General features: G+C 43.5%; 390 protein-coding genes, 4 tRNA genes, 30 pseudogenes and 1 riboswitch (2 of these 425 cut by a window edge). Of the genes and pseudogenes, 216 read left to right on the forward strand and 208 right to left on the reverse strand.

Features of this window, described 5'->3' with window-relative positions:
- Positions 1-324: the 3' end of an NAD-dependent epimerase/dehydratase family protein gene (locus myaer_RS18635; RefSeq protein ID WP_046663181.1), read on the forward strand. The gene continues 627 nt to the left of window position 1, outside the view; only the last 324 of its 951 coding nucleotides appear in the window; its start codon lies beyond the left edge, outside the window; it ends in the stop codon at positions 322-324.
- A 463-nt stretch (positions 325-787) separates the two neighbouring features.
- Here myaer_RS18635 and myaer_RS18640 read toward each other — a convergent pair whose 3' ends face one another.
- A complete protein-coding gene (locus tag myaer_RS18640) occupies positions 788-1,468 on the reverse strand; it encodes a choice-of-anchor R domain-containing protein (protein ID WP_046663182.1) in 681 nt (226 codons plus the stop codon).
- 570 nt (positions 1,469-2,038) lie between these two features.
- Here myaer_RS18640 and myaer_RS18650 point away from each other — a divergent pair.
- Positions 2,039-2,785, forward strand: coding sequence for a cobalt-precorrin-6A reductase (locus myaer_RS18650; RefSeq protein ID WP_046663183.1), 747 nt, complete (start codon positions 2,039-2,041; stop codon positions 2,783-2,785).
- A gap of 457 nt (positions 2,786-3,242) precedes the next feature.
- On the opposite strand, the gene myaer_RS18660 is transcribed toward myaer_RS18650, so the two are convergent.
- Both myaer_RS18660 and panD read right to left on the reverse strand, forming a co-directional pair.
- Positions 3,243-4,430, reverse strand: a complete 1,188-nt coding sequence (locus myaer_RS18660; protein WP_046663184.1) for a TRC40/GET3/ArsA family transport-energizing ATPase — start codon at positions 4,428-4,430, stop codon at positions 3,243-3,245.
- 74 nt (positions 4,431-4,504) lie between these two features.
- The gene (gene panD, locus myaer_RS18665) at positions 4,505-4,924 is read right to left on the reverse strand and encodes an aspartate 1-decarboxylase (RefSeq protein ID WP_008201414.1); all 420 of its coding nucleotides are present in this window, start codon (positions 4,922-4,924) and stop codon (positions 4,505-4,507) included.
- Between the two features lie 37 nt (positions 4,925-4,961).
- On the opposite strand from panD, the gene myaer_RS18670 reads away from it, so the two are divergent.
- Positions 4,962-5,789: a DUF3598 family protein gene (locus myaer_RS18670; protein WP_046663846.1), complete on the forward strand. Its 828-nt coding sequence runs from the start codon at positions 4,962-4,964 to the stop codon at positions 5,787-5,789.
- A 946-nt stretch (positions 5,790-6,735) separates the two neighbouring features.
- Here myaer_RS18670 and myaer_RS18680 read toward each other — a convergent pair.
- The 4 genes and pseudogenes from myaer_RS18680 to myaer_RS22565 all read right to left on the reverse strand — a co-directional run.
- Entirely contained in the window at positions 6,736-7,311 is a 576-nt protein-coding gene (locus tag myaer_RS18680) for a Uma2 family endonuclease (RefSeq protein ID WP_002783255.1), read from the reverse strand.
- 66 nt (positions 7,312-7,377) lie between these two features.
- The gene (locus tag myaer_RS22740) at positions 7,378-7,458 is read right to left on the reverse strand and encodes a DUF2281 domain-containing protein (RefSeq protein WP_071821284.1); all 81 of its coding nucleotides are present in this window, start codon (positions 7,456-7,458) and stop codon (positions 7,378-7,380) included.
- 133 nt (positions 7,459-7,591) lie between these two features.
- Entirely contained in the window at positions 7,592-8,374 is a 783-nt protein-coding gene (locus tag myaer_RS18690) for an aldolase/citrate lyase family protein (RefSeq protein ID WP_046663186.1), read from the reverse strand.
- Positions 8,375-8,411: 37 nt separating this feature from the next.
- Positions 8,412-8,555, reverse strand: a pseudogene (locus tag myaer_RS22565) (RNA-guided endonuclease TnpB family protein); the annotation flags it as partial.
- A 202-nt stretch (positions 8,556-8,757) separates the two neighbouring features.
- Between myaer_RS22565 and aspS the strand changes: the two are divergent.
- Entirely contained in the window at positions 8,758-10,545 is a 1,788-nt protein-coding gene (gene aspS / locus myaer_RS18700) for an aspartate--tRNA ligase (protein ID WP_046663187.1), read from the forward strand.
- Positions 10,546-10,567: 22 nt separating this feature from the next.
- Here aspS and myaer_RS22570 read toward each other — a convergent pair.
- From myaer_RS22570 to rpsO, 7 genes and pseudogenes are all read right to left on the reverse strand, one after another.
- A pseudogene (locus myaer_RS22570) lies at positions 10,568-10,684 on the reverse strand (Uma2 family endonuclease); the annotation flags it as partial.
- Between the two features lie 159 nt (positions 10,685-10,843).
- The gene (locus myaer_RS18710; protein WP_046663189.1) at positions 10,844-12,271 is read right to left on the reverse strand and encodes an SUMF1/EgtB/PvdO family nonheme iron enzyme; all 1,428 of its coding nucleotides are present in this window, start codon (positions 12,269-12,271) and stop codon (positions 10,844-10,846) included.
- Between the two features lie 319 nt (positions 12,272-12,590).
- Positions 12,591-13,268 carry a Uma2 family endonuclease gene (locus myaer_RS18715; RefSeq protein WP_046663190.1) on the reverse strand — a complete coding sequence of 226 codons (678 nt, stop codon included), beginning with the start codon at positions 13,266-13,268 and terminating at the stop codon, positions 12,591-12,593.
- A gap of 7 nt (positions 13,269-13,275) precedes the next feature.
- Complete coding sequence (locus tag myaer_RS18720; protein WP_046663191.1) at positions 13,276-13,929, reverse strand: Uma2 family endonuclease; 654 nt, start codon at positions 13,927-13,929, stop codon at positions 13,276-13,278.
- A gap of 64 nt (positions 13,930-13,993) precedes the next feature.
- The gene (gene aroF, locus myaer_RS18725) at positions 13,994-15,049 is read right to left on the reverse strand and encodes a 3-deoxy-7-phosphoheptulonate synthase (RefSeq protein WP_002739223.1); all 1,056 of its coding nucleotides are present in this window, start codon (positions 15,047-15,049) and stop codon (positions 13,994-13,996) included.
- 58 nt (positions 15,050-15,107) lie between these two features.
- Positions 15,108-15,572 (reverse strand): PAM68 family protein, encoded by a 465-nt coding sequence (locus tag myaer_RS18730; RefSeq protein ID WP_046663192.1) that lies wholly within the window; start codon positions 15,570-15,572, stop codon positions 15,108-15,110.
- Positions 15,573-15,596: 24 nt separating this feature from the next.
- The gene (gene rpsO, locus myaer_RS18735; protein WP_046663193.1) at positions 15,597-15,866 is read right to left on the reverse strand and encodes a 30S ribosomal protein S15; all 270 of its coding nucleotides are present in this window, start codon (positions 15,864-15,866) and stop codon (positions 15,597-15,599) included.
- 194 nt (positions 15,867-16,060) lie between these two features.
- On the opposite strand from rpsO, the gene myaer_RS18740 reads away from it, so the two are divergent.
- Together myaer_RS18740 and myaer_RS18745 are read left to right on the forward strand one after the other, a co-directional pair.
- Complete coding sequence (locus tag myaer_RS18740) at positions 16,061-16,390, forward strand: NAD(P)H-quinone oxidoreductase subunit M (RefSeq protein WP_002738864.1); 330 nt, start codon at positions 16,061-16,063, stop codon at positions 16,388-16,390.
- A 792-nt stretch (positions 16,391-17,182) separates the two neighbouring features.
- Positions 17,183-18,028 carry a hypothetical protein gene (locus myaer_RS18745; RefSeq protein ID WP_046663194.1) on the forward strand — a complete coding sequence of 282 codons (846 nt, stop codon included), beginning with the start codon at positions 17,183-17,185 and terminating at the stop codon, positions 18,026-18,028.
- On the opposite strand, the gene myaer_RS18750 is transcribed toward myaer_RS18745, so the two are convergent.
- From myaer_RS18750 to rpaB, 12 genes and pseudogenes are all read right to left on the reverse strand, one after another.
- Positions 18,008-18,748, reverse strand: coding sequence for a peptidylprolyl isomerase (locus tag myaer_RS18750; RefSeq protein ID WP_046663195.1), 741 nt, complete (start codon positions 18,746-18,748; stop codon positions 18,008-18,010). The two genes, myaer_RS18745 and myaer_RS18750, sit on opposite strands and share 21 nt — an antisense overlap.
- A gap of 222 nt (positions 18,749-18,970) precedes the next feature.
- The gene (locus tag myaer_RS18755; protein WP_046663197.1) at positions 18,971-19,183 is read right to left on the reverse strand and encodes a hypothetical protein; all 213 of its coding nucleotides are present in this window, start codon (positions 19,181-19,183) and stop codon (positions 18,971-18,973) included.
- A 20-nt stretch (positions 19,184-19,203) separates the two neighbouring features.
- Positions 19,204-19,449 (reverse strand): hypothetical protein, encoded by a 246-nt coding sequence (locus tag myaer_RS18760; protein ID WP_046663198.1) that lies wholly within the window; start codon positions 19,447-19,449, stop codon positions 19,204-19,206.
- 45 nt (positions 19,450-19,494) lie between these two features.
- Positions 19,495-19,731 (reverse strand): hypothetical protein, encoded by a 237-nt coding sequence (locus myaer_RS18765; RefSeq protein ID WP_046663199.1) that lies wholly within the window; start codon positions 19,729-19,731, stop codon positions 19,495-19,497.
- Between the two features lie 380 nt (positions 19,732-20,111).
- Positions 20,112-20,381: a hypothetical protein gene (locus myaer_RS18770; RefSeq protein WP_046663200.1), complete on the reverse strand. Its 270-nt coding sequence runs from the start codon at positions 20,379-20,381 to the stop codon at positions 20,112-20,114.
- Between the two features lie 213 nt (positions 20,382-20,594).
- Positions 20,595-20,807, reverse strand: a complete 213-nt coding sequence (locus myaer_RS18775) for a hypothetical protein (protein WP_046663201.1) — start codon at positions 20,805-20,807, stop codon at positions 20,595-20,597.
- A 287-nt stretch (positions 20,808-21,094) separates the two neighbouring features.
- Positions 21,095-21,415: a HetP family heterocyst commitment protein gene (locus myaer_RS18780; RefSeq protein ID WP_002781948.1), complete on the reverse strand. Its 321-nt coding sequence runs from the start codon at positions 21,413-21,415 to the stop codon at positions 21,095-21,097.
- A gap of 30 nt (positions 21,416-21,445) precedes the next feature.
- Positions 21,446-23,035, reverse strand: coding sequence for an HlyD family efflux transporter periplasmic adaptor subunit (locus myaer_RS18785; protein WP_046663202.1), 1,590 nt, complete (start codon positions 23,033-23,035; stop codon positions 21,446-21,448).
- 967 nt (positions 23,036-24,002) lie between these two features.
- Positions 24,003-27,023: a peptidase domain-containing ABC transporter gene (locus tag myaer_RS18790; protein WP_052734200.1), complete on the reverse strand. Its 3,021-nt coding sequence runs from the start codon at positions 27,021-27,023 to the stop codon at positions 24,003-24,005.
- Positions 27,024-27,547: 524 nt separating this feature from the next.
- A pseudogene (locus tag myaer_RS22575) lies at positions 27,548-27,652 on the reverse strand (polyhydroxyalkanoate biosynthesis repressor PhaR); the annotation flags it as partial.
- Positions 27,653-27,733: 81 nt separating this feature from the next.
- On the reverse strand, positions 27,734-28,375 hold the full coding sequence (locus tag myaer_RS18800; RefSeq protein WP_002781940.1) for a cofactor assembly of complex C subunit B: 642 nt from the start codon (positions 28,373-28,375) through the stop codon (positions 27,734-27,736).
- 9 nt (positions 28,376-28,384) lie between these two features.
- Positions 28,385-29,113: a response regulator transcription factor RpaB gene (gene rpaB, locus myaer_RS18805; protein ID WP_002781934.1), complete on the reverse strand. Its 729-nt coding sequence runs from the start codon at positions 29,111-29,113 to the stop codon at positions 28,385-28,387.
- A 233-nt stretch (positions 29,114-29,346) separates the two neighbouring features.
- On the opposite strand from rpaB, the gene radA reads away from it, so the two are divergent.
- From radA to myaer_RS18835, 6 genes are all read left to right on the forward strand, one after another.
- On the forward strand, positions 29,347-30,873 hold the full coding sequence (gene radA, locus myaer_RS18810) for a DNA repair protein RadA (protein WP_046663203.1): 1,527 nt from the start codon (positions 29,347-29,349) through the stop codon (positions 30,871-30,873).
- Positions 30,874-30,918: 45 nt separating this feature from the next.
- Complete coding sequence (gene petL, locus myaer_RS18815) at positions 30,919-31,020, forward strand: cytochrome b6-f complex subunit PetL (RefSeq protein ID WP_002791324.1); 102 nt, start codon at positions 30,919-30,921, stop codon at positions 31,018-31,020.
- A gap of 72 nt (positions 31,021-31,092) precedes the next feature.
- Positions 31,093-31,548, forward strand: a complete 456-nt coding sequence (locus myaer_RS18820; RefSeq protein ID WP_046663204.1) for a DUF29 domain-containing protein — start codon at positions 31,093-31,095, stop codon at positions 31,546-31,548.
- An 11-nt stretch (positions 31,549-31,559) separates the two neighbouring features.
- Positions 31,560-32,015, forward strand: a complete 456-nt coding sequence (locus tag myaer_RS18825; protein WP_046663205.1) for a DUF29 domain-containing protein — start codon at positions 31,560-31,562, stop codon at positions 32,013-32,015.
- An 11-nt stretch (positions 32,016-32,026) separates the two neighbouring features.
- Positions 32,027-32,482: a DUF29 domain-containing protein gene (locus tag myaer_RS18830; RefSeq protein ID WP_046663206.1), complete on the forward strand. Its 456-nt coding sequence runs from the start codon at positions 32,027-32,029 to the stop codon at positions 32,480-32,482.
- An 11-nt stretch (positions 32,483-32,493) separates the two neighbouring features.
- Positions 32,494-32,949 (forward strand): DUF29 domain-containing protein, encoded by a 456-nt coding sequence (locus tag myaer_RS18835; protein WP_046663208.1) that lies wholly within the window; start codon positions 32,494-32,496, stop codon positions 32,947-32,949.
- Between the two features lie 239 nt (positions 32,950-33,188).
- Here the strand turns inward: myaer_RS18835 and myaer_RS18840 are convergent, their stop codons facing one another.
- From myaer_RS18840 to myaer_RS18865, 6 genes are all read right to left on the reverse strand, one after another.
- On the reverse strand, positions 33,189-34,877 hold the full coding sequence (locus myaer_RS18840) for a SulP family inorganic anion transporter (protein WP_046663210.1): 1,689 nt from the start codon (positions 34,875-34,877) through the stop codon (positions 33,189-33,191).
- Positions 34,878-35,005: 128 nt separating this feature from the next.
- Positions 35,006-35,689, reverse strand: coding sequence for a Mo-dependent nitrogenase C-terminal domain-containing protein (locus myaer_RS18845; protein ID WP_046663211.1), 684 nt, complete (start codon positions 35,687-35,689; stop codon positions 35,006-35,008).
- Between the two features lie 240 nt (positions 35,690-35,929).
- A complete protein-coding gene (locus myaer_RS18850; RefSeq protein WP_046663212.1) occupies positions 35,930-37,315 on the reverse strand; it encodes a UDP-glucose dehydrogenase family protein in 1,386 nt (461 codons plus the stop codon).
- Positions 37,316-37,360: 45 nt separating this feature from the next.
- The gene (locus myaer_RS18855) at positions 37,361-38,287 is read right to left on the reverse strand and encodes a UDP-glucuronic acid decarboxylase family protein (RefSeq protein ID WP_046663213.1); all 927 of its coding nucleotides are present in this window, start codon (positions 38,285-38,287) and stop codon (positions 37,361-37,363) included.
- A gap of 201 nt (positions 38,288-38,488) precedes the next feature.
- Positions 38,489-38,917 (reverse strand): type II toxin-antitoxin system VapC family toxin, encoded by a 429-nt coding sequence (locus tag myaer_RS18860; RefSeq protein WP_002781451.1) that lies wholly within the window; start codon positions 38,915-38,917, stop codon positions 38,489-38,491.
- Entirely contained in the window at positions 38,914-39,150 is a 237-nt protein-coding gene (locus myaer_RS18865; RefSeq protein WP_046663214.1) for a hypothetical protein, read from the reverse strand. The genes myaer_RS18860 and myaer_RS18865 overlap by 4 nt, the downstream gene beginning before the upstream one ends.
- Before the next feature lie 337 nt (positions 39,151-39,487).
- Between myaer_RS18865 and polA the strand changes: the two genes are divergently transcribed.
- The 4 genes and pseudogenes from polA to myaer_RS18885 all read left to right on the forward strand — a co-directional run.
- Positions 39,488-42,358 (forward strand): DNA polymerase I, encoded by a 2,871-nt coding sequence (polA, locus tag myaer_RS18870; RefSeq protein ID WP_046663215.1) that lies wholly within the window; start codon positions 39,488-39,490, stop codon positions 42,356-42,358.
- Positions 42,359-42,362: 4 nt separating this feature from the next.
- Positions 42,363-42,608, forward strand: a complete 246-nt coding sequence (locus myaer_RS18875; RefSeq protein WP_046663216.1) for a hypothetical protein — start codon at positions 42,363-42,365, stop codon at positions 42,606-42,608.
- 36 nt (positions 42,609-42,644) lie between these two features.
- Positions 42,645-42,893 (forward strand): heavy-metal-associated domain-containing protein, encoded by a 249-nt coding sequence (locus myaer_RS18880; protein ID WP_080949784.1) that lies wholly within the window; start codon positions 42,645-42,647, stop codon positions 42,891-42,893.
- A 23-nt stretch (positions 42,894-42,916) separates the two neighbouring features.
- Positions 42,917-43,684: pseudogene (locus tag myaer_RS18885) on the forward strand (RNA-guided endonuclease InsQ/TnpB family protein); the annotation flags it as partial.
- A 111-nt stretch (positions 43,685-43,795) separates the two neighbouring features.
- Here myaer_RS18885 and myaer_RS18890 read toward each other — a convergent pair.
- Positions 43,796-44,026, reverse strand: coding sequence for a type II toxin-antitoxin system CcdA family antitoxin (locus tag myaer_RS18890; RefSeq protein WP_046663217.1), 231 nt, complete (start codon positions 44,024-44,026; stop codon positions 43,796-43,798).
- Between the two features lie 333 nt (positions 44,027-44,359).
- On the opposite strand from myaer_RS18890, the gene lepA reads away from it, so the two are divergent.
- From lepA to myaer_RS18930, 8 genes are all read left to right on the forward strand, one after another.
- Positions 44,360-46,171, forward strand: a complete 1,812-nt coding sequence (gene lepA / locus myaer_RS18895) for a translation elongation factor 4 (RefSeq protein WP_002762209.1) — start codon at positions 44,360-44,362, stop codon at positions 46,169-46,171.
- A gap of 55 nt (positions 46,172-46,226) precedes the next feature.
- Complete coding sequence (locus tag myaer_RS22170) at positions 46,227-46,787, forward strand: hypothetical protein (protein ID WP_235614771.1); 561 nt, start codon at positions 46,227-46,229, stop codon at positions 46,785-46,787.
- A 4-nt stretch (positions 46,788-46,791) separates the two neighbouring features.
- Positions 46,792-48,606 carry an ABC transporter ATP-binding protein gene (locus tag myaer_RS18905; protein ID WP_046663218.1) on the forward strand — a complete coding sequence of 605 codons (1,815 nt, stop codon included), beginning with the start codon at positions 46,792-46,794 and terminating at the stop codon, positions 48,604-48,606.
- Positions 48,607-48,663: 57 nt separating this feature from the next.
- Positions 48,664-49,017 (forward strand): DUF4164 family protein, encoded by a 354-nt coding sequence (locus myaer_RS18910; RefSeq protein ID WP_046663851.1) that lies wholly within the window; start codon positions 48,664-48,666, stop codon positions 49,015-49,017.
- A gap of 141 nt (positions 49,018-49,158) precedes the next feature.
- Positions 49,159-49,446: a DUF4164 family protein gene (locus myaer_RS18915; RefSeq protein WP_046663852.1), complete on the forward strand. Its 288-nt coding sequence runs from the start codon at positions 49,159-49,161 to the stop codon at positions 49,444-49,446.
- A 342-nt stretch (positions 49,447-49,788) separates the two neighbouring features.
- On the forward strand, positions 49,789-51,024 hold the full coding sequence (locus myaer_RS18920; RefSeq protein ID WP_046663219.1) for a DNA sulfur modification protein DndB: 1,236 nt from the start codon (positions 49,789-49,791) through the stop codon (positions 51,022-51,024).
- Positions 51,025-51,182: 158 nt separating this feature from the next.
- On the forward strand, positions 51,183-52,784 hold the full coding sequence (gene dndC, locus myaer_RS18925) for a DNA phosphorothioation system sulfurtransferase DndC (protein WP_046663220.1): 1,602 nt from the start codon (positions 51,183-51,185) through the stop codon (positions 52,782-52,784).
- Between the two features lie 63 nt (positions 52,785-52,847).
- Entirely contained in the window at positions 52,848-53,540 is a 693-nt protein-coding gene (locus myaer_RS18930) for a M15 family metallopeptidase (protein ID WP_046663221.1), read from the forward strand.
- 306 nt (positions 53,541-53,846) lie between these two features.
- Here myaer_RS18930 and myaer_RS18935 read toward each other — a convergent pair whose 3' ends face one another.
- Entirely contained in the window at positions 53,847-54,251 is a 405-nt protein-coding gene (locus myaer_RS18935; protein WP_046663222.1) for a response regulator, read from the reverse strand.
- A gap of 82 nt (positions 54,252-54,333) precedes the next feature.
- Between myaer_RS18935 and myaer_RS18940 the strand changes: the two genes are divergently transcribed.
- Both myaer_RS18940 and myaer_RS18945 read left to right on the forward strand, forming a co-directional pair.
- Positions 54,334-56,991: a DNA gyrase/topoisomerase IV subunit A gene (locus myaer_RS18940; protein ID WP_046663223.1), complete on the forward strand. Its 2,658-nt coding sequence runs from the start codon at positions 54,334-54,336 to the stop codon at positions 56,989-56,991.
- 546 nt (positions 56,992-57,537) lie between these two features.
- Positions 57,538-58,221: a YdcF family protein gene (locus tag myaer_RS18945; RefSeq protein WP_046663853.1), complete on the forward strand. Its 684-nt coding sequence runs from the start codon at positions 57,538-57,540 to the stop codon at positions 58,219-58,221.
- A gap of 132 nt (positions 58,222-58,353) precedes the next feature.
- On the opposite strand, the gene kdpC is transcribed toward myaer_RS18945, so the two are convergent.
- From kdpC to kdpA, 5 genes are all read right to left on the reverse strand, one after another.
- On the reverse strand, positions 58,354-58,998 hold the full coding sequence (gene kdpC, locus myaer_RS18950; RefSeq protein ID WP_046663224.1) for a K(+)-transporting ATPase subunit C: 645 nt from the start codon (positions 58,996-58,998) through the stop codon (positions 58,354-58,356).
- A gap of 320 nt (positions 58,999-59,318) precedes the next feature.
- Complete coding sequence (locus myaer_RS18955; RefSeq protein WP_071846498.1) at positions 59,319-59,525, reverse strand: potassium-transporting ATPase subunit F; 207 nt, start codon at positions 59,523-59,525, stop codon at positions 59,319-59,321.
- Between the two features lie 137 nt (positions 59,526-59,662).
- Positions 59,663-60,886, reverse strand: a complete 1,224-nt coding sequence (locus tag myaer_RS18960) for a DNA cytosine methyltransferase (RefSeq protein WP_149039040.1) — start codon at positions 60,884-60,886, stop codon at positions 59,663-59,665.
- Positions 60,886-63,045, reverse strand: a complete 2,160-nt coding sequence (kdpB, locus tag myaer_RS18965) for a potassium-transporting ATPase subunit KdpB (protein ID WP_046663225.1) — start codon at positions 63,043-63,045, stop codon at positions 60,886-60,888. The genes myaer_RS18960 and kdpB overlap by 1 nt, the downstream gene beginning before the upstream one ends.
- A gap of 15 nt (positions 63,046-63,060) precedes the next feature.
- Positions 63,061-64,806, reverse strand: coding sequence for a potassium-transporting ATPase subunit KdpA (kdpA, locus tag myaer_RS18970; protein WP_046663226.1), 1,746 nt, complete (start codon positions 64,804-64,806; stop codon positions 63,061-63,063).
- 173 nt (positions 64,807-64,979) lie between these two features.
- On the opposite strand from kdpA, the gene myaer_RS21250 reads away from it, so the two are divergent.
- The 3 genes from myaer_RS21250 to myaer_RS18980 all read left to right on the forward strand — a co-directional run bounded on the left by myaer_RS21250 (position 64,980) and on the right by myaer_RS18980 (position 67,527).
- On the forward strand, positions 64,980-65,222 hold the full coding sequence (locus myaer_RS21250) for a hypothetical protein (protein ID WP_149039041.1): 243 nt from the start codon (positions 64,980-64,982) through the stop codon (positions 65,220-65,222).
- 385 nt (positions 65,223-65,607) lie between these two features.
- On the forward strand, positions 65,608-66,723 hold the full coding sequence (locus tag myaer_RS18975) for a universal stress protein (RefSeq protein ID WP_046663227.1): 1,116 nt from the start codon (positions 65,608-65,610) through the stop codon (positions 66,721-66,723).
- 150 nt (positions 66,724-66,873) lie between these two features.
- On the forward strand, positions 66,874-67,527 hold the full coding sequence (locus myaer_RS18980) for a hypothetical protein (protein WP_046663228.1): 654 nt from the start codon (positions 66,874-66,876) through the stop codon (positions 67,525-67,527).
- Between the two features lie 78 nt (positions 67,528-67,605).
- On the opposite strand, the gene myaer_RS22390 is transcribed toward myaer_RS18980, so the two are convergent.
- Positions 67,606-67,728 (reverse strand): hypothetical protein, encoded by a 123-nt coding sequence (locus myaer_RS22390; RefSeq protein WP_268807289.1) that lies wholly within the window; start codon positions 67,726-67,728, stop codon positions 67,606-67,608.
- A gap of 192 nt (positions 67,729-67,920) precedes the next feature.
- Between myaer_RS22390 and psbM the strand changes: the two genes are divergently transcribed.
- Entirely contained in the window at positions 67,921-68,028 is a 108-nt protein-coding gene (gene psbM / locus myaer_RS18985) for a photosystem II reaction center protein PsbM (protein WP_002745897.1), read from the forward strand.
- 52 nt (positions 68,029-68,080) lie between these two features.
- Here the strand turns inward: psbM and argJ are convergent, their stop codons facing one another.
- Positions 68,081-69,322, reverse strand: coding sequence for a bifunctional ornithine acetyltransferase/N-acetylglutamate synthase (gene argJ / locus myaer_RS18990; protein WP_002759624.1), 1,242 nt, complete (start codon positions 69,320-69,322; stop codon positions 68,081-68,083).
- A 180-nt stretch (positions 69,323-69,502) separates the two neighbouring features.
- Here argJ and myaer_RS18995 point away from each other — a divergent pair, with 180 nt between their 5' ends.
- Positions 69,503-69,910 (forward strand): hypothetical protein, encoded by a 408-nt coding sequence (locus myaer_RS18995; RefSeq protein WP_024969066.1) that lies wholly within the window; start codon positions 69,503-69,505, stop codon positions 69,908-69,910.
- A 12-nt stretch (positions 69,911-69,922) separates the two neighbouring features.
- Here the strand turns inward: myaer_RS18995 and myaer_RS19000 are convergent, their stop codons facing one another.
- From myaer_RS19000 to petC, 4 genes are all read right to left on the reverse strand, one after another.
- A complete protein-coding gene (locus myaer_RS19000) occupies positions 69,923-71,572 on the reverse strand; it encodes an ABC1 kinase family protein (protein WP_046663229.1) in 1,650 nt (549 codons plus the stop codon).
- A 1,650-nt stretch (positions 71,573-73,222) separates the two neighbouring features.
- Positions 73,223-74,284: a mannose-1-phosphate guanylyltransferase gene (locus myaer_RS19025; protein ID WP_046663230.1), complete on the reverse strand. Its 1,062-nt coding sequence runs from the start codon at positions 74,282-74,284 to the stop codon at positions 73,223-73,225.
- A 132-nt stretch (positions 74,285-74,416) separates the two neighbouring features.
- A complete protein-coding gene (petA, locus tag myaer_RS19030; protein WP_046663231.1) occupies positions 74,417-75,403 on the reverse strand; it encodes a cytochrome f in 987 nt (328 codons plus the stop codon).
- A gap of 43 nt (positions 75,404-75,446) precedes the next feature.
- On the reverse strand, positions 75,447-75,986 hold the full coding sequence (petC, locus tag myaer_RS19035; protein WP_002781457.1) for a cytochrome b6-f complex iron-sulfur subunit: 540 nt from the start codon (positions 75,984-75,986) through the stop codon (positions 75,447-75,449).
- A 290-nt stretch (positions 75,987-76,276) separates the two neighbouring features.
- On the opposite strand from petC, the pseudogene myaer_RS22395 reads away from it, so the two are divergent.
- Both myaer_RS22395 and myaer_RS19040 read left to right on the forward strand, forming a co-directional pair.
- Positions 76,277-76,360 (forward strand): annotated as a pseudogene (locus tag myaer_RS22395) (type II toxin-antitoxin system HicB family antitoxin); the annotation flags it as partial.
- 171 nt (positions 76,361-76,531) lie between these two features.
- Positions 76,532-77,398, forward strand: coding sequence for a 6-pyruvoyl trahydropterin synthase family protein (locus tag myaer_RS19040; RefSeq protein ID WP_046663855.1), 867 nt, complete (start codon positions 76,532-76,534; stop codon positions 77,396-77,398).
- A gap of 61 nt (positions 77,399-77,459) precedes the next feature.
- Here the strand turns inward: myaer_RS19040 and myaer_RS19045 are convergent, their stop codons facing one another.
- Both myaer_RS19045 and myaer_RS19050 read right to left on the reverse strand, forming a co-directional pair.
- The gene (locus myaer_RS19045) at positions 77,460-78,269 is read right to left on the reverse strand and encodes an SDR family NAD(P)-dependent oxidoreductase (protein WP_046663232.1); all 810 of its coding nucleotides are present in this window, start codon (positions 78,267-78,269) and stop codon (positions 77,460-77,462) included.
- A gap of 380 nt (positions 78,270-78,649) precedes the next feature.
- A pseudogene (locus myaer_RS19050) lies at positions 78,650-79,222 on the reverse strand (sensor histidine kinase); the annotation flags it as partial.
- A gap of 135 nt (positions 79,223-79,357) precedes the next feature.
- Between myaer_RS19050 and myaer_RS19055 the strand changes: the two are divergent.
- Together myaer_RS19055 and myaer_RS19060 are read left to right on the forward strand one after the other, a co-directional pair.
- Positions 79,358-80,861 (forward strand): annotated as a pseudogene (locus myaer_RS19055) (IS5 family transposase).
- Between the two features lie 28 nt (positions 80,862-80,889).
- Positions 80,890-81,469 (forward strand): annotated as a pseudogene (locus tag myaer_RS19060) (IS1 family transposase); the annotation flags it as partial.
- 186 nt (positions 81,470-81,655) lie between these two features.
- On the opposite strand, the gene myaer_RS19065 reads toward myaer_RS19060, so the two are convergent.
- Both myaer_RS19065 and myaer_RS19070 read right to left on the reverse strand, forming a co-directional pair.
- Entirely contained in the window at positions 81,656-83,080 is a 1,425-nt protein-coding gene (locus myaer_RS19065; RefSeq protein ID WP_046663233.1) for an ammonium transporter, read from the reverse strand.
- Between the two features lie 175 nt (positions 83,081-83,255).
- The gene (locus myaer_RS19070) at positions 83,256-84,692 is read right to left on the reverse strand and encodes an ammonium transporter (protein ID WP_046663234.1); all 1,437 of its coding nucleotides are present in this window, start codon (positions 84,690-84,692) and stop codon (positions 83,256-83,258) included.
- 415 nt (positions 84,693-85,107) lie between these two features.
- Here myaer_RS19070 and ribD point away from each other — a divergent pair, with 415 nt between their 5' ends.
- The 4 genes from ribD to myaer_RS19090 all read left to right on the forward strand — a co-directional run bounded on the left by ribD (position 85,108) and on the right by myaer_RS19090 (position 90,661).
- Positions 85,108-86,205, forward strand: a complete 1,098-nt coding sequence (gene ribD, locus myaer_RS19075) for a bifunctional diaminohydroxyphosphoribosylaminopyrimidine deaminase/5-amino-6-(5-phosphoribosylamino)uracil reductase RibD (protein ID WP_046663235.1) — start codon at positions 85,108-85,110, stop codon at positions 86,203-86,205.
- A gap of 259 nt (positions 86,206-86,464) precedes the next feature.
- Positions 86,465-88,438 (forward strand): molecular chaperone HtpG, encoded by a 1,974-nt coding sequence (gene htpG / locus myaer_RS19080; protein WP_046663236.1) that lies wholly within the window; start codon positions 86,465-86,467, stop codon positions 88,436-88,438.
- Positions 88,439-88,747: 309 nt separating this feature from the next.
- A complete protein-coding gene (locus myaer_RS19085) occupies positions 88,748-90,250 on the forward strand; it encodes a DEAD/DEAH box helicase (protein WP_046663237.1) in 1,503 nt (500 codons plus the stop codon).
- A gap of 60 nt (positions 90,251-90,310) precedes the next feature.
- The gene (locus tag myaer_RS19090) at positions 90,311-90,661 is read left to right on the forward strand and encodes a 4a-hydroxytetrahydrobiopterin dehydratase (RefSeq protein ID WP_046663238.1); all 351 of its coding nucleotides are present in this window, start codon (positions 90,311-90,313) and stop codon (positions 90,659-90,661) included.
- On the opposite strand, the gene myaer_RS19095 is transcribed toward myaer_RS19090, so the two are convergent.
- The 8 genes and pseudogenes from myaer_RS19095 to cobW form a co-directional block, all read right to left on the reverse strand.
- Positions 90,658-91,536, reverse strand: coding sequence for an NAD(P)-dependent oxidoreductase (locus myaer_RS19095; protein ID WP_046663239.1), 879 nt, complete (start codon positions 91,534-91,536; stop codon positions 90,658-90,660). The genes myaer_RS19090 and myaer_RS19095 overlap by 4 nt on opposite strands.
- 158 nt (positions 91,537-91,694) lie before the next feature.
- Entirely contained in the window at positions 91,695-93,587 is a 1,893-nt protein-coding gene (locus myaer_RS19100; protein ID WP_046663240.1) for a BRCT domain-containing protein, read from the reverse strand.
- Positions 93,588-93,910: 323 nt separating this feature from the next.
- A pseudogene (locus tag myaer_RS22580) lies at positions 93,911-94,097 on the reverse strand (type II toxin-antitoxin system HicA family toxin).
- A complete protein-coding gene (locus myaer_RS19110; protein WP_046663241.1) occupies positions 94,094-94,318 on the reverse strand; it encodes a type II toxin-antitoxin system HicB family antitoxin in 225 nt (74 codons plus the stop codon). Before myaer_RS19110 ends, myaer_RS22580 begins: the two are co-directional and overlap by 4 nt.
- A 160-nt stretch (positions 94,319-94,478) precedes the next feature.
- Positions 94,479-94,791, reverse strand: a pseudogene (locus tag myaer_RS22745) (hypothetical protein); the annotation flags it as partial.
- Between the two features lie 268 nt (positions 94,792-95,059).
- The gene (locus tag myaer_RS19120; protein ID WP_046663242.1) at positions 95,060-95,278 is read right to left on the reverse strand and encodes a hypothetical protein; all 219 of its coding nucleotides are present in this window, start codon (positions 95,276-95,278) and stop codon (positions 95,060-95,062) included.
- 244 nt (positions 95,279-95,522) lie between these two features.
- Positions 95,523-97,574: a M3 family metallopeptidase gene (locus myaer_RS19125; protein ID WP_046663243.1), complete on the reverse strand. Its 2,052-nt coding sequence runs from the start codon at positions 97,572-97,574 to the stop codon at positions 95,523-95,525.
- Between the two features lie 688 nt (positions 97,575-98,262).
- Positions 98,263-99,297 (reverse strand): cobalamin biosynthesis protein CobW, encoded by a 1,035-nt coding sequence (cobW, locus tag myaer_RS19135; RefSeq protein WP_002784872.1) that lies wholly within the window; start codon positions 99,295-99,297, stop codon positions 98,263-98,265.
- A 203-nt stretch (positions 99,298-99,500) separates the two neighbouring features.
- Here cobW and myaer_RS19140 point away from each other — a divergent pair, with 203 nt between their 5' ends.
- The gene (locus myaer_RS19140; RefSeq protein WP_046663244.1) at positions 99,501-99,689 is read left to right on the forward strand and encodes a hypothetical protein; all 189 of its coding nucleotides are present in this window, start codon (positions 99,501-99,503) and stop codon (positions 99,687-99,689) included.
- A gap of 333 nt (positions 99,690-100,022) precedes the next feature.
- Here the strand turns inward: myaer_RS19140 and myaer_RS19145 are convergent, their stop codons facing one another.
- Positions 100,023-101,927: a polysaccharide biosynthesis protein gene (locus myaer_RS19145; protein WP_046663245.1), complete on the reverse strand. Its 1,905-nt coding sequence runs from the start codon at positions 101,925-101,927 to the stop codon at positions 100,023-100,025.
- A 386-nt stretch (positions 101,928-102,313) separates the two neighbouring features.
- Between myaer_RS19145 and crtH the strand changes: the two genes are divergently transcribed.
- Together crtH and myaer_RS19160 are read left to right on the forward strand one after the other, a co-directional pair.
- Complete coding sequence (gene crtH, locus myaer_RS19155) at positions 102,314-103,825, forward strand: carotenoid isomerase (RefSeq protein WP_046663246.1); 1,512 nt, start codon at positions 102,314-102,316, stop codon at positions 103,823-103,825.
- Positions 103,826-104,089: 264 nt separating this feature from the next.
- On the forward strand, positions 104,090-105,769 hold the full coding sequence (locus tag myaer_RS19160; protein WP_046663247.1) for an ABC1 kinase family protein: 1,680 nt from the start codon (positions 104,090-104,092) through the stop codon (positions 105,767-105,769).
- Between the two features lie 306 nt (positions 105,770-106,075).
- On the opposite strand, the gene myaer_RS19170 is transcribed toward myaer_RS19160, so the two are convergent.
- Positions 106,076-106,402 carry a hypothetical protein gene (locus myaer_RS19170; protein ID WP_046663249.1) on the reverse strand — a complete coding sequence of 109 codons (327 nt, stop codon included), beginning with the start codon at positions 106,400-106,402 and terminating at the stop codon, positions 106,076-106,078.
- 93 nt (positions 106,403-106,495) lie between these two features.
- Positions 106,496-107,554: a tocopherol cyclase family protein gene (locus myaer_RS19175; RefSeq protein ID WP_046663250.1), complete on the reverse strand. Its 1,059-nt coding sequence runs from the start codon at positions 107,552-107,554 to the stop codon at positions 106,496-106,498.
- A 2-nt stretch (positions 107,555-107,556) separates the two neighbouring features.
- Here myaer_RS19175 and myaer_RS19180 point away from each other — a divergent pair, with 2 nt between their 5' ends.
- On the forward strand, positions 107,557-108,807 hold the full coding sequence (locus tag myaer_RS19180; RefSeq protein ID WP_046663251.1) for an FGGY-family carbohydrate kinase: 1,251 nt from the start codon (positions 107,557-107,559) through the stop codon (positions 108,805-108,807).
- 146 nt (positions 108,808-108,953) lie between these two features.
- On the opposite strand, the gene myaer_RS19185 is transcribed toward myaer_RS19180, so the two are convergent.
- Both myaer_RS19185 and glmU read right to left on the reverse strand, forming a co-directional pair.
- A complete protein-coding gene (locus tag myaer_RS19185; protein WP_002787663.1) occupies positions 108,954-109,535 on the reverse strand; it encodes a thioredoxin family protein in 582 nt (193 codons plus the stop codon).
- A 147-nt stretch (positions 109,536-109,682) separates the two neighbouring features.
- Positions 109,683-111,026 (reverse strand): bifunctional UDP-N-acetylglucosamine diphosphorylase/glucosamine-1-phosphate N-acetyltransferase GlmU, encoded by a 1,344-nt coding sequence (gene glmU / locus myaer_RS19190; RefSeq protein ID WP_046663252.1) that lies wholly within the window; start codon positions 111,024-111,026, stop codon positions 109,683-109,685.
- Between the two features lie 191 nt (positions 111,027-111,217).
- Here glmU and myaer_RS21785 point away from each other — a divergent pair, with 191 nt between their 5' ends.
- From myaer_RS21785 to myaer_RS19205, 4 genes are all read left to right on the forward strand, one after another.
- Entirely contained in the window at positions 111,218-111,385 is a 168-nt protein-coding gene (locus myaer_RS21785) for a hypothetical protein (RefSeq protein WP_002801704.1), read from the forward strand.
- A gap of 92 nt (positions 111,386-111,477) precedes the next feature.
- A complete protein-coding gene (locus myaer_RS19195) occupies positions 111,478-112,221 on the forward strand; it encodes a DUF561 domain-containing protein (RefSeq protein WP_046663253.1) in 744 nt (247 codons plus the stop codon).
- Between the two features lie 148 nt (positions 112,222-112,369).
- Positions 112,370-113,629, forward strand: coding sequence for a dihydrolipoamide acetyltransferase family protein (locus myaer_RS19200; protein WP_046663254.1), 1,260 nt, complete (start codon positions 112,370-112,372; stop codon positions 113,627-113,629).
- A gap of 264 nt (positions 113,630-113,893) precedes the next feature.
- Entirely contained in the window at positions 113,894-114,841 is a 948-nt protein-coding gene (locus myaer_RS19205; RefSeq protein ID WP_046663255.1) for a PRC-barrel domain-containing protein, read from the forward strand.
- Positions 114,842-114,988: 147 nt separating this feature from the next.
- On the opposite strand, the gene myaer_RS19210 is transcribed toward myaer_RS19205, so the two are convergent.
- The 4 genes and pseudogenes from myaer_RS19210 to ltrA all read right to left on the reverse strand — a co-directional run bounded on the left by myaer_RS19210 (position 114,989) and on the right by ltrA (position 118,450).
- Positions 114,989-115,216 (reverse strand): type II toxin-antitoxin system HicA family toxin, encoded by a 228-nt coding sequence (locus tag myaer_RS19210; RefSeq protein ID WP_016514648.1) that lies wholly within the window; start codon positions 115,214-115,216, stop codon positions 114,989-114,991.
- Complete coding sequence (locus tag myaer_RS19215; RefSeq protein WP_002734849.1) at positions 115,209-115,418, reverse strand: type II toxin-antitoxin system HicB family antitoxin; 210 nt, start codon at positions 115,416-115,418, stop codon at positions 115,209-115,211. The genes myaer_RS19210 and myaer_RS19215 overlap by 8 nt, the downstream gene beginning before the upstream one ends.
- A gap of 424 nt (positions 115,419-115,842) precedes the next feature.
- Positions 115,843-116,505 (reverse strand): hypothetical protein, encoded by a 663-nt coding sequence (locus myaer_RS19220; RefSeq protein ID WP_046663256.1) that lies wholly within the window; start codon positions 116,503-116,505, stop codon positions 115,843-115,845.
- A gap of 171 nt (positions 116,506-116,676) precedes the next feature.
- Positions 116,677-118,450: pseudogene (ltrA, locus tag myaer_RS19225) on the reverse strand (group II intron reverse transcriptase/maturase).
- A 1,208-nt stretch (positions 118,451-119,658) separates the two neighbouring features.
- On the opposite strand from ltrA, the gene myaer_RS19240 reads away from it, so the two are divergent.
- Positions 119,659-122,124 (forward strand): ATP-dependent Clp protease ATP-binding subunit, encoded by a 2,466-nt coding sequence (locus myaer_RS19240; protein ID WP_004160623.1) that lies wholly within the window; start codon positions 119,659-119,661, stop codon positions 122,122-122,124.
- Positions 122,125-122,199: 75 nt separating this feature from the next.
- Positions 122,200-122,466, forward strand: a complete 267-nt coding sequence (locus tag myaer_RS19245; protein WP_046663257.1) for a hypothetical protein — start codon at positions 122,200-122,202, stop codon at positions 122,464-122,466.
- A gap of 816 nt (positions 122,467-123,282) precedes the next feature.
- On the opposite strand, the gene acs is transcribed toward myaer_RS19245, so the two are convergent.
- The gene (acs, locus tag myaer_RS19255) at positions 123,283-125,253 is read right to left on the reverse strand and encodes an acetate--CoA ligase (RefSeq protein WP_046663259.1); all 1,971 of its coding nucleotides are present in this window, start codon (positions 125,251-125,253) and stop codon (positions 123,283-123,285) included.
- Positions 125,254-125,503: 250 nt separating this feature from the next.
- Here acs and psaC point away from each other — a divergent pair, with 250 nt between their 5' ends.
- The gene (psaC, locus tag myaer_RS19260; protein ID WP_002734319.1) at positions 125,504-125,749 is read left to right on the forward strand and encodes a photosystem I iron-sulfur center protein PsaC; all 246 of its coding nucleotides are present in this window, start codon (positions 125,504-125,506) and stop codon (positions 125,747-125,749) included.
- A 102-nt stretch (positions 125,750-125,851) separates the two neighbouring features.
- On the opposite strand, the gene myaer_RS19265 is transcribed toward psaC, so the two are convergent.
- Entirely contained in the window at positions 125,852-126,541 is a 690-nt protein-coding gene (locus tag myaer_RS19265; protein WP_046663260.1) for a Uma2 family endonuclease, read from the reverse strand.
- Positions 126,542-126,616: 75 nt separating this feature from the next.
- On the opposite strand from myaer_RS19265, the gene myaer_RS19270 reads away from it, so the two are divergent.
- Positions 126,617-127,345: an ABC transporter ATP-binding protein gene (locus myaer_RS19270; protein WP_046663261.1), complete on the forward strand. Its 729-nt coding sequence runs from the start codon at positions 126,617-126,619 to the stop codon at positions 127,343-127,345.
- A 2-nt stretch (positions 127,346-127,347) separates the two neighbouring features.
- On the opposite strand, the gene myaer_RS19275 is transcribed toward myaer_RS19270, so the two are convergent.
- A complete protein-coding gene (locus myaer_RS19275) occupies positions 127,348-128,118 on the reverse strand; it encodes a class II glutamine amidotransferase (protein WP_046663262.1) in 771 nt (256 codons plus the stop codon).
- Positions 128,119-128,565: 447 nt separating this feature from the next.
- On the opposite strand from myaer_RS19275, the gene thrC reads away from it, so the two are divergent.
- The gene (thrC, locus tag myaer_RS19280) at positions 128,566-129,675 is read left to right on the forward strand and encodes a threonine synthase (RefSeq protein WP_008203543.1); all 1,110 of its coding nucleotides are present in this window, start codon (positions 128,566-128,568) and stop codon (positions 129,673-129,675) included.
- A gap of 30 nt (positions 129,676-129,705) precedes the next feature.
- Here the strand turns inward: thrC and hisB are convergent, their stop codons facing one another.
- The 3 genes from hisB to myaer_RS19295 form a co-directional block, all read right to left on the reverse strand.
- On the reverse strand, positions 129,706-130,335 hold the full coding sequence (hisB, locus tag myaer_RS19285) for an imidazoleglycerol-phosphate dehydratase HisB (RefSeq protein WP_046663265.1): 630 nt from the start codon (positions 130,333-130,335) through the stop codon (positions 129,706-129,708).
- 409 nt (positions 130,336-130,744) lie between these two features.
- Complete coding sequence (locus tag myaer_RS19290) at positions 130,745-132,259, reverse strand: energy transducer TonB (protein WP_046663266.1); 1,515 nt, start codon at positions 132,257-132,259, stop codon at positions 130,745-130,747.
- 177 nt (positions 132,260-132,436) lie between these two features.
- Positions 132,437-133,120, reverse strand: coding sequence for a hypothetical protein (locus myaer_RS19295; RefSeq protein ID WP_046663269.1), 684 nt, complete (start codon positions 133,118-133,120; stop codon positions 132,437-132,439).
- 477 nt (positions 133,121-133,597) lie between these two features.
- On the opposite strand from myaer_RS19295, the gene myaer_RS19305 reads away from it, so the two are divergent.
- On the forward strand, positions 133,598-133,810 hold the full coding sequence (locus myaer_RS19305) for a chlorophyll a/b-binding protein (protein ID WP_002732553.1): 213 nt from the start codon (positions 133,598-133,600) through the stop codon (positions 133,808-133,810).
- 58 nt (positions 133,811-133,868) lie between these two features.
- Here the strand turns inward: myaer_RS19305 and dapF are convergent, their stop codons facing one another.
- Positions 133,869-134,714 carry a diaminopimelate epimerase gene (dapF, locus tag myaer_RS19310; protein WP_046663271.1) on the reverse strand — a complete coding sequence of 282 codons (846 nt, stop codon included), beginning with the start codon at positions 134,712-134,714 and terminating at the stop codon, positions 133,869-133,871.
- Positions 134,715-134,775: 61 nt separating this feature from the next.
- Between dapF and myaer_RS19315 the strand changes: the two genes are divergently transcribed.
- A complete protein-coding gene (locus myaer_RS19315) occupies positions 134,776-134,988 on the forward strand; it encodes an Hfq-related RNA-binding protein (protein WP_046663272.1) in 213 nt (70 codons plus the stop codon).
- 110 nt (positions 134,989-135,098) lie between these two features.
- Here myaer_RS19315 and myaer_RS19320 read toward each other — a convergent pair.
- A pseudogene (locus myaer_RS19320) lies at positions 135,099-136,240 on the reverse strand (IS66 family transposase).
- 409 nt (positions 136,241-136,649) lie between these two features.
- Between myaer_RS19320 and myaer_RS19325 the strand changes: the two are divergent.
- A pseudogene (locus myaer_RS19325) lies at positions 136,650-136,790 on the forward strand (IS630 family transposase); the annotation flags it as partial.
- 4 nt (positions 136,791-136,794) lie between these two features.
- Positions 136,795-136,959, forward strand: a pseudogene (locus myaer_RS22750) (RNA-directed DNA polymerase); the annotation flags it as partial.
- 86 nt (positions 136,960-137,045) lie between these two features.
- On the opposite strand, the gene myaer_RS19335 reads toward myaer_RS22750, so the two are convergent.
- The gene (locus myaer_RS19335; RefSeq protein WP_046663273.1) at positions 137,046-138,149 is read right to left on the reverse strand and encodes a glycosyltransferase family 4 protein; all 1,104 of its coding nucleotides are present in this window, start codon (positions 138,147-138,149) and stop codon (positions 137,046-137,048) included.
- Positions 138,150-138,619: 470 nt separating this feature from the next.
- Between myaer_RS19335 and myaer_RS19340 the strand changes: the two genes are divergently transcribed.
- Entirely contained in the window at positions 138,620-140,227 is a 1,608-nt protein-coding gene (locus tag myaer_RS19340; protein ID WP_046663274.1) for an MFS transporter, read from the forward strand.
- A 323-nt stretch (positions 140,228-140,550) separates the two neighbouring features.
- On the opposite strand, the pseudogene myaer_RS22175 reads toward myaer_RS19340, so the two are convergent.
- Positions 140,551-140,649 (reverse strand): annotated as a pseudogene (locus myaer_RS22175) (IS1 family transposase); the annotation flags it as partial.
- Positions 140,650-140,711: 62 nt separating this feature from the next.
- Between myaer_RS22175 and myaer_RS19350 the strand changes: the two are divergent.
- A complete protein-coding gene (locus myaer_RS19350) occupies positions 140,712-141,107 on the forward strand; it encodes a helix-turn-helix domain-containing protein (protein WP_046663275.1) in 396 nt (131 codons plus the stop codon).
- A gap of 605 nt (positions 141,108-141,712) precedes the next feature.
- Complete coding sequence (locus myaer_RS19355) at positions 141,713-142,747, forward strand: hypothetical protein (protein ID WP_046663276.1); 1,035 nt, start codon at positions 141,713-141,715, stop codon at positions 142,745-142,747.
- 300 nt (positions 142,748-143,047) lie between these two features.
- Here myaer_RS19355 and myaer_RS19360 read toward each other — a convergent pair whose 3' ends face one another.
- Positions 143,048-143,275: a type II toxin-antitoxin system HicB family antitoxin gene (locus myaer_RS19360; protein ID WP_046663277.1), complete on the reverse strand. Its 228-nt coding sequence runs from the start codon at positions 143,273-143,275 to the stop codon at positions 143,048-143,050.
- A gap of 154 nt (positions 143,276-143,429) precedes the next feature.
- Positions 143,430-143,621 carry a hypothetical protein gene (locus tag myaer_RS22180; RefSeq protein WP_052734203.1) on the reverse strand — a complete coding sequence of 64 codons (192 nt, stop codon included), beginning with the start codon at positions 143,619-143,621 and terminating at the stop codon, positions 143,430-143,432.
- A 513-nt stretch (positions 143,622-144,134) separates the two neighbouring features.
- On the opposite strand from myaer_RS22180, the gene myaer_RS19375 reads away from it, so the two are divergent.
- The gene (locus tag myaer_RS19375) at positions 144,135-144,632 is read left to right on the forward strand and encodes a DUF2335 domain-containing protein (protein WP_235614772.1); all 498 of its coding nucleotides are present in this window, start codon (positions 144,135-144,137) and stop codon (positions 144,630-144,632) included.
- Positions 144,633-144,717: 85 nt separating this feature from the next.
- Here the strand turns inward: myaer_RS19375 and myaer_RS19380 are convergent, their stop codons facing one another.
- Complete coding sequence (locus tag myaer_RS19380) at positions 144,718-148,728, reverse strand: magnesium chelatase subunit H (protein ID WP_046663280.1); 4,011 nt, start codon at positions 148,726-148,728, stop codon at positions 144,718-144,720.
- A gap of 580 nt (positions 148,729-149,308) precedes the next feature.
- On the opposite strand from myaer_RS19380, the gene myaer_RS22185 reads away from it, so the two are divergent.
- Positions 149,309-149,842, forward strand: a complete 534-nt coding sequence (locus myaer_RS22185) for a PEP-CTERM domain protein (protein ID WP_046663281.1) — start codon at positions 149,309-149,311, stop codon at positions 149,840-149,842.
- A 309-nt stretch (positions 149,843-150,151) separates the two neighbouring features.
- Positions 150,152-151,027: an N-acetylmuramoyl-L-alanine amidase-like domain-containing protein gene (locus myaer_RS19395; RefSeq protein WP_046663282.1), complete on the forward strand. Its 876-nt coding sequence runs from the start codon at positions 150,152-150,154 to the stop codon at positions 151,025-151,027.
- Here myaer_RS19395 and lpxC read toward each other — a convergent pair.
- The 5 genes and pseudogenes from lpxC to myaer_RS21790 form a co-directional block, all read right to left on the reverse strand.
- A complete protein-coding gene (lpxC, locus tag myaer_RS19400; RefSeq protein WP_046663283.1) occupies positions 151,024-151,836 on the reverse strand; it encodes a UDP-3-O-acyl-N-acetylglucosamine deacetylase in 813 nt (270 codons plus the stop codon). The genes myaer_RS19395 and lpxC overlap by 4 nt on opposite strands.
- A 99-nt stretch (positions 151,837-151,935) precedes the next feature.
- Positions 151,936-153,909 carry a BamA/TamA family outer membrane protein gene (locus myaer_RS19405; RefSeq protein ID WP_235614868.1) on the reverse strand — a complete coding sequence of 658 codons (1,974 nt, stop codon included), beginning with the start codon at positions 153,907-153,909 and terminating at the stop codon, positions 151,936-151,938.
- Positions 153,910-154,270: 361 nt separating this feature from the next.
- Positions 154,271-155,149 carry an Hpt domain-containing protein gene (locus myaer_RS19410; protein WP_046663285.1) on the reverse strand — a complete coding sequence of 293 codons (879 nt, stop codon included), beginning with the start codon at positions 155,147-155,149 and terminating at the stop codon, positions 154,271-154,273.
- Between the two features lie 179 nt (positions 155,150-155,328).
- Positions 155,329-155,559: pseudogene (locus myaer_RS22755) on the reverse strand (transposase); the annotation flags it as partial.
- Between the two features lie 90 nt (positions 155,560-155,649).
- Positions 155,650-155,865, reverse strand: coding sequence for a hypothetical protein (locus tag myaer_RS21790; protein WP_052734204.1), 216 nt, complete (start codon positions 155,863-155,865; stop codon positions 155,650-155,652).
- Positions 155,866-156,332: 467 nt separating this feature from the next.
- Here myaer_RS21790 and myaer_RS19425 point away from each other — a divergent pair, with 467 nt between their 5' ends.
- Positions 156,333-158,132 carry an acyl-CoA dehydrogenase family protein gene (locus myaer_RS19425; protein ID WP_046663286.1) on the forward strand — a complete coding sequence of 600 codons (1,800 nt, stop codon included), beginning with the start codon at positions 156,333-156,335 and terminating at the stop codon, positions 158,130-158,132.
- Complete coding sequence (locus tag myaer_RS19430; protein ID WP_004163872.1) at positions 158,110-158,472, forward strand: acyl carrier protein; 363 nt, start codon at positions 158,110-158,112, stop codon at positions 158,470-158,472. The genes myaer_RS19425 and myaer_RS19430 overlap by 23 nt, the downstream gene beginning before the upstream one ends.
- 329 nt (positions 158,473-158,801) lie before the next feature.
- On the opposite strand, the gene myaer_RS19435 is transcribed toward myaer_RS19430, so the two are convergent.
- The 3 genes from myaer_RS19435 to myaer_RS19445 all read right to left on the reverse strand — a co-directional run bounded on the left by myaer_RS19435 (position 158,802) and on the right by myaer_RS19445 (position 162,259).
- Positions 158,802-159,425 (reverse strand): cytochrome c oxidase subunit 3, encoded by a 624-nt coding sequence (locus tag myaer_RS19435; protein ID WP_002738397.1) that lies wholly within the window; start codon positions 159,423-159,425, stop codon positions 158,802-158,804.
- 162 nt (positions 159,426-159,587) lie between these two features.
- Positions 159,588-161,264: a cytochrome c oxidase subunit I gene (gene ctaD, locus myaer_RS19440; RefSeq protein WP_046663287.1), complete on the reverse strand. Its 1,677-nt coding sequence runs from the start codon at positions 161,262-161,264 to the stop codon at positions 159,588-159,590.
- A 29-nt stretch (positions 161,265-161,293) separates the two neighbouring features.
- A complete protein-coding gene (locus myaer_RS19445; protein WP_046663288.1) occupies positions 161,294-162,259 on the reverse strand; it encodes a cytochrome c oxidase subunit II in 966 nt (321 codons plus the stop codon).
- 314 nt (positions 162,260-162,573) lie between these two features.
- Here myaer_RS19445 and myaer_RS19450 point away from each other — a divergent pair, with 314 nt between their 5' ends.
- Entirely contained in the window at positions 162,574-163,485 is a 912-nt protein-coding gene (locus tag myaer_RS19450; RefSeq protein WP_046663289.1) for a COX15/CtaA family protein, read from the forward strand.
- Positions 163,486-163,636: 151 nt separating this feature from the next.
- Positions 163,637-164,587, forward strand: coding sequence for a heme o synthase (locus myaer_RS19455; protein ID WP_008202059.1), 951 nt, complete (start codon positions 163,637-163,639; stop codon positions 164,585-164,587).
- Positions 164,588-164,679: 92 nt separating this feature from the next.
- Here myaer_RS19455 and dnaA read toward each other — a convergent pair whose 3' ends face one another.
- The gene (gene dnaA, locus myaer_RS19460) at positions 164,680-166,014 is read right to left on the reverse strand and encodes a chromosomal replication initiator protein DnaA (RefSeq protein ID WP_046663290.1); all 1,335 of its coding nucleotides are present in this window, start codon (positions 166,012-166,014) and stop codon (positions 164,680-164,682) included.
- 84 nt (positions 166,015-166,098) lie between these two features.
- Here dnaA and myaer_RS19465 point away from each other — a divergent pair.
- Positions 166,099-166,332, forward strand: a pseudogene (locus myaer_RS19465) (peptide deformylase); the annotation flags it as partial.
- Here the strand turns inward: myaer_RS19465 and myaer_RS19470 are convergent.
- Together myaer_RS19470 and myaer_RS19475 are read right to left on the reverse strand one after the other, a co-directional pair.
- Positions 166,329-166,526, reverse strand: a complete 198-nt coding sequence (locus myaer_RS19470) for a DUF5615 family PIN-like protein (protein WP_071846506.1) — start codon at positions 166,524-166,526, stop codon at positions 166,329-166,331. The pseudogene myaer_RS19465 and the gene myaer_RS19470 sit on opposite strands and share 4 nt — an antisense overlap.
- Positions 166,523-166,726, reverse strand: coding sequence for a DUF433 domain-containing protein (locus tag myaer_RS19475; protein WP_046663291.1), 204 nt, complete (start codon positions 166,724-166,726; stop codon positions 166,523-166,525). The genes myaer_RS19470 and myaer_RS19475 overlap by 4 nt, the downstream gene beginning before the upstream one ends.
- Positions 166,727-167,061: 335 nt before the next feature.
- On the opposite strand from myaer_RS19475, the gene myaer_RS19485 reads away from it, so the two are divergent.
- Positions 167,062-167,286, forward strand: a complete 225-nt coding sequence (locus tag myaer_RS19485) for a hypothetical protein (protein WP_071846507.1) — start codon at positions 167,062-167,064, stop codon at positions 167,284-167,286.
- Positions 167,287-167,400: 114 nt separating this feature from the next.
- Here myaer_RS19485 and myaer_RS19490 read toward each other — a convergent pair whose 3' ends face one another.
- The 6 genes from myaer_RS19490 to myaer_RS19515 form a co-directional block, all read right to left on the reverse strand.
- On the reverse strand, positions 167,401-168,006 hold the full coding sequence (locus myaer_RS19490) for a DedA family protein (RefSeq protein ID WP_045360674.1): 606 nt from the start codon (positions 168,004-168,006) through the stop codon (positions 167,401-167,403).
- Between the two features lie 91 nt (positions 168,007-168,097).
- Positions 168,098-169,375, reverse strand: a complete 1,278-nt coding sequence (gene ahcY, locus myaer_RS19495) for an adenosylhomocysteinase (RefSeq protein ID WP_002732258.1) — start codon at positions 169,373-169,375, stop codon at positions 168,098-168,100.
- Positions 169,376-169,519: 144 nt separating this feature from the next.
- Complete coding sequence (locus myaer_RS19500; protein WP_046663297.1) at positions 169,520-170,191, reverse strand: riboflavin synthase; 672 nt, start codon at positions 170,189-170,191, stop codon at positions 169,520-169,522.
- A gap of 15 nt (positions 170,192-170,206) precedes the next feature.
- Positions 170,207-171,502 carry a glutamate-5-semialdehyde dehydrogenase gene (gene proA / locus myaer_RS19505; protein ID WP_046663298.1) on the reverse strand — a complete coding sequence of 432 codons (1,296 nt, stop codon included), beginning with the start codon at positions 171,500-171,502 and terminating at the stop codon, positions 170,207-170,209.
- Between the two features lie 481 nt (positions 171,503-171,983).
- Positions 171,984-173,156 (reverse strand): 1-deoxy-D-xylulose-5-phosphate reductoisomerase, encoded by a 1,173-nt coding sequence (dxr, locus tag myaer_RS19510; protein ID WP_046663299.1) that lies wholly within the window; start codon positions 173,154-173,156, stop codon positions 171,984-171,986.
- Positions 173,157-173,460: 304 nt separating this feature from the next.
- Positions 173,461-174,294, reverse strand: a complete 834-nt coding sequence (locus tag myaer_RS19515; RefSeq protein ID WP_046663300.1) for an acyl-CoA desaturase — start codon at positions 174,292-174,294, stop codon at positions 173,461-173,463.
- Positions 174,295-174,958: 664 nt separating this feature from the next.
- Here myaer_RS19515 and myaer_RS22760 point away from each other — a divergent pair.
- Both myaer_RS22760 and myaer_RS19525 read left to right on the forward strand, forming a co-directional pair.
- Positions 174,959-175,057: pseudogene (locus tag myaer_RS22760) on the forward strand (aluminum resistance protein); the annotation flags it as partial.
- Between the two features lie 207 nt (positions 175,058-175,264).
- Positions 175,265-176,551 carry an ABC transporter permease gene (locus myaer_RS19525; protein ID WP_046663303.1) on the forward strand — a complete coding sequence of 429 codons (1,287 nt, stop codon included), beginning with the start codon at positions 175,265-175,267 and terminating at the stop codon, positions 176,549-176,551.
- A gap of 12 nt (positions 176,552-176,563) precedes the next feature.
- Here the strand turns inward: myaer_RS19525 and myaer_RS19530 are convergent, their stop codons facing one another.
- Positions 176,564-177,226 (reverse strand): ABC transporter ATP-binding protein, encoded by a 663-nt coding sequence (locus myaer_RS19530; protein ID WP_046663860.1) that lies wholly within the window; start codon positions 177,224-177,226, stop codon positions 176,564-176,566.
- Between the two features lie 575 nt (positions 177,227-177,801).
- Here myaer_RS19530 and myaer_RS19540 point away from each other — a divergent pair.
- Together myaer_RS19540 and myaer_RS19545 are read left to right on the forward strand one after the other, a co-directional pair.
- Positions 177,802-178,455, forward strand: a complete 654-nt coding sequence (locus myaer_RS19540) for a hypothetical protein (RefSeq protein WP_052734205.1) — start codon at positions 177,802-177,804, stop codon at positions 178,453-178,455.
- A gap of 621 nt (positions 178,456-179,076) precedes the next feature.
- A complete protein-coding gene (locus tag myaer_RS19545; protein WP_002800017.1) occupies positions 179,077-179,406 on the forward strand; it encodes a hypothetical protein in 330 nt (109 codons plus the stop codon).
- Positions 179,407-179,454: 48 nt separating this feature from the next.
- On the opposite strand, the gene myaer_RS21415 is transcribed toward myaer_RS19545, so the two are convergent.
- On the reverse strand, positions 179,455-179,604 hold the full coding sequence (locus myaer_RS21415; RefSeq protein ID WP_158524814.1) for a hypothetical protein: 150 nt from the start codon (positions 179,602-179,604) through the stop codon (positions 179,455-179,457).
- 126 nt (positions 179,605-179,730) lie between these two features.
- Here myaer_RS21415 and myaer_RS19550 point away from each other — a divergent pair, with 126 nt between their 5' ends.
- The 6 genes from myaer_RS19550 (at position 179,731) to myaer_RS19575 (ending at position 189,848) form a co-directional block, all read left to right on the forward strand.
- On the forward strand, positions 179,731-181,344 hold the full coding sequence (locus tag myaer_RS19550; RefSeq protein ID WP_046663305.1) for a cytochrome b5-like heme/steroid binding domain-containing protein: 1,614 nt from the start codon (positions 179,731-179,733) through the stop codon (positions 181,342-181,344).
- 153 nt (positions 181,345-181,497) lie between these two features.
- Positions 181,498-182,685: a type III polyketide synthase gene (locus myaer_RS19555; protein WP_052734206.1), complete on the forward strand. Its 1,188-nt coding sequence runs from the start codon at positions 181,498-181,500 to the stop codon at positions 182,683-182,685.
- 43 nt (positions 182,686-182,728) lie between these two features.
- On the forward strand, positions 182,729-184,654 hold the full coding sequence (locus myaer_RS19560) for an ATP-binding cassette domain-containing protein (protein ID WP_046663306.1): 1,926 nt from the start codon (positions 182,729-182,731) through the stop codon (positions 184,652-184,654).
- A gap of 26 nt (positions 184,655-184,680) precedes the next feature.
- Entirely contained in the window at positions 184,681-186,240 is a 1,560-nt protein-coding gene (locus myaer_RS19565; RefSeq protein ID WP_046663307.1) for an HlyD family secretion protein, read from the forward strand.
- A 647-nt stretch (positions 186,241-186,887) separates the two neighbouring features.
- A complete protein-coding gene (locus tag myaer_RS19570; RefSeq protein ID WP_046663308.1) occupies positions 186,888-188,111 on the forward strand; it encodes an aminotransferase class I/II-fold pyridoxal phosphate-dependent enzyme in 1,224 nt (407 codons plus the stop codon).
- Between the two features lie 486 nt (positions 188,112-188,597).
- Positions 188,598-189,848, forward strand: coding sequence for a vWA domain-containing protein (locus myaer_RS19575; RefSeq protein ID WP_046663310.1), 1,251 nt, complete (start codon positions 188,598-188,600; stop codon positions 189,846-189,848).
- A 5-nt stretch (positions 189,849-189,853) separates the two neighbouring features.
- Here myaer_RS19575 and myaer_RS19580 read toward each other — a convergent pair whose 3' ends face one another.
- Positions 189,854-190,756, reverse strand: a complete 903-nt coding sequence (locus tag myaer_RS19580) for a DMT family transporter (RefSeq protein WP_046663311.1) — start codon at positions 190,754-190,756, stop codon at positions 189,854-189,856.
- A gap of 159 nt (positions 190,757-190,915) precedes the next feature.
- Between myaer_RS19580 and myaer_RS19585 the strand changes: the two genes are divergently transcribed.
- Together myaer_RS19585 and gshA are read left to right on the forward strand one after the other, a co-directional pair.
- On the forward strand, positions 190,916-191,308 hold the full coding sequence (locus myaer_RS19585; protein WP_046663312.1) for a pre-16S rRNA-processing nuclease YqgF: 393 nt from the start codon (positions 190,916-190,918) through the stop codon (positions 191,306-191,308).
- Positions 191,309-191,347: 39 nt separating this feature from the next.
- Positions 191,348-192,502, forward strand: coding sequence for a glutamate--cysteine ligase (gene gshA, locus myaer_RS19590; RefSeq protein WP_046663313.1), 1,155 nt, complete (start codon positions 191,348-191,350; stop codon positions 192,500-192,502).
- A 4-nt stretch (positions 192,503-192,506) separates the two neighbouring features.
- Here gshA and myaer_RS19595 read toward each other — a convergent pair whose 3' ends face one another.
- Positions 192,507-192,794: a YggT family protein gene (locus myaer_RS19595; RefSeq protein ID WP_002750032.1), complete on the reverse strand. Its 288-nt coding sequence runs from the start codon at positions 192,792-192,794 to the stop codon at positions 192,507-192,509.
- 273 nt (positions 192,795-193,067) lie between these two features.
- Between myaer_RS19595 and fumC the strand changes: the two genes are divergently transcribed.
- On the forward strand, positions 193,068-194,471 hold the full coding sequence (fumC, locus tag myaer_RS19600) for a class II fumarate hydratase (RefSeq protein WP_046663316.1): 1,404 nt from the start codon (positions 193,068-193,070) through the stop codon (positions 194,469-194,471).
- A 120-nt stretch (positions 194,472-194,591) separates the two neighbouring features.
- On the opposite strand, the gene myaer_RS19605 is transcribed toward fumC, so the two are convergent.
- The 5 genes from myaer_RS19605 to map all read right to left on the reverse strand — a co-directional run bounded on the left by myaer_RS19605 (position 194,592) and on the right by map (position 199,754).
- Entirely contained in the window at positions 194,592-196,919 is a 2,328-nt protein-coding gene (locus myaer_RS19605; protein ID WP_046663318.1) for a VPS10 domain-containing protein, read from the reverse strand.
- Positions 196,920-197,053: 134 nt separating this feature from the next.
- On the reverse strand, positions 197,054-197,680 hold the full coding sequence (gene pth, locus myaer_RS19610) for an aminoacyl-tRNA hydrolase (RefSeq protein WP_046663320.1): 627 nt from the start codon (positions 197,678-197,680) through the stop codon (positions 197,054-197,056).
- Positions 197,681-197,729: 49 nt separating this feature from the next.
- Positions 197,730-197,954, reverse strand: a complete 225-nt coding sequence (locus tag myaer_RS19615) for a DUF2811 domain-containing protein (RefSeq protein WP_002800048.1) — start codon at positions 197,952-197,954, stop codon at positions 197,730-197,732.
- A gap of 449 nt (positions 197,955-198,403) precedes the next feature.
- A complete protein-coding gene (locus myaer_RS19620) occupies positions 198,404-198,805 on the reverse strand; it encodes a universal stress protein (protein ID WP_046663321.1) in 402 nt (133 codons plus the stop codon).
- Positions 198,806-198,908: 103 nt separating this feature from the next.
- Complete coding sequence (map, locus tag myaer_RS19625) at positions 198,909-199,754, reverse strand: type I methionyl aminopeptidase (protein WP_046663322.1); 846 nt, start codon at positions 199,752-199,754, stop codon at positions 198,909-198,911.
- A gap of 324 nt (positions 199,755-200,078) precedes the next feature.
- Here map and trxA point away from each other — a divergent pair, with 324 nt between their 5' ends.
- The 7 genes from trxA to myaer_RS19660 all read left to right on the forward strand — a co-directional run bounded on the left by trxA (position 200,079) and on the right by myaer_RS19660 (position 204,504).
- On the forward strand, positions 200,079-200,396 hold the full coding sequence (gene trxA, locus myaer_RS19630; RefSeq protein ID WP_046663323.1) for a thioredoxin: 318 nt from the start codon (positions 200,079-200,081) through the stop codon (positions 200,394-200,396).
- A gap of 33 nt (positions 200,397-200,429) precedes the next feature.
- Positions 200,430-200,714, forward strand: coding sequence for a DUF427 domain-containing protein (locus tag myaer_RS19635; protein ID WP_002750041.1), 285 nt, complete (start codon positions 200,430-200,432; stop codon positions 200,712-200,714).
- Entirely contained in the window at positions 200,711-201,184 is a 474-nt protein-coding gene (gene coaD / locus myaer_RS19640; protein WP_046663325.1) for a pantetheine-phosphate adenylyltransferase, read from the forward strand. The genes myaer_RS19635 and coaD overlap by 4 nt, the downstream gene beginning before the upstream one ends.
- 36 nt (positions 201,185-201,220) lie before the next feature.
- Complete coding sequence (locus myaer_RS19645; RefSeq protein ID WP_046663326.1) at positions 201,221-201,880, forward strand: hypothetical protein; 660 nt, start codon at positions 201,221-201,223, stop codon at positions 201,878-201,880.
- Between the two features lie 124 nt (positions 201,881-202,004).
- Positions 202,005-202,802, forward strand: coding sequence for a hypothetical protein (locus myaer_RS19650; RefSeq protein ID WP_046663328.1), 798 nt, complete (start codon positions 202,005-202,007; stop codon positions 202,800-202,802).
- Positions 202,803-203,154: 352 nt separating this feature from the next.
- Positions 203,155-203,997, forward strand: coding sequence for a dihydropteroate synthase (gene folP, locus myaer_RS19655; RefSeq protein ID WP_046663329.1), 843 nt, complete (start codon positions 203,155-203,157; stop codon positions 203,995-203,997).
- Between the two features lie 48 nt (positions 203,998-204,045).
- Positions 204,046-204,504 (forward strand): cupin domain-containing protein, encoded by a 459-nt coding sequence (locus myaer_RS19660; RefSeq protein ID WP_002800061.1) that lies wholly within the window; start codon positions 204,046-204,048, stop codon positions 204,502-204,504.
- A 17-nt stretch (positions 204,505-204,521) separates the two neighbouring features.
- Here myaer_RS19660 and myaer_RS19665 read toward each other — a convergent pair whose 3' ends face one another.
- The 3 genes from myaer_RS19665 to myaer_RS19675 all read right to left on the reverse strand — a co-directional run bounded on the left by myaer_RS19665 (position 204,522) and on the right by myaer_RS19675 (position 206,907).
- On the reverse strand, positions 204,522-204,722 hold the full coding sequence (locus myaer_RS19665) for a hypothetical protein (protein ID WP_046663331.1): 201 nt from the start codon (positions 204,720-204,722) through the stop codon (positions 204,522-204,524).
- Positions 204,723-205,041: 319 nt separating this feature from the next.
- On the reverse strand, positions 205,042-205,902 hold the full coding sequence (locus myaer_RS19670) for an Rpn family recombination-promoting nuclease/putative transposase (RefSeq protein ID WP_046663333.1): 861 nt from the start codon (positions 205,900-205,902) through the stop codon (positions 205,042-205,044).
- Between the two features lie 96 nt (positions 205,903-205,998).
- Positions 205,999-206,907, reverse strand: a complete 909-nt coding sequence (locus tag myaer_RS19675) for an Rpn family recombination-promoting nuclease/putative transposase (RefSeq protein WP_046663335.1) — start codon at positions 206,905-206,907, stop codon at positions 205,999-206,001.
- A gap of 58 nt (positions 206,908-206,965) precedes the next feature.
- On the opposite strand from myaer_RS19675, the gene myaer_RS19680 reads away from it, so the two are divergent.
- The 14 genes from myaer_RS19680 (at position 206,966) to myaer_RS19745 (ending at position 219,218) form a co-directional block, all read left to right on the forward strand.
- Positions 206,966-207,856, forward strand: a complete 891-nt coding sequence (locus tag myaer_RS19680) for a S66 peptidase family protein (protein WP_046663336.1) — start codon at positions 206,966-206,968, stop codon at positions 207,854-207,856.
- Between the two features lie 61 nt (positions 207,857-207,917).
- Complete coding sequence (locus myaer_RS19685; RefSeq protein WP_046663337.1) at positions 207,918-208,895, forward strand: SDR family oxidoreductase; 978 nt, start codon at positions 207,918-207,920, stop codon at positions 208,893-208,895.
- 23 nt (positions 208,896-208,918) lie between these two features.
- Complete coding sequence (locus myaer_RS19690) at positions 208,919-209,836, forward strand: NAD(+) kinase (RefSeq protein ID WP_046663339.1); 918 nt, start codon at positions 208,919-208,921, stop codon at positions 209,834-209,836.
- Between the two features lie 187 nt (positions 209,837-210,023).
- Positions 210,024-210,812 (forward strand): ion transporter, encoded by a 789-nt coding sequence (locus myaer_RS19695; protein WP_046663340.1) that lies wholly within the window; start codon positions 210,024-210,026, stop codon positions 210,810-210,812.
- A 511-nt stretch (positions 210,813-211,323) separates the two neighbouring features.
- Positions 211,324-211,686 carry an ATP synthase I gene (locus myaer_RS19700; RefSeq protein ID WP_002784830.1) on the forward strand — a complete coding sequence of 121 codons (363 nt, stop codon included), beginning with the start codon at positions 211,324-211,326 and terminating at the stop codon, positions 211,684-211,686.
- Between the two features lie 57 nt (positions 211,687-211,743).
- A complete protein-coding gene (gene atpB, locus myaer_RS19705; RefSeq protein WP_002739857.1) occupies positions 211,744-212,493 on the forward strand; it encodes a F0F1 ATP synthase subunit A in 750 nt (249 codons plus the stop codon).
- 230 nt (positions 212,494-212,723) lie between these two features.
- Positions 212,724-212,969, forward strand: a complete 246-nt coding sequence (gene atpE / locus myaer_RS19710) for an ATP synthase F0 subunit C (RefSeq protein ID WP_002740068.1) — start codon at positions 212,724-212,726, stop codon at positions 212,967-212,969.
- A gap of 230 nt (positions 212,970-213,199) precedes the next feature.
- Positions 213,200-213,631, forward strand: coding sequence for a F0F1 ATP synthase subunit B' (locus myaer_RS19715; RefSeq protein ID WP_002769600.1), 432 nt, complete (start codon positions 213,200-213,202; stop codon positions 213,629-213,631).
- Between the two features lie 204 nt (positions 213,632-213,835).
- A complete protein-coding gene (locus tag myaer_RS19720) occupies positions 213,836-214,378 on the forward strand; it encodes a F0F1 ATP synthase subunit B (protein WP_046663341.1) in 543 nt (180 codons plus the stop codon).
- Complete coding sequence (gene atpH / locus myaer_RS19725; protein WP_002763366.1) at positions 214,379-214,927, forward strand: ATP synthase F1 subunit delta; 549 nt, start codon at positions 214,379-214,381, stop codon at positions 214,925-214,927.
- 68 nt (positions 214,928-214,995) lie between these two features.
- On the forward strand, positions 214,996-216,504 hold the full coding sequence (gene atpA / locus myaer_RS19730) for a F0F1 ATP synthase subunit alpha (RefSeq protein ID WP_046663342.1): 1,509 nt from the start codon (positions 214,996-214,998) through the stop codon (positions 216,502-216,504).
- A 195-nt stretch (positions 216,505-216,699) separates the two neighbouring features.
- Positions 216,700-217,647 carry a F0F1 ATP synthase subunit gamma gene (locus myaer_RS19735; RefSeq protein ID WP_046663344.1) on the forward strand — a complete coding sequence of 316 codons (948 nt, stop codon included), beginning with the start codon at positions 216,700-216,702 and terminating at the stop codon, positions 217,645-217,647.
- A 344-nt stretch (positions 217,648-217,991) separates the two neighbouring features.
- Positions 217,992-218,630: a MotA/TolQ/ExbB proton channel family protein gene (locus myaer_RS19740; RefSeq protein WP_080949821.1), complete on the forward strand. Its 639-nt coding sequence runs from the start codon at positions 217,992-217,994 to the stop codon at positions 218,628-218,630.
- An 18-nt stretch (positions 218,631-218,648) separates the two neighbouring features.
- Positions 218,649-219,218, forward strand: coding sequence for an ExbD/TolR family protein (locus tag myaer_RS19745; protein WP_002787908.1), 570 nt, complete (start codon positions 218,649-218,651; stop codon positions 219,216-219,218).
- Here myaer_RS19745 and myaer_RS19750 read toward each other — a convergent pair whose 3' ends face one another.
- Positions 219,219-219,569 carry a hypothetical protein gene (locus myaer_RS19750; protein WP_046663347.1) on the reverse strand — a complete coding sequence of 117 codons (351 nt, stop codon included), beginning with the start codon at positions 219,567-219,569 and terminating at the stop codon, positions 219,219-219,221. It abuts the gene before it with no gap.
- A gap of 566 nt (positions 219,570-220,135) precedes the next feature.
- On the opposite strand from myaer_RS19750, the gene myaer_RS19755 reads away from it, so the two are divergent.
- Positions 220,136-221,329, forward strand: coding sequence for an NAD(P)/FAD-dependent oxidoreductase (locus tag myaer_RS19755; protein WP_046663348.1), 1,194 nt, complete (start codon positions 220,136-220,138; stop codon positions 221,327-221,329).
- Here myaer_RS19755 and myaer_RS19760 read toward each other — a convergent pair.
- On the reverse strand, positions 221,309-221,728 hold the full coding sequence (locus myaer_RS19760) for a GAF domain-containing protein (protein ID WP_046663349.1): 420 nt from the start codon (positions 221,726-221,728) through the stop codon (positions 221,309-221,311). The two genes, myaer_RS19755 and myaer_RS19760, sit on opposite strands and share 21 nt — an antisense overlap.
- A 299-nt stretch (positions 221,729-222,027) precedes the next feature.
- Between myaer_RS19760 and myaer_RS19765 the strand changes: the two genes are divergently transcribed.
- The 3 genes from myaer_RS19765 to myaer_RS19775 are packed head-to-tail and all read left to right on the forward strand — an operon-like array spanning position 222,028 to position 225,208.
- Positions 222,028-223,125 (forward strand): RRXRR domain-containing protein, encoded by a 1,098-nt coding sequence (locus myaer_RS19765; protein ID WP_046663350.1) that lies wholly within the window; start codon positions 222,028-222,030, stop codon positions 223,123-223,125.
- 59 nt (positions 223,126-223,184) lie between these two features.
- A complete protein-coding gene (locus tag myaer_RS19770; RefSeq protein ID WP_046663351.1) occupies positions 223,185-224,519 on the forward strand; it encodes an AAA family ATPase in 1,335 nt (444 codons plus the stop codon).
- Positions 224,516-225,208: a Rho termination factor N-terminal domain-containing protein gene (locus myaer_RS19775; RefSeq protein WP_046663352.1), complete on the forward strand. Its 693-nt coding sequence runs from the start codon at positions 224,516-224,518 to the stop codon at positions 225,206-225,208. Before myaer_RS19770 ends, myaer_RS19775 begins: the two co-directional genes overlap by 4 nt.
- Before the next feature lie 423 nt (positions 225,209-225,631).
- Here myaer_RS19775 and myaer_RS19780 read toward each other — a convergent pair whose 3' ends face one another.
- The gene (locus tag myaer_RS19780) at positions 225,632-226,348 is read right to left on the reverse strand and encodes a lysophospholipid acyltransferase family protein (protein WP_046663353.1); all 717 of its coding nucleotides are present in this window, start codon (positions 226,346-226,348) and stop codon (positions 225,632-225,634) included.
- Positions 226,349-226,504: 156 nt separating this feature from the next.
- Here myaer_RS19780 and metG point away from each other — a divergent pair, with 156 nt between their 5' ends.
- Both metG and myaer_RS19790 read left to right on the forward strand, forming a co-directional pair.
- Positions 226,505-228,118, forward strand: a complete 1,614-nt coding sequence (gene metG, locus myaer_RS19785) for a methionine--tRNA ligase (RefSeq protein WP_046663354.1) — start codon at positions 226,505-226,507, stop codon at positions 228,116-228,118.
- Between the two features lie 100 nt (positions 228,119-228,218).
- On the forward strand, positions 228,219-228,824 hold the full coding sequence (locus myaer_RS19790; protein ID WP_002743578.1) for an NYN domain-containing protein: 606 nt from the start codon (positions 228,219-228,221) through the stop codon (positions 228,822-228,824).
- A 433-nt stretch (positions 228,825-229,257) separates the two neighbouring features.
- Here myaer_RS19790 and myaer_RS19800 read toward each other — a convergent pair whose 3' ends face one another.
- Positions 229,258-230,454, reverse strand: a complete 1,197-nt coding sequence (locus myaer_RS19800; protein ID WP_046663355.1) for a DNA double-strand break repair nuclease NurA — start codon at positions 230,452-230,454, stop codon at positions 229,258-229,260.
- A 288-nt stretch (positions 230,455-230,742) separates the two neighbouring features.
- Between myaer_RS19800 and rpsL the strand changes: the two genes are divergently transcribed.
- From rpsL to rpsJ, 5 genes are all read left to right on the forward strand, one after another.
- Positions 230,743-231,126 (forward strand): 30S ribosomal protein S12, encoded by a 384-nt coding sequence (gene rpsL / locus myaer_RS19805; RefSeq protein WP_002740176.1) that lies wholly within the window; start codon positions 230,743-230,745, stop codon positions 231,124-231,126.
- Positions 231,127-231,281: 155 nt separating this feature from the next.
- On the forward strand, positions 231,282-231,752 hold the full coding sequence (gene rpsG / locus myaer_RS19810; protein ID WP_002758831.1) for a 30S ribosomal protein S7: 471 nt from the start codon (positions 231,282-231,284) through the stop codon (positions 231,750-231,752).
- A gap of 143 nt (positions 231,753-231,895) precedes the next feature.
- Positions 231,896-233,971: an elongation factor G gene (gene fusA, locus myaer_RS19815; RefSeq protein ID WP_046663356.1), complete on the forward strand. Its 2,076-nt coding sequence runs from the start codon at positions 231,896-231,898 to the stop codon at positions 233,969-233,971.
- A 153-nt stretch (positions 233,972-234,124) separates the two neighbouring features.
- A complete protein-coding gene (gene tuf, locus myaer_RS19820; RefSeq protein WP_046663358.1) occupies positions 234,125-235,354 on the forward strand; it encodes an elongation factor Tu in 1,230 nt (409 codons plus the stop codon).
- Between the two features lie 90 nt (positions 235,355-235,444).
- Positions 235,445-235,762: a 30S ribosomal protein S10 gene (gene rpsJ, locus myaer_RS19825; RefSeq protein WP_002800099.1), complete on the forward strand. Its 318-nt coding sequence runs from the start codon at positions 235,445-235,447 to the stop codon at positions 235,760-235,762.
- A 219-nt stretch (positions 235,763-235,981) separates the two neighbouring features.
- On the opposite strand, the gene glyQ is transcribed toward rpsJ, so the two are convergent.
- The 4 genes and pseudogenes from glyQ to myaer_RS19845 all read right to left on the reverse strand — a co-directional run.
- Entirely contained in the window at positions 235,982-236,857 is an 876-nt protein-coding gene (gene glyQ / locus myaer_RS19830; RefSeq protein WP_046663359.1) for a glycine--tRNA ligase subunit alpha, read from the reverse strand.
- A 274-nt stretch (positions 236,858-237,131) separates the two neighbouring features.
- Positions 237,132-238,307: an RNA-guided endonuclease InsQ/TnpB family protein gene (locus tag myaer_RS19835; RefSeq protein WP_046663360.1), complete on the reverse strand. Its 1,176-nt coding sequence runs from the start codon at positions 238,305-238,307 to the stop codon at positions 237,132-237,134.
- Positions 238,285-238,893 carry an IS607 family transposase gene (locus tag myaer_RS19840; protein ID WP_046663863.1) on the reverse strand — a complete coding sequence of 203 codons (609 nt, stop codon included), beginning with the start codon at positions 238,891-238,893 and terminating at the stop codon, positions 238,285-238,287. The genes myaer_RS19835 and myaer_RS19840 overlap by 23 nt, the downstream gene beginning before the upstream one ends.
- 69 nt (positions 238,894-238,962) lie before the next feature.
- Positions 238,963-239,699, reverse strand: a pseudogene (locus myaer_RS19845) (serine/threonine protein kinase); the annotation flags it as partial.
- Between the two features lie 10 nt (positions 239,700-239,709).
- Between myaer_RS19845 and myaer_RS19850 the strand changes: the two are divergent.
- Complete coding sequence (locus myaer_RS19850; RefSeq protein WP_235614774.1) at positions 239,710-239,883, forward strand: hypothetical protein; 174 nt, start codon at positions 239,710-239,712, stop codon at positions 239,881-239,883.
- A 67-nt stretch (positions 239,884-239,950) separates the two neighbouring features.
- Here the strand turns inward: myaer_RS19850 and myaer_RS22190 are convergent, their stop codons facing one another.
- Positions 239,951-240,535 (reverse strand): PEP-CTERM sorting domain-containing protein, encoded by a 585-nt coding sequence (locus tag myaer_RS22190; protein WP_046663361.1) that lies wholly within the window; start codon positions 240,533-240,535, stop codon positions 239,951-239,953.
- A 535-nt stretch (positions 240,536-241,070) separates the two neighbouring features.
- Between myaer_RS22190 and myaer_RS21795 the strand changes: the two are divergent.
- Positions 241,071-241,709: pseudogene (locus myaer_RS21795) on the forward strand (Uma2 family endonuclease).
- A 288-nt stretch (positions 241,710-241,997) separates the two neighbouring features.
- Entirely contained in the window at positions 241,998-242,957 is a 960-nt protein-coding gene (gene hemC, locus myaer_RS19870; RefSeq protein ID WP_046663363.1) for a hydroxymethylbilane synthase, read from the forward strand.
- Between the two features lie 185 nt (positions 242,958-243,142).
- Here the strand turns inward: hemC and myaer_RS19875 are convergent, their stop codons facing one another.
- A complete protein-coding gene (locus myaer_RS19875) occupies positions 243,143-243,436 on the reverse strand; it encodes a ferredoxin (protein WP_046663364.1) in 294 nt (97 codons plus the stop codon).
- Positions 243,437-244,646: 1,210 nt separating this feature from the next.
- Between myaer_RS19875 and ndhC the strand changes: the two genes are divergently transcribed.
- Genes ndhC through myaer_RS19890 form a run of 3 tightly spaced genes read left to right on the forward strand, consistent with a single transcriptional unit; the run spans position 244,647 to position 246,304 of the window.
- Complete coding sequence (gene ndhC, locus myaer_RS19880) at positions 244,647-245,009, forward strand: photosynthetic/respiratory NAD(P)H-quinone oxidoreductase subunit C (RefSeq protein WP_002739390.1); 363 nt, start codon at positions 244,647-244,649, stop codon at positions 245,007-245,009.
- A 47-nt stretch (positions 245,010-245,056) separates the two neighbouring features.
- The gene (gene ndhK / locus myaer_RS19885) at positions 245,057-245,800 is read left to right on the forward strand and encodes a photosynthetic/respiratory NAD(P)H-quinone oxidoreductase subunit K (RefSeq protein ID WP_004163386.1); all 744 of its coding nucleotides are present in this window, start codon (positions 245,057-245,059) and stop codon (positions 245,798-245,800) included.
- Positions 245,801-246,304, forward strand: a complete 504-nt coding sequence (locus myaer_RS19890; protein ID WP_002738424.1) for an NAD(P)H-quinone oxidoreductase subunit J — start codon at positions 245,801-245,803, stop codon at positions 246,302-246,304. It abuts the gene before it with no gap.
- 171 nt (positions 246,305-246,475) lie between these two features.
- Here the strand turns inward: myaer_RS19890 and myaer_RS19895 are convergent, their stop codons facing one another.
- Positions 246,476-247,345 carry an alpha/beta fold hydrolase gene (locus tag myaer_RS19895; protein WP_046663366.1) on the reverse strand — a complete coding sequence of 290 codons (870 nt, stop codon included), beginning with the start codon at positions 247,343-247,345 and terminating at the stop codon, positions 246,476-246,478.
- A 160-nt stretch (positions 247,346-247,505) separates the two neighbouring features.
- On the opposite strand from myaer_RS19895, the gene myaer_RS19900 reads away from it, so the two are divergent.
- Positions 247,506-248,423, forward strand: a complete 918-nt coding sequence (locus myaer_RS19900; RefSeq protein ID WP_046663864.1) for a histone deacetylase family protein — start codon at positions 247,506-247,508, stop codon at positions 248,421-248,423.
- A gap of 115 nt (positions 248,424-248,538) precedes the next feature.
- Positions 248,539-249,732 carry a Coenzyme F420 hydrogenase/dehydrogenase, beta subunit C-terminal domain gene (locus myaer_RS19905; RefSeq protein WP_046663367.1) on the forward strand — a complete coding sequence of 398 codons (1,194 nt, stop codon included), beginning with the start codon at positions 248,539-248,541 and terminating at the stop codon, positions 249,730-249,732.
- Positions 249,733-250,248: 516 nt separating this feature from the next.
- On the opposite strand, the pseudogene myaer_RS19915 reads toward myaer_RS19905, so the two are convergent.
- From myaer_RS19915 to myaer_RS19930, 4 genes and pseudogenes are all read right to left on the reverse strand, one after another.
- Positions 250,249-251,607: pseudogene (locus myaer_RS19915) on the reverse strand (tetratricopeptide repeat protein); the annotation flags it as partial.
- Positions 251,608-251,942: 335 nt separating this feature from the next.
- Positions 251,943-252,376: pseudogene (locus myaer_RS19920) on the reverse strand (hypothetical protein).
- 107 nt (positions 252,377-252,483) lie between these two features.
- Complete coding sequence (locus tag myaer_RS19925; protein WP_046663368.1) at positions 252,484-254,289, reverse strand: aspartate kinase; 1,806 nt, start codon at positions 254,287-254,289, stop codon at positions 252,484-252,486.
- Positions 254,290-254,666: 377 nt separating this feature from the next.
- Complete coding sequence (locus tag myaer_RS19930; protein WP_046663370.1) at positions 254,667-256,235, reverse strand: bifunctional ADP-dependent NAD(P)H-hydrate dehydratase/NAD(P)H-hydrate epimerase; 1,569 nt, start codon at positions 256,233-256,235, stop codon at positions 254,667-254,669.
- A gap of 476 nt (positions 256,236-256,711) precedes the next feature.
- Between myaer_RS19930 and myaer_RS19935 the strand changes: the two genes are divergently transcribed.
- Genes myaer_RS19935 through myaer_RS19945 form a run of 3 tightly spaced genes read left to right on the forward strand, consistent with a single transcriptional unit; the run spans position 256,712 to position 259,054 of the window.
- Positions 256,712-257,305 carry an alpha/beta hydrolase gene (locus myaer_RS19935; RefSeq protein ID WP_327348271.1) on the forward strand — a complete coding sequence of 198 codons (594 nt, stop codon included), beginning with the start codon at positions 256,712-256,714 and terminating at the stop codon, positions 257,303-257,305.
- On the forward strand, positions 257,302-258,642 hold the full coding sequence (locus myaer_RS19940; protein ID WP_046663372.1) for a 16S rRNA (cytosine(967)-C(5))-methyltransferase: 1,341 nt from the start codon (positions 257,302-257,304) through the stop codon (positions 258,640-258,642). The genes myaer_RS19935 and myaer_RS19940 overlap by 4 nt, the downstream gene beginning before the upstream one ends.
- A gap of 1 nt (position 258,643) precedes the next feature.
- Positions 258,644-259,054: a TerB family tellurite resistance protein gene (locus myaer_RS19945; protein ID WP_046663373.1), complete on the forward strand. Its 411-nt coding sequence runs from the start codon at positions 258,644-258,646 to the stop codon at positions 259,052-259,054.
- Between the two features lie 68 nt (positions 259,055-259,122).
- On the opposite strand, the gene myaer_RS19950 is transcribed toward myaer_RS19945, so the two are convergent.
- The gene (locus tag myaer_RS19950) at positions 259,123-260,757 is read right to left on the reverse strand and encodes an alpha-D-glucose phosphate-specific phosphoglucomutase (RefSeq protein WP_046663374.1); all 1,635 of its coding nucleotides are present in this window, start codon (positions 260,755-260,757) and stop codon (positions 259,123-259,125) included.
- A gap of 295 nt (positions 260,758-261,052) precedes the next feature.
- On the reverse strand, positions 261,053-264,022 hold the full coding sequence (pruA, locus tag myaer_RS19955) for an L-glutamate gamma-semialdehyde dehydrogenase (protein WP_052734207.1): 2,970 nt from the start codon (positions 264,020-264,022) through the stop codon (positions 261,053-261,055).
- Positions 264,023-264,478: 456 nt separating this feature from the next.
- Here pruA and myaer_RS19960 point away from each other — a divergent pair, with 456 nt between their 5' ends.
- On the forward strand, positions 264,479-265,663 hold the full coding sequence (locus tag myaer_RS19960; RefSeq protein ID WP_002754423.1) for an NAD(P)H-quinone oxidoreductase subunit H: 1,185 nt from the start codon (positions 264,479-264,481) through the stop codon (positions 265,661-265,663).
- A gap of 341 nt (positions 265,664-266,004) precedes the next feature.
- Here myaer_RS19960 and myaer_RS19965 read toward each other — a convergent pair whose 3' ends face one another.
- The gene (locus tag myaer_RS19965; RefSeq protein WP_235614869.1) at positions 266,005-266,199 is read right to left on the reverse strand and encodes a hypothetical protein; all 195 of its coding nucleotides are present in this window, start codon (positions 266,197-266,199) and stop codon (positions 266,005-266,007) included.
- An 864-nt stretch (positions 266,200-267,063) separates the two neighbouring features.
- On the opposite strand from myaer_RS19965, the gene myaer_RS19975 reads away from it, so the two are divergent.
- From myaer_RS19975 to myaer_RS20000, 5 genes are all read left to right on the forward strand, one after another.
- A complete protein-coding gene (locus myaer_RS19975; RefSeq protein ID WP_046663375.1) occupies positions 267,064-267,279 on the forward strand; it encodes a DUF2283 domain-containing protein in 216 nt (71 codons plus the stop codon).
- A 175-nt stretch (positions 267,280-267,454) separates the two neighbouring features.
- Positions 267,455-267,634, forward strand: a complete 180-nt coding sequence (locus tag myaer_RS19980; RefSeq protein ID WP_046663376.1) for a hypothetical protein — start codon at positions 267,455-267,457, stop codon at positions 267,632-267,634.
- Positions 267,621-268,031 (forward strand): hypothetical protein, encoded by a 411-nt coding sequence (locus myaer_RS19985; protein ID WP_235614777.1) that lies wholly within the window; start codon positions 267,621-267,623, stop codon positions 268,029-268,031. The genes myaer_RS19980 and myaer_RS19985 overlap by 14 nt, the downstream gene beginning before the upstream one ends.
- Positions 268,032-268,360: 329 nt before the next feature.
- Positions 268,361-270,709 carry an HD family phosphohydrolase gene (locus tag myaer_RS19995; protein ID WP_046663378.1) on the forward strand — a complete coding sequence of 783 codons (2,349 nt, stop codon included), beginning with the start codon at positions 268,361-268,363 and terminating at the stop codon, positions 270,707-270,709.
- 35 nt (positions 270,710-270,744) lie between these two features.
- Entirely contained in the window at positions 270,745-271,386 is a 642-nt protein-coding gene (locus tag myaer_RS20000) for a Uma2 family endonuclease (protein ID WP_046663379.1), read from the forward strand.
- A 35-nt stretch (positions 271,387-271,421) separates the two neighbouring features.
- On the opposite strand, the gene myaer_RS20005 is transcribed toward myaer_RS20000, so the two are convergent.
- A complete protein-coding gene (locus myaer_RS20005) occupies positions 271,422-271,994 on the reverse strand; it encodes a Uma2 family endonuclease (protein ID WP_046663380.1) in 573 nt (190 codons plus the stop codon).
- A 209-nt stretch (positions 271,995-272,203) separates the two neighbouring features.
- Here myaer_RS20005 and ileS point away from each other — a divergent pair, with 209 nt between their 5' ends.
- From ileS to myaer_RS20025, 4 genes are all read left to right on the forward strand, one after another.
- On the forward strand, positions 272,204-275,062 hold the full coding sequence (gene ileS, locus myaer_RS20010; protein ID WP_046663381.1) for an isoleucine--tRNA ligase: 2,859 nt from the start codon (positions 272,204-272,206) through the stop codon (positions 275,060-275,062).
- Between the two features lie 91 nt (positions 275,063-275,153).
- Entirely contained in the window at positions 275,154-276,185 is a 1,032-nt protein-coding gene (locus myaer_RS20015) for a hypothetical protein (protein WP_052734208.1), read from the forward strand.
- Positions 276,169-277,935, forward strand: a complete 1,767-nt coding sequence (locus tag myaer_RS20020; RefSeq protein WP_046663382.1) for a DNA methyltransferase — start codon at positions 276,169-276,171, stop codon at positions 277,933-277,935. Before myaer_RS20015 ends, myaer_RS20020 begins: the two co-directional genes overlap by 17 nt.
- 115 nt (positions 277,936-278,050) lie before the next feature.
- Positions 278,051-278,467, forward strand: coding sequence for a RidA family protein (locus myaer_RS20025; protein WP_002762767.1), 417 nt, complete (start codon positions 278,051-278,053; stop codon positions 278,465-278,467).
- A gap of 40 nt (positions 278,468-278,507) precedes the next feature.
- On the opposite strand, the gene myaer_RS20030 is transcribed toward myaer_RS20025, so the two are convergent.
- The 11 genes and pseudogenes from myaer_RS20030 to psbU all read right to left on the reverse strand — a co-directional run bounded on the left by myaer_RS20030 (position 278,508) and on the right by psbU (position 293,345).
- Complete coding sequence (locus tag myaer_RS20030; protein ID WP_002737004.1) at positions 278,508-280,388, reverse strand: DNA-directed RNA polymerase subunit gamma; 1,881 nt, start codon at positions 280,386-280,388, stop codon at positions 278,508-278,510.
- Between the two features lie 179 nt (positions 280,389-280,567).
- Entirely contained in the window at positions 280,568-282,079 is a 1,512-nt protein-coding gene (locus tag myaer_RS20035) for a WD domain, G-beta repeat family protein (RefSeq protein ID WP_046663383.1), read from the reverse strand.
- Positions 282,080-282,121: 42 nt separating this feature from the next.
- Positions 282,122-283,702, reverse strand: a complete 1,581-nt coding sequence (locus tag myaer_RS20040; RefSeq protein WP_046663384.1) for a photosystem II high light acclimation radical SAM protein — start codon at positions 283,700-283,702, stop codon at positions 282,122-282,124.
- A 282-nt stretch (positions 283,703-283,984) separates the two neighbouring features.
- Entirely contained in the window at positions 283,985-287,515 is a 3,531-nt protein-coding gene (smc, locus tag myaer_RS20045; protein ID WP_046663385.1) for a chromosome segregation protein SMC, read from the reverse strand.
- Positions 287,516-287,687: 172 nt separating this feature from the next.
- On the reverse strand, positions 287,688-287,957 hold the full coding sequence (locus myaer_RS20050; protein WP_046663386.1) for a YciI family protein: 270 nt from the start codon (positions 287,955-287,957) through the stop codon (positions 287,688-287,690).
- 137 nt (positions 287,958-288,094) lie between these two features.
- A pseudogene (locus tag myaer_RS20055) lies at positions 288,095-288,559 on the reverse strand (SAM-dependent methyltransferase); the annotation flags it as partial.
- 126 nt (positions 288,560-288,685) lie between these two features.
- On the reverse strand, positions 288,686-289,759 hold the full coding sequence (locus tag myaer_RS20060; protein ID WP_046663388.1) for a glycosyltransferase family 4 protein: 1,074 nt from the start codon (positions 289,757-289,759) through the stop codon (positions 288,686-288,688).
- Entirely contained in the window at positions 289,756-290,871 is a 1,116-nt protein-coding gene (locus myaer_RS20065) for a HEAT repeat domain-containing protein (RefSeq protein WP_046663389.1), read from the reverse strand. The genes myaer_RS20060 and myaer_RS20065 overlap by 4 nt, the downstream gene beginning before the upstream one ends.
- Before the next feature lie 43 nt (positions 290,872-290,914).
- A complete protein-coding gene (locus tag myaer_RS22400; protein WP_268807292.1) occupies positions 290,915-291,037 on the reverse strand; it encodes a hypothetical protein in 123 nt (40 codons plus the stop codon).
- A gap of 40 nt (positions 291,038-291,077) precedes the next feature.
- Positions 291,078-292,745, reverse strand: coding sequence for an L-aspartate oxidase (gene nadB / locus myaer_RS20070; RefSeq protein ID WP_046663390.1), 1,668 nt, complete (start codon positions 292,743-292,745; stop codon positions 291,078-291,080).
- A 192-nt stretch (positions 292,746-292,937) separates the two neighbouring features.
- Positions 292,938-293,345 carry a photosystem II complex extrinsic protein PsbU gene (psbU, locus tag myaer_RS20075; RefSeq protein ID WP_046663391.1) on the reverse strand — a complete coding sequence of 136 codons (408 nt, stop codon included), beginning with the start codon at positions 293,343-293,345 and terminating at the stop codon, positions 292,938-292,940.
- 770 nt (positions 293,346-294,115) lie between these two features.
- Between psbU and myaer_RS20080 the strand changes: the two genes are divergently transcribed.
- From myaer_RS20080 to myaer_RS20100, 5 genes are all read left to right on the forward strand, one after another.
- Positions 294,116-294,751, forward strand: a complete 636-nt coding sequence (locus myaer_RS20080) for a peroxiredoxin (RefSeq protein ID WP_046663392.1) — start codon at positions 294,116-294,118, stop codon at positions 294,749-294,751.
- Positions 294,752-295,344: 593 nt separating this feature from the next.
- Positions 295,345-295,647 carry a ferredoxin gene (locus tag myaer_RS20085; RefSeq protein ID WP_046663393.1) on the forward strand — a complete coding sequence of 101 codons (303 nt, stop codon included), beginning with the start codon at positions 295,345-295,347 and terminating at the stop codon, positions 295,645-295,647.
- Positions 295,648-295,787: 140 nt separating this feature from the next.
- Positions 295,788-295,872 (forward strand) — tRNA-Tyr (locus myaer_RS20090).
- 8 nt (positions 295,873-295,880) lie between these two features.
- Positions 295,881-295,952: transfer RNA gene (locus myaer_RS20095), tRNA-Thr, on the forward strand.
- A gap of 143 nt (positions 295,953-296,095) precedes the next feature.
- Entirely contained in the window at positions 296,096-299,104 is a 3,009-nt protein-coding gene (locus tag myaer_RS20100; protein ID WP_046663394.1) for an alpha-mannosidase, read from the forward strand.
- On the opposite strand, the gene psbN is transcribed toward myaer_RS20100, so the two are convergent.
- Complete coding sequence (gene psbN / locus myaer_RS20105) at positions 299,101-299,232, reverse strand: photosystem II reaction center protein PsbN (RefSeq protein WP_002761150.1); 132 nt, start codon at positions 299,230-299,232, stop codon at positions 299,101-299,103. The two genes, myaer_RS20100 and psbN, sit on opposite strands and share 4 nt — an antisense overlap.
- Positions 299,233-299,400: 168 nt before the next feature.
- Between psbN and myaer_RS20110 the strand changes: the two genes are divergently transcribed.
- The 6 genes from myaer_RS20110 (at position 299,401) to myaer_RS20140 (ending at position 304,530) form a co-directional block, all read left to right on the forward strand.
- Positions 299,401-300,249, forward strand: coding sequence for a carbonic anhydrase (locus myaer_RS20110; RefSeq protein ID WP_046663395.1), 849 nt, complete (start codon positions 299,401-299,403; stop codon positions 300,247-300,249).
- Positions 300,250-300,331: 82 nt separating this feature from the next.
- Positions 300,332-301,348, forward strand: coding sequence for a glutaminase A (gene glsA, locus myaer_RS20115; protein WP_002736106.1), 1,017 nt, complete (start codon positions 300,332-300,334; stop codon positions 301,346-301,348).
- Positions 301,349-301,892: 544 nt separating this feature from the next.
- Positions 301,893-302,252, forward strand: coding sequence for a YtxH domain-containing protein (locus tag myaer_RS20125; protein WP_046663396.1), 360 nt, complete (start codon positions 301,893-301,895; stop codon positions 302,250-302,252).
- Entirely contained in the window at positions 302,253-302,618 is a 366-nt protein-coding gene (locus tag myaer_RS20130) for a hypothetical protein (RefSeq protein WP_002735843.1), read from the forward strand.
- A 243-nt stretch (positions 302,619-302,861) separates the two neighbouring features.
- Positions 302,862-303,668 (forward strand): TPM domain-containing protein, encoded by an 807-nt coding sequence (locus myaer_RS20135; protein ID WP_008201267.1) that lies wholly within the window; start codon positions 302,862-302,864, stop codon positions 303,666-303,668.
- 157 nt (positions 303,669-303,825) lie between these two features.
- Complete coding sequence (locus myaer_RS20140; RefSeq protein ID WP_046663398.1) at positions 303,826-304,530, forward strand: DUF2993 domain-containing protein; 705 nt, start codon at positions 303,826-303,828, stop codon at positions 304,528-304,530.
- A gap of 50 nt (positions 304,531-304,580) precedes the next feature.
- Here myaer_RS20140 and myaer_RS20145 read toward each other — a convergent pair whose 3' ends face one another.
- The 3 genes from myaer_RS20145 to myaer_RS20155 all read right to left on the reverse strand — a co-directional run bounded on the left by myaer_RS20145 (position 304,581) and on the right by myaer_RS20155 (position 307,702).
- On the reverse strand, positions 304,581-305,819 hold the full coding sequence (locus myaer_RS20145) for a DUF445 domain-containing protein (RefSeq protein ID WP_046663399.1): 1,239 nt from the start codon (positions 305,817-305,819) through the stop codon (positions 304,581-304,583).
- Between the two features lie 35 nt (positions 305,820-305,854).
- The gene (gene ubiE / locus myaer_RS20150; protein ID WP_046663400.1) at positions 305,855-306,553 is read right to left on the reverse strand and encodes a bifunctional demethylmenaquinone methyltransferase/2-methoxy-6-polyprenyl-1,4-benzoquinol methylase UbiE; all 699 of its coding nucleotides are present in this window, start codon (positions 306,551-306,553) and stop codon (positions 305,855-305,857) included.
- 279 nt (positions 306,554-306,832) lie between these two features.
- Positions 306,833-307,702, reverse strand: coding sequence for an MBL fold metallo-hydrolase (locus myaer_RS20155; RefSeq protein ID WP_046663401.1), 870 nt, complete (start codon positions 307,700-307,702; stop codon positions 306,833-306,835).
- A 137-nt stretch (positions 307,703-307,839) separates the two neighbouring features.
- Between myaer_RS20155 and myaer_RS22195 the strand changes: the two genes are divergently transcribed.
- Entirely contained in the window at positions 307,840-308,271 is a 432-nt protein-coding gene (locus myaer_RS22195) for a methyltransferase type 11 (RefSeq protein WP_235614778.1), read from the forward strand.
- A 27-nt stretch (positions 308,272-308,298) separates the two neighbouring features.
- On the forward strand, positions 308,299-309,069 hold the full coding sequence (locus tag myaer_RS22200; protein WP_235614779.1) for a class I SAM-dependent methyltransferase: 771 nt from the start codon (positions 308,299-308,301) through the stop codon (positions 309,067-309,069).
- On the opposite strand, the gene myaer_RS20165 is transcribed toward myaer_RS22200, so the two are convergent.
- The 5 genes from myaer_RS20165 to myaer_RS20185 form a co-directional block, all read right to left on the reverse strand.
- Positions 309,046-310,032, reverse strand: coding sequence for a DMT family transporter (locus myaer_RS20165; RefSeq protein WP_046663402.1), 987 nt, complete (start codon positions 310,030-310,032; stop codon positions 309,046-309,048). The genes myaer_RS22200 and myaer_RS20165 overlap by 24 nt on opposite strands.
- A gap of 193 nt (positions 310,033-310,225) precedes the next feature.
- Positions 310,226-311,269, reverse strand: coding sequence for an AI-2E family transporter (locus myaer_RS20170; protein ID WP_046663403.1), 1,044 nt, complete (start codon positions 311,267-311,269; stop codon positions 310,226-310,228).
- Positions 311,270-311,298: 29 nt separating this feature from the next.
- Positions 311,299-312,159 carry a shikimate dehydrogenase gene (locus myaer_RS20175; protein ID WP_046663404.1) on the reverse strand — a complete coding sequence of 287 codons (861 nt, stop codon included), beginning with the start codon at positions 312,157-312,159 and terminating at the stop codon, positions 311,299-311,301.
- 65 nt (positions 312,160-312,224) lie between these two features.
- Positions 312,225-312,602 carry a hypothetical protein gene (locus tag myaer_RS20180; protein ID WP_046663405.1) on the reverse strand — a complete coding sequence of 126 codons (378 nt, stop codon included), beginning with the start codon at positions 312,600-312,602 and terminating at the stop codon, positions 312,225-312,227.
- Between the two features lie 244 nt (positions 312,603-312,846).
- The gene (locus myaer_RS20185) at positions 312,847-313,842 is read right to left on the reverse strand and encodes an amino acid ABC transporter permease (RefSeq protein ID WP_046663406.1); all 996 of its coding nucleotides are present in this window, start codon (positions 313,840-313,842) and stop codon (positions 312,847-312,849) included.
- An 85-nt stretch (positions 313,843-313,927) separates the two neighbouring features.
- Between myaer_RS20185 and myaer_RS20190 the strand changes: the two genes are divergently transcribed.
- From myaer_RS20190 to myaer_RS20200, 3 genes are all read left to right on the forward strand, one after another.
- Positions 313,928-314,443, forward strand: coding sequence for a single-stranded DNA-binding protein (locus tag myaer_RS20190; protein WP_046663407.1), 516 nt, complete (start codon positions 313,928-313,930; stop codon positions 314,441-314,443).
- Between the two features lie 207 nt (positions 314,444-314,650).
- Entirely contained in the window at positions 314,651-314,902 is a 252-nt protein-coding gene (locus tag myaer_RS20195; protein WP_043995814.1) for a UPF0175 family protein, read from the forward strand.
- Positions 314,899-315,387, forward strand: a complete 489-nt coding sequence (locus myaer_RS20200; RefSeq protein WP_046663408.1) for a DUF3368 domain-containing protein — start codon at positions 314,899-314,901, stop codon at positions 315,385-315,387. Before myaer_RS20195 ends, myaer_RS20200 begins: the two co-directional genes overlap by 4 nt.
- A gap of 285 nt (positions 315,388-315,672) precedes the next feature.
- Here myaer_RS20200 and myaer_RS20205 read toward each other — a convergent pair whose 3' ends face one another.
- Positions 315,673-317,244, reverse strand: coding sequence for a Na+/H+ antiporter (locus tag myaer_RS20205; RefSeq protein ID WP_002737412.1), 1,572 nt, complete (start codon positions 317,242-317,244; stop codon positions 315,673-315,675).
- 98 nt (positions 317,245-317,342) lie between these two features.
- On the reverse strand, positions 317,343-318,530 hold the full coding sequence (locus tag myaer_RS20210; RefSeq protein WP_046663409.1) for an RNA-guided endonuclease InsQ/TnpB family protein: 1,188 nt from the start codon (positions 318,528-318,530) through the stop codon (positions 317,343-317,345).
- 172 nt (positions 318,531-318,702) lie between these two features.
- Here myaer_RS20210 and myaer_RS20215 point away from each other — a divergent pair, with 172 nt between their 5' ends.
- The gene (locus tag myaer_RS20215; protein WP_046663410.1) at positions 318,703-319,242 is read left to right on the forward strand and encodes a DUF3038 domain-containing protein; all 540 of its coding nucleotides are present in this window, start codon (positions 318,703-318,705) and stop codon (positions 319,240-319,242) included.
- A 174-nt stretch (positions 319,243-319,416) separates the two neighbouring features.
- Positions 319,417-320,754 carry a DUF4335 domain-containing protein gene (locus myaer_RS20220; protein ID WP_046663411.1) on the forward strand — a complete coding sequence of 446 codons (1,338 nt, stop codon included), beginning with the start codon at positions 319,417-319,419 and terminating at the stop codon, positions 320,752-320,754.
- Between the two features lie 117 nt (positions 320,755-320,871).
- Here myaer_RS20220 and myaer_RS20225 read toward each other — a convergent pair whose 3' ends face one another.
- Together myaer_RS20225 and lexA are read right to left on the reverse strand one after the other, a co-directional pair.
- Positions 320,872-321,138, reverse strand: coding sequence for a TIGR02450 family Trp-rich protein (locus myaer_RS20225; protein ID WP_002737176.1), 267 nt, complete (start codon positions 321,136-321,138; stop codon positions 320,872-320,874).
- A gap of 164 nt (positions 321,139-321,302) precedes the next feature.
- Entirely contained in the window at positions 321,303-321,917 is a 615-nt protein-coding gene (gene lexA / locus myaer_RS20230) for a transcriptional repressor LexA (protein ID WP_002737392.1), read from the reverse strand.
- A 455-nt stretch (positions 321,918-322,372) separates the two neighbouring features.
- Between lexA and nifJ the strand changes: the two genes are divergently transcribed.
- The 10 genes from nifJ to myaer_RS20285 all read left to right on the forward strand — a co-directional run bounded on the left by nifJ (position 322,373) and on the right by myaer_RS20285 (position 332,309).
- Positions 322,373-325,927, forward strand: a complete 3,555-nt coding sequence (gene nifJ, locus myaer_RS20240; RefSeq protein ID WP_046663412.1) for a pyruvate:ferredoxin (flavodoxin) oxidoreductase — start codon at positions 322,373-322,375, stop codon at positions 325,925-325,927.
- Positions 325,928-325,929: 2 nt separating this feature from the next.
- Complete coding sequence (locus myaer_RS20245) at positions 325,930-326,955, forward strand: dihydroorotate dehydrogenase-like protein (RefSeq protein ID WP_046663413.1); 1,026 nt, start codon at positions 325,930-325,932, stop codon at positions 326,953-326,955.
- Between the two features lie 165 nt (positions 326,956-327,120).
- Positions 327,121-328,329 carry an ATP-dependent 6-phosphofructokinase gene (locus myaer_RS20250; protein WP_046663414.1) on the forward strand — a complete coding sequence of 403 codons (1,209 nt, stop codon included), beginning with the start codon at positions 327,121-327,123 and terminating at the stop codon, positions 328,327-328,329.
- 205 nt (positions 328,330-328,534) lie between these two features.
- Positions 328,535-328,897, forward strand: a complete 363-nt coding sequence (gene rplS / locus myaer_RS20255) for a 50S ribosomal protein L19 (protein ID WP_046663415.1) — start codon at positions 328,535-328,537, stop codon at positions 328,895-328,897.
- Positions 328,898-328,998: 101 nt separating this feature from the next.
- Positions 328,999-329,071: transfer RNA gene (locus tag myaer_RS20260), tRNA-Trp, on the forward strand.
- Between the two features lie 124 nt (positions 329,072-329,195).
- Entirely contained in the window at positions 329,196-329,432 is a 237-nt protein-coding gene (secE, locus tag myaer_RS20265; protein ID WP_002737505.1) for a preprotein translocase subunit SecE, read from the forward strand.
- Positions 329,429-330,046, forward strand: coding sequence for a transcription termination/antitermination protein NusG (gene nusG, locus myaer_RS20270; protein ID WP_002735925.1), 618 nt, complete (start codon positions 329,429-329,431; stop codon positions 330,044-330,046). Before secE ends, nusG begins: the two co-directional genes overlap by 4 nt.
- 3 nt (positions 330,047-330,049) lie before the next feature.
- A complete protein-coding gene (gene rplK / locus myaer_RS20275) occupies positions 330,050-330,475 on the forward strand; it encodes a 50S ribosomal protein L11 (RefSeq protein WP_002735897.1) in 426 nt (141 codons plus the stop codon).
- A 55-nt stretch (positions 330,476-330,530) separates the two neighbouring features.
- Positions 330,531-331,244 (forward strand): 50S ribosomal protein L1, encoded by a 714-nt coding sequence (rplA, locus tag myaer_RS20280; RefSeq protein ID WP_002765993.1) that lies wholly within the window; start codon positions 330,531-330,533, stop codon positions 331,242-331,244.
- A gap of 141 nt (positions 331,245-331,385) precedes the next feature.
- The gene (locus tag myaer_RS20285; protein ID WP_046663871.1) at positions 331,386-332,309 is read left to right on the forward strand and encodes a bifunctional riboflavin kinase/FAD synthetase; all 924 of its coding nucleotides are present in this window, start codon (positions 331,386-331,388) and stop codon (positions 332,307-332,309) included.
- On the opposite strand, the gene myaer_RS20290 is transcribed toward myaer_RS20285, so the two are convergent.
- Positions 332,306-332,578: a hypothetical protein gene (locus tag myaer_RS20290; protein WP_046663417.1), complete on the reverse strand. Its 273-nt coding sequence runs from the start codon at positions 332,576-332,578 to the stop codon at positions 332,306-332,308. The two genes, myaer_RS20285 and myaer_RS20290, sit on opposite strands and share 4 nt — an antisense overlap.
- 6 nt (positions 332,579-332,584) lie before the next feature.
- Complete coding sequence (locus myaer_RS20295; RefSeq protein ID WP_002800223.1) at positions 332,585-333,103, reverse strand: hypothetical protein; 519 nt, start codon at positions 333,101-333,103, stop codon at positions 332,585-332,587.
- Positions 333,104-333,356: 253 nt separating this feature from the next.
- Between myaer_RS20295 and myaer_RS20300 the strand changes: the two genes are divergently transcribed.
- Positions 333,357-334,280, forward strand: a complete 924-nt coding sequence (locus myaer_RS20300) for an AAA family ATPase (protein WP_046663418.1) — start codon at positions 333,357-333,359, stop codon at positions 334,278-334,280.
- Position 334,281: 1 nt separating this feature from the next.
- On the opposite strand, the gene myaer_RS20305 is transcribed toward myaer_RS20300, so the two are convergent.
- Together myaer_RS20305 and myaer_RS20310 are read right to left on the reverse strand one after the other, a co-directional pair.
- Positions 334,282-335,655 carry an IctB family putative bicarbonate transporter gene (locus myaer_RS20305; RefSeq protein ID WP_046663420.1) on the reverse strand — a complete coding sequence of 458 codons (1,374 nt, stop codon included), beginning with the start codon at positions 335,653-335,655 and terminating at the stop codon, positions 334,282-334,284.
- 144 nt (positions 335,656-335,799) lie between these two features.
- Positions 335,800-337,443 carry an alpha-keto acid decarboxylase family protein gene (locus tag myaer_RS20310; protein WP_046663421.1) on the reverse strand — a complete coding sequence of 548 codons (1,644 nt, stop codon included), beginning with the start codon at positions 337,441-337,443 and terminating at the stop codon, positions 335,800-335,802.
- 256 nt (positions 337,444-337,699) lie between these two features.
- Between myaer_RS20310 and dndD the strand changes: the two genes are divergently transcribed.
- Together dndD and dndE are read left to right on the forward strand one after the other, a co-directional pair.
- Positions 337,700-339,685 carry a DNA sulfur modification protein DndD gene (gene dndD, locus myaer_RS20315; protein WP_046663422.1) on the forward strand — a complete coding sequence of 662 codons (1,986 nt, stop codon included), beginning with the start codon at positions 337,700-337,702 and terminating at the stop codon, positions 339,683-339,685.
- A gap of 467 nt (positions 339,686-340,152) precedes the next feature.
- The gene (dndE, locus tag myaer_RS20320; protein WP_004160206.1) at positions 340,153-340,551 is read left to right on the forward strand and encodes a DNA sulfur modification protein DndE; all 399 of its coding nucleotides are present in this window, start codon (positions 340,153-340,155) and stop codon (positions 340,549-340,551) included.
- Positions 340,552-340,594: 43 nt separating this feature from the next.
- On the opposite strand, the gene myaer_RS20325 is transcribed toward dndE, so the two are convergent.
- Positions 340,595-342,109 carry a SagB/ThcOx family dehydrogenase gene (locus tag myaer_RS20325; protein WP_046663423.1) on the reverse strand — a complete coding sequence of 505 codons (1,515 nt, stop codon included), beginning with the start codon at positions 342,107-342,109 and terminating at the stop codon, positions 340,595-340,597.
- A 125-nt stretch (positions 342,110-342,234) separates the two neighbouring features.
- Here myaer_RS20325 and myaer_RS20330 point away from each other — a divergent pair, with 125 nt between their 5' ends.
- From myaer_RS20330 to cobU, 3 genes are all read left to right on the forward strand, one after another.
- Complete coding sequence (locus myaer_RS20330) at positions 342,235-343,518, forward strand: flotillin family protein (RefSeq protein WP_046663425.1); 1,284 nt, start codon at positions 342,235-342,237, stop codon at positions 343,516-343,518.
- Positions 343,519-343,799: 281 nt separating this feature from the next.
- Positions 343,800-344,177, forward strand: a complete 378-nt coding sequence (locus tag myaer_RS20335) for a phosphomannose isomerase type II C-terminal cupin domain (protein ID WP_002801624.1) — start codon at positions 343,800-343,802, stop codon at positions 344,175-344,177.
- A 48-nt stretch (positions 344,178-344,225) separates the two neighbouring features.
- Positions 344,226-344,777 carry a bifunctional adenosylcobinamide kinase/adenosylcobinamide-phosphate guanylyltransferase gene (gene cobU / locus myaer_RS20340; RefSeq protein ID WP_046663427.1) on the forward strand — a complete coding sequence of 184 codons (552 nt, stop codon included), beginning with the start codon at positions 344,226-344,228 and terminating at the stop codon, positions 344,775-344,777.
- A 47-nt stretch (positions 344,778-344,824) separates the two neighbouring features.
- Here the strand turns inward: cobU and myaer_RS20345 are convergent, their stop codons facing one another.
- Entirely contained in the window at positions 344,825-346,012 is a 1,188-nt protein-coding gene (locus myaer_RS20345; protein ID WP_046663428.1) for an RNA-guided endonuclease InsQ/TnpB family protein, read from the reverse strand.
- A gap of 92 nt (positions 346,013-346,104) precedes the next feature.
- Here myaer_RS20345 and myaer_RS20350 point away from each other — a divergent pair, with 92 nt between their 5' ends.
- From myaer_RS20350 to myaer_RS20360, 4 genes are all read left to right on the forward strand, one after another.
- Complete coding sequence (locus myaer_RS20350; RefSeq protein ID WP_046663430.1) at positions 346,105-346,548, forward strand: class I SAM-dependent methyltransferase; 444 nt, start codon at positions 346,105-346,107, stop codon at positions 346,546-346,548.
- 104 nt (positions 346,549-346,652) lie between these two features.
- Positions 346,653-347,243, forward strand: a complete 591-nt coding sequence (gene leuD, locus myaer_RS20355) for a 3-isopropylmalate dehydratase small subunit (protein WP_002792549.1) — start codon at positions 346,653-346,655, stop codon at positions 347,241-347,243.
- A gap of 101 nt (positions 347,244-347,344) precedes the next feature.
- Entirely contained in the window at positions 347,345-347,521 is a 177-nt protein-coding gene (locus myaer_RS21800) for a hypothetical protein (RefSeq protein ID WP_004160190.1), read from the forward strand.
- A 72-nt stretch (positions 347,522-347,593) separates the two neighbouring features.
- Positions 347,594-349,666: an AAA family ATPase gene (locus myaer_RS20360; protein WP_046663431.1), complete on the forward strand. Its 2,073-nt coding sequence runs from the start codon at positions 347,594-347,596 to the stop codon at positions 349,664-349,666.
- 29 nt (positions 349,667-349,695) lie between these two features.
- Here myaer_RS20360 and myaer_RS20365 read toward each other — a convergent pair whose 3' ends face one another.
- The 3 genes and pseudogenes from myaer_RS20365 to myaer_RS20380 form a co-directional block, all read right to left on the reverse strand.
- Positions 349,696-351,933, reverse strand: coding sequence for an FUSC family protein (locus myaer_RS20365; protein WP_046663433.1), 2,238 nt, complete (start codon positions 351,931-351,933; stop codon positions 349,696-349,698).
- Between the two features lie 56 nt (positions 351,934-351,989).
- Entirely contained in the window at positions 351,990-353,435 is a 1,446-nt protein-coding gene (locus myaer_RS20370) for an Ig-like domain-containing protein (protein WP_046663435.1), read from the reverse strand.
- Between the two features lie 371 nt (positions 353,436-353,806).
- Positions 353,807-354,049: pseudogene (locus myaer_RS20380) on the reverse strand (photosystem II q(b) protein); the annotation flags it as partial.
- 226 nt (positions 354,050-354,275) lie between these two features.
- On the opposite strand from myaer_RS20380, the gene myaer_RS20385 reads away from it, so the two are divergent.
- Positions 354,276-354,503 carry a DNA-directed RNA polymerase subunit omega gene (locus myaer_RS20385; protein WP_002761217.1) on the forward strand — a complete coding sequence of 76 codons (228 nt, stop codon included), beginning with the start codon at positions 354,276-354,278 and terminating at the stop codon, positions 354,501-354,503.
- Between the two features lie 29 nt (positions 354,504-354,532).
- Here the strand turns inward: myaer_RS20385 and myaer_RS20390 are convergent, their stop codons facing one another.
- Together myaer_RS20390 and myaer_RS20395 are read right to left on the reverse strand one after the other, a co-directional pair.
- Complete coding sequence (locus myaer_RS20390; RefSeq protein WP_046663436.1) at positions 354,533-355,324, reverse strand: Uma2 family endonuclease; 792 nt, start codon at positions 355,322-355,324, stop codon at positions 354,533-354,535.
- A 23-nt stretch (positions 355,325-355,347) separates the two neighbouring features.
- Positions 355,348-356,058 carry a DUF3782 domain-containing protein gene (locus myaer_RS20395; protein ID WP_046663873.1) on the reverse strand — a complete coding sequence of 237 codons (711 nt, stop codon included), beginning with the start codon at positions 356,056-356,058 and terminating at the stop codon, positions 355,348-355,350.
- A 91-nt stretch (positions 356,059-356,149) separates the two neighbouring features.
- Here myaer_RS20395 and myaer_RS20400 point away from each other — a divergent pair.
- Positions 356,150-357,388: pseudogene (locus myaer_RS20400) on the forward strand (RNA-guided endonuclease InsQ/TnpB family protein).
- 180 nt (positions 357,389-357,568) lie between these two features.
- Positions 357,569-357,991, forward strand: coding sequence for a SufE family protein (locus myaer_RS20410; RefSeq protein ID WP_046663438.1), 423 nt, complete (start codon positions 357,569-357,571; stop codon positions 357,989-357,991).
- A gap of 4 nt (positions 357,992-357,995) precedes the next feature.
- Here the strand turns inward: myaer_RS20410 and myaer_RS20415 are convergent, their stop codons facing one another.
- Complete coding sequence (locus myaer_RS20415; protein WP_012266514.1) at positions 357,996-358,547, reverse strand: transcriptional repressor; 552 nt, start codon at positions 358,545-358,547, stop codon at positions 357,996-357,998.
- A 105-nt stretch (positions 358,548-358,652) separates the two neighbouring features.
- Between myaer_RS20415 and myaer_RS20420 the strand changes: the two genes are divergently transcribed.
- Positions 358,653-359,918 carry a DnaJ domain-containing protein gene (locus myaer_RS20420; protein WP_046663439.1) on the forward strand — a complete coding sequence of 422 codons (1,266 nt, stop codon included), beginning with the start codon at positions 358,653-358,655 and terminating at the stop codon, positions 359,916-359,918.
- Here the strand turns inward: myaer_RS20420 and myaer_RS20425 are convergent.
- Positions 359,871-360,485 carry a molybdenum cofactor guanylyltransferase gene (locus tag myaer_RS20425; protein WP_046663440.1) on the reverse strand — a complete coding sequence of 205 codons (615 nt, stop codon included), beginning with the start codon at positions 360,483-360,485 and terminating at the stop codon, positions 359,871-359,873. The two genes, myaer_RS20420 and myaer_RS20425, sit on opposite strands and share 48 nt — an antisense overlap.
- Positions 360,486-360,668: 183 nt before the next feature.
- Between myaer_RS20425 and myaer_RS20430 the strand changes: the two genes are divergently transcribed.
- The 5 genes from myaer_RS20430 (at position 360,669) to myaer_RS20450 (ending at position 367,188) form a co-directional block, all read left to right on the forward strand.
- The gene (locus tag myaer_RS20430) at positions 360,669-361,808 is read left to right on the forward strand and encodes a DegT/DnrJ/EryC1/StrS family aminotransferase (RefSeq protein ID WP_046663441.1); all 1,140 of its coding nucleotides are present in this window, start codon (positions 360,669-360,671) and stop codon (positions 361,806-361,808) included.
- Between the two features lie 37 nt (positions 361,809-361,845).
- On the forward strand, positions 361,846-362,751 hold the full coding sequence (gene crtB / locus myaer_RS20435) for a cyanoexosortase B (RefSeq protein WP_046663442.1): 906 nt from the start codon (positions 361,846-361,848) through the stop codon (positions 362,749-362,751).
- Complete coding sequence (locus myaer_RS20440; protein ID WP_046663443.1) at positions 362,744-363,490, forward strand: cyanoexosortase B system-associated protein; 747 nt, start codon at positions 362,744-362,746, stop codon at positions 363,488-363,490. Before crtB ends, myaer_RS20440 begins: the two co-directional genes overlap by 8 nt.
- Before the next feature lie 143 nt (positions 363,491-363,633).
- Positions 363,634-364,848 carry a polysaccharide biosynthesis/export family protein gene (locus myaer_RS20445; RefSeq protein ID WP_046663444.1) on the forward strand — a complete coding sequence of 405 codons (1,215 nt, stop codon included), beginning with the start codon at positions 363,634-363,636 and terminating at the stop codon, positions 364,846-364,848.
- A 117-nt stretch (positions 364,849-364,965) separates the two neighbouring features.
- Entirely contained in the window at positions 364,966-367,188 is a 2,223-nt protein-coding gene (locus myaer_RS20450; RefSeq protein WP_046663445.1) for a GumC family protein, read from the forward strand.
- A 6-nt stretch (positions 367,189-367,194) separates the two neighbouring features.
- Here the strand turns inward: myaer_RS20450 and myaer_RS20455 are convergent, their stop codons facing one another.
- The 5 genes from myaer_RS20455 to myaer_RS20475 form a co-directional block, all read right to left on the reverse strand.
- The gene (locus myaer_RS20455; RefSeq protein ID WP_046663446.1) at positions 367,195-368,643 is read right to left on the reverse strand and encodes a family 10 glycosylhydrolase; all 1,449 of its coding nucleotides are present in this window, start codon (positions 368,641-368,643) and stop codon (positions 367,195-367,197) included.
- Positions 368,627-369,553 (reverse strand): hypothetical protein, encoded by a 927-nt coding sequence (locus myaer_RS20460; RefSeq protein WP_046663447.1) that lies wholly within the window; start codon positions 369,551-369,553, stop codon positions 368,627-368,629. The genes myaer_RS20455 and myaer_RS20460 overlap by 17 nt, the downstream gene beginning before the upstream one ends.
- Before the next feature lie 84 nt (positions 369,554-369,637).
- Positions 369,638-371,002 (reverse strand): DUF3370 domain-containing protein, encoded by a 1,365-nt coding sequence (locus myaer_RS20465; protein ID WP_046663451.1) that lies wholly within the window; start codon positions 371,000-371,002, stop codon positions 369,638-369,640.
- 247 nt (positions 371,003-371,249) lie between these two features.
- A complete protein-coding gene (locus myaer_RS20470) occupies positions 371,250-371,699 on the reverse strand; it encodes a YlqD family protein (RefSeq protein ID WP_046663452.1) in 450 nt (149 codons plus the stop codon).
- Between the two features lie 61 nt (positions 371,700-371,760).
- Positions 371,761-373,680 carry a long-chain fatty acid--CoA ligase gene (locus myaer_RS20475; protein ID WP_046663453.1) on the reverse strand — a complete coding sequence of 640 codons (1,920 nt, stop codon included), beginning with the start codon at positions 373,678-373,680 and terminating at the stop codon, positions 371,761-371,763.
- 424 nt (positions 373,681-374,104) lie between these two features.
- Between myaer_RS20475 and myaer_RS20480 the strand changes: the two genes are divergently transcribed.
- Positions 374,105-374,698, forward strand: coding sequence for a Uma2 family endonuclease (locus myaer_RS20480; protein ID WP_046663454.1), 594 nt, complete (start codon positions 374,105-374,107; stop codon positions 374,696-374,698).
- A 1-nt stretch (position 374,699) separates the two neighbouring features.
- Here the strand turns inward: myaer_RS20480 and myaer_RS20485 are convergent, their stop codons facing one another.
- Both myaer_RS20485 and myaer_RS22205 read right to left on the reverse strand, forming a co-directional pair.
- Complete coding sequence (locus myaer_RS20485; RefSeq protein ID WP_046663455.1) at positions 374,700-375,341, reverse strand: OmpA family protein; 642 nt, start codon at positions 375,339-375,341, stop codon at positions 374,700-374,702.
- Between the two features lie 22 nt (positions 375,342-375,363).
- Entirely contained in the window at positions 375,364-379,074 is a 3,711-nt protein-coding gene (locus tag myaer_RS22205) for a hypothetical protein (RefSeq protein ID WP_235614780.1), read from the reverse strand.
- A 198-nt stretch (positions 379,075-379,272) separates the two neighbouring features.
- Here myaer_RS22205 and myaer_RS20505 point away from each other — a divergent pair, with 198 nt between their 5' ends.
- The gene (locus myaer_RS20505; RefSeq protein WP_046663457.1) at positions 379,273-379,782 is read left to right on the forward strand and encodes a Uma2 family endonuclease; all 510 of its coding nucleotides are present in this window, start codon (positions 379,273-379,275) and stop codon (positions 379,780-379,782) included.
- A gap of 10 nt (positions 379,783-379,792) precedes the next feature.
- Here the strand turns inward: myaer_RS20505 and myaer_RS20510 are convergent, their stop codons facing one another.
- The 12 genes and pseudogenes from myaer_RS20510 to myaer_RS20565 form a co-directional block, all read right to left on the reverse strand.
- A complete protein-coding gene (locus myaer_RS20510) occupies positions 379,793-381,337 on the reverse strand; it encodes a hypothetical protein (protein WP_052734209.1) in 1,545 nt (514 codons plus the stop codon).
- 102 nt (positions 381,338-381,439) lie between these two features.
- Positions 381,440-384,583: a tubulin-like doman-containing protein gene (locus tag myaer_RS20515; protein WP_046663458.1), complete on the reverse strand. Its 3,144-nt coding sequence runs from the start codon at positions 384,581-384,583 to the stop codon at positions 381,440-381,442.
- A gap of 17 nt (positions 384,584-384,600) precedes the next feature.
- The gene (locus tag myaer_RS20520; protein ID WP_046663460.1) at positions 384,601-385,725 is read right to left on the reverse strand and encodes a vWA domain-containing protein; all 1,125 of its coding nucleotides are present in this window, start codon (positions 385,723-385,725) and stop codon (positions 384,601-384,603) included.
- A gap of 253 nt (positions 385,726-385,978) precedes the next feature.
- Positions 385,979-387,010 carry a GntR family transcriptional regulator gene (locus myaer_RS20525; protein ID WP_046663461.1) on the reverse strand — a complete coding sequence of 344 codons (1,032 nt, stop codon included), beginning with the start codon at positions 387,008-387,010 and terminating at the stop codon, positions 385,979-385,981.
- 196 nt (positions 387,011-387,206) lie between these two features.
- Positions 387,207-387,917 (reverse strand): lysophospholipid acyltransferase family protein, encoded by a 711-nt coding sequence (locus tag myaer_RS20530; RefSeq protein WP_046663462.1) that lies wholly within the window; start codon positions 387,915-387,917, stop codon positions 387,207-387,209.
- Between the two features lie 111 nt (positions 387,918-388,028).
- Entirely contained in the window at positions 388,029-389,663 is a 1,635-nt protein-coding gene (gene prfC / locus myaer_RS20535; protein WP_046663464.1) for a peptide chain release factor 3, read from the reverse strand.
- 59 nt (positions 389,664-389,722) lie between these two features.
- Positions 389,723-390,841 (reverse strand): annotated as a pseudogene (locus tag myaer_RS22590) (restriction endonuclease).
- Positions 390,822-391,709: an adenine-specific DNA-methyltransferase gene (yhdJ, locus tag myaer_RS20545; RefSeq protein WP_046663876.1), complete on the reverse strand. Its 888-nt coding sequence runs from the start codon at positions 391,707-391,709 to the stop codon at positions 390,822-390,824. The pseudogene myaer_RS22590 and the gene yhdJ overlap by 20 nt, the downstream one beginning before the upstream one ends.
- A 215-nt stretch (positions 391,710-391,924) precedes the next feature.
- Positions 391,925-393,295: a DNA cytosine methyltransferase gene (locus myaer_RS20550; protein WP_046663877.1), complete on the reverse strand. Its 1,371-nt coding sequence runs from the start codon at positions 393,293-393,295 to the stop codon at positions 391,925-391,927.
- Between the two features lie 238 nt (positions 393,296-393,533).
- Positions 393,534-395,549 (reverse strand): ABC transporter ATP-binding protein, encoded by a 2,016-nt coding sequence (locus tag myaer_RS20555; protein ID WP_046663466.1) that lies wholly within the window; start codon positions 395,547-395,549, stop codon positions 393,534-393,536.
- A gap of 54 nt (positions 395,550-395,603) precedes the next feature.
- Positions 395,604-396,776: a glycosyltransferase family 4 protein gene (locus myaer_RS20560; RefSeq protein WP_046663467.1), complete on the reverse strand. Its 1,173-nt coding sequence runs from the start codon at positions 396,774-396,776 to the stop codon at positions 395,604-395,606.
- A gap of 107 nt (positions 396,777-396,883) precedes the next feature.
- Entirely contained in the window at positions 396,884-398,221 is a 1,338-nt protein-coding gene (locus tag myaer_RS20565) for an ArsB/NhaD family transporter (protein ID WP_046663468.1), read from the reverse strand.
- 232 nt (positions 398,222-398,453) lie between these two features.
- A riboswitch (cyclic di-AMP (ydaO/yuaA leader) is annotated at positions 398,454-398,617 on the reverse strand.
- Between the two features lie 154 nt (positions 398,618-398,771).
- Between myaer_RS20565 and myaer_RS20570 the strand changes: the two genes are divergently transcribed.
- Positions 398,772-399,350, forward strand: a complete 579-nt coding sequence (locus myaer_RS20570; protein ID WP_046663470.1) for a DUF3172 domain-containing protein — start codon at positions 398,772-398,774, stop codon at positions 399,348-399,350.
- Between the two features lie 85 nt (positions 399,351-399,435).
- Here myaer_RS20570 and myaer_RS20575 read toward each other — a convergent pair whose 3' ends face one another.
- Both myaer_RS20575 and myaer_RS20580 read right to left on the reverse strand, forming a co-directional pair.
- Positions 399,436-399,753, reverse strand: coding sequence for a P-II family nitrogen regulator (locus myaer_RS20575; RefSeq protein WP_046663472.1), 318 nt, complete (start codon positions 399,751-399,753; stop codon positions 399,436-399,438).
- A 73-nt stretch (positions 399,754-399,826) separates the two neighbouring features.
- Positions 399,827-400,807 carry a sodium-dependent bicarbonate transport family permease gene (locus myaer_RS20580; RefSeq protein ID WP_046663473.1) on the reverse strand — a complete coding sequence of 327 codons (981 nt, stop codon included), beginning with the start codon at positions 400,805-400,807 and terminating at the stop codon, positions 399,827-399,829.
- Between the two features lie 677 nt (positions 400,808-401,484).
- Here myaer_RS20580 and rimI point away from each other — a divergent pair.
- From rimI to nuoF, 6 genes and pseudogenes are all read left to right on the forward strand, one after another.
- Positions 401,485-402,063 (forward strand): ribosomal protein S18-alanine N-acetyltransferase, encoded by a 579-nt coding sequence (rimI, locus tag myaer_RS20585; protein ID WP_046663475.1) that lies wholly within the window; start codon positions 401,485-401,487, stop codon positions 402,061-402,063.
- A gap of 38 nt (positions 402,064-402,101) precedes the next feature.
- Positions 402,102-403,292: a glycosyltransferase family 4 protein gene (locus tag myaer_RS20590; RefSeq protein WP_046663476.1), complete on the forward strand. Its 1,191-nt coding sequence runs from the start codon at positions 402,102-402,104 to the stop codon at positions 403,290-403,292.
- A 144-nt stretch (positions 403,293-403,436) separates the two neighbouring features.
- Positions 403,437-404,192: pseudogene (locus tag myaer_RS20600) on the forward strand (IS5 family transposase); the annotation flags it as partial.
- 100 nt (positions 404,193-404,292) lie between these two features.
- Positions 404,293-404,765, forward strand: a pseudogene (locus myaer_RS22765) (ISKra4 family transposase); the annotation flags it as partial.
- A gap of 218 nt (positions 404,766-404,983) precedes the next feature.
- Positions 404,984-405,493: a bidirectional hydrogenase complex protein HoxE gene (gene hoxE, locus myaer_RS20615; protein WP_046663480.1), complete on the forward strand. Its 510-nt coding sequence runs from the start codon at positions 404,984-404,986 to the stop codon at positions 405,491-405,493.
- 28 nt (positions 405,494-405,521) lie between these two features.
- Positions 405,522-407,129, forward strand: a complete 1,608-nt coding sequence (gene nuoF, locus myaer_RS20620; RefSeq protein WP_046663481.1) for an NADH-quinone oxidoreductase subunit NuoF — start codon at positions 405,522-405,524, stop codon at positions 407,127-407,129.
- Positions 407,130-407,140: 11 nt separating this feature from the next.
- Here the strand turns inward: nuoF and myaer_RS20625 are convergent, their stop codons facing one another.
- Positions 407,141-408,385, reverse strand: a complete 1,245-nt coding sequence (locus tag myaer_RS20625) for an RNA-guided endonuclease InsQ/TnpB family protein (protein WP_046663482.1) — start codon at positions 408,383-408,385, stop codon at positions 407,141-407,143.
- Between the two features lie 510 nt (positions 408,386-408,895).
- Between myaer_RS20625 and myaer_RS20630 the strand changes: the two genes are divergently transcribed.
- Both myaer_RS20630 and myaer_RS20635 read left to right on the forward strand, forming a co-directional pair.
- On the forward strand, positions 408,896-409,381 hold the full coding sequence (locus tag myaer_RS20630) for a Tic20 family protein (RefSeq protein ID WP_046663483.1): 486 nt from the start codon (positions 408,896-408,898) through the stop codon (positions 409,379-409,381).
- 73 nt (positions 409,382-409,454) lie between these two features.
- Complete coding sequence (locus myaer_RS20635; protein WP_046663484.1) at positions 409,455-410,828, forward strand: gluconeogenesis factor YvcK family protein; 1,374 nt, start codon at positions 409,455-409,457, stop codon at positions 410,826-410,828.
- A 525-nt stretch (positions 410,829-411,353) separates the two neighbouring features.
- On the opposite strand, the gene myaer_RS20640 is transcribed toward myaer_RS20635, so the two are convergent.
- Positions 411,354-411,644 (reverse strand): DUF2288 domain-containing protein, encoded by a 291-nt coding sequence (locus tag myaer_RS20640; protein ID WP_046663485.1) that lies wholly within the window; start codon positions 411,642-411,644, stop codon positions 411,354-411,356.
- A 135-nt stretch (positions 411,645-411,779) separates the two neighbouring features.
- On the opposite strand from myaer_RS20640, the gene myaer_RS20645 reads away from it, so the two are divergent.
- The 5 genes from myaer_RS20645 (at position 411,780) to myaer_RS20665 (ending at position 415,738) form a co-directional block, all read left to right on the forward strand.
- Complete coding sequence (locus myaer_RS20645) at positions 411,780-412,352, forward strand: TetR/AcrR family transcriptional regulator (protein WP_046663486.1); 573 nt, start codon at positions 411,780-411,782, stop codon at positions 412,350-412,352.
- Positions 412,353-412,383: 31 nt separating this feature from the next.
- Positions 412,384-413,667 (forward strand): ABC exporter membrane fusion protein, encoded by a 1,284-nt coding sequence (locus myaer_RS20650; RefSeq protein WP_046663487.1) that lies wholly within the window; start codon positions 412,384-412,386, stop codon positions 413,665-413,667.
- A 7-nt stretch (positions 413,668-413,674) separates the two neighbouring features.
- Entirely contained in the window at positions 413,675-414,847 is a 1,173-nt protein-coding gene (gene devC, locus myaer_RS20655; protein WP_046663488.1) for an ABC transporter permease DevC, read from the forward strand.
- Positions 414,848-414,865: 18 nt separating this feature from the next.
- Positions 414,866-415,585 carry a DevA family ABC transporter ATP-binding protein gene (locus myaer_RS20660; protein WP_046663489.1) on the forward strand — a complete coding sequence of 240 codons (720 nt, stop codon included), beginning with the start codon at positions 414,866-414,868 and terminating at the stop codon, positions 415,583-415,585.
- A gap of 61 nt (positions 415,586-415,646) precedes the next feature.
- A tRNA-Ser gene (locus tag myaer_RS20665) sits at positions 415,647-415,738 on the forward strand.
- Between the two features lie 203 nt (positions 415,739-415,941).
- Here the strand turns inward: myaer_RS20665 and mrdA are convergent.
- Positions 415,942-417,864, reverse strand: coding sequence for a penicillin-binding protein 2 (gene mrdA / locus myaer_RS20670; protein WP_046663490.1), 1,923 nt, complete (start codon positions 417,862-417,864; stop codon positions 415,942-415,944).
- Positions 417,865-418,283: 419 nt separating this feature from the next.
- On the opposite strand from mrdA, the gene myaer_RS20675 reads away from it, so the two are divergent.
- Complete coding sequence (locus myaer_RS20675) at positions 418,284-418,721, forward strand: hypothetical protein (RefSeq protein ID WP_201262006.1); 438 nt, start codon at positions 418,284-418,286, stop codon at positions 418,719-418,721.
- Here myaer_RS20675 and myaer_RS20680 read toward each other — a convergent pair.
- Positions 418,718-419,131 carry a nuclear transport factor 2 family protein gene (locus myaer_RS20680; RefSeq protein WP_046663492.1) on the reverse strand — a complete coding sequence of 138 codons (414 nt, stop codon included), beginning with the start codon at positions 419,129-419,131 and terminating at the stop codon, positions 418,718-418,720. The genes myaer_RS20675 and myaer_RS20680 overlap by 4 nt on opposite strands.
- A gap of 55 nt (positions 419,132-419,186) precedes the next feature.
- Entirely contained in the window at positions 419,187-420,296 is a 1,110-nt protein-coding gene (locus tag myaer_RS20685) for an S-(hydroxymethyl)glutathione dehydrogenase/class III alcohol dehydrogenase (RefSeq protein ID WP_046663493.1), read from the reverse strand.
- A gap of 467 nt (positions 420,297-420,763) precedes the next feature.
- On the opposite strand from myaer_RS20685, the gene myaer_RS20690 reads away from it, so the two are divergent.
- From myaer_RS20690 to myaer_RS20715, 6 genes are all read left to right on the forward strand, one after another.
- Positions 420,764-421,396: a type I restriction endonuclease gene (locus tag myaer_RS20690; RefSeq protein ID WP_046663494.1), complete on the forward strand. Its 633-nt coding sequence runs from the start codon at positions 420,764-420,766 to the stop codon at positions 421,394-421,396.
- A gap of 243 nt (positions 421,397-421,639) precedes the next feature.
- Positions 421,640-422,770 carry a SpoIID/LytB domain-containing protein gene (locus myaer_RS20695; RefSeq protein WP_046663495.1) on the forward strand — a complete coding sequence of 377 codons (1,131 nt, stop codon included), beginning with the start codon at positions 421,640-421,642 and terminating at the stop codon, positions 422,768-422,770.
- 138 nt (positions 422,771-422,908) lie between these two features.
- A complete protein-coding gene (metH, locus tag myaer_RS20700) occupies positions 422,909-426,472 on the forward strand; it encodes a methionine synthase (RefSeq protein WP_046663496.1) in 3,564 nt (1,187 codons plus the stop codon).
- Positions 426,473-427,042: 570 nt separating this feature from the next.
- On the forward strand, positions 427,043-427,642 hold the full coding sequence (locus tag myaer_RS22595) for a J domain-containing protein (RefSeq protein ID WP_046663497.1): 600 nt from the start codon (positions 427,043-427,045) through the stop codon (positions 427,640-427,642).
- A gap of 2 nt (positions 427,643-427,644) precedes the next feature.
- A complete protein-coding gene (locus tag myaer_RS20710; protein WP_046663498.1) occupies positions 427,645-428,646 on the forward strand; it encodes a hypothetical protein in 1,002 nt (333 codons plus the stop codon).
- Positions 428,647-428,878: 232 nt separating this feature from the next.
- Complete coding sequence (locus myaer_RS20715) at positions 428,879-429,937, forward strand: D-alanine--D-alanine ligase family protein (protein WP_002749933.1); 1,059 nt, start codon at positions 428,879-428,881, stop codon at positions 429,935-429,937.
- A 57-nt stretch (positions 429,938-429,994) separates the two neighbouring features.
- Here myaer_RS20715 and myaer_RS20720 read toward each other — a convergent pair whose 3' ends face one another.
- The 5 genes from myaer_RS20720 to myaer_RS20740 form a co-directional block, all read right to left on the reverse strand.
- A complete protein-coding gene (locus myaer_RS20720; RefSeq protein ID WP_046663499.1) occupies positions 429,995-430,738 on the reverse strand; it encodes a Uma2 family endonuclease in 744 nt (247 codons plus the stop codon).
- Positions 430,739-430,804: 66 nt separating this feature from the next.
- Positions 430,805-432,481, reverse strand: coding sequence for a bifunctional 3,4-dihydroxy-2-butanone-4-phosphate synthase/GTP cyclohydrolase II (gene ribBA / locus myaer_RS20725; protein ID WP_046663500.1), 1,677 nt, complete (start codon positions 432,479-432,481; stop codon positions 430,805-430,807).
- Positions 432,482-432,618: 137 nt separating this feature from the next.
- Positions 432,619-433,497, reverse strand: coding sequence for a phycobilisome linker polypeptide (locus myaer_RS20730; RefSeq protein ID WP_002736362.1), 879 nt, complete (start codon positions 433,495-433,497; stop codon positions 432,619-432,621).
- Positions 433,498-433,765: 268 nt separating this feature from the next.
- On the reverse strand, positions 433,766-434,254 hold the full coding sequence (cpcA, locus tag myaer_RS20735; RefSeq protein ID WP_046663501.1) for a phycocyanin subunit alpha: 489 nt from the start codon (positions 434,252-434,254) through the stop codon (positions 433,766-433,768).
- 66 nt (positions 434,255-434,320) lie between these two features.
- Positions 434,321-434,839 (reverse strand): phycocyanin subunit beta, encoded by a 519-nt coding sequence (locus myaer_RS20740; RefSeq protein WP_002771747.1) that lies wholly within the window; start codon positions 434,837-434,839, stop codon positions 434,321-434,323.
- A 613-nt stretch (positions 434,840-435,452) separates the two neighbouring features.
- Here myaer_RS20740 and myaer_RS20750 point away from each other — a divergent pair.
- The 10 genes and pseudogenes from myaer_RS20750 to myaer_RS20805 all read left to right on the forward strand — a co-directional run bounded on the left by myaer_RS20750 (position 435,453) and on the right by myaer_RS20805 (position 444,704).
- Positions 435,453-436,676 carry a M20 family metallopeptidase gene (locus myaer_RS20750; protein ID WP_046663502.1) on the forward strand — a complete coding sequence of 408 codons (1,224 nt, stop codon included), beginning with the start codon at positions 435,453-435,455 and terminating at the stop codon, positions 436,674-436,676.
- A 78-nt stretch (positions 436,677-436,754) separates the two neighbouring features.
- Positions 436,755-437,642, forward strand: a complete 888-nt coding sequence (gene argB / locus myaer_RS20755) for an acetylglutamate kinase (protein WP_046663503.1) — start codon at positions 436,755-436,757, stop codon at positions 437,640-437,642.
- A gap of 168 nt (positions 437,643-437,810) precedes the next feature.
- Positions 437,811-438,032: a DUF4327 family protein gene (locus myaer_RS20760; RefSeq protein WP_002759020.1), complete on the forward strand. Its 222-nt coding sequence runs from the start codon at positions 437,811-437,813 to the stop codon at positions 438,030-438,032.
- Between the two features lie 43 nt (positions 438,033-438,075).
- A complete protein-coding gene (locus myaer_RS20765) occupies positions 438,076-439,296 on the forward strand; it encodes an efflux RND transporter periplasmic adaptor subunit (protein ID WP_046663504.1) in 1,221 nt (406 codons plus the stop codon).
- Positions 439,297-439,719: 423 nt separating this feature from the next.
- Positions 439,720-440,328, forward strand: a complete 609-nt coding sequence (locus tag myaer_RS20770) for an IS607 family transposase (RefSeq protein WP_046663506.1) — start codon at positions 439,720-439,722, stop codon at positions 440,326-440,328.
- A complete protein-coding gene (locus myaer_RS20775) occupies positions 440,306-441,478 on the forward strand; it encodes an RNA-guided endonuclease InsQ/TnpB family protein (RefSeq protein ID WP_046663507.1) in 1,173 nt (390 codons plus the stop codon). Before myaer_RS20770 ends, myaer_RS20775 begins: the two co-directional genes overlap by 23 nt.
- Positions 441,479-441,545: 67 nt before the next feature.
- Positions 441,546-443,219 (forward strand): DNA methyltransferase, encoded by a 1,674-nt coding sequence (locus tag myaer_RS20780; protein ID WP_046663508.1) that lies wholly within the window; start codon positions 441,546-441,548, stop codon positions 443,217-443,219.
- 75 nt (positions 443,220-443,294) lie between these two features.
- Positions 443,295-443,576: pseudogene (locus myaer_RS20785) on the forward strand (hypothetical protein); the annotation flags it as partial.
- 275 nt (positions 443,577-443,851) lie between these two features.
- Positions 443,852-444,118, forward strand: a pseudogene (locus myaer_RS20795) (RNA-guided endonuclease TnpB family protein); the annotation flags it as partial.
- Between the two features lie 262 nt (positions 444,119-444,380).
- Positions 444,381-444,704: a HesB/IscA family protein gene (locus myaer_RS20805; protein ID WP_046663509.1), complete on the forward strand. Its 324-nt coding sequence runs from the start codon at positions 444,381-444,383 to the stop codon at positions 444,702-444,704.
- Here the strand turns inward: myaer_RS20805 and mraY are convergent, their stop codons facing one another.
- Genes mraY through mutT form a run of 3 tightly spaced genes read right to left on the reverse strand, consistent with a single transcriptional unit; the run spans position 444,705 to position 446,500 of the window.
- Positions 444,705-445,772, reverse strand: coding sequence for a phospho-N-acetylmuramoyl-pentapeptide-transferase (mraY, locus tag myaer_RS20810; protein WP_046663510.1), 1,068 nt, complete (start codon positions 445,770-445,772; stop codon positions 444,705-444,707).
- A 45-nt stretch (positions 445,773-445,817) separates the two neighbouring features.
- Positions 445,818-446,081 (reverse strand): DUF3134 domain-containing protein, encoded by a 264-nt coding sequence (locus tag myaer_RS20815; RefSeq protein WP_002735746.1) that lies wholly within the window; start codon positions 446,079-446,081, stop codon positions 445,818-445,820.
- Positions 446,078-446,500 (reverse strand): 8-oxo-dGTP diphosphatase MutT, encoded by a 423-nt coding sequence (mutT, locus tag myaer_RS20820; RefSeq protein ID WP_046663511.1) that lies wholly within the window; start codon positions 446,498-446,500, stop codon positions 446,078-446,080. Before mutT ends, myaer_RS20815 begins: the two co-directional genes overlap by 4 nt.
- 103 nt (positions 446,501-446,603) lie before the next feature.
- Between mutT and myaer_RS20825 the strand changes: the two genes are divergently transcribed.
- On the forward strand, positions 446,604-446,927 hold the full coding sequence (locus myaer_RS20825) for a 30S ribosomal protein PSRP-3 (RefSeq protein WP_002760450.1): 324 nt from the start codon (positions 446,604-446,606) through the stop codon (positions 446,925-446,927).
- 220 nt (positions 446,928-447,147) lie between these two features.
- Here myaer_RS20825 and atpC read toward each other — a convergent pair whose 3' ends face one another.
- The 7 genes from atpC to pcrA all read right to left on the reverse strand — a co-directional run bounded on the left by atpC (position 447,148) and on the right by pcrA (position 456,791).
- Positions 447,148-447,564 carry an ATP synthase F1 subunit epsilon gene (atpC, locus tag myaer_RS20830; protein WP_046663512.1) on the reverse strand — a complete coding sequence of 139 codons (417 nt, stop codon included), beginning with the start codon at positions 447,562-447,564 and terminating at the stop codon, positions 447,148-447,150.
- Positions 447,565-447,638: 74 nt separating this feature from the next.
- Positions 447,639-449,087 (reverse strand): F0F1 ATP synthase subunit beta, encoded by a 1,449-nt coding sequence (atpD, locus tag myaer_RS20835; RefSeq protein WP_046663513.1) that lies wholly within the window; start codon positions 449,085-449,087, stop codon positions 447,639-447,641.
- Positions 449,088-449,649: 562 nt separating this feature from the next.
- On the reverse strand, positions 449,650-450,318 hold the full coding sequence (locus myaer_RS20840) for a choice-of-anchor R domain-containing protein (RefSeq protein WP_149039042.1): 669 nt from the start codon (positions 450,316-450,318) through the stop codon (positions 449,650-449,652).
- Between the two features lie 312 nt (positions 450,319-450,630).
- Positions 450,631-452,256, reverse strand: a complete 1,626-nt coding sequence (gene groL / locus myaer_RS20845) for a chaperonin GroEL (protein WP_046663515.1) — start codon at positions 452,254-452,256, stop codon at positions 450,631-450,633.
- Positions 452,257-452,302: 46 nt separating this feature from the next.
- The gene (gene groES, locus myaer_RS20850) at positions 452,303-452,614 is read right to left on the reverse strand and encodes a co-chaperone GroES (protein ID WP_002737272.1); all 312 of its coding nucleotides are present in this window, start codon (positions 452,612-452,614) and stop codon (positions 452,303-452,305) included.
- A gap of 856 nt (positions 452,615-453,470) precedes the next feature.
- Entirely contained in the window at positions 453,471-453,899 is a 429-nt protein-coding gene (locus myaer_RS20855; RefSeq protein WP_002804204.1) for a CAAD domain-containing protein, read from the reverse strand.
- Between the two features lie 570 nt (positions 453,900-454,469).
- The gene (gene pcrA / locus myaer_RS20860; protein WP_046663516.1) at positions 454,470-456,791 is read right to left on the reverse strand and encodes a DNA helicase PcrA; all 2,322 of its coding nucleotides are present in this window, start codon (positions 456,789-456,791) and stop codon (positions 454,470-454,472) included.
- Between the two features lie 325 nt (positions 456,792-457,116).
- On the opposite strand from pcrA, the gene metK reads away from it, so the two are divergent.
- Positions 457,117-458,367 (forward strand): methionine adenosyltransferase, encoded by a 1,251-nt coding sequence (gene metK, locus myaer_RS20865; RefSeq protein ID WP_039899812.1) that lies wholly within the window; start codon positions 457,117-457,119, stop codon positions 458,365-458,367.
- Positions 458,368-458,912: 545 nt separating this feature from the next.
- Here metK and myaer_RS20870 read toward each other — a convergent pair.
- The 3 genes in view from myaer_RS20870 to myaer_RS20880 are tightly spaced (at most 30 nt apart) and all read right to left on the reverse strand, a layout consistent with a single transcriptional unit that may run on beyond the window.
- Positions 458,913-459,467, reverse strand: coding sequence for a phycobiliprotein lyase (locus myaer_RS20870; protein ID WP_046663517.1), 555 nt, complete (start codon positions 459,465-459,467; stop codon positions 458,913-458,915).
- A gap of 27 nt (positions 459,468-459,494) precedes the next feature.
- Entirely contained in the window at positions 459,495-460,478 is a 984-nt protein-coding gene (locus myaer_RS20875) for a glycosyltransferase family 2 protein (protein WP_046663518.1), read from the reverse strand.
- A gap of 30 nt (positions 460,479-460,508) precedes the next feature.
- On the reverse strand, positions 460,509-461,373 hold the 3' portion of the coding sequence (locus myaer_RS20880; RefSeq protein WP_080949793.1) for a glycosyltransferase family 4 protein. It continues 353 nt past the right edge of the window; only the last 865 of its 1,218 coding nucleotides appear in the window; its start codon lies beyond the right edge, outside the window — the gene reads right to left on this strand; its stop codon occupies positions 460,509-460,511.

Consider the following 461,373-nt stretch of genomic DNA (forward strand, 5'->3'; position numbering starts at 1 on the left):
GATGGCAAACAAACCCGCGATTTTACCTTCATTAGTGATGCTGTAGCCGCTAATTTAGCCGCTGCCGTCGTGCCGGAAGCGGTGGGTGAGGTGTTTAATATTGGTGGTGGCAGTCGCGTGGTTTTACTGGATGTCTTGGATACCATGGAAAAAGTCATCGGTAAACCTATTGAGCGATCGCATCAAGGATTGGCCCGGGGAGATGCCCGTCACACCGCCGCCGATGTCACCAAAGCGCGTACTATTCTAGGTTATAACCCCCAAGTCTCTTTAGCCGAAGGATTAGCCCAAGAATGGCAGTGGATTCAGGGATTATATTGTTAAGTTAATTAGGGTTGGCTGAATATCAGTGGAAGCCTTGCTAAAAAATGGTTTCAGGGTTCCGCTTCCCAGTGCGCGAGGTTATTGTCTGAGTAACGCACAGAAAAGGGGTTTCTCCGAGAAATCCCTTTTCTACTCAAAAACTATCAGATCCCCCCGTCTACCGGCACCCCCCTTATCAAGGGGGGCAGGGGGGATCGAACCCAAAATCTATCTTCAATTTAATTATAACCAGCCACTTATGTAATTAATTGTGTCCACCTACTTAGAAACCATTTTTTTCAATTCTTGGCTCTCTCCCTTGTGGTGAGCAGTAGAGAAAGACTTTTTCTCGATTACCTCGTTTCCAGAGGTTCTAGCTCTTGTGTAACCTATCAGGGAAGGGAGGGAGACGCTGACTTTTCCCATTGCCAGGTGGAACCTTGGCACGAGACAAGAGAATCGAGTCGCCCCCACCCTACTGTTCCTATTTCCGTTTCTTCAGGCTAGAAGCTAACCCTAATCCTCCCAATCCTAACAAGGCAACCACGGAACCCGGTTCGGGGACGCTAGTGGGTGGAGCGTTCTCTGTTCCCTCAAGGCTAAATTGGTAAGGGCCAGAAGTAGGCCGAGAAATCCAACTTCCCCCTTGATCCTTACTCTCAACGTAACCATCACCAATCGTCCAGCCAGGGAGTCCTGTTTGAGCGGCAGATGAGGTATACCCCCAAAGATAAGACCCAGTACCACTTGAAATACCACTGACTAACCAGTAAGTGGTATTAGCGGCTAATGTGTACGGAGTAGCCAGGGTAAAGGTGTTATTGGCGAGAGAGGTGGTAATGGAAGCCGGGTTAGTAAAACTGGTTAGCTGAGTGCCGGGGGTTCCACTGCTGTTGCTATAGATACGAAGAAACAAGTTGGGATCGGCGGTGTTTTCTTGGAACAAAAGAGTAGCAGAATTAAGGTTATAACTGCCACTGCCAGTGGTAAAGCTTGCTCCTTCCCAATAACCAAGCTCTGTATAACCTGTGTCCTCAGTTCCTTGAGATAAGTTCTCAACGAGGGTGACAGCAGAAGCTTGTTGTCCTAAACCTAGGGAAAGAAGGAGAGCAAGGCTAACCCCCCCCCCCCCGATTTTTGCCAGAATTTGCTGATTTTTGGTCATTTTTCCAATTTAAGGTTAAGAAGGTTGAAATTGTTCTTGATTGATGATCTATCTTCTGAGCATCTGCTCGGAAAAAAGGTTTGTAGTAACTTAGCGCAGATTAACTCGCTAGGTTGTACGGCCTCGTCCGCAGAATATAGAATTTAGTGTAGAAATGTCAAGTTTTTAAGATAGGTAGATGATAAAAACCCTAGTAATACTAAATCTGGTTATTAAAGACCGATTAGGGACTTGCGTGGGAATAATATCCCAATCTATCGGAGGGCGCAAGCTTTGCGCCCCTACAGTAACGGATTTTGTCCACAATGTAGGGGCGAACTGCGTTCGCCCAAAAGGTACATTATCAAAGCGCAAGTCCCTTAATTGCCCTCACCCCCCTGCCCCGCCGACATCGGGGGGGTCGGGGGTGGGAGAGGGGAGTAGGATGTCTGCCTCTTTGTGTGATAAGTTTAACTTATATGGGAGCGATCTTTCTTTGTGTTCTTTGTGTCTTTGTGGTTCCTTCCTTTACCCACCCAAGAGAGCCGGTGAGAAGATGGAAAATTAGTTAACCTTTTGGCAATTATCTGGATGACTAAAAATAAAAGAGTGCTGATTTTAGGGGGAACGGGGGAAGCGGCGGCATTAGCGGCTAAAATTGCGGCAATTCCGGGTATAGATGCCATCGCTTCCTTTGCCGGTCGCACGAGAGAACCGATTACTTTCACAACTCCTTCTCGCCGGGGGGGGTTTGGTGGTGCCGCCGGGTTAGCCAATTATCTGCGCCAAGAAAGCATTGATTGTTTAATTGATGCCACCCATCCCTTTGCGGCGCAAATTTCCTTTAATGCCGCTCAAGCCGCCTCGGATTGTGGTATTCCTCGATTAATGTTAAGTCGTCCAGCTTGGGAAAAAGTATCTGGAGATAATTGGATTGAAGTAGAAAACAATCAAGCGGCAGCGAATATTTTATCGGGGTTAGCACCGCGGATATTTCTCACTATTGGTCGGCAAGAACTGGCAAGTTATGCACATCTAAAAAATATCTGGTTTTTGATGCGGATGATTGACCCTCCAGAAGCAGATGCCATCGTACCGGTTGGAAAATTATTGTTGGAACGGGGGCCTTTTTCCTTGCAGTCAGAGCGCTCTCTTTTACAAGAATATAAGATTGGGGCGATCGTGAGTAAAAATAGCGGCGGTGATGCCACTTACGCCAAAATTATCGCCGCCAGAGAGTTGGGAATAACCGTGGTCATGGTACAACGTCCACCCGTACCTGAAGGAGAAAAAGTGGCAGATGTTGAAAGTGTCCTGGCATGGTTAGAAAAAATATGACTCTCTTGATTTTTCTGGGAAAATCATCAGCAAACCCTATCTAAATTACTCGTTAAGACTGCATCGGAGCAGGGAGCAGGGAGAGGATTTTTGAGCATTTGTACTAAAATTTTCCCTACGCAGTTTAAATTCAGTACAGCTTAAGTAGCTGGTTATAATTAAATTAAAAATGGATTTTAGGTTCGATCCCCCCTGCCCTCCTTGATAAGGTAGGGTTGATTCATGAATCAACCCTACCCTTGATAAGGGGGGTGTCTGATAATTTTTAACGCCTACCTACTTATCAGTTATCAGATGTTATACCAAATCCGGTTATTAAAGACTGATTATTTATTCCTCCTCCTGCCTTCGTTATCAGATGTTATTTTTCAGTTCACTGATTACTGATTACTGATCACTGGACGGCTACGCCGTGCCTTTGGCAACACTGAAAAGCTTCCCACCCAATCTAGGAAAATCACACTTTCACCACGTTGCTAAAAGAGATTTTCAGGTAATCATCTTCCATTTTTGCTCCGGAAGGTTTCAGGGCTGCCAAAGCTTGGGGTAAGACTAAATTACGACGGTGATTACCGATGCGAATATTTAACTCGTCTCCAGTTTTATTTAGCTGTATTTGTTCCTTCGGTATGCCGGGTAAATATAACTCCAAACTGTAATTATTTTCCTGTTGAACTACCCGAATGGTGTTTTCTTGGTAATAAACCTTAGTCGGATCTTCCCCAGCAAAAAGAGTTTCTTTCAGTCTTTCCAAAGCGGGTAAACCACACATTTCTTCCGAGTAGAGAGGAACTTCCTTAACCGGTAAGGGATGAAAATTATCGTAAATTTCCTGTTTATAACCCTGTTGATTTTCTTTCCAACGAGCAAAGAAAGGATCGGTTACTTTGTCGGGAATAATCCGATTAGCAATAATCAAATCGGTGGAAACATTATAGAGACTTAGATAGGCATGGGCGCGTAAAGACTCCTTAATCACCATTTTTTCGGGGTTTGTCACCAAACGTACCGAGGTTTGAGTATTATCGGTCAAAACCTTTTCTAAAGCCTCGATCTGCTCATAAAACTCGTAGGGAGCATCCATAACTTCCTTGTCCGGCAGGGAAAAACCGGCGATCGGTCGAAATAAAGGTTCCACCAGTGGTCGCAATGCCACCGACATTCCCTGTAAAGGTTTGTAAAATCTTCTCATGTACCAACCGCCCACTTCTGGCAAACTCAGCAATCGTAAAGCTGTCCCCGTGGGTGCGGAATCGATAATCAACACATCATAAGTACCCTCATCGTAGTGGCGCTTCATGCGAACTAAGCCGAAAATCTCATCCATCCCGGGTAAAATCGCTAATTCTTCCGCTTGCACTCCATCCAAACCCCTAGCTTGCAATACCTGGGTGATATAACGTTTTACCGCGCCCCAGTTGCCTTCTAATTCCATTAGTGCGTCTAATTCTGCCCCCCAAAGATGGGGACGTACCAAACGAGGATCGTGACCTAATTCGAGATCGAAACTGTCAGCGAGAGAGTGAGCGGGATCGGTGCTGAGAACTAGGGTTTTATAGCCAAGTTCGGCGCAGCGGAGTCCTGTAGCGGCGGCGACGGAGGTTTTACCCACGCCTCCTTTACCGGTCATGAGAATTACACGCATGGGGGTTGATTTAAGAAAATTTACATTACTTATTCTTATTATGACGGGAAAGTTAACAAATTTTAGGACAAGAATCAGCATTCTTGGCTATAGAATTCCACTCCCTGACCATCACCCCGGGGAATTAGGCTCTGTTCAAAAAATTGCTGACAGCGATTTTCGGCATCAGCGACGAGAACTTTGGCAAAATGACCCTTTTCGAGAACTTCTTGCCTCGGACGTTGTTCGTAGGCATAGATAATCAAAATATCTCCGGGTTGACAGAGCAGAGCTGCACCACCGTTAGGGCAAATTTCCCCGGTGTGGCCGGGAAAAACGTAGGTAGAAAAGCGCTTACCATTGCTAAGATTGACCACATCTACCTCTTCAAGGGGCAAAATACCAACCCGCTCGATCAATTCTTGATCGATAGTGATACTGCCGACATAATCGACGTTAGCCTCGCTGACGCGCACTCGATGGAGTTTGGCGTGCATTAATCGAATTGTTCCCATGTATTTTGTCCTATTTCCCCCAATTACTTCAATTATTATGCTCTCCCAGTGGGAATGTTTACTAAAAAATCTCGGTCAATGGCAAGGTTCTTTTACCCGTCTGTCTCCCCAAGGCGATCTGCTCGAAGATACCCCGACTTTGGTATCTTTGCAAGGCATTAATAATAATCGCTCGATTCGTCAATTGGTCCGCCGTCTCTACAGCGATCGAGCGCCAGAAGATTTGATTTTAGAGTATAGTTCTCTCCATCAGGGTATTCTATTTAGCCAGACGGGAGCTTTTTGTCAAGGTTCTTTATATTTTAGTAGTTTTTCCTCACAATTCGGGGCAGAATTTGGGTTAATCTCCGGAGAAAGACGATTAAGAATGGTACAGTTATTTAATGAACGCTGTGAGTTCGATCGCTTGACTTTAATTCGGGAAAAGTTAGTGGATTCTCAGTCACCAGAAAGACCGATGTTAACGGTGGAGCAATTACTGGGTCAATGGCGGGGACAAGCGGTGACAACGGGACGGGATTTTTATAATTCTGCTGCCTATTCTACCCATGTATCGATCGAGCGTCAGGGGGATAATTATCTCTCGCAAACTTTGACTTTTGGCGATAATCAAATTACTTCTAGCGCTCGGATTGAGGGACAAAGATTGTTGTTTGAAAATAGTCCGCTGCCGGTGCAAATCCTGCTGCTACCCGATGGTTCTTCCTGTAATACACCTCTGAAAATTACTGCCGGTCATCCTTTTGTTTTAGAGGCTGGTTGGTTACTTTCTCCTACTCAAAGACAGCGCTTAATTCGTTCTTATGATGATAAGGGAGAATGGACAGGTATTACTCTGGTGACGGAGGAAAAAGAAAGCTATTAGCCGTCAGCCCCCGGCTAGATTGATAATAAAAAGAAAATTCACTAATTACACTGAAAAATATCGGGTTTCTCCTAAAGATGAATTATAACTGGATTTTTTGTGTGATAAGTTTAACTTATATAGTAGCGCTCGATCTTTGTGTCCTTTGTGTCTCTGTGGTTCGTTCCACTCACTCGTCCGCAAGACTGTATCCTAGCATACATTTTACCCAGCAAACCTGGGAGAGCCGATAACTGCTCTCAGAAGCTGAATGCTAAGGGCTGCTTTATATAAGCAAAATTTATCAAAATCCCAATATACTTGAGAAGATTTAAATTTACATTCCTTAATCTTTACTTTTCTTAAAAAATAATTGAGAAAAATTCCTATTTGTCAACGAGATTGCAATAGTTACAGCCCGCTGCTAAAATCTAAGAATTGGGTTACTTTGTGCATTTTTAGGCCTTGTGCCTTGAAACCCTTGCTAAGTCTAGGATTACTAATTCGTCCCCAGGAAAAACTTGCTAATTGCTCCTTTGACGAAAAAGATCTTTTGCCAAAAATATGTGTACTTATGTTAAAACGAAAAAGTTTTTTTGACAAAATGTACCCGATGTGCTGCGAGGAAAGTCTGCGGGTAAGCTGTTAACTAAGCTGTTAAGCATTTAAATTGCTTGTTGAGACGAGGCAAGAGGCAAGAGGCAACAGTAAAAGGATTGGGGGAGATTCGGCTAATCTTAAGAATAAGTGCTTTAAATGCGTCTTAGCTTATCTAAATTACTGGTTAAGACTGTATGAGAGAGGGGAGAAGAACCTGATAAACCAAACGATGCTGATAAGTAGGGAGGCACAATTATTTGTAGGATGGGTTAGCGGTAGCGTAACCGATGCGGGCGTTGGGTTTCATGCTTCAACCCAACCTAAGTTCTAGGTACTTATTTAATTCCACCCACCTACTTAGAACAAATTAAACCTTTAGCCAAGCAAAAATATCCACTGCTGATATTAGCCAACTTTCTAATCCTTTAATCACCGCTAAAGGCTGATTATTGCCTGCGGTTGCAATATGTACTTTCGGTAATCCTGTTTGAAAAACGGTGACTGACTTTGCTGAAGGATCAATCAACCAACCTAATTCTGTTCCTTGTTGTAAACAGAAAATAATCTTTTCCATCACTAAGGTAACAGATTGTTCAGGAGACATAATTTCAATAATCCAATCGGGATAACTTAAAAATTTATCAGCCATTTCTCCATCTAGATCTCGTGGCAAATTCTCCCAACGAATCACCGCAATATCTGGCACAATTGAACGTTCTGCAAAAGTACAACGTAATTCAGGTAGAGCATAAGCTAATTTTAGAGGTTTAGTCTGTTGATTAATGGCAGAGGCTAACTCAAATTGTAAGATGCTGTGTTTTCCTTTGGGCATAGGTTTTTGAGTGACAATTCCATGATAATATTCTCTAGCAGGCTTAGTTTCTGGAAGGACAAGAAATGCTTCGAGGGAAAGGGATTGTTTATCTTCTATTGTGGTAAACATTGATTGATTTCTCCGCTCTTGAGGTGTTTTCCATTATCAAAGTAGTTTATGGTTACAGAAAGACGTTCATTCCATATATTCTTTTGAGTGGTTTTCTATGAGATACTTGGCATAGTGCAGAAGTTCGTGCTTTAGAGAATCTGGCATTGTCGAAACTGTTGGTAAGATTTATGGATCATCTAAATCCTCAGAAAAAGAAACCGCAAAAGTGGGTTAAATTGCTTCCTAGTTACCATTGTAAAATAATTAAGAGAATTTATTCATAATCAGTCCAATATCTTTAACCAAAAAGTAAATTATGGAGGATTTCTAAACGCCGGTCATCTTCACGAACAATAGCACCATAATAATTTTTCTTATTCTCTAGCCAGAGTAATTCAAACTCGATCGCCTTGGGTAAAGCCAAACTAAAATTATCCAAAGCTTGGGGACAATCAAAGATAACTTTGCGCGTCTCGAAGCGGTCAAAATGTCCTTGGCAGAACATTTTGAAAAACGGTAAAGAATCTAGTGACACCGCACCCCCAATAGCAACAGTCAAACCGGCAGCCTTAGCTTTTTTTGCCAAAGATAAAGCCAGATCCAAAACTTGCTTGCTATTCACATCCTGACGGGTTAATCCCAAAGAACAGGCTAAATCCATCCGTCCGATGACGATACCATGGAGAGATTTTATCTCTGGAATCGCCAACATTTCCTGAAAATTCTCACAGGCAGTAATCGTTTCGATATTAACCAATAACTCCACATCTTCCACCCCTTGGTCAGCTAAAACCCTCCTGGCTGCCCGCAGATATTTTTGTAAAGCGTAGGCTGTTTCTACCATGGGAGCAATTAAGCGATCAACTCCTAAATTAACCGCATCAAAGATATCTCTGATCGCTTCGCAACCGGCGATTTTCAGATTAAAATCTACCCCCGCTTTCAGACTAATTTCTTTCAACCGCATCGCTTCCGTCAGTCGGGTTCCTTCCGTCTCGAATTCCGCTTTTACCCCTGAAACATGGTGATCTTCCCTGAGTTCTCTTAACAGTTGCACCATTTTTTTTTCTAAGCAATTCATGTTTTTAATCGTTCACAATCGTTGACACTCCCGTTGCCTAAAGGTGTGGGGATTCTTGGTTCACCGAGATCACTTGCTTAGACAGAATCGCTTCTGAAAAAGTAGAGGTATTCTCTCCCCAAGCGTTTATCGGATCTAGCCCGAAAGTTACCGTATGCCCTACGGTACTTAACCCAAATTTTCGGTAACTGCTAGATGAGCCTTGTTGATTATAGCCGATCTGCCAAAAGCTAATAGCTAAGGACGAGGAAACCATAAAAATACCCTAAACAAGGGGACAAGAGCGACAAAATACCGGCATAATGAACAAGGCCGTCTGATTTTTTTCTGGCCACATCCTTTCTATACTACATTCGTAATATAAGTAATTCTCTAGTTAGACTATGCGAACTCACTACTGTGGCGACCTTAGCGCGATCGAAATTGAAAAAAGTGTCACCCTCTTCGGTTGGGTCGATCGCCGTCGCGATCACGGTGGCGTTATTTTTATTGATCTACGGGATCGCAGTGGTATTGTCCAGATCGTCAGTGATCCCCAACGAACTCCCGCTTCCTATCCCATCGCTGAAACCGTCAGAAACGAGTATGTTATCAAGGTGACGGGAACAGTCAGTCAACGGCCCCCCGAATCCCTTAACCCGCGCATTGCCACCGGAGAAATCGAAATTTACGCCACTAGCATCGAGATTCTCAACGGGGTTACTAAACAACTGCCTTTTGTCGTCTCCAGTTCCGAAAGTGAATCAGTCCGGGAAGATGTGCGCTTGCGATACCGCTATCTAGACCTACGCCGGGAGCGTATGAGTCAGAATTTACAACTACGTCACCAAGTTGTCAAGGAAATGCGCCGTTTTCTCGAAGATGAACAGCATTTTATCGAAGTGGAAACGCCAATTTTAACTCGATCGACTCCCGAAGGGGCGCGGGATTATCTGGTTCCTTCCAGGGTCAGCCCGGGCCAATGGTACGCTTTACCCCAATCACCGCAACTATTTAAGCAATTATTAATGGTGTCGGGAATGGATCGCTACTATCAAATCGCCCGCTGTTTCCGCGATGAAGATCTGCGCGCTGATCGTCAACCGGAATTTACTCAGTTGGATATGGAGATGAGTTTTCTCTCCTTAAGCGAAATTTTAGCCCTAAATGAGGCTTTGATCGCTCATATCTTCAAAAAAGTCAAAAATATCGATATAAGCCTGCCCCTGCCCCGTTTAACATATTCTGAGGCTATGGATCGCTATGGGGTCGATCGCCCCGATACCCGTTTTGGCTTAGAATTGGTCAATGTGGCGGAGATTTTTGCCGATTCGGGATTTAAGGTGTTTTCAGGTGCGATCGCTAGTGGTGGGACGGTGAAAGTTTTACCGATTCCCAACGGTAACGAGGCGATTTCTAACGTCAGAATCAAACCGGGTGGGGATTTATTCAAAGAAGCCACCGATGCGGGGGCGAAGGGAATTGCCTACATCCGCGTGCGCGAGGACTACGATTTTGATACCATCGGTGCGATTAAAGATAACCTAACAGAGGCACAAAAACAGGCTTTAATCGAGAAGACTGGCGCAAAACCGGGGCATCTGCTCTTATTTGGGGCGGGAGATACCGATACAGTCAATAAATCCCTATCCCGCCTACGCTTAGTTTTAGGGGAACAATTGGGATTAATTGATCCCGAGAAAATCAACCTCCTCTGGGTGACGGATTTCCCGATGTTTGAATACAACGCCGAGGAAAAACGCCTAGAAGCATTGCATCATCCCTTTACTGCCCCTAATCCCGAAGATTTAGACGATCTAGCCCAGGCTCGCGCCCTAGCCTACGATATGATTTTTAATGGTATTGAAATCGGTGGCGGCAGTTTGCGGATCTATCAACGGGAAGTACAGGAAAAAGTCTTCGCTACCATCGGTCTATCCCCAGAGGAAGCCTATAATAAATTCGGCTTTTTGTTAGAAGCTTTTGAATACGGAACCCCTCCCCACGGTGGCATCGCCTACGGTTTAGATCGCTTGGTGATGTTGTTAGCGGGAGAAGAGTCAATTCGCGATGTGATTGCTTTCCCGAAAACCCAGCAAGCTAGTTGTTTACTCACTTCTGCACCTTCAACAGTGGCAGCGAAGCAATTAAAGGAATTATCCGTTGCTTCTACCTACAAACCGCCATCCTAAGATTAGGGTGGGCATTGCCCACCTAATTTTTGCAAGTCTGTTGACACCATGCTCTTAAATTCTTTTCTGCCCTGACTTCATCCTCTTTAGCAGTGGCTAAAAATTCCTAGAGTTTAGTTTTGGGAACTAGGGGAAAAGTGCAGGGTAAGCGCATCTTAACAATCCTTGACAATTGTTAAGCAAAAATCGACCAAATGGGTCGAGTTCGCCCCTACAAAATCGACCCGCCTAAGGGCGGGAAAGAAAAGAAAAAAGAAAAAATAGGGAATGAGGGTAAAAGGGGAAAAAGGCAAAAGGGTTAGAGAGTTCTCCCGAAAACGCAGACTACCCGAAAACCGTAATTGTTGATGCGGTTGACGCGGCGGAAGTAGTAGTCGTAGCGAATCGCGGAACGGCAGTAAGTAGGATTGTAGCCCCAGGAACCGCCCCGCAGAGGAGAACGATTATTATTACCATTTTCTATCCAGACACTGCCATCCGTCGGCGCACCGTCATAGTTATCGTGCCAAGTATCGGCGCACCACTCCCGGACATTGCCGTGCATATCGTACAGTCCAAAGGCGTTTGGGGGAAATTGTCCCACGGGAGTTGTTTGTTGTCGATATTCTCCGTTCGGTTCATCGGCGTAGGTATTACTGGCATTGTAGTTAGCCAATTCCCCCGTAATGGTTTCCCCAAAGTAAAACGGGGTGGTGGTTCCAGCACGACAGGCGTACTCCCATTCCGCCTCACTGGGAAGTCGGTATTCCCCTCCCGTTAGTTTAGATAATCTCGCGCAGAACTCGACGGCATCGTACCAGTTGACTTGTTCCACGGGTCTATCCCAGTGCGTGGGCGATCCCCCCCTAGCCCCCCCTTCAAAAGGGGGGGAATCGGAAGCCCCCCTTTTTAAGGGGGGTTTGGGGGGATCTTTAAAATAGGCTGGGTTGAAATCAAGGTCTTGTTTAACTTTTAAATCCGTGCGAGAGGCGATCGCTTTCCACTGGGCCTGGGTGATGGGGTATTTACCCATAAAGAAGGGTGGGACAGTTACTTCATGTTGTGGTCTTTCCCTTCTAAATCCTTCCCAATTAAATTTTTTAACCAGTCTTTCGATTTCCTCATCTTCTGTTCCCATCAGGAAAGTTCCCCCCGGAATGGCGACCATTTCTAAGGTGATGCCTTTGCCCAGATCTTCCCTGAAATATTGGGACTGTTTCGACTCTTTTCTAATTTGCTCACCCTTCGCATTTACTCCCACCACCTCAAAGTTAAATACTGATAACAGTTGTTTTGGCTCTTCCGGTTCAAGCTTGAACTGATAGCCAATTGCTCTTTCTAGTTGCTCAAATCCGTCTTCTTCCCAATAATCAAGCCAGTGAATATCTCGCAGATTCAAGCTAACTTCTGCAAGTCGCAGATCAGGAATTTCGCATTCTTCTAACCTCATGGGAATAACAAAAATTGTCCCCGGTAGCATCTGTGCCAAGGTATCAAGTGCAATCCTCAACTCCCGTTGGATGTATCCCTGTTTATTAGCCGATTTCGCTGACAGACAGGCGAGAAAAATCTGACTAGCTTTAATCGCTTTCGGAATTTCATCTCGCCAAATTTGCCCCGGAATCAGGTCTTTTTTATCCAACCAAGGTTTATATCCCGCTTGCTTAAGGCGCTCATGCAGTGCCAAAACTGCTGGTTTGTCCTCACTGGCATGGGCCAAGAAAATTTGGATCTCTGACTTTTTCATAACTTTTTCTTATGACCACAAGTAGGGGAGAGCCAGATTAACTGGCAGAAAATCTCTAAATAAACCATTTAATTGATTATTACTCATTCTTAATTCTCCTGACTCCTGACTCCTGACGACCGGCTCCTAACCCCTAAACCCACCAACAAACTTTTTCAGCAAACCCTAGTTAATTATTTTGGCTCTACCGAACCTGTCATGTAAAACTATCAACAACTCGTGCTTGTAAAGCTTGTATACTAAGGCTTTGAGTTTTTGTTAGATTGATATTTATCAACTTTAGAGCATTGCTTGGCAGAGAGGGAGCTTGAGGAATTTTCTACAGTGTAAGTTCGGAAGAACCATTATTTTTAGCTAGTTGACTAACAACCCATGCTCTTAAATTCTTTTCTGCCCTCACTTCATCCTCTTTAGCAGTGGCTAAAAATTCATAGAGTTTAGTTTTCGGAACTAGGGGAAAAGTAGGACTAAATTCTTCTTCCTGATAAACTCCCTTTTCTAACCGATAAATGCGCCAGATTTCTCCATTAAAACGCCATAATTCCGGCACTCCCAAACGGGCATAAAGTGCTAATTTATTAATATCCGTGTGGGTAATATCCACTTCCACCACTAAATCTGGGGGCGGATCTTCAGTTAAATTAATTGTTTTTCCTAGCACTTTGGCTTGATTTTGAATATAGTAAGCATTGTCGGGTTCTGCCCCTCGTTCTAAATCTTCCCTAGCTAGAGTTGTGGAACCCATACTTTTAATTTTTAAACCCAATTCTACCACCAAAATCCGAATAAATAATCCGATTAATTCTCGATAAAACTCGTGTTCTTCTAGGGGCATAGTAATTTCTAAAGTGCCACGATCATAAAATAAATGGGCGCGATTATTTTCCCCTAGGGCTTGTAAAATTTGCCGATAGGATAACCAACTGAGATGATTAAAAACTACCCGTTTTTCGCCCCTAATTTGCTCAGTATTTAACTCCAGAGGAACTGTCACCATAATTACCTCAACTTTCAGCTAGTTGACTAACAACCCATGCTCTTAAATTCTTTTCTGCCCTCACTTCATCCTCTTTAGCAGTGGCTAAAAATTCATAGAGTTTAGTTTTCGGAACTAGGGGAAAAGTAGGACTAAATTCTTCTTCCTGATAACCTTCCTTTTCTAACCGATAAATGCGCCAGATTTCTCCATTAAAACGCCATAATTCCGGCACTCCCAAACGGGCATAAAGTGCTAATTTATTAATATCCGTGTGGGTAATATCCACTTCCACCACTAAATCTGGGGGCGGATCTTCAGTTAAATTAATTGTTTTTCCTAGCACTTTGGCTTGATTTTGAATATAGTAAGCATTATCGGGTTCTGCCCCCCGTTCTAAATCTTCCCTAGCTAGAGTTGTGGAACCCATACTTTTAATTTTTAAACCCAATTCGGACACCAAAAAATAGATAAAACGTCCAATTAATTCTCGATAAAACTCGTGTTCTTCTAGGGGCATAGTAATTTCTAAAGTGCCACGATCATAAAATAAATGGGCGCGATTATTTTCCCCTAGGGCCTGTAAAATTTGCCGATAGGATAACCAACTGAGATGATTAAAAACTACCCGTTTTTCGCCCCTAATTTGCTCAGTATTTAACTCCAGAGGAACTGTCACCATAACTGCCCCGAAAAGCGAAATTTATGTCCAAAAAAGGGGGTTGATTCACCCCCTTATTATCTTATCAAACCAATGCCGGAACCTGGGGCCAACGCCCGATCGTCTTACCAATGACCGCTAACTCCCGCGTTAACTGGTCGAACCTGTCGGGAGTCAAGGATTGCGGCCCATCGGATAGGGCCTTGGCTGGGTTAGGATGTACTTCGATCATCAAGGAATCGGCCCCAGCTGCCAGGGAAGCCATGGCCATAGTCGGTACATATTCCCATTTACCCGTACCGTGGCTAGGATCGATCATGATCGGCAGGTGGGTTAAAGTTCTTAAAACGGGAATACAGGATAAATCTAGGGTATTACGAGTATATTTACTGTCAAAGGTGCGGATACCGCGTTCGCAGAGAATAACATTGCTATTTCCTGCCGCGAGGATATATTCTGCCGCCATCAACCAATCTTCAATAGTGGCCGCCATGCCGCGCTTGAGTAGGACTGGTTTCGGTTGCGCCCCAACTTTTTTCAGGAGGGAAAAATTCTGCATATTGCGGGCCCCCACCTGCACCACGTCGGCTATTTCGACAATCTTATCGAGATCCGCCGCGTCCATTACTTCCGTGATAATACCCAGACCACTGGCATCTCTAGCCGCCGCTAGTAATTCCAAAGCGCTTTCCCCGTGACCTTGGAAAGCGTATGGAGAAGTGCGGGGTTTATAGGCACCACCGCGGAGGAATTGCGCTCCGGCTGCCGCCACTCGTTTGGCAGTTTCCACGATCATCGCCTCATTTTCCACCGAACAGGGGCCGGCGACAATGCTAACGGTATGATTTCTGCCGATGGGGATAACACCGTTAGGAGTGGGGACTAAAACCTCGCTGTATTCCCCGTGACGGTATTCTAAAGAGGCGCGTTTGAAGGGTTGTTCGACTCGCAGGACGGTTTCGATCCAAGGGCTTAGTTCTTGGATTTGTAGGGGGTCTAATTCCCTGGTTTCTCCGACTAAACCGATGACAACTTTATGCTTACCGACGATTTTTTCAGGACTTAATCCCCATGCCTCGAATTCGGCACTGACGCGCTCGATTTCAATTTCCGGGGAACCAACTTTCATGACAATAATCATGGCATTAACCCTTTATTTTTTTCTTTAATCTCTATTGTTGACGATTTCTAGAGGTTATCTATTTTTCTTCCACTTCTTTTTTGCCGGACCGCCAAGCGGCGATCGTTCTGCCAAAATTAGCTTGAAATTCTTGCCATCCTAGCCAATCCCCCACCCGATCCTCGTCCCAAGAAGCGGAGAAGATGCCATAACTCAGACCGATAAAACCGAGACCAAATAGGCTTAAACTGACGAGCATGGCGACGTAGGAAGGGATTTCGAGAAGATCGTGGCTAATAATCCAGTAGAAGCCAAAAAAGGAAGTTATCCCCAATGCCGTCGGAATGCCACAAAATGCCGCCATGCGTTTGGCCATCCGTTGACTGACCACTTGGGGAATTGCCTTTAAGCTGGCTTCCTCGGAGCGATTTTTTAGCGGCGGTGGCACGGGACTAGGGGCAATTTTCGGGGTTTTTCGCTTATTTTGGCGCGGCTCAAAGGGGAGACGTTCTTTTTTCTCCGTCGATTTCGATTCAGAGGCCATGGTAGGGATGCAAAGGGGGTAAGCTTAACGGCGAATTCCGAGACGAGCGATCAGGGTTTGATAGCGTTGTTGATCTTTCTTCTGGATATAGGTTAACAGTCCCCGACGACGACCGATCATCTGGAGTAATCCCCGGCGGGAAGCGTGGTCTTTCGGGTTAGCTTTCAGGTGTTCGGTCAGTTGGTTGATTCTCTCGGTTAAGAAAGCTACCTGTAACTCCGATGATCCTGTATCGGTTTCGTGGGCCTGATATTGGCTGATTAGTTCTTGTTTTTTGGTCTGGGTTAAGGCCATAGGACTCGTGATCTCTGCTTAAACACTGCAATCTATCATAGTATCATGTTTCTGGTCGATCCGTAAACATTGTTCGGGTGATAGGGTGATGAGACAGCTTCCCAATCTCCCCAATTCCCCATTTCCCCAATTCCCCATTGCCGCAAATCATGGCAAAATCTTAGACATAGCGTCTAACTTACCCTGAAGATTCCATGCTGTTAAAATCCACGACCCGTCATATTCGCATTTATACGGCTGAAGTAAAAAATAATCAATTAATCGAGAGTAACAATGTCTTGACTCTTGATGTGGATCCCGATAATGAATTTAATTGGGAAGAAGTGGCTCTCAATAAGGTTTATAGTAAGTTTGATGAATTGGTAGAGTCCTACAATGGGGAAGAACTGAGCGAATATAATCTCCGTCGCATCGGTTCAGATCTAGAACATTTTATCCGTTCTCTCCTGCAAAAAGGGGAAATTAGCTATAATCTCAATGCCAGAGTGCAGAACTATAGTATGGGTTTACCGAAATTAGGGTGAACGATCCCGCGTCAGTCCCCACCCGGACTCCTAGGCAGGTGGGGAAATTGTATCGCGGCAATCAGGAGTTTCACGAATTGGGGTGAGGGAACAATTGCCTGTCACTCTTGTGGTTTTGGTAGTCGCTTAATGTATTCTCGTAAAATTTGAGCCATACTAACATCTTGAGATTTCTTGCATAAATCAAAAATTTTTCGGCGTTGCTGATTTGAGATAGTAATCTTCTTTGAAGCAGGGTCACTTCGCAACGAATAGACCGCTTGCAAAAGTAATCAAGACAACAATTCAAAAGTAAACCGCATCAACCTAGAAATTAGACGAAGAAAGGCTCATTAGGTACTATCTGATAATTCTGACAAGGAATCAGACTGTAAAATGAGACATAAAGATATTAGCGTACAAACTAGAGAAAATCTCTCACAACTTTCTCCCCTGCTTTCTCTGACAAAAAAATGCCAATTTCTGGAGAGACATGAACGAGAATTAATTCTCGAAGGGTTTCTTCTGTTTCTCCTAAGTATTTAAATTATTTAAGTTGGGATTATTGATAGAGACATTTTCCTGATTTTAGAGATAAATCTTTGATTATTTGTTGATTTTAAAATAACATTTTGGCTACCTTTTTATAGGAGTTTGATTTTTCGCCCTCCTTGATAAAAGAGAAGTACAAATACTTAGAACTTAAGGAAGATGCTCTCTTTCTAGAGCTTGTGTTTATATTAAAGATACAGTTGAGCTATCAAATTTGTCTTCAACAAAAGTACATATTTTTTCACCATTGAGCCGCAAAAAATGAAAATTAATATTTTTCCCATCAGTCTGTTTTCTGGCATAAGTATAATTACACTGTGGGCTTTTCCCTCCCTTGCCGCTAGTTTATCCGTTGCCGAGCTATTTGTTAAGATAGAAAATTTTAACCGACCATCCCTAGGAGCTATTTCTAGGGGAAATAATCAAATAATTAATATTGCTGAGGATGGAATTAGTCAGACTATTTTGACAGGTTCCGCATTTTTCCAGTCAGATGCGCTGGAATCATTAGGACAAATTGAATTTACTAATCAAACTCTGGGTTTTGGGAGTAATTTTGTTGGTAGGGCTGATATTCAAGCTTCTCTAGGGAGTCTATTTTTTGTGCCAGCTAATCAAGCTTTAAGCTTCGATTTTAGCCTGTTCAGACAGCTATCTAATAGCCAAAGTGAATCGCAGTTAAATACAGTTAGTAGTGCCAGCAGATTTAACTTTTTTCTTGAGGAACAATCTCTCATAAACTCGGATAATAGTTCTGAAATTTTGCCTCGACAACTAGATATGTTAAACCAGATTAATAGCGGTTTATCGGCAAGTATTCCTGAGAATTATTCTAGGTTTTTGATCGGGAACAACATCACGATTAATAGTTATATGGAAAATATTATCTCTACGGATCAGCAGCAATTAGTGACCACATTATTAACGGGTTCTTTTCAGTGGACAGCAATAAGAGATACTATGATTTTTTTGAGTGTCTCGGCTCAATCTTGCACCTATAGTTCTGATCAACCGCGCACTTGTGTGATTATCGCTGAACCCCGTTACCATGGCATAATTTTCTTCCTTATCATCCCTATTTTCCTCTTATTCCGAACGATAAAGTAAATAATTTAACTCATTGGTCAACCATTCAGAAAACAATTTTTGTAAAATTTCCTGATGGATTTCCTCGGTTAATTCCGCAGGTAAAAATTCCAGCACCATTAGTAAATGATATTCTTCGTTAATTTTCACTGGTTGTATAATTTCTTTTGGTCGAGCTTGAAAAACGATACTGGAAAGACCAGAAGAGGATAACTGACCACGATAGATTATTCCTTCATAGCCACAATGTAAGCGACGTTGTTCGTCTATATCGTAAAGATGGGCAGCTTGATAAAAGCTAATTTCTTCTTCTTCAATTTGATAAAAAACTTCCCAAGCTAATTTTTCGTAGGGAATAACCAGACGATAAAGAATCGCTCGCTCAAAGTCCAGACGATTCTCGGCAAAATGTCGTTCTACCTCCCGGGAAAAAAGAGCCGTCGATAGTTTTTTTGTTAGTAAATCCCCTTGAATTCCCGCTTCCCAATCTTCGGGAGCGATCATCTGATCTGCTAACCAGGCCAAGGTATCACTGGCTTTTTCTAATCGTTTTTCCCGTCTTTGCTCGTCAGCGAGCGCTTGAATTTCTGCGGGTGTAACGCTAATATTATGCTCTTGGGCTGATTTCTTGATGATTCTTTGGTGCAGGATTTTTTGACAAATTTCCTTAAGCTGTAGCTGCTGTTTAAGAAACTTTTCTATGTCTATTAACTCGATCTTAATTCCATGAAAGTCAGGCATATTTAAAGATAGAATCCGTTTAATTGTATGATCATAAATCAACTAAATTGACATACTAATTTATATTTATTTATGACCAGATACTTAGCAGCTAAAACTCTATCAACTAATTTGATAGAGTTTTAGTCACTCAAGGAAAATCTGAGGAATAATTTTTGTGAACTACCCTAGCTTATACTCAGAAATAATTAAGAGTCTAGGTGTAATTTTGAGTAGTTATCCTCAACTATTGGTAGTAATAGGCTGACCAATGGCAATACCAAAAGCCGTAATGAATCCCTGAGAAAAACTACCAATACGATTGTGACTGAAATCAAAGACAAATAAAGGTTGAAAACTTAGATCATTTAAAACCCATCCCTGCCCCTGAATACTCCCAAGATAAAGGGATTCAGTTTGGCAAAATTCCAAATCCCGAATTTTGATTTGACTCATTATTATTCTCCTTGATTATTTTAGACAGGACTCATCGCATAGACATAACCAGCCTGAATAACATTCAGATAGGCGTAGTCACTAGCTATTACACTTCCTGAAAATACCATTGATAAAGTACTGGGAGTTGAAGAAGCCTTAACTACTCCACTCAAATTAATCCAAGGGTTATGAACAATAAATCCCTGACCTCCAACAGGTGAACAGTTAGGAATTTTTTGATTTTGAGCCATTAATTCTAGATGCTCTAAATCGGTAATGATCATAGTTTGTTCCTCGCAGTTTTGAACTTAATTAAGCCGGAATAGCTCCTATCCTATAGCCACCGCTTGATAAATAAAGGAGAAACCTGTAGTATAACCCTGGGGGGTAGCCGTAGTTAAAACTTGAGTTTCTCCACCGGCAATGCTGCCAAGGGAACCAACAACTAATGAATTAAATTTGAAATTAGCAATTGAAAAAGAGGGGATAACTACTATACCTGAAGCTCCCTTTACTTCATAGGCTTGTTCGGTCATTTCCAAGTGTTCTAGATCGTTAATCAACATAATTTTTCTCCTTGTTTAATGTTGTAACTGTTCCACAATAATAACGATTAATTATTAGTAGCGGTTGCCATTGTGGCAATTATTTTTTATATCGAGAATGATTGCTATTTTTATTTAGATCAACCTCTAATCCGTACAGAGGGAGTATTTATTACAGCTTTTATCATAAAGATAAAGTACAAAAGAATTTGGCCTTATCTCTGAGCAACTGGCTACTGTTAAATGTTCCGCAGTTCCAGCGTTCCCAAAAACTAGAGACTTCGTACCTTACCATTGGGATAAATGCTGTAATATACTCCTCTAATAAAAAAATCCTAACGAGTCTTGCTAACCCGTCGTGAAATCAATCCTATGGTCGATATGTCAGGGATTCTAGTTAGCTACCCCCCCGGAGTAGTTGCCACGGCCGAAATTGAACTTGTGCTAAGGGCAAAACCAGGACCGGCCTCAACGGAGTTAGAAACATCGATACTCGCCGTTAGGGAACCGATAGCCGAAGAATTAATCCGACTTTGTACAAGACTGAAAATTATGTCGTTAATTGACATATAGGCAACCTGATCTAAGTCGAAATCATCAAAATTTTGACCCCCGACAATTCCCTGCTTTCCGGTAGTCAGTTCAGAGAATTCTAAATTAATAATTACCATTACTTTTCTGCTCCAAAGTAAACACGGATCAATAGTTATAAGCTACTGTTAAATAACCTCGATAATAATTCAGTAGCTTTCTGGATTTAACTGGTTCACAAGACATGGAAAATAGGCTAGGTAGAAATTTGATTATCTACCTAGCCTTAATGATCAAGTCAAAATTATCTTTTAGATTTGATAACTTTGCGCAAGGCTAAACACAAGATTCGGTTAAACTAAACCTCTTGCCCGGGTGACGCTAGTGTATTCAATGGATTTAGAACCAGTTTCTGCGCTGAGATCCAGAGTTTCTCGGCTAAAACCCCGAGCCAAAGCTTCACCAGAAATATCTAGACTTTTGCGGGAATAGAAAAAAGCACCGTTGCCTCCTTCGATATTTTTTTCAGAAACATTTTCGAGGTAGCTGATGTCGGAAATTAACATGGTTTTTCTCCTTGTTGTTTGAGTTGTTTGACTAGAAAACTTGTTTGTTTTCTATATTTATATATTAGGATGTTGTTCATATACTTGGTTGCCAATCTGGCATATTTATTTCCTTGCTATATAAATTGGCAAAACTCATATATTTTGAAAAATATCCTCTGATTGGGCAAGATCGATTCATCTCTAAAATTGCTCAATCATGGAGTCAGTTGAAATTTATGACAACAAAGGTAGATAAAATCTTATCTACCTTGACTATCCTCTCGAATTACTGGAATCATCGGCACTTAAAACCAAGGAAGTTCCCGAAAACCGCCCTTGAGATTAGCCACTTCTGACTCAATTACTTTTACATGATTCAAATCTCGGATGGCGAGGGAATTTATTTCCTCGGTTTTTGACGGCCCTTTGCGGGCGTTATCTTTAATCAATCGGTTATAGGTTCGATAGGGTATGTAATGGAGGGGATTGTAACCAGCGAAACGCAAAATTAACAGACAGGCCCAAGAATACTTGCCATTAAGAATCGCATCGACAATTTGGTCAAACTGTTCTTCTGTCATTGCTTTATCTCGTTTATTATTGGAATTACTGGGTAATTGAATCATTTTCCTCGTTTCTCCCATTAAAAGTTGATATTAAAGTGTCAGCCCATCCTGTTGTAGCTTTTTGAGCGGTTCTAATAAGACATCGATGATGCGACGACGACGGATAATAATCTCCGCCGTCCCGGTTTGTCCGGGTTTGAACGCCAGCGCTCCCTGACCGGGACGAGGGGAATCGCGATCGAGCAGAATCTCCACTTGATAGATCTCGCCTAAATCTTGATCGGTTCTGGTAGCGGTGGAAATCTTGCCAACTTTACCCCCAATCACGCCGTAATCTTGGTAAGGAAAAGCATCGATTTTCACCTGGGCCGTTAGTCCTGATTTGATAAATCCCGCTTCCCGATTGGGCAACTCGGCTAAGAGTACCAAAGGAACTCCTTCGGGGGCTACCTCGGCCAAGGTTTGACCGGCTTGCACCACCTCCCCTGATTTTTTCAGGTTGAGAGTCAAGATCACGCCATCGACTGGTGCTGTTAGATATTTTTGACGGAGTTGCTCCTGGGCTTTGGCCAAGAGGGTCTTATTTTCTCGTATACGAGCATCGATCTGGGCTATTTCTAGCTCGAGCGACGCTTTTTGTTTATTGGTCTCCAACTGCACCGCTTGCGCTTCTGCTCGCTTGCGACGCAATTCTGCCTGTAGTTGGGCGACTTCTTGGTAAGTTTTGGCTAATTCCCCTTGATTTTGGGTGATACGACTCTCTAGGTCGAGTAGGGATTGGGAGGCTTGGAAAATCTGCTCTTCGGCGTTATTGATTTCCTGTAATTGACTGATAGTAATCTTCTGTTCTGTCTCCCGCAGGTTTTGTTCGGCTTGAAAGAGCATCTCCAGGGAAATCGCCCCGTCGGCGGCTAAGGGTTTTAAACGAGCCACCCGCTCCTGATGGGCTTTCTTCTCCTCCTCTAGTTGGGCCGAGCGCCGGCTGGCTTCCCCGGAAAGGGGGTTTAGTTGCTGACGACGACTGCGATAGGCACTAGCTTGGGTTTTCTGTTCCCGCAATAATTGACGGATAGTGTCTAGTTTGCTTTCGGCAAGAGCGATCGCTGATAATTGGGCTTTTTCCTCGGCTTCTGCGATCGCTTTTTGGGTGTCCTCCTGCAAATTTAGCCGCTCCCACAGGCCTCGTTTCTGAGTCTGTTCGATGTAGTTAGCGTTCAGGCTTTGTTGTAGGCGTTCTACTTCTTTTTGGGCAATTGTGGTGTCAATCTCGGCGATAATTTGTCCTTTTTTTACTTTATCCCCTTCTTTGACCTCTACACGGCTGATTTGACCCAATTCGAGGGGTTGAATTTTATAGGTTTCTCCCTGGGGAATTAATTTTCCCGTCGCCTTGCCCACTTCTTCGATCTGTCCGAACCATGCCCAGGTTCCGAAAATGACACAGAATCCCATTCCTGCCATCAATAGGCGTGTGGGTAGGGTGGCGGGGGGCTGATCGAGTAGGGTTTGTACGGGAGTTGACCAGGTGGTGGCGGAATGACCCGGAATCGGGGCGGCTACGGTGCTGAGAGGGGCGACTGCCCCACCACAAATCTGCTCCGCTTTTGCGGGAGAAATGGTGATTTCCCTCTCTTTGTCAGTTTCTTGTCCGACTTGGTTCGATTCAGGTAAATTGTTCATGGTATCTGCTGATAAGAGTGAGAGAGACCCAGCAAAAACGGTCGCTGGCAAGTTGCTCTTAACTTTTGCCAAGATAATTAATCTAGGGGAAAAAGAAACAATCTGGTGTTTCTTTAGGGATGTCTGTTGATCAAATCGCTTTCTTTTTACTGATCGAAGAATTTTAAGCGAACAATAAACAAGAACCAGTTAAGAATTATTTTTTGATCTATCTTGAAATCTCTAGCTTTCCCGATCCCCCATTTATGTATACTGGATGTAGTAAATGATAGATGGATATGGTGATTCTATCTTGGCTATTAAGTTATGCTCCACAAATAGATTATGTTCATGTTACCAGTTTTGTCAAGTATCAAAATAGTTAGTTATACACGAGTTAAATCTTAGCTATATTGTGGCTTATTCTAGAGAATTGCAGTTGCCAGAATGGCAATATAACTGTTAATTTTTCTGAAGCTTCACTTGGCAATAAAATGCAAAATTTCGATAATATCGGTGTTTTTAGACGAAAATTTTCGATTTTAACCTTAAAAATTGACCATAATCAAATAGTTTTATTTGAAAGAATGAGCAAATTCAGCTATATTTTCGTGGCTTGCCGAAAGTCTAACATCTGTCTCTAGGTCGATATTTTTATCTATCAAATCATCGATGAAGAACAAATCAAAATATGTATACTCTGGCATTTACTGGTGGTGAAAAATACCGCTCAAGGGATTAAAAATATATAAAATAGCCTCCCTTGGTTTAGTCTGGTTAAATGTAACCTAGAAAAACTTTTCTGTCATAACTGCACAGAAAAATTAAGAATACACCAGAGAGGTCCAAAGAACAGAGAGAGGAAGAGAAATTCGATGAGTAATACTGAATCCTTTCGAAAAGAACTATAAAAATGGAGAGTGGGGAGATGAGGGAGATAGGGCGTTAAGTTGGCATAGGATAGTACGATCTGGGCAGAAGGTGGTCGCTATAAATCCAATTGTTGGTGGGCGAGGTAATAGTACAACCCTTTTAAAGCCATTAAATCTTCATGGGTTCCCCGTTCCACCAAAAGACCTCGATCGAGAACCAGAATAGAATCGGCGTTGCGGACGGTAGAAAGACGATGGGCAATGATCAGGGTAGTGCGATCACGGGATAGACGAGCCAGATTGTCTTGAAAACGACGTTCCGATTCGGTATCGAGGGAACTGGTCGCCTCATCGAGGAGTAAAATTTTCGGATTACCTAACAGGGCCCTAGCGATGGCGATTCTTTGTCTCTGGCCGCCCGATAAATTCATCCCCCTTTCCCCCACCTTTGTATTGTAGCCGAGGGGGAGATTTTGAATAAAAGCGTGAGCTTCGGCCAGTTTAGCCGCCTCTATCACCTCCTCTAAACTATATTCATGGCGATAAAGCCTGATATTGTCTAGAATCGTTCCCGAAAACAGAAAACACTCCTGGGGAACAACTCCCATCTGGGCCCGCAAAGAAGTGGGCGAAACCTGAGTCAGATCATGTCCATCGATCCGAATAGTACCGCTATCGGGGTGATAGAGACTCTCTACCAGCTTGAATAGGGTACTTTTGCCCGAACCGCTGCGGCCGACCACCGCCACCGTCTCGCCTGGATTCACCGAGAAAGAAATATTTTCCAAAACATTGCTCTCATCGCTGCTGTGGTAGCGGAAACTGACGGAATCGAAACAGATTTCACCGCGTAACCCCGGCAAAGTCAGCAGCGGGCGATCGCTAGTTTCTTCGGGGGTAGCGGAAAAAACATCGTCGAGACGTTCGATCGAGATTGTCACTTCCTGTAATTCATCCCAAAGATTGACCAGGCCCAACACCGGACTGAGTACTTTACCGATCAACATATTAAAAGCGACGAACTGGCCGATGGTCAGTTGATTTTCAATCACCAGAGTGGCCCCGTACCAGAGTAAAGCGGTACTGCCAAGGGAGTGGATCGTGCCGCTGGCCGCCTGTAGATTAATTCCTAACTTTTGCCCCCGAAAACGGGCATTTAAAAAACCCGTCAGGTGTTCCTCCCAACGCCAGCGCAGTTCTCCCTCAGCGCCGAGGGATTTGACCGTGGCGATCCCGGATATGGTCTCGACGAGGGAAGAATTTTGTTGGGCTGCCTCGTTAAAGACCTCCCGGGATACCTGACGCAGGAAAGGGGTAGCAAATATAGTCAGCAAAGCGATGGGTGGGATTAAAGCGATAACCAGTAGGGTTAACTGCCAATTGTAGAAAAACATTAAACCCAGATAGACGAATCCCATCAAAAAATCTAGCCAAGCTAGGATGACCTGACTGACTAAAAAACGCTGGATTTTTTCATTTTCGTTGACCCGGGTGATGATATCGCCCACATGACGGGATTCAAAGAATTTTAGGGGTAATTTGAGGGCGTGGCCGATAAAACCGCTAATCATTGTCAAGTCGAGACGGTTGGAGAGATAACTCAACCAATACTGGCGAATTGCCACCAGTCCCACACTCCAGAGTCCAAAAAGTAACACCCCGAGGGCAAAGACGTTAAGGGTGGAAAGGCTTCGATTGACCACCACTTTATCAAGGATAATCTGGGTAAATAGGGGCGTGATCAGGCCAAATAATTGAATTAACAAGGAAATCAGAATTATCTGTAAGCCTAGGCCCCGGTAGGGGGACAAAAGCTGGAAAAAACGCTTAAAAGAGGGTTTATCGGTGGCGATTGTTCCTAAAATTGCCGTCGGTTCTAGCAAGAGAGCGTAACCCGTCCATCCCTGTAAAAATTGCTGACGGGAATAATAACGCTTACCTTGGGCGGGATCGGCCACTAATAGGCGATCGCCGCTGACTGGATAGACGACAACAAAATGATCCCCCTGCCAGTGCGCTATCCAGGGATTTTTCTGTTCAAGAAGACGATTTAAACTGGCACGCACCGGTCGAGACTGATAACCGAGGGTTTCCGCCGTTTTTGCCAAATTTTTCAGGGATACGCCCGATCGCCCCACTCCCGCCAATTCCCTCAAGCTATTCAAACTCAAGCGTTTTCCCCAGTAAAGGCTAATCATTGCCAGACAGGTGGCCCCGCAATCGGCGGCACTTTGTTGTTCTAGCCAAGGATATTTCTGCCCGAAACGGAACCGCCGTTTTAAGGGTTTGGGAAAATCAACGGGCTGATTTTGGCTGGTAGGAGGACGCAGGGGGATAACATTGGACTTAGGGGCGGGATTAACTAGAATTTCAGCCCTTTTTTCCCGATTAATATCTTTTTTTTCAGCGGTTTCGGCAGGCAGATAGTATAAAACTACGTCGGTCGCCGTCACCCTGGCCGGAGGCGAGGAGGTGGTATTATCCCAACTGTCACCGATGCTCATCCCCTCGATCTGTCCTTGCCGCAACCAATAGCGTCCTTTGGGAAGATGATCGAGAGTTTCCTGGGCCTGGAGCGATTTTTCCTGTAAATAGGGCAGAAAACTGCTAATTTTTGCACTAGATTCTGATTGGCAATCCGTTAGGGTTTTGAAAAAAATTAAGGTTTGGGTGTGTTTTATTTTCGAGTGCCACGCTTGTTGTAATTCGGGCAACGATTCTAAGAATTGCAGCAGCATCGGACGGGAAAGACGGGCTACAGTTACCTGACTGGCGGCAATCGGCGAGTAGAGAAGACTATCTTTAATAAATAGCGAATCTGCTCCGAAAACATCCCCTACTGTCAAGATTCCCCCAGATAGCCAACGTTTGTTACCTTGACCCAGTAATCGAACCCTTCCCTGACAGATCAAGTAAAAATCCTCGTTATTTTCCCTCCCCCCTCTCGCTTCGGGATCGCTATTGATACTATCTCCCAATGAGAAATTAATCACTTGAAAAGACTCGCTCAAGGATTCTAGCAATTCGTTTTTATCTGGGGCAATTTTAGCCTGTTGTTGCAGTAAAGCTTTGATTTGAGAAGACTTTAAGGAAGTATCTTCCTTCTCGTTCCCCTGGGTCGTTAAGGGTTTTTTCATGATATTAATCAGACCAAACAGACTAAATGTATTACTTTAAAATCAGTGAGGATTAAGGATTTACTCTAACCCCCACCACTGATCTTGCCTATCCCAACCCCAATCCTAGCCAAATCGAGGGAAAACTCACCTAGAAAAGAGGCATTATATCCATGATCGGTGATCAACTTTTCCTAAAAATGCCAATTTGCCAAATTCTTAGGCCAGTTTTTCCAGGAGAGCTAGACACTACCTTGCATCAAGCTAATCTGGAACTTATCGGAAGCGATAAATTCTGAGAATTTTCATCCAGTCTTTTCTTGCTATTTCTACCCCACCTAGATCGATTTCTTGATTGCTGTTTTTTAGTCGATATCATTTCGTCCCATCTAATCCTCGATTTTGCTCACCCTCTTTGATGATTACTTGGTTGCTAAGCTGTTCGTAATTTAAATTGCTTGTTGAGACGGGGCAAGGGGCAAAAGTAAATGAATGGGAGCAGATTCGGCTAATCTAAGAATAAGCGGTTTATATACCTCTTAGCTGATCTTCAAATCATTAATATCTTTTTGCAGAGTTTCGATTTTACCCTCGATCCTTGTCAGGACAGATTCAAGGGAATAGGTAACAGTTTCACCAGTTTGATTCATTGGTTAAAATCCTGAGCTAAAATTTGATCGCTAATTGTTTGCTCTCATCTGAACCGAATTCTTAAATCTTACTGAAATCGCCTAAAATTGACTGAAAGTGTTGGCTAATTTATCAGCAATTCCCTCGATCCAAATTTCATCTTGTTTAGTATAACTGCGCGGTGCATTTGCCGCCAAAATTAACACCCCTTCCTTCCCGATGGGTTGACAGATTAAGCCTTGGGTGTTTTCTGGCAAATAGTCAAACTCGATTTTAGCGGGATATAAATTTAAATTAACTAAATAAACGGCCTTACCCGTTTCTAAAACTCTTTTGATAATATTACTAACTTTAACTTCAGAATTCTGGCTTAAGATACCGCGACGTAATAAAACCTTTCCCCGATAATAAACGATTAGAGATTTTGTCACGGTGTTGGTTAAAAGTAAATGGGAGGCCCAAGCAAGCTCAATTTTAACCGGTTCTGGCAAATCTGGGGCAAATTCCAGACCTTCGCGCCCGATTAATTCCACAGCATCTGGTAAGCGGGGTTGAACTCTTTGCCAGATTAAACCCACCAAAATTAAAACCCCACTCAAAATCACTCCCATCACATCGGAACGCGCTTGCGATGGGGTTAAATCGGCAGTGGCAAAACGATTAAACATTAATACCGTACCCCCGACGATGCCGGCGAACAGGGGTAACAGTCTTAAAATACGATTGGGATCAGCTGGTGCCATAGCTGAGAACTATTCCTCGTCTGGTTCTAGAATCCGTTGAAAAAGATAGCCTGTACCTCTAGCGGTGAGAATTAACTCAGGATTACTGGGATCATCCTCTAATTTGGCTCGTAAACGGGAAATATGCACATCTACCACCCGCGTATCCACATGACGTTCGGGGGTATAACCCCAAACTTCCTGAAGGATTTCCGAGCGGGAAAAAGCTTCTCCCGAGCGACTGACCAATAATTCTAGTAAACTAAATTCCATACCGGTCAGACGGATGCGTTCATCCCCCTTATAAACTTGGCGTTTATTGGTATCGATTTTAATGGAACCGATATGAATCACACCGGAACTGGGAATCCCCGGAGCGCCATTTTTCTCCACCCGACGCAACACCGAACGAATCCGCGCTTCGAGTTCTTTGGGAGAAAAAGGTTTAACCACATAGTCATCGGCGCCCAATTCTAGCCCGGTAATTCGATCGGCCACATCGCCCAAAGCGGTTAACATAATGATAGGAATATCCGATTCTTTGCGGAGTTCCTGACAGACACCGTAACCGTCTAATTTCGGCATCATCACATCCAAAACCACTAAATCGGGTTCGGCGGTGCGGAAGGTTTCTAAAGCTTCCTCTCCGTCGGCGGCGGTGACGACTTCATAACCAATCATCGACAAACGAGTCTCTAAGATACGACGGATGCTGGCTTCATCATCAACAACGAGAATTTTTTCCTTCTGGTTCTCCAACTGACTTAACACTCCTTAGTTAAATAGTGTGATGAATTTTAAAGTTAAATAACGAGCGTTCCTGTTTATAGAATATCCTTTGGCCGTTATCATTAAGCCTAAATTTCTTATTTTATTTCTTTTATGGCAATTATCAATAACTTTATCGTCTTCCTTCCCCTTTATCATACTTAACTAAATTTGACAAGAGAATTGATCCTCAAACCGCTTTTCTTCAACTTTTCTTAAAAAACATGGCGAAATCGCGAACAATATATATCTGTAGTGCTTGTGGGGCGGAATCTCCCCAATGGTTGGGAAAATGCCCCAGTTGTGACACCTACGGGACTTTAGAAGAACAAGTGGTAGCTGGTGGCAATAATCCGGCGGTAAATCGCCCAGGATGGCAAAATAGTCGCCCAAATAACGGCAAAGGGCAACGCAACCCCCAACCGCGCATCTCGGTTCGCTTCTCGGAAATTACCCAGTATGAACAGGAACGTTTTCCCTCCGGTTACGGGGAATTCGATCGCGTTCTCGGTGGCGGCATTGTCCCCGGTTCTCTTGTACTAATCGGTGGCGATCCGGGCATCGGCAAATCGACGCTTTTACTGCAAGTTACCAACCAACTCGCCCAAAGATTACCGCGCATCCTCTACGTTTCCGCCGAGGAATCGGGACAACAGATTAAACTGCGGGCTGCCCGTTTGGGGGTGGGAGTGGTTCCCGTGGAGTCGGAAAATAACGGCAATGGCAAGGAAAAAAAAGCCTCTGAATCAACCCCAGAACTCGATAATCATCTCTACGTTCTGCCAGAAACCGATTTAGAGGAAATTTTGCGAGAATTAGAATCTTTACGCCCACAGGTAGCGGTAATTGATAGTATTCAAACTCTTTATTTTGGGGCCTTAACTTCCGCACCGGGATCTGTCGCCCAAGTTCGCGAATGTACCTCCGCCTTGATGCAAGTGGCAAAACGGGAGAATATTACTTTATTAATTGTCGGTCATGTGACTAAAGAAGGGGCGATCGCAGGTCCGCGAGTTTTGGAACATTTGGTCGATACGGTGTTATATTTTGAAGGCGATCGCTATGCCTCCCATCGTCTCTTAAGATCCGTGAAAAACCGTTTTGGGGCCACCCATGAGATCGGTATTTTTGAGATGGTGGATCACGGTTTGGTGGAAGTGGAAAACCCCTCGGAATTGTTTTTAGGCAATCGCGATGAATTTTCCCCGGGTACGGCGACGGTGGTAGCCTGTGAAGGTACACGCCCGATTGTGGTGGAGTTACAGGCATTAGTTAGCCCCACCAGCTACGCTTCCCCGCGAAGATCGACCACGGGGATAGAATACAACCGATTACAGCAAATTCTCGCCGTTTTAGAAAAACGCGTCGGTATTCCTTTATCGAAATTAGATGCCTATGTTGCCTCCGCAGGAGGGTTGGGAGTGGAAGAACCGGCGGCGGATCTGGGAGTTGCGATCGCTATTGTCGCCAGTTTTCGCGATCGAGTCGTGGATCCGCGCACAGTTTTAATCGGGGAAGTGGGATTAGGCGGACAAGTGCGCTTGGTGTCGCAAATGGAACTAAGATTAAAGGAAGCGGCGAAATTGGGCTTTAAACGGGCGATTGTCCCCAGAGGTCAAGTTTATCCCGAAGATGTGGGCTTAGAAATTGTCCCAGTTGGCAAGGTAATCGAGGCAATTGTCGCCGCAATTCCCCCCCAGCAGCGCTTTGGGGAAGATATGGAAGACGAGGAAGGGGAAGGGCAAGAATAACGGTACAATGCTAAAAAAGATTAAATTACTTGGGAGATTTTCACCATGTCTGTGTTAGCTGTTGCTGCTTTAGCGGGTTATCTGATCGTTTTTACCGGAATTGCCCTCGGTCTCTTTTTCGGTCTGCGCGCCGCTAAAATTATCTAGTATATAAACAGTAAAAAAGCTCTAGTGATCGATTTAACCGGTCACTATTGCCTATTGTAGGGGAGATAAAAAATGACTGTTATTCCCGACTTAAAAACTCTCTACGAGATTGATGATTCTCTCTGGTTAGAAGAAACTATCGAACTCTTGAAAGCGAAAAAATTTGACGCTTTAGATTTAGACAATTTAATCGAGGAGTTAGAAGACTTGGGAAACGAAAAAAGGTTTCGTGTTGCTAGTTTTTTACAGCAAATTATTAGACATTGTTTATTATTACAGTTTTGGACAAGGGAAAGAGAATATAATCAGGCTCATTGGCAAGCAGAGATAATAAGTTTTCAATATCAGTTAAAGCGCTATTTAACCACAAATCTTCGCAAATATCTAGAACAGGAATTTGAGCAAATTTACTTTGAGTCCCTGCAATACGTTCGTAAAAAAACTGATAATAAAGTCAACTTTCCTGATATTTGTCCCTACAGTTTAGAAGAACTTCTCGATCCTAATTGGCTACCACCTTACGAATAAAGGAGATGATAATGACTGTTATTCCTGACTTAAAAATTCTCTACGAAATTGATGATTCCCTCTGGTTAGCAGAAACTATAGAACTGCTCAAGGCTAAAAAATTTGACGATTTAGACTTAGACAATTTAATCGAGGAGTTAGAAGACTTGGGAAACGAAAAAAAGTTTCGTGTTGCTAGTTTTTTACAGCAAATTATTCGTCATGCTTTGTTACTGCAATTTTGGACAAGGGAAAGAGAATATAATCAAAGTCATTGGGAATCAGAACTGGTAAATTTTCAAGATCAATTAAATACCTACCTAACGGCAAGTTTACGGAAATATTTAGAACAAGAATTTGATAATATTTATCAGAAGGCACTCCGTTATGTGAGAAAAAAGACCAACAATCAAGTCATTTTTCCCGATACTTGTCCCTACAGTTTAGAAGAACTTCTCGATCCTAATTGGCTGCCACCTTACGAATAAAGGAGATGATAATGACTGTTATTCCCGACTTAAAAACTATCTACGAGATTGATGATTCCCTCTGGTTAGCAGAAACTATAGAACTGCTCAAGGCTAAAAAATTTGACGCTTTAGACTTAGAAAACTTAATCGGGGAGTTAGAAGACTTGGGAAACGAAAAAAAGTTTCGTGTTGCTAGTTTATTAGAGCAAATTATTAGACATTTTTTACTCCTACAGTTTTGGACAAAGGAAAGAGCATATAATCAGGATCACTGGGAGTTAGAAATAGTCAACTTTCAAATTCAGCTAAAAAGAGGCTTAACCACCAATCTCCGTAATTATTTACAAAATGAATTAACCAACATTTATGAAGATGCAGTTTTCTTTGTGCGGAAAAAGACAAAGAATAAAGTTATTTTCCCTGATACTTGTCCCTACAGTTTAGAAGAACTTCTCGATCCTAATTGGCTGCCACCTTACGAATAAAGGAGATGATAATGACTGTTATTCCCGACTTAAAAACTATCTACGAGATTGATGATTCTCTCTGGTTGGAAGAAACCATCGAACTTTTGAAAGCAAAAAAATTTGACGCTTTAGATTTAGAGAATTTAATCGAGGAGTTAGAAGATTTGGGAAACGAGAAGAAGTTTCGTGTTGCCAGTTTTTTACAGCAAATTATCAGACATTGTTTATTATTACAATTTTGGCCAAGGGAAAGAGAATATAATCAAGGTCATTGGAAAGCAGAGATCGTGAGTTTTAAAGATCAACTAAAACGTTATTTAACCACGAATCTTCGTAAATATCTGGAGCAAGAATTTGATAATATCTATGAAGATGCAGTGCGATACGTTCGTCAAAAAACCGATAATAAAGTCAACTTTCCTGATATTTGTCCCTACAGTTTAGAAGAACTTCTCGATCCTAATTGGCTACCACCTTACGAATAAAGGAGATGATAATGACTGTTATTCCCGACTTAAAAATTCTCTACGAAAAGGATTTCGGTTTGTTATCACTCTTAGAATCTTCTCAGCAGTGAACAGTAGGTTAACTCAGTTCTGGATTAAAACGAAATCCTCAGAGCCTATCGCTTTAAAATCCCGATTTTTTAGCCTCATTTTGTCAACTGGGTTTTTAAGATTAGATTGACAGTGAATCACACTATTAAAAAAGGATTTGGCATCAGCTAACGATTTTTAAAAGCTTCGATCGCCGCCGGCAAAGTATAGTAAATCCTCTCCTCGCTAATTTTATCTAACAAGCGGGAACGTTGCAATTCTAAGTACAGATCGTGTTTAACCCTAGCGAGAGCGAAAACTATACCCTGTCTTGATAATTCTGCTGCTAATTCCTCAAGAATCTCCACTGCTGTACTATCCAATTCCCCAAGAGCCTCCGTATTCAAGACAAACCATTCTACCGGTTTTGTCTCCCGGGCAATGGCACTGAGAGCGCGACGTTTAAAGTCGGCCGCATTAGCAAAAAATAAGGGGGCATCGTAACGATAGATAACCAACCCCGGTATTGTTTGCGCTTCCGGCCAATCCTGGAGCGCGTGTAAACCCATCACCCCCGGAACCTTACCCAAGACCGCATCATCGGGCCGAGTAATGCGGGCCAATAAATCGATAACCGAGAGACCGATGGCGATAGCAACCCCGCTTAAAATCCCCGTGGTTAGCACCCCCACCATGGTCAGGACAGCGAGATTAAACTCACTATTGCGAAAGCTTTTTAGTCGTTTAGCGCCGGCAATATCCACCAGTTTACAGGCTGCATAAATCACCAGCGCACCCAAAGCGGCCTTGGGAAAGAGTGCCAGTAGTGGACCGAGCAGGAAAATGACCGCCACCACCACCACTGCCACCACTAGGGAGTAAAGCTGACTTTTACTGCCCACGGAATCGCCCACCGCGGTGCGACTGGCACTGCTGCTGATGGGAAATCCCTGACAAAAACCCGCCGCCAGATTCCCCAGTCCCAGGGCTAAAAATTCTTGATTGGCATCGATTTCTTGGTTATGGCGTGCGGCGAAGGCTCTAGCGGTCAAAACGTTATCGGAATAGCCCACCAGGGCAATGCCGACGGCTGCGGTTCCTAGGGGTAGTAATTGGGAAAAATCTAGGGTTGGTAAGCCAAAATTAGGCAAAGTATTGCTAATTTTCCCCACTACTGCCACCCCCTCTTGATCGAGATGGAGGGTGGCGACAGCGAGGGTTCCCAGTAAAACCGCCAGCAAGGGACCCGGTGCTTTGGGAAAATATTTTTGGATGACAAATAGAAATAGTAGCAGCAATAGAGCGAGGCTAAGGGTTGGCCAGTGCCATTGATTTATTCCCCGAAAAAAAGCTAAAATTTCTTTAAAAACCGTATTTTCACGGATTGACAAACCACTAATTTTACCCAGTTGTCCCGCAATCATGATCACCGCCACTCCCGCCATATAACCGATCAGGATCGGTTTGGAGAGTAAATTAGCTAAAAATCCCAAGCGGGCGATATAACCAACTAAACAGATTAAACCGACCATTAGGGCTAAAAAAGCCGCTAAACTACCGTAATTTTCCCCTTGAAGGCTTACCATAGGTGCGATCGCTGCCGCCGTCATCACTGCCGTGGTCGATTCCGGTCCGAGGGATAGTTGCGATGAGGAACCGAAAAGGGCGTAAACTAGGGCCGCTGGCACGAGAGTCCACAATCCCACCACCGGCTCGACTCCGGCCAGGTCGCCGTAGGCCATACACTGGGGAATAGCGTAGGCTGCCACGGTGACACCGGCGAGGATATCTCTCCCCAGCCACTGCCATTGATAGGAGCGCAGGTTTTTTAGCCCGGGTAAATCAGGAAAATCCACTCGTCGGGAGTTTTTACTCATAGTTTCTCTCTTAACGGCGACTTCACCTAATTTTAACGGAAGAATTAGCTAGGAAAAGCCCTTAGGCTGAGATATTTTCTGTCAGCAGCATATTTATACCGTGTTAACCGCAATTTTAGTTAAATTAGCTAAATATACTCAGAAATATCCTCTTGACAATCATCGGCTAAGTATGATAAAGCCCGGAAGCGTAAACCGACTAATTGCTCGTAGAGAGGATTTAACTTGCACAGGGGCGGAATATGGACTAATTTATGACCAAACAGCACGATATCCCGTTCAAAAGGACATTGAGGTGGGACCATTTTGCAGATAAACCGGGCCAAACGCGGATCGTGCATTTCTACCCCATCTAACCAGTCTTTGAGGGGATGCAGCAGATCCGGGTGGGGATGTTCGGCACTGATAAACTCAGATTTCTGCGCTTCCGTGGTAATTTCGGGAATTTCACAGACAGTATGTTCTAAAGCTGACAGGGCCTCGATTTCTAACCCGAAAGCATCCCGATAACTATGCAGTAATGCCGCTTCTGCGGGGGAATAAATGCCATCGGCGATCGCTACCATCACCGCCGTGCGGAGGAAGTTTTCTGATATTTTGGGGTCATGACCGAAACTTGCGGCCAATTCTTCGGGACTAATCGACTGATAGAGAACGTGGTCGTCATCTAATTCTAATTCGTGAGCGAAACGGGCGATCGATTCCTGTTCGCTGGTGCTATAATCCCCATCAGACCAGGCAATTGTCAGTAATCCCCGTAACCAGTCCCTAACTTGTTCGTTAGTGTAGCGATATTGAACAGAGCTAACCATAGGTATTGCTAAAACTGATTTCTAGTTTCTCAATTCCATTCTACCGATCGCTTCTGGATTCTAGTGGCTCCTGTTCACATCATGTAACCATTGCAACCATCCTTAGGGTCAGGGAGGAAGTTTTCATTTTTCAGGCGGCATAATCGGGCAATTTTCGCCCCCAGGAGCGGGGGTAAGGGTTGGTGCTTTTTGCTCCTTCCCCAACCGCGTCAGTCCTGCTGAAAAGGCGGATTCCTGGGATTAACGGCCAATACCGAGGTAACGGAAACCGGCTGCTGTCACCACCGCAGGATCGAGGAAATTGCGACCATCAATTAACACGGGTTCGCGCATGGTTTTAACCATTTTGCCGTAGTCGAGACGGAGAAATTCTTGCCATTCCGTCACCACCACCAAAGCGTCACAACCATCGGCCAATCTTTCTGGATCCGATTCGATAATCACACCGCTTAGACCGTGACTTAAACCACTTTGGGAAACGATCGGATCATAGGCTTTTACCTTAGCACCTAAACGATTTAACTGTTCGATCATGGTTAAAGCCGGAGCATCGCGCATATCATCGGTATCGGGTTTAAAAGTTAATCCCAACAAACCGACGGTTTTACCCTTGAGGATTTTTAATTCCTGTTGCAGTTTTTCGATCGCAATTGTCCGTTGACGTTTGTTAACATTGATAGCGGCGTTAAGTAATTCCGTTTCGTAACCGTAGTCTTCTGCGGTATGTACCAAAGCCGACACATCTTTGGGAAAACAGGAACCCCCCCAACCGATCCCGGCCGAGAGGAACTTGCTGCCGATACGGGAATCTAAACCGATACCTTTAGCCACTTGGGTGACATCGGCCCCGACGCGATCGCAGATGTTAGCTACTTCGTTAATAAAGCTAATTTTGGTGGCTAGGAAGGCATTAGCGGCGTATTTAATCATTTCCGCCGAACTGAGATCCGTAACCACCACGGGAACGGGAGGCAAGGAGGTATCGTCAGCGAATTGGCGTTCAACCAAAGGCGCGTACAATTCCTTCATCATTTCGATGGCTTTCGGGTTATTACTGCCTAAAACAATGCGATCAGGGTTAAAAGTATCATAAACTGCCGAACCTTCGCGTAAAAATTCGGGATTGCTGACCACATCGAATTCCGCTTCGATACGTTCTAGTGTACTAATACCGCCAACCGCAGCTACGAGATTTTTTTGTCTCTCGGCCACGCCATCGAGGACGATCATCCGTACCCAATCCCCGGAACCGATGGGAACGGTAGATTTATTGACGATTACTTTATAACCACCGTTGAGATGGGCCCCAATACCCCGGGCCACCGCTTCCACATAACGGGTGTCACTTTCTCCCGTGGGTAGTGCTGGTGTACCAACTGCGATAAAGAGGATTTCGCCGTGTTTAACTCCCGCTTCTAGGTCTGTGGAGAATTCCAGATTGCCGGAGGCTGCCGAAGACTGCATTAATTCCGATAACCCCGGTTCATAGATGGGAGATTGTCCCGATTTCATCAATTTGACTTTTTCTTCATTGTTATCAATACAGATAACATGATGGCCGATATGTGCTAGACAAACCCCGGTGACTAAACCCACATAACCCGTTCCGATAACACAAACACGCATGATAATCACTCCGGTGACAATTAGGTTAAATTTATTGATTAGGGATTAGCTGAGACGAGAACGGAAATCCTCGATCGTCATTTTTAAACCCTGGCGTAGAGGAATAGTTGGACTCCAATCCAAATAGGTTTTAGCACGAGTGATATCCGGTTGTCGCTGCTTGGGATCATCTTCCGGCAGTGGTTTATAGACCAATTCGGCCTCGGGATTGATCATACCTTGGATCACTTGCGCTAATTCCAGAATTGTGTATTCGTCGGGATTGCCGAGATTAACCGGCCCGATAAAGTCCCCATTCATCAAACGCATTAACCCTTCCACCAGGTCAGAAACATAGCAAAAACTGCGGGTTTGGGAACCTTGACCATAAACCGTTAAGGGTTCACCGCGCAAAGCTTGTACCACGAAATTACTCACCACTCGACCATCGTTTTCCAGCATTCGCGGGCCGTAGGTGTTGAAAATCCGGGCCACCCGGATATCGACTTTATGCTCCCGATAATACTCAAAAGCCAGGGTTTCCGCCACCCTTTTACCTTCGTCATAACAGGAACGCGGTCCAATGCAGTTGACATTACCTCGATATTCTTCCGTTTGGGGATGCACATCAGGATCGCCATAGACTTCTGAGGTAGAAGCGAGCAAAAATCGCGCTTTTACCCTTTTAGCTAGGCCCAGCATATACATAGTCCCTAAAACATTGGTTTTAATCGTTTTGACGGGATTATATTGATAGTGGATCGGGGAAGCAGGACAGGCCAGGTGATAAATCTGATCGACTTCTAAACGGATCGGCTCGGTGATATCGTGACGAATTAGCTCAAAATAAGGATTTCCTAGCCATTTAACGATATTTCGGCGCGTCCCCGTGTAGAAGTTATCCAGACAGATCACTTCATGACCCTGTTCCATCAAGCGATCAATTAGATGGGAACCAATAAAACCCGCACCGCCTGTAACTAGGATTCTCATGTAATCGCAAAGTACTCATCTAAAATTATTATTAAAATACCCTTACGCTGGCTTTTTGGCAAATATTTTTTTTGACGGGGTGTTAAGTATCAGTGATCAGTTATCAGTTATCAGCGATCGCCGAGGCCTGGCTAATGGCTGAATAATGGCTCGGTAATCCTTAAAAAATGTAACAATTTTCGTAGTCATCCCTACAGAGTTCTATATTGTCCAATCTTGTAGGCGTAAATTAGGGATTTGAGAGAAATCACGATAATTGCGTGTTACTAAAATACTGTTTTCTGATAAACTAATCGCTGCAATTCTTAAATCTTGTGTTCCTATACGAATTTTTTGCTCCCGTAATTCTCTGAAATGATAATGAGCTTCTAAAGTATAGTTCAAAATTTTAAATTTGCTCAGATAATTAACTATATCTCTCAAACCTTGATAGCCTTTGATTAACTTTTCATATTGATTGCTTTGAGAGTATTTTCTGATCACGCTGAACCATCCTCTTACTTGTTCTTCTAAAGTAATAATTGTTATAGCCGTATCATCAGGATCGATAGACGCTACTCTCCGAACTAAGTTCGGATGTAGTTTTTGCAGTAGGGTTATATGATCGGTATCTAATATATATTGAGTCACGGTGTTTCAACTTGTTGACTGTCTTCTTGGTCAACTTTTTGACGATAGGTTTCCATACTCTCTATGACTTCATCTAAGAGGGGATTATAGGTTAGTGTAACTGGTATATTGACCAGTGGATGCTCTTGTTGTTGTTTTTTCTGCGCTAATTTTTCAAATAATTGGTTTTGTTCTTCTAAAGAAAGTTTATCGATAGATTCTATAATCTGGCTAAGAGAAAGATGAGGAGTCATAAATTACAAGCCTTTTTGACTAGATATTGATGCTAGTGTAGCATAATTCCCTTCGCTAACAGCTTTAAAACAGATCCTACAGTAATCCGCATTTTTCTGATAGTTCCCTAGTGGTACAAACAGGATGCCTGTAAATGACATTGATGCAATTGGTAGCACAGGCATCCGCCGCCTGTAAAGAGATAGAAAGATTTAAGGTTAGAACAAGGCCAGCATCTGTTATAGTCTAATACAGAAGAAACTACCTTGTCAAATTTAGGCAAATTCGGGCAAAATAGGGGATGTAAATTTTATACACTATTTAGTATTATTTTGATAGGACTAAAGAGGCTAGATTATGACCAGTGCCGGGCAAAATAAGTTATTTATCCTGATCGATGGGCATTCTTTGGCTTTTCGTGCCTATTATGCCTTTGCTAAGTCTCGTTCTGGTCCTCTGCGTACTTCTAGCGGCATTCCCACCAGTGTTTGTTTTGGGTTTTTAAATTCTCTGCTGCAGTTACTAGAAACTCAAAAACCCGCTTATTTAGCAGTTGCTTTTGATTTAGCAGTCCCTTCTTTTCGCCATGAAGCTGATGTTAATTATAAGGCTAATCGGCAAGAAACTCCCGAAGAATTTCGCCCCGATTTAACTAATCTGCAAAGTCTCTTGGCAGCGATGAATATTCCTATTGTTACTTCCCCGGGTTACGAAGCAGATGATGTTTTAGGAACTTTGGCAAAACAAGCCGGCGATAATGGTTATACGGTCAAGATTTTAACAGGCGATCGAGATTTATTCCAATTGGTAGATGAGGAGAAAAAAACCACAGTTCTCTATCTGGATATTAATGCAGTCAAAAATACATCGGGACAGGGTTATACAGAATTTAATTCCCAAGCTGTCACGGAAAAGTTAGGGGTAACACCAAAACAGGTAGTAGATTTTAAAGCTCTTTGCGGTGATAAGTCTGATAATATCCCCGGAGTGCGCGGAATTGGCGAAAAAACAGCGATAGATTTATTAAAAAAATACGATAACTTAGAGGATATATATACCAATCTGGAATCGATCAAGGGAATGGTAAAAACTAAATTATTAGAGGGAAAAACCGCAGCCGAAAGTTCTCGCTATTTAGCCAAAATTGCCCTTGATGCCACCGTTAGCCTCGAAGAAGAGAAATTTCGTCTCCGAGGTTTTGATCGGCGTTTAGTTAAACCTTTATTGGAAAAATTAGAGTTAAAGAAAATTCTCCAGAAACTCGATCAAATTCAACAGCATCTAGGTGGCACTCCTACCCTAGAATTAACTAGCGATGCTGATTATAATCAATTGTCTCTGTTTGATTTACCCCCTATTTCTCCACCAGTTCTAATTGCTCCCGACATTATTGATACTATTCCTAAGTTAGATGCTTTACTGGCAAAATTAACAACTTTCACTAATCGGCAATGTCCTGTCGCTTGGGATACCGAAACCACGGATTTAAATCCTCGTGTAGCCAAATTAGTTGGCATCGGTTGCTGTTGGGGAAAAGAATTAAATGCTATGGCCTATATTCCCATCGGCCACCAGAGCGGTGATAATTTAAATCTAGAGATAGTTCTCGAAAAATTACGCCCAATTTTAGCCAGTGATGATTATCCGAAAGTCTTCCAGAATGCGAAATTTGATATTGATGTTTTTTATCATCAAGGAATTACCGTTAAAGGTCTAGTTTTTGATACTATGGTGGCTAGTTATGTCCTCCATCCCGAACTAACTCATAATCTCGAAGATTTATGCGATCGCTATTTAACTGGTATCACTTCCCTTAGTTATAAAAGTCTCGGTATTCCTACGGGAAAAACCATAGCTGATTTAGATATTACCACTACTGCTACCTACTGCGGATTAGATGCCTACGCTACCTATTTACTTCGAGAAAAATTACAGGCAGAATTAACTAAAATTCCCCCTTTATATCAATTATTCTCTGAAATAGAATCTCCCTTAGTCATGGTGCTGTGGCAGATGGAAAATTATGGTATAAAAATTAATATCAATTATCTAAAAAACTTGTCCCAGCAACTAGAAAGAGACTTGGCAGACATAGAAAAAAAAGCTTACGAATCCATCGGAGAAACTTTTAATCTTGGCTCTCCTAAACAGTTAAGTGAAATCCTCTTTGATCGATTGGCACTCAATCGCAAAAAATCCAGAAAAACTAAAACAGGTTACTCTACTGATCAAAGTGTTTTAGAGAAACTACAAGGCGATCATCCCCTGATTGATTATATCCTTGAACATCGCACCTTATCCAAATTAAAATCCACCTATGTGGATGCTTTACCGAAATTAGCCGAACCAAAAACCGCAAGAGTACATACAGATTTTAATCAAACCATCACCAGCACCGGACGCTTATCATCCTCCAATCCTAACCTACAAAATATCCCTATTCGCAGTGAATTTTCCAGGCGAATTCGTCAAGCTTTTATCCCCGAAGATGGTTACTTATTGGTGTCAGCGGACTACTCACAAATCGAGTTAAGAATTCTCGCTCATCTCAGTCAAGAACCAGTTTTATTAGAAGCGTATCGTAGTAATCAAGATGTTCATAAAGTCACCGCTCAATTGCTCTTTGATAAAGGGGAAATTACCCCAGAAGAACGCAGTTTAGGAAAAACAATTAACTTCGGGGTTATTTATGGCATGGGAGCGCAAAAATTCGCCCGTGAATCGAAATTAACCGTAGAACAGGGCAGAAAATTTATTGAAAAATATCATCAACGTTATGCCCAAGTATTTGAGTATTTAGAGAATAGTAAAAAACAAGCGATCGCTCAGGGATATGTAGAAACAATTTTGGGCAGAAGACGTTATTTTAACTTCGATAATCCTCTCTTAAAAAGACTGCGAGGACTGTCCTTACATGACATCGATTTAGATAGCCTCAAACTCAACAACGAGGAAGCACAATTATTAAGATCGGCCGCTAATGCGCCCATTCAGGGTTCCAGTGCTGATATTATTAAAGTAGCGATGGTAAAACTGGCCGAGGTACTGCAAAATTATCGAGCGAGATTACTGCTGCAAGTCCATGATGAATTAGTCTTGGAAGTACCGAGGGAAGAATGGCCATCCCTAGAGTCAAAAATCAAGACGACTATGGAAGAAGCTGTCTCCTTGACGATCCCTCTCTTGGTAGAAATTAAAGCTGGTGACAATTGGATGGAAACCAAATAAAACTATGATCGAAAACAGACAATTTTTAACCCCAGAAGAATCCGCAGATGTGGACGCTGCCCTCTTGACTTTTCCCGAAAAATTCCTGACTCGTTTAACGATTTCTTCCCTACGCTTACTAAAAATAATCGCCGAAGATACGGGAGTAACCCTAGAAGAACTAACCCATAAACAGGTCATTCAATGGCTAGAAAAAGATAGTCAACTGCGTCGGGAACAGGGGATCGAAGCGGCAGTGCTGAAATGGTAAATAAACTCTTAAAAAATCAGCTACCCCTGACAATTTATGCTAGTTTTTAGCTATAAAGTTACTGGAGTTACAACAATGACAATTACCCTAAAAGTGCCTAGTATTGCCTGTGAAGGTTGCGCTAATACCATTACTAAAGCGATTAATAATCAGCAACCGGCAGCCCAAATATCGGTGGATGTAGCCAATAAAATCGTCACGGTAGAAACCACCGCATCCCGCGCAGAAATTGCCCAATGGATCAGCGAAGTCGGTCATACTGTTGAGTCTGGGAGTGAGAGTTGACATCCTCCCCCTTTAAAAATAGACCTCAATTGGGTGCTTATTGTTTAGAGATTGTCTATGAACAACCATCCTTATCAAGTCAAGAGGGAGAAAGATATGCTTTTATCGATTTAGGCTTAAATAACCTAGCTGCTGTTACCTCTAATATTCCCGAATTTCAGCCAACTTTAGTATGTGGAAAAGCCTTAAAATCCTGCCATCAAAAGTACAACAAGACACTAGCTAAACTCAAATCGGAATTACCCAGTCTCCAGAAGACCAGTAAAAGAATACAAGGTTTAACTTTAAAGCGTAATTGCCAGGTGGATTATTACCTCCACACCGCTAGTAAATATATTATTGATAAATTACTAGCTCATCAACTTAACCTTTTAGTTATTGGTCATAATCAAGGCTGGAAACAAAACATTAATATTGGAGATAGAAATAACCAGTCATTCGTAAATATTCCTCATTCAAGGTTTATCGAACAACTTATCTATAAAGCAAATTTAGTAGGAATAGAGGTCAAAACAACTAATGAAAGCTATACCTCTAAATGTAGTTTCTTGGACTTAGAGTCTATTCAAAAGCAAAAAAGCTATTTAGGCAAGAGAATTAAAAGAGGACTATTCAGAAGCTCGTCGGGTTATTTCTATGGAGCAGATATTAATGGTTCCTTAAATATTGGAAGAAAGGTAGTCGGAGAGGCCGCCTTTAGCGGGAATCCGATAGAGAGGTTCGTAGTTAACCCAGTACGGGTCAAAGCGTACAAAGCTAATTCTAGATGCAATATTTGCGTACAGAATTAGTAACTATGACCAGCTTAGTTGGGAAAAAAATCTCAATTACCATCAATGGTTGACCTAAGAAAATATTTCAGTCTCTCCGTCGGGAAATAACCTATTAGAGACTGAAAAATCTTAGTCATTCCATTCCCCTTTGGGGGGTACGGGAGGATTGCGTCGAAGATGGCGGGTTAAGTCCTCATCCGGTTGTCTCTCTCCTCTTAGCCACTGTTTAATCGCCGTTTCGATAATGCGACTAGGATCGTTAGTCAGGTGTTTAATCTGTTCTAAAACTTCCGAGTCAAGGTGAATAGCGATTTCAACTTTCTCCGCCGTGCGCTGAGTCGGTGTAGCATTGTCGTTCATAAGCTCTATTAATGATTGCTATCTATCATTCTACCCGTCAGTCGAGGATTCTCATCCAAGAGTTCATCCATGGTAATCCGATTTGGACAAATCTTACATCTTCTCCCTAGCCATTGCCCTTTCCCTGATTTTGTCCCCATACTCAAACTGACCATAGTTTCCTGTGGATGCCGAGAGGGGAAGCCAAAGCCGAAACCCTGACTATGCTTGCAGTTTACCTTTTTTTACCTTTTACTTTTCACTTTTGCTCCAGCCTTAGAGACTTTACCTTTACAATGAGTTAAGGAATCTAAAATTTTATAAACCCCTGACTTTTGCCAGCAGTGAACCACGATGACTGACGTTCCCGTTTCTCGCATTCGCAATTTTTCCATCATCGCTCATATCGATCATGGTAAATCAACTCTCGCCGATCGCCTCCTGCAAATTACAGGAACCGTAGCCCAACGGGAGATGAAAGAACAATTTCTCGATAATATGGACTTGGAACGGGAACGAGGTATCACCATCAAGTTACAAGCGGCACGCATGGATTATACCGCTAAGGATGGTCAAAAATACGTTCTCAATCTGATTGATACCCCCGGCCATGTGGATTTTTCCTACGAGGTTTCTCGGTCTCTAGCGGCGTGCGAGGGAGCTTTATTAGTTGTGGATGCGTCCCAAGGCGTGGAGGCGCAAACTTTAGCCAATGTTTACCTAGCACTGGAAAATAACCTCGAAATTATCCCAGTTTTAAATAAAATCGACCTACCTAGTGCCGAACCGGAACGAGTCGCGGCGGAAATCGAGGAAGTGGTGGGTTTAGACTGTAGTGAGGCGATTCGGGCCTCGGCTAAGGCTGGGATCGGTATTAATGATATTCTAGAGTCGATCGTCCAATTAGTTCCCCCTCCCCAAGATACCCTCGAAGAACCCTTCCGAGCTTTAATTTTTGATAGTTATTACGACGCTTATCGAGGGGTAATTGTCTATTTCCGCGTCATGGATGGTCGGGTGAAAAAGGGCGATAAAATTCGTTTTATGGCTTCTGGTAAAGAATTTGTTATCGATGAATTGGGAATTTTATCACCGCAACAGGTACAAGTAAATGAACTGCACGCGGGAGAGGTGGGTTATCTGGCAGCCGCGATTAAAACTGTCGCCGATGCCCGGGTGGGTGATACGATTACTCTAACCGCTAAACCGGCACAAGAGCCTTTACCCGGTTATACAGAAGCAAAACCGATGGTTTTCTGCGGATTATTCCCCACCGATGCCGATCAGTATGCCGATCTCAAAGATGCGCTGGAAAAGTTAAAATTAAACGATGCAGCTCTATCCTACGAACCGGAAACTTCTAGCGCCATGGGTTTTGGTTTCCGTTGCGGTTTCTTGGGACTGCTACACATGGAAATCGTCCAGGAAAGACTAGAAAGGGAATATAACTTAGATTTAATTACCACTGCTCCCTCGGTAGTTTATCAGGTCACTACCACCGATGGCGAAATTGTCGAAGTGGATAATCCTAGTTTGTTACCTTCCCCACAAAAACGGGAAAAAATTGAGGAACCTTATATCCAAGTGGAAATGATTACTCCCGAAACCTATGTAGGTGCTTTGATGGAATTATGTCAAAGTCGTCGGGGAGTTTTCAAGGATATGCGTTATTTTACTAAAACTCGCACCGCTTTGATTTATGAGTTACCTTTAGCGGAAGTGGTGACGGACTTTTTTGATCAATTAAAGTCTCGATCGCGCGGTTACGCTAGTATGGAATATCAATTAATTGGCTATCGGGAAAATGAGCTAGTTAAATTAGATATTATGGTCAATGGTGATCCCGTTGATGCTTTAGCGATGATCGTTCACCGGGATAAAGCTTATTATGTTGGTCGCGCTTTAACCGAAAAGTTAAAAGAATTGATTCCCCGGCATCAATTTAAGGTTCCCATTCAGGCTGCTATTGGTTCTAAAATTATCGCTAGTGAACATATTCCCGCTTTAAGAAAGGATGTCTTAGCTAAGTGTTATGGTGGTGATATTAGCCGCAAGAAAAAGCTGTTAGACAAGCAAGCAAAAGGGAAAAAACGGATGAAAGCGATCGGAACTGTTGATGTCCCGCAAGAGGCATTTATGGCAGTCCTAAAACTCGATCCTCAGTAAAATCTTGGGGTGAGAATTAACTCACCCTTTTTAGTTTTAGCAGTGGGGAATTATTATGAAACTTTTGAGATTATCCTATCAAGATTTATCCTCTGGATTAAGTATAGATTCTTGCGATTTTTTTCCAGATTTTAATTTATTAGTTGGTATCTCAGGTGCAGGAAAAACATCGATTTTAAAGTCCATTAGTAATTTAAAAAGAATCGCTAATGGTGCATCTATAAATGGAGTAAAATGGGATGTAGAATTTTTAACAACCGAGCATATTCGTTATCGTTGGTTGGGTGAATTTACTTCTGATAAAACCATAGTTAGTGAATATATTTATAGAGAGGATAGGGAAATAATTAAAATAGAAAACGATCAAACTTGGTTTAATGCTCAAAAAATCCCTAAATTATTACCTCGTTATAGTGTTGCACAACTATTAATTCCTGACCCTGATATTTATCCCGTTCGAGCAGAATTTAATCAAATTGACACATATTTTGATGAATATATTGTACAATTTTATCACAAGTATAATGGTAACTCCAGAAAAACAATCCTAAAAGTGCCGTCAGTCTCTTCAGTTAGCAGTTACCAGATAGAAGTTAAAAATTGGCAATTTACTTGATGTTATGGCTTCCTTACGCGATATTCTCAGTTACTATCGCAATTATCAAAAAGCCGCCTTTTTGAGCATTGCTGCCTCCAGTGTCTTTGAAATTATCGATCTGATGGTTCCCTACGCTGTCGGACAGATTCTTAATGTTCTTTCTCATCAACCTTTAGATGGATTCGTGCAATCTTTGGTCGATCGCACCATGATTTTAACTCCCTTTGCCTCAGAAAAGTGGGTTAGTTTGGCAGTATTATTAGGCTTAATTTTCCTAACCACGGTAATTAAAGCACCAATTCAGCCTTGGGTGGGTGTCTGGTTTCACTGGGAAATATCCTTAAGATCGCGAAGAGATCATCTCAGAAAAATTATTGCCAAAATCCTCACCTTACCCCTATCTTTTTACGATGAAAATAATCCGGGACGCATCGCTAACCGGATCGCCAAAGGGATAGAAAATCATACTTGGACTTATCCTGAAATAGCGGGAATGATGATCCCAAAATTGTTTAGAGTTTTGGGTATCTTTATTGTTATTTGGATAATTCAATGGCAAATCGCCCTTGCTTTTCTTATTTCTTTTGTATTAATTGTAGCTTTTATTTTGAGAGATTTAAAAGATTTAATGCAAAAAGAAAGGATTCTGGATCAGCACATCGAAAATACCCAAAGTCGCAATTCTGAGATTATTACTAATATCAAAACTGTCAAAGCTTTTGCCACAGAAGGACAGGAATTATATCGTCAAAAACAGCGTTTAGAGAGAGAATTTACCTACGTTATCCATCGCATTCATAAGGGTTATGTGGACTTAATTACTTGGGAAAAAACCCTCGTCCAAGCTAGTTTATTTGGAGTATTTTTCTTTACTCTCCTAGCCACCGTTCAACAGAAAATCTCGATCGGGCATTTTATCACCACCTATACCCTAGCTAGTATGGCCTATGCGGAATTAGATCCCCTATCCCAAATGGCAGAAACTTTCGCTCGTCGCTATGCTTCTATGGTCCGTTTACAGGAATTTATCAACTTACCCAGTGGCACTGATGCCGGTAGTCTTTTAGCCGATCATGCCCAACATAATCCCTATCATTTTACGGGGAAAGTAGAATTAAGTAATCTTAGCTTTGGCTATAGTCCAGAAAGAACCATTCTCAAGGATATTAATCTGCTGATTGAACCCTATCAAACCGTGGCATTAGTGGGAAAATCTGGTTCAGGCAAATCCACTTTAGTTAAGTTACTTTTCCGCTATTTTGAACCGAATCAAGGGCAAATTCTGATGGATGGCGAGGATATTCGTCGCTTAGATGTCACTTGGTATCGGCGACGGTTAGCGATTGTCCATCAAGAAGTAGATGTTTTTAATGGTACGGTGTTAGAAAATCTCACCTATGGTAATCCTAATATTAGCTTCGAGAAGGTAGCAGAAGCCTGTAAAATCGCCCGTGTCGATGAATTTATTCAGGAATTACCTAATGGTTATTCCACTATTGTAGGGGAAAGGGGCGTGCGTCTTTCGGGGGGACAAAGACAGCGTTTAGGAATTGCTAGGGCCTTAATTGTCGATCCGGATGTGTTAGTTTTTGATGAGGCCACTTCTAGCTTAGATTATGAGTCAGAAAGAGCCATTCAACTAGCCATGAAATCCATTTTAGGCACTCGCACCACAATTATTATCGCCCACCGTCTCAGTACCGTTCGAGAAGCGGATCAAATTGTCGTTTTGGATAATGGTCGCATTGTCGAGATCGGTAGCCATGACCAATTATTAAATCAGCAGGGAATCTATCAGCGTCTCCACTCTTTACAAGAAAGCGGCGAACTGGTTTAGTCTTAAAATAGTCCCCGATAGGGAACCGAGAAAATATATCTAATGGGAGTTGATACTATGTCTAACGAAACCGTTACCTATTCCCTAGAAGCTGTTTTGACTAGGATTGAGGGGAAAATTGACAATCTCCAAAAAGATGTTGACCAAAAATTTGAAACTCTCCAAAAGGATTTTAACCAAAAATTTGACAGTTTCCAAAAAGATGTTGACCAAAAATTTGACAAAATCGACGAACGGTTAAATAAACTAGAGGTAGGACAGGCAAAGTTAACCGAAAAGGTTGAGGGCATCGATAATCGCCTAAAATCAGTGGAAGGAACCCAAAAAAATCAGGTTTGGACATTGATTATTCTTTTGGCAAGTGCGATCGCTACTGCCGGTTGGAAAGTATTTTTTTCAGGTAATCCCTAGAATTAATCTGTGGCTATTATTCACGGTTTCAAGTTTTGTCATCCCAGAAAAACGCTCTTCTCAGACAACCTCAAACCGGTTTAGTCTTAAAATAGTCCCCGATAGGGAACCGAGAAAATATATCTAATGGGAGTTGATACTATGTCTAACGAAACCGTTACCTATTCCCTAGAAGCTGTTTTGACGAGGATTGAGGGGAAAATTGACAGTCTCCAAAAAGATGTTAACCAAAAATTTGACAAAATCGACGAACGGTTAAATAAGCTAGAGGTAGGACAGGCAAAGTTAACCGAAAAGGTTGAGGGCATCGATAATCGCCTAAAATCAGTGGAAGGAACCCAAAAAAATCAGGTTTGGACATTGATTATTCTTTTGGCAAGTGCGATCGCTACTGCCGGTTGGAAAGTATTTTTTTCAGGTAATCCCTAGAATTAACCCGTGGCTACCATTAGGTTAACTACTCTCCCACAAGCCTACTTTTTTCTTAGTACAAGTATTCTATATTTTGCGATCTCTGTTTTGGGTATCGTACCTATACCCTACTGAATTCTACCCATCAATCTACTTTTCGACTGCAAAAACAAAAATCAGTCCATATCTTGACTGCAAAAACGGTATATTAACTTTATATGGGATATTGACAAGCCTAAAAGCTTTCTTTAAACTAGATTCAGTGCATAAACAAAAATTCCGATAAGTACCTATTGCAGTAGGACTTCTCGGACGTTTGTATGTACTTAATTGTTTTTGGACATTTTTTCAAGGTTAATTATGACTCAGATCACATCGGCTGTCAATGACGACGGCTACCGTTCCAGTGCTGACCTCGTACACTGTCAAAGACAAGATGAAGCGCAGACTTTAGCTTTCGCTGATTCGGCCACATCAGGAGCGAGAGTTTTTATTTGTCATGTTTACGAACAGGGGGGAAGAACTCATCTAGTTTTTTCTCTACCTTGTAGTCTGCTGATTGAATTGGCAAAATTACAGAGTGCTGAAGCTAAAAAGAATAAGTCTAATGCGGATGAAGTCATGAACAGACCACTTATTCTCCAGCACGTTAACGAGATTGCAAAGTATTTGCAAGATACGGATCAGTATATTTTGCCCCCATTCATCTTTAACTCGAATACACCGATCAAAGTTTTTACCTATGGTGCAGGTCCAGTCAAATTCGGTTATGCTGTTATGCCAATAGATGTAGAACTTTATGTTACTGACGGTCAACATCGGTTAAAAGCGATCGAAAAAGTTTTACCTGAAAAACCTGACTTGCGTAACGACAGCGTAACTGTGCTGGTAGTTCAAGAAGCAGATATGGATCAAATTCATCAAGATTTTGCCGATTGTGCCAAAAATAAACCCATCCCTCCTGCTTTATTGGCTGCTTTCGACGTTACTGATCCTCTTGCTAAGTTGACTCGGACAATTACTAAAGATTTAGTCATTTTCAATGGACGGATTGATAAAATCTCTCGTACTATCGGAAAAGACGCCAAATATATGTTTACTATGAGTCAGTTAAGAATCGGTGTCGCTGAATTTCTTTTTGGTTCATCTCGAAAACCAGTTATAGAATCTCATTCTCGTCAAAGTAAGAGTGAATTTTTGCTGATGTTAGAGAGATTAAAGATTTTTTACACAGAATTCGCCAAAAACAATGATACTTGGCGACTTTTGCTACAACCCGCATCTCAAACGGTCAATCTCAACTTATACGATCTCAGACAACAGCGTGTGGATTTTAATACCGTTGGGTTTCAGGTACTTAGTCGAATTGGACATTTCATCTTTTTTGGACAAGAATTCACTGATTTACAGCGAGAAGCTCTAATTAAAGCACTTGCGGGTTTGGATTATACCCGTGACTCAGCTTTATGGCTAAATAGTATCGTGATTGATGATGCTGGTGCTAAAAAGATAGTTACACAGACAACAGCAGTCGATAAAGCGTTTAAAATCGCCAGAGATGCTGTACAAGAGAAAACTGGGATAGTTTTAATCTAGTTTCGAGTAGATTTAGAGCAATTCAGTCTTATATACCTTCTGAAATCACAAGCAGAGATCGAGCAGTTTTGCTTTATCTCTCTTTTCCTGTGACTATTGATAGGTTTTACTAATTAGACATACAGTATAGAGAGGAGAACTTTAAAAGCATATATGTAATGACCGCAATCCAAACCTCTCTACTACCGAATCGTACTATTGATGAGTTCGTAGAAGATATTAAACTACTGACTCAAGAAGTACAAAAGCTCTACTGTTTAGATGAGATTCCTTGGATTATTGGTGTTTCTTGGGGAAAAGATAGTTCAGCAGTTTTACAGTTAATCTGGAATGCGATCGCTGCTTTACCATTAGAGAAGCGACAAAAAACTATTCATGTGATCACCACCGACACAATGGTTGAAAATCCCATTGTCTCCGCATGGGTTAGAAAGTCGATGGAAAAGCTGGAAAAAGCTTCAGAAGCTCATAGAATGCCATTTAAATCACATTTACTCTATCCTGCTGTAGAAGATCGCTTTTGGAGTGGATTAATAGGTAAGGGTTATCCTGCTCCCCGTTTGAAATTTCGTTGGTGTACTGGAAGACTGAAAATTAACGCTTCTAATAACTTTATTCGTGAAGTCATCAGAAATTGTGGGGAAACAATATTAGTTTTGGGAATCCGCAAAACAGAAAGCTCTCGTCGTGCTAAGGTGATGGAAAAATTAGAAGCTAAAAGACTTCGTGAGCGTTTGAGTCCTAATGCAAATATGCCCAATTCTCTCGTTTATAGTCCGATCGAAGATTGGCGTACTGATGAAGTATGGATGTACTTAATGCAGTGGGAAAATCCCTGGGGAGGAGACAACAAAGAATTATTAGCAATGTATCGAGGAGCGACTGCGGATAATGAATGTCCCCTGGTGGTAGATACCTCCAGTCCTAGCTGTGGAAGTTCCCGTTTTGGTTGTTGGGTTTGTACTTTGGTAGATAAAGATACATCTCTGAGTATGATGGTTCAGAATGACCAAGAAAAGGAATGGTTACAACCACTCGTAGAACTTAGAAATGAATTAGACCTTTTGGATGATAGAGAGAGACGTGATTTCCGTCGTCTTGTTGGGAAAGTACAATTATTTGAAAGAAACTTAAATGGAGAAATATCGATCGAACCCATACCGGGACCCTATACTAAAAAATGGCGGGAATATTGGCTGAGAAGGGTATTAGAGGCCCAGGAGAGCGTGCGTACTAATGCCCCAGAGGATATGAAAGATATTACCCTAATTACCACGGAGGAACTCAGCGAAATTCGCCGGATTTGGAGGGAAGAAAAGCACGAATTTGATGACCAATTACCGAAGATTTATAAACAAGTGACTGGAGAAACTTTTCAAGACCCGCGACCTGGAGCGGATAATAATCTTTTGGGGAGTGAAGAATGGGATATCCTCGCGGATATCTGTGCCGAGGATTCCATGCACCTAGAATTATTGGCTAAACTTATCGATACGGAACGTCAATATTTTCTCAAAATCTCTCGCAAGGGTATTTACAAAGACCTAGAAAAATGCTTTGAGTCTAGTTCTCGTAGTAAAGAGGAAGCGATCGAAAATGCTCGTTATGTCTATGATCTAAAGAATGCCGCTCAAAGTGGCAATATTGCTCAGGTGAAAGAACAACTCAAGGAGAGTTTTAGTGAACCGGAAAAAGACCCGCAAAAACAGTTAACTTGGGCCAGTATGAAATTCCCTACAACCGATGAGGAGGAGGAATAACGGGTTTATGTAAACTGGCGATCGAGTGGACTACCAATAAAATTACCATTTCCCGATGACGAGATGAAACCCTACCAAAAAATTCCTATTCGTGAATGTGGGGAACCCCTAGTACCTATACCCGCAGATAAGTTTGTTATTCCTTCTCCCCATGCTTACGAGAAATTAGGGGCTAATTATCGGGGTAAATCTCCCTATTTTTTGCGACAAGGGGTGTTAAATGCCCTGATTGAGGCTCAAAACCGTCTGCAAGTCTATCAACCCGGTTGGCAAATTTTGATTTTTGATGCCTATCGACCGGTGGAAGTGCAACAATTTATGGTCGATTATACTTTTCAGACTCTCCTAGACACAAGAGGATTAGCCAAAGAGAAACTATCGGAGGCAGAAAGTCAAGCGATTTTAACAGAAGTTTACACTATTTGGGCAATTCCCAGCGATAATGCCGCCACCCCGCCTCCCCATAGTACCGGAGCGGCGATCGATATTACCCTAGTGGACGAGAAGGGACAAACCATCGACATGGGGGGAGAAATCGATGAGATCGGAGAGCGATCGCATCCCGATTATTATATCGCCGCAAAAAGCCCGCAAGAACAGAGTTATCATCAAAAACGAGTTTTATTGGCTAAAGTGATGGAGGAGGCGGGATTTAGCCGACATAAGGGGGAATGGTGGCATTTTTCCCTAGGGGATCAGATGTGGGCCTGGTCGCTCGATCGAGCCTACGCCATCTATGGCAGAGTGGAGGATTAAGTAGGGGTTGCTGAATAAATCTAAAAACCTCGTTGGATAATATCTTTAGGCTTTTTTGAGATCAAAAAGTGCCGGCCCTTGGAGTAATCGGGGGAAAAGGACTCTCTTATTCTTTGTGTGATAGGTTTAACTTAATTATAGAAGCGATCAATCTTTGTGTCCTTTGTGTCTTTGTGGTTCGTTCCACACCCCACACCCCACCAACAAACTTTTTCAGCAAACCCTAAGTAGATAGCTGTTGAGCGGTAAACTCAAAGCAGCTGGTCTAGATAAATACTGATATACTAACAAAAGAAGACTCAAAGCTTACACCGACTCCCGATCAACGATCGCCAAAATTTGCTCAACAAAAGCTTGGTGATCAACCACTGGTTTAGAAATATAACCATCGGCCCGACTCTGCTTGAGAAAATTCTCTCGATCGCCTTCCATAGCGTGAGCAGTGACGAGAATAACGGGTAAATCGGCGGTTTCGGGGTTAGCTTTGAGAATTTGGCTGATTTTAATGCCATCTACCGCTTTCCCTTCATAGACACTATGGGAGAGGGAGACATCCATTAAGATCACGTCCGCTTCCTTATCCCGAGCAATACGAAGCACTTCTTCCACATCTTCGGTCCCTTTGACCTCTAGACCACCTCGTTTGGTCAAAATTTTGGCAAAAACGCGAAAATTTATCGGGTCGTCTTCTACAATCAAAACAGTCGTCATAGGGAAGCTCAGGGATAAACAAGGTTAAAAAGGGCAAAATGCCTTATGATTCACAGCTAGACAGATTAAAAACGAGAGACTCATGGCCAAACAACTGGATTTCTTAGCTAGTGGTCAAATTATACCCACGGCTTTACACCAAGAGATGGAACGCTCCTATCTAGAATATGCCATGAGTGTGATCGTGGGGCGAGCCTTGCCGGATGTACGCGATGGCTTAAAACCAGTACATCGTCGCATATTATACGCTATGCACGAACTGGGTTTAACTCCCGATCGCCCTTTTCGCAAATGCGCGCGGGTGGTGGGGGATGTGTTGGGTAAATATCATCCCCACGGCGATCAGTCAGTGTACGAGGCACTGGTTCGTATGGTACAGGATTTTTCCAGTCGTTACCCACTTTTATCGGGCCATGGTAACTTTGGTTCGATCGATAACGACCCCCCGGCGGCCATGCGTTACACAGAAACCCGTTTGGCCGGCATCGGCGATCAGGCGGTTTTAGGGGGAATTAGCGAAGCTATCGTTAATTTCAACAGTAATTTTGATAATTCTCAACAGGAACCCGTTGTTTTACCCGCTCAGTTACCGATACTCATTCTTAATGGTTGTTCTGGTATTGCGGTGGGGATGGCGACTAATATTCCTCCCCATAATTTAGGGGAAGTGGTGGAAGGTTTAATCGCTTTGATTGATAATCCCGATTTAAGCGAGGAAAAGTTAGTAGAAATTATCCCCGGGCCCGATTTTCCCACGGGAGGCGAGATACTAGATGATACCGGTATTCGCGAGGCTTATCGCACTGGTAGGGGGATTATTCCCGTGCGCGGAGTGGCGAAAACTGAAACAATTATCATTGAGGGCAAGCGCCGAAGGGAAAGGACGGCAATTGTGGTTACTGAGTTGCCTTTTCAGGTGAATAAGGCGGCATGGATTGAAAAAATCGCCGAATTAGTCAATTTAGGGAAATTGGAGGGAATTGCCGATATCCGCGATGAAAGCAATCGCGAAGGCATTCGGGTGGTGATTGAATTAAAGCGGGAAAGTCAACCGCAGCAGGTTTTGGCGGCTTTATACCAACAAACGGCCCTACAGACTAATTTCGGGGCAATTATCCTCGCTTTGGTCGATAATCAACCCCGGCAGTTATCGTTAAAACAAGTTTTACAGGAATTCTTGCGCTTTCGAGAAACGACTCTCACCCGTCAGTATGGCGATGAGTTGCAACAGGCCAGCGATCGCTTACACCTAGTGGAGGGTTTATTATTAGCTTTGCAGAATATCGATCGAGTGGTGGATATTCTCAAAAATGCTCCCGATGGGACGACGGCTAAGTATCGTTTTCAGGCAGAATTAGGCATTAGTGACCCTCAAGCTGATTCTATCTTGGCTATGCCCCTACGTCGTTTAACCGGTTTGGAAAGACAAAAGTTAGAGACGGAAGCGACGGAATTACAAACAAAAATTCAACAGTTAGAAACCCTCCTCCATAACCGTCAGGAGTTTCTCAAGTCTCTGAAAAAAGAATTGCGCTCTTTAAAGAAAAAATTCGCCGATAGCAGACGGACAAAAATTCGCACAGGGAAGTCGGGGGACAGGAGACAGGAGACAGGAGACGGGAAGCAGCAGGCAGCAGGGAAGAAACAGGAGACAGTCCCGATGAAAAAATTTTCACCCCCACAGATGAAAGAGGTTTCTTTCCCCACACCCCACACCCCACACCCCACACCCTCTTTGAAGGCAGAAGTTAAAAAACAGGAGAATAAAGTTAAGAAAAAGCCTGAGAGTGAGAATGCACCGAGTTTAAGCCTATTTACGCCCCAAGAACCCCCAGAAAATGCAATTTTATTGCTTGATGCCGAAGATAAAATTAGTTGGACGACACCAGAAGAGCGAGCGCCGGACCAGGGTTTAATTATCTATCAACAGGCGATCGAAAAACGGGAAAATTTCCTAGTTATCCTCGATAATGCTAAAGCTTACCCGATTGCTACCCGGGAAGTCCCCCCGCAAGCGAATCAACCAGTGTTAATCTCCAGTCTGCTGACCAAAACCGCCCAAAAAGAGTCAGAAGCCGTGTTAAATCAATTTTTCTTGACGGAACCTCAAAAAACTCAAGAATTGCTTTTACTGAGTCAACAAGGGCGAATAAAGCGGCTTCCCATCGATGAATTAGAGGGGGTTGGTAGTCGGGGTTTGTCCCTGATGAAATTGAAAGAAGACGATCGCCTATATGGTGCTATTTTTACTCACGAGGGCCTGGACTTAGCGATCGCCACCAGTAGCGGTCGAGTGTTACGTTATCCCGTGCGCGAGGAATTATTGCCAATGATGAGTAAATCCGCTCAGGGTTTGGCAATTTTGCGATTGCGCTACGGGGAACATCTAGCCGGCTGTGTTTCTCTCCCCCATCGGGAAAATCTGCTCCTGATTTCGGGATTGGGTTACGCGAAAAGACTGGCGATCGAGAATTTACGTTTATCACAATTAGGCGATCTTGGTTCACCCGCTTTACAATTCGTCAACAAACAGGATAGTTTAGCGGCTATGGTAGCGGCGCGGCCGGGGAGTATAGTGTTATTAAGTACCAATCAGAATCGAAAACTACCCTTAGAGGTAGAAACTGTGACGGTTACGGGTAAAGACGGGACAGGTTCACAATTAGTGAAACTCAACCCCACAGAAAAAATTATCAAAGCACAATTGTTACAGGACACCTCGAATAGGGGATTTTGTTAACAAAGTGTTGGTCGAGGAAATCTCCTAGATATACAGTGGTGAAGAGGGAATAATTTTAAATAACTAACAAGGCTCTCCGTCACTCAAAATTTGATTTTTCGAGCTGTCTTAGAAATAACGCCCTGGTTATTGAGTAAAATTAAACTTTTTCTGCCCATCAACTTAAAAACTTGCGTTTTTTGGATCATCTTAGCATAGAGGAAGGAGTAGTATGAGTTAAAGCAAAGTTGATTTGTTAATTTTGTCTATCAGTGTAATCTGGGTTAAATCTCTCACTTTTTTCCCTGATCAATTACTAAGAGGCAAGATTAGACGGACTTAAGTTACATATCTTGATAATTCAAAAAACTCTCAACCGCTTATTCCTCCTGCCTCCTGCCTTGCTAAAACGCATCTAAGATGCGTTTTAGCTTACCCCGATCAATTGGACTTATTGATAAAATCTTCGCACTAATTGAGAATAACCCAAGATTTCATGAGGGTTTCGGGCTGTGCAATACTGAAGTAAATCTATTTTTTGAGCTACCCTACACCGTCTCTAAGTCAATGGCGAAAAAACCGAAAAATGTTGCGCGTAAACACCGGCATTGGCAAAGATGGTTAAAACTAACTCTGGTGGCAGTTTTTGGGTTTATTATCCTTAATTTAGCGACTAATTTAGCCATCTGCTGGTCAATTAATCAACAAAAACCCGTTGAGGCCATCTTAGTTTTGGGGGGCAGCATTCGTCGGGAAATTTATGTAGCCAATCTAGCCCAGCAATACCCCGATATACCGATTTTAATTTCCCAAGGCTCGGAAGATCCCTGTATTTTATTACTATTTGAACGGGCAAAAGCACCAAAAACTAACGTCTGGTTAGAAAAGTGTGCTGATTCTACCTTCGGCAATTTTTTCTTTGCTGTGCCAATTTTAAAACAATGGGGAGTACATAAAGTAAAAGTTGTCACCTCTCCTACTCATTTACCCCGCGCTAAATGGTTAGCAGAAATTCACTTGCAATCCCACGGTATAGCAGTAGAAATAGATGCAGTCCGAGAAATTGGTATCCCGGGTAATAACGAATCAAAGCTAAAAACTGGGTTGGATGTGACTAGAAGTATAATTTGGGCTTTTGTCGGACAATTAATCTCTCCCCCCTGTTGGCAAGTCATCCCCTTAAATTCCGTTGATTTAGAAGCTTGGCGCGATGAAGGTTTTAAATGTGAATATCAAGGTAAGATCAGGTAAACAATCCTCTCCCAGTTAGTTTTTTAGCGGCTGTATCCCATTTTTGTAAATCTACTAACTTGGGGTTTTTAAAGGCAAACTCTCTCTTCCCACTTTCCTATACCTTTTAAACAGGATTGAGTATCAGAGGCCCTATCGGGTATTTGCGATCGCATCTAGAGCCAAATTCAGTTTCAGCACGTTAACCCCCGGTTCGCCGAAGATGCCGAGAAAGCGATCATCGGTGTTTTTGGTAACGAGGATCTCCACTTGATTCGTCGGTAATCCCCGCACCCGCGCCACCCGCTCGATCTGCGCTCTGGCGGCCTCTGGGGTGATATGGGGATCGAGACTCGATCCAGAGGTGTACACCAGATCCGCGGTGGGTTTAATTGCCGCTTTCTCTAATCGGGGAATCTCCCCCTCTACAGCTTTCGCTGGATCGGGATTGGGTTTTCCTTTAATGCGATCGATCAATGCGGGGTTACTGGGAGCTAGGTTACTCGCACCCGAAATTCCGGTTTGCAGGACTTTGTTAGGATCGTTTTTCGGATCGGCCGTACTGTAGGCGGTGGTACTCGGACGACTATTGAAATAGCGATCGCTGGTGAAAGGTTGCCCAATTAGAGCCGAACCCACCACTTGACCTTGATTATTAGTGATCAAACTCCCGTTCGCTTGCCAGGGAAAAAGAATTTGACCGACGGCGATCATCGAGAAAGGATAGATCAGCGCGGTAATTACCCAGAGAACTAGGGTAGAACGGATGGCTCTACCGGCATCGCGTGCAAAACTCATAATTAGGGTTTACTGAAAAAGTTTGTTGGTGGAGTTAGGAGTCAGGAGCCAGTAGTCAGGAGTCAGGAGAATTAGGAATAAACCACAATCAATGAAAGAGTCTATTTAGAGATTTTCTGGCTCTTCTAGGTTCTGTGTGATAAGTTTAACTTACAATATGATCGATCGATCTTTGTGTCCTTTGTGTCTTTGTGGTTCGTTCCACCCCCTCGCTAGGGGCAATGTATCTTAGAATACATTTTACCCACCAAATCCAAGAGAGCCATTTTCTGCTTTTTCCCATTTTTGAACTCTCAAAAATTAATTGTGCCAGAAATCTCTTAAAACCTCTCCGGGACAAAGATGACAAGGAATAGGTAGATAAATAAAGCAAAGGCGACTAATCCTAAAAGGGTTAATGCGGAGGCTTGCCCCCTATTTATAGCACTTCCCGTAGAAGCTTGAACGATGGAGGAGAAAAGAATTGTTAGACAGAAATTTAAGAAAATATACCAGAAAAATCGGTATTTTCTAGGGGATGCTTTCATAAGAATTAGAGTTTTTTGGAGATTTGTTTTTGCCAGTCAATCAAGAAAATAGCTGTAGTTGTCAAAAATTATCAGACACCCCCCTTATCAAGGGGGGATTAAGGGGGGATCAAAGACAAAATCTATTTTCAATTTAATTATAACCACTTACTTAGCTGTAGTTGTCGATAGGTTATCTTGTTTCCCTTTTTCAATTCATAGTTAAGAATACATTGGCCCACATATCTAGCCAAATTAACAGGGACAGCATTGCCAATCATTTGTTCTAGATTAGATTTTGTTCCTGTAAAAATAAAGTCTTTAGGAAAAGTTTGAATATAGCTTCGCTCCCTCGTTGTTAGCGGTCTTAATTTTTCCTTGAGATGACAAGCATCACCGGGATGTTGTCGATAGGTTTTGGGAACTGGTCGATTTACTCCTCGAATAGTAGGGCTAGGTTCATAAATACTGAATATCGCCCTTCTTTGATAGCTTCTAGGATGTCTATAATAGTATTCTATATCTAATTCTTTGCCCATATAGTCAAATACAGTCAGAGGTTGACTTGATAAATTGTTATTGATTTCATCGATTAAAAAATCATCTTCTTCGTTCATTTTACCGATCAAAAAATATCTTTTTCTAGTTTGAGTAACTCCGCAGTAACAAGAATTAATAACTTTTCCAGTTAAACCATAACCATGTCTTTTAAAAACTTGTTTTGCCTGAGTGAGTATTTTACTTTTCTCAATTCTGTCCACATTTTCCATAACAAACCATTGGGGACTTACTCCAGTTACAATTTCAGCGAATGTGAGCGTTAGATTCGCTCGTCCTAAACCCTCGTCTCTCTTACCCGCACTGGAAAAGTCTTGACAAGGAGGGCTGCCGACAATAATCTCAGGATTATATTGAGCCAATATTTCTTGATTAGATTCTCTAGATAAATCGACATTAAATATCGGATGACTAAAGTTATTTCTATAGACATCTATAGCAGGTATCCAATTATCAAATGCGGCCACAATAGTAAACCCTGCTTTCTGAAAACCTAAAGATAAACCACCACAACCAGCGAATAAATCGATTGTGATCATTTTGCTCCCTCCCCTAAATTGACTCTCGAAAGCATAAAATAAATTATCGGAATTGGGAGCTAGACCGTATAACTCTTTTGTACTTAACTCAGCAGGTTGAACTTTTAAATTTTCATCGAGTTTCAGATATATATTTTTCATTCCTTTCCCATCCAAGTAAGCGCACAAAGAAGCTGGAAATGAGGAGTTAAATTGATTTTTAACCCATGTTTCTTTTTGGGTAAAATCCCGATTCGAGTGCTTCAATCCGAATAAACTAGGCTTAAATATTGCCGATTTTCCCATTACCTCAACCCGATCGCTGAAATTATCTCATCAATAATCTTAATAGCAATAAACGGCGCAATCATGCCTCCCACGCCGTAGATGAGGATATTGCGCCGCAATAGTTGGTCAGCAGTGAGCGGGCGAAATTGAACGCCTTTAAGTGCTAGGGGAATCAAAACGGGGATAATCAGGGCATTGTAGATCAGGGCCGAGACGATCGCCGATTGAGCGCTTTTCAAACCCATGATATTTAAAGCACCGATCCCGGCAGCGGCGAAAATCGTCGGGATAATGGCGAAATACTTAGCGATATCGTTAGCTACCGAAAACGTGGTCAGGGCGCCGCGGGTAATTAATAACTGTTTGCCGATGGTCACTAAATCGATCAGCTTGGTCGGGTCGGAATCGAGGTCCACCATATTGGCAGCCTCCTTCGCCGCTTGGGTTCCGGAGTTCATTGCCACACCGACATTAGCCTGGGCCAGTGCCGGTGCGTCGTTGGTTCCGTCTCCCGTCATGGCAACTAACTTGCCCTTGGCTTGCTCGCGACGGATCACCTCGATCTTATCTTCCGGGGTGGCCTCGGCGATAAAATCATCCACCCCCGCCTCCGCCGCGATCACCGCCGCCGTGATCTGGTTGTCGCCAGTGAGCATGATCGTTCTCACACCCATGCGCCGTAATTGGTCAAAACGCTCTTTTAATCCAGGTTTCACGATGTCTTTGAGATAAATAACCCCGTAGATATCGTTACCCCGACAGACGGCCAGGGGAGTCCCCCCCAAACGGGAAACCCTTTCCTGTGCCTGATCGAGGCTGGCGGGAACGGAACCCCCCCTAGAACGGACGAAACCTTTAATCGCTTCTACGGCCCCCTTGCGGTATTCCTCACCGTCCCTATCGGTGCCGCTCATGCGGGTACGAGCCGAGAATGGGACTCCCTCGCCGGGTTGACCATCGATATCGAGGTTTGCGCCCAAATTCCGGGCTAAGGCAACGATCGAGCGTCCTTCCGGGGTTTCGTCGAAAAGGCTGGCCGCTAGACAGACGCGGGCTAATTCCTCGAGGTTATGACCGTTGGCCGGGATAAATTCATCAGCCAGCCGGTTGCCGAGGGTGATTGTTCCCGTTTTGTCGAGAAGGAGGGTATTTACGTCACCGCAGGCTTCCACCGCACGCCCAGAGGTGGCGATGACGTTAAACTGAGCCACGCGATCCATGCCGGCGATACCGATCGCGCTCAATAAACCGCCGATCGTCGTGGGAATGAGGGCCACGAGAAGCGAGATCAAGATGGCGATACTGGAACCGGCCCGAAAAGTATCCGCGACCGCCGGACCGAGGCTCGTTTCCAGGAAACCGGCGATATAGTTCCCGATCGAGGGAATCGTGGCCACGACAATTAAAAAGACTTGGGTTAACACGGCCAGAAGTACCGTCAGCGCGATCTCGTTGGGGGTTTTCCTGCGCTCGGCCCCTTCCACAAGGGAGATCATGCGATCGATAAAACCCCGGCCGGGATCTTGAGTGATCCGCACTGTCAACTCGTCCGAGAGAAGCCGCGTACCACCGGTGACGGAACTGGCGATGTCAGTGCCGGGTTGTTTGAGGACGGAGGCCGATTCTCCAGTGATCGCCGATTCATCCACCGAACCGATTCCCTCGATCACTTCCCCGTCGGCGGGAATCACGTCCCCGGCCACCAGTTTCACCCGATCGCCCCGATGCAAGGCCGTGGAACTGACCGACTCGATCGATCCGTCGGCCAGGATTTTTCTGGCGATCGTGTCGCTGCGGGTCGATCGCAGGGCATCGGCCTGGGCTTTTCCCCGTCCCTCGGCGATCGCCTCGGCGAAGTTGGCGAACAGCACCGTGAAGAAGAGTATGAGGGTGATGATGCCGTTAAGTAGCCGTTGTTGTCCCCTATCACCGGCGATCGTGCCGAATAGATGCGGGTCGATCGTCACCAGGGCCGTGACGATTGTTCCCAACCAGACCACGAATAGGACCGGGTTACGCACGGCGATGCGCGGGTCGAGTTTGAGGAAGGACTGCCGGATCGCGCTTTGATAGAGACCGGTCCGGTTGACCTTGGGGGTGTGGTGGCGGTCGTCCCGGCGACCTCTCGGCACTCGCAACGGGCGGGGGGACTTAGAATTTCCTTTGTTCGTTCTCATAAATTATCTAAACTCCTAGCCGATCATCCTGGTGATTTGAAAGGCTTCCGCGATCGGCCCGAGGGCTAATATCGGCAAGAAAGTGAGCGCACCGAGAATTAAAATCACCCCCGCCGTTACGCCAGTAAAGAGTCCGGTATCGGTGCGGAGGGTTCCGGTGGTGGCGGGAACCGGTTGTTTGCGGGACATCCCATCGGCTAACAAGAGCAGGGCCGCGATCGGGATATACCGTCCGGCCAGTAAACTAAAGGAGGCGCTCAGATTCCACCAGAGAGCGGTCATCGTCGGTTTCGCCCCAGATGCGATCGCAAGCGGTGCGGGTTGGGAGTCCCCCAGTCCCTCGAATCCCGACCCGTTATTGGCGGCGGCGGAAGCGTACTCGTAGATAACTTGAGATAATCCGTGAAAGCCGGGGTTACTGATGCCCCGAAAGTCGGGAAAGGCAAGGGCGATCGCTCCGGGGATGAGGATGGCGATCGGGTGAACCAGCAGAATTAAAAAACTCGCTAACACCACTTCCCGCTTCTCGATTTTGCGCCCGAACAATTCGGGGGTTCTTCCCACCATTAGCCCGGTGACGAATACCGCCAGGATCAGATAGGCGAACAGGTAGGCGGTGCCGGTTCCCTGGCCGCCGAAGACGATTTGCAGGAACAGATTCGAGAGGGTGGCGAAGCCGCCGTTCGGCATCAAGGAATCGTGCATAGCGATCACCGCACCGCACATGGTGGCCGTGGTAGTCACTGCGTACAGGGCTGATTGCGCCCAACCGAAGCGCACTTCTTTCCCCTCGAAGTTAACCGCTCGATCGACCCCTAGCAGGGAGTTAACCGCCGGGTTGCCGTTATATTCTCCGATCGCTGTGATGATCGTAAAGCCGATGAAGATACCGAGGGGAATTAGATAGATTAATCGAGCCTGCTTGAGATTATCGGCGAAAACCCCGTAGGTATAGATCAGGGAGGTGGGAATCGAGAGAATAGCAACTAATTGCACCAGATTGACGAATCCGTTCGGGTTTTCCAAGGGGTGGGCCGAGTTGCTGGCAAAAAAGCCGCCGCCGTTTTCTCCCAATTCCTTAATAATCTCAAAGTGGGCCACTGGACCGCGGGCGATCGCCTGACTGAGGTTGGGGTTTTCTAGCGTCGGCAAGATCGCCGGGCCCGCGAGGGTTTCCGGGACTCCAGCGATGATCAGGGCAATTGCCCCCACGATCGAGATCGGTAAGAGGATACGGGTGATCGCTCGGATCAGATCCACATAAAAATTGCCCAACGGTCGCCCCGTCAGTCCCCGAATAAAGGCGATCCCCACCGCTAGACCGGTTCCGGCCGAGGTGAACATCTGGTAGCCGAGACCCCAGATCTGACTCGCGTAGCTGAGGGTGGTTTCCCCGGAATAATGCTGTTGGTCGCTGTTGGTGATAAAGGAAATCGTTGTATGTAGCGTGGTGTCCCAAGTGGGGGCGGGGATCCCCGTCGGGTTGAGGGGAAGGACTCCTTGGCCCGCAATCAGGGAAAAAACCAGAATTGCTATTACCGCGTTACTGTAGAGAACGGCGCGGAGGTACTGCCAGCCAGTCATATTCTCTTTCCCTTTCACCCCGACGAAGCTGTAAAGAAGACTCTCGGCTCGATCGCACAGTGGGTCGAGCAGGGTTCTCTGTTCCATGAAAACCCTCGCCATATACCGCCCGAAAAAGGGGGTGATTGCCACGATTATCAGGATCGTGAGCGCGATTTGAATCCATCCTTGCAACATGGTTCGATCAACTCCGAAAAAGACCAGTGGTCATTGAGCTTGTGGAAATGTGGCCGATCATGGACGGTGAGCTTGTCGAATCCGTCGATGATCGACCTGAAAAATCACGGGTTCGCTGTCTCGAAACCACTTGAGAAAACCAAGTTTGTCTAATCATTAGCGATCATTAACAAGTGGATGATCGAGGGATTATTATCGCCTCTGCTGGGATGATTATAGCGATTTCTTGCGCTTTGACAATCTATATTTTTTCTGTTCTTTATCCTGTCAGCTTTTACGCACTTATGCAGAAATACGGACAATCAGCCATTATCGGTGACTCTTGGGCTTTTAGGTCAGCAGTGGCTGAACAAACAGGAATAATTATCCAAACGCCATCGCAATTTATGCCTTTATTTAGAAAACGGGTTTCTTGAAGAAACCCGTTTTCTGTATATGGTAGTCTTGAAAAATTCGGGATTGTTCGCACAAAATAATTGGAACAATGGTCTCAATAATTTTCTCTATTAAGTGAACCAAACAGAGGAAAAATGTTCAGAACTAAGCTGTTAATAATTTAAATCGGCGGGCAGCTTACTAAACGTTTTTTCTCCCCCGATGGCTTTTTTGAGTCAGTCCCGATGAAAAAATTTTCACCCCCACAGATGAAAGAGGTTTCTTTCCCTACACCCCACACCCCACACCCCACACCCTACACCCTCTTTCCAGTCAGAGGGGGTAAGGATTGATGATATTCAATCCCCCCGGCTACGATCGAATTATCTTAATCTGTAAGGGGAAGTTGCCAAAAAGGAGACAATTGTGCGACGGGGAAGACATAAAATTTTTATCGGTATGGCCCCGGGGGTCGGGAAAACTTACAAGATGCTCGAGGAGGGGCATAGCCTCAGAAAGCAGGGAACCGACGTGGTGATTGGACTGCTTGAAACCCACGGACGGAAAGAGACCGCCGAAAAAGCCGAGGGATTGGAAATCCTACCGAGAAAAATCCTAGAAAAAGAGGGATTCACTCTCTCGGAAATGGATACGGAAGCGATTATCGCCCGCTCACCGCAGCTGTGTCTCATCGATGAATTGGCCCACACCAATGCACCCGGTTCGGAGCGAGAGAAACGTTTTCAGGACGTGGAGATAATTTTATCCCGGGGAATCGATGTTTACTCGACCGTGAATATCCAGCATATCGAGAGTTTAAACGATCTGGTTGCCCGAATCACTGGGGTGGTGGTGCGAGAGCGAATACCCGATCGAATTTTGGAGGAAGCTGATGAAGTGATTGTGGTAGATGTTACCGCCGAAACCCTAGAGGAAAGATTATTAGCGGGAAAAATCTACGCTCCCGAAAAGATCGAACAATCTTTAAATAATTTCTTTCAACGGCGCAATTTAATCGCCCTCCGGGAACTCGCCCTGCGGGAAGTGGCCGATACAGTAGAAGAAGAAGCGAGTAATTCGACATTTATCGGTCAATCCTGTCCCATTCACGAACGAGTATTAGTCTGTATTTCCACCTATCCCAACTCTTTACGATTATTACGTCGGGGAGCGCGGATAGCGGGGTATATGAACGCGGAATTTTTCGTGATTTTCGTCGATAAACCCGATCGCTTTCTCACCAAAGAGGAGGCTTTACATATCGAAACCTGCGAACGTTTATGTCGGGAATTCGAGGGGAAATTCTTAAGGATTAAAAGCTATCAGGTGGCCGCAGCGATCGCGGAAGTGGCCGAACGGGAACGGATCACCCAGATTGTGATCGGGGAGAGCCTTCAATCGCGCTGGAAGCATTTAATCAAAGGTTCTTTCACCCAAAAACTCATGCGCCTGATCTGGCAGAAAAATATCGATCTTCACATCATCGCCACCGATCCAAAAGTATCAATTAAAGACGCGCAAGCCAAGGGGATGAAAAGGTGACTACCGCTCCGCTATTTACCAACGAAGTGCTGGTGAAAGAATTTTCCTTTTACCAGCAACAGGTTTCAAGATTTTCAGTTCAACTGTTATTTAAATAAGTTTTAGGGGTATCATAAGACAAGAAGCTAATCAATAAGGTGGATATTTACCATGGCTAATTGTCCTAACTGTGGTTCTAATCATATTCAGTTACAACGAGAAACCAATGTTAATTGGGGAAGGGCGGCAGCAGGTTGGGCTTTATTTGGTGTGGTTGGTGGTGCGGTGGGTGCTGTCACTGGAGAAGATAGAAATGTTAACGCCTGTCTTGATTGTGGAACTACTTGGAGAGCGGCAGACTTATATAAAACTCTTGAAATTATCAAGCATTTAACTCAGGAAATACTTGATTTATCTTTAGCAAGAGATAGATTATATCTCAATGATTTTATGGTTGAAATTGGACCCTATCTTGATTCCATTTCAAAAGCAGAAGAAGAAGGGAACAAGATGATTAAAGAAGCAGAATCTAAAAAGGGTCAGGCAGCAGCATCAGGATGTGGCACTGGCTGTCTTATGTCTATATTTGTCGCTTGTGGTGGCGGTTTGGCGGTAACTGTCCCGATGAGTTTAATAGTTTTTACTGGAATTTTCATCTCGTTTTTATGTTTTTTAATTGGGGCTTCAATAGATGCAGCTAATAGTAAAGTTACCGAAGAAGAAATACAGGGCGCTATAAAAAAAGCAGAAAAAATCAAACAAGAAGCAGACATAGATTTTAACTACAGGATCAAGGATTTTATTGCTAGACATTCTATTAATTAAGAGCTTATTTATCAAGAAAATATTAAGTTAGACAATCCCTTATTTTTAGAGGAATAATCAAGAGAAAACTTTTCTTTTCTAGAATTGCCAATCGTAACCGGCGATCGAGCGAAAATAAACTGGTAAAATCTGAATAGAACTCGTGGCTTTTGCGATCGCTAATACCGCATCTACGGCAGTTATCTTAATGGTGAGGTACAAAGCTTTCGTTTTGGGGAGTGAGTCGTCAGTATTCGGGAGACAGGTTTTAGGTTTTGGGGGTTGGGGTTTTGGGGTTTTGGTATCTTAGTTCAATTTCCCCAGTTCCCCTCTCAAATCAGCAACGCCCTCTGGGATGATATTCTAGGAGTTAATCTTTAATGCAAATCCGTTGTCACTTAAGGGAGTTAACTCATGCAGGTAAATAATCTCGGCTTTATCGCTAGTATCCTATTCGTCCTAGTCCCCACCGTTTTCCTCTTGATTCTGTTTATCCAAACCAGAGAGGAAACCGAGGGTTAAATTAGGCCCGGAGAGACCAGTTATTTGGTCTCTCCTTAATTTTTTGGTGGCTCTAGGTAGTGTACTCGGCATTAATTTTGACGTAATCGTAACTAAGATCGCAACCCCAGGCCGTACCTGTTCCCGAACCGTTACCGATACAGATAGACATTAAAACGGTATCTTCTCGTAAATAAGCCCCGCTTGCTGCCGCTTTCAGGTAATTACTGGCACTAGCTCGATCGAACGCCAGAGGTTGACCATTTTCCATCATCACGAAGTCGCCTAACTTGATTTGCAGGTCTTCTTGATGGAAGACAACCCCGGCCCGGCCTGCCGCCGCCGCAATTCGTCCCCAGTTGGGATCTCGACCGAAAACCGCCGATTTTACTAAGGAAGAACCGGCAATGGTGCGAGCAATCTGACGAGCGGACTGATCATCGGCCGCCCCCGAAACCCGCACTTCTATTAAACAGGTGGCTCCTTCCCCATCCCGGGCGATCGCTTTAGCCAAGTATTGACAAACTTCCGTTAACATGGCCTCTAACTTTTGGGCATCCCGGCCCATTTCTGTGATCGCCGTGGTGCGCGATTGACCGTTAGCCAAGGCGATCAGACTGTCATTGGTACTGGTGTCCCCATCCACCGTAATCTGATTAAAACTTTTATTAGCCGCCCGACTTAACATATTTTGCCAGAGAACCGTCGATACTGCGGCATCACAGGTAATAAAGGAGAGCATCGTCGCCATATTCGGGTGAATCATCCCCGATCCCTTGGCAATTCCCCCAATTGTGACCGGACGACCATCGATAGTGGTTTGCAAGGCGATCGATTTGGGGACTAGATCCGTGGTCATAATCGCCCGGGCCGTGCTTTCGCCGCCATTTTCCGACAATAAACCCGCTAAGGTCGGTAAAGCGGCGGTTAACGCATCCATGCGAATCCGTTGCCCGATCACTCCCGTAGAAGCCAGCAAAATTGCATCGGCGGGAATCCCTAAAACTTGGCTCAAGGCGGCGGCACTATCGAGGGCATCTTGCCATCCGGCTTCCCCCGTGGCGGCGTTTGCTTGGCCGGCATTACACAAAATCGCCCTGGCGCTGGCTTTAGTTTGTAGGCGTTGACGGCAATAATCGACGCAAGCGGCCCGCACTTGACTGGTGGTAAAGACTCCTGCGGCGATCGCTTCTGTTTCCGAGACAATTAGGGCTAAATCGGGCAAACCGGACGGTTTTAGCCCCGCGGCCATCCCTGCGGATTTAAATCCTTTTGGGGCCGTGATCCCCCCCTCTATTTCCTGCCAATCGGCCATTTTCTCCCGTCTCCTACTCAAATTCGACACTCGATTATAGCAAGTAAAAAGCCAAAAATTAGCAAAGGGTTTGACCGTTTCGGGTTGGGAAGTGGGGAAAAAAGGCCGACGGCTGATAATTCCTGGCTGCAAATTAGCCTAAAATACGATTAATTGGCCAGAATTTTGGAGAGATAGTTTATGGAACGCGGGTTATTGTGGACACCTTTATTAATTCTATTTATTTGGTTGGCTTGGAGTGGTTGGAATGAATACCAAAAAGTGGAAATCTATCGACAATGGGCGGAAAACTTCGATCGAGCTAAGTATGATATATATTCTGTCTTAGGTCAAAAAGATAAAATTATCACTTGGGGAAAGCCAACTCGTAAGGGAGTGATTAATTTACAAACTTTTTCCCTAGAGGAGGTAAAAGAAATCCGTCTGTTAGTTAATAATCAAGTGGTGGATTTAGATGCTCTTCCCCCGCAGGGTTCTCCTTTTCTAGAATTTATCTTTAAGGAGCGATCACCTGAAAAAATTCCCTTTACTGAAGTTGAATTGGCTAGTCGGTGGGCGAAATTTTTACAACAACAAATCTTAATTTGATTGCGATAATTTCTACCGCAATCTCCCTGATCGCAGGATACCGACAACTAACCATAAACCGATTAAACTAGCTGTAGCAAATAATACGGTACTAATAATAGTTAATTGCCGAGATTGGGCACTGGCTGTGACAATGGCAGCCCCGATAATTAAGGAACCAATAATCACACTAAAAGCTAGTCGATTGGCGGAATTATCTAAACTGCGACGGAGATTATCTAAGTCGCGAATTTTCAGATTAACATTTAAAGTTTCGGAGGTTAAACCATCTAGTAAAACTTCAATTTGACGGGGATATTTCAGGGAAAAAGATTTCAAGTCTAAAACTGTTCTTAGGGCAGTTTGTAGGGGAGTGCTACCGATTAACTGTTGTTCAAGAATATTAGTTAATAGCGGTTTGACTTCTTCTAGGATATTAATATCAGGATTAAATTTTCGGGCAGTTCCTTCTAGATTAGCGAGACTTTTGGCAAATAAACCTAAATTACCCGGAAGTTTAATTCTATTGCGACGGGCAATTTGCAAAAGTTCATAAACCACCTGACTAAAGTTAATTTGATTTAAATTGAGGTTATAATATTTTCGCAGCATCCGCTCATAATCCACCTCTAATTGTACTAAGGTAATCGGGACTACTGACTCGGATAATTTAATAGTTAGTTGACTGCATCTTTTCGCATCTAAGTCAACAATTGCCAATAACAATTCTGTTAAGATTTGTTGAGTTTGTGGGTCTAATCTGCCCACCATACCACAGTCAATTAAAGCTACTCTACCATCGTCAAGATAGAAAATATTACCCGGGTGAGGATCGGCATGAAAGAAGCCATCAATATAAATTTGTTGAAAAAATGACCGAAACAAAATCCTAGTTATTTCGCTTTTTCTTTGGGAAATTGTTTGCTCGGTTTCTGGTCTAGAAACATCGGCATCTAAAATTTGTTTTCCTTCTAACCATTCTAACACTAATAGCTTGGAATTAGTTAAGTCCCAATAAATTTTAGGAATAACTAACTGTTTGGGTTCTGACCACCGACTCTGGGTTAAATTATAGCGTAATTGGTCAGTATAATGACCTTCTTGGGTGAAATCTAATTCCGCATTGACTGCTTTAATAAACTCCTCTGCTAAGTTAACAACGTCATAACTTTGACCAAATTCTGTGAGGGCAACTAAATCAGCAATTACCTTAATTAAGGCACTATCTTGGGCGACAATTTTTTCGATCCCCGGACGCAAGACTTTAATCGCTACTTCCTCCCCAGATAATAAAGTTGCCCGATGAATTTGCCCGATCGATCCTGCGGCGATCGGTTGGGGATTAATATACTTAAATACCTGTTTAATCGGTTTTGCTAACTGTTCGGTGATGACTATTTCTATATCCGTCCAAGCAACGGGAGGAACTTGCGCTTGTAGAGCAGTTAAAGCCTCGATATAATTAGCAGGTAGCAGATCGGGACGGGTACTAAGTAACTGTCCCAATTTGACATAAAAAGGCCCCAATTCCACGAGAATTTTTTTGAGAACTTCTGGGGTGGGAATCTGGGGATTTTCTGTTTTTCCTAGGGTTAAAACCCCGCGCATATAGTCCCAACCGTTGCCGAGAACTATCTCAAGGATTTCTTTTTGTCTTTGACTGGTTTGGGGGAGTGAGAACACGGTATTATCAGTTATCAGTTATCAGTTATCAGTTATCAGTGATCAGTTATCAGTTATCAGTTATTAGTTATTAGTTATCAGTGGGGAAGTTAGGTACTTATCGATGGCTGCATCCCACATTTGCAGAAATACCGATAATCAGCAATTATCAGTGACTCTTAAATTATTACAGATATATCAGCAGCTGCGTGTAAGCATCCCACAAAAAAACTAATGCGCAGGGGGTTCGGGGGAGGCGCTTCGTCCCCCGACGGGGGGTTTGGGGGGTAGAACCCCCCAAAAGCTTGGATTGAGCGATAAAACCGAAAGTAACGCCCGATTTTAGTAGAGAGTTTCCCTTAAAAAATCCCAACTTAGTAGATTTACAAAAATGAGATGTACCCCTTTCAGTTATCAGTTATCAGTTATCAGTTATCAGTTATCAGTTATTAGTTATTAGTTATCAGTGGGGAAGTTAGGTACTTATCGATGGCTGCATCCCACATTTGCAGAAATACCGATAATCAGCAATTATCAGTGACTCTTAAATTATTACAGATATATCAGCAGCTGCGTGTAAGCATCCCACAAAAAAACTAATGCGCAGGGGGTTCGGGGGAGGCGCTTCGTCCCCCGACGGGGGGTTTGGGGGGTAGAACCCCCCAAAAGCTTGGATTGAGCGATAAAACCGAAAGTAACGCCCGATTTTAGTAGAGAGTTTCCCTTAAAAAATCCCAACTTAGTAGATTTACAAAAATGAGATGTACCCCTTTCAGTTATCAGTTATCAGTTATCAGTTATCAGTTATTAGTTATTAGTTATTAGTTATCAGTGGGGAAGTTAGGTACTTATCGATGGCTGCATCCCACATTTGCAGAAATACCGATAATCAGCAATTATCAGTGACTCTTAAATTATTACAGATATATCAGCAGCTGCGTGTAAGCATCCCACAAAAAAACTAATGCGCAGGGGGTTCGGGGGAGGCGCTTCGTCCCCCGACGGGGGGTTTGGGGGGTAGAACCCCCCAAAAGCTTGGATTGAGCGATAAAACCGAAAGTAACGCCCGATTTTAGTAGAGAGTTTCCCTTAAAAAATCCCAACTTAGTAGATTTACAAAAATGAGATGTACCCCTTTCAGTTATCAGTTATCAGTTATCAGTTATCAGTTATTAGTTATTAGTTATTAGTTATCAGTGGGGAAGTTAGGTACTTATCGATGGCTGCATCCCACATTTGCAGAAATACCGATAATCAGCAATTATCAGTGACTCTTAAATTATTACAGATATATCAGCAGCTGCGTGTAAGCATCCCACAAAAAAACTAATGCGCAGGGGGTTCGGGGGAGGCGCTTCGTCCCCCGACGGGGGGTTTGGGGGGTAGAACCCCCCAAAAGCTTGGATTGAGCGATAAAACCGAAAGTAACGCCCGATTTTAGTAGAGAGTTTCCCTTAAAAAATCCCAACTTAGTAGATTTACAAAAATGAGATGTACCCCTTTCAGTTATCAGTTATCAGTTATCAGTTATCAGTTATCAGTGGGGAAGTTATCAGTGATCAGATTTGAGTTTTAAGTTAGCAGTATTAAATAGAGGTTTCCTACTGTCTTTTCACTGATTACTGTTTACTGATCACTGATTACTGAAAAAGCTGGTAACTAATATCAATCCTATAACAATTTCTCTAATTTGGGAGCGGTTTGTAATTGCTTGAGAACTTGTTTAATATCTTGGGTACGATCTTTGTGGACAACGAGAGTTGCTTTACCGTCGCGAACAATTACCAGATCTTTTAAACCAATAGTAACGATCACTTCCTCCTCATCACTAGCATAGATAATAGAGCCTTCCGTATCCAAACCGACATGATTGGCCAGTTCAATATTTTTGCCCTTTGCTTCTAGTAATCTTTCCAGAGAATTCCAATCTCCCAGATCATCCCAACCAAAATTAGCGGGTAAAACGTAAGCGAGTTGGGTTTTTTCCATCAAAGCATAATCGATACTTTTTTTCTCTAAATCCTCATAGGCAGCGATGCCCCGATCGATCAGAGGCTGTAAAATATTATTAGCGTGGGTTTTTAGCTCCTCTAAAACCACTTGTCCCTGAAAGATAAACATTCCGCTATTCCAGCTAAAAAGTCCCGTTTCTAGGAAATTTTCGGCCGTGGTGCGATCGGGTTTTTCCGTAAAACGACTCACTTTATAGACGGGTAAACCATTAAATTCGCCCTGATTTTCTCCCTGTTCGATATAACCGTAACCGGTGGAGGGATAATCGGGTTTAATCCCTAAAGTAACGATCGCTTTTTGGCTGACGGCCACTTCTACGGCCGCTTTTAAAGTGTTAATATAAGCCTCTTGATTACCAATATAATGATCGGCAGGAAAAAAACCGATCGCCACTTCCTTACCATAACGTTTTATCACTTCTAAGGTGGCCCAAGTCACAGCCGGGGCCGTATCCTTGCCCACCGGTTCCACTAATAGGTTACTCTCCGGTAAATCGGGCAGTTGTTCGCGGACACCATCAGCGATCGCACTAGCGGTAATTACCCAGAGATTTTCCCAACCTGCCCCTAAAGATAATAGACGATCGGCTGTTGCTTGTAAAAGACTGCGACCACTACCATCAAGACAGAGAAACTGTTTCGGACGCGCTAGACGACTGAGAGGCCAAAAACGTTCCCCTTTACCACCGGCGAGAATGACTGGAACAAGCGACTGATTCATAAAAATTGACACTTATCGGTTAAGTTGAACCGATTGTATCAGACGGCAGCGATCGGTGAGCATTTTCCTGACTCAAAGCTAAAAAGCGGGCAAATAACCCGCTTTTTAGCAAAAATAACCGAAATATTGCGATTAGAAATTCATTTCGGCCGCTTGTACTGTTTCCACTTGTTTTTTCTTAATAACTAAGAGGATTTGGCAGAGCATAATACCACCGAGGAATAAAACCAATCCTTTGATCCGGCCGGGATTTTGTAGGACAACTTCCGTCTCTTTTTGACCAAAACCGCCGACATTGGGGTTACTGGTTAAAAATTGTCCCACTTCGATGGCCTGACCTTCCGAGACGATTAACTCAGGACCTGCGGGAATATTTTCCACCACGGGGCCAGCTTCAGAAGTGATGGTGACTTCATAACCACCGGCTTCGGTTTTGCTGATCTGGCTAATTGTACCTGCGGTAGAAGCTTTGAAAGCGTTATTATTGCTCGGTTCACCGGTGGGGTACACTTGACCGCGACCGCGATTGGCCCCTAAATGCACAGCATATTTACCGAAGTGAATAGCTTTATTTTGGCTAGGATCGGGGGCCAGGACGGGGAAAACGATTTCTTTGTATTGATCCCCGGGTAAGGGGCCGACGATAACCACGTTATCTTGACCTTCTTTGTAGGATTGGAAATAGACTCCACCGAGTTTTTCCTGCATTTCTTCGGGAATGCGATCGGGTGGCGCGATTTTAAAACCATCCGGTAGCATTAAGACTGCACCGACGTTTAAACCCCCCTTCGATCCGTCTCCTAACACCTGTTGACTGGCGGGATCGTAGGGGATTTTTACCACTGCTTCAAAGACGCTATCGGGTAATACCGAGTGGGGGATTTCAATTTCGGCGGGTTTTTGGGCTAAATGGCAGTTCGCGCAGACAATCCGACCGGTTGCTTCTCTGGGGGTTTCCGGGGCGGTTTGTTGCGCCCAAAAAGGATATGCTTGGGCAGATTGGGGGTTAATGACATCGCTGGTTAGGAGTAGGGAAACGGTAGCGATCGCCACGAGGACAGCTTTCACTAGGGCCTGTCTGTGGACTTGCGGGAAGCTTAAAAAGTTGAATGTTCTCATCTCTATCGGTTGAATAATTCCAAATCTCGTCACATTGAATAATCTAGGACCACCAGGGTTCTTCACCGGTGCGGAAGTCGGTTTCCGTCCAAGTGGAGAAGACGACTTTATCATTATCGGTGACGTTGGCATGGGCGAGGGCTAAGGATAGAGGCGCTGGACCGCGAACTACTTTTCCTTCGGCATTGTACTGGGAACCGTGGCAAGGACACATGAATTTTTCTTCGCTGGCATTCCAAGGCACCACACAACCTAAGTGGGTACAGACGGCGTTAATTCCGTAGTTGGCCAGGGTTTTGTCCTCTTGGACGACTAAATAGGTGGGGTCGCCTTTTAAGCCTTGGGCTAAGGTGCGATCGCCAGCGTTATGGCTGGTCAGAAATTGACTGACAATCACATCATTGCCTAGGGCATCTTTAGCGGTGACACCGCCCCCCGTACCACCGGCCGAGGGGGGAATAAAATACTTGACAATCGGATACAAAGCACCCGCCGCTACTCCGGTAATTGTACCAAAGGTCAACAGGTTCATAAATTGACGACGACCCAAATCGGGAACATCTGTACCGGAAACTTGACTCATTGCTCCTTATCTCCAAATGTAAATTTTTGTAAACTAATTCTCATCTAAGGGCGATTTTGTGCATCTCGATCAAGACGAAAACCCAGAGCTTAAAGAAGGTTTACAAGGGCTGTATTAGATTATTACAGATATTGAGTCACGGACAATTGCCACAGCAAAGCTGCGTCAAATGCGATCGCTGTTTTCTCGCTTTTGCCGAGATGAGAAACCGCAAACATCGAAAGAATCTTAAAAAATTTGATCCAATGGAAAAGTTAAGTCTCCATATACCTTTAACGTGGATACAGGGAAATATTGAGGGAGCAAGAGAATTATGGATAGAGACGGTTTATCATAGTGGCAAAAAAGCAATTCCTTTACCTTCTCAAAGTTGACATCCTCACCGCCGTAAACGGACGGTGATTCCTTACCACGCCGCCTTTTTAGAATGGTCGCTGAATGGGGATAACTTTCCCCGATCTGCAAGCCGGAGGAGACAAAACTGGTTTATGCTAGAAAGGGTTACTCTTAACGTAACTTTACAAAGTCATCGATCGCCCACATTTATGGATTGCATCATCAATCGTCGAGCGCGGTTTTCAGCCAGCCATCGCTATTATCTACCAGAATGGGACGAAGCCGAAAATCAAAGACTTTTTGGTCTTGGTAGCCGTTTTCCCGGTCATGGTCACAATTACGAATTATACGTCTCCCTATACAAAGAACTCAATCTTTATGGCATGGTGGAGAATCTCTCCACCGTTAAACAGGTAATTAAACAAGAGGTAACCAGTCAATTAGACTACTCCTATCTCAATCAAGTCTGGCCGGAATTTCAGCAAACCCTACCCACCACAGAAAATATCGCTAGAGTTATCTGGCAAAGATTAGCACCCTATTTACCATTGGTCAAAATTCAACTATTTGAACACCCCGAATTGTGGGCAGAATATCAAGGAAAAGATATGGAAGCAACTTTAACCATCAAAACCCATTTTAGCGCCGCCCATCGTTTGGCTTTACCGCAATTAACCCTCGAACAAAACTCGGAAATCTACGGCAAATGCGCCAGGGTAAACGGTCATGGCCATAATTATCACCTAGAAGTATCCGTGGCGGGAGAAATCGATCCCCGCACCGGTATGATTGTAGATCTAGGGGATTTACAAAAAGCGATCGATGAATTGGTAGTGGAACCCTTCGATCATGCTTTTTTAAATAAGGATATTCCCTACTTTGCCGAAGTGGTTCCCACCGCCGAAAATATTGCCTTATATATCGCTCAACTATTGGAGGAACGGATCCGCCAATTAGGAGCCGAATTAGATAAAGTTAAACTGATTGAAAGTCCCAATAATTCTGCGGAAATCCACTGTCGTGGTTCGGTTCAAGCTCCCCGACAACTTCTAGAAAAAACCCTGACAGCCGTTTAATTGCCTGTTGGTGAAGGTGATTAGGGTGAGCATGGCTCACCCTGATAGATTTAATTAAACCCTAGTTAAACACTTCTCGCCATCCTCGCTTTCCTTTGCTTTGGCGTAAGGGAGAAGCTAAATCGACAATTTTCTCAAGCAGTTTCGGGGCCAATTTTTGGCACCAAAGAGCTAGATGACTTTGCCAACCGACGACAATTTCCGTTTTTTCCCTATTTAAGCCGGTAATTAGAGTTTGGGCGACTTCTTCGGCGCTCATTGGTTTTAACCATCGAAATAACTGCAATTCTCGCACCATATCCGTATCGGTTAAAGAGGGTAAGAGGGTGACAACTTTGATGTTATGTTCCCGTAATTCCGACCTGAGAGCTTGACTAAAACCCAAAATGGCAAATTTGGTGGCCGAGTAGGTAGAGAAGCTAGGAGCGGCAATTTTACCCATCATGCTGGAAACATTGACAATGGTTCCCTGTCCCCGAATTGCCATCCGGCGGGCAATTAAGCGAGTAACCGTGTACATGGCCATCAGATTTAAAGATATTTCTGCTTGCACTTGCGAAAATTGCGAGCGTAGAAAGGGGGTTTGATGGGCAATACCGGCACAGTTAACGAGGATATCGATGCCGAGGCATTCTTGCCAAACACGGATAATTGAAGCACTAACAAGGTCATTTTCGGTTAAATCTAGGGCTAAAGGTGTGGCAATGACCCCTAGTGACTCAATTTCTTTCGCTAGTTTTTCTAATCGCTCTTGATCTCTGGCGACAATCACAATTCTGCTTAAACCTTGTCGGGCTAATTCTAAGGCGATCGCTCGTCCAATGCCCCGGGATGCCCCCGTGACTAGGGCTGTTTTTCCCTGTAATTTCATGATCAAACTCCTGTTTTAAGCAACAGTACAGAAATTTATTGGTTTTGCTTCTAAAATCTTTGATTTGTGCATCTATACCCTACATAAGTAGTGAAGCAATCGAGGGATAGATGGATAGGTTAGGGTGCATGGGATTTTTCCTCCTTCAAAGCGCACTCTTGAACCCACGGTAACAGTTGTCTTTACAAACAGCAATCTTTTTTAACACTTTTCTGGAAAATCACTCGATCGGATGAACGCTCAGGGTGATCCTCAATCCTATGGAAGGGGAGAGGGGAGAGGGGAGAGGTAGGGTTGATTCATGAATCAACCCTACTATGAATCAACCCTAGGGCAGAGGGGCAGCAGAAAAAAAAATTGTGGTCCCCCTATCGTTCATCTCAATTTAGGTGTTCAATCTCGGTAATAATCGGTAAAATCACCGTGATCTTTGTGCCTTTTCTTTCCTCACTTTCCAGGTGAATTTGTCCTTTGTGCGCTTCCACACAGCGTCCGACAATGGCTAATCCTAATCCCGTTCCTTGAATATTATCGACATTACTACCGCGATAAAAAGGTTTAAATAAATTTTCTTTATCTTTGCTGGGAATACCAATTCCTCGATCGATAATTTTAAAGACTACCTGCTCGGATTCGACAATAATCTTAAATTCTATGGGGTTGCCTTAGGGTGAATATTTTAGAGCATTTCCTAGTAAATTTGTCAAGATATGTTTAATTAAATTAATATCCCAAAGTCCTTTTTCTAAGCTGCCCTCAACTTGGAAAATAATTGCTGATTGCGGCTCCAGCTTAACAATAAAATATTCTACCAATTTTTGACAATAATCGAGCAAATCCACCAGATCAAATTGACAGTATAATCTACCAGAATCGGCCTAGCCAATTAATAACACTTCTGTGAGCAATTGATCCAGGTCTTTAATGGCCGATCGAATCATGCGAAAATAGCTAGGGTTTGCTGAATAACTGTGAAATACTTATGATATAAGGATTACAGCCAGATTAAATTCCCAAAAAGTCAAGAAAAAGGGACAGAAAACGGCTAAAATTGCTAAAATACCCTTGCACTTATCCGACAAGAACAGATGTACCGAAAAACGAACGAGTCTTCAATAGCCCCAGAAAACTTTGAGTTGCCTTTTGAGGGAAAATTATCAGCAGATAATCGCTGGATAATAATGGCAGAGTTAATTCCCTGGGAAGAATTTGAAGAAGAATATGCCCAAAATTTTGACGAAGAAATGGGTGCGCCAGCCAAACCATTTAGGATGGCATTAGGAGCATTAATTATTAAGGAAAAATTAAAAACAAGCGACAGGGAAACCATAGAGCAAATCAAGGAAAACCCCTATTTACAGTATTTTCTAGGGATGTCAGCCTATAGTAATGAAGCTCTATTTGATGCGACAATGTTCGTTAATTTTCGTAAAAGAATCAGTAAGAATTTAATCAATAAAATTAATAAAAGAATGGTGATGAGAGAGAGAAAAAAGAAGGAAATTGAAAAAAAAGTCAAAGAAAAGAAGAAGAAAAAGAGAGTCAAATAAAAAATAAAGGAAAATTAATATTAGATGCAAGTTGCGCAGCTGCTGATCTAAGTTATCCCCAGGATTTAGGGATATTAAATCAAGCAAGAAAGAAAACAGAAAACATTCTAGATTGTCTCTATCAAAATTTGATAATCAAGCTGAAGAAAAATCCAAGAACTTATAGAAAAAGAGCGAGAAAAGATTATTTAAAAGTAGCCAAAAAACGTCGTTGTTCTCAAAAAGAAAGACGAGAAGCTATCAAGAAGCAACTGCAATATATCAAAAGAAATCTATCTCAAATAGAGAAATTAATCGAGGGGGGATCAGAGTTAAGTAGTCTCAGCAAAAGAAACTACAAAATGTTGTTAGTGGTGACAGAAGTTTATCGTCAACAATTGTGGATGTGGGAAAATAAATCATCGAGAATTGATGATAGAATTGTGAGTATAACCCAACCACACATCCGCCCTATCGTTAGAGGAAAAGCCGGAAAACCAGTTGAATTTGGAGCAAAAATCTCAGTAAGCTGTTTTGAGATTTATGTATTTTTAGACCATTTAAGTTGGGATAATTTTAATGAATCTTGGGACTTACAAGCGCAAGTAGAAGAGTATAAAGAATTCACAGTATATTATCCAGAATCAGTTCATGTTGATAAAATTTATCGAACTAGAAAAAATTTAGCTTGGTGTAAAGAAAGAGGAATTAGAATCAGTGGAGTTCCTCTAGGAAGACCACCTAAAAATATTAGTAAAGAAACTAAAAAACAAGCTCTTGAGGATGAAGGAATTCGGAATGCAATTGAAGGTAAATTTGGTCAAGCAAAAAGAAGATATAGTCTTGATTGTATCATGACAAAACTTGATAAAACTTCAGAAACTTCCATTGCCATTGCTTTTTTAGTCATCAATCTTTCTAACCTGCTTAGACAGGTTAACTGTCTTTTTTTGTCCCTATTTCTTTATACATCTAAATTTAGCTTTATTCATCCCTCTTTGATTAGAAAAGATGATAAAAAAGCTGATTATCAACAGAAAAACTTATCTTAAATTCGGGCTGATTTTTGAGAGTTTTTGTTTTTTACTTTTTGCCGCAAACCCTATGTAAATGGCATGGGATTTCGAGGCATTGAGAGAGTGACAGGAGTCTCACGAACAACCATTATGGATTGGGTCAAACAAGTGGGAAAACTGCTGCCTGATTCCTATAATTCAGAAACGATTCCAGAAGTGGGAGAACTAGATGAATTAGAGACCTTTGTTGGTAAAAAAAAGAACAAAATCTGTATAGGGACGGCTGTTGACCACTTTCGAGATGGAATTCTTGGATGGGTAATTGGTGGTCTCGCAAGGCGAGTGCCTTCGGCAACATAGTGCAGACACATTTCAACGTTTATGGCAAGCTATCTCATTTTGGCAATGTTATTTTTGGGTAAGTGATGGAAATCCATTGTATCGAATATTTATCCCTGACGGGGATCAGATTGTTAGCAAAACTTATAGGACAAGGGTAGAGGGAGAAAATACAAGATTACGTCATTACTTAGCGCGTCTTCATCGTAAGACTTTCTGCTATTGAAAATGTGTCAAAATGTTAGAAAATTCCCTACCGCTTCTAATTCATTACCTTAAGTTTAAGGATGTTCCAGTTCCCTACACTTTTGCTTGATTCATCTTTACATCTGACAACGCCCAATTTTTAACCGATGTTACTCGCTGGTATTGGCGTAATGTGTGAGGGGTTGAAACCTAAACTCATCTAGAAACAGACCCGTTCCTTTTTTTGATTGTTCGGCCAAGTTTCACAGAGACGAAATTTCGCCTCTGTTAGCCAGACCGATAGCCGATGGAATTCCTAATAATTTTCTTGCGGATTTGTGGCAGCAGCATTTTCTTGGTAGGAAAGGCTGCTACCGAACTCGAATTCCTGTCCGTAGGCTTCCTCTCCGTGTTGAGGCACGTCTAACCCTTCTGCTTCCGTATTCGGTTTAACCCGCAGGTCCATAAATAAACCGAGAACTTTCAGGATAACAAAAGTACCGACAGCAGCAAAGATATAAGTAGCGGCAACGCCAACAAATTGCGTCCACAGTAACCCCGGATTCCCAAAAAATAAACCATCATTTCCGGCTGAATTAACCGCTTTTGTGGCAAAAAGCCCCGTAAGCAGCGCCCCTATGGTCCCGCCGACACCATGGACGGGATAGGTATCCAAAGAATCATCAAAGCGCAATTTTGCCCGCAGACTAACCGCAAAAAAACAACTAAGGGCAGTAATCGAACCGATGAGAATCGCCCCAATCGGCAGCACATAACCGGCAGCTGGAGTTATACCGACTAATCCCCCCAAAAATCCACTAGCAATACCGATCGCCGTCGGTTTACCGCGTAAAATCCATTCTATCAGCATCCATGTCAAACCACCGGCCGAAGCTGCGATACTGGTATTAACAAAAGCTGTCGTGGCTAGGGAACTAGAGGAAAGCGCACTACCCCCATTAAAACCAAACCAACCGAACCAGAGTAAACCGATACCCAGAAGAACAAACGGCACATTATGGGGTGCATAGGCTTGGACACCAAAACTACGCCGCGGACCGATCACCCAAGCGGCCACCAGTGCGGAAATCCCAGAACTAATGTGAACAACGGTTCCACCGGCGAAATCCAGCGCCCCAGTGGCTGCCAACCAACCCTTACCCCAAACCCAGTGAGCTAGGGGAGAATAGATAAAGGTGGACCAAAGCAGTAAAAACCAAAAATAGGCTTTAAAGTTGACCCGTTCCACGATCGCCCCCGAAATTAAAGCCGGGGTGATGATGGCGAACATCATCTGATAGACCATAAACACTTGATGGGGAACGGTGGGTGCATAACCGATATTGTCAGGTGCGGCCGCGGTGACACCGTTAAGAAAAATCCAATCTAGTCCCCCGATAAAAGCTTCAATTCCCTCGCCAAAACCACTTTTACCCGGGGTGACATCGAAAGCGAGACTATAACCCCAAAGCACCCAAGTTACACCGATGACGCCCATGGCCACCAAACTCATCATCATGGTGTTGAGGACGTTACGCGAACGCACTAAACCCCCATAAAAAAAAGCCAGTCCGGGGGTCATTAATAAAACTAAAGCCGACGAGATCAGCATCCAAGCGGTATCTCCAGCACTAATCGGATTGGGGGGAGCGGCGGCGATGGTTTCCGCAAAAACTGGGGCAACTCCGCAATTGAATCCCAGTCCCAGCAAAAGTATGGTTATTCCTACGATCTTTTTCATTGACGGTTGGTGCCTAGTAGCAAGATTAATTTTTTCTGTCCGGAAAGAGACAAAAAACCGAAAGAGAAAAGGTTTAGAAGCCAATTATAGCCACCGATCGCATCGGGGCGAGGTCTTCTTCCTTTTCTCTTTAACTTTTTTCGGGGTAAATTAATCTATCTTTACAAGGTTTACCCTAACGACTGCTAGGCGTTTCCATGTCAACACTGGAAGCATAATGGCCACCAGCAACGATATCGGACTCCTTGACGAAACCGCTATAGGCTTCCATCCCGTGTTCGCCTATATCCAAACCTTCCATTTCTTCTTCGGGAGTAACACGAATACCGAGGGTAGCCTTGAGGATTGTCCAAACAATACCACTAACAATCACGGTAAATGCCCCTACTGCTACAATCCCGATAATTTGGTTAATAAACAGTTGGAATTGACCGGTGATTAAACCCGCATCTTTGTTGAAGATACCCACGGCTAAAGTTCCAAACACACCACAGACGAGGTGAACGGAAGTGGCACCCACGGGATCATCAATTTTCAGGTTATCGAAGAAAGCCACCGAGTAAACCACGACCACACCAGCAATTAAACCGATAATTAAGGCCGACCAATAGGATACACCATCACAACCGGCAGTAACGGCTACTAAACCGGCGAGAATACCGTTAATAATCATCGAAAGGTCGGGTTTACCATCTTTCGCCCAAGCGGTAAAGGTAGCGGCAATGCCACCCGCGGCCCCGGCGAGGTTAGTGGTGACAGCGATATAGGGTACAGTTTCATTAACTGCCAAAGTAGAACCGGGGTTAAAACCAAACCAGCCAATCCAGAGAATTAAACAACCCAAGGTCGCAATACTCATGTTATGGCCGGGTAAGGCACTGGTGCGACCGTTGATGTATTTACCCATTCTCGGGCCGAGAATTGCCGCCCCGGTTAAGGCAGACCAACCACCGACCGAGTGAACCACCGTCGAACCGGCGAAGTCCTTAAAACCAAGGTCGGCTAACCAACCGCCACCCCAAACCCAGTGACCGGTGATCGGGTACATGATACCAACGATAATTAAGCTAAAAACGAGGAAATCGACGAATTTAATCCGTTCTGCCACGGCCCCGGATACAATGGTTGCCGCCGTTCCCGCGAAAGCGACTTGGAACAGGAAGAACACCGAGGTGGGCAAAGAGGCAGGCATAACGTAGGTGGCGGGATCGCTACTGCTGAGGAACCAGCCTCCTGTACCGAAAAATTCGTTACTGACAGACCCAAACATCAGGGAGAAACCGATTGCCCAAAATGATATGGTGGAGAGGGCGAAAACGATCAGGTTTTTAGCCAGAACGTTAACGGCGTTTTTCTGGCGACAGAATCCCGTTTCTAGCATCGCAAACCCCGCATTCATAAAGATAACGAGGATGGAGGCAATTAAAACCCAGATTGTATTGAGGGCGTTTTGGACATCTTCGGGGGTTAGGGGTTTCGCATCTTGGGCCTGTACGGCTGTGTTCCAAACCACGAAAATAATCGCGGACAAAGGAACACAGGCTAACCAGACAGGGTTAATTTTCGGTAACAAACCGACAAGTTCCCCAGATTTTCGAGCAATTCGTTTCATCGTTAATTCGTTTACTTTGTTGAGTTAGTAGGTCGATTCATTACTTTTGAAAATAATCACCGAGCAATTATGTCCGTTCAACCGCTAAATCCTAGGAACAGAGGTCAATCATTTCAGAAGACCAAACACCTAGGGATTTATCTTGATGTGTGAGTAGTCAATGTTTTTTGATCTTTGTTTTTTTTTATTTGAGATTTCTGTATCCTCTGATACGTTTCACTTTAAAATAATAATAGTAGAGAAGTGATCAAGAATTTAGTTATCAGATGTGAGTTTTCAGTTCACTGATTACTGTTTACTGTTTACTGGACGGCTACGCCGTGCCTTTGGCAACACTGAAAAAAGCTTCCCACTGATTACTGTTTACTGTTTACTGATCACTGATCAAGTCTCCCCTCCTTTGGAGAAATCAACCATGGCCCAGGCAACGGAATTCGATCGCACAATGATGCAAAGATGTCTAACCCTTGCTAGGCAAGCCTTGGGGCGCACTTCTCCTAATCCTTTGGTGGGTTCTGTGATCGTTCAAGAGGGGACAATTATCGGCGAAGGTTTTCACCCGGGGGCCGGACAACCCCATGCGGAAGTTTTCGCCCTGAGACAGGCAGCAGAAAAAGCCCGTGGTGCCACTTTATACGTCAATCTTGAACCCTGTAACCACTATGGACGTACTCCCCCCTGTAGCGAGGCAATTGTGCAAGCAGGCATTAAAAAAGTGGTGGTGGGGATGATCGATCCTAATCCCTTGGTGGCGGGGAAAGGCATTCAAAGATTAGCATCGGCAGGGATCGAGACGCTGGTGGGGGTGGAGGAGTCCGAATGTCATCAACTCAATCAGGGTTTTATCCATCGCATCACCGCTAAAAAACCCTTCGGTATTCTCAAATATGCCATGACTCTCGATGGCAAAATTGCCGCTACTAGCGGTCATAGCACTTGGATTACTAGCCCCGCTTCTCGCCAAATCGTCCATCAATTGCGGTCGGCCTGTGATGCGATTATCGTCGGCGGTAGCACTGTCCGTCAAGATAATCCCCACCTCACCACTCACGGCCTCTCCGATCATAATCCCCTGCGCGTGGTCATGACTCGATCGCTTGATTTACCTCCCTCGGCCCATCTTTGGGATACCAGTCAATTTCCCACGCTTGTCTATACACAAATTGATTCTAATGTCAAGCTTAAGCAACAATTATTAACAAAAGGCGTGGAAGTGATCGAACTAACCGAGGTGACACCCACTTTAGTGATGGAAAATCTTTATCAAAGGGGATTTTGTCAGGTTTTGTGGGAGTGCGGTGGCGGTTTAAGTGCGGCAGCGATCGCTGAGGGCATGGTACAAAAAATTATCGCTTTTATCGCACCCAAAATCATCGGGGGAATCCAGGCACCCACTGCCGTGGGTGATTTAGGATTCCAGTTAATGAGTCAAGCTTTACAGCTAGAAAATGTCACGGTTAATTATCTCAATCCCGATATTTTGATTGAGGGATATCTGCCAAGTGAAAAGTAGAGCTACTGCAATTCTGGCTCAATCAGCAAATCTCAACCAACCGCTTGTAAAAGTAAAAAAGTCATCGATAACCCCGATAATCTGGCACTTACCCCTAATTTTTGCGATCAAGTTCTAGAAATCGCCCTGCTGCCGTTAAATCCCTTTATCGGTACGGTTATCACCCTAAAAGAAGTTGGGCAATCGCTCTCTGATCAATAGTGCCATCTTCGAGCAAAATAAAAAAGTTAGAATAGTCAAGCCCTTACTGATTGAACGTATGACGGTACTCGAAAAAGGTAATATCACGATTCATACCGAGAATATCTTCCCTATTATCAAAAAATCTCTCTACACTGACCATGAAATTTTTCTGCGGGAATTGATATCCAATAGTGTTGATGCCATCTCGAAATTAAAAATGGCTTCTTTAGCAGGAGAAGCGAGAGCAGAAGTACCCGAACCAGAAATTAATCTCGCCATCGATAAAGAAAATCGTACCCTATCAATTACCGATAATGGCATCGGGATGACGGGGGAAGAAATCAAGAAATATATTAACCAAGTTGCCTTTTCCAGTGCGGAAGAATTTATCAATAAATATCAAAAATCAGCCAACGATTTAATCGGTCATTTTGGACTAGGCTTTTATTCGGCCTTTATGGTGGCTAAAAAGGTAGAAATTGATACTCTTTCCTATCAAGAAGGTGCTACCCCAGTCCATTGGTGCTGTGATGGTTCTCCGGAGTTTGAACTAACCGATTCTTCCCGCAGCCAAATCGGCACCACTATCACCCTAACTTTAATGGATGAGGAAGGGGAATATTTAGAACCTGCCCGCATTCGCCAGTTAGTCAAAACCTACTCAGATTTTATGCCCGTTCCCATTAAAATTGATGGGGAAGTGATTAATCAACAACGGGCTTTATGGAAAGAATCTCCTCAAAATCTGACGAAAGAAGACTACCTAGAATTCTATCGTTATCTCTATCCTTTCCAAGAAGAACCTTTACTCTGGGTACATCTGAATACCGATTATCCTTTCTTGCTCAATGGCATTCTTTATTTTCCCAAACTCAGACCGGATGTAGATGTCTCAAAAGGACAATTAAAGTTATTCTGTAATCAGGTTTTTGTCAGCGATCATTGCGAGGAAATTATTCCCGATTTTCTGATGCCCTTGCGAGGAGTTATCGACAGTCCAGATATTCCTTTGAATGTGTCTCGAAGTGCTTTAACCAAAGATCGCACCGTTCGCCGTATTGCCGATTTTATTGCCAAAAAAATTGCTGATCGCCTCAAATCTCTCTACAACGAAGACGCAAAAGAATATATTCGTTGTTGGGGAGATGTGGGGACTTTTATTAAATTTGGTTCCTTGAAAGAGGATAAATTTAAACAGCAGGTAGAAGATATTTTAATCTATCGCACTACCTACAAACCCCCAGAAACCCAGGTACAATTGGAAGCGCAAACCGCCGAAGGTGACGCATGGCAAGAAGCAACGGTGAAAACTCCCCTAGAAGCGATCGAACAGGAAGGTTATACTACTCTCAAAGCCTACCTAGAACGCCATAAAGAACGCCACGAAAATCGAGTTTTTTACTGTACCGATCCTCATAGTCAATCCACCTACGTTGAACTCTACAAAAATCAAGGCTTAGAAATACTTTTCTTTGATTCTTTCATCGATACTAATTACTTTATTCCTTTCCTAGAAAGAGAATACTCCGATGTGAAATTCACCCGGGTTGATTCTGAATTAGACTCGACGCTGCTCGAACAGGATCAAGCTAGTGAAATTATCGATCCCGCCAGTAATAAAACCCGGGCTGAATTGATCAAAGAAATCTTCGCCAAAGCCCTCGATAATTCCCGCATCAATATCAAAACTGAAGCCTTGAAATCCGATGATCCCCAAGCTACTCCCCCGGCAATTGTCTTACTTCCAGAAGCAATGCGACGCTTACAGGAAATGACGGCAATGATGCAACAAAAAGCCATGGCTTTCCCCGAAGAACATATTCTGATGATTAATACTAATCATCCCTTAATTCAACAGATTATCCAGATTAGTCAGGGAAGTATTGTTACCGGTAGCGGCGAATCTCCATCGGCGCAATTAGCGAAAATGCTCTGTCAGCACGTTTATGATTTAGCTTTAATCGCTCAAAAAGGATTTGATGCCGAGGGAATGCAAGCTTTTGTGGAACGTTCCAATCGCGTTCTGACTAAGCTAACCGAAAAGATTTAATCTATTGCCAAACTTTAGCTGTTTCGATATGCTGAGAGTGTGTTAGTTCACACTCTTTTTTTAACCTGATCAATATGATCTAGCGATAAGCTATCTTGCCGCCGTCAGCCTTGAATCAGTTAAGTAGTCGTGCAAAATTAATTTCCTAGTGAAGATAGGCAAGAGGCAAGAGGCAAGAGGCAAGAGGTGGTTAGATATGTGTAATTAATTTTGCTCAGGTACTTATCAGTTATCAGATGTAAGTTTTCAGTTCACTTATACTGTTTACTGTTTACTGATAACTGTTTACTGTTTACTGATAACTGAAAAATGCGCTTACCCACCCTCAAATATGAGCGAGGAACCTTAATTCTCCATCCACCACCAAAGGGGAAAAAATGGCTAGATTTTGCCACTTGGGATGATCGTATCGAAAGATTTCGCATTTTGGCCATTCATTATCGTCCTCTCGTGGAAACTCTACAGGAGGAGGGCATTAACTTCCAAGATGAAGCAAAAGCTTTCAACAATTTAGAATTAATTGCCAGTTTTGAACGGGAACCCTACCCCCACCAAACGGAAGCGTTAATCGCTTGGAAAAAATCCCAGAGAAGGGGTGTTATCGTCCTTCCCACCGCTGCTGGTAAAACCTATCTTGCCCAATTAGCTCTACAATCGACTCCCCGCAGCACCTTAATTATCGTGCCGACTATTGATTTAATGCACCAGTGGTATGCCCAGATGTTGGCGGCTTTTCCCGATGCCGAGGTGGGATTATTAGGGGGAGGTTCCAAGGATAATAGTGCTATTTTAATCGCCACCTATCAAAGTGCGGCAATTTATTCAGAAACTCTTGGCAATCGTTACGCTTTTTTGATTTTTGATGAATGTCATCATTTACCATCGGATTTCTTTCGGAAAATAGCGGAAGATTCGATCGCACCCTATCGTTTAGGCTTAACAGCAACACCGGATCGCGGTGATGGTAGTCATCAAGATTTAGATTATCTTATCGGTACAATTGTTTATCAAAAAAGTCCCCAAGACTTGTCAGGAAAAGCCCTAGCGGATCACGAAATAATTCAAATTAAAGTGAAACTATCTGCCAAAGAACAGGAAAAATATCAAGAAGCAATTAAAATTCGCAATGATTTTTTAAGAAAAAATAATCTCAGTTTGTCTGGTTTAGATGGTTGGCAAAATTTTGTCATGATTAGTGCCAGAAGTAGCGAAGGGCGCCGGGCGATGTTAGCGCACCGGGAGTCGAAGGAAATATCCTCCGGAACCCAGGGAAAATTGCGGGTTTTAGCCGAGTTAATCTGTGAACACCATCCGGAACCAATTTTGATTTTTACCAACGATAATGCCACAGTTTACCGCATTTCCGAGAGCTTTTTAATACCTGCCATAACCCATCAAACTCCCGTGAAAGAACGCCATGAAATCCTGACCCGTTTTCGTCAGGGAGAATACAAAATTCTGGTGACTTCCCATGTTCTCAATGAAGGGGTTGATGTGCCGGAAGCAGGCATCGCGATTATTTTATCGGGAACCGGTTCCACCCGGGAATATATTCAGCGTTTGGGACGGGTGTTAAGAAAAGGCCAACAAGAGGATAAACGGGCGATTTTGTATGAAGTGATAGCCGAAAATACCACGGAGGAAAAAACCTCCCAACGACGACGGGGAGAGCAGAAAAATAAAACTAGCTATAAAACCGCTAATCGACAATTGGAATTATTGCCTTCTCCTCCAAAAAAATCTTTTTCTTTCCCGAAAGCTGCCGAATCTTCTACCCCTTGGGTAAGTTCTCCAGAGTCAGAGGAAGAATAGAAAATTTCTCTGGGGGATTTTCCTCTATAATAAAGATAAAAAATCTGGATTGATACCCCTATGACCGAACTTGCCCAACAAAAATGTCAACCTTGTCAATCGGGTTCTTCTCCTATCACTGCCGAAGAAATTACCGCTTTACAGGCTAAAATTCCCGATTGGAATCTCTTAGAATACGAGGGTATTCCCCGTCTGCAAAAACTCTATAAATTTGCCAATTTTCAAGGGGCAATCGCCTTTACTAATGCCGTGGGAGAAGCGGCGGAAAAAGAAGGCCATCACCCCGCTTTATTGACAGAATGGGGCAAAGTTACCGTTTCTTGGTGGACCCATGACGTGGGCGGATTACATCAAAATGACTTTATCATGGCTGCCCGTACCGATGATATTTATCGTCAACAAAAGGCTTAATCGTAGGCACGAATCATCGCTTGGGTTCCCTGTTTAATTCCCTTGCCTTCGTCCAATTCCGCTACTACTTTAAATAGAGTTTCCGCTAAATCTGTCCCGGGCAGAATTTCCCCGGCTGTCTGGGCAGTTTCTTTGACTAATCGCAAATCTTTTAAAATATGTTCAATCATAAAAGCCGGCTGTAAATCTTGGGCGAGGATTTTTGGTCCCAAATTTTCCAAAGCCCAAGAACCCGCCGCCCCCGTTTTACAGACTTCTATGACTAAATTGGGGTCTAATCCTTGAATTTTTGCCATTTTTAGAGCCTCACATAGCGCCACCATGTGAACCGCCCCCAAGACTTGATTACAGAGTTTTACCGCTTGTCCGTTGCCGATTTCGCCACACCAGCGAATAGTTTTACCCATGGCTTGAAAACAGGGCAAACAAGTCTGAAAATCCGCTTCTTTCCCTCCCACCATAATAGTTAAAGTGCCGTTTTTCGCCCCAATATCGCCCCCAGAGACGGGAGCATCGAGAAAACGGAGATTATTTTCCTCTAGCTTTTTACCAATCATCCTAGCGGCTTGAGAGCCAATGGTACTCATATCCACCACCAGAGTTCCCACGACTGCCGATTCCATGACACCCCCAGGTCCTAAAATTACCGCTTCCACGTCAGGCACATCCCCGACGCAGGTAAAGACAATCTCGGCATCCCTGACGGCGGCGGCGATACTAGAACAAATGTTCGCACCAGAGGACCCGGCAATGGTTATCCCCGGCGCCTCTGGGGTACGATTCCAAGCATTGACAGCAAAACCTCGACGGACAAGATTAGTCGTCATCGGCGCTCCCATTACTCCTAATCCTAAAAAGGCAATTTTTTGACTCATAATTTTGGTAATCAAGGGAAAGGGGAATTATGAATTATGAATTATGAATTATGAAGTGGGGTATATTTTCAGTGAACAGTAAACAGTGAACAGTAAACAGTTAACTGATAACTGATAACTGATAACTGATAACTGATAACTGATAACTGATAACTGATTTAGGATTCTACCATTTGCAGAAATTGGGCTTCTGAAATGGTTTTTATGCCTAATTTTTGAGCCTTTTTGAGTTTCTCACCGGGAGCTTTACCGAGGAGAATATAATCAGTGTTCGCACTGGGGGAACCGGTAACAGTACCACCGACATTAATAATCAATGATTTCGCTTTCTCGCGACTGATTTTGCTGAAGGTTCCTAGTATAACTACGCTTTTTCCCTTTAGGGGATTTTCTGCGGATTCTTGACTCGTTTGGACTATCTCCGCTGCGGGTTGCACTTCTAAACTTGTGTCGGCAACCGGGATTTTTTCTGCTGCTACTACAGGGGTTTCCTTGGCAATCACCGGGGGGGTTTCTGGTTCTTCTACTACCGGAGTTTCACTAATAATTGCTTCTGGTTCATTAGTGTTAATGGGGGCAGTTTGTCGAGAAAAATCGTCTCTTTCTTGTTGGAGGTTTTGAATTTTAACCTCTAAAGCGGCGATTTCTTCTTGCTTAGTTGCTAACTCACCCTCAAACTTAATTTTTTCCTTTTCTAAAGCTTTAGCTGCCGTTTTTTGGACTTCTAAATCTTGAGTTAGTTGGCGATTTTGTTGGCTTAATTCCTCGATATGACGGGAAGTTGTGGTCTCTAATTGGTCTTTTTCGGCACTTAACTGGTGTAGTTGAATCTCTAAATTAGAAATGTTTTCCCGATAGGTTTCTAGCTGTTGCGGTAACTGGGTTAATTCCTGTAATTGCCCTTCTAAATGGGCAATTTTTGCCTGAGAATCGGCCAATTGTTGGGGTAACTGGGTTAATTCCTGTAATTGCCCTTCTAAATGGGCAATTTTTGCCTGAGAATCGGCCAATTGTTGGGGTAACTGGGTTAATTCCTGTAATTGCCCTTCTAAATCAGCAATTTTTTCAGCAGCAGTGGTTAATTCTGCCGATAATTCCCCTTTCTGGGCTGCTAAAGCTTGTAACTCCAGTTTAGCGGCTTCGAGATGAGCGCCGAGACTGTCCTTTTCGGCGGTTATGGCTGTCACTTGAGCGACGGTTTCTTGAAGTTTTATAGTTAAATTGTCGCATTCTTGGCCTAAAGAGAGCGATCGAGTTTGACTTGCGGCTAAATCTTCGCTGAGAGACTTTTTTTCCCGCTCTAACCCGCTAATTTGACCCTGTAAGCTGGCTATTTCCTGCTGTCCTCGCTCATACTGTTCTGTTTGGTGAGCCAGATTCTGTTCTAAGGTTTGAATTTGACCTTGCAAGCTGGGAATTTGGGCGGCTAAATCGCTTAATTCTCGGTTTTTATGCTCTAAATCGGCCACTTTTGCCCTTAATTCCTCGGCTTTTTCTAGTTCTTGCTGTAAGAGAGCTTTATCCTGTTCTAGGGTCTGAATTTGGCTATAGAGAGAGGTGGTCTGTTTTTTGGTCAAATCAAATTGACGGTTAATTTCACCTTTTTGCTGCTCTAAAGTTTGAATCTGTGCCTCTAGGCTAGTAATTTGGGCTTTTTCTCGCTCTAATTGCTCCATCAAACCAGCTTTCTCCGCTTCTATTTCCTTAGCGGTGGTTTTCAGGTGTTCGATTTCACCCTCACCTATCTGGACAGCTTGCTGGAGGGACTGGAGAGAATTTTCTAAATCCGTAGCTTTGTGCTGTAATTGGGCGGAATGTTGTTCTATGTAAATTATTTTGGCGTGCAGCTGCTGATTTTCGTCTTTTAAGTCTGATTGCGCCACATCTAAACCCTTGACTTGAGCCAATAAATCTGAGTTACTTTGCTGTAATTGCGCTTGTGCGACTAAAAGGGCGGTATTTTTGCTGACGAGACCAGAGCGCGACCAGAGGAATAGTCCTCCGAAAACAGCACTTAAACCTAATCCTTCATAAATTAATTCGTTGAGCATATCTACCCTCCTAGACAAGCGAAAAACAGCCACCTAACCGAACTGATGCGGCAATTTTGGTTATAGACCTACATCTCTACTTATATCAGTTACGGGGTACATTCGGGGGAAGGGCGGCGAAAAAGTCACTTCTTTCATCCCAGTGTAAAAGGTGATTTAGCTATTCGCGTCATGCTAACTTGTACCTGATCCCATTCTTGGGTGATTTCCAGGTCGATTTCTTCCTGATGATCAAAATAGTAAGCAACATTTTAGTCGTGTCAGTCCACTACTGGATCGGCGATCGCATAAATATTACCACAGTAGCTTAACAGGAGTCGCACTCAAGGTTCTGGTATTTGTAAATCTCGACAAATTTTTCGCATCAAGAATTCATTGATTTCACGATGGCGCGGAATGGCTGAAGATTTCTGATGGACACGATTTACATAAATCTTATGATTGCCGCCTTCTCTTAAGAATTCACAGCCACTATGTTTCTAAATGACGAATTAAGTTTATGCGTTTCATGCAGCCCAAAAAGTAACAGACTCTCGAATCACTTCTTGTCCTTGCAGTTGCTCTTCAGCTAACATACGATTAGCTTCTAAAACTAGCTCAATTGCTTCCTCTAAATTGCTTCTACTTTCTTCTAGAGTCTCTCCTTGAGTATTAGCTCCTGGCAATTCTTCGACAAAACCAATATAGCCTTTGGGAACTTTCTGGAATATTTTTGTTAGTTTTAGCTGCATGATTTACCTCAGAATTTTAAATTATATAACCCACCATCATTAAAGTTAGCGGTGCGTTAACATAGCGTAACGCACCCTAAAGAGGTGATCTCTCAACGTAAAATGCTTACTATGTAAGGATTTTACTCGATTTGAGCCTTGTTTAGCGTTTAAGTCCCATTAGTTTCCAGCCAGAAGTTTTGTACTCTACAGATTTTGAAAACTTTTTGAATTTGGGATAGCCTTTTTTTGCTAAACCTTTTTGGCTCTTCTCGACTTTGTGTGATAATTTTTGCTTATGGAATCCTGAAGTGCTTATTGGGCCAGACTTTTAGGACTATTTTGCGGATATTCTATCAGTATAGACCTTGTTTCCACACAGAAACCAGAAGAGCCCCTTTTTTACAGTTATCATAAAAACGGGATATAGAAAACCAAGCTCTTTCAGCACTTGCTTGACGAGCCATAGAGTTGAGTTTACCAACAAAAGACAGGGCAAGCGCATCTTAACAATCCTTGACAAAATGCACTTTGTGTGATTTGCTTACCCAGAGGGCGATTCAGACATATTTGAGGAGAATTTGCTCTCTCAATTGTTAAGCAAAAATCGACCAAATGTTAAGATTTCGTAACTATTCTGATTGACTGGTATCACCTGAAATGCCCACACAGTAAGCGGATCACAAAATTGGCCAATTGTCAATAGCTTTTGAGATGCTCTCACCCTGCTTTTAAAGCTTTTGTCAGCAACTAATTTCATTCTTATTCATCATCTAACAAATAAGCCATTATCTCTTCAGCGCTGCCTTTTTTTGCTGTTCCCATTGCTAAAGACTTTAAGGTTTCTTCGCCATTTTTAGCCATCTCATAGCGGCGTTTCTCAATGCGTCTTTTACGAATTAGTTCAAACAAATAATCTTGGTCTTCAATGGATAGACTCTCTACCGATTCGATCAGATCTTGAAAAAATGCGATACTCATTAAATTTTACTACTGTTAGTTAACTTTTTTTCCTGATATTTTATCACCAGATAGTCAAGTAGGGTGCGTCAGGCAATCCCTTGTTTTTAGGGAAAAAATCAAGAGCTAAATATTGCCGTAACGCACCACAAAGAAAGGTTTCAGCAGTCAAGTAGGGTACGTTAGACAATCCCTTGTTTTTAGGGAAAAAATCAAGAGCTAAATATTGCCGTAACGCACCACAAAGAAAAGTTTTTAGCTACTTTTATAAGCCGCTATGACGGAGGAGAGGCTCGGTACTAGGTTCGCGACCGCGGAAAGCTTTAAAAACATTCATAGGATGAGAACTTCCCCCCATAGCTAAGACAGTATCGCGAAAACGGCGGCCGATCGATTTCACTGCTTCTTCGTTATCTAATCCCACTTCCTCGAAAGCGGCAAAAGCATCGGCGCTGAGAACTTCTGCCCATTTATAACTATAGTAACCCGCCGCATAACCGCCGGCGAAAATATGCCCAAAAGAACACAAGAAAGCATCTTCCGGCAGGGGAGGAATTATCGTCGTCGTCGCCGCCAAACGCTGTCTAACTTGTTTAGGAGTTTCGCTGCCATTGGGTTGATAACGATGGTGTAATTCCAAATCTACTAAAGACAAATGTAACTGACGCAGCATAGCCGAACCGCTCATATAATTCTTAGCTAGAAGCAGTTTTTGATAGTAATGTTCGGGGAGAGTTTCACCGGTTTCGTAGTGTTTGGCCATACTCATTAAAGTAGGGCGATCATAACACCAATTTTCCATAAATTGACTGGGCAATTCCACCGCGTCCCACTCAACGTTATTAATACCCGCTGCGCCGGAATAGTCCACAGTGGTTAACATATGCTGTAAACCGTGGCCAAATTCGTGAAATAGGGTAGTTACCTCCTCAAAGGTCATTAAACTGGGGTTTCCGTCCACTGGAGGCGTTTGATTGCAGATTAAATAAGCCACAGGTAAACGCACCTCGGTGCCGGTTTTGGCCCGACCGATACAGACATCCATCCAAGCACCGCCGCGTTTTTCGGCGGGACGACTGTAGGCATCGAGGTAGAAATAGGCGATTTTTTCGCCCTTTTCGTCGTTAATCTGGAAATAACGCACATCGGGATGCCAGATAGGGGACTGACCGTCGGCGGCGATAATTTCTACCGCAAAAATCCGTTTAGCGAGGCTAAATATGCCTTCTAAAACCCGTGGTAGGGGGAAATAGGGGCGTAATTCCTCGGCACTAAAGTTAAACTTGGCCTGACGCTGTTTTTCTGACCAATAGGCTATATCCCAATGCTTGAGATCGTCGGTTCCCGCAAAAGTTTTTAAGGCCTCTAAATCCTGTTTTGCCGCTTCATAGCTTACTTGCCGCAAATTGTCAAGCAATTTCTCGATTTCATCCACAGAATTGGCCATTTTCCTGGCAAGACTGACCTCGGCGTAGGTACTATAACCTAAAAGATGGGCCTGTTCCTGACGAAGTTGCAAAATGCGATCAATTAAGGGATTATTATCCAATTCTCCCAGATCTGCCCGACTAACGTAGGCTTTATAGAGTTTTTCGCGCAATTCCCGATTATCGCTGTACTTCATAAAGGGGAAATAACTGGGAAAATCGAGGGTAATCACCCAGGGGCCGGTTTCGCTGCTGGCGTTAGTTTCCCCTTGGGTGCGGGCGGTTTGGGCGGCTAAACTAAGGAGACTAGGGGGTAAACCGGCGATATCTTCTGGGGTTGTTAGTTTCAGTTGGAAAGCTTTGGTGGCATCGAGGATGTTATTGGAAAATTTCGTGGTGATTTCCGCTAATTCCAGTTGAATCGCGTTAAATCTGTCTTTTTTCTCCCCTACTAATCCCACCCCGGCCAATTGGGCATCCCGCAGGGAAGCTTCGACAATGCGCTGTTGTGCCTCGTCTAATTGCCCCCAGCTTTCTCCTTGGCGCAGGGACAAAAATGCTTCATAAATGGGTTTACTTTGGCTTAAACGGCTAATAAACTCGACTACCTGTGGTTGTACGGTTTCGTAAGCTTGACGCAATTCTGGGCTATTTTTTACCCCCATCAGATGACCGATAATCCCCCAACTCCAGCTTAAACGTTCTTCGATCCGGGTGAGGGGTTCGACTAATTTTTCCCAAGTGGGGGCAATCTGCGCTTCTAGATCGGTTAATTCTCGGGCCAGTTCCTGCAAAAGTTGCGTCATGCCAGGGACAATCAGGCCGGGTTGGATTTGGTCAAAAGCCGGTAATCCTTGACCGGCAAGCAGCGGGTTACTGGTGTTCGTCATAATTGTTGGTCTGCAAGGGTGGGTAATCTGTATCTTTTACCACCCTAACCTAAATCCCTGACCATCTATCCAGGCGATCGAACGCCGGAGCTTTTTCAGTGATCAGTGATCAGTAATCAGTGATCAGTGGGGAGATGGGGAAGTGGGGAAATTGAACTAAAACCCCAAAACACTAAAACTCCAACACCTAAAACCTGTCTCCTATCTCCTGAATACTGTCTCCCGACTTGGAGAATACTGACTTCTAACCCAATGTGGGACAAAGATAAGCAAAAATTATTTATTGACTGCAAAAGATTGAGAATATTTAAATTAACATTCCGCAATATTTACAAATTCTTAAGAATTAATTGAGAAAGATTTTTATTTAACAACGATGTTACAAGGGTTACAGCGATTTGATAGAATTTCATAGTGGGTTATTCTGTGCTTTTTTGGGCAGCAATGGTTGAAACCCTTGCCACACCTAGAAGGTATTCCTAATTAGGACGGTTAAATCAGTCAATTTCACCCATAACGATGATCTTTTTTTTGTGTAGTTTTATTGCAAAAAAAAAGTTTTTTTGACAAAAAGCACAAAGTATGATATGGACAACGTATTTCTGGCTGCGAGTAATTATTGTAGAGGGGGAGAAGGGAGAAGGGAGAATAAATAAAAATAATCTCCCTAACCCCAGGAAAAACTTCTTCAGCAAACCCTAGTTAAGGCCTGCTCGATTCTCTGACTATCGAGGGAGCGGCCGATAAAGACCAAGCGAGTTTGCCGCATTTCCGTGGATTGCCAGGGTCGGTCGAAGAAAGAATCAAAGCGATCGCCGACTCCCTGTAACACCATACGCATCGGTTTATGGGCCACGTTAACAAATCCCTTGACCCGATAGATTTCTTCTCGGGCCACCAATTCTTTGATCCGTTGGGTCAAAATTCGGGCATCTACGGGAGAATCGAGGCAAAACTGCACGGAATTGATATCCTCATCGTGATCGTGTTCTTCCTCGTGATCATGATGACTAGGACGACTAGCTAAATCATCCTCGACGGCGGCATTAAATCCCAGTAGCACATCGGGGCTAATTTGTCCATCAGCACAAGTAACTATTTTGACCGTTGATCGCAGTTGTGTTTTCAGCCAATTAATAATTTTTTCTAATTCAATTTCGCTGATGAGATCGGTTTTAGTTAAGAGTACCAGGTCAGCGCAGGCTAACTGATCCTCAAATAACTCCTCAATGGGCGTTTCGTGTTCTAAATTGGGGTCTGCTTGCCTTTGTGCCGTTAAAGCGTCCAAATCCGCCACCAGACGACCCCTAGCGACAGCAAAACCATCCACCACCGTGATTACTCCGTCCACCGTCGCACCGTTGCGGATTTCCGGCCAGCGAAAAGCTTGAACCAGAGGTTTAGGTAAAGCTAATCCCGAAGTTTCGATCAGCATACAATCCAACTGTTGCCGTCGCTCCAGCAATTTCTGCATGGTGGGTAGAAATTCTTCCTGTACTGTGCAGCACAGACAACCGTTGGTCAATTCCACAATATTATCGTTAGGGTTGTCATCGCAGGTCTGACAACTTTTCAATAAATCACCATCAATTCCCACTTCTCCGAATTCATTGACCATAACGGCCACCCGTCGGCCTTGATTATTTTGTAGTAGATGACGGATGAGGGTAGTTTTTCCCGCACCCAGAAAACCCGTGATCACAGTAACTGGAATTTTGTGCATAGATAGAGCGATCGATCATGTTTCTAGATCAATCTATCAGAGTTCCGGTCTAGGGTTGAGGGTTTCAGCGCTAATTCTTTAGGATTGCGCCACCAATTGCCGGACTGTCACAAACTAGCTGAAATTTTCCTAGTTAGTCGTTATTCTGGTAAAAGTTTCAGCCGGCTAAAATAATCGCTGAAAAACTTTTGTGGGAGTGGATCATGTTACAACGTCTTTTTTTAGCTTTTACCCTCGCTTTTCCTCTTTATTTAAGCATTGCTATTCAACAAACTTCTCCTGTAGCGGATAGAGTAAATCGGCCTTCTTCTCGCGGAATCAATAAAATTGAGCAGACGGTAAAAACTATCCAAAAGCAATTAAAACAAGAGCATTCGGTTCAATTAGATTAATAAGTTTTGGCAACAAGAGGAGAGGTAAAACGGGTGCATCTCATTTTTGTAAATCTACTAATTTGGGATTTTTAAGGGGAAACTTTCTCCTAAAATTGGGCGTTACTTTCGGTTTTATCACTCAACCCTAGGGTTGAGTGATAGTAGGGTTGATTCATGAATCAACCCTACCCAAACCCCCCGTTGGAGCCCAAACCCCGGAGCGCATTAGTTTTTCGGTGGGATGCTTACACGCGATTGTTCATATTTTTGTACTAATTTAAGAGTCACCGATAATTCCTAATTGTCGGTATTTCTGCAAATGTGGGATGCACTAGCTAAAACTCCTTTCTTTCACTTTTGACTTGACAAACTACTGACTATTTGCTGCGAGGGACGGTATTCGGGAACTAAATCTTGTAGGGACTTAACTAAGCCCTGACGGTCATTAAGTTGAATATAATTAAGCAGTTGCTCTAATTTGGTTTGCAATTTGTCCCAAGCAAGAAAGTGTTCATGAGCGCAAAAAATTTTGGGGTGAGCAGTGGGACGAGCTTTATCGGTATCGATTAATAATTCTTCGTAGAGTTTTTCCCCCGGTCTTAATCCAGTGATTTCAATATCGATATCTTGCCCCAATTCCAAGCCACTTAAACGAATCATCTGTAGGGCCAAATCGTAAATTCTTACCGGTTCACCCATATCTAACAGGAATACCTCACCCCCTTGGGCCATGGCTCCCGCTTGTATAACCAAACGCACCGCCTCGGGAATAGACATAAAATAGCGAATAATATCGCGATGGGTGAGGGTAATATTCTTACGTTGAGCGATTTGTTCCCGGAAACGCGGCACCACGGAACCGCTGCTATCGAGAACATTGCCAAAGCGGACGATAGCGCAACGGGTGAAACTGTTGGGTAAAGCGGCCAAAGCTTGCACGACTAACTCAGCACAGCGTTTACTGGCCCCCATAATGTTAGTCGGTCTGACGGCCTTATCGGTGGAAATGAGAACTAAATTACTAACCGAATTCTTGATCGCGGTCTGAGCGACATTTAAAGTTCCCCAAACATTAGTATAAACACCCTGACTAGGATTGGCTTCCACAAGGGGAACGTGCTTATAGGCGGCCGTGTGATAAATTGTCTCAATTTGGTGTTGTTGGATGACTCGGGCCAGATGATTGCGGTCAAGAACATTGCCTAGATAGGCATACTTGTGTAAATCGGTATAATTTTCGCTTAAATCGAGATCGATTTTGTAGAGGGAAAACTCGTTTAATTCGTAGATTACCAAGCATTTTGGCTTGAGGAAGGCGATTTGTCGGCATAATTCCGAACCGATGGAACCACCACCCCCGGTAACTAACACCGCTTTACCGGTGACATTTTTTCCCAAAAGTTCGGGATGGGGTAGAATTTCTTCCCGTCCTAATAATTCCGAGACATCGACACTGCGAATCTGATTGATGGTCGCTTCTCCCGATAAAATCTTTGAGAGGGGAGGGACGGTTTTAATGTCGATGGGTAAAGTTTCTAGACTTTCGATGATTTGCCGCTTTCTGGCCTTGTCTAGGTTCGGAATAGCGAGAACAACCCAGTCAAAGGCCCGTTTTTGGTGCAGTAGTGCCAATTGAGAGGGGGAGTAAACCCTAATGCCTTGGATAACTCGCTGCTGCAAATTGGGATTATCATCAACAAAGGCCAATAAACGATAGTGGGGGTCATTTTGTAGGGAACGTGCTAATTGACAACCCACAATCCCCGCACCATAGATAACAATTCTCGGTTCTCTATCGACACTACTAACGTAAATATTCAGACGGTGAAAGACAGAACGAATCAACAATCTCACCCCGATAACCAATACTAGGGTTAACAATGCGTCGATAATCAGGACTGAACGCGGCAAAAAGGCATCCCTTTGAAAGTAGGCAAGACTGATTAAAACCCCTGAACTATAGAGAACCGCTTGCAGTACGGACGAAAGAAACTCTAATCCTGTATAACGTACTACGGGACTGTAAATACCTTTGAGATAGAAAACTAGAGTTTTAACGGTAATTAATCCCAATATTTGCCCTAAAAAAGGTCTAATTTGCTCATATTCGAGACTTGGATTCAACCTGAGAGAGAAGGCTAGATAGATGGTTAGACTAAAAATCAGGAAATCGGTGACAATTAAAAGAGATCGCTTCGATGACCTAGATAGGGAATTAGCTAATTTAAGGATTTTGTTGGCCAGTTTTCTATACATTATCCAATTGATTAATTAATTTTAAGTAAAATGATTTTTGGCTCTCCCCGACTTTCTGTGATAATCAGTGCTTATTATTTGTAGTAGTCTTGCTAGGCAGGGCTTTGAAGAATATATTTCTGGAAAATTACCCCTATTCTTCTCCCTTCCACATAGAAACAAGAAGAGCCAATATTTTTTTATAACAGTAGCGCTACTTGTCTTTCCGGAGATGATATCACCCAAATCCAATTATGTCAAGTGGCGGGATTTGTCAAGACTTTTTTTCCTTTTACCAACTTTTCATCTCTCCCCAAAAATTTTCTGCTCCCGCAAACTAGCCGATAAATGATCCCTAGTCAAGGGTTACAATCAAGAATTGACACAAAAATTTATCAACTAAAGTTATGAGTAATCAGTACGATGCGATCGTGATTGGGTCGGGAATCGGGGGATTGGTGACAGCGACGCAATTAGCGGCAAAAGGGGCAAAAGTCTTAGTTTTAGAGAGTTATCTGATTCCGGGGGGCAGCGCGGGTTATTTTGAACGAGAGGGTTATCGTTTTGATGTGGGTGCTTCAATGATTTTTGGTTTTGGCAAAAAGGGGACGACTAACCTCTTAACCAAAGCTTTGGCAGCGGTGGATATGAGTATCGAAACCATTGCCGATCCCGTCCAGATACATTATCATCTCCCGGACGGATTAGACTTAAAAGTTCATCGCGACTACGAACAATTTTTACAGGAATTAATTAGCCATTTTCCCGCAGAAAAAACCGGTATCCGGCGCTTTTACGATGAATGCTGGCAGGTGTTTAATTGCCTCAATAGTATGGATTTACTATCGTTGGAAGAACCCCGCTATCTGACTAGGGTTTTTTTCCAGCATCCTTTATCCTGTTTGGGATTGGTCAAGTATTTACCCCAAAATGCGGGAGATGTGGCCAGAAAATATATTAAAGACCCGAAATTATTGAAATTTATCGATATGGAATGTTATTGTTGGTCGGTAGTACCCGCCGATCGCACTCCGATGATTAATGCGGGAATGGTCTTTAGCGATCGCCATTACGGGGGAATTAACTATCCCCGAGGGGGAGTGGGACAGATTGCTCTCAAGTTAGTCGAAGGATTGGAAAAAGCTGGTGGCGAAATCCAGTATCAAGCGAGAGTGACTGAGATTATTTTAGATGCAGGACGGGCGATCGGGGTAAGATTGACCAATGGTAAGGAATATTACGCTAAAAAGATTGTTTCTAATGCCACCCGTTGGGATACCTTCGAGAAACTACTCCCCCCGGAATCTCTCCCGGGTAGTGAAAAAAATTGGCAAAAACGCTATCAAAAATCCCCCAGTTTCCTCAGTTTGCATCTGGGAGTCAAGGCCGATGTATTGCCATCAGGAAGCGAATGTCACCATATTTTACTAGAAGATTGGGAAAATATGGAAGCAGAACAGGGAACTATCTTTGTTTCTATTCCTACCTTACTCGATCCCTCCCTCGCACCCCCGGACCATCATATCATTCATACTTTCACCCCTAGCTGGATCGATCAATGGCAAAAACTGCCACCCCAAGAATATCAACAGAAAAAAGAGGCCGCTGCTCATCGTCTCATCGAGCGCCTGAAAAAACTCTTTCCCAAACTAGATACAGGATTAGATTATATCGAAATTGGCACGGCCCGCACCCATCGCCGCTTTTTGAATAGAATCGATGGCAGTTACGGCCCAATACCGCGAAGAAAACTGTTAGGCTTGTTAGGAATGCCCTTTAATCGCACAGCTATTCCTAATCTCTATTGTGTGGGAGATAGTACCTTCCCCGGTCAAGGATTAAATGCGGTGGCCTTTTCTGGTTTTGCTTGCAGTCATCGTCTAGCGGTAGATCTGGGTTTACCCCGTCCCAGAGATTAAAAGCTGAAAATCAGGATTTTTACCGGCGAATTCGCAAACGGGAAGAGAATAATTGACAGCGTTTCTCAGATAGATGAGCTGCATTTTGGCGACTGGAATTTTTACTTCGGCAAGGTTTAATTTATACTTCACCTTGAAGAGAAATGCTGTAGATCGGTTTTGCTGAAAGCGCGGGCAGCTTATTTTAGAGGAATTACTCACCAATGCAGCCAATAAAAACTGATAACTGATAACTGATAACTGATAACTGATAACTGATAACTGATGCTTACTCCCTTTGATTCCCCGAAATCTTTACATTGGCAGCAAAGCTTGCGAGCGCCGATTATTCGTCAATTGGAGATATTTAGCTTTACAATGCAGTTTTTGACTTTTTTGCTCTGGGATCGTTTAACGGGGGCTAATGGGGGCAAAAAACGGCAAAGGAGAGCGAAATGGTTAGTAGATCGCCTCATGAATTTGGGACCAACTTTTATTAAAATTGGACAATCTTTATCGACGCGAGCAGATTTAATTCCGCTCGAATATATCGAACAATTAAGCAAATTACAGGATCGAGTTCCCGAATTTAATAGTCAAGAAGCGATCCGAGTTATTGAAACAGAATTAGGACAAACCCTAGATAATTTATTTGCCAGTTTTACCGTATCTCCCCTCGCTTGTGCCAGTTTAGGACAAGTGCATCGAGCGCGTTTATTAAGTGGGGAAGAAGTCGTTATTAAGGTACAAAGACCGAATCTAGAAAGACTATTTAATCTCGATTTTGAATTGTTGCATCGTCTCACCCGTTGGTTAAATATTTTCCCCGTGGTAAAAAAATATAATTTAGAAGCTATCTATCAAGAATTCTTTGAGCTACTCTTTCAAGAAATCGATTATATTCATGAGGGCAAAAATGCTGATCGCTTTCGGGAAAATTTTAAGAATTATCCCCAGGTAAAAGTCCCTTTAGTTTACTGGCAATATACCACCCGCAAGGTATTAACTTTGGAGTATGTGCCGGGGATTAAAGTGGATGATCGAGAGACTTTACTAGCTAATGGTATCAACGTAGATGGGATTATTCAACTGGGGATCTGTTCCTATCTCAAACAACTATTACAGGATGGTTTTTTCCAATCGGATCCCCATCCGGGTAATATGGCAGTTAGTCAGGAAGGGGAGTTAATTTTCTACGATTTCGGCACGATGTTCGAGTTAAAGTCAGTCGCTAAAGATCAAATGATCGAAACCTTTTTCGCTATCTTGAGAAAGGATACGGAAACAGTCTTAAAAACCTTGATCTATATGGGGTTAATTGAACCCGTTAGAGAGCTGCAACCTGTGCGAAATATCCTGGAGTTTCTCCTAGATGAATTTCGCGATAAACCAGTAGATGTGAGGGCCTTTGAACAAATTAGCGATCAAGTGTATTTAATGTTTAAACAGCAACCTTTTCGCTTACCTCCCCAAATGACTTTTATTATTAAATCTGTCACCACTTTGGATGGGATTGCCCGCTCTTTAGATCCCCAGTATAATTTATTAGCGGCTAGTCAACCTTTTGTGAAAAGTCTAGCGGTATCGGGAGGAACTACCAACACTATGCTTACCCTAGCTAATCAAGCTCGCGCTTTTCTTAAACAACAATGGCAAAAAGGTAATAAAAACGAGAGAATGATCCGTCAATTAGAGGAAAAGATTGAGCGAGGAAATTTAGTTTTTCAAGTTAAGTCACGCGAAAATGAACGACTTCTGACAATAATTTATCTGGGAATTAAAGTATTAATTAATGTCTGTTTGTTGGGATTTAGTCTTATCTCAGCCATATTTTTACTAGACACTAACTATAGTAAACTAGCCATTATTCCCTTTAGTTTAGCGGGGTTATTTGGTTTATTTTTTCTGCGTTCTTCCCTGGCTTTATTGATTCAGGAAAAATTAGATAAAATCGTAAAAAAATAAATAATTATTATCTTGATTAAGTAAGTGGTTATAATTAAATATCTAATTGCTGGTGTGGTTACAAGTTCCCCCGATTCCCTAGAAGCAAATTTATTTAAGGAAACGGTTAAAGTAATTATACTAAATCCGTTGAGTATATGCTACATATCAGGAGAGGCAAGAGGCAGAAGGCAAGAGGCAAAAGGGGGAATAAATAATCAGTTTTTAATAACCGAATTTAGTATTAGCTGGTAAATCTAGCACTTTCTAGAGAATCTAGAGGCTGCATCTCAGTTTTGTCTGAGATGCAGCCAGATAACTGCTATCTCACTTTTTAGCATAGAGTCCCGTGGGAATATTTTCTTCATCCTCCACTTCTGTCTGCGCCACATAATAGAATTTTAGTTCATCGAGCATATCAGTGATTGCTCTTTCTACAGCAATTCTTATTCTTAATCTTCGGGTGTGGGGATCGTGATATTTCTCTGCCAAAGTTTTGAAACTGCGCGGCAGAAGTTCGATAGCATTATTCATAACTCGATCGATTTTAATCTCCGAGCGATATTTGCGAAAACAAGCAGGTAAATTACTTAATTGTTCCTGTACTTCTGCTATCACTAATTGCTCGATCAAATTGAGATAAGGTTGGTTCATGAAATAAGTTTTTAGCGATCAAAAACTGACTCGATCTTAATACCGATCGACCAAAAATAGGGTGATATTATCCCGTCTCAATGGTGATTTAAATCACTGTTTGATCCAAGCTGATGGCCAAATACCGCCAATTTCGAGGCCAGCTAGATGACTAGAGGCATTTATAATGGTTTTACCACGACTATCAGCCAATTTTATCGATAATTTACCTTTGAGGGTATCTTGACAAGCAAAACAGAGACCTTTTTCCGTGGGTACACGCACGCGATCGGGAGGATGATCACTGATCCCGATTAAGACAATGGTATAATCCTCGTTGGTTGCCCTCATTTCCCAGTATCCCCAGGGTTGCACTGTCCAAGTTAGTTGAGAATTCCAGATATCAAACTTATAAAAGCGATTTTGGCAGTGAATACCGATAATTCCCACCGATTCCGTCCAGCTGAGAACTTTCCGGGTAGCACCCACTGCGGTTAAGGTTAAATCGGGATTTTCAGGGAAAGCATTACAATTAATCCAAAACCACTTTTCGGGGAAAGAATAGCCCCAATTTTTCTCGCTATAAAAAGGTACATTCTCAAATGGGTAATTTTTTCCCCGATAGGTAATCATTCCCGTTGCTAAACCATGAGCAGTTAAAATCTGCCAACCTGGATCAAAAATCGGTAAATAAGATAATATTCCTGCTGTTGCTTGGGGTGGACGCTGTTTATCTCCCCAAGTGTACCTAGTTTCAACGCAATAATCCCATTGACAGATTTCTCCAGTGACGGGATCATAAATTCGTCCTTGCTGCTGGTGTGCCGTTGCTTGATAACCCTCTTGAATAGACTCAAAAAAATCTGACGGGGAAAGCAGACAGGGACGGGTTTTTAACTTAGTTTTTCCCCAATGGATAATGGCTAATTCCTGACGACTTGCCCAAAATTTATCCGTATCGGGAAAAGTGCGACAAAGATAATTAGATTCTATGGCTAAAATTTGCACTGCTCCGCCGCTATTGACTTGACCGCCCCTTGGGTCTTGAATAGAATACATAAAGGCGAATCCGTCGGCTAATTGCGGAATCATGACTCGGAAGTACCAACCTTCAAAGAATCGGGGAGTGATACCATCCCAATGGTAGCCAGAATGAGGGGGTTGTGAAGACATCTATGGGTTTATCTTTAGGTATTGATTTTGGCACATCGGGAGCGCGAGCGATTGCTATTGATTCTAGCAAAAATATCGTCGCTGAGGTTCATTATCCTTTAACTAATGCCAATTTTCAGGATTGGCAAAAGGCCCTATTTTATTTATTGGATAATCTAGGGGATTCGGTGCGTTCAGAACTTAAATCGATCGCGATTAATGGTACTTCCTCGACGGTGTTATTATGTGATAATTGGGGTAATCCTCTTTCTGAGGCCATATTATACAATGACGGGCGAGGAATTGCCTTTTTAGAAGCAATTAAAGCTATAGCACCCCCTCACCATCCCGTGATTAGTGCTACCTCCAGTTTAGCTAAATTATTTTGGTGGAGTCAGCAAGAAATTTTTTCCCAAGCGCGTTATTTTCTCTCGCAAGCGGATTGGTTAGCATTTCTGTTGCACGGTAAACTGGGAATTAGTGATTATCACAATGCCTTAAAGTTAGGTTATGATCTCGAAAATCTCTGTTATCCCCATTGGTTAGAGAATTTACCGATGTTTAATTTATTACCGCAAATTTTTGCTCCGGGTACAGCGATAGATACTATTAAACTAGATTTAGTGACTCGTTTTGCTATCCCGAAAGATTGTTTAATTTATACGGGAACCACCGACAGTATAGCGGCATTTTTAGCCAGTGGTGCTAATTCTTTAGGGGCTGCAGTGACATCTTTAGGTTCAACTTTAGTTTTAAAATTATTAAGTAGCCAGAGAGTTGATGATAGTAACTATGGCATCTATAGTCATCGCTTAGGAAATTTGTGGTTAACCGGTGGGGCATCGAATACGGGAGGAGCGGTGTTAAAGAAGTTTTTTTCTGATCAAGAATTGAGAAATTATAGTTTAGCAATAGATGGAGAAAAAGAAAGTAATTTAGATTATTATCCCCTCCTAAAAGCGGGCGAGCGCTTTCCCATTAATGATCCTTTTTTACCCGCAAAACTGACTCCCCGACCCGATAATCCTCTAGAATTTTTACATGGTTTACTAGAAAGTATTGCCCGCATTGAAGCTTTAGGTTATCAGCGTTTACAGGAATTGGGGGCCAATAAATTAGAGCGAGTTTATAGTGCCGGTGGTGGGGCAAAAAATCCGACTTGGAGAATAATTCGTCAGCGTCATTTAGGGGTTCCCGTGCTGTTATCTCAACAGGAGCAAGCTGCCTACGGTACTGCCTTATTAGCACAGCAATCGGTTACGCTCTTGAAATAGTCTCATAGGTAGGATTTGCGGCAAAAAGTTTGTTGGTGGGGTTAGGAGTTAGGAGTCGGTCGTCAGGAGATAGGAGTTAGGAGATTATTTTATTTATTCTCCCCACACCCCACACCCCACACCCCACACCCCACACCCTTGGTTAATTAACCATAATAGGGTGGCTCATTACCCGGTTTCCATTTGATATTACAGCCTAAACTGGGTTTTTGGTCTGTCGGCACCGGTTGGCCGGTTAAAACCTTGTCAATAGCGGCCCGGAGATCTTTGCCTGTCACCGGTACGCCATTACTAGGACGACTATCATCCAATTGACCGCGATACACTAGGATGCGCTGACTATCAAAGAGGAAAAAATCGGGAGTACAGGCTGCCGTGTAAGCTTTCGCCACTTCTTGGCTTTCGTCATAGCATAAATTGAATTTAAAGTCAAGAGTTATCGCCATTTTTTTCAAATTTTCGGGCGAATCATCGGGATATTTCTCCACGTCATTAGAACTAATGGCTAGGATGCCCAGATTGGTGTTAGCATAATCGCGACCTAGACGGGTAAGTTCTTCTTGAATGTGTTTAACAAAGGGACAATGTTCACAGAGGAAGATGACTAACAGAGCGGTTTTAGCCGCAAAGCTGTCCAGAGAAATAGTTTCACCCGAAACCACATCGGGTAAGGCAAAACTGGGAGCTTTTGTCCCCAGATCTAACATTGTGGACTCGGTGCGTGCCATAAAGTTTCTACTCTTTTGTATAGGGAGGACTGAGATTTTTATAGCATTTCATGCTTCATCGCGCAAATTTAAGCCTTAGACACCATCAGTAAACAGTTAACAGTAAACTGATAACTGTTTACTGATAACTGCCATAACCTACTGAAACTAATTTGACCAATTTTCGATCACACGCTGACTTTGACGAGCAATAACTAAAGCGTTATCGGGGACATTTTTAGTGATAGTTGAACCGGCAGCCACGGTGACATTTTTTCCTAATTCTAGAGGAGCTACTAGAACACTATTTGCCCCAGTTTTTGTGCCACTGCCGATCAGAGTTTTGTGTTTTTTCACCCCATCGTAATTAGCAGTAATTGTTCCCGCACCCACGTTAACTTTTTCCCCTAAAGTGGCATCTCCCAGATAGGATAAATGGGCAATATTGGTTTTATTGCCGATGTCACTTTTTTTAATTTCAACAAAATTACCGACTCGACAATTAGCCCCAATTTTCGCTTCTCCACGCAAATGAGCGTAGGGACCAATACGACAACCAGAATCCACCTGACTATCAGAAATAACCGAAAATAAGACCGTCACATCGCTGCCTATGCGACTATTTTCGATTAAACTCCCCGGACCTATACGACAACCAGAAGCGATTATCGTCTCACCGCGCAGATGGGTTTGGGGTTCAATAATCACATCGGCACTGAGAGTGACAGTATCCTCAATGGTGACACTATCGGGGTCAATTATGGTGACTCCGGCGGCCATCCAATCATCTTTGACTCTAGTTTGCAGGATATCATAGGCGGCGGCCAATTGTTTGCGATCGTTAATGCCGCTAATTTCTAAACAGTCCTCCACATCCACAGCCATGACAGGATCGAGAAAATTGACCACATCCGTGAGGTAATATTCACCCTGATCGTTATTGGGCGTTAAATTAGGCAGTATCGCCGCTAATTTTGACCAATTAAAGCAGTATATACCCCCATTAACCCGGTGGTTTTGTCTTTGGCCATCGGTACAGTCTCTTTCTTCCACAATCTGCTTAACGAGATTATTGCCATCACAAAAAACTCGACCGTAACCTTTCGGGTTAGGGAGGTTAGCAGTTAAGAGGGTGGCAGCGTTACCATGGTTTTTATGAATCTGGAGAAGATTTTGCAAGGTTTCGGGACGCAACAGGGGAACATCGCCATTTAAGACCAACAAATCCCCCTGAAAGTCCTCTAAATGGGGGATTAACTGCTGAATAGCATGGCCAGTGCCTAACTGTTCCTTTTGTTCGACAAATTCGATATCCTCAAGATGCTGTAGCGTATTTCGCACCTGTTCTCCCTGATAACCGATAATCACCAGTTTTCGCCTGGGATGTAAGGATTCGCTGACATTAAGGACCCGTTCCACTAGCGATCGACTGCCGAGGGGATGTAAAACTTTTGGAAGGCTGGACTTCATTCGGGTTCCCTTACCCGCCGCTAAAATTGCTACCGCTACCATGGTCATGCTTGCCAATATCGTTCGCGACTGAGTATATCGCACTCCGATCCCTTTGGTTGCAAGAATTTTTCCCCTCTTTCATCCTGTGCCAGTTGAGAAACTACCATAAAAAGGTTTTCTTTAAGACATTGTTAAGGTACTATATACAAATTGAAACAATTGAACATAATTAGCCCTCTATAGATACCACTATGACAACTGTGCTAACTAAGGAATCCTCCGCCATGAAACAGATTCGCACCACCTACCAAGCTGACCAACAGGTTAAATATCTCCATTTAGAAGCGGAAATCGAGGTACTGCTGCAACAACTGCAAAACCTCAAGCGCAAAAACCAAGAGAATCAAAACCTAAATTAAAGAAAATTTCCCTAAGAATTCTCAAATCCCACCCTCTGATCAGCGAGAAGGTGGGAAAATGTTTTTTGAGAATTCCAGATAGGTGTAGATTAATGATCAATTTTGCCTTACAGCAAGCCTTCGCCCGTCGTCATGCCCTGAAAGTGATCAGTGGGTTAAATAATTTCGATCGCTCGCAGGTTCTCTCAGTAGTTAAAGCCGCTACAGCCGGAGGAGCAACTTTTGTCGATATTGCCGCTAATGCTGACCTAATTCGGGCGGTAAAAGCCTTGACAAATTTGCCCGTCTGTGTATCAGCCGTCGAGCCAGAATTGTTGGTGATGGCAGTGGACGCGGGAGCCGATTTAATTGAGATCGGTAATTTCGATAGTTTTTATGCCCAAGGACGCATTTTTGAGGCGGCGGAAGTTTTAGCCCTCACCCGTCAAACTCGCGACCTACTGCCCGAAATTACCCTGTCTGTGACAGTTCCCCATCTCCTACCCCTCGATCAACAGGTAAGACTAGCAGAAGCTCTAGTTAGTCAGGGTGCCGATATTATTCAAACCGAAGGCGGCACTAGCAGTCAACCCCGTCACGCCGGTATTTTGGGACTGATTGAAAAAGCCGCCCCGACTTTAGCGGCAGCCCACGCTATTTCTCATGCGGTTAAAGTTCCCGTCCTCTGCGCTTCCGGTTTATCCAGCGTTACCGCCCCTATGGCGATCGCTGCTGGAGCGGCCGGCATCGGTGTGGGTTCGGCGATCAATCAATTGGATAATGAAGTGGCCATGGTGGCAGCCGTGCGCGGTTTAGTCGAATCTCTGCAAGCACAACCGGTCCATATTGCCAACTAGAACAATTTTTGTCTAGATACGACGGAGAAGGGGCCGTTTTCCCTTCTCTTTTTCCCACTGATTACTGCTCACTGAAAAGCCCCCCATCCCCATCAACTGTGGTAAAATGCGCTATGGCTCAAAACATTAGAGATAGAAGCACTCCACCATGATTCGAGATATCTTCATGCCCGCGCTCAGTTCCACCATGACCGAAGGAAAAATAGTTTCTTGGGTGAAGTCCCCCGGGGAAAAAGTCAGCAAAGGGGAAACGGTGTTAGTGGTCGAATCCGACAAAGCCGACATGGACGTGGAATCGTTTTATGATGGCTATCTCGCTGTAATTTTAGTCGAAGCTGGCCAGGAAGCACCCGTGGGGGAAGCGATCGCCTATATTGCCGAAACTGAAGAGGAAATTGAACTGGCCAAAGCTCAGGGAAAAACCGCCGCAGCCGCCCCTAGCAAGCCCGTAGAGACCCCAGAAATCGCTCCGCCTCCCGTTTCGATCCCCGTCGCCGCCGTTAAAGATAATGGCCGTTTAGTCGCCTCTCCCAGGGCCAAAAAACTGGCTAAAGAATTAAAGGTAGATATGAAAACCCTAGTGGGTAGCGGCCCCCACGGACGAATTACCGCCGAAGACGTAGAAAAAGCGACAGGAAAAGTCAGCACCGCCCCCGCTCCCGTCATTACTCCCCCGCAACCCGTCAGCGTCCCTGTAGCGGCTCCTAAAGCCCCGATTCCAACCAGCGCCCCAGTCGGACGGACTGTTCCCCTCACCACTCTGCAAAAAGCCGTCGCTCAGAATATGTCGGTTAGCCTACAGGTTCCCACCTTCCAAGTGGGCTACACTATCACCACCGACCCACTGGATCAACTCTATCAACAGCTAAAATCCAAGGGTGTCACCATGACGGCCCTGTTAGCAAAAGCGGTAGCCAACACCCTCGCTAAACATCCGATCGTTAATGCCAGCTATAGCGACGCAGGAATCCAATACCACGGAGCGATTAACGTGTCCGTAGCCGTAGCTATGCCTGGTGGTGGCTTAATTACGCCGGTTTTGCGCTCTGCGGACCAGATGGATATCTATTCCCTCTCCCGCAGTTGGAAGGATTTAGTCGATCGCGCCCGCAGTAAACAACTGCAACCAGAAGAATACAATAGCGGTACTTTTACCATTTCTAATCTGGGAATGTTCGGAGTCGATCGCTTTACCGCTATCTTACCCCCCAACCAAGGCGCGATCCTAGCCGTGGGCGCTTCCCGTCCCCAAATCGTCGTCAATAAAGATGGTTTATTCGGAGTGCAAAAACAGATGACGGTTAATCTCACCAGTGACCACCGAGTCATCTACGGGGCCGATGCGGCCTCCTTCCTGCAAGACTTGGCTAAACTGATCGAAACCGAGGTGCAGTCTTTAACTATGTAATCAGAATCTAGACAGCAGGAGCCTAGGGAGTTTCTCTCTAGCTCCTGTTTTGTTGTTACTAAAAAAATGTAAGGAATTAGCTAAAATGGGTTTAACCCTATCTATCACCCCAAACTATCGCCCAAACAAGGCCAAAAAAAGTGTTAATCTCAGGGAACTTTAAGATCTAAGCTAATATCGGTAAATTAACCCCCGATCTCGCCCTATATATTAAGCCTACAATAATTCGTATTCCCACGACCTAACGCCTACCCATAGGAAAAAATGATCACAGAGAATAGTCGCTTACGTTCAGAATTTTTAAATACACAGGTTATCACTCGCAATACAGGCAAAAAACTCGGCGTTGTTAAAGATATCCTAGTAGATATCGATCAACGAGAAGTGGTTGCCCTGGGACTCCGCGATAATATCCTCTCCCTGTCGGGAATGCCTCAATATATGTATTTATCGAGTATCAGTCAGACGGGAGACGTGGTTCTCGTTGAAGATGATAACGTCTTGGAATCCGTCGATATCGATGCTTATACTCCCTTAATCGGTAGTGACGTGATCACGGAAACCGGCGAACCTTTAGGCAAAGTCCGCGATTATCAATTTGATCCCCTTAGTGGTCAATTACATTCCATTATCATCGCTTCCCTGGGATTGCCTCTGATCCCCGAACAATTGATCAGTACCTACGAAATTTCTATCGAAGAAGTGGTTAGCAGCGGTCCGAATCGCTTAATCGTCTTTGAAGGGGCCGAGGAACGTCTCACCCAAGTTAGTGTGGGAGTTTTGGAACGTTTGGGTATTGGTCGTCCCCCCTGGGAAAGAGAAGAGGAAGAAGCTTATTATACCCCCGCTGCTCGTCCAGAAAATCAGTTAGGTACGGGCATTCCCCTCCGCACCCCCGTGGAGGCCGCTAAACCCGTTGAAGAACGCTGGAGTGAAGACGAATGGGAAAAAGAACCCCTGCGCGCCACTCCCCCACCGCAAAAACGGGCCGAAGCTCGTTATTATGAGGAAGAATACGAGGAAGAAGAAGATAACTGGGGAGAAGCTCGCTCAGAACGCGCAGAAAGCTTTTCTCGTCCTCAGTACGACGATTACGAAGATAAGGCCGAGGATGATATGTGGGATGATGACCTGGAACCGGATTACAATCCCCCCCGCATCAATATCACCGAGAAGAAAAAGGAAAGAATCCCCGAATACGAAGACGGTTAATCTTTGGTCATCCCCCTATCCATTAGTTACATCTTTCTTAACATAAAATTTGACAAAAAAAGAAAAATGTGCTATGTGGACTAAGGGGGTTCTCTGGGGGGACTAAATATTTTTGGTATCACTTCGAGTGCAGTGATTTGTCAGACTCTACAGATTTTCAATGAACTCTTCAACTGTGACTTGGGCTTGTTTCAGAATTCCACTTAATGTACCAACCTTCAATTCCCGATGTAAAGGGACAACACAACCAATTTTGCCCTCTTCGGTTTCTTTCTTCATCACAACATGGCTACCTGTTTGACGAACTTGCTCGAAGCCTAAGCGTTCAAGAGATCTAATTGCCTCCCCACTAGAGATTCGTGGCAGCTTAGGCATAACTAACTTCAATACTGGTCACAAATCTAGGGGATGTTTCTGGTAAGGTAAATTCCTCTAGGTAAAGCCGTGTGGCTTCTTTCAATCCAGCAATCGCCTGCTCAATTGTTTCTCCTTGATCTACTGTGCCAACTTCTGGACATTCAGCAATGTACATATTATCTTCTTTGTACAAAATAACAGTAAAGATGCGATTTTTCATGGTGTTTTATCATCTCAGGCTTACTCTGAAAATCATAACATAACTGTTTCCTAATCGTTTGGTTAGAAAATAGTTATGTTTCCCGATCATTGACCCAACTCAAGCTTTTTGAAAAACTCTATAAGATATTAAGTTATTAGTAATTAATCTAATATTGTCCCACCTTCCTAGAATTGAGTGAGAAGATTGTGCAAAAACAGGCGTAGAGTCGATATAGAGAATGGAAAATATTAAAGCAAAATAAAGTTTTTCTATCTTGAACTTTAACTTTGATGGTCTAATTAACATCTTTTATCCTCAATTTGTCCGAAAATTCTGTCTAACGGCATGCGGATCACCGGACGGTAGTAATGTTTGTATCAATAACAACAGAGTAACGATCCGTTCCGAGTGCAGCCGCTTGTTAGGTTGGTTAGGTTGAATTTCACTGATCAATATTTTGTTGATTTTTCTCTCGCTCGATTACTTTATAAATGTCAGGTGAAAAGCGTAGAGCATCGTTCTGTTTTTGGCGTTCTCGCGCGAAACGTTGCCTAGACTTTAAGGTTTCCCTCAATAGATACTTAACCCACTTATCTACATCTGCTCCAAACTGATACTCATCTAATAAAGCTTCTTCTGAGAAGCCAAGAAAAATTTGAATCAGATCAGAAGCAGTAAGCTCCAGATAACGATTGGAGTGATTTGGCTCTTCAGGCCAGTGGGGTAAGGTATCATCTCCTAAACTCATATCTTTTGCTAACTCAATAAGATCATAATAATCTGTATACCAGATATTTTCATGATCCATATCAGGAAATATTCTAGCCTTGATTGCAAGATAGTTAATCGCCTTTAACAGGCTATCTTTTACTCTTTCTTGTTCTGATGGAGAATAATGTTCTTCAATTGCTGCCCGGAATAGTTGCCCTAATTCTTTACCTCTTTGAAAAGTTGTCTTTTTGTCTCTGTCAATTTCACTTTTTGTAAGTCTTTCCCCCTTTCCATACTCTGTCTTAGGCAACTGATCGTGCTTTCGACGAGACTCATCTAATTGAGGATTATGGGTATTGGAAGTGAATCTTTGAAATAGCTCAAATAATGACATAGCAATCAAGTCTCAGCTTACATGGATGGTACTTACATACATATATTACTAGAACAATAATAAAACTATCGTTGTTCTCAGATGATGTTGCTGCATTAGGGGTCGAGAAGGTCGTCACCGACCTCCCCTCCCATTCAGAACCGTGCGTGAGATTTTCACCTCACACGGCTCCTAGTTTGACTGTTCCCTTGTTAAGGATACAGCTTGACTTCTTTTGGTTAACCTTGTATTATCCTGTTTAACAGATAATGTCAAACCAGATGAATTTAGGCTTCCATCAGATGCCGATTTATCATCGTGGCAGTGGCGGTGTAGTAATTGAAGGTTTTTATATTCATCCTTTCCGCCTAAGCTTAGAGGGTGAATGTGGTCAACTTCAATTAAATCCGATGGGGTGAAATATTGCCCACATCGGCTACACTTGCCTTGTTGCTTTTTGAGTAGTTTGGCTACTCTTGTCGGTGTGTCGATTGCTTGTCCTCGTCTGGTCGCCCAGTAAGTCCAATTTCCGTCGAATGGTGAGGCGTCGGCGCGTACTAGGGTATGTCTGACAATTGGTGTCCAATTATGTTTCCATAGATAGAGACCATCTTTAGCTTGGAATAACCAAGATTCATGTCTTTCTTTCCCATTGCTGAGTTTAACTGTACCCGGTCTAAAGTAGTTTCTCAGCTTTTCGTAGTTCGCTTTACCGCATCTTGATACTGTCCATGCCCTTAACATTAACCAGATTGTGTAGCCTAGTTTATTGAAGGTATCTGAGGATACTACTCCTGAGTAGTATTTAGCCCATCCTCTAATGATTGGGTTTAGTCTACTAATTAGGGCTGATTGAGGTGTTGTTTTGTGTTTTTTGATTACACCTTTAATCGCTTCTGTGTGGGCTTTAACCGCCTTTTGACTGGGTTTAATGTGGGTTTTGTGACCAATTAATCGGCTTCCTTTCCCTCCTGTTTTCCCAGATTTGTACTTTCCTGTTGGATATTGTCTGATATTGAATCCTAGAAAATCAAAACCGGGTTCTTCTGTTTTCCCATTGTACTCAATGGGGTTAAGTGTATGACACACTCTGGTTTTTTCTGGTTTGAGTTCTAATCCAATTGGTTTTAACCATTCAGAAATGGCAGTTTTGCACTGTTCAATGATTTCAAGTGATGGTGAAATCACTACAAAGTCATCGGCGTATCTTATGAGAACAGCTTGAACTCTGTTACCTTTTTTTTGGGAATAATGTTTCAATTAATCTTGCCATTCCATCCAGTGCGATGTTGGCTAGTAGTGGACTTATTACCCCTCCTTGAGGTGTCCCTGTTTCTGTTTCTTCAAATACGCCGTTATCCAAAACTCCTGCTTTGAGCCATTGTTTTATGTCTCTTTTCAGGGAACTTGGACAATGAATTTTGGACAGTAAAAAATTGTGATTAATTCGGTCAAAACACTTGGCAATATCAGCATCTAATACAAAGTAGCTACTTTGATTAATGGTGGTGTATATCCTTGATATTGCGTCATGGGCAGACCTTCCCGGTCGGAAACCATAACTGGTTCCTTCCATTTTTGATTCCCATTCTGGCTCAAGTGCCGATTTAATCAATGCTTGTCTAGCTCTGTCTTTGATGGTTGGTATTCCTAATGGACGTTTTTCATCCTTACCGGGTTTAGGAATCCATACCCTTCTTAATGGTTTTGCTTTAAGTGTTCCCTTGATTTCTTCGGTTAGATTTAGCCTTTGTTCTGGAGATATTGCTATCATTCCATCTACTCCTGCTGTTTTCTTTCCTTGATTATCTTGGGTTACTTTGCGAACCGCTAATAGACGAGCGTAGTACGATTTCACCAATAGACGTTGCAACCTTCTAACCTTTGCATCCTGTCCCGATTTAGCCGCTTGGTATATCCTCTTTTGGAGCTTGAAAACATATCTTTGGATTTTACCCCAGCTGATAGCTTTCCATACATTCGTAGTCTTAGTGGTTTCCGGTTTCCCGAACCCTTTACCTTCTCAAGGGTTTCGTCATATAGACTCCTACTAGACTCTATCCTTACAATCAAACCGTAACCTGTTAGCGTATCTTGACTATTAACGTCAAGCGTTGGCTTTTGGTTACATCTCACACCCTTTAAGGCTTGCGCTTACACTTATCACTACTGGGTATTTCGACCTGTACCCAGAGCCTAAAAGGGCTTATCACGTTCCGTTTATATGGGCATTCCATCTTTAGATTTGTCCTCTCCATCGGGGTACTTTTAAAGGTCTGTGTGAGTGAAAGTAAGATATTCTCACTATTCCCCTTATTCTTTTGAACGCAGTGTATCAACCTATTTCACTGCTTAATAGTTACGATGGTTCAGGTCAGACATTTGGCTCACGCCTAATCATGGATGGTTGGCAGTGGTCTCGATTCTGGTGTTAGGTTACACCTCGGAGCCTTCCGTTCCCCGCTTCAGTCCCAGAGTTGTGATTTCTGAATCTGGGGGTGGCTATCGCCGTTACTCTCACCTTGTAAAGATTTATTACAAGTGTATTGACCTTGAGTCCCCTTGCCTGATTTGGTATCGGGTGATACTAAACGTTGGGACATATAAACAGTTATAAGGTTGGTCTGGGTTGACCTCTTAGATTCAGTCGGGGGACTGAAGCCCTTACTAGGCGGTTATTTCAGGCATTTCAGCCCTATTTCATGCCTAAACGTTTCGCACCTAACTACATATTATAAGTCAACTTTCTGCATAACAGTCTCCAGAGTAACGATACGGGTCAACTTTCTGTATGTCACCCCGTTCATTAACATAAAATACTTAATTTGTCAATAGGTAGTAATATTTAATCTGCTTATACTTCCAGTTTTGGTCTGAAAATGGGCGATCAATAGTCGAGCGATCGAGGGATGGGGATGACCACGAGCCTAGGGGATTATGTAAAAGTGAACAACTTATCAGCAGGTTTCCGGGGGGACAAAACCATAATCCGGGAGATTCCGGGCATCTCCGCAAGTTAGCTGAGACCGATTGACCCCAGAAAAAATCTTCAGAGCTACAACCATTATAACTAATAGCCGCTCCCCAATAACTGATCACTGAAAGACGGCTAAACTAAAAAGCCGTGCTAAAATCAGCATATCTAGGGTCGCTTGTGTAGGTGATGGATAGGCTATGTTTGAAAGATTTACGGAAAAAGCCATTAAAGTAATCATGCTCGCCCAAGAAGAAGCCCGCCGCCTCGGCCATAACTTCGTGGGAACAGAGCAGATTTTACTAGGACTAATTGGAGAGGGAACGGGAGTTGCCGCCAAAGTCCTCAAGTCCATGGGTGTCAATCTCAAAGATGCGCGCGTGGAGGTGGAGAAAATCATCGGTCGCGGTTCCGGATTCGTAGCCGTGGAAATTCCCTTCACCCCCAGAGCCAAACGAGTTTTAGAACTCTCCCTCGAAGAAGCCCGTCAACTGGGCCATAACTATATTGGCACAGAACACCTCCTTTTAGGACTAATTCGCGAAGGGGAAGGTGTGGCCGCTAGGGTTCTGGAAAATCTCGGCGTGGATCTATCGAAAGTTCGCACCCAGGTGATCAGAATGTTAGGGGAAACCGCCGAAGTGGCCGCTGGTTCATCTTCCCAAGGTCGCACTAAAACCCCCACTCTTGATGAATTTGGTTCCAATCTCACCCAAATGGCCAGCGAGGGTAAACTCGATCCCGTGGTCGGCCGACAAAAGGAAATCGAGCGCGTTATCCAAATTCTCGGTCGTCGTACCAAAAATAACCCCGTCCTAATCGGGGAACCGGGGGTAGGTAAAACAGCGATCGCAGAAGGATTAGCCCAACGCATTGCTAACAAGGATATTCCCGACATTCTCGAAGAAAAACGGGTTGTCACCCTCGATATCGGCTTGCTAGTGGCGGGAACCAAGTATCGCGGCGAATTTGAGGAACGCCTCAAAAAAATCATGGACGAAATTCGCCAAGCGGGTAACGTCATCCTTGTTATCGATGAAGTTCATACTCTCATCGGTGCCGGGGCAGCCGAAGGAGCGATCGATGCGGCCAATATTCTCAAACCAGCTTTGGCCCGGGGAGAACTGCAATGTATCGGCGCAACGACCTTGGATGAGTATCGCAAACATATCGAACGGGATGCGGCTCTAGAAAGACGTTTTCAACCGGTTATGGTCGGTGAACCCTCCGTAGAAGAAACGATCGAAATTCTCTACGGTCTCCGGGAACGCTACGAACAGCACCATAAACTAAAAATCTTAGACGAAGCGCTAGAAGCGGCGGCGAAATTGTCCGATCGCTACATTAGCGATCGCTTCTTACCGGACAAGGCGATCGATTTAATCGATGAAGCCGGTTCGAGAGTGCGCTTGATTAATTCCCAATTGCCACCGGCAGCCAAGGAATTAGACAAAGAACTGCGGCAAATTCTCAAACAAAAAGATGACGCGGTGCGCGGTCAAGACTTCGAGAAAGCTGGGGAATTGCGCGATCGGGAAATGGAAATCAAAACCCAGATCCGGAATCTCGCTTCCACCAAAAAAGGCGAAGATGGCAACGATGAACCCTTTGTGGATGCCGAGGAAATCGCTCACATCGTCGCTTCTTGGACTGGGGTTCCCGTCAACAAACTGACCGAAACCGAATCCGAGAAACTGCTGCACATGGAAGATACCCTACATCAGCGTCTCATCGGTCAAGAGGACGCAGTTAAAGCGGTGTCCCGGGCCATTCGTCGCGCTCGCGTCGGTCTGAAAAATCCCAACCGTCCCATTGCTTCCTTTATCTTCTCTGGTCCAACGGGGGTGGGTAAAACCGAGTTAACTAAAGCTCTGGCCGCTTATTTCTTCGGTTCGGAAGATGCGATGATCCGTCTCGATATGTCGGAATACATGGAACGGCACACGGTTTCTAAGTTAATCGGTTCGCCTCCGGGTTATGTTGGTTACAACGAAGGGGGACAATTAACGGAAGCGGTGCGTCGTCGTCCCTACACGGTGGTGCTATTCGACGAAATCGAAAAAGCTCACCCCGATGTCTTCAATATGCTTCTGCAAATCCTTGAAGATGGACGTTTGACCGATGCTAAAGGTCGCACGGTGGACTTTAAAAATACCCTGTTGATCATGACCTCGAACATCGGTTCTAAGGTGATCGAGAAGGGTGGCGGTGGTTTAGGTTTCGAGTTTGCCGATAATCAGGCCGAGGCCCAGTATAATCGCATTCGATCGCTGGTTAATGAGGAATTAAAACAGTATTTCCGCCCTGAATTCCTCAACCGTCTTGATGAGATTATTGTCTTCCGTCAACTCAATAAGGAAGAAGTCAAGGAAATCGCCGAAATCCTGCTCAAGGATGTGTTTAAACGTCTGACAGAACAAAATATTACTTTGTCTGTCACCGATAAGTTTAAAGAACGCTTGATCGAGGAGGGTTATAATCCGGCCTACGGCGCTCGTCCCTTACGTCGTGCGATTATGCGTCTGTTGGAAGATGTTCTGGCTGAGGAAATTCTCTCCGGACGGGTTTCTGATGGGGATACGGCTATGGTCGATATCGATGAGGAAGGTAAGGTGAAAGTAATTTCGGGGGAAAGACGCGAGTTAATCGCTCCCGTGATCGAATAAATTCTCACTGGAATTAGTTAAATAAAAGGTGGGCTTTTTGCTCACCTTTTCTCGTAAAAATAGGGAAAAAGTGAGATGAAAGTCTGGATTGTGGGTTGTGTTTTGTTATTTTTATTGGTGGAATTTTATCAGTGGGCAAAGGGTTTTATTTTGCCTTTACCTCTCTATATTTTTGCTGGAGCTTTGCTATCGATCGCTTCTAATTATTCTCAAGATATGGGCAATTTATTTGCTAGAAATGAACAGGTTTATCAAACTGCTAGTTTAAGTGATATTCCTGACATTTTGACGACAGAAAACTCGATACCTCTGCTAAAAGAAGGAGAAAATAAGCTTGAATAGCTATAATAATCGTCCATTTATAGCGTTTTTCAGTCTGCTGAGGTACAAAAGTTATGGGTTTTAGGCAAAAGGCAAAAGTCAAAAGTCAAAAGGGAAGAAAAATATGTGTACCTCACTAGCTTAGGAAACGCTATATAGCGGTATGCACTTGCATGAGGTACAATAGAAGAGGACAATAAATTATAGACCTAGCCTGCATTATTCATGAAGACTTTGGAAAATCCTCGAAAGCCTTGGCAAGAAGTTCATCTAGCGATCTGGCTGAAAAACAGTCTGTTTTTTGAGATGTCCTCACAATCAGGTTTTTGCCAGTTGGTGAATAATGCAGGCTAAAGACTTCCGTGATTAAATCCCAAAAGACTTGGGCTAACTCCGTTTGATGAGGAGTTTTCAGTTTTTCTATTAAGCTCAACATATATTTTAAAGGTTGGCGGTCACTCCTCATTTTACAAAGACAGTGATCGCCTTTACTTTTGATATTCTGACGGGAGAATGAAACAGCCCTACCCGTTGGGGGCGTTGCGCGGCCACTGAGCCTTTACATTGAGCCTTTACATTGAGCTTGTCGTCACCCCGTCAGGTCGAAGTGCCGCCCCAAACCCCCCGCGCATTAGGTTAACTGTGAGATGCTTACAGGCGATTGTTCATATTTTTGTACTAATTTAAGAGTCACTGATAATTGCTGATTGTCGGTATTTCTGCAAATGTGGGATGCACCCAGACAGAAATATGTTCACCGAGAATCACTCCCGTTAGAGTGAGATAAGATTAACTCTTATTCCTCACCCTAACTACTAGGAAAAACCAGCAATTAAATTACGCACCTTGCCGTAATTTATCCAAAACCGATCGATCTTCTAGAGTAGAAGTATCACCAGAAATCTCTTGACCTGATGCTAAAGTTCGTAATAGACGACGCATAATTTTACCCGATCGCGTTTTTGGCAGTACATCGGTAAAACGGATTTCTCCCGGTCGGGCAATAATGCCAATTTCCTTGACAACGTGATCCTTTAATGCTTTCGCTAACTCCGGACTCGCTTCATAATGCCCCTCGAGAGTCACAAAAGCATAGACTTCTTCCCCTTTAATTTCATCCGGTCGTCCCACCACAGCCGCCTCTGCTACCGCAGGATGAGATACTAAAGCTGATTCGATCTCCATGGTCCCTAAACGGTGGCCAGAAACGCTCATCACGTCATCAACGCGCCCCATTACCCAGAAATAACCGTCTTCGTCCTGACGACTACCATCTCCAGCAAAATAGAGATATTGGCCATCTTTGGGGGCGATATGTTCCCAGTAGGTATTGCGGAAGCGATCGGGATTTTTATAGACTGTTCGCATCATACCGGGCCAGGGATGTTTGACCACCAGATAACCCCCCTCATTCGCTTGGGCGGGATTACCGTCTAAGTCCACCACTTCGGCCATAATACCGGGGAAAGGTAGGGTTGCTGACCCCGGTTTGGTGGCAATTGCCCCGGGTAGGGGAGTAATCATAATCCCCCCGGTTTCCGTTTGCCACCAAGTATCGACAATCGGACATTTTTCTTTACCGATAACTCGGTGATACCACATCCACGCTTCCGGGTTAATCGGCTCTCCCACGGTTCCCAGTAAGCGCAAAGAGGATAAATCCCGGCTATTGGGGATATCTTCACCCATTTTGATAAAAGCGCGGATAGCAGTGGGGGCAGTATAAAAGATATTAACGCGATATTTCTCAATTACATCCCAAAAACAGCCTAAATTAGAGGGACGGGGAACCCCTTCATACATTACCGTGGTGGCACCATTGGAAAGCGGTCCGTAAACGATATAACTATGGCCGGTAATCCACCCCACATCGGCAGTACACCAGTAAACATCGGTGTCTTTCAGGTCAAAAATCCATTTGCTGGTGATATGGGTGTAGAGATTATAACCGCCAGTGGTGTGGACGACTCCTTTCGGTTTGCCGGTGGAACCACTGGTATAGAGGATAAATAACATATCTTCGCTATCCATGGGTTCGGCCGGACAGTTAGCAGATACCTGTTTTTGTAGATCATGCCACCAGTAATCGCGATCGGCAACCATATTGATGGGTTCCTTGCTGCGCTGGACAACGAGGACTTTTTCCACACTGGGGGCGCTATTATCGGCTAGAGCCAGATCTACCTGTTCCTTGAGGGCAACTACTTTATCCTTGCGGAAACCACCATCGGCAGTGATTACCACCTTAGCGGCCGCATCATTAAGACGATCGCGCAAAGCATCGGCACTAAATCCCCCAAAAACTACACTGTGGGGCGCACCAATTCTGGCACAGGCTAACATGGCGATGGCCGCTTCGGGAATCATCGGCATATAAATTCCGACCACATCGCCTTTTTTTACGCCTAATTCCTTTAAAGCGTTGGCAAATTGGCACACTTCTCGGTGTAGCTGTTCGTAGGTAATGGTGCGGCTGTCTCCCGGTTCTCCTTCCCAGATGATGGCGGCTTTATTACGTCTCCAGGTGGTGAGATGTCTGTCAATACAGTTGTAACAAATATTAATCTTGCCGTTGACGAACCATTTAGCAAAGGGGGGCTGCCAGTCAAGAACCTCTGACCATTTTTCAAACCAATGTAGTTCTTTTTCGGCTAATTGGGCCCAAAAAGCTGGGGGATCGGCCTTGGCTTTGGCGTAGAGTTGCTGATATTCTTCAAAGCTTTTAATGGTGGCATTCTGGGCAAATTCGGCACTGGGGGGAAACAGCCGATTTTCCTGTAGGATCGATTCGATCGCTATTTCTGTCATACTGGAAAACGAAATAAATTATCTTGCGATCCAGATTACCTTTTTCGGTTCCCCGCGTAACCCCGGCAAGCAATTCTTTAAGGCTATTTTAGGATTGCCCGATCCCTAACTAGCGATCGCCATTTTGCCCAAGTGTTACAGAGTTTAAAGTTATGTCACCGATCGAGCGATGAACAGATCGCTGTAAGGTAAACTAACCGATAAACCCGAAATTTAACATGGAGAACACTCGGTAAGGAGTCATAATTCAATGTCTCATAGCGTTAAAATTTACGATACCTGTATCGGTTGCACCCAATGCGTTCGGGCTTGTCCCCTCGACGTGCTGGAAATGGTTCCCTGGGATGGCTGTAAAGCTGCCCAGATTGCCTCCTCCCCCCGCACGGAAGATTGTATTGGTTGTAAACGTTGCGAAACGGCTTGTCCGACGGATTTCTTGAGCATTCGGGTTTATCTCGGAGCAGAAACCACCCGCAGTATGGGTCTAGCCTACTAGGCCTGGCAATCATTCTGTGTTTAATATTTAGCGAAAACTAATCTTGTTAAGAGGACTAACCAGTCCTCTTTTTTTGTTATACTCCCTTCGCTAGTTAAAATTTTAGTTAGGTAATTCCCCAAAAAGTTGACGATATTTTTGCAGTTTTGCCTCCATTTCTACTAACTGCTGATTAGCCTTTTCTGCGCGTTGGCGTTCATTTTCAGCCCGTTGCTTTTCCTGCTCCAGTAGTTGATTAATTTCGCTGTAGCACGAGAATTGAGTACCATCAGGACGATAAATTTTTAACTCGTCGGTTAAGTCAAAACGAATGCCTAAACGGGGACTCACCCAATTATTAACCTCACTAACACTGTCTAAACTGTCACCAATTCGCTGCCAAGCTTCTAGACTATTATCATCGGGATCATAGACGTAGTATTCTTGGACTCCATAGCGATCATAAAATAGCAATTTTTTGGCCATTTCGATGGAGGTATTACTGGGAGAAAGAATCTCAAAGACGACTTGAGGAGCAAGATTATCCTCTTGCCATTGTTTGTAGGAACCTCGATCGCCTTTCGGTCTGCCAAATACTACCATCGTATCAGGAGCGGCAGCAATTTTCGGCTGGCCTTCCACGGGATACCATAACAGATCCCCCGCTACAAATACCTGGGGATCATCGATATATAACCAGTCGATATTCTGCTTAATCGTCACTATCCAGTTAAATTGTTTAGTATTATCTGCCATCGGTTTACCGTCGCTCTCAGGATAGATAATCTCGGTTTTGTTAACTTGACTAACCATGGGGAATACCTGCCGAACTCATTGGGCTATTTTCATTATATAATAAATTTGAACTAAGTAAGGAAAAGACCGATCTTGATTTTAGAACTACAGCAAGTAAATTTAGCTATCCGACGGGGCAGTGCTTATCTGTTAGAAGATATTACTTTTGGCATCAAGCAAGGAGAAAAGTTAGCTATTGTCGGAGCATCTGGGGCAGGAAAAACGACTCTTTTGCGATTGTTAAATCGTTTGCAGGAACCAAGCACGGGAAATATTTATTTTCACGGTAAATCGATTAGGGAAATACCGGTTATTTCCCTGCGACAACAGATAGTTTTATTGCTACAAGAGTCGAAATTATTAGGGATGACTGTTCAAGATGCTCTCGCTTATCCTTTGCAATTAAAAAAACTTACTCCTGCCGAAATTAATAATAGAATTGACCGTTGGACATCCCTATTAAAAATTCCCGAACAGTGGTTTGAGCGCGGAGAGTTAGAATTATCTTTAGGACAAAGACAATTAGTGGCAATTACCAGAGCCTTGCTGTTAGAACCGAGCATACTGTTATTAGATGAACCCACCTCTGCTTTAGATACAGGCACGGCCAGCAGGTTATTAGAAGTATTAAATAATCAAAGTTCAATGACGATAATTATGGTCAATCATCAACTGGATTTTTTAGAAGAATTTGCCGAGCGAGTCATTTATCTAGAAGCGGGGAAAATTGGTTCAGATTGCCTCGCCCATCAATTAGATTGGTTAGGGCTAAAAACTCAGTTAATTGATTTAGAAAAATCCAGACAAAGTGACCACTGGTAAGATTAACTTAAAATTGGTGCGCCCCCCTGAAAAACTAATAATTCTCCTGAATTAATCGCTGTCCAAACTTCATTATCAGTTAAGGGTGTAGTGGCAATAATTGCCACTTGATCGCCGGGATGAGCTAAAACTTGAAAATCAACGCTAACATCTTCATCAATTAAATGAGCATCGGCAAAAGGATACTGACGGATTATATAGCTTAATTTTGTCGAACAATGGGCAAAAAAATGTTCACCATCGGATAAAAGATAATTAAAAATTCCTTGACAAGCGATAGAGTTTGTGATAGTTTTTAGGACTTGATAAAGTTGCTCTAGGGAAGGTTTGCCCTGGGGAAAAGTCTCTCGTAGGGTATTAAGAATTAAACAAAAAGCTCTTTCCGAATCCGTCTCCCCAACCGGTTGATAAAAATCTCCCGCAGCTGGTGAGAAATTTTCTAAATTACCATTATGGGCAAAAACCCAATATTTCCCCCACAATTCACGCCGAAAAGGATGACAGTTTTCTAGTTTAATTTCTCCTTGGGTGGCTTTGCGAATATGGGCGATAACATTGGTAGAATGGATGGGATAGTTTTTAATTAATTCCGCAATCGGAGAAGCGATCGAGGGTTTAACATCAATAAAAGTTCGACAACCTAAACCCTCAAAAAAAGCGATTCCCCAACCGTCTCGATGTTCGTCGGTTTTTCCCCCCCGCGCACAAAATCCCTCGAAGGAAAAACAGATATCCGTGGGGACATTACAATTCATGCCTAGAAGTTGACACATAGTTGCTTGAGTTTGAATATCAGATGCCAGCAAAATTACTTACTGCCAGCAGCCGTGACAGGAGACAGGAGAATTTTTTCCAGCTGCCTCTTGCCTATCCTAGCTAAGAAATTAATCTGGCACTACTACTAATTAGCGTTTGCTGAAAAAGTTTCTTGGTGGGTGTGGGGTTTTACCGATTTTCAGAAGGTTTTTAGATTTATTCGGCAAATCCTCATTAAATCAACCTCTGAAAGACAAAAAGAGCAAAAAATCAGATTGATAGCGATAAAATAACAATTTTTTGCCTAAAAAGGTAATTTATTTGCTGTTATTGCCTTTTATCTCCCTGCATCCCTGTTTTAACTCCCATGAATCCCAACTGGGCGATCGAGATTAATTTTTTGGCCTGCTTATTCGATAAAATAGGAAACTGGGCCATCTAATCAAATCTGTATCCTTAAGGCTATGACAATTATTTCTCGATCAATCCCCCAATCACCCACTAAATCCTCGTCTATCGGCGGCTGGCGCGGTTTGATCGAAGAATATCGCCAATTTCTGCCCGTAAGCAGTAAAACCCCTGTAATTACCCTCCTAGAAGGCAATACACCCCTGATCCCCGCCCCCTATCTCTCAGCACAAATCGGGCGCGATGTCAAGGTTTTTGTCAAATATGATGGCTTAAATCCCACCGGCAGCTTTAAAGACCGAGGTATGACCATGGCCATCTCGAAAGCTAAAGAAGAAGGGGCAAAAGCGGTGATTTGTGCCAGTACCGGCAACACCTCGGCGGCGGCGGCAGCCTATGCAAGAAGGGCCGGGATGCGGGCCTTTGTGATTATCCCCGATGGTTATGTGGCCTTAGGAAAATTAGCCCAAGCTTTATTGTACGGAGCGGAAGTCATCGCTATTAATGGCAACTTCGATGATGCCCTCAAGATTGTCCGCCAACTATCAGAAAATTATCCCGTAACTTTAGTCAATTCCGTCAATCCCTACCGTTTAGAGGGTCAAAAAACCGCCGCTTTCGAGATTGTCGATGTCTTGGGTAATGCTCCCGACTGGTTATGTATTCCCGTGGGTAATGCGGGCAATATTAGCGCCTATTGGATGGGATTCTGTCAGTATCACCAGATAGGCAAATGTGACCGACTGCCGAAGATGATGGGTTTTCAGGCCGCCGGGGCTGCCCCTTTTATCTCTAAACAACCAGTTGACCATCCCGAAACCCTAGCCACGGCCATCCGTATCGGCAACCCCGCTAACTGGGAAAAAGCCTGGGCCGCTAGTCACGCTAGTCAAGGGCAATTTCACGCAGTCAGTGATGAGGAAATATTAGCAGCCTATCGGATTTTAGGGGGCCAAGAGGGGGTTTTCTGTGAACCGGCCAGCGCCGCTTCTGTGGCAGGATTATTAAAAGTGCATCAACAGGTTCCCGATGGGGCCACCGTAGTGTGTGTTTTAACGGGAAATGGACTAAAAGACCCAGATTCGGCGGTAAAATACAGCAATAACCAACTAAAATCCGGGATCGCTCCCGAATTAACCCAAGTGGCTCAAATTATGGGCTTCTAAGCTAACGTTAATTCGGGTTAGGCAGCGCTTCTATAAAACTCCCTTAGAACTGGGAATTATACCGGCGCGACGGGGATCGATCGCTATGGCCCCACTCATCGCCCGGGCAAAAGCTTTAAAAGTAGCCTCAATAATATGATGGGAATTAATCCCGTCTAATTGGCGAATATGTAGGGTCATTTGACTGTGATTGACCAAAGCAACGAAAAATTCCCGCACTAGCTGAGTATCGTAGGTTCCCACTCTTTGGGTGGGAATTTCTAGACCATAACTGAGGTGGGGACGACCGGAAAAATCGAGGGCAACCTGCACTAAAGCTTCATCGAGAGGGGCGACAAAATGCCCGAAACGGACGATCCCTTTTTTGTCCCCCAAAGCTTGCAGTAAAGCTTGTCCGAGGGTGATTCCCACGTCCTCATTGGTGTGATGGTCATCAATTTCTATATCTCCGGTGGCAAGCACATCGAGATCGATCGCAGCGTGGGAGGCGATTTGCTGCAACATATGATCAAGAAAGGGAATTCCTGTCTGGGCGCGACAATTGCCGCTACCATCAAGATCGATCGTCACCTGTACATCGGTTTCTTTGGTAGTACGACTAACCGAGGCGCGACGGCAAGGTGAGACAAAAGAATCGGGTATCTGGGAAGTGGAAATCATTTAAGTAAAAATAAGTAGGTAGCCGTTAAAAATTATCAGATGCCCCCCTTATTAAGGGGGGACTAAGGGGGGATCGGCACCCCCCTTATCAAGGGGGGACTAAGGGGGGATCGAATTATTGACTAGGAAGATGAGAGTTTTTTTCAGTAATCAGTAAACCTAAAACTCACATCTGATCACTGATTACTGATCACTGATCACTGAAAAGAACGTAGGTTGGGTTGAAGCATGAAACCCAACGCCCGCATGGGTTACGCTACCGCTAACCCATCCTACAAATAATTGTGTCTCCCTACTTAGCTTAACAAATTAGGTTTTAGATTCGTCCCTTGTAATCAGTAAACCTAAAACTCACATCTGATAACTCACATCTGATAACTGATAACTGATCACTGATCACTGAAAAGGCCTAACTTTCTGGTTCAGTTTTAGCTTCCGCCGGCGGACCGGGGGGCAAGGCTTCCTCGCTGACAGGTTGAGGATTTTGGCTAGTGGGGGGACTAGCGGGGGAAACCTCCGGCTGATTGAGAGCGGGGGTTTGGGGAGAATTTTCTGGGGCTTTTTCCTCGATTATCGCATCTTTGGGCGGTTCTGGCTGGGTTGGGGCTGGATTTGGCTCTGTGGTTGCGGGTGGCTTGACGTTATCCGGTTGGGGACTAACGACGGGCTGCGGGGTTTGATTGGGACGAAGCGGGGTTTCAATTGCCGGCGTTGCGGGGGGGGAGTTACGCGTATTGAGGTTGCTACCCTCCGGTTTTGGGGGATTAGCGATCGCACCTCGGCACACTTCCGGGTTAGGGGCAAAACTGACGCGCACCTGATAGATTCTCGACTCACCACTGGGATTATTAAAACGAGTTAGGCGCACTTCCCTCGCCCCCTGTTGATTGAAAATCGGGAAGCCAGCACTTTTAATTAACTGGGGTTCACTGCTGAGGCGGCCTTGACTATCCACCGTCACCCCATAAACCGCCGTCCCCGCTAATTGACGGGAACAAGCCGTGGCGGGATAATTACCAGTCAAATTGACGGTAGTTATGCCTCTGCTGCCCTGATTGGGCTGATTTAGTTCATTTAAGGCGTTAGGATTAGTTTTTTGTACTCTGGCCAGCCAATCCACCTGATTTCTCATGGCCTCCTCGTTACTGGTATTGCTTTTATCTGCCTCCAGAGAGCGCAAACGTTCCCGCATTTCCCACATTAATTGTTGACGACGCTGTTCATCAATGGGCGATTGACCGTTCGGCTCCGGCGTGCGGGCGAAAGAATTGTTTAATTGTTCCTGCGCCTGTTGCGATGCACTAAGAGGCGAATTTCGCAATTCATCTGGAGTTAGATTATCTCGGTAGGGATCGAAGTAAGGCTGGAGCTGCTGGTTATTAGTCTCCCTAGGCCGATTATTATTCTCTGACAGGGTGGGAACAGAAGGAGGACTAGGTAAACTGGGGGTAGAAGTGGGAAAATTGCGAGGAATCGGTAATCTACCCGGAGAGGGAATAGATGCCACGGGAGGAGAATAGATATTGACGGAGGGTAAAGAGGAGAGGGGAGGTAAAGGAGGTAAAGAAGGTAAGGGAGGAAGGGAAGAAACCGAGGGTAAAGGAGGTAAGGTGCTGTTATGGATGCCGTCCATGGGGGGGAGAGGAGGCAAAGAGGAAGAAGACGAATTGGGGTTAGGCAGTGCGGGTAAGCTGGACAGGGAGGGGTCGAGATTGGGAAGACGTGACTGCTCTAGAGGGTTCAATTCAATCAGATTGACGTTGCGTAATTCCTTTTTTGGCTCCTGCGCTGGATTATTGAGGAAATTAGGTAAGATAATCGCTAAAATTAGGGCATGAATACCAAGAGAAGCGGCGAACGAGAGATTATTAGAGTTAATTAGTTTATTTTCTTCGGTTTCTAGACCAAAATAGGAGGATGTCATAATCTAGTTAATTGAGCAGAGCCTTGAGGGGAAAAGTTAACTCTATTCTAATCGTCAAGGCGATTTTTTTTTCTTGAGGGCGGGGAATTAATTGGTGTCAGTCCCCATCCCCTATTCCCTTCTCCCTTCTCCCTTCTTCCCACACCCTGTCCCCGCAAAAAACTTTTTCAGCCAACCCTACTTATACTGCGAGCGAGCCACAGCTTTTAATTTGGGATATAATTCCGAAGGGTCTAACAAAGGGATAAACTCATCGATTACCGGTTTAAAATTAGCCTGGAAATTCTCCCTAGTTCCATGACCGTTAGGCGATGTAGGCAATGATTCTAATTCAGGGAATTTGGGCGTTTCCGTGGTCAACTGTGAGAATAATTCCTCCACATTACTCATACCTTTGCGAGGATCATCAAAAAGAGAAGTTTCTGAGTTGAGTAAAGAATCTTTAATCATGGTCACTGTGCCATTATTATCGGTTTTTACCGCTTGTGGCTCTGGACAAGGCCGCTCAAGGGTACGAGAAGGTATCTTGATCTGTTCCCGTTTAGGGATAACTGCCGTTTTTTTGCCATTTAACTGCGAATCTGGCAAGTTTTTACAAACCAAGCGCTCGAATTCCCCCGTAAAATGAAAGGTAGGATGGCCGCGACGGTGCCAAATTTTGAGGATTTCCTCCACCGAAATGACTTTGTAACGTCCCTGATAGAGTGCCTCTAAAATCGCCATGCGAATCCAATTTAGTGAATAGATGGGCAACCAGCGCTCGATTAATTCTTGCGCTTTATAACCTCTCATTTCAAATCGATATTGGTTGAGTATAGTCGCTATCTGCATCAGGTTGATCTCTGGGTTAATCTCTGCCATAGAATTTACAAAGATAGTGAGCGCAATCGTTATGGCTACTAGGCACTCTATATATTAAGATTCTATTCAGGTTTTTCCTAGTGGTTTTTACCTATTCTCCCCACACTTACCCATTCGGCGCATCTCCACTCAAGGTCAGTTGACTCCCTAGGATCGGGTTCGCTTTTGGCGGCAATTTATCCCCTGCTAACTCCTGTACGGTTTAACGGGACTCCTCTGGCGACCTTAAGATAGTTTTTGTTTTTTCCCTGATTAGGCGATCGAGTTTATACCTCTTTAGTACCACAACTTGAGGAATTTGTCAAGAAAAAGGCAAAATTTCATCGATAAACCCAAGGGAGATAGAACTATAGCACTCCCCTGACAGCCTACCCGATCGAGGTTTTCTGAGTCTCCAGAAATTTTTTGTTAAAATTTGCAACATAACTTAACAATATGTTATAGTTCTTAACATAAGCATACAAAAGGAGCCTCCCCATGACTGCCCGCGGCTACACCACCGAAGAACAAGGAAGACTGAATAATTTTGCTGTCGAACCGAAAATGTACGTTGATAGTTCTAGCAGTCTCGGTTTTACCAAAAAAGCTGAAAAATTGAATGGCAGACTAGCTATGATTGGCTTTGTCTCTCTTTTAGCCATTGAATTGTTAACCGGTAAAGGAATTATTGCTTGGATTACCAGTCTCTAAGAATCGACAATCCCGTCGCGCTGTTCGGGGAGTTCAGTCCCCGTCCAGACGGGATGATTCAGATAGCATAAATGCCCTCAAAAACAGCTTTAGCAGGACCTGTCATGTAAACCCGGTTATCGGTTTGGGACCAGTGAATCTGAAGACAACCACCGGGGAGTTCCACGGTACAACGGCGATCGCATTTGCCCGTCAACACGGCCGCCACCACCACAGCACAAGCACCGGTACCACAAGCGAGGGTAATTCCCGCTCCTCTTTCCCAGACAAGCATCTTCATATAATCCGGCGCGACTACTTCCACAAACTCCACATTAGTCCGTTGGGGAAAAACCCGATGATGTTCAAATTTTGGCCCGATAGTTTCCAGGGGAATAGAGGCCAGATCATCCACAAAAGTGACACAGTGGGGATTACCCATACTAACGCAAGTAACTAACCAATCTTTGCCCTCCACCTCCAGGGGAACAGCGAGGACTTTTTCTGACCCCTTGACCAAAGTGGTGGGGATTTCACCGCCTAGGAGTTGCGGTGGTCCCATATCGACCGTTACCTGTTCATTGGCTTCTAAACGGGGAATAATCGTTCCTGCTAGAGTATGAATGCGATAGGTGCGGCCAATGGTGTTGTTAGCCTCTAAACGGGCAATAAATTGGGCTAGACAGCGAATACCGTTACCACACATTTCCGGTTCCGAACCATCGGAGTTGAAAATTCTCATGGTGTAGTCGGTTGCTGCTTGGCCGGGAAGCGCAAAAATCACGCCATCGGCGCCGATGCCAAAATGTCGATCGCACATAGCCACGGCCATTTCCGCTGTGATCAGGGGTTCGGGACTGTGACGGTTATCTATCAAAATAAAATCATTGCCCAGGCCTTGATATTTGGTGAAGGGGATTTTCATGGTCAATAAAAGCTGCTCAACAGGAATAATAGAGGATGAACACCTCATCGATAAACTCATTATGTCTCAATTCGATCCTGGTCTGCCGAGTATTAAACAAGTACAGAGCTATATTCAAGAGAAACGGGAAGTAGAAATTAAGTTAAGCACCGATGATCTCCTCGTTGGTCGCATCCTTTGGCAAGATGCTAACTGTCTATACCTAGTCGATCACTACGATAAACCCACTTTAATTTGGCAACAGTCTCTAGTTTATTTAAAACCTAAAGCCTAGGAGGAAATCAGACCCATCAAAAATTCATTATCTACATCTAGACTTTTATCCCAATATTTTTGTATTAGTTTTTGCACTCTTTCTGTTGCTTTTGCGGTAAATATTCAGGTCTAGGGGTTGACAAAGAGAGAAAAATCAGCAGTGGGGACAAGAGAGACAACCGTATGCAAGGGGTGATGGACAGAGGCCAAGGCCTGACGGAAGAAAGTTAAAACCGAACGGCCTTGGGCGCGACAAGACTGAATCACGGTCAACAAACGAGCAGTATCGACAAAGCCACTGAAGGAGCGAGAATCACCAGCTATCTTGCGCTTAGTTACTCCCAGACGCAGAGAACGCTCGGCTCGGTTATTATCGGGAGAGACTTCAGGATGCTCTAGGAAATACCACCACTGATGGGACTTGTCCAGCAAGGATTTCAGCAATAAACCCGCAGCATAACCCGCCTGGGGTCGCCACACAGCTAAAGCTTGCTCTAACCGCAGTCGAAAATCTATGACCCAATGGTTATAGATAGACCGAGCGCCGGTTTCTCGATATTGCCTATGTTGCCTAAAGGCTTCCGTGATTAAATCCCAAAAGACTTGGGCTAACTCCGTTTGATGAGGAGTTTTCAGTTTTTCTACTTGCTTAAAATGCCGCAGTAAATGGGCTAGACATTTCTGCTGGGCGGCCGCTCCATAGCCATTGTAAGTGCTGAAATCATCGGAGATTAACACCCCAGCGAAACTTTTCCCCAGCAGATGCTCTAATTCTTGTCGCGAGCGGGTGTCCCCCGCATGGAAGAGAGAAAAGCCTTGTCCACTAATATTCCACAACCATTCTTTGATTCTACTATTTCTATTGGCCTTTCTACTAGCTGGGCTACTATGAAAGTGCTTTGTCGGCGTTCACCCGGGGCGAGATGGATAGTGCCACGATGGAGGCAATTTTCGGCTTTGACGCTCTCAGTGCGGTCTATTCGTCCAAATCCTTTGCGGGTTTTTCCCTCATGCCCTTTTTGCCCTCCTGGGCTGCGTCCCTCTTTCTTTTCGCCTTCTTTGGCTTTTTCTGGCTTTCTTAGCAAGTCTGTGGAGGGGGGTTTCGATGACGTTTTGCTATCCTTATCTAGATTACCCTTCAGCTTCTCGATGGTTTCGCCTTGTTTGACTACTAACTCCTGTAATTTCAGCACCATCTCCACCAGTTGTTCTGGGGTCAGGTTTTTCAGGCTTTCCCTGTCTAGTAGCTGCTGCGGTTCTTTTTGCTTCATCGGAAATTTTGGGTCTGAAACCCCGCCGTTCTAGGTTGGCTTTACGTTAGAATTAAAAGGCCAGTCTCGAAAACCAAGTGGACGGCGCAGCACCTTGAAAACTCGGCTTAGGGGGTTCCGACCAGAAAAGCTTGGCCGGGTAAAAAGTCGCGCGCAACAAGTACAAGAAGCTATAGGCGGTCAACGTACCGTGGGACACACGGAATCGGGCTTCTGAAATGGGGCGAAAGTCTGTGGACTCTGTGTAAGACAGTACATGGTTTTTTAACTGTGGTATGCGACGGTGGTGGAAGCAGAAACTTAAATCGTGAGGTTTAGGAATCGCCGCACTTTTAGGGCGGCGAGGATGTCAACCTCTCAATCTACACTTTTTTCTGTTTTTGTCAATCCCCTGACCTGAATCCTTACATATTATGAAAACTTTTCTGACTTTTCTTCAGCTATTTATGAATGTCTAAATGATGCCCATCTGAAACATAAAAAAGAACTGGATTCCTTGCTTACTCTACGATTTCAGAAGTTTAATAAATCTCAGATTATGAACGTCTAAAGTATATAAAAACCTTCAATTATTACACCGCCACTGTCACGATGATAAATCGGCATCTGATGGAAGCCTAGAATTATCAGATTTGACATCCTTCGCGGATTTTGTCAATCTAGATGATACAGGGTCAACCAAAAGAAGTCAAGCTGTATCCTTAACAAGGGAACAGTAAAACTAGGAGCCGTGTGAGGTGAAAGTCTCATGCAGGGTTCTGAATGGGAGGGGAGGTCGGTGACGACCTTCTCGACCCCTAATGATTTAGATTAACTGCTCTAATTTTGCTTGTAAAGTCTTTTTGCCGAATTTAGTTAGAGTTTGTTGACGCAACCATTGCGGGTGACAGCGTTGATCCCGACCTGGCAAAATTTCTAAACAAGCTTTAGCCACCTTTTCGGCATCTCGATAGGGAACCCGCCACCCCACCAAACCATCCTGCAGCGGCTCTGCTGAACCGTCCTCATCTCCAGAAATCACGGGAATACCACAGGCCATCGCTTCTAGGTAAACAATCCCGAACCCTTCCCGGGAAGGCATAACGTAAGCATCGGCCAAACGATAATGGTCGGCTAATTCCTCCGTCGGGACAAAACCGGCGAAAATTACCTGTTTATCCACTCCTAACTGCTTGGTTAAAGCTTCTAACCTTGGAAGGTCGTCCCCTCGTCCGATGACTAGATATTTTACTTCCGGATAAGTCTCTAGAATTGTCGGCAGGGCCCGAATGGTAACATCTACCCCTTTATAGATATCCCCCGACCACAATCGGGCAACTGTTAATAAAACTTTGGCATTTTCTATATCATATTTTTTGATTAATGTCAAGGACTTTTCACCTAAATTAAACTTTTCCTCATCCACCACACAGGGGAGAATTGCTACTTTTTGGGGATCGATAGCGTTAGCCTTACACATAAGATCGCGACTGTAACGGCTAATTGTCCAGATCGATTCGGCCGCTTGCAGGGCCTGTTTTTGGGAATTTGGTAAAGGTTCCCAGACTTCTTTGCCGTAGGTGAGGACGGTGTAGGGTATGTCTAAAGCTTGACAGTAAAGACGGGTGAGGGTGGCTAAATTTACATGACCACAAAAAACTCTTTGGGGACGTTTCTGGAGGAGAAAAACTAAAAACTTAAGGGCTAATTGGATGCGTCCGAGAGTTGCTGAGTTATTTTTCAGGTAATGAAAGGTAATACCTTGATTTTTAAAAGGATTAGGACAATCAGGGGCATCCCGCAGTAAAAAAACCTCGGCCGCCTCAGAATCGGGTAAAGTGAGATAGGCTTGCAGGACATCCTTAATATAGGATTGAATACCACCTTCTTGGGAAAAAATCTCTAAAAATAGGAATATATGAGTCATCATCGAACGTCAGTGTCAAAAAGTTTTAGGTTTGGCGAAAAAATTTTCCCTGATCTCTTATCTGTACTATCACACTTTCTTGATCTATTTCGATCGTTTCCCAAGTAATAGATCCTAACCGCTAACAGTCCGAAAAAGAACAATCTGGTCGCTCTTCTTGCGTGTAACTGCCAGAATCAGGGAAATTCGGATGCTGATAGCTAAAATAACTGATATTAGTCAGTTTAGCTCATAATGCTGACCAAGGCGATAGATAAAAAGTGAAGGACTGGGAAATAGTCAGAATTTTCCGGGATGCCGCACATAAAGCTATTTCTTTGTCCCCGGTGTCATCGAGGAATCTTCCTCTTTTAATTCTAGATATTTTCAGGAATTACTGGAGATAAAAAAATTAAAGTTCCTCAGCTGCTCTGACAAAGGTTACAAATGCTCCCAGAACGGTTAAGCTTATTTTAATCTCTGTAATTGCTTTTATGGATCATTTAACTTCTGAAAGACTCAATTTAACCACAAAAATCGCCTATGGTGCTGGCGATTTAGGACCAGCTATCACTGCCAATATCTCGGTATTTTACTTGCTATTTTTCCTCACTGATGTGGCAGGATTATCGGCAGGATTAGCCGGTAGTGTGCTGATGGTGGTGAGAATTTTCGACGCTATTAACGATCCGATCATTGGGATGTGGAGCGATCAAACTCGTACTATCTGGGGTCGTCGCTTACCATGGATGTTATTGGGGTCGATTCCCTTCGGAATTAGCTATTTTTTACTGTGGTTAATCCCGACTAATAACCAATTATGGTTATTTTTATATTATATTTTTATCGGCATTATCTTTAATTTAACCTATACGGTAGTCAATCTTCCCTACCAAGCACTCACCCCTGAATTAACCTATGATTATAATGAGAGAACCCGCTTAAATAGTTTTCGTTTTGCCTTTTCGATCGGGGGTAGCATTCTCTCATTAATTCTCTATATTCTCGTCTCATCTTCCTATGCAAACGATCTCCATCAAGCTTTTTTATTGTTAGGTGTAGTTTGTGCTTTAATGTCGATTATAGCAGTTATTTGGTGCGCTTTAGTTTTACAAGAACGAGGAGCAAAAGCGATTCTAAATTATCCTCAGAAAAAAGTTTTGGCAATTGCTTTTATAGTTATCGGTGCGCTTTCCTTGGTCTATGGAGTAGGAAAAATTGGGGTTAATCCCAGAGATTTTATCGCTATTTCCACAATTTTATTAGGAATAGAAGGGATAGTTTCTGGGTTAAATATTTACTATGGTAAAACTGAAAATCATCTCAGGGATGGTGCGGCAATTAAACAGAGAGAAGCAGATAATAATACCGAAACTATTCCCCTGAAAGAACAATTAAAAATAGTTTTTGGTAATCGTCCCTTTTTATACGTTATTGGCATCTATCTTTGTGCTTGGTTAGGGGTACAATTAACCGCCTCGATTTTGGTTTACTATGTCGTCAGCTACATGAGACTATCGGAAGCAGAATCAGGTTTAGTCGCTTTAGCAGTACAGGGAACAGCTTTAGTGATGTTATTTTTATGGCAAGCAGTTAGTCAGAAATTAGACAAAAAGATAGTCTATTTTTTAGGGATTACAGTCTGGATTATTGCCCAAATCGGTTTATTTTTGCTCCAACCAGGACAAATAACTTTAATGTATACTTTGGCAGTTTTGGCGGGATTTGGTGTATCTGTGGCCTATTTAATTCCTTGGTCAATGGTTCCTGATGTGATCGAATTGGACGAATTAGAAACAGGAAAACGTCGAGAAGGTATTTTTTATGCTTTCATGGTACTTTTGCAAAAAATTGGTTTAGCTTTGGGGTTATTTCTTGTCGGTATTGCTCTAGAAACATCGGGTTTTAAACCGAGAATCCCAGGAGAAGCAATTCCCCTGCAGCCAGATAGTGCTTTAATAGCAATTCGCCTAGCAATTGCTCCTTTACCAGCATTTTTCCTGATCATTAGCCTAATTCTTGCCTATTTTTATCCAATTACGCGCCAAGTTCACGCCGAAATTTTAGACCGATTAGCAGCAAGAAGACAAGAAGAAAAGTAAACATTGGTTATCAGCTATTAGGACACAGGAGATTATTTTTATTTATTCCCGAACTTCCTGCTAAGAAAAATCAGCAAACCCTTACCCAAAAGTAATTGTATTGATTTTTGAACTACTCGTTACTGGGTACAATCGACCTGGAAGCTTAACTGGAGAGTGTTTTAGATATCTGCAAAAATTATAACCCGATCACAGCTTGCTTTTATATTATATACTAATTAAGTAGTTCAATAGCTAAAATGGGCGTTGCTGAATCAAGATATGAATCAGTAGGGAATAATTACCTCTTGAAACTTTAGATAGTGAATTAATAAAGGAATAGACTATTCTAACATCTCCACTGACTTTGAATAACATAACGTTTGGGTATCTAGTCGGACAAGATAATGTATTCAACGAGTGTTCTCCCCCTCTACTCTATTCAGATACAGCCTTTCTCACAAATATTAAGTATAATGTTATCGATAGCTAAATTGTACCAAAAATGAAATCCTATCCAGTAGAGTTCCGTCAGAAAATCCTAGACTGTTATTATAACGAACCCATCTCTCAAAGACAATTAGCGAAAAGATTCTGCGTAACCTTAAGTTTCGTACAAAAGCTTTTGAAGCAATCTCGAGAAACGGGAGATATTCGACCGAAGACTTACCGATGTGGCCGTCATTTAAAACTTACACCAGAACAGATGATCGCCCTCGGTGATTTGATTGAGGAAAATAATGACGCAACTCTAGCCGAACTATCGGAACTATTCCTAGAAAGAACCGGTATAGTGTTAAGTGTGGCGACAGTGGCAAGAATAGCCGAACGCTTGAGAATGACCCGCAAAAAAAACTCTACACCCGACCAGAAAAGAGATAGAAAGAGGACAAAAACTTAGACAAGAATACAAAGGATAAAATTCGGGATGTATAAAAGTAGACCCTAATAGACCTCGACCTAATATTATCTCAAGACTAAAAGTTTTTCTAGTTAAGGAATCTACCCAAATAAAAATGATTTTAATTGCCTCATATTTTTTCAGTGAAATTGAATTATAGCGCTTTTCACGTTACTGAGGTATCGACAAGTTTTGCCAACAAAGGGTTTAAGCCCCTTGCCCATGCCTCATTCTGATGAAAACTGCTATATTTACTTCGAGATCGCGTTAAAAGCTGACTAGCTAGATGATTATGTCAATTCGTTGGTCGGGTTGAGGCTACGAAACCCGACAGAAACCCTCAGTTGTTGGGTTTCACTTCGTTCAGCCCAACCTACGCAAAAAGATCTGAATCAAGGTATGAATGCCAACCGTGCATCGTATCCAAAAGTTAGTTTGGGTCTAGGTTTTAAAAATCCCACAAAATAAGATTCAGGTCTCAAATCAGCAATGCCGAAAATCCCTTGACGATCAAACTCCCGATCAAGTATTCTACAAGCACGCTTCAGAATTCGTTGCACTTCTGCTCTGAATCGCCACTTTGTTAGTTCGTAAGTAATATAATTATGACCGAGCAAATACCTCCTATTTATTTTCATCTTCCCGCCTCCCATCGACCCGACCCTTTGCCCGATCACGCCGATCAATTACGAACGGGTCGAGGTTCATTGGCTTGGATTTTACAAACTTATTTGCGATTACGCGAATCGAACTTTCCCTGTGAATTAGTAGATACTATCCCTAAAGAAGGTATTGTAATTGGTCATCGAGAATCGTTAGCTTATGATTTTCAACCCTATCCCAAGTTATTACTGGCTTGTGTTAAAGGGGATCAAAATCCTCAACCCTACGCTCAAATTCATATTGTCCAGAATCGACAGGAATTAACTGCTTCTCAACTTTATATAGAATCAATAGCCGAAGATCGCTATCTTTTACCAGGTAAGCGATACTTTTTACCCCATTGGACTCAACCAGGCTTAATTCCGCGCGATCCTCAACGGGGCGATCGGTTCGAAAATGTAGTTTATTTTGGCCTTACCTCCAATTTAGCTCCCCCCCTACGCAAACCGGAATGGCAACAGCAGGTAGATAATTTAGGTTTAAACTGGTGCATTCAAACTAATGATAAGTTTTGGCATGATTATCGTCAAGTAGATGCAATCGTCGCTGTTCGTCGTTTCGACTCTAAGGAAACTTATCCTTGGAAACCCGCCACTAAACTCTATAATGCCTGGTTAGCAGGTGTTCCTGCTATTTTAGGAACTGAATCTGCTTTTCAATCAGAGTACAAAAGTGAGCTAGATTTCTTTGCTGCTAATAATGAGAATGATGTTATTTATTATCTCAAACAATTGCGGGACAACAATTATTTAAGGCAGCAAATAAAATCTCATTATCAAGAAAGGTCGAAAACCGTGACTATTAGCCATCTTGTTCAGTGTTGGCATCAGTTTATCTTCAATGAATGTGTTCCCGCCTATAATCAATGGTGTTCCCTTTCTCTCTGGCAACAACAACAGTTCTTTTTGCGTCGTCGTCTCCTGTTAAAATTGAATCAACTGCAAATGAAAACCCTGAAAATCATCACTGCTCAATAGTCAATGGTTCTCGGTGATTGGGGACGGTAATGTTTGAATTCCTCTTTTTACCCGGTTTTTGGGGTAGTATTCACTTGGCTCTCTTACATGGCGATTCGTTACTGGGATTGACTTGGCACTTTTTTCAATTTTCTCAGATTATGTCAATTCGTAGGTCGGGTTGAGGTCACGAAACCCGACAGAAACCCTCAGTTGTTGGGTTTCACTTTGTTCAATCCAACCTACGCAAAAAGAGCGATAAATCCGATCAAGAGCGGGGTACAATACTCGAAAGAACGAAAGTTTCTGGTATTTTTTGAGTTATCTTTTAGAAGGCATGGTAATTTCTTTTTTACCACTAAAATAAACCGTCTCTATCCATAATTCTCTCGCCTCTTCAATATTAATCATCACTTCCTCTAAAGTTTCCCCCTGAGTAATACAACCATCTAAATCTGGAATTAACGCCGTGTATCCTCCTTCTTCTTCGGGATAAATTGAAATCGGATATTTAAGAGACAGAAAGTATTCTAATATTGGTTGTTCCATCGATAGGTCTAAATAGGTTTGACTAAATCGCCAACTTTAGCATTATCAAAAGTTTTTAATTCATCGGATTCTACCACTTCAGATTTATAACTCCTCAATGCAAAAGGAGAATTTTCTATTCTTTTTCTATAAGTTTTTTTCTGATCGGTTTCAATTATAGATATTTTATCTTGAACAAAAATAATTCTTCCTGTACCTCACGATAAACCATCATTCTTTGACCTTCTCGAATTCCGTTCTGTTCACCTCTATTCATTACTAATTTATAGTCGTCAATAACCTTAACGACAGTGGCGGGAAAGGTTCCTTTAGGAGATAAAATGGGAGTTTCTGTGACGTTTTCCATAATGATTTATCTTTGGTATAAATCTGGTTAATATTAAATATTATCGCTCTTAGGGCGCAATAGCTATAATTTAAACTTATATTTGTCAAGATTTAATGATAAGGTCGGTCAATTGCCTTGATCATTAATAGTACGAATGTAGTGGCTATGTGTTGTAACTGTAAACAATGGGTTAAGTGTGATAATTTCTTATAAATTCAAAAAATTGCTATGATAAAATGCTAGAATAAAGGGGTAGGCATAACTTAAACGAGGGTGTTATGGTAAAAAAATACTATCGTGACATTTCTTCCCAAAATTACTCTATTCCTAGACGGTACTTTATGGATGGTCTGGTCTCAGTTCTAGATATAGGGGGGACTTGTCGTGCCAATCTAGATTATCGTTGTCGTGTTCCTGTGGGCAAAAAAGTACATTTGAACCCAGACGCTGCCGCAATTCAGTCTGATTGGATGAAGACAGGATTAGATATTTACAATGCCATTTGTGAATATGGGGGAAAGTTGTCTTAAAATGTCCGACGAAAGTAAAAAGTCAGAAGACCAGGATAATAGTGAGCTAGTTGAAAGACCTTTAGAGTCCATAGATGAAATATTAGAAGATGAGACTATTGATCAGTCAACTATAACCCCGATTCGACCGCAACAAATAAACCAAAGCATAACCTTCTCTGGCCCGATTCCTCATCCAACAATTCTAAAAGGATATGAAGAAGTTTTGCCTGGTAGTGCTGATAGGATTTTGTCTATGACGGAGAAAGAAGGTGAACATCGAAGAAAGATAGAAACAGAACTGGTAAAAAACGATAATATCCGCTCTTATCTTGGGCAAATTGCCGGTTTTACGATTGCGATAGTTGGTTTAGGTGGCTCTATTTATCTAGGGATTAATGATAAAGTTTGGGCATCTGGGATTATGAGTGCGGGTACTTTAACAGGTTTGGTGACGGTTTTTGTTACAGGGGATAAAGAGAGAAGAATTCAGTCCCAACAAGATGATCAAGACAAGTGATTCAAATACTGTAAGTTGTTCCTAGACAAAAATGGTAGAGAAGCGATATTTTGCCTCTCTACCTTGAGTTATTTTACTAGATCAATTACTCGATTCCTTCGATGCGATCCTCCACTTCTTGATAAAGTTCCTGTAAGCGGTCTAAATTCTCTTGAGAAGTTTCCCAGTAACCGCGACCATTAACTTCTAGCAGGGTTCCCACCATCTTGCGGAAAGAATTAGGATTGAGATTCATCAGACGCTGACACATTTCCTCATCTTGAATAAAAGTGGTGTTCACATCTTCATAAACCCAATTATCCACCGCATCAGCAGTTGCCGACCAACCCATCGTATTAACCAAACGCTTCGATAACTCTCGGACTCCTTCGTAACCGTGACTTAACATTCCCTCGTACCATTTGGGATTGAGTAACTTGGTGCGGGTATCCAAGCGCACGGTTTCCGATAAAGTACGCACCTGAGCGTTAGCGGTGGTAGTATCGGCAATATAGGCCGCCGGTTTTTTGCCATCATCGCGTAAACTAGCGACAACTTTTGTCGGGTCCGAGTCGAAATAGTGGGAAACATCGGTTAAACTAATCTCGCTAGAATCCAAGTTTTGGAAAGTTGCCTCGGCAGTTTTTAAAGATGCTTCAAACAACTGACGATTATCGGCCATCATCCCAGGGTTATCGGAATCGAAAGCAAAACCCTTGCGGTTGAGATACATATTCTGTAACTCTTTTTCATCTTCCCAACTGCTATTTTCCACCGCGAGATTGATGTTAGAAGAATAGGAACCGGAAGCATTAGAAAAGATGCGGGTGGCTGCCTGTCGAACCGTTAAACCCATTTCTTTTGCTTGTTCAATAGCGTGTTTGCGGACATAATTCATCTCCACCGGTTCATTTGCTTCCGCGGCCATTTTTACGCCTTGGTCAAGCAAGTTCATCTGATTGATAAATAAATCCCGGAAAACACCAGAACAGTTGACCACCACATCAATGCGCGGTCTTCCTAACTCCTCTAGGGGAATTAATTCCAATTTATTCACCCGTCCCAAAGCATCGGGAACAGGACGAACCCCCACCATCCAGAGAATTTGTGCCAGGGATTCCCCATAAGTTTTGATATTATCAGTTCCCCAGAGAACACAAGCGATGGTTTCAGGATATTTACCGCCATTATCCAGTTTTTGCCGTTCTAACAGACGATCCACCACGATTTTAGCCGATTTTACCGCCGCTAGGGTCGGGATAGACTGGGGGTCTAAAGCGTGGATATTTTTACCCGTCGGTAAAACTCCGGGGTTACGGATGGGGTCGCCACCAGGACCGGGAAGAACGTATTCCCCTTCCAATGCTTTTAATAGGGCCCCTAATTCATTATCAGCACAGACCTGTTCTAAACAGAATTCTAGGTATTCAAACAGGGGTTTTAACGCCACCGGATCAACCTTTGGATAACCCATCTCCTGTAAAGTTTCCAGCCAAGGCGATCTTTTGCCTATATTCAAGAAATTCAGCTTAGAAAGCATCGATACCCGACCTTCTGGGTCAGTTTGGGACTTGACTAAAGCAGCAACAGCAGCGCGAGTCGCTAGGGTGATGTTTTGCAGTAATTCCACATCCTCTAACACCCCTCGATCGCTATTGCGATAAACTTCCTCTAGATCCCGGCCGATGCTGTTGGCAATAATTCGGGGTAAGGAGAGTAAATCGTCTTCTTCCCGGTCTAAACTGGCAATATTGACCAAAGTTGCCACCGCTTCTTCGGCCGAGGGGGGTTTACCGATAACATGAAGTCCGCAGGGAAGTAAGCGCGATTCAATTTCCATCAGTTTACGATAGACCGAACCGACAATATTATCCCGTTCCTCTTGACTGAGATCGGCAGTGTCACCATCAGGTAAACTTATATCTTTATCCAGATTGACTAATAAACATTTATCAACAATGGTGTTGACAATTTGCACCCCACGCCCACTATCCTTCAGGGTTTGGTAGGAACCGATCAACTCGCTGAGTTCTTTTAACCCCTTGTAAAGTCCAGCATTTTCTGCGGGGGGAGTAAGATAGGAGATGGTTTCTGCATAACTACGACGTTTAGCGATGGTCGCTTCGCTGGGGTTATTAGCGGCATAATAGTAGAGATTGGGAATCATCCCGATGAGGTTATCCGGGTAGCATTCCCCAGACATTCCCATCTGTTTCCCCGGCATAAATTCTAGGGAACCGTGGGTGCCAAAATGAAGAACCGCATCTGCTTTCCAGACTTGATTGAGATAGGTATAGTAGGCTGCAAAACCGTGGTGGGGACTAGCAGAACGAGAAAAGAGCAGACGCATGGGATCCCCTTCATAACCGAAGGTAGGTTGAACCCCAATAAAGACATTACCGAATTCCTTCCCGTAGATTAACAGATTTTGTCCATCACTGTTGAGGTGTCCCGGTGGTGGTCCCCAATTTTCCTCTAAACGGACGGAATAGGGGGTTAAGCGTTCGTATTCCGGTACAGACATCCGATAGGCGATATTTAGCTCCGGACTATGGTATTGTGCGGTGGCATCATGGATTACCGCTTCCATCAGTTCTTTGGGAGATGCGGGTAGCTCCTGCAAGTCATAACCATTATTTTGTAACGCTTGCATCACCTCGTAGATAGAACCGAACACATCTAGATAGGCTGCGGTTCCCACATTCCCCTTATCGGGGGGGAAACTAAACACAGTGATGGCGACCTTTTTATTGAGTTTCGGTTTCTTTCTTAGGTTAGCCCATTTTAGCGCCCGTTGAGCGATCGCTTCCACCCGATCCTGTAAAGCGATCGCTTTACCCGTCGCCCCATCCCGGCCCGATAATATAATAGGTTCGATCGCACCGTCTAATTCCGGAATAGCAATCTGTAGCGCCACTTGAATCGGGTGTAACCCCAAATCGCTTTCTTCCCATTCCTGGGTGGTTTGGAAAACTAGCGGTAACGCGCACATATAGGGACGATTGAGCCGTTTTAAGGATTCTATCGCTTTCGGATGATCTTGTCGCGCTGGACCCCCCACTAAAGCAAATCCCGTCAGCGAAATTACCGTATCAACAATAGCAACCGCTTCCACTCCTTTTAAGCTTTTATCCCAGAAGTATTCCTCTACAGGTTTAGAAAAATCTAATCCCCCAGCAAAAACGGGAAGGACTCGCGCACCCATAGACTCAAATTCCTGCACGAGAGCGACATAATGAGCGTCATCACCAGTAACGAGATGAGTTCTCTGTAAAATTAAGCCAACACAGGGAGCCAAGGGGTCTTTCAGGTCATCAGCAATATCACTGCGGTTATTGTACCAATCGAAGTATTCCTTGACATCCTCGAACATTTTCATCGATAAAGGATGCCAGATACCCATATCTGGATAAACTACCGGTTCTTTGTAAACTACACTGTCATCCTTGTTATCGAAGACGTACTTATCGGCCAACATTAACAGGAAATTCTCTAAATTTTCTGCGGAACCTCCCAGCCAATACTGGAAACTTAACATAAAGTTGCGTGCGTCCTGAGCTTTTTCCATGGGGAGGTATTTCAGGACCTGCGGTAAGGTTCGCAATAACTTTAACATCGCATCTTGGAAACCAGCACCAGAGTTTTCCTTGCGCTTTTTCATAAAATTAGCGATGACACTCTTAGACTGTCCCAATTGGGCCATGGAAAAGCTGCCTAACTTATTTAAGCGCATTACCTGGGGCATAGAGGGAAAGACAATCACCGCATCTAACTTATCCCGATGGGGACTGACAGCGGCCACGACTTTATCGGCTAAATCTTCGATAAAGATGAGAGAAGCAATGAAAATATTAGCTTTGGCTACATCCTCTTGAAAATTGCGATAATTTTCTGCATCGCGCAGTTCTTCGATTAAATAACCACTAATTTCGATCGCTAGTTTCGGATTGTTAGCGTTGATTTCCCTGACCGCACTACTCAGCGCACTTTGGTACTGAGGTTCTAGCACGACATAGACCACCTTGACCAGCGATCGAACCCTTCGACTTGGCTCAGGGCAAGCATTCAACGCGTCAGGAACTATGTGACGAATGGTGGACTTGACGTGAGTGAACATATATGATGGTTCTCCTTAGGATTGCTGAGTCTGGTATGAAGTGATTTTCGTCATCAGATGACGATCGCCCTTTGTTTAAGGTATTTAGATATATGTTTCTGTTTTGTATCAGAAAATGTAACCCTGATGAGCATTTACTCTGGGTTTTGACACAATTCGATAAATATCTTGCCATATTTTGTAACAGATGGTAAAGAGCTTTCTGAGTAACTGCTCAAGCTTTTCTTTACAAAAATTAATATTTAATCTATTGACTTTTTTAATAAAAAGTGGTAACAAATAGCAACTCGGAGGAGATGTCCCTGTTCAAAGATGATCAGGGTTAGGATCTGATAAGTAGCTGGTTATAATTAAATTAAAAATGGATTTTAGGTTCGATCCCCCCTGCCCTCCTTGATAAGGTAGGGTTGATTCATGAATCAACCCTACCCTTGATAAGGGGGGTGTCTGATGATTTTTAACGCCTACCTACTTAATTCTCTGTAATTAATTAAATTATATTAATTTTCTTGAAAATACTTGACATTACCCCCCCCTATGTTATCTTCCGCAACTGATAATGTTTTTTTCTTTGTTTTGTATGTCCTTAAAAACCTCTGTAGCTGTTGCCGCTACCGCCATCGGTTTAAGTACTCTTTCCTTGGCTGCCCAAGCCGCTACCGTTCGTGTTCCTTTGACCTACGGTTCTGCGGGAACTGGTTATTTTGACATCGATGATAGTTTGTTAGCACCGAATACAAATATCAGTTTTCCTGGTAACTTCAATGGCCTGCAAGGGTTTTCCCTCACCTTTACGGGTTTAGCCTCTAGTCCCTCGACAACCACCTTTACCCTAGCTAATTTAAACAATTGGGCCTTTCGCACCGACGGGACAGGAACAATTATTGATGCTAACTTTCGGAGCAGTGGCAATGCTGATGGTTATAAATTAGAGCCTAGTGGCGCTTTATACGCTGGGCTTATAGACCCCCTATCAGGTTCATCATATTATGACATCACGCCTGGTACTCCCGGTCCGGTACCGGTACAATCCACCCCTGAACCGGGTGGCGTTGTGGCCCTATTGGGGTTAGGGTTGGGTGCCTTGGCTTCTAGAGGTAAGAAACGGGGTTAATGAGAGGTGAGGGTGCAAGCAGTTCGATAAACTCACTGACCACCTTGCACCCTAGAGGGTTTCATCGGGATTAATGCCTAATTCTCTTAATCTTGCCGTTAATTGCTCAATTTTTTGTAAAGCCAGTTCTTTTTGTTGTCTTTCATGTTCCTTTTGCTGTAAAGCCAGTTCTTTTTGTTGACGTTCAGATTCTTTCGCGTGTTTCTCCAGAATAGCGGCTTCGACCGGTGTTGGGATTAACTGACCTTTAGGACTAAAATAACGGAATTTATCGGCGTAGATCCTATTATTTTCAGTAATCGATCGACAATGTTTTTTAATTGGATAACTTTACCCTATTTATTAATTAATCCTGTTTTAATTCCCTTGAGTATAGCTCGATCGGAAACTATTCTTGCTCAAGAAGTCAGCGATCCTAATTATCAAAAACTGGTGCAGTACGCTCAAAATCAACAACTTGATCGCTTACCCATGGCTGATATAATCCAGAATATCGCCACTCAATTTTTAGGAGCAAAATATCAAGCAGGATTACTCGATCGCTCGGCAACAGAAAAATTATTTATCTCTTTAAAAGAGTTTGATTGTGTCCTATTTGTGGAAACAGTTCTCGCTTTGAGTCACAATTTTGCTTTAAAAAATTATCAGTATTCTGCTTTTAGTCAGCAGGTTTTAAATCAGCGTTATCGCCACGGTATTCTCGACGGTTATTGTAGTCGTCTTCACTACTTTTCCGATTGGATTAATGACAACCAAAAACGGGGCAATCTAGAAAATATAACTCAAAAATTAGGTGGAATTACTCTTGACAAAAAGCTCAACTTTATGAGTAAAAATCGCCCTCTATATCCCCAGTTAAAAACTCAAAGTAATTACGATTGTATTCAACAGGTAGAACGGCAATTAGAAAGTTTATCCTTAACCTATATTCCCACCGCTAAGATTAAAGATATTTATCCACAACTACAAGCTGGAGATATTATCGGTGTCGTGACTAATATTGCTGGTTTAGATACCACCCATACCGGTCTAGTTTATCGCTTTCCTGATGGCAAAATTGGCTTAATTCATGCCTCTCCTGCTGGTCAAATTACCATTGCTAAAGACCTAGAAAAATATATCACTAAAGTGGACAAAGCCATCGGTATTTTTGTCGTTCGTCCCCTTGATCCAAGAAATAATTAACCCTGAATTGCTTGAGCTAATTGAATGTGGAGTTTATGACTAGCTTTAAAAGCCATGTAATGAGCGGTGGGAATGGTTCCCAGTAAACTCAAATCACCAATTAAGTCCAATAATTTATGCCTTGCTGGTTCATTTTCAAAGCGTAAAGGAGGATTTAACCATTGATTTTGATCGCAGACTAAAGCATTTTCTAAACTGCCTCCTTTAATTAAACCAGCCTTTTGCAGATATTCAATTTGATCGGCAAAACCGAAAGTCCGGGCAGACGCGATCGCATCTCGAAAACTTTCTTGATCAGGACTCCAACTATACCATTGATTACCGATGGGTTTATAGGTAAAATCGATGCCGTAGGTAAAACGTAATTCAGGAGAAGGAATCACCGCCACAAAAGCATCTCCTTCGTACAACCAAATCGGTTGAGAAATAGTTAAATCTGATGGAGAAAAAGAGTTATCTAAACCAGCATTTTCGATCGCTTCCACCCAGATTTTGGCCGAACCATCGAGGAGGGGAATTTCCGCACCATCCACCTCAATGCGAGCATCCTCTACCCCCAACGCGGTTAAGGCCGCTAATAAATGCTCAACGGTTCTAACCTTTGCTTCTCCCTGTCCTAATTCCGTTGATAAAGTCGTTTGGTAAACCGAAGAAACTAGAGCGGGAATAATCGGTTGATTGGCTAAATCTCTGCGGACAAAATAACGTCCTTCCCCCGGATTTGCCCCACAGACTCGCACCCTGGTTATCTCCCCCGAATGCAGCCCAATTCCCGATAATTCAAATTGTTTAGCGATAGTAGAAACCATAATTATCAAGTAATAAAGCTTTGGTCAGTGAACAACAAAAAGAACTAAATTTATCGATAACTGATAACTGATAACTGATAACTGATAACTGATAACTGATTAGAATCGTTCCCCGATACCGAAATGGAGACGAGAACCACCATCGACATTAAAACCGTAGTCAACCCGAATTTGGCCGACGGGAGACTGTACCCGAACACCTAAACCGTAACCGAGACCAGTACCGGGTAAATCCCTGACAATCCCGGGTTGACCGGGGACATCGCCTTGGGAACCAACAGTAGTGCCGAAATCGACAAATAAAGCCCCCCCGATAATTGCGACAATGGGAAAACGATATTCGGCCGTCGCTTGGAAATAACTGCGACCGCTACCCACTTCTCCCTCGGCGTAACCCCGTACAGAGTTACTACCCCCCACAATAAAAGCATCGTAGGGGGGTAAATCGCCTAATACTGTCCCTGCTTGCACATTAAAAGCGAGGGATTGCTGACCTTTAAAGATATCGGTTTCAAAGAGATTAAAGGAATTAATCAACCGAACGGGGATAAAGTAACTGTAACTACCCCGAACACGAGTGCCGAAAATACTGCCAGAACCGACCGGAATAGTTTGTTCTAAACCTAGACGCAGGAAAGAACCACTGGTAGGCTGCAGGGGATTATCGCGAAAATCTCGAATAGCGCCAATATTTAGGGAAAGTAGATCATCAATTCCAGAGGAACTAAACGCCAGTTGTTGACTGCCAAAACCGTTGAGAGGTGCAGACAGAGGGGAGATGTCCCCATTGGCATTTTGCACCTGTACCTGTTGATAGTTAAAGCCTAGGGAAAGCACCCATTTTGGTTTTGTAAACACATCGGGAGCCAAAGGACGGACAAAAGTAATACCGCCACCCGTCCGGACGATACGGGGACTATCATTATCGTTCAACGTCCTAATTGAGGAATTTTCCCCATCATAAACCAGAGAAATCGACTGTCGCCGGAAAACGTTGACCGTGTAGGAAGTGCGGAAGTTATCCGTGGCAATCCAAGGATCGGAAAAACTCAGATCGAATAAAAATTCCCGTTCCCCTAACTGGACTTCTGCCCCTAAGGTTTGGTTATTACCGCCAAAATTGCGCTGTTGATAGCTAACAGTGCCGAATAAGCCCGCATTCGAGCTAATACCACCCCCAGCGGCCAGGGAACCGGTATTACCTTCCACCACATCGACGTTAACAATCACCTCCCTTGGGTCGCTGCCGGGGGAAAAAGACAGACGCACATCCTCGAATAAACCGAGACCGAAAACACGCTGTAAATCCTGTTGCGCCGTATTGCGGTTGAAAATATCTCCCGCTTTTAGGCGCATTTCCCTAGTAATGATAAATTCTCTGGTTTTACCCTTGACCGGTTCCTGTTCGACGTTAAAGTAGCGTACTTGAATTTTTTCGATTAAACCTTCGGAAATGACCAGAATCACCCGACCATCGGGAGTGACTTGCGGCGCACCGATTACCTGGGCTAGATCATAGCCGTTTTTGCTGTACCAGTCATTGATTTTTTTGACCCCCGCCTGTAATTCCCGCAAATTGAGGGTTTTGCCGTATTGACCGGCGAAAATTTCCTCGACCACCCCGGCAGGTAAAATCGATTTGTCCACGGTTTCCGGGGCAATTTGAATCTGTACCCCCTGAAAAACGGGGTTAGGTTGCACCTCAAAGGTGACTCGCACCCCTAGGGGCGTATCTTGGGGAACTGCCCGCACATCGGCAAAAAAACCCGTGGCAAAAACGGCGTTAATATCTTCTTGTAGTTGCGATCGAGTTGTGCTTCGTCCGGGTCGGGTGCGAATGGTATTATAAACTAGATTTTCCAATTCTCGATCGGACCCCTGTACTACTACCTCAGCCACCAAAACTCGCGACTCCTCGGCCTGCGCTGGTGGGGAAGTTGGGGGAGTTTCTGGAGGGGTTGGGGTTTCCGTCGGTGGTGCCACGGGTGGAGTAGTTTCTCCCGTCGCGGGAGGAGACTGTACTAGCTGCTCGACGCGGGGAAAAACCGTCTCTGGGGGTTCTTCTTCGGCCATTACCGTCCCGTGAAATAATCCGAAAATAGCCAGCAGCAAGGCCAGCGAGGAGTATCGCCTCGAAAAATTGAGATTTTTAAGCACTTCCACACACCCAGTAACACCATTATGGTTTTGTTTGTTTTCTCTGCCCGAGAAATTTAACGAACGTTAAAACTCTAGCAGATCGCTTACTCTCAGTAAATCCCGGCTTGACCGGTGACTCAAGAGATACTGCCTCAGGTCTGATATTTGTCAGCCGTCAGCATTAAGTTTTTATCTTGCCATATCTTAGCTTTTTCTGGTTTGGCTCTATCCCAATTCACCATCGAGGATGATTGCCACCTCGGTGGGCGCACAATTAGTTACGCGGGGGCAGCTGTTAACGTCTTGTTTGTAATAACTGTACCAGTTGCGAGACCTGTTGGCGATTGAACATTTGCAGCAGGGTACTAGCTACTAATTCTGGTTCCAGGGTGATCAGGATTTGTGGTAATTTGGCGGTGGCTAATAATTGCAATTCTTGACTGACGGTGATTTCTTCCCCGCGACCCCATTCTAATAAATCACCGGCTTGTTTTAATTCCTTAATAATAACTGGGGCGAGAGTACGATAGGAATGTTTGGGGTTAGCCAGGGCCGATTGGGCATTTTTAACTAAATATTGCCATTGTTGCTGTTCTGAAGCCAATTTAGACAGAGGTAAAATTAATTTTTGTAATTGCTGACGGGAAGCACTGGTTTCTTCCTGTTTAAACAGTTGTAACATCTGTTTGAGGATATCTCTGACCCTGATAGAAATAGAAGAGTCCGCCGCAATAGCTGGGGTCGATTTTCCCCGGCCGAGAAGATAGTTAAGATGGGCGCGTAATTCGGCAAAAGTCGCTTCACCGTTTTTAACGATCGCGTTAGCTTCCTCGCCTTGCAAACCTAAGGGACTCTGCAGCTTATCGATCAATATCTGAAGCAGATCATAACCCTTGAGGAACAAAGATTCTAATTTTTGATCCACTTCTAGGGGATTTTCTTTCAGTATTTTGAAAGCATCCTCAAGACGGTGAGCAGTTTTTTGGATACTGCTATAACCTAACATGGCCGCCCCCCCCTTGACGGAATGGGCGGCACGAAACATCTCGTTCATCTGTTCATTGTTGTTGACGAGATTGCCTAAGTCTAAAATCCCCTGTTCCAAAGTTTCCAGGTGTTCTTTTGCTTCTTCGATGAAATAGCCGAGAATTTTCCGAGCGTTAGCAGAGTCCAAAGTCTTATCCCCTTTATCACGATGCTGTCTAGTCCTAGATTGCCCAGTTTTTCAGGAAATATATCAGTTATGAGGCAATGGCTAGGAAAACCGCCCCAGACGGGGACAAGCTAAGCTCAAAGGTTTGCCCAGAAAGGCTGTGAGCTTCGAGCCACAAAAAGATATAGTTACAGTCTTTCTCAGATAGATGAAGTACAATAGCAACAGTGTGTGAACCAATTACGAAGGTCTTGTTCCGAGACTTGCTTAAAAGCCTCTTCTAAAGCTTTATCTAGCTCTCGATAAGTTCTCGGTTTTAATTTTCTCAAGATTGACTTGATTTGTGACCAAAAATTTTCAATCGGGGCAAAATCGGGAGAGTAAGGAGGTAAATAAATTAGTTTAGCTCCTTTTTCTGCCACCGCTTTATTGACATCTTCACTGAATGAATTTTACAGTTATCGATATTGATTACCGCACCTTCCCAGAGCTTAGGAACTAATATTCGGATAATAAACGCTTCAAATAAAATCCCAGTTATCGCTCCCTATACTCAACGGATTTAGTATAAAATCTTTTTTACCCTGTCTTCTCCCAGCGACAAGGTTCCCTCTTTTTCCCCGTTTTCCCTGTCTATCTCCCAAAACTTTCTTCCCTTTTTGTGCATCGAGCATAAAGACAGGCTGGAAATTCTTCAAACTCTCACTTATCAATAAATACAAGGCTTTCAATTCCATATATTTTAATCAATTCTCTCAATATTATTCTGTATGGGTTGCTCGTTTCTCTTTATCTTACCCTATTTTTTACTTGTATCATAGTTATTTTAAATGACTATATTTATCATAAAAGTCATCATCAAGCTAGAGTTTTAAAGACTGATTTGAGCCAATTATTTTTATTAATAAATATTTTACACAATTCTTGCCGGATAAGCAACATGGCCTACCACTACTACCAAATCATTACCAAACCCAATACGGCACTGTGCGGTTTCATCACCTCAATTTGGGCATAATTACCAGCGAGGGTAGTCTAGCACCCCACCCAAGGCGTTTCTAGCACATTTAAGGTAAAGGGGAAATTAAGAATTGTTGCCATCCTACAGCCAAACGTCTAGAATGGTCATTAATTTTTGTGCATGGTCGGGTCTTCTAACCGAAGGCATTGACGAAAAACACATTGTATCTGTCCTAGAGGCACTATGAAAAAGCTTAAGCAATACTGGACTGCTGAAGCACTGGAAAAAGACTTAGGCGATCCTCTCAATCCCGATAACCCTCTATCCTACAAGCGGGTGATCGAAATTGACGAGAGCGAAGAATTTCCCCACGAGGAAATTCGCTGGTTATACGACTGGAAACTCCAACACTACTACATTCCCACCGATTGCGGCGGTGAATTCACCTCTTTTGAGGAATTTGTCGCTTTTGTGCGGGTACTTTCTCGACGGGATCAAACTATCGGCATCGCTTTTACTACCCTATTCTGGTCGTTTTTAAACTGGATGGCGGGAACCCCAGAACAGAAACAGAAGCTCGCCCGTTTTATCATGGATGACTATGGGGCGATGTGTCTGGGTTACTCGGAAAAGGAACACGGCAGCGATCTGATCAATGGTGATCTGACCGCGACGAAGGTGGAAGGAGGTTATATTCTCAATGGGGAGAAATGGCCGATTAACCGGGCGACTATCTCTGGAGTTTCCTTTATTTTGGCGAAAACCGATGCTAACGGCGGGCCAAAGTGTTTAACCCTATTTATGGTAGATAAACGGCAATTAGACCCCGAAAAATACTATAATTTGCCGAAAATATACACCCATGGCGTGCGCGCCTCGGATATGAGTGGCATTGGTTTTAAAGATTGTTTCGTCCCCGATTCCATGCGTTTACGCGAGGAGGGAGACGGTTTAGAATTAGCCCTGAAAGGTTTCCAGATTACCCGAATGTTGTGCGCGGCTTTTTCCCACGGGGCAGCCGATACCGCTTTGAGAACTACCCTCGGTTTTGCCGTTAATCGGGTAATTTATAACAAAACTGTGATGGATTTGCCCCAACCCCGGCGCACTCTCGTGGATGCTTTCCTTGACATCCTTATTTGCGATTGCGAGACGATTCCGGCCGCGAGAGGTTTTCATATTATCCCCGAACAGTTTAGCGTCTGGGCTTCGGTGGTAAAATATTTTGTCACCGTCCGTCTGGAGGAGATGGTTAATAGTGTTTATGTGGTCTTGGGGTCGCGTTTTTATATGCGAGAAGAACACGAATTCGGCATCTTCCAGAAGCTACTGCGGGATAATTCGATTATCAGTATGTTTGACGGCAGTTCCATCGTCAATCTTCATGCTTTAATCCTACAATTGCGTCCTTTAACTAAATATCGGGCTAAACGCAACTCGCGCACCATGTCGGCGTTAAAAAGCCGTTTAGAGGCGATTTTTAGCCTAGAAAAGTCAGTTCCTCCCTTTGAACCCAATAATTTAGAATTATTTGGCCGGGGAATGGATGATTCCCTACAGGGTTTAGAGATTGCCCTTGATATGCTAGAAGGATTGAAAGATTCTCAGGAGGTGGACCCGGAAGTATTAGAAAATCTATTGATGTTGGGTAATTTAGTTTTAGAGGAACTAAATGCTCACGATGAACAGATTAGTCAATCGAAATTCGAGTATGGTCACGACCAATCACCCGAATTGTTCGAGATTGCCAAGAAATACTGTACTTTACACGCTGCTTCCGCTTGTTTACACACTTGGCTTTATAATCGTTCCATCTTGGGTGAATTTTTTGCCCGGGGGGAATGGTTGGTGTTGAGTTTACACCGATTACTGCGAACTCTGCGGCCGCTGCCTTACACTCTGTCTGAGGTGTATGTAGAAAATGTTGCCCAAGAATTGCTGAAATTATATCGAGAAAATCAACATTTTTCGATCGTGCCTTTTCAATTAGCCCCTTCACAAACTACCGAGGAAAAAACCCATGAACTCCAACTCCAATCTTAATAATCTCGTACAAAATTGGTTAGTTAAACAGTTGGCCGATCAGTTGTCTTTGGATGCAAAAACAATTAATGTGACTGAACCTTTAACCCGTTATGGTTTAGATTCGATCGATGCGGTAACGATGGTGGGTGATCTGGAAGATTGGGTCGGTCAAGAGTTACCTTCCACCCTTTTCTGGGATCATTCTACTATTGAAAAAGCGTCTCTTTTCCTAGTAGAAAACTACGATCTTTCTAATCTTTCCGGTGAGGAAACCCCCGCAGAAGTTGCTCCCGTCGCTGAAAAAGCCGAACCGGCCGTTAGTGGTGGCAAGGGTTGGAGTTTATTCGGTCGTCGTTAATTATCAGTGATCAGGTGTAGGGTGGGTTAGGCGACGACAATTTATGCTAGGGAAAATTATCTAGTATTCGCCGTAACCCACCTATATTAGTTATCAATTGGCTCTGTTCTCTACTCACCAGTATAGGAATTGCTAAGTACCTAAACAAAATTAATTACCCATTTCTCCGTAAAGCAACAATCGCTGTATTTCTTTTCTGTTGCCCGTTCCGCAGTTCTGGAGTTCCCTCTCACCACTAGGAAATTTATTTTGTACGACTACTTATAAATTGAAATATACAAAAAAGGGCGATCAATTGATCGCCCTTTTCTCCTACTAAATAACAAAAATTAGCGTAAGATATACACCAGTAAAAACAGGATAATCCAGACCACATCGACGAAATGCCAGTATAATTCTGCTGCTTCCACACCAAAGTGAGATTGACTAGAATAGTGGTCTTTTTGACGAGAACGCCAGAGGACAGATAGAATCAGCACTAAACCAAAAGTAACGTGGAGACCGTGGAATCCGGTTAAGGCATAAAAAGCGCTGGTGAAAACATTAGTTGTCAGACCGAATTCAGCGTGATAATATTCGTATCCTTGACCACAAAGGAAGATAATTCCCATCAGGGCAGTAATGCCGAACCACAATTGTAAACCGGCATTATTGTTTTGTTTAATCGCCTTTTGTCCTATGTGCATAACAAAACTACTGGACACCAGAATAATCGTGTTAATTGTCGGTAGGGTTAACTCTAATTCTGGCGTGCCGGCGGGGGGCCAAACGGGTAACATGGTACGGTAGAACAAGAAAGCGGCAAATAAGCCTAAAAAGATGGAACTTTCCGCCACTAGAAACAGAACCACACCGAATAAGCGATGATCTGGGTGGCCATGATGTCCGTGTTCCACCGTTTCCTGATGATAATTGACAGAGAGTTGAGAATCTTCGAGCGTTGAACCTTGCATAATTGAATATCCTTAGTTTACACGGGAGACGGGGAGCTTTTTCTCAGTGTTGCCAAAGGCACGGCGTAGCCGTCCAGTAAACAGTAAACAGTAATCAGTGAACTGAAAACTCACATCTGATAACTGATAACTGATAACTGATAACTGATAACTGATAACTGATTATTGCGATTCCGCACCCACTTCAGCGAGGAGATCTTGTACTGATTCCGCTGCTTCTGATTCTTCCATATCAATACCGTAATCGTAGGGGCCGGACCAAAGAATCGGCATTTCCTCGAAATTCTCGATAATTGGGGGAGAGGAAGTTTGCCATTCTAGGGTTAAAGCGCGCCAAGGATTACGACCGGCGGGTTGACCTTTAAAGGCACTCCAGACCATATTAATAGCGAAGGGAATACTTGATATACCGAGAATATAAGCCCCTGCGGTACTAAGAACATTTAAACCCTGAAACTGCACATCATACAGGGCAATACGACGGTTCATACCCAATAATCCCAATTCGTGCATCGGCATGAAAGTTAAATTCAAACCGATAAAAGTGAGAACAAAGTGGATACGACCGAGAGTTTCGTTATACATCCGTCCGGTCATTTTCGGGAACCAATGGTAAACGGCCGAAAACAGGGCCATTGCCGTACCACCAAATAGTACATAATGGAAGTGACCGACGACAAAATAGGTATCGTGGACGTGGATATCGAAGGGAACAGAAGCCAACATAATCCCAGTCAAACCACCGATGAGGAAAGAAGACAGGAAACCAATCCCAAATAACAAAGACGTATTGAGACTGAGTTTACCCCCCCAAAGGGTGGCACACCAACTAAAGATTTTAATGCCCGTGGGAACGGCGATTAACATGGTTGCCGCCATGAAAAACATCCGTAACCAGCCGGGGGTGCCGCTGGTGAACATATGGTGGGCCCAAACAATTAAACCCAAGAAACAGATGGTGAGACTGGAATAGGCGATCGCTCGATAACCAAAAATCGGTTTACGCGCGTGAACCGGTAATATCTCCGATATCGTGCCGAAAAAGGGCAAAATCATGATATAAACAGCAGGATGGGAGTAAAACCAGAACATATGCTGATAAACCACCGGATCGCCGCCCCCGGCGGGATTAAAAAAGCTCGTGCCAGCGATTAAATCAAAGGATAAGAGAACGAGAGCAGAAGCGAGAACGGGGGTGGAAAGCAGTACCAGAGTCGAGGTGGCCAGCATTGCCCAACAAAATAGCGGCATACTGTACAAATCCATCTCAGGAATCCGCATTTTCAGGATCGTGGTGATGAAATTAATCGAGCCTAAAATCGAGGAAGTCCCGATCAATAAAAGGCTCAAAATCCACAATTCTTCCCCCCATTTGCCGCTAATTAAGCTTAAAGGTGGGTAGGAAGTCCAACCGGACTGGGGGGCGCCGACAAAGAAACTGGATAACAATAGCAGCCCGCCGGGGGGGTTAAGCCAGAAAGCCACAGCGTTAAGACGAGGAAAAGCCATATCTTCCGCCCCAATCATCAGGGGAATGAGATAATTGGCAAAACCTGCCCCAACCGGAACGATCCAAAGAAAGATCATGATCGTTCCGTGCATGGTCATGAATTGGTTATATAGTTCCGGGGAGACAAAATCGGGGTCGGGAGTGGCTAATTCTGTCCGCAGCACTTCCGCGAAAGCACCGCCAATAAAGAAGAAAAGAAAGGCAGTCACCAGATATTGAATACCGATGACTTTATGATCGGTGCAGAAAGTGAAGTAATCAGTCCACTTGCGGTGATGGATCACCTCGGGAACGGTTGCTGGGGTGGTTATTTCCGTTGATGCTGTCATAATACCAAGATTTTAGATGACAAGAAAAATTACATTTGCTGCTGATGGGCAACTTGGGCGAGGATTTCAGCGTCGATGCCCATTTCTTCGGTGTAGGGGGTCAAATATTGACTATCAGAGCGATCTTTAGCGGTCATAGCTACGGTTTGATCGCTGTCAACTTCGGCGATTGTGTTATCCTGCACCCATTGGTCGTAATCCCCTTGGGAGTGAACCACAAAGCTAGATTTCATGCCGCCGTGATAGGCCCCGCAAAGTTCCGCACAAATGATCGGATATTGACCAATTTGGTTGGATGTGAACGATAACACCGTTTCCTGTCCGGGGATAACGTCCTGTTTTAGACGCAATTGGGGAACCCAGAAAGCATGGATCACATCCCCCGCTTCCATATTCAGTTGCACGGGGCGATTGACGGGGGCGTGCAGTTCCCCGGAAACAATGCCAGTTTCGGGATAGGTGAAGATCCAAGCGTATTGAATGCCTTTAACATTGACCACTAGGGGGGGAACTCCTTCACCATCGTAGGAATTGCCGATACCTAGGGCTACTCTGCGATCGCCGCCCAGGGCCATCATCGTGCCGTGGTGATGACCGTGGTGGGCGATTTCTCCTTTGCCACCCTTGGAAATCAAGGGATCGAGACCGCCGATATTGTTATAAATCTCGAAGCTATAGACGGCAAGGATAAAAACGATTACCGTCGGGATGGCTGTCCAGAAGATTTCTAGGGGGACATTGCCCTCCACTGCCGGCCCGTCGGTTTGATCCCCCGGTTTGCGGCGAAAGCGAATCACTATATAGATAATCACGCCTTCAACTATTAAAAATAGTCCCGTGGCGATGGTCATCATCAGATTAAAGATATTATCTATCTCCTGAGCATCTTCGGAAGCGGCCACGGGCATTAAGCCATGATTTTGGCCATACCAGAGACTAATTAAGGTTAAGGTGATCCCGAGTACGAGCGTCAGGATACTGCTGGGAATTTTCACGGTCTTTTCAATATTTTTAATAGTGGCTACTTATTCAAGGCTAAAACATGATTCCCGTATAGATGGGAAATTTAACCAGCATCTTCTGAGAATTTTATCTTTTCTTTGGGATCGTTTTCAGGGAAAGTATTTAAAATAACTAATTTTTATGTTTTATTCTGAGTTTATGTAAACAAATGTAACGGAAATGGCCAGAAATCTAAAGAATATCTAAAAGGTTTTACCTGTCGTAAAAAAACTCATTCACAGTGATAAGTAACTGGCAAACAAAGCCATGATCTTTGATGACAGACTCCTTGAGAACAGGCAAACCGATGACCGAATCTGTTTTTAACCCGACACCCCTAAGAGAAACTGGCAATATTCAGGTGTGGATGCGCCGCTTAGTCTGGAAAATTGCGATCGCTACTTTCGCCCTCATGGTGGTGGGTGCTGCCACCAGAGTTATGAACGCCGGTTTAGCTTGTCCCGATTGGCCCCTCTGTTACGGTCAATGGATTCCTAGTCAGCAGATGAATCTACAGGTATTTCTGGAGTGGTTTCATCGTCTCGATGCCTCTTTGATCGGGTTTAGTACGATCGCTCTCGTCGGTCTGTCTTGGTGGTACCGTCGCCATCTTCCCCCTTGGCTGTTGCCCTCGGCGATCGCCGCCTTGGCTTTAATTCTCCTGCAAGGAGTGCTGGGAGGATTAACCGTCACCCAATTACTGCGATTTGACATCGTAACGGCCCATTTAGCCACAGCTTTGCTCTTTTTCTCCACCCTAATCGTCATTGCTATCGGTCTGACTCCCTACCGTGGCACAGGTACGATAGGAAAACTAACTGGGATGGGAATGGTCGCCACCAGTCTAGTTTATCTGCAATGTCTCCTCGGCGGTCTCGTCGGTTCCCGTTGGGCGGCCCATCAGTGTTTAACGGTTTCCCAACTCTGCACGGTGATGAATAGCCACATTATCGGGGTTTTTCCCGCCACTATCTCGGTTTTAACCCTAGTTTTCTTCGCTTGGCGAACTGCCGCTATCCATCCTCTCCTCAAAAAACTAGCTTTTAGCGCCGGGGGATTAGTCGCCCTACAGGTATTTTTGGGCGTTGCCACCCTGAAACTGCATCTACAGGTGGAACCCTTAACCATTACCCACCACAGCATCGGTGCGCTATTGGTGGGAACCCTCGTCGCTTTTACCACTTTCGCCCTTCGCGATCGTTCTTTCGCCCCTAAGTAACTAGACACAATTAATTGCACATATCTAACCACCTCTTGCCGTTCGGCTGAGCTCACGGCCGAAGCCTTTTGCCTCTTGCCTTTTGCCCATCCTAACCAAGAAGTTAATTTTGTCCCATTACTTATAAGCCATCTCTAAGGATTTAACCACGATGACTGGAACTCAAGCCCTTCGCCACCACGATAATTTTTTACAAGTCGCTAAAAGTTATTATCAACTCACCAAACCCCGAATTATTCCTCTACTGCTGATTACCACGGCTGCTTCTATGGAAATCGCCTCTAAAGGTCAGGTTTCCCCCCTCTTACTCTTTCTTACCCTCCTCGGTGGCACTCTCGCCGCCGCCGCCGCTCAAACCTTAAACTGCATCTATGATCGCGACATCGATCACACCATGCTTCGCACCCGCGCCCGTCCTATTCCCTCCGGTCGCGTGCAACCCCTCCACGCCCTCATTTTTGCCCTCGTTTTAGCCTCCCTTTCCCTAGCACTTTTTGTCTTTTTTGTCAATACTTTGAGCGGATTTTTAGCAATGACCGGTATCGCATTTTATATGCTGATTTATACCCATCTGCTCAAGCGTCATAGTGTCCAAAATATTGTTATCGGTGGCGCAGCTGGCTCGATTCCTCCCCTCGTCGGTTGGGCGGCAGTAACGGGCGATCTCGGTTGGATTCCTTGGATTTTATTCGCAATTATTTTCCTTTGGACTCCTCCCCATTTTTGGGCTTTGGCTTTAATGATCAAGGATGATTATGCAGAAGTGGATATCCCGATGATGCCCGTAGTTAAAGGGGAAGAAGCCACTAGCGAGCAGATTTGGCTCTATACTTTAATCGTTGTTCCTTTCACTTTCCTCCTGATTTATCCCTTGGCTGCCTGTGGTGTGGTTTATGGTGTAGCGGCTTTAATTTTAGGGTTTGTTTTCCTGAAAAAAGCTTGGCGATTAAAACAGAATCCTTTCGATCGGGACATGGCTCGATCGCTGTTTAAATATTCCATTCTTTACATGATGTTATTATGTACAGCTATGGTGATCGATAGTTTACCCATGACCTCTCGTCTCCTCGCTACAATTGCCAGTTTATTCTCCTGTAGTTAATCTCAGTTTTGAATCAGTTATCAGTTATCAGTTATCAGTAAACAGTTATCAGTGAACTGATAACTGAAAAACCCTATCTCCCCAATTCCCGACTACTGATTGCGACTGAGGGAGTTAATTCGCTCGATTAGTTGGGCTAAGATGTCTTGTAATTGTCGATCTTGATGCTGGGAAAGATTGATTTTATCACAGCTATAAATAACGGTGGTGTGATCTTTGCCGCCAAATTCTTCGCCAATGCGCGGTAAACTTAAATCCGTGTGTTGACGCATCAAATACATCCCAATCTGTCGAGCAAAACTAATTTCTCGTCGGCGGGAATTTCCTTTTAGATCGGCGATGGAGAGTTGAAATTTTTCCGCTACCACCGCCATAATAATCTCAGGAGAAGTGGCAATTTTGGCCATTGGTGGATTTAAAACCGGCGCGATATTTTCTACCGTCATCGGCAATCCGGAGATAGAAATATAAGTAGTAGCCCGGATTAATGCTCCCTCTAATTCGCGAATATTAGAAGTATAATTAACGGCAATATATTCGATAACTTCTCTTGGGAGACGCAGATTTTCGTACTCGGCCTTTTTTTGTAAAATTGCCATACGAGTTTCGATATCCGGTGCTTGGATATCGGCGACTAATCCCATAGAAAAGCGAGAAATTAAACGATCCTGTAAACTGGGCATCTGTTTGGGCAGGCGATCGGAGGCTAAAACCACCTGTTTTCCCGCTTCGTGCAGGGTATTAAAAGTATGAAAAAATTCTTCTTGAGTGTATTCTTTTCCTTCAATAAATTGCAGATCATCCACTAATAATATGTCCGCATGGCGATAATGATTACGAAAACTTTCCATACTATCTTGACGGATAGCGGTGATTAAATCATTCGTAAATTGTTCCGTCGATATATAAAAAACCCTGGATTGGGGATATAATTCTAGACGATAATGACCGATCGCCTGCATTAAATGGGTTTTACCTAATCCCACCCCACCACAGAGAAAAAGCGGGTTAAATTCGCGTCCGGGTAATTCCGCCACCGCTAAGGCGGCCGCGTGGGCCATGCGATTAGTTGGCCCGACAACAAAACGGGAAAAATTATATTTAGGGTTAAGTTGATTACTGGGGGATAATTCTGATTCTAAGCTACTGTTAGGCTGGAAAATAGCGATCAAATCGCCCTGTTGTGCCGTTAGTTGAATCTCGACGGGATAACCGACGATCTCCTCCACTACTTCGGCAATTGTTGACAGATAATTTTTCTGAAGATGGTTAAGAATAAAAGGATTGGCAGCCTGAATTACTAAGCGATCGTTTTGCCATTCTTTAACCGTCGCCGTTTGAAACCAAGTCTCGAAAGCGGGACGGGTTAATAGTAATTTTAGACGCTCTAGGAGATGATGCCAAAGTTGTTGGGCGCTGCTATCCACAATTAATTTTGATTAACAAAGTTGCTCTGGTGCTGCTGTGGGGAAACCTTATCAGTTTAGCGAGATTTTGCCGCTCAAGATAAAATGATTTTCAGAGGGAAACAATTAATCTTTAGACAGATGACGCAAGTTTTAACAATCACCCAATTAGGAAATCCAATTCTACAGCAAAAAGCACCAGAGATCGATAATCTTCTCGATGCTGACTGTCAAAATTTGAGCGATTACCTGATTACCACCGTACAAGCTGCCCACGGGGTGGGAATCGCCGCGCCCCAAGTTGGTCGGTCTCTGCGTCTGTTTATCGTTGCTTCTCACTGCTCAACTAAATCTACAAAATCGCTGTCTTTGGTCATTACGATAGCTCTTTGAGCTTTTGCAACCTGAAAGATTTCAGTATCTTCAGCATCTCTGGGTCCAAGATCACGCAAGGCCACAGCTTCAATCTCAAGTTTAGTGCTAATCCGGGTTGCAATTGCAGGAGACAAATGTGCGTCAACCCAAATTGTCATGCCACTAAAACTGGGTGATTAAGCTTCCGTGAGGCATATAAAAGCGCTGCTTTCAAATCATCTGCCTCAAGATCAGGTATTTCATCTAGAATTTCTCCCGCACTTAAACCTGCCGCGAATAGAGCTAACACATCTGATCCCAGGATTCTCATTCCTCGAATACAGGCACGACCACCGCACTGCCGAGGATTAACTGTAATTGTTGAAGCACGGGGGTTATTTGTCTATGTTCAAATTGGGAATTTGGAACCCGTTCGTCTAGCCTTTGCCTGGGTACAAGCCTCTCAGATACCCTTAATTCTGGCGCAAACTAACTTTTTTCGCGAATTTGATATCTGTTTTCAACGCTCGCGATGTACTATTGAAATTATCCGATTCTAATCAGGGTCGATGTGCAGATGTGTTTTGGGTGAGATCGTGCTTTTGTTTAGTATTGATAGAGAAAAGTAATGCTAATTTTTTTGGGAAAATTAGTTAGCTTATAATCATAACATATAATTAATTGGCAAGAGTTCTAGTTAACTTGGTTAGGGCTATGGATTTATTAAAAAATCGGTTTGTGCAGTCGTTGGGAGTCGGGGCGTTTTTTTACCTCCTAATGCTTTCCTTAAATTGGGTGGTGTTGTTCACCCTGAGAATTCTTGAATCTTTTTCCAGTTGGTATCGATACCGCGCCGCTCCCTATTCCTTCCAAATCAGTATCGGGGTGACGCTGGCCTATTTGCTGATCACGGCCGTCTTGAGTAGCCAGCGCGATTAGATACCTTTGCTGCCGCGTTGTCGGTAGTAAAACGTAGGGCGCGTTAGACTGCAAAAATTGCTGCTTTGACTGGAAGGAGACAATCCGTCGTAAAGCACCACCTATCATCAACATTTACTCGTACCGGCGGTTACGTTTGCGGATAATCCAGAGGATAAACCAGATAACCAGGGCAAGTAGGGCGATTTTTGACACAGGAGCCAGATATTCTTCCACAAGGGGGTAATTCTTCCCTAAAAAGTAACCTGCTGCCGTTAAAAAAACGACCCAGAGGGTCGTGCCGATGGTGGAGTAAACTAAAAAGGGAATCATCGCCATGTGATTCATCCCGGCAGGCAGGGAAATCAAAGTTCGTACTCCGGGGACCAAACGACAGAGTAAAACCGCTTTACTACCGTGACGGTTAAACCATTGATTGGCTTTTTGAATATCTTTAGCGGAAACGGTAATCCATTTGCCGTATTTATCGGCTAGTTTTTCAATTTTTTCCTCATCTACAACCCGACCGAGATAATACCAAGGTAGCGCTCCGACTACGGTTCCGACAATCCCCGCTACCACTGCCGGAATAAATTCCATTTGTCCCTCATGGACGGTAAAACCCGCTAGGGGCATAATTAATTCCGAGGGAATGGGCGGAAAAAGATTCTCTAAAAACATTAATAGGGCTATGCCTAAATAGCCCATAGAAGTCATTGTATTTGTAATCCATTCAGTCATAATTTTTTAGGATTTAGAAAACAGTTTTAAAGTAAAGTATTTTCGGTAAACAGTGAACTGATAACTGATAACTGATAACTGATAACTGATATTAGGTTCCAGAAGTCCAGGAGTTGATATATTCTAATTGGGCTTCGGTGAGGGTATCGATTTCAATCCCCATGGCTTGCAGTTTCAAGCGGGCGATTTCTTGGTCTAATTCGTAGGGAATCGAGTAGATGCCGGGGGCTAATTTACCTTGATTTTTAACCAAGTATTCTACACCGATTGCCTGGTTAGCGAAACTCATATCCATAACGGCGCTAGGATGACCTTCGGCGGCGGCGAGGTTAACTAGGCGACCTTCACCGATAACAACGACGGATTTACCGCTTTTTAGCCTATATTGTTGGGTAAAGTTGCGAACTTCCTTAACATTATCGGCTTTTGCGCCTAAAGCTTGCAGGTCGATTTCAATATCAAAGTGACCAGAGTTGGAAACAATCGCCCCATCTTTCATCAGGTCAAAATGTTCGGCCCGGATAACGTGCTTGTTACCAGTGACGGTGATGAAGATATCGCCTTCCTTAGCGGCTTCATCCATGGGCATAACCCGGAAACCGTCCATCGCCGCTTCAATGGCACGCACGGCGTTGATTTCGGTGACAATTACATTAGAGCCTAAACCTTTGGCCCGCATAGCCACACCTTTACCACACCAACCATAACCAGCCACAACCACCGTTTTACCGGCGAGGAGGATATTGGTGGCGCGAATGATACCATCAAGGGTAGATTGACCTGTACCGTAGCGATTATCAAAGAAATGCTTGGTTTCTGCGTCGTTAACGTTCATTGCGGGGAAGGATAATACCCCGGCTTTGAGCATGGCTTGCAAACGGACGATACCGGTGGTAGTTTCTTCGGTAGTACCGATAATGTCGGGTAATTGGTGACTTCTTTCTTTAACCAGGGTGGCCACTACATCACAGCCATCATCGATGATAATCTGGGGTTTATGATCGAGGGCGATTTGAACGTGACGGTGATAGGTGTCGTTATCTTCCCCTTTGATTGCATAAACGGGGATGCCGTAATCAGCCACTAAACAAGCGGCCACATCATCTTGGGTGGAAAGGGGATTACTAGCAATTAGTAACGCATCAGCGCCACCAGCTTTTAGCGCGATGGCCAAATTAGCGGTTTCGGTGGTAACGTGACAGCAAGCGACTAAACGCAGTCCGGCAAAGGGTTTTTCGATAGCGTAACGTTCCGCTAATTGACGCAAAACGGGCATTTCCCGTCCGGCCCATTCGATGCGCTGTTTGCCGATGGGGGCTAAACTAATATCTTTAATGTCGTATTTCTGTTGAACTGGTGTTGCTACCATAAGGGGTTTTCCTTAAATACAAGCCTCGGCTATTGGTTAATTTAACTTAACATTGTCTGGGGATTTTCGCCAATGTCAAGCTTTCCACCGGTTTTTTATATAGGAAAAAGTTATCAATCAGATTTACACTGGGTTACGCATTTTTTAATAACCATGTTCAGCCAGAAATTCTAGGCTAATCTCGCTAGGAGGGTGATAAGAACGCATTCCTAACAATTTTTCCACATATTTGCCTAAAATATCCCCTTCTAGATTCACCCAATCGCCTAATTTTAAATGGGAAAGATTGGTTTCGGCGTAGGTGTGGGGAATGACTGCCACTTTAAACCAGCTGCCGGAGGCATCACAATCGGCCACGGTTAAACTAATGCCATTAACAGCTATACTGCCCTTACCAACGATATAACGAGCTATGTAGTTATTCCACTGTTCTTCTAGGGAACTAGGGGCAGCAAAGGTCATTTCCCAAGAATTAGCCACGATTATCGATTCGACTAAACAACCAATACCGTCCACATGGCCGGTGACAAAATGACCGCCGATTTTACTCCCCACCCGCAAAGAGGTTTCTAGGTTAACGTTGGTTTCTGTTTTAATCCTTCGTCCTAAAGTCGTGCGCTGTAGGGTTTCCGGGGAAGCGGTGGCCAGAAAACCCTCTGGGAGAATTTCCTCAACTGTCAAACAAACCCCATCCACAGCCACACTATCACCAATCATTAAATCTTGAATAATTGTATCAGAGGATACAGACAAATAGAGTCTGTCGGTATCCACGACCCGGATTGTTGCCAAGGCTTGAATTAATCCTGTAAACATCGGCTTTTTTCTCGACTATAAGTCCTTATGAGTGAAAGATTGGGCATTTTCCCCAGAATAATCGGCGACAATATGACCATCTCCGGCTAATTGATATTTGTAGGTCACTAATCCCTCTAATCCCACCGGACCGCGGGGAGGCATTTTTTGGGTACTGATACCCACTTCGGCCCCGAAACCGTAACGGAAACCATCGGCAAATCGAGTGGAACAATTATGAAAAACTCCGGCGGCATCGACTCGATCGCTAAAGGTTTTGGCCGTGTTAAAATTTTCGCTGACAATGGCTTCCGTGTGTCGAGAACCGTAATAATTAATATGTTCGATTGCCGATTCTAGACTATCGACAATTTTAATTGACAGGATTAAATCACTATATTCGGTTTGCCAGTCCTGTTCTGTGGCCAATGGTACGTTAATAATCTGACGAGTTGTTTCATCTCCCAATAATTTAACCTTTTTTTCCTCTAATGCCTGGGCCAATGCGGGTAAAAATTGTCTAGCGATGTCTTGATGAACCAATAAAGTTTCAATGGTATTACAAGCGGCAGGATATTGGGTTTTACCATCGACGGTAATCCTAATTGCTTTGCTTAAATCGGCTTCTTTGTCGATGTAGAGATGACAGATACCATCGGCATGACCGAGGACGGGAATGCGGGTATTATTTTGGATATAACGCACAAATTCGTTAGAACCTCTAGGAATAATTAAATCGATGTATTGCTCAAGTTTTAATAGTTCCTGAATTTCTTCTCTTGTTGTTAATAATCTTACCGCCGCTGGATTAACTTTAGTTTGACTCAAGGCCTGATGAATAATTGTTACTAAAGCTTGACAAGAACGGAGAGCCTCTTTCCCCCCTTTTAAAATAACGCCATTACCAGATTTTATCGCTAAACTGGTAATTTGAATTAAAGCATCGGGACGAGCTTCAAAAATAACCCCTAAAACCCCTAAAGGACAGGTTATTCTCCGAAGAGTTAAACCTTGATCTAATTCCCGATTAATTTGCATTGTAGCCAAAGGATCTGCTAATTTAGCCACATCTCGCACCCCGGCAATAGCGGCTTTTAATTTGCTGGAACTTAACTCTAATCGCGCACATAAAGCCGGAGATAATTCCATCGCCTTGGCGGTTTGAACATCGGCCATATTAGCTTCTAGTATCTTATCGGCATTGGCAGTCAAAGCCTCAGCAATAGCCTCTAAAGCTTCATTCCTTTCTTCGTTAGTCAGGATAGCCAGTTGACGACTCGCTTGACGGGTTTCTCTGGCGATTTCGGGGAGGGATAGAGAAGTTGTAACCATAGAAAATTAAACGTAATAACCGCTATCTTGTTTATTTTATCTTATTTTTGAGCAAGTTTCAGGGTCATTAGACCTCTTGTAAAAATCAAAAATTGTTGTTAGGGTTAGGATTCAGTAGCCAGGAGAATTAAGAATCAATAATAATTAATTAAATGGTCTATTTACAGATTTGGCTCTCTTGAGTTTGGTGGGTAAAATGTACTCTAAGATACAGTCCTGCCAGCGAGCGACTAGAACGAACCACAAAGACACAAAGGACACAAAGATCGATCCTATATAAGTTAAACTTATCACACAAAGAATAAGAAAACCCTGATTTTAGGCAATTTAATCTTTATTTTCGAGGTTTATTGAAGGTTATCAACTCTTGTCATGATCATCATAAATCTAGTTAAATAGAAAAAATAGCCGAAATTAGTGATTTTTCTATCCTAGACCTGTAGAGACATTATAGTTAACATCCCTACAGCATCTAGACTATCTAGACCAGATTGGCAATCAGACAGTTAGATACTTCTTGACGCGCCCAATTATCGGCGGCTAAAATATCATCTAGGCTAGGGGTAGAACTGTTATGAATTGTAAAGCGATCGCAAACTTTTTCGATCACCCGGGGAATATCTAAGAAGCTAATCTTTTCTTCTAAAAATAATGCTACCGCTTGTTCATTGGCCGCGTTTAATACTGCCGGCATTGCCCCACCCGCACGGCCAGCTGCGTAGGCTAATCCCATACAGGGATATTTTTGATGATCGGGTTCTTTGAAGGTTAAACTGCCGGCTTTAACTAAATTTAAAGGTTCCCAATCCGTATAAATTCTTTCAGGCCAAGACAAGGCATATAACAGGGGCAAACGCATATCAGGCCAGCCTAATTGGGCTAAAACTGAGGTATCCTGTAACTCAATTAAAGAGTGAATAATACTTTGGGGATGAATAACAATATCGATCGCATTATAATCGACACCAAATAAATAATGAGCCTCGATAACTTCTAGACCTTTATTCATTAACGTAGCCGAATCGATGGTGATTTTTCTGCCCATAGACCAGTTAGGATGTTTCAGGGCATCAGCTACGGTTACTTGCGGCAATTTTTCCACTGGTAAATCCCGAAAAGCACCCCCAGAAGCGGTGAGAATAATCTTTTTTAATCCCCCAGGGGGAACTCCCTGTAAACATTGAAAAATAGCTGAATGTTCCGAGTCAGCAGGTAATAATTTAACTCGGTGTTTTTCCACTAAAGGCAGCACCACCGGACCGCCAGCAATCAGGGTTTCTTTATTAGCGAGGGCGATATCTTTACCGGCAGTAATAGCGGCAATCGTGGGCAGCAATCCCGCACAACCGACAATTCCCGTGACGACGCTTTCGGAATCGCCATAACGGGCCACTTCGATTACTCCTTCCTTTCCTGCTAGGATAATCGGGGTATAGTCAAGGTCGGAAATTAGGCTTTTCAGGTCTTCTAGTTGACTTTCGTTGTTAATCGCCACGATTTGCGGGCGAAATTGCCGAATTTGCTCCGATAGTAGTTGAATATTATTACCCGTGGCTAATCCCACCACTTGAAACTTATCGGGATGATCGGTGACAATATCGAGAGTTTGAGTACCGATCGAGCCAGTAGAGCCTAAAATCGAGATTTTTTTCATAGAAACTTACTATAATTTGGGGATTAGCTTTTAATATACGTTCTCTGGTGTCCTTCCGGCACATCAGCGTAAATATTAAATATTTGTTAAAAAAGTTGATAGTTTGACCTTTTTATGCTATGGGTTAGAAAAAGTTAGCGATAGAGATGGTGACAGGGAAGAAATCCCATAGAAAGACCGATGGATGAGGCTGTCTAGCGGGGGGTATGGTTTGCTGTTAAATTTGGGTTAAGTCGCAGAAAAAACAACCGAACTTAAACTTAAGTTCGGCTAGATTTATCATCTATTTAACCACTAAATAAAACTAACTTTCTGTCGCCGTTGCCGTGGTGGGAGGCAACTTAATATTAGTAGCTAATCCTAGAATTTGCAGCAGACGAATGGTCATCCAAGTCAGGTCAACTTCCCACCATTGTAGGCCATGACGGGCAGAATACTGATAGGCATGGTGATTATTGTGCCAACCTTCACCGAAAGTTAAGATGGCAACCCACCAACAATTTTTAGAATTATCGTGGGATTCATGGCTAACATAACCAAATTTGTGAGTGGCGCTATTGACAAACCAAGTGGAGTGGAAAACTAAGACCAAGCGAACAAAAATTCCCCAAATTACAAACGGCCAACCACCCATAGCATAGAGAATTAAGCCTAAAACAATTTGGATAGGAACAAAATAATTTTGACAGAATTTATAGAAAGGATCGTCGGCGATATCTTGGGTAAAACGGGCAATTTCTTCGTCGGCAGGAATTTCGTGTAACATCCAACCCATGTGACTCCACCAGAAACCTTTATTAGAATCGTGGGGATCGGGAGCAGTATCAGAATATTTATGATGAATACGATGTAAACCTATCCATGAGATCGCACCCCCCTGACAAGCGAGGGTTCCGCACAAAACCAGAAAGTATTCTAACCATTTGGGAGTCTTAAAACTCCGATGGGAGACCAAACGATGGAAACCGAGGGTAATTCCTAAACCCCCGGTAATCCAATAAAGAATCAATGTCACTCCCACAGCACCCCAGCTAAAATTGCCAGGCAAGAAGGCTAAAAGAGCCACTAAGTGGATAAAAGCCATGTAGATGAGAGTCACCCAGTCGATGGGAAGTTTTTCGGAAGTCGCAACAGTCATTGAATAACCCAAAGGGAAACAACAGGAGACAGAGCATCATTGTCTTATCTGTCTCGATTTGACACAGGGGGAACTTTGACGCTTATTGACACTCCCGTCGCTAAAAGCGAGGGATTCTTGGTTCAACGAGTCCACTTAAATTAGATGCCTTGCGTTATCCAACCCAGAGGTGGTTCTCTCCCCAAGCATTACTTTTCGTATGCCCCACGATAGTTGTATTTCTACAAAATTTGCTTGAATTGAAGTGTTAGCTTCAAATACTGCTTTGTCTAGTTCCTGCAAAGATTTTACCTACCTACAGGTAGAAACTAGAACAATTAGGCAGAACCCCAGCTCTTGATTGTCAAGGTGCAGATAGCGTAGTGATTAGACTACATGGGTTTTTAGAGCGGTTGATTACCCTATCCGCTATACTTGTATGGTAGCTATTTTGCCTGGATAGGTCAAGACCCTTAAAAGAAGAAGTTATTCGAGATTTTGTCAGGAGACTGGACACCTATTTTTAATCGTGCTTCGTGTCACTGAGCTTGTCGAAGTGCTGTTCTAGGCTGCCCTTTGTTTCATCCCGTCGCTAAAAGCGAGGGCTTCGGCCGTGAGCTTAGCCGAACGGTCTTCACCCCGACATTTGAGATAAATAGTAACAAATATCACAGTCTATTGTTTGATGGATATCCCCTCTCTACTCCACAGGGCAGAAAAGGCCCTACTCCCCATCTTTTCGGAAATTGACGCACAGGTCAAGGAAAATCTCGCTAAAATCTTATTGGGAAAGTATGGCGAAGCGATTGATTTCCCTAGGTGAGGGTTTTTATAGGCAATGCTATCGGACGGGAAAGCCCCAGTCAATACAGCCTAATCTCTTCTAGAAACAGTAAATAAGGTAATTTATAGACAAAAAAAGATAAATAAGTCCAAAATATCTGTTTTATCCGATCAGAACTCTATATTTAGCCAGATTAAATAGAACTCAATGACTCTTAACTTACCTAAACAAATAGTTCAGGCTAATCATCCTCATCCCGTGGCGATCGGCGAAATTGTCTCGATAGCGATCGAAGCCCTCTGGAGTAATAAACTGCGGACTTTGTTAACCATGTTAGGGGTGATTATTGGCATTGCCTCCGTGATTGCTCTCACCTCCGTAGGCCAAGGAGTACAAAAAGCCACCGAACAAAAAATTCAATCTCTAGGTACTAATGTTTTACAAATTTTACCCGGAGAAGCCAGAACCGGGGGGATTAGTCTCGGCCGCGGTTCCAGTAGTACCTTAATCTGGGAAGATGCCAAAGTTATTCAAAATCAAGTTCCTGGTGTGCAGGTGGTCTCCGCCTATCTGCAGCGTCCAGCACCAGTGGTGGCGGGCCAGGTCAATCATGCCACTAATGTGGTGGGAATCGATCTCAACTACATGAAAGCCAGAAATACAGAACTCAGCCAAGGTCGATTTTTTACCGAGGAAGAAATGGCACAGGCGACACCAGTGGCGATTTTAGGCTCGACTCTGTTAACAGAACTCTTTGGCGATGATACTAATCCTATCGGCAAAAAGCTTTGGATTGAAAGAAAAAATAGTTACGAAATTATTGGGGTATTTGAGCCAAAAGGTGCAGAAGGTTCGATTGATCGCGACGATCAGGTCTTTATTCCTCTGAGCAATATGTCTTCTCGTCTGGTGGGCAATAATTCTTTAAGTGGTAAGGCCGTTAACGGCATTTATGTCAAAGTTGACCAGCAAGATCAGATGAAAAATGCCGAGTATCAAATTACTAATCTTTTGCGTCAGCGTCACAATCTCGCCGCTGCTCAAGCCGATGATTTTAGCATTAGAAACCAAACAGATGTGGTCAAAACCTTGACCACGGTAGTGGGTTTGTTTACAGTGATGCTGGTGGCTATCGCTGGCATTTCCCTAGTAGTCGGTGGTATTGGCATCGCTAATATCATGTTAGTTTCCGTGGTGGAACGCACCAGGGAAATCGGGATTCGCAAAGCTGTGGGGGCCACCCGTTCGGCCATCCTCCAGCAGTTTTTAGCGGAATCGGTGATGATTTCCCTGACTGGCGGCGGCATCGGTGTATTATCGGGAATTTTAGTCGCCCTCTGTAGCGCCCAGATTTTCCGATTTCCCTTTGTCTTGTCAGGTTGGTCGATAATCAGTGGATTTGGCTTATCTTTTATCGTTGGTTTGTTAGCAGGAGTAATTCCCGCCCGTTCTGCCGCTCATTTAGACCCGATTACCGCTTTACGACGGGATTGAGGCCAATACATCCTAAAAAACGATTAAGCCATCTTGAAGACGGATCACCCGCCTAGTTTGGGCAGCTACATCAGGATCGTGGGTGACAATCACAATCGTGATCCCCTGTTGATTGAGTTCGGTTAGTAAATCCATCAGTTCTTGGGAAGTTTGTGTATCTAAGGCCCCCGTCGGCTCATCGGCCAACACCAGAGCCGGTTGATTAACTAGGGCCCGGGCGATGGCGACTCGCTGTTGTTGTCCCCCGGAAAGTTGGCTAGGCCGATTGTGGAGATAATTAGTCAACCCAACTCTAGCTAAAGCTTGCATCGCTCTTTGACGGCGCCTTGGCTTGGGAACATTGGCATAGACCATCGGCAACATGACATTTTCTAGGGCAGTGGAGCGGGACAATAAATTAAATTGTTGGAAGACAAAGCCAATCCTCTGATTGCGAATATATGCCAGTTGGTTATCGTCCAAGTTCTTTAAGTTTCTGCCTTCTAAAATATATTGTCCCCCCGTCGGGCGATCGAGGCAGCCGATAATATTCATCAGGGTTGATTTCCCGGAACCCGAAGCTCCCATAATGGACACGTATTCCCCTGACTGAATTTCCAGATCTATGCCCCGAAGAACAGGAATTTTCACTTCCCCTAGAGAGTAAATTTTTGTAATTGTCTGCAAGAAAATCATCGTTTTTACCAGGGGTGATTTAATACCCACATTCCGCAGGTTGACAAACAAAAAAATCATTAAACCTGAAAGCCTTTCTGTGCAAGGGCTTCATCTAATTTAGTTCACTTGAATTAATCTGTTTCTTGATATTGATAATGAATCCTCCTTATTGAGAATTTGTTGAGCAAGGCTTGTACGATATTGCTTTGCGAAAATTATCCCTCTTTTGTCAGTTTAGGAAATTTCCAGGAAATTAGGCCGTTTCAGCCCAAGATAAATCAAGGTTTGACAAAAGAGGGGGGAGCATCTCACCTTTGTAACCCCTAAATCAGGTTTTATGTCAAGCTATTTTGAAAGCCTTGCTAGAAACCAGTTTTAGGGACAAGTGTAATTACTCACTTGCATAAATAAGATACTCCCAAAGAGGGATATTTATGAAGTGGAATCTGAACTGCGGAATGTTGGATATAATCCAATTATAGTCATTTCAGATAAGTCTGATACACTCTAGACCGACAAAACCCTTATGAACTCTGGGATTGATATTCTCAATCTTAATTGAAATGACTATATGTACTAAAAACAGGAAATTCATGACAGATATTCACTCGATCATCGGTATATTCCCCTCCAATGAAGAAGCAAACACAGTTGTATTGGAGTTACAAAAAAAAGGCTTCGATATCAAAAAACTTTCATTGCTAAAAACCATTGGCACCCCAAACATAGAGGGTGCAGACTTCCACCCACCTCACCCGGCAGGAATTCAACCCCCTCACCCAGAGGGGATGCAGCCTCCTTACCACCCAATGGGCATTCAACCCCCTCATCTGGAAGGAGTTCAACCTCCTGTCTCAGAAAGAGTTGAACCCCTTCATCCGGAAGGGGTTCAACCCCCCTGTACTCATTTCTTGCCCGGAAGATTACCATCTTCAGCAGTTGGCTTGGCCTTAGTAGGAGCAGAAGCAGCTGGAATACTATTTATTCCAGGCACAGGACCTGTTTTGATTGCCGGACCGATTGCGAGAACACTGGTAAGTTATGTGGAAAAAATGATTACTGATGGCCTTGATCCGGCGGCAATCTCAGCAACTGGGGGACTAACAGAGGGATTGGGCATTCCCAAGCATAAAGCACTGCAATACGAGACTGAAATCAGAGCAGGCAAATATGTTTTGCTGATATCGGGGAGTGAGGAAGATGTCAGTCAAGCTAAAAATAGCAGTGGAAGCATCTCACCTTTGTAACCCCTAAATCAGGTTTTTATGTCAATCTATTTTGAAAGCCTTGCTAGAAAACAGTTTTAGGGATAAATATAATTACTCACCTGCATGAATGAGATGCTCCCAATAGCAGAATAGCAGTCTTACTTCGCCTAAAGGGAGCATACCATTTTCGTAAAATTATTACCAATAGTAAGGCAATAGAAAGGGTTTCAGTTCCCCTGAGAATGGCTAACGTGCCAAATTGGGATGCTCCCCGCCTAAAAGATAAATTTTTGTAATCGTCTGCCAGAAAATCATCGTTTTTACCACGGGTGTTTTGGGATAATTTTGTCCTAGAAATTAGGTTAAGCACTGGAATGTCAAAAATGGCACTATGTTAACAAATATAAAGTAAATTTTTTCAGTGCTGTTTGACTATCAACTGCTATTTTTATCGGTAAGTTCCAACTATGTCCACATTTAAAGATGAATGTATCCAACTTTGTCCACTTTCTGGGAGTTATCTCAACTAGACACTTGATTAAAACTCTTTTTTTGCTCAAGAGAGGAAATTATTAAGAAATAAAAAATATCTGGAATCACTGGCAAATAGTGAGAATAAAATAAAAAAACTAAATAGTAAATATACGGAGAAATCAATCAATGTTAACACCAAGACATCCTCACCCCCCCGCTGCCCCGCAAAGCCCTCCTCCTGGTGTGCCTCAAAGTCCTCCTCCCGGAGCGCATCAAGGGTTTCCACCTGGTGGACACCAGAACAATCCTCCGGGGACACCGCAGCCCTTTGCACCGACTGGGGCAGGACCGGCCAATCTACCGCGTCTAACAGAACAAGATCAAGAACTCTTAAAACAATTACTCGGTAATGATGAACAGGCTCAAGCTTTAGGGGGAATGTTACAAAACTCACCGCCAGAAATTGCCGCTTTGGGTTATTTAATCTTACGAGTCTTTGAACGTAGTCAGTCCTAATTGGTCTGGTTCTTCGGTTGCTTGTCTGCTTACCAAAGAGCAGAAATGTCATAGTTGCCGAAGAACTTTTATACCGTTTTTTTGAGATACAACAATTTTGGCAATTCCTAATTTTTCCCTGATCACATAGTTATTTCCCTCTATAAGCCCTGGGAATTTACCTTTAGCACCTCTCAAAAAAACATTTTTAGATTCCATCCTACTCGGTCAATCCCTATCTACACAACCCCAGAGACTTAAGAGAGCGTTATCTTGATTTTCCCCGCCAGCTTAGGTCAGGATTCTGCCAGAGAAAATATAGTCAAACGAGGATAAAAATTTACCATGAACTCAGAACAAAAAATCAATACTCCCCAAAACGTCCCAGCACCAACACCATTTCCTAATCAGTCAGGAGTGATGCCCTCATTGCCGCCCACAGATGCCGGCCGGGGGGCGCCTCATAATCAAGGTGGAGTGAGTCCCTTCATGCCGCCCCCCTTGCCAGGAGATATCGAACCACCGCCCCATCCCCCCGACGGTACACCGTTGCCGAATGTCTGGATTTATGAAGGAGAAGCCTATGATCTCACGGAATTTATTGCCAAGCATCCGGGGGGACAATTTTTTATTGGACGTACCAAGAACAGAGATATAACCACGATTGTCAATATCTTTCATCCCAATCCTGAAAGAGTCAAAAAAGTCCTGCAAAAATATTCCCTTGGACAACAGGGAAGACCAGAGCATATTCATCCTAAATACAACGCTCCTGCCTTCTTATTTAAAGAGCATTTTAATGGTTGGCGGGATACTCCTCGCTATGATTTCCGCAACCCAGAACAATTGCTTAATAAGATTAAAGCCAGAGTTTACTCTCCAGAATTTAAACAGAAAGTGGAGCGCATGGATTTTCTGTTTAATGTTATCAGTATCTGTCTTTTTCTTATCTATTTTGTGGTGCAAGGGCTGTACTTAGAGGCCAGACAGTATATGCCGATTTACCTATTTGTGCCTCTCATCGCTATGCTAAGAATCGCCCTAGCAGGGGTAGGTCACTACCTAATTCATCGGCCACAAGTGGGATTAAACAAGGTATTTGCCAATATTTTTGATATTAACTACGTTCCCCTCGCTTTAGTAGTAACAGACGGTCATACTTTACTGCATCATCCCTTTACCCAAACCGATGTTGATATCAAAAAGAATGTTTTCACCTTCATGTTAGAATTGCCTCGTTTTTATCGAGTTCCAGTACATACATTCCATAAAATAGGCCATGTGGTTACGGGAATGTTTGTTCGCATTATGGAATTATGTATCCTCGCTTTTAAAGCAGGTGTTAAGAATATGTATGGCAGTTGGCAGCTGGGATTACCCCATTTTTTAGGTAGTTTTGGTATTCACTTATTACTATTAATCGAACTGGTTATCTTTTGTCTATACGGCCAATTTTGGGCTTGGTTAGCGCAGTTTTTCCTTACCCTCTGGATTAGCACTTTTATGATTGTGGCTAGTCATGATTTTGAAGCCGAAGAACCGCCAATAGATCCTATGGCACCACCTCAATGGGAAACCCAAGATTGGGCGGTTATGCAGATTAAAAATTCCTACGATTTGACTATGGTAGGTAATAAGTATATTGACTGTTTTCTCTCGGCGGGCTTGGCTCCCCACCGGGTGCATCACGTTCTTCCCCAACAAAAAAGTGGTTTTGCCAATATCATCAGTGAAGATATTGTCCGGGAAGAATCGGAAAAATTCGGAGTTGAATGGGCGGCACCTCAAAACTTCTTTTTTGACCGCCTACCAGGGCTAATTAAACACTATCTAGCTGTGCCATCCCGATTAGCCAAAGAGAAGGAGTTGGGATTATTGAAAGAACATTTTCACCCGCAAGCCTTAAGAACAACCCTAGACTATATTGTCAAAGGTTGGGCTGGTATTGGTTCAATTTGAGCCAACAAAAACCAGAAATTCTGTCGGAAAGTTTCGGGAAAATTATTGGGCATCTTACGGATATAATAAAGACCCAGACTTTTCCCTAGCTTTCCAGGCAATTGGTTGACAGAAACCCTCCCTATAATACCTAAACTGGTTCTGATATTTGCCATGCAATCTTCTCAGTTTTTACCTGTCATTGAAAGTCTCGCCACTGGCACTCCGGGCAATCTTGTCCAACAAACGGATGCCGCTAAATTTTTAGCTAACCTCAAAGGTCTAGAGAAGAATCAACATCGTATCGAAAAAATCTACGAACATACCCGGATTGACACTAGGCATCTAGCTATTAACTTATTAACTGAAGAAACTGTTAACTTTAGTCGAGAAGAGGGAACTATTGAACAACGAATGCAAATGTACGAAAAATATGGGCTTCCCCTAGCAGAAGATGTGGCGAGAAGAGTTATTTTAGCCGCATCGGAGCAACAGAAAAAGCATAATCCTTTGAGTACAGAAAAGATCGAGGATTCTATTGGTCTAATCGTATTCGTCACCAGTACAGGCTTTGTTGCCCCGGGTATAGATGCTCAATTAATTAAAAGTTTAGGACTTCGACGCAACATTGCTAGAGTGCCAGTTAATTTTATGGGTTGTGCAGCCGCAATGAATGGTTTACGAGTAGCCTGTGATCATGTAAGAGCCAACCCTGAGCATAAAGCTTTAGTAATTTGTTTAGAATTAAGTTCTATTAATGCCGTTTTTCAAGATGATTTAAATGACATTATCATTCATAGTATTTTTGGTGATGGTTGTGCGGCAGTAGTAATCGGAGCCTACGAACCAGAACAAATACAAGGTCGAGGAAAATTTATCATTCGGGATAATTTTAGTTATCTGGCTGAAAATACCGAAGACGGGATTACCTTAGGCATTAGAGACAATGGTATTACCTGTCTGCTGTCCCGTCAATTACCTGATTATATTGAGTCTGGTGTCGGTCGAATTATTACTAATTTTCTGAATAGTCATGAGATAACCAAGGAAGATATTGATTTATGGATGGTTCACCCTGGAGGGACAAAAATTATTGAAAAAGTGCAACTTTCCCTAGATTTAAATGATGAACAAGTGGCCGATAGTTGGGGAGTTCTCCGTCAATACGGCAACCTACTTAGTTGTGCGATTTTATTTGTAATGGAACGCATGATCTTAAGATTAGAACAAGGATGTGAGACGCAAGCTCTTAAACAAAATAACAGCGGAGTTACTCGTCAAAACGCCGCATCTTTGACAGGTTTGGCCTTCTCTTTTGCCCCAGGAGTTGGTATTGAAGGAATTCTCCTAGAAAAGATTTAACCCCACCCTTGAAAATCTATCACCGGACAGGAGGACAAAATTAATGGAATTTTTGAGATTTTTGCTGGCCATATCCTGGAAACATATCACTATTGCTATCGTAGCAGGTTTAGTTAGCGGTGTTGGCAACGCTCTTTTAATTTCTTTGATTAATCGAGAAGTCCATGAGGGTCATGCGGTCAATGCTCTACAATACTTTAGTATCTTGGCCATATTTATTATAGTGACCAGCATGATCTCGCAATTTATGCTGATTTTTCTCTCGCAGAATGCTATCTATGAACTGCGAGTGAAATTGAGTAAAAATATTTTGTCCTCTCCTTTAGAACATCTAGAGAGACTGAAAGAAAATCGTCTTTTGGTTAGTTTTACCGATGATGTTCATACCCTAACTCATGCAGTGGCATCCGTGCCGAATATCTGTGTGGATTTTGCTACAGTTGTCGGCTGTTTCGTTTACTTTGCTTGGCTATCTAATGCCCTTTTCGTCTTAACGATAGCTTCTACTGTTAGTGCCATCTGGTTTGTGCAAACGATCCTGAATAAAGCCGAACGTTTATTTTTTAAGTCGAGGGAAGAAGAAGACACCCTATTTAAGGATTTTAAAGCCTTGATGAGCGGCATCAAAGAACTCAAGCTCAATCAGTCCAAAAGGCAGGCTTTTATGGAGAAGGAATTGCAGAGTAGTGCTGTACGGCTTCGGCAACTAAATACCAAAGCGATGAAAAGATTTGCGATCGCTAACGGGTTTGGACAACTATCTCAGTTTCTCAGTTTGGGATTTATTCTGTTCATTCTACCTTTGTTTTTAGACATTCCTTTAACGATGTTGGCCGCCTATGTTTTAATTGGTACTTTCATCGCCTTGCCAATGCAGAATATGCTCAATCGCATTCCTGAATTAGTCCGGGGAAATATTGCCCTGCGAAAAATTGAAAGGATGAAATTATCTCTCTCCAGTCTCTCGGAAGCAGATACCCTAGTTTTATCCATCAGTCCCTCCTGTCAACTACAATTTCAAGCTGTCACCTATCTCTATCACCCAGAATTACCACCTTTCCCCCCCGAAGGTTCTCCCGAAGGCCATCCACCTTTCCCCCCCGAAGGTTCTCCCGAAGGCCATCCACCTTTCCCCCCCGAAGGTTCTCCCGAAGGCCATCCACCTTTCCCCCCCGAAGGTTCTCCCGAAGGCCATCCACCCTTTCCTCATAATGGTCTTTCTCAAGGTTTTGCCAATAGTTTACCAGCACTAGCACCAGAATCCCCCTCCTCCGAGAAGAAACCAATTCCCTTTCCATCCCATCCCCCCTATTCTCAAAAAGGCAACCCACCACCACCGCCAAGGACAGATGAAAAAGGATTTCTGCTCGGACCAATTAGCTTTTCTTGGCAACCAGGGGAACTGATCTTTATTATTGGCGGCAATGGCAGCGGCAAGTCAACTTTAGCTAAACTAATTACAGGACTATACCCACCCCTATCGGGAGCAATTTACCTCAATGGTAAACGTATTACCCAAGATAATGTGGAGTGGTATCGTCAACATTTCTCGGCAATTTTCTATGATTTTTACTTATTCGATAGTTTTCTCGGTTTTGATCGCCCCAATCTCGATCAAGAGGTAGAAAATTATCTGATGCAACTGCAATTAGCCCATAAAGTCACGGTCAAAAATGGAGTTTTATCCACCACAGAACTATCTCAAGGACAAAGGAAACGACTGGCTTTATTAACAGCCTATTTAGAGGATCGTCCTATCTATGTGTTTGATGAATGGGCCGCCGACCAAGAACCCCGTTTTAGGGAACTATTCTATAAACAGATACTGCTACAACTGAAAGAAAGAGGAAAAATAGTTATTGTTATTAGCCATGATGAGCGCTATTTTCATCTAGCCGATCATATTATTAAGCTCGATTATGGTGCTGTGGAATCGGAACAGACTGTTCAACAATCAGGTTCTCTCTAAATTAACCCACCAGTTTCTTACTCACTATGTCAGATAGTTCCTCCTTCCAAAAACTTAACAAACAGCCCGCAATTAGCTGGGCATTGGGATTACTAGCTTTATTTTTAGCCATTGGTGGTATTGTTCTCGCCTATCGTCAGTTTGGGCATACCCCCCACCGGGATAGTTCCCGTCCGCTGCCTGTAGCCGTGGAACAGACGGATTTAACGATCATCGTTTCCGCTAATGGCACTGTGGAACCGGAAAAAGTGGTTAATGTTAGCCCTAAAACAGCAGGAATTTTGAAGGAACTGCTAGTAGATGAGGGTTATACTGTCAAAAAAGGACAGATAATTGCTAAAATGGACGATTCTGATTGGCAGGGTCAATTATTAGAATCCCAGGGCAAACTAGCGGCAGCCCAAGCTAATCTCCGCAAACTAATCGCCGGTAATCGTCCCCAAGAAATCGCTCAGGCCCAAGCGAAACTGGAACAACTAGAAGCCAACCTACAAAAGCTGATGGCCGGTAATCGTTCTCAGGAAATTGCCCAAGAAAAAGCTCGTTTAGAAGGTTTAAAAGCCATTTTCCAAAAATCTGATGATGAATATCGTCGCAATCAGCTACTTTTCAACGAAGGAGCCATATCTCAACAGACTTTAAACGAAAAACTGGCAACTAGGGATAGCGCCCAGGCTGCCGTGATTGAATCCCAAGAAAAGCTATCTCTCCTTAAAGAAGGAACTCGCTCGGAAGAAATTGCTCAAGCAAAGGCGGAAGTGAGAAATCAACAACAGGTCTTAGACCTTCTCCAAGCAGGAACAAGACAGGAGGAAATCGATCAAGCACGGGCGGAGGTGACTACTGCTCAGGGTTCTCTACAAAATGTCAAAACTCAGATTGAGGATACCATCATCAAAGCACCCTTTGACGGGGTGGTTACTTTTGTCTACGCTGAACCGGGGGCCTTTGTCGCTCCTACTACGACCGGCAGTTCCGTATCTTCGGCCACTTCTTCCTCGATTTTATCCCTGGTTTCACAAAATGAAGTGGTCAGCAATGTAGCAGAAAAAAACATTGATAAGATCCGGGTTGGGCAAAAGGTGACGATTACAGCCGATGCTTATCCCGATAAAATCTTCCATGGACGAGTCTCTCTGATTGCCACCCAGGCAACGGTAGAACAAAATGTCACCAGTTTTGAAGTGAAAGTGACCCTAGAAGAAAAGGCGGCCAGGGAATTAAAGGCGGGAATGAATGTTTCTACCGATTTCCAAGTCGGCCAACTGAAAAACGCTTTAACCGTGCCAACTATTGCCGTTACCCGTCAGAACGAGCAAACTGGTGTTTTTGTTGGCGCACCTAACCAACCACCCCGATTTGTCCCCATTACCACTGGCGTTACTATCGGCAATCGTACCGAAGTTAAAAGCGGACTCGATGGCTCCGAACATATCTTAATTAATCCACCCTCGGACACCCGACCAAGGCAAGGTTTTTCTTGGCAAAGTCTCTTTGGTGGTGGGGGGAACGAACCTGCTGCCGGTGGCCCTCCCCCCGGGGCCCCACCACAGGGAGCCTCACCCCCCCCAAGTGGGCCGCTCTAATCATTCCTATTGTCAACCTTGGCAGATGTTTTCAGCGGAAGGATTGACGTTGTATGATCAGTAGGCTTGTTGACAATCCCCGAAGCGCTCAGGCGAGGGATTCTTGAAGCTCATCACCGCGCTTTCTGGTTTCCCCTACTCACGTCTTACACGATTATGTCCTATCCGAACCTACTAGAATATCACTTGTTATCTAGTTGTCCACTTGTGGATAGCTCTCCAAGCGTTTTGGTCTTTCAACCAAGATTCGGGTATGCCCTACCCTATCTGCCTTACGGCAAAATGTTTTTAGTTTATTTCAGTCTTGGAAAAGACTTACTCCCCTGTTTTAAGAGTTTTCGGGTGGCTCTTGTCTTCTTTTTTCTCCTCAAAAGTGCCGTACTATTGCAACGGGATTTCCACGATGTGAGCGGCATTTCAACCTGTTGACTCTTGGATTTTAACACAACTGTTTAGAGTTGTGCTTCGTGTCACTGAGCCTTGACATTGAGCCTGTCGAAATGTGTCGAAATGTGTCGAAATGTGGACACTGAGCCTGTCGAAGTGCTGTTCTATATTGGTCGGCTTTTCATCTCCGAGGTAAAACCGAGGGTTTCTCCAAGCCGACATTTAAGGTAAATGCAATACAGATCACAGTCTATTGTTTGATGGATATCCCCTCTCTACTCCACAGGGCAGAAAAGGCCCTACTCCCCATCTTTTCGGAAATTGACGCACAGGTCAAGGAAAATCTCCGTCAAGTCCTCGCTGCTTTCCGTGCAAACCGCGTCGGGGTGCATCATTTTGCTAGTGTTAGCGGTTATGGTCATGATGACTTGGGACGGGATACTTTAGATCAAGTGTTCGCCCAAGCCCTGGGGGCCGAAAAGGCAGCGGTGCGAGTACAATTTGTTTCAGGAACCCATGCGATCGCCTGTGCCTTGTATGGGGTTCTTCGACCGGGGGATGAGATGTTAGCGGTAGCGGGTGCGCCCTACGATACCCTAGAGGAAGTAATCGGGATTAGGGGCAGTGGTCAAGGCTCTTTAAAAGATTTTGGCGTTAGTTATCGGCAATTAGAGCTAGATTCTACTGGTGCGATCGATTGGTTGTCCTTGGCAACGGCAGTGAAACCCCAAACCCGTTTAGTACATATTCAAAGATCCTGCGGTTATTCCTGGCGATCGAGTTTGTCTATTGACGAAATCGAGAGAATTGTCCGTATAGTTAAACAACAAAACCCGAATACGGTCTGTTTTGTCGATAATTGCTATGGGGAATTTATCAACACCCAAGAACCCACCGATGTGGGGGCAGATCTGATGGCCGGTTCTCTAATTAAAAACCCCGGAGGTACAATTGTCACGGCTGGGGGATACATAGCAGGTAAAGCGGAATTAGTGGAAATGGCCTGCTATCGTCTGACAGCACCTGGAATCGGTAGCGAGGGAGGGGCAACTTTTGACCAAAATCGTCTTCTTTATCAGGGATTGTTTCTAGCGCCGCAAATGGTGGGAGAAGCGATGAAAGGCAGTCATTTAATTGCCTATGTGGGCGATAAGTTGGGTTATCCGGTCAATCCTGCTCCTTTTGTGCCTCGACGCGATATTATTCAAGCGATTAAACTCGGTTCCCCCGATAAGCTGATCGCCTTCTGTAAAGCCATTCAAGCCTATTCTCCCATCGGTTCCTACTTGGATCCCATTCCTGCCCAAATGCCGGGCTATGAGAGCCAAGTAGTGATGGCTGGTGGCACTTTTATCGATGGCAGCACCTCGGAATTCTCCGCCGATGGACCCCTACGGGAACCCTATATCGTTTTTTGTCAGGGGGGAACCCATTGGACTCATATTTCCCTGGCCCTAGAACAAGCGATCGCCGCTTTATCTTAAACGGGTCCTCTCACTTTCCTTCTCTCCCTTAGTTAAAGTCCTAACTTCCTGTCTTTGTGGTTAACAAAAAGGGAACAGTCAAGGAGCAAAAGTGCCATTAATAGAGGCTTTCAACATTAGTATTTAGGCTCTCTTGGGTTTGGTGGGTAAAATGTATTCTTGAGATATAATTCTGCTGGCGAGCGAGTGGCACGAACCACAAAGACACAAAGGACACAAAGATCGGTCGCTCCTATATAAGTTAAACTTATCACACAAAGAATAAGAGAGTCGTATTTATTCCTTTTTTATTTTTGTTAAGGACTTATTGATTGATTTAGGCTCTTTTTTTGGGTAATTCCTAATTTTTAAGATCAATGTAGATTGACAAAAATGAGATGCAGCCACTTCTCGAACTTGTTTAACTCGATGCCGGACGGGAAAATAACCACAAATCTAACTATACTCATTACAATATAAATATCAACGACCACGATAAAAGCTCTTATGCGGGTAACTCTAAAATCGGCCTTGAGTGACAGTCATATCGATGCTAATCAAAGCAGCAGTCAACGTCAACTGATGCTATCGATCGCCGCCACCAGTGAACAGATCAACACAAATTTACCGATTAATCTTTGTTTAGTTCTCGATCATAGCGGTTCTATGCAGGGAAAACCCCTAGAAACGGTCAAAAAAGCGGCCTTAAGTTTAATAGAATCCCTCGGTGTTAATGATCGTCTCTCGGTGATAGCTTTCGATCATCGCGCCAAAGTTATTCTTCCCTCCCAATCGCGACAGGATGATCTGACCTTAATTCGCTCAAAAATTCAACGATTACAAGCGGGAGGAGGCACGGCGATTGATGAAGGGATAAAATTAGGTATTCAAGAAAGTTCTACCGGCAGCAAAGGTTATGTGTCTCATATTTTTCTGCTTACCGATGGTGAAAATGAACACGGAAATAATCAACGCTGTTTAAAATTATCCGCAGTGGCGGCCGAGTACGGTATCACCTTAAATACCTTCGGTTTTGGCGATCATTGGAATCAAGATATCCTAGAAAAAATTGCCGATATCGCTGGCGGAAGTTTATCCTATATCGAAAGACCCGAACAAGCTTTAATTGAATTTACTCGTTTATTTAACCGTCTGCAATCTGTCCGGTTAACTAACGCTTTCCTGCAATTAGAATTAGATGCCCAGACTCATTTAGCGGAGTTAAAACCCATTGCCCAAGTTGCCCCAGAAACCATAGAAATGAGCCTACAAAAAGAGGGTAATTTTTACATCACCCGTTTAGGGGATTTAATGATAGATGAAGAAAAAATTCTCCTCCTCAATCTCTATATTGACCAAATTCCCCCTGGTACTCACACCATAGCTAAGGTAAAGATTCGCTACGATGATCCCGCTTCCGGTCAAAAAGGGCTAGAAACTGCGACTGTTAGCCTTGATATCACCTCCCAAGCTCTCTATCAATCCCAATTAAACGATCAAGTTCAGAAATCGATTCTGACTTTAGCCAAATATCGTCAAACCCAAATCGCTGAAGAAAAATTAAAACAGGGCGATCGAGCGGCCGCCGCCACCATGCTACAAACCGCGGCCAAAACAGCCCTACAATTGGGAGAAAAAAATGCCGCCACTGTCCTCCAAACTAATGCCACCCGTCTACAGGTGGGAGAAGAATTGAGCGAGGGAGATTTAAAGAAAACCCGCATTATTGCTAAAACAAGACTACAAACCGATGAATAAACTACTTATTGAAACAAAATCCCAATTCCTAGCAAAGCGATAATCACCCCGAAAATCGCCCGCAAGTTAATCCGATCCCCCATCATGGCTGCTATCGGTAAGACAAATAAAGGACTGGTAGCGGTGAGAGTTTGGGCAATACCCACAGGAGAGAATTTTAAAGCAGTTTGCTGTAACCATATCCCTAAAAACGTACTGCCGAAAGCGGTGACAATAATAATAGCAATCAGACGCAATGACCAGTTAATCGCTGGCGATGATTCCTGACGGCGAAAAAACATCATAATTAACACTATTCCCGTCCCCGCTAACAGACGAAAAAGGGTACTCTGCAAAGACGACATTCCCGACTCCACCAGTGCCTGACGAGATAAAACCGCCCCCACCGCTTGGGAAATCGCAGCGATTAAAGCCCAGGCAATTCCTCGCCGCCAAGGACGTTGACTATTGATTTCGGGAGTTTTTTCGGAAATAACCCAAGCAACCCCGAAGATGGTCAAAATAATGCCAATATAAGCCGATATTTTCAGGGATTCCCCCAAAAAAGTCGCCGCTAGAATTGCTCCCAAGGGAGGCGAAAGGGTTTCTAACAGGAGGGTTTTTCGCGGTCCCAAATAATTGAGGGCGGTAAAATAGGCCGTGTCACCGATTCCTATACCAATTGCGCCACTTGTCAAGAGTATAAATACCGAACTTTGTTGATTAATACCGCGCCATTGTCCGGAAAGGGGCAGCGTCAGGGCAATTAAAGCGATCGCGACTACTCCTTTCAGAAAATTAAGCAATAAAGGCGGGATTTTCTGGCCTAATAGGCTATAAATCGCCGCAGAAATCGCCCAAAGCGCCGCCGCACTCAAAGCCGCTATCTCTCCCGTTAAATTTTCACCGAAACTAAATCCGTTGGGCATTATCATATTTGTCAGGAGACAGTATTCAGGAGACTCCGAGACTCCGAGACTATTTTTATTTATTATCCCCATTTCCCACACGCCACACCCTTGACAATCAAGACAGTCGCTAATTTAGTGATTTAATAAAACCGACCACTGCTGCAGAAGATAAAAACTATGTGTATTCTCGGTTTTGATCCGGGTAAGGATAAATGTGGGATCGCCGTCAGGTCATCGACGGGGAAAATTTATACCCATGAGGTGATAGCATCGTCACAAGCGATCGAGTGTTTAGCCAGTCTCTGTCAACAATATCCGATCGAATTACTGGTGATGGGGAATCAAACCACCTCGAAAAGTTGGCGCGAAAAAATTGCCGCTCGTCTCACCATCCCGATTACTCTAGTAGATGAACGCAATAGTACCCTAGAAGCTCGCGATCGCTATTGGCAAATGTTCCCCCCCAAAGGATTACAGAAACTCATCCCCCAGGGGATGCGTCTTCCCGATCGCCCTATTGATGATATAGTAGCGATTCTGCTGATTGAACGTCATTTACAGTCCAAATAATGTCACACTACAAAATAGACACAGCAGGGTGAATTGACGATGCTCCTAAGTAAAGGTTTTGAAGTGGAAATGTACACCGGAACGGCAGCCGGAGAAGTTATCGGTTTATCCGATCGCATTGTCAAGGATCTAGATGGTTTTGTCCGGGAACCGGATAGTCGTAACGTAGAATATACTACGGCTCCCATGACTAACTATGACCGTCTTTTATGCGCTACTTTAAAACCTCGTCTGGCTCTACGGCAATATTTGCGTCGTTTAGGCGATTATACCCTCATCCCCGGCAGTACCCTCTCCTTGGGCGATAGTCAACATTTTTATCGCAGTGATCCCGACAATCCCTATCATGACTATATCGAACAGACCTACGGCACTAATGTAGTCACGGCCAGTATTCATATTAACGTCGGTATTAGCGATTATGAGGATTTAATGCGTGCCTGTCGCTTAATTCGCCTAGAAGCTCCTTTATACTTGGCTTTAAGCGCTTCCTCTCCTTTTCTCGATGGTAAAATCACCGGTTCCCATTCCCGTCGTTGGCAAGTTTTCCCCCAAACTCCCGCTTCTGTTCCCCTCTTTGAAAGTCATAAACATTTTGTCACTTGGACTGAGGAACAATTAAAACTCGGTACGATGCAGAATGTTCGCCATCTCTGGGTGTCGGTACGTCCTAACGGGAGCAATCGTCCCTATAATCTCAATCGTCTAGAATTGCGAATTTGTGACCTGATTACTGATCCTATTAGTTTATTAGCAGTTATGGCTTTTTTAGAGGCCCGTTTAACTCAACTTTTACAGGATCCCCAATTAGACCCCTTAATTTTAAGTCAATTACCCAGCAGCAATCGCAGGGAGGATTTATTAACTTTAACCCAAGAAAACGAACAGGCTGCCGCGCGTTTTAGTCTTGATGCCACCCTGAGACATTGGTACGATGGTCGAGAAATCTTAGCTAGGGATTGGATTAAAGATCTCTATGTTCAAGTTTATCCGATCGCTAAAGAAAGGGGTTTTAGTTGTTTCCTCTCTCCCCTACAAAAAATCCTCCGCGAGGGTAACACTGCACAACAATGGTTAAAACAATACGACCAGGGTATGGATGTTAAAAGTATTATCACACAGGCGATTCTTACCCTAGAAAAACAGGAACGAGAGTTAGAACATAAATTATGTCAGCATATTTTAGTTGCTTAAATAATTATTTTAAGGCCATGGTAATTAAACCCTGTTGACCGAGAAGAATTTCCCGCAGCAGCGTACAAATTCCCACCCAAATAATCGGAGAAATGTCAACTCCTCCCAAGGGTGGTATCAGTTTACGCACGGGGATTAAAAAAGGTTCTGTTGGCCAGGCAATAATATTAAAGGGAAAGCTATTTAAATCTACCTGTGGATTCCAAGTCAGCACGATCCTTAAGATAAACAAAAGGGTCATCAACCCTAAGATAATTCCCAATGTCCAACTTAATGCGATCGCTGTGTCCATAGTCTCCAATCCCTTCTTTTTTACCGATTATCTTCCCTAAAATATAACAGTTTTTGTCTCATTTAATCATCCTAATCGCCCCAGCACCCTGACAGCTGTTCTTGTCAACCTCCCGGGTAAAAATGCCGCCAGAAAAAGTCCCAATAGGGCTTGACAAACTAGCCAGACTTGACTTATAATTTTCTTATAGTGGGAATCCGTGTCGCCCTGTAACCCCCCTCTTTTCAGGCCAGATAACGACCATCTTTTGCTGACCTCAGAAGTAACTTAAAGATGACAGAATTTCGCATCGAGAAAGACAGCATGGGAGAAATTCCCGTACCTGCCGATAAACTTTGGGGAGCGCAGACCCAAAGATCCCTACAATACTTTAGTATCGGTGATAATCTCATGCCCCGGGAGATGATCCGGTCCTATGCCATTCTCAAAAAAGCCTGTGCAATTGTCAATCAGCAAAAAAATCGTCTCAGTCAGGAGAGAAAAAACCTAATCTGTCAAGTCTGCGATGAAATTTTAGCCGGACAACACGCAGATAACTTTCCCCTCTACGTTTGGATGACGGGAAGTGGCACTCAATTTAACATGAACATCAACGAAGTCATCTCCAATCGTTGTAGTCAACTGACGGGGAATCCTTTGGGGAGCAAAACCCCGGTTGACCCCAACGATCATGTTAATATGTCCCAATCGACTAATGATTCCTTTCCCTCGGCCATGTATATTGCCGTTGCCTTGGCAGTCAAGGAAAAATTAATTCCCAGTCTGCAACTATTACGGAATAGTCTCGATGAAAAGGCGCAATTATGGGCAAATATAGTTAAAATTGGTCGCACTCACCTACAGGATGCCACCCCTTTAACCCTCGGACAAGAATTCTCCGGTTATGTGGGTTTATTGGATGATGGCAGCGATTGGCTAGAAAAATGTCTAGAAAAAGTCTATCGTTTATCCTTGGGAGGAACAGCAGTGGGTACGGGAATTAATGCTCCCCCAGATTTTGATCGAGATGTGGCTGCCGAAATCGCTAATCTGACCAAATTACCCTTTATTACGGCTCCTAATAAGTTTACCGTGCAAGGTTCCCACGATGCTCTAGTTTTCTTGAGCGGGGGACTGAAAACTATCGCTAGTTCCCTCTATAAAATTGCTAATGATATCCGTTTACTTAGCTGTGGTCCCCGTTGTGGATTAGGAGAATTACAGCTGCCGGAAAATGAACCGGGTTCTTCAATTATGCCGGGGAAAGTTAATCCCACCCAATGCGAAGCTTTATCGATGATAGCGGTGCAGGTGATGGCTAATGATTTAGCGGTGACGATGGGAGGCGCCGGAGGACATCTGGAAATGAATGTCTATAAACCGCTGTTGATTCATAATCTTATGCAGTCTATCCGGCTGCTCACGGATGGTTGCGCTAATTTCTGTCAGTTTTTGGTTCAGGGGATGACTGCTAATCAAAAACAAATTGAGACTTTTTTAAATCAGTCCTTGATGCTGGTGACTGCCTTAAGTCCCGTGATTGGCTACCAAAAGGCTGCCTACGTCGCTCATTATGCCCTAGAAAAAGATTTAACTCTGAAAGTGGCAGCCTTGCAACTAGGATACATCGAGGAAGCGGATTTTGATCGCATTGTTGACCCCGCTAAGATGGTTAATCCCTACGTTGCCGATGGTTAATTCTCTGAGGGGTTGACTACCGTAAAAATCAGAGGTCGCAGGCAGGCACGGATTCCCATTATATATATAAGTATAAGGCAAGCGGCGGGATTTGTCAAGCCCCGCCAGCAAAAATTTCCGCTAAACTTGGCTAATGATAGAGAAGAAAACAAAGAGAAAAACCATAAATGCTCCTGCCATGCGGAAGAAGGATTTAGGAAGATTAATAACTTTCTCCAGTTGTAGGAAACCCACCAGAAAATAAGCGACGATTGCCAGGAGAATCGGTATAACTAAGCGCCAGATTGTGCCGAGGGGACCGGAGAAAAACTCACCAATTTTATAGCGGGGTGTATTTTCTTCCGCGTGAGGAGGAATAGTTACACTTGTCCAAGTTTCCCCCCCATCGGTGGAACGAAAAACTGTAGTTTGAGCGCCACCAAAACCGAATAAAGTTTGATCTTGGGCGTAATTAGGAGAAAACTGGACGGAGATCCCAGAGGAAGGGATACTATGAATTTTCACTAGGGGTATTTTAGGATCACCAATTGATTTAAAAGTTTCTCCGCCATCGGTAGATTTAAACAATCCATCTCCCTGTAAACTAACTATTACCGTGGGATCATTAGCATAATCAGGAGAGATAGCAATGGTTTCTACTGATGCTTGCGGATTAAACCCCGGTTTCTCTAACTTTGTCCAACTTTTAGCCCCATCTTTGGTGACAAACAAACCAGAAATTGTCCCAGCAAAAATAGTTCCATCGCTGGGATAATTGGGAGACATTGCCAACTGCACATTAGAGCTTTTTGATAGGGGGGTTCCTTGGCTGACATTTTTCCAAGTTAGTCCACCATCGACACTTTGATAAATACCCTCTTTTCCCGTGACAAACAAAGTTTTATCCTTAGCAAAATCGGGGGAAGCTACCATAGCAGGGGCATAATTACCAGAAATTCTGCCCACTTCACTAATATTTTTAACCGTATTTCCTCCATCAGTAGAACGAAATATTCTACCCTGCTGATTGGTGAGAAAAAGAGTTTTATCCTTGGCAAAATCTGGAGAAGGAACTATTCTCGGACCGCGGACTCCTTCATCAATTTCGATAATTTTCCATAAATCACCACCGTTAGCGGATTTGGCAAATCTATTGCGTAAAAACCCAGCAAAAATAGTTCTATCTTCTCCATAGTTAGGAGAAAAGGCAATGTCAAAGAAACGCCGGGGATCCTGTCCTGATTCTTCGGGATCTTTACCAAGTCGATAAACCTCTAAACCGCGATTAATTGGTGTCCAAGTTTCCCCTCTATCGCGACTGATGAAGATATTGCCTACATAATTAGCAATGACGACAGTGGCATCCTCGGCATAATTGGGGGAAACCGCCATAGCGATAACTGTTCCCCGGGCTAAAGTTGCTATTTCCTGCCATTGTTTGCCGCTATCTGTGGTTTTAAATAAGCCATTAAATCCCCCCAAAAACATCGTATCTTGAACTATTTTTAAATCCATAAAATGGGGAACTTTATAATCATCAGCCTGTTGATCTTTGGTTAAACCCTCGCTCATTTTTGTCCAAGTTTTCCCCCCATCTTGCGAAACATACATTCCGTCATACCAAGTGATGACATAAAGGGTGGAATTTCGGGCATAGTCGGGAGAAATAACAATGTCTTCGATGATTTTATCCTTAATTCCTTCGTTAACAGCTTGGAAGGTTTTACCATCATCAACGGTTTTAAAAATACCTGCTTCTTTTGTACCGACAAAAAAGGTTTTATCCCTGTCTAGATTAGGAGAAAAAGCAATTGTATCCACTGCCCCCACATTAGCAGGTAAGGGTAGATTCTGCCAAGTTTTACCCCCATCGGAGGAACTGTATAATTTACCTTCTTCATCCCCGAAAAAAATTCGCCCCGGATTGTTGGGGGTAATAGCTAGAGAGGTTATCAGTGCCGTGGTGGGGAAAATATTTGACCAATTTTTACCGCCATCTTCGGTTAAATAAACCCCTTTTTCTAATCCCACTGCCGCTACTATATTGGGATCGGAAGGGGCAATTTCTAGGAAGTTAATAAAGTTAGTTTCTAAACCCTGATTAACTTTCTGCCAAGATTCCCCCGCATCTTCACTTTTATAAATACCATTAGATCTTGAAGCTAAATAGAGAATATTTTTATTGAGGGGAGATAGGGACAGGGAACTTAATTCCCCCGTATAATCTAAACCTTGAATTAATCTTTTCCAGTTGCTACCTCCGTCGCTAGATTTATAAAAGTTATTTCGCACCAATATATATACTGTATTATCTGTCTGGAAATCGGGAGAAACTTCTACTTGACTAATCACATCATGGGGACGATGGGCAAAAACGGGATTACTCCAAAGACAAAAAACTGTAGCAATTATCAATAAAATGAGATTAAACTTGTGGGCGAATCTCAGCAAACTTTGGCGATTAATCATAGTTAAACTGCTAATATCGAGGATAAAAATTGCCCTAATCTAGCAAAGGGCGATCAAAATTTAAGCAAGGGTTCTGTAAGAGTATAGACAAAAATAGCGATTATAACCATTACTAAAATCGGGCTTATTTGCTATCAGCATAGATTAGAACCAATCTCTACACTTTGATTATTGTAGAGACTCATTGCCTTTTGTAACCCTTGTTTGAGACCAAGTTCGATCGCTTTTCTGGACAAGTCTAACACTTTCAAGATTACTTCGTTTTCTTGGGGGGTGAATCGGCCTAAAACATGGGAAATAGTCGCTTTTTCGGTTGATTTACCGATTCCTATGCGTAAACGAGCGAATTTTTCCGTGCCAACGTGGGCAATCATCGATTTAATACCGTTGTGTCCGCCCGCCGATCCCGATAGACGGATTCTCAACCGGCCTAGGGGTAGATCCATATCATCGTAAATGACTAAAATCGACTCTGGTGCTAGTTTATACCAGTCCAGCACCGAGCGCACCGATTGCCCGGAGCGATTCATATAGGTTTGGGGTTTCAAAAGACGAATTTTGCCCGGGAGAGGACCGTCACCCTCGGCGATAAAACCTTGAAATCGCTTGTTTTCCTGCCAAGATAGCCCCCAATCCCGCGCTAATGAGTCCACAGCTTCAAAACCGATATTATGACGGGTGCGATCATATTTGGGTTCGGGATTGCCCAAACCGATAATTAGCCGAGGAATGATTAAATTGGGGGTTTTATCGGAATTCATAGGGGAAAATCGGGCTTTTAACAATGACCCGACTCTCATTATCACCGAATTAGCACTCCGAGCGCTGGAACAAAGTTTCCAGATAAACCTTGGCACAGCTATTTTGCTCCTCAAAATTCATCCTTTCGGAGGATTGACAATTAAGCAGAAAAAATGAAAGAGCCGCCGTAAACACACCATCTTGATCCCAACCGGGGTGAGTTTCTAGGTATTGTTGTAGGGATTGGTGGAGGATTTCGGGGATTTCTGCCAAGATACTGACTGATGTATTCATATCGTTTACCTCTGATCGGAAGTGGGGAAATCCCTGACTGGTGCAGTGGACAGTAAGGACTATTGTGAGCCAAGTTGGGGGGAGTTGCAATATTACCAGATGTAAAGGAATGCTTTAGAAAAACTTAATATTTACGAGGGAATAAGGGTTAGAGCTAGATTTTATTTACTTAACTTAACAGTAACTCAGTATCTATCGATGGGGATTTTGACAATCAAGATTAATTTTTTCTCGAAGCAAGTGCCGATTCTATCGCTGTTGCCTGTGGAAAAGTCTGGGTAAACTGTGGAAAACTTAAGATTGAGTGGGGAAATACTGGGGAATGTATGGGGGAAAACATTGGGGAAAAATAAGATTTGCAAATTTTAATCAGTAGTGGTGCCAAATTAATTTTCATCTTTGAAATAGGCACTCTTGCCAGAGTACCTTTTCTAGCTGAGTGCTGGCTGCTATGCTTTTACCACCAATACTGAACAGGTAGCTTCTGCCACCACGAGACTACTCACAGAATCTTCGATCACCCGTTGAACTCCCGTTAATCCCCGGCTACCGATCACGATCAGATCGGCATGATATATATTAGCTAAACGAATAATTTCCTCCGCCGGATCACCAAAGATGACCTCGATTTCACTGGGAGCAGCAATCTGGGATTGATAGCCGCGCAATTGATCTTCAATGATCTCACGGGAGGGGTGAGGACGATCAACTGGCGATTCATCTCCCTCCTTGCCGAGGATATGGGTGAGTATGACGCGAGAATTTGCCGTCAGAGAAAGGGAATTCAAAGCATGGAGGACTCGATGGGATGATTCCCCACAATCTAAGGCAACAACAATATTTTTAAACATTTTGACTAAATCCTGCCGCTAAATAAACTTCCAATTAAGATCCCAGGGCAAAAAATCTTTTATCGTGCCATTATCTAAGGATAATAAGCCTAGATAAACAATTTTATCGGTTATTACGATCGGTTAAGATTTCGTAACCCGTGGCGGTTACTAAGACAGTATGTTCAAACTGAGCCGAGAGAGCATTATCCATCGTCACCACCGTCCAACGATCGCGCAAAGTTCTGGTATGTTTAGATCCCGCGTTGACAATTGGTTCAATGGCTAGAGTCATCCCGGCGCGGAGCTTGACATTGGGTAACTCATTAGTGCGAAAATTAAATACCGAGGGTTCTTCGTGGAGATTTCTGCCGACTCCATGACCGGTAAAATCTTCTACCACTTGAAAACCGTTAGCTTGAACGTGATCTTCGATCGCTCCTGCGATATCGAGCAGATAATTGCCGGCTTTTACCTGATTTATGCCTTTATATAAAGCTTCTTCCGCCACGCGGATTAATTTTTCGGCTTTGGGAGAGACGGAACCGATAGCGATCGTGATACAGGAATCCCCATGATAACCTTGGTAGTAGGCCCCCGTATCTACCTTTAACACAGAACCGGCTTTGAGGCGTTTTTTCGGGCTAGGGATACCGTGAACGACTTCGTTATCAACGGAGGCACAAATCGAGGCAGGAAAGCCATAATAACCTTTAAAACTGGGAGTAGCACCCATTGCGCGGATACGTTTTTCCGCATAGGCATCCAGATCCGCCGTTGTCATCCCGGGTTGAGCGATCTCGGCAATTTCCTTGAGGACTGTGGCGGCAATTTTACCCGCTTGTCGCATAATAACGATTTCTGCGGCGGATTTGGTTTCGATTCCCCGGCGGCTTTTCTGTACTCGCGGCGAACCTATTTGCTCTGGAGTTTTAGTTTCGGGAAAAAGCAGCTTGGTTAGGATATTCATGGAAAGTTGGCTGTCGAGTCTTTACTTAACTTAGCATTTTCCCAGCGATCGATGACCACTCTAGAGAAATCAAAAATCTTCCCTTAGCTGAGGAGACAGGACATAGGAGTGGGGAGAAGGGAGTGTGGTAGTAGGGAGATGAGGATAAAAAAGACAAGAGACAATTATTATAGGCATAAAACCGAAGATTATCGCAAATTTATCTGATTTTTAAGATATTTTGAGCCGATAGCACCTCGAGAACTTACTTTTGCAGGAGGTCTCAGGAACATCTAGAAAAGCTATAGTAGGAAAAAGGCTATTTTTCTGGCGAGGTGACAATTTATGGCAGTCAAAAAAGAGTTTTCCAGTTTTGAGGAACTGTTGCAAACCACTAATCTTCCCGTGTTAGTGGATTTCTATGCCACTTGGTGTGGTCCTTGTCAAATGATGGCTCCGATTCTAGAACAAACGGGAATGTATTTCAAAAATCGCCTACAAATTGTCAAAATTGATACAGACAAATATCCCAATTTAGCCAGTAAGTACGGTATTCAAGCTTTACCCACTTTAGTAGTCTTTAAAAATGGTCAACCGATCGATCGAATCGAGGGAGTGCTGCAGGTTAACCAACTGGTTCAACATTTACAAACTCTGTTGTAAGATGATTTTGAACCAGAACTAGGAGTTAGTGTCATGGCAAAGGCGATTTGGAATGGTGCAGTGGTAGCGGAAAGCGATAACTGCGAAATTGTCGAGGGAAACTACTATTTTCCCCCCGATACCATCAAAGCTGAATATTTTCAACCCAGTAACACCCATACGATTTGTTCTTGGAAAGGAGAGGCTAGTTACTATACTCTCAGGGTAGATGGACAGGACAATAAAGATGCCGCTTGGTATTATCCCGATCCTAAGCCAAAAGCCCAAAATATCAAAGGATATATCGCCTTTTGGCGAGGTGTGCAGGTTGAGAAATGATCGCCATCTACCCCGGCAGCTTCGATCCAGTTACACTCGGTCATTTAGATATTATCGAACGTAGTGTGCCACTATTCGAGCGAGTCATCGTGGCAGTTCTCTGCAATCCCCATAAAAACCCCTTATTTAGCGTCGAACAACGCATAGAACAGATCAGCTACTGTACAAAACACCTGAAAAACGTTGAGATAGACAGTTTTTCAGGATTAACGGTTGAATATGCCAGATTGAGAGGGGCCAAGGTACTTTTGCGGGGGTTGCGAGTCCTCTCCGACTTTGAAAAAGAACTGCAAATGGCCCATACCAATAAAACTCTCTGGGAAGGGATCGAAACGGTTTTTTTAGCCACCACTAAAGAATATAGTTTTTTAAGCAGTAGCGTGGTTAAAGAAATCGCTCAATTCGGTGGCTCCGTCAGCCATCTAGTCCCGGAAAACGTTTCTAGAGATATTTACTCATACTACAGTTAACATACTAGAATACAGTAATGAGGACGATCTGAACCTATGGCGCGCCGAGAACCTAATGATCGCAGAAAAGCAGTACCTAACACTTCTAATAGTGGGGTTCCCAGTCCACCCGTCGATTTCGATATCTATCAGGATTTGGCGCGTCTGCAAGAGATGATTTTTGATAGTTTCCATATCCCCCTCACCCGTTGGACAATGATCGATGAGGGACAGATATCCGAACAGATCGATCTCATCTATGAAACCGTGCCACCGGCAGTACAGAAAGCTTTAGCAATTTTGCAGGAAGAACAGGAAATTATCACTAAAGCGGAAGAATACGCTCAACAAGTCCTTCGTTCCGCTCAACAAAGAGCCGCCCAAATTCTCGATGAGTCCGGTATTATTCAACAAGCAGAACGGCAAGCGGCCCAAATTCGTCAACGGGTTCAGCAGGAGTGCGAATCCTTGCAACAACAAACCCTCGATGAAATCGAACAGATGCGTCACAGCGCCGTGCAGGAAGTGCAACAGTTACGACAAAAAACCCAAGTTGAATGTCATGAAATTCAAAAAGGCGCTGACAACTATGCCGAAGCGGTTTTAGAAGATCTCGAGGGACAATTAGGGCAAATGTTACAAGTTATCCGCAACGGTCGTCAACAGGTAAGATCGAAACCAACATCGTTAAAAAATCTACCCGGAGAACGTCCTTAATCAGTTATCAGTTATCAGTTATCAGTTATCAGATGTAAGTTTTAAGTTAATTAGTTAGTTATCTTTATCCCTGATTACTGTTTACTATTTACCGATCACTACTGATAAATGATAACGGAATTTCATGAATAACTCCTCCTCGAATTCCCATTTATTCGGACGCTTTCTCAGCGGGTTATTCAGCTGGAAAATTTGGTTATTTGTCCAGATATTTCAAGGCAGTAAAAGCTTTTATCGATTCCTGTATCATTATTTATATCGTCGTCCTAAAATTGATCGCATTCTCGGTAGCGATGTCATCTATATTCCTGAGAAAAAACTTTATAGCATTCCCCTCGATGTGCTGAAAATGGAGCAGCAAATGGTTAATAGTGATCACCAGCAATTGACTTCTGTTACTACTTGGAAAGTTAAAACGATTCATCCTACCATCACCGAAACCGAGATCCAATTCCACGATATTACCGTCGATTTACAACAGGTACACCTGATTAAATCAGACCTTGATAACTACGATTATACTAATACTCGCCGCTTGGCTCCTCTGGTGAAAACCTTACTTTTTGAAATTAACCCCAAAATTGCCAGTTTAGTGGAAAAGAGAAATCAATTACATAGACTGCGAAATCTGGCCGCATCTTCGGAAATTTTTCATTCACAAACCCCATTGTATGATCGAGCAATTAATCAAGTCCAGCTAATTATTGATCAAGCGGAAACTTTGAGACAAGAATGTTTAAAATTTATCCGAGAAACTCTGATCGAACGGGAATTAGTGCAATCCGATATCGATAGCAATCTCATTAATTGTAACCTCGATTTTGCCAGTCAATATCAACTAATTCAAGAAAAATATCAACTCTGGAAAGAAGAGGTACAAGCTTATTTTGAATTAAAAGATTCTTCCCTACCTAAAAATTAACTATGGTTATCAGTTATCAGTTATCAGTTATCAGTTATCAGTTATCAGTGATCAGTGATCAGTGATCAGTTACAGGATTTAGTGTAGAGTTCTTGCGTAATTAATTTTTGAGGGTTCAAAAACGGCAAAAATAATGATTAAATTGCATAAAATATGTAAATATAGCGGTTCTCGCATCTGTGCGGCACACTTAAACCTTTGCTGATTAAACTTTTCAACATCGATAATGTACCTCGTGCGAACAGGAAACGCTATAGACCATTTAATTGATTATTATTCATTCTTAATTCTCCTGACTCCTGACTTCTAACCCTAACAACAATTTTTGATTTTTACAACAGGATTTAGTATTATGTCTAATTTAACGGCAATTCGTGAACATATTTTTGCTTGGGGAAAACGCACCTATATCATGGGTGTTTTGAATGTTACTCCCGATAGTTTTAGTGATGGGGGAGAATTTGACAATGTTGAAAATGCCCTGCTACAGGCGATGAAAATGATCGAGGCCGGGGCTGATATAATCGATATCGGTGGTCAATCCAGCCGTCCGGGAGCCGAAGAAATTAGCCTAGAAGCAGAATTATCGCGAGTTATCCCCGTCATCACCGCTATTCGACAACAAAGTTCTATTCCTATCTCTCTCGATACCACTAGGGCGATCGTCGCGGCCGAAGGTATCGCCGCCGGGGCCGATTTGATCAATGATATTTCTGGGGGAACCTTCGATCGCCTATTATTGCCCACGGTGGCTAAATTGGCTGTTCCCATCATCCTCATGCACCTGCGGGGCAATCCGCAAACGATGCAATCCTTAACACATTATGATGATTTAGTCAAGGAAATTAAAGAATTTTTACAGAATCGCGTTAAGGAAGCTTTACAGTGGGGTGTTGCTAGGGAAAATATTATCATCGATCCGGGGATTGGTTTCGCCAAAACCGGGACACAAAATCTTGAGTTATTGCGAGAATTAGGGCAATTTCGGGATTTAGGTTTACCTATTTTAATTGGATTGTCGAGAAAACGCTTTATCGGCGAGATTACAGGCAAAGATGACCCAAAAGAACGAGTTTTCGGAACGGCGGCGGCCTGTGCTATAGCGATCGCTAAGGGGGCCGATATCCTGCGCGTCCATGATGTGGCCGCGATCGTAGATGTGAGTAAAGTGGTGGACGCAATCGAGCGAAGTTGAAAATTTTTGCTAGTCTTAGAATCATCCACAGTTCGATCGAAATTAGCGATGAATAGCCAACTAACCAGCGATCATTGTATGTTACCCGTGATTCGATCTCCCCGGGATTATCAAGTTTTTCGCATTAGCGCTGGGGATACGAATCGTTTAGCGATCGTCTTCGATTCTACCGTAGCGGGGGATTCCTTGACCGTCTGTGTGGAAATTTTCGATCCTCACGGTTGCACCCCTACCCATCGTCATCATTTTGCCGTAGAAATGTTTTTTATCCTCAAAGGGGAGGGAATGGCTATCTGTGATGGTAAACCGATTCCCCTAGGTCCAGGGGATAGTTTATTAGTCCGTCCCACGGGTATTCACGAGATTAGAAATGTGGGAGACGGAAGACTTTATGCACTATGTTTTATGGTTCCCAATGAGGATTTTTCGGAATTAATTCGCAATGGTATCCCAGAGGAGTTAGACGCAGAAGATTTAGAGGTGTTGATGGGAACTATTAAAGGATAGTCAAGCCATATTATCCCTTAAATTTTGGGCTTTTTTTTCAGGAAAAGAGCGATAAAAAAGGTAAAGGTTCCTCCCAGAAGTCCGAAGATTAGCCAATTTAATCTTGGATAGCCTTTATTGATAGCGATGACTGTAGCAAGGCCACCGATGAGACAATGCCAGAAAAAAAGCAACAAGAATAAATCCAAGCTCGGGGAAATATCAGCAATTAGTTTCATATTTTATCAGTAGAGCGATCGAGTTAATTTTTTAGATAGCAAATCTCTAGAATTTTTCCAATGACCGAATCCCTTAGCCTGTGTTATGTTTACTCACATCGATTAAGTATTTCTCTTATTTTTTTGTCCAAGGCCATTTTGTTCCCATCTCGGTTAAAGCTGAAAAAACTAGATAGAGAATGAGAAAAGCAACACAAAAGAAGAAAGTCAATAAGTCGTTATTCATCGAGTTATCCCTGATAGCTTAAAGGTCACTGATTCACTACTATCCATTCTACTTAGCAATTACTGCTTTTCTAGATTGTTGAAACAGGTTTGATTATTGTTGCTGTTGTGCCAAATAGTTAAGCACTGTTTCCAGAGTCAAGTCTAAGCGTTCCGAGATTTGTTGCGGGGTTAAACCGAGGTCTTGCATCAGAGGAATTGTTTTCAATTTTTGCAAGTTTATTCCCTGTTCAATTCCCTGTTCAATTCCCTGTTCAATTCCCTGTTCAATTCCCTGTTCAATTCCCTGTTCAATTCCATCTTCAAAAGCTTCTTGATAGAAACGAGTTTGTTTTAGGTCTTGTAGTTCTAACATAGCTTCAATTTCCTCTCGACTTTTTTGGGGTAACTTATAAATGATGATCGTTTCGATTAAATCAATGACATTTTTCTGTACTAAGCGATCGCTCACTTCTCTTTGAGCCTGTTTAATTAAAATCTTAGCAGAATTAACAGCTTGACTCTCACTTTCCGTAACCAATTTGATCAGCGCGATCGCTAAGGAAGGAGTCTCGTCATTTGGCAATTCATCCAGATAGATTCTTTTAATCCTGGCCAAGGATAACAAATCTGCAAATTGCTGGGGATGTTCTCGCTCAATTTCTCGGCTAGGATAAATAACAACTATCTGCCACGGTGACAAAGGTTTATACTGTCTAAGATACAAGAAAAGTTCTGAAAATAATCGATAATATAGGTCTTCATCCTTTTGAAACTGCACTTCTACCAGATAAAAAGGCAAATTTTCCAGATTATCGAGCGGCAAAAATAAACCATCCAATCGAAAAGCTAGTTGTTTGACTTCTTGGGAAGTAAATCGATAATTGCTAACGATAGCATCGGGTCGTTCGATTAATTCAAAGAACGAATCGGGAAAATCGAGAAACATTCGATAGAATATGCTGTCAGTTTTCATGTCATCGCTGATAGCTTAAAGGTCACTGATTTACTACTATTAATTTGCCAACTACTTAGAAATTGCTGCTTTTCTAGATTGTTGAAACAGGTTTGATTATTGTTGCTGTTGTGCCAAATAGTTAAGCACTGTTTCCAGAGTCAAGTCTAAGCGTTCCGAGATTTGTTGCGGGGTTAAACCGACTTCTTGCAGTAGAGGAATTGTTTTCAATTTTTGCAAGTTTATTCCCTGTTCAATTCCCTGTTCAATTCCCTGTTCAATTCCCTGTTCAATTCCCTGTTCAATTCCCTGTTCAATTCCCCGTTCAATTCCCTGTTCAATTCCCTGTTCAATTCCCTGTTGAATACCATCTCCAAAAGCTTCTTGATAGAAACGAGTTTGTTTTAGGTCTTGTAGTTCTAACATAGCTTCAATTTCCTCTCGACTTTTTTTGGGTAACTTATAAATGATGATCGTTTCGATTAAATCAATGACATTTTTCTGTACTAAGCGATCGCTCACTTCTCTTTGAGCCTGTTTAATTAAAATCTTAGCAGAATTAACAGCTTGACTCTCACTTTCCGTAACCAATTTGATCATGGCGATCGCTAAGGAAGGAGTCTCATCATTGGCCACTTCATCCAGATAGATTCTTTTAATCCTGTCCAAGGATAACAAATCTGCAAATTGCTGGGGATGTTCTCGCTCAATTTCTCGACTAGGATAAATAACAACTATCTGCCAGGGTGACAAAGGTTTATACTGTCTAAGATACAAGAAAAGTTCCGAAAATAATCGATAATATAGGTCTTCATCCTTTTGAAACTGCACTTCTACCAGATAAAAGGGCAAATTTTCCAGATTATCGAGCGGCAAAAATAAACCATCCAATCGAAAAGCTAGTTGTTTGACTTCTTGGGAAGTAAATCGATAATTGCTAACGATAGCATCGGGTTGAGCGATTAATTCAAAGAACGAATCGGGAAAATCGAGAAACATTCGATAGAATATGCTGTCAGTTTTCATGCTGTCACAAAATTGCCTGTAATTTCAGCTTAATCCGCCAACAAAAGAGAACTAACCTATGATCATCCCATCGTTTCTGCAACCCGGTGCTAAAGTTTCTCTGGTGGCCACCAGTGGAGCCGTCAAGGAATTAGCCGCCCTAGAAAAAGGCGTAGAAATCTGGCGATCGAGGGGTTATCAAGTGGAATTTAGCGAGAATTGGTCGAATCGTCTCGGTTATCTCGCCGGTAGCGACGAGCAACGTCGTCAAGCTTTAGCCCAAGCATGGCAAGATCCCGATTGTCAAGCAATTCTCTGCGCTAGGGGGGGTTACGGTAGCGCTCGCCTCTTAGAAAATTGGACATGGGCAAAAACTAACCCCAAATGGTTAATCGGTTTTTCCGACGTGACGGGGATTTTATGGAGTTTAGCGAAACAGGGCATCTGTAGCGTTCACGGGCCAGTTTTAACCACCTTAGCCCAAGAAAGTCCCCAATCAATCGATCGCCTCTTTTCTCTCCTAGAAGGTCGTCCTTTAGCCCCTTTTGTCGGTCAAGGTTGGGGTGGTGGCAAAGTGCGGGGACGCTTATTACCGGCTAATTTAACCGTAGCCACCCATCTCCTCGGAACCTCGGTTCAACCCACCTTAGAGGGGGTAATTTTAGCCCTAGAGGACGTAACCGAGGCCCCCTACCGAATTGATCGAATGTTAACTCAGTGGCGAATGCTGGGCATTTTCTCCCAAATTAAAGGCATTGCTCTCGGTCGTTTTAGCCGTTGTTTGGCAGCCCCCGGCAGTGATAGTCAAACCGTAGAGGAAGTCTTAAAAGAGCGTTTGAGCGATTTGGGTATTGCGGTTATTGCTGAGTTACCTTTCGGTCATGATGGCGATAATGCCGCTTTACCGGTGGGAACAATGGTAGAACTGGACGGGGATCGGGGAATCTTAGAATTTTTCTATCCAGAATGATCCACTTTTTTGATACTATCTTAGAGAAGTGTTAACAAATGTAACAAAAAATTAATTATAGATGAAAGTATTAGTTGTCGGTGCGACGGGAACCCTAGGGCGACAGATCGTGCGTCATGCCATCGATCAGGGACATCAAGTGCGTTGTTTGGTACGCAGTCAGAGAAAAGCGGCTTTTTTGAAGGAATGGGGCGCGGAATTAGTCGGGGGAACCCTACGGGATAAGAGTACCATTATTACCGCTTTAGAGGGAATGGATGCGGTAATCGATGCCGCTACGGCCCGGGCGACGGACTCGGCCAGCATTAAACAGGTGGATTGGGATGGTAAAGTTAATCTGATTCAAGCGGCCAAAACTGCCGGAGTCGATCGCTTTATTTTCTTTTCGATTCTCAATGCCGAAAAATATCCCAACGTGCCTTTAATGGAGATAAAACGCTGTACGGAGAAATTTCTAGCAGAATCGGGCTTAAAATATACAATTCTCCGTCCCTGTGGCTTTATGCAGGGTTTAATCGGTCAATACGCCATCCCGATGTTAGATAATCAAACCGTCTGGATCACGGGGGAAAGTACAGCGATCGCCTATATGGACACCCAAGATATCGCTAAATTCGCCGTTCGCGCCCTAGAAGTCCCCGAAACCGTCGGTCAATCCTATCCCGTGGTCGGCAGCAAAGCTTGGAAAGCTGAAGAAATTATCGAAGTTTGCGAGCGCCTATCGGGTAAAGAGGGGAAAATTTGGCGTTTACCCATGGGATTACTGCGTTTTATGCGAGGAATAACCCATTGTTTCCAATGGACCTATAATATATCTGACCGACTAGCTTTTGCGGAGGTTCTCGCTAGTGGTCAAGCCCTTGATGCTCCAATGAAAGAAGTTTATCAAGTATTTGGCCTTGATCCGAGTCAAACAACTACTTTAGAATCCTATTTACAAGAATACTTTAGCCGCATTCTCAAGAAGCTCAAGGAAATCGACTTCGAGAAACAAAAAGCTCAGAAGAAGAAGAAAACTCCTTTCAAAAAGAAAGCGTGATTCAGCAGTAGGAAAATTTGTCAATGCCCAAAATCGGCATTATTTACAACGATATTAAGCCTATCGCTTGTAAAACAGCCCATCAGATACAAGATCAGCTACTTTCCTTAGGTTGGCAGGTGTTTATGGCTACCGGCAGCGGTGGCCTACTAGGCCATTCTAAACCCTCTCGTCCGGTTTGTTTTACCCCGATCGATCAGTTAGTCCCCCCCCACTTCGATCAGGATTTAAGTTTTGCGATCGTTTTGGGGGGCGATGGTACAGTCCTATCGGCGGCCCGGCAATTGGCCACCCTCAATTTGCCCCTGTTAACGGTCAATACGGGACACATGGGTTTTTTGACCGAAATTTACCTAAATCAGCTTGAACCCGCCTTAGAGCAGGTTTTAGAGGGGAATTACACCATCGAAAATCGCTCGATGATCACGGTGCGACTGTTTCGCGAAGATACCCTCCTCTGGGAGGCACTTTCTCTCAATGAGGTGGTCGTCCACCGGGAACCCCTCACCAGTATGTGTCATTTTGAGATTCAAATTGGTGAACACGCACCCGTCGATATCGCTGCCGATGGGGTGATTCTCTCCACTCCTACTGGTTCTACTGCCTATGCTCTCAGCGCCGGTGGCCCGGTAATAACTCCCGATGTGCCAGTATTACAATTAGCCCCCATTTGTCCCCATTCTTTAGCTTCCAGATCCTTGGTATTTTCTGACAAGGAAACTGTGAATATTTTTCCAGCAACTGCTAACCGGATGGTGATGGTAGTGGACGGTAATGGCGGTTCTTATATCTTGCCAGAAGATCGAATTAATGTGCAGAAATCGCCCCACCAAGTCCATTTTATTCGTCTGCAATCGACGGAATTCTTCCGCATCCTCCGGGAAAAATTGGGCTGGGGTTTGCCTCATATTGCTAAACCAACTTCGGTGGAATTACCTTAATCAGTTATCAGTTATCAGTTATCAGTTATCAGATGGGATTTTTCAGTTCACTGATTACTGGTTACTGTTTACTGATAGCTGAATTTATACTAAATCCAGTTATTAAAGACTGATTATTTATTCCTCCTTTTGCCTCTTGCCTCTTGCCTGTCCTCATAAATAGCCTATACTCAGCGTATTTAGTATTATGCTCTCTTTTCGTGCCAAGATAGCTTTTTATTTAGAGGATGTCACCACGGCGATCGGACTGACGGTAAATCTGCTTATCTTGGCATTAATTTTACTCTCTTTGGCGATTTATGTGGCTCAAACCTATCCCTTATCCGCCACTTGGCAAATGTGGTTACGTCAGCTTGATTGGGGAATTTTAAGCTTATTTTCCCTAGAGTATTTAATTCGGTTTTGGTGTGCGGAATCAAAACTAGGCTTTGTTTTTAACATTTTTTCCATCCTAGATTTATTGTCAATTCTGCCTCTATTTTTTGGTTTTTTTGATATTAGATTTTTTAGAATTTTTCGCTGGTTTAGAATTTTGCGAGTGATTCGTTTTTTTGGTTCCGATCTTTCTATTTTTCAAATTAAAACTTCCGATCAGATAGTATTTACTCGCATATTACTAACTCTATTCTCGATTATTTTTGTTTATGCTGGTTTAATTTATCAGATCGAACACCCAATTAATCCCCAAGTCTATCGAACATTTTTTGATGCTTTTTACTTTGCCGTTGTGACTATGACTACCGTGGGATTTGGGGATGTGACTCCCCTTTCTGATGGGGGCAAAATGGTGACAGTTTTAATGATTTTAACGGGAGTTTTGTTAATTCCCTTGCAAATTAGCGATCTGACCAAACAAACATTAAAATCTGGCACTCAAATTGATTATCCTTGTCCAGATTGTGGTTTACCCCGTCACGATATAGATGCCAACTTTTGTAAAAACTGTGGCGCAAAACTCTTAAAAAAACCTGATTGAGACTAATTCTGGCGAAATGGGGAGCGGGGAGCTTTTCGGTGTTGCCAAAGGCACGGCGTAGCCGTCCAGTAAACAGTAATCAGTAATCAGTGAACTGAAAAGGCTCTCTTGGATATTGGCTGAAAAATGTTCACATTGTTACATTATGGGCGCAAGCAGTTCGATAAACTCACTGACCACGTTACGCCCCTACATTGCACCTGTGTGATTGGTAGGGACCTATAGCCCACGCCCTTTCTTCGATAAGAGCTGCTCATCACTATAACCCCAAGAGAGCCACTGATAACTGATTCAAGGCTGATGGCTGAGAGCGGTGGGAATCATGACAATTTACAATTGCTTAATAATTGTTGCCACTGCCGTGATAATATGTGTTGTGGCTCACCTGAGCGTCATAGCTCGGAAAGCAATCCAGATATTGAGATTAGTCTATCGCTGATTTAGGTGTACCTTGTCTGACCCATCGATCGAATCTCCCCCAACCCCAGAAACAAACCCGCCGTCAGATCCGATGCGGGAATACTATCAACTACAAAACACCTTATTGATCACCACCCTGATCTTAAGCGGTCTGATCTTTATACCCGTGTGGCTGTTTTATTCCCTCAATACCGCCCTTAATTACCTATTAGGGGCAATGGTGGGAGTTGTTTACCTAAAACTCCTCGCCGGGGAAGTGGAAAAATTGGGGGTAACGAAAAATCGCGTGGGCAAAAAAGGATTAGCCCTATTCGCCGGATTAATCATCATCGCCAGTCGTTGGCAAGAACTGCACATAGTGCCAGTTTTTTTGGGGTTTTTGACCTATAAAGGGGCGATCATCGTCTATACCCTGCAAACCATCTTCAAGCTGGAGCAGAAAGGCGATTCCTAAACCCTTTGACCGTTAAAATAACCCTGATTTGCGAACCCGAATCTCTCTAAGGTAGAAATGTTAGACAGTTTAAGTGTGCTTAATTTTTATAGCCTCGCTTCTCTGGAAGTGGGACAACACTGGTACTGGCACATCGGCGGACTAAAAATTCACGGGCAAGTGATCGCGGTCTCCTGGATCGTCTTCGCTATCTTAATCATCGCCTCGATCGCCGCTACCCGCAAAATCCAGAAAGTCCCTAGCGGTATTCAAAACCTCATGGAGTACGTTCTGGAATTTCTGCGCGATTTAGCCAAAAACCAGCTAGGAGAAAAGGAATATCGACCCTGGTTGCCCTTCATCGGCACCCTATTTTTATTTATTTTCGTTTCTAACTGGTTAGGGGCTTTGATTCCTTGGAAGTTAATCGAACTGCCCGAAGGAGAATTAGCCGCCCCCACTAACGACATCAATACCACGGTGGCGTTAGCCCTACTGACTTCCCTCGCTTACTTCTACGCAGGCATCAGTAAAAAAGGACTCGGTTACTTCGCTCACTACCTAGAGCCGATTCCCGTGCTATTACCGATCAAAATTTTAGAAGACTTTACCAAACCCCTCTCCCTCAGCTTCCGTCTTTTCGGAAACATCCTCGCGGACGAGTTGGTAGTAGCCGTATTAGTCTTCCTCGTCCCCCTAGTCGTACCCCTACCCCTGATGGCTCTCGGTTTATTTACCAGCGCTATCCAGGCCCTTGTCTTCGCCACCCTTGCCGGGGCCTATATCCATGAGGCCCTGGAATCGGAACACGAAGAAGAACACGCTTAAAAGCGAGGGACGAAAACAGAAAAATTTCTTAGGGAAAAGTGTCCAAATAATAGGATAATAACTAAGAAATTATTGGTCGAATTCAGTATGAGCAACTGAATTCTAGGATCGTTCTTTCCCAAAAACTCTTTCGGGAGTTTTGAGCAGAAAACCAGCTATTTTTTACGGCTGAGAACGCGCTCTGTAAACAACAGATTGAAATTGATTAGTAAATAGAGGAAAAAATCACCATGAACCCCACAGTAGCTGCCGCTTCCGTTATCGCCGCCGCCCTCGCCGTTGGTTTAGCCGCTATCGGCCCCGGTGTTGGTCAAGGTACCGCTTCTGGAGAAGCTGTTTCCGGTATCGCCCGTCAACCCGAAGCTGAAGGAAGAATTCGTGGTACCCTTCTCCTCAGCTTGGCATTCATGGAATCCTTAACCATCTACGGCTTGGTTATCGCTCTCGTTTTACTGTTCGCTAACCCCTTCGCCTAATTAAAAAAGCAGTCGGTTATCAGCCCCCAGTCCCCAGCTTGGCAGCGGAGTTTTCAAAACTCTCAAAAAACGCCGAAGCAGCTAACTAAAAAGTCTGGTTTTTGGGACAGAAGGCTGATAGCTAATTAAGGGAATTTTGCTGATCCCCCCTGACTGTTCATCGTTAAATCAGGGGGATCGTCTTCCTTTTTTGAACCTGTCTATAGCTTCTATTTATCAGGAATAAATCAATGTTTGATTTCGATGCCACCCTGCCAGTGATGGCACTACAGTTTATTCTTTTGGCAGTGATCCTGAACGCCGTTTTTTATAAACCCCTCAGTAAAGTTTTAGATGAACGGGCGGAGTATATTCGGCAAACGGAAGGCGGAGCCAAAGAACAACTAGCCAAAACCGAAGCACTGGTACAAGAGTACGAATTACAATTAAGTTCGGCTCGTAAACAATCCCAAGAGATTATCGCCCAAGCGCAAGCTGAAGCCCAAAAACTAGCCAGCGAACGAGTTGCCGCAGCCCAAAAAGAAGCGATCGCCCGTAAGGAAGCCGTCGCCGCCGAAATTGCCCAACAGAAAGAAGAAGCCTTTCGTTCTCTAGAAGGACAAGTGGCCTCTCTTTCCCGTCAAATTCTCGAAAAACTCCTCGGCCCCGAACTCGTTCGCTAAACCCCAGCCATTGGTTAATAACAGTGATCAGTAAAAAGATAGAACTCAGTCGTCAGGAGTTAGTCCCGATGCCAAAGTTGGCACCGCCAAGCATGAAAGTAGTACCTACTTCCCACTTCCCACTTTCAAGTTAGAAGACTGATAACTGATAACTGATAACTGATAACTGATAACTGAACAACCTACTCCCCGCCCTCAATAATCATGATCATCGACACAGTTTTATTATTAGCCACGGAGGCGAAGGAAGCGGCAGCAGAGGGATTCGGCATCAACACCGATATCTTAGGAACTAACCTATTTAACCTCTCGATTCTGCTCGGTTTAGTCATCTTCTACGGCCGCAAAGTTCTCGGACAAATCCTCGGAGAACGTCAGTCGAAGATTGCTGAAGCTTTAGCCGAAGCAGAAAACCGGAAAAATATTGCCGCTACCGCCCTCGCCGAAGAACAGAAAAAACTCGCCCTGGCAAAACAAGAGGCGGAAAAAATTATCGATAACTCTCGAACTAGAGCTAAAACCGTCGCCGCCGACATCTCCGCCCAAGCCGATCTCGATATTCAAAGAATGCGCGAAAGTGCCGCTAAAGATCTCTCGGCGGAACAGGATCGCGTTTTAGTAGAATTACGCCAAAGAATTACCGCTTTAGCCTTAGCTAACGTGGAATCCCAGTTAAGCGCCGGCCTGGAAGAATCGGTACAACAAACCCTAATTGATCGCAGTTTGGCGAACCTAGGAGGTAAATAGATGCAGGGAAGTTTAATCAGTTCAGAAATCGCCGAACCCTACGCCCAAGCATTACTTTCCGTCGCCCAAAGCAGCGGACAATTAGAAGCGATCGGCGGCGAAATAAAATCCCTCTTAGAATTGTTGGAAAATGCCCCCGATCTAAGAGCTTTTATCGGCAATCCCGTGATCAAAGAAGAAGCTAAAAAAGCCGTTCTTTCCCAAGTAATGGGGAGCAGTGCCAATCCCTATTTAACTAACTTCATGATGTTATTGGTCGATAAACGTCGGATTCAATTTTTAGAACCCGTTTGTCAACAATATCTCACCTTGGCCAGAGTGCTGACTAACACCGTTTTAGCGGAAGTTTCCTCGGCCACCGAATTGAACGATAGCCAAAAACAAATCGTCATCGACAAAGTAAAAACCCTGACCGGGGCGAACGTGGTCGAACTGAAAACCAAAGTTGATGGCAGCCTGATCGGTGGTGTGGTGATCAAAGTCGGTTCTCAGGTCTTTGATGCCAGCATTCGCGGTCAACTACAACGCCTCAGCCTCTCCCTGCGCTAAGGTCATCGAATCTCCCTTTTTTGCCGTTTTTTCACCTTCTAATTTTTTACTTTTTCCCAGATTAAACTATGGTAGCTATCAGACCCGACGAAATTAGCACGATTATTCGTCAACAGATCGAATCCTATAACCAAGAAGTACAGGTCTCCAACGTGGGAACCGTCCTACAAGTAGGTGACGGTACTGCCCGCATCTACGGCCTACAACAGGCCATGTCGGGAGAACTATTAGAATTTGAAGATGGAACCGTCGGCATCGCCCTTAACCTCGAAGAAGATAACGTCGGTGCGGTGTTAATGGGTGACGGTTTCGGGATTAAAGAAGGCGGTACGGTGAAAGCTACCGGTAAAATCGCTCAGGTTCCCGTGGGTGAAGCCTTAGTCGGCCGCGTGGTTGATGCCCTCGGTCGTCCCATCGACGGTAAAGGAGACATACTCGCCAGCGAAACCCGTCTGGTGGAATCCCCCGCCCCCGGTATTGTCGCTCGCAAATCCGTCTGTGAACCGATGCAAACCGGCATCACCGCTATCGATGCCATGATTCCCGTCGGTCGTGGCCAACGGGAGTTAATTATCGGTGACAGAAAAACTGGTAAAACAGCGATCGCCATTGACACGATCATTAACCAGAAAAGCGAAGACGTGATCTGTGTCTATGTCGCCATCGGTCAAAAAGCCTCCACCGTCGCCCAAGTAATCGACACCCTCACCCAAAGAGGCGCCATGGATTACACCGTAGTGGTGGCCGCTAACGCTAACGACCCCGCCACCCTCCAGTATATCGCCCCCTACACCGGAGCTTCGATCGCCGAATACTTCATGTATAAAGGCAAAGCGACCCTAGTTATCTACGATGACCTCACCAAACAGGCTCAAGCTTATCGTCAGCTATCCCTGCTCATGCGTCGTCCTCCCGGTCGTGAAGCTTACCCCGGCGACGTTTTCTATCTCCACTCCCGTTTACTAGAGCGTGCCGCTAAACTCAGCGATGCCCTCGGTGGTGGTAGCATGACCGCCCTGCCGATTATCGAAACCCAAGCCGGTGACGTTTCCGCCTACATTCCCACCAATGTAATTTCGATTACTGACGGTCAGATCTTCCTCTCCACCGACCTCTTTAACGCTGGTTTCCGTCCCGCTATTAACGCTGGTATTTCCGTATCCCGCGTGGGTTCGGCGGCCCAAACGAAGGCAATGAAAAAAGTTGCCGGTAAATTAAAACTGGAATTAGCCCAGTTTGACGAATTAGAAGCTTTTGCTCAATTCGCTTCTGACCTTGATGCGGCCACCCAATCACAACTGGCTCGCGGTCAACGTCTGCGTCAAATCCTGAAACAGCCCCAAAACTTCCCCCTCTCCGTTTGGGAACAGGTCGCGGTGGTTTATGCCGGTTTAAACGGTTATCTCGACGATATCCCCACCGATAAAGTTATCGATTTCTGCGCCGGTTTACGCGAATACCTGAAAACCAGCAAACCTCGCTACGTTGAGATCGTCAGCACTGAAAAACAACTCAACGACGAAGCGGAAGGCCTGCTCAAAGATGGCATCAACGAGTACAAACAGGCTTTCAAGTAAACTTCTGTGAGCTTTAAGCTGTCAGCCTTTTCAGTTATCAGTGATCAGTAAACAGTGACCAGTAAACAGTGAAAAGATGGCCAGAAACTGCTATTTAGTACTGCTCACTTAACACATACTGCTCACTTAAAACTCCAATCTGATGACTGATAACTGATGACTGATAACTGATAACTGATAACTGATAACTGAATTATGCCTAATCTCAAAGCGATTCGCGACCAAATTCAATCGGTCAAAAATACCAAAAAAATTACCGAGGCCATGCGTCTGGTGGCGGCCGCCAAAGTGCGTCGCGCCCAAGAACAAGTTCTCTGTACCCGTCCTTTTGCCGATGCCCTCGCTCAGGTACTCTATAATCTGCAAGGTCGTTTAGCCTTTAGTGATGTTAATTTACCCCTACTGGCCCAACGGGAAGTAAAAACCGTGGCTCTGTTAGTAGTCACAGGCGATCGAGGTCTTTGTGGCGGTTATAATACTAACGTCATCCGTCGTGCCGAACAACGGATGAATGAATTAAAAGAGCAAGGGATTAACTATCAATTAGTTGTTGCCGGCCGAAAAGCAGCACAATATTTCGAGCGCCGCAATGCTCCCATTGCCGCTAAATTTATTAACCTCGAACAGATTCCCACTGCCGATGAAGCTGGTACTATTGGGGATGAATTGCTTTCCTTATTTTTATCGGAAACAGTCGATCGGGTCGAGTTAATTTATACTCGTTTTATCTCCCTGATCAGTTCCACTCCGGTGATTCAAACCCTGTTACCTTTAACTACCCAAGGTTTAGCGGTACAGGATGACGAGATTTTCCGTTTAGTGACTAAAGAGGGAAAATTTAAGGTACAACGGGAAAAAATGGCCAGCCAACCGGCGCAGGTTTTTCCCCAAGACATGATTTTTGAGCAGAATCCCGTCCAAATCCTCGATTCTCTCCTACCTTTGTACTTAAATAACCAATTACTGCGCGCTCTCCAGGAATCGGCAGCGAGTGAATTAGCAGCCCGGATGACGGCGATGAGTAACGCCAGCGATAACGCCAGCGAGTTAATTGGCACTTTAAGCCGTACCTACAACAAAGCTCGTCAAGCCGCTATTACCCAAGAATTGTTAGAAGTAGTAGCGGGAGCCAATGCTCTCTAGGTTTAAGCCAGTTTTTATTCTGACTATCAGTAGGAGTGATTATTTTCACTCCTTTTTTTATAGTAGCTGGCGTAAAATCCTACACCCTGCCCCAGGAAAAACTTTTTCGGCAAACCCGAATTAGCTTCAAATAGAGTCAGGGCAATCCCTTTTCTGATATTTTCTGGCCTCTTGAAAAGCCCCATCTCATCCTGTATTCTAAGTCAGCGGAAGAACTATAAATGTCAATCGATTAAGCTAAATCTTAAACTATAATCCTTAAACTATAATCATTACCCGATCGCCCAGGAGGGACAAAACAACTCGTGAGTATAACTGATTTAATCCAAAAAGGCGGAGTGGCCATGTGGCCGCTGCTTTTTCTGTCTATTTTAGCTCTTAGCACTATTATCGAACGAATTTGGTTTTGGAGTCGCACCCTCCTCAGTGAAGGGCAGATTTTAAATCGCATTATGGAATCAGCTACGCGTAACTGGGATTTAGCGACTAAAGTAGCCCGGGATTCCCGTAATCATCCCATCGGTAGCTATCTTTATGCACCTCTTCGCTTAGAAAATCCAGATCCAGAGGTTTTTCACTTCGCCCTCGAGTCAGCTGCCGATGAACAATTATCGCTAATGAAACGGGGCGATAAAATCCTTGAGGCAGTCATCGCCCTTTCTCCCCTGTTAGGATTATTAGGAACGGTACTCGGTTTAATTACCTCTTTGGCTAATATTCAACTGAGTGACCTGGGAACGTCTTCCACGGCGGGAGTAACTTTAGGTATTAGTGAAGCTTTAATTTCCACCGCTACCGGACTAATCGTCGCTATTTTTAGCCTCGCTTTCTATCGTGTTTTTCAGGGACTTTGGTTCAATCAAGCCCGAATTTTTCGCAAGGCTGGCAGTGATTTAGAAATTATCTACCGTCAACGTTGGCTAGATGGAGAAGACCAACAATATTCCCTCAGTGCTAACCTAGAAAAACCTCTCGATCGCTAAATCTCTCCCTAATCACCCATGGCCGAAACTAAATCTCTTAACCACAAAAAGCCAAAAAGTAGCCATATTACGGCTCGTCCGCTCAAATTATGGCATGATCAACACCGCATTCAAGAGGATGTGCAGGTTAATATCATTCCCTTGATCGATGTAATTTTCTGTATTCTCACCTTCTTTATTCTCGGTGCAGTGGGATTGTCTCGCCAACAGGCCATCAGCCTCGATTTACCGAAAGCTAGTACCGCCACCACCCCGATGCGGGAAATGTTGGTGGTTAGTCTCGATGATTTCGGACAACTCTACGTCGAAAAACAGATGGTGACTCGCGCCCAGTTGTTCGAGGCGATTAAGAATTATCATCAATATAGTCCCAATGGACTGATGGTACTGAATGCTTCGCGTAATGCCAGTTACAACGAAGTGGTAGGGGTTTTAGACCTACTGCGACAGGTAGGCGGCGATCGCGTGGCTTTAGCGACTCTATCGGGGGAGGCTAACAATCCCACCCTGGAAAATAGCAATCCTTTGCCCAATTTACCGACTAATCCCACCTTACCCGGGTTAACCAATCCTCTAGGCAGAAATTAACTAGGAATGGATGCGATAGGTGAGTAATTGCTCTTCGAGAGCAGCAATGCGATTGTAAGCCGCCGTCAATTGTGCCGTTAATCGGCGAATTTGGATTTCATCGGAAAAAGAATTTTCTCCACTGACAGCCGGGGCCTGTTTGCCACCGTGATCCCGGAGAATATCTTTATGATCGTAGAGACTATTATCGGATAACTCGGAAAAACCGACCATTTCCAGGGATTCTCGCGGAGAACGACTCGATTTATCCCCAGCTAGGATAGCAATTTGCCGGCTGAGGCTTTCGACAATATCCTGTAGGTGATCGACTTTCCGATCAAGACTGATAATCTGTTGTTGTAGTCCATTCATGCAATTACCTAGTAATTAAGGAGGTTTCCCCTCTATGCTAGGCTCTAGAAGAGATGGACTATAACAATTTATGATTGATTTAACGATCCCTTTACTGCCCTTAACTCATCTTAATATATTGCCCCGGTCAACCGGCTGCCCGCGATAGCACTTCTATCAGGAATTAAGGTAAGCTGTTGAGCAGTAAGCCTCGATTTTAAGGAACTAAATTATGTTTAAAAATTGGTCTTTCGATGATTGGATGAATCATATCCTTTTTCTGGCTACAATTGTGGCTTTGCTGACGATTTGGCTGGGTAGATAATTAAAAACTATTTTTCTTTCCTTGCTTTACCGAAAATTTGGGGTTAAGGTTCCCCGTCCATTTTACGGCTCTCTTAGGTTTGGTGGGTAAAATGTACTCTAAGATACAGTCCTGCTGGCGAGGGAGTGGAACGAACCACAAAGGCACAAAGGACACAAAGATTGATCGCTCCTATATCAGTTAAACTGATCACACAAAGAAGAAGAGAGCCATTTTACGGCAGGGAGTGTCAAAATAAGAAACAAAACCTTCAGCGATTAATATGACTGACTCAAGCCCAAAAATTTGTATTCTCGGTGGTGGTTTTGGTGGACTCTATACTGCTTTACGTTTGAGTCAATTGCCTTGGCAAGATCAACACCCCCCCCAAATTACCTTAATTGATAAAAACGATCGCTTTTTATTTTCTCCCCTTCTCTACGAATTAGTCACCTCAGAACTACAATCTTGGGAAATTGCTCCCCCTTTCAGCGAATTACTCGCTAATACCCCCGTTGACTTCCAACAGGGAACCGTCACGGCGATCGATGTTAATAATCATAAAATAACCCTTGACAATCAAAACGATATATGCTATGACCGCCTCGTCATCGCCCTCGGTGGTCAATCTTCCCTTGACTTCCTACCCGGGGCCAGAACCCACGCTATCCCCTTTCGTAGTCTAGAGGATGCCTATCGTCTTCGGGATCGACTCAAAACCCTAGAACAATCCGATCGCGATAAAATTCGGGTCGCCATTATCGGGGGCGGTTATAGCGGCGTAGAATTAGCCTGTAAGCTGGCCGATCGTCTCGGAGAAAGGGGAAGAATTCGTCTGATCGAAAGAAATAGCGATATACTTGGCCCTTCAACCCAATTTAACCGCGACACCGCCAAAAAAGCCCTAGAAAAACGTCTGGTTTGGTTAGACCTCGAAACCACCGTCGCCGACATCCAAGCGGATCGCCTCTCCCTTGACTACAAGGGACAGATAGACAATATCCCCGTTGATCTAATTCTCTGGACCGTTAGTCCGATCGCCTCTCCACTGATCGCTAATTTGCCACTAGCACATAATGAGCGCAAATTACTAAAAGTTAATCAATATTTACAAACTGTCGAAAACCCCAGCATCTACGCGATTGGCGATGCGGCCGATGGTCGCGACCAAGAGGATAAACCCTACGCTGCCACGGCCCAGGTCGCCCTTCAACAGTCCGACTACTGCGCTTGGAATATTTGGGCGAGTTTCCACGATAAACCGGCTTTGCCCTTCCGTTATCAACCTTTAGGCGAAATGTTGACCCTCGGAGTCGATGAAGCTACCATTAGCGGTTTAGGACTAGAATTAGCCGGTCCCCTTGCCCATCTTACCCGTCGCTTAGTCTATCTCTACCGTCTGCCCACCCTTAACCATCAAATCGCCGTAGCATTCAACTGGATTACCCAACCCCTTCTATCCCTCATTTCTGAGTAGCGAGTTCAGATATTCCTCCACTAACAAACTATCTCGATCGGTCAATTCCTGACCATCGAGACGATTTAAAAGCATTACTGCGCCAAATAACTGATTATTAACCCTAATTGGCACAGCTAAAGCCGTTTTTATCCCCAAAGCGACCGCTATATCCTGACGGATGCGATTATCTCCGAGAGTTTGTCCCACCACCACCGGACAACTATCCCGGTAAACCACCGTACACAATCCCGACGTGGCAATATCACCCCTTTTGCCCACAATTGCCCCGGTGTTTTTACCCGCACCCGCCCGATAATAAATACTATCACCGTCAAATTCGGCAATGATAACCGTTTCTGTTGGAATTAAACCTAAAATTTCTTCAGCAATGCGATCGAGATTAGTTAATTTTTCCATAATGGGTTAGGGGTTGAGGAAATAGAGTGTTATACTCAAAAAAACAGCGATTCATTAACTTTAGTCTATAGTTTGTGAACTGAAGTCACTAACCCCGCCCTAAAAGGGACGGGGTTTGCCTAAACCAATTTAGGCGACGCAAGTAGAGACTACCGCATCGAGACACAATCTGGCACAGACTTCCGAATACTTCCCTAGTTCGGATTACCTCTCAGCTTTATTGGTAAAGCGTTGTTAGACAAGACATCTTGATTGTGTTGCGGTAAGGGACTTTAACTTCACTCTTAAGGATTATCTCCATGGCAAGAGTTCCTGTTATCTCAAAAGACGGAAAACCGTTAATGCCCACCAAACCCAGTCGGGCTAGACGGTGGATTAAGGAAGGAAAAGCTATCGGTAAATTCAACGACTTAGGTATTTTCTATGTCCAGCTAACCGATGAACCTTCCGATAGTAAAACCCAACCGATTGCCATTGGTATTGACCCGGGTAAATTATTTTCGGGAATTGGCGTTCAATCCTCTCTTTTTACTCTTTGGAAGGCTCACTTAGAACTTCCTTTTAAACGAGTAAAAGAGCGGATGGACAATCGGTGCTTAATGCGAAGAGGACGTAGAGGAAGACGGATTAACCGCCAACTTCCTTTTAATCTAAGAGCGCATCGACAAAAACGATTTTCAAATAGAAGAACAGGAAAATTAGCTCCCTCAATCAGAGCTAATCGTCAACTTGAACTTCGAGTCGTTTCCGAACTAACCAAAATCTATCCAATTACCGATATTTATTTTGAGTACATCAAAGCCGATATTGATATAACTTCTGGTAGAAAAGGAGCTAAGTCTGGAAAAGGTTTCTCGTCGGTTATGGTCGGACAAAAATGGGCTATTGAGCAACTGTCTCAATTGGCAACAGTCCATACTCGCTTTGGTTGGCAAACCTCTAATCTCAGAAAGTATTTGCGACTAGAAAAGTCCAAAAATAAAGCAGAACAATCACCCGAAAGTCATGCTAACGATGGAATTGCTCTTGCCTGTTTTCAGTTTTTAGATTATTGGCCATTTCACAATTCTAATGGTCATGGATATGATTGGAAGGGTTCTGTTAAAGTAACAAACGCTCCCTTTGCTGTCATCAAACGTCCTCCTGTTAGTCGTCGTCAACTTCACCTGATGGTTTTTTCTAAGGGTGGTAAACGACGTAAATATGGTGGCTCTACCACAAGACATGGGTTCCGTAAAGGAGATTTAGTTTCTTCTCCCAAAGGGATTGGTTATGTAAGTGGAGATACCGAAAAACAGCTATCTGTAAGCGATACCAGTTGGAAACGATTGGGACAGATAGCTGTTAGTAAGATTCAGTTAATTCGTCGTTCTAACGGTTTAATTGTTTCTCGCTAACTCATATAAAGCTGCCCTCCGCTATCGCTAAAGGGCGGGGTTTCAGACCCATTTTTTCGATGAAAGATAACACCCCCAGAGTAACAAGTCTCAAATCTTATCTTCAGCATTTGCCTCAAGATGCGTCGGAAGCGATCGTTAGCACCAACTTTGCACCTTACCTGATATCATATTTAGGATTTTCAACCACGGAGATAATTCCACAGTACGACACGGGAGGCGGTGGGATTACCGACTTTGCCACTCGGAGAAACCTAGAAAACGATATTTTTTTGCAGACAAAGAGTAATCCTTTTCTGCTAATAGAGTTAAAAGGTAGAGATATTAACCTAACTGAAAATAGTCCAAGTTATAAGGCAACTGTCAATCAGTTAAAGCGTCAGTTATTAGGGAATAACTGTAAAGCAGCCCAATGGGGAATTATCACTAACGGTTCACACATCCAGTTATTTAGAAAACATGGTAAAATCATTTTTCCTGCCACTACTTGCATAGCAATAACTCCTGAGAACATTGATGAGACCGTAGCTCGGATCAAGACAAAAATTGACAATACTCCCAAAGCATTAACGGTTACTGTTTACAATAATAAAGGCGGTGTAGGCAAAACCACCACAACCGTAAATCTTGCCGCTTTCCTTGCCTTTTTAGGTAAAAAAGTTTTAGTTTTAGACTTTGATTTTAATCAACGAGATTTAACTAAATCTATCCTAAATATAAACCCAGAAGATGGCCTACTAGAAAAGGCTTTAACTGATCGCAATATTGATCTAAAATCAGTGATTATTCCCTATACTTTTAAGAATCCAAAACGACAAATTACCTTCGACGTTGTTCCTGCTGATCCTAAAATGGCAGACTATCCGGACTTTCAGTATAATTCTCAAATGAAAATATTCACTCTCCATAGAAAATTAGACTTAGCTAGATATGAATATGATTACATCTTTATAGATGCAGCTCCCAATTGGCGATTTCCTAGCCAGCTGGCTGTTTATGCTGCTGATGTTGTCCTCTTACCCACAAAACATAACAATTCATTCTCCCTTCATAATGCAGCTATTGCCATCAAGGAGTTTCTGCCGCCAATGCAAAAATTAAAAAAAGATGGGACTCCCATAGCCTTACCAATTTTTTTCAACGGTGAGAAGATTACTCAACCACAGTTAGAGATTGCCCAAAAAGAAATTAATCAAATACTAAAAAATGACAAAAACCTTGTACACTATTTTTATCCCAAATACACTCCTGCCAGTAAAAATTCACATATTCATCACCTGCCAGAATACGCTATTATAGCCAGTGCTGCTTTCGCTCGCGTGCCGGCCGTTTATAAACATATTTCCGTTTATGAGTATTACAAAGACTTAGCAAAGGAGTATTTTTTACAATGATGGAATATACCGATATTGGTACTTTGAAGTATCTCTACTTAGATGAAATAGAAATTACCAATGGGACCGATGCTGATAGTTTTTTAATTGAAGTTGCTGCCAAACTATTACAGCAGACAGGTGGACGCAATTGGCTGCCTGTAATCGTCAAAGAACTATCAGAGGATCGCTATGAAGTTATCGGCAACTCATTTGTTTATGCTGTGGCTGAAAGGGCTGGACTAGAAAGAATTTGGTGTATTATTGCCGATGGAACAGAAGATGCTAGGAATATATCCAGAGTTTTGGCAAGAGAAGAAACCCCAAAACTAAATCTTTCAACAGCTTCAAGAGAAGAAATTAAATCTGCTTTACAGTTCTTAATTGAACAACCGAATAGCCCCCTAAAAACAGTTAAATTAGCTACTGCTACTGCTAGGATTGATGAAGCTCCCCGTCAATTCTGGAAGAGTTTAGATTCAATTGTTGCCCTCAAGTGTGGAATTACAAAAGGGAAGGGATTAGATTTACTCAAAACTGTCTTTTATCTCACTCCTGAATCTCAACAAGATGCAGTGATTGAGGAATTTTCAGAAGAAACTCTCAAACTCAAGACTGTTTCCGAATTAAAGACTCTAGCCAAAGAAAAAGGAATCGTTGGTTTAAGCAAGATGAAGAAAGCAGAGCTAGTCAGAATATTAGCGCAATAAGAAAAAGGAGTATGAATTATCAATTAGGAAGTGGGGAAGTGGGGAAGTGGGGAGTATTTTCAGTGAACAGTAAACAGTCGGGGTAGGGTTGATTCATGAATCAACCCTACCTTGAATCAACCCTACCTTGAATCAACCCTACCTTGAATCAACCCTACCTTGAATCAACCCTAGAACGTAGGTTGGGTTGAAGCATGAAACCCAACGCCCGATCATGTTAGGCTACCGCTAACCCATCCTACAAATAATTGTGCCTCCCTACTTATAACAAATCACTCCAGTATCAATTATGAATTATGAGTTAGGAAGTGGGAAGTATTTTCAGTGAACAGTAAACAGTAATCAGTGAACTGAAAACTCACATCTGATAACTGATAACTGATAACTGATAACTGATTCAAGGCTGTCTCGGAGTCTCATGACCTACCCTTTCAGCAATAAATCGCTAATTTCCGACTGACAATGACCAATTAAACGATTAAGGGCTTTTTTTCCTTGTTTACCTTGATAATCTGAGCGATCGCTCTCAGTAATTCCATAGGGACGACCGATCGCCACCTTGACACGATGATAAAATACAACGGGATGCCAACCATCTTGATCGAATAAAGGTTCCGTGGTATCTAACCAGCGCAGCAAACGCACGGGAAAAGGACTAATAACAGTTTCCGACTCGGAGAGAATAGCCACAGGTAAGACAAATAAATTCTCCACGGGACAACGCAGGGCTAAATGGGCAAATCCGCTCTGAAAACGGCTAATTTGACGAGGAGCAGTCAAATTTAACATCGGCGATCCACCTTCTGGAAATAAACCGATCCATCGTCCGGACTGTAAAAAATCCGTTGCTTGCCGAAAAAAAGTCCGGTGGCGTTTTTCAGGGGTATCAAAGGGAAAACAGCCCAATTCTCCGATTAATTCCCGCAAAAGCGGCGTTTTTCCCATGTAGTGATGACAGGCGATCGGGAGAGTTTTGCCCAAAGCTTGAATTAAGATCGGCGCGTCCAAAAAGCTGCGATGGTTACTTACCACGATCGCCACTCCTTGGCCGGGTAGATTTTCTTGACCGACGGTAAACAGACTCGTGCGCGTGGTATCAAGAATTAAACGAGAGGTGGATAGGGGGGTAAGCAGCTTCATGGAAAAAAAAAATCGGCCTTAAGATTGTTTTTATTGACTTAGACTACAACTAAAGGATAAAACAGAATTAGAGGATCATAAAATATAAGGGATTATGTCCCAATCATCTACGGACCAGCCTCGGGGCAGCCTCGTCTATTTAAAAAAATAAATTTCATGAATGATTTAAATGAGCGAAAAACATTTGCTTTAACAACACCTCTTTATTATGTCAACGATGTCCCTCACATCGGTAGTGCTTACACAACGATCGTAGCGGATGTTATGGCACGATGGAAGCGGTTACAGGGGAATTCTGTCCTCCTAATTACAGGAACCGACGAACACGGACAGAAAATCGAACGGACTGCGGCAGCCAAAGGACTCAATCCCCAGGAACACTGCGATCGCATCGCCACCAGTTTTGCCAATCTCTGGGCCAAGCTACACATCCAGTATGATCGCTTTAGTCGCACCACCGCCCCCCGTCATCAGACAATTGTTAACGAATTTTTTGAAAGAGTCTGGGAAAAAGGCGATATCTATCTAGATCGCCAACAGGGTTGGTATTGCGTCGCCTGTGAAGAATTTAAGGAAAAAAGAGAACTGTTAGATAATGGCTGTTGTCCCATTCATACTAATCTGGCCGCCGAATGGCGCGACGAGGAAAACTATTTTTTCCGTCTCTCTAAATATCAGACGCAACTAGAACAACTTTACCAAGAGCAACCCGATTTTATTCAACCGGAAAGCCGACGTAATGAGGTCCTCAACTTCGTCAACCAAGGACTACAGGACTTCTCCATCTCTAGGGTTAATGTGGCTTGGGGGTTTCCCATTCCCCACGATGGCAAGCATACCATCTACGTTTGGTTTGATGCCCTTCTTGGCTATGTTACCGCCCTTCTCGACCCCGAAGACGAACCCACCCTAGAAAATGCCTTGGCCAAATGGTGGCCGATCGATCTGCATCTGATCGGTAAAGATATATTAAGATTCCATGCCATTTATTGGCCGGCTATGCTAATGTCGGCGGGTTTACCCTTGCCTAAAAGAGTCTTCGGCCATGGCTTTTTGACCAAAGACGGGCGGAAAATGGGCAAAAGTCTCGGTAATACCCTCGATCCCTTCGATTTAGTTGAGCGCTACGGGGCCGATGCCGTCCGTTACTATTTCGTCAAAGAGATTGAATTAGGACAGGATGGCGATTTTCAGGAAACCAGATTTGTTAATATTCTTAACGCAGATTTAGCCAACGATTTAGGCAACCTCCTCAATCGCACCCTAGGCATGGTTAAAAAATACTGCCAAAATAACCCCCCCCAGTTGACCGGTGTAGATATCCCCAACGATAATCACCTTAAGAATATGGGGATCAATTTAGGGGGCATTGTTGAACAGAAGTACGATGCGCTACAATTTAATCAAGCCTGTGAGGAAATATTGGCGTTAATTCGTGCTAGTAATAAGTTTATCGATGAGAGTGCGCCCTGGAGTTTATTTAAACAGAAACAACAAGCAGCGGTAGAACAAGTCCTCTACGCAGTTTTGGAATCAGTAAGACTCTCTGCCTACCTACTTTCACCGATAATACCGACCTTGAGCAGTAAAATTTATCAACAACTGGGTTTTGTTATTGATTTTAATACTTTCAGGTCGGAGGACGGAGAAAACTCCCCTGATGGTGTCTCTTTTTCCCAACACTGTCAATGGGGATTACCCACAAATCCACAACTAGGAACACCTGAACCGATCTTTTCTAAACTAGAACTGCCGTTAAACGATTCCTAAGGGAATTTTTTGATAACTCTATTTTTTAAGGTCTGTTGTCCTTTCGGACACAACTGGCAAACACCCAACACTAAACTTTTAACAAACGAGGAAAAATAAAATGTTTGATGATTATGACACAGCCCCAGTCTTTACCCCCGAACAAGTGCTAGAAAATCGCGGTCGTGTGGCGATTTTCATCGATGGTTCTAATTTATTTTATGCAGCTCTGCAATTAGGTATCGAAATTGACTACACCAAATTACTTTGTCGTTTAACTGCCGGTTCTCGTCTCTTGCGGGCCTTCTTTTATACTGGAGTTGATCGCACTAACGAAAAACAGCAGGGATTCCTCCTCTGGATGCGTCGCAACGGCTATCGAGTCATCGCTAAAGATCTAGTACAATTGCCCGATGGTTCCAAAAAAGCCAATCTCGACGTGGAAATCGCCGTGGATTTAATGGCTCTAGTGGGTTCCTATGATACCGCAGTCATTGTCAGTGGTGATGGGGATTTAGCCTATGCTGCCGATTCCGTTAGTTACCGTGGTGCGCGAGTGGAAGTGGTTAGTTTGCGATCGATGACCAGTGATAGTTTAATTAATGTGGCTGATCGCTATGTTGATTTAGATCAAATCAAAGAAGAAATTCAAAAAACCAGCAAACATCACGTTAGTTATAATAATTTCCCCGTCAGCGTCTTGGACCAAGATCGTAGCAGTCGCTAGAACAATTCAGCAAAAATCAAGTTTAAGGTGGGTAATTCCCACCTTTTTCAGTTATCAGTTATCAGTTATCAGTTATCAGTTAGCAGTTATCAGTTATCAGTTATCAGTTAGCAGTTATCAGTGATACTAAATCCGCTGAGTATAGGCTACATATCAGGAGAGGCACTCATGGAAGTGGAGTGACTCTTAAATTATTACAGATGTGTCAGCAGCTGCGTGTAAGCATCCCACCGAAAAACTAATGCGCGGGGGGTTTGGGGGCGGCGCCACGCCCCCAACGGGGGGTTTGGGGGGTTCTACCCCCCAAAAGCTTGGATTGAGCGATAAAATCGGAAGTAATACTAAATCCCTTGAGTATAGGCTACATATCAGGAGAGGCACTCATGCAATAACTGGATTTAGTATAACCACTCCCCATCTGCTGCCTCCTCAATTAAGCAATACTACTGCGTTTTCTCGCTTCCTTATAAGATGTTCCCACATCCTGTAAACCGACTTTAATCATTTGTTGTTCCAAAAGGGCAAAAAAACGCAGGCGATCACCACCTTTAATCACCGCTAAATTGTGCGCTTCCGCTAAGGCGATCGGATAACCATAACCTTTTAACACCTGGGCCAGTAAAATACTCAAAGAGCGATCGAGTAATTCTCGATCCTCCACCACCCAAGCAGGAACCTCTACCCTAGCGATTTCCGTCCCCACATGGAGATAACAGAAGTAAATACGATGCTCATCCCCATAAAGATCGAGGATTTTCAAAGAACTGCGCCAAAAAGGACTTCTTTGCCCCGGTTCCAATAAATAACCCCAGACAGAGGCATCCCGGAGAGGATCGACAACGCGACAAGGGGTTTTGTCTGGCTCTAAATCACCGCAATTGATCAAGCAATTGGGAGTATCATGGGGACAAGATTGTAAACGCAGGAAATTTAAGCCTTCCGTGCTACGAGAAGCACTAATATAACCTATAAGCGGGATTCTAGCTGATTTTAAATCGTCCCAAGACTGAAAAATCGGTGGCAAAATTAAATCTTTTGCTTCCGGGGGGAGACTATCGATAAACCAATAGATCAAAGAACCATCCACGAGGGCTAAATTTGGTTCATAATGGGCGCCGGGGGGTTTTACCCAACGAGTAGCCATTTCCGCTAACATTTGGCTTTCTAATACCGTCCGACGATAACTCATCCACTCATCCACGCGAATACCCCACTGTTTAGAAATGTAGAGGTCTTCTGATTTGTAATAGACTTCGGGAATGCTATCGAGGAGAGGGTGTAAATTTTGACCATAGTGCAACATGATCCTACCGATATTAATTAGATAACAGTAGGCGATTTCGTGGTGGGAAGGGGCAATCTGGGAACCATCCGTGGCAAAAACGCTATGACTTTCGGGAGGGGGAAGGATAGTAATGCGGGTGTCGAGAGGTTCGATCGGTAGCGCTACGGAGAAAATTAGGCGATCGTGCCAGTTATCATAGAGTTCTAGCAGTTTTTCCTGTTGCTGTTGAGCCTGTTCTAAAAGAATTTTAGCCCTTTGCACTCGCTCACGACTAGCTGCCACTTCCTGTTGAAAATGTTGACTAATCCCTGGCATTTTTGCCGCTAATTTCGCAAGATCGAGCATAGCTATCCTCTCCCTGACTTTTTTTGATTTTATCGCAATTTCCTGTCTCTAAGGATAATTTTGTCAATTATTGCCAAATTTATCCATAATACCTGCGGTTGCCGCCTTTCCTTCCACAGCCACCCAGATTTTGCTATCTAGCCAAAAAGACAATCTCTAACCTCTAAACCGGAGAAAAGCACAATCGCTGACTTGACAACAAGAGCGACAATTTGCTATAATGACCTTTTGTCAACGATTTGACCTTCGGTAATAGGAGTTCAGAGTAACCTTAGATACAGCCCTATCATGCCCACCATTCAGCAATTAATACGCGACGAAAGATCCAAAGCGAAAAGAAAAACCAAATCTCCCGCCCTCAAACAATGCCCCCAACGCCGGGGAGTTTGTACAAGAGTATATACCACCACACCGAAAAAACCCAACTCAGCCCTACGGAAAGTGGCTAGGGTACGTTTGACCTCTGGATTTGAGGTGACAGCCTACATCCCGGGCATCGGTCATAACCTACAAGAACACTCGGTCGTCCTCATTCGCGGCGGTCGGGTCAAAGATTTACCCGGAGTCAGATATCACATCATTCGCGGCACCCTCGATGCCACCGGGGTGAAAAACCGTCAAAAGGCGCGCTCTAAGTACGGAACCAAACGCCCCAAACCCGCCGCTAAATAAACAGGAAATTGATTAACCAAAAAAATACTCCCACCGAGTCGGTCAAAGTTAACCCAAGAGACTTAAGACTCGCAGGAGAGGGTTTGAGATGGGCTGTAATCATCCGACTGTCAAGCAAAAGTTAAAGTTAACCTAAAAAATCAAGGAATATTCCGATGTCTCGCCGTAAAAACGTCAAAAAACGTCCTATTCCCCCAGATCCCGTTTACAATAGCTGTTTAGTCAGCATGACCATCCGCCGGATCATGCGATCGGGCAAAAAATCCCTGGCCGCTAACATCGTCTACGATGCCCTAAAAACCGTCGGCGAACGTACCGGTCAAGAACCCCTAGAAGTATTTGAAAAAGCCGTTAAAAACGCCACCCCCCTAGTGGAAGTGAAAGCCCGTCGGGTCGGTGGAGCCACCTATCAAGTACCGATGGAAGTACGGAGCAACCGTGGTAGTACATTAGCACTACGCTGGTTAGTCCATTATGCTCGGACTAGAGGCGGCAAAACCATGGCTGGTAAACTAGCTAACGAGATCATGGATGCGGCCAATGAAACGGGCGGCACGATCAAAAAACGGGAAGAAACCCACCGGATGGCAGAGGCAAACAAAGCCTTTGCCCACTATCGTTACTAAGAAAGATACTTTAAAGATACTTTAAGGGCGGTAGACCACACCGCTGCCGCCAAAAAACTGTCAAGAAAAGTATAGAATTGTAAATAGTGTAAAAAATCCTAGAACAAAACCCCATCACTGGCAAGCAAAGCAAGGAGGTTGCTGTGGCACGGACTATCCCGCTAGAGAGAGTGCGAAACATCGGAATCGCCGCTCACATAGACGCGGGCAAAACAACGACAACAGAAAGAATCCTGTTCTATACGGGAGTCGCTCATAAACTGGGCGAAGTCCACGACGGAACGGCAATTACCGACTGGATGGAACAGGAACGGGAGCGAGGAATCACGATCACCGCCGCCGCCATCAGTACCAGTTGGCAAGATCATCGCATCAACATCATTGACACCCCCGGCCACGTCGATTTCACCATTGAAGTGGAACGTTCCATGCGGGTACTCGATGGCGTGGTGGCAGTTTTCTGCTCTGTTGGTGGTGTACAACCCCAATCAGAAACCGTCTGGAGACAAGCCGATCGGTACAAAGTACCCCGGATTGCCTTTGTCAACAAAATGGACAGAACGGGAGCGAACTTCTTCAAAGTTTACGAACAATTAAGAGATCGCCTCAGAACTAACGCCGTTCCCATCCAAATGCCGATCGGCGCGGAAAGCGAACTGAGCGGGATCATCGATCTCGTCAAGATGCGCGCCTATATATATAAGGACGATCTGGGCAAAGACATAGAAGAAACCGACATTCCCGAAGACTTATTGAAAAAGGCCGAAGAATTCCGCCTGCAGCTGGTGGAGGCTGTAGCGGAAGCCGATGAAGAACTCCTAGAAAAATATCTAGAAGGTGAAGAACTCACCGAAGCCGAAATCAAACGCGGTCTCAGAGAAGGGACGATTGCAGGTACAATTGTTCCCGTCCTCTGCGGCTCGGCTTTCAAAAACAAAGGGGTACAACTGCTCCTCGATGCCGTCGTCGATTATCTGCCCTCACCCTCGGAAGTAGCCGCCGTTAAAGGGATTCTTCCCGATGGTAGCGAGGCAATCCGGGAGGCTAAGGACGATGCGCCCTTCTCGGCCCTGGCCTTCAAAATCATGGCCGATCCCTTCGGTCGTTTAACCTTCCTGCGGGTCTATTCCGGTGTGTTAGCCAAAGGCAGCTACGCCTACAACTCCACCAAAGGAACCAAAGAACGGATCGCTCGCCTGATCGTCCTCAAATCCAACGAACGGATCGAAGTGGATGAACTGCGCGCCGGTGATCTAGGAGCAGCGATCGGACTGAAAAACACCATTACCGGGGATACCCTATGTGATGAGAAAAACCCGGTTATCCTAGAATCCCTCTTTATCCCCGAACCGGTGATCTCCGTGGCGGTGGAACCGAAAACCAAACAGGACATCGAGAAACTCAGCAAAGCTCTGCAAGCTCTCTCCGATGAGGATCCCACCTTCCGGGTCAAAGTTGATCCCGAAACCAATCAAACGGTAATCGCCGGGATGGGAGAACTGCACCTGGAAATCCTCGTCGATCGGATGCTGCGGGAATACAAAGTCGAAGCGACGGTGGGCGCTCCCCAAGTTGCCTATCGGGAAACTGTGCGGAAACCCGTACGGGCCGAGGGTAAATTTATCCGTCAAAGTGGCGGTAAAGGGCAGTACGGCCACGTCGTCATCGAACTCGAACCGGGTGAACCGGGGTCAGGCTTTGTCTTCGTCTCCAAAATTGTCGGTGGTGCTATCCCCAAAGAATACATCAACCCGTCAGAACAAGGGATGAAAGAAGCTTGCGAATCGGGGATCGTTGCGGGTTATCCCGTCATCGACCTGAAAGCAACCCTGGTAGATGGTTCTTTCCACGATGTGGACTCCTCCGAGATGGCCTTTAAGATTGCCGGTTCCATGGCGATCAAGGAAGCGGTGATGAAAGCTACCCCCGTTCTCCTCGAACCGATGATGAAGGTCGAGGTGGAAGTACCCGAAGACTTCATCGGTAACGTCATCGGTGATCTTAACTCCCGTCGGGGACAAATCGAAGGCCAAGAAACCGAGGCCGGCATCGCCAAAGTCTCCGCTAAAGTTCCCTTAGCGGAAATGTTTGGTTACGCCACTGATATTCGCTCCAAAACCCAAGGACGGGGCATCTTCACCATGGAATTTAGCCATTACGAAGAAGTCCCCCGCAACGTGGCCGAGGCGATTATCGCCAAAAGTAAAGGGAACGGATAATCAGTGACCAGTGACCGGTGAGCAGTGAAGACAAACCGATCATTTAAATTTGATCGGTCAACCCTAATAACTGCTAACTTAAAACTGATCTCTGGTGACTGATTAATGTTCACCCAGCTGAAGAAGAAAAAAAAACAAAGGAACAGAAAGTAAATGGCACGCGCTAAATTTGAACGGACGAAACCCCACGTTAACATCGGTACGATCGGTCACGTTGACCACGGCAAAACTACCCTCACCGCCGCTATCACTATGACCCTAGCGGCTCTGGGTAATGCCCAAGCTAAAAAATACGATGAAATCGATGCCGCTCCCGAAGAAAAGGCTCGCGGGATCACCATCAACACCGCTCACGTTGAGTACGAAACTGCTGATCGCCACTATGCACACGTGGACTGCCCCGGCCACGCGGACTATGTAAAAAACATGATCACCGGTGCGGCACAGATGGACGGTGGTATTCTCGTGGTCTCGGCTGCCGATGGCCCGATGCCCCAAACCAGGGAACATATCCTGCTGGCTCGTCAGGTGGGTGTACCTAACCTGGTGGTCTTCCTCAACAAAAAAGATATGGTGGACGATGAGGAGTTACTGGAACTCGTAGAACTGGAAGTGCGCGAACTTCTCACCAGTTACGACTTTGCTGGCGACGATATCCCCATTATTGCCGGTTCTGCGAAAGAAGCCCTCGACTACATGGCCAAAAATCCCAAGGCCCAAAAAGGCGATAACGAGTGGGTGGACGCAATTTATGAATTAATGGACGCGGTGGATAGCTATATCCCCACCCCCGAACGGGATATCGATAAACCCTTCCTGATGGCGGTAGAAGACGTATTCTCGATTACCGGTCGGGGGACGGTGGCTACCGGTCGGATCGAACGCGGTATTGTGAAAGTGGGTGATAACGTGGAATTGGTCGGGATCAGAGAAACTCGCCCCACCACCGTCACCGGGATCGAAATGTTCAAGAAAAGTCTTGACCAAGGGATGGCCGGTGACAACGCTGGTATCCTCCTGCGTGGTATCCAAAAAACCGACATCGAGCGCGGCATGGTGATCGCTAAACCGAATACAATCAAACCCCACACCCAGTTTGAAGGTGAGGTGTATGTGTTAACTGCAGGAGAAGGTGGTCGTCACACTCCTTTCTTTAAAAACTATCGTCCTCAGTTTTATGTACGCACAACCGACGTAACTGGCACTATCAAAGACTACACCGCCGATGATGGCAGCACTGTAGAAATGGTCATGCCGGGAGACCGGATCAAAATGACCGTGGAACTGATCAACCCGATCGCTATTGAACAGGGTATGCGCTTCGCTATTCGCGAGGGTGGTCGCACCATCGGTTCTGGCGTTATCTCGAAAATTATCAAGTAGGCTAATCTACTAATTAACGGGGCAGTGAATTTAAAAGCTGCTCCGTTACTGTCTTTATCTCGTACCTTGACAACTGCAATAGGTGAAATTATGGCTACGTTACAACAACAGAAAATTCGCATTCGTTTGAAAGCTTTTGACCGCCGCCTACTCGATACTTCCTGTGAGAAGATTGTCGATACTGCCAATAGAACTAACGCCACAGCGATCGGACCGATTCCCCTACCGACCAAAAGAAAGATTTATTGTGTCCTGCGTTCCCCTCACGTTGACAAGGACTCCCGTGAACATTTTGAAACCCGCACCCATCGCCGCATTATTGATATTTACCAACCTTCTTCTAAGACAATCGATGCTTTGATGAAATTGGATTTACCCGCAGGGGTTGATATTGAAGTTAAGTTGTAAAAAATGCCAAAAAGATGTTATCGCTAACATCTTTTTTTCTTAGAAACTCTTTGTGATACCAAATCCCTTTTTAATAGTCTGATTAACTCCCAAGTTAGGGATTTTTTCTCCCCACTCTCCCATAACTTTTAGATAGGATTTAGTATAAAAAGAAGTTATTAAAAGCAGGCCAGTACACTTGTTAAGGGTGCATCGCCACAATTGAGATGCCACCGATCGCTAAACCGTTTGTAGGGGAAAACCTAAAGCTTCTCGTTGCTGTAAATACAATTGAGCAACCTGTCGGGCTAAATGGCGAATTCTGCCGATATAACGGGTTCTTTCAGCTACAGCAATCACACCTCTAGCATCGAGTAAATTAAAAGTATGGGAACATTTGAGAACATAATCTAGACTGGGAATCACCAGAGAACGCTCGATGAGTTGTTTAGCTTCCTGTTCGTATAAACTGAATAAACTAAATAATAACTCAGGATTAGAAGCCTCAAAATTGTAGGTACATTGTTCGATTTCATTTTGTAGAAAAATATCACCGTAGAGGATATTTTCATTCCATTGAATTTTATTAATTGCCTCCACATCTTGCAGATACATGGCTAATCTTTCTAAACCGTAGGTAATTTCGATCGCCACGGGACGACAATCGATACCCCCACACTGTTGAAAGTAGGTAAATTGGGTGATTTCCATCCCATCTAACCACACTTCCCAACCCACACCCCAAGCACCGAGGGTGGGAGATTCCCAGTTATCTTCCACGAAGCGAATATCATGATCTTCTGGGTTAATTCCTAACACCCGCAGGGAGTCTAAATAGATTTCCTGAATATTATCGGGAGAGGGTTTAATTAGGACTTGATATTGATAGTAATGCTGAAAACGATTGGGATTTTCGCCATAACGGCCATCCGTAGGACGACGACAGGGTTCCACATAGGCAACGGCCCAAGGTTCCGGACCAATTGCCCTTAAAAAAGTGTGGGGACTCATGGTTCCCGCACCTTTTTCGGTATCATAGGGTTGAGCCACTAAACAACCGCGAGCAGCCCAAAATTCATTTAATTTAGCGATAACAGCTTGGAAAGTTAAAGACATGGGAAAAAGTAAAAAAGCAGATTAGGGGTTGGGGAAGTGGGAAATGGAGAAGTGAGGAAGTGGAGAAGTGGGGAGATTTTATCAGTGAACAGTGAACGGTAAACAGTAATCAGTGAACTGAAAACTCACCTCTGATAACTGATAACTTATAACTGAAAAGGCTGACAGTTAAAGTCATTGACTTACTTTTAACTGTAAGTGAAAGTGAACCAGGGTAGAAGACTGGGGAAGAATAACTAATTCATAAAATCCGTTCTGTTAAACTTACTCAAATCTACTCATGAGCAAATTTGACGTTAACTTCCTGCTTCACTGTAGTAGTGTCGGCACTATCTATTCCACAAGCTGACACGGTGGAACTCACCGCCAAAGAAGCTAGATTTAGACTAGCGTTCCAGTCTCGACCGCAAACTACATGGCATTGCTCACACTCAAAAACTCTTTCAGTTAAAGATAGAGACTCTTTTTTGTACCCACAATTGGAACAGGTTTTACTGCTAGGAAACCACCTATCAGCTATGATTAATTCCGAACCATACAACTGAGTTTTATAATCAAGTTGTATGGTTCGGAACTCGTAAAAACCCATATCCTGAACGGCTTTAGCTAATTTGTGATTAGTCATCATCCCAGACACGTTTAAATCCTCAATTACTATCTGGCCGTGGTTCTTGGCTAAATAAGTGGTGAGTTTATGTAACGTATCTTTACGGATATTAGCTATTTTAAAATGAAGTTTAGCTATTTGCCGTTGGGCTTTATTCCAATTATTTGAACCTTTTACCTTATGTCGGTTCAAGTATTGAAGTCTGGCTAATTGTTTTTCGTATTTACGATAACTTTTAGAGCCTTCAAACGTCTCACCTGTCGATAAAGTAGCCAAAGATTTAATTCCCAGATCACAACCAACTACATCATGAGTTTTATTGGTTGTTTGCTGTTCAACTTCCATCTTAAAACTAATAAACCACCTATTAGCTTTTTTACTAATAGTAACAGATTTTGGCTGGTATCCATCAGGTAGCCGCTCGTAAGTTTTTAACCAACCAATCACAGGAACTTTTATCTTTTGATGGGCAATTTTAATGCTCCCATCTAAAGTGAAACTATCCTGTTTACCTTTCTTCTTGAAATTTGGTGGTTTAGCTATCTTCTTGAAGCATCTTTTCCAAGCATCAGATAAAGCTCTTAACGCCCATTGGGGAGCGCATTTAGACACTTGGTAATACCAATCATGCTCTGATTTTACCAATGCTACCAACCATTCAGGTCGGTCAATAGCCGTAGGAAACTTGATTTTTTCATCAGGGTTAGCTTGATTATGGTCTAAAATTTGCTTGGTTAAAGCCAAACCCCAATTCCAAGCATGACGTGCGGTTCCTGCGTGTTGGGCTAATAATGAGCGTTGTTGATTATTTAGTTTTAACTCAGTCTTGAATCCTAGTAGCAACGTCTCTTAACTCCTCTACGATTTTTCTATTTTTATGGCTTCTAGAGCCATACAATCTAGCGGAAAATACCGTAATAATTTCTAAGACATCTGGCGCTAAATCCTCCTCAAATGTACTGTCTTCAGTTCGATTGATAATGACAACTTCAGTTCCGAATTGCTCACACAGACTAAAGATTAGTTCACTACCAAATCTAAGTAATCTATCCTTATGAGTTAAGACCAATCTCTCTACTTTACTATCAACAATCAATCGAATTAATCGCTTTAATCCTTTTTTGTTGTAGTTAAGTCCTGAACCTAAGTCGTCTATAATTTCAACTTGCCAACCGTTTTGAGCGCAAAACAGTTCGACAACTTCTTTTTGACGTTCTAAATCTTTCTTTTGATCATGACTAGAAACGCGACAATAGCCAACAGTATAGGAAAGATTCTCTTTTACTCCAAGCAACTGAGAGACGGTATAACGTCGATGCCCGTTAGCAGTTCTTTCTGGTATTAGTTTACCTTCAGACTCCCAACGTCTTAATGTCGATACGCTTACACCTTTTAATTTAGCCGCTTCTGATATGGTCAACTTACTCATAAAACTATTATAGCATAAGTCATGAGTAATTTTGGATAGTATTAGTTAGGTTTTTGGTTCCTGTGATTAACCCTCTTCGGATAATTGACCAGACCATTGCCGATCGCTAGACTTGTCTAAAAGGGTAATATTACCCGTGGGAAAGTAGAAAGATAGTAAAACTTCGCCTTCCGTCTCTAAATTTAAGTTTAACCGATCACTGGAACGCAATTTTATCCCATAGGCTTTTCCTTGTCCCTGGCTGAAAATTGCCTCGATAATCTCTTCTCCTCCCGCGTCTAAACTTTTGATCGCTTGTTAGGATAGGCCAGACTGTAAAGATTCTAACTGATTCCAGGCCAAACCACTCCACAATTGCCCTAGACTCTTATCAAAATTTGGTCTTTCTGTCAATTCTGGAAATAGCTGAAAAAAGGCATTATCAGTGAGTAAATTAAGGACTATACTGCTTAATCGTAACTGATTCACTTGTTCTCGCCATTTTTGTCGCTGTTGCTCGTTTTAGCTACCTAATGCTTCCCTAGGTTCAAAATCGAGACGTTCTAAGCGATACCGAGGATTTCTGCTGCTAAAATATCTCTTTGTTCCTGTTTCTGTTTTTCCTCTTTGATATCCCCGTAGCAGAGGCTAAACAATTCCTTGACGAGATTTTTAAAAAACTTACCATCAATTCCCAACTCTAGAAGACGCTTTCTCATCTCGGCTTTCCGTTGCCATGCCCTATCTGTGGCAGAATTTAAATTATTTTCCTCCGTGGCAAAAACGGGTTTAACGGTTTCGGGTTGATTACTGTGTTTAACCCAAATTTTCGATAAATTGCGTTATTTTAGTCCTAAGGGACAGTTAATCCCAACACCGGTCGAAGCCGCTATTCTGGAGAGACAGTCCAAAAAATCTGAACGTCGGCAAAAAGAACTGGCTTCACCAAAAGTCGAGCAGTTAACGGCAAGATTAAGGGAATTAGGCATCAATCCCGATGAAACCCTGTAGGGGTACAAGGTGTTCAGTGAGTTTATCGAACTGCTTGCAATCCCAACCCTCATCGGGAAAACCAAAATTAACCTTTTTTGATAACTTTAGAAGCCAAGGCACCCAACCCTAACCCCAATAAGGCAACAACGCTACCCGGTTCCGGGACGAGTTGTAACTGCCACGTTAGAGCAGTAGGCACAAATGGGGTATCTTCAGCGTCTGTGTCAAGAGCATCAAGTGGCGCAGCAGCAAACAAAGAATTAAAAACCAAGCCATTCGCAGGGTCGATAGCACTAGGGCCAAAGCCAAAATACTCAGACCAACCAGTGTCAGAACCAAAGACAATATCCATCACTGAACCATCGAAACTAACCTTAGCAGGGGCACCGCTACTAGAAAACGCATTACTGTAGGAATCGAAATCAGTCCAGTTAAGCGTAGTTTCGGCATAGGAGAGCGATAGCGGGGTTACTTGAGTGACATCCACAATATTCCCTGTAGCTGTTCCTGTCAGTGTTCCCGTGACAGTTACTGGAGTATCAGCTGTTGGTGATGAGAATGGGTTATTGAAAGTGTAGGAGAAAGAGAACAGGGCAGCTTGGGCAGGAGAAGCCAAGATGGTTAAGCCGATGGCGGTAGTGGCAACGGCTAAAGAGGTTTTTAAGGACATAATTGTTTTCTAAGGAAAAAATACCATTAGCTACACGGTCGATGCTAACACGGGGTGGGTGGGTAGTCAAGTATTTTCAGAAAGTTAATATAAATTCAGGGAATAATTCCCAAACCAACTGCAACAGCCAAAGCTTTTTTTTAGCTAAAGCTATTTTTTGCTCGGTATTGGGGCAGATCTTAAATTTGTCTGCTTTGTTCATCAAGTTATCAGGACACTGTGTTTATGATCACACAGCTTTCGGGAGTTGTATATATACAAAGTCAGCATTCATGAGGGGAAACCTGGGGCGAATTAATTCGCTCCTTTAAAAGGCCCGTCCCATCGCACTAAGCGCGAGGGACGAATGCTGACACTAAGTTAAACTTTAACCCCTTCCCAAAAACCCCATTTCCCCAAAAATAAGCTAAGAGGCATTCAAACCGCTTATTTTTAGATTGGTGGCATCTCTCCCAATCCCTTTACTGTTGTCCCTTGTCCCATCACAACCAGCAGTTTAAATACACAGGCAGCTTATTATTCCTAGCAGATAACCATGACTACGACTCAACCCCTATCCCCTGGCCAAACCGCCCGAAAAGATGAGATAATCTTCCCAAAAGGCGAATTTTGGAGTGATGAACCAACCTGGGAAAGTAATTTACATCTAACTCAGATTATTTTATTGATCAAATGCCTAGAATGGTTATGGCAAGATAGAGAAGATTACTTTGCAACCTGGAATTTAACCATCTACTACAGCCCAAATCAGAAAAAATCAGAATACTTTAGAGAACCTGACTTTTTTGTAGTATTAGGGACAACTAGAAACCAAAACCGGAAAAGTTGGGTAATATGGCAAGAAGAGGGAAAATATCAACCGATTGAACCCAATCAGCAAGGCTTGCCCTGAGCCAGGCCGAAGGGTTGGTTATGAAGTGAAGAATTGGGCTTATATTTAGGTATCTACGCCGATAAATTCCGTTATTTTAGTCCTAAAGGTCAATTAATCCCAACACCGGTCGAAGCCGCTCTTCTGGAGAAACACGCGAAAGAATCTGAACGTCAACAAAAAGAACTGGTTTTACAGCAAAAGGAATATGAAAGACAACAAAAAGAACTGGCTTTACAAAAAATTGAGCAGTTAACGGCAAGATTAAGAGAATTAGGCATTAATCCCGATGAAACCCTCTAGGGGTGCAAGGTGGTCAGTGAGTTTATCGAACTGCTTGCAACCCCAACCCTGATTAACCCTTGCAGGGTTTGTAGTGGGTTAATTTTTTAGATAGCAGCGCAGCAACCGAACCACTGAGCTTAAAACTTTGTCCCCTTCCCGAAAACCCCATCACCCTATTTGTCTAAAAATATTAAGAGATGTAACTATTTATGCCTAACCTAGAAAGTGATTACTCAACAGGGGTGAGATCAGGATAGTCTAGATCGAGCAGTCAGATAGATGTTTACTTAAATTCCTACTTCAGATATGTCCGTTTCTAGTCCTCCTCGTTCCCTGCGTATCGGTTCGCGTAAAAGTCAGTTAGCCCTAGTACAAACCTATTGGGTACAGGCAGAATTGAGTAAACACCACCCCCATCGACAGTTTGAGGTGGAGACGATGAGTACCCAAGGCGATAAAATTCTCGATGTGGCCCTGGCGAAAATCGGTGATAAGGGTTTATTTACCAAAGAATTAGAAGTGGGAATGTTGGATAGATCGATCGATCTTGCTGTCCATTCTCTCAAGGATCTGCCCACTAATTTGCCCGAAGGTTTAATCTTGGGTTGCGTCACGGAAAGAGTTAATCCGGCCGATGCTTTGGTGGTAAATAGCCAAAACCAAGACTATCAATTAGATACTTTACCGGCAGGTGCGGTGGTGGGGACTTCTTCCCTGCGGCGATTAGCCCAGTTGCGTTATCATTATCCCCATCTGACTTTTAAAGATGTGCGCGGCAATGTTAACACCCGTCTGGCAAAACTGGACGCGGGAGAATACGATGCGATTATTCTGGCAGTAGCGGGACTAGAAAGGTTAGGATTAGGCGATCGAGTTCATCAGGTTATTCCGGCAGCAATTTCTCTCCATGCGGTGGGACAGGGGGCTTTAGGGATAGAATGCCGCGATGGGGATGCGGAGGTTTTGCAAGTCCTAAAAGTGTTGGAACACGCCCCTAGCCGCGATAGATGCTATGCTGAACGCGCTTTTTTACGCGAGTTGCAGGGGGGCTGTCAAGTTCCCATCGGAGTGAATACGGCGATCGAGGATGGTATTCTAACTTTAACGGGTATGGTGGCTAGTCTCGACGGTAAGCGCCTGATTAAGGACTCGGTTAGCGGCGATCCTAGCCATGGGGAAGTCTTAGGACGAGATTTAGCCCATAAAGTGCGCGAGGCTGGTGCTGGAGAGATTTTAGCCGAGATTTTCGCTGAAGTGGGCCGATAATCAGTGATCAGCGCCCATTAACCCTACACCCCACACCCTGCCGCTGCAGGATTAATTTTTGGGCTTTATCTCATTGTCGAGTCAAGAGGTAAAAATACAAATAAAGCGAGAACTGTCGCCCTTGCAGTTCCCGCTCTATTATTGTTGTATTGTTGGAGTATCTAACCCCCAAATATTGAGTTAAATTAGTACAAATCTTCTTCTTTGTTGGTGACGATCACACAGTCAGAAGTAGGATAGGCCACACAGGTGAGGACATAACCCGCTTCAATTTGATCGTCATCTAAGAAGGATTGCTCGGATTGATCAACGCTACCAGATTCGATTTTACCAGCGCAAGCAGAACAAGCACCAGCACGGCAAGAAAAAGGTAAATCTAATTTTTTTTCTTCCGCTATATCGAGAATATATTTATCATCGGGAACATCAATTGTATAATCGCCATCGGGTGTTTTCAGGGTGACTTTATAATCTGCCATAGATTGTTCCTCTTAATCAATCTAGTGAAAACGGCAGTGTCAAAATTACCTTTTATCGCCGTTTAGACTGAACGGTTCGAATGAGTTTCCTTTTTGATACTACGCGAAAATTTACTCAGCTTAACTTAGCATTAGTAATCACAGCCTTAAATAAATTAAAATAATATTTACTTATCACTTTAGCAGATTAGCTGTTTAATTAAAAATAGCCTAGTCTCGTAAAACAAAAATCTGCATAGCCCATCCTTCCCTAATGCCTTAAAAAGGGTTTATTCGGTCAAATAGTGCCAAAAGCGTCAGCAAACAACTGAGAGCGCACCAAACCGAAAAAAATCTAGTAGAAGCGATTTGGCTACAGTTAACAACTCTTTTGAGCAGATTTTATGGGATGGCGAAAGGTTTTTCTGTGGTTAAACGACTGTTCGAGTTTTTGGCTAAATTTCAATCATTTAATTTTCCTAACCTTAAAAAATACGATACCTTTTCACATTTCATTTAGGGATGCTATAGCTAACAAAGTTAATCCGACTGGGGATTGGAAATTGTACTCGTCACTATTTAAGTAGGTAGGGGTTAAAAGCTGTCAGACACCCCCCTTATCAAGGGGAGCAGGGGGGATCCCCCCGCCTATCGGCACCCCCCTTATTAAGGGGGGCAGGGGGGATCAGAGGCAATAACTACTTACTTAAATTGTAATCGTTATAATCTAATCAGTCTTATTTTAAGACATAAACAAGCTATTAAGAGATTTAGCAAAATTCTAGGGGGTCAGTTTTAGTAACTGCATAATGATATATTGTCTTAAGCGATCGCGGCTTTGAGCCTGTGCATTAACAAACAAACTATAATCCGCTGGACAGCATTTCTCATAATTTACACTGCCTAGGAAAAATTTTAGTACAAATGCTCGAACTGACAACACCGGTACTCATTGAGATAGTCAACAGCTGATCGCAGCCACCTCTGTTTTACCATATTTGGCTACACTTGGCTTCTCATAGGGATTTTAGGCTTTTTCGTCACCCCGTCAGAGCAAGAGCAAAACAGAGACAGAAGCGAAGCTCAACCCAATGATTAGCTAATGCTATCGATAAACATCTTCAGTACTGCTTTTGAGAAGGAGAGGGGTTGCTAAAGCCTCTATAATAAGTAGCCATAGAGATGCCGACAACTTCCCCTGTCGATAGCGAATAAGGAGAAAAAAAACCCAGTGTTTGTCCTCAAAGGTTACGAGTATTTTCTAGGATTTCTGCTCGCTTGCAGTTTAGTACCAATCCTATCCCTAACTGCCTCCAAAGTCCTACGGCCTAGTGGTGGCGGTCCGGAAAGACGCACTACCTATGAATCGGGGATGGAACCGATCGGCGGTGCTTGGATTCAGTTTAACATTCGTTATTATATGTTTGCCCTCGTTTTCGTGGTTTTTGACGTGGAAACCGTCTTTCTCTACCCTTGGGCAGTGGCTTTCAATCAATTGGGCCTATTAGCTTTTGTAGAAGCACTGATCTTTATTGCTATCCTTGTGGTTGCTCTCGTCTATGCTTGGCGGAAAGGAGCCTTAGAATGGTCATAACGGCCATAATTTTCCTTATTTTTGACTTTTCATGAGAGGATAACCCGATGAGTCCCAACCCTACCAGCGAATTTAAGCAAATTATCGCACAACAAAGCGAAAAAATCCTCAATCCCATCGAACGCACCAAAGTTACCCAGGATTTATCGGAAAATGTCATCCTGACTACCGTTGATGACCTGTATAACTGGGCGCGTTTGTCAAGTCTTTGGCCGATGCTATACGGTACAGCTTGCTGTTTTATCGAGTTCGCGGCCTTGATTGGTTCCCGTTTTGATTTCGATCGCTTTGGTTTAGTTCCCCGTTCTAGTCCCCGGCAAGCCGATTTAATCATCACTGCCGGTACAATCACCATGAAAATGGCCCCCGCTTTGGTGCGTCTGTACGAAGAAATGCCGGAACCTAAATACGTTATCGCCATGGGTGCCTGTACGATTACGGGGGGAATGTTCAGCAGTGACTCCACCACCGCAGTTAGAGGGGTAGATAAACTTATCCCCGTGGATGTCTATATACCCGGTTGTCCCCCCCGTCCGGAAGCGATTATCGACGCGATTATTAAACTGCGGAAAAAAGTCGCTAACGAATCTATTCAAGAACGCGGGACTGTCCTCCAACAAACCAATCGTTATTACAGCACCACCCACAAAATGCAGGCCACGGAACCGATTCTTACGGGTAAATATCTGCAATCGGCCACCCGTCAAGCACCTCCGAAAGAGTTACTAGAAGCCACCGGGATGCCTGTTCCTCCCGCTCTTTTGACCACGAAACAAAAGGAAGAAATCTAAATGACTGAAGAAACGACAGCTATTGTGCAAGCTGGCCCCACTTCGATTTGGTTAAGCGAAAATGGTTTTGATCATCAAGCTTTAGAAGCTGACCATAGTGGTGTGGAATTGATTAAAGTAGAAGCAGAATTTTTAATTCCTCTGGCCACTGCTTTATTCGCTTATGGCTTTAATTATCTCCAATGTCAGGGCGCTTACGATTTGGGACCAGGGAAAGAATTAGTTAGTTTCTATCATCTGGTCAAAGTAACCGATAATGTCGATAGTCCCGTGGAAGTGCGCTTAAAAGTCTTTCTTCCTAGAGATAATCCCCGGGTTGCCTCGGTTTACTGGATTTGGAAAGCTGCTGACTGGCAAGAACGAGAAAGTTATGATATGTTCGGCATTATTTATGAAGGACATCCCCACCTGAAACGGATTTTAATGCCGGAAGATTGGGTCGGTTGGCCCCTACGCAAAGATTACGTTTCTCCCGAATTCTACGAACTACAGGACGCTTACTAAGTCGAGAATTTAATCACTAATTAGGTTATTGATCCTATGGGGTTGGAAGCTATTTCTAGCCCGATTTTTTTTTGATACTAAATCCGCTGAGTATGGACTACATATCAGGAGAGGCACTCCTGCAAAACGGAGAATAAATAATCAGTTTTTAATAACTGGATTTAGTATTACTTAGCCAAGAAAATCCTCGATCGCCTGTGCCGTCTCTTCCGGTGCTTCTTCCGGTAAAAAATGACCACTGGCGATCGCCTGTCCCGTGACTTGATTAGCTCGCTGCTGCCAAAGAGCGATCACATCGTATTGACGTGCAATGAAACCTTTTTTTCCCCAAAGAACCAAGAGAGGAGAGGAAATTTTCTGGTCTAAATCCTGACGATCATGCTCTAAATCGATGGTAGCGGCGGCCCGATAATCGGCACAGGTGGCGGTTATCGTGCTTAAATCTCGAAAACAACGCCGATATTCCCCCAAAGCTTCCTCTGTAAAAGCGCTAAAATCTCGCCCCCAACTTTGCAAGCAATGTTGTAGATAATAATCGGGATTAGCGGCGATCAGGGTTTCGGGAAAAGGAGAAGGCTGAATCAAGAAAAACCAATGATAGTAGGCAGTGGCAAAAGTTTTATCAGTCGCCTCGTACATCGCCAGCGTCGGTGCTATATCGAGTAAAACGAGTTTTTTGACCTTTTCGGGAAAATCAAGGGCGATACGGTGGGAAACTCGCGCCCCTCGATCGTGGCCGATCAGATAAAACTCCTGATAACCCAATTTTTCCATCAGCAACACCTGATCGAGGGCCATCACCCGCTTGCAATAATTGCTAGAATCCTCTAGGGGTAAGGGTTTATCGCTATCCCCGTAGCCGCGCAGATCCGTGGCGATTACCGTAAAATTAGCCGCTAATCGGGGGGCGATTTTATGCCACATTTGATGGGTTTGGGGATAACCATGCAGCAAAAGCAGCGGAAAACCGCGCCCACCTTTGACACCATTGATAGTAATGCCATTAACTTCTAGCTGAAATTTCTGAAAATTTGTCAGCATTTTTGCCTCCTGTCACCTTAAGGGGAGATAATTGCATCATCCGGCAAAAGTGGCCCAATCAGTAAAGTTTTTTCACTATAGTTCCTCAATCCCCTGTTTTTCTGGTAGATTAAAACCATTGGGTTGCTCAAAAATCAACGAGTTAAGCAGTAATTTGATTATGATCTCGATTATCTATTCCGATGAATTTCTCGATCACGATACAGGTATTTACCATCCCGAACAAGCGGCGCGTTTAACGGCAATTGTCGAGGCTTTAAAACAAACAGAATGGCAGTCAAAATTAACATGGCATTTACCCACACCGCTCGAAATTCGCGACGAAGTAATTCCTTTGATTAAACAAGTTCATAATCAAGATTATGTTGATAGATTGCGGCGAATTTGTCAACAGGGCGGAGGAAGATTGGATGCCGATACTCCCGTTTCTGCGCGTAGTTACGATGTGGCGTTACTAGCGGTTAGTGGCTGGTTAGATGGGGTAGATCGAGTTTTATCTACTGGCGATCCTGTCTTTATTTTAGCCCGTCCACCCGGACATCATGCCACTTCTAATTATGGCATGGGTTTCTGTCTGTTTTCTAATGCTGCTATTGCCGCTTATTATGCTTTGGAAAACAAAAGAGTGCAAAAAGTAGCGATTCTTGATTGGGACGTACATCACGGCAATGGCACCCAGGATATAGTCGAAAATCATCCCCAGATTGCCTATTGTTCCCTTCATCAATTCCCCTTTTATCCAGGCACGGGAGAAGCGAGAGAAAAAGGGGAGTTTAATAATGTTTTGAATATTCCCTTATCGGCGGGAAGTACGATTAAAGATTATCAAGAACATTTTGAGGGGCAAGTCATACCTTTTCTGAAAAATTTTCAACCGGATTTAGTGATTGTTAGTGCTGGATATGATGCCAATCAAGCGGATCCTCTGGCGGGAATTTGTTTACACCCACAAGATTATGGAATTTTAACCAAATACCTCTTAACTCTCAATAAACCGCTGCTTTTCGGCTTAGAAGGCGGTTATGATTTAGAAACTTTAGCGGCTTCCGTCGTCGCCACCTTAGAAGCTTTGCTCTGATCCTATTCCGGGTAATCGTTACATTTCTTTAAAAAGATTGGTAACAAAGTGATCTAATGCGGTAAGGTAAACGATCAATAGAAAAAAACCCTTGACCTAGTTGCTTTTTAAGATTATGAACTCCCTTGCACCACACCTAAAAGCCAAAGCCCTCAAGTCCAATAGTCGTCGTCCTGCCAAAGAATTGTGCAGCGAGTGCGGACTTTGTGACACTTATTACATTCACTATGTTAAAGAAGCTTGTGCTTTTCTCAATCAACAAATCGCCGATTTAGAAGCAGCAGCACACGGCAAAAGTCGCGACTTAAATCAGGAAAATGATCTCTATTTTGGTGTTCATCAAGATATGATGGCTGCCAAGAAAAAACAAGCTATTCCGGGGGCGCAATGGACAGGAATTGTCAGTACAATTGCCTGTGAAATGCTCAATCGTGGTTTAGTAGAAGGGGTGGTTTGTGTGCAGAATACCGCCGAGGATCGCTTTCAACCGCAGCCGATTCTCGCCCGTACCACTGAAGAAATTCTCGCCGCTAAAGTTAATAAACCGACTCTTTCTCCCAATTTATCAGTCCTAGAAGAAATTGAAAAATCGGGCATGAAACGGTTATTAGTTATCGGAGTTGGTTGTCAAATTCAAGCCCTAAGAGCAGTAGAAAAAAAATTAGGCTTAGAAAAGTTATATGTCTTAGGAACTCCCTGCGTCGATAATGTTACCCGCTCAGGGCTGCAAAAGTTTCTAGAAACTACCAGTCGTTCCCCAGAAACTGTGGTTCACTACGAATTTATGCAGGATTTTCGGGTACACTTTAAACACGAAGACGGCTCGATGGAAATGGTTCCCTTTTTTGGCTTAAAAACTAATAAATTAAAAGATGTTTTTGCCCCTTCCTGTATGACTTGTTTTGATTATGTTAACTCCCTTGCTGATTTAGTTGTGGGCTATATGGGCGCACCTTTTGGCTGGCAATGGATTATGGTTCGTAATGATACGGGCAAGGAAATGTTAGAGTTAGTTAAAGATCAATTAGACACCCAAGATGTTATGTCTAGTGGTGATAGAAAACAGGCGGTACAAAATAGTATTCCTGCCTACGATAAAGGTGTAACCTTGCCGATGTGGGCGGCAAAAATGATGGGAGTAGTAATTGAAAAAATCGGGCCTAAAGGTTTAGAATATGCTCGCTTTTCTATCGATTCTCACTTTACCCGTAATTACCTTTATGTTAAACGTAATTATCCTGAAAAATTAGCGGCTCATGTTCCTGAATATGCTAAAAAGATTGTGGAACAGTATAAATTGCCCGATTAATTAGGGTATGCTGAAAAAGTAGGGGCGCAACATTCGGATAGGAAATCTACGGTTTCAGCGATGGGTTATCCCCCGAATGTTCACCCCTTCTTCGACAATCTCTTATCAGTTATCAGTTATCAGCTATCAGTTATCAGTGAGCAGTGAGCAGTGATTAATTCAATCATAGTCGATGGTGGTGGGTTACTGGACTAGGTAATAGGTGTAGGGGTAATTCATGAATTACCCCTACAATAACGTTTGTCTGGATGTTGCTAAATTTTCTCTTGACAAAGGCGACTTGACATGATACTATATTCATAATGGAAAATCCCTGCGCCTACAGACCCTCTTTTCCAACGGTCTTAACTATGATTGATGTGATTATGTGATTGACTATGATTCGTTCATTCAATCAATCTTCATCTCTAATCCACTAGGGTTAGGCATTTACTTTTCAGAAACTCTTAACTAGCTCCCTAGTCATAGTCCATCATTCAATCATTCCAATCATAGTTAAGACAGCATCCTCAGATAATTATGATAAACGGTTTGGGTATGGGGATGATTTTCCCCTAATCTTTCCCTGACAATATTAATCGCTTCTAGAAGGAGAGGTTCCGCTTCTGTGTACCTGCCTTGGAAATAGTACAAGTGTGCTAAATTGTTGAGGGAAAGTGCCACATGGGGATGATTGTCTCCTAAGTGGGTTCGAGTTGCGGTTAAACAATCTTGACAGTAAGGTTCAGCAGTAGCATACAATCCTTGTCCTTCATAATAACGAGCTAAACCCGTATAGGACCAAGCTAAATCCTCATCAGCGATATATTGGGGATATTCCCCGACAGATGCTTGTAGATGGAGAAGGAAAGGTTTAAATTCTTCAACGATTTCTATAGTGGGATTCTGTGGCATTTCTGCCGATTTTTTGGCCATAATCCCACAATAACGGCGTTTTGCTGGTTCTGCGTGGGGTGATGCTTCTAACTTATCCCGAAAATAGCGACGCAACAGGGGATGAATTTCATACCAACCATCACCCTTATCCTGAACTAAACTCAGGTGAACTAAACTATCGGTTAACCATTCCTCCACTGTATCCCCATCCTCATCGGGAAATAAATCCAGAATCATCTCCTTGGGAAAGGGCGCAAGAGCGAATAAACTGAGATAAAGTGCCAAAATTTGCGCTTCTGGTTCGCTATGCAACTCCTCCCAACTGAGATTAAAGGCAGCTTTTAACCCTCTTTCCGCAGTCATTTCCCCATGAAACTTGGGATTTTTGTCTAAACTTGGCTCATCTAAGCCGTTTTCGGCTAATTTCTGCCGTATTTTGCTGATTTTCCAATCCTGTCGTCGTACCAGCAACCTTGCCACCAATTCTAACGCCAAGGGTAAATAACCTAAGTCCTGACATAATAATTTAGCTGCCTCGATTTGTGTGTCAATTCTGTTGTCTTTAAGGTAGGAACGCAATAAATCAAGTGCATCTTTTTCTTTTAAAACTTCTACCCGAAAAGTTGCAATTGTCGCTGATAAATATTCCTTGCGAGTGGTAATTAAAACCTGAAAGCGTTTCTCTTCTTGCGGTGGTAAATAATCCCTAATTTGCTGATAATCCCGCACATCATCAAAGATAATTAAGACATTTCCCGTTAACCAGTTTTGCCAACAATAACGAATTTTTACGTCTAATTCTCCCTCATCTGGTAAAGTTAATTTGAGATGTACCCGCGCAAAATCTAAAATAGAAGTACCGATAAAACCGCCGTCACTTTCTGCCACATTTAACCAACATATACCCCCCGGATAGGCTTTTTCCCGCCATTCTTGCCAGCCAAACTGTCTGGCTAGTTCGGTTTTACCTATGCCTCCCATTCCCGTTAAGGTAGATATAGCAAGCTTTTGGGATTGTTGTAATTGCTTTTTTAAGTCAATTAATTCCTGATCCCTACCAACAAATTTAGGGATATTACTATTAGATAAATTGTGAGGATTGGGTTGAGGAGGCTCTTGGTTAGGCGGATAATTATAAATATTTTGATTGTCAATATTGATATTGTCTTGAGCATAATTGACTATTTTTTGATCCATATTGTTAACATAATGCTGTGAAAAAAATGTTTAATTATACAATATTAACACATCAAAAGGGGAAGGGCGAACGCAATTCGCCCCTACAATGGCATTTTTTTCGGTTCCGTCGGGGTGCATTGCACGCACCCAAGACATTACATGGTGATATTTTGTTCATTAATATTAATGTCCCTTTGAGAAAAATTAACAATTTTTCAATGGTTTTGATATAGGTTTTTTGTCCAGAGGATTGAGATTGCAAACCCTTAGCAATATTGTTAAGAATATCCTTTAAATTAGGTAAAGGTTGGGATTCTACAATGTCAACCAACTCGGTTATAATTTGGCTTAATTCGGGACTGGTTTTAGCAACAGATTCCACCTCCAGAATTGCCTGTCCATAATCTAAAGGTTGTTCGGGTGCTTTTTCAATTGCGGTGACAGTATCCGGAGAAACTTGTTTCAGGGAAGTGAGAAATTTTTCTGTTTGTTGCCAAACTTTCTCTCCCACTTTTTCACCGGTTTTCTCTAACGCTTTAGTGGCAATAATCGAACCAACTGCGATCACTGATCCTGTAAGAGGGTCCATAGATAAAATCGGGGTGATGAGGGTTAACTTATTTATCTGGTTTTTGGGGGTATAAGTTGCCAACAATTAAACAACTCTTACCCCCATCATAGAACTTGTAATTTCATTTAGGCGGGTACTTCAATTTTACCCTGTCCGGCTAATCCAAAAGCGGCATGAACCACTTGTAGGGCCCTGACTCCATCTTCCTGATTCACCACACAACTGATTTTTATATCAGAAGTAGCAATCATCAAAATATTAATTTTCTCCTTTGCTAAAGCTTCAAAAAAGCGTGCTGCTACCCCCGGTTGTCCTTCCATTCCTGAACCAACAATGCTCACTTTGGCTACATCATTATTAACCACCACTTCCTGTAAACCCAAACTTTCCGATAGTTCTAAAAGGATTTTTTGGGCTAAATTAGCATCAGCTTGGGGTAAAGTAAAAGCGATATCCCGTCGGGGAATACCATCGACAATGCGACAGCGTTGGGATTGAATAATCATATCAACACTGACATTTTTTGCCGCTAAAACCGAGAAAATTCTCGCCGCCATCCCCGGGCGATCGGGGACGTTACGAATGGCCATTTGTGCCTGATTATTATCTAGGGCCACTCCCCTGACTGGGACTAAATTTTTAGGGATTTCGCGATTAGCAACTTTAGCAGAATACTCCACTTGAAAAGCATCACAAAGGACTTTAATTGCTTTTTCTCCGTCCGCTTCATCGATGACACAACTGACTTTTACTTCAGAAGTGGAGATCATTTCGATATTAATTGCCGCTGCGGCCAAAGTGCTAAATATTTGGGCAGCAATTCCCGGCCGGCCGATCATACCAGCGCCGGTAATGGCGATTTTAGCGGCCCCGGATTCGATAATCACTTCCGCTTCCTCTGTATTAGTGGGATGGGAACGTAAAACCGGTGCGATCGCTTCGGCCACGGATTGGGCTTTTTTCAAGGCATTTCCCATCACCGTAAAGGCGATATCGTTGCTGTCCCCCTCGTGAATCGATTGAATAATTAAATCCACGTCCACCTGTTGATGAGCGATTTCCCCGAATAAACGGGCAGCGATACCGGGACGATCAGGAACCCGTAAAAGGGAGATTTTCGCCTGATTACCGTCAAATTCCACCGCATCCACTGCTTTTGTCAATTCCAATCCTTGCAGGGTGCGCGGTTTCGGTGCCGGGGATGTCACCCAAGTACCCGGATCCTCTGTCCAACTGGAGCGGACAACCAAGGGAACCCCGAAGTTTTTAGCGATTTCCACCGCTCGCGGGTGGAGAACTTTCGCCCCTAAACTGGCTAATTCGAGCATCTCATCGCAGGTGATTTGGTCTAAAAGACGCGCTTCGGGGACTAAACGGGGGTCAGTGGTGAGAATACCGGGTACATCGGTGTAAATTTCGCAAAAATCGGCTTTTAAGGCGGCTGCTAGGGCCACGGCCGAGGTATCGGACCCACCGCGCCCTAGGGTGGTAATCTCTAGTTGATCACTATCGCTGACACCTTGAAAACCGGCGACCACAACTACTTTACCCTCCGATAGATGACGGGAAAGGCGATCGGTTTTAATTTCTAAGATGCGGGCCCGACTATGTTCGGATTCCGTGACAATTCCCACTTGAGCGCCGGTTAGGGAGATGGCCGGTTGTCCGATTTCCTCTAGGGCCATACTCATCAAGGCGATTGTTACCTGTTCCCCCGTGGATAATAACATATCCATCTCCCGGCGCGAGGGTTCGGCGGCGATTTGTTTGGCTAAATTGACCAATCCATCGGTGGTTTTACCCATGGCAGAAACGACCACCACCACGGTATTTCCTGCTATTACCGTATTTTTGACCCGTTGAGCGACCGATTGAATGCGTTCCACGGAACCTACCGATGTACCACCGTATTTTTGGACAATTACAGCCATAGTTGTCAGCGCTAGAGACTTTCTATCTTTGTTCAATCTCCAACTTATCAAAATTCCTTAACGATAAGTGGTTTTGGTTAACATTCCTTATGTTTTATCAAATGCCGACTATCTGAATTAATCCTTAAGGAGGCAGTCCGAGCATTTGTACTAAAATGTCAATAGGCAGTTTAAATACAGTACATTTATGCTATTAATAATATTTTGGCTCTCTTAGGTTTGGTGGGTATTATGTATTCTAAGATATAGTCCTGCTGGCGAGTGAATGGAACGAACCACAAAGACACAGAGGACACAAAGATAGAACGCTACTTATTTCTGCGTTTCTTAGGTGGGTATTATGAAAGATATTTGAATGTTAGATACAGTAAAAATCATCAATTCTGATCCCCCCGCCTATCGGCACCCCCCTTATCAAGGGGGGCAGGGGGGATCAAATCTTTAAGGGCAGCAAATAAATAATTAGCTAAAGTCACTCCATCTACTCCTAATTCTGTCCTTTCTTTGGCTGCTAAAATGCCAGCTTGAGCGTGTAAATAAGCCGCTAATGCAGTTGTTTCTGGGGGATTATCCGGCATTTGGGTTAAGAATCCGCCGATTAGTCCCGTTAAGACATCACCACTACCACCTCGCGCTAAAGCGGAGGTACTTTCGGGGATTATATACATTTTACCTTCCGGGGAGGCGATTATAGTTCTGGCTCCTTTTAATAAGACAATTGCACCACTTTGTTGAGATGCTTTTTGAGTGATATTAATCCTATCTTGAGAACCTGATAAGTTAGGAAATAAGCGTTTAAATTCTCCCCAATGAGGCGTTAAAATTGTCTTATTCTGGCGATATGATAATTTTTCTATACCGAATTGAGCCAAAATATTTAAAGCATCGGCATCGAGTATAATCGGTTTATCACTGTCTAAAACCTGTTCGATAATAGCAGGATTTTCTGTAGTTAATCCAGGACCACAGGCGAGGACATGATAATTATTTAATTCGAGGGGAAGTTCGGCAATAGCTCCCGTGGCAGTTTCGGGACAATCGATAATTAATGCTTCTGGTAAATGACTAATTAATAAAGATTTGAGGGCAGCAGGAACAGCAATAGAAAGCATTCCCACACCACTACCTCGCGCTCCTAATCCGGCAAGAATTGCCCCCCCTGCATAACGACGAGAACCACAGATAATTAATAAATGTCCCTGCTGATATTTATGGGTAAGGAGAGGACGGGGTAAGGGTAAATAAGGGCGAATTAGATCGGGATTAACCCTCAGAATTGGCGGTGAATCTTGTAAAATTGTTTCTAGGTCAAGGGGACTAATTCCGATATCAATTAACTCCACTTTACCCAGATAGGGTAGGGCCAAATCCTGGAAAAAAGCTCGCTTCCAGAGTCCCAAACAAAAGGTATGAGTGGCTTTAATTGCCGTGCCTAAAACCTCTCCGGTGTCGGTGTGAATTCCCGAAGCAATATCGATACTAATTATCGGTTTTTGCCAACTATTAATTTTATCGACTAATTCGGCAATCTCTCCCGATAAAGTCCTTTCTAAACCAAAACCGAAAAGACCATCGATAATTAACTGACAATCCTCTAAAGATTCTAAAGTTTCCTGAAAAATTAAGCCTAAATGCTTGACATAATTCGCCTGTTGTGCTGTTAAATCCTTGAGTTTGGCGATCGGACAAAAAAGAGATACTTGATAACCGGCGAGATGTAATTCTCTAGCAATCACGAGAGCGTCGCCGCCATTGTGACCAGGTCCAACGATAACGCCGATTTTGGGGAAATTAGCCAAAGAATAGGACTTTTTAAGCTGTTGTGCCGTTAACAGGGCTGCCTTTTCCATCAAAGCGGCCACAGGCATACCAGAGGCAAAAATCGCCCCTTCAATGCGACGCATCTGCTCACTATTAACCACGTTTGACCGATAATTGTAGCTCATTCGGGGGATAAATTGCCTGTTAACAGGTGTGGATAACTTTTTTGCCGAAAAATTGCCAATTAGACCCTATTTTCACCAGCTAAAGGCTGGGTTGGGTGATAATAGCCAGATCATTCTGTCTAGTTTTAGCTTGACGGTGAGCGGCGGATATATTAATTAATTTTAGTAGTTGCTGACAACAACGACTAAGACCATTTGGCTCTCTTATTCTTTGTGTGATAAGTTTAACTTATATAGTAGTGATTGATCTCTGTGTCCTTTGTGTCTCTGTGGTTCCTTCCACTCGCTCGCCAGATAGACTGTATCTTAGAATACATTTTATCCACCAAACCTAAGAGAGCTGGGAGAGGGGAGTAAACTGATCACTGGTTACTGAAAAGACTCCCCAACAGCCATCTCACCCCGGGGAAAACCGCTATAGAATAGATAAAAAAGAGAATTGCGAGGAAAAAACCCTGTCTTTTAACCCGATTGTCATTCCCCCTTCCCCAGAAAATCCCGCTCGCTATCTAGTGATCATGCTGCACGGTTGGGGTGCAGATGCCATGGATCTGGCCCCCCTAGCATCGATGCTGGATCTGGCTGATTGTCAATTTTTGTTTCCTAATGCTCCCTTTGATCATCCCCAAGTGCCGGGGGGACGCGCCTGGTATGCGTTAGAAACCTCCGATCATCAAGGTTTAGTCGCTAGTCGTCAACAGTTGCACGATTGGATTATTTCCCTAGAAGCAACTACCGGTATTCCCCTAGAGCGGACTTTTTTGACCGGTTTTTCCCAAGGGGGAGCGATGACCCTGGATGTGGGTTTATCCTTACCCTTGGCGGGATTGGGTTCCCTGAGTGGTTATCTGCACAGTGAACCCCATCCCCAAGGTCCACAAAATGTCTTAATTGTTCATGGTAAGCAGGATCCCGTCGTTCCTATCGCTGCTGCTCGTCAAGCCAGGGATTTACTGCTTGGTTTGGGGGTTAACGTCGAATATCACGAGTTAAATATGGGTCACGAAATCCCCATTCCGGCGCTGACTATATTACGCCAATTCCTCCGCAATCGTCTAGAAACCGCATGAATAATGCTCGTCAGCTGGCTTTGCTGATTTTACGCGATATCGATCGCTCTTCCGCCTATCCCGATCGCGCTCTTGATCGCCATTTGTCCGCTAGTTCCTTAAATTGTCTTGACAAAGCCTTGACAACGGAGATTGTTTATGGTATAATACGCCGCCAAAGAACTTTGGATGCGCTGCTCGATCGCCTGGGGAAAAAAACTGCGGCCCAGCAACCCCCGGATTTACGGCGAATTCTCCATATTGGTCTTTATCAACTGCGTTATCTCTCCCAGATTCCCCCATCGGCGGCGGTGAATACGGCGGTAGAATTAACTAAAATCAGTCATTTAGGCAAATTAGCGGCAGTGGTTAACGGAATGCTGCGGCAATATCTCCGTTTAACTGCTAATGGCGACGATCCTTTAATTTTGCCGGAAAATACCGCTTCTAGATTGGGCATTCTCCACAGTTTCCCCGATTGGTTGGTGCAATTGTGGTTAGATCGCTTTAGTGTTACGGAAACGGAACAACTTTGTCAATGGTTTAATCGCTCTCCTGACCTCGATATTCGGATTAATCCCCTAAAAACTAGCCGAGAAGCCCTAGAAAATGAGTTAGAATCAGCCAATATAACTTTTAATCATCTTAAGTTACCTCTAGCTTGCCGTTTAACCTCTGGTTTAGGCAATATTGAGCGTTTAGAGGGATTTCGAGCCGGAAATTACACCCTACAGGATATTAGCGCCCAATTAGTCACTTATCTCCTCGATCCCCAGCCCGGAGAGACAATTATCGACGCTTGCGCGGCACCGGGGGGAAAAACCACTCATATTGCCGAATTAATGGGCGATCGGGGTAGAATATTAGCCTGTGATCAAACGGCATCCCGTTTACGACAGTTAGAAGCCAATATTAAAAGATTAGACTTAAAAGCGATCGAAATACATCTAGGGGATAGTCGCGATCGTCCCCAGTGGCGCGGCATCGCTGATCGTGTACTAATCGATGCTCCCTGTTCAGGATTGGGAACCCTGCACAAGCGTCCTGATATACGTTGGCGACAAACACCAGAAAATTTACCTGTACTAGCCAAACGACAGGGGGAACTTTTAGCCTCGGCTGCCACTTGGGTAAAACCGAAGGGAATCTTAGTTTATGCCACCTGTACTTTAAATCCGTTAGAAAATGAAAGAGTGATCGAGCAGTTTTTAGCCGCTCATCCCGATTGGAAAATGGCCACTCCTGACTCTAATTCATCTTTCTCAGAATACTATACAGAAACGGGAGCGATCGAAGTGTTACCCCATCGGCATAATCAAGACGGTTTTTTTATGGCTAAGTTAGTCAAGGAAGTGTGAGATGAAAAATAAACAATTACTGAAAATTCTCATCGGTGTTGCCTGGATTGATGGTGTCATTCAACCATCAGAAAGAAATTATTTACGACAGGTAGCTGTGAGGGAAAAACTTGATGATGATCCGGAGATTAAACCACTATTATCGGAACTAAAACCGATTAAAACCAGTGAATGTTATCGATGGTTAGAGTCTTATTTAGGCGATAATCCTAGTCCGGAAACCTATCAAGATCTACTAGCATCGATTAGCACTTTAATCTATAGCGATGACGACGTGGATACACAGGAAGCGAAATTATTAACCAAAGTGCAGAGTTTTGATCCGACTCACGATAGCCATCGATCGATTTTAGATAAATTAGTGACGGGAATTCAGAAATTGTACCACAAGGCAATTACTGAAAGTAATTAAGGAGTAGCTATCAGTGATGAGCAGGTCAAAAAATTCCCCGATAAAAACTGATAGCCGCTCCCTAGATTTTAGGTAATAACTGTGGGTTGTTCCCGTCCGGTAGATTGACGAATTTGACCGATTTTTTCGGCCAAATCAATTAACGGCTGTAGGGCCTTTTGGGTGTCGATATCGTGTTTACTTGCGTCCGGTTCATAACTTTCTAGATAAACCCGGAGAGTTGCCCCTTTAGTTCCCGTACCCGATAGACGGTAAATAATCCGAGAACCATCGGTAAAACCAATGCGAATGCCTTGATTTTTACTCACACTACCATCCACCGGATCCGTATAGCTAAAATCATCGGCATATTCCACTTCATAGTTACCAAATTGTTTACCCTTAAGCTCTAAAACCAGCTTCTGGAGACGTGCCATCATCTCTTTTGCCGGTTCTAAGGCGACTTCTTCATAATCATGACGAGAATAGAAATTGCGGCCAAATTCTTGCCAATGACTGCGGACAATTGCCTCTACAGATTCTCCTTTAACTGCCAAAATATTTAACCAGAAAAGAACCGCCCATAAACCATCTTTTTCGCGAATATGATTGGAACCCGTGCCGAAACTTTCCTCCCCGCAAAGGGTTGCTTTCCCCGCATCCAACAAATTACCGAAGAATTTCCAACCGGTGGGAGTTTCATAACAGTCAATTCCCAGTTTAGCCGCTACGCGATCGGCCGCCGCACTGGTGGGCATCGATCGCGCCACTCCCGTGATACCATTTTGATAGCCCGGTACTAGATGAGCATTGGCTGTTAGTACCGCTAAACTATCACTAGGGGTAACAAAAAAATTCTGACCGAGGATCATATTGCGATCGCCATCTCCATCGGAAGCAGCCCCAAAATCGGGAGCCTCTTGACCGAAGAGAATTTCTACCAGATCATGGGCATAGACTAGGTTAGGATCGGGATGACCACCACCAAAGTCCTCTAAGGGAATACCATTTAATACTGTACCCTTGGGCGCGCCTAAACGCTGTTCAAATAGAGCATAAGCGTAGGGACCGGTTACCGCATGGAGAGAATCCATGCACATTTTAAACTTACCAGAAGTGAGTAGGGCCTCAATGCGATCGAAATCAAAAATCTTTTCCATCATTTTGACATAGGGAGTGACCGCATCGATCACTTCCACATCCATAGTTCCCAGTTTAAAGGAACCGGGGCGATCAAGATTAATATCGGCCCCTGAGAGGATTTTATAACTGCTAATCACCTTAGTCTCGGCATAAATTGCATCGGTGATATTTTCTGGTGCTGGTCCGCCGTTAGTAATATTGTACTTAATGCCAAAATCCCCCTCTGGACCGCCGGGGTTATGACTAGCGGAGAGAACAATACCGCCAAAAGCGTTATTTTCACGAATTAACCCAGAAATAGCGGGAGTGGAGACAATACCATCGGTTCCCACGAGAATTCTGCCGATACCGTTAGCGGCGGCGATTTTCAGGATAGTTTGAATAGCTTGACGGTTATAATAACGACCATCTCCACCGACGACTAGGGTTTGACCCTCGATACCGTCTAAAGTATTGAAGATAGCTTGAATAAAATTTTCCAGATAATGGGGTTGTTGAAAAACGGGAACGGATTTTCGCAGTCCGGAAGTCCCCGGTTTCTGGTCACTAAAGGGTTTTGTGGCAACAGTTTCAATCGTCATAGTCTTTTCTTGATAGGCCGACGCAATTGTAAACTTAAGTATATAGCAGTAGGTTGACAGCCAAGAAATCAGGTAAGAAAGACAACGGTTCTATTGGGTTTGGTGAGTGAGTGGAAGGAACCACTCCAGACACAAAGGACACAGAGATCGATCGCTCCTATATAATTTAAACTGATCACACAAAGAATAAGAGAGCTAATCTAAGGATAGGGGGTTAAGATGGTTCTTAGCCAATAAATGAACCAGATTTGGGGGTATAAACCCCCAATAATAACCAATTTTAGCTGTGAATGACCTAATCGGCCCCTTCAATCGGTGCAAATCCCTGACGTTGAATATTCTCGCTGATGTGACGAGGTTCGAGGAATTGCAGCAGATAATCGGGCCCCCCTGCTTTGGAACCTACCCCCGACATCTTGAAACCCCCGAAGGGTTGACGGGAGACAATCGCACCGGTGATTCCCCGGTTAATATAGAGGTTTCCCACTTCAAATTCCTGCGTAGCTCGGTTAATATGGGCAGGAGTGCGAGAATATAAGCCACCGGTTAGAGCATAGTCGGTTCCGTTAGCTACGGCTAAAGCTTGCTCAAAATTGCTCACTTTGATAATCGCCACCACCGGACCAAAAATTTCCTCCATCGCTATTACCGCATCGGGGGGAACATTCTTAAAGACGGTGGGACTGACGAAGTAACCCACTTCTGGAATCGGCATTTCTAGAGCCAATTCTGCCTCTTTTTTACCAGTTTCGATATATTCCCGAATTCTTGCTTGAGCTTTCTCGTCGATAACCGGTCCTACTTCTGTACTCGGTAAATCCGTCGGCCCGATATTGAGGGACTTGGTAGCCTCGACAAAGCGATCAACAAAGCTATCATAGACGCTTTCCAGAACGATTATCCGCGAACAGGCCGAACATTTCTGGCCGGTGTAGCCAAAAGCGGACTTAACCGCACCGACAACGGCCTGATCTAAATCGGCACTCTCATCGACAATTAGGGCATTTTTGCCGCCCATTTCGGCGATAACTCGTTTTAGGTGTTTTTGACCCTTTTGCACGATCGAGGCATCTGTATAGATGCGACAGCCCACTTCTCGTGAACCGGTGAAGGCGATTAGGTGAACATCGGGATGGCTGACTAGATGCGCCCCCACCTGGGAACCTTTACCCGGGATATATTGGAAGACTCCGGCAGGAATACCCGCTTCTAGGAGAATCTCGGCAAATTTCGCCGTAATTACCGAAGAAGTCTCAGCAGGTTTCAATAGCGTACAGTTACCAGCTACTAAAGCCGCTACTGTCATCCCCACCGCAATGGCTAGGGGGAAATTCCAGGGAGAAATCACTAAAGCAATACCCCGGGGTTGGTAGGAATAACGATTATTCTCGCCTGCTACGTCGAAATTATGCCCTAAATCCAGTCTTTCCATCTCGGAGGCGTAATAACGGCAAAAATCGATCGCTTCTGACACTTCCGGATCCGCCTGTTGGATAACTTTGCCCACTTCCAAACAAATCCAGGCCGATAACTCGTGTCGTCGCGCTTCCATCAAATCGGCCGCTTTTCGCAGTATTTCGGCTCTTTGAGCCACTGGGGTGCGTTTCCAAGCGGGAAAAGCCTGTTTAGCCGCTATGATCGCTTTTTCTGCCTGTTCCACCTCAATTAAGCCCACTTTCCCCACTATTTCCTGCGGGTTACAGGGATTAACGGAATTAATTTGAACATTGGTGGCAACGTATTCGCCGTTAATTAGGGGTAAATAGGTTTTACCGAGGGAATTTTTGACAAAAGTAAGGGCTTGACTCGCTTTATTTCGTAATTGCTCGTTAGCATAATCCGTATCGGCGGCATTAGGAAAACCGGCGATAATCGGGTTATCCTTGCCTAAAACCCGGGGGGCTGCGATTAAATCTTCCACGGGACGATCCTCCAAATTTTGCCTTAGGAAGGAACTATTAGCGGTATTTTCTAATAAACGGCGGATTAGGTAGGCCATACCGGGTAAGAGTTGTCCGTAGGGGGAATAAACCCGCACCCGATGACCCCGCTTCACTAAGGCTTTGGCTAATTGGTCGCCCATGCCGTACAATACCTGCATTTCAAAGCGACGACGGGGAATTTCTAAACTTTCTGCGATCGCACAGGCCAAGGCTTGCGATCGCACGTTATGACTACCGATGGCGGCGTATAAATATTGATGATTTTCCAATAATAACCGCGTCATCCGTTCATAATTGGCATCTGTGGCCGATTTTTCGTTATATACCGGCTGTGGCCAGTGATTTTGGCGAGATTTAATCGTTTCCTGATCCCAGTAAGCGCCTTTGACTAGCCGGACAGTCAGGGGATAACCGCGCTTTTTGGCCCAATTAATTAAATCTTGTAAATCTTCGGCAGAATCTCTTAAATATGCCTGTAGGGTGATGCCAATATCGGTACGACTGCGAAATTCTTCTTCTAGGAGTAATTCTTTCAGGATAGCCAGGGTGAGGTTTTTATAAACGTACTGTTCCATATCAAAATGGACTGCCACCCCTAACTCCTGAGCGCGTCGCAATAGTAGGCGAATGCGATCGCAAACTTTTTCCTTACTACCAATGGGATCTATGGGATCAAACTGAGAATAAAAGGCAGTTAGCTTGACAGAAACCTGCACTTGTGGTAATAAGTCGCCGTCCGCTTCATCAATTTGGCTAACTTTATTCCATTTGTTCGCTTCTTGAGCCAAATGGGTCATTAAATCCAGATAACTTTGTAGATAAACTTGGGTTTCCGCTTCAGTAATTACCGCTTCACCGAGGAGATCTATGGTAAAAGCCATTTTTTCCTTCCGCAGACGGGTGACAGTGCGAGTAATTTGCTCTAGGTCTTCCCCGGCGATATACTTACGAGCTAAGGTTTCTACGGATTTACTGATCAGACTGGCGGCCGTTTGAGCGGGTAGGGAGTTAGGATCACTAAAGTTGAGGATACTTTTCAGCGCACTGGGCAGTTCTACGGAAGCATCACCGAGGTATTGTTGGAGATGATTAGCGATCTCGGCATTACTGCGTAAAGCGGGTAAACAGTCAATAAAACGGAATAATTGTACTCGTAAATTGGGGTTAGACATGGCCCAATCGAGTAATTTATCATCCCAACGCATTTGATCCTGTAAAGCAGACCAAAGACCTTTTTTTTCCCGAGTTTCGGCTAAAAGTTGTCTAGCTATCTCTTGGGTTTTGGTTTCGTAGTTTTGAGTTGATTCGATTTGGATAACCACGGCGATTCAAGTAAAAAAATTATCAACGGGATTCAGCTTTCAGCAAGCTACCGTCAGCCTTCAGCCTAAAATTCAGTTTTTGAGCTTTTTTAGCTGATTGCCGCTCTTAATGGCTCTTTTCTCTGGTTTATAACTCTTACCGAAGGACTAATCAAAGCTAATGGCCGATCGCTTTTGCTGAACACTCTATTGTACTCGATCGAGTGGGGAAGTGGGGAAGTGGGGTGTGGGGTGTGGGGTGTAGGGTGTAGGGTGTGGGGTGTGGGGTGTAGGGTGTGGGGTGTGGGGTGTAGGGTGTGGGGAAGTATAAATAAAAATAATCTCCTAAATCCTGACTACTGACTACTGATCACTGATTACTGATCACTGATTACTGATACCCGATAGTCCTTGTGTATTGTCAAGGCGTTTACTTATAATAACTTTAAAAAGATTTTCGGGATCATCGGTAGCCCTATGGCAAAAATTGAAACGAGAACAGAACCCATGGTTTTAAACATGGGACCCCATCACCCTTCGATGCACGGAGTTTTGCGCTTAATCGTCACCCTCGACGGGGAAGACGTGATTGACTGTGAACCCGTGATCGGTTATCTTCATCGGGGCATGGAAAAAATTGCCGAAAATCGCACTAATGTCATGTACGTTCCCTACGTTAGTCGTTGGGATTACGCCGCAGGGATGTTTAATGAGGCGATTACGGTCAATGCTCCCGAAAAATTAGCCGATATCGCCGTTCCCAAACGAGCGCAATATATCCGGGTGATTATGTTGGAACTCAACCGCATCGCTAACCATTTACTCTGGTTAGGCCCCTTTATGGCGGATGTAGGCGCACAAACTCCCTTTTTCTACATTTTCCGGGAACGGGAGATGATTTATGACCTCTGGGAAGCTGCCACGGGAATGCGGTTAATTAATAATAATTATTTCCGTATTGGTGGCGTGGCGGTGGATTTACCCTACGGATGGGTGGATAAGTGCGAGGATTTCTGTGACTATTTTGACCCAAAAGTGGACGAATACGAGAAATTAATCACTAATAACCCGATTTTCCGCCGTCGTATTGAAGGGATAGGCTGCATTACCAGAGACGAAGCGATTAACTGGGGTTTATCCGGTCCGATGTTGCGCGCTTCTGGGGTGAAATGGGATTTAAGAAAAGTTGACCATTACGAGTGTTACGACGATTTTGACTGGGAAGTGCATTGGGAAACCGCCGGCGATTGTTTTGCTCGTTATCTGGTGCGGATTCGGGAAATGCGCGAATCGGTGAAAATTATCCGGCAAGCACTGAAAGGTTTACCCGGTGGTCCCTACGAAAATCTGGAAGCAAAACGGATGGCAGAAGGGAAAAAATCAGCTTGGAATGATTTTGACTATCAATATATCGCCAAAAAAGTCGCCCCCACTTTTAAGATTCCTAAAGGTGAACATTATGTGCGCTTGGAAAGTGGTAAAGGGGAATTAGGTATCTTTATCGTCGGTAATGATGATGTTTTCCCTTGGCGTTGGAAAATTCGGGCCGCCGATTTTAATAATCTTCAAATTCTGCCTCATATCCTCAAAGGGGTAAAAGTTGCCGATATTATGGCGATTTTAGGCAGTATTGATATTATTATGGGGTCAGTCGATCGCTAAATCTCCTTCAGGGTGGGTTATCTTATTAACTCACCCTCGTTTTGGCCCAGTGATACAGTCCTGCTGGTGAGCGAATGGAATAAACCACAAAGGCACAAAGGACACAAAGATTGATCGCTCCTATAAGTAGGTAGGCGTTAAAAATTATCAGACACCACCCTTATCAAGGGTAGGGTTGATTCATGAATCAACCCTACCTTATCAAGGGGGGCAGGGGGGATCGAACCTAAAATCCATTTTTAATTTAATTATAACCAGCTACTTATAAGTTAAACTGATCACACAAAGAAGAAGAGGGCCAGTTAATTTTGCCCTATTACTTATAAGTTATCGGGGCGACGTTAATTTTGCGGAGAACGTAAGACCTCAAAATCTATTTCCTCTAGGGAAAGCAATAGGGTTTGTCTTTCCTTGTCGAGAGGATTCAAGCGAATTAACCATCTCCCTCCAGTTTCCCTCCCTTCCACATATCCCAGTCGTCCGGCAGCGTAATCGGGATAGCGTACTAGGACTAAACTGCCTATATCAAGAATCATCAAAAGCCGACATCAGAAAAAGATTAAGAATAAGTTAATAATAAATTAAAAGTTGTCAAGCTTAACAAAGGGGAGACAGGGAGAGGGGATTTTTCAGTGAGCAGTGAACAGTAAACAGTAATCAGTGAAAAGAGAGTTTCCAAGTTTTCACCTAACACTGTCTACTTAAAACTGCAATCTGATAACTGATAACCGCTCTTCTCGACTTTGTGTGATAATTTTTGATTATAGAATCTTGAAATGCTGATCGGTCAAAACTTTTAGGGCTATTTTGCCGAAGAAACTACCAGTATAGACCTCGTTTCCACACAGAAACCAGAAGAGCCTGATAACAACGGACGAATCTAAAACCTAATTGGTTAAGCTAAAAGCTTTGATGTACTTAGTTTCTAGCCTTATTTTTAGGTAGGAGAATTGCCATATCCTTTACTTGGAGCCTCTTGCCTTCAGAAGCTGATTATTGAAAAATCTCCCCCAACTGTGATCGAGAAAAAATTTTGGCTCTACCGAACCTGTCATGTAAAACTATCAACAACTTGTGCTTGTAAAGCTTGTATACTAAGTCTTTGAGTTTTTGTTAGATTGATATTTATCAACTTTAGAGCCTTGCTGGGCAGAGAGGGAGCTTGAGGAATTTTCTACAGTGTAAGTTCGGAAGAACCTGAAAGGACAAGAAAAATTAGTCCAAGAAACCCTTAGCCAACCTGATGAAATTCGACGTAGCCGCAGTGACCCTAATGTTTATCTTTTTTATAAACTTCAACGACCAAAACGTTGGCTCTGTGCCATTATCCGAAAACTCAATGGTGATGGCTTCCTAATTACCACTTATCCCACCGATGCAATTAAAGAAGGAGAAATTTTATGGCAGAAGTAAACGTTTATTATGATCCGATGGGCAATACCTTAACCGTGTGGTTTGGCGATCGCTCTTCAGAATATCTCTGCGAAGAAACCGGCGACGAAGTTATTTTAATGAAAAATCAAAAAGGCGAAGTTATTGGTTTTGAAAAACTTAACTATAGGATTTCTGAGAACAGGAATCTTAAAATTTCCCTAGAAACCGCCACCCCTCTTTAAACAATAAAAGCGAAAAATAAAACTTAAGTAGCTGGGTTATAATTAAATTAAAAATGGATTTTAAGTTCGATCCCCCCTGCCCCCCTTGATAAGGTAGGGTTGATTCATGAATCAACCCTACCCTTGATAACAGGGGTGTCTGATAATTTTTAACGCCTACCTACTTAATCTCTCTATGAAAATCACTTATCAAAAAGTTAACTTAAAAGCTCCCAAAACGGAGACAGCCTATTGGCGTAGTCAATCGTACCAAACGAGACTATCGGCCTTAGAAGAAATTCGTCAAGAATATCATCAATATAAATATAATGCTGAACCAAGACTTCAAAGAGTTTATACAATTGTTAAACGATAATCAAGTGCGTTATCTCGTCTTAGGCGGCTATGCCGTTGCCTTACATGGCTATCCTCGTTATACTAAAGATATTGATATTTGGATAGAAATGAGTTCGTTAAATGCCTATAATCTAATCAAAGCCTTAGAAGGGTTCGGTTTTGGTTCTTTAGGATTAACAATTGATGACTTTTTAACGCCAGATCAAGTGATACAATTAGGTTATCCTCCTAACCGTATTGATTTAATTACAACCCCCGATGGGGTAGAGTTCCAAACTTGTTACTTATCCAGAATTGAGGTTAAAATTGACGATATTATTGTTAACTTTATTGACTTAGAAAATCTTAAAAAAAACAAAAAAGCATCAGGTAGATTACAAGATTTAGCCGATTTAGAAAATCTAGAAATAGATTAGAGCTATTGATAATTTACCTCGTACCTCGTTGCAAGGGTCTCCCTTGCAACGCATTTCTAGAGGTTCTACCTCTTGCTTAAGTCATCAGGAAACGGAGAGAGACCCTCCCTTGTGTAGTTCCAAACCCTTGCCTTTTGCCTCTCTCTTCCCCGACCGGCGACCGACTCCTAATCGCACCAACAAACTTTTTCAGCAGCCCCTAGATACCTTTCGAGAAAAAATTTTTTTGCACAGGGAGTCCTTAAAATAGAAGAGGGAACACAAAACCAAGTTGCTGGTATTTTTCCTCTGGGCATGGTGGCGCAGTTTATAGAATTTAGCTGGAATTTATGAATCATTTTCTGCATTCTTTCACTGTTTTTCCTGATTCTGCCCGAAAATCTCGCTCTTACTCCCTCGGTAAACTGCGACGACCCTTAATCTTCCTGTTTACCGTCGGTTGTCTGACTAGCGTGGTCGGTTATCGTTTCTATAATCAGCCGAAATTGGCCGTCGGGACTATTTCCCCCGTTACGATTATCGCCCCCGAAGATGCCCGTTTTCAAGACCAAGAAACCACCGACCTCAAACGCCAAAAAATTCGGGCTGGACTGCTTCCCAGGCTGAAAAGAGACCCCCAAACCACCGCCCAGATCGAGCGATCGCTGCGAGACACTTTAGGGCAATTAAGTCAAATTAGCCCAATTTTGCGAAAAAATTCCATTTTAATGGGCAGGACTATTTCTAACGCCACGCTGGGAACGCTGCTCACCTTTTCTGCCGATCAATGGTCAACTCTACAAAGCGGACTCAAATATAAAGAATCTTTTACAAAACCCTTGACAAAAGAGCAGGAATATGCTGTTAGCGAAATCCAAGCCTATGGTCAGCGCGTGACGAAGGGAAACTTTGAGCAATTTATCGATCGATTAGGGCAATTACGGCAAATACAGGAGCAAACCAGCCAAAATTATCGGCATTCCAGCTTAAATAAACTCAAATACGCCGATCTGATCACAGCGGCCCAAATGGGCGATCGAGAGTGGCAAAACCTAGAAACAGCCATCCTGCAAGCGAGTCGCCGGATTTTGGTACAAGGCATTCCCCCGGGGATTTCCACCAGTCACCTAGAGGATACCATCGCCGTGCAGATTAGCGGCGATCGCCTAACCCGTCGTCAGCAGCTTTTAGCCGAAAATATCGTTCTGGCGGCCCTAGAGGGACAAACGAACCTGATAGAAGATCGGGAGGCAACCAAAGAACAAGCCACTAAAGCGGTGGAAGCGGTAGATATGGTTATGTCTGACGCTCAAGCAGGTCAAATTATCGTTAAAGCAGGCGAAACAATTACTCAAGCTCAGTTTGTTCTCATCGATGGCTTTGGTTTGAGCGAACGGGGCATTAACTGGATGGGTTTAGGGTCAACGGCAATCCTTGTCACCAGCGCGATCGGGACTTTTTGCCTCGTTGCTCAGCGTCTCCATCGGCCTCTGCGTCACCGGGATTTTATTCTCTTGGGTTTACTAAGTTTTACCACACCGATCCTAGCGATCGCCCATATTCCCTTTACCAATCTGGCAGCCGTGGGTTTATTAGTCAGCAGTTTCTACGGCCCGACTCTGGCCGTCACCCAAGTCCTCTTAACTGCCGGTCTTTCCCTATTCAGCATCCAAGGTATCAGCGCCGATTTAATCGCGGGGACGATAGGGGGACTATTAGCGGCTATGATAGCGGGAAAATTGCGTTCTAGGGATGAATTATCGCTGCTAGGGATGGGAATCGGAGTCAGCCAAGGGGGTGTTTATCTGCTCACTTACCTAATCGTTAGCGCCACGGCCAGCACGATCATCTATACTCTACTACCCACGGCCCTCGTCTATGGTCTATCGGGGATAGCTTGGACGGTAATCGCCCTAGGATTATCCCCCTATCTCGAACGCTGTTTCGATGTGGTCACTCCCATTCGTCTGGTGGAGTTGTCCAATCCTAATTGTAGTTTGCTCAAACGTTTGGCCACGGAAGCGCCGGGGACTTTTCAACATACCCTTTTTGTCGCCTGTTTAGCTGAAGCGGCCGCCCGAAAACTGCACTGTAATGTGGAATTAATTCGCACGGGGACCCTCTATCACGATATCGGGAAAATGCACGATCCTCTCGGTTTTATTGAAAATCAAATGGGTGGCCCGAATAAACACGATGAAATTAATGATCCCTACGTCAGTGCCGAGATTATTAAAAAGCACGTTAGCGAAGGGTTAGTCATGGCCCGCAGACACGGTTTACCGCGAGTCGTCCGCGATTTTATTCCCGAACACCAAGGCAATCTCTTAATTTCCTATTTTTATCAGCAAGCTTTGCAAAAATCCGTCCAAAATGGTCAAGAATTCGTCGATGAGGCGGCCTTTCGCTACGATGGTCCGATTCCCCAATCGCGAGAAACGGCGATCGTTATGTTAGCCGATAGTAGCGAGGCCGCTTTGCGATCGCTAAAGGAGGCCTCCCCAGAACAAGCCATGGATATGATCAAAAAGATTTTTCAGGCCCGATGGCGCGAGCAACAATTAGTAGATAGTGGTATTCGTCAGGAGGAATTACCAATTATTGCCGAGATTTTTGTGCAAGTTTGGCAACAATTCCACCATCAACGCATTGCCTACCCGAAAGCAGTTTTAGAAGTCTCCTCAGCCGAAAAAAAATAAGAGATAACAGCAAAAAATCAAGGATAATTACCAAAATGCTCCTAATTACTCTCAACGAAAATACTTTATCTTTATCTCCGGGCAGTCAAGTTATTTTTCCCCATCAGACTTGGGAAGATTACCAAAGATTGCTGAGTTTACGTCTCCAAAAAACCTATCCCAAACTCTATTTTAATTGCAAAACGCAAGAAATTCGGCTTATGTCTCCCCTACCAAGTCATGGCAAACGTATCAATCTTTTAAGTGATTTAGTAAAAATTATCCTTCGTCGTCAAGGCAAAGACTGGGAATGTTTTGATCCAATTACCTTGAAAATTCCGGGAGAAGCGGGAGTAGAACCAGATACCTGTTTTTATATTGATAATAGAGAGGCAATTTTAGGCAAAGAGAGAATTGATTTAACTGTTGATCCTCCTCCCGATTTAGCTATAGAAGTGGACTTTACTTCTCTGACTGATGTAGAGGCCTATCAATTGCTGAAAATCCCCGAATTGTGGGTTTATCGTCGGGAAGAATTAAAAATATATCTGTTCAGAGAAGACGGTTATCAAGAAAGCGAAAATAGTCGTCTCTTTCCCGATATAAATATCAAGAAACTTTTCCCCTATTATGTTGAATTAGGCTGGAACCAAGGTTCTAGTCTTGCCTTACGTCAGTTTGAAGCTTTAGAGAATTAGGGACATAAAAGTGCGATGTCAAAAAAGAATTGTAATCATACCAAACTGGGGACTTTGCGATAGATAGAAGTGATCGATCCCCGGAATCCTACACTGGTGAATTCTACCGCATCCCCGGCTTCATAGATCTGTTCTTTCCAGATTCCCGAATCCTCGCGACGGTGACATTCAATTTTCATCTGGTTTTGATGAATAAGAATGTATTCTTTTAAGGTGGGACAGGTTTGATAATCGCTGAATTTATCACCCCTATCAAAGGATTCCGTAGATTTCGATAATACTTCAATAATCAGAACGGGATAGAGAATAAAATCATCGGTATTGTTAATCTCTCTCTCGTCACAAACCACCGCAATATCGGGATAATAATAACAATTTGCCTCCTCTAACCGGACTTTGATATCGGAAGTGAGAACAAGACAGGGACTATCATCGAGATGGATATTCAATAAAGTGGCTAGATTTGTATTTAAGACAATATGGGGCTTTTTTGCGCCTACCATTGCATAAATCCGTCCTTTTCGGTACTCGTGCTTGATCGGACTGACTCTTTCCCCTTCTAGATACACTTCTGGAGAGACATAAAAAAAATTAGGATTCGTCACCATGGTCCTCATGCTCCCTATTCTCGAATAACTAAATTATAGCCTTTGGGAATCATCGCTCTTGGACACAATCTCGCTAGACTTATAGATCAATGATTGTCACTTGTAATATTTATATTACAGTTATGTGACAGACTAGAGATAACGACTCTCAAAGGGACGTTATTTAGGAATGAATCCCGAAAACGATTGATATCCATAGGTTTGCTAGAATGTCCAACGCTAAAAGTTACAAAGATACCGTTAATTTGCCTCAAACTGACTTTGATATGCGAGCAAATGCCAGTAAACGTGAGCCAGAAATCCAGAAATTCTGGCAAGATGAGCAAATATACGAGAAATTAGCGCAAAATAACCCCAAAGAATTATTTATTCTCCACGATGGCCCCCCCTACGCTAACGGGTCCCTGCATATCGGTCATGCTTTAAATAAAATTCTCAAAGACATTATCAATAAATATAAACTGCTGCAAGGCTACAAAGTGCGCTATGTGCCTGGTTGGGATTGTCACGGGTTGCCGATCGAACTGAAGGTTTTACAAAGTCTCAAAAGCTCGGAAAAAGAGGGTCTAACCCCTTTGAAATTACGTCAGAAAGCCCACGATTTTGCCCTTCAAACGCAAAAAGAACAGTGTGAAGGTTTCAAAAGGTATGGAGTCTGGGGAGACTGGGAAAATCCCTATTTAACCCTACAACCTGAATACGAGGCCGCTCAAATTGCCGTATTCGGAAAAATGGCCCTGAAAGGTTATATTTATCGGGGACTAAAACCAGTTCACTGGAGTCCCAGTTCTCAAACCGCTTTAGCTGAGGCAGAATTAGAATATCCCGAAGGTCACACTTCCAGGAGTGTCTATGTTGCTTTTCCGATTACGTCAGTTTCAACCCCGGTTTTAACGCCATTTTTGCCTAATTTATCCGTGGCTATCTGGACGACTACCCCCTGGACTTTACCCGGGAATTTGGCCGTCGCATTGAACCCAGAATTAAACTATTCAGTGGTAGAAACTAGCGAGTCTAATTATCTAATCGTAGCGACGGATTTAGTCGAAAAATTGGCCGATACTTTTAACAGGACTTTGACGATTAAAGCAACGGTTAAAGGTCTGGAATTAGAACATACTAAATATCGTCATCCTTTGTTTGACAGAGAAAGTGCGATTCTCATTGGTGGGGATTATGTCACCACCGATTCCGGCACCGGATTAGTTCATACTGCTCCTGGTCATGGTCAGGAGGATTATATCGTCGGCCAACGTTACGGTTTACCGATACTTTCTCCCGTGGATGATAAGGGAAATTTCACCGCAGAAGCAGGACAATTTGAGGGTTTAAATGTCTTGAAAGATGCTAATGAAGCAATTATTTTAGCACTGACAGAAAAGGGTGCCTTACTCAAAGAAGAAGCATATCAGCATAAATATCCCTACGATTGGAGAACCAAAAAACCGACAATTTTCCGCGCAACAGAACAATGGTTTGCTTCCGTGGAAGGATTCCGGGAATTAGCTTTAGATGCAATTGATTCGGTGCGTTGGATTCCCGCAACAGGTAAGAATCGCATCACTTCTATGGTCAGTGAAAGAAGCGATTGGTGTATCTCTCGTCAGCGCAGTTGGGGGGTTCCTATTCCTGTTTTTTATGACGAAGAAACGAATGAACCTCTGTTAACCGAGGAGACGATTAATCACGTTCAAGCTATCTTCGCGGTCAAGGGTTCTAATGCTTGGTGGGAGTTATCCGTAGAGGAATTATTGCCTCCCAGTTATCGCGATAATGGTCGCAGTTATCGCAAGGGAATGGATACTATGGATGTGTGGTTTGATTCTGGTTCTAGTTGGAATGCGGTGGCTAATGCTCGACCAGAATTAAGTTATCCTGCGGATATGTATCTAGAAGGATCGGATCAGCATCGGGGATGGTTTCAATCGAGTTTATTAACCAGTGTGGCTGCTAATGGTATTGCTCCCTATAAAACGGTGTTAACTCACGGTTTTGTTTTGGATGAACAGGGACGAAAAATGAGTAAATCTCTGGGTAATGTCATCGATCCCAATGTGATCATTAATGGTGGTAAAGACCAGAAAAAAGAACCCGCTTATGGGGTGGATGTGATTCGGTTATGGGTGTCATCGGTGGACTATACCAATGATGTGAATATCGGTCAAAATATTCTTAAACAGTTGGTAGATATCCGTAATAAAATCCGTAATACTGCCAGGTTTTTACTGGGGAGTTTAAATGATTTTGATCCCGTTAAAGATGCAGTAGCTTATGAAGATCTACCGGAGATCGATCGCTATATGTTACATCGTATCTCGGAAGTGTTTACGGAAGTAACGGCAGCTTTTGAAAGTTTCCAATTTTTCCGCTTTTTTCAGACGGTACAGAATTTTTGTGTTGTCGATTTATCTAACTTTTATATCGACATCGCTAAGGATCGTTTATACATTTCTGATCCTAATTCTTTCCGTCGTCGCAGTTGTCAAACAGTCTATGCTATTGCTTTAGAAAATCTCGCTAAAGCGATCGCTCCTGTCCTCTCTCATCTAGCGGAAGATATCTGGCAATTTCTCCCCTACAAAACTCCTTATTTATCGGTATTTGAGTCAGGATGGCTAAACATCGATCCTGCTTGGAATAATCGCGAATTGGCCGATAAATGGGCCAAATTCCGGCAGCTACGCACCGAAGTTAATAAGGTGATGGAAACTGCCAGAAATGATAAGGCGATCGGTGCTTCTTTAGAGGCAAAAGTTTTACTTTATGTTCCCGATGAAACCTTACAACAGGAGTTAGAATTATTCAACAATTGTGATAGTTTAACGGGGAATAAAGTCGATGAATTGCGTTATCTATTTCTCTCTTCTCAAGTGGAATTAGTTAGTGATATTAGCGCAATTCAAACCGCAGAATATAAGGGAGAATCGGACTTGGTTTCGGTGGGAATTGTCAAAGCAGACGGCGAAAAATGCGATCGCTGTTGGAATTATTCCACTCAAGTGGGAAAATTTGCCGATGATCCCACTATTTGCGAGCGCTGTAATGCCGCTTTAAAAGGAGAGTTCTAAGCTAAATTAAAAGGGTGCTTTATTGTCGAATAAAGTACCCTTAGTTGCTTCTACAAACTTAAACTTATGGAAATTCAAGATCAAGAAAAATATGGATGTTAGCGATCTTAAGAAAACTGCCTTGATATATTGGCCAGTTGAATTAGCAGAAAAAGAAAAACTATCTAGTATAATTCCCTTACTAATACGAACTCAAGAAAGTTTTATCAGTATATTAAGAATAGCATCTAAAGATCCATTCTCATGGATAACAGCCTTAGATTTATGTGATGAACTTTATCCTAATCTATTTTTAAAACATCTCTGTGTTCTATCTGATATTGGTGGAGAAAATTTAAAACGATTCTCTTCAGAACTTTCTAGGGATTTTTATTCTAAAGATTTTGAGTTTATATTTCGAGACAAAATTTATCAATACCAGTTTGTTTCTTTGAAAAATAGAGCTACATGGAATAATAAAAATTTGGGATTAGACGGGGAGGGGATATTAAAAACTTGTTCTCTTAGCCAAGAAATCCGAGATGTTATTATGCTAATAATGTTCGGTGGTTTGGCAACCTCTATAAATGTTCCTGATGAAATAGAAGAAAAATGTATTATTGGTGCTATGATAGGTAACATTAGACTTCTGGAAGAATATATTAAGCATCGTTACATCTGGGTTAGTAAAATTACTGGGGGAGCAAAATCGAATAAAATGGGTCAGCTTGCTCAAGAATACATTAGAGAAAAATTGAAAGTATATTTACCTGAGTGGGATTTTTCTAGAAAATCTATACCAGGAATAAGTCAAAATGAGGGTAGAACACTAACCAAATTTGATATAGTGGGAATACCACCTCATGATCGACCACCTTACTGGGGTATTGAAGTATCATTTCAATTTACTACTAACAGTGTTGTAGAAAGGAAAGGAAAATTGGCTAGAGATAGACGAGAAATTTTAAACAGACAGCACCATAAGGTTGCTTATGTAGTTGATGGAGCGGGAAATTTTGACAGAAGTTCTTTTATACAAGACTTAATTGATTTTAGTGACTGTGTTGTTAACTTTAGTGAAAATGATCTTAAGCGTTTAGCTAAAACTATGGAGGATTCAATTAAAAATGAGCCACAAAAGTGAAAATTGTCTGCCACTAAAAATTATTGAAATACAGCCTTCTGCGTTAGAAAATAATTATCAAACTATAGGCAAAAACTCTAATGTCTATTTTCTTCATCTTCCGACTATTAAACTATGTAAAATCAAAGAAATATCTAATCTTAAAGATTACTTAATTAGTTTTGCAAATGAATTAGATGATAAAAGTGTATTGTGTATATTGTCCAATGCAGAAATTGCCTGTCAAGTCATATCGTTTTTAGAAAAATCTACATATTTCAAGCTATGGGTTGCTATCAAAAGAAGTCAAGCATTAATGGATGAGAGCTATATGTTAGACAACCATGTATCTTTGACGATGTTTACTAAATACCGTTCACCTTTAAAGCATAATAAAACTTTAATTCAGTATTCTTATTGTCCCTCCTGTAATAAAACGACAAAAGATTATGGAGGTAAAAAACATTTATATAGTCCATTGGGAACATTAATGTCAGATGTGTGGAGGGACATAAGTTATTCTCATCAAAAAATACCTCAAGATATTCTTGAAAGAATAAAGGATCTTTTTGGGTTAGAACCATATCAATTTGTGTACTATATAGATCTACAAAATTATTTTGCCACCATCGACAATAATCAAAAAATAAAACCTCTAGAAAATACAACTAATAATGTCATATACAAACAACCAAGTAATTTGATTAAAAGCAATCTACTAATTAATGATGATTGCTTAAATTATCTACGATTATTACCCAATAATTCAATAGATTTTGTTTTTGCCGATCCTCCTTACAATATCCAAAAAAAATATGATATATGGAATGATTGTCAGGATAATAATCAATACATAAAGTGGTGTATTGAATGGGTCAATGAACTGGCTAGAGTATTAAAGAATGGAAAAACTCTAGCACTCCTCAATATTCCTATATACTTGGCTAAATACTATGAATTTAGTCAAGGAGTTTTAGAATTTCAAAATTGGATAGTTTGGGAAAGTCTTAGTCTTCCTGTAAGACAAATAATGCCTGCACATTATGGTATTTTGTGCCTAGGCAAAGGTGAACCAGAAATTAAAAAAATTAGTAATGAAAGTATTTATGATTATAATTTTTCTTTAAAAGAATGGTATTGTATTAGAGAGCAATGTATCAAAAAAAGAAATAAAGATAAAACAGTAGATAGAGAACCGTTAACTAATATATGGTGGGACATTCATAGACTAAAGCATAATTCAAAACGTGTAGATCACCCATGTCAACTACCTCCAACACTAATGAAACGTATTCTCACTATATTTACCGAGGAAAATGATTTAGTATTAGACCCCTTTAATGGCTCTGGTACAACTACTCTTGTTGCCTCTATCATGAACAGACGATACATTGGCATTGAAATTTCTGAGCAGTATCATTCTTTAGCTGAACAAAGACATACAGAGTTAGAAAATGGTGTTGATCCATTTGCTAAAAGAGATATTATTCCTAAGGCTAAAAATAGTAGAGTTAATCGTATTAAAAAACAAAAATATGATGTTTCTAAAAAAACTTTACAGCTAGAAGTGAGAGATATAGCGCTAAAAATAGGACGAAAACCAACCAGAGAAGATATAGAAAAGTACAGCCAATATCCTTTCAGATACTTTGACGAATATTTTGCTGATTGGGGAGAAGTTTGTAGCGCTGTCGGTGATAAGGGTATGCAAGAAAACAAGGACATAGATAACTACCCAAACTTTAAGCAGCTTGAGCTACCATTTGAGTGATTCTTAATAATGTTGACTTATTTCTCACAGGATCGCTTAGTCAAAATTAAACCCCCTAACCGGCGAAAATTAACTGCAAGCGATCGAAAAACTGGGAAAATATTCAATTGATTCAATGTCATCTTTTTTAACTATCCTGCCCATGAATAATCAGGTCATCCGTACTGATAAAGCTCCGGCCCCTGTGGGTCCCTATAATCAAGCGATCGCCGCTCCTGGTCCTTTTCTCTTTGTTGCGGGACAAATTCCCCTAGATCCCGTCACGGGTGAAATCGTCTCCGGGGAAATTAGCGCCCAAACCGAACAAGTTATGGCCAATCTAGAGGGCATTTTAACCGCTGCTGGGGCTAATTGGTCAAATGTGGTGAAAACTACCGTCTTTCTCTCGGATTTAGCCAATTTCGGGGCGATGAATCAAGTTTATGCCCGTTATTTCCCCCCGGAAACTGCCCCGGCCCGGGCCTGTGTGGAGGTGGCCCGTCTTCCCAAAGATGTGCTAGTGGAAATAGAATGTATTGCCGCTTTAGCCTAAAAATTAAGGTGGGCAATGCCCACCCTAACCTAATCTCTCTCTAGACCACCAAAGCCTCTAGAATCGTCTTATTGTAGATAATTCGCCCTACAGTAGTACGCACATACTGAGAAATTATCTCACCATCCTTCTCGCGGGTTTTGCGCTCCCGATAATATTTCCAGATGCTGCCATCGGGGAGAGTTTCCGTTTCCAGGACTTCCTCATCGGGTTTATTGGTTTTCACCTTTTCTCCGACTGGTAAACGCAACCACACAGAAGCGTGCAGATCCACCAATCCCTGATCGAAAGAGCGAATAGCGTCATCCATGCTGGCGAAATAACGACCTCCACCCTTTTGGGCCTTGGGATTTTCGGCCGTGAGATAATAACAACCCAAAACCATATCCTGAGAAGGGGCAACAATCGGGCGACCGGTCGCCGGTGAGAGAATATTATGACAAGCTAACATCAATAATCGCGCTTCCGATTGTGCTTCCAGGGAGAGGGGAATATGTACGGCCATTTGGTCCCCGTCAAAGTCAGCGTTAAAAGCGGGACAGACGAGGGGATGTAACTGAATCGCCCGGCCCTCCACCAGTATCGGTTCAAACGCTTGAATGCCCAAACGGTGCAGGGTAGGAGCGCGGTTTAACATCACCGGGTGTCCCGTGATCACTTCATCCAAGACGTGCCAAACATTGGCATCCCCCCGTTGGATCATTTTCTTGGCTGCCTTGATATTATTGACGATGCCTAATTTAATTAAACGATGGATAACGAAGGGCTGGAACAATTCGATCGCCATTTCCCGGGGTAAACCGCATTGATAGATCTTCAACTTCGGGCCGACAACGATAACCGAACGTCCCGAATAGTCAACCCGTTTACCGAGGAGATTTTGACGGAAACGCCCCTGTTTACCCTCGATAATATCCGATAAAGACTTCAGGGCGCGATTATTGGCCCCCACCACCGTGCGACCGCGACGACCGTTATCAATTAAAGCATCGACGGCCTCCTGTAACATCCGTTTTTCGTTACGGACGATAATTTCCGGGGCGAGAATTTCTTGCAGACGGGATAAACGGTTATTGCGGTTAATCACCCGACGGTAGAGATCGTTCAGGTCAGAGGTGGCAAAACGGCCGCCGTCCAACTGCACCATCGGGCGTAAATCGGGAGGAATCACGGGAATTACGCTTAAAACCATCCATTCTGCCTGAGAACCCGTGGCGATAAAGTTATCGATTACCCGGAGACGTTTAATTAATTTTGCCCGTTTTTGCCCCTTACTTTCGACAATTTCCGTCCGCAGTCTTTCCGCTTCTTCTTCCAGGTTAATTTCCTGTAAGAGTCTTTGGATAGCCTCGGCCCCGATACCCACTTCAATGCCGACTAATTCCGAATCCTCCGCGTAGATTTCTTCTTCGATCTCTAACCATTGATCTTCGCTGAGGAGTTGTTTATAACTAAGATTGCCGGCATTACCCGGATCGAGAACCACATAGGCATTAAAATAGACGATCTGCTCCACGTCCCGCAGGGGCATATCGAGCAGGATACTGAGATAACTGGGAATACCTTTGAGATACCAAACGTGGGTGACAGGGGCGGCTAATTTGATAAAACCCATGCGATGACGACGTACCCGGGACTCGGTGACTTCTACCCCGCAACGTTCACAGACAATTCCCCGGTGACGGACGCGTTTGTATTTACCGCACCAACATTCCCAGTCTTTGGAGGGGCCAAAAATTTTCTCGCAGAATAACCCATCCATTTCCGGTTTGAGAGTCCGATAGTTGATCGTTTCTGGTTTGGTTACTTCTCCGACGACTTGACCGTTAGGTAGGGTTCTTTCTCCCCATTGCCGAATTCTCTCGGGGGACGCTAAACCGATTTTGACGTAATCAAATCTTTGATCTGTTGGAGTCTTCATTCTGAATTTTTTACTATGGGTAATGATCTGGGATAAGCGATCGCTCTCGCGTTCTCGATGCCCCGATGACAACTATTGGGCAGAAACGACAATTAACTCAGTCACTTTTTCTTGGGGTCAAACTGGCCCGACCGAGTCCGGGACATTACATTATACAATTTTTCTAGTTCGATCGACCATTAAGTGATATTTTCCCAGATGGTGATGCTGCCGTCGGCCGCGGCCGCCGCTAGGTGGCAATAATCGGGGCTGAGAACTAAACTGGAGATCGGCGATGATCGCCCATCGGCAGCGGTGAGAGTTGCGATCGCCTGTTGAGAATTGGCTAACCAGATTTTAATCTCTCCGTCGGTTCCCCCGGTAAATAACCATTGACCCTCCTCTGCGAATACCAAGCTTGTCACCTGACCATTATGGGCATTGATCACCCGAATTGGCGCAAAATGACCGCTTTTCTCCGGGTCGTATTGCCAGATTTTCACCGTCCCATCCACACAACCGGCGGCAATAATCTGACCATCGGCAGCGATCGCAAGACTCTCTACCGAAGAAACGTTACCGGATAGGACGGCGATTTTTGCTCCCGATCCCAATTGCCAGAGGGAGACAGTGCCATCACCTCCAGCTGCGGCGATAAAATCTTGATTAGGAGCCACCGCTAGGGCATAAATTGCCCCCAGACTGTCATAGGAGCTAAATTCTTCGGTTTCCTGCTCTAAATTCCACTGTTTTAGGGTTTGATCGTAACTACCACTAACCAAAAAATGCCACCGAGGGGCAAAATCTAGGCCGTGAATCGAACCGAGATGACCGAGGAAAATTTGATTTAATTCCAGACTACTGGCATCGCTGGCTAAAGTCCATAATTTAACGGTTTGATCGAATCCTCCCGTCGCTAGATGATAATCGCCGTTTCCGGTGACTGCTAGGGCTAAAATGCCCTGATCATGAGCTTCCACCGTATTAATCAGGGTTCCTCTCGCAAAATCCCAGATTTTTAGGGTACGATCCCAACCAACGCTAATTAAAAACCGTTGATCCTCGGTAATTGCGATCGCTGTAATCATTTCCCGATGGGCGGTCAGACGGCGATAATAATGCCAATGGGGGATAGGGACGGGGGGGGAATTGGGAGTTAAATTAAGGGCAGGTAGGGTGATTTGTGGCTCATTTTCCGCTTTTGTGGCGGTAATATCCGCCGATTCTTCGTTAATCGGCAAAATCTCTCTTTGTAAGCGACCGTAGGATTTTTCCAGATGTTCGATGCGTTCCAGGAAAAGGTTACGGTTGATATATTGAATAATTTGATTGTAGGACTGTTCGAGGGCGAGAATATTCTCCTCTAATTCTGCGACCGCACGGGCGTTATCGCTGGCTGCCGCGGGACTCAGGGACTGTATTTGTGCCGATAAAGCTTCTTTTTCTTCTTCCCACTGATCCTGTAAATGACCGGCCATCTCGGTTAAGCGTTGACGTTGCCTGTTTCTCTCTCGGAGACGATTGAGAATATTTAACCCGAAAGTCACGACTAGGAGGAACAAAGGCAAAAACCCCGCACCCATGGCGATAAGGGTAAGCAGGGTTAATCCTAGGGCGATATATTCCGCTAATTCTAGCCCATGGAGGCGATGGTCGGTCATTTTGCAGTTACCGGTAAAGGGATTTTGATCATCTCCTGATTTCAGACTCATGGTAACGCTAATTGCCGCCTTCGGATTGACTAAAATTAATTTTTAAGCAGGAGTTAAGACTTTTTTCTTAGTTTCTATCGGTGCGGTTAAAGCGGACTCTAAATCGGCCTTCCCTAGTCTTGCTTCCAAGATTTTCAGCACTTCCCGTCCAAAATCATCGGGATTTTGTCGCCATGCTTGCAGACAAACTTCGCCAAAGAATGACCCCAAAGGTTCAGGATTCCAGAGCAGTTTTTTAGCTGTCCAGGGCATTAAACTCATGGGATCGTAGTCGGGTTTAAGAATCTCTTTTTTCAAGGCGTATTCTTCTAAATGGGTGTGGGGTTGTAGTCCGATAAAAAAGATGGCTGGTTCCACTTTATCGACTCCAAAAATATTTTCTAATTCCCGATGATAGGCGATGGTTTGACGAATAGTTTCTAGGGTTTCATCAATAACATTAAAAGAATAATTTACCGAAACCAGATCATTAAAACCCGCCGCTTTTAAGTCTCGACAATTTTGCAGAACTGTCCGCAAATTATAGCCCATCCGCATTTTGCGGACTAATTCCTGAGAACCACTGGTGATACCAATTTCAAAGTAATTCATACCAGTTTTTACCATTAAATCGCACAGTTTCGGGGTGAGATTATCGGCACGAATATAGGCAGCCCAATGGATATCTTTCATCCCAGCAGCGAGGATTTTTTCTAATAGTTCTTCTACATCGTTGATAAATTTTCTGGCGGGGATAAATTGGGCATCGGTAAACCAGAAATTGCGAATGCCGCGGTCGTATAATTGGCGTATTTCCTTAACTACTTCATCGGCGGGATTAATGCGTACTTGTTTCCCTTCGACAACGGTATAGATGCAGTAGCAGCAGTTATGGGGACAGCCGCGCTTGGTTTGTACCCCGATATAAAAGTCGTTTTCTTGGAAATAGTAGGAAAATTCCGGCCAAATACTGGCGATATAATCGTAGTTACAAGCGGATTTTTCTAACGGGGTGGGGGATTCGTGGATTAAACGCGGCCGGGGTGTGGTTTCTCCGACGACATAACAACGTTCATCGCTAAAGTCCCGGCCGGAGAGGAATTTTTCTAGTAGGGTTTCTCCTTCTCCCACTGATACAATTGTTCCTATGGGCAGTTTGGTTTTTAGTTGTTCGTAGAAAACACTGACGGCACCACCCCCGACGATAACTCGCGCTTCGGGATGGTATTTTCTGGCCCGCTGCAACCCGCGGCGAATTAGTCCCTGATTGCGCCATAATTCGCCGTAGTAGGCGGTTGTCACCTTCAAACCGCCTAAAGCACCTCGCAGCTTGATTAGGGGGTTTTTAGCGTAGTAAAATTCAAAGGCGTTTTGCAGGGGATTACCACCGCGACCACCGACGGGAGCATATATTTGAATATCCCGCCAGGAGAATACTAGCAGGGTGGGCCGAAATTCGTCAACACAGCGATCGAGTGCTTGGTTAAAGTCCAAGGGGGGGACGGTACCAAGGTCAAAGATTCTTTGTTCGATGTCGGGGAATAGTTTATGAACGTGGTCGGAAAGATAAACCACACCGATGGGGAAAATGGGGTTACAGGGGAGTCTAACGTAGAGGATGCGTTGCGCTTGCGGTTGAGTCATGAGATTTCTGAATGGGACGAGGACGCATTCTGAGTAATCTTAATATAACTTAACTTTGTCCGGCTTGTCTGGCAGTTATCAGTTATCAGTTATCAGTTATCAGTTATCAGTTATCAGTTATCAGATGTGAGTTTTCAGTTCACTGATTACTGTTTACTGATAACTGAAAAGCTTCCCACACCCCACACCCCACACCCCACACCCTACACCCCACACCCCACACCCCACACCCCACACCCTACACCCCACACCCCACTTCCCACTTCCCACTTGCGTCTAAGGTTAAACTTTAATTCCTAGTACCTGTGTATGGGTTCCCCGCGCTTGGGTGACACCGATGGTTCTTTCCGATGCTTCAATCATCGGCCGACGCAAACTAACGACAATAAACTGCGCTTGTTGTGCTTGTTTTTGAATCATTTTGGCCAATTTCTCCACATTGGCCCCATCTAAAAACATATCCACTTCATCAAACGCATAAAAGGGAGAAGGACGATATCTTTGTAGGGAAAAAATAAAGCTTAAAGCGGTTAAAGATTTCTCACCCCCAGACATGGAACTCAATCGCTGTACGGGTTTTCCTTTCGGATGGGCCACCAGATTTAAGCCACCATTAAAGGGGTCATTTTCGTCTTCTAGTTGTAAGTAACCATCACCATCGGACAGGGTGGCAAATATGGTCTTAAAGTTTTCGTTAACGGCAGTAAATGCTTCCTGAAAAGCATTAAATCTGAGGGTAGTAAAGTTTTCTATGCGTAAAAGTAGTTCGGTTCTTTCACCTTCTAGAGTTTGCAGTTTTTCTGATAGTTCATCTAATCTCTCTTTAGTTTTTTGGTGTTCTTCTAAAGCTAACATATTCACAGGTTCTAAAGCTTCTAATTTCTTTTGTAACTGCCGAATATCGCTTTGAATTTTCTCGAAATCTCGCTCACTTTCGGGAATTTCTGGCAAGGGATTGGGTAAGTCGCTTTCTAGTTGACTAATTTCTGTCTGTAAAGTGGTTAGTAATGCTTGTCTTTCCTCTTGATTGTTGACTAACTTTTCCGATTGCCAGATAGCCTGTTGTTGTTGGTTTTGTTGTTGTCGCAAAACTGTCTCTAACTGGTCTCTTTTTTGCTTGGTTTCCCCTAGTTGTCGGGATAATTGCTGTAAAGCTTGATTGATTTCTAAAATATTGTGATCAAGTTTTTCTATCTCCAGATTACCGATATTTCTCTGATTAACTGCATCGGTGATTATCCTGTCAATCTCAATAATTCTATCCGCAGACTCTTGACTTTTTTCCTCTAGTCTGATCTGTTGATTTTGCAGGTCTTTTAACTGTTCGCGGACTGTAGCGAGGTGATTTTCTTGGGTTTTTAACTGCAATTCTTGAGCGCGAATTATTCCCTGTACCTGTTGCCATTCGCTATGGGTATGATTGGCCTCTAAAGCAGTTAATTTCTCCTGTTCTTCCTGTAAAGATAACTCTAACTGAGGAATTTCTCTAGTTAATACCTCTAACCGTTGACGAGAAATAGTCATTTCCTCTTGCTGGCCCGATAATTGACGGGTTAAATCCTCTTTTTCTGTGGTTAAACGTTGTAAATCCTTGCTTAATTGTTGTAGAGATAATTGATTTTCCCGATGACTTTGACGGGTTTCGGTTAACTGTTGGGTTAACTGACTGATAAGATTATTAACTTGGGTGATTTTTTCTTCGTTGCGGGTAAGAATGCGATCGATTTCTGCTAATCTTTCGCGTAGAGATTCCGCTTCACTAGACTCCTTCGGAGAAATTTTACCAAAACGCAGCCCCGATCGCGTCGGTTGGCTGCCTCCGGTCATAGCACCAGTCATCTCTAATAACTCGCCATCCAAAGTAACGATGCGATATTGATTGATATAATAACGGGCAGAATCTATATCCTCAAAAACCACGGTACTGCCAAAAATATAGTTAAAAACCTCCCGATACTGGGGTTGAAACTTAACCAAATTCACCGCTAAATCCAGATAACCCCGCGCATGACGCACAGAGGAAATATCCTGGGGACGGGGAGGACGAATTTTATTCAGGGGTAAAAAAGTGGCCCTACCGATGCGACGCTGTTTTAGTAAGGCAATTCCGGCAGCCGCAACGCTATCATCTTGGACGACTACATGACCTAAACGACCTCCGGCGGCGATTTCCAGAGCAATTTGATAACGTTCCTCTACTTCGCCCAATTGTGCCACTAATCCGCAGATTCCGGGCAAATCTGACTGTAATAATATTTGAGTGGCATAGGTTCCCTGGGCCTCCTGTTGCGCTTGCTTGGTCGCTTCCAGTTTATCTAATTCCCTCTGTTTGTCCCGTTGTTCTTTTAGCAGACGTTTTTGGGTGTCCTGACTGATAACGCGATTTTGTTCGGCAATGGTGAGTTTTTGGGCTAAATTTTGGATATCGGGTTCCGATTGATTAATTTTTTGTAATATTTCTTGACTTTCTTCTGTTTTTGTGCTAGTAACTTGCTCTAATTCTTGCAGACGTTGACCAGCTTCTACTATATTAGTTTGCAATCGATCGCATCTTTCGGTCAATTGGGCCCGTTGGCTACGGTAGGGGTTTAATTGTTCCTGAAGACGGGTAATATTGCGGGAAAGGTCACTTTGTTCTTTTACCCAAGCTTCTGACGCTTCTGCGAGACTACTTGCTTGCAGACGATGGTTTTCTAGGGTTTCCCTTGCGGTTTGGGTTATCAGTAGGAGACTAGGTAAAATTTCAGTTTCTAAACGGCTTTTTTGGGCAGTAATCTGATTTAATTCGAGATTATAGCGATTAATTTCCTCAAAAAGTCTGGTTTTCTGTGTTTGAGATTCTTTTTCGAGGTTTTCTAACTCTTTTTGTCGTTGTTGCTGTTGTTGTCGTTTGGCCTGTTGACTCGCTAATCGGGAAGTTAGGGACAGGTGTTCATCTTCCCCAAAAGCTTTAACCTGTTGATTGAGTTTCTCTAATTCTTGACTATTTTGGGCGATTTGTTCGGATAAATTGGCGATAGTCTCCGTTAAAACCTGTTTTTCCTTTTCCCCAGCTTGAATTTGTCCTTGTACTTGCTGGCAGCGCTGCTGGAGATTTTGCCAATGCAGGACAATTTCCCATTGTTGTTTTTCTTGGACTTGGGCCTTGAGTTTTTGGTATTTTTCGGCTTTAATGCGATCGAGTGCTAATTTCTCCAGAGATTTTTGCAATTCTGTGGCAATAATTTGGCAGCGTTCTTCCCTTTCTTTAACCGAATCGATATTCTCCTTAGTTTTCTCAATTTTGCGGTCAAATTCGGCTACTCCTGCCAATTCGTCGATAATTTCCCGTCTTTCCTTAGCATTCATGCTGATAATTCGGGTTACGTCTCCCTGTAACACCACGTTGTACCCTTCGGGATAGATGCGTAAACGGTTTAATTGGTCGTGAAGTTCGCTAACCGTACAGGTTTCCCCATTGATATAGTAGGTAGAAGTATAGCTGCCCCCCTTAGCCACTTTTAAGCGTCGGGAAACCGTCCAATCCCTATCGGTTGCGTCGGGAATATCGCTAACATCAAAAGTCACCGAAACACTCGCTTCGGTGCTATGACGTTGACTGTTATAGCTATGATTGACTAAATCCGGTAATCTTTCGGCCCGCATTCCCTTGGAAGTAGCTAATCCCAAGCAAAATAGCAATGCGTCGAGGATATTCGACTTTCCCGAACCATTTGGACCAGAAACCACCGTAAACCCCGGTAAAAAAGGGATGGGAGTCGTTCCCCCGAAGGATTTGAAGTGTGAGAGTTCGACCTTTTTGATGTAAACCATGGCGATAAGCAAAAAGTAGGCAAGCTATCAGCTGTCAGCTTGAATCGATAAGGGATAACTCCGGTTTATCCTTGACAATATCCTCAGACTTGACCGGAGATGAGTTTGATTAGTTGCGTAGTTTGAGAATTTTATGACAACACCCTTATGAAAAATATAGCTGATAGTCCCCTTAAATGGCTTGAATCCATTCTTTGACTTGGTATTCTGTCCAGATACCATTTTGCCAGTAGGGATCCGCTTCGATTAATTCTCGCACTTCTGACTCGCTGGCTGCCTGATAAATTCCGAAAACTTGGCTTAAATCTGCCGTTGGTCCGATAGTAACGAGAATTCCCCGTTCTTTCTGTTGATTTAATCCCTCTAGATGTGCTTGACGATAGGGTGCGCGTTTTTCCAGCACGTTTTCACAATAATTACCCCAGACAACAAATTTCGGCATATTTGACCTGTACTCTCTTGATATCTTGTTATTTTACGATCGAATCGTCAATCAGACTCAATCGATATAGTGCGATACCGAAGGCACTGCATAGCAGATCACCAATCTTGTCGGGTGGGTTATTAACGCAGCTAAAATTAAAGCTTATAGGATAACAACTTCTCGGCTAAAACTGATAAATTTAAACTATTTAAAATACGGGTTTTTATCGGTCTTTTTTCATCCCAAAATATTAAGGAGAAATAAAATTCTCTGCCTAGGGAAGAATTGAGAAGCTGTAAGGTTTTTTGAGCGGTATCTAAATCATCGAAGCTTAGGAAGTAAACAGTGTCATCGAAAATAACGGGTTGATTTTGATAGGGTAATATCAGGTTAAAATTCAGTTTTTTATAAAGTCCAGAAATGGCGATTTTAAAAGGTGAGAAGCTGTAAGAACCCACGCCAAATATGCAAAATTCTGGCTGATTTTGATAAATTTTGCTCTTTCTGTCTAGAAAATAATTTTTATGATTAACTAAATATTGCCAAGTTTTTGGCGCTATATCGCGTATATTTTCTGTAGATTCACCAATAAACTTCTGAGTTACTAAAATGTATTTATGGCTATTAATCCTTCTTCTTGACCAGCAAACCCTATCTATTTTGACTTTGTGTTCTTTGTGCCTCTGTGGTTGATCCCGAACCCTTCTGGGATAAAGATTTAACCAGACTAAACCAAGAGAGCCTATTTATTTTTGACTGCGAGCAAAAATTTCTTCAAACCAATTAATAGCTCGATTTCCTAAAGCTTCCAGGGAATATTTTTGCTCGACTACTGCACGACAAGAATATCGATCGATCCGGTCTAAATTTTTAATTCCTGTAACTAATCCCTCGATACTATCGGGTTCAACTAAAAAACCAGTTTTTCCATCTTCAATAATTTCTACCGGACCACCACGACGATAGGCAACTACGGGAACACCACAGGCCAAAGCTTCAATAGCCACGTTACCAAAAGCCTCAACCCAGCGCGGGGTCATCAACAGGCCAAAACAGTCGCCTAGCTCTTTTTGTAGGCTCTCGGTGGGCAAAAACCCGCGATAATCGACTAAATCGAAACTATAGGTATCCTGTAAATTTCGCCAGTAGAGAGGATCGGAAATATGACCGAAAACGCGTAAAGGGACACCTAACTGTTGACAAGCAGCGATCGCATCTTCTAAAGCTTTTTCCGGGGCAATCCGTCCCACCCAGGCTAGACAGGGGGAGGGATCGGTGCGAAACTGATACAAAGATACGTCTAAACCATTAGCCAAACAGCGATAGGGGGGAGATATTGAGAAAGTTGCTGCTTGGGCGAGGGTGTGAAAAGCCAGTAAATGGGGAAAATTGCGGTAGGTTTTTTCAATAATATGATCCATCGCCAAAGAAACGGAAGCCATGCTGACTAAATGGGCGACGGGAGTGGCAAAAAAAGGAGTGAGGTAAAAAGGGAGCCAATCGTAGGCAAAATTAACAATTAAATCGTACTCGTTTTGTACTTGTTGAGCGTAGTGCCACATATTGGCCAAAACGGCATTTTCTGGCATTAAAATCGGGGATTCCCGGCCCTGACTTTGGGCGGAAATCTGGCCATTGCCCGCTATAGTGATTAAGGGAATATCTTGCAATTGGGAGGATTCTGGAGCCACTACCCGTACCAGATAGCCTTGCTTGGTCAGAGTGCGAGCGAGATTACAAAGAGTTAATTCTACGCCACCGCCGCCCCCCGATCCCAAAAATCCCACAGGGGTGGAGAGAAATAACAGTTTTCGACTCAATTTTGCACCTCAGTGGCTGTGGTTTTGCTGAAGGTCGGTGTGGTTTCGGTGAAGGAAGTATCCTGTACGTCATCATCTTCCGGTTCACCGGTGGTTTCTAGGGGAGCAATATCTAAACGGGGAGCTAATTGCAGATTTAACTGTCTAATTGCCCAGCGTGCCGTTTCTTGCACTTCCTCATCGGAATCATCGAGGGCATGACAAATTAATTGACTGATCTGAGACATGATATCGTAGAGTCTGGTTAAATCCCGAATAGCATTTTTCCGCACCTGGGGATTTTTGTCCTGGAGAGAGATAGCCAAAGCTTGGTTCATCGGTCGCAGGGAGCGGGTACAGATTTGGGCGAGAGCTTCTAGGGTTAAACTGCGTTCGTAGGAATCCCCATCCATCATGCTATCGACTAAAGGCTGCATTGCCCTCGAATCGGACATCTGTGCCAGCTTCCAAACCGCCCGTCTACGGGTACGGGGATCGTCATCGCGGAGACTTTCAATTAAACTCAGGATTAAGTCTGCGTTCGGGATCCGGGAGGTAGCTTGTACGGGCAAAGAAGGCTCGAAATCATCCTCCCAATTGTCATTAATCTCACTGCTGCTTTTGGTGTCCGCATCGAGGGAATTGCCATTGCCCTCAAAAAATTTGTCGGGTGGGTTTTTAGGATTGACGTAAGTTGTCTTTTTGGGACGTTTTAAGACTTTGCCCTTGGGACGGTATTGAAGGAAAAGCGATAGTAAAGCTGCCAATAAAGCGATGGATAACAGGGCCGAGCCAGCAATTAATGGTATTGGTGAAGTCTCGTTTTTGGCGGCGGCGTTGGCGGCCGTGGCGTTTTGACCTAGATACTTCTGGGTGTTAGCGATCGCATTTTGAGCGGCGGTATCGTTCGGACGTTGTGCCAGAGCTTGTTGAAATTTTTCTAGGGCGAGTTGGTAATTCCTTTGGGTTTTGGCCTCGTAACCAGCTTTCATCAACTGCTCGTAAGTGGCGACAGTCTGGGTTTGTTCTAACCTAGGTGGAGTTTGGGCGTTAGCCTTGGATAAAACCTGAAAATCATGACCCCAACTGCTCACACCGATAGCTAAGAACAATAGAAAATTAGGTTTGATCATAGAATTAATGTAACTGTTTAGGGGGTGGTAACAGTATGATAGCCTAAAAGCCATAGATGACAAGCACTGAACCCCAGAGATGGGTCATAGAGCGCGATGATTGGGAAAAGCCACCAGTCAGCGTGGTGAGGATAGTGCCGCCGCTAGGATCGGGGATAGAGTCCACTGTTTAGCACGCAGAGATTATCTGTGAAAAACTGGCTTAATTAAGCTTGCACAGGAGTTTTACGCCACGTTCGACCTTGAATAGTCGTGTGGAATTGCCAATTAGCCACAGTTTCTGGATAATCGCCCCGATAGTGACCGCCTCGGCTTTCTTCTCTTAATAAGGCACTTTCCAGAATTAAGTCGGCGATATCTAAAAGATTTAATGTCTCGATCGCTATTCTTATCTCTAACTGCACCGAGGGACACAAGAATAATTGTCCTTTGTCGGGGAGAAGATTCTGAAGAAATTGGCCCATCTTTGAGGATTGTAACTGTTGTTTCCACTGTTGCACCCGTAGGATAGCAGTTTCTAACTCATTTTGAAATCGGCAAATTCCCGCATTTTCCCACATTAAAATCGGTAATTCTGTGCGTACTTTTTGCCAGTATTCCTGTTCTTCCTGCCATTTTTCCGCAACTTCTAGGGGGTTTTCCCGTCTTTCCCCAACCGAGTTTTCCGGCTCTAGACCTATTTCAGCTAAACTTGCCGCAAAGACAATACATTCCAAGAGAGAATTACTGGCTAAACGATTAGCCCCGTGAACCCCCGTACTGGCCGCCTCGCCGATGGCATACAAACCGGGTAGAGAAGTGCGGGCGTTTAAATCTGTGGCCACTCCTCCCATCCAATAGTGAGCGGCGGGGGCGACGGGAATCAGATCCTCAAGCACATTAATGCCCCATTTTTGACAGATGCGGATAATATTGGGGAAACGATAACGCAGACGCTCCGGTTCGATCGGTCTTAAATCTAGATATACTTTGGCATGGGCGGGATTGTCAGAGGTTTTCTGCAAATGGCTAAAAATCGCCCGACTCACCACATCCCGGGGGGCCAATTCTCCGGCCGGATGATAATCGAAGGCAAAACGCCGCCCCTGGGCATCAATTAAATGCGCTCCTTCGCCGCGCACCGCCTCACTAATTAAAAACCGCGGCGCCCCCGGTACAGTCAACGCGGTGGGGTGAAACTGAAAAAATTCTGGGTCGCGAATCACTGCCCCAGCACGCCAAGCCAAGGCGACTCCATCCCCGGTGCTAACGGCGGGATTAGTGGTTTGGGCGTAGACTTGACCGCCGCCTCCCGTAGCCAGAATGACTGCTTGCGCTCGCAGCCAACAGAGATGATCTTGATGGAGTAAACAAATACCTTGACAGCGTTGCCCTTCCGGGTCAAGCCAGAGTTTCAGCGCGATCGCTTGGGGAATAATGGTAATATTGGGGCGCTCCACTACTTTTTCCATTAGGGTACTGATGATCGCTCTCCCCGTGCGATCAGCCGCGTGCAGCACCCGGGCCTGGGAGTGGGCAGCCTCAAGAGTGCGGGCTAAGTCGTCTCCAGAGCGATCAAAACTGACTCCTAACTGCACCAAATCAGCGATCGCTTGGGGGGCCTTCTCGACTAAAAACTGCACGGCATAGCGATCACATAAGCCCGCTCCAGCCTTCAGGGTATCTTCTAAATGGAAAACGGGGGAATCTGCCGGGGACGTGGCTGCCGCAATTCCTCCCTGCGCCCAATCACTAGCCCCAGTTTTTAAATCTTCTTTGGTAATTAAACCCACCTTTAAGTTAGGGGGTAAACACAGCGCGGCATACAATCCCGCCGCTCCCGATCCCACCACTAAAACATCTTGATAACTCGGCAGTTGCGAGGAAACGACCATGTAGGAGTTAATTGATAAATTCTATTTATTCTAGCACTTCATTTCTCTATATCTCTGGCAAAAATCGCCAGTTTTTACCTTGGGGCAGTATGCCAGATTCTTTCTTTTGCCTCTTGCCTTCAGAAGCTGACCACTAAAAAAGGTGAGCGATCGCTCACCTAGAAATTTTTTTAAAACCGCAATCAACTGGATTTAGTAAACCCCGGGGTTAAAACGGTCATCACCCTCGATAAATTCTTTAGAAGGCTCAGTAACAGTGAATTTCTCCAGATTAGCCTGTAAACGCTCTTTTTGAGTGGCCGAGAGTCCGGGGATATTGAGGACATCTTCCACTTCTTGGTAGGGAGCGTTTTTGATGATTTTACCAGCTAAATTGGGATAGAACCCTCTCAAGTCCCGGAAATCCCGAATATCACTGTTATTGAGGTCGATTTTCGCCCCAAATTCTGTAGTTAGTTTGGCATCGGCCGCATTTAAGACCGCCACAGGAAGAGAGGGAAGGGCGATCGAGGTGAGATTAAGAGCTTGAGCGGGAACTTTACCCCAAAAACTCCCGATAATCAAGGCGATTACCGCCAGCAGACGAAAAAGATTCTTCATTGCAGTTGTGGTCTCCTAAAACCAAGGCAAATTAACGATCAGGACGAGAAATGAAGCCGTCAGCTATCAGCCTTCAGCTTTCCGACTAGGCCTAAGGTGGGGAATTGGGACTTACCACCGCAGCCTACCCATTAGCTAAACGCTGATAGCACAGTTAAAAAAGTTATATCATGCCATTAGACCAGATCTCGACAATCTCCGTCCTAAAAGTGCGGAGATTCTTGGGCTGAATCTTGCCTCTACTAGCAACGCTAATTTTGGTCTTACAGTTTCATGTCTAGTCCGACTACACCTATAAGGTCAGCACTCTTATAGACTACTCCCCAAGCGTAAATTTCTGTGTGTCCCACAGTATTTAATTGTTTTGCGTTCTGACAGTTTGGACTTAATTAAACACCATTGACTGTTAGAAATTTCGAGATGACGGAGTAGGACGTTTAACCTGTTCCCTCACGTTCTCACGGTCAGCAACCTGGGAACATCTTAGCACAAAGTCGTCCTAAAAGGACGGGGTTTTCCACCCAAATTTCCAATAACCCAGTTTGCCGCCCTAGGGGAAGGGTTTTGGGAGAAGGGAGTGGGGAAATGGGAAGTGGGGAGATTTTATCAGTGATCAGTGAACTGATCACTCAAATCCGATCACTGATCACTGAAAAGGCTGATGGCTCATCCAATTATTACAAATACCTAAAATTATCGCTGACGAACAGCACTCCTATGGCATCATAAACTGTTGCTTGTCTTGAAATATCTATAAGGAAGACACAATTATGGCTCTCCAATTGGGTGATATCGTTCCAGATTTTACACAAGATTCTAGTGAAGGTCCGATTTCTTTTCATCAGTGGGCAGCAGATAGCTGGGTAGTGCTGTTCTCCCACCCGGCTGATTACACTCCCGTTTGTACCACGGAATTAGGTACGGTGGCTAGTCTTAAGTCAGAATTTGAGCGACGTAATGTGAAAGTTATCGCTTTGAGTGTCGATAGTGCCGAATCCCATCGGGGTTGGATTGATGACATCAACGAAACTCAAAACACTACCGTTAACTATCCGATTATCGCCGATGGCGATCGCAAAGTGTCGGATCTCTACGGCATGATTCACCCCAATTCCCTCAATAATCTGACGGTACGTTCGGTGTTTATCATCGATCCCAACAAAAAATTACGTTTAACTATTACCTATCCTGCCAGCACGGGACGCAATTTTAACGAGATCCTGCGCGTAATCGACTCCCTGCAGCTCACCGATAACTATCAAGTGGCTACCCCCGCCAACTGGACCGACGGCGGCGATTGTGTGGTGGTTCCCTCTATTCCCACTGAAGAAGCTCGCAGCAAATTTCCCAAAGGGGTTGAGGAAATTAAACCCTATCTACGCATGACTCCCCAACCTAATAAGTAATTAGTGATCGGTAATCAGTGAACCATATCCCGGAAAACTGGCAATCCGAAAACCATAAAGTCGTCAGGGAGAGTTGGCCATCCGTTATAACGGATAGCCAACCCCTGGCAACAGGGGATTTATCTCCCCATATCATTTATCAGTTTGATTGTCAATATATTTTTTCCTAGTTTCCCTAGATGTGTTAGCGGCAGTAGTGCCGAAAAGCAATTTCTTGGCTGGGTTAAAGACAATTCATCGACATATATCTTAACTATAAGTTAAACTAATATTTAACAAAAATCGGCTCAAGACTAAAAGAACAATTAACATTATGGCTCCAAATGCTTATTATTGGGTAGTTTAGCTAGATTGTAGATCGATAAAATTATCTAAAGATCAAGCAAAGATTGTCAGGAATTCTGGGGTAGATATATAAGTAAAATTTATTTTAAGTTTATTTAAGACTGTCATTACTAATGCAAGGGTGAGTCAGGGAGATTTTCCCGTAGTATCAAAAATGAAACTTGCTCGTATCGTTTACTTTGACGACGAGCGAGAGGCAATTGTAGAGACTGTCGCTTTCACTAGCATTTAATTAAGAGGAACAACCGATGCCAACTTATAAAGTCACCCTGAAAAATGAATCTGAAGGACTTAATACTACAATTGAGGTTCCCGATGATGAGTACATTCTCGATGTAGCTGAAGAGCAAGGACTGGACTTACCTTATTCCTGCCGCGCAGGAGCTTGCTCTACCTGTGCAGGTAAACTTGAATCTGGTACTGTCGATCAATCCGATCAATCCTTCCTCGGTGACGATCAAATTGAAGCGGGTTATGTCCTCACCTGCGTCGCCTATCCCACCTCTGACTGTGTGATCCTCACCCACCAAGAAGAAGAAGCTTTGAAGTAATCTTCAAGATTGTCAGAAAACTCCCGTTAAGTGCTATCTATGTTGCTTAACGGGAGTTATTTTATGGCTCAAAAAATTTTTTCCCTAAACCCTTGTGTGTTTTAGCTAAGGGTGCTATGATTGTTAATCGTGGAATTAATGGGTCGGTGCCCGAGTGGTTAATGGGGGCGGACTGTAAATCCGTTGGCTACGCCTACGCTGGTTCGAATCCGGCCCGGCCCACCACGATCAATGCCCGTGTAGCTCAGTGGTAGAGCACACCCTTGGTAAGGGTGAGGTCATGAGTTCAATCCTCATCACGGGCTTTTTTTCTCTACTCATTCTCAATCAGCCGTTGAAGGATGAGATTAAGTAAGTCTTCAGCACTATGGCGTTAACAGAAGTTATCCCCTAGGGCAATTAGTCCTCGATCGCCTAAAATAATCAAAATTAACTTATTTGTTGGCTCATGTCTCCCCTTGACAACATCGCTAAACTGTCTCACCTCACCCGCACAGATGTCCAGAAAAATTGGTTTATCGCTACAGCAGCGGGAAAACCAATTCAACCCGTCACCCTCAATGAAAAACAATACATTATTTGGCCGGCCGGCAGACAAATCCAATATCTAACTCAAAAAATTATTGTCCCCGAACATTTAGCCGGTTATCCTTTAGCGGGAATGGAACTGAGATTAATCTTAACTTGGTGGGCGGAAGATGTCAAAATTTATGTTAATAATCAATTTATCCAAGCAGGAGACCTCTTTGATTCTTCCACCCGCATTTTACTTTCCAACTCTGTCTCTACCGGTCAAGAAATTCTTGTTACTCTCCGTTTAGTCAGTCCCAATCATGATATTGGTGGTTTGATGAAATCAGAGTTAATCTATGAACATAGCCAAGCTATCGATCCTAGTTTTGTTGCTGATGAATTGACCATTCTCCATAATTATCTACAAACTTTTTATCCTGAAAACTTAGCAGCTTTTACCGCTACTCTCGATAATATTGACTGGGATAATGTCACCAACAAAGATAAATTTAATCAATCCCTAGAATCAATTCGTCAATCCCTGCAACCCCTCGCTCAACCTCTCAAAGAACGCAGTTTTCATCTTCTCGGCCACGCACATTTAGATATGGCTTGGTTGTGGCCGTTGGCAGAAACTTGGCAAGTGGCAAAAAACACTTTTATCTCGGTTTTAAACCTGCAAAAAGATTTTCCTGCCCTCATATTTGGTCATTCTAGCCCCCTAATTTACGAATGGATAGAAAAACATCATCCTGACCTATTTCAAGCAATGCTAGAGGCATATAAAGGGCAATCTTGGGAACTTTTGGGCGGGATGTGGGTAGAACCAGAAGTCAATTTAATCTCTGGAGAATCCCTATTTCGACAGCTACTTTATGGACAAAAATATTTTCAAGAAAAATTTGGACAAATCACTAAAACTGCTTGGCTGCCGGATACCTTTGGTTTTCCCTACCAATTGCCGCAAATTCTTAAATCTTTTGGCATCAAATATTTTATAACCGGAAAACTCCATTGGAATGATACGACTAAATTTCCCCACGGTTTTTTCTGGTGGCAATCTCCCGATGGCAGTAAAATTCTTTCCCTCATGTCTCCTCCCAATGTTGCCGGAGTTATGGATACTAACCCAATTATTATGACCGATCATGCTCTCAATTGGGAACGGCAAACCGGCTTAAAAGATATTTTTTGGCTGCCCGGTGTTGGCGACCATGGCGGCGGTCCGACTCGTGATATGTTAGAGGTGGCCCAACGTTGGCAAAAATCTCCTTTTTTCCCCCAGTTAAAATTTAGCCAAGCAACAACCTATCTGGACAGTCTAGAGACAAGTAATCTTCCTATCTGGGATGATGAATTATATCTAGAATTTCATCGCGGTTGTTATACTACCCACGCTGATCAAAAAGCTTATAATCGTTACTGTGAAATCCTCTTGTATAAAGGAGAATTATGGTCTTCTCTGGCTAATATCTTACTAGAGATTCCCTATCCGAAAGTCGAGATAGAATCGGCATGGAAAAAGGTTTTATTAAATCAGTTTCATGATATACTGCCGGGTACTTCGATTCCAGAAGTGTTTAGGGATGCTAATCAGTTATGGCGGCAAGTTATCACCACAGGTGAAGCAATTTTAGATCAAGCTTTACAGGCAATTGCTAATCAAATTAATTTGCCTAATCCCCCCCATCCCCAAGCAAAGCCTTTTCTAGTTTTTAATTCTCTTAACTGGGAAAGAACCCAGGTTATCTCTTTAGCTATAGAATCTGTAAATTGTTCAGTTTATGACTGGGATAATTGTCTTTGTCCTTCGCAATTATCCCACGACAATCAGCTATTATTTCTCGCTGAAAATATTCCTTCTGTTGGTTATAAGTTATTTTGGTTAGTTGCCAATCAGCAAGCAGCCGAGCAAAATTTAACTAACTGCCAATTTATTTTAGATAATGGCTTACTTAAAGTTACCATTAACTCAGAAACGGGAGATATAGATAGTATATTTGATATAATTAATCAAAAAGAAATCCTGCAAGCTGCTGGTAATCAATTACAGGCATTTAAAGATCAAGGACAATATTGGGACGCTTGGAATATCGATCCGAATTATCAACAATATCCCTTACCTAAAACAGTATTAAAATCGATCGAATGCTTAGAATGTGGTCCCTTGCGCTGGCAGATTCGCGTGATCAGAAGTTTAGCTGATTCGGAATTTTGTCAAGATTATATCTTAGAAAAAGATGCTCCTATTCTCCAGATTAAAACTATTGTTAATTGGCAGCAGGAACATACTTTAGTAAAAACCGCTTTTCCTCTCACCCTAAACAGTGATTTTACCACCTATGAAATTGCCTGTGGTGCGATCGAGCGTTCCCACGAACCAGAATCGCCAAAATGGGAAGTTTACGCGCATAAATGGGCGGATTTAACCGATAAAGAGGCACAATACGGGGTGAGTCTTTTAAATAATAATAAATATGGCTATGATGCTACTAACCAGCAACTGCGATTAACTCTCTTGAGAAGTCCCCGATGGCCAGATCCCGAGGCGGATCTGGGAACCCAAGAATTTACCTATGCAATATATCCCCATCAAGGCAACTGGAAAACGGCGAAAACTGTCCATCACGCTTGGCAGTTAAACTCACCTGTCAACGTTATTTTTATTACTAACTCTTCCCGATCAAACCGGCTGCCACCGGTGGCACAATGGTTAAAATTCTCGGCCGATAACTTAATTTTAATGAGTTTCAAACAAAGTGAAACAGCCGCTCGGGGTTGGGTAATGCGCGTTTATGAATGTCAGGGAGAAAACGCTGTTATTGATTGGCAAAATCAATTACAATTAACAATAAAAGAATCGATCGACGGTTTAGAAAGAGCGATCGATCCTATTGAGCAACTTTCTCCTTGGCAGATAGCTACATGGTTATTAAAGAATTAATCTTCGTGATCTTCAAAAGGATCGCTTAATTCTGCTGCTGGCGGTCCAAAAGCGGTATAAAGAGCTAAAGCGGTAATCCCCACCAAAGCAGCAGCGATCGAAATCCCCAAAATTGTTGCAGTTTCCATAGAATAAAATTTGCTTAGATACAGTCTGTATCTTATCTTAACAAAATATAACCGATCTCGCAGCCGATAACGATCGCTAATCTGGCCGGTTGCATTGCTGTTATCTCATGCCCGATAATGCTGAAAGGATCGACTCAATAGCGATCAAACTAAACCAGAAAAATTATTATGAAGAAACTCCTACAGGGACTAGAAAAGTTCCAGAGTGGTTATTTTGATGAACATCGGCAATTATTTGAGCAACTCTCCCACGGACAAAAACCGAGAATCCTGTTTATTACCTGTTCCGATTCCAGGATCGATCCTAACCTAATTACCCAAGCGGAGGTGGGGGAATTATTCGTAATTCGTAATGCGGGAAATATAATTCCTCCCTACGGAGCAACCAATGGTGGTGAAGGTGCATCTATAGAATATGCTATCAACGCTCTCGGCATCGAGCAAGTGATTATCTGCGGTCACTCCCATTGTGGAGCGATGAAAGGTTTGTTAAAATTGCAGAGTCTAGCCGATGAAATGCCTTTAGTTTACAATTGGTTAAAACAAGCAGAAGCTACTCGACGTTTAGTTAAGGATAATTACAAAGAATTAGAAGGGGAAGAACTGATCGAGGTGACAGTAGCAGAAAATGTTCTCAATCAGTTAAGTAATTTACAAAGCTATCCAATTATTCGTTCCCGATTACATCAGGGTAAATTGTCCCTACACGGTTGGATTTTTCGGATTGAAACTGGCGAAATTTTAGCCTACGATCCCATCCTGCACGATTTTGTCGCTCCCCATAGTAAAATTACCCACCCCGAAGCAGAAGACAATTTACCCTCTAGTCGTCATCTTCCCAATAGTCATCCCTTCAAGATTTCTGAGGATTATATCAGGACTCAGGCGGATCTAAAAAAAGCGACTCCTGCGGTTAATACTGTGGCGAAAAAGAATGGCTCCTCAACCCAAAAACCGGGCTATAATTATTTAGAACCCTCCCAAGCTGATCGCATTTATCGCGGTTCGAGAAGTTAATTAGGGATTACAGAAATTCTCTAGAGATGTGCCTATTAACGTCTCTAGAGTGGCAATTAAACGATAACTGCTATACTCCTCTATGGCTTCCCCAAAAGATTTTATTAGTCCCGTCAATTCCGAGCAAGAGTTAGTCTATCCTTTTCGGAACTATCTTAACTATCTGCACGCAAAATACTCTGATTTACAGACGGGTCATATCGCCGATTATATTCCGGAATTAGCCCTAGCAGCTCCAGAATGGTTTGGTATTTCTGTAATTAGCACTGATGGTCAGATTTTTGAGGTGGGAGACTGTCAGCAAACCTTTACAGTACAATCAATTTCTAAAGCTTTTGTCTTTGGATTGGCCCTAGAAGATCACGGAAGGGAATACGTTAATAGTAAAGTCGGTGTTGAACCCACCGGAGAAGCTTTTAACTCGATTATTCTCGATGAAAAAACCAATCGTCCCTATAATCCTATGGTTAATGCTGGTGCGATCGCTACTACGGATTTAATCACCGGACAGAATGCCACCGAAAGGCTAAAACGTATTTTAGAAATGTTTAAACGCTATACGGGTAGGGATCACGAGATTAATGTCCCCGTTTTTCTCTCGGAAAAATCCACCGGCAATCGCAATCGGGCCATGGCTTATCTGATGCTAAATTTTGGCATGGTCAGCGATAAAATTGAAGAAACCCTCGACCTTTACTGTCAACAATGTGCCATCCTCGTCCATGCTCACGATTTAGCTCTGATGGCTGCTACCTTAGCTAATGGGGGTGTCAACCCAATCACAGGAATACGGGCGATCGATGAACACTACGTTCAAGATGTGATCAGTGTTATGCTTACCTGTGGAATGTACGACGCTTCAGGAGAATGGGCCTATCGGGTAGGATTACCAGCAAAAAGCGGTGTCGGTGGCGGAATTACGGCAGTAGTTCCCCATCAGTTGGGAATTGGGACTTTTTCGCCCCTTTTAGATGAAAAAGGCAACAGCATCAGAGGAGTGAAAATTTGTCAAGATATTTCAGAGGATTTTGGTTTACATTTATTCAATGTGGCTAAACCAGAACGAGATTTAAAAACGTGGCTTGAAGGTAATAGTTGATATTGATAGCTGTCCCCGACAAGAGCGCCTAACGGCCCTGGGAAATTAATTTGGCCAGAGGTCTGTGGAAAAAAATGTCATAAACCTCTTGACAAAAGCAGCGGGTTGTGTGTAATATAAATACTGTGTGAGGAGTATAAGTTCAGCATAAGAAGAACCTTTGGGGTCGAAACACGGCAAGACTCCCAGAGGTTCTTCTTTTTCACTCCCTTATTGGCTCAAAGTCAGCCATAAAATCAGGTTTTTCCCTGATCGCTAGTTTTTCCTCAATTTATCCCTTCTAGGTCTGTTTGGCTCTTCTAGGTTCTGTGTGATAAGTTTAACTTACTCTATGATCGATCAATCTTTGTGTCCTTTGTGTCTTTGTGGTTCCTTCCACTCGCTCGCCAGCAGGACTGTATCTTAGAATACATTTTGCCCACCAAACCTAAGAGAGCCTCTGTTTTTGTTTACCAAGAGCAACAGGTCAAAATTTTGCCGAAGAAACTGCACAAGAGAAGTGTAATTGCTCGTAAAATTGGGAATTAAGTACAAGGGCAATCCTATGGCAGATAAAAATAACGGTAACGGTGGCTTATTCCTCGTCGGGGTTTTAGTGGGCAGTGCGATCGGGGCAGTGGCGGGTTTATTAGTAGCGCCGAGATCTGGAAAAGAAACCCGTCGAATTCTGCAAAAATCCGCCCAGGCTTTGCCAGAATTAGCCGAAGATCTGACCACGACGATGCAATTGCAGGCCGATCGCCTATCGGAATCGGCCCGGCGTAATTGGGATGATACTTTAATGAGATTAAAAGAGGCGGTGACAGCCGGAATCGAAGCTAGTCAAAGTCTAGCCACCGACAATCCCTCCCCCGACTCGCAAGAATCCCCCCAAGGCGATAATCAACACTCGAATCACTATTAAATGACCGAACCTATTTTCTGGCTAGGATGTTCTTTACTGCTAGTCGCCGTTAGTTTAACGGCGGTTTTCATCGCCGCTTTGCCTGCCCTGCAAGAGTTAGCCCGGGCAGCCCGCAGTGCCGAAAAACTATTCGATACCCTCCATCGGGAATTTCCCCCGACTCTAGAAGCAATTCGCCTGACAGGGGCGGAAATCAGCGAATTAACCGACAATATCGATGAAGGGGTCAAAAGTACCCGCCAAGTTGTCCAAGGAGTCGATCGCAGTCTCGGTAGTGCTAAAGCTGGTCTTAGCAAGCTCGATCGTGGCAGCCGTCGCCTCTTGATCGGTTTTAAAGTCGCTTGGAATACTTGGAAACGCAGTTAAGCAGATGGGGAAGTGGGGTGTAGGGTGTGGGGTGTAGGGTGTGGGGTGTAGGGAAGGAAATCTCTTTCATCTCTGGTGGTGAAAATTTTTTCATCGGGACTGACTCGGAGAATACAGACTCCTGACTCCTGATAACTGGGTGACTAAAGTTGAGAATTCCCTTAAGATAAAGTAAATAAGTGTAAAGAAACTGAAAGTTAGCCTACACCCTTGCTGAAAAAATTCTCATTGTCTAGAAGTGCTATGCTCAATCGTTTTTGCCGAGGAATCTCGATCGCTCTTGTAATTGGTGTCATTAGCTGTCTGGGTTGGATTATCTGCCCGGATCAAGCTCTAGCGGTGAATAATCCTGAATTACTGCCCAATCAAGCCACTCCGATCGTTGATTTAGCCAATTATCTACCCGCAAAACAGGAAGAGGCATTAATCCGAGATATCGAGACATTTCAAGGGGAAACCGGCTGGAAAATGCGAGTTTTAACTCAATATGACCGCAGCCCCGGCCGGGCAGTGATTAATTTCTGGGGATTAGATGATAAAAGTATTCTCCTAGTGGCCGATGGTCGCGGCGGTAATCTACTATCTTTTAGTATTGGTGATGCCGTCTATGAATTTTTACCCCGCACTTTTTGGATCGAATTACAGGCCCGTTTCGGTAATATGTATTTTGTCCGGGAAAATGGCGAAAATAATGCGATCGTACAATCCTTAGACACGGTAAAAGGCTGTTTAGTTAAAGGTGGTTGTGCGGTGGTCCCCGGTTTACCGAGGGAACAGTGGATACTAACTTTAATTACCTCAATTGTCGGCGGTTTAGTCTTCGGTTTTGCCGGTATTCCTCGCAAAGAAGGACAGGTTTTCGCTTGGCAATGGGTTTTAATTGTCTCTCCCCTCTGGTTTATCCTCTTTGTTGCTTTTGGCATAGGACCGGTGGTTACTCGCACCAGTGAATTACTGCCCCTTTTCCGCAATTTAATCGGTTTTGTCCTCGGGATTTTAGTCGCCTATCTTTCCCCTCGTTTTAATTCCCTCAACGCCTCAAAAACCTAAGAATTAGGGGCTTGTCAGTGATCAGTGATCAGTAATCAGTAAACAGAAAGTAGCGAAGTTTTTACCTATAAATGATATCTGACGGCGGCCCCTCATGGTTTGATCGATCTAGCTCTGTTACAATTAGAAACATTGTGGAGTGAGTGAGATAACGTTTATGTGGGTCAATACTCAAAGTGAGATTATTAGTAAGGTTTTGCCGCCAGCAGTACGTCTGTTCTTAAGAACGCAAGTAGAACAGATAGAAGATTTAGAAATGCAGCTGCACGGTCATGATCGGCAAATTTTGCGCGGTTATATCCCCGGGGTATTTTTAGCCGTAGGAAAAGCGATTTATCAGGGTTTACATCTAGGTAAAGCGCAATTAAGAGGGGAAAATATTCGTCTTAATATTGGTCAGGTTTTGCGAGGGAAACCTCTAAAAATTTTGGAACCTATTCGGGTTAGCGGTGAGGTGGAAATTAACGAGCAGGATTTAAATAATTCGATCGCCTCGACTATTTTAGTTAATGCTTTGGCGGATTTACTAATTTTTTCCCTAGAAAATAACGGAGTTGTTAACGCCAGAGAAATTATCTCTCAACAGCGTTTTAACTGGAAAAATGTTCTCTTAAATCAGGGTTATTTCTCTCTTCTCGGCCATAGAGAAACGGGTGCGGAAGTAATTTTTAGCGCTGATATTACCTTAAAAGATGCCCGCACTTTAGGGATTAGTCCCCGACAATGGCAAGGTTTAGCCCCAGATTTATCTATTGATTTGCAACCTTTTACCGTCGATTTAGGCAAAGATGTGGAGATTAAATCTTTTATTCTCGACGATCAAACTCTTTTCTGTCAGGGAAGTTTTTTGATTTTACCTTAAAAATAAACGGGATGATTCCGGTGGGTTAAACTAAGTTAACCCACCAATTATTACCCTCTATTCTGTGCAATCAAAATAACTGTTTGCATTAGTCCAACCAGAAGACCGAGAATCCCACCGAGATTAACAATTCCCTGTAATTCCTGTTTAACAATGCCTTGAATAGCATTTTCCAGATCAGCAGGGGAAGTGGCATTTACCCGATCGCGGATTACCTGATCGATGTTGAGAATTGGGATAATTTGGGCGACTAATTTCTCTAAATCTTCCTCTAAATAACGCTCTAAAATTAACGCTAACTCTTGACTAATTACCCCTAATGATGTAGTCATTGACTCCGAAGATTGCAGACGATTAATAATTAAATTAGCGATTTGATCCCAGTCGATCGTTTGTCCAAAATCTTGCAGAAATTGTTCGCCACTTTCTTGAATATAAATTCGCACCGTATCCCTGGTGGTTTTACGCAATTGTCTGACGGTGGAGATAGGTAAATTTTGTAAAGAGATACTTTGTAACCAGTTTTTCAGACGATTACGCATCTCTAAAGATAGTAATAATTCTTTGATTCTGGTATTAGCTAAATCTTTTTCATCAAGGCAAAAAGTGCGTAAGCGGGCCAGGGCATTGCGTAAACCGAATAAATTGGCTACTACCCAATAGGTTCCACTGGTTTTTTCCCGAAATCCTTCATCGATAACTTGAATATTGCGATCGGTTAAAAAGTCGATCAAAGCTAGACGGATAACATCGGCAGGTAAGACGGTTTCTAATAGCCAATCGGAGAATTGTCGCGCCTGTTGTTCACTGAGAGAAAATTCTAAGACTAGGCGATCAAAAATTTGATTGATCTGTTTTTCTAAAAAGTCCTGCCGTCGGGCTAAAACTTTTAGTAATCTCGCTAAAGATTCCCCGAATAAATCGTGAAGAATCGCCGCCAAAATCTCGGCTGTTTTTGCTTGCCGATCGCCTTTTATTTGTTTTAAAGCTAATTGTAACAGCCAGAGTATCGCCCCCTGTACCCTTTCGGTGTCGAGGAGTCGTTTAGCCAGTTTTTGTAGTTCCTCGGGGGTTAACAGGGAACCCATGATCGTATCCGATACCCGGACAGCTAATCGATCTTGATTGCGAGGAATTAACCCCGGAGTGAAGGGAAGAGGACGCTTACCGATATAAATCGCCTTGTAGGGACGAAATAGCATTTTTATGGCTACATCGTTGGTAAAATAGCCAATAATTGCCCCCGCGATCGGCGGTAAGATCCATGTCCAAAGAGTAGGGAGATTCAATTTAGCAGCAAAAAATAAACGGAAATGTGAGTGAGTTATTTCTTTAAGACTAACACTCCCATCAGTCCTGCTAGGAGTGGATAGTGAACAGCGCCGGAAAATCCCGACCGATAGCCTAATTTTACCTGTTCTGGGCCCATGGGAAAGCGATCGATACTGGGACTAATATAAGCGTACTGGTCAGTTAAGCCGTAGCGCTCGGCAGCCGGAACGACGATATGATCTAGATACCAGTTTTGGAATAATTTGGCGATGGTTTCGGTGGGTTGATGGAAGTCAAGAATCGCCGCTTTAGCACCCGGTTTCAGGACTCGGTATAATTCCCCCAAACATTGGGCAATATCGACCACATTGCGTAATCCATAGCCAATAGTGGCACAATCAAAGCTAGAATCGGCAAAGGGTAAATTGAGGGCATCCCCCTCCATCCAGTTAATATTAGTGGCGCTAAAACGTTGACGGGCGATTTTTAATTGTTGTGGGGAAAAATCTAGTCCGATCACTTGGCCGGTTTTGCCCACTTGTTTTGATAATAGGTTAGTCAGGTCGCCGCTGCCACAACAGATATCGAGGGCAAAGTCCCCTTTTTCGGGTTGACACCATTTGACTGTCATTAATTTCCAGATATGGTGTAATCCTAAACTTAATTCCTGATTGAGTCGGTCATATTCGGGAGCGATCTGATCAAAAATTGCTTGTATTTCTGTGGAGTTAGGTGAGGATTGATTGGACATTTTTATAATATAGCACCAGAGAAAATCCCAGATGAAGTTATACCATTCTATCCTATCTGCTCTCCCAGGTTTGGTGGGTAAAATGTATTCTAGGATACAGTCCTGCTGGTGAGTGAGTGGAACGAACCACAAAGACACAAAGGACACAAAGATTGATCGATCATAGAGTAAGTTAAACTTATCACACAGAACCTAGAAGAGCCTCCTATCTCCGCTCACGGAGATAAGCTGTTGACCATCTACAGCAGTTATCTTCATGGTGGGGAACAGTAGCTTAGGTTACGCTTCATCTATCCGAGAACCTTCCGGTCGCAGTTCGATCGAGAGGCCTTCCTGGGCGAGAATAGTTTGAGGGAAAATCTTTCTTACCTGTTCCCCAATGCGATCGAGAAAATCGTCATTATGGGCGGGATCGTGATGAAATAGAACTAACTGCTTAACTTGCGCTTCTTTGGCGATTTTGACTGCCTGCTGCCAAGTGGAATGACCCCAACCCACCTTAGAATAATTAGGATCGTTGTATTCCTCATCGGTGTAGGTAGCATCAATAATCATTACATCCGCTTGCCAGGCCAAAGCCAGAACGTTATCATCAAGGCGATCGGGAAAATGTTCGGTATCGGTAATATAAGCTGCCGATAAACCCTGCCAATTTACCCGATAACCCACCGCTTCCCCTGGATGATTTAAAGGACGGGTTTCGACGGTGAAATCGGCACAGTAGAGGGTTTCGCCCATTTCTAGATTATAAAATTCTAAATCAGCCCGCATAATCTGCAAAGGCACGGGAAAATTAGGGTGTAACATCTGATCGTGTAATGTTTGCTTGATGGTTGCTCCGTTGGGGGAGGGAACCGCGTAGATATTAAAAGTATTGCCCCTGATAAAAGCAGGGGTAAAAAAAGGAAAACCTTGAATATGATCCCAATGGGAATGGCTGAAAAATAAATGGGCTTTCACTGGACTTTCTGTCATCAAAGACTGTCCTAGGATGCGTAACCCCGTACCACCGTCGAAGATTAATCTTTCTCTACCGACTTGCATCTCGACACAGGAAGTATTACCACCATAACGAACGGTTTCCGAACCTGGACAGGGAATGCTCCCCCGTACTCCCCAAAATTTGATCTGGAAGCAGTTGTAGGGCATACCAGAAACTCCTCTACTTGTGCTGATGGGCTAATAGATCAGATTAGCACTCTTCTACAATTAAGTCTGTGACTTCATCCCTAACACAACGATCTATGATTAAGGGTGAGGATCGTCACTTTTGGAAGAGCCAAGGCATGGATTTACAGAAATTCTTAGAAAAACTGCCTCAACAGTATCAGGATTGGGGATCGCCTCTAATGTCGCCTATTTCCGAGCAATTAACCCTTTTAAGCGAAAAAACCGCCTCCTATTCTGATATCAATCTCTTTCCCCTGCTCAATCTCGCCGTTGCCTGTCTGCAACCGGACGAGGTTTACTGTCAAGTGGGTTGTTTTCGTCGCGGTAGTTTAGTCGCCGCTTTCTGCAATAATAGCGATCGCTACGGTTATGGCGTAGAAGCTTTTTTTAAATATGATCCATCGGGAGAAAAGCTAACTATATTATCTGAGGATTTGGAGGATTTTCAACTATCAGAACAGATATTTTTAAGCGATCAAGAAACGGAAAACTTTTTCGATGATCTGGCAGAATTAAACAGTGAAGAAAAGCTGGGAGTTTATTACTAAGATGCCGCCGAAGACTATCGATCGCTCTTGATAACCCTACTTTTCGCCAAAAAATTCTGGTCCGATTCCGCTTTAATTATCATCAATAAATGTCAGCATCCCGCTCTCCAACAGGCAATAAGAGATTTTACTAAAACCCATCCCCAAGCTCAGATAATTTTAGATGATAAAATCGCTAATCACGGTTTGCTTGGTTTCAAAAATATTTGTTTATTAGCTTGGAATGCTCCCCCGGGGATAACAGCCCTAAAATCCCCGAAAAAACTGGTTTTAAATGTGGGTTGTGGTCCCTATAATCCCGAAGCCTTACCCCAACTATTCCGCGATGGCAATTGGCAAGAAATTCGCCTCGATATCAATACTGCTGTTAACCCAGATATTTTAGGAACGATTACCGATTTAAGTGCCGTTCCCGATAACTGCGTCGATGCGGTTTTTTCTAGTCATAATCTAGAACATATTTATCATTACGAAGTTCCCATCGCCCTAGGGGAATTTAAACGCATTCTTAAACCCGAAGGCTTTTTGATGATCGTGGTTCCCGATATGCAAACCGCCGCCGAATTTGTCGCTAGAGGCGATATGGAAAATGAACCTTTATATATTTCTCCTGGAGGTCCAGTGCGGGCTTTATGGATGTTTTACGGCATGGGAACAGAAGTCCCCGGAATGCCCTATATGGCTCATAAAACTGGTTTTACCTCTCAAAATCTTAACCAGAAATTACAAGAGGCAAATTTTGCCAGAGTCGAGGTAATTCGCACAGAATTTGAGTTAGTTGCTTTTGGGTATAAGTGAGGAAAGATTAGCAAAAATTGCTCGCACTTGTGGGGCGATTCTTTCCCTTTGATTGATTAAATAAATACTAACGAGGGTTAAAGATACCCCCACCCATTGCAATACACTTAACATCTCACCGAGGAATAAATTCCCGAAACTGAGGGCAAAAACCGGAGTTAAAAAAGTTAAAGAACTTAAACTGGTTAAATTGCCCTTGGCGGCTAAATAAAAGAATATTCCATAGGCGATCGCACTACCAAAAATAGTGGCATAACTTAAAGCTAACCAACCATTTAAATCTATATTCTGCCATTGATGGGATTCGGTGAAACCTGAAGCTAAAAATAGCGGCAATCCTCCTAAAATCATGTGCCATCCTGTGGCGCTGACGGGATCCGCATGACGACAGACAAACCGGATTAAGACTGTTCCCACCGCCATGGATAGGGAAGCCAAAAGCATGAGCATTTCGCCGCTATTTAGTAATTCCTGCCAGCTAAAGTCAATATTTAGCCCTTTTTGTCCAAAAAAGTCATAAAACCATTGATCGGGCAAACCAATTAAACTAATTCCCCCAATCCCTAAACCCAATCCCAACCATCCCCAGACACCGATAACTTCTTTAAATAGCCAACTGGACATTAAAGCCACCGCTAGGGGTTGCGAGTCAATAATTACCGATCCTAACCCCGCCCCGGTACGATTTAATCCCAGTGCCAGAAAACCTTGAAAAAGAGTGGCATCCATCAGAGCAAAAAGGGCAATCCATAACCATGCTTGCAGGGTTTTGGGCTGAGGACGACCTAAAAACCAAGCTACTATTAAAACTAACATTCCGGCGGGAACCAGGCGAATTGCCGCCATAAATAGGGGGGTAGTATGGGGGATAACACCCTTCATCGCTACCATCGCTGTTCCCCAGAGAAAAAACGGTGAGATAAGTAAAAGGGGCGAGGATTTCTTTAAATCTAGGTTTTCCATAGGTAGCGATCGATTGTTGTCGATAACAAATTTCTCTAATTGTATAAGCTAAGACCCATTTTAACCGCCTATCCTTAGATTAGCTGAATCTCCCCCAATCCCCTTACTGTTGACTCTTGCCTTTTGCCTCTTGCCTCATCTCAACGAGCAATTTAAATGCGCGGGCAGCTTAGTAGAGACCGAGGATCGGCTCTTAATTATCTTGACTTTCTCCTAACTGATTTTCCTCTAAAGCTGTTATTGGTTTTTCTTGACTCGATCCGATCCAGATCGCAATCATACCAGCGATAGGAATGGAGAGAAAAACCCCTAATAATCCCGCAATTCTTTCGCCGATAAAGAGAGATAAAAATAAAATTACTGGGTTTAATTCTAGGGCATTGCCCATAACTTTAGGGCGAATAATATTATCTTGAATTTGCACCAAGACAACACAGACAATAAAAGCTTTAACCGCAACTGCTGGTCCCTGGGAGGTAAAAGTCAAGATAGTTACCAACAAAATGCCCAGGGTTGCCCCGATACCCGGGATAGCATCGATAATACCGAGAATACCCGCTAAAATTAGCCCATATTTGATTCCTAATACCGAAAAACTCAAGAAACTCGTCACCGATAAAAAGAGCATTAACAACAGTTGCCCGCGAATAAATCCCAGAAAACTTTGTCGAAAAGACTTGGAAAAACGCTCCCGGTATGCTAGGGGGAGAAGTTGCAAAAAACCTCGCCAAAGTTTATCACCATCGATGAGCATATAAACACTGATCACCGCCCCGAAAACGCCCGTAAAGACACTGGAAAAAACCCCTTGTACGATCGATAAACCCGTAGCTAAACCGGTTTGTAAGCTTCCCACCATTTTATTTAAATCTAATCGATCAAGAAAGTCTTGAAAGGGTAAAAAATCTTTTTGACTCAGGGCATCGGTAAGATTAAATAGTAGTCCTCTCCCCTGATTAACTGCTTCTAATCCTATGCCTGTGACTAATCCAAATAGGAGGACAAAAGCTGCTAGGGTGGTAATAGCAATGGCTAGTCCTCTCGGTAGATAACGGGATAACCAAACCACAGGATAATTTAATAGGGCGGCCAGGATCGCTGAACCGGTAAAAATAGCGATCATCGCGTAGAAATAGTTAATTAAGATAATTAGACTCCAGCCACAGCCAAATAATAATAGATAGCGTACTAGAATCGAGTTATTCAGAGTTTTCCAAAAGGAGCTAGAAGGGGGCATAAATAAAGCTAGAAATAGGATTTTAGCATTTAGAATTGTTTTAACAAAGCTTCCCGCATGACCGAGACGGGGACGGGTTGACCTAACCAGATTTCTAGGGCGATCGCTCCCTGATTAACTAACATTTCTAACCCATCAATAATTCTTATCCCTCTAGTCCGGGCCAACCGGAGAAATTTGGTCGGCCGGGGATTATAAATTAGATCGTAGGCGATCGCAGATGGGGGTAAAAGGTCTAATAATTCTAACTCAACAGGGGATTGTTCGCCCTGGGGGGACATTCCGATCGGGGTAGAATTAATCAGGAGTTCTGTGGTGGATACCAGCCCTTCTAATTCGTCCCAGCTATGCACTTCTAGGAGGTCATAGAGGCTTGTATTCGCCCAACTTTCTTTAAAAGGATCTAATTTCTTTTGATTGCGTCCTACCACATGAATTTCGCCACAGCCCAACTGGGCGCAAGCCACCACTACCGCCCGGGCCGCGCCGCCATTGCCTAAAATAACTGGATTCACCCGACTCCAATCTTTGTCAAGGGATTTCAAGGGTGCGAGAAAGCCATCCACATCGGTATTCGTTCCCTGCCAGCCGGTTTCCGTGCGCCAGACGGTGTTAACTGCGCCCACTAGCCTTGCTTTCTCGGTAATTTGCGATAATAAGGGAATAATTGCTAATTTATGGGGAATCGTCACGCTAAAACCCTGTAGATCGATGGCAGCCAAACCAGCGATCGCCGTTGCTAAATTTTCTGGCGCGATCGGTAGGGGAAGATAGACATAATTTAGCCCCAAGGCATCGATAGCGGCATTGTGCATAAGGGGAGAAAGAGTATGGCCGATAGGATCGCCGATTACGCCTAATAACTTGGTTTTTCCGTTAATAATGGTCATAAAAAAAGGTGGGCTTTCCCCACCAAAGTTTGCTCTCAAGGGTGGCCAATGCTCACCTTACTATACTATTTCTTGATTTCGCGGGCCATTTTCAGGAAAGGATTGATACTGTCATCGTTAGCGCGACGAACGTTATCATTAGCACCGTTAGCCTTACTATTAGCCTCGGAAGTGGCCGATTTTGCCACAATACCGTTATCGGTGACTTTGCTGACTTCCATGGAAGAAATCTGTTTAATCGATTCGCCACCCTTTTTATTCGAGGCAGTTTTCGGGAAGGTACGTCGAATCGTGATCGGTGTCCGCATAAAGTCGATATTACCGAGAGTTTTAGCGTCATCGGGTTCTAAGTAAAAAGCCTCTTTCGGTTCCGGTGCGCTCATCTCCATCGGTTCATCGACGTATTTCGTCTTATTGCCAAACAGGCCAAAGAATCCAGCCATTTTCTCCCTCTCCTAAATAAATATATTTACCATAAATTGCTGCTGATTGTTAAATCATATCAATATTTATGACAAAAAGCCAGGTGGGGCTTGCTGAATAAGTCTGTTGGTGGGGTTAGGAGTCAGTAGCCGGTCGTCAGGAGATTATTTTTATTTGTTCTCCCCACACCCTACACCCTACACCCTACGCCCTACACCCTACACCCCACACCCCACACCCCACACCCCACACCCCACACCCCAATCAACGCTGTTCTAACCTACGACTGGCTAGGGACATAGAATAACAGAAAATCCAGTAAATAAACGCCAAAAATAGATAAACCTCTGGATAATCGCCGATAAATTTCGGATTAGCTAAAACCGATCCTGCCATACCCAAGAGGTCCACCAGCCCCACGATCGCCAGTAGAGAAGTATCCTTAAATAAACTGATAAATTGACCAACAATAGCGGGAATGACCGCTTTTAAAGCTTGGGGTAGAACGATCAATAATAAAACGAAAATCGGTTTTAAACCCAAGGCTTTGGCCGCTTCAATTTGACCTTTGGGAATCGCTTGTAAACCACCCCGGACATTTTCGGCCAGATAGGCTGCTGCAAAAAGGGTAAATCCGGCGATCGCTCTGATCACTCGTTCTGGTCTGGTCCCGGCGGGTAAAATTAAAGGTAACATCACCTGGGCCATGAATAAAATTCCCAACAAAGGTAAACCGCGCAATAATTCGATATAACCAATAGATAGCCAACGAATTGCCGGTAATTCACTCTGTCTCCCCAGGGCTAATAATACCCCCAAGGGGAAAGATAAAATCATACTGGCGATCGCTACTAATAAAGTTAAGATTAAACCACTGAGATCATCGAGAGGAATTGCCTTTAAAAATAATCCCCCCAATAGCAACCAAGCGATTAAAGGTAAAGTCAATAACCAGAGCAATCCCCACCAGCGTTGCAGAAAAGCGGGGCAACCGGGGAAGCGACCCCGGTTTAATTGCCAAGAAAACAGTGACAAAGCCGCAAGTATCGTTAAAATCAGCCAAATTCGCCATATTGACTGTTCTGGATAACGACCGACCACAAATAAACCGAGATTTTCCGTCACTACAGCCCATTTTGCCCGATTTATCGCCCAATCGAGAAAACTTAAACCACCCCAGAGGCTGAGAAATAGACCCGCAAGGGTTAAGATGACGTTGTACCAAGTGTTAAAGAGATTTTTTCTTAACCAGAGTCCCATAAAATTCCCTAACCTCTACAGTGGTGATCCTCGTACTTATTCAGTACAATGGTGCTATTAGAAAAATTCAGACTAATTTTCGACCATGAACAGTTGCATTTTAATGGCTAAAATTGTCCGTCGTCCCGAATTACGTTATACCCAAGATAATCAAACTCCCTACGCTCAAATGTTAGTCGAGTTTTCTCCCAATCGTGCCGAGGCAACCCCGACTAATTTAAGGGCCGTAGCTTGGGGAAATTTAGCCTCAGAAGTCGCTCAGAACTATCATGAAGGTGATCAGGTAATTTTAGAAGGTCGTCTCTCCATGCAGACGATCGATCGTCCCGAAGGTTTTAAGGAAAAACGGGCCGAATTAGTCATTAGTCATCTCTATCATCTTGACGGCAGCGTGAGTAGCGGTGAAATGACGGCCCCGACTCCAGAAAAAGTCGTACCAATCAATACCCACAAATCGAATAAAACCGAGGTGGAGAAACCCGTCGCACCTGTCTCCACCGGGGATTTTGAATACGACGCATCCTATGAACTTTCTAATCCTTCCGCTTGGCAACCTAGCGACACATCGGTGGAGGAAAATTTAGACGATATTCCTTTCTAATCACCCCGACAGAATTAATGGCTCTTCTCGATTTTGTCTGATAATTTTTGCTTATGGAATCGTGAAATGCTGATCGGGCAAGACTTTCAGCACTATTTTGACGGATATTCTATCAGTATAGACCTCGTTTCCACACAGAAACCAGAAGAGCCAAAGCTTTAACTGAGATATGGCAGGTTAGAGAAGAATATGCGTGAGGATGTCTCAATGAAAATTACCCTGAACCTACCGGATAACCTCAGCCAAGCCGAAACCTTCAACCAAGGCGACTGGCTCCGGGAGATTGCCATTGCGCTGTTTCAGCAAGAGCGGATTTCCCTCAGTCGCGCCAGTAAAATTGCCGGGATGGAAGTCATGGACTTTCAAAAACTGCTGGCAGATCGCGGTATTTGTGTTCACTACGATGTAGAAGACTTTGAGCAGGATGTTCAACATCTGCGCGATCGAGGCTGGCTATGATCGTGGTCAGCGATACCTCTGCCCTTGCCAATCTGGCGATCGTCGATCATCTCTGGTTGCTAGAGTCAATTTACCAAACCGTTATTATTCCAGACGTTGTTGCTAGGGAACTAGCAGCCGCAAGTAATCCCCTCATTCCAGCCATTCTCCAATCCGGCTGGATTCAACCCCAACCCCTCACCAACTCCGAACTCGCTAACCAGCTTCAGCAAGAACGAGGATTGGATGCTGGAGAAGCGAATGCCATAGCCTTGGCACTTGAGCTGCAAGCTGATGATCTGCTCATTGATGAACGCTTGGGGCGGCAAGAAGCCCTGCGGCTAGGGCTATCTATCATTGGTATTCTGGGCATTCTGCTCGTTGCCAAACAAAGAAGCCTCATCCCTCAAGTTCAACCTGTTATGGATACCTTGATTAGCCAAGCTGGTTTTCGTGTCAGTTCCCAGCTATATCAGCGCGTCTTAGCTTTGGCTGAAGAACTTTAGTAAAGGATAAGCCAAGATAGTCTGTGGAGTCGGTATCGATCGAAACTATCGTCTCCCATACCAATGGGATCATCCTAGTTTAGTAGGTTATCTATAAATTTATAAAAACTCAATCCCTCTCTTGCCCAAGATTACAGAGCCTAAAATCCAACAGGACGGTTATCAAGAGCCAAAATAGTTGTGTGAAAACTGTTTGAGAAATTTGTCTTCGATCTTTAGCATACTGAACTCAGATGAGCCGTATATTTATACGGGGAAAGTTCATGTATATACCCCAAAATAGTCCTACTGATCAGTAATTTTACTTTCAGCGAGAATTTCTTGGAGGACGGGGGATAAATTGCTAGTTAAACGACCGGATCGAATAAATTCAGCGTAGGTATCAGCTTCGATATCTAGGAGGGTTTCCCGAAGTTGTTCCATTGTTAATAGCTGTAATTGGGGATAACTATCGTTGAGAGATTGTATTTCCGCTTCTACAGTCTTTAACTTTTCTTTGACGAGATGCTGCTCATAACTAAAAAATTCTGGGGCAACATCGGGAGATTTATCTAATTTAGAAAGATAGTCTAAAACCCTTTTTAAAGCTACCCGTCGGGCTAAAAGTTCCGCATAGTTTTCTCGAATTGGTTGATCACCGATCAAGTCTAATCTCGATAGGAAAGTTTGAATAGTTAATCCTTGAACCAAAAGGGTAAAGAGAACAACTCCGAAGACGATATCGATGATATCCTGACGATTGGGAAAAATAACCGGCACACTTAAAGCTAGGGCAATAGAAACGGAACCGCGCAAACCTCCCCACCATAAAACCGTTTTTTCCCGCCAATTAATTTTAGTTTCCATCAAGGCATTACTAACAGTTGCCAAGGCAAAGGTAGCCAGAAAACGGGCCGCTACCACGGCGGCGATCGTGATAAAAATTAAATTGAGATTATCGGCTAAACTGGAGAGACGAATCTGATCGCCGATAAGGAGAAAAACGATCGAATTGACAAAAAAAGCGAGAAACTCCCAGAATTCCGTGACTAATAGGCGGGTACGGGGACTCATGCTGATTCTAGAGCCAAAATTACCCAAAATAATCCCCGTAGTCACCACTCCGATTACCCCCGAACCCCCGAACTCCTCGGTTAGTAAATAAGCACCGTAGGCGGACACAAGAGTTAAAGACTGTTCCACTAGGGGTAAATCCAGACGTTGAGTCAGATAGGAGATACCAAAACCCACTAAACAACCCACTGCTACCCCGATACCGATAAAAGCCGCAATCCGGCTAATGGTTGTCTCTAAGGATAGACCACTAGCACCGAGGGGAATTTCCACCAAAAGAGCGAAAGCGACCACAGCGACCCCATCATTAAATAAGCTTTCCCCTTCCAAAAGCACGGTGAGTTTTTTACTGGCCCCTAATTCGCGAAAAAGAGCGACAACAGCGACGGGATCCGTAGAAGAAAGGCTCGCACCCACTAATAATGCCGTAAATAGGGGTAAATTGGTCAATTCATCTAGGGTAAAACCAACCCCGAAAATCGAGATAATTACGCCGACAATAGCGAAAAGACTGACGGGAATCCAATTATCCTTCAGATCTCGCCAGCGTGTATTCCAAGCGGCTTCAAATAGCAAAGGGGGCAGAAAAATTTCTAGAATCAGTTCGGGGGATAGGTTCACCAGACGGATATCGATGAAAGCTAAACCTAAACCGACTATCACTAACAATAGGGTGTAAGGAATTTGGCGAAACCAGCTAAAAATCCTCGAAACCGTGGCCACACTCAGGGAAACGGACAAAACAATTAGAAATTGTTCTAAATTTTGCTTAATGACTTCATCGGTAGCGGATTCTAAACTCATTGGGTGGGAGGCAATCGGTGAGCGGACGTGCAAGAAAAGAACAATCTCAATTATTTTGACATCCTCGCCGCCGTAAAACGGACGGCGATTCCCAAACCTCACGATTTAGGTTTCTGCTTCTTTCCCGAAGGATTTTTCGCACCTGCCGCCCCAGTTTTACTCTGTTCTGGTCTTATGGTCGCTCCACAGACTGACACCGCAAGCCCTGCGGCCAAAATATTTTTACTGGCGTTAATGTCTCGGTCATGGTGAGTCCCACAGTTCGGACAGTCCCACTCTCGAACATTTAACGGCAGCTTTTTCACAATATACCCACAATTACTGCACCGTTTAGAACTGGGAAAACATCTATCTATTTCGATGTAATTTTTCCCGTACCAACGGCATTTATAGGCTAATTGTCGGGTAATTTCTCCCCAGCTTACATCAGATATTGCCTGAGATAATTTCGGGTTTTTGACCATATTCTTGATGGCTAAATTCTCAACCACAATCGTTTGGTTTTCACGAACTAATTGAGTGGTTAGCTTGTGTAAATGGTCTTTTCTGCTATCGGTGATTTGAGCGTGAATTTTGGCTACTTTGATTTTTGCCTTTTCTCGATTCTTTGAGTCTTTCTGTTTTCTAGAAAGATTTTTCGATGCTCTTCGCAACCTCTGATAATGTTTCTTAAAATGCTTAGGATTAGACACTTTATCGCCGTCGCTGGTAATCACGAGGCTACTAATTCCTAAGTCAATTCCAATGGCTTTATCTGTTACTGGTAAAGGCTTAATCGTTGGGTCATCAAATCTAATTGAGATATGCCAACGTCCAGAAGGATGTAATCTGACCGTTACTGTACTTGGTTCACATCCGTCTGGTATTTGTCTTGACCATCGAATAGGTAAAGGTTCTGTGCATTTGGCTAAATAGATTTGTTTGTCTTTGAACTTAAAAGCAGATTTGGTAAATTCGGCACTTCCTCCTTGATGTTTTTTCTTAAAGTTAGGATACTTAGTGCGACCAGCAAAGAAGTTAGTAAAAGCTGTTTGTAGGTGTCTTAAACCTTGTTGTAAAGGAACACAGCTAACCCCATTCAAGAAGTCTAATTCTTCTTGTTTTTTCCACTCAGTCAACATCGAAGAAGTTTCAGCATATCCTACTCTTTCTTGTCTTTCGTACCAAGCTTGTGTTCTGAGATGGAGAGCTTTATTGTAAACTAATCTTACACAGCCCAAAGTGCGCCGCAATAGCGACTCTTGTTCTGCTGTGGGGTAAAATCGAAACGAATAGGCTTTCTCCATATCTCACATTCTAGCATATATCGTGTAAATGCGCTAGTATTTCATAGTAAAGCCGTCCTTTGAGAACGGGGTTTCAGAGCCAAAATTGGCGATGACACTTTAGAACCAGTGATTTTTTTTCCTAAACCCAAGTTTTTCTGCTGGCAATTCCTTATTATCTATGTCCTTGACTATGCCTCAGTCTGCCGAGTCCTCCACGGGTGAGGATTTACCCCTAGCTATCTCACCCAGTAACGAGCAGTTAGAGAATATTAATAGCTATTTAAACCTGATTTTGGCGGCTTTAGTCTCTCTAGCTAATTTAGACTCTGAGTCTATCACCCAAGCAGCCCAAGAATTAGCCTTAGATGCAGATACAAGCGATCGCCTAGTTGCCCACCACTGGCAACCCCAGTCAAACCTCTCCCTAGCGGACATCCGTTCTCTAGTTCTCCTCCTCTGTCATCTAGCCCAAAAAAAGCAAGAGTTAATCCGTCGCGCCGTAATTCTCCTGGAACAAGTGGGGACTCAAGGAGAAGAACCGGTCAAAACCACGCTTTTGGGCAATTATATCGATAATTTTCGCTTAAAATACCCAGAAATATCGGCAAATAATCTCAGTGATTCTAGCCTGACTTCCCTAGCCTGGAAATTATTAATCGATTTATTGTTCTATAGCAGCCCCCGCAGTCATCTCCTTCTCTGGCACACCCTTTTGGCAAGTCAAAAGTAAAAAGGCTATCAGTTATCAGTTATCATTTATCAGTTTTCAGATGTAAGTTTTCAGTTCACTGTTTACTGTTTACTGTTTACTGAACGGCTACGCCGTGCCTTTGGCAACACTGAAAAAAGCTTCCCAGTTCATAATTCATAATTCATAATTTATAATTCCCGCCGATAACTAAAAATGAGTAATCTAATTCGCAAATATACACCCCCCACCTGTACCCTAGAAATTTTGGGAAATAGTTCACCCCTAGCAGTTTGGCTGGGTAAAAATGTCTTAAACGATGCCCACTTTCAATTGCGCTTTGATGATCCTAGATTGAGTGAGGAAAAACAGGTGACGATCAAAGGCGATCGCACACAATTACAACTACTAGGGGAAATTGTCGCTAATTATGTGCAGAATTTACTCTCTAGTCCCGTTTCTAGCCTCTCTTTCGTGGCTAGTGGTTCCCCCGAAAGCCATCTCCCCTCCTTACCCTCTCTCCGTTGTCAGGGACTTCTCCAGCATCAATTATTTTTAGGTTCCCTGCTAACCGATCAGGATAAACAGGAGATCGAATTAACCACATCGCAATTATTCGATCTAGCCAATGCTTTAGGGGAATATAACCATGAAAGTCCCCTAATACCCCCTTTAATTCGCCAGAAAACTCGAAAAAATGCCCTGATCTGGACGGGATTAATCGCTTCGGCCCTAATAACTATCGGGGGAATAGCGATCGCATTTTATCAACGGCAAGAAGTGGTCAACAATGATTTAACCAGCGATCCCAATAGCGCCAAGATTCCCCAACCCTTGCCAACGCTGCCTTTACCCCCCACGGGAACAGCCGCCCCAAACCCGCAGTTACCGGCAAATTTGGGCAATAAAACCCCTTTACCGCCACCGCCGCCCGTGGGAACCGTTCCAGTGCCAGTGCGCCCCTCTAGCGTCCCCCTAGTGATTCCGCCGCCCACTTTACCGCCACCACCAGTCACAGGTTCGCGTCGTGGCGGCACGGCGATCGTAATTGAACCGAATAATCAGAACATCCCGATTACTGCCCCCCCCGTTACTGGCGCTCAGGGTACAAATGCACTAGCAAATATTCCCCCCACCACGATGAATCCGACTCCAGCACCGCCAAAATTGCCCAATTTACCGCCTATAAGCCCTATTAACCCCGAAAATGCCAATTTAGACCCCAAACCGCCCAAAAGCACCGCTAAAGCCCCAGAGACGAATTTACTAGATACAATTCCCCAAGTGGCAGAAACCAGAGAATATTTTCAATCCCGTTGGCAACCGCCGGAAAGTCTCAAGCATACTCTAGAGTACCGTTTGGTCTTAAATCAGGATGGTTCCCTAAAACAGATTATTCCCCTCGGACAGGCGGCGAAAATCTATCTCGATCGCACTAATATGCCCCTGCTTAATCAACCTTTTGTTTCTCCCCTCGATATCTCCGGTAATCCCCAATTGCGTCTGGTTCTCGGTTCCGATGGTACGGTGCGGACTTTTATGGAACAGCAATAGGCTGTACTGCATTTAAGTAGCTGGTTATAATTAAATTAAAAATTGATTTTAGGTTCGATCCCCCCTTAATCCCCCCTTAATAAGGGGGGCATCTGATAATTTTTAACGCCTACCTACTTAATTAACAATAATCTCGTCGGCGCTGTCCGGTTGGTTCATTTCCGTTAGGGTTTGCCAACCTGATTGCCAGAGATTCGCGTCTTGCAACTGTTTAGCATTAATCCAGAAGCGGACAGTCGGATCGCAGGAAGCGACTAATTCGGCAAAAACCCATTGACCGCGATTTTGACGATTGACCACTTGAAAATGTCGCCAGCCCCATGTTTTTTGTTTTGCCGTCCATTTTGATCCCAAGAGATGGGGATATTTCTGTTTTTTGGGCATAAAAGTTAAGACATCTGAGTTCGGGATAGGCTAAAACCCTTATATTATCCTATGTCTGCCAACCCGATTCTTTTCCCAGAGCGAAGGACTCGATGACAAACTGAAAAAAAGCCAGCAGAACAAAAGTCAAATTATCGGGGCGCTTAAGTGCGCCCCCGTTTTGGCTAATAACCGCGCCAAACACCAACCAAAACCCCTTGTACTTGTACTTGTTCGGTATTGGCTGTAATTGGTTGATATTTTTGATTGGAGGGTTGGAGAGTGATGATTTCTCCTTCTTGGTAGAAACGTTTTAAAGTAGTACCGTGGCCTTCCACTCTAGCGGCGACGATTTCCCCATTGGACACCCCTTCATTGCCGGTGAGAGAACGCATAATCACCAGATCCCCATCGGCAATATGATCCTCGATCATACTGTCTCCAGAAACGCGCAGAGCATAACAGTCTTGACTGCGTTGCAACAGGTTAGAAAGATCGAGTTTTTCTTCCACATCGGTGAAGGGTTCCACTAAACCACCAGCAGCGATCGCACCTAGAACCGGTAAACCCTGCACTGGTTGTTTGAGAATCCGCAGGGTGCGTGCTTTTCCTTCTGTCCAATCAATATAGCCTTTGGCGCGTAAACGTTCTAAACGGCTTTGAATCGGTGCGGGAGAGCGTAAATTCATCGCTCGCATCATTTGCCGGATGGAAGGGGCGTGTTGCGTAGTACGAATATACTCAATTAGCCAGTCGTACAACTCCTGTTGCGCTTGAGTAAGGGATTCGAGGTTAGTCATGATCTATTTTCCTATCCTTGGGTTAAGATAATTTGTACTTTAGTTCATTTGTGTTTAACCTAGTACATCTTAACTTCATCGGCCGACTAAATCAACTGGTTATTGAGACCGCTGGCAAAAATCAAAAATTTAGGAAATTAATTCTGCACGATTACTTATCAATTCTCAATATTAATTAATCCAGGTGACAATTGCTGGCAAACTCAGCAGCGTATTAAGAAAAAATAACGAATTGCTAGAAAGCCAAGAATCTGGATAATGATCGAGGTGGAGACAGAAAAATTGCTCTACTTAAGCCTGTCTGCCCTAAGCGTCCAATAGTAGATAGGGAGTCAAAAGCGACGCTCAAAGAAAATCCTTCGGTTGTCAGGGAAACGACAGGATATTTAGTGCGAAATTGAGCCGTAAAAAAAACTTAAAATCCCGACAAATATCGTCAAAACTAAGGGGAACACATGACCACAAAAACCTATGCAACCATAGATGGTAACGAAGCTGTTGCGCGCGTTGCCTATCGTCTCAGTGAAGTGATCGCTATTTATCCTATCACTCCCTCCTCGCCTATGGGTGAATGGTCCGATAGTTGGGCAGCCGAACGCAGAGCTAATCTCTGGGGAACCATTCCTTCCGTAATCGAAATGCAGAGCGAAGGTGGGGCAGCGGGAACCCTGCACGGAGCGCTACAAACAGGCTCTTTAACTACTACTTTTACTTCCTCCCAGGGATTATTATTAATGCTCCCTAACTTCTACAAAATTGCTGGGGAATTGACCTCTTCAGTAGTCCATGTGGCGGCCCGTGCTTTAGCAGCCCAAGGGTTGTCAATTTTTGGGGATCATAGTGATGTTATGTCTGCCAGAAGTACGGGTTGGGCCATGTTAGCGGCTAATTCCGTTCAAGAAGCTCATGATCTGTCGGCAATCGCCACGGCTACCACCCTAGAAACCAGGATTCCTTTCCTGCACTTTTTTGATGGTTTTCGTACCAGTCATGAGGTGCAAAAAGTCGAATTAATTAGCGATGAAACTCTCAAAGAACTGATCGATGAAGACCTAATTATTGCCCATCGTCAAAGGGCTTTAACTCCCGATCGACCGGTGTTACGAGGCACGGCACAAAATCCCGATGTTTATTTCCAGGCAAGGGAAAGCGTCAATCCTTTCTATTATGCTTGTCCCGATATAGCCCAAAAAATTATGGATCGTTTTGCCCAATTAACAGGAAGGCAATACCATCTCTATGAATACCACGGTGCGCCCGATGCCGAAAGAGTGATTATGTTAATGGGATCGGGAGCGGAAACCGTCCATGAAACCGTGGATTATCTCAATCAAAATGGGGCTAAAGTTGGGGTTTTAAAAGTTCGTCTCTATCGTCCCTTTGCCGCCGAAAAATTACTGGCAGCTCTGCCCACCACGGTGAAAAAAATAGCCGTTTTAGATCGCTGTAAAGAACCCGGTGCCGGGGGCGATCCGCTATATTTAGACGTGGTAAATGCCTTTATGGAAGAGTACGAAGGCAAGCTGCCGAAAATTGTGGGAGGACGCTACGGTTTATCTTCCAAAGAATTTACTCCAGCCATGGTTGCTGGCATATTTGATAACTTAAGTCTCGACAAACCGAAAAATCATTTCACTATCGGTATCGTTGATGATCTCACCTTTTCCAGTTTGGAATATGACCGCAGTTTTTCCACTGAACCGGACGAAGTAGTGCGGGCGGTTTTCTACGGTTTAGGTTCCGATGGTACGGTGGGAGCTAACAAAAATTCAATTAAAATTATCGGTGAAGATACGGATAATTATGCCCAGGGTTATTTCGTCTATGATTCCAAAAAATCTGGCTCCGTCACCGTTTCTCACCTACGCTTTGGACCCAGGCCGATTCGCTCTACCTATTTAATCACTGATGCTAACTTTATCGCCTGTCATCAGTGGGAATTTATCGAACAATTTGACCTGCTAGAAACCGCTAAACCGAACTCTATTTTTCTCCTCAATAGTCCCTATCCACCGGAGGAGGTATTTAGTCACTTACCGCGCCATCTCCAGCAAACTATCATCGACAAAAATCTGCAAGTTTATACGATTAATGCCACTCAAGTGGCCAAAGAAGCGGGGATGGGCAGTCGGATTAATACCGTCATGCAGGTGTGTTTCTTTGCCCTAGCGGGGGTTTTGTCTCGGGAAGATGCGATCGCACAAATCAAAAAAGCCATCCGCAAGACCTACGGCAAGAAAGGGGAAGAAATCGTGCAGATGAACATCAAAGCTGTGGATTCTGCCCTAGAAAACCTCTATCAAGTCCCAATTCCCGCTACCGTTACCCCTGAAGCTTTTGAATTAAGACCACCGATTCCCGACAACGCACCCGCTTTCGTCCGAGAAGTCCTCGGCAAAATTATCGCCCGTCACGGGGATGAATTGCCCGTTAGCGCCCTTCCCAACGATGGTACTTACCCCACCGCCACTAGCCAATGGGAAAAACGCAATATTGCCCAAGAAATCCCCGTTTGGGATGCGGATGTCTGTGTTCAATGCGGTAAATGCGTTCTTGTTTGTCCCCACGCCGTTATTCGCTCGAAAGTCTATGACGAGGCCGAATTAGCCACGGCCCCGGAAACTTTTAAAGTCGCTAATGCCAAGGATCACGACTGGAAAGGGCTAAAATTCACCATCCAAGTGGCCGCCGAAGATTGTACCGGTTGCGGTCTCTGCGTTGATGTTTGCCCCGCTAAAAACAAATCGCAACCGCGTCTAAGAGCGATTAATATGGCTCCCCAATTGCCCCTGCGGGAACAGGAACGAGTTAACTGGGATTTCTTCCTTAATTTGCCTAATCCAGACCGATTAAGCCTAAATCTCAATAAAATTAACCATCAGCAAATGCAGGAACCTCTCTTTGAGTTTTCCGGCGCTTGTGCCGGTTGTGGTGAGACTCCCTACGTTAAATTAGTCAGTCAGTTATTTGGCGATCGCATGATAGTGGCTAATGCCACCGGTTGTTCATCTATCTACGGAGGTAATTTACCGACAACACCCTGGGCAGTTAACGCCGAAGGTCGCGGTCCGGCCTGGTCGAATTCCCTGTTTGAAGATAATGCCGAATTTGGCTTAGGATTCCGAGTTTCCATCGATAAACAGGCAGAATTTGCGTCCGAACTTTTACAAACCCTCGCTAGTGAAATCGGAGAAAGTCTAGCGGCAGATATTCTCAATTGTCACCAAGTCGATGAAGCGGAAATTTACGAACAACGGCATCGGGTAGAGGACCTAAAATCCCGTTTAGGGCAATTAACCCCGACCACGCAGGTGAAAATGTTGTTATCCGTGGCCGATTATCTGGTCAAGAAAAGCGTCTGGATTGTCGGGGGTGACGGTTGGGCCTACGACATCGGTTATGGTGGCTTAGATCACGTTTTAGCCAGTGGTCGCAATGTGAATATTTTGGTCATGGATACGGAAGTTTACTCGAATACGGGTGGACAAGCCTCGAAAGCTACTCCTCGCGCCGCCGTAGCTAAATTTGCTTCTGGTGGCAAACCAGGACCGAAAAAAGACCTCGGTTTAATGGCCATGACCTACGGTAACGTCTATGTGGCCAGCGTGGCTATGGGGGCAAAAAACGAGCAAACTATCAAAGCTTTCCTAGAAGCGGAAGCTTATAACGGGCCATCGTTAATTATCGCCTATTCTCACTGTATTGCTCACGGGATCAACATGACCACCGCCATGAACCATCAAAAAGAAGTGGTGGAAAGCGGTCGCTGGTTAATGTACCGTTATCATCCCGATTTAGCTAAAGAAGGCAAAAATCCCCTGCAATTGGACAGCCGTGCGCCTAAACTTACCGTAGCGCAAACTCTCTACTCGGAGAATCGCTTTAAGATGTTGGCCACCAGTAAGCCGGAGGAAGCTAAACGTCTGCTCAAAGAAGCACAAGCAGATGTGGATACGCGCTGGCAAATGTATCAGTATTTAGCAGCAAAAGGTACAGGGAGCAAGGAATAGTTATGAATCTACACACTACTTACATGGGTTTACAATTGCGATCGCCGTTAGTCATCGGTGCGGCCGCACCCTTGAGCGAGGATATCGACAATATCAAGAAAATGGAGGACTTTGGAGCCGCTGCCGTGGTTTTACACTCCTTTTTCGAGGAGCAGATTAAACAGGAAAGACTGGCTCTACACCATCATTTTACCCACGGAGCCGAGAGTTTTGCGGAAGCTTTGACTTATTTTCCCGAACCGGAGGTTTTTCACGTTGGTTCCGAGGAATATCTCAACCATATTCGCAAAGCCAAAGAAATGGTCGATATTCCCATTATTGCCAGTCTCAACGGTGAGACCTCCGGGGGATGGTTGGAATATGCCACTCAAATTCAACAAGCGGGCGCTGATGCTTTGGAGTTGAATGTTTATTATGTTCCCAACGACCTAGAATTAACCGGAAATCACGTCGAACAAAACTACGTTGATATCCTCAAAATTGTCAAATCAGAGGTATCAATTCCCGTCTCGATGAAGTTAAGTCCCTACTTTAGCAATACGGCCAATATGGCTAAACAATTAGCGGAAGCGGGGGCCGATGGGTTGGTATTATTTAACCGTTTCTATCAGCCGGATATCGACTTAGAAACCTTGGATGTTCACCCCAATATTATCCTCAGTAATCCCCAAGCAATGCGTTTACCCCTGCGCTGGATTGCCATGCTTTACGGTCGTGTAGCGACGGATTTTGCCGCTACCAGTGGCATTCATAACGCCATCGACGTGATCAAAATGATGATGGTGGGGGCAAAAGCGACCATGTTAGTTAGTGTTTTATTACGCCACGGTTTGGAGGAAATTACCAAGATCGAACAGGGTTTATTGCATTGGTTGGAAGAAAATGAGTACGAATCGATCGAGCAGTTAATTGGCAGTATGAGTCAAATGAATTGCCCAGATCCGACTGCTTTTGAACGGGTACAGTATATGAAAGCTCTGCAAAGTTACGAACCTGTTTGGAAACGTTTTCAAACCACCAGTAAATAAAAGTGGGAAGCTTTTTTCAGTGTTGCCAAAGGCACGGCGTAGCCGTCCAGTGATCAGTAAACAGTAATCAGTGAACTGAAAACTTAACTGAAAACTGAAAACTTACATCTGATCACTGATAACTGATAACTGATAACTGACAAAAAAATCCTGGAGGATATAACCATGAACGAGAATCAAAAGAAAAAAATCGGTATTCTGACCAGTGGTGGCGATTGCCCGGGGTTAAATGCGGTAATTCGTGCCGTGGTGAAATCATCAAAACTCAAGGGTTGGGATGTGTACGGCATTCCCTACGGGACCGACGGTTTTATGCAGATTGCCGAGGGAAAATATCACCCCGAAGATTTGATCCTGACTCAGCATGGCTATAACCTGCCAGGGGTCTTGAAAGGATTAGACGTTTTGCAGTTTCTTAGTGGTAGTGTCTTGGGTTCTTTGAGCAAAGGACATCCCGAAAACCCAGAAATTGCCACGAAAATCCTGCAAGGATACGAAATGCTGGGATTAGATGCCCTGATCGTCATCGGAGGCGATGGGAGCATCGATATCATCTACGATCTCGCCCAGAAAGGCAATTGGAATATTATCGCGGTTCCCAAAACCATCGATAATGACGTTCCCTATACGGAATGGGCAGTCGGTTTTACCACTGCCGTCGATATCGTTACTCAAGCTTTGTATGATCTCACCTTTACCGCCGCTAGTCACGAAAGGGTGATGATTGTGCAGGTGATGGGTAGAGATGCCGGTCATTTAGCTCTTCATGCCGGAATTGCCGGGGGGGCCGATGCGATTTTTATTCCCGAATTAACCCCGGCTCTCACTCCCGAAATTATCGACGGTTGTTGTCGTCATTTGGCACAATTACGCGCTCAAGGTCGTAAATTCGCTCTCATTGTGATTTCTGAGGGTGTTAAAAACGAAGATAACCAAAAAGAGAAGTATATTGCCGATTATTTAGAAAAATTAATATTTGACAAAACTCGCTCTTTGTGCGTTACCGATCCCGTCTTCTGTTATCTCAATTCCATAGATGTGCGGGCCATGTCTTTGGGACACCTGCAAAGAAGTCGTCCTCCTTTGGCCATGGATCGACTGTTAGCCACGGCTTTCGGCATTAAGGCCGTAGAATTAATCGAACAGGGAAAACTCGATCGCGTGGTGATTTGGCGCGGGGGACAAGTGCGTAGTTTGCCACTGAAACCGGTGATCAAAATTATCAAACAATGTCATCAAGAGCATCGCTGTGCCTATCCCGTCGATCCCCAGGGTTTCATCGTCAAAACCGCCCGTTCTTTGGGAATTTACCTAGGGGAAAATACCACGACCGAGACGGCAGTAGTTCCGCAAGCTGTGGAGGCGTTGGTTTAGTGATAATAAAGCGAGAAGGGCTGCTAAGTATCCAAGCCAAATTACTTACACCCCTCGCCAACTCTCTTGCCTTTTGCCCCTTGCCTCTTGCCTATCTCAACTAGGAAATTAATTTCGCACAACTGTGTAATATTTCATCTTGACGAGAAAGGCCGTACTTAAAAAAATATGGTATGATGGGAAATTGTCAGTTTTACGAAAGCCGATGAAAGCGGAAGAGATTATCAAATCAATCGAAGCCGAGTATCTCAAGAGCGATCTGCCCATTATCCATGTCGGTGACACGATCCGGGTAGGGGTGCGAATCGTCGAAGGAGATAAAGAGCGGATTCAGCCCTACGAGGGCATTGTCATCGCCAAACGCCATGGCGGTATCAACGAAACGATTACAGTACGCAAAGTCTTCCAAGGTGTGGGAGTAGAAAGAGTCTTCCTGATCCACTCACCGAGGGTTGCCAGTATCAAGATCATCCGTCGTGGTAAAGTACGTCGGGCGAAACTCTACTATCTGCGCGATCGGGTTGGCAAAGCCACCAGGGTACAAGAACGTTTCGATCGCCCTCTCTAAAAAATTTCCGGCGACAGCCTAACCAAGAAAGTTGCTTAATCGCCAACAACTACGCTATAATAAATAAAGGCCTTAAAAAAGCCAAATAGTTTAGCGAATGGGCGCTCTTAGTTCAGTTGGTAGAACGCAGGTCTCCAAAACCTGATGTCGGGGGTTCAAGTCCTCCAGGGCGCGTTTGGTAATCACCAAGCCGATAACTGCAAAGGACATGATCTAAATGTCTGAGGGTTAGTGTGGGTTGTCCGGTGAAAATGATAAGTTAAGGATAGCTTGAGTATCATTTTAAGGAGTAGCGATCGTGGCCAAAAAAGAAACCCTAGAAAAAGACGCGAGCGACAAGAAAGAGGGAAGCTCCTTTCAGGTCAAGGAATTCGTCAATGAAACCAAAGAAGAACTCGCCAAAGTCGTCTGGCCTTCCCGTCAGCAACTTTTGAGCGAATCGGCGGCGGTGATGTTAATGGTGACTTTAGTAGCCACTCTCATCTATCTAATCGATAAATTCTTTGCCTGGGGTGCGGGGAAGGTGTTCCCATGAATCTAGAAGAAGAGCAGTTTCCCGAAGAACTCAATCTTAGCGGCCTACCGAAAAAACCCCGTTGGTATGCCGTGCAGGTGGCTTCCGGTTGTGAGAAACGGGTCAAAGCTAATTTGGAACAGCGCATCCACACCCTCGATGTGGCCGATCGCATTCTGCAAGTCCAGATTCCCCAAGCGGCCACCGTCAAAGTCCGCAAGGATGGTTCACGGCAACACGGCGAGGAAAAAGTCTTCCCCGGTTATGTCCTGATCAGAATGATCATGGATGATGACGCTTGGCAGGTGGTGAAAAACACCCCCCATGTGATCAACTTTGTCGGGGCCGAACAAAAACGGCACTACGGACGCGGCCGCGGTCACGTCACCCCGCTACCCTTGAGTATGTCAGAAGTCGATCGCATCTTCAAACAAGCTCAGATTCAAGAACCCGTCGTCAAAATCAATATGGAAGTTGGCGATCAAATCTTGGTTCTATCCGGTCCATTTAAGGACTTTGAAGGGGAAGTGATCGAAGTTAGTCCCGAGCGCGGCAAACTCAAGGCCCTGCTCTCCATTTTTGGTCGGGATACCCCGGTCGAGTTGGAATTTAATCAAGTCGAAAAACAAAACTAAACCATGGCTAAAAAAGTCGTCGCAATTATTAAACTAGCTTTACCTGCTGGTAAGGCTAACCCTGCTCCTCCGGTGGGTCCTGCTTTAGGTCAACACGGGGTGAATATTATGGCGTTTTGTAAAGATTACAACGCTAAAACCGCCGATCAGGCTGGGATGATCATCCCTGTGGAAATCTCCGTTTTTGAGGATCGTAGTTTTACCTTTGTCCTCAAAACTCCCCCCGCTTCCGTTCTCATCCGTAAAGCGGCCGGCGTGGAAAGAGGTTCCAACGAACCTAACAAGAAATTTGTCGCCACCATTACCCGCGACCAATTACGCGAAATCGCCCAAACTAAAATGCCCGATCTTAACGCTAACGACATCGAAGCGGCCATGAATATTGTGGCGGGAACGGCCAGAAATATGGGTGTCAAGATCTCAGACTAAATCTTATTACGGGGAGAAGTTAAGCTTCGTTATTACCCAAGGAGCAACAAATCAGATGGTAAAAAAAGTTTCACGACGTTTGCGAGATGCCCAGGCTAAGGTAGAAAATAAAGCCTACGAGCCATTAGAGGCACTAACATTATTAAAGGAATTAGCGACGGCGAAATTCGACGAAACCGCCGAAGCTCATATTCGTTTAGGCATCGATCCTAAATATACCGACCAACAACTGCGAACAACGGTAAGTTTACCCAAAGGAACCGGACGCACGGTGCGAGTAGCGGTCATTACTCGCGGGGAAAAGGTACAGGAAGCGAACAACGCCGGGGCCGATATCGTTGGTTCGGAAGAATTAATCGAAGAAATCGCCAAGGGGATGATGGATTTCGAGGTTTTGATCGCCACCCCCGATATGATGCCGAAAGTGGCGAAATTAGGTCGTCAACTTGGTCCACGGGGTTTAATGCCCTCACCGAAAGGGGGAACCGTAACCACGGATTTAACGGGGGCAATCTCTGAGTTTAAAGCGGGTAAATTGGAATTCCGGGCCGATCGCACCGGAATCGTTCACGTTCAATTTGGTAAAGCCTCCTTTAGTGCCGAGGATCTGTTAGTCAATTTGAAGGCTTTACAGGAAACGGTGGACAGAAACCGGCCTTCTGGGGCCAAGGGGCGTTACTGGCGCACGGTTTACGTTTCTTCCTCCATGGGGCCATCGATTCAAGTGGATATTAGCACCCTGCGGGATCTGAAATTAGCCGAAGGTTAATGACAGTTATTTTTCTTTGAAAAAGCCTCCAAGGGATTGGGGGCGTTTTTTGGCTTGATCGCCCGATTGATATAGAATCAAAAGGCTACACTCAAGATTAATCGCTTGAATTATTCTCTTGTATCTGTTCCTAAAGCCAGCGTGTGGATTGTAGATTCCCCTAATACCCGTATTTTAGTTCCTTGTGCGATCGCTCTTGGTAACTTTGATGGTTTGCACCTAGGTCATCAAACCGTCCTACAGCCAATTTTTCAGGATGGCCCCGCTTATCCCACCGTTGTTAGTTTTACTCCCCACCCGCGTGAATTTTTTACGCGAGAAAAATGGCAATTATTAACTCCTCTAGGGGAAAAGGTGGAGGTTTTAGAGAATTTAGGCGTTAAACAATTAGTTTTACTGCCTTTCTCTGCTCAATTAGCTTCCCTGACTCCCTTGGCTTTTGTCGAACAGATTTTAGTAGAAAAATTACAGGCTAAATCGATCAGTGTTGGTCAAGATTTTCGCTTCGGTTATCGTCGTCAAGGTACAGCCGAAGATTTATTACAGATCGCCTCTCAATTTAATATTAAAGTCGAGATTGTTGGTTTAAAAAACTGTGGGGCGGGTCGGATTAGTAGTTCCCTAATTCGTCAAGCTTTGGCAGCGGGAAACGTTGAGCAAGCCGGACAAATGTTAGGTCGTCCCTACAGTTTAACCGGTCGTGTGGTCGTCGGGCAACAACTGGGCAGAACATTAGGTTTTCATACCGCTAATCTACAGGTTCCTCCCGATAAATTATTGCCGCGACTGGGGGTTTATTGCGGTTGGGTGCATCTTGATGGTTCTCGCTTACCGGCAGTTATGAACATCGGTTATCGTCCCACGATCGAGGGAAAAACTATCAGTGTGGAAATCCATTTATTGGATTGGTCAGGCAATGTATATGATCGCATTTTAACGATGGATTTAGTGCAATTCCTGCGACCAGAACAGAAATTTAATTCTCTCGATCGATTAAAAAATCAGATCGAGATAGACTGCGATCGCTCTCGGTTAATTCTAACTTCTGTAACCGACAACTCCTAATATTTTTGGTATTCTCTTTCCACTTTACCCACCGCTTTCAATAAAGGAGAATCGAGGGAATCGATCCAATCAGCTACTTCTCGGGCTAATCCTAGGGTAACAATACCTTGAGACGATGGTAATTGACCGGCTAACGCCTGACTTTTGATGGTTTTCAGGACAGAAATTAAACCCTCAATCCGAGTCGATATTTCTGTTTTCCGCATCTGTTCGGCCACGGTAATAGCTTGGTCAATTGATTGAATTAATTCCCTCATGTTCGTTTCCATAATATTCTAGCGACAGGAAAGAGATGTAACCGTTATTGCTCGCCCCTCTCCCCATTGTATATTGGCATCTCGCGAGTCTTTAATAAAAGTTTGCTGACCACCACCGGGATAACAATCAGCCGGATTCTGGGGGGCAACAATTCCTTGATAAACCGTTGTTCCCGCCGGTAAAGTCACCGATACTACTTTGGTCGCTTGATTGGGAGGATTCCACTTTTGATCGAGGGCTAAATTTCTGATCACCTCCACATTCGTGGTATATTGATCCGTGGTCAGAAAACGACCTTTTTTGCTATTTTCGTCACTATAATAACGGAAAAAAGTCTGGGGTTTTTCTAGGGTAACTGCCTGACATTCACTATTGCGAAAAGTGATGGCAAGATCTGGAGGAAGAGGACAGGAAGGGGCTTGATCTTGAGCCAATATTTTCCGAGAATTGAAAGTCAAATTTTCGGGTAAACTATTGGTTAATGTACTGGCAGCGATTCCTAAAACAAGACTAAAAACGAGCGAACTAGCTTTCATCTTCACTGATTAAGAGAAATTCTTCTCGATTTTACCGTACTGAACCGACTGAAAATCTTGATTTCGCCCACTGGCAACAATTCTTAACTAATTTTCTCTATGCTCGCCACCCTAACCCCGATTAGCTCCCTAGCAGAAAAATTACCGCCATTGTCTGTCAACTTTCCTCGCTAGTGTGGGCAAATTGGGAAAAGAATCGTTAAGATCAAAAAAATTAACATTAATCTTCTTGACAAAATACCCCATTTGTACTATGAGAGACGCTATTGATATTTTGATGGAAAATCTGAGCCAGAGCATCGTCGGCCAAACCGAATCGATTCGCATTGTGCTGGTGGCTTTGCTCAGTGGTGGTCACGCTCTCCTGGAAGATGTCCCCGGAGTCGGCAAAACCCTGTTAGCCAAATCCTTAGCGCGTTCAATTAACGGTCGTTTCCAACGGGTACAATGCACCCCTGACCTCCTCCCTAGTGATATCACGGGAACCACGATTTGGAACCCCAACAGTCGCGAATTTGAATTTATCCCCGGCCCCGCTTTTGCTAACGTCCTGTTGGCCGATGAAATCAACCGGGCCACCCCGCGCACCCAATCGGCACTTCTAGAAGTCATGGAAGAAAAACAAGTTACCATCGATGGAGAAGCGCGGCCGGTCCCCCAACCTTTCTTTGTTATCGCCACCCAAAATCCGATCGAATATCAAGGCACTTTTCCGCTTCCAGAAGCGCAAATGGACCGTTTTGCCATTTGCCTGAGTTTGGGTTATCCCAGCGCCACAGAAGAATTAAAAATGTTACAAAGACAGCATTCTCAAGAGGCGGTTAAATCCCTAGAAGCTTGTATTTCCTTAGAACAGGTGGGAGAATTGCAAAGATTAGTCAGTCTGGTCAAGGTAGCTCCTGCTTTACAGCAATATATCGTCGATTTAGTCCGCGCTACCCGTGATCATGAAGATATTAGTTTAGGAGTCAGTCCCCGGGGTTGTGTGGTTTTGCAAAAAGCAGTTCAAGCTTACGCTTTCCTCGAAGGTCGCGATTATGCTATCCCCGATGATGTTAAGTTTATTACTCCCTATGTCTTCTGCCACCGTCTGATTCCTAGTCACGGTCGTCAAGCTAAAGTTATCGTGGAAAGACTTCTACAATCGGTGGCAATCGAGGATCGCATCTGTGCCTGAACTACTTTAAACCTCTAGCGGGGGAATAACAACGACTAGCAATTAAACCCAAAACTAACCACCAGAGGGTGCTAACTTGGGGACGATACCAAACTGTATCAAAAAAACCGTGGGCAAGAATTCCGGCCATAGCGGCAATTGCCCCGATTAACCAAAAGCCTTGACTATCCATTTTATCGCGTAAAAGTTTAATTTGATGGATGCCTTGGCCGATAGTTGTGACTAATAACCAGAGGAAACAGGTAAAACCAATAATTCCCGTTTCTACCATGATTTCTAATAGCACAGAATAGGCACTTAAAGCCGTGTATTTTGGCTTCATGAATAGGGGGTAAATTTTCTTAAAAGCATCATTACCCGGTCCGATGCCCAAAAGCGGATAAGTTTGAATCATGCGAATAACTGCATCCCAAACATTAATCCGAAAGTTATTACTACTATCTTCCCGGCCAGCGAAAATACTCATCACACGAATTCGCAGCGGATCCACCAACAAAATCGCCCCTAAAACCACCACGGCTAAACCCCCTAAAACTAAGGGTAAAAGCCATGTTTGCCAAAATAACGGTAGATAACTTTTGAACCAATAAAATAATAGCAATAAGAAGACGATTCCTAAGACCATCAAACCAATCCAACCGCCACGACTCTCGGTAAAAAATAAACAAGCGGCATTGGCTAAAGTTAATAAAGCCGCTAAAATTTTCGGTAGCCATCCCTGCCACACAAACAAGGCTGCACCGCTAAAAGCAATACCGGGTAATAAATAACTAGCTAATAAATTAGGATTACCGAGATAACTATAAACCCTAGTATCTCCCGCTAATTCTGAAGTGGGATCGTTCCAAGTTGCTAACTGTTCCGCGCCAAAAATTTGCTGGCGAATGCCGTAAACACTGACTGCTAAAGCGGTTAAAACTAAAGTAGTCAGAATCCAATTTGTTAGGCGTGGTGAGCGCATAATTCTGGCAGTAAAGGCAAAAAAGATGAGATTGAGAGTTAATTTAATTAATCCTTCCAAAGCTGCCATTTTAACGGGAGAAAAAGCCGTAGAAACCGTGGCAATTCCCCAGTATAAAAGCACTAGAATATGAATCGGTGTCACCCCGATTTTGCCTTCGTCCACAAGGGTTAACAGTAGCCAATAACCGGCTATTGCTAACAATAAAAAACCGATTTGACTGGTGGAGAAAAACGGCGCAGTGGCGATAAGAAGAGAGATTAACAGCGCACCCATCAGTTCTGTCCACTCCACAAACCGGCTACCCTGTCGCCATTGACTAAAAAGGCCGACGAAACGATGCAGATAGCTATATTTTGACCAAGAAGCGGGGGAAAAGTTCAGTAGGGTGATTTGTTTCCAAAAAGCATTCATATTGTTTTTAGTTGCGGTTGTCACCATCACACTTTGATTAAGATACCGATTGTATCTTAATTGTTGACTCTTGGGAGCCAAAAGAGTTTCAGTCTGGTATCTTAGGGCAGCTTCACACAGTCAAAACCTAATAGCATAACCAGTCTAAGTATGGGGTGAACGTAAAGCTTGACCTAAACGAGTTAAGCCTTGGGAACAGTCAAAACGATCGAGATGTACTTCAATAAATGATAGGCGATCGATGTTACCCTGGGCAATCGATAAAGCCTTTTCTAATTCCCCTTCTGTCCTGACTTGACAACTCCAACTTTCCCCGTTAAATACTGCCGGTAATTGGTGATATTTCCACGGTTGTAGATCATTATAAATATTATCCTGAATTACCCGCTCGATCGTGTAACCATCGTTATTAATTAAAAAGATAATTGGATTGAGATGGTGACGGATAATTGTCGAAAGTTCTTGGGCAGTCATTTGAAAAGCACCATCACCCACAAAGACGATAGGACGAGTATTGGGGGCGGCACAAGCTACTCCTAAACAGGCGGGAATTGAATAACCAATAGAGAGATAAAATGCTTGACCGATAAAGTCGGTTTGTTGGGGCATTAATAAATCAATTGTGGCAATAATTGCATCCCCTGTATCCGAAATGACAAAAGATTCTTGAGCGATAAAATGATTCATTCGCTCATAAAAACGAGCATTAGTTAATTTTTGCTCTGGCACGGGTAGGAATTCTAAATCCTTCAATTCGGCCGCTGGTTTAATCTCTAGTGTAGCTGCTTCTTTGTGACTTAGTTTATCAATTAAACCATCGATAAAATCCCCTAGGAATACAGGTTGATAGAAGTGATGTTTAATTTTTACTTTCTCGGAATTGGCATTAATCAAATTATTGGGATTTAAATGAGCCGTAAATCCGCCTAAATTCATATCGGACATAATCGCCCCTAAACAGAGGATACAATCGGCATTTTCCACCCGTTGACTAACGTATTCGCGACTTAATGCTCCCACATAAGTGCCGATAAATTGCGGCTGCATTTCCGAAATTGACGACTTACCTAAAATAGTGGTGGCTAAGGGATAACCCGTTACCTCTAAAAGTTTCAGCAACTTATCTTGGAGTTTAAACCGATGAAATTCTACCCCCGCTAAAATAATTGGTTTTTCCGCTTTTTCTAATAATAAAACTGCCTCTTCAATGGCTTCTTCTAAAGCGGCGGCATCCGTGAGATTATCGGTTAAATAAATTGGATTTTCTGAGGGGATACAGGGACGATAGACCAGATCCCGAGGAATTTCGATATACACAGGACGTTTGTGATGCAAACAAGCTGCTAAAGTTTGATCGATTTGACTGGCTGCTTGGGCAGCATTAGTGAGAATAACCGAGGCAACCGTGACTTTTTCCATGATCGAAAATTGCAGATTATAATCGCCCGTGGTGTGGTGTAATAATAAATTATCCCGGCGAATCGAGCGATCAGAAGCTCCACTAATTACCACCAGGGGAACTCTTTCAGCGTAAGCACCGACCACAGCATTAACGAGGCTAAATCCCCCGACTCCGTAGGTGACACAGACAGCACCCATACCTTTGACTCGCGCGTAAGCATCGGCGGCATAACCTGCGTTAAGCTCATTACAGGTGCAAACTAATTCGATCGGACTTTCCACCAAAACATCCATCAAATCGAGGACATAATCCCCCGGCACCCCAAAAATATGATTAACCCCTAAACTATGGAGACGCTGGAATAAATATTCGCCGATCGTGATCATAGCAATTTTCTCCTGGTGTGTTGGCACATTCAGGCCGATCATAACGATTTTTTCCAAAAATAGGCTAATCCCCAGTAATAAACTGGAAAGTAAAAATCAGGAAACCTTAATTATATCTAGGTGCTGCTGATCGATGCTATAGTATAAAATCTGGGGTTTTTCTCTTGGGTGTAAAAAAATATCTGCGGCACTTTTTCAGCTATAATTTTTACAGGAGATTCCCTAAAACTTTCGACTTAACTAAGGCTGACTGTTAATGATTTTTACTGAATTAGTTTTGCAAAATTTCGGTCCCTACGCCGGTCGTCAAGTGATTAATTTACGTCCCGAAAAAGATAACAATCCCTGTCCGATTATCCTTTTAGGAGGCATGAATGGGGGCGGTAAAACTACTTTAATGGATGCGATTCGTTTGGCTTTGTACGGTGCGCGGGCAAAGTGTTCTACTCGCAATAATTTAAGTTATGCCGAGTTTCTCAGTCAAGCAGTTAATAATCAAGCTTCTCTCATCGATCAAGCGAGAATAGAACTGGCTTTTGAACATCTAGTTAATGAACAATGGCGACAATATCGTATCGTTAGATACTGGACAAAACAGCCCAAAGATGGTAAGGATACCCTCGGTATTTTAGATGAAGATTGGCCCGATCCTGCCTTAGCTAATACTTGGGATGAATATATTGAAACTTTATTACCTTTGGGTATTTCTAACCTGTTTTTATTTGATGGGGAACAGGTAAAAGAATTGGCAGAACAGGATGTACCTCCTGACAGTGTTAAGGATTCGATGCAGACTTTATTAGGGTTAGAATTAGCGGAAAGATTAGCCGTTGATCTCGATATTTTAGCTGGTCGCAAGCGCCGGTTATTAGCGGCAGAAAATGAACTGGCAACTATTGAAGCGATCGAGAAAAAATTAGCCCAGTACCAAGAAGATTTAGAATTGGCTCGGCAAGAAATGGAAACTCAACAAAAAAATTTAGATTTAGTTAGAAATGATTTTGATGCAGTCTCGGATAAATTTCGCATTGATGGTGGAAAAATTGCCGCCGAAAGAAGTCAATTAGAGAGCAGAAAAAAGGATTTAGATAAAAAGTTAGATAAACAGAGGGAATATTTAGGTCAATTAGCGGGGGAATTATTACCATTAAAGTTAATTTTTCCTCTCCTAGAAGCCGCTAAAATTCAGGGAGAAAAAGAGCTAAAATTGCAATCGTCTCAAGTCGCTCAATCGGTTTTAGAATCCAGAGATAAAAAGTTACTTGCTTATTTAAAACAACTGAATTTAACCTTAGAACAATTGGATAATATTAGGAAATTTTTACAGCAAGAAAATCAGTTTTTAGCTCAGGATAGCGATTGTTTGATTACTCCTTACTTAGATTTAGACGAGGAGGCGATCGAGTTATTAAATCGAGTCTTAACCCATCAATTACCGGCACAAATTAACCTCGCTCATCAAGCGATGGAACAATTAAGAAATCTGGAAGTTGACTTAGATAATTTAGAGCGAGAATTAGCAGTAGCAGCCTCTCCCGAAGAATACGAAACCCTGAGTAATAACTTAAAAAATGCTCAGAAAAAGTATCTAAATGCTCAAGCATCATACGAGCAAAGCCACAAAAATTATGAAGAAATCAAAAAGAAAATTGAGAAGACTAAAAAAGAATTATTTGCCTATAGTGAGAAAGCTTTAGAATCCCAAAGTAACGAACATATCGTCAATGCTATTGTCAAAGCACAGCAAACTTTAAAAGTCTTTAAAGAACGCTTAACTTTAAAAAAATTAAATAGATTAGAGGGAGAAGTAGCGGAATGTTTTCGTTATTTATTGCATAAGTCCGATCTGGTGCAGAAAATAGCGATCGATGCTGATACTTTTGGTCTATCTCTCTTTGGTCCCGATGGACAAAATGTGCCTAAACACCGTCTTTCTGCCGGAGAAAAACAACTATTAGCGATCGCTTTTTTGTGGGGATTAGCGCGAGTTTCCGGACGAGATTTACCCATCGCTATCGATACACCCCTGGGACGTTTAGATTCTTCCCATCGCCATAATTTAGTTGAACGTTATTTTCCCGCTGCTTCCTCTCAAGTTATCCTCCTTTCCACCGATACAGAAATTGGACAAAATGAGCTACTCTTATTAGAAGAACAGGAAGTAATCGCCCGAAAATACCTGCTAGAATACAATTCCCAGCAACGTCAAACCACTATTCACCCAGACCGTTACTTTTGGTAAAATTATGACTGAGATAAATTCCCCAAAAATCCTCCCCCAATTAACTTGAGACATCGGGCCTTACTTTCGATTTTATCGCTCAATCCAAGCTTTTGGGGGGTTCTACCCCCCAAACCCCCCGTTGGGGGCGTGGCGCGGCCACTGAGCCTTTACATTGAGCCTGTCGAAATGTGTCGAAGTGCCGCCCCCAAACCCCCCGCGCATTAGTTTTTCGGTGGGATGCTTACACGCGGCTGCTGATACATCTGTAATAATTTAAGAGTTACTGATAATTGCCGATTGTCGTTATTTCTGCAAATTTGAGATGCACTCATCAGTTATCATTTATCAGTTCTCAGATGCCAGTTATCAGTTCACTGTTTACTGATAACTGAAAAAAAACTCCCCACTTTCCACTATCCTATTAAACAGGATTGAGAATGACTAACTATTTTATCATCAGTCAGATCGAGGTAAAATTATAAATTATGGAATCACCGATCGAACGTTTTAGACTATCCCAAACCGCCAAAGATAGCCTAATAAAATTAAAACGCTACACCAAAATTGACCAATGGAATATCCTTTGTCGTTGGGCTTTTTGTCGTTCCCTTGCCGAACCGAGTCTCCCCTCTCCCGTTCCCATTCCTGCCGATAGCAATGTAGAATTATCTTGGAAAGTATTCGGGGGAGAAATGGCCGATATTTTCTTAATTGCCCTCAAACAACGTTGTCATCAAGACGGATTAGGAACCGATAAAGAAACCCTAACTCAACAATTTCGCTTACACTTACATCGCGGTATCGGTTATCTTGCTGGGGATACCAAGCTAAAAAAAATCGATAATTTAATCGAATTAGAGAGAGAAAATCTCAGAGAATCTTAATCAAGGAGGTTTATCCTTAATCCTTTAATGGTTCAAACTCACCCTAAAAAACCTTCGGTCGGCCTAAAGTAGTGATATAGATAACCGCTTCATCGGAGGGAATGCCTAACACTTCATTCACTTGATCATCAAAAAAACCACCGATACCACTAACCCCTAACCCCAGATGAATAGCTGCTAAATTTAATCTCTGTCCCAAATGGCCCGCATCTGCATGAAGATAACGATAAACTCGATCGCCATATTTAGCCACTGCTTTTGACAGATCCGCCGTATGAAAAACCACAGCAGCCGCATCTCGTCCCAAATCCTGACCTAAACAGAGATAATGTAACTCTTGCCGGAAATTTTTAAAGCGAATTTGCCGCAATTCTTGGGCTTTAGGAGCATAATAATAACAGCCTTCCTCTAATCCAGTTACTGCCGAAACAGCGATAAAAGTTTCCAATAAATCCAGAGCAAAATAATCGGGATTGGGATCGAGATTTTGACTGGCATAATCTTGGGGTTGATAGGTAAAATGCAGCAGCGCTCGCAATTCGTCTAAACTGAGACTAGCGCCACTATAAGCGCGGGTAGATCTGCGTTTAAGCATCGTACTTTCCAGATCGATTAAATCTTCCCCCCAATTGACGGGACGGGATGTCACGGAAACTTTCAGACAAAAAGGAAAATTATATTTATCTTCCCAATTAGACGGAGTAACGGCTGCTTCTATCTTTTCGTCTGCATCTATGATAGTGGCTCGCTGTAGGGAGCTTAATAATTCTCCCTCGGCAATTTTGGGATAAACAGTCGTGGTTGCCGAAGGGAGTGCCGTGGTACTAGGGGGGAGATTTTGCCGGATATTGAGCAGATCTGCCAAAGGAATCACCGTCATGACACTTTCTTTCTCGGAATCAAGATAAAGCAATTCATTCATCTGACTATCGTTAAAACCACCGATTAAATGAGCGCGATAGTCATTAATCGAGGCTGATAGCTCAATATTGCCCAATAAATGCCCTGTATCGAGGAAAATACGCCGATAAGCTCGATCCTCGTAGCGCCAAGCGGATCGATAAAAAATGGCACTGGTAACTAAAGCGATATCGGTATTTTCTAAAACAGGATTCCAGAAACAAGCAGATTGTAGGTTCGTCCAGACATCACTTTCCCAGAATAAAAGCAGCGAGTGACTTTGACCTTGGTAACTGTAGAGACCGGCGGGTAAAAATTCCGTGCCACGAGAGATCAGATAGACCTCGGCGGGGTATAATCCACCAGCAGAGGGTGCGGAACGTAGGTACAAGGGACTGCCCATAGTGGCGATTTTGGCAGTTAAACCATAGCTACAGCCCAAAATTCGCGATATACGTCGCCAAAAGTCTCCTTTTTGGGGAACTGTTTGACGGGAGAGGTAGGGTTTGAGATCGAAAGTCTGACCGATTTTGTATTCTTTGAAGGGATAGGGTTGTTGACTCCAATCAAGACCTTTACTTTTTGAGGCGATCGTCTGGGGGTCGTATTTGGTCCGCTCGTGGTAGTATTGGGCGATCGAGATTGGCTGATCTGGCATGATAAAGATAGGCTGTCTAAGCTTTACTTTTTAGTGTAATATCGATGACCCCCAAAAAATCAACCAGCCAGAGAGTCGATCGGCTAAAAGTAAAGATAATTACAAATTTCACCCACATAAAATCTATGGAAATTATCGCTGTTTTACTGGGAGTTTTCGGTTTAGGCACAGGTGCGGGTTTATTAGTCATCCGTAACTATTACCATATCTGTCAACCGAGCGAAGTTTTAATTTTTGCTGGTAGTCGTCGTCCCACGGCCACGGGCAAAACCATCGGTTATCGTTTGGTAAAAGGGGGCAGCAGTATTCGTTTACCCATGATAGAACAAGTGTATCAGATGGACTTGACCAACATGATCATCGATCTCAGGGTGGTTAATGCCTATTCTAAGGGCGGTGTGCCGTTAATCGTCACCGGGGTGGCGAATATTAAAATTGCCGGGGAGGAACCGATTATTCACAATGCGATCGAGCGTTTATTGGGCAAGAAACGCAAGGAAATCGAACAATTAGCTAAAGAAACCCTCGAGGGCAATTTGCGCGGTGTCTTGGCGAATTTAACCCCAGAACAAGCGAACTCCGATCAGATTGCCTTTGCTAAAAGTCTCCTGGAAGAAGCGGAACAGGATCTAGAAAAATTGGGTTTAGTTTTGGATAGTTTGCAGATCCAGAATATCTCCGATGAGGTGCGTTATCTCGATTCGATCGGACGGAAGCAAAAAGCCGAATTACAGAGAGATGCCCGGATAGCAGAAGCAAAAGCCCGAAAAACATCGATTATCAAGGCTTCCGAGAATCAACGTCTAACCGCTTTGCGTCGTATCCAAAAAGATTTAGAAATAGCCAAAGCTGACGCAGAAAAACGGGTGCGCGACACTCAAACTAAGCGCGGCGCCATGATTGCCGAGGTAGAATCGGTGGTTATGTCCGATTTAGCTAAAGTACAGGCAGAAGTGGCGGTACAAAACGCCCGAATTAAGCAGGTGAAACAGCAATTACAAGCAGATGTGATCGCTCCTGCGGCGGCGGAATGTCAACAAGCGATCGCAAAAGCCCGGGGGGAAGCGGCCAAAATTATCGAACAGGGGAAAGCGCAAGCGGAAGGAACCAAAAAACTGGCGGCCTCTTGGCAAGGAGCGGGAAATAACGCTAAAAACATCTTTTTATATCAAAAATTGGAGTTATTGCTTAAATTAATGGTCGCTAGTGTGCCAGAAGTGCAGGTGCAAACGGTGACGGTAGTGGACGGGGGTGATGGTAATCTTGTCCCGAAAATGACTGCCTTTGCTGAACAATTGCGTCAAGCTACCGGAGTGGATCTGGTACAAATGGCTAATCGCCTAGCACAAACCGAGCCATCTGTCAAGGGCAAAGACACAAATTTTGATTTTAAACAATTGCCCTCTTGAATCAGTTATCAGTTATCAGTTATCAGTTATCAGTAGGAGGATAGAGTATTGTACCATTTTTCTTTATTTGTGGCAGGCATCCTAATCCCCTCTACCCTTCTGGGAGAGGGGTTGGGGGTGAGGGTAATTAACTATCTCTGCCATTACTTTAGAAAAATCGTATTAAGTGAGCAGTATTAAATGGCAGTAAAAGTCCTGTCTGTTCACTGATTACTGATTACTGATTACTGATTACTGATTATTGTCCACTAAAATATTAATCAAGTTTGGAGACCACCGCCATGGATGACTTAATTAATGCTCCCTCCCCTTCTCCCCAAGACATAGAAATGACGCGGACTCCCCCCTGGGGAACGGTGACGGTATTGGAGGAAGGTCCGCGGTATCGCATCAATCGCATTGTCATTAAACCCGGCCATCACATGAGTACCCAAATGCACTACCATCGCAGTGAACACTGGATTGTCGTCTCCGGTACAGCGCGGGTAATTTGTGATGAAAAAGAAACTCTCCTCAAACAAAAAGAATCTACATACGTTCCCATGAATACCCGTCATCGGTTGGAAAACCCCGGTTCGATTCCTCTGGTGATGATTGAGGTGCAAAATGGCGAATATTTAGGAGATGATGATATTCACCGTTTTGATGATCGAGAATAGAACAGTTTTCTTCCGTATATACTTTAGTTATTTGCCAAAATCTCGATCGTGGATGAAAAAATTATCCTAGTTACAGGGGCTGCCCGTTCTGGGAAAAGTGAATGGGCCGAATATTTAGCCAAAATCAGCCAAAAACCCGTTATTTATATCGCCACCTCCTCGGTGGATGAAAAAGATCAAGAATGGTGCGATCGCATTGAAAGACACCGGCAGCGACGTTTACCCCAATGGCAAACCCGAGAAATTCCCCGACAATTGAGCGAAACTATTGATAATAGCCCATTTACTCACTGTTTATTGATCGATTCCCTCGGTACTTGGGTAGCCAATTGTTTAGAAATGTCGGCAGCTGAATGGTTAGAAATTAGCGATCGATTCTTGTCTTCCCTCAAAAACGCGGCCGTTGATGTTATTCTGGTAGCGGAAGAAACCGGTTGGGGTGTGGTTCCCGCTTATCCCCTCGGTCGTCTGTTTCGCGATCGTTTAGGCGATCTCTGTCGTAGAATTGGCACAATAGCAGACGCGGTTTATCTAGTTACCGGCGGCCATGCTCTTAATTTAAGTCAATTGGGTCAGTCTTTGTCGATAATTGGGCAATAGAGAAGTTGACATCCTCACCGCCGTAAACGGACGGTGATTCCCAAACCTCACGATTTAGGTTTCTGCTTCTGTCCCGAAGGATTTTTCGCACCTGCCTTAACAGATTTACTCTGTTCTGGTCTTATGGTCGCTCTACAGACTGACACCGCAAGCCCTGCGGCCAAAATGTTTTTACTGGCGTTAACATCTCGGTCATGGTGAGTCCCACAGTCTGGACAGTCCCACTCTCGAACATTTAACGGCATTTTCTCAGCAATATACCCACAATTACTACACCTTTTAGAGCTAGAAAACCATCTATCTATTTCGATGTAATTTCTGCCGTACCAACGGCATTTATAGGCTAATTGTCGGGTGATTTCTCCCCAGCTTACATCAGATATTGCCTGAGATAACTTGGGGTTTTTGACCATATTCTTGACGGCTAAATTCTCAACTACAATCGTTTGGTTTTCACGAACTAATTGAGTGGTTAGCTTATGTAAATGGTCTTGTCTGTTATCAGTAGTTTGGGCGTGAATCTTGGCTACTTTGATTCTCGCTTTTTCCCGATTTTTTGAGCCTTTCTGTTTTCTAGAAAGGCTTTTTTGTGCCTTTTGCAGTCTCCGATAATGCTTTTTAAAATGCTTGTGATTAGATACTTTATCGCCATTGCTGGTAATCACAAGGCTACTAATTCCTAAGTCAATTCCAATGGCTTTATCTGTTACTGGTAATGGCTTAATTGTTGGGTCATCAAATCTAATTGAGATATGCCAACGTCCAGAAGGATGTAATCTGACTGTTACTGTGCTTGGTTCACAGCTTTCTGGGATTTGTCTTGACCATCGAATAGGTAAAGGTTCTGTGCATTTAGCTAAATAGATTTGTCTGTCTTTAAATTTAAAAGCAGATTTGGTAAATTCGGCACTTGCTCCTTGATGTTTTTTCTTAAAGTTAGGATACTTAGTACGACCAGCAAAGAAATTAGTAAAAGCTGTTTGTAAATGTCTTAACCCTTGTTGTAAGGGTAAACAGCTTACTTCATTGAGAAAGTTTAATTCTTCTTGTTTTTTCCACTCGGTCAACATTGAAGAAGTTTCAGTATATCCTACTCTTTCTTGTCTTTCGTACCATGCTTGTGTTCTGACATGGAGAGCTTTATTGTAAACCAATCTTACACAGCCCAAAGTGCGCCGCAATAGCGACTCTTGTTCCGGTGTGGGGTAAAATCGAAACGAATAGGCTTTTTCCATACCTCACATTTTAGCATATATTTCGTAAACGATGCTCATATTTAACAGTAAAGCCGCCGTAAAACGGCGGGGTTTCAGACCCAAAATTTTCGATGAGCAACGATTATCAGCGTCAAGTGATTGATTTTTATGCCCGTCGTCACGATTACGATAACGATTTTACGCAAGCTCGCGCCCTTAAATTAGTAAATTATCTCTATTTACAAAAAAGCCAATCTGTGCTAGACGTGGCAACGGGAACGGGATTTATAGCGGTCGCAATTGCCCCAAAAGTAAAAAGTGTCATCGGGGTTGATTTCACGCCGGAAATGATTGCCAGAGCCGAAAAAAAGCTAGAAGCATTAAATATCGAGAATATTGACCTAATTAACGCCGATATAGCTGCCATTGACTTTGCCGAGTCTAGTTTCGATCTGATTACCTGTTCTCTGGCGATTGCACTTTTCCCCGATATCCCGCAAGTGCTGGCAAAATGGTATCAATGGTTAAAAAAAGGCGGTTCGATCGCCTATCGGCTGCCGAAATTGCGACTCTAGTGAACAATTATCGCCGAGAAATCGAGAAAAATGCCACCGATCAGGGGGTATGGCAAGATGCAACCACTTTTTTTGTCACTGCTAGTAAAAGTTAGAAAAAGATCATGAGTCAAGTTAAAACCATCTCCGGACGAGCTTTACCCTTGCGAGGCAACGATATTGACACCGATCGCATTATTCCGGCTCGTTTTTTGCGTTGTATCACCTTTGAAGGTTTAGGCGAACAAGTGTTCGCCGATGATCGAGCCGCTTTACAGGGGAGTCATCCTTTCGATCTACCCCAGTACCAAGGGGCGAAAATTTTGGTAGTCAATGGTAATTTTGGTTGTGGTTCTTCTCGGGAACACGCACCGCAAGCGATTTTACGTTGGGGAATTCAAGCAATTATCGGGGAAAGTTTCGCCGAAATATTTTTTGGCAATTGTATCGCTAATGGGGTTCCCTGTGTCACTGCCGAGGCTAAAACCATCACCCATTTACAGGATTTAATTACAGCTAATCCCGAAATTCCCGTCGATCTTTCTTTGACAACCATGACAGTGGAATGGGGGGATTTTGTCGCTACCGTGTCTATGAATGAAGGTTCCCGACAGATGTTAATAGAAGGGGGTTGGGATACCTGCGGACAGCTTTTACAAAATCTCGATCTGATTCAATCTACCGCCCAAAAGTTACCCTATTTAAGTTTCGTCTAGGGAAACAATCTAGGCTGAGGGTGCGTTAGTAATAGATTAACGTACCCCGGCAAGGATTTTGTTTGCAATGCAGCGGCTGTAAATATTGAAAAATCTGCCCTATGACTCATCCTGATAATAATCTCCAAAATATCCAAGAACCGATTTTAAACGCTCCCGAAGATGTGCGAAAAATCATTGATCGAGTTTTAAAATTGGAAAGAGATAAGTTATACCAGCGCAATCCTCGCAATATCAATGATGATGTTTTAACGATTATTAAAGAAGTCATTCAATAATCAGTTATCAGTTATCGGTTCACTGTTTACTGTTCACTGAAAAAACTTACCCATCATCCCCTCTATATAAATATGAAACTACTATCAATAAAGTTATGTAATTTTCGACAATTTTATGGTAAGACTCCTGAGATACATTTAGCGGCGAGTTCTCGCAATACAACGGTAATTTATGGCAATAATGGGGCGGGAAAAACAACAATTTTAAATGCTTGTACTTGGGTACTGTATGAAAAATTTACAGCAGCTTTTGCCGAACCAGAGTTATTAGTTAATAAACGGGCAATTACCGAAGTAACCACGGGAACTTCCATAGAATGTTCGGCAGAAGTAAACTTTGAACATGAAAATAAACGCTATCAGGTAAAACGAAAATTTTTCGCCTACCAAGATGTAAATAGTAAAATTAAATACGGTTCAAATAGTTTATATATGCTCTACGCTGGTGATGATGGTAATTGGTACACACCCAATCAACCACCAGAGGATATTATTAATCAAATTTTACCCGAAAGTTTACACCGTTATTTCTTTTTTGATGGCGAATATATCGATCATCAATTTCGTAGTAGTAGCCAAGGTAAAATCGCCGAAGATACAAAGGAATTATTGGGAGTTAAAGTATTAGATCGAGCGATCGAGCATTTAAAAAAAGCTAAAAAATCTTTACAAGAGGATCTTAAAGATTTAGGGGAATCGGATTTAAAAAAGTTATTGAAACAGGAAAGTAAAATTGAGCAGGATTTCGAGAAATTAAAACAGCGTCAGCAGGATATTATTAACCAGTTATCCCAGCAGGAAGAATTAAAAAAAGCCGTGACTAATCGCTTACTAGAGTTAAGTGGTGCCGAGGAATTAAAACAGTTAAAAGAAAAATTAGAACAACAGGAAAGAAATCTGCGGCAAGATTTAGTCAGAACTAAGGATAAGTTAAAGAAATTAATTTCTCAGCAAGCTTATCAAGTCTTTTTAAAAGGAATTAATCAAAATTTTCAGCAATTAATCGATCGCCTACGACAACAAGGGGAATTACCCAGTGGTATCAAACAGCAATTTGTCCAACAATTATTAGAGCGGAAAAAATGTATTTGTGGCCAGGAATTACAGGAAAATAGCCAAGCTTATTTAGAGGTACAAGACTGGATGAATAAAGCAGGAATGGCCGATGTGGAAGAAGCGGCCATTCGCTTATCTTCCACAGTCAAAGAAATGGATCAACGGGTCTTAGATTTTTGGCAAGAAGTCGATAATTATCAAGCTAATATTCACCAGTGGCGCTTAGAATTATCTTTGGTAGAATCAGAATTAGATGAAGTGCGGGATAAATTTCGCCATTATCCCGATGAAGATATTAAAAATCTGCAATCTCGTTTAGATGCGTTCGAGGATTCTCTAAAAGATTTACGCTTGGAACAGGGTAGCAATAAAAATCAACTAGATATTTATGAAAAAGAGTTAGAATCCCTGCAAAAACAGGTACATAAACAGCAACAAAAAGAGGAAAAATATAATTTAGGACAACGACGTATTTTAGCGACTCAAGAGGCAATTAATCGCATTAGTGAGGTAAGACAGAGATTAGAAAATCAGTTTCGTTTGTCCTTAGAAAAACGGGTACAGGAAATCTTTAGCTCAATTTCTTTTACTCCCTATATTCCCCGTATTAGTCCCGATTACGAGGTAAGATTATTAGAAAATACCACAGGATTTGCCATTCCCGTGGCAGCTTCTACCGGAGAAAATCAGATTCTTAGTTTATCTTTTATCGGGGGAATTATCGATCGAGTGCGAGAATGGAGTCAGAAAAATACTTTGATGGGAATTGATAGCAGCACTTTTCCTCTGGTGATGGATTCCCCTTTTGGTAGTCTTGATCATATCTATCGTCGGCAAGTTGCGATCGCTATTCCTAAATTAGCCAATCAGTTAGTTGTTTTAGTGACAAAAACTCAATGGAGAGGAGAAGTAGAAACCGAGATTTCTCCCTATATTGGTAAAGAATATGTGTTAGTTTATAATTCTCCGAAAGCAGATTGTCAAGAGGATTTAATTAATCTTCATGGTGTTAATTATTCTCTGGTGAAACGCAGTCCTAATAATTTTGAATATACGGAAATTATCGAAGTTAATCGATTTTCCTCCTGACTACTAAATTCTGTTGTTATAACTAAATTTTAACTCCTAATAAAACGATCAATTGCTGTATTCATTGTCCCAACACGACGGGATAATTCCACAAGTTCCGTGGTGACAATATTATAATCTCCTAAATATTTATGGAGATTAGTTCCTTCTTTTTGATGGGCAATTTCTACTAATCTTTCCTCTCGCAATTCTTGCAAATGATCGAGGACTTCTTCTAAAGTATCTTCGAGGGGAGGTAAGGGAAGAGGAGGATTATTTGTTTGCAAAGCTTCGGTTAATTGCGTCAAAGCTTGGGTTATTTGTTGCGTGAACAGACTTAGATTAGGATGGGGAGGACTACCGCGATATTGTTCCAATTCCGTCAATAAAACTGTCACCCCGCGACCAAAACGAGGAATATAATTACTTAAAGTGATTGCCGGTTCCATTTGTGGAAAGGGTGTGCTAGGATCGTCAATTAATCGTTGTAAGGCCGTTTGCATAGTTGTATTTGCTCGTCGAGCTTTATTGCGATGGGAAGATAAAATTGCAGTTTGATAGGATGATTCTCCTAAATAAACTGCCATAACTGACTGAAAAAATACTTGATTAGCTTCTAATGCTTTAATGGCAGCGAGGGAAAAACGTTCATCTTCATTAAACCTTAAAAAACCGAAGGAAAGTACAAAGGCTAAAGCACTACCGATTAAAGTGTAAACTATTCTGATATACTCTAAATTAATGCCGTCATTGCTGGCATCCAGACGACTGATGATTAAAGCAAAAATTGTGATAAAAAATACGGCCAAACTATAGTGAAATCGCACCAAAGCTAAAGCGATCGCTATAGAAATTACACCAATAATTTCTAACCAGATCGGATTATCGATAATTGGCAACAGTGCCAAAACAAAAAACGAGCCTAAAATCGTGCCAAACACCCGATTAAAAAAGCGTTGAAAAGTCAGGCTAAAATCTGGTTTTAACACAATAACTAAGGTTAAACCAATCCAAAAACTATGGGTAATTCCTAGCTTATTGTAGATCAACACTCCTAGGGCACTTCCCAAACCCAAGCGTAAACCATGGCGAAATAGGGGCGATTCTAGATTAAAATTAGATTTTAAGGGTTCCCACCAAGCTTTTTCTTGACTGTACTCTTGTTCTATCCCTTCAAAGTTCCGCTGCCAGGGATTTTTTTTATCGGAAAAGTCCTCGCTTTGCCGCAAATGTTGCGCTGTTTCACTGGCTATTTTTAGCTGTTTAGATAATTTTTTTAAACGATTATTTAATTGCGAAATTGCCACATAACTGCTATAATCATCCTGGGCATTTTCTAAAACTTTGGCTTGCAGGTTTTTTTGTTGCTCGATCGCCTTGAGTAATAGCTGCAAACGCTCACAATCCGGTCGTTTATTTCTCCCCAAAATTAACCAGGCAATATCTTCGCTAATTTCCGCCACTTGCACGAGAATATCTTCTAATAAAATAGCCACCGTGGTCAGTTGTGGCAAGGGATGAAGATGAAGCAATTCTCGCAGCGCGATTAAGCTGGTATTAATGCGATCGCTATCTTCGATCAAGACGATTAACAATTCCCGCAGCTCACTCTTTCCCCAACGTCCCCGACGCGTTAAGGTGACAGTTTTCCTAGAACGGAGCAACAGTTGCCGGATTTTGTTAAAAGATGGCTCCTCATTAGCATTAGAACGAGAGTGTAAAGGCAAAGAGCGGAGATAGGTGGCGATACCATGAAAATTTTCCGCCGTTACCTGACGTAAAGGCTGATTAGGACGAAAAGGCCAGATAAACAGGGCCAAAAAAATTGTCCATCCCCCCCCCAACACAACGATTCCGGCCCGTTGTAAAGCGACGATAATATCCCCCGATGGCAAAGAAACAGCAAAAAGCAGCAATAAACTGATTACTACCCCAGCTAACGCCCCATTTTCCCCGTAAACCGTCAAATAACCCGCTAGAAACAACCCACAAAAAACTATCACTACGGTCAATCCTAGCCAAGCACTGGCTAATGTACCGATAATCAAAGCTAGAGCCATCCCGATAGTCGTAGCGACCAGGGTTTTCGCTCTCAGGCAGTAAAGTCCCCCTGCATCGGCTAAAATCAAGATTTGAGCCGCTAAACCGACCATTAACCCCAATTTTGACTGATTTAAAATATCACCGACAATAATCGGTACTGCGATCGCTAATAAAGTCCGAATCCCCCGCTCGATCTCAATATCGCCACTAGGACGCAATAAAAAAGCAAATCGCTGAAGTAGCATAAATTCACTGAAAACTTAACTCTGGAACCTGATAACATAGCTACCGATCAATAATTTTACGGCAGCCAACGGGGTTTAAAACCGGCGTTGAGTTCTTGAGGTAAAATTTTCGGGGTGCTATTGGGACTGAATTGATCAGGAAGTGGTAATAACCAGAGACGACCATCGGCAATGCTTGACCCCTCCCCAGTGACTAAATCATTTCCGACTCCAAAGGGTATGGTTGCTAACTGATCAAATAATAAAGCCACGCCATCGGGAGACATACTCATCTGCACGTCACGATAATTAGGTAAAGCCAGCAGGGGTATCATTTTACCCGTTTCTAGCTCAATAATCCCTAAAAAAGGTTCTTCTTTCACTTTGCCATCGCTGCCCATAACCAGATCGCTTTTCAGACAGTAAAGGGTTTTTTCTTGTCGCGGTTCAAATTCACAGCTAATAATCGGATTAGCTGTTCTTAATAGTAGTCTTGACTCTCCCTGATCGTTGAGCAGAAATAGCGATCGCTGATTATCCGGTTCTGATTTCACCATGAGTTTTTGGCGACCATCCCGGGAAAAAGCGAGTATTTTCTCGTAGGTGGGCAAAAATTGCGGTTTTCCCGCCTGGACATCCAAAGGAATCACCGCCACCCCTCCCGTTTGACTGACAACCGCTTTTTTACCGTCGGGAGATAGTAAAAAATTATCCCCTTGTATTCCTAACGGTCGCGATTGTCCATCATCCCTGATTACCCATAAACTGGCATCCCCCGGATTACCGTGATTGATTCTCTGCACGATTAGGGTTTTGCCGTTATCTGAGAGATTAAAGCGCAGATTTTGATAGGTTTTCGCATCTAAAAACCTTTCTATACGACCACTGGGCAAATTTTGACCATTTTCGTCATGATTTAAACCCGTGGTAATTGTGTAAAGTTGCTGTTTCGGGGTATCTCGTCCTAAGTCAGAGCGATCAAAGGCCGAAAGTAAAATTCTCTCCCCCGTCGGATAGATTTGAAAATCCGTGACCACCAAATCCCCAGGGGTAAGGATGGTTTTTTTCAGTTCTGTGACGTTATTTGCCCCCTGAATGATATTACAGACGATTAAACGGCCTCTTTCCTCTTGGTTGACTCCAATGTAGGCAAAAGCTCGATCGTGGCTGTAAAATTCGCCGATAAAATCCTCACCTTTGGCAATGGGTAACTTTACTTGATATTTCTTGCCGTAGATTGGCAATTCTGTCAAGGTATAGGTTAAGCGATCGCCAGACCAGCTAATTTTACCCGGCAAGGGAGGATCGATCACCAAGCTGGTTTCCACGTCCGAACGGTCAATCGGTCGATTAAAACTTAAAGTAAAATAATTGTCCCTAACGCCGATTTTTCGCCCTTGCCAGCTAAAATTCTCCCCTCGCGTAGGAACTTGATTTCCCTGGATCAAAATCGACGATATCGCCGCAATTAAAGCCAAAATAGTCGCTAACACTAAGCGATCGAACCAAGCTAATCTTTTCATCAGTTATCAGTTATCAGTTATCAGGAGTCAAAATGCAAAAGGCAAAAGGCAAAAGGCAAAAGGCAAAAGGCAAAAGGCAAAAGGCAAAAGGCAAAAGGCAAAAGGCAAAAGGCAAAAGGCAAAAGGCAGCTTTATTCTCCCCACACCCCACACCCCACACCCCACACCCCACACCCCACTTCCCCACTTCCCCACTTCCCCACTTCCCACTTTCTTATCAGCTTTAGTAATGATTGTCATCGGTTTTTTCAATCGAATAAATAAAAACGCCCCCAAAAAGGAAGCGTTTTTTAACTTATCATGAGGACTTAGCAAAATGTGTGCAGAGTTAGAACGCGGATGTTGGATGGGGATCCAGCATCTGTTTATTTTTAACCATTGATCGCCGCTGCCGTCAAGGCCATGGGGATAGCATCACCGGAAGCTAAATCGAGGGGGAAGTTATGATCGTTGCGTTCGTGCATTACTTCAAAACCAATGTTAGCGTGGTTGATCACATCCGCCTAAGTTGCGGTCTCGCGTAGCGAGCGCGTTGCGACCGCACGTCCCTGGGAATCGATAATCGACTGGTTAAAGTTGAAACCGTTGAGGTTAAAAGCCATGGTTGAGATACCTTTTTTGGGTTTATTTATTTCAAAAATTATCTCTTTATTTGTATATTTTTAAACTTGTATAAAATTGATTTAAGTTTTGTAAAAAATAGTTGACAAAATCCGATCGAGATCAAGGATAACCCTATCCTTAAGGTGGACAAAATATGGTAAGGTGGACTGAGTAATAAAACTTATCACTAAAATCAGTGACAAGTGCCAAATTCACCAGAGAAGGCTAAATATAACTATGTCCAAACGGTTTAAATTCGACTCCTCCGAGATGATTTATCTCACCGATAAACTGATGAATGCGGCCAGCAATCGTTACTCGATCGTCGTGCAAGTCGCTAGACGGGCCAAACGCGTCCGCTACGATACCGTAGAAAATATCGATGACCCGATGATTAAACCCGTCCAACGGGCCCTGATGGAAATGACCGACGAATTAACCGAACCGGAATTATTACGCGATTAATCCCCTAAAATTGCCGAGGAACCCCACCCCTAAACTTCATCCGGATTGATCCCCAGCGCTCTTAGTCTTTCCGCTAGTCGTTGGGCTTTTTGTTCCGCTTCCTGTTTGGCTAAACTTTCTTGCTGGGCATTCAAACGTTCTTGCTGGGCGATCAAACTTGCTTGCTCGGCCATTGCCGCTGCTGCCCTCGCCCTTTCCTCTGCCGTTAAATAGCGATTTCCCGATCGATCATACCAATACAGCCATTCTCGCACCCAAGCGATATGTTCTCCCTGCTCATATCCCAAGGCTAACCCGATTTCTGGCAACCATACCCGATTATTTTCAGGCTCTAAAAGCTCGTATTTCCCCGCTATCAGCTTATAAACCTCTAATCTCTCTCTATTTTTAAACCTTCCCCTTCTACCGCTCAAGGGATTATAAATTGCATAGTAGAGAACGCCTAGGGTTTGATAATCCGCTAACTTTCCCTCATATTCCCCGTTATATTTCTCGGAAATCACTTCCAGGGCCAATATCGGCATAATATAAGCTTCTTCCCAGAGAACATAGCTTAATCTTCCCCTTTCTCCGGTATCGTGTTTGACTCCAATGGCTAAAAATCCATCCGGTATGATTGCCGGTTCGTCGGGATTGTAATAAACTCCCATATCGACACCAAAATACCAATCATCCCGCTCCGCCCAAATAAATGCTAGTAAACTGAGTAATAGATTGGGAATATCGTTCTGTAACTGGTTATCCACGGCTGTTTCGTCAGAACAGGGTAATTCTTCGGCACTGGGAAGAAGGCGATTTTTATTGTAGGAAAGGTTAACCATAGCGATTGTTTTGACTAGGGAAATTACCAAGTATTCGGTTGAAAGTCGGCATCATTAATAATGACCACCGTATCCCCGGAGGGTTTAATCACAAATAGACCTTTTTTATAAGCGTATCGATCGATCCCCTCGTTGACTTCAATTCCCGCCACCGCACCGTAAGCTTGATAGTTTTGATAATGGGGAAAAGCGATTTTAAAACGAGTCAATTTTTCAATAAATTCATCCACATCATCTTTAGATAATCTAGATTTACATTCCACCACCACGAGATCGGTATCATCTACCGCTAGAATATCAATTTCCATGGCGATGCCCTGACGCTTGACTCTAGCGCGGGGATAAACTTCTTTAATATCGATGCCTTTTTCCTGAAAAAGCCGTAAAACCCCCGGTTCTACTAATTCTTCCACAAATCGACCCCAGCGAGTGGTGAGACTATCTACCGCTTTGCTGGTTCGTTCAACCGTCCGTTTCAGTTCTGCCATCGAGCGATCGCTTTCTAGTTTAGATTCGGCGAGGAGGTTCTCTATTTCGACTCTATGGCGATCATATTCCGCCTTGGATTCGGCAACCAGGCGATCATATTCCGCCTTGGATTGGGCAGCCCGGCGATCATATTCCGCCTTGGATTGGGCAGCCCGGCGATCATATTCCTCAGCCCGGCGATCATATTCCTCGGCGGAAGCGCGGAATAGCTGGTAAATATCCTCAAGAGTTACCGGTTCACTCATCGAAAATTTGGGTCTGAAACCCCGCCGTTTTAGGTTGGCTTTGCTGTTAAATATGAGCATCGTTTACGAAATATATGCTAAAATATGAGACATGGAAAAAGCCTATTCTTACCGATTTTACCCAACACCCGAACAAGAGTCGCTATTGCGGCGCACTTTGGGCTGTGTAAGATTGGTTTACAATAAAGCTCTCCATCTCAGAACACAAGCTTGGCATGAAAGACAAGAAAGATTAGGATATGCTGAAACTTCTTCAATGCTAACCGAGTGGAAAAAACAAGAAGAATTAAACTTTCTCAATGAAGTAAGCTGTTTACCCTTACAACAAGGGTTAAGACATTTACAAACAGCTTTTACTAATTTCTTTGCTGGTCGTACTAAGTATCCTAACTTTAAGAAAAAACATCAAGGAGCAAGTGCCGAATTTACCAAATCTGCTTTTAAATTTAAAGACAGACAAATCTATTTAGCTAAATGCACAGAACCTTTACCTATTCGATGGTCAAGACAAATCCCAGAAAGCTGTGAACCAAGCACAGTAACAGTCAGATTACATCCTTCTGGACGTTGGCATATCTCAATTAGATTTGATGACCCAACAATTAAGCCATTACCAGTAACAGATAAAGCCATTGGAATTGACTTAGGAATTAGTAGCCTTGTGATTACCAGCAATGGCGATAAAGTATCTAATCACAAGCATTTTAAAAAGCATTATCGGAGACTGCAAAAGGCACAAAAAAGCCTTTCTAGAAAACAGAAAGGCTCAAAAAATCGGGAAAAGGCAAAAATCAAAGTAGCCAGGATTCACGCCCAAATTACTGATAACAGAAAAGACCATTTACATAAGCTAACGACTCAATTAGTTCGTGAAAACCAAACGATTGTGGTTGAGAATTTAGCCGTCAAGAATATGGTCAAAAACCCGAAATTATCTCAGGCAATATCTGATGTAAGCTGGGGAGAAATAACCCGACAATTAGCCTATAAATGCCGTTGGTACGGCAGAAATTACATCGAAATAGATAGATGGTTTCCTAGCTCTAAAAGGTGTAGTAATTGCGGGTATATTGCTGAGAAAATGCCGTTAAATATTCGAGAGTGGGATTGTCCAGACTGTGGGACTCACCATGACCGAGATATTAACGCCAGTAAAAACATTTTGGCCGCAGGGCTTGCGGTGTCAGTCTGTAGAGCGACCTGATGACCAGAACAGAGTAAATCTGTTAAGGCAGGTGCGAAAAATCCTTCGGAAAAGAAGCAGAAACCGTTCGGACTTCGGCGTGAGCTCAGTCGAACGCTGAGCTCACGGCCGAAGCCCAAATCGTGAGGTTTGGGAATCGCCGTCCGTTTACGGAGGCGAGGATGTCAATGATGCCAATTCTAGCAGATAGCCTCGAGGCGCTCTGACCAAGGCAGTCCTGGCAGCGATAACCACAGCGCGCAACTTCCGCAAGAATGCTAATATAAAAAAGCTATTGGCTAATTTTTTCCTATTTTAACTCGCAATATGCTCCCGTCTAATCTCGATCGCATCGTCGAACGCCTCAAACGTCGTACCGATCCTAAGCAAAAATACGAACAATTACTAGCTTTTGCTAAAAAACTAGAACCAATACCAGAATCTGCCAAAATACCTGCTAATAAAGTTCATGGCTGTGTATCCCAAGTTTATATCACTGCCGACCTCGAAAATGGCCAGGTTTGGTACAAAGGGGATTCCGACGCGCAATTAGTCAAGGGTTTAGTTGCTTTGTTAATCGAGGGGTTAAATGGACTGACTCCCACGGAAATCCTGCAAGTCACCCCGGATTTTATCGAAGAAACCGGTTTAAAAGTCAGTCTTACCCCTTCCCGCGCCAACGGATTTTATAATATTTTCCAATTAATGCAGAAAAAAGCTCTCGGTTTTCAGTTGGGAATGTCCGCTTAGATGTCTAGTTTTCCAATTCCGGTTCCTTTGATTCGGGAATCTCGCAGTTTTGGAAACGAGTATCCACCAGTGAACGGGTGCAACCCCAATTACTCGGTATTCCCGACGGCCAACCCATCCGCAAAGCTTCCGGACAGATGGCCATCACCGTTAACTGACAGTCAATTAACTGAAAACCCTCTTTCTCACACTGTTTGAGACTGTGTTTGAGAATAGAATCATTGTTAAATTCGATGGTTTTATTGCACTGAATACAGACCAAATGATGATGGTGGTGGGGATAGGGTTGATTGAGTTCGTAGTGTTTATGACCTTCGGCCAATTCCAACTCCCGCAAAATCCCCATCCGCGACATTAGTTTAACACTGCGGTAAATTGTCGATAAACTAATTCCTTCCCCCCTTTTGTCCAGTAATTCCTGCAATTCCTCAGCACTGAGATGATTGCCTTTCGGTAAATTCTGGAAAACGTGCAGAATTTTCTCTCGCTGGGGAGTTAAGCGCCACCCCCGCGCGTTGAGTTCCGCTTTCAGGGAGGAAGCAGTGTAGGCAGACATAAGCGATCAACTCTCAATAAAAGCTATTTAATTGACAATGATAGTCGTTTCGGCGAGCCATTGGCAACAATTTTAAGTAGTTGAAAATTCTCCCCCCATTCAAGTATGAAAAATTACTATGAAATCCTCCAAATTCCCCGTAATGCCAGTAATAATCAAATAAAAGCCGCTTTTCGTCGTCTGGCCCGGCAATATCACCCCGATTATAATCCCAATGATCCGGAGGCACTGACAAAATTTCGGGAAATTGAACAAGCTTATCGGGTTTTGAGCGATAAAGAGAAAAGAAAAGAGTATGATCGCAGTTTATCCCCGGAAATACCCACTTTTAACCCCAGTGCCGAGGATTTTTATCAACAGGGATGGCGCTACGCTCAAGAGAAAAATTATCAACTAGCGATCGCATTTTACCAGCAAGCGATCGCAATTAATCCGCAATTTTGGCAGGCCTATCTGCAACGGGCGGAAGTTTACTACCATAATCAGCAGGATCGGCAAGTTTTAAGCGATTGTCGCCAAGTTTTGCAGTTAAAACCCGATTGTTCCCAAGCTTACTATTACCTCGGTTTATCCCGTCAACGACTCGGTTACACCCAATCCTCCCTAGAAGCTTATAGAAAAGCAATCGCCATTGACCCAGATAACCCCCAATTTTATTATCAAAGAGGATTGGCTCTAGAGGAACTCTCGGAACTGCCGGCAGCACGAAAAGATTTCCAAATAGCGGCCAATAAATTTAGGCAACAGGGAAATTTTCGCCGCTATCATGCCATTGCAAATAAATTAAGAGACCCTCATAAAAGTTATCGACAACCGCAATCTATCGAGTGGTCAAAAACTCTTTTTATTGTTTTTAATTTGCTGAAAATCTCTTTTTCATCTTTGCTCAAACCCAAGACGGGTCTAGCAGAGGCTTTTTTAAAGCTTAACCGTAATCAGGCTTTAGCTACGGGTGTATTGGCAGCAATCATCAGCAGTTTTTTCATGGCTTTTACTTGGCAAAACTGGACAGTTAAATCTGATTTTTTGCTGTTATTAGGCTGGGCAGTATTTCCTTTTATTATTCTGACTTTATCTAGTTGGTTGGGCAGAAAATTAAGTAATAAATATGGTAGTCTCACCGGCGATATATTTTTAGGTGGCTTGATAATTTTGCCCTTTTCCCTCGTCATTTTGCTCACTTCCTATTTATCCATAAATGGCGATATTGTCGGCGCAATTATCGGTGTAACGGGCGGTTATCTAACCGGACTGCTCTACTATGGTTATCGCCATTTATCCAACATTCCTTGGCCGATCTCTGTACTTTTACTCCCTTTTGTGCTAGGTTTTCTTACGGTTAATATCTGGGGAGTTTATTATTATCTCTAAATCTTCTGGGGTATTACAGTTAAATAAAATCTCGGAATTATCGATAATTAATTCCTCCACCACAGAGACATTTAACCATTTTTGAAAAGAAGTTCCCCCTTGCTTAATATAAGTCTGCAAAGATTCCAAACAACGACGATGATATAAACCACAGAGAGGTTCCCAACGCTCACCGTACCGGGGAACCAAAGCCATGGCATTTTCTGGTACAGTGGCTAATAATCTTGACCATGCTTGAATAATTGGGGGCGTTAGTAAAGGTAAATCGCAAGCGAGTAATAAAACCCAATCGGTTGATACAAAAGTTAATCCCAAGGCAAAGGCCAATAAAGGCCCCCTAGTGGGCAGAGGTTCCTTGATTATTTGGCAGTATTGGGGAATGATAAGTTCATAACGTTCCGGCCAAGGCGTAATCACAGACACTTGTACTGCACAATCTTGGGCAATTAAACAAGTATTCTCTAGAAAAGAGAGACCCTGAAAAGATAATAAAGCCTTATCTCGTCCCATCCGGGAACTTTGACCACCAGCCAGAATTAATGCCGTTAAAGCGGTAAAATCACTCATAATAACCAGTTCTAAAGGATAAACCACAGAGGCACAAAGAACACAAAGAAAAAGACAGACTCGACAAGTGAAGACTATCTATCTATCAGATAAAGGACAAGAGAGCCTACTAATCTAGCCAACTTGCTCAAATCCATGCTAGTCTCTTGATAATTAATAAATATCTTCATAAACAAGCACTAGATGAATTCCAATTTAATCAAAGTTCCCTTTGTGGATTTAACTTGGCAAAATCAGCCCCTACAGGCAAAAATTACCGAGGCAATCCAAACAGTTATCGACCGGGGAGATTTTGTTTTAGGCCAAGCTTTAGCCGAATTTGAAACCGCCTTCGCCCAAGCTTGCGGAGTCGAGTATGCTGTGGGAGTAGCTTCCGGCACTGCCGCTCTTGCCCTCGCTTTACAAGCTTACGGCATCGGTGCCGGGGATGAAGTGCTAGTCCCCGCTAATACCTTTGTTGCTACCCTCATGGGTGTTATACAAGCGGGAGCCAAACCGGTTTTAGTTGATTGTCACCTCGATACGGCCCTAATTGACCTTGCGGCGGCCGCCCAAAAAATTACCCCCAAAACCCGCGCCATTCTACCCGTACACCTGTACGGACAGATGGTATCACCCCAACAATTACAGGATTTTGCCCGCAGCTATAATCTGATTATCTTTGAAGATGCAGCCCAGGCCCATTTAGCCAGTAGAGAAGGTTATCGCGCCGGCAGTGTCGGTGTGGCGGCGGGGTTTAGTTTTTATCCCAGTAAAAATTTAGGTGCTTTTGGCAATGGCGGAATGTTGGTGAGCAATGATCCCGAAATTAGCCAAAAAGCCCGCAGTTTAAGAAATTATGGCGCACCGAGCAAGTATTTCCACACCGATATCGGCACTAATAGCCGTTTAGATAGCATACAAGCCGCCATTTTAAACATTAAATTACCCCATCTGGAAAGTTGGAATCGCTCCCGTCATCGAGCGGCAAGACAATATGATCAGTTGTTGGCCCCTTTAACCGATCAGGGCATTTTACCCATACGAGACGAAACCGAAACCGGTCATGTCTATCATCTCTACGTTATTCGCATTCTCCCCCATTGTCCCGTTGATCGCCAACAACTACAAGAAAAATTAACTGCCGTCGGTATTCAAACCGGCATTCATTATCCGATTCCTTGTCATCTGCAACCGGCCTATCGCTACCTGGGTTATCAACAGGGAGACTTTCCTAATTCAGAGATTCTCTGTGAAGAAATTTTATCTCTCCCCATGTACCCCGGCATCAGCCAGAAGCAAATTGAAATCGTGGTTGAACAGATCACTGCGATCATCGGGTAACATAAATTCAGAATTTGTCACTAAATCGCTCTGTCCTATGGGTATTAGTCCTTCTCTATCTCCCGTCTCCCGCAAAAATCAGCTATCTTGGCTGATTATCGCTTTCTTGGCGGTTATCTATGGTCCAGTGATCTTTCATTGGTACGATGGTTGGCTGAATAAATCGATCGGCATCGAACATGAGTACTTTAGCCACGGCTTGATTGGCCTTCCCTACGCCGCCTATATTGTCTGGCAGAATCGCAAAAAATGGCAACGCCTCGAAGATCGCTCCCATCCCCTCGGAGCGTTTTTGTTAACCCTAGGGGCGATTTTTTATCTCCTCGGTTCCTCTGTTTGGGTTAGTATGTCTTTCCCGATTATTTTAGCGGGGATCTGTCTCTGGTTAAAAGGAACGGAAGGTTTTAAATTACAGGGATTTCCCCTACTTTTAACAGCTTTAGCGACTCCTAATCCTATCCCCTACCTGATTACTCCCTATACCCTACCCCTACAGATTTTTATTGCCGCTTGCGCTGGTTTTATTCTCCAGCAAGCAGGCTTAGATGTCTCCGTTGACGGTATCTATGTAGCGGTAGAAGGTCGGATGGTGGAAGTCGCTCCCTACTGTGCGGGACTAAAAATGTTATTCACCAGTCTTTACGTCACGCTGCTGCTGCTCCATTGGACAGATACCATCGAAAACGGTCGTAAAACGCGCTTTATGCTCCTCAGTGCCTTTGGAATTAGTGTCGGGGCTAATATTATTCGTAACGCGGTTTTAGCTTGGTTTCACGGCACAGGACAAGAGGAAAACTTTAAATTACTCCACGATAGCTGGGGGGGTGATTTGTACTCGGTCTTTATGTTATTACTCATCCTCTTGGTCTTCCAAATCATCCAGTATCGCGAGGCGGTCAGGAAACAGTCCCTGGCCCAAGAGGAACGTAACCAAGATGATTAGTCAAAAAACTCCGGACGAGGTAACTTTGGTGTTAGATAAAGTCAAAAAAAAGCTCCCGGGTAATTATTTACTGCTGTTGGGTTTGCTGCTGCTGTTGATTTTAGGCGGTATCTTGCCCAATTTAATTTCTGGCCATTGGTCTTGGCTGGAGCAACCGAGAATCGGTAATATTCAGAAAATGCGGCTCCTACAAGCATCGGGAATTGAGTTGTCTGACCTGAAAACCATCAACCAGCAGCAAGGAGAAATCGGTGAGGGAAAATGGTCGGTACAAGTGGTGGAAAGTCCTGATGGCAAGAGAATCACCGTACTTTTAAAGCCACAGATCTACTATAAAAACCAACCAGGATTAGAATGGTCAGATATCAGTTCGATTAGTCGTTGGAATCAGGGGGAAACAATCGAGCTATCAATTCCCAGCCAGTCGGGAGGAAAGGCGACGGCTCGATTCTATCGGGCTTGGACACAAAACACCTTTGCCGTGGTGCAGTGGTATGCTTGGCTAGGTGGTGGTCATTACGATCCCTCTGTTTGGTATTGGCTTGACCAATGGGCGCAATTAAAAAGACAGAGAGTACCCTGGATAGCCGTTTCCTTGGTGATTCCCTTAGACCCGACGAAAGAACTGCAAACTCTCACTCCCTTTGCTCTCAATCTCGCCGGGGAAGTGCAAAGTTACTTAGAACAAAATGTCTTAAGTCAATTAACTTCTCTCCCTCGGATCAAAAAAGAAAAGTAATTTTTCTGCCGCTAACCATCTCTTTGAAAAAACTAGCTCAAGGCACTTTTGTAGCCATTAATAGCTGCTTTGTTCCTTAAATCCCAGAAAATAAATTATCATCGTCAGAACCCAAAAATTGATAGATCTGTATGATTCCACCAATGCTCAACAAGTTTTCGCCAGTTAGTTTCTTCAGAACTGGGGTTATAGCCTTATCAGGGTTGAGTCTGACAGGGTTCTTATGGGTAATTCACTCCGAGAGCCTCAAGGCCCAGGGTCCTTTGTCCATACCCCAGACTCAACCGGGAGCCTGGTTGGAATTTTTGCCCCCCGAACCGCCTAATCCCACCTTTCCTGAAAACACGATTCCCCCCACTGGCTACAGTCCACCGGTTTACTCTCCCAATAATCGCCAATCCCGACAAATTCAGGCCTATCGACTCGATATCGGCGATCAAATCAGTGTCTCGGTTCCCGATTTTCCCGAATTTAATTCCGCAGGTCCTGTGGATCCGGATGGTAATTTTCTGGTGCCGATTTTAGGGCGTATTCCGGTGCTGGGCTTGACTTTAGACGAAGTGCAAACTAAGATCCGCCTCGAATTGGGGCGAAAATACTTGCGGGAGGAACCGGAAGTCATTGCTGTTTTAACCACTGCCCGTCCCGTCCAGTTGACCATTCTGGGAGAGGTACAGCGACCGGGGTTTTATAGTGTTGCTTCCAATACTTCCCTAGCACAGGTAATTTTGGCGGCGGGTGGTGGCACTCCCAGAGCCGATCTGCGTTCGATCCTTGTCCGTCGAGTTTTAGTCGATGGTACAGTATTAGAGGAGAAACTTGACCTTTATACTCCCTTAATTAAAGGCGAACGCTTGCCAGATCTGCGTCTGCAAGGGGGTGATGCCGTGATTGTTTCCAAGTTAGAAGTGGGCCAAGAAACGGGATATAATCGCACACTAGTGGCTAGAACCACCCTCGCCCAGCAGAATATCACCATCAGGGTTTTAGCTCCCTCAATTCCTTCGGGAATTGCCCTGAGAAATGTTTCGATTCCTAATGGCAGTACCTTCCTCGATGTGGTGGCCAGTTTACCGGTTTCCGATCGCCTGCGGATTAATGTCAATGAAGTGTCTCTGCTCCGTTTTGACAGTGCTAAAGGGGGAATTGTTAGTCAAACTTTGAGTCCGATAGCGGCAGTTAGGGGAGATATCTCCCAAAATGTTCCCCTAGAAGATCAAGACGTAATTATTGTCACCCGCACCCTATTAGGGAAAATTTTCGCCGCTTTTAATATTATTACCCAACCTATCCGGGATATTTCCAGTTTTACCAATACAATTCTCAACCTGAGCAATCAATTCGATGGCTCCCGATAATTGACGAGCAACCGGCTCCCCTCACTCCTTAACACAACTTCATCAGCTAGGATTTCAAGGCCGAGAATAACTCTTGACCGCTAGAATGTAAAAAATCTGGGGATATATTAAAAAGCTATGGCTGTACCAATTGTTAAACGATTTCTCATCTCGCTAGATCAGAACAAATTTGTCGGAATATTCGTCTTCCTCGTCTGTTTAGGCGGTTCTGCGATCTTTGCTCTCCTCCCCGATCCAGAGAAACCCCCCACCTTTTATCGGGCGGTGGGACAATTGGCCTATCGGGTGCCGCCGCCGGCTTTTACCAGTACGGGAAGCCAACTGCAAGAACAAGGGCGGGCTATCGATCGCGATTTACTGCTATCTCCCCGGGTATTGGTCAATACAGCCAAAAAATTGCAATTTAATCAAGAACAGATCGTTAAAATTCGCGATCAAGATTTAAAAATTACCTTCCCTGGTGAAGGGGAGGCACAAAACAATAATAACAATCGGCCGACAACAACCGACCAACCCCAAGAGATACTTTTAGAGTTAACGGCCGATTCCCGGGCCAAGGCGGAGTTAATTCTCGAAACCTTGATGAAGGAAATGGTGGAATACAGTCGCTGGCTTAATACTTCCCAGTTACGCGCCCGCATAGAAGCTCTTGGTGTCCGGCTTAACGAAGTCCAAAAAGATTTAACCAGAGCCGAAGAAAAGTTTTATCGCTACATTAGTACCCAGGGTTCGGATTTACTGGCCATTCAAGATGGGAGTTTATTCACCGCCATCACCAGTAGTCAACAGCAACAGCGAGAAATTCGCCTAGAACTGCAAGGCATTCAAGGACAAATTGATAGTCTAAGTGAACAACTCGATTTAACCCCCGATCAAGCCTACACCTCCTCAGCCCTTAGTGCCGACCCGATTATTGCCAGTATCCGAGCGCAGATCTTGGGCACGGAAGCCCAATTGGAGCGACTAGAGAAGGATTTACGTCCCGAACATCCCACCGTAGTTAAATTACGCAAAGAACAGCAGGTTAACGAATCTCTCTTACAAAAAAGAGCCGCCGAGGTGATCGGAAAAGATGGCGTTCTTACCGCTCTTCCCAGCAGTCGCATCCGTCAGCAAAGTAATCTCGATGCCACCCGTCAACAACTAGCGGCTCAATTAGTCACCCTGCAAACCCAGCGTCAGGGTTTAATGAAACAATTAGAATCCTTAGTGATTCAGGAAAAGCAATTACGCTCCCAATACGAGAAATTCCCCGATAAACAGCTACAGCAAGCTCGTTTAACCCAAGCCGTCGCCTTTCAACGGGGTATCTACGAGAATATTCTCAATTCTCTGGTAGATGCTCAGGCCGCAGAAGCGGAAACCGTGGGTAGTCTCACCGTCGCCCAACCGCCAGTTGCTGAACCGATCGAACAGGTGTTTAACCGCAAGAATCGTCTCTTGATTCTCTTGGCGGGTGCTGGTTTGGGAACCTTAGCAGGATTGGGTACAATCCTGCTGTTAGCAGTGATCGACGATCGCCTGCACAGTCCCCAAGAATTGCGGGAAGCTTTGGTTAGTCGAGATATCCTCCTCTTGGGACAGTTGCCCATTGTCCGCAATTTAGAGGGCGATGAAATCGATCCGATTCTCGCCGATGCTAATGCCAATTATCTCCCCTACTACGAACGTTTACGCAGTACCCTGCGACTTGTTGGCGGCGGCGAAACGGTGAAAGTGGTTGTTGTCACCAGCATTACTGGCGGAGAGGGGAAAACCGCCACTGCCTATAATCTGGCCATCGCTGCGGCTTTAGCGGGGCGACGGACTCTGTTAGTAGAAGGAGATCTGAGAAGTCTTTCCAAAGCTGAAAAAATCGGAGTCATTCCCGATCCTAATTCTTTCCGAGAACCCCTACTTTACTACGGGGCAAAAAGTAAATCGGTCCGTCTGGCCCCAAATATTGAAAACCTTTCCATTTTGCCTAGTCCCGGTCCGCAAAAACAAGCGGCAGCTATCATTGAATCGAGCGAATTACAATTAATTCTCAAAGATTCTCGCGGCCGTTTCGATCTGGTGATTGTCGATACTCCTTCTCTGTCTAGCTGTAATGATGCACTGCTCTTAGAAGAACTAGCGGATGGGATTATTCTGGTAACGCGCCAGGCGATCACTCGTTCTAGTCTCTTGAGTGAAGCAACTGATCAGTTAGCAGAAGCGGAGGTGAAAATTTTAGGGGCGGTGATTAACTACGTCGATATTACAATGACTCTCAACACCGCCGAACCAGAACTGCCAGCTTTGATAGTTCCCTCAACACAGGGACAAACAGAGGTGGAGGAAGTGAAAGTGGAGGTGTAAATGGGGTTAGATTTGACAAAATCTTCTGGCTCGATCGAATTGTGGTTCTTGCCAAGAAAAAGCAAAATGACTGATACCATCTATTGTGGGAAAAGCGATCCGAATCGCTTCCATTTGCACTTCTAAGGAGGGACGATTGTTATAGGGTTGTCCCCATAAACCCGCTAAAGCTGGGATAAGACGATTTTGATTTCCCCTGCTTGCCACTACTCTTTTGATCTGATTAACTACACAGGTGGTATCGTTACAATTAGCGTAGGACATGGGATGCCATTCTAGGGAAGCGGGAAAACTATCCCAAGCTTGTAAACGAGAATCAAAACCTTGATTACCCACAAGACGATTCCCATCAGGAAAAAACACTGCCCCAGCGGGAATTCCCTGACGTTCCACTAGGGCGGAAAAATAACTAATATAATCAATGACACCCTGGGCAGCATGGGCAACCGCTAGGAACCAAAGTTCTAATTTGAGGCGATCAAAACGGGTTTTAACTGATTGTTTCATCTCCTCCTCTAAAGGTATTCTTCCTTGCCAAAGAGGGGCGGTTTCTTGGGGATAAAGGAGGTCGGCTTCGACGATATCATCGGGGGAAATTTGCCCACGAGTCAGATAGCGATCGATTAAAAATTTGCCCTTATTATTCAATGCTCGATTAATGAAAGCTTGTCGGGATGCGGGACTAAAAATCCATAAATCTTTGACATCATCGGCAACGGAATCGACTCCTGTTCCCCTCGGATAGCGAATATAATCGAATAAAACTCCATCGGGACGACGTTGTAAAATGGCTTCTAGGAGAATTAAATAATCCTGTCGCGCTTGATTACTGTAGGGATCGACAAAAGTTTGGGATTGATCATCGACAAAAGAGGTGCTATCTTGTCCTTTACCATTGCGTGCTAACACCTCCTGTCGATCGGGTTTTAAACTATAAGCATAGCCAAAATTGAGGCTAAATAACCAAGCATAAACCTTTAAACCGCGTTTATGTCCCTGTTTGATCGCCTGTGCTAATAAATCGACATTTCCGGCACTGGGATTTTTAATGACGCTATCCCAAACGGTGGGATTATTGTTAGGAGGTAATAGGACTTGACCATCGGCAAAAACTTCCAGATAAACTGTATTATAACCTTTGGCCACGATGCGATCGAGGATACTTTCGATCGAGCCTGGACGGGTATCACAGGAGTAGAGACGTAACCAGATCGCCTGTTCCTGTAACCAATGTCGGGAACGACAAAAGCGCAATTGTTCAGCATATTTCTGTACTAAAATGTTATATTCTTGGGGGGAAGTTTGACGCAGATTTTCTTGTTGTTTGATTTCTGATTCGGACAGTTGACAATTATCATTGACAGCGAGGCTAGAGTTAATCCCTAGATGACTACTCCAGAGGATTGTAGCGAGGAAACAGGATAGAGATCGCAGACAATTAATTTTTTTTAACATAGTTGTTCACAGCGTTTGCTATTTTTTTATTGTTGGCATTTTCAGATAAATAGCCATTTTTCAGGAGAAAAGCGCTCAGGGCAGTGGGAAAGTCTGGATATTTGCCGATCGCCGTACTTTCGCCATGGATATCGAGACCCCAATCGGAGTTTTTATCGTAATTAGCGAGGAGAAATTGCCAAGCTTCTTCGTATTCTCCTAGTAGAATTTTTTGGGCTACATAACCGGCCAAAATGCCATTAACTTCGGCCTTTTCTTTTTTAGCTAACTGCAAGGCTTTCAACATTTCAGCTAAAGTTTTTATTAATTTTTGAGGATATTTTCTGGTGACATCTGCTAATTTACCCTGTTGAAAAGTATAAATTCTGGAGGGAGGAAAAGAGGCGGCGTAGGAACTAAAAGCATACAAAAAAGCATTATCAACGGTGACAAATTCGTAATTATTATCTCCATCTAAATCTTCAAAGGAACCTCCACTACCATCTAAAAACCCCGTTTCTTCTCTAATAAATTTATCTTTTTGCCAAGTATAAATTACCAAAGATGTGCAGCAGTGAGCGCCGCCGCTATAGGTAGAGACGATAATCTCATCGATGCCATTATTATCTAAATCTCTTAATTCAACATAGCCAGATCCAAAGGCACTATAACCACTATTTTGCTGATAAATTTGCTCGTTATAAAAGATTTGATAAGAAACATTATTAATATCAGAATTATCATCAACTCTCTCGTTTAGTTCGATGGGTTGATAGCTAACTTGTACCTTAATTTTCCCCGATCTAACCACTTGATTTGTGAGGGTTTGACTGGCATCAAAATCGAGTTTAGTCACGGCTAAACTCGCGGCTGCATTGCCCAAGAATTGAGATAATAAGCAGAAAATAAAGCAAGTTTTGCTAATATTCATCGGCCGATTCACAGAGAGATTAATTTCAGTGTATCTTACTTATTCCTCCCGACAATCAGCCGTGAACTTTCCGAGAAAAACTATCTATTCCAAGGTTTTAACGCTCAAAACTTGGGGGGGTGTGGCATCGGGGGGATAGAGAAAATCGAGATTAATGTCGCGTCTGGCTCCGGGGGGAAGTTCCACCTGTACTAAAGCTTCTCCCTGTTGTCCTTCCCGTTGAACGAGATGGAAAAAACGTTCCTCGGTGCGTCCCAGGGCGTTACGATAGGTAACGCGCACGGCCCCCCGGAAAAATACCGGTCCCTGGACGGGTTCAACAAATAACAAGCGATCGAGATAATTTTCTTCTTTAATTGGGGTTTGAATACTCAAAGCCACCACCTGGGTTTTGCTAGTGTTGTTATATAGAGGTAAAGTCAGATAGTAGTGAACACCGTAGTTACCGTGAGCTTTGAAAGCCGTATCGGGATAACGCACTAACATGGGGGCGCTTTGGATTTGTCTGGTTCCGAAAGTAGCTGCCGTCACCGTACTTAAAGGATAGGCAAAAGCTTGACCGGGTTGAGGAATGGTGAGATTAATTCCCCCTTTAGGATCGACAATGCGGGTTGCCCATTCCGAACCGACAGAAATTCCGGCGACGCGACCATAAAAATTTCTTCTTCCGGGGGACCATTGATCGGGGGGAGTGGGGGGAAAATCGCGAGGGGCGGCTAAATCACCTTTAACTAATAGGGTACGCCATTCTTCTAGGGTAGGGGGACGAAAGGTTTCTATTTCCCGATCTTCGATTTTGACTTTTTGGGGAACTTCGTAGAGGGCTAAATTGGCCATATAGACCGGTCCATCGCTGTAGAGACGTAGGAGGGTCGAGCGGGCGCTACTTCTGGGGATAACCAGATCGAAGAGCATCCGACTTTGGCCGGGGGGAATGACGATCTGGGTGGGAAATTGGGTATCATGGCGACGACGCATGATATCGCTGGCTAAACGGGAACCGGGACCAGAAAAAACCCGGCCGTTGGGATCTTCCACCAGAGAGGGTAAATCGACAAAAGGGGCATCAGCGGAGGTGACGTAACTGACTCCTTGCAGGATGCGGATAACGAGGTTTCTGGAGGTGGGATTAGTAACGATCAGGCCCTGGTGTAAGTCGCGATCGGGATCGGTTTGACGGGCGATGTGGTGGGTGAAAACGTCAAAACGTCCTTGTAGGGGATGATTGAGATGGGCTACGGGATAACGTTTTCCTTTGCCGGGGAAAGTGGAGAGGAGAATTCCCTCTTTTTCTACGACTTCGGGACTATTGCTATTAAAAACCAGCACATCATTCAGTTGACCGGGCAACTGACGCACTTCTTGATATTGGGTGACTAATTTCCTCTCTATCTGGGGCAAGACCGAGGCGGACTGAGCTAAAAGAATAGTGGGTAAGAAAGAAAGCATAGAGATTCTATATTTATAGGATCTAATTAAGGGTGAGTCGATGGAGAGATGAAGTTATACAACAATATAAGCGAGTGTGTCCGTGCGATCGATAAAGAATCTTAATATATTTTTCAGGTTTGAGCAAGCCATGTCAGGGGTGATGTGAGCTAGGGGCGGTTTTCTGGGTGAGCAAGGGAGAATACCCCTTGCTATTGCCGATGTTAACGGTTAAGTTGAGAATGACCCATAACTGCTCACCCTAGCTTTAAATTTCGCCGCGAATTTCTTCGACTATGCCATCTCTAAGGACGAGTTCTACATTCATTTTTGCTACTAAGTTATCGCCTTTTTCGACGCGGAAAAAGCTTTCTAATTGTGCTTGGGCGACTTCTTGATTGAGTTCCAAGAGTTGTACCTGTTGCAGTTGTTGCAGATACTGGTTTTTTTGTTCGAGAAACTCACTTTTCTGTTGATTGACTTGAATTTGAATATTGTCAATCTGTTGGGCAGCCGCGGGGGGTAAGGGGATCAGACTCTGACGCTGAATTTCGGCGATCGCTCTTTGTCCTTGGCTTTCTAATTGTTGAATTTGTGCGTCAATTTGAGCCATTTGTGCTTGTAATTGCTGTTGTGCTTCTTCTTTCCAGCGCGGAGTCACGATGACTTTAATTGTCACTGGGCGCTTAAGTAATAAACTGGTTTGTGCGTCATCCATGATTTGCTTATCCTAAAAAGGTTTTTTTGTCAAGGGGTTAGGGAATATTTGCCGGAAATATTTACTTGGCAAACATCTCGTTAATCATATCGCGATAGCGTTGCGTTACTACCGGTCGTTTAATCTTTAAAGTTTGGGTCATCATGCCGTTTTCTAGGGAAAAAGGCTCTAAAATTAACTCAAAGGTTTTAATCTGGTCATCGGCACGATAACCGGGCCGATTTCTTACCTCGCGCTTTAATTCTTGTTGGTAGAGATCTAAGACTTTTTTGCTGTAGAGATCGCTAGAAAGAATCCTGGAGCGATCACTGTGAAGATCGGGTAAATTTAAGGATATTTTCTCTTCTTGGGCCCAATTGGCCAGTATATCAAGATTAGGCACGATCAAAGCCCCCAAAGCTTTTTGATCCTGTCCCACTAGCATGATTTGGGAGATAAAGGGACTGCGTAAACAAGCATCTTCAATCGGTTGCGGTTCGATATTTTCACCATTGCTCAAAACAATTGTATCTTTAGCCCGTCCGGTTAAGACTAAATCGCCGGCAGCAGTTAACCAACCAATATCACCGCTATCAAACCAACCATCGGGAGAAATCGCTTTTTCGGTTGCTTCGGGTTTTTTATAGTATCCCTGCATCACCTGCGGACCACGAATCAAAACTAAACCGTGTTTTTCCGTCGGTAAGACTTCTTTGCTGTGTAAATCGACAATACAGATTTCTGTCTGAAAGACGGGACGACCGGCAGACCCGCGCAGGTTATGATCGATACGACGGACGGTAGCCACAGGAGAAGTTTCTGTTAGTCCATAACCAACTAAAATCGGGATTCCCGCAATCTCATAGAAAGTATCTAGATGTCTGGCTAAGGAACCACCGCCACTAACGAAGATTTTAACTTTATTTCCCACTGCTTGGCGAATTTTGCCATAAACTAGCTTATCACCGATGGCATGGAGGGGATAGAGTAAGAGGGATTGAATTCTTGCTTTTAGTCTTTCTCCGGGGGAAGCGTGAAGATGATCTAGACTGAGATTATCAGCGATACGTTTAGCAATAACGTAATTTTCCGACTTTTCTAGCAAAAATTGCACTAATTTCTGTTTTGTGGCCGATTGTTCGCTAAATTGTTTTTGGATACCCTCGTAAAGAGATTCCCAAAGACGGGGAACTCCCACCATTAATTGCGGACTAAATTGCTTTAAATCCTGCTTAAAAGTGCGAATACTGGTGTAAATCTGGGTGCAACCTTGAGCTAGACTGAAATACTCACAACTGCGCTCGTAGGAATGCCATGAAGGTAGTATACTTAAAACTCGATCGCCTGGATCCGGTTGAAAGATAGCGTTTAAGTTGCGTACCTGATGCAGGAGATTACCATGACTTAACATCACCCCTTTGGGTTGTCCCGTCGTTCCCGATGTGTAGATGAGGGTAGCCAGATCATTTTCGCTCTTGGTGATGGGTTTAAGGGTGTTCTCAGCCCCGATCGCCATTAGTTGCTTGAAATTTAAGGTCTGCACGGAAATCGCTCCAGTAGCCGGTTCTTCGTCGGTGAGCAGCACGATTAATTTTAGGGGCAATTCAGGGATTTTCGCCAGCAATTTCCCTAAAGTTTTGTTATTTTCGACAATCAGCGTCTGACTGTCACTATCGGCCAGAATATAGGCTAATTCCTCTGCATCTGCTTGAGCAGATCGTACCGCATTGGCGGCCCCGGCTGCCATGGAACCTTGGTCGGCAATAAACCACCGGGGACTATTATCGGCAAATAAAGCGACATTTTCGGTTTCTGTGACTCCTAATGCTTGCAAAGCGGCGGCAAATTGCTGAATTTGTTGATAAAGTTCCCGATAGGTGAGAATTACTTCCGGTTTACCGTGGGGATCGTGCAGGGCGATAATATTAGGGAAACGCTGGGCCACTATTGACCAAACTTCGGGTAAAGATTGAATATTTGAATAGTCAATTAGGGTTGTCATAGCAGTAGTTATAGAGAGTTACAAGGGTAATAGCATATAGATTAACCATTCTAGGCTCTTTTTGCTGGTTCTCCTAGACAGTATTTCAACAGGTATCTAGTCCTGCAAAGTTAATTTCCTAGTCGAGACTGGGAGAGTGGAGACTTTTCGGTTATCGGTGAACAGTGAACAGTAATCAGGGAATGTTACTGTTACTTAATACTGCTTACTGATTACGGAAAAGACTAACGGCTTAGATGTATAATTAATTTTGCCTAGGTAAGTGGTTCTAATTAAGTAGAAGATAGATTTTGCCTCTGATCCCCCCCACCCCTAGTAGGGTTGATTCATGAATCAACCCTACCCCTTAATAAGGGGGGTGCCGACAATTTTTAACACCTACCTGCTTAGGTACTTAATAAAGTTGTGATTAGGAGAAAAAACGATGATTGCTTTATCTAACTATAATAATCTCACTCCAGAAGAATATCTTCAGTTTGAAGAAACCAGTCTCATTAAACATGAATATATCGATGGACAAGTTTACGCCATGGCAGGGACGACGGATACTCATAATATTATCGGACTCAATTTCACTTTTATTATTCGTAATCATTTGCGGGGTTCTGGTTGTCGAGTTTATTTTGCCGATGTGAAAGTCAGATTAGAGAAACGTAATCACTTTTATTATCCTGATATTATTGTCACCTGCGATAACAGAGATAGAGAAACCGCTACCTACAAAAGTTTTCCTAAATTGATTGTTGAAGTTCTCTCCGATTCTACAGAAGCTTTTGACAGGGGGGATAAATTTAATGATTATCAAACTCTAGAAAGTTTAGAGGAATATGTCTTAGTGAATAGTAAACACCAACGAGTGGAAACTTTTCGACGGGGTGAACAGGGTTTATGGATTCTGCAAACCTATCAGCAAGAAAGTTTTAGTTTACAGAGTATTAATCTGACGGCATCTTTTCGGGATTTATACGGGGATGTCACCCTAGAAACGGTTAATTATTCCGTGGAAGAAATAGAATAAATCATTGTTTTTTACCGGGGGGAATAAAACGGATTTCAATTCTGCGTCTGCTTGCATCTGCGTCACGATTAACCGCAGCTAAGTTACCCGATGGTAGGTATAACTGTCCTGCGGAAAAAGCTCGAAATTTGACGTTTTTGAGTTTACCTGTGTTTTCGATTTCTTGGACTACTGCTAAAGCTCGCATTAATCCTAAATCAGTGTTAGAACCGGGTACTAGCATTTTAACAGATTGTTTTCTGCTGGCAACCGATTCGATATTTTTATCGAGATTACTTGTCTTCTGTATTCCTTGTCCGTCGGTGTGTCCAATTACTTGAATAAAGTCGATTTCTCTGTCTTTGGTAATGGTTTCGATAGCGGGAATAATGCGCTGACGAATATGGGTTTTTAAAGCAGGGTTTAATTCAGCACTTCCCGACTGAAATTTAAATTTTCCTGATTTTTCATCGATAACTATGGGGGTTGCTGTTTGCAGTTTTCGGTTAGCTTCCTCCAGTTTGCTGATGAGATTATAGGACTGAAAAAGTGCCAAGAGGAGAAATAAACTCAGAATCATGAAAGCATTGGACATTAAATCGGTAAATGCGGGATAAACATCCACCGATTTATCTTCATCTCGGTAGTAGGTACGTCTAGACATAGTTACTTATATGTTGGTGAAGTTATTCAAATAGGGTGTTAATGTCATCCAGAACATCTTTTTGAGGAGGATTAGGGATTGTCTCACAAAGTTTTTCTATCTTATCCTTTAAGTTAGAAAATTCAGACTGAACATCTTTTTGAGTAGGATTAGGGATTGTCTCAAAAAGGTTTTTAAGTTCTTCCAACTTCTTATTTAACTTATAAATGTCATCCTGAACATCTTTTTGAGGAGGATTAGGGATTGTCTCAAAAAGTTCTTTAAGTTCTTCCATCTTATTATTTAAGTTAGAAAAGTCAGAACGCATATCGTTAATTTTCTCCAGTTCTGCTAAACATTTTTGAATTTCTCCATAAATATGTTCAATCATTTTCTGATTCGATTTATTTTCCTTAGCGATAACTTTCTCTAACTTATCTCGCAAAGATTCTAAGTTAGCAGTTAATTGACTGGTGTTGGTGTTCACCGCATCAATTACTTGAGAAAAATCTGATTTAAGGCTGCCAAATTGATTGGCTGTTTTCTCAATAGATTGGGAAACTGCTTTTAATTGTTCTGAGTTCTTAGTTAATTTATCATCAACTACCATCCCTAAGTTATTGCTTAAAAGGTTTAACTCAGACTGTAAGCTTTCCTTGACTTGAGTAAGTTGCTCTGTCACTGTATCAATTAACTGAGACAAGTTAGCATTAGTCACATCGAGATTATTACTAGAGCGCTCAATCCCATGGGAAGCTGTGAGGATTTTATCGGAGGTTTGGGAGAGTCTTTCATCGAGACTATTGATAAGTTGGTTTCCTAATTGTTTCGACTCGGAGTTAAAACTGTCTTGATAGGTTTTCACAGTTTCGATTAATTTTACTAATTCTCCCTGAATGTTAGATAACTTTTCTTGTTCGGTGACTGAGCGTTGCTGATTTTGTTCTAGGATTTTCTCAGAGACTTGAGTAAGTTGCTCTGTCACTGTATCAATTAACTGAGACAAGTTAGCATTAGTCACATCGAGATTATTACTAGAGCGCTCAATCCCATGGGAAGCTGTGAGGATTTTATCGGAGGTTTGGGAGAGTCTTTCATCGAGACTATTGATAAGTTGGTTTCCTAATTGTTTCGACTCGGAGTTAAAACTGTCTTGATAGGTTTTCACAGTTTCGATTAATTTTACTAATTCTCCCTGAATGTTAGATAACTTTTCTTGTTCGGTGACTGAGCGTTGCTGATTTTGTTCTAGGATTTTCTCAGAGACTTGAGTAAGTTGCTCTGTCACTGTATCAATTAACTGAGACAAGTTAGCATTAGTCACATCGAGATTATTACTAGAGCGCTCAATCCCATGGGAAGCTGTGAGGATTTTATCGGAGGTTTGGGAGAGTCTTTCATCGAGACTATTGATAAGTTGGTTTCCTAATTGTTTCGACTCGGAGTTAAAACTGTCTTGATAGGTTTTCACGGTTTCGATTAATTTTACTAATTCTCCCTGAATGTTGGATAACTTTTCTTGTTCGGTGACTGAGCGTTGCTGATTTTGTTCTAGGATTTTCTCAGAGACTTGAGTAAGTTGCTCTGTCACTGTATCAATTAACTGAGACAAGTTAGCATTAGTCACATCGAGGTTATTACTAGAGCGCTCAATCCCGTGGGAAGCAGTGAGAATTTTATCGGAGGTTTGGGAGAGTCTTTGCTCAAGACGATTGATAAGTTGGTTTCCTAATTGTTTCGACTCGGAGTTAAAACTGTCTTGATAGGTTTTCACAGTTTCGATTAATTTTACTAATTCTCCCTGAATGTTAGATAACTTTTCTTGTTCGGTGACTAAGCGTTGCTGATTTTGTTCTAGGATTGTCTCAGATTTTTGATTCAAGTCAGTAATTTTTATTCCTAACTCAACCATAGTTGTCATGGAACGCTGGAAGTCTTGAGTTAAAGAAGCTAGAGATTGAGTTGATTGGTTTAACTCAGACTGTAAGCTTTCCTTGACTTGAGTAACTTGCTCTGTCACTGTATCAATTAACTGAGACAGGTTAGCATTAGTCACATCTGGATTATTACTAGAGCGCTCAATCCCATGGGAAGCTGTGAGAATTTTATCGGAGGTTTGGGAGAGTCTTTCATCGAGACTATTGATAAGTTGATTGCCTAATTGTTTCGACTCGGAGTTAAAACTGTCTTGATAGGTTTTCACAGTTTCGATTAATTTTACTAATTCTCCCTGAATGTTAGATAACTTTTCTTGTTCGGTGACTGAGCGTTGCTGATTCTGTTCTAGGATTTTCTCAGAGACTTGAGTAAGTTGCTCTGTCACTGTATCAATTAACTGAGACAAGTTAGCATTAGTCACATCGAGGTTATTACTAGAGCGCTCAATCCCATGGGAAGCTGTGAGGATTTTATCGGAGGTTTGGGAGAGTCTTTCATCGAGACTATTGATAAGTTGGTTTCCTAATTGTTTCGACTCGGAGTTAAAACTGTCTTGATAGGTTTTCACAGTTTCGATTAATTTTACTAATTCTCCCTGAATGTTAGATAACTTTTCTTGTTCGGTGACTGAGCGTTGCTGATTTTGTTCTAGGATTTTCTCAGATTTTTGATTCAAGTCAGTAATTTTTATTCCTAACTCAACCATAGTTGTCATTGAACGCTGGAAGTCTTGAGTTAAAGAAGCTAGAGATTGAGTTGATTGGTTTAACTCAGACTGTAAGCTTTCCTTGACTTGAGTAACTTGCTCTGTCACTGTATCAATTAACTGAGACAGGTTAGCATTAGTCACATCGAGATTATTGCTAGAGCGCTCAATCCCATGGGAAGCTGTGAGGATTTTATCGGAGGTTTGGGAGAGTCTTTCATCGAGACTATTGATAAGTTGGTTTCCTAATTGTTTCGACTCGGAGTTAAAACTGTCTTGATAGGTTTTCACAGTTTCGATTAATTTTACTAATTCTCCCTGAATGTTAGATAACTTTTCTTGTTCGGTGACTGAGCGTTGCTGATTTTGTTCTAGGATTTTCTCAGATTTTTGATTCAAGTCAGTAATTTTTATTCCTAACTCAACCATAGTTGTCATTGAACGCTGGAAGTCTTGAGTTAAAGAAGCTAGAGATTGAGTTGATTGGTTTAACTCAGACTGTAAGCTTTCCTTGACTTGAGTAAGTTGCTCTGTCACTGTATCAATTAACTGAGACAGGTTAGCATTAGTCACATCGAGATTATTGCTAGAGCGCTCAATCCCATGGGAAGCTGTGAGGATTTTATCGGAGGTTTGGGAGAGTCTTTCATCGAGACTATTGATAAGTTGGTTTCCTAATTGTTTCGACTCGGAGTTAAAACTGTATTGATAGGTTTTCACGGTTTCGATTAATTTTACTAATTCTCCCTGAATGTTGGATAACTTTTCTTGTTCGGTGACTGAGCGTTGCTGATTTTGTTCTAGGATTTTCTCAGATTTTTGATTCAAGTCAGTAATTTTTATTCCTAACTCAACCATAGTTGTCATTGAACGCTGGAAGTCTTGAGTTAAAGAAGCTAGAGATTGAGTTGATTGGTTTAACTCAGACTGTAAGCTTTCCTTGACTTGAGTAAGTTGCTCTGTCACTGTATCAATATTATTACTTAAGCGGTTGACTTTTTTGGTTGACTCTTGGAGATGTTTATAGAGAGCAATTAAGACGGTGGGAAAAATAACCAAGACTAGAATTAAAAGAATCAGATAGGGAGGAAAAAGGTTAAGTAATGCCATGATAGTTATTGGATACCTCGAATTGTGGTTGATAGAGAGAGTTGGGGGTGAATGTTTCCTCAGATAGCTGGGGAAACATCATTAAGATTAATAAATTTTATCATTCATCAGTAGTGCTAACCTCTCCGGGTAAACTGGGTTGACTACTGTTATTGTTTGTTCCCAGTAAAGTTTGTTGCTTTTTCAACGATTAAACCCATGATTGCTTTATATAGCTATAATAATCTCACTCCAGAAGAATATCTTCAGTTTGAAGAAACCAGTCTCATTAAACATGAATATATCGATGGACAAGTTTACGCCATGGCAGGGACGACGGATACTCATAATATTGTTTTGGGGAATATATACACAATTATTTGTAATCATTTGCGGGGGTCCGATTGTCGGGTTTATTTTGCCGATGTGAAAGTCAGATTAGAGAAACGCAATCACTTTTATTATCCTGATATTATTGTCACCTGCGATGACAGAGATAGAGAAACCGCTACCTACAAAAGTTTTCCTAAATTGATTGTTGAAGTTCTCTCCGATTCTACAGAAGCTTTTGACAGGGGGGATAAATTTAATAATTATCAAACTCTAGAAAGTTTAGAGGAATATGTCTTAGTGAATAGTAAACACCAACGAGTGGAAACTTTTCGACGGGGTGAACAGGGTTTATGGATTCTGCCGATTTATCTTCATCTCGGTAGTAGGTACGTCTAGACATAGTTACTTAGAATGGTTTTTTGATACTATCAGATACTTGATTGATTTCTTTTTCCATCTCAGATAAAAAAGAATTTTTCTGTTGATTGCTAAGGTTAATAATTTGGTTTAAGATGGCTTGTATATCTCTGAGATAACTGACTGTTTGCTGACTTTTCTCAGCAATAATTTCTCCTTGATAATTATTACGGCCAACTTCTTGAGAAATTAATCGACTTAACCGGTCACCTAAAGCAGTTAATTGGTCTGAGTTATTGTTAATATTGTGAGTAGTTTCTAATAAGTTGTTTTGGATTGACTGAAGAGAAATAAGTAGTTGTTCAGTCCTTTCATTGAGAACAATGTTTAAATTTTGACTTTCTTTACGAATTGATAGAGAAGACTGTCCTAAATTTTTAATTTCCGCTTCTACGCTTACCAAGCTTTTGAAAGTATTATGAACATTATCTGTTGCTTGACTCATCAATTTAGTTAAACTATCTATATGTTCCACTGTTAGACATAACTTAGCATGAGTAGAATATAACTTTTCAGAAGTTGCGACTAAATTATCAGTAACTTGACTATTAACTAATTTATCAACTGTCGATTTAAAGTTACTAATGCAGTTATCCAAACTCTGACCATATTTAACAAAGTTTTCGTGGTGAATTGCTTTATATAATTTGTTGACATTTTCTTCAAAACTATTGGTAGAACTCTTAAAAGTCGTCGCACCGGTAGATAAAGTTCCTGCGGTTTCAGTTAATCTTTCACAAACCTGAGTGACTAATTTAGCAGTTTCCTGATTACCATCATCAATTTTTTTAGCAACTTTCTCTAAAGAAGATTCTAATACTCTCGTCACCTCATTATGAAAGTTAGTCAGAAATGCTTGCTGTGTATCCACCATGCGATTAACCGCTTTATCCAAGCGACTATTCCCTTCTACAGTCGGCTGCAAGATATTATCTAAATAGTCTTCTAGGGAACTAATTAGATTTACTTTAGCAAGGTTGGTATTAAAGATTAAGTTAATCACAGTCAGCAAAGAACTACAAGCTAAACCAATTAAGCTAGTGATAAAAGCAATCCCCATGCTTTCTAGGGGAGTTTTGAGCTTTTCTCCTAAACTTTGCAAATCGACATTATTAATATCGATAAGTGTGCTGATTCCCGTCAGATTGAGAGTAATTCCGAAGAAAGTTCCCAACAAACCAAAAGCGAGGAGGAGATTGGGTAACACTCTTACAAAATAATCCCATTTTTCGCAACTGAGAGATTTAGACATGAAAGTAAATTGTTCTTCATGGTATAAACCATCTACCAAAGCTGCGGTATTAACATCATCTAGTTGACTACTGGCTATCTTAAATCTATTCTCTAGATTAGAGATAATTTTAGGTTGAACCCCGCGACTTTCTCCCCGAATTAAGCGCTTGACTTTTGCAGTTGAATCTTGGAGATGTTTATAGAGAGTCATCCGGATTCTCACAGCTAAGACGGTGGGAAAAATAACCAAGACTAGAGTTAAAACAATCAGATAGGGGGGAAAAAGGTTAAGTAATGCCATGATAGTTATTGGATACCTCGAATTGTGGTTGATAGAGAGAGTTGGGGGGGTGAATGTTTCCTGAGATAGCTGGGGAAACATTATTAAGATTGCTCAATTTTATCATTCATCAGTAGTGCTAACCTCTGCGGGTAAACTGGGTTGACTACTGTTATTATTTGTTCCCAGTAAACTTTGTTGCTTTTGCTGTTGTTTTTCGAGTTTTTTCTGTTCACCAGTACGTTTTTCTAGTTCCATTTTCAGTTGATTAACAAAACGGGTGATAATTCCTTCTTTTGCCTCCTGTTGAGTATTTCCATCTTGTCCAGCTACCTTATCTTTGTAGCGATAATTGGGGTGATAGGAGGGTAAATTTTTGACATTGTTGACAAAATAGCTGACGTTCTGGAAATAATCACCCTCGTTAGTAAATAATAGGGTAGGATTAGCCAAAATCTCATTTTTTGCCTGATTAAGCAGTATCTGCAAAGCATTAATCATGTCATTACGAGAAGCAAATTGTTCTAAGGCAAGTCGCCAATTACCGCTAATGTCAATGATGGACTTATTGTTAAATAAATCGCCTTCGATGACTAATTGATAAGTATCATCTTCCTCATCGTATTCTAGTAAACCGAGAGCAATTGCGGGATAGAAAATAAACTCTAATTCCTCAATTAATTTGGCAGGTGGTGGAATAATATCAGCAAAATCTATCCTGTAATCATTGTGTAAAATGCTGATTCTTTTTTGGTCTTGATAGATTTGTTGCAACCCAGATAAATCAGTAATGATTCTTAGGGGAAACCCACCAAACTCGTAGGTAATTAGGATTTCTTCGTCGGTTTGAATTGATTTAAAAGAAGTTCCCTTAATATTTAAATCAGATTCAAGAGTCTTCATAAATCTTTGCATGGTGGGTGAATTATCATCCTTAGTCCCAATTAGTAATGCTTTATCTGTATGCAAGCGATAGTAAGCATCATTAACATTTATCGGTAACATTAAATCAGCTTCTCGCAGAATTTGCGCCAAGCGTTCAGGAAAATCATGGGGTTTATATTGACCCATAAATCGCTTAATTACTGCATCAATTTTATTAGTGCTTACTGATTGAAACTGTTTCTCGATTGTAGCTGTTAGAGTCTCTTTGAGAGTCTCATTATCAATAACAAAAGATTGGCTAAATAAACTGAATAGGGAAGCATTATAGCCTAAATTATTGGTGACTTTTTGGCTAACGGAAATGTATTGAGTTCGGGAGTTACTGTCCGGGATACAGTTATCAATATTCTCCTCTGGAAAAATACCTTCCCCAGTCATCTCGTCGAGATTTAACTGCATTAACTCCTGTTCGTATTTATCGTATTCTGTGATTAGCTGATATAGGGATTCTTTCAGTTGTTGTATCTGCAGCATTCGACTGGAAATATGCTTGAGAATCGCTTCAACAATCTTTCTAGATTCGCGATTGATACTGAAATTAAAGTTCTGCTGAATTAATTTTTGTCCGCTTTGAACGTAGTCTCTTAACTCAGCTTTGATTCTCTCACTATTGGCATTTTTATTGAACATCTTGAAGACAGACTTTTTCCCGTTTATATCTTCGAGAGTTTGTTTAACATTTCGCCAAATGTTATCAATTTTTTCCGAGGAATGAAACCCTTTATTATCCTGAGATAATTCCTCTAGATTCCCCTTGTAGGTATTAATCTGTACTTGTAAAGCGACCAAAAAAGATAGGCTATTTTCCAAAGAAAATTCTAAGCTATCAGGATTAAGAAGAATCTCCAAAAATTGGTCAATATCTGACTTAAATTTTTCGATTAATTTAGGTTGAGTTTGTTGGGTCAGAGTTAACCAGATTCCACGACTGCTATCCGTTTCTCCCCCCTGTACTTTGCGAAACTCTTTTTCTAGGGATTGCTTGACGGTTTGGGGTAAATTCTCCAAATCTTGACTATTGGATATTTCTTCCTCTAGGGAATTTTTCCAAGAGGTTAAAGTCTTGGAAAAAGTTTTATTATTCTCTAGGGTTGCTTCTTCCAATCTGGCAGTAAAATAATCCTTATTACTTTGGGTACTCCAATTAGCTAGGAACTTACTTAATAACTCTTGTCCACTGGGACTTTGACCATATCCCTCTAACCAAAATTTAATTAATTTGAGACTAAAACGATTGAGACCAATCTGCACAATTCGGTCGCGAGTAAAATAAATCCTCGCTAGTCCAAAGGACATATAACCTTGACACATCTGAAAAGGATGATTATCTTTACGAATCATCGGGTCTTTATAGTTATCCCGATTGCTTTTGATGGGGAGAGATAACTCATCGGCAAAATCCAAGAAAATCTTGTAAGCAATGACATTACATAATTTACCTTTGTTATTAATCCGGTAATCTCCCGCAGTGCGATTAGAAACTAAGTAGGCAAAATCAAAAGGAGAACGTTTTTCATCGATGTGGACGAAATTTTGTTTATCATAACAGGCTTGAAAGGAATTACTTTCATTGGTATAATGATCTAACTCTTTCAAAGCTGCATAGGTATTAGCTCTCATAATTGCCCCATCACCATAAAGTTTAGGACTAATTACCAAATAACCAAAGGATGTATATTCGGCCGTTTGTTGTAAAATATGACGCAAAGTGTAGGCCACATCGAGGAAAATACCGCTACCAGTTCCCCCACACAAAGAACCGACAACAAAGACATTTAAACCCTCTTGGACATTAAAACTTTGACCGTTAACTTTACCGCTAAACATAAAGGATTCATGACCAGAAGTTCGTCTTTCCGCTGCTTCAATTGCCTCCTGAATTTTTTGATAGTTATGGAAGAAAGCTAAACGACCGACGGGACGAATACCTCCCGCACCATTTTCAATGGCAGTTATTTGTTTTTTTAGTCTTGGGTCTAACCAGCTTTCAATATGGGAAAAGGGACTTTCAAAAAGGGTTTTGTGTTCAAGTTCATAGGTGAGATTGTTAACATCCTGAGCATTCATATTAATGAATACTCTTTCAGCAGCTGATAGAAGAATTTCTTCTCCGTGATAGCTATTTCCTGTGGGTAAACCCGAACCATTGAAAGCGTTTTTGTCTGTGTCAATATGAACAAAACTGACAACGGGTAGGTTAGATAACTTCCCATACTTATCAATAATAAAGCGACGAATTCTCATTAACACATCTCGACCAGTACCACCTAATCCGATGATAATTGTCCGTTTGATAGCGCGGGTTTGACTGGTGTTAGCCATGGTTTAAATCTCCTGAGTTATTTTTTGCTAATCTGAATTTGTAGGTCGAAATCTTGATGGTTATGGTGATAGGTTAAAGTCAGGTAATTTTTATCTATCTTCACCTCCTGAGTTAGTTGATTACCTCGATAAAAAATCTCTGCTTGTTTACTGGGTTTCAGATATAACTGATTGCCGCGTCTTTCTAAATAGCAGCGAATTTCTTCCCCAGCACGAGAAAAGGTATTCTTCTTATGTTCTTCACCACCGATGTTAATTTTTCCAGATGTTTTTAAAATATATTTTTGGGTTTCATCTTCATCATCATTAGAGGAGACTTCAATAGTCCAAGCAGTATTTAACAGCAACCAGTGACGAATTCCCAAAATACTCGCTACTATTCCCCCAATTCCCATTAATGTAATTACCAATGCTGGCAACCATAACTGACTCAAGAGATAAGGATTAATCAAACAGGTTTCTTGTCCTCCCGGTGCGGGAGTACAAAACTCTTGTGCTGTGGGAGCAATATCGACAACTGATAGTTGATATTTATTGCCGTTAGTGGCGGTAATTTCTTGGGTTCTTAGATTAATTGGTAGGGAATTAAGCCAGTTTTGTCTCTCCAAACTTTCGGGAGAATCAGCAAGACGAAAAGGGCTATTTTTTGGGGTTTCTATCCACTGTTGGGAAGTAATCCCCGCGCCAGTAGAAAGGGGTGCATCGGTAATCCAAACTACCGACTGGGGTTTGATAGCTTGATTGGCAGTTAAACGACACTGATTTAAGCGTGCCAGTCGGGGATAAACGTGCCATTCTGCTTGCTGAATATCGGTATTTTTAGCACTTTGGCTAGATTGCCAGGGAATCGCCTTTAAAACCGCGTCTATATCTTCCTGACTCCGAATTAAAATCGGTTCTGCAATCGGTTGAACATTATCAGCAAAGGGGAATAAATAAACGGAATCGTTATTTTTTAAACTATCGCGAATAATTTGACCGAGGCGCGTGCGTCCTTCATCATTAAAGTTAACACTACCGGTAAGATCGATCGCTAGGATAACATCTCGTCCCTGCCAACGAGCCACCAAATCTAATCCGAGTTTTTGCCAATCAGTAAGCGGTTCCCCGGGGGATACCGTTAAACATTCAGCACTTTTCATCTAACCTCGTCCGAGAGTGAAAAATTGAGCTTATCCCTATTCTTGCCCCATTGTACTAAAAAAGTTAATACTTCTTAAAAGTTTTTTTCGCTTTTATTCTCGATTTGCCCTAGGTTATTCTCAATAGTAACCATAGACTAAAATAAATTTTAAAGTTAAGCTGCCCGCGCATTTAAATTGCTTGTTGAGATAAGGCAAGAGGCAACAGCAAAGGGGGGAGATTCAGAGGTTAAAATGTGTCCTAGCTTATCCTCTAACCACCTAATCCTAATTCTCGTCTGAGCAATTGAATTGATTTATCCCCAATATAATTATCACTACAGATAATTTCTGGCAGACGAATTAAATCCGATCGCACTTCATTAATCATATTTTTAATTAAAGTATAACTCGCTTGATCACTGATAATTGTCTGGGAAGTTCGAGCTAAAACTTTTAACTTATCCGTTTCATGAATTTGGGCAGACATAACTAATAAATCATCGCCCCGTAAACTATGAATTAAAACTTCGGCCACCTTAATAATACCGGTGCTAATACTGACAATCCCCAAGCGGCTATCGGTGGGTAATTTTTTGATTAATGCCAATTCCTTGCTGTAATCGTAGATATCGATGGGAATGACTCGTAATTGAAAAGGAGCGGCAATTTCCTCCGCTACACTGATAAAATAGCGACTGGTGACAACAGTGGCAGATTTAGTATTGGCTAAAACTTGGGCTAAATCCTCCATTGCCACTAATTGGACGGGAATTTTGAGGGATTGCTCTAATTCTCTCAACATTAGTTCTCCTGCACCCAAATCGTGACGGGGAATGGTGACAAGAACTTGAGAACTACACTGCGATCGCCAATCGATTTCCGCCAGTAATAACTCGCGAATTTGCTCTAGAGTTAAACCTTGAGCGAGAAAACTAGCCAAACTCTGGCTAATTAGTCGGCCTATTTCTGGATTTTGTTCCAATAGGGGCGAACCCAATAAATTATCGTTTTCATGTCCGCGAGCCTTGACATAAATCCCCGAACCTGCTATGGATTCCACTAACCCATCGTCTTCCAGTTGTTGATAAATTTTACTTATCGTATTACGGTGTAATCCCGTGATCATAGCTAGTTGACGGGTACTAGGTAAACGATGGCCCGGTGGATACTGACGAGAGGCGATAGCGAAGCGAATTTGGTCAAATAATTGCTTAGAGGCGGGGATTTCACTGTCTGGCTGGATTTGGAACTGCATCGGATCACTTCGCTCACAAACTACTTTCGCTGATACCCATTCTATCATTAGACCCCCTGCAACAATCGGATATCTTCCCCGATCTGAGGGGTTTCCGAGGCAGTATTCAGGAGCCAGAAGCAGCAAAAACCAAGATATTATTTATTTAAACTAGAAAAGCCACTTTTTTACTTAAAAATAGTTAAAACAATCATTTTAATCCGTCCCCGAAATCCCACTTGTGCGGTAGATAGTCAATAGCTGATTAAGGGGATTGATCCTCGTGGAGAAGTTTTAAGCGATCGCTCAAGGTTTTGGTTAAGCGGACAGTTTCCCGTTTTAGCGAATTTTGTTGATAATCAAGCACATTAATCCCTTGACCGATATTTACTATCGCTTCGCTTCCCCATCCGGGGTAAGGCTGATTATAACTAATGCTTACAGGCAAAATCTTGATATCTGCATCGGGTTTGATGGTCTTAACTTCCAACGCGATCCGCGCTACCCCCGGTTTCAGGGGATGAACTACTCGATCGCGACAGATACCCCCTTCCGGAAAAATCGCCACCATTTCCCCCGCGGCCAAAAGTTCGACGCTATGGACTAGACTACCCATACCGGGGTGATCGGTGTTGACGGGAAAACCCCCCAAGCGTCGGATAAACCAACCTTGCACCCCTTTGATCTCGTTAGCGGAAACCATAAAGCGCAAATCGCGTCCACTAACTAAGCGTCCCACCGCGTAGGGTAAAATCAGCGCATCCCAACGGGACCGATGGGTAGGTGCAAGGATGGCCCCCCCCGTTAGGGGAATATTTTCCTGGCCTGTCACCGTTATTTTGCTGAAAAAAGCTGGTAAAACCAGATAATTTCCCAGAAAATAACAAAAGCGAATTAAACAGGGATTAATTCGGGAATTGACAGCAGGACTTTTTCTAATGGTGAGGGACTCGTCAACGATAGTGCTTTGAGACATCCGAGTGTTAGGAAAGATCGAGACTTTCTGACCACTTCTACTTTAGAGTAGTTGTCTGGGGGTCGCCATCTTGTCCTGACCAGTTCGGCAATTGTCTTGGGGGATTAATGGTTAGGATTGGGGTTGTACTCCCGATCCTACCGGTGCGATCGAGTTTAATTGCAAAGAGGGATGATCTTCTTTGACTTGCTGTAAATTCCACTCATTTTTGAATAATAAGACGGGACGACCCCAGTAATCTTTGACAGTTAGAGTATTAAAGAGTTTACCTGCTTTTTCTAAAGCAGCCCAACCCCCGGCGACCCAACGGGCTAAACTATAGGCTAGGGGTTCGAGGGTAGTTTCGACTCCGTACTCGCTTAAAAGACGGAATTGCACCACTTCAAACTGTAATTGACCGACGGCGGCTAAAATCGGGTCGCGTTTAAATTCATCGATCGAGGATAATATCTGTACGGCCCCTTCTTCCTGTAATTCTGAGACTCCTTTTTGAAACTGTTTGAACTTGGAAGGGTTAGGATTTCTGAGATAGGCGAATAATTCGGGAGAAAAACAGGGAATACCTTCGTATTCGAGCTTTTTACCCATATAAATCGTATCACCGATCGCAAAGACCCCGGGGTTATTCAATCCGATCACATCTCCGGGATAAGCTTCTTCAATAACTGCCCGATCTTGGGCAAAAAGTTTCTGAGGACGGGATAAACGGATAGTTTTACCAGTTCTAGCGTGGTTTACTACCATATCCTTCTCGAATTTCCCCGTACATACCCGCACAAAGGCCACCCGGTCCCGATGTTTGGGATCCATGTTTGCTTGCAGTTTGAAGACAAAACCGGTGAAATCGGGATAGGTGGGATCAAGGACTCCTAGGGAGGAATTGCGTCCTCTGGGTGGCAATCCATAGTCGAGGAAGGATTCTAGGAATAATTTCACCCCAAAATTGGTCATGGCGCTACCAAAAAAGATCGGGGTCATTTCTCCTGCGTGGACTGCTGGCAGATCCAATTCCGCACCCAATTCCGAGAGTAGTTCTATATCCTCTTTTAACTGGTAATACAGGTCTTTTTCGAGATGATCCTCAATTTTGGGGTCGCCAAGCTCGATCACGGTTTCCTGCGCCTCCTGAGAGCCGTGGGAGCGACGTTCAAACAGGTGTATGGTCTGGGTGGCTCGATCAAAAACTCCCCGAAAGCGATCGCCAATTCCGATCGGCCAATTGACGGGATAGGTCTGTAATCCTAATTCTCGCTCGATTTCGTCCAATAAATCCAGCGGTTCGCGGCCGGGGCGATCCATTTTGTTAACAAAGGTAAAGATGGGTAACTGCCGCAGTTTGCACACTTCAAAGAGTTTTCTCGTTTGGGGTTCCAAACCTTTGGCCGCGTCGATTAACATCACTGCATTATCGGCAGCGGCCAGGGTACGATAGGTATCTTCGCTAAAATCTTGGTGGCCGGGAGTATCGAGGAGATTAATCTGAAAATCACGATAATCGAACTGTAAAACCGTGGAAGTAATCGAAATTCCCCGTTGTTTTTCCATTTCCATCCAGTCGGAGGTGGCCTTGCGTTGGTCGCGTCTTGCTTTGACTGCACCCGCTTGATGGATTGCACCCCCGTATAGTAACAGTTTTTCGGTCAGGGTGGTCTTTCCCGCGTCAGGGTGGGAGATAATGGCAAAATTTCGCCGTTTTTCCAAGACAGCTTCGCTGGTTTCTAGTTCTTTTTCAATTTCGGTCGTCATTCTAATTTCGATCGCTTTCCTATCTTTCTATTCTAGTTTAGCTGGGGAGTTAGATATCTTTATGGCTCTGATTCTAGGTTAAACTCAATCCGGCTCTGTAAAACCATTTCTGCAATTACCGCTCCTCCTTTACCTTGAGCTAAAACCCGCTCAAAACGGTTGATTAATTCGGGAATATTGATCACTTCCTCTACCGATTCTAGATATCTTTCGACAATTGCCCTGATCTTGTATCTTATCTTAGCTTGCTCCGCAACTTTTTCTAAAATTTCCTCGCAAGTCTGCTCGGTTTTAACCACAAAAGTAATGGGATATTTTTGCACTTTATCAATATCTAAAAAATATTTATCAGCAGCTATCGTTTCCGTAACTTGAAAAAATCGACCTAGGGGTTTCATGACAAAATCTATCCCCCCGTCATTGGCATTTGTTCGACCAGTTTTATATAAAAGTAATTATTCAGAGTTTAAGCGATCAGGCGACCATCCCCAATATATTTTCTGTTCCCCATAATACTCTTTAAGAATTGCATAACTGACAATCTCAAAAACTCTAGCATCAATGTTTGGTCTGAGTAAACTCCGAATAAATTCAATGGCTTTCTGGGGATCTTGCTGTTGAATATCAATCATCTGTTGACAATAGCTGATAAATTGATTAAATGCTTTTTGTCTTGTTTGCACATAGGCATCAATTATATCTATAATCACTGGCGCAATATTAACTTGATTACCCTCTAGATAAAACTTAATTAGATTCTCATTAATCCAGTATCTATTGGTTTTAACATCTCTAATTATCGGCAGATAAGATAAGGTGGGAAAATACTTGTTAAATTCCTGATTTAATCGATGATTGAGAGCATGATTTTGTAATTTATTGCCAAAAGGAAGCTCCCTTTGCCTGCGAAAAAGTGTCATATACTGAGCGCCTTGATACTCGTCGTATCCATCCTTAAGATGAAACTCATTATTAATATAGTCTTCCACTAAAACATAAATTGCATAATGGTTAGCCAATCCTGCTCGGGATTTAGAACCTCGATTAGCAGCTCTAGTTTTAATGTTCAAATATTGCAATAACTCACTAGCATTTAAAATACTATTTCCCTGATTAGGAAAGTAATTATCGATAATTTTAATAATTATCTTGGTGAATTCATGCTTTACTATCGACATCGAAAAGACTCTCCTGTACAAAGTTAGATTCTTGTTTATTTTCGCTTTTTCTACTATAGCTTTTTTGAGGAGGGAGTAACTTTTCTCCCTTGTATTCTTGCCATCCGAGAATCCGTCGAAGACCAATTTTTAAATACTGCTCTTGTAATTCTATACTAATAGAAATTCTTCCCAAACGTTTAGCTACAGCTGCAGATGTAAAAGTTCCTGCAAATGGATCAAGCACAATTCCACTCTTGTCAGTGCTGGCCAAAATAATTCTTTCTAGCAATGATTCAGGTTTTTGTGAAGGATGATTTTCGTATTCATCCATGCGATATCTGACCCTAGGGAAATACCAGACATTGCCCGGCACTTTCTCTGTATTGTATTGACTCGGAATCGCTTTTCTATAATCAATTAGTTTTCGTTTTGCTCCAGTTTTTGCTTCTATCTTAATATCCTTTGAATTAAAAGTGTAATTATTTTTATCTTTCACACAGTGAAGTATTGGTTCATACATCGAACCAAAGTATTTTGTTGCTTGTACTCCTGAACTATCATAATGCCAGATAATACGACTAAGAATCGTCATTTTTTGTCTTAAGTAAAGATCAAAGTAAGGCATTGCTTGAGTGCTGGCCATAACATATAATGTTCCCTGGGGTTTCAAGATACGAAGACACTGATCAAGAATTTGATTTGCCCAATTTATATAATCATTTTCCGATTCCCATTTGTCGTAAAAATCGGCAAAGTGCTTACCTATATTATAGGGAGGATCGAGAAAAATTAGATCTACAGAATTAGAGGCAATCTCACTGGATAAAATCGGCAAAGAATCACCATGAAATATAACTTGCTCATCAGCTTCGTATCGTTTAAACATGATCATTTTTTTAATTTAAAGTAGTTAGATTTTTACTAGGAAATGTCTCAATTTTTAACCTCCTTAGCGATTAGGATAATTGACAGACTTTATCATAAATATGAAGTATAACCTAATTTGGTATTGATGACCGACTTCTGACGACAGACTCCCCACAACAAAAACTTGGATTTTTAAGCCTTTAAATATTTTAATATGAGTCAGTATCCCGCAGTCTAATAATCAGTCCGAATTATTTCTAGTAAATTTCTAGCCACTGCTTCCACTACAGTGATAGGAACAGAATTTCCGAATTGTTTTTTAGCGATAGCTGACTGTGGATGATAGATAAAATTATCGGGGAATCCTTGTAATTTACGCGCATCTTGGGGAGTAATTTCTCGAAACTTTTTGGGTTTATAGATTTTCTTTAAAAACAATTGTTTGTATTCTTGGGGATGAGTAGCGGTAATTGAAATAGTGGCAATATAATCTTTAGCACCCGTAGCGGTTAGGGTAGGAATAATATCGGCCGTCGGTAAAATAATCCGATAAATGCCGTTAATTCCCGTCATATTTTTCGAGTTAATAAATTCATACTTACCTGCGGTCGTTTGCCAACAAATACCCAGAGAAACTAACTGATTTAGTTCCTCGATTTTTAGGTCGGGTATAATTTCCAAAAAAGTAGAAAAAGCCACGGGATGACCATCTTTTTCGCCATACTTTTTACTGCGTCTTAATTTCAGCAAAGCTAAACAGATACTTTTTTGTCGTTCCGTAGTTTTGATAATATCCCAAGAATGAATAGTTGTGTGGCCATTTCTTAAATCAGAAAAAATAAAGAAGTCATTTAATTCATCTTCTTTTTGAAAACGAGTTCTCGATGGAGGAACAAAACCATTAAATAAAGTATCTGCTGATAACTTAACTTTCTCGACGGGTTGAATATTTTTGATGTCTTCTAAAATATCTAAAACCTTGGGATGGATACCCAAAGGTAAAGGAAATTTAAACCGCTCATAGTTATCTATATTTTTTCTAATTCCTACGATAAAAACTCTCTCGCGATTCTGGGGTAAACCAAAATCGTAGGCATTTAATAACTGCCAGTAAACTTGATAACCACAGCTAGTTAATTCATCGATAATTAACTCTAAATTCTCCCGATTGCGAGGACTAGCTAACCCACTGACATTCTCGAAAATAAAGCTTTTGGGTTGACTTTTCTGGACTAATTTAATCACATCAAACCAGAGTTTTCCCCGGGGATCTTCAAATCCCCGTAAACATCCCGCCACCGACCAAGGTTGACAGGGAACGCCGCCGACAATAAGATCAAGATTATCGGGTAAATTGCTGATTTTACTCACATCTCCGAAAGCAATTTCATCGCTGTTGAGATAGCTAATAAAATTCTGTTGATAAACTTGGATGGCCTGTTTATCAATTTCTGAATAACCTAAACAACGTCCTCCCAATTTCTCCAAAGCGATTCTAAACCCACCGATTCCCGCGAATAAATCGACAAAACGATACTGGGGATGGGTGATAACTAGATGTAGGGGTAATTGGGTTTGTGTGCTGACTTTAACTGTGGTTTTCAAGGGTAAATAATTGCTTTTCACCGTCTGGGAAGATGCCTATCTGTACTAAATATTTTAGTATAAATTAAGAGTTTTTTTCCAGAGACCTCTTGATATCTAAAAACTCAGATAAATTTGACATAATCTTAGATTTTATGCCTTAGGATAGTTGTCTCTTCTGTTTTTTCTCCTCCTGTCTCCTATCTCCTGTCTCCTGACTCCTCACTAACCACGACAATTTTTGATTTTTGCAGGAGATCTATCGAGTCGAGGAATACTCGTAGTCTTCGATAATATGGAGAAGTCGCATGGCTGAACTACAGGATTCTTCTAAAATTTCCTGTTTCTCCTGAGAATCTTCGATTAAATCTTCAGATACTAGACGCAGAGAACCTAAAAGACTATTAAGACTACTTCTCGCTTCGTAGGATAAATAAGCTTTTCTTTTTTGCTCATCTTCCCTATTCTTAGAGTCAGCCTCTTTGCTATCACTAAATTGCAGAGCGTGTAAACGGGCATAATGACCACCTTGAGCCAATAATTCCTCATGATTGCCGATTTCTGCCACTTTTCCCTTGTCCAGCACCACAATTTGATAGGCTTTTTGAACAGTGGAAAGACGGTGAGCGATCACAAGAGTAGTGCGCTCGCGACAGAGTTCATCGATCGCTTCCTGTACTAAACGCTCAGAAATTGTATCCAAAGCACTGGTAGCTTCATCGAGAATGAGAATATCTGGATCTCGCAGCAAGGCACGAGCGATCGCTAATCTTTGTTTTTGTCCCCCCGAAAGTCTCACTCCCCGATCGCCAATTTCCGTATCCAGTCCTTCCGGCAGTTTGGAGATAAACTCGTAGGCATTCGCCCTTTTTGTCGCTGCTACAATTTCTGCATCACTAACATCGGTTAATCCGTAGGCAATATTAAAACGGAGAGAATTATTAAAGAGAAAAGTATCTTGACTGACTATTCCCAAGGCTTTTCTCAGAGATTTGATCTCATAATCCCTTAAATCTTGACCGTCAAAAAGAATCCTCCCAGCTGTAGGATCATAAAAGCGTGGTAATAAATCAGCAATTGTCGATTTTCCCGCCCCCGAAGCACCAACAAGAGCGATCATTTTTCCTTTTGGAATCCAAAGATCGATGCCCTTGAGAACTAATTCTTGATGACCCGGATAAGAAAATTGGACGTTATCAAAATGAATGCCTGTCTCTAATCTTTGATAGGGAATAGAGCCATTGCTCATAAATGGTTTATTCTCTCGAATGAGAAAATCCGCTACTATTTCTACTGCGGAAACATCACCCAATAGACTACTCCTAGCACCGTTAATCTGACCAACTATCGGCAGGGCCCGGAAAAGTACATAGAGATAGGTTAATAAAATTGTCGCCAAGGCTTGCAGTTGTTCATTAAAAAGATAACGACCAGCAATGATAATTAAAGCAATAATAATTACCCCACCGATCTCATTGAGCGGAGCGATTACAGCATTATTAGTCTGGGCATCTAAACCCGCTTTCTCCCGGGCTTCTATATCTTCCACAATAGATTCTAATTCGTATCTTTCATTTCCTACTGCTTTAATTAGACGAATTCCCGTTAATAGTTCCAACAGTTTATTAGTTTGATGTTTAGCCGTTACGGTGATAATCTCTCCAAACTTTTTCGCTCTCTTGACAAAGTATTGATTAAGCAGACCTAAAAAGCCCCCCAAAACACTAGAAAGAATAGTTAATTGCCAAGAAATTGATAATAAAATAGCCAAGTACATGAAAGCTGTGGCGATAATCTTAATCAGGTTTATGTAATTTCTAATTGATGCTACAGCCCGATTAATCTCCGACATGAAACGATTAAAAATATCTCCTATTTTACTTTTTACATAATAATCTATATCCACTTCTAGCAGCAGAACAACTGAATCAATTCGCATATCTTTTGCCATAATTAAAGACAAGTAAGTCCCTAAAAAATTACTGACAAAATTGGTAATGTGCTTGAGAATTAAAATCAATAATATCGCCGCAAACATCCAGAAAAAACGAGTATCGACCGAGAAAAACTCGAAAACTGAGAGCAGCTTTTTGATAATTTGGGGGGCATTTTTTAAGATATCATTTTCGGGATTAATAAAAGAAATTAGCAAAGGGATAACTAAAATAGCTCCTACCCCATTAAATACGGTACTGGCAAAGCCGATAACAATACTGGAAACTACTAATATCCAGTGTTTAAGCGTATATTTAAGCAGAATTTGATTAGGATTCATCGCTATAAGTGATAAAGTAAATAGTCAACGGTCAATTATTCTACTCGCTAGACTCTAATATTTCCCTTCCAGAGAAGTAATTATGCCAGAGAGAGTTGTCGCCATGGCGGTGGTACTGTAGGAGGCGATACAGCGCTCTCTCGCTTTTAGTCCTCGTGCATTAGCCGAGTCGAGATCTTTAAAAACTTCGCTAATCATAGCAGCTAGTTGCTCTGGCGATCGAGGTTCGACTAAATAGCCAATATCAGCTAAAATTTCGGGAATATCTGCCACTTTAGTGGAAATAATCGGTTTAGCCATCGCCATACCATCGGTGAGTTTAATCGGAAATTGGGCGTTAGCCGTGGCTTCATCCCTCTGGGGAACGATAATAGCATGGGCAGCGGCGATAACTTCCGGCATTCGATCGATCGGTTGAGCAGGTAAATGAATTAACCAAGGTTGACCTTTTTCTAGCAAACTATCCAGATAGCCATCCCCGATTTGGCGACCTCCCACCACCACCAATTTAAAATCAGGATCAGCAATTTGATCTAAAGCGATTAAGACATCTTCTAAACCTTTGTGGGGTCTAGCTGTACCAGGAAACATTAAGACTTTATAGGCAGATAAACCGTATTTTTGACGACAAGCGACAGGATCGTAGAGATTGGGATCGAAAAGTTGCGTATCCTTGCCATTCGGTAAATAAATCCCCCCATAACGCTTTTGCAAAAATTGATTATTAACCGTCACCGCATCGGCGCGGTTAATTAAATTTTCCAGCCAACGCAGATAAAGAGGGTGATTCGGATCCCTAAGCGCACCATTTTTTTTGAGGATATCCCTAGCTAATTGTCGAGGATGAGGACGATAGGACCATCGATCCCCACCAAACCAACTCATTTCCCAATCGTCAATATCGAGAATTAGGGGACGTGGGGAAAAAAAACGTTTCAGTAAACCGATGCCGAAACTGGTGGGACGGGGTTTAACCGCGTAGATAATCTCTCCGGAGATGCGATCGAGTAAAGTTTTGATCTGGCCAAAAAACTGGGGATAATTATTGCTTTTGACCGATACCACCGGTAAATTCTGCGGTGGGGTGGGATAGATTTCCTGGCCAAAAATCGGACCATAAACCGTCACCTGACAGTTTAGCTGTTGCAAGACTTGAGCAATCAAATAGACTCTTGTGCCACCACCACCGGATAAATCTGGTGCTAAAACAGAGATTTTTTTGTTCACGATTGCCGATCAATCCAGATCATTTAGCACGATAGGAGAATGTTAATCAATGTTAACGTTTTTGTCAATCTTAGGCGAACTTAACATTAATGCCCCCCGGAGATCGACTAGACAAAGAAAATTAACATATACATTGCCGAGACGACTAACTGAGTAAACATCACCGGTAAACCGTAGCGCAGGAAGGTGTGAAAAGTAATTTTGCCCCCGTGTTGTTCGGCGATGCCGGCGGCGACAATATTAGAAGAAGCTCCCACTAAAGTACCATTACCTCCTAGGGTGGCCCCATACATCATCGCATAGAAAAGCGGTAAAACTTCTGGAGGAAAAGAACCGGCATAATCGGGGGAAAGAACTTCGGTCCCGACTAAATTAACATTAACAAGGTACTGTTTCAGTAGTGGAACCATGGCCACCACTAGGGGAATATTGGGAACGACACTGGAAACAAGTCCGACAAAAAACAGCAAGACTAGAGAACCTAAAAAGATATTTTGGCCTAAAATTATCGCCAGAAGTCCCGATACACTATTAACTACCCCAGTTTTTTCTAAGCCACCAATTAGGACGAAAATCGACATAAAAAATAATAGGGTACTCCAGTCCACATCCCGGAGAATATTATGCACCGTATCGATTTTCGATTGCTGGGCTAAAAGTAGGGCTAAAGCTGCCCCCATCAGAGCAACGGCAGCAGGAGCAAGGGGTACAGGAAAAGATTCGCCGACCACGAATAAAAATAAGACCAAAAAGACGATAATTCCTCCCACGGCTAAGACGCGAGGATGATCAATCTTCGGATGGGGTAAGTCTTCTAAATGCTCGAATTTTGTCCGCCAGATTTTCGGGAATAACCAAGGTAACATAACCAGAATGGTAATTACTGCCAAGGCACCACCTAAACTCAAACGCTGTAGGTATTCCATGAAGGTGATATTAATAGAATCACCGACGATATAAGTAGCGGGATCACCAACAATCGTTAATAACCCGGAACTGTTGGCCACGAAAACCATCAGGATTAAGAGCGGCACAAAATCCACGCCTATATCTTGAGCTAAGGGGGGAATCAGCGGGGCTAATAACATCACCGTGGTAGCGTTGGGTAATACCGCACAGATTGGGGTAGTAATGGCGACAATTCCTATTAGTAATAATTTCCCCTGTCCCTTGGCTAAAAGCACCATTTGTGCCGCTAAATAATCAAAAATTTTCGTTGGTTCAAAGGCTCTTACTAACACCATCACCCCAAAAAATAGGGCAAGAGTGGCATAACTGCGACTGATATAACCCACCGCCTCCTGGAGAGTCATGATATGGGTAAAAACTAATATTAAAGCTCCCAGTAAAGCCGCTACGGTAATATGAAGCCACTCGAACATAATCACCACAATGACTGCAATAAAAGTCATCGCAGCAATCCACATTGGTAAAGATTCCAGCATTTTTGATCCTGTTTTTACTCTCGGTTTCTCAATAGGACTAAAAGTTTGCCCGAACAATGTACAGCAAACTCATAGAAAATATGGTTATCTACGGAAAATCTTAAAATTGTTGTGATCGGTAAGCTGACATGAGAATCCCCATAAACAATGTCTCCTGTAAGTTATGACTATCAAGTAGTACCAGCGACATAACTGAACCGATCAAGACATTGCTAGGAATGTAGTGATGTTTCAGTCTTCCCCCCCACGCCGACGAAGTTAGCTGACGGGCTAGGATAGAGAGATATCCTTTTCTAGGCTAAAAAATCTAGAAATACGCCCCAAATATGGTTCCTCCGCTCCGAATTTGTCTAGCTAATATCTAGCATAGAAACTTGGATTAGGCTGACTTACTCTATTTAGTGATCCACAATAACATATTAACCCCAAAAAAACTATATAGCCCTATACTAGACCTATCCTGTCGGTTATCCCCCGGGTTGCTAGGATAGAACAGTGATAAGCTAATAGCTAACGACTGACCGCCATAGCAGCTACAACAGAAATTTCGATGAATAGAAGACCTCGTTATACTCCTCCTCGATCGCGTGATCGTGATTATGACCGCTCCTATGGCGATGACTCCCGCGCTTCGGCCCCCGGAGGCCTATTGGCAAAATTAAACTATGCCATGATCGCCCTGATTGGTGGTATTTTTGTACTAGGAGTAGGCCTCGGTCTGGTATTCAGTTCTACTGCTAATTTTAGCCCCGAAAACGTCGCTTCCCGGGAAGTAATCGATCGCAGCGCCCCCAATGCGGAATTATGCGTGCAATTCGGGGCCAGCGCCATTGTCACCGATTTGCGGGTTTATGTCACTCTTAACCCCTTTAATGTTTTTGTCACCCAACCGGTTATGCAACCCGGTTGCGTTTTGCGACGCAATAACTGGTCAATTTTAGAACAGCAAAAATTAGTCGATGGACAGCAGGTACAAAGCTGTAAAAACCGGATGAATACTTTTGGTTATACCGGTCCCTTGGAAGGCAAACCGAAAATTGATTGTATCTTCCAAAATGAAGCCGGGGGCAATCTTTTTGTTAATCCCGCCGGCGCTGTTGGTCCCAGACCAGATACAGATAAATTCTAAACCGGAAAAGCTCTTTCTCCTGACTCCTGACTACTGACTACTGACTCCTAATCAACTGGAATAATTTTTGATTTTTACAAGAGGTCTAATGACTTAGCCATTGGGCTGTAGTCACCACAAAAATTCCGCCGGCTTTTTTTAAAAAAGGCTGAATTTTATCGATTAGACGACCGAGTTGTTCGTCACTATTACAAACCGTCATAATGTAGCTACCACTGTAATCACAATCCAAGTCATCACAGGATAAACCTCGATCACCTTTTCCCGAAGTACTGCCAAAGACGGTATAACCGGAAACTCCAACAACATCAAGAACGCTTAAGGTTTCTTCCAGAAGAGCATGACTAACAATTATATCTACTTTTTTGACAGTTTGTAGGGAAGGATGCGGGGATTCAAGCATGGTAGTTAAATAAAAAAGGGACAAGTGAAAGAGAAAACTTTTGACAGGAATTATTTAAAAACCGCCGGGCCTTTTAGACTCCGCAGCCAATAATTTTGATCATCTCTAGGTAAAGAGGAATACCGATGATGATATTGAAAGGAAAAGTTAAAGCCAAGGCCATAGAAACATATAAACTAGGATTCGCTTCGGGAACAGTCATTCTCATGGCCGCAGGAACAGCAATATACGAGGCACTGGCACACAAAACAGCGAATAATAAAGCATTGCCCTGTTCAAATCCGAGAACCTTAGCGATGACAATGCCCACCATAGCATTGATGACGGGAATAAATACCGAGAAACCGATGAGAAAAGGACCAGTTTTGCCTAATTCGCGAATTCTTTTCGCCGCCACTAATCCCATATCCAGGAGAAAGAAAGTTAAAGCACCATAAAAAATCTCTTGGGTGAAAGGTTCTAATTTTTCCCAGCCTTTTTCCCCCGTCAGCATACCAATAATAACACTACCGACTAAGAGAAATACCGAGCCATTTAAAAAGGCTTCATGTAGAACCTTTGACCAAGAAAACGCTTCTTCTTGGCCATTTTTCTCTTGAAAGACTCGCACCAGGATTAAACCCACTACAATCGCCGGCGATTCCATTAAAGCTAAGGCCGCTACCATGTGACCGCCATAGGAAATATGAATTTTTTCTAAAAAAGAACTGGCGGTGATGAAAGTAACGGCACTAATGGAACCATAGGCAGCGGCGATGGCCGCTGCATTGGCACTATCGAGTTTAATTTTCAGGATAAAGAAAGTGTAAATGGGAACGATACAAGCCATAACCACAGAGGCAATCAAAGTTAAAGCGATTTGGTTATTGATGCCACTTTCCGCTAGTTCATAACCTCCCTTGAAACCAATCGCCATCAAAAGATAGAGAGAAAAGAGTTTAGGCAGTGGTTGGGGAATCTCTAGGTCGGATTTAAAAAATACTGCCAGCATTCCCAAGAAAAAGAACAAAACCGGCGGATTGAGAATGTTGAACAGGATTAAGCTGCCATCCATAGGTTTGTGTACATTGAGTTATTCCAATCTATACTATTCGATTTTGAGAATACTGGGAAAATGTTAAGAACCCGATTAAAACGCTTAACGATGGCCGCCCAAAAAAATTAAGATGGACGATGTTTCAGTGATCGGTGATCAGTTATCTTGAAACCGTCAGCTTTTCTCCCCTCTCCCCCTCTACAATAATTACTCGCAGCCAGGAATCACTTGGGTTATTATCATACTTTGTGCTTTTTGTCAAAAAAACTTTTTTTTTGCAATAAAACTACACAAAAAAAAGATCATCGTTGTGGGTGAAATTGACTGATTTAACCGTCTTAATTAGGATCACCTTCTAGGTGTGGCAAGGGTTTCAACCCTTGCTGCCCAAAAAAGCACAAAATAGCCCATTATGAAATTCTATCAAATGGCTGTAACCGTGATAACATCGTTGTTAAATAAAAATCTTTCTCAATTAATTTTTAAGAATTTGTAAATATTGCGGAATGTTAATTTAAATATTCTCAAGTTTTTGCGGTAAATAAATAATTTTTACTTATCTTTGTCGAACATTGAGTTAGAAGTCAGTTATCAGTTATCAGTTATCAGTTATCAGTTATCAGTTCACTGAGAAAACTCCCCACACCCCACACCCCACACCCCACACCCTCTCCCCCTCTCCCCTTCCCCGATCAATGGCAAAAATCCAGCTTAAAACCCCAAAATCCGCACATCTTGCCGCCATGGTGTCCCTCGATAGCACCAGTCTCGGCGGTATTTGGACCCTATCCGGTTATGAACGGGAATTAAACAGCCCCAACAGTGAATTATTAATTCTTACCCTCGACCAGAAGGACGAAACCCTAATCGGATTGGCTTGTTTTTGGGCAATTCTCGAAGAAGCGCATATTACTCTCCTGGCAATTTATCCCGACTATCAAAGACAAGGATTAGGAAAACTGCTTCTCTACAAACTTCTTGAAAAGGCTGTACAAAGACAACTGGAAAGGGCTACGCTAGAGGTGAGGGTGTCGAACCAGTCAGCGATCGCACTCTACGAGCATTTTGGCTTCCGCATCGCTGGAGAGCGTAAAAATTATTATCCGCAAACTGGCGAATCAGCCCTAATTTTCTGGCGCAACGATCTACAAACGGCCGCTTTTCGGGAACAATTAAACCAGTGGCGACAAGAAATCCTTTCCAGACTGGCGCGGGGAGAGTGGCAATTAGAGGAAGAAACCAGAGCCAAAATAGATATCATGGGGATGCAATGATTACTTACCAGCTTAAATCAGGTCGAGGTTAGGGAAAAATGAGGATTTTAGTCTTGGCGTGGGAATTTCCACCGCGATTAGTGGGCGGTATCGCCCGTCATGTTGCCGAACTCTATCCCGAAATCGTCAAACTCGGTCATGAAGTCCATTTAATCACGATCGAATTCGGTCAGGCCCCCAGTTACGAACTGGTGGAAGGTATTCACATCCACCGCGTCCCCGTACTCCCCGGCAATGACTTTTTCCATTGGGTGGTCAACATGAATAACAGCATGGGGCAACAGGGCGGCAAAATAATCGCCGAATACGGAAAATTTGACCTTGTTCATGCCCACGATTGGTTAGTAGGGGATGCGGCCATCGCCTTGAAACATCTCTTTAAAATACCCCTGATTGCCACGATTCACGCCACGGAATACGGACGTTATAACGGACTGCACACCGACACCCAACGCTATATCGCCAGCAAAGAGGGGACCCTCGTTTATAATGCTTGGCGCGTTATCGTCTGTACCAGCTATATGCGTCATGAAGTCCATCGGGCCTTGGGCGCACCCTGGGATAAAATCGATGTGGTTTATAACGGTATTCGGGCCGAGAAAAAGCAAAGAGACCCTAACTTTGATTACCAAGCTTTTCGTCGTCAATATGCTGAAGATCACGAAAAAATCGTCTATTACGTCGGGCGCATGACCTTTGAAAAGGGGGTTTCGGTGTTACTTAACGCCGCCCCAAAAGTCCTCACCCAAACCGAGGCTAAAACTAAATTTGTTATTATCGGTGGCGGCAATACCGACAAACTCAAACAACAGGCCTGGCATCTCGGTATCTGGCATCATTGTTATTTTACGGGCTTTATGTCCGATGAAAACCTCGATCGCTTCCAAACCGTGGCCGATTGTGCCGTTTTTCCCAGTCTTTACGAACCTTTTGGTATTGTCGCCCTAGAAAGTTTCGCCGCTAGGGTTCCCGTGGTAGTTTCCGATACCTGCGGTTTTCCCGAAGTTGTCCGTCATGGACAAACGGGAATTGTCACCCGCGTCAATAATCCTGATTCCCTCGCTTGGGGCATTTTAGAGGTTTTAAATAATCCCGAATACGCTCAAAAATTAGTTAATAACGCCTATGAAGACCTAGAAAAACGCTTTCATTGGGCGAATTTAGCCCGTCAAACCGAGACAGTATATGGTTTGGTCGTCCAAGAACGACAACTGGTGGAATGGCGTTAATAGGGGATCAGTTTTTTGTCCGTCAGCCGTCAGTATTCGTTTCGCACCGGTAATTAAAGGTGATTTGCTCGGTGTTATCTCTGTTAGTGACATCCTCCATAAAGGTAACGCCGTCGAAAAGCCCCACAGTCTTGATTTAGAAGTATGGATTATCAAAACTTATCAGATGAACAATTCAAACGCCGTTTCGGTGTGTATAAACAAACATATAGAAAGATGGTAGAATCAGTAAAAAGTGTTGAAGCTGAATCTAATTCAGTATCTAAAAGGAGGCCGAAACCTAAACTATCTATAGAAGAACAAGTTTTAGTAACGTTAGAATATTGGCGAGAATATAGAACATATTTTCACATTGGTACAAGCTGGGAACTATCAGAATCAACTATATGTCGGATTGTAAATAAGACGGAAAAAATACTTTTACAATCGGGAAACTTCCGTTTAAAAGGAAAAAAAGCTTTACTCAATCAAGCAGAGATACCGGTCGTAACGGTAATGGATGTAACGGAAACTACCATTGAACGCCCCAAAAAGAAACAGAAAGATTTTTTGGGGGGTAAAAGAGGTTATCATACTTTAAAATCCGAATTAGTAGCTGATCAAAATACCGAGGAAATTATCTGTGTCTTTTGTGGGAAAGGTAGAGGTCATGATTTTAGTTTATTTAAAAAAAGTCGAGTCCGTTTTCATCCTTTAACTACCAGCATAGAAGACAATGGTTATCAGGGAATAGCTGCATACCATAGTAATAGTTATACACCGAAAAAGAAACCGAAAAATAGAAACTTAACAGAGTTAGAAAAAGAGTATAACAAGGCTTTAGCCAAAGAAAGGATTATCATTGAACATATAAATAGGAAACTCAAAATCTTTAAAATCTTATCCTGTAAATATCGGAATGGGAGCATCCCAGATATGTAATGAGTATAAATGCTGATGGCTAGGAAGAGGGAGATAGAGGATAATTAGCCCTAAACTAACCATACCAGATGTAGGCATCATGAATGCTCAAGAAGAACTGCAATTACAAGAACATCTGCAAGCTATCGGCAAAATCCTTGTCAGAAATACTCCTCAAGAACAGTTGAAAGACTTTGAAGCTATTGAATTGGCCGTTAGAGAACATCTGCTTACTACAGTCTCGCCGGCCATCAGCAGTATTTTTTTGCCGAAGCTACGCGAACAACGGCAGGTAGAACCCGAAAAATCAACAGTATCTTGGGAAAAGTAGAAATAACGGAACGGCAGTCCGAAAAACTAGCCCTAGAGAAAAATAGTCGCCTCAGCCCCTTTCTAGAGAAATGCTGTCTGCGGCTAGTGGCCAACGAATCCTTTGAGAATGCAGAAAAAGATATAGAAATGATGACAGGGATAAAAGTATCGGGAAGTAGTCAACACAGATTGGTACAAAGATACGAATTTGCTCCCGTCGAGGTGAAAGGGGCAGTGACCGCTTTAAGCATTGATGGGGGCTTGTCCCTAGTTTCTCTTTTTCTTTTTAGGGCGCGTAGCGTCCTTCAGGATCTGATAACTGAAAAATCCCCTATCCCCCAAGAACTAAAGGAAAGATAAAGTTATCGATCGCCCTCTGGAGCCAGTGTCAGAATAAAAGAAGGGAGATGACCAAGGAAAACCCATAACTCTCCATCTTTTTCCCGTCATCGCCCCTAAAATTTATTTGGTTCAGATTTATGCAAACTGCCAATCCTCCTCAAACGGAGAAAAAAGAGCGTCCCAGTGGCGATAAACGCTTCAAAGTCCTCGACATCACCATGAAGCGGGCAGGATATAATCAATCAGCCCTGATTGAAGTCCTGCACAAAGCTCAAGAAGCCTTTGGATTCCTAGAAGAAGATGTTCTCCTCTACGTTGCCCGGGCGCTAAAACTGCCCCTCAGTCACGTCTATGGGGTAGCAACCTTCTACCATCTCTTTTCCCTGAAACCGGCGGGAAAACACACCTGTATCATCTGTATGGGGACTGCTTGTTATGTCAAAGGCAGCGGCAAAATCCTCGAAGACATCGAAAACGCCTTTGATGTCAAAGTGGGAGAAACCACCGCCGATGGAGAAATTTCCCTAGTGTCGGCCCGTTGTATCGGGGCCTGTGGGATTGCGCCGGCTGTGGTCTTCGATGGAGTCGTGGCCCCTAAACAAGATTCGCAAACTGTCTTAGCAAAACTAAAGAGTTTCTCCCAGTAATTTTTCACTCTAGTGGATTGAGAAAAATATGGACTTACAAGAATTGTTGGCAGTGGCCGAAAAAGAAAAAGCTAGACAAAAAAGCATCCGCGTGCATTGTTGCACTTCCACCGGTTGCCAAGCTGCTAACTCCCTCCAAATCGAAAAAAACCTCGCCACTGCCGTCAAAGAGGCACACCTAGAGGATACAGTCGAAGTGGTCGGGGTCGGTTGTATGGGTTTTTGTGGTCGCGGTCCGTTGGTGGAAGTGGATCCCCAGGATCTCCTATACGAAGAAGTCACCCCAGAAAGTGCGGCCAGCATTATTGCAGCCTTAAACGGCGGCAAAACCGAGGTGCAATTAGGGGACTCAAAACATCCCTTTTTCTCCCATCAAGTCAAAATTGTCCGGGAAAATAGCGGTAAAATAGATCCCGATCGCATTGAGGAATATATCGCCGTCGGTGGCTATCAATCTCTCTACAAGGCCCTCTACGAGATGACTCCGGCCCAGGTGGTGGAGGAAATCAGCAAAAGCGGTTTGCGCGGCCGGGGCGGTGCGGGTTATCCCACTGGTTTAAAATGGGCGACGGTGGCTAAACAACCGGGTAAACAAAAATACGTTATCTGTAATGCCGATGAAGGGGATCCCGGGGCGTTTATGGACCGCAGCGTCTTAGAAAGTGACCCCCATTTAGTCCTGGAAGGAATGGCGATCGCTGCCTATGCCGTGGGGGCCGATCATGGTTATATCTATATTAGAGCCGAATATCCCCTAGCGATCGATCGTCTGCAAAAAGCGATTAATCAGGCCAAAAAATTCGGTTTAATGGGTTCCCAAGTCTTCGAGTCCACTTTCGATTTTAAGCTGGATATCCGCATCGGGGCGGGGGCTTTTGTCTGTGGAGAGGAAACCGCTCTCATCCATTCTATCGAAGGCGGCCGCGGCACTCCCCGCACCCGTCCCCCCTATCCGGCCCAATCGGGCCTCGATGGTTGTCCCACCCTGATTAATAACGTGGAGTCCTACGCTAATATCGCCGCTATTATCCGCGAGGGGGCCGCTTGGTATGCCAATATCGGTACTGCCAGCAGTAAAGGCACAAAAATCTTCGCTTTAACGGGAAAAATCCGCAATAATGGGCTGATTGAAGTGCCGATGGGTATTACTCTCCGGGAAATTGTCGAGGAGATGGGGGGTGGTATTCCCGATGGTCAGGTGAAAGCGGTACAAACCGGCGGCCCCTCCGGGGGTTGTATTCCCGCTAATTTACTCGATACTCCCGTGGATTACGAATCCTTAGCCAAACTCGGTTCGATGATGGGATCTGGGGGTATGGTGGTTATGGATGATACCACCAGCATGGTGGAAGTGGCGAAATTCTATATGGAATTCTGTCGCGAGGAGTCCTGTGGTAAATGTATCCCCTGTCGCACGGGAACAGTACAAATGTTTGAATTATTGGCCAAAATTATCGATCGAAAGGCCGATATTCACGACCTCGAAAACCTAGAACATCTCTGTCAAATGGTTAAAGAAACCAGTCTTTGCGGTCTTGGTCAAAGCGCCCCCAATCCGATTTTAAGTACCCTAAAGTATTTTAAGGAGGAATATCTGGCTCTGTTACAGGAAATCAAGCACCCCGTCTCTGTTTGAGATTGACATCCTCACCGCCGGGGCCGGACGGTGATGACCGGCAGATCAAACAAACTTAATTGAACGATCTTCGGATGGGTTGACGCTTCACAGGATGATGCTACCTTATCGGTAGTCTTACACTTTCCTCCACGTCCGTTTTTTGAGGTCTCCGATTGCCCACCGGCGACCTTGATATTAATTGCAGCGTTTACATCCCTATCATGAAAAGTCCCACAGAAAAGACATTCCCACTCACGGATATTTAACGCTTTTTTTCCGCCAATATTCCCACAACAGGAACACCTTTGAGACGTTGGCTCCCATCGGAAAATTATCCGAAAATCACGACCATATTTATCAGATTTTGCTGATAGCATATCTCGGAAAGAACGCCATCCTAAGTCTGATATGGCACGGGATAACTTACGATTTTTAACCATTCCCGATGTGTTTAAATCCTCTAAAATTATCGTTTGATTTTCACGAACAACTCTAGTGGATAGTTTATGCAAGAAATCAGTACGAGTGTCCTTAATCTTTGCGTGGATTTTAGCTACTCGTTTCCTAGCTTTTTCCCGTCGTTTACTTCCTTTCTGTTTTCTAGAAAGGTTTTTCTGTGCCTTTCTTAGTCGTTTTAATCGTTTCTTTAACGGTTTAGGAGCGTCTATCTTTTCCCCTGTTGAGAGGGTAGCAAAGGTAGCAATCCCTAGATCAATTCCCACTGACTCCCCATTATTAGGAAGTATTTCGGGCTGAACCTCGACGACAAAACTAAGAAAATAGCGATCCGCCGCGTCTTTAATCACGGTGACACTAGAAGGTTTAGAAGGTAATGGACGACTCCAAACGATTCTTAAATCACCGATTTTGGCTAAAGTAACGTGATATTGATTGATGGTAAAACCATTGTCAGTAAATCTTGCCGATTGTTTAGATTTACGTTTTTTAAACTTGGGAGGTTTGACTTTCTTTCCTTTTCTCTCTCCCTTGCAAGATGCAAAAAAGTTAGAATAGGCTGTCTCTAAGTCTCTCAAAGACTGTTGTAAAGGGATAGAAGAAACCTCGGTCAGCCAGACTTTTTCTGTCGTCTTTTTAATTTGAGTTAGTCTTTTAGATAACTCGGTATATTTTGGCTTTTTCTCTCCTTGTCGACAGAGTTCTTGACAGTAAGCTAAGGTATCGTTCCAGACAACGCGCACACACCCGAACAATTGAGACAAAAGCCTCTTTTGTTGGTCTGTTGGGTAAATACGGTATTGATACCTTGCTTTCATTGGGTTAAGATATGTGTGTCTGTATTTATTTTAACTAGGTCTGTCAATAATGCCAAGTCGGTTAGTAATCAGTGATCAGTAATCAGTAATCAGTAAAAAGACAGTAGGAAACTTCTAAGTACCTAAGCAAAATTAATTACACATATCTAACCACCTCTTGCCTCTTGTCTCTTGCCTCTTGCCTATCTTCACTAGGAAATTAATTTTGCACGACTACTTATTTAATACTGCACACTTAAAAACTCACATCTGATAACTGATAACTTACCCACTGATAACTGATAACTGATAACTGATAACTGAGAGGTGCGCCACTGGAAGTTCTTAAGTGCTACATTAAAAATCAGGAAAAGCCGTCGTAAAACGACGGGGTTTTAACCCAAATTTTCGATAACTCGCCCGAGGCCTAACAATGTTCGGCCTCGATCAATTTTTTCGGTTACGCGAAGTCTGGTGGGCTGCCGGGTTATCTTGGAGAGAGTTAGCAGTAGTCTCAGGAGACAATAGATTATGACTTGGCGCGGCTCAACCGATACAAAAGATCGCATTTTTGCAGCTTTAGTATATCTTTTACCCTTATATTCGGCGGCTTCCGACTTCGGTGACTCTATCTTCCGGCAAATCCCTTTTTTAAAAGAGGCCTTAGCAATAGTTTTAACTCCCTTAGCTTTTCTCTATAGTTCTCTGGGAAGCTTTGGCAGTTTAATTATCTTTTTCGTCCTCTTTTTCGCCGTGGTACGCAATCCCCGCATTAGTCATTTTATCCGGTTTAACACCATGCAGGCGATTTTAATCGATATTTTGGTGTATTTATTGGGATTGGTCTTAGGTTTCGTCGCTAGGGGTGGAGCGAATTTAGTGGTAGAAACTCTTTTTAACGTCGTCTTTTTAGGCGCATTTGCCGCCTGTGTTTACAGCATTATACAGTCGGTTATCGGCAAATACGCCGATATTCCCACAATTTCCGAGGCGGCCTATTCTCAAGTGGGAGGTTAGGTTAACTTGAGTTTGTCCCCTTTTTCGGCTACAGTCTCTCCAGAATCAATGCGTTCGCTGCCAGGCCACATCTATGAGTCCATTTAAACAGACGCTACGGGAACTCAACGCTCAGAAGGGGAAAATAGCCGCTTCTGTGGGCAGAAAAACTCCTAAACGAGTTAATCGTTGGTTTAAATGGCTTTCTCCCGGTCTTTTTGTCAAACGCTGGCTTTTAATCAGTTTAACCGGCGTTTTTCTCACCTCCTTCGGTTTGGCTATTTGGGTAAAATTAACCCCAGTTAATCGCTTTTTAGAGTTTGTTTCCCAAGCATTAGAAACGATCGCCCGTTTGGTCCCTAATTCTGTTTCTGGGCCGCTGGCGGTTTTGTTGGGTGTCTTTTTGTTATTCTGGGGTCAGAGTCGCACCGTGGAAACGATTACAGAAGCACTACAACCGGACGCATCGGAGGAATTAGTTGATCTCCTACGCACCCATCGTCGTCTCCATCGCGGCCCGAAAATTGTGGCCATCGGTGGCGGTACGGGTTTATCGACGCTTTTACGCGGTTTAAAACAGTATAGTTCTAATATCACCGCTATTGTCACTGTAGCTGATGATGGCGGTTCTTCGGGCCGATTACGTCGGGAAATGGGCATTTTACCCCCGGGGGATATTCGCAATTGTATCGCCGCTTTAGCCGATGAGGAAAAGTTATTAACGGAATTGTTTCAATATCGCTTTCATGCCGGGGATGGTTTATCGGGCCACAGTTTTGGTAATTTATTTATCAGCGCTATGACCGAGATTACCGGCGATCTGGAACAGGCGATCGATGCTAGTGCCAAAGTTTTGGCAATTCGCGGTAAAGTGCTACCTGCTACCCTTACCGATGTTAGTCTCTGGGCTAAGTTAGCCGATGGGCGCATTATTGAGGGAGAATCGAAGATAACCGAAGCTATGGGCCAAATTCGTCAGATTGGCTGTCATCCTGCCGATCCCGTCGCTTTACCGGCGGCTTTAGCGGCGATCAGGGATGCAGATTATATTATCATCGGGCCGGGTAGTCTTTATACCAGTATTATCCCTAATTTGTTGGTTCCCGCCATTCGTCAGGCCCTGGCACAGGTGACAGTCCCCCGTGTCTATGTTTGTAATATTATGACCCAGCCGGGGGAAACGGATAATTATTCGGTGGCTGATCATCTGCGCGCAATTGAAGGAGTCTGTGAAGAACGCATCTTTGATGCGGTTTTGGCCCAAAGAACTGCACCATCGCCCCAATCTCTGCAATTATACGCCCAAGAGCATAGTCATCCTGTGTTTTTAGATCGCGAGGAGGTGGGGAAAATGGGTTATCGCATTGTTTTAGCGAATGTAATGGCAGAAGATGAAGTTACTGGCAAAGTTAGTCACGATCCCCAACGTTTAGCCCGAGTTTTATGGCGTTGGTATGCTAAAAAGTGAAACAATGCCTACTTTTCTGTTTTGCTTACGGCAGTTATCTTAATGGTGAGAGTCGTCAGTTATCAGTTATCAGTTATTAGGTTTGAGTTTTTAGTTGTGAGTTTTCAGTTCACTGTTTACTGTTTACTGTTCAATGAAAAAATCTCCCCCCAGGTGCATCTCACATTTACAGGAATACCGACAATCAGCAATTATCAGTGACTCTTAAATGATTACATATATAGCGTTTTTCAGTCTGCTGAGGTACAAAAGTTATGGTTTTTAGGCAAAAGGCAAGAGGCAAAAGTCAAAAGGGAAGAAAAATAGGTGTACCTCACTAGCTTAGGAAACGCTATATATCAGCAGCTGCCTGTAAGCATCCCACCGAAAAACTAATGCGCTCCAGGGTTTGAGGAGCAGAAACCCTCAAAAGCTGGGATTGAGTCATAGAATCGGAAGTAATGCTCAATTTTAGCCGAGAGTTTCCCCGTAAAAATCCCAATTGGTAGATTTACAAAAATGAGATGCACCCGATGGGAGCGTCAACTAAACTATGGTCTGAATTAACACAAAAGGTTGCACGATTAGTGTATTAAAAAGGTTATCGGGATGGGAATTCCAATCGCTTAACTGCTCTTGTGTCGGTTTTTCCAGTAGTTTTTCCCCGATCCAATTCTGCACTTGAGCAACCTGATCACCGGCGATCGCTTCTGCCACTTCGATTAAATTGAGGGAATCGGAAACTAGGATCAGCGCATCCCTTTGAGCATGGGGGATCAAGTCACTCCACTCCACTTCGGCTAATTCCTCTAATAACTGCTCGTGAATATTACCCATACTGTCAATCCTTGCGAAAAAGCTCGCTCAATAACGAATTAGCCCCTTCTTCTAGCATACAGGCAAAGGGACGACCGATTTCCCCATCTATAGTAATGTTAAGCTAAAATATAACGAACGTTCGATATTAAACTTATGCCTAAGATAGTAGATGTAGAACAATACCGAAAAGAACTCCTCTTAAAAAGTGCCGAACTCTTTGCCGAGAAAGGCTATGCTAACATGACGACGAGAGAATTAGCGCAAGGATTGGGAGTGTCCACGGGAACGCTGTACCACTACTTTCCCAGTAAAGCGGCACTTTTCGAGCAATTAGTCGAGGAGATGTGCCGGCAGGATGTTTTATTAGCTAAAGTCGAGATCGATCGAGGAAAAACCCTGACAGAAAAGCTAAAAATTCTCGGAAAATTTATGACTAATCGCGAGGATTCCTGCATCAAACAATTATTCTTATGGATTGATTATTCTCAATACCAAGGACGAGAAGAACTGCGTCGTAGTCAATTTTTTGAGCGCGTTGATTGCCGCTATCATCAGGCAGTAATCGAGATTTTAGGTATTAGCGATCCGAGTGTAGCTTGGTTAGTTGTCAGCGTTATTAATGGACTGATATTAGAGCGCCTGTGGTGCAATGAACAGATTGTGATCGATGAACAAATGGAATTATTAGGTAAAATTCTTACTACTTATTTGCAGAAAAACTGTTAACCCGCAACAATCACTTATTAACTAAAAAAATATGAAAGGTAAAACTTTTGTGAAACCAAATCAAAAGTTAATGATCGGGTTAATAGTATTAGGCACAGGATTATTAGGAATAACCACCTTTTATAGTCTTTCCCAATTCGCCAGCAAACCCGAAACCAAAACCCCTGTAATTGCGTCACCCGTACCGCAAAAAATCACCGCTTTAGGCAGAATTGAACCGAGGACAGAAATTATCAGCATATCTGCCCCGATGTTGCTTGATTCCGATCGAGTCATGCAATTATTAGTCGATGAAGGAGATAGCGTCAAAACGGGACAAATAATCGCCATTCTCGAAAGTCAGGAAAGATTAGAGGATAACCTGCGACAGGCACAAGAACAGGTGAAAGTAGCCGCAGCCAAACTAGAACAGGTGAAAGCTGGGGCAAAAGTCGGCGAAATCGATGCTAATGCCGCTAACGTGCGAAAAATCGAGGCACAATGGGTAGGGGATCAAGCAAACCAACGGACAACTATCCAAAGATTAACAGCGCAATTAGAAGGGGATATAGCCGCCCAAAAAGCGACAATTGGCAAATTAGAAGCAGAATATCGCAATGCCAAAGCTGAATTCGATCGCTACGAAAAACTCTATCAAGAAGGGGCAATTTCCGCCTCTAGTTTTGATAGTAAAAGACTAAATTTAGAAACCAGTAATCAACAACTCACAGAAGCAAAAGTTACCCTAGAGAGAATTGAAAGCACCGGTAAACAAGAGATACAAGAAGCCAAGACTACCCTAGTCCGGATTGAATCCACCGGTCAACAGCAGCTCAAAGAGGCCAGATCCACTTTAAATCAAGTCTCGGAAGTGCGGGGAGTCGATGTGCAGGCAGCCCAAGCGGAGGTAAATGCTGCCCTAGTTGCCGTTAAAAAAGCCCAAACCGAGTTAAATCAGGCCTATATTCGATCGCCAATTACCGGCAAAGTGATTAAAGTCAATACCCGTATCGGGGAACAAATCAGCGATCAAGGAATTGTTGACCTTGCTGAAACCGAGCGCATGGAAGTAATTGCCGAAATCTATCAAAGCGATATCGGGAAAATTCGCTCTGGACAAACTGCCACGATTACCGGATCGGCGTTTAAGGGCGAAGTTAGCGGAAAAGTGCGCTTAATTGCTTTAAAAGTTGACCAACAAAATATCTTCAGCAATCAACCGGGAGAAAACTTTGATCGCAAAGTTATCTCTGTCCGCATTGCCTTAGATCGCAAAAACAGTGAAAAAGTGGCAGGTTTAACCAATTCCCAAGTAACTGTAACTATCAATGAGTAGGTTTTCCATGAAACTAACCCATCTATTCAAAAAAACGCCCCTATCTTGGTTACAGGTGACGCGAGAGAAAACCCGTTTGATCGTGGCTATTGCCGGGATTGCCTTTGCTGACTTCTTAATTTTCACACAGTTGGGGTTTCGGGATGCCTTATTTGATGCTTCCGTTAAACCCCATTATGTCCTCGATGCGGATTTAGTCCTGATTAACCCCCAATTCGACACCCTCTTTGCTGTGAAAAGTTTCTCACGCGATCGCTTGTACCAAGCTCAAAGAGTCGAGGGCATTCAATCTTTAGCCTCAGTTTATATTGCTTCGGCCCAGTGGCGCAATCCCGAAACTGCCCTAGAAAGAACTACTTTAGTCTTTGGTTTTGATCCCAGTCAACGGGTTTTTACCCTCCCGGAAGTCAATCAAAAATCTAGTGATCTAAAGATGTTAAATCGCGTCTTGTACGATCAAGCAGGAAGACCAGAATTCGGTCCAATTGCCGATTTACTCCAGAAAAACCCCGATTTGACAGTTCAGTTAAATAAAAAAGAGGTACAGGTAGCGGGAATTTTTACCCTTGGTGCCTCCTTTGCTGCCGATAGTAACGTCATTAGCAGTGATTCTACCTTTTTAAGGCTCTTTCCCGAACGTCAACCCCACGAAATCGATATAGGACTGGTGAAACTGCAAGCGGGGGCAAATATCGAAGCAGTTAAGGTCAATTTACAGGCACTTTTTCCTAAAAATGAAGTAATTGTCCTTACTTTAAAAGAATTTGCTGAAAGGGAAAAAACCTATTGGGCAAATGGTACAGCCATTGGTTTTATCTTTGGTTTAGGTACAGTAGTCGGTTTTATCGTCGGTATCGTCATTGTCTATCAGATTCTCTATTCCGATGTCACCGATCACTTACCCGAATACGCTACCCTAAAAGCTATGGGTTACGGTGATTGGTATTTAGTCGGGGTTTTGATGCAAGAGGCCTTATTACTAGCGGTTTTGGGGTATATACCCGGCTTTATCGTCTCTCTCGGTGTTTATAATCTCGCTTCCTCCGCTACACTTTTACCGATAGTGATGACTACCGCTAGGGCGATCGAAGTTTTAATCCTAACAGTTATTATGTGTATTGCCTCTGGAATTGTCGCCATGGGGAAATTAAGGACAGCAGATCCAGCCGATATTTTTTAAACTATCAAGGGTGAAATAATGCCGATTTTTCAAAAAGAGCGAGAATTAGTCGATTTTAGCCCTAATGAACCCGTAATTGCTATTAAAGGCTTAAATCACTATTTTGGCACGGGGGAATTAAAAAAACAGGTTTTATACGATATCGATCTGGAAATTAAAGCGGGGGAAGTAGTGATTATGACTGGTCCTTCGGGATCGGGGAAAACTACTTTATTGAGTTTAATGGGAGGTTTGCGATCGGCACAAGCGGGCAGTTTAAAAATTCTCGGCCAAGAAATGTTAGGAATTAGTAAGGGCAAAATGCTGAAAATTCGCCGACAAATTGGCTATATTTTTCAAGCACATAATTTACTAAAATTCCTGACAGCGAAACAAAACGTTAGGATGTCTTTGGAACTGCACGAGGAGTTTTTAGAACAAGATCTCGATCAAAAAGCCACGGCAATTTTGGAATCGGTGGGTTTAGGGGACCGCGTTGATTATTATCCCCACGATCTATCGGGGGGACAAAAACAACGGGTTGCGATCGCTCGCGCCCTCGTCAGTCATCCCAAATTAGTCCTCGCCGATGAACCGACCGCGGCCTTAGATAAACAATCCGGGCGCGATGTGGTGGAAATCATGCAGAAATTGGCAAAAGAACAAGGTTGCACGATTTTACTCGTCACCCACGATAACCGGATTCTCGACATCGCTGATCGCATTGTCAACATGGAGGATGGTCGTTTAGGCGATTAACCGCCCAAAAATTACTTGCCAAAAATCGGCCTTTCATGTTAGACTAAGATAATGTCATCGTGGAGAGGTGGCAGAGTGGTCGAATGCGGCAGATTGCTAATCTGTTGTACGAATCGTAAGACCGTACCGAGGGTTCGAATCCCTCCCTCTCCGTATTCTTTCGTTAGGTTCGATAACTGCTCGCCATGATTATTTCTGCTCCGTATATAGTCCGGCGGTATTGACCCCCTCACTTGCCCCGACGGAATGGAGATTCTCAAACCGGTAGAGGGTGAAATATTGGCAATTTGGGCGGAAAAAATGGCAACGGCCACGGTAATTGCCGTGCGCTGTGTCCAGCGTACCGCCACAGGTCTCTAAGGCTTCGGCTGGGGTTTTTCTTCTTTCGGCTTCACATTAAAATAAGCCTCCATTACCTGACGTACCATAGGTGCGGCCACTTTACCGCCACCACCGCCGGAATGTTCCGCAAAGGCGACCACGACAATTTCGGGCTTGTCGAAGGGTTTACCCTGAGCTACGTCGAAGGGTTTACCCTGAGCTACGTCGAAGGGGGCGAAAGCTCCAAACCAAGCGTGGGACTTGCCTGGAGGTGCTTCTGCTGTGCCGCTTTTGCCCGCCACAGGCGGTAAAGCGGGGTCTGATAGGGCCCGACCCGTTCCTTCCGCTACCACGGCTCTCAGGGACTTTCTCAGGGTGTCTAGGGTGCTAGGTTTCATGTTCAAAGACTTGCGCCATTCCTTAACATCCCGGGCATCCTGTAAAAGGTGCGGTTTCACCAAAAAACCGCCGTTAGCGGGGACGGCAAACATCACGGCTACCTGTAGGGGAGTCGCTAGGGTAAATCCTTGACCGATCGACATATTAATCGTATCCCCCACGGACCAATCCCAGTTTTTAAAATTACGCAGTTTCCAATCGCGATCGGCAATTAACCCCGGGGTTTCTTCCGCTAATTCTATCCCGGTTTTCTGACCGAAACCGTAGCGCCGAGCCATGGCAATTAAAGCCGGCCCCCCCACTCCGCGACCAATTTGACCGTGAAAAGTGTTACTACTCATGGCCATGGCCCGGACAAAACCCATCGGACCAAAACCGGCGCGATTCCATTCCCCGAAAGCTGTCCCCCCCACATAAAGGGCGGCAAAGGTATTTAAGACCGTATTGGGGGGAAATTTACCCGATTCCATGCCGGCAGTGGCAGTGACGACTTTAAAGGTGGAAGCGGGGGGGAATCCTTGCAGAGCGCGGTTAACAAACGGGTTGCCCTCCGCTTGTAGTTTTTTCCAAGTGGCGGTGGTAATTGGGGCCGAGAAAACATTGGGATCAAAACTAGGATAACTGACCATGGCCCGCACGGAACCATCCCGGGGATCGATCGCCACGATCGCACCTTTGCGTTTTCCTAAAGCGGCCTCGGCGGCTTTTTGGAGTTTTAAATCTAGTGTCAGGGTGACATCTTGCCCGGGTTTAGCAATTTTTTGTCCGAGAATTTGGATTACCTGTCCCGATCCGTTGACCTCTAACTGCATTCCCCCCCATTCTCCCCGCAATTTTGACTCGTAGGCGGCTTCTACACCCATTTTACCGACGACATCTCCCAATCGGTAGCCCTGTCGTCTTTTGGCTTGATATTCCTCCGGGGTTAGTTCCCCAGTATAACCGAGAATATGCGCCCCGATTTTACCATTGGGATAGTAGCGCACTGATTCCACGTCCACTTCAATGCCGGTTAATTCGTCTTTGTATTCCTCTAGGGCGATAATTTGGGAGGGAGTTAAACCCCTAGCGATCCGGATCAGGGTGGAGGGGTTTTCGTCCGCTTCGTTAATGCGTTTTTCTAGATCGCTTCTGGGAATTGCTAAAATACTGGCTAAACGGTCAAGATTGAGTTTTTGGGCGGGATTACGCTGGGATTTTGGCCAAATATAGGCCGCATGGGTTAAGCGGGCCGTAGCCAAAACTTTGCCATTGCGATCGAATAAGTTGCCCCGGACTGGGGGTTTGGGAATAATGCGAATCCGGTTATTTTCTGCCCTTTCTCGGTTAATTTGTCCTTGCTGCAGTTGTAAATAGGCCAATCGTGAGCCGACTCCTCCTAGCAGGACAATGCTAATTAATCCCATAATTAGCCATGACTGACGCTGACGACCGACTAGACGCTCCTTATCTTTGATTTTATTCTGTAATTTATTCGGCGCTGGCCGCGTCGGCGCGGTGAGCGTTTTTTTCCGTTTCAGTTTGACTTTGGTTTTTGAGAGGAGTCCGCTATTACGCATTTGCTTAAAGTTAAAAATTTAAAAGTTATTAGGGCAGTTATCAGTTATCAGTTATCAGTTATCAGTTATCAGTCATCAATCATCAGTTATGAGATTTGAGTTTTAAGTAAGAAGTATTAAGTGAGTAGTTTTAAATAGCACTTGCCTGATGTCTTTTCACTGATCACTGGTTACTGATCACTGGTTACTGAAAAGGACGCAATACTAGGTGATTTAGCTCCTCTGTTTACTAAAGTTAAGGGAATCAGTAACATATCTTAACAAAATAGCAGTAAATGCTCCGATAAATTTTAACTTTTGTTAACTTGCCTTGATTTTTCAAAAATACTCAGCAAGAATCTGTCAGAGAGCTTTGATAGGAATTGCTAATAGTTCCGATTAAAAGTTCTGTAGTCCCTCTCCTGTTATCTACTGCCGACATGATGTTAGAAGCTTTTGTCCTTTCCCCCCGCTACTCTCTCGATGCAGCCAATTGGTTAGAAGGAATCGATCCTTCCCGTCATTACTGGTTATGGGTGAATGGAGATCCACAGCTGCCGGTGATTATCCCCGGTTTGATAGTTTCTAGCATAGAGGAATTAAGAACAGTTATCGGTCAGTTTCGATCACTACAGCCCGGAGAAAGCCTAAAATTAACAAGAATCGTCGGCAGCTGCAAGATTCATTGTGTGAGCAGTAATTGTTATGCGATCGAAGCAAGGGTGGACAGCGCTCTAGTCTGGCATTTATTCGATCGCGAAACCATGGAAAGTCTCCTCATGGCTGCCCATCCCGATTGGCTCCCCGGGGAAAAAGATCTAGAATTGGGCAGAAAAGCTTTAATGCGCTCCTTGAATCAACCCGTGTACGTTCCCTAGGCAAATTGGCGCAAATTGATTAATTCTCGGGGAGAAGCCAAGAGTTTTACCTCCACAGCGGCAATTTCTCCCGAATTAGTTAGTTGAAATTGCCAGCGCACATTGACTTTAAACAAAGGGGTTTGTACTTGGCCGGTGATGGTAATCCGGGTGGATTGATCATCTAGGGTTTCTAAGCTTCCCTGACTGGGAAAAGCGGTTAATCCTGGCGCTTCTTCACGGAGATAATTAGCGATCGCCTGTCGGCCGCGCACTCCCTCCTCGAAAGGTGCGATTAAAATGCCATCTTCGGCGAATAATCTGGCAGTTTCGGCAAATTCGCCCGCGTTTAGCCTTTGAAAATAGCGGTAGATAATTGGTTCCGTGATACCAGCGATCGAGATTTGGGGACAGGAAACTGGCGCAGACATATAGTTAAGAGTCTTTTGTCAAGTATTTCTTAACCCAATGTAACATTATCCCTGCTCAAAATGTAATCACACTGCGGATAGAATCTCCTTGTCGCATCAGGTCAAAGGCCTCGTTAATTCTTGCCAGAGGCAAAACATGGGTGATTAAATCATCGATGTTAATCTTGCCCTCCATGTACCAATCGACTATTTTAGGTACATCTGTACGGCCTCTCGCCCCACCAAAAGCCGTACCTTTCCAGACCCGTCCGGTGACTAATTGAAAAGGACGGGTACTAATTTCTTGGCCGGCCCCGGCTACACCGATAATAGTGGCAACACCCCAACCTTTATGGCAACATTCCAAAGCTTGACGCATAATCTGGACATTGCCGATACACTCAAAACTATAATCGGCCCCACCTTTAGTTAAATCCACCAGATAGGCCACTAAATCCCCCTCGATTTCTTGGGGATTAACAAAATGAGTCATCCCGAATTTGGTCGCTAAAGCTTGTTTCTGGGGATTGATATCGACCCCGACAATCATATCGGCCCCCACCAAGCGGGCCCCTTGAATAACGTTTAAACCGATACCTCCCAGACCAAAAACCACCACTTTTGCCCCCGGTTCCACTTTAGCGGTATTAATCACCGCACCGATACCTGTAGTGACTCCGCAGCCGATATAACAGACTTTTTCAAAGGGAGCATCGGGGCGAATCTTAGCTAGGGAAATCTCCGGCAGCACGGTATAGTTAGAAAAGGTCGAGGTTCCCATGTAGTGATAAAGAGGCTGACCATCGAGGGAAAAACGACTGGTTCCATCTGGCATTACTCCCCGACCTTGGGTAAGACGAATCGCTTGACAGAGATTGGTTTTAAAGCTGAGACAGTATTCGCACTGACGACATTCGGGAATGTATAGGGGAATCACATGATCGCCTACTTTCAGGCTAGTCACACCCTTTCCCACTTCTACCACGATTCCTGCCCCTTCATGGCCTAAAATTGAGGGAAATAAACCTTCGGGATCGGACCCGGAGAGAGTATAGGCATCGGTGTGACAAACTCCCGTGGCTTTGATTTCTACTAACACTTCCCCTGCTTGCGGTGCTGCTAATTGTACCGTTTCAATAGTTAGGGGTTTTCCCGCTTCTAGGGCAACTGCCGCTCGAACATCCATAGGCTAAAAGGAATAGGTTTTTTCTGGTAGAATACCATTAAACTAGGTTATTATAGCTAATAAATAACAATTATCATGATTATTTCGGCTTTTCTTTACTATCTCACCCTGATTTGTCCTGAAAAGCTCAAAAGTACGAGAGTTTTTGTCTAGAATTGCCTAGTCTGAGAGCGGGAAATCATGGCTACAGCAGAGAGCAGCAGGAAAATCCTTCCTAGAACTGAATTTTAGCGATTTAGGTTGTCCTAACCAACTCGTTCTCTGCTATACATATCATACTAAATCTGGTTATTAAAGACTGATTATCTATTGCTCCTTTTGCTTTTTGCCTGTCCTGATATGTAGCCCATACTCAACGGATTTAGTATGATTTAGAGCAGTTAATACTATCAGTAACCGATATTTTGCTTGGTTAAATTAAAAATAGCAAATTACCATTAACGTAAGTGTTAATTAAAGAGGTAAATATGGTTCAAATTTTACAAGCAAAAGAAGTCACTCTCAGAGATTTAATTAATCATTTTCAACTAGAGTTTGTAGAAGATGAGCATTTTTTTGGGGAATGGCAGCAAGACCTAAAAGCAATCTCTGAACAGGAAAAAGAATTGTTAGATAAAATCAAAACAGGTTATTTTAACTTATTAAATTATCCTCCCTTTTTAGAAACTTCGGTGAGGATGACGGTTTTAGATTTATTATTATTTATTGGTAACTTTTATCTATTTCCCTTTCAGATTAAAGCGGAAGAGTCTGTTGAAATCATTACAGAAGAGCAAGATTTAATAATTAAAGGAAGGTTAGATACTTTAATTCTAAAAGAGCAATTATGGGTAATGATTATTGAATCAAAACGGGTTATTTATTCCGTTGAAGTAGGTTTACCGCAATTATTAGCTTATTTAATAGTCAATCCTCATCCAAACCGTCCTAATTATGGAATGTTGACCAATGGTTCCGAGTTTTTATTTGTTAAATTATTATGGGACGGTAAACCTTTATACGGAACCTCTCGTTTATTTGCCATGAGAAATCCGGGGGATTTATATGAAGTTCTCAAAATCCTGAAACATCTCTGTCAGTCTAGCGAGGGGGTGGAATGAACCACAGAGACACAAAGGACACAAAGATCGATCGCTTCTATGGTAAGTTAAGCTGGTCGCAACGCGCTCGCTACGCGAGATCACACAGAACCTAGAAGAGCCTGGATTAGAGGAGATTCAGCTAATCTAAGGATGGGTGGTTAAGAATTTTTTCGGCTTTTCTTGATTATTTCAGCCTGATTTATCCTGACAAGCTCAAAAATACAAGAGTTTTTGTCTAGAATTGCCCGGCCTGAGAGGGGAATGATAAAGTTAGATAAGAAAATTAAAGATGGTGTGATTAAAGTGAAATTTGCTGCTAGTACCTATTTTTCCCTGCTGCGCCATTGTGCCGTTCCTTTGTTGTCGATCGCTACTTTTACGCCAATTCTCCTAACTTATTTAGCCAAGGAAAAACCAGAAACCCCGCAACCGCAGGCAAATCTAGAGACTGCTGCCTCCCCTGCTCCTATTATCCCATCTCCGATCGCCCCCTTAACCGCGCCATCACCGAAACTATCCCCCTCTCCCCAATCTTCCCCCTTGGCACCGAAAAAATTAGCACCATCGGTTCAAACTTCCCCTAATACTTCCCCTAATACTGCCCCCGCTGCCGCGGTTAAACCGGTAACTAGACAACCCTTATTGGTTCCCGCTAATTATACGCCGCCGGTCCTAGAAATTCGCGTGGCGATCAAAAGGGATGTGGCCAGTGTTTTGATTGGAGTTAACGGACCTGCGGTGATCACCGATCGCCAAGGTCGTGGTTTAAAAACGATTGCCACTAACGAGGGTTTACCGGTCATTCCAGATGCCAAGGGCTTAAAAATGGGCGATTTATCGCTGCCAGAGGTGATTTTTGTGCAGCCCACCAGTGCCGATGGTTTAGTTTATGTGGATGATAGTTGGTATCGGGGCAAAGTGCTGCTGGTTGCTCAAGGCGATCGCTTGTTAGTGGTCAATCATGTTAATTTAGAGGCCTATCTCTATAGTGTAGTGGGTAGTGAAATGCACTCCACTGCGCCAATGCACGCTTTAAAGGCACAGGCGATCGCCGCCCGTTCCTATGCCCTAGTACATATAATCCGCCCCGCTAATGCTTGGTTTCATCTGGGCAATACCCAGCGCTGGCAGGTATATAAAGGCATTCGCTCGGAGTATCAATCGACTCACCAGGCGGTTAATGCCACTGCTGGGCAGATTCTCAGCTATAAAGGGGGTGTGGTCGAGTCTCTTTATGCTGCCACCGATGAAATTGTCGCTTGGGCCCACGGTGGTCGCGGTATGAGTCAAACTGGGGCTTATAAATTAGCGGAAAAAGGCCTAGATTATCAACAAATTCTCGGTAATTATTATCCCGGAGTTGGTTTAGCCCGTCTAGTTCTACAAAATTAGATTGATAGGCTTTCTCGACTGAAAACTCAAATCTGATAACTGATAACTGATCACTGATAACTGAAATGCCGACCATAGCAGATTTCTAGTAACTGTATTACAATAAACTTTCAAAATGCTATAGCAGTAAATCTCTCTATGAATAGCCCCTTTCTTGACTACCTCAACGGTCCAAAGCATCCCGTCCTCGTCTTTGATGGGGCGATGGGAACTTCCCTACAAAGCCAAAATCTGACGGCCGAGGACTTTGGTGGGGCAGAATACGAAGGTTGTAACGAGTATCTTGTCCATACTAAACCTAGCGCCGTAGCGAAAGTCCACGAAGCCTTTTTAGCCGTGGGTGCGGATGTGATTGAAACCGACACCTTTGGGGGAACCTCGATAGTTTTAGCCGAGTACGATTTAGCCGACCAAGCCTATTATCTCAACAAAACCGCCGCCGAACTGGCCAAGGCTTGCGCTAATAAATACTCTACCCCCGAAAAACCCCGTTTTGTGGCGGGTTCCATGGGGCCGGGGACAAAACTGCCCACTTTGGGTCATATTGACTTTGATACCCTCAAAAATGCCTATGTGGAACAGGTAGAGGGCCTGTACGATGGCGGGGCAGATTTATTATTAGTAGAAACCTGTCAGGATGTCCTGCAAATTAAAGCGGCTTTAAATGCTATTGAAGAAGTATTTCAGAAAAAAGGTCAACGATTGCCCCTGATGGTTTCGGTGACGATGGAAACCATGGGAACGATGTTAGTAGGAACGGAAATTAACGCCGTTGTCTCTATTTTACAACCCTATAAAATCGATATTTTGGGACTTAACTGCGCCACTGGTCCAGATTTAATGAAACCCCATATTAAATATCTCTCGGAAAATTCCCCTTTTATTGTTTCTTGTATTCCTAACGCTGGTTTACCAGAAAATGTCGGCGGTCAAGCGCACTATCGCCTCACTCCCGTAGAATTAAAAATGGCTTTAATGCACTTTATCGAAGATTTGGGAGTACAAATTATCGGCGGTTGTTGTGGTACTCGTCCCGACCATATTCAAGCTTTAGCGGAACTAAGTCAGGGTTTAACTCCGAAATCTCGTCATTATCATTATGAACCCTCCGCCGCTTCTATTTATAGTACCCAACCCTATATTCAAGATAATTCTTTCCTGATTGTCGGGGAAAAATTAAACGCCAGTGGTTCTAAAAAATGTCGGGAACTGCTCAATGTTGAAGACTGGGATAGTTTAGTATCGATGGCGAAAGCTCAGGTAAAAGAAGGAGCGCATATTCTCGATGTCAACGTCGATTATGTGGGCCGGGATGGGGTGCGCGATATGCACCAATTAGCCTCTCGTTTAGTTAATAATGTCACCCTACCTTTAATGTTAGATTCCACCGAATGGGAAAAAATGGAAGCGGGGTTAAAAGTAGCGGGGGGTAAATGTATCCTCAACTCTACTAACTACGAAGACGGGGAATCGCGTTTTTATCAAGTCTTGGATTTAGCGAAAAAATACGGCGCGGGGGTAGTAATTGGAACCATTGATGAAGAAGGAATGGGCCGCACGGCCGAGAAAAAATTCCAGATAGCTAAACGGGCCTATTATGCAGCGATAGAATACGGAATTAATCCCTACGAAATCTTTTTTGATCCTCTAGCTTTACCGATTTCTACCGGTATCGAAGAAGACCGAGAAAATGGCAAGGCTACTATCGAAGCAATGCGTCGAATTCGCCAAGAACTGCCCGAATGTCATATTCTTTTAGGTGTGTCTAATATCTCTTTTGGGTTGAATCCGGCAGCGCGTCAGGTATTAAATTCTGTCTTCCTCCACGAAGCGATGCAGGTGGGTATGGATGGCGCAATCGTCAGCGCTAATAAGATTCTTCCTCTGGCAAAAATTGAACCAGAATATCAGCAAGTTTGTCGGGATTTAATCTATGATAATCGTCGTTTTGATGGCGATATATGTGTTTATGATCCCCTGACCAAATTAACCGAATTATTTGCGGGGAAAACTACTAAAAAAGACCCCTCTAGTAATGCTAATTTACCCGTGGAGGAACGCTTAAAACAGCATATTATTGATGGGGAAAGATTGGGACTGGAAGAGGCTTTAAAGCAAGCTTTACAGGACTATCCACCCCTAGATATTATTAATATTTTCCTCCTGGATGGGATGAAGGTAGTGGGTGAATTATTTGGTTCGGGGCAAATGCAGTTACCTTTTGTTCTCCAATCTGCCCAAACTATGAAAGCGGCCGTTGCCTTTTTAGAACCCTTTATGGAGAAAAAAGAGGGGGATAATAATGCCAAAGGGACTTTTATTATCGCAACGGTTAAAGGGGATGTTCACGATATTGGTAAAAATCTAGTTGATATTATCTTGACCAATAACGGCTATAGGGTGATTAACTTGGGCATTAAACAACCGGTGGAAAATATCATCGAAGCCTACAAAGAACATAAAGCCGATTGTATCGCCATGAGCGGTTTATTGGTGAAATCGACGGCTTTTATGAAGGAAAATCTAGAGGTTTTTAATGAAAAAGGAATCACTGTTCCTGTGATCCTTGGCGGGGCAGCTTTAACTCCCAAATTTGTCCATGATGACTGCCAAAAAACCTACAAGGGACAGGTTATCTATGGAAAAGATGCCTTCTCTGACCTGCATTTTATGGATAAATTAATGCCCGCTAAAGCTGGGGGTCAATGGGATGATAGTAAAGGCTTTTTAGCGGAGTTTGCCGAGGCAGAAAAAACCCCGGTTGTCGCAGAAGAATTAGAGGTTAATCCCGATACTATTTTTACCGATGGAACCCTAGACAAAGAATTAGTTATTGATACCCGTCGCTCGGAAGCGGTGGAAGTTGATATTCCCCGACCAACACCGCCCTTCTGGGGTACTAAAATATTAACAGCAGCAGAAATTCCCATCGAGGAGGTTTTCTGGTATTTGGACCTACAAGCTTTATTTGTCGGTCAATGGCAATTCCGCAAACCCAAAAGTCAATCTAAGCAAGAATACGACCAGTTTTTACAGGAAAAAGTTCATCCAATTCTGACAGCATGGAAAGAGAAAATTGTCAAGGAAAATTTACTAAACCCCACATTAATTTATGGTTATTTTCCCTGTCAGTCGTCCGGTAATTCCCTGTTAATTTACGATCCCGAATCGATACAAGCAGGCGAAAAACCCGAAAATCTGCAACCGATCGCCATTTTTGAGTTTCCTCGCCAGAAATCCGGTCGTCGTCTTTGTATTGCTGACTTTTTCGCCCCGCAGGAATCCGGTATTATCGATGTTTTCCCGATGCAAGCGGTGACGGTGGGGGAAATCGCCACGGAATACGCTAAATCTCTCTTTGATGCCAACGAATATACGGAATACCTCTATTATCACGGCATGGCTGTCCAAACCGCCGAAGCCATGGCCGAATGGACCCACACCCGCATCCGTCGCGAGTTAGGTTTTGCAGAGTTCGATCCCGATAATATCCGCGATATACTACAACAGCGTTACCAGGGTTCTCGCTATAGTTTCGGCTATCCCGCTTGTCCTAATATTCAGGACCAATACAAGCAATTAGCTCTGTTAGGATGCGATCGCATTGGGATGTATATGGACGAAAGCGAACAATTGTACCCAGAACAATCCACCACCGCCATTATTACCTATCACCCCACCGCTAAATACTTTAGTACCTAATCGGTGATCAGTTATCAGTGATCAGATTTGAGTTTTCATTTCAATTATTGCGGTTGTTTAGGAGTCAGTCCCGATGCAACAAGTTACACCGCCAAACATGAAAATATTCTGATTGATAAATTTGCGTTATTTCAGCTTCTATTTTCCAGTCAGTGCCTCTCCTGATATGTAGCCTATACTCAACGGATTTAGTATGATTGACGAATTTGCGTTATTTCAGCCTCTATTTTCTAGTCAGTAGTTAGTAGTTAGTAGTCAGTAGTCAGGAGAATTAAGTAGGTAGGCGTTAAAAATTATCAGACACCACCCTTATCAAGGGTAGGGTTGATTCATGAATCAACCCTACCTTATCAAGGGGAGCAGGGGGGATCGAACCTAAAATCCATTTTTAATTTAATTATAACGAGCTACTTAAGAATAAATTTAACCACTTGACAAAGTGGCCACAGCAGTGGTATTAATTTAGGATAGGAAGTTTTCGGGAGTCAGTCGTCGGTCGTTCATACCAAATTAGCCTACACTTCATCTTGATAAGAAAGGCTAGATTTTTTGCAGCTTCTTAGGGAAATTATGACCACTAATCCTCTTAACTCGCTCATTTTAGAGCAGATTAGTCATATCTGTGAGCAATACTCGATCGAAAGTCGTATTCTCGAAGATTTTGCCGATTTTGTCATCAAAAACCACCGTAAAAAGTCTCCCAAACCATCGTTAACTAAATCAAAAACTACAGCGACCACTACAGTTAAAAAAGTTAAACCTTTAACTCTAACGCAACTTAAACAGGCAGTTTATGCCTATTTTGAGGTTAACAATACCACAGAACTAAAAAAATCGAGTATGTTTCAAATGGCTACTAGAGCCTTTGATAATATCAATTTATCTCAGCGAGAAAGTTGGGAGGTTATCTACAGGAAATATATCGGTATTCTTCCCGAAGAAGATTACGAACAGGGGAAAGATTGTATCAACGGTATCAATATTTTTAAATATTTTCGTCCCTATCGTGTTTTCGATCTTGATCCAAATACTGCCAGCAAGGAAGACATTAAAAATGCCTATTATCGTCTTTCTAAGATCTATCATCCCGATAACCAAGAAACAGGAAACTCTCACATCTTTGATCGTTTGACTGTGATGTATAAATCTATCACCACGGAGATAAAATAATCATGCCTCAGAAAGCAAATACCTTCCTGATCCGGGATACCGAATTAGCTCAATGGTTTTCTATTACTCTTGAAAAACTAGAAAAAATTGTTGATATTTTTGATGCTGATCCTAATGATGATTGGGATTTAGTTGAAGGTGTCGATTATCAATTTGTCAACAAAAAAGATAAAGTTAGAGTGTTTTCTTTTGAAGGTGCTTTAAAAATTGCTTCCTATATCGAGAAGAATGAAAAGCGAGGAATTATATACAGATTTAGAGAATTTTTTACTAAGCACGATCAAAAAATTCGTCGCTCCTTAGCACGAAAATTAATTTTTGCTGAACTCACTGACTCCGGCGAAATTCAAGTTTATAAAGGACGGCCTATGATTCATAAACAGAGTTTGCGGCGAATTTTAAAAACTAATGGAACCAAGCTAAATAAAACCGTGAATCATCTTCAGCAAAGAACTGATAAACCTCTAGAATTAGGAGTAGATTTTTACGAAGATGAAAAAAGAGAGTTTTGGTTCTCTGAAAGTGGAATAGTGATGATTTCTAAATCCATGAGTGAAACTTTGACGAATAAATCGCGCCAAGAAATGTGTAAAATGATTGCAATGGAGTTTCCTCTTGCCTTTAAAGAAATTCAGGAAAATCTAGATGACGATACCAAACAAAAAATCGAGATTGAAAAGGCTAAAAAACGAGCTAAAACTAGAGATAAAAACACTTGTCAGGTGACAGGGCAAAAACCGGATAGAAATAATAAATTTAATCTCGCTGTCCATCATCTTTACTCTGCCCAGAAATATCCCCATCTAGCGACATTAGATCTGAATTTGGTGACTATTAAAGAAGAAATTCACCAAGAATTCCACGGTAACTTAGGGGGATTTCATCAACCTTGTACCATCGAGGATTTTATCGAATTCTTGCACGTTTACTATCCCGAACATCATGGTAATTTAGCCTTAAAACTTCAGAAAACTAAGAAAAAACTGGAAAAATTAGCTAAATAATCATTCAATTTCGGGGGGTGAATAGCTCCAAAGTGATTATCCATTTTTTGAGGGAAAGAACGACCACATCTCATCATGAGCGATAATTAATTTATTGAAAATTTGGGTTAAAACTCCTATCTCACGAGGGACAGCCGCATCTAAATCATTGGCAACTATTGTCAACTCCGCCCATAGTATATATGATAGTTGAACTCTAATTTAGGATCTAGCTGGGTCTAGAGAGGATAATATGGATAAGATCAAGGTAGGATTGTTGTTTGGTGGTCGATCGGGAGAACACGAGGTATCTATCAATTCGGCTCGATCGATCCTGCAAGCTTTTAATTATCCCGAAAATCTTGACAAATACGCCGTTATCCCCTTCTATATCGATAAAAATGGCTGTTGGCATTCGGCAGCAACTGCTAGACAAATTTTAACCTCTGGGCAACCCCTAGCTATTGAGAGTGATATAAAAGTCAATATCTGGCAATTTCCCCCAGAAGTGAGCGAAATTGAGGTTTGGTTTCCAATTCTCCACGGACCGAATGGAGAAGATGGCACTTTACAAGGATTACTCACTCTCATGCGGGTTGCTTTTGTGGGTAGTGGGGTCCTGGGTTCATGCCTAGGCATGGATAAAATTGCCATGAAAACTGCTTTTGCAGCCGCTGGATTACCCCAAGTTAAGTATAAGGCTATAACCCGCTCGCAAGTGTGGTCAAATGCCTGTGTTTTTCCGCAATTGTGCGATCAAATCGCCGAGGAAATAGGTTATCCTTGTTTTATTAAACCGGCTAATTTAGGTTCTTCGGTGGGTATTAGTAAAGCTCGCAACCGGCAAGAATTAGAGGCTGCTTTAGATAGTGCTGCTAGTTATGATCGACGGATTATTGTTGAAGCAGGAGTAACCGCAAGGGAGATCGAATGTGCGGTTTTAGGTAATGATAATCCCCAAGCTTCTTTGGTGGGAGAAATTACTTTTGATAGTGATTTTTATGACTATGAAACTAAATATACTGACGGGCGATCGAGTATGGTGATTCCCGCTAATATTCCCGATAAAATTGCTAATCAAGTGCGAGAAATGGCTGTAGAAGCATTTAAAGCTGTGGATGCTGCGGGATTGTCGCGGGTGGATTTTTTCTATGTGGAAAAGACTGGGGAAGTGTTCCTCAATGAAATTAATACTCTGCCGGGGTTTACTAATTTTAGTATGTATCCCCAACTCTGGAAAGCCACCGGTTTAGAGTTTGATAAATTGGTCGATAAGTTGGTACAATTAGCCTTAGAAAGACAGGAAAAATAAGGTTAAATTACCACCATTTCTAGGATAGGAATTACCTATCCTAGAGATATTTATCAATTAGATAGTTTCGGGATCAATGCCCAATTCTCGTAATTTTTGGGCTAATTTTTCCTTCTCCAAGATAGCTTGTTCTTTTTCTAAAATAGCCTGTTCTTTTGCCTTTCGTTCCTGTTCCTTTTCTAAAAAAATCTGTTCCTTTGCTTGTCTTTGCTCTAATTCAGCTTCTTGGGGAGTGGGAACCAATTGACCATCGACGGTAAAATAACGCAATTTACGGTCAAATATGCCTAAATATAGTTCTAATTGTTCACTCCATAAATAGCCGTTTTCATTAGCAGCAATAGCCTGATATTGTCCAGCAATTAATCTAAATCCTTGCAGTTCTAAACTTTCAGGATCAAACCAGAAATAGTTAGGAGTCCGAAAGGTATTTTGATAGAGATTTTTCTTTTTATTGCGGTCAATATTGGCCGTAGAATCGGAAAGAATCTCCACGATCACATTGGGATATTTACCCCCTTCTCCCCAGACTACCCAACTTTTACGCGGATGTTTTTCCGTATCTAAGACGACAAAAAAATCAGGACCACAAAAATCACGTTTTTTTAGTTGTTCTTCGTTATAGTAGATGGTAAGATTGCCCGAAGCATAGTAATTACTTCTTTCTTGCCATAACCTTTCTAAACAACCGATCAGAATTGTAATTTGTTGTAGATGTAGATCACTTTCCAAAGGTGGTTCATCACTCCATAAATCGGTGGGGGGACAGGTAACTTCCGGTAAAATGTCGAGAGTTGTCATAGTTTTTCCCCGTTATACTAGCTTTGTTTAATTATAACTGTTACGCTCTTTTCTGGTCATAAAAAACTAATTTTTTGTTGAATCACGAGTAAAACTGTAGATAATTTGGGTAGCTAATTGTGGTAATTGTGATAAATCTTCATTGGACATTTTTTGACGATCTAGTTTCATTTGTAATCCCGTCATCGAATCGTCTCCGTCGGAAATTAAAAATTCTAAGCGTTCAATTTCCGACCAATCTTTAATGTCATTTAATATCTTGTCAATAACCAGAAGATAAGGATGGGAAGGATTTTTATACCAATTACTGCTGACACCCTGACGAATATCTAAACCTAAATGTACGATCAAAGGGGCGCGATCAAAAAGGGCATTGGCTACCGGTCGGGTTTCTTCTTGGAGAGATAATTGATTAGCGCGACTTAACTCGCGTAATTTCTCTAATTGATGATATCTTTGCGAAATTGACGGCGGATTTTCCCCCCAACTGAGAGCGATGGTGACTAGATAGGTTTGTAGGAATAGATGCCCTAACTTTTCCGCTTTTGTGGCCAGATAATTGGAATTATAATCATTAGCCTCGATCAGCAAAGGTACTCGCTCGACTATTTGCAAACCATAGCCTTTTAATCCGGCAATTTTACGCGGATTATTGGTAATTAAACGAATATTTCTCACCCCCAAATCGTTGAGCATTTGCGCTCCCATGCCGTAATCGCGCAAATCGGCGGGAAATCCTAACCTTTCGTTGGCTTCCACCGTATCTAATCCCATATCCTGTAAAGAATAGGCTTTTAGCTTATTAATTAAGCCAATTCCCCGTCCTTCCTGTCGCAGGTAAACCACCACCCCTAAACCGTTGTTTTCGATCATTTTTAGGGCAGCTTGTAACTGTTGCCGACAATCGCAACGCAAGGATCCCAAAGCATCCCCGGTCAGGCATTCTGAGTGCATTCGTACCATTACAGGTTGATCGCCAAAGAGAGCGGGATCGCCTTTCACAATAGCGATGTGTTCGGTTTGATCTAATAAATTTCGGTAAGCATAAAGCTGAAAAGTGCCGAATTGACTGGGAAAATTACAGACCGTTTCCCGATGGACAAAGCGATCGTATTTTAAGCGATAACTGATCAGATCGGCAATGCTAATTAACTTTAAATTATGTTGACGAGCGTATTCAAATAGTTGCGGTAAACGGGCCATGGAACCGTCGGGATTTTGGATCTCACAGATAACTCCCGCCGGATACAACCCGGCTAACCGAGCTAGATCCACAGCTGCCTCCGTATGACCGGCGCGTTTTAAGACTCCACCGGCTTTAGCACGAATCGGGAAGACATGACCGGGACGGGTGAGATCGTCGGGACGAGTGACCGGATTAATGGCAACTTGCACGGTTTTCGCCCGATCTTCCGCCGAAATACCAGTTTTAACCCCTAAATGGGGAGCGGCATCGATGCTAACGGTAAAAGCAGTTTGATTGCTATCGGTGTTTTTTGTCACCATCAAGGGTAATTCGAGAGCATCAAGACGCTCTCCCGTCATTGCCAGACAGATTAAACCGCGAGCTTGCACTGCCATGAAGTTAATCAGATCGGGGGTGGCAAATTGGGCCGCACAGATTAGATCTCCTTCATTTTCGCGATTCTCATCATCAACTACTACAATAGCCCGTCCGGCTTTGATTTCCGCTAAGGCAGTATCGATAGAGTCAAAAGCGATCGAAGTGACAGTCACAGGCATTAAAACGATAGAACTATTTTCATTCTACAGGTTTGCTCGATCTGCTGAGGGTCAATTTCTGCCAGTTCCCTAGAAAGAAGTCTCCCGGTGAACCTGACGGCTGCCCGGGAGACTTTTAGCTATCTTAAGCTAGAAAATTAGTTCAAACTAGCGGGGGTGATGCTGGCAACTTTGCCACCGAGACGGTTGATCTGTTGCAGGGTGTTATTTAACTGTTCAAAGGGGACGATAATTGCTTTGCTACTGCGACGGACACGGGGATAACCCGGTTTGCTAATAGCGGCAATTTCCACGCGATAGAGCTTACCCACATCACCATAGGCCACACTACCACCCAGAGCTTTACTGGGGGTGTTGCGTTGAGCAGAAGGACGATAGGCCCAACCATCGCTGCCACCGGAGGGACCGACTACTGCCGAAGCACCGTTTTGAGCTAATTCCACCGCTAAACGGGAGGTTTTGCCAGCAATCTGGGAGCGATCGCTGTTGGCATAACCGCGATAGAGTTGGAACATCCGGGTAAATCCCACGGTTTTTTGACCGGGTTGGCTGGCAAAACCACGATAGTAGGGAACGATACTATCGCCGAAGTTTTCGGTATATTCGGCGGAATCGATGTAGGAGTCGATATCGGCCTCGAATCCTTTGTTTTCGTAGAGATCGAGGTGATAGACCACTTCCGACTCATCGTAGGGAGCGCGACCTAAAAGATGTTTGATATTAAGTTCGATGACGCGGGTTTGGAAGTTACCGTAGAAGAATTTGTTCTTATACAGTTCCGATTTGGCCACAGCGCGGACGAATTCCCGCACGGTGATCGAACCGTTGCAGAGTAAGGATTCGGCACTGGTAAGGCGCTCGGAACGCATGATATAGTCATTGCCTAGCACCTGACGATAGACAGCGCGAATAACTGCCTGTGCGTCATCACGAGACCAATCGGGACGTAATTCCACGGGAGCAACCTCGCTAAAAGCGGTTGTCCCTAAACGAGAAGCTGAGGTAGTAATTGCCACTAAAGTTCTCCTACAAAAAAAATGATCATTTTCTGACCGCTCAAAACTAGGGGAGGATCAGTTCGATTACCTGGCCGCCTTGACGGTTGATTTCTGGCTCGGTGGAGCGTCATTCCCAGCGGGGGGAACCTTTGTCGGGTTCAAATCCCAGTCTTTCGGCCGCCATCAAGCTAGTTATGGATATAACAAGGTCTGGAAGAACAGGTGATTGCTAACCCTTTTGCTAACAACCTCCTGTCTTTCCAGACCAGCAGTTTTTTCGTTCGGACTAGCTGAGAGCGTTGATAGCGTAGTCGATGTAGGAGTTGGCTTCTACCGCGGGGTCGCCACTTAAACCATGGTTGGCTTTGATGTATTTGAGAGCTTCGATGTACCAGCTAGGAGACAGGTCGAAGGTGCGGTTGATTTCGTCGATACCAGCGATGAGGTACTCGTCCATCGGACCGGTTCCACCAGCAACTAAGCAGTAGGTCACCATGCGGAGGTAGTAACCGATGTCACGAGCGCATTTGTCTTTACCGCGTTGGTCCGCCGCAAAGTTAGCCCCTTGCATTTGGGTGGTGTAGGGGTACTTGTTGTACACAGCTTGAGCTGCGCCCTGGGTTAATTGGGAAGCTTTTTCGGTTAACGCTTTGGCGGCGCTGAGGCTGGCAGAAGCTTGACGAAAACGACCGAAAGCCACTTGGATTTCGGTGCTGCTTAAGAAACGGCCTTGAGAATCAGCGGCTGCTACGGCTTCGGTAAGGGGGGTTTTCATTGTTTGGTATCTCCCAATAATCTTGCAATAAGTTTCCTACGGTTTAATTAAGACTAGCCCTGGGGACTAGGCGACAGCAGCGGCGGCGCGGTCGAAGTAGCTGGCAATTTCAGACATTAAAGCACTGCAATCGCCGGGGGTGACACCGTTGCGATCGTTAGCGATGGACAAAGCAGCTTCTTTCATTTTGCTTACGCCAGCAGCTACGGAAGCTCCGGGTACTCCTAAAGCTACATAGGTTTCGCGAAGACCATTTAAGCAACGATCGTCGAGAACACTGCCGTCGCCAGAGAAGGTAGCGTAGGTAACATAACGCAAGATGATTTCCATGTCGCGTAGGCAAGCGGCCATACGACGGCTGGTGTAGGCATTACCACCGGGGGTGATCAGTTGGGGCTGTTCAGCGAACAGGCTACGAGCGGCGTTGGCAACGATGGTGGAAGCGTTACTGGTGATCCGGTTAACAGAGTCCATCCGTTTGTTGCTGTCGGCAACCATGGCGCTGAGAGCGTCTAGTTGCGAAGAGCTTAAATATTCGCCACGAGCATCAGCTTGGGATACTACCCGGGTGAATGCGTCAAACATTGTCACAATCTCCTAAATTTAAATGGGATTTGCTTGCAATTAAAATTTTCCCTCTTAAGGGATTTCACGGTGAGTCTGGACGAGCCTTGACCGTGATTGTTGCGATTTACTTTAAGAAACCTGAAAAAACTTCACGGCTCTCTCATAAATCACCTAGGGAGGTTAAACAAGTATCCAGCTTAACTTTTGTCTGTTATCTTGGCCCCTCAAATTAAATTTATACACTGCTGTCGAAACTTTGTTTGTTACAAATTATTAAGTTTTTTGCTGTCTTTTTGTAACGGCCACTTAACAATAACTCGATCAAGTTGGTCATCAATCCCTGACCATGGCTCAAAGCCTCTCACCGTCGGGAAATCAGAGACAGCAAGGCTTTAAGGGTATAAAGGGCAGCAAGATAGAAAATTTAAGCTTTTTTTTATATTTTCCCGCTTTCCCTTCCCCTATTGCCCAAGGATTGCCCTTTCCGGCGCTCAAATTACGATGAAGTTTTGTAAAGAAGGGTGTGGGGTGTGGGGTGTGGGGAGAACAAAGCTGTCTCCTGTTTCCTGTCTCCTGTCTCCTGAAGTTAAACTAGAAACCAGTGATCAAAAAAACTAGCCGTCCGAACCCGATGATTTCCTCCACTCCCGTTCCTAATAGCTTAAATGGCGCTCAAATTCGCCTTGCTATTCGTTGCCTGCAGCCGCAATTGGTCCACTGGCGCCGACAAATACACCAAAAACCAGAACTAGGCTTTCAAGAACATCTCACCGCCTCCTTAATCAGTCAAACCCTGACTAAATACGGAATTGACCATCAAACCGGTATCGCCGGCACTGGAATTGTTGCCACCATCGAAGGCAGTCAACCGGGGCCGGTTTTAGCCCTGCGGGCCGATATGGATGCACTACCGATCGCCGAAGAAAACCAAGTCCCCTATCGTTCCCAACATCCGGGCCAAATGCACGCCTGTGGTCACGATGGTCACACAGCCATCGCCCTCGGCACAGCAGTTTACCTAGCACAAAACCGTCACGATGTCAAGGGAAAAGTAAAAATTATTTTCCAACCCGCCGAAGAGGGGCCGGGGGGGGCGAAACCGATGATCGAAGCGGGAGTGCTGAAAAATCCCGACGTGGAGGGAATTATCGGGCTGCATCTCTGGAATAATCTGCCTTTAGGGACAGTGGGCGTGAAAAATGGGCCTTTAATGGCGGCGGTGGAATGTTTCGATCTCCAGATTCAAGGCCGGGGCGGCCACGGGGCAATTCCCCATCAAACCGTCGATTCACTACTGGTGGCGGCCCAAATCGTCAACGCCTTGCAAACTATCGTCGCCCGCAACCTTAACCCCCTCGATGCCGCCGTGGTAACTGTGGGCAAATTAGCGGCGGGAACCGCCAGAAACGTGATCGCCGATAGTGCTAATCTCAGTGGGACGGTGCGCTATTTCAATCCCCAGTTAGGGGGCTATTTCCGACAACGGATGCAAGAAATCATCGCGGGCATCTGTCAAAGTCAGGGGGCTAGTTATCAATTCGATTACTGGCAATTGTATCCCCCAGTAATCAATCATGATCAGATGGCGGAATTAGTGCGCTCAATCGCCGCACAAGTGGTGGAAACCCCGGCCGGAATCGTTCCCGAATGTCAAACCCTGGGAGGGGAAGATATGTCCTTCTTTTTACAGGAAGTACCGGGCTGTTATTTCTTCTTGGGATCCGCCAATCCCGAATTAGGATTAGCCTATCCCCACCATCATCCCCGCTTTGATTTTGATGAATCGGTGTTAGGGATGGGAGTCGAGATTTTTGTCCGTTGCGTCGAAAAATTCGGCAACTCTAAGACTTTCTAGCAATCCGTTCAAGGTGAACAGTTTTTGCCAAACCCGAAACCGCTAAACTGGTCACTGAATCAGACAGGTAAAAAACCCATGAACAATAATATCCACGAAAACGATACCCAACGGGTGAAAATCCTCAGCGAAGCCCTACCCTATATACAAGAATTTCGCGGTCGTACTGTAGTGGTTAAATACGGTGGTGCGGCCATGAATAACAGCGATATCAAAGACACGGTCATGCGAGATATCGTTTTTCTCTCCTGTGTGGGAGTTCGTCCCGTGATTGTCCACGGTGGCGGTCCAGAAATCAATAGTTGGCTGGATAAATTAGGCATTGAACCCCAATTTAAAGACGGTTTACGCGTCACCGATGCCGACACCATGGATGTGGTAGAAATGGTGCTGGTGGGGCGCGTCAATAAAGAAATTGTTGCCCTGATCAATCAAGCCGGCGGTAAAGCGGTAGGATTATGCGGTAAGGATGGTAATCTGATCACTGCCCGTCCCGTGGGTAAAGAGGGCATTGGTTTTGTGGGAGAAGTCAGCAGTGTCGATACTAGCGTCGTCGAATCCTTGGTCAATAGTGGCTATATTCCCGTGATTTCCAGTGTGGCCGCCGATGAAACCGGCCAAGCTCATAATATCAATGCCGATACGGTAGCCGGAGAAATAGCGGCGGCTTTAGGGGCAGCTAAACTGATTTTGATGACCGATACAGCCGGAATTTTAGAGAATTACAAGGATCCTTCCACTTTATTGCCTAAATTGGATATCCAACAGGCCCGGCAGTTGATTGAAAAAGGCATCGTTGCCGGCGGGATGATTCCCAAAGTTGGCTGCTGTGTGCGATCGCTGGCCCAGGGAGTTCAGGCCGCTCATATTATCGATGGTCGTCTTCCCCACGCCCTTTTACTGGAAATTTTTACCGATCGAGGCATCGGTTCCATGATTGTGGCTTCCGGTTATACTAACCTATAGTAGTAATTACCGTACTTTTGGCTAAAAAGACTTGCCTAAAACCACGGATCTGGTGTACAAGTAAGTTAATAAACGCGCTTCTCGCTCCTTTGTAATGGCAAAAGTCTTAGTCTTGAGTTAGTTTAGTCGGGAAGCGCAAAATCCGAAGTATTCATAGCAATTGAATTTATGACCAAACAAGCTGTAGCTCACCCGATGGTGAAGTTTCAACGCAAGGTTAGCAAGTGGATAGATGCAAAAGTAGTCAAACCTAGCGATAGTATCTGGAAACTCGCTCTTTTATACGGAGATGAGTGGGGATACTGGAAGCAAGAGTTGCTCGATTTCGGTTTCTCCATGCAAGACCCTCTCAGCGAAGTGGTAGCGGTAGAAGCTTGGGACGAAGAATAAGCGACCATCGACTCAAAAGCAGCTTTCTACCAAGATTATCGCCATGGGATCGACTCCGATTATCCTTTCCGCTCTGGTTATCTTATCCTTAAGCGCGAGTTGTTCTCCCGGGACCGAAACCCAACCACCGTCACCAGCGGCCCGTACTACTACCGTCAACGTCACCACCGCTAAACTGGCAACCATCGGACGCAATCTCGATTACACGGGAACTACCCGACCTTTAAAAGTCGTTTCTCTGCGATCGCAAGCCACCGGTCAGTTACTCAATCTCCCCGTCGAGGTGGGAGATGAGGTGCAATTAGGACAAATCCTCGCTCATGTTGATGATCGTCTCCTCGCCACCGTTGTCCGGCAAGAAAAATCCGCCCTGTCGGCCCTAGAAGCAGAATTAGCCCGGGCGAGAATTGAAGTCAGTAACGCTGAAATTGAAGTGGAGCGCCTACAACTACAATACCAACAGGCCAAAAATGATGCCGAGCGCCTGCAAAAATTAGCCCTAGAAGGAGCAATTCCCCTGCAACAGGGTGAAACAGCCCAAACCACGGCGGCAGTGGCTTTAAAAGCCGTTAATAGCGCCAGATCGAGAATTAAAGTCGAGGAACAGGTGGTGGCGGGAATTATCGGCAGAATTGCCGCCCAAAAATCGGTCATCGCTCAGGAACAACAACGTCAGGCCTACGCTATTCTTAAATCACCGGCGACGGGGATAGTTATCGAAAAACTAAAAGAGCCGGGGGATTTAGTCAGTATCGGCGATGAAGTCCTCAAAATTGGTGATTTTCAACAGGTCAAGGTAGTAGTATTATTATCGGAATTGGATTTAAAAACAATTAATTTAGGACAAACGGTTAATGTCAGCCTTGATGCTTTCGGTGAGAGAAATTTTTCCGGTCGCATTAACAGGATTTTTCCCCTCAGCCAAGGCACGGCCCGGCGGATTCCCGTGGAGATTACTCTACCCAATGGGGATGGTTTAATTAAAGGGGGATTATTGGCCCGGGTGCGGTTTAATAATAATTCTGCCCCTCAGGTGATTGTCCCCGAAACAGCAATTGTCAGTCAAGGGGAATCCCCGGCAATTTTCGTCCTTTCCGAGTCTAACTCACAAGTGCAAAAACGTCCCGTTCGTCTCGGTCAAGCGCTCGACGGTCAAGTAGAAATTATCACCGGACTTGAACCGGGGGAGCGTTTCGTCGTTAATAGTAGTAAACCTTTGCAAAATGGCGAAAAAGTCCGGGTCAGTATCCTCAGTAATCCTTGATTAGTTGGGGATTGCTAAGTAGTTAGGTGTTAAAAACTGTCAGATTACCCCTCTTATCAAGGGGTGACTAAGGGGGGATCAAGGGGGGATTAAAGGCAAAATCCATTTTTAATTTAATTATAACCAGCTACTTAATTACTCTTGACAAAATCCCAGCACTTGACATATACTTATTTATATAATGGGAATCCCTGCCTGCCTGCGACCCCCTCATTTTCAGGCTAGATAGACTTAAAAAAAATTAAATTTTGGGCGCACACAGTTCGATAAACTCACTGACCATGATGCGCTTATTGTAATTAGTACAATCATATTATTCTCTGGAGCGATTGTATTTGTCCTCTTTGAGGGGGTTAAATACAGAAACCAAAAACCTAACTAATACTATTCAAAATTACTCATGACTTATGCTATAATCGTTCTATGAGTAAGTTGACCATATCAGAAGCGGCTAAATTAAAAGGTGTAAGCGTATCGACATTAAGACGTTGGGAGTCTGAAGGTAAACTAATTCCAGAACGGACTGCTAATGGGCATCGTCGTTATACAATTTCTCAGTTGCTTGGTTTAAAAGAGAATCTCTCTTATACTGTTGGCTATTGCCGTGTTTCTAGTCATGACCAAAAGAAAGATTTAGAACGTCAAAAAGAAGTTGTCGAATTGTTTTGCGCTCAAAACGGTTGGCCAGTTGAAATTATAGACGACTTAGGTTCAGGACTTAACTACAACAAAAAAGGATTAAAGCGATTAATTCGGTTGATTGTTGATAGTAAAGTAGAGAGATTGGTCTTAACTCATAAGGATAGATTACTTAGATTTGGTAGTGAATTAATCTTTAGTCTGTGTGAGCAATTCGGGACTGAAGTTGTCATTATCAATCGAACTGAAGACAGTACATTTGAGGAGGATTTGGCGCAAGATGTCTTAGAAATTATTACGGTATTTTCCGCTAGATTGTATGGCTCTAGAAGCCATAAAAATAGAAAAATCGTAGAGGAGTTAAGAGACGTTGCTACTAGGATTCAAGACTGAGTTAAAACCAAATAATCAACAACGCTCATTATTAGCCCAACACGCAGGAACCGCACGTCATGCTTGGAATTGGGGTTTGGCTTTAACCAAGCAAATTTTAGACCATAATCAAGCTAACCCTGATGAAAAAATCAAGTTTCCTACGGCTATTGACCTTCACAAATGGTTGGTAGCATTGGTAAAATCAGAGCATGATTGGTATTACCAAGTGTCTAAATGCGCCCCCCAATGGGCGTTAAGAGCTTTATCCGATGCTTGGAAAAGATGCTTCAAGAAGATAGCCAAACCACCAAATTTCAAGAAGAAAGGTAAACAGGATAGTTTCACTTTAGATGGGAGCATTAAAATTGCCCATCAAAAGATAAAAGTTCCTGTGATTGGTTGGTTAAAAACTTACGAGCGGCTACCTGATGGATACCAGCCAAAATCTGTTACTATTAGTAAAAAAGCTAATAGGTGGTTTATTAGTTTTAAGATGGAAGTTGAACCACAAACAACCAATAAAACTCATGATGTAGTTGGTTGTGATCTGGGAATTAAATCTTTGGCTACTTTATCGACAGGTGAAACGTTTGAAGGCTCTAAAAGTTATCGTAAATACGAAAAACAATTAGCCAGACTTCAATACTTGAACCGACATAAGGTAAAAGGTTCAAATAATTGGAATAAAGCCCAACGGCAAATAGCTAAACTTCATTTTAAAATAGCTAATATCCGTAAAGATACGTTACATAAACTCACCACTTATTTAGCCAAGAACCACGGCCAGATAGTAATTGAGGATTTAAATGTGTCTGGGATGATGGCTAATCACAAATTAGCTAAAGCCATTCAGGATATGGGTTTTTACGAGTTCCGAAGACAACTTAATTATAAATCTCAGTTGTATGGTTCGGAATTAATCATAGCTGATAGGTGGTTTCCTAGCAGTAAAACCTGTTTTAATTGTGGGTACAAGAAAGAGTCTCTATCTTTAACTGAAAGAGTTTTTGAGTGTGAACAATGCCATGCAGTTTGCGGTCGAGACTTGAACGCTAGTCTGAATCTAGCTTCTTTGGCGGTGAGTTCCACCGTGTCAGCTTGTGGAGTAGATAGTGCCGACACTACTACAGTGAAGCAGGAAGTTAACGTCAAATTTGCTCATGAGTAGATTTGAGTAGGTTTAACAGAACGGAATAATAATACAATTGAGAATGCAGTCAATCCCCCCAATCTCTATGGTCAATAAACTATACTACGGTGATAACCTAGAAGTGCTGCGGAAGTATATCAAAGATGAATCGATCGATCTTTGTTATATCGATCCACCCTTTAATTCTAAACGCAATTACAACCAAATTTATAACAACTTAGGCAAGGAAGATCAAGCACAAGCACAAGCGTTTGTGGATACCTGGACATGGGATAATCACGCTAACGAAGCTTTAGAAGAAATTCAAAGCAACTATCAAGGTAAATTTACCAGTCAGACTATCGATTTAATTGACGGTTTAACTAAAGTTTTAGGTAAAGGTAGTCTTCTCGCTTATCTGGTGAGTATGACTCTGAGGATTGTGGAAATCCATCGAGTTTTAAAATCTACTGGTAGCTTTTATCTCCACTGCGATCCTACTGCTAGTCATTATTTAAAAATAGTTTTAGATGCTATTTTTTGCTCTCAGGGGGGTGATTTTAAAAATGAGATTAGCTGGAAAAGAACCACTGCTCATAATGATGCAAAGCAAGGACAAAAACAATATGGCAATATTCGAGATGTCATTCTTTTTTATACCAAATCGAATCGATGGAATTGGGATTGCCAATATTCATCTTACAGCGAGGAATATATTGAAAAAAACTATAGATTAGTGGAAGAAAAAACAGGTAGACGTTACTGTTTAGATAATTTGACAGCAGCTAAATCAGGTGGTGACGTTTCCTATGAGTTTTATGGAACTTATCCTTACAAGGGTCGTTACTGGGCATATTCTAAAGAAAACATGGAAAAATTTATGGCAGAAGGACGCTTATATTTTCCTAAAAATGGTGGTCCACCACGATATATTAGATACCTAGATGAAATGCCTGGAGTTACCTTACAAAATAACTGGGATGATATTTTTCCCTTAACCTCAAGTGCCAAAGAACGTCTGGGTTATCCCACACAAAAACCCGAGGCATTGTTAGAAAGAATAATCAAAGCAAGTAGCAATAAAGGAGACATAATTTTAGATGCCTATTGTGGGTGTGGAACGACTATCGCTGTAGCAGAGAGATTAGAGAGAAACTGGATTGGAATTGATATAACCTATCAGAGTATTAGCTTAATGTTAAAGCGATTAGAGGACTCCTTTGGTAAAAATGTTTTAGATAAAATTGAACTGAATGGTATTCCTAAAGATCTAGAATCAGCCAAAGCATTAGCCACTAAACCCGATGATCGTACCCGCAAAGAATTTGAGAAATGGGCGGTTTTAACCTATAGTAATAACCGGGCCGTGATTAATGACAAAAAAGGGGCAGATAAAGGAATCGATGCTATTGCCTATTTTCAGGGAGATAAGGACAACCGGGAGAAAATTATTTTTCAAGTAAAATCCGGTAATGTCAAATCGGGAGACATCAGAGATCTACAGGGAACCATGACACTACAAGGGGCAGCCCTGGGTATATTTATCACCTTGAAACCCCCTAGCAAAGATATGGTTCAAACAGCCAAATCTGCGGGAATTTATCGCAGTCCCTATAGGAGTCAAAGTGTCGATAAAATTGAGATTGTGACAGTACAAGAAATCCTTGAACAGAAAAAACGTCTCGATGTTATCCTCACCTTTGAAGTCCTGAAAGCTGCCGAAAAACAAAGGGAAACCCAAGGACAACAAATGAGTTTAGATATACCCTTCCCCGAATAAAAATCCTTTGGTTATTTTTGGGGATAGGGTGATAAAAAGTTCCAAACCGACTCTAAAGAAGATATTCCCTATAGAATGCTAGATTATGCCACCAGACTCTATCGACGCTATCCCCGCAAACCTATCCATCAAGTGGTTATTTATCTAAAGAAAAGTGGCTCCCCCACAGTCCGACAGAATGATTATAAACAAGGGAAAACCTCTCATCAATTTGAAGTGATTAGACTCTGGGAACAACCCTCGGAACCCTTATTAAAGGCCCCCGGACTGTTTCCCTTTGCTATACTTGCTCAAGCTGAGAAACAAGAAAACTTACTGCGGCAAATTGCCCAAGAAATCGAGCAAATCAGCGATAGTTGAGAACAAAGTAATCTGGCCGCATCTACCGCAATTCTAGCCGGGTTAGTATTGTAAAGTTTCAATACAAATATATTCAGATATAGTCAGACATGGTAATATATAGACATTAAACTATCAGACTAGGCAAAAAAAACAGGAATAAGTTATCGAACGGCTTGGAGGTGGTGGAAACAAGGGAATTTAACAGGTTATCAATTACCTTCTGGTACAATTATCATAACGGATGACAACCCTTCAAAACCCGACGCTGAGTTAAAAGACAACGGATAATAATGTTATTAGCAGAAAGACACATTATCAAGAAAGGACATCGATTTTGGGCTGAGATAGATAATTTATCTTGGCAGTCTAAAAATCTTTACAACTCAGCCAATTATTTAATCCGACAAAACTTCATTGATGGCCATGGCTATTTGACCTATAATCAGATGGCTTCTCTGAGGTCAAAGACAGAACAGTATCAAGCTTTACCCGCTAAAGTTTCCCAACAAGTTTTAAGAGGATTAGACCAAAACTGGAAATCATTTTTTGCCGCTTCAAGGGTTATATCGTACAGATAAGGGGATTCTGGTTCAATCTGATGTCATAGGTTCCTACAACATTTTGCGAAAAGCATTCCCAAATGCGTTTAACCGCTATGGGATAGAGAGGTGCGTAGTTCACCCAAGGAGAATTAATCTCTCGAAGTAAAAGTGAAGGGAATTTCTGAAATGGAATTCAGTCTGTCTATATTTGACTATACTTTTACTAACTATAACTTCACAATAACTTGATATTATTATTACAATAGTCTCAAAAACAATGATCGAATTAAGTCCCGCCGCCGCTAGAGAAATTGAACGTTGGAGTCAAAGCCGTCGCCTGACTGGTTCCTATCTGCGTTTGGCAGTAAAAAACGGTGGTTGTTCGGGACTTCACTACCATCTCGAATTAACCGATATTGCGGCAGAAAATGATCGCTTTTATCAAAGTCAGGGTATTAATATTTTAGTCGATCCTGACAGCGATCGCTACCTACAAATTTTAAAATTAGACTATTCAGAAGATCTCATGGGTGGTGGTTTCCGTTTTACCAATACCAACACCCAAAATACCTGCGGTTGTGGTCTTTCCTTTAGTGCTTAGTTAACTGGTCCAAATAGCCAAGACAACTAAAAGCGCATTAACCAGATAAAATGCTCCCACAATCTTGGTTTCCGTCCAACCACTTAATTCTAAATGATGATGAAAAGGAGCCATTTTTAACAATCTTTTGCCCTTGCCGTCTGGTCCTTTTGTGGCTTTATAATAGATAACCTGAGCGATTACCGAGAGAGATTCCAGAAAGAAGAGACCACTAATTAAAAATAATCCCCAGAGATGTCCAGTAATTAAACCCACCGCAGCTAAAGCGCCTCCTAAAGCGAGGGAACCCGTATCACCCATAAACACCTTAGCGGGGTTGCGGTTATGAAAAATGAAGCCTAGACAAGCACCAGCAAAACAAGTGCAGAAAATCGCCAAATCCGGATGACTAGGAGCGATAATAATACCTAAACCCAAAAAAGCGATCGCACCTGTTCCCCCCGCTAATCCATCCACCCCATCGGTGAGATTAGTGGCGTTACTTTCAGCTACAAGGACAAATCCCGCCAAAATCCAGAAGAAAAAGCCCAAAGGAATCACTAATCGACCCCAAAGGCCGATATTGGTACTCACCTGATTGAACGACATCCAGAGACAAAAAAGCACCGCCCCGGTTATCTGTAAAATTAACTTCATCTGGGGAGATAGGCCCTTATTCGACTTATAACGCAAAATTTGCCAATCATCTAACCAACCGATACCCATGTAAGCAAAAGTCAGCAAAGCAACCGCCACCACATTAGGAGTAAATTTAGACCAGATTAAAGCGAAAATAAGGGCTACTGGCACAAAAAAGCTGCCTCCCATGGTTGGGGTTCCTGCTTTCTTTAAATGAGCCTGGGGTCCATCTTCGCGCATAATCTGACCCATTTTCAAGCGCCGCAGCATCGGTACTACTTGACAACCAAGACCAGCACTGATTAACGTTGTGGCCATCAGGGGGAGTAACAGGGAATTAGTGGACTGAAAAAAAACTACTAACAGAAATAGTAATCCCGTTAGTAGAATCAGGAGATGGGTTCCAGTGGGTTTTTTAAAGATAGGGGCGGAAAAAATGTTAGCGTTCACGACTAAAGCGTCAGATAAAGGGAAAATTTGCCAAAGAAGACGGGATTAATCTTCATCTAAGACTAATTCATCCTCGTCGTCATCATAACCGATATCATCGACATCCATGAGTTCAGATAGTTCCACATCTTCTTCCAGAGTCAGATCCGGTTCGGCGATTTTATCCCGGGGAATCATGCGATTATTTTTTTCTAACCACTCGACAATGGAAGCGTCTTTTTTTAGGGGAATAACCGCGGCCGGTTCGTAGCGGGGTTCTTGACGAATAGAAGGATTAAGCATAATCACTCGACGATTAACAGCAATCATTTCGAGTTTACCATGTCTTTTAAGGCTCTGATAATCTCTTGATTGGCCGCGGGGAAAGTGAAATGATCTAGTTCCTCGATAGTTACCCAGCGGATTTCTTCACATTCGATCGCCCTTGCTTCGCCACTGAGATAACGACAGTTATATACTTGTAGATTAACCCGAAAATGACTATAGGTATGATCGATAGTGATTAAATGACTATCAACTGCGATTTCAATGCCAATTTCTTCTAATATCTCCCGTTTAATACATTCCTGTACCGTTTCATTGCCTTCGATTTTGCCGCCGGGGAATTCCCAAAAACCGCCCAGGAGTCCCTTGGCCAGACGGCGATCGATTAAAATTAAATCTCGATCATCTCTAATTACGGCCACACCGATTTGTTTAGAAGCTAAAGAGTCTGTTTCGGGAATCATAGCGGTTATTGGCGAAAAAATAGGAAAAAATAGTTAAAAACTGACTGCGGAAAATTGAGTCAAAAGATGATATAATCGAGAATTGTACGATTAACGATTAACAATGACAGTCAGTTCCGAATCAAAGTTTATTTTAAAAGTATTGTGGTTAGATCAGAACGTAGCGATCGCTGTGGATCAGGTGGTCGGCAAAGGAACTAGCCCCCTCACCGCTTATTTTTTCTGGCCGCGCAATGATGCTTGGCAACAACTGCAAGAGGAGTTAGAAGCAAAACACTGGATTGATGAGTCCGATCGCGTTGATGTTCTCAACAAAGCCACAGAAGTAATTAATTTTTGGCAAGAGTTACGCAATCAAGGCCGACAAATCCCCATGGCCGATGCACAGTTAAAATTCCCCGAAGTTGTGTTTAGTGGTAGCAATTAATTTATCGAAAAAATCGGGTCTAAAACCTCGCCTTAAGGCGAAAAGTTTTTGGAGCGGGGCATAAATCCCCGTTACAAAAACGGCCTCCTGCCCCCTGCCTACGTTAAGTCCGACTACTTAACTGATAACTGATAACTGATAACTGATAACTGAAAAAGAATCGGGTAGGTTTATATAAACCCGCCCGATTTTGCTTGAATTTAATTTGATTTGGCTTGGTTTAAACCGATACTAAACCGCCAGCGGCCTGGTATCTAGCGCGAGCTTTGCGCCATGATTGTTGCGCTTGGATAGTTTTGCGACGGTCATCCCCTTTACTGACTTCATCGAGACGGGTTTGCGCTTTTTCGTATTCAGCGCGAGCTTTTTCCTTATCGATTTTTGAGCCTAATTCCGCCCCATTAACGAGGACTTTGATCTCATTATTTTCGACTTCGGCAAAACCGCCCAAAACCGCGATATTTTCCCAGTCTTTCCCCGGTCGAATTCGCATTACGCCAATATTCAGGGCAGTTAATAAAGGAGCGTGACCACTAAGAATACCTAATTGTCCCGTGGAACTGGGTAGGATTACTTCTTCAGCCACGTTATCCCAGACAATGCGATCGGGTGTAATAACCCGTACTGTAATGCTCATTGGTGATAATAACGATAATTTTGGCAGATTTCTGGGTTAAGTAACCGCTAAACGCGGTTACTACTGACTTTTAATTAGCCTTTTTTGAGTTTTTCGCCTTTAGCGATCGCTTCATCGATACTGCCGACCATATAGAACGCTTGTTCTGGTAAGCTATCGAGTTCACCTTTGAGGATCATCTGGAAGCCTTTGATCGTATCAGCGAGGGTAACGTATTTACCCGGAGAACCGGTGAACACTTCGGCCACGAAGAAAGGTTGCGAGAGGAAACGCTCAATTTTGCGAGCGCGGTCAACGGTGAGACGATCTTCTTCCGATAATTCGTCTAAACCGAGAATAGCGATGATGTCCTGTAACTCTTTATAGCGTTGCAGGGTAGATTGAACAGCGCGAGCGGTGCCGTAGTGTTCATCACCGACGATATCAGCTTGGAGCATGGTGCTGGTGGAACCGAGGGGATCTACCGCCGGATAGATACCTTTGGAAGCCAGACCACGGGATAGTACAGTTGTTCCGTCCAAGTGAGCGAAGGTAGTAGCAGGAGCGGGGTCAGTCAAGTCATCCGCCGGTACATAGACCGCTTGGATGGAAGTGATCGATCCTTCTTTGGTGGAGGTAATCCGCTCTTGCAGGTCGCCTACGTCCGTGCCGAGGGTGGGTTGGTATCCTACCGCAGAAGGCATCCGACCGAGGAGCGCCGATACTTCCGAACCAGCTTGCACGAAACGGAAGATATTATCAACAAATAAGAGTACGTCTTGCTTGTTGACATCGCGGAAATATTCGGCCATGGTCAAAGCGGAGAGACCGACGCGCATTCTCGCTCCGGGGGGTTCGTTCATCTGACCGTAAACGAGGGCGATTTTCGATTCTTCGGGGTTATCAGCGTTGATTACCTTCGATTCGATCATCTCGTTGTAGAGGTCGTTTCCTTCGCGGGTTCTTTCACCCACACCGCCAAAAACCGAGACACCACCGTGTTGAATGGCGATATTGTTGATTAATTCCATCATAATGACGGTTTTGCCCACACCAGCACCCCCAAAGAGGCCGATTTTGCCCCCTTGACGGTAGGGGGTGAGCAGGTCAATTACCTTGATACCGGTTTCAAAAACCGTCGGTGTTACTTCAAGATCGACTAATTTGGGAGCGGGACGGTGAATAGGAGAGGTTTCGGTGACGTTAACCGGTCCTTTTTCGTCCACGGGTTCACCAAGAACGTTAAAAATCCGACCGAGGGTGCATTTACCCACGGGAACGCTAATCGCTGCGCCGGTGTCCACGATATCCATACCGCGCACTAAACCATCGGTGGTACTCATGGCAACGGCCCGCACTTGGTTGTCACCGAGTAACTGTTGTACTTCACAAGTAACGGATAAATTTTGACCGGCGGAGTTAGTTCCTTTTACGGTTAAGGCATTATAAATACGGGGCAGGTTGCCACTGGGAAATTCGGCATCGATGACAGGACCGATGATCTGGACGATTTTACCAACGTTAGTTTCTGTTGTCGCTACCATTGTTTATGTCTACTCTGGGTTTTAGCTGATAACTCCCACAAGGGGAAAGTCTTAATTTTTTGTAAAATTAGCCAATACTCAGCTTATCACGCTAGGGGATCAGATCAGTTATCAGTTATCAGTTACCAGTGATCAGTGATCAGATTTGGGTTTTCCGTGAACAGTCTGAGCGGTGATCGGTATTAAATGGCAATTTTCTGCTTACTGGTTACTGATCACTGATAAAAAGTAAGGCAGGCCTTAGCCTACCTTAAAACAAAGCGAGGTTGATCAACTTTGAGGATGCCGATGCAGTGGATGGAATTTGTTTCTCTACCATATATTGGCGATTATAGCAAGGGTTTTGCTGGTTGTATAGATTCAATTAACAAATAATTTTAAGCCTGACCATAGATTTTAGTCTATATGTTGACCCAGAAGAACTATCTCCCGTCAAACTGGGGGACTTGCGTTTTGATAATGTACCATTTAAGGCCGGTCTGATTCTTCTACAGAGCGACGGTAGCTTGATTGTTGAATCAAGCTACTATGAGAGTTGATTGATGAATCAACCTACGGCAACTTATCCCTCGTTCCGACGACCTTTAACCCCCAGTAAACCCAATCCGAACAGGGACAACGCCGCGATCACACTGGGTTCGGGAGTGCTGGCCACCGGGCCAGTTATCTCGGTTGCGTTGATCTGGAAACTGTTAAAAGAGCCACCGGGAAAGAAACTCGTTCCACTGTTATTACTAAACTGGGTTCCTGATGACGTGGCGATGCCCGTCGGGGTTTTGCTAGGAGAAGAGGCGTTCCAGTCGAAACCTCCACTGGTGCTGGCAACGTATAACCAGTATTTAGTACCGGCGGTAAACGTGAGGGGGCTAGTGGGAGTGAAGGTGTAGTTAAAATTTCCCGCTCCTTGAGGGGTGGGATTGGTGAAACTGGCGAGGACGGTACTGCCCGGATTGCTACCCCCGACATCATTGCGGATCTGGACTAGGGGAGTCTCTCCTGTAGCGTAGCCACCGAGTCGCAGGATGGCGTTGTCGAGGCTGTAATTGTTACCCGCGGGCAGGGTAAAGGCGAGCGCTTTTACGTTGCTGGTGCTAATGCTATTACTATTATTATCATTCGTTTGCGGGAGATTCCCGATCAGAACCGCCGCGCGGACAGGGTTTACCCCCCCCATTAGTACAAGTGAACTACTAATTCCCGCTAACACCAAAGACATAGATGAGGTTTTCATGATCTCTAAAAAAGTTCAGAAAGATTGCCTTAATTCTATGGCAGCTGTCTCTTCTGTTCAAGCATTGATTATTTATCGTTATCATTTACCGTCTGGTATGATATTTAATTCTATAGGGTGTTGACAAAAGGGCTAGAAAGTGGTAGGCAACATCGGGCAGTTTCTGGTCGTGCCAAGTGCGATTCCTTTAGGGAGAGGGTAATAGATCCTCGGTGGTTGGGTTTCACTCCGTATTAACCCGAAGTGATGTTTTTTCATAAAAAAAACTCGATCGCATTTAAGTGATCGAGTCAAGAAAAAACAGACTAATTATTAATAGTCGAAGTCACCACCGCCAGCGGGAGGAGCGGATTTTTCTTTTTCCGGTTTATCCACCACAATACACTCGGTAGTTAAAACCATACCGGCGATAGAAGCGGCATTTTGTAGGGCAGAACGAGTCACTTTAGCGGGGTCAACGATACCCGCCTCGAACATATCGGAGAACTCACCGGTAGCGGCATTATAACCGACATTAAAGGGCTTCTCTTTCACCCGTTCGGCAATAACTGCACCGTTTTGGCCGGCATTTTCAGCGATCCGTTTTAAGGGGGCAGCAATGGCGCGAGAAACGATTAAAGCACCGGTTAATTCTTCATGGTGTAGGGTTTCTTTGGCCCAGGTTTCCAATTGGGGAGCCAAGTGAGCCAAAGTAGTACCACCCCCGGGGACGATACCTTCTTCTACGGCTGCTTTAGTGGCGTTAATTGCGTCTTCTAGGCGCAATTTGCGGTCTTTCATTTCCGTTTCGGTAGCGGCACCGACTTTAATCACTGCCACACCGCCGGCTAATTTAGCTAGACGTTCTTGCAGTTTTTCTTTATCGTAGGAAGAATCAGTTTCCTCGATTTGACGGCGAATTTGCTCACAACGGGTTTTCACTGCCACGTCGTTGCCTTCGGCGACGATGGTGGTGGTATCTTTGTTCATAGTGATACGGCGGGCCGTACCTAAGCTGTCAATTTTAGTGGTTTCCAGTTTTAAACCCGCATCTTCGCTGATTACTTGACCACCAGTTAAGACGGCGATATCTTCTAACATCGCTTTTCTGCGATCGCCAAATCCGGGAGCTTTCACCGCAGTGACGTTAAGAACACCGCGCAGACGGTTAACCACTAGGGTTGCCAAAGCTTCTTTTTCGATGTCTTCGGCGATAATTACTAGGGGTTTACCTTGACGGGCAACTTGTTCGAGAATGGGAACCAAATCCTGTACTAAACCGATTTTTTTGTCGGTAATCAGAATAGCGGGATCCTCAAAAACGCATTCCATGCGCTCGGTGTCGGTGACAAAGTAGGGAGAGATATAACCTTTGTCAAAACGCATCCCTTCGGTGATTTCTAGTTCGGTGGTCATCGATTTCCCTTCTTCTAGGGAAATTACGCCTTCTTTACCGACTTTATCCATGGCCGAGGCGATCATTTGACCGACTTCATCATCGTTACCGGCAGAGATAGCGCCCACTTGTGCGATCGCTTTGGAGTCTTCTACGGGTTTCGAGTGTTTGGCGATTTGACTGACGAGGAAATCGGCAGCTTTATCGATACCTTTTTTCAGAGAAATCGGGTTAGCACCGGCGGCGACGTTGCGTAAACCTTCTTTAACGATAGCGTGAGCGAGAACGGTGGCGGTAGTTGTACCATCACCCGCTACATCGTTGGTTTTTGAGGCGGCTTGGCGAATTAAAGCCACACCAGTGTTCTCGATATGGTCTTCCAGTTCGATTTCTTTAGCGATGGTGATGCCATCATTGACGATTTGGGGTGCGCCAAATTTCTTTTCGAGGACGACGTTACGACCTTTGGGGCCAAGGGTGACGGCTACCGCTTCGGCCAGAAGATCCATGCCTTTTTCTAAGGCGCGACGAGCATCTTCGTTGTAGATAATAGATTTAGCCATAATGTATCGTTATTCGTGCAAAATAGGGGTTTTCAAGGGTAGATGATTAGGAAACGGCGGCGAGAATGTCTTTTTCGGAGAGGAGAACGAATTCTTCGCCACCAAGTTTGATATCGGTTCCGGCATATTTGGAGTAGAGAACTTTGTCACCCACACCTACTTCTACAGGGGTCCGGCTACCGTCATCGTTGCGTTTGCCGGGGCCGACGGCCACAACTTCCCCGATTTGGGGTTTTTCTTTAGCGGCATCGGGAAGGAAAATACCACCGGCGGTTTTTTCTTCGCTGGGGCTAACTTTGACGAAAACTCGATCGCCTAGGGGTTTAACAGTTGTTACGTTGATGCTGACTGCAGCCATGGAATATCCTCCGTTTGTCTTGTATTTTGGTAAGTGCTTTTTCCAGATTAGCACTCTTACCTTCCGAGTGCTAATTTACCGAAATACGAGGCCCCCTGACAACGGCTCGATCGGTACGGGTTCCCGAACTATGGTGTTAAGCTAGGGTTTGCGGCAAAAAGTTTGTTGGTGGGGTTAGGGACTTGCGTAGGAATAATATCCCAGCCAGAAAATCGCTCTGTAGAAGAACCAGACCAGCCAGATGGCGCATTATCAAAGCGCAAGTCCCTAACATCTCGAAGGCTCTCCCCCTACTTAGGGTGATCAGCAAACCTGATCGATCGGAGGGCGCAAGCATTGCGCCCCTACAGTAACGGATTTTGTCCACAATGTAGGGGCGAACTGCGTTCGCCCAAAAGGTACATTATCAAAGCGCAAGTCCCTTAGGAGTCAGTATTCTCCGAGTCAGGAGAATTAAGAATAAGCATTAATCAATTAAATGCTCTATTTAGGGATTTTAGGCAATTTTATGCCTATTTTTCTCATTTTTGCCCTCTCAAAAATTAATTAGGGTTTGCTGAATAAATGTGAAATGTAGGCAAGGTAGCGGTTTTGTGGCTTTTCTCGCGAAACAAGTGCAAGATTTTGAGAGAATCGTGCTTCAAAACCTTGCGTCTTCATCGGCCCGCGTCCTGTAGGGGCGAAGCATTCGGGCAATAACCTATCGGTGAAACCGGAGATTTTCTATCCGAATGCTTCGCCCGTACTTTTTGCCGCAAACCCTACTTATGCAAGAACTCTAGTGTAAGCTGTTGTGCAAAAACAAAGGAGTTGAGCGGAAACACTCAACTCCTTTGTTTTTTATGCTTGATTCTATCTATAAAGTGTTATTGTGACTGCCAAAAACCTGCGCTTTTAGTGCATCAATTTCGGCTAATAACTCGCGGCGATTTTCATCTTTGAGCAGATAGCGCCAGACAAACCAACCAGTATAAACGATCCCAACTAATTGTAGGATAGGAGCAAGGAGGGGAATATCATCGATCGCATCTAAAACCGCAAGGGTAACTTTCACGGTGACAAAACTCGCTAAAATTGCCCCCAGAACGATTAAAGGTTTTTTGTATCCAGAGAAGAAACTACCGATATAATCGGGGACATTAGCCAGATAGGACATCACCGAATCCCAAACGGGTTCTACATATTCAGACCAAATCTGTTCGGTGCTGCTGCTGGGTTTGCTCAGAGAGCCGGGTAAATCTGTTCTAATCGGATTTTTGGTCTCGGTCGGTTGCATTGATTCCATATTAACTGATCCTCATCATAAAGGTTAGACAGTGCGCGAATACGACCAACGGGGGTCAATTTTAACAGACTGAATAGACTAACTCGCTGTTGCCCATATTATCGGATAATTTCGATAGTAGGCGGAAAGTTTCTCAACAACTATTAAGAATCAAGGATTTAGCTTCTCAATTTTATCGTCAGTCTGACCGCAATTCTCTATTCTAACAGCAGGTAGCGATCGGAGTTGAGGAATCGGGGGGTCAGTTATCAGTGAACAGTAATCAGTTATCAGTGGGGAGATAGGGAGAAAAAAGCCGGTGGGTTACGGCGAATACTCAATTTTTAGTGAGAGTATAACTTATTTTCGCCGCACCCACCCTACAGATGATTACCTATGTGCTGATCTGGTGGGTTACGGCGAATACTCAATTTTTAGTCAGAGTATAACTTATTTTCGCCTAACCCACCCTACTGGATTGTTTCAGCTAATTTGGTGTATTAGAAAAATGCTAGAAATTCTATAATCTAAGACTTTAAGCCGAAATCTATTGCCCTATTTTAGCTGAAACAGTCCACTACAGATGATTACCTATTCGTGGATAAGTTGCATGGGTGCGGTGCGAGGATCGATGATTTTCTGACCTAAACCCGAAAATTTGACCGCTAGATTCATTTTTTTGCCCGCACCGAGGATATGGGTCACTTCTCCTTCTCCAAAAGTAGAGTGTAACACTCGATCGCCTACCTGCCATTTTCTTTGATTAGAGGCGGTTGTTTGAATGGGAACCACTTTTGGGGTCTTTTTCGGTTTCAGGTTGCTTGTGAGCAATTCTGGTGGCAATTCCTGCAAAAATTGGGAAGCTACCTTCGTCTCTTTATTCCCCCAGACATATCTTTCTTTTGCGTAGGTTAAAAATAATTGTTCCTTGGCCCGAGTTACTCCCACATAACACAAACGGCGTTCTTCCTCAAGGGCAATGGGATCGTTTAAACTACGATTATGGGGAAAAATGCCCTGTTCTAAACCGACTAAAAAGACGATAGGAAACTCTAAACCTTTGGCGGAATGAAGGGTCATTAAGGAGACTTTTTCTTGACCTTCCTGAAGATTATCTAAGTCCGAGGCTAAACTAGCATTAGCGAGAAATTCCTGGAGATTGGTTTCTTCGTTTTCCTCTTGGAATTGTACCACGGCGCTATACAATTCTTGAATATTCTCGATGCGGGTATCAGCTTCCTCGGTTCCTTGCTGTTTTAATTCATCAATATATCCCGAATCTTCCATGATTTTATCTAAAATTTCACTAGCGGATAAATCGGTGATTTTTTCTTGCAGGTTTTGGATAATTTTAGCTAACTTATTGATGCTTTTAGTGGCACGACCGGCGAGAGTATTAACGGAAGTTTCATCGCTGATAATTTCCCATAAAGGTACTCCTAATTCTTGGGCAGCTTTGAGCAAATTATCGATTGTGGTTTTACCGATACCGCGCCGGGGAGTGTTAATAATTCTCAGTAAACTAACGGTATCGGCAGGATTGGCAATCACTCGCAAATAAGCGATCGCATCTTTAATCTCCTGTCGATCATAAAATTTAAATCCCCCGACAATATTATAGGGAATATTATTGCGAATTAACGTATCTTCAAAGGGACGAGATTGGGCATTAATTCGGTAGAGAATGGCAAAACTGCCCCAATTTAATTCGGGGTTTTCTTGGGTAAATTCTCGAATTTTATCGATAACAAAAGATGCTTCTTCCTGTTCATCTCTGGCTTTAAAAACATAGATACTCTCGCCCCCTTCCCTAGTAGGAACAAGGACTTTATCAATTCTTTGACTATTGTTTTCAATTAATTTATTTGCCGCTTGTAGAATATTCTCGCGTGAACGATAGTTTTCCTGTAGTTTCACCATCGTGCGAGTATCGTCATCGGGTAAACCATCGCCAAAGTCCGCTTGAAAATTGAGCAGAATAGTAAAATCTGCCATCCGAAAACTATAGATAGATTGGTCGGCATCACCCACCACAAAAATCGATCGATCCGTCCAATTCCACTCACTTTTTTTCGTTTCACCATTGGTGGACAAAAGCCGAATTAACTCGTACTGAATCTGGTTAGTATCTTGGTATTCATCGACTAAAATATGCTTAAATTGCGTATGCCAATAACCGAGAATAGACTCATTTTGCTGAAAAAGACGGACTGGAACCAGTATCAAATCATCAAAATCTAGGGCATTATTTTGGGCTAATTGCATCTGATAAGCCTGATAAACCTCAGAAATGACCTTTCCCCGAAAATGAGGGTTTTCTCTGGCGTAATCCCTGGGAGTTAACCCTAAGTTTTTGGCATTACTAATCGCATAACGTAGATTGCGAGCATCAAATTTTTTATCGTCTAAATTCATCTGTTTAGTGACGATATTTTTCACTAAACTTTGGGCATCAGATTCGTCCATAATTGAAAAATTCCTTTGCCAACTATGACCATATTCATCCTGATATTTATTAATGTCATAGCGCAAAATCCGACCGCAAAGACTGTGAAAAGTCCCGATCCAGAGTTTTTTAGTATAATTCCGATAAACTTGAGAAAAGAGTTTTTTCTGTTCGTATTCTTCTAAAAGTTCTAATCTTTGACCGTATTTTTCCTGTGCCTTCTGTTGAGCAAAAGTTTTTTCAATTCTCGTTTTCATTTCCCGGGCTGCCTTATTGGTAAAAGTGACCGCGAGAATATTTTCTGGATCGACCCCGTGATGACGGATCAAATGGGCGATACGATAGGTTAAAGCGCTGGTTTTTCCCGATCCTGCCCCAGCAACCACCAACAGGGGGCCGCAAAAATGCTCGACAGCAAGGCGCTGAGAAGGATTGAGTTGTTCTAAATAATCGGCTGTGACTGTCATAATCTTTCCATATAGCTCTGCGACCTCTATTAATCAGGCTACATCATCGAGACGGGGATCGGGCATTAGTCAACCCCTTCCAGAGATAAAAATTTTTTTGGCTAGTTTGTTTCAAATCGCTCAAGATTCTAAGTTGTCATCTACAATGGAATTAGCGGAGACGCAAGTTTCCGTTCACTCCTCACACCACACTCCGTCCGGACAATGTTCGGGCGGTTTCTTATGGAAAATATTCGATCTCTACAAATTCCCTGTTACACTGTATGATCAAAGATTTCCGAGAATCTTTTCATGTTCAAATGTACTACTATGTGAGGGACATCACTTGTCTAAACGTTATTTGTTCACCTCCGAATCGGTTACAGAGGGACATCCCGATAAAATTTGTGACCAGATTTCTGATACCATTCTCGATGCTCTGTTATCCCAAGATGACCACAGTCGTGTAGCGGCTGAAGTGGTTGTCAATACAGGGTTAGTCTTGATTACCGGTGAAATCACCTCGAAAGCGCAAGTTCATTTCGTCAATTTAGTTCGCAGTAAAATCGCTGAAATCGGTTATATCAACGCAGATAACGGATTTTCCTCGAATAGTTGCACCGTTTTAGTCGCTTTAGACGAACAATCTCCCGATATTTCCCAGGGTGTCACGGCTGCTCAGGAAAATCGCGAACTTCTCAGTAATGATGAACTCGATAAAATTGGTGCGGGAGACCAGGGTATTGTCTTCGGTTTCGCTTGCAATGAAACCCCCGAATTTATGCCCTTACCGATTAGTTTAGCCCACCGCATCGCTCGCCGTTTAGCGGCAGTCAGAAAAACGGGTGAACTGTCCTATCTGCGTCCCGACGGTAAAACGCAAGTATCGGTCATTTATGAAGATGGTCGTCCCGTGGGTATCGATACTATCCTTGTTTCTACCCAACACGATGCCACTATCGGCGATATCACCGATAATGATCTCGTCCAACAAAAGATTAAAAGTGATCTCTGGGAAGCAGTAGTACAACCGGTCTTCAGCGATTTAGAAATTAAACCCGATGCCAATACCCGTTATCTGGTTAATCCCACTGGAAAATTCGTCATTGGTGGACCCCAAGGCGACGCGGGATTAACGGGACGGAAAATTATCGTCGATACCTACGGTGGCTATTCTCGTCACGGTGGCGGTGCTTTCTCCGGTAAGGATCCTACCAAAGTTGATCGCTCCGCGGCCTATGCTTGCCGTTATGTGGCCAAAAATATCGTCGCTGCTGGTTTGGCCGATAAGTGCGAGATTCAAGTGGGTTATGCGATTGGGGTAGCTCGTCCGGTGAGTGTCTTCGTGGAAACCTTTGGCACTGGCAAAGTCGCCGATGATGTGATTCTGGACTTAATCAATAAATACTTTGAACTCCGTCCGGCCGGTATTATCCAAACCTTTAACCTGCGCGGTTTACCCAGTGAAAGAGGCGAGCGTTTTTACCAAGATGTAGCCGCTTATGGTCATTTTGGTCGCAATGATCTCGATTTACCCTGGGAACAAACCGATAAAGCCGCTATCCTCAAAGAAGCTTTGACTTCTGCGGTGGTATAGGGTTAAAAATTAACTGAAAATTTTGATTCAGGAATAGAGTTTCAGGCTCTATTCCTTTTTTATACTAAATTCGTTGAGTATAGGCTACTTATGAGAAGAGGCAAAAGCGGGAATAAATAATCAGATTTTCTAACCTGAAGATTAATCTTCAGTTTGCTAGGCTAAAATCCGAAAGAATAACCAATTTTTAGCTCTAATTGACTTTGATCATTGCTATAGTCATTTCAGATAAGTCTGATAAGCTGCCCGCGCATTTAAATTGCTTGTTGAGACGAGGCAAGAGGCACTCTTGCACTCTTGCAACAGTAAAGGGATTGGGGGAGAGTCGGCTAATCTAAGAATAAGCGGTTTAAATGCGTCTTAGCTTACAATCTAGACCGATGAAATTCTCAATCTTAATTGAAATGACTATATCGATTGAAACACCACTTTCTAGGGAAAGTTGACCGATTTTGAGCATTATTTTTGCTTCTTAATCCTATCGTTACCCTATTATAAAATCTCCCCCCGACTGGAGAATCAAGGGGGGGGAAAGAAATATTTTTTTAACTGACTTTACACTCAACCCCAAAACCGACCAAGAGAACTTTTTCTAAGGGTTCCCCCTGCTGGGGACGTTGATAGTTAATAATTTTGCGAATTCGCAGGTCTGGATTGATTAAAGTAATTGAATCCACGGAAACACTGCGAGTGTAATTGGTGGTCATTAATAACTCTCTGGTGGTGGAATCAAAGCGAAAAGCGGAGATAATTGGTCTTGCTTCTTCGTAGGCGCGATCACGAAGATAATCCCCTTCTAAATAACCGTTATTTTCTGCTTTAACCACAAATAAAAGATTAAGATTTTGTCGCACTTCTTCCCCTTTTTCCGAGATGGTATAGAAACCTAAATTAAACCCGGGGATACTTTCTAAATCCGCAATATCAGGATAGTTATTATCTGTTAGAACTTTCTGTTTAATCTCCCTAGTCAGGGGTTGGATAAGAAATTCAGTACGGGAACGTTCCACTTCTTGATCCGCTAGATAATGATAGGTTCTTTCTGTTTGCCAACTACCGACACAATAGGCAAAAAATTGCTGAAAAATTTCGGTATTCATAGACTTAATTCTCCTCTTGTCAGTATTTTAATTTTGAGTTATTTTATCAGTAACTTGTTCCCTATTTTCAAAACCATAACAATCTCGAACCAGATAAAGTGGCCGGCCTTTTACTTCCTCATAAACCCTGCCAATATATTCGCCAATAATACCAAGAGTGAGTAATTGAATTCCTCCTAAAAATAAGACAGTAACCATCAGAGAAGCGTATCCGGGTACATCGATTCCTAAAATAATAGTCCTAAGAATTAAAAAACTAGCATAAACAAGACTAATAAATGCAATGATAAACCCTACATAGGTCCAGACCTTCAGAGGTAAAAAACTAAAAGAGGTAATACCATCGATGGCAAAATTCCATAATTTCCAGTAATTCCATTTAGTTTGTCCTTGATACCGGGGTTCTCGATCGAATAAAATTGATGTCTGTTTATATCCTACCCAAGCAAATATACCTTTCATAAATCTTTGACGTTCGGGCATCTTTTTAATTGATTCTACCACTCGGCGATCAATTAAGCGAAAATCTCCCGTATTAGGGGGAATAGGAACCCGACTTAATTTATTAATGACTTGATAGAAACCTTCTGCGGTGAAACGTTTCAACCAACTTTCGCCAATTCTAACCCGACGGGACGCATAAACCACATCATAACCCTGCTGCCATTTTTCGATCATTTCGGCAATTAATTCTGGCGGATCTTGTAAATCAGCATCAATAGGAATGACTGCCATTCCTTGACTGTAATCAATTCCTGCTGACATGGCAATATCTTTACCAAAATTACGCGATAAATTAACCACTTTAATTTGTGGGTAACGTTGATGATATTCTACGAGATTTTTGAGAGTATTGTCACGACTACCATCATTGACGCAAACGACCTCATAACTGGTATTTATTGTCTCTAAAACCGCGAAAAGTCGCCTAAAGAGAACATCGATATTTTCTTCTTCGTTATACAGAGGAACAACAACAGATATTTTCACAGGTATTTGATTTGATAGCATATTAATTTAACAAAAAACTAGAAAAATTTTCTAACAAATATCAGCAACTAAAACTTGTTCGTACTTAGTGGCTGCTTGCTGCCAAGTATAATTATCTTCGATTAACTTGCGAGCATTTCTAGATAATTTTTCTCGCAACTCTGCCGATTCAAAAAGACTACTAATCGCCGTACAATATTCCTCAATACTATTAGCCCTTAAGGCTGCTAGAGGAACATTATTTCCTTCCACTGTTAATCCTTCTAAACCTCGATCGCTGGCTACCACTGGCACCCCCGCAGCCATAGATTCTAGGGTTTTAAACTTCATTCCAAAACCTGTTCTTAGGGGAATAACTGCCACAGTTGCCTGATGAAGATAGGTGGTCATTGACGGTACTCGTCCCGTCACAATTACTCCTTTTAACTTAGTTAATTCTTGCACTTCTAGGGATGGATTAGCACCGACTAGAGTTAAAGTAGTATCGGGATAAGTAATTTGAATACGAGGTAAAATTTCCCTAGCTAAAAAACAGGCCGCATCGATATTAACCCAATAATCTAACCCACCGATAAACACTAAATTGTGTCCAGAAGGATCCTCGGTACGATAGGGAAACAAATCTAAATCTACTGCATTAGGAATTAAATAAATTTCTCCATTGGGAGCAAATTCTTCCATTTGTTTTTGATCATCATCGGTAGTGACGACAATTTTTGAGAATTTCTGCACAGTTTTTTGTTCGTAGCGACGCAGGAGAGGAAGGTAGAGACGATCCCGTAATTCTTGACTAGAAACCCCAATTTCTAATTGACTTTTGCCGGTTTGATAGAGGGAACTATGCACATCAATTACTGTCCTAATTTGCTGTTTCCATTGAGGACGAATATAAATTTCATTAACACTATGTTCACTG

Origin of the sequence: Microcystis aeruginosa NIES-2549, assembly GCF_000981785.2 — a bacterium.
Taxonomy (GTDB): domain Bacteria; phylum Cyanobacteriota; class Cyanobacteriia; order Cyanobacteriales; family Microcystaceae; genus Microcystis; species Microcystis aeruginosa_C.

Bases quoted from the DNA above. Each gene is read 5' to 3' on its own strand.
- myaer_RS18640 (WP_046663182.1), bottom strand. From the start codon at position 1,468: ATGACCAAAAATCAGCAAATTCTGGCAAAAATCGGGGGGGGGGGGGTT.
- myaer_RS18650 (WP_046663183.1), top strand. From the start codon at position 2,039: ATGACTAAAAATAAAAGAGTGCTGATTTTAGGGGGAACGGGGGAAGCG.
- myaer_RS18660 (WP_046663184.1), bottom strand. From the start codon at position 4,430: ATGCGTGTAATTCTCATGACCGGTAAAGGAGGCGTGGGTAAAACCTCC.
- panD (WP_008201414.1), bottom strand. From the start codon at position 4,924: ATGGGAACAATTCGATTAATGCACGCCAAACTCCATCGAGTGCGCGTC.
- myaer_RS18670 (WP_046663846.1), top strand. From the start codon at position 4,962: ATGCTCTCCCAGTGGGAATGTTTACTAAAAAATCTCGGTCAATGGCAA.
- myaer_RS18680 (WP_002783255.1), bottom strand. From the start codon at position 7,311: ATGTTTACCACAATAGAAGATAAACAATCCCTTTCCCTCGAAGCATTT.
- myaer_RS22740 (WP_071821284.1), bottom strand. From the start codon at position 7,458: ATGCCAGATTCTCTAAAGCACGAACTTCTGCACTATGCCAAGTATCTC.
- myaer_RS18690 (WP_046663186.1), bottom strand. From the start codon at position 8,374: ATGAATTGCTTAGAAAAAAAAATGGTGCAACTGTTAAGAGAACTCAGG.
- aspS (WP_046663187.1), top strand. From the start codon at position 8,758: ATGCGAACTCACTACTGTGGCGACCTTAGCGCGATCGAAATTGAAAAA.
- myaer_RS18710 (WP_046663189.1), bottom strand. From the start codon at position 12,271: ATGAAAAAGTCAGAGATCCAAATTTTCTTGGCCCATGCCAGTGAGGAC.
- myaer_RS18715 (WP_046663190.1), bottom strand. From the start codon at position 13,268: ATGGTGACAGTTCCTCTGGAGTTAAATACTGAGCAAATTAGGGGCGAA.
- myaer_RS18720 (WP_046663191.1), bottom strand. From the start codon at position 13,929: ATGGTGACAGTTCCTCTGGAGTTAAATACTGAGCAAATTAGGGGCGAA.
- aroF (WP_002739223.1), bottom strand. From the start codon at position 15,049: ATGATTATTGTCATGAAAGTTGGTTCCCCGGAAATTGAAATCGAGCGC.
- myaer_RS18730 (WP_046663192.1), bottom strand. From the start codon at position 15,572: ATGGCCTCTGAATCGAAATCGACGGAGAAAAAAGAACGTCTCCCCTTT.
- rpsO (WP_046663193.1), bottom strand. From the start codon at position 15,866: ATGGCCTTAACCCAGACCAAAAAACAAGAACTAATCAGCCAATATCAG.
- myaer_RS18740 (WP_002738864.1), top strand. From the start codon at position 16,061: ATGCTGTTAAAATCCACGACCCGTCATATTCGCATTTATACGGCTGAA.
- myaer_RS18745 (WP_046663194.1), top strand. From the start codon at position 17,183: ATGAAAATTAATATTTTTCCCATCAGTCTGTTTTCTGGCATAAGTATA.
- myaer_RS18750 (WP_046663195.1), bottom strand. From the start codon at position 18,748: ATGCCTGACTTTCATGGAATTAAGATCGAGTTAATAGACATAGAAAAG.
- myaer_RS18755 (WP_046663197.1), bottom strand. From the start codon at position 19,183: ATGAGTCAAATCAAAATTCGGGATTTGGAATTTTGCCAAACTGAATCC.
- myaer_RS18760 (WP_046663198.1), bottom strand. From the start codon at position 19,449: ATGATCATTACCGATTTAGAGCATCTAGAATTAATGGCTCAAAATCAA.
- myaer_RS18765 (WP_046663199.1), bottom strand. From the start codon at position 19,731: ATGTTGATTAACGATCTAGAACACTTGGAAATGACCGAACAAGCCTAT.
- myaer_RS18770 (WP_046663200.1), bottom strand. From the start codon at position 20,381: ATGGTAATTATTAATTTAGAATTCTCTGAACTGACTACCGGAAAGCAG.
- myaer_RS18775 (WP_046663201.1), bottom strand. From the start codon at position 20,807: ATGTTAATTTCCGACATCAGCTACCTCGAAAATGTTTCTGAAAAAAAT.
- myaer_RS18780 (WP_002781948.1), bottom strand. From the start codon at position 21,415: ATGATTCAATTACCCAGTAATTCCAATAATAAACGAGATAAAGCAATG.
- myaer_RS18785 (WP_046663202.1), bottom strand. From the start codon at position 23,035: ATGAACAATTTACCTGAATCGAACCAAGTCGGACAAGAAACTGACAAA.
- myaer_RS18790 (WP_052734200.1), bottom strand. From the start codon at position 27,023: ATGAAAAAACCCTTAACGACCCAGGGGAACGAGAAGGAAGATACTTCC.
- myaer_RS18800 (WP_002781940.1), bottom strand. From the start codon at position 28,375: ATGGCACCAGCTGATCCCAATCGTATTTTAAGACTGTTACCCCTGTTC.
- radA (WP_046663203.1), top strand. From the start codon at position 29,347: ATGGCGAAATCGCGAACAATATATATCTGTAGTGCTTGTGGGGCGGAA.
- petL (WP_002791324.1), top strand. From the start codon at position 30,919: ATGTCTGTGTTAGCTGTTGCTGCTTTAGCGGGTTATCTGATCGTTTTT.
- myaer_RS18820 (WP_046663204.1), top strand. From the start codon at position 31,093: ATGACTGTTATTCCCGACTTAAAAACTCTCTACGAGATTGATGATTCT.
- myaer_RS18825 (WP_046663205.1), top strand. From the start codon at position 31,560: ATGACTGTTATTCCTGACTTAAAAATTCTCTACGAAATTGATGATTCC.
- myaer_RS18830 (WP_046663206.1), top strand. From the start codon at position 32,027: ATGACTGTTATTCCCGACTTAAAAACTATCTACGAGATTGATGATTCC.
- myaer_RS18835 (WP_046663208.1), top strand. From the start codon at position 32,494: ATGACTGTTATTCCCGACTTAAAAACTATCTACGAGATTGATGATTCT.
- myaer_RS18840 (WP_046663210.1), bottom strand. From the start codon at position 34,877: ATGAGTAAAAACTCCCGACGAGTGGATTTTCCTGATTTACCCGGGCTA.
- myaer_RS18845 (WP_046663211.1), bottom strand. From the start codon at position 35,689: ATGGTTAGCTCTGTTCAATATCGCTACACTAACGAACAAGTTAGGGAC.
- myaer_RS18850 (WP_046663212.1), bottom strand. From the start codon at position 37,315: ATGCGTGTTTGTGTTATCGGAACGGGTTATGTGGGTTTAGTCACCGGG.
- myaer_RS18855 (WP_046663213.1), bottom strand. From the start codon at position 38,287: ATGAGAATCCTAGTTACAGGCGGTGCGGGTTTTATTGGTTCCCATCTA.
- myaer_RS18865 (WP_046663214.1), bottom strand. From the start codon at position 39,150: ATGACTCCTCATCTTTCTCTTAGCCAGATTATAGAATCTATCGATAAA.
- polA (WP_046663215.1), top strand. From the start codon at position 39,488: ATGACCAGTGCCGGGCAAAATAAGTTATTTATCCTGATCGATGGGCAT.
- myaer_RS18875 (WP_046663216.1), top strand. From the start codon at position 42,363: ATGATCGAAAACAGACAATTTTTAACCCCAGAAGAATCCGCAGATGTG.
- myaer_RS18880 (WP_080949784.1), top strand. From the start codon at position 42,645: ATGCTAGTTTTTAGCTATAAAGTTACTGGAGTTACAACAATGACAATT.
- myaer_RS18890 (WP_046663217.1), bottom strand. From the start codon at position 44,026: ATGAACGACAATGCTACACCGACTCAGCGCACGGCGGAGAAAGTTGAA.
- lepA (WP_002762209.1), top strand. From the start codon at position 44,360: ATGACTGACGTTCCCGTTTCTCGCATTCGCAATTTTTCCATCATCGCT.
- myaer_RS22170 (WP_235614771.1), top strand. From the start codon at position 46,227: ATGAAACTTTTGAGATTATCCTATCAAGATTTATCCTCTGGATTAAGT.
- myaer_RS18905 (WP_046663218.1), top strand. From the start codon at position 46,792: ATGGCTTCCTTACGCGATATTCTCAGTTACTATCGCAATTATCAAAAA.
- myaer_RS18910 (WP_046663851.1), top strand. From the start codon at position 48,664: ATGTCTAACGAAACCGTTACCTATTCCCTAGAAGCTGTTTTGACTAGG.
- myaer_RS18915 (WP_046663852.1), top strand. From the start codon at position 49,159: ATGTCTAACGAAACCGTTACCTATTCCCTAGAAGCTGTTTTGACGAGG.
- myaer_RS18920 (WP_046663219.1), top strand. From the start codon at position 49,789: ATGACTCAGATCACATCGGCTGTCAATGACGACGGCTACCGTTCCAGT.
- dndC (WP_046663220.1), top strand. From the start codon at position 51,183: ATGACCGCAATCCAAACCTCTCTACTACCGAATCGTACTATTGATGAG.
- myaer_RS18930 (WP_046663221.1), top strand. From the start codon at position 52,848: ATGAAACCCTACCAAAAAATTCCTATTCGTGAATGTGGGGAACCCCTA.
- myaer_RS18935 (WP_046663222.1), bottom strand. From the start codon at position 54,251: ATGACGACTGTTTTGATTGTAGAAGACGACCCGATAAATTTTCGCGTT.
- myaer_RS18940 (WP_046663223.1), top strand. From the start codon at position 54,334: ATGGCCAAACAACTGGATTTCTTAGCTAGTGGTCAAATTATACCCACG.
- myaer_RS18945 (WP_046663853.1), top strand. From the start codon at position 57,538: ATGGCGAAAAAACCGAAAAATGTTGCGCGTAAACACCGGCATTGGCAA.
- kdpC (WP_046663224.1), bottom strand. From the start codon at position 58,998: ATGAGTTTTGCACGCGATGCCGGTAGAGCCATCCGTTCTACCCTAGTT.
- myaer_RS18955 (WP_071846498.1), bottom strand. From the start codon at position 59,525: ATGAAAGCATCCCCTAGAAAATACCGATTTTTCTGGTATATTTTCTTA.
- myaer_RS18960 (WP_149039040.1), bottom strand. From the start codon at position 60,886: ATGGGAAAATCGGCAATATTTAAGCCTAGTTTATTCGGATTGAAGCAC.
- kdpB (WP_046663225.1), bottom strand. From the start codon at position 63,045: ATGAGAACGAACAAAGGAAATTCTAAGTCCCCCCGCCCGTTGCGAGTG.
- kdpA (WP_046663226.1), bottom strand. From the start codon at position 64,806: ATGTTGCAAGGATGGATTCAAATCGCGCTCACGATCCTGATAATCGTG.
- myaer_RS18980 (WP_046663228.1), top strand. From the start codon at position 66,874: ATGGCTAATTGTCCTAACTGTGGTTCTAATCATATTCAGTTACAACGA.
- psbM (WP_002745897.1), top strand. From the start codon at position 67,921: ATGCAGGTAAATAATCTCGGCTTTATCGCTAGTATCCTATTCGTCCTA.
- argJ (WP_002759624.1), bottom strand. From the start codon at position 69,322: ATGGCCGATTGGCAGGAAATAGAGGGGGGGATCACGGCCCCAAAAGGA.
- myaer_RS18995 (WP_024969066.1), top strand. From the start codon at position 69,503: ATGGAACGCGGGTTATTGTGGACACCTTTATTAATTCTATTTATTTGG.
- myaer_RS19025 (WP_046663230.1), bottom strand. From the start codon at position 74,284: ATGAATCAGTCGCTTGTTCCAGTCATTCTCGCCGGTGGTAAAGGGGAA.
- petA (WP_046663231.1), bottom strand. From the start codon at position 75,403: ATGAGAACATTCAACTTTTTAAGCTTCCCGCAAGTCCACAGACAGGCC.
- petC (WP_002781457.1), bottom strand. From the start codon at position 75,986: ATGAGTCAAGTTTCCGGTACAGATGTTCCCGATTTGGGTCGTCGTCAA.
- myaer_RS19040 (WP_046663855.1), top strand. From the start codon at position 76,532: ATGGATTGCATCATCAATCGTCGAGCGCGGTTTTCAGCCAGCCATCGC.
- myaer_RS19045 (WP_046663232.1), bottom strand. From the start codon at position 78,269: ATGAAATTACAGGGAAAAACAGCCCTAGTCACGGGGGCATCCCGGGGC.
- myaer_RS19065 (WP_046663233.1), bottom strand. From the start codon at position 83,080: ATGAAAAAGATCGTAGGAATAACCATACTTTTGCTGGGACTGGGATTC.
- myaer_RS19070 (WP_046663234.1), bottom strand. From the start codon at position 84,692: ATGAAACGAATTGCTCGAAAATCTGGGGAACTTGTCGGTTTGTTACCG.
- ribD (WP_046663235.1), top strand. From the start codon at position 85,108: ATGGCCCAGGCAACGGAATTCGATCGCACAATGATGCAAAGATGTCTA.
- htpG (WP_046663236.1), top strand. From the start codon at position 86,465: ATGACGGTACTCGAAAAAGGTAATATCACGATTCATACCGAGAATATC.
- myaer_RS19085 (WP_046663237.1), top strand. From the start codon at position 88,748: ATGCGCTTACCCACCCTCAAATATGAGCGAGGAACCTTAATTCTCCAT.
- myaer_RS19090 (WP_046663238.1), top strand. From the start codon at position 90,311: ATGACCGAACTTGCCCAACAAAAATGTCAACCTTGTCAATCGGGTTCT.
- myaer_RS19095 (WP_046663239.1), bottom strand. From the start codon at position 91,536: ATGAGTCAAAAAATTGCCTTTTTAGGATTAGGAGTAATGGGAGCGCCG.
- myaer_RS19100 (WP_046663240.1), bottom strand. From the start codon at position 93,587: ATGCTCAACGAATTAATTTATGAAGGATTAGGTTTAAGTGCTGTTTTC.
- myaer_RS19110 (WP_046663241.1), bottom strand. From the start codon at position 94,318: ATGCAGCTAAAACTAACAAAAATATTCCAGAAAGTTCCCAAAGGCTAT.
- myaer_RS19120 (WP_046663242.1), bottom strand. From the start codon at position 95,278: ATGAGTATCGCATTTTTTCAAGATCTGATCGAATCGGTAGAGAGTCTA.
- myaer_RS19125 (WP_046663243.1), bottom strand. From the start codon at position 97,574: ATGACGAACACCAGTAACCCGCTGCTTGCCGGTCAAGGATTACCGGCT.
- cobW (WP_002784872.1), bottom strand. From the start codon at position 99,297: ATGCACAAAATTCCAGTTACTGTGATCACGGGTTTTCTGGGTGCGGGA.
- myaer_RS19140 (WP_046663244.1), top strand. From the start codon at position 99,501: ATGTTACAACGTCTTTTTTTAGCTTTTACCCTCGCTTTTCCTCTTTAT.
- myaer_RS19145 (WP_046663245.1), bottom strand. From the start codon at position 101,927: ATGTATAGAAAACTGGCCAACAAAATCCTTAAATTAGCTAATTCCCTA.
- crtH (WP_046663246.1), top strand. From the start codon at position 102,314: ATGAGTAATCAGTACGATGCGATCGTGATTGGGTCGGGAATCGGGGGA.
- myaer_RS19160 (WP_046663247.1), top strand. From the start codon at position 104,090: ATGCTTACTCCCTTTGATTCCCCGAAATCTTTACATTGGCAGCAAAGC.
- myaer_RS19170 (WP_046663249.1), bottom strand. From the start codon at position 106,402: ATGAACCAACCTTATCTCAATTTGATCGAGCAATTAGTGATAGCAGAA.
- myaer_RS19175 (WP_046663250.1), bottom strand. From the start codon at position 107,554: ATGTCTTCACAACCCCCTCATTCTGGCTACCATTGGGATGGTATCACT.
- myaer_RS19180 (WP_046663251.1), top strand. From the start codon at position 107,557: ATGGGTTTATCTTTAGGTATTGATTTTGGCACATCGGGAGCGCGAGCG.
- myaer_RS19185 (WP_002787663.1), bottom strand. From the start codon at position 109,535: ATGGCACGCACCGAGTCCACAATGTTAGATCTGGGGACAAAAGCTCCC.
- glmU (WP_046663252.1), bottom strand. From the start codon at position 111,026: ATGGTAGCGGTAGCAATTTTAGCGGCGGGTAAGGGAACCCGAATGAAG.
- myaer_RS21785 (WP_002801704.1), top strand. From the start codon at position 111,218: ATGACAACTGTGCTAACTAAGGAATCCTCCGCCATGAAACAGATTCGC.
- myaer_RS19195 (WP_046663253.1), top strand. From the start codon at position 111,478: ATGATCAATTTTGCCTTACAGCAAGCCTTCGCCCGTCGTCATGCCCTG.
- myaer_RS19200 (WP_046663254.1), top strand. From the start codon at position 112,370: ATGATTCGAGATATCTTCATGCCCGCGCTCAGTTCCACCATGACCGAA.
- myaer_RS19205 (WP_046663255.1), top strand. From the start codon at position 113,894: ATGATCACAGAGAATAGTCGCTTACGTTCAGAATTTTTAAATACACAG.
- myaer_RS19210 (WP_016514648.1), bottom strand. From the start codon at position 115,216: ATGCCTAAGCTGCCACGAATCTCTAGTGGGGAGGCAATTAGATCTCTT.
- myaer_RS19215 (WP_002734849.1), bottom strand. From the start codon at position 115,418: ATGAAAAATCGCATCTTTACTGTTATTTTGTACAAAGAAGATAATATG.
- myaer_RS19220 (WP_046663256.1), bottom strand. From the start codon at position 116,505: ATGTCATTATTTGAGCTATTTCAAAGATTCACTTCCAATACCCATAAT.
- myaer_RS19240 (WP_004160623.1), top strand. From the start codon at position 119,659: ATGTTTGAAAGATTTACGGAAAAAGCCATTAAAGTAATCATGCTCGCC.
- myaer_RS19245 (WP_046663257.1), top strand. From the start codon at position 122,200: ATGAAAGTCTGGATTGTGGGTTGTGTTTTGTTATTTTTATTGGTGGAA.
- acs (WP_046663259.1), bottom strand. From the start codon at position 125,253: ATGACAGAAATAGCGATCGAATCGATCCTACAGGAAAATCGGCTGTTT.
- psaC (WP_002734319.1), top strand. From the start codon at position 125,504: ATGTCTCATAGCGTTAAAATTTACGATACCTGTATCGGTTGCACCCAA.
- myaer_RS19265 (WP_046663260.1), bottom strand. From the start codon at position 126,541: ATGGTTAGTCAAGTTAACAAAACCGAGATTATCTATCCTGAGAGCGAC.
- myaer_RS19275 (WP_046663262.1), bottom strand. From the start codon at position 128,118: ATGTGTCAACTTCTAGGCATGAATTGTAATGTCCCCACGGATATCTGT.
- thrC (WP_008203543.1), top strand. From the start codon at position 128,566: ATGACAATTATTTCTCGATCAATCCCCCAATCACCCACTAAATCCTCG.
- hisB (WP_046663265.1), bottom strand. From the start codon at position 130,335: ATGATTTCCACTTCCCAGATACCCGATTCTTTTGTCTCACCTTGCCGT.
- myaer_RS19290 (WP_046663266.1), bottom strand. From the start codon at position 132,259: ATGACATCCTCCTATTTTGGTCTAGAAACCGAAGAAAATAAACTAATT.
- myaer_RS19295 (WP_046663269.1), bottom strand. From the start codon at position 133,120: ATGGCAGAGATTAACCCAGAGATCAACCTGATGCAGATAGCGACTATA.
- myaer_RS19305 (WP_002732553.1), top strand. From the start codon at position 133,598: ATGACTGCCCGCGGCTACACCACCGAAGAACAAGGAAGACTGAATAAT.
- dapF (WP_046663271.1), bottom strand. From the start codon at position 134,714: ATGAAAATCCCCTTCACCAAATATCAAGGCCTGGGCAATGATTTTATT.
- myaer_RS19315 (WP_046663272.1), top strand. From the start codon at position 134,776: ATGTCTCAATTCGATCCTGGTCTGCCGAGTATTAAACAAGTACAGAGC.
- myaer_RS19335 (WP_046663273.1), bottom strand. From the start codon at position 138,149: ATGATGACTCATATATTCCTATTTTTAGAGATTTTTTCCCAAGAAGGT.
- myaer_RS19340 (WP_046663274.1), top strand. From the start codon at position 138,620: ATGGATCATTTAACTTCTGAAAGACTCAATTTAACCACAAAAATCGCC.
- myaer_RS19350 (WP_046663275.1), top strand. From the start codon at position 140,712: ATGAAATCCTATCCAGTAGAGTTCCGTCAGAAAATCCTAGACTGTTAT.
- myaer_RS19355 (WP_046663276.1), top strand. From the start codon at position 141,713: ATGACCGAGCAAATACCTCCTATTTATTTTCATCTTCCCGCCTCCCAT.
- myaer_RS19360 (WP_046663277.1), bottom strand. From the start codon at position 143,275: ATGGAACAACCAATATTAGAATACTTTCTGTCTCTTAAATATCCGATT.
- myaer_RS22180 (WP_052734203.1), bottom strand. From the start codon at position 143,621: ATGGAAAACGTCACAGAAACTCCCATTTTATCTCCTAAAGGAACCTTT.
- myaer_RS19375 (WP_235614772.1), top strand. From the start codon at position 144,135: ATGTCCGACGAAAGTAAAAAGTCAGAAGACCAGGATAATAGTGAGCTA.
- myaer_RS19380 (WP_046663280.1), bottom strand. From the start codon at position 148,728: ATGTTCACTCACGTCAAGTCCACCATTCGTCACATAGTTCCTGACGCG.
- myaer_RS22185 (WP_046663281.1), top strand. From the start codon at position 149,309: ATGTCCTTAAAAACCTCTGTAGCTGTTGCCGCTACCGCCATCGGTTTA.
- myaer_RS19395 (WP_046663282.1), top strand. From the start codon at position 150,152: ATGTTTTTTAATTGGATAACTTTACCCTATTTATTAATTAATCCTGTT.
- lpxC (WP_046663283.1), bottom strand. From the start codon at position 151,836: ATGGTTTCTACTATCGCTAAACAATTTGAATTATCGGGAATTGGGCTG.
- myaer_RS19405 (WP_235614868.1), bottom strand. From the start codon at position 153,909: ATGGCCGAAGAAGAACCCCCAGAGACGGTTTTTCCCCGCGTCGAGCAG.
- myaer_RS21790 (WP_052734204.1), bottom strand. From the start codon at position 155,865: ATGGAATTGAAAGCCTTGTATTTATTGATAAGTGAGAGTTTGAAGAAT.
- myaer_RS19425 (WP_046663286.1), top strand. From the start codon at position 156,333: ATGAAAAAGCTTAAGCAATACTGGACTGCTGAAGCACTGGAAAAAGAC.
- myaer_RS19430 (WP_004163872.1), top strand. From the start codon at position 158,110: ATGAACTCCAACTCCAATCTTAATAATCTCGTACAAAATTGGTTAGTT.
- myaer_RS19435 (WP_002738397.1), bottom strand. From the start codon at position 159,425: ATGCAAGGTTCAACGCTCGAAGATTCTCAACTCTCTGTCAATTATCAT.
- ctaD (WP_046663287.1), bottom strand. From the start codon at position 161,264: ATGACAGCATCAACGGAAATAACCACCCCAGCAACCGTTCCCGAGGTG.
- myaer_RS19450 (WP_046663289.1), top strand. From the start codon at position 162,574: ATGACCGAATCTGTTTTTAACCCGACACCCCTAAGAGAAACTGGCAAT.
- myaer_RS19455 (WP_008202059.1), top strand. From the start codon at position 163,637: ATGACTGGAACTCAAGCCCTTCGCCACCACGATAATTTTTTACAAGTC.
- myaer_RS19470 (WP_071846506.1), bottom strand. From the start codon at position 166,526: ATGACAATTTGGGTTGACGCACATTTGTCTCCTGCAATTGCAACCCGG.
- myaer_RS19485 (WP_071846507.1), top strand. From the start codon at position 167,062: ATGGATTTATTAAAAAATCGGTTTGTGCAGTCGTTGGGAGTCGGGGCG.
- myaer_RS19490 (WP_045360674.1), bottom strand. From the start codon at position 168,006: ATGACTGAATGGATTACAAATACAATGACTTCTATGGGCTATTTAGGC.
- ahcY (WP_002732258.1), bottom strand. From the start codon at position 169,375: ATGGTAGCAACACCAGTTCAACAGAAATACGACATTAAAGATATTAGT.
- myaer_RS19500 (WP_046663297.1), bottom strand. From the start codon at position 170,191: ATGTTTACAGGATTAATTCAAGCCTTGGCAACAATCCGGGTCGTGGAT.
- proA (WP_046663298.1), bottom strand. From the start codon at position 171,502: ATGGTTACAACTTCTCTATCCCTCCCCGAAATCGCCAGAGAAACCCGT.
- dxr (WP_046663299.1), bottom strand. From the start codon at position 173,156: ATGAAAAAAATCTCGATTTTAGGCTCTACTGGCTCGATCGGTACTCAA.
- myaer_RS19515 (WP_046663300.1), bottom strand. From the start codon at position 174,294: ATGACTGTTGCGACTTCCGAAAAACTTCCCATCGACTGGGTGACTCTC.
- myaer_RS19525 (WP_046663303.1), top strand. From the start codon at position 175,265: ATGACTCTTAACTTACCTAAACAAATAGTTCAGGCTAATCATCCTCAT.
- myaer_RS19530 (WP_046663860.1), bottom strand. From the start codon at position 177,226: ATGATTTTCTTGCAGACAATTACAAAAATTTACTCTCTAGGGGAAGTG.
- myaer_RS19540 (WP_052734205.1), top strand. From the start codon at position 177,802: ATGACAGATATTCACTCGATCATCGGTATATTCCCCTCCAATGAAGAA.
- myaer_RS19545 (WP_002800017.1), top strand. From the start codon at position 179,077: ATGTTAACACCAAGACATCCTCACCCCCCCGCTGCCCCGCAAAGCCCT.
- myaer_RS21415 (WP_158524814.1), bottom strand. From the start codon at position 179,604: ATGGAATCTAAAAATGTTTTTTTGAGAGGTGCTAAAGGTAAATTCCCA.
- myaer_RS19550 (WP_046663305.1), top strand. From the start codon at position 179,731: ATGAACTCAGAACAAAAAATCAATACTCCCCAAAACGTCCCAGCACCA.
- myaer_RS19555 (WP_052734206.1), top strand. From the start codon at position 181,498: ATGCAATCTTCTCAGTTTTTACCTGTCATTGAAAGTCTCGCCACTGGC.
- myaer_RS19560 (WP_046663306.1), top strand. From the start codon at position 182,729: ATGGAATTTTTGAGATTTTTGCTGGCCATATCCTGGAAACATATCACT.
- myaer_RS19565 (WP_046663307.1), top strand. From the start codon at position 184,681: ATGTCAGATAGTTCCTCCTTCCAAAAACTTAACAAACAGCCCGCAATT.
- myaer_RS19570 (WP_046663308.1), top strand. From the start codon at position 186,888: ATGGATATCCCCTCTCTACTCCACAGGGCAGAAAAGGCCCTACTCCCC.
- myaer_RS19575 (WP_046663310.1), top strand. From the start codon at position 188,598: ATGCGGGTAACTCTAAAATCGGCCTTGAGTGACAGTCATATCGATGCT.
- myaer_RS19580 (WP_046663311.1), bottom strand. From the start codon at position 190,756: ATGCCCAACGGATTTAGTTTCGGTGAAAATTTAACGGGAGAGATAGCG.
- myaer_RS19585 (WP_046663312.1), top strand. From the start codon at position 190,916: ATGTGTATTCTCGGTTTTGATCCGGGTAAGGATAAATGTGGGATCGCC.
- gshA (WP_046663313.1), top strand. From the start codon at position 191,348: ATGCTCCTAAGTAAAGGTTTTGAAGTGGAAATGTACACCGGAACGGCA.
- myaer_RS19595 (WP_002750032.1), bottom strand. From the start codon at position 192,794: ATGGACACAGCGATCGCATTAAGTTGGACATTGGGAATTATCTTAGGG.
- fumC (WP_046663316.1), top strand. From the start codon at position 193,068: ATGACAGAATTTCGCATCGAGAAAGACAGCATGGGAGAAATTCCCGTA.
- myaer_RS19605 (WP_046663318.1), bottom strand. From the start codon at position 196,919: ATGATTAATCGCCAAAGTTTGCTGAGATTCGCCCACAAGTTTAATCTC.
- pth (WP_046663320.1), bottom strand. From the start codon at position 197,680: ATGAATTCCGATAAAACCCCCAATTTAATCATTCCTCGGCTAATTATC.
- myaer_RS19615 (WP_002800048.1), bottom strand. From the start codon at position 197,954: ATGAATACATCAGTCAGTATCTTGGCAGAAATCCCCGAAATCCTCCAC.
- myaer_RS19620 (WP_046663321.1), bottom strand. From the start codon at position 198,805: ATGTTTAAAAATATTGTTGTTGCCTTAGATTGTGGGGAATCATCCCAT.
- map (WP_046663322.1), bottom strand. From the start codon at position 199,754: ATGAATATCCTAACCAAGCTGCTTTTTCCCGAAACTAAAACTCCAGAG.
- trxA (WP_046663323.1), top strand. From the start codon at position 200,079: ATGGCAGTCAAAAAAGAGTTTTCCAGTTTTGAGGAACTGTTGCAAACC.
- myaer_RS19635 (WP_002750041.1), top strand. From the start codon at position 200,430: ATGGCAAAGGCGATTTGGAATGGTGCAGTGGTAGCGGAAAGCGATAAC.
- coaD (WP_046663325.1), top strand. From the start codon at position 200,711: ATGATCGCCATCTACCCCGGCAGCTTCGATCCAGTTACACTCGGTCAT.
- myaer_RS19645 (WP_046663326.1), top strand. From the start codon at position 201,221: ATGGCGCGCCGAGAACCTAATGATCGCAGAAAAGCAGTACCTAACACT.
- myaer_RS19650 (WP_046663328.1), top strand. From the start codon at position 202,005: ATGAATAACTCCTCCTCGAATTCCCATTTATTCGGACGCTTTCTCAGC.
- folP (WP_046663329.1), top strand. From the start codon at position 203,155: ATGTCTAATTTAACGGCAATTCGTGAACATATTTTTGCTTGGGGAAAA.
- myaer_RS19660 (WP_002800061.1), top strand. From the start codon at position 204,046: ATGAATAGCCAACTAACCAGCGATCATTGTATGTTACCCGTGATTCGA.
- myaer_RS19665 (WP_046663331.1), bottom strand. From the start codon at position 204,722: ATGAAACTAATTGCTGATATTTCCCCGAGCTTGGATTTATTCTTGTTG.
- myaer_RS19670 (WP_046663333.1), bottom strand. From the start codon at position 205,902: ATGAAAACTGACAGCATATTCTATCGAATGTTTCTCGATTTTCCCGAT.
- myaer_RS19675 (WP_046663335.1), bottom strand. From the start codon at position 206,907: ATGAAAACTGACAGCATATTCTATCGAATGTTTCTCGATTTTCCCGAT.
- myaer_RS19680 (WP_046663336.1), top strand. From the start codon at position 206,966: ATGATCATCCCATCGTTTCTGCAACCCGGTGCTAAAGTTTCTCTGGTG.
- myaer_RS19685 (WP_046663337.1), top strand. From the start codon at position 207,918: ATGAAAGTATTAGTTGTCGGTGCGACGGGAACCCTAGGGCGACAGATC.
- myaer_RS19690 (WP_046663339.1), top strand. From the start codon at position 208,919: ATGCCCAAAATCGGCATTATTTACAACGATATTAAGCCTATCGCTTGT.
- myaer_RS19695 (WP_046663340.1), top strand. From the start codon at position 210,024: ATGCTCTCTTTTCGTGCCAAGATAGCTTTTTATTTAGAGGATGTCACC.
- myaer_RS19700 (WP_002784830.1), top strand. From the start codon at position 211,324: ATGCGGGAATACTATCAACTACAAAACACCTTATTGATCACCACCCTG.
- atpB (WP_002739857.1), top strand. From the start codon at position 211,744: ATGTTAGACAGTTTAAGTGTGCTTAATTTTTATAGCCTCGCTTCTCTG.
- atpE (WP_002740068.1), top strand. From the start codon at position 212,724: ATGAACCCCACAGTAGCTGCCGCTTCCGTTATCGCCGCCGCCCTCGCC.
- myaer_RS19715 (WP_002769600.1), top strand. From the start codon at position 213,200: ATGTTTGATTTCGATGCCACCCTGCCAGTGATGGCACTACAGTTTATT.
- myaer_RS19720 (WP_046663341.1), top strand. From the start codon at position 213,836: ATGATCATCGACACAGTTTTATTATTAGCCACGGAGGCGAAGGAAGCG.
- atpH (WP_002763366.1), top strand. From the start codon at position 214,379: ATGCAGGGAAGTTTAATCAGTTCAGAAATCGCCGAACCCTACGCCCAA.
- atpA (WP_046663342.1), top strand. From the start codon at position 214,996: ATGGTAGCTATCAGACCCGACGAAATTAGCACGATTATTCGTCAACAG.
- myaer_RS19735 (WP_046663344.1), top strand. From the start codon at position 216,700: ATGCCTAATCTCAAAGCGATTCGCGACCAAATTCAATCGGTCAAAAAT.
- myaer_RS19740 (WP_080949821.1), top strand. From the start codon at position 217,992: ATGTGGCCGCTGCTTTTTCTGTCTATTTTAGCTCTTAGCACTATTATC.
- myaer_RS19745 (WP_002787908.1), top strand. From the start codon at position 218,649: ATGGCCGAAACTAAATCTCTTAACCACAAAAAGCCAAAAAGTAGCCAT.
- myaer_RS19750 (WP_046663347.1), bottom strand. From the start codon at position 219,569: ATGAATGGACTACAACAACAGATTATCAGTCTTGATCGGAAAGTCGAT.
- myaer_RS19755 (WP_046663348.1), top strand. From the start codon at position 220,136: ATGACTGACTCAAGCCCAAAAATTTGTATTCTCGGTGGTGGTTTTGGT.
- myaer_RS19760 (WP_046663349.1), bottom strand. From the start codon at position 221,728: ATGGAAAAATTAACTAATCTCGATCGCATTGCTGAAGAAATTTTAGGT.
- myaer_RS19765 (WP_046663350.1), top strand. From the start codon at position 222,028: ATGGCAAGAGTTCCTGTTATCTCAAAAGACGGAAAACCGTTAATGCCC.
- myaer_RS19770 (WP_046663351.1), top strand. From the start codon at position 223,185: ATGAAAGATAACACCCCCAGAGTAACAAGTCTCAAATCTTATCTTCAG.
- myaer_RS19775 (WP_046663352.1), top strand. From the start codon at position 224,516: ATGATGGAATATACCGATATTGGTACTTTGAAGTATCTCTACTTAGAT.
- myaer_RS19780 (WP_046663353.1), bottom strand. From the start codon at position 226,348: ATGAAGCTGCTTACCCCCCTATCCACCTCTCGTTTAATTCTTGATACC.
- metG (WP_046663354.1), top strand. From the start codon at position 226,505: ATGAATGATTTAAATGAGCGAAAAACATTTGCTTTAACAACACCTCTT.
- myaer_RS19790 (WP_002743578.1), top strand. From the start codon at position 228,219: ATGTTTGATGATTATGACACAGCCCCAGTCTTTACCCCCGAACAAGTG.
- myaer_RS19800 (WP_046663355.1), bottom strand. From the start codon at position 230,454: ATGCTCGATCTTGCGAAATTAGCGGCAAAAATGCCAGGGATTAGTCAA.
- rpsL (WP_002740176.1), top strand. From the start codon at position 230,743: ATGCCCACCATTCAGCAATTAATACGCGACGAAAGATCCAAAGCGAAA.
- rpsG (WP_002758831.1), top strand. From the start codon at position 231,282: ATGTCTCGCCGTAAAAACGTCAAAAAACGTCCTATTCCCCCAGATCCC.
- tuf (WP_046663358.1), top strand. From the start codon at position 234,125: ATGGCACGCGCTAAATTTGAACGGACGAAACCCCACGTTAACATCGGT.
- rpsJ (WP_002800099.1), top strand. From the start codon at position 235,445: ATGGCTACGTTACAACAACAGAAAATTCGCATTCGTTTGAAAGCTTTT.
- glyQ (WP_046663359.1), bottom strand. From the start codon at position 236,857: ATGTCTTTAACTTTCCAAGCTGTTATCGCTAAATTAAATGAATTTTGG.
- myaer_RS19840 (WP_046663863.1), bottom strand. From the start codon at position 238,893: ATGAGTAAGTTGACCATATCAGAAGCGGCTAAATTAAAAGGTGTAAGC.
- myaer_RS22190 (WP_046663361.1), bottom strand. From the start codon at position 240,535: ATGTCCTTAAAAACCTCTTTAGCCGTTGCCACTACCGCCATCGGCTTA.
- hemC (WP_046663363.1), top strand. From the start codon at position 241,998: ATGTCCGTTTCTAGTCCTCCTCGTTCCCTGCGTATCGGTTCGCGTAAA.
- myaer_RS19875 (WP_046663364.1), bottom strand. From the start codon at position 243,436: ATGGCAGATTATAAAGTCACCCTGAAAACACCCGATGGCGATTATACA.
- ndhK (WP_004163386.1), top strand. From the start codon at position 245,057: ATGAGTCCCAACCCTACCAGCGAATTTAAGCAAATTATCGCACAACAA.
- myaer_RS19890 (WP_002738424.1), top strand. From the start codon at position 245,801: ATGACTGAAGAAACGACAGCTATTGTGCAAGCTGGCCCCACTTCGATT.
- myaer_RS19895 (WP_046663366.1), bottom strand. From the start codon at position 247,345: ATGCTGACAAATTTTCAGAAATTTCAGCTAGAAGTTAATGGCATTACT.
- myaer_RS19900 (WP_046663864.1), top strand. From the start codon at position 247,506: ATGATCTCGATTATCTATTCCGATGAATTTCTCGATCACGATACAGGT.
- myaer_RS19905 (WP_046663367.1), top strand. From the start codon at position 248,539: ATGAACTCCCTTGCACCACACCTAAAAGCCAAAGCCCTCAAGTCCAAT.
- myaer_RS19925 (WP_046663368.1), bottom strand. From the start codon at position 254,289: ATGGCTGTAATTGTCCAAAAATACGGTGGTACATCGGTAGGTTCCGTG.
- myaer_RS19930 (WP_046663370.1), bottom strand. From the start codon at position 256,235: ATGAGCTACAATTATCGGTCAAACGTGGTTAATAGTGAGCAGATGCGT.
- myaer_RS19940 (WP_046663372.1), top strand. From the start codon at position 257,302: ATGAATAATGCTCGTCAGCTGGCTTTGCTGATTTTACGCGATATCGAT.
- myaer_RS19945 (WP_046663373.1), top strand. From the start codon at position 258,644: ATGAAAAATAAACAATTACTGAAAATTCTCATCGGTGTTGCCTGGATT.
- myaer_RS19950 (WP_046663374.1), bottom strand. From the start codon at position 260,757: ATGACGATTGAAACTGTTGCCACAAAACCCTTTAGTGACCAGAAACCG.
- myaer_RS19960 (WP_002754423.1), top strand. From the start codon at position 264,479: ATGGCAAAAATTGAAACGAGAACAGAACCCATGGTTTTAAACATGGGA.
- myaer_RS19965 (WP_235614869.1), bottom strand. From the start codon at position 266,199: ATGATTCTTGATATAGGCAGTTTAGTCCTAGTACGCTATCCCGATTAC.
- myaer_RS19975 (WP_046663375.1), top strand. From the start codon at position 267,064: ATGGCAGAAGTAAACGTTTATTATGATCCGATGGGCAATACCTTAACC.
- myaer_RS19980 (WP_046663376.1), top strand. From the start codon at position 267,455: ATGAAAATCACTTATCAAAAAGTTAACTTAAAAGCTCCCAAAACGGAG.
- myaer_RS19995 (WP_046663378.1), top strand. From the start codon at position 268,361: ATGAATCATTTTCTGCATTCTTTCACTGTTTTTCCTGATTCTGCCCGA.
- myaer_RS20000 (WP_046663379.1), top strand. From the start codon at position 270,745: ATGCTCCTAATTACTCTCAACGAAAATACTTTATCTTTATCTCCGGGC.
- myaer_RS20005 (WP_046663380.1), bottom strand. From the start codon at position 271,994: ATGGTGACGAATCCTAATTTTTTTTATGTCTCTCCAGAAGTGTATCTA.
- ileS (WP_046663381.1), top strand. From the start codon at position 272,204: ATGTCCAACGCTAAAAGTTACAAAGATACCGTTAATTTGCCTCAAACT.
- myaer_RS20015 (WP_052734208.1), top strand. From the start codon at position 275,154: ATGGATGTTAGCGATCTTAAGAAAACTGCCTTGATATATTGGCCAGTT.
- myaer_RS20020 (WP_046663382.1), top strand. From the start codon at position 276,169: ATGAGCCACAAAAGTGAAAATTGTCTGCCACTAAAAATTATTGAAATA.
- myaer_RS20025 (WP_002762767.1), top strand. From the start codon at position 278,051: ATGTCATCTTTTTTAACTATCCTGCCCATGAATAATCAGGTCATCCGT.
- myaer_RS20030 (WP_002737004.1), bottom strand. From the start codon at position 280,388: ATGAAGACTCCAACAGATCAAAGATTTGATTACGTCAAAATCGGTTTA.
- myaer_RS20035 (WP_046663383.1), bottom strand. From the start codon at position 282,079: ATGAGTCTGAAATCAGGAGATGATCAAAATCCCTTTACCGGTAACTGC.
- myaer_RS20040 (WP_046663384.1), bottom strand. From the start codon at position 283,702: ATGACTCAACCGCAAGCGCAACGCATCCTCTACGTTAGACTCCCCTGT.
- smc (WP_046663385.1), bottom strand. From the start codon at position 287,515: ATGGTTTACATCAAAAAGGTCGAACTCTCACACTTCAAATCCTTCGGG.
- myaer_RS20050 (WP_046663386.1), bottom strand. From the start codon at position 287,957: ATGCCGAAATTTGTTGTCTGGGGTAATTATTGTGAAAACGTGCTGGAA.
- myaer_RS20065 (WP_046663389.1), bottom strand. From the start codon at position 290,871: ATGATCAAACCTAATTTTCTATTGTTCTTAGCTATCGGTGTGAGCAGT.
- nadB (WP_046663390.1), bottom strand. From the start codon at position 292,745: ATGGTCGTTTCCTCGCAACTGCCGAGTTATCAAGATGTTTTAGTGGTG.
- psbU (WP_046663391.1), bottom strand. From the start codon at position 293,345: ATGAAGAATCTTTTTCGTCTGCTGGCGGTAATCGCCTTGATTATCGGG.
- myaer_RS20080 (WP_046663392.1), top strand. From the start codon at position 294,116: ATGGCTCTCCAATTGGGTGATATCGTTCCAGATTTTACACAAGATTCT.
- myaer_RS20085 (WP_046663393.1), top strand. From the start codon at position 295,345: ATGCCAACTTATAAAGTCACCCTGAAAAATGAATCTGAAGGACTTAAT.
- myaer_RS20100 (WP_046663394.1), top strand. From the start codon at position 296,096: ATGTCTCCCCTTGACAACATCGCTAAACTGTCTCACCTCACCCGCACA.
- psbN (WP_002761150.1), bottom strand. From the start codon at position 299,232: ATGGAAACTGCAACAATTTTGGGGATTTCGATCGCTGCTGCTTTGGTG.
- myaer_RS20110 (WP_046663395.1), top strand. From the start codon at position 299,401: ATGAAGAAACTCCTACAGGGACTAGAAAAGTTCCAGAGTGGTTATTTT.
- glsA (WP_002736106.1), top strand. From the start codon at position 300,332: ATGGCTTCCCCAAAAGATTTTATTAGTCCCGTCAATTCCGAGCAAGAG.
- myaer_RS20125 (WP_046663396.1), top strand. From the start codon at position 301,893: ATGGCAGATAAAAATAACGGTAACGGTGGCTTATTCCTCGTCGGGGTT.
- myaer_RS20130 (WP_002735843.1), top strand. From the start codon at position 302,253: ATGACCGAACCTATTTTCTGGCTAGGATGTTCTTTACTGCTAGTCGCC.
- myaer_RS20135 (WP_008201267.1), top strand. From the start codon at position 302,862: ATGCTCAATCGTTTTTGCCGAGGAATCTCGATCGCTCTTGTAATTGGT.
- myaer_RS20140 (WP_046663398.1), top strand. From the start codon at position 303,826: ATGTGGGTCAATACTCAAAGTGAGATTATTAGTAAGGTTTTGCCGCCA.
- ubiE (WP_046663400.1), bottom strand. From the start codon at position 306,553: ATGTCCAATCAATCCTCACCTAACTCCACAGAAATACAAGCAATTTTT.
- myaer_RS20155 (WP_046663401.1), bottom strand. From the start codon at position 307,702: ATGCCCTACAACTGCTTCCAGATCAAATTTTGGGGAGTACGGGGGAGC.
- myaer_RS22195 (WP_235614778.1), top strand. From the start codon at position 307,840: ATGGATTTACAGAAATTCTTAGAAAAACTGCCTCAACAGTATCAGGAT.
- myaer_RS20165 (WP_046663402.1), bottom strand. From the start codon at position 310,032: ATGGAAAACCTAGATTTAAAGAAATCCTCGCCCCTTTTACTTATCTCA.
- myaer_RS20170 (WP_046663403.1), bottom strand. From the start codon at position 311,269: ATGCCCCCTTCTAGCTCCTTTTGGAAAACTCTGAATAACTCGATTCTA.
- myaer_RS20175 (WP_046663404.1), bottom strand. From the start codon at position 312,159: ATGACCATTATTAACGGAAAAACCAAGTTATTAGGCGTAATCGGCGAT.
- myaer_RS20180 (WP_046663405.1), bottom strand. From the start codon at position 312,602: ATGGCTGGATTCTTTGGCCTGTTTGGCAATAAGACGAAATACGTCGAT.
- myaer_RS20185 (WP_046663406.1), bottom strand. From the start codon at position 313,842: ATGGGACTCTGGTTAAGAAAAAATCTCTTTAACACTTGGTACAACGTC.
- myaer_RS20190 (WP_046663407.1), top strand. From the start codon at position 313,928: ATGAACAGTTGCATTTTAATGGCTAAAATTGTCCGTCGTCCCGAATTA.
- myaer_RS20195 (WP_043995814.1), top strand. From the start codon at position 314,651: ATGAAAATTACCCTGAACCTACCGGATAACCTCAGCCAAGCCGAAACC.
- myaer_RS20200 (WP_046663408.1), top strand. From the start codon at position 314,899: ATGATCGTGGTCAGCGATACCTCTGCCCTTGCCAATCTGGCGATCGTC.
- myaer_RS20205 (WP_002737412.1), bottom strand. From the start codon at position 317,244: ATGAGTTTAGAATCCGCTACCGATGAAGTCATTAAGCAAAATTTAGAA.
- myaer_RS20210 (WP_046663409.1), bottom strand. From the start codon at position 318,530: ATGGAGAAAGCCTATTCGTTTCGATTTTACCCCACAGCAGAACAAGAG.
- myaer_RS20215 (WP_046663410.1), top strand. From the start codon at position 318,703: ATGCCTCAGTCTGCCGAGTCCTCCACGGGTGAGGATTTACCCCTAGCT.
- myaer_RS20220 (WP_046663411.1), top strand. From the start codon at position 319,417: ATGAGTAATCTAATTCGCAAATATACACCCCCCACCTGTACCCTAGAA.
- myaer_RS20225 (WP_002737176.1), bottom strand. From the start codon at position 321,138: ATGCCCAAAAAACAGAAATATCCCCATCTCTTGGGATCAAAATGGACG.
- lexA (WP_002737392.1), bottom strand. From the start codon at position 321,917: ATGACTAACCTCGAATCCCTTACTCAAGCGCAACAGGAGTTGTACGAC.
- nifJ (WP_046663412.1), top strand. From the start codon at position 322,373: ATGACCACAAAAACCTATGCAACCATAGATGGTAACGAAGCTGTTGCG.
- myaer_RS20245 (WP_046663413.1), top strand. From the start codon at position 325,930: ATGAATCTACACACTACTTACATGGGTTTACAATTGCGATCGCCGTTA.
- myaer_RS20250 (WP_046663414.1), top strand. From the start codon at position 327,121: ATGAACGAGAATCAAAAGAAAAAAATCGGTATTCTGACCAGTGGTGGC.
- rplS (WP_046663415.1), top strand. From the start codon at position 328,535: ATGAAAGCGGAAGAGATTATCAAATCAATCGAAGCCGAGTATCTCAAG.
- nusG (WP_002735925.1), top strand. From the start codon at position 329,429: ATGAATCTAGAAGAAGAGCAGTTTCCCGAAGAACTCAATCTTAGCGGC.
- rplK (WP_002735897.1), top strand. From the start codon at position 330,050: ATGGCTAAAAAAGTCGTCGCAATTATTAAACTAGCTTTACCTGCTGGT.
- rplA (WP_002765993.1), top strand. From the start codon at position 330,531: ATGGTAAAAAAAGTTTCACGACGTTTGCGAGATGCCCAGGCTAAGGTA.
- myaer_RS20290 (WP_046663417.1), bottom strand. From the start codon at position 332,578: ATGGAAACGAACATGAGGGAATTAATTCAATCAATTGACCAAGCTATT.
- myaer_RS20295 (WP_002800223.1), bottom strand. From the start codon at position 333,103: ATGAAAGCTAGTTCGCTCGTTTTTAGTCTTGTTTTAGGAATCGCTGCC.
- myaer_RS20300 (WP_046663418.1), top strand. From the start codon at position 333,357: ATGAGAGACGCTATTGATATTTTGATGGAAAATCTGAGCCAGAGCATC.
- myaer_RS20305 (WP_046663420.1), bottom strand. From the start codon at position 335,655: ATGAATGCTTTTTGGAAACAAATCACCCTACTGAACTTTTCCCCCGCT.
- myaer_RS20310 (WP_046663421.1), bottom strand. From the start codon at position 337,443: ATGATCACGATCGGCGAATATTTATTCCAGCGTCTCCATAGTTTAGGG.
- dndD (WP_046663422.1), top strand. From the start codon at position 337,700: ATGATTTTTACTGAATTAGTTTTGCAAAATTTCGGTCCCTACGCCGGT.
- dndE (WP_004160206.1), top strand. From the start codon at position 340,153: ATGGAATCACCGATCGAACGTTTTAGACTATCCCAAACCGCCAAAGAT.
- myaer_RS20325 (WP_046663423.1), bottom strand. From the start codon at position 342,109: ATGCCAGATCAGCCAATCTCGATCGCCCAATACTACCACGAGCGGACC.
- myaer_RS20330 (WP_046663425.1), top strand. From the start codon at position 342,235: ATGGAAATTATCGCTGTTTTACTGGGAGTTTTCGGTTTAGGCACAGGT.
- myaer_RS20335 (WP_002801624.1), top strand. From the start codon at position 343,800: ATGGATGACTTAATTAATGCTCCCTCCCCTTCTCCCCAAGACATAGAA.
- myaer_RS20345 (WP_046663428.1), bottom strand. From the start codon at position 346,012: ATGGAAAAAGCCTATTCGTTTCGATTTTACCCCACACCGGAACAAGAG.
- myaer_RS20350 (WP_046663430.1), top strand. From the start codon at position 346,105: ATGAGCAACGATTATCAGCGTCAAGTGATTGATTTTTATGCCCGTCGT.
- leuD (WP_002792549.1), top strand. From the start codon at position 346,653: ATGAGTCAAGTTAAAACCATCTCCGGACGAGCTTTACCCTTGCGAGGC.
- myaer_RS21800 (WP_004160190.1), top strand. From the start codon at position 347,345: ATGACTCATCCTGATAATAATCTCCAAAATATCCAAGAACCGATTTTA.
- myaer_RS20360 (WP_046663431.1), top strand. From the start codon at position 347,594: ATGAAACTACTATCAATAAAGTTATGTAATTTTCGACAATTTTATGGT.
- myaer_RS20365 (WP_046663433.1), bottom strand. From the start codon at position 351,933: ATGCTACTTCAGCGATTTGCTTTTTTATTGCGTCCTAGTGGCGATATT.
- myaer_RS20370 (WP_046663435.1), bottom strand. From the start codon at position 353,435: ATGAAAAGATTAGCTTGGTTCGATCGCTTAGTGTTAGCGACTATTTTG.
- myaer_RS20385 (WP_002761217.1), top strand. From the start codon at position 354,276: ATGTCCAAACGGTTTAAATTCGACTCCTCCGAGATGATTTATCTCACC.
- myaer_RS20390 (WP_046663436.1), bottom strand. From the start codon at position 355,324: ATGGTTAACCTTTCCTACAATAAAAATCGCCTTCTTCCCAGTGCCGAA.
- myaer_RS20395 (WP_046663873.1), bottom strand. From the start codon at position 356,058: ATGAGTGAACCGGTAACTCTTGAGGATATTTACCAGCTATTCCGCGCT.
- myaer_RS20410 (WP_046663438.1), top strand. From the start codon at position 357,569: ATGCTCCCGTCTAATCTCGATCGCATCGTCGAACGCCTCAAACGTCGT.
- myaer_RS20415 (WP_012266514.1), bottom strand. From the start codon at position 358,547: ATGTCTGCCTACACTGCTTCCTCCCTGAAAGCGGAACTCAACGCGCGG.
- myaer_RS20420 (WP_046663439.1), top strand. From the start codon at position 358,653: ATGAAAAATTACTATGAAATCCTCCAAATTCCCCGTAATGCCAGTAAT.
- myaer_RS20425 (WP_046663440.1), bottom strand. From the start codon at position 360,485: ATGAGTGATTTTACCGCTTTAACGGCATTAATTCTGGCTGGTGGTCAA.
- myaer_RS20430 (WP_046663441.1), top strand. From the start codon at position 360,669: ATGAATTCCAATTTAATCAAAGTTCCCTTTGTGGATTTAACTTGGCAA.
- crtB (WP_046663442.1), top strand. From the start codon at position 361,846: ATGGGTATTAGTCCTTCTCTATCTCCCGTCTCCCGCAAAAATCAGCTA.
- myaer_RS20440 (WP_046663443.1), top strand. From the start codon at position 362,744: ATGATTAGTCAAAAAACTCCGGACGAGGTAACTTTGGTGTTAGATAAA.
- myaer_RS20445 (WP_046663444.1), top strand. From the start codon at position 363,634: ATGCTCAACAAGTTTTCGCCAGTTAGTTTCTTCAGAACTGGGGTTATA.
- myaer_RS20450 (WP_046663445.1), top strand. From the start codon at position 364,966: ATGGCTGTACCAATTGTTAAACGATTTCTCATCTCGCTAGATCAGAAC.
- myaer_RS20455 (WP_046663446.1), bottom strand. From the start codon at position 368,643: ATGTTAAAAAAAATTAATTGTCTGCGATCTCTATCCTGTTTCCTCGCT.
- myaer_RS20460 (WP_046663447.1), bottom strand. From the start codon at position 369,553: ATGAATATTAGCAAAACTTGCTTTATTTTCTGCTTATTATCTCAATTC.
- myaer_RS20465 (WP_046663451.1), bottom strand. From the start codon at position 371,002: ATGCTTTCTTTCTTACCCACTATTCTTTTAGCTCAGTCCGCCTCGGTC.
- myaer_RS20470 (WP_046663452.1), bottom strand. From the start codon at position 371,699: ATGGATGACGCACAAACCAGTTTATTACTTAAGCGCCCAGTGACAATT.
- myaer_RS20475 (WP_046663453.1), bottom strand. From the start codon at position 373,680: ATGACAACCCTAATTGACTATTCAAATATTCAATCTTTACCCGAAGTT.
- myaer_RS20480 (WP_046663454.1), top strand. From the start codon at position 374,105: ATGATTGCTTTATCTAACTATAATAATCTCACTCCAGAAGAATATCTT.
- myaer_RS20485 (WP_046663455.1), bottom strand. From the start codon at position 375,341: ATGTCTAGACGTACCTACTACCGAGATGAAGATAAATCGGTGGATGTT.
- myaer_RS22205 (WP_235614780.1), bottom strand. From the start codon at position 379,074: ATGGCATTACTTAACCTTTTTCCTCCCTATCTGATTCTTTTAATTCTA.
- myaer_RS20505 (WP_046663457.1), top strand. From the start codon at position 379,273: ATGATTGCTTTATATAGCTATAATAATCTCACTCCAGAAGAATATCTT.
- myaer_RS20510 (WP_052734209.1), bottom strand. From the start codon at position 381,337: ATGGCATTACTTAACCTTTTTCCCCCCTATCTGATTGTTTTAACTCTA.
- myaer_RS20515 (WP_046663458.1), bottom strand. From the start codon at position 384,583: ATGGCTAACACCAGTCAAACCCGCGCTATCAAACGGACAATTATCATC.
- myaer_RS20520 (WP_046663460.1), bottom strand. From the start codon at position 385,725: ATGAAAAGTGCTGAATGTTTAACGGTATCCCCCGGGGAACCGCTTACT.
- myaer_RS20525 (WP_046663461.1), bottom strand. From the start codon at position 387,010: ATGATAGAATGGGTATCAGCGAAAGTAGTTTGTGAGCGAAGTGATCCG.
- myaer_RS20530 (WP_046663462.1), bottom strand. From the start codon at position 387,917: ATGTCTCAAAGCACTATCGTTGACGAGTCCCTCACCATTAGAAAAAGT.
- prfC (WP_046663464.1), bottom strand. From the start codon at position 389,663: ATGACGACCGAAATTGAAAAAGAACTAGAAACCAGCGAAGCTGTCTTG.
- yhdJ (WP_046663876.1), bottom strand. From the start codon at position 391,709: ATGTTTAAACGATACGAAGCTGATGAGCAAGTTATATTTCATGGTGAT.
- myaer_RS20555 (WP_046663466.1), bottom strand. From the start codon at position 395,549: ATGAATCCTAATCAAATTCTGCTTAAATATACGCTTAAACACTGGATA.
- myaer_RS20565 (WP_046663468.1), bottom strand. From the start codon at position 398,221: ATGCTGGAATCTTTACCAATGTGGATTGCTGCGATGACTTTTATTGCA.
- myaer_RS20570 (WP_046663470.1), top strand. From the start codon at position 398,772: ATGAATAGAAGACCTCGTTATACTCCTCCTCGATCGCGTGATCGTGAT.
- myaer_RS20575 (WP_046663472.1), bottom strand. From the start codon at position 399,753: ATGCTTGAATCCCCGCATCCTTCCCTACAAACTGTCAAAAAAGTAGAT.
- myaer_RS20580 (WP_046663473.1), bottom strand. From the start codon at position 400,807: ATGGATGGCAGCTTAATCCTGTTCAACATTCTCAATCCGCCGGTTTTG.
- rimI (WP_046663475.1), top strand. From the start codon at position 401,485: ATGGCAAAAATCCAGCTTAAAACCCCAAAATCCGCACATCTTGCCGCC.
- myaer_RS20590 (WP_046663476.1), top strand. From the start codon at position 402,102: ATGAGGATTTTAGTCTTGGCGTGGGAATTTCCACCGCGATTAGTGGGC.
- hoxE (WP_046663480.1), top strand. From the start codon at position 404,984: ATGCAAACTGCCAATCCTCCTCAAACGGAGAAAAAAGAGCGTCCCAGT.
- nuoF (WP_046663481.1), top strand. From the start codon at position 405,522: ATGGACTTACAAGAATTGTTGGCAGTGGCCGAAAAAGAAAAAGCTAGA.
- myaer_RS20625 (WP_046663482.1), bottom strand. From the start codon at position 408,385: ATGAAAGCAAGGTATCAATACCGTATTTACCCAACAGACCAACAAAAG.
- myaer_RS20630 (WP_046663483.1), top strand. From the start codon at position 408,896: ATGACTTGGCGCGGCTCAACCGATACAAAAGATCGCATTTTTGCAGCT.
- myaer_RS20635 (WP_046663484.1), top strand. From the start codon at position 409,455: ATGAGTCCATTTAAACAGACGCTACGGGAACTCAACGCTCAGAAGGGG.
- myaer_RS20640 (WP_046663485.1), bottom strand. From the start codon at position 411,644: ATGGGTAATATTCACGAGCAGTTATTAGAGGAATTAGCCGAAGTGGAG.
- myaer_RS20645 (WP_046663486.1), top strand. From the start codon at position 411,780: ATGCCTAAGATAGTAGATGTAGAACAATACCGAAAAGAACTCCTCTTA.
- myaer_RS20650 (WP_046663487.1), top strand. From the start codon at position 412,384: ATGAAAGGTAAAACTTTTGTGAAACCAAATCAAAAGTTAATGATCGGG.
- devC (WP_046663488.1), top strand. From the start codon at position 413,675: ATGAAACTAACCCATCTATTCAAAAAAACGCCCCTATCTTGGTTACAG.
- myaer_RS20660 (WP_046663489.1), top strand. From the start codon at position 414,866: ATGCCGATTTTTCAAAAAGAGCGAGAATTAGTCGATTTTAGCCCTAAT.
- mrdA (WP_046663490.1), bottom strand. From the start codon at position 417,864: ATGCGTAATAGCGGACTCCTCTCAAAAACCAAAGTCAAACTGAAACGG.
- myaer_RS20675 (WP_201262006.1), top strand. From the start codon at position 418,284: ATGATGTTAGAAGCTTTTGTCCTTTCCCCCCGCTACTCTCTCGATGCA.
- myaer_RS20680 (WP_046663492.1), bottom strand. From the start codon at position 419,131: ATGTCTGCGCCAGTTTCCTGTCCCCAAATCTCGATCGCTGGTATCACG.
- myaer_RS20685 (WP_046663493.1), bottom strand. From the start codon at position 420,296: ATGGATGTTCGAGCGGCAGTTGCCCTAGAAGCGGGAAAACCCCTAACT.
- myaer_RS20690 (WP_046663494.1), top strand. From the start codon at position 420,764: ATGGTTCAAATTTTACAAGCAAAAGAAGTCACTCTCAGAGATTTAATT.
- myaer_RS20695 (WP_046663495.1), top strand. From the start codon at position 421,640: ATGATAAAGTTAGATAAGAAAATTAAAGATGGTGTGATTAAAGTGAAA.
- metH (WP_046663496.1), top strand. From the start codon at position 422,909: ATGAATAGCCCCTTTCTTGACTACCTCAACGGTCCAAAGCATCCCGTC.
- myaer_RS22595 (WP_046663497.1), top strand. From the start codon at position 427,043: ATGACCACTAATCCTCTTAACTCGCTCATTTTAGAGCAGATTAGTCAT.
- myaer_RS20710 (WP_046663498.1), top strand. From the start codon at position 427,645: ATGCCTCAGAAAGCAAATACCTTCCTGATCCGGGATACCGAATTAGCT.
- myaer_RS20715 (WP_002749933.1), top strand. From the start codon at position 428,879: ATGGATAAGATCAAGGTAGGATTGTTGTTTGGTGGTCGATCGGGAGAA.
- myaer_RS20720 (WP_046663499.1), bottom strand. From the start codon at position 430,738: ATGACAACTCTCGACATTTTACCGGAAGTTACCTGTCCCCCCACCGAT.
- ribBA (WP_046663500.1), bottom strand. From the start codon at position 432,481: ATGCCTGTGACTGTCACTTCGATCGCTTTTGACTCTATCGATACTGCC.
- cpcA (WP_046663501.1), bottom strand. From the start codon at position 434,254: ATGAAAACCCCCCTTACCGAAGCCGTAGCAGCCGCTGATTCTCAAGGC.
- myaer_RS20740 (WP_002771747.1), bottom strand. From the start codon at position 434,839: ATGTTTGACGCATTCACCCGGGTAGTATCCCAAGCTGATGCTCGTGGC.
- myaer_RS20750 (WP_046663502.1), top strand. From the start codon at position 435,453: ATGATTTCCTCCACTCCCGTTCCTAATAGCTTAAATGGCGCTCAAATT.
- argB (WP_046663503.1), top strand. From the start codon at position 436,755: ATGAACAATAATATCCACGAAAACGATACCCAACGGGTGAAAATCCTC.
- myaer_RS20760 (WP_002759020.1), top strand. From the start codon at position 437,811: ATGACCAAACAAGCTGTAGCTCACCCGATGGTGAAGTTTCAACGCAAG.
- myaer_RS20765 (WP_046663504.1), top strand. From the start codon at position 438,076: ATGGGATCGACTCCGATTATCCTTTCCGCTCTGGTTATCTTATCCTTA.
- myaer_RS20770 (WP_046663506.1), top strand. From the start codon at position 439,720: ATGAGTAAGTTGACCATATCAGAAGCGGCTAAATTAAAAGGTGTAAGC.
- myaer_RS20780 (WP_046663508.1), top strand. From the start codon at position 441,546: ATGGTCAATAAACTATACTACGGTGATAACCTAGAAGTGCTGCGGAAG.
- myaer_RS20805 (WP_046663509.1), top strand. From the start codon at position 444,381: ATGATCGAATTAAGTCCCGCCGCCGCTAGAGAAATTGAACGTTGGAGT.
- myaer_RS20815 (WP_002735746.1), bottom strand. From the start codon at position 446,081: ATGATTGCTGTTAATCGTCGAGTGATTATGCTTAATCCTTCTATTCGT.
- mutT (WP_046663511.1), bottom strand. From the start codon at position 446,500: ATGATTCCCGAAACAGACTCTTTAGCTTCTAAACAAATCGGTGTGGCC.
- myaer_RS20825 (WP_002760450.1), top strand. From the start codon at position 446,604: ATGACAGTCAGTTCCGAATCAAAGTTTATTTTAAAAGTATTGTGGTTA.
- atpC (WP_046663512.1), bottom strand. From the start codon at position 447,564: ATGAGCATTACAGTACGGGTTATTACACCCGATCGCATTGTCTGGGAT.
- atpD (WP_046663513.1), bottom strand. From the start codon at position 449,087: ATGGTAGCGACAACAGAAACTAACGTTGGTAAAATCGTCCAGATCATC.
- myaer_RS20840 (WP_149039042.1), bottom strand. From the start codon at position 450,318: ATGAAAACCTCATCTATGTCTTTGGTGTTAGCGGGAATTAGTAGTTCA.
- groL (WP_046663515.1), bottom strand. From the start codon at position 452,256: ATGGCTAAATCTATTATCTACAACGAAGATGCTCGTCGCGCCTTAGAA.
- groES (WP_002737272.1), bottom strand. From the start codon at position 452,614: ATGGCTGCAGTCAGCATCAACGTAACAACTGTTAAACCCCTAGGCGAT.
- myaer_RS20855 (WP_002804204.1), bottom strand. From the start codon at position 453,899: ATGGAATCAATGCAACCGACCGAGACCAAAAATCCGATTAGAACAGAT.
- pcrA (WP_046663516.1), bottom strand. From the start codon at position 456,791: ATGACAGTCACAGCCGATTATTTAGAACAACTCAATCCTTCTCAGCGC.
- myaer_RS20870 (WP_046663517.1), bottom strand. From the start codon at position 459,467: ATGAATACCGAAATTTTTCAGCAATTTTTTGCCTATTGTGTCGGTAGT.
- myaer_RS20875 (WP_046663518.1), bottom strand. From the start codon at position 460,478: ATGCTATCAAATCAAATACCTGTGAAAATATCTGTTGTTGTTCCTCTG.